Origin of the sequence: Phyllobacterium pellucidum, from assembly GCF_013327855.1 — a bacterium.
GTDB lineage: Bacteria > Pseudomonadota > Alphaproteobacteria > Rhizobiales > Rhizobiaceae > Phyllobacterium > Phyllobacterium pellucidum.
On sequence record NZ_JABUMX010000003.1, the window covers coordinates 55968 to 502294 of the forward strand.

Annotated in this window: 449 protein-coding genes, 5 tRNA genes, 1 other RNA gene, 3 pseudogenes and 1 riboswitch (2 of these 459 cut by a window edge); of the genes and pseudogenes, 210 read left to right on the forward strand and 248 right to left on the reverse strand. The window is 59.3% G+C overall.

Annotated features, from left to right (window positions below):
• A protein-coding gene (gene lysA / locus HQ945_RS13510) for a diaminopimelate decarboxylase (protein ID WP_113281438.1) crosses the window boundary here: on the forward strand, nucleotides 1-990 show its 3' portion. It extends 276 nt beyond the left edge of the window; the window shows 990 of its 1266 coding nt (coding positions 277-1266); its start codon lies beyond the left edge, outside the window; the stop codon is at nucleotides 988-990.
• Nucleotides 991-1113: 123 nt separating this feature from the next.
• Nucleotides 1114-3678: a TIGR02302 family protein gene (locus HQ945_RS13515; RefSeq protein WP_113281437.1), complete on the forward strand. Its 2565-nt coding sequence runs from the start codon at nucleotides 1114-1116 to the stop codon at nucleotides 3676-3678.
• On the opposite strand, the gene hpt is transcribed toward HQ945_RS13515, so the two are convergent.
• Both hpt and HQ945_RS13525 read right to left on the reverse strand, forming a co-directional pair.
• Nucleotides 3675-4217, reverse strand: coding sequence for a hypoxanthine phosphoribosyltransferase (gene hpt, locus HQ945_RS13520; protein WP_174208181.1), 543 nt, complete (start codon nucleotides 4215-4217; stop codon nucleotides 3675-3677). The two genes, HQ945_RS13515 and hpt, sit on opposite strands and share 4 nt — an antisense overlap.
• A gap of 96 nt (nucleotides 4218-4313) precedes the next feature.
• Nucleotides 4314-4607 carry a hypothetical protein gene (locus HQ945_RS13525; protein WP_113281436.1) on the reverse strand — a complete coding sequence of 98 codons (294 nt, stop codon included), beginning with the start codon at nucleotides 4605-4607 and terminating at the stop codon, nucleotides 4314-4316.
• A 169-nt stretch (nucleotides 4608-4776) separates the two neighbouring features.
• Here HQ945_RS13525 and ftsE point away from each other — a divergent pair, with 169 nt between their 5' ends.
• The 4 genes from ftsE (at nucleotide 4777) to HQ945_RS13545 (ending at nucleotide 8103) form a co-directional block, all read left to right on the forward strand.
• Nucleotides 4777-5436: a cell division ATP-binding protein FtsE gene (gene ftsE, locus HQ945_RS13530; protein WP_036813702.1), complete on the forward strand. Its 660-nt coding sequence runs from the start codon at nucleotides 4777-4779 to the stop codon at nucleotides 5434-5436.
• Nucleotides 5429-6415 carry a cell division protein FtsX gene (locus tag HQ945_RS13535; protein WP_091921253.1) on the forward strand — a complete coding sequence of 329 codons (987 nt, stop codon included), beginning with the start codon at nucleotides 5429-5431 and terminating at the stop codon, nucleotides 6413-6415. The genes ftsE and HQ945_RS13535 overlap by 8 nt, the downstream gene beginning before the upstream one ends.
• 117 nt (nucleotides 6416-6532) lie before the next feature.
• Nucleotides 6533-7234 carry a YdcF family protein gene (locus tag HQ945_RS13540; RefSeq protein WP_343051231.1) on the forward strand — a complete coding sequence of 234 codons (702 nt, stop codon included), beginning with the start codon at nucleotides 6533-6535 and terminating at the stop codon, nucleotides 7232-7234.
• An 83-nt stretch (nucleotides 7235-7317) separates the two neighbouring features.
• Nucleotides 7318-8103 (forward strand): lysophospholipid acyltransferase family protein, encoded by a 786-nt coding sequence (locus HQ945_RS13545; RefSeq protein ID WP_174208182.1) that lies wholly within the window; start codon nucleotides 7318-7320, stop codon nucleotides 8101-8103.
• 53 nt (nucleotides 8104-8156) lie between these two features.
• Here the strand turns inward: HQ945_RS13545 and HQ945_RS13550 are convergent, their stop codons facing one another.
• Complete coding sequence (locus HQ945_RS13550; protein WP_027231340.1) at nucleotides 8157-8678, reverse strand: gamma-glutamylcyclotransferase; 522 nt, start codon at nucleotides 8676-8678, stop codon at nucleotides 8157-8159.
• A 42-nt stretch (nucleotides 8679-8720) separates the two neighbouring features.
• On the opposite strand from HQ945_RS13550, the gene HQ945_RS13555 reads away from it, so the two are divergent.
• Entirely contained in the window at nucleotides 8721-9758 is a 1038-nt protein-coding gene (locus tag HQ945_RS13555) for a DUF2125 domain-containing protein (protein ID WP_162737242.1), read from the forward strand.
• 2 nt (nucleotides 9759-9760) lie between these two features.
• Here the strand turns inward: HQ945_RS13555 and HQ945_RS13560 are convergent, their stop codons facing one another.
• From HQ945_RS13560 to hisC, 4 genes are all read right to left on the reverse strand, one after another.
• Nucleotides 9761-10000, reverse strand: coding sequence for a type II toxin-antitoxin system RelE/ParE family toxin (locus HQ945_RS13560; protein ID WP_051614768.1), 240 nt, complete (start codon nucleotides 9998-10000; stop codon nucleotides 9761-9763).
• Nucleotides 9997-10257, reverse strand: a complete 261-nt coding sequence (locus HQ945_RS13565; protein ID WP_113281434.1) for a type II toxin-antitoxin system ParD family antitoxin — start codon at nucleotides 10255-10257, stop codon at nucleotides 9997-9999. Before HQ945_RS13565 ends, HQ945_RS13560 begins: the two co-directional genes overlap by 4 nt.
• Before the next feature lie 64 nt (nucleotides 10258-10321).
• Complete coding sequence (locus HQ945_RS13570; protein ID WP_174208183.1) at nucleotides 10322-11254, reverse strand: prephenate/arogenate dehydrogenase family protein; 933 nt, start codon at nucleotides 11252-11254, stop codon at nucleotides 10322-10324.
• Between the two features lie 3 nt (nucleotides 11255-11257).
• Nucleotides 11258-12364, reverse strand: a complete 1107-nt coding sequence (hisC, locus tag HQ945_RS13575) for a histidinol-phosphate transaminase (RefSeq protein ID WP_113282086.1) — start codon at nucleotides 12362-12364, stop codon at nucleotides 11258-11260.
• Between the two features lie 223 nt (nucleotides 12365-12587).
• Here hisC and metX point away from each other — a divergent pair, with 223 nt between their 5' ends.
• Both metX and metW read left to right on the forward strand, forming a co-directional pair.
• Nucleotides 12588-13775 carry a homoserine O-acetyltransferase MetX gene (gene metX, locus HQ945_RS13580; protein WP_113282104.1) on the forward strand — a complete coding sequence of 396 codons (1188 nt, stop codon included), beginning with the start codon at nucleotides 12588-12590 and terminating at the stop codon, nucleotides 13773-13775.
• A complete protein-coding gene (metW, locus tag HQ945_RS13585; protein WP_091921245.1) occupies nucleotides 13772-14386 on the forward strand; it encodes a methionine biosynthesis protein MetW in 615 nt (204 codons plus the stop codon). Before metX ends, metW begins: the two co-directional genes overlap by 4 nt.
• Here metW and HQ945_RS13590 read toward each other — a convergent pair.
• Nucleotides 14383-15129, reverse strand: coding sequence for a class I SAM-dependent methyltransferase (locus tag HQ945_RS13590; RefSeq protein WP_027231333.1), 747 nt, complete (start codon nucleotides 15127-15129; stop codon nucleotides 14383-14385). The genes metW and HQ945_RS13590 overlap by 4 nt on opposite strands.
• Nucleotides 15130-15275: 146 nt before the next feature.
• Between HQ945_RS13590 and gloB the strand changes: the two genes are divergently transcribed.
• Together gloB and HQ945_RS13600 are read left to right on the forward strand one after the other, a co-directional pair.
• Nucleotides 15276-16046, forward strand: a complete 771-nt coding sequence (gene gloB / locus HQ945_RS13595; protein WP_113282087.1) for a hydroxyacylglutathione hydrolase — start codon at nucleotides 15276-15278, stop codon at nucleotides 16044-16046.
• Nucleotides 16046-16477 carry a cupin domain-containing protein gene (locus tag HQ945_RS13600; RefSeq protein WP_091921241.1) on the forward strand — a complete coding sequence of 144 codons (432 nt, stop codon included), beginning with the start codon at nucleotides 16046-16048 and terminating at the stop codon, nucleotides 16475-16477. The genes gloB and HQ945_RS13600 overlap by 1 nt, the downstream gene beginning before the upstream one ends.
• A 6-nt stretch (nucleotides 16478-16483) precedes the next feature.
• Here HQ945_RS13600 and yddG read toward each other — a convergent pair whose 3' ends face one another.
• A complete protein-coding gene (gene yddG, locus HQ945_RS13605) occupies nucleotides 16484-17311 on the reverse strand; it encodes an aromatic amino acid exporter YddG (RefSeq protein ID WP_175585035.1) in 828 nt (275 codons plus the stop codon).
• A gap of 72 nt (nucleotides 17312-17383) precedes the next feature.
• Nucleotides 17384-18193, reverse strand: a complete 810-nt coding sequence (locus HQ945_RS13610; protein WP_027231329.1) for a DUF3108 domain-containing protein — start codon at nucleotides 18191-18193, stop codon at nucleotides 17384-17386.
• Between the two features lie 278 nt (nucleotides 18194-18471).
• Between HQ945_RS13610 and rpmB the strand changes: the two genes are divergently transcribed.
• Both rpmB and HQ945_RS13620 read left to right on the forward strand, forming a co-directional pair.
• Complete coding sequence (rpmB, locus tag HQ945_RS13615) at nucleotides 18472-18771, forward strand: 50S ribosomal protein L28 (protein ID WP_091921235.1); 300 nt, start codon at nucleotides 18472-18474, stop codon at nucleotides 18769-18771.
• 99 nt (nucleotides 18772-18870) lie between these two features.
• Nucleotides 18871-19521, forward strand: a complete 651-nt coding sequence (locus HQ945_RS13620) for a queuosine precursor transporter (protein ID WP_091921233.1) — start codon at nucleotides 18871-18873, stop codon at nucleotides 19519-19521.
• On the opposite strand, the gene HQ945_RS13625 is transcribed toward HQ945_RS13620, so the two are convergent.
• From HQ945_RS13625 to HQ945_RS13640, 4 genes are all read right to left on the reverse strand, one after another.
• Nucleotides 19494-20504 (reverse strand): esterase-like activity of phytase family protein, encoded by a 1011-nt coding sequence (locus HQ945_RS13625; RefSeq protein WP_113282089.1) that lies wholly within the window; start codon nucleotides 20502-20504, stop codon nucleotides 19494-19496. The genes HQ945_RS13620 and HQ945_RS13625 overlap by 28 nt on opposite strands.
• Entirely contained in the window at nucleotides 20504-22390 is a 1887-nt protein-coding gene (cobT, locus tag HQ945_RS13630) for a cobaltochelatase subunit CobT (RefSeq protein WP_113282090.1), read from the reverse strand. The genes HQ945_RS13625 and cobT overlap by 1 nt, the downstream gene beginning before the upstream one ends.
• Nucleotides 22391-22403: 13 nt before the next feature.
• On the reverse strand, nucleotides 22404-23390 hold the full coding sequence (gene cobS / locus HQ945_RS13635) for a cobaltochelatase subunit CobS (protein WP_027231324.1): 987 nt from the start codon (nucleotides 23388-23390) through the stop codon (nucleotides 22404-22406).
• Nucleotides 23391-23483: 93 nt separating this feature from the next.
• Nucleotides 23484-24131 carry a J domain-containing protein gene (locus HQ945_RS13640; protein WP_027231323.1) on the reverse strand — a complete coding sequence of 216 codons (648 nt, stop codon included), beginning with the start codon at nucleotides 24129-24131 and terminating at the stop codon, nucleotides 23484-23486.
• A gap of 124 nt (nucleotides 24132-24255) precedes the next feature.
• Here HQ945_RS13640 and HQ945_RS13645 point away from each other — a divergent pair, with 124 nt between their 5' ends.
• Nucleotides 24256-24558 (forward strand): BolA family protein, encoded by a 303-nt coding sequence (locus HQ945_RS13645; protein WP_113282091.1) that lies wholly within the window; start codon nucleotides 24256-24258, stop codon nucleotides 24556-24558.
• Nucleotides 24559-24683: 125 nt separating this feature from the next.
• Here the strand turns inward: HQ945_RS13645 and HQ945_RS13650 are convergent, their stop codons facing one another.
• The 3 genes from HQ945_RS13650 to HQ945_RS13660 are packed head-to-tail and all read right to left on the reverse strand — an operon-like array spanning nucleotide 24684 to nucleotide 27717.
• Complete coding sequence (locus tag HQ945_RS13650) at nucleotides 24684-25970, reverse strand: HlyC/CorC family transporter (protein WP_091921224.1); 1287 nt, start codon at nucleotides 25968-25970, stop codon at nucleotides 24684-24686.
• Nucleotides 25967-27097 carry a 3-dehydroquinate synthase gene (gene aroB, locus HQ945_RS13655; protein ID WP_113282092.1) on the reverse strand — a complete coding sequence of 377 codons (1131 nt, stop codon included), beginning with the start codon at nucleotides 27095-27097 and terminating at the stop codon, nucleotides 25967-25969. Before aroB ends, HQ945_RS13650 begins: the two co-directional genes overlap by 4 nt.
• A complete protein-coding gene (locus HQ945_RS13660; protein ID WP_051614766.1) occupies nucleotides 27094-27717 on the reverse strand; it encodes a shikimate kinase in 624 nt (207 codons plus the stop codon). Before HQ945_RS13660 ends, aroB begins: the two co-directional genes overlap by 4 nt.
• 131 nt (nucleotides 27718-27848) lie before the next feature.
• Here HQ945_RS13660 and HQ945_RS13665 point away from each other — a divergent pair, with 131 nt between their 5' ends.
• The 5 genes from HQ945_RS13665 (at nucleotide 27849) to HQ945_RS13685 (ending at nucleotide 30907) form a co-directional block, all read left to right on the forward strand.
• Nucleotides 27849-28010 carry a hypothetical protein gene (locus tag HQ945_RS13665; protein WP_051614764.1) on the forward strand — a complete coding sequence of 54 codons (162 nt, stop codon included), beginning with the start codon at nucleotides 27849-27851 and terminating at the stop codon, nucleotides 28008-28010.
• A 4-nt stretch (nucleotides 28011-28014) separates the two neighbouring features.
• Nucleotides 28015-28941, forward strand: coding sequence for a site-specific tyrosine recombinase XerD (xerD, locus tag HQ945_RS13670; protein ID WP_113282093.1), 927 nt, complete (start codon nucleotides 28015-28017; stop codon nucleotides 28939-28941).
• Between the two features lie 38 nt (nucleotides 28942-28979).
• Nucleotides 28980-29492 carry a hypothetical protein gene (locus HQ945_RS13675; protein WP_174208184.1) on the forward strand — a complete coding sequence of 171 codons (513 nt, stop codon included), beginning with the start codon at nucleotides 28980-28982 and terminating at the stop codon, nucleotides 29490-29492.
• A 132-nt stretch (nucleotides 29493-29624) separates the two neighbouring features.
• Nucleotides 29625-30578: an acetyl-CoA carboxylase carboxyltransferase subunit alpha gene (locus HQ945_RS13680; protein ID WP_027231318.1), complete on the forward strand. Its 954-nt coding sequence runs from the start codon at nucleotides 29625-29627 to the stop codon at nucleotides 30576-30578.
• A 252-nt stretch (nucleotides 30579-30830) separates the two neighbouring features.
• Nucleotides 30831-30907 (forward strand) — tRNA-Arg (locus tag HQ945_RS13685).
• A gap of 240 nt (nucleotides 30908-31147) precedes the next feature.
• Here the strand turns inward: HQ945_RS13685 and HQ945_RS13690 are convergent.
• From HQ945_RS13690 to HQ945_RS13705, 4 genes are all read right to left on the reverse strand, one after another.
• Complete coding sequence (locus tag HQ945_RS13690) at nucleotides 31148-31942, reverse strand: rhamnan synthesis F family protein (RefSeq protein ID WP_162737284.1); 795 nt, start codon at nucleotides 31940-31942, stop codon at nucleotides 31148-31150.
• Between the two features lie 715 nt (nucleotides 31943-32657).
• The gene (locus HQ945_RS13695; RefSeq protein ID WP_113282095.1) at nucleotides 32658-33674 is read right to left on the reverse strand and encodes a zinc-dependent alcohol dehydrogenase family protein; all 1017 of its coding nucleotides are present in this window, start codon (nucleotides 33672-33674) and stop codon (nucleotides 32658-32660) included.
• A gap of 168 nt (nucleotides 33675-33842) precedes the next feature.
• Nucleotides 33843-34823, reverse strand: coding sequence for an aldo/keto reductase (locus HQ945_RS13700; RefSeq protein WP_113282096.1), 981 nt, complete (start codon nucleotides 34821-34823; stop codon nucleotides 33843-33845).
• Nucleotides 34824-34874: 51 nt separating this feature from the next.
• Nucleotides 34875-35288: a (R)-mandelonitrile lyase gene (locus tag HQ945_RS13705; protein ID WP_027231309.1), complete on the reverse strand. Its 414-nt coding sequence runs from the start codon at nucleotides 35286-35288 to the stop codon at nucleotides 34875-34877.
• 115 nt (nucleotides 35289-35403) lie between these two features.
• Here HQ945_RS13705 and HQ945_RS13710 point away from each other — a divergent pair, with 115 nt between their 5' ends.
• A complete protein-coding gene (locus tag HQ945_RS13710; RefSeq protein ID WP_113282097.1) occupies nucleotides 35404-36297 on the forward strand; it encodes a LysR family transcriptional regulator in 894 nt (297 codons plus the stop codon).
• 81 nt (nucleotides 36298-36378) lie between these two features.
• Here HQ945_RS13710 and HQ945_RS13715 read toward each other — a convergent pair whose 3' ends face one another.
• Nucleotides 36379-36777 (reverse strand): hypothetical protein, encoded by a 399-nt coding sequence (locus HQ945_RS13715; protein WP_139202517.1) that lies wholly within the window; start codon nucleotides 36775-36777, stop codon nucleotides 36379-36381.
• Between the two features lie 222 nt (nucleotides 36778-36999).
• Here HQ945_RS13715 and HQ945_RS13720 point away from each other — a divergent pair, with 222 nt between their 5' ends.
• The 3 genes from HQ945_RS13720 (at nucleotide 37000) to HQ945_RS13730 (ending at nucleotide 39543) form a co-directional block, all read left to right on the forward strand.
• Nucleotides 37000-37473, forward strand: a complete 474-nt coding sequence (locus tag HQ945_RS13720) for a low affinity iron permease family protein (RefSeq protein WP_027231306.1) — start codon at nucleotides 37000-37002, stop codon at nucleotides 37471-37473.
• Between the two features lie 148 nt (nucleotides 37474-37621).
• A complete protein-coding gene (locus tag HQ945_RS13725) occupies nucleotides 37622-37771 on the forward strand; it encodes a DUF1127 domain-containing protein (protein ID WP_081815820.1) in 150 nt (49 codons plus the stop codon).
• Nucleotides 37772-37977: 206 nt separating this feature from the next.
• Entirely contained in the window at nucleotides 37978-39543 is a 1566-nt protein-coding gene (locus HQ945_RS13730) for a VOC family protein (protein WP_113282098.1), read from the forward strand.
• Between the two features lie 19 nt (nucleotides 39544-39562).
• Here the strand turns inward: HQ945_RS13730 and HQ945_RS13735 are convergent, their stop codons facing one another.
• Complete coding sequence (locus tag HQ945_RS13735; RefSeq protein WP_113282105.1) at nucleotides 39563-40516, reverse strand: ring-cleaving dioxygenase; 954 nt, start codon at nucleotides 40514-40516, stop codon at nucleotides 39563-39565.
• 165 nt (nucleotides 40517-40681) lie between these two features.
• Between HQ945_RS13735 and HQ945_RS13740 the strand changes: the two genes are divergently transcribed.
• From HQ945_RS13740 to HQ945_RS22890, 4 genes are all read left to right on the forward strand, one after another.
• Nucleotides 40682-41623, forward strand: a complete 942-nt coding sequence (locus HQ945_RS13740; protein WP_036813690.1) for a LysR family transcriptional regulator — start codon at nucleotides 40682-40684, stop codon at nucleotides 41621-41623.
• Nucleotides 41624-41827: 204 nt separating this feature from the next.
• Nucleotides 41828-42103 (forward strand): HU family DNA-binding protein, encoded by a 276-nt coding sequence (locus tag HQ945_RS13745; protein ID WP_027231303.1) that lies wholly within the window; start codon nucleotides 41828-41830, stop codon nucleotides 42101-42103.
• 292 nt (nucleotides 42104-42395) lie between these two features.
• Complete coding sequence (locus HQ945_RS22885; RefSeq protein ID WP_246272684.1) at nucleotides 42396-43655, forward strand: L,D-transpeptidase family protein; 1260 nt, start codon at nucleotides 42396-42398, stop codon at nucleotides 43653-43655.
• 4 nt (nucleotides 43656-43659) lie between these two features.
• Nucleotides 43660-43893 (forward strand): sulfurtransferase TusA family protein, encoded by a 234-nt coding sequence (locus HQ945_RS22890; RefSeq protein WP_027231301.1) that lies wholly within the window; start codon nucleotides 43660-43662, stop codon nucleotides 43891-43893.
• Here the strand turns inward: HQ945_RS22890 and HQ945_RS13755 are convergent.
• Together HQ945_RS13755 and HQ945_RS13760 are read right to left on the reverse strand one after the other, a co-directional pair.
• Nucleotides 43886-45037, reverse strand: coding sequence for a GTP-binding protein (locus HQ945_RS13755; protein ID WP_113282106.1), 1152 nt, complete (start codon nucleotides 45035-45037; stop codon nucleotides 43886-43888). The two genes, HQ945_RS22890 and HQ945_RS13755, sit on opposite strands and share 8 nt — an antisense overlap.
• 5 nt (nucleotides 45038-45042) lie before the next feature.
• Entirely contained in the window at nucleotides 45043-46155 is a 1113-nt protein-coding gene (locus HQ945_RS13760; RefSeq protein ID WP_027231299.1) for a D-alanyl-D-alanine carboxypeptidase family protein, read from the reverse strand.
• 169 nt (nucleotides 46156-46324) lie between these two features.
• Here HQ945_RS13760 and HQ945_RS13765 point away from each other — a divergent pair, with 169 nt between their 5' ends.
• On the forward strand, nucleotides 46325-47494 hold the full coding sequence (locus tag HQ945_RS13765) for a M20 aminoacylase family protein (RefSeq protein WP_113282099.1): 1170 nt from the start codon (nucleotides 46325-46327) through the stop codon (nucleotides 47492-47494).
• A 76-nt stretch (nucleotides 47495-47570) separates the two neighbouring features.
• Nucleotides 47571-47647, forward strand: a tRNA-Arg gene (locus HQ945_RS13770).
• Between the two features lie 88 nt (nucleotides 47648-47735).
• Here HQ945_RS13770 and HQ945_RS13775 read toward each other — a convergent pair.
• From HQ945_RS13775 to cbiE, 7 genes are all read right to left on the reverse strand, one after another.
• Nucleotides 47736-48230: a nuclear transport factor 2 family protein gene (locus HQ945_RS13775; protein WP_027231297.1), complete on the reverse strand. Its 495-nt coding sequence runs from the start codon at nucleotides 48228-48230 to the stop codon at nucleotides 47736-47738.
• Nucleotides 48231-48284: 54 nt separating this feature from the next.
• Nucleotides 48285-49088, reverse strand: coding sequence for an SDR family oxidoreductase (locus HQ945_RS13780; protein ID WP_174208185.1), 804 nt, complete (start codon nucleotides 49086-49088; stop codon nucleotides 48285-48287).
• Between the two features lie 45 nt (nucleotides 49089-49133).
• Nucleotides 49134-49535, reverse strand: a complete 402-nt coding sequence (locus HQ945_RS13785) for a GlcG/HbpS family heme-binding protein (protein WP_174208186.1) — start codon at nucleotides 49533-49535, stop codon at nucleotides 49134-49136.
• Nucleotides 49536-49692: 157 nt separating this feature from the next.
• Entirely contained in the window at nucleotides 49693-50598 is a 906-nt protein-coding gene (locus tag HQ945_RS13790; RefSeq protein ID WP_174208187.1) for an AraC family transcriptional regulator, read from the reverse strand.
• A 120-nt stretch (nucleotides 50599-50718) separates the two neighbouring features.
• A complete protein-coding gene (locus HQ945_RS13795) occupies nucleotides 50719-51516 on the reverse strand; it encodes a mechanosensitive ion channel family protein (RefSeq protein ID WP_174208188.1) in 798 nt (265 codons plus the stop codon).
• An 87-nt stretch (nucleotides 51517-51603) separates the two neighbouring features.
• Nucleotides 51604-52650, reverse strand: a complete 1047-nt coding sequence (locus HQ945_RS13800; RefSeq protein ID WP_027231293.1) for a DUF475 domain-containing protein — start codon at nucleotides 52648-52650, stop codon at nucleotides 51604-51606.
• Between the two features lie 182 nt (nucleotides 52651-52832).
• Nucleotides 52833-54065 (reverse strand): precorrin-6y C5,15-methyltransferase (decarboxylating) subunit CbiE, encoded by a 1233-nt coding sequence (gene cbiE / locus HQ945_RS13805; RefSeq protein ID WP_174208189.1) that lies wholly within the window; start codon nucleotides 54063-54065, stop codon nucleotides 52833-52835.
• Nucleotides 54066-54178: 113 nt separating this feature from the next.
• On the opposite strand from cbiE, the gene cobG reads away from it, so the two are divergent.
• From cobG to purU, 5 genes are all read left to right on the forward strand, one after another.
• Nucleotides 54179-55543: a precorrin-3B synthase gene (gene cobG / locus HQ945_RS13810; protein ID WP_174208190.1), complete on the forward strand. Its 1365-nt coding sequence runs from the start codon at nucleotides 54179-54181 to the stop codon at nucleotides 55541-55543.
• On the forward strand, nucleotides 55543-56169 hold the full coding sequence (locus HQ945_RS13815) for a precorrin-8X methylmutase (RefSeq protein WP_174208191.1): 627 nt from the start codon (nucleotides 55543-55545) through the stop codon (nucleotides 56167-56169). The genes cobG and HQ945_RS13815 overlap by 1 nt, the downstream gene beginning before the upstream one ends.
• Nucleotides 56169-56909, forward strand: coding sequence for a precorrin-2 C(20)-methyltransferase (locus HQ945_RS13820; protein ID WP_027231289.1), 741 nt, complete (start codon nucleotides 56169-56171; stop codon nucleotides 56907-56909). The genes HQ945_RS13815 and HQ945_RS13820 overlap by 1 nt, the downstream gene beginning before the upstream one ends.
• Complete coding sequence (gene cobJ / locus HQ945_RS13825) at nucleotides 56906-58324, forward strand: precorrin-3B C(17)-methyltransferase (protein WP_174208192.1); 1419 nt, start codon at nucleotides 56906-56908, stop codon at nucleotides 58322-58324. Before HQ945_RS13820 ends, cobJ begins: the two co-directional genes overlap by 4 nt.
• A 169-nt stretch (nucleotides 58325-58493) precedes the next feature.
• Nucleotides 58494-59348, forward strand: coding sequence for a formyltetrahydrofolate deformylase (purU, locus tag HQ945_RS13830; RefSeq protein WP_027231287.1), 855 nt, complete (start codon nucleotides 58494-58496; stop codon nucleotides 59346-59348).
• Between the two features lie 42 nt (nucleotides 59349-59390).
• Here the strand turns inward: purU and HQ945_RS13835 are convergent, their stop codons facing one another.
• Complete coding sequence (locus HQ945_RS13835; protein WP_174208193.1) at nucleotides 59391-60314, reverse strand: 2-hydroxyacid dehydrogenase; 924 nt, start codon at nucleotides 60312-60314, stop codon at nucleotides 59391-59393.
• 207 nt (nucleotides 60315-60521) lie between these two features.
• On the opposite strand from HQ945_RS13835, the gene HQ945_RS13840 reads away from it, so the two are divergent.
• A complete protein-coding gene (locus tag HQ945_RS13840) occupies nucleotides 60522-61712 on the forward strand; it encodes an alpha-hydroxy acid oxidase (RefSeq protein WP_174208194.1) in 1191 nt (396 codons plus the stop codon).
• Nucleotides 61713-61757: 45 nt separating this feature from the next.
• Here the strand turns inward: HQ945_RS13840 and HQ945_RS13845 are convergent, their stop codons facing one another.
• Nucleotides 61758-62459, reverse strand: a complete 702-nt coding sequence (locus HQ945_RS13845; protein ID WP_027231284.1) for a hypothetical protein — start codon at nucleotides 62457-62459, stop codon at nucleotides 61758-61760.
• 18 nt (nucleotides 62460-62477) lie between these two features.
• Nucleotides 62478-63116: a glycosyltransferase family 29 protein gene (locus tag HQ945_RS13850; protein WP_174208195.1), complete on the reverse strand. Its 639-nt coding sequence runs from the start codon at nucleotides 63114-63116 to the stop codon at nucleotides 62478-62480.
• A gap of 178 nt (nucleotides 63117-63294) precedes the next feature.
• Between HQ945_RS13850 and HQ945_RS13855 the strand changes: the two genes are divergently transcribed.
• Nucleotides 63295-64521, forward strand: coding sequence for a TIGR03862 family flavoprotein (locus tag HQ945_RS13855; protein WP_174208196.1), 1227 nt, complete (start codon nucleotides 63295-63297; stop codon nucleotides 64519-64521).
• 88 nt (nucleotides 64522-64609) lie between these two features.
• The gene (locus HQ945_RS13860) at nucleotides 64610-65323 is read left to right on the forward strand and encodes a DUF2270 domain-containing protein (protein WP_027231281.1); all 714 of its coding nucleotides are present in this window, start codon (nucleotides 64610-64612) and stop codon (nucleotides 65321-65323) included.
• A gap of 35 nt (nucleotides 65324-65358) precedes the next feature.
• Here the strand turns inward: HQ945_RS13860 and HQ945_RS13865 are convergent.
• Nucleotides 65359-65433: transfer RNA gene (locus HQ945_RS13865), tRNA-Glu, on the reverse strand.
• Between the two features lie 84 nt (nucleotides 65434-65517).
• On the reverse strand, nucleotides 65518-65916 hold the full coding sequence (locus HQ945_RS13870) for a fimbrial protein (protein ID WP_113281545.1): 399 nt from the start codon (nucleotides 65914-65916) through the stop codon (nucleotides 65518-65520).
• Between the two features lie 54 nt (nucleotides 65917-65970).
• Between HQ945_RS13870 and HQ945_RS13875 the strand changes: the two genes are divergently transcribed.
• A complete protein-coding gene (locus HQ945_RS13875) occupies nucleotides 65971-66975 on the forward strand; it encodes an RluA family pseudouridine synthase (protein ID WP_174208197.1) in 1005 nt (334 codons plus the stop codon).
• Between the two features lie 228 nt (nucleotides 66976-67203).
• Nucleotides 67204-68112, forward strand: a complete 909-nt coding sequence (gene rpoH, locus HQ945_RS13880) for an RNA polymerase sigma factor RpoH (protein ID WP_027231278.1) — start codon at nucleotides 67204-67206, stop codon at nucleotides 68110-68112.
• Nucleotides 68113-68180: 68 nt separating this feature from the next.
• On the opposite strand, the gene HQ945_RS23145 is transcribed toward rpoH, so the two are convergent.
• Nucleotides 68181-69860, reverse strand: a complete 1680-nt coding sequence (locus tag HQ945_RS23145) for a hypothetical protein (protein WP_174208198.1) — start codon at nucleotides 69858-69860, stop codon at nucleotides 68181-68183.
• A 47-nt stretch (nucleotides 69861-69907) separates the two neighbouring features.
• A complete protein-coding gene (locus tag HQ945_RS13890; RefSeq protein WP_174208199.1) occupies nucleotides 69908-71200 on the reverse strand; it encodes an adenylosuccinate synthase in 1293 nt (430 codons plus the stop codon).
• 192 nt (nucleotides 71201-71392) lie between these two features.
• Here HQ945_RS13890 and HQ945_RS13895 point away from each other — a divergent pair, with 192 nt between their 5' ends.
• Complete coding sequence (locus tag HQ945_RS13895; protein WP_174208200.1) at nucleotides 71393-72304, forward strand: DMT family transporter; 912 nt, start codon at nucleotides 71393-71395, stop codon at nucleotides 72302-72304.
• Here HQ945_RS13895 and HQ945_RS13900 read toward each other — a convergent pair.
• The 14 genes from HQ945_RS13900 to ybgC all read right to left on the reverse strand — a co-directional run bounded on the left by HQ945_RS13900 (nucleotide 72282) and on the right by ybgC (nucleotide 88020).
• Nucleotides 72282-72797: a GNAT family N-acetyltransferase gene (locus tag HQ945_RS13900; RefSeq protein ID WP_174208201.1), complete on the reverse strand. Its 516-nt coding sequence runs from the start codon at nucleotides 72795-72797 to the stop codon at nucleotides 72282-72284. The two genes, HQ945_RS13895 and HQ945_RS13900, sit on opposite strands and share 23 nt — an antisense overlap.
• Nucleotides 72798-72814: 17 nt before the next feature.
• Nucleotides 72815-74410, reverse strand: a complete 1596-nt coding sequence (serA, locus tag HQ945_RS13905; protein WP_027231273.1) for a phosphoglycerate dehydrogenase — start codon at nucleotides 74408-74410, stop codon at nucleotides 72815-72817.
• Nucleotides 74411-74484: 74 nt separating this feature from the next.
• Nucleotides 74485-75660, reverse strand: a complete 1176-nt coding sequence (locus tag HQ945_RS13910) for a phosphoserine transaminase (RefSeq protein ID WP_113281542.1) — start codon at nucleotides 75658-75660, stop codon at nucleotides 74485-74487.
• A 182-nt stretch (nucleotides 75661-75842) separates the two neighbouring features.
• A complete protein-coding gene (locus tag HQ945_RS13915) occupies nucleotides 75843-76628 on the reverse strand; it encodes an outer membrane protein (protein WP_081815817.1) in 786 nt (261 codons plus the stop codon).
• Between the two features lie 225 nt (nucleotides 76629-76853).
• Nucleotides 76854-78200, reverse strand: a complete 1347-nt coding sequence (gene glmM / locus HQ945_RS13920; protein ID WP_027231270.1) for a phosphoglucosamine mutase — start codon at nucleotides 78198-78200, stop codon at nucleotides 76854-76856.
• A 209-nt stretch (nucleotides 78201-78409) separates the two neighbouring features.
• Entirely contained in the window at nucleotides 78410-80344 is a 1935-nt protein-coding gene (gene ftsH / locus HQ945_RS13925; RefSeq protein ID WP_027231269.1) for an ATP-dependent zinc metalloprotease FtsH, read from the reverse strand.
• A 95-nt stretch (nucleotides 80345-80439) separates the two neighbouring features.
• Nucleotides 80440-81816, reverse strand: coding sequence for a tRNA lysidine(34) synthetase TilS (gene tilS / locus HQ945_RS13930; RefSeq protein ID WP_174208202.1), 1377 nt, complete (start codon nucleotides 81814-81816; stop codon nucleotides 80440-80442).
• A complete protein-coding gene (gene ybgF, locus HQ945_RS13935) occupies nucleotides 81791-82786 on the reverse strand; it encodes a tol-pal system protein YbgF (protein ID WP_027231268.1) in 996 nt (331 codons plus the stop codon). Before ybgF ends, tilS begins: the two co-directional genes overlap by 26 nt.
• A 161-nt stretch (nucleotides 82787-82947) precedes the next feature.
• Nucleotides 82948-83451 (reverse strand): peptidoglycan-associated lipoprotein Pal, encoded by a 504-nt coding sequence (pal, locus tag HQ945_RS13940; RefSeq protein ID WP_036813673.1) that lies wholly within the window; start codon nucleotides 83449-83451, stop codon nucleotides 82948-82950.
• A gap of 234 nt (nucleotides 83452-83685) precedes the next feature.
• Entirely contained in the window at nucleotides 83686-85002 is a 1317-nt protein-coding gene (tolB, locus tag HQ945_RS13945) for a Tol-Pal system beta propeller repeat protein TolB (protein WP_027231266.1), read from the reverse strand.
• A 38-nt stretch (nucleotides 85003-85040) separates the two neighbouring features.
• The gene (locus HQ945_RS13950) at nucleotides 85041-86102 is read right to left on the reverse strand and encodes a cell envelope integrity TolA family protein (protein WP_113281540.1); all 1062 of its coding nucleotides are present in this window, start codon (nucleotides 86100-86102) and stop codon (nucleotides 85041-85043) included.
• A gap of 5 nt (nucleotides 86103-86107) precedes the next feature.
• Entirely contained in the window at nucleotides 86108-86560 is a 453-nt protein-coding gene (gene tolR, locus HQ945_RS13955; protein ID WP_027231264.1) for a protein TolR, read from the reverse strand.
• 45 nt (nucleotides 86561-86605) lie between these two features.
• The gene (gene tolQ, locus HQ945_RS13960; RefSeq protein ID WP_027231263.1) at nucleotides 86606-87313 is read right to left on the reverse strand and encodes a protein TolQ; all 708 of its coding nucleotides are present in this window, start codon (nucleotides 87311-87313) and stop codon (nucleotides 86606-86608) included.
• A gap of 242 nt (nucleotides 87314-87555) precedes the next feature.
• Nucleotides 87556-88020: a tol-pal system-associated acyl-CoA thioesterase gene (gene ybgC, locus HQ945_RS13965; protein WP_113281539.1), complete on the reverse strand. Its 465-nt coding sequence runs from the start codon at nucleotides 88018-88020 to the stop codon at nucleotides 87556-87558.
• Between ybgC and HQ945_RS13970 the strand changes: the two genes are divergently transcribed.
• Complete coding sequence (locus tag HQ945_RS13970) at nucleotides 88007-89320, forward strand: glycoside hydrolase family 5 protein (RefSeq protein WP_162737251.1); 1314 nt, start codon at nucleotides 88007-88009, stop codon at nucleotides 89318-89320. The genes ybgC and HQ945_RS13970 overlap by 14 nt on opposite strands.
• 3 nt (nucleotides 89321-89323) lie before the next feature.
• Here HQ945_RS13970 and ruvB read toward each other — a convergent pair whose 3' ends face one another.
• The 7 genes from ruvB to HQ945_RS14005 form a co-directional block, all read right to left on the reverse strand.
• On the reverse strand, nucleotides 89324-90364 hold the full coding sequence (gene ruvB / locus HQ945_RS13975; protein ID WP_091948117.1) for a Holliday junction branch migration DNA helicase RuvB: 1041 nt from the start codon (nucleotides 90362-90364) through the stop codon (nucleotides 89324-89326).
• Between the two features lie 40 nt (nucleotides 90365-90404).
• Complete coding sequence (ruvA, locus tag HQ945_RS13980) at nucleotides 90405-91022, reverse strand: Holliday junction branch migration protein RuvA (RefSeq protein ID WP_113281537.1); 618 nt, start codon at nucleotides 91020-91022, stop codon at nucleotides 90405-90407.
• Entirely contained in the window at nucleotides 91019-91546 is a 528-nt protein-coding gene (gene ruvC / locus HQ945_RS13985) for a crossover junction endodeoxyribonuclease RuvC (protein ID WP_027231258.1), read from the reverse strand. The genes ruvA and ruvC overlap by 4 nt, the downstream gene beginning before the upstream one ends.
• A gap of 92 nt (nucleotides 91547-91638) precedes the next feature.
• Nucleotides 91639-92166: a protease adaptor protein RcdA gene (gene rcdA, locus HQ945_RS13990; protein ID WP_091921142.1), complete on the reverse strand. Its 528-nt coding sequence runs from the start codon at nucleotides 92164-92166 to the stop codon at nucleotides 91639-91641.
• 557 nt (nucleotides 92167-92723) lie between these two features.
• On the reverse strand, nucleotides 92724-94364 hold the full coding sequence (locus tag HQ945_RS13995; RefSeq protein ID WP_113281536.1) for an acyl-CoA synthetase: 1641 nt from the start codon (nucleotides 94362-94364) through the stop codon (nucleotides 92724-92726).
• Nucleotides 94365-94488: 124 nt separating this feature from the next.
• Nucleotides 94489-95682, reverse strand: coding sequence for an OpgC domain-containing protein (locus HQ945_RS14000; protein WP_174208203.1), 1194 nt, complete (start codon nucleotides 95680-95682; stop codon nucleotides 94489-94491).
• Between the two features lie 134 nt (nucleotides 95683-95816).
• On the reverse strand, nucleotides 95817-96584 hold the full coding sequence (locus tag HQ945_RS14005) for a sulfite exporter TauE/SafE family protein (RefSeq protein ID WP_113281534.1): 768 nt from the start codon (nucleotides 96582-96584) through the stop codon (nucleotides 95817-95819).
• A gap of 240 nt (nucleotides 96585-96824) precedes the next feature.
• Here HQ945_RS14005 and HQ945_RS14010 point away from each other — a divergent pair, with 240 nt between their 5' ends.
• From HQ945_RS14010 to HQ945_RS14040, 7 genes are all read left to right on the forward strand, one after another.
• Nucleotides 96825-97481 (forward strand): thiamine phosphate synthase, encoded by a 657-nt coding sequence (locus HQ945_RS14010; protein WP_113281533.1) that lies wholly within the window; start codon nucleotides 96825-96827, stop codon nucleotides 97479-97481.
• Between the two features lie 5 nt (nucleotides 97482-97486).
• Nucleotides 97487-98587 (forward strand): tetratricopeptide repeat protein, encoded by a 1101-nt coding sequence (locus HQ945_RS14015; protein ID WP_081815815.1) that lies wholly within the window; start codon nucleotides 97487-97489, stop codon nucleotides 98585-98587.
• A gap of 106 nt (nucleotides 98588-98693) precedes the next feature.
• Nucleotides 98694-99857: a M20 aminoacylase family protein gene (locus HQ945_RS14020; protein ID WP_113281532.1), complete on the forward strand. Its 1164-nt coding sequence runs from the start codon at nucleotides 98694-98696 to the stop codon at nucleotides 99855-99857.
• Between the two features lie 147 nt (nucleotides 99858-100004).
• Nucleotides 100005-100568, forward strand: coding sequence for an elongation factor P (efp, locus tag HQ945_RS14025; protein WP_027231251.1), 564 nt, complete (start codon nucleotides 100005-100007; stop codon nucleotides 100566-100568).
• 62 nt (nucleotides 100569-100630) lie between these two features.
• Nucleotides 100631-101422: an inositol monophosphatase family protein gene (locus HQ945_RS14030; RefSeq protein WP_113281531.1), complete on the forward strand. Its 792-nt coding sequence runs from the start codon at nucleotides 100631-100633 to the stop codon at nucleotides 101420-101422.
• Nucleotides 101423-101808: 386 nt separating this feature from the next.
• Nucleotides 101809-102831 carry a MotA/TolQ/ExbB proton channel family protein gene (locus HQ945_RS14035; RefSeq protein WP_027231249.1) on the forward strand — a complete coding sequence of 341 codons (1023 nt, stop codon included), beginning with the start codon at nucleotides 101809-101811 and terminating at the stop codon, nucleotides 102829-102831.
• A 2-nt stretch (nucleotides 102832-102833) separates the two neighbouring features.
• Nucleotides 102834-103865: a peptidoglycan -binding protein gene (locus tag HQ945_RS14040; RefSeq protein WP_027231248.1), complete on the forward strand. Its 1032-nt coding sequence runs from the start codon at nucleotides 102834-102836 to the stop codon at nucleotides 103863-103865.
• Nucleotides 103866-103911: 46 nt separating this feature from the next.
• Here the strand turns inward: HQ945_RS14040 and HQ945_RS14045 are convergent, their stop codons facing one another.
• Nucleotides 103912-105717 (reverse strand): ABC transporter transmembrane domain-containing protein, encoded by a 1806-nt coding sequence (locus HQ945_RS14045; RefSeq protein ID WP_174208204.1) that lies wholly within the window; start codon nucleotides 105715-105717, stop codon nucleotides 103912-103914.
• Between the two features lie 204 nt (nucleotides 105718-105921).
• Between HQ945_RS14045 and rpmE the strand changes: the two genes are divergently transcribed.
• Both rpmE and HQ945_RS14055 read left to right on the forward strand, forming a co-directional pair.
• On the forward strand, nucleotides 105922-106143 hold the full coding sequence (rpmE, locus tag HQ945_RS14050) for a 50S ribosomal protein L31 (protein WP_027231246.1): 222 nt from the start codon (nucleotides 105922-105924) through the stop codon (nucleotides 106141-106143).
• 159 nt (nucleotides 106144-106302) lie between these two features.
• On the forward strand, nucleotides 106303-107727 hold the full coding sequence (locus tag HQ945_RS14055; RefSeq protein ID WP_174208205.1) for an APC family permease: 1425 nt from the start codon (nucleotides 106303-106305) through the stop codon (nucleotides 107725-107727).
• Nucleotides 107728-107788: 61 nt separating this feature from the next.
• Here the strand turns inward: HQ945_RS14055 and HQ945_RS14060 are convergent, their stop codons facing one another.
• From HQ945_RS14060 to ssrS, 7 genes are all read right to left on the reverse strand, one after another.
• Nucleotides 107789-108538: a YebC/PmpR family DNA-binding transcriptional regulator gene (locus HQ945_RS14060; RefSeq protein WP_027231244.1), complete on the reverse strand. Its 750-nt coding sequence runs from the start codon at nucleotides 108536-108538 to the stop codon at nucleotides 107789-107791.
• 165 nt (nucleotides 108539-108703) lie between these two features.
• Nucleotides 108704-109126 (reverse strand): DUF1284 domain-containing protein, encoded by a 423-nt coding sequence (locus HQ945_RS14065; RefSeq protein ID WP_174208206.1) that lies wholly within the window; start codon nucleotides 109124-109126, stop codon nucleotides 108704-108706.
• A complete protein-coding gene (locus HQ945_RS14070) occupies nucleotides 109123-109701 on the reverse strand; it encodes a biotin transporter BioY (RefSeq protein ID WP_174208207.1) in 579 nt (192 codons plus the stop codon). The genes HQ945_RS14065 and HQ945_RS14070 overlap by 4 nt, the downstream gene beginning before the upstream one ends.
• Before the next feature lie 49 nt (nucleotides 109702-109750).
• Entirely contained in the window at nucleotides 109751-110497 is a 747-nt protein-coding gene (locus HQ945_RS14075) for a TerC family protein (RefSeq protein ID WP_027231241.1), read from the reverse strand.
• 109 nt (nucleotides 110498-110606) lie between these two features.
• Entirely contained in the window at nucleotides 110607-111431 is an 825-nt protein-coding gene (locus HQ945_RS14080) for a TIGR00282 family metallophosphoesterase (protein WP_091921125.1), read from the reverse strand.
• A 42-nt stretch (nucleotides 111432-111473) separates the two neighbouring features.
• Nucleotides 111474-112055, reverse strand: coding sequence for a 5-formyltetrahydrofolate cyclo-ligase (locus HQ945_RS14085; protein WP_246272685.1), 582 nt, complete (start codon nucleotides 112053-112055; stop codon nucleotides 111474-111476).
• A 58-nt stretch (nucleotides 112056-112113) separates the two neighbouring features.
• Nucleotides 112114-112270, reverse strand: a non-coding RNA gene (ssrS, locus tag HQ945_RS14090) — 6S RNA.
• Nucleotides 112271-112385: 115 nt separating this feature from the next.
• Here ssrS and HQ945_RS14095 point away from each other — a divergent pair.
• The 7 genes from HQ945_RS14095 (at nucleotide 112386) to ligD (ending at nucleotide 120409) form a co-directional block, all read left to right on the forward strand.
• A complete protein-coding gene (locus HQ945_RS14095) occupies nucleotides 112386-113225 on the forward strand; it encodes an AAA family ATPase (RefSeq protein WP_027231238.1) in 840 nt (279 codons plus the stop codon).
• Entirely contained in the window at nucleotides 113222-113668 is a 447-nt protein-coding gene (locus HQ945_RS14100) for a GNAT family N-acetyltransferase (protein ID WP_113281527.1), read from the forward strand. Before HQ945_RS14095 ends, HQ945_RS14100 begins: the two co-directional genes overlap by 4 nt.
• On the forward strand, nucleotides 113668-114858 hold the full coding sequence (locus HQ945_RS14105) for a vWA domain-containing protein (RefSeq protein ID WP_113281526.1): 1191 nt from the start codon (nucleotides 113668-113670) through the stop codon (nucleotides 114856-114858). Before HQ945_RS14100 ends, HQ945_RS14105 begins: the two co-directional genes overlap by 1 nt.
• Before the next feature lie 99 nt (nucleotides 114859-114957).
• The gene (locus HQ945_RS14110) at nucleotides 114958-115635 is read left to right on the forward strand and encodes a FadR/GntR family transcriptional regulator (protein ID WP_174208208.1); all 678 of its coding nucleotides are present in this window, start codon (nucleotides 114958-114960) and stop codon (nucleotides 115633-115635) included.
• Nucleotides 115632-116915, forward strand: coding sequence for a CynX/NimT family MFS transporter (locus tag HQ945_RS14115; RefSeq protein WP_113281524.1), 1284 nt, complete (start codon nucleotides 115632-115634; stop codon nucleotides 116913-116915). The genes HQ945_RS14110 and HQ945_RS14115 overlap by 4 nt, the downstream gene beginning before the upstream one ends.
• 80 nt (nucleotides 116916-116995) lie before the next feature.
• Nucleotides 116996-117844: a non-homologous end joining protein Ku gene (ku, locus tag HQ945_RS14120; RefSeq protein ID WP_027231233.1), complete on the forward strand. Its 849-nt coding sequence runs from the start codon at nucleotides 116996-116998 to the stop codon at nucleotides 117842-117844.
• 15 nt (nucleotides 117845-117859) lie between these two features.
• Nucleotides 117860-120409 (forward strand): DNA ligase D, encoded by a 2550-nt coding sequence (ligD, locus tag HQ945_RS14125; RefSeq protein WP_113281523.1) that lies wholly within the window; start codon nucleotides 117860-117862, stop codon nucleotides 120407-120409.
• Between the two features lie 9 nt (nucleotides 120410-120418).
• On the opposite strand, the gene HQ945_RS14130 is transcribed toward ligD, so the two are convergent.
• From HQ945_RS14130 to HQ945_RS14145, 4 genes are all read right to left on the reverse strand, one after another.
• A complete protein-coding gene (locus HQ945_RS14130; protein WP_113281522.1) occupies nucleotides 120419-122272 on the reverse strand; it encodes an ABC transporter ATP-binding protein in 1854 nt (617 codons plus the stop codon).
• A 135-nt stretch (nucleotides 122273-122407) separates the two neighbouring features.
• Nucleotides 122408-122818 carry a hypothetical protein gene (locus HQ945_RS14135; protein WP_113281521.1) on the reverse strand — a complete coding sequence of 137 codons (411 nt, stop codon included), beginning with the start codon at nucleotides 122816-122818 and terminating at the stop codon, nucleotides 122408-122410.
• A 114-nt stretch (nucleotides 122819-122932) separates the two neighbouring features.
• The gene (gene ku / locus HQ945_RS14140; protein WP_113281520.1) at nucleotides 122933-123745 is read right to left on the reverse strand and encodes a non-homologous end joining protein Ku; all 813 of its coding nucleotides are present in this window, start codon (nucleotides 123743-123745) and stop codon (nucleotides 122933-122935) included.
• Between the two features lie 63 nt (nucleotides 123746-123808).
• Nucleotides 123809-124108 (reverse strand): putative quinol monooxygenase, encoded by a 300-nt coding sequence (locus tag HQ945_RS14145; RefSeq protein WP_113281519.1) that lies wholly within the window; start codon nucleotides 124106-124108, stop codon nucleotides 123809-123811.
• Here HQ945_RS14145 and HQ945_RS14150 point away from each other — a divergent pair.
• Complete coding sequence (locus HQ945_RS14150) at nucleotides 124107-125210, forward strand: DNA topoisomerase IB (protein WP_113281518.1); 1104 nt, start codon at nucleotides 124107-124109, stop codon at nucleotides 125208-125210. The genes HQ945_RS14145 and HQ945_RS14150 overlap by 2 nt on opposite strands.
• A gap of 198 nt (nucleotides 125211-125408) precedes the next feature.
• The gene (locus HQ945_RS14155; protein ID WP_174208209.1) at nucleotides 125409-125711 is read left to right on the forward strand and encodes a hypothetical protein; all 303 of its coding nucleotides are present in this window, start codon (nucleotides 125409-125411) and stop codon (nucleotides 125709-125711) included.
• On the opposite strand, the gene HQ945_RS14160 is transcribed toward HQ945_RS14155, so the two are convergent.
• Nucleotides 125698-127461, reverse strand: coding sequence for a putative bifunctional diguanylate cyclase/phosphodiesterase (locus tag HQ945_RS14160; protein ID WP_174208210.1), 1764 nt, complete (start codon nucleotides 127459-127461; stop codon nucleotides 125698-125700). The genes HQ945_RS14155 and HQ945_RS14160 overlap by 14 nt on opposite strands.
• 161 nt (nucleotides 127462-127622) lie before the next feature.
• Between HQ945_RS14160 and HQ945_RS14165 the strand changes: the two genes are divergently transcribed.
• From HQ945_RS14165 to HQ945_RS14205, 9 genes are all read left to right on the forward strand, one after another.
• Nucleotides 127623-129215: an EAL domain-containing protein gene (locus tag HQ945_RS14165; RefSeq protein ID WP_113281516.1), complete on the forward strand. Its 1593-nt coding sequence runs from the start codon at nucleotides 127623-127625 to the stop codon at nucleotides 129213-129215.
• Between the two features lie 99 nt (nucleotides 129216-129314).
• The gene (locus HQ945_RS14170; protein ID WP_027231224.1) at nucleotides 129315-130076 is read left to right on the forward strand and encodes a transporter substrate-binding domain-containing protein; all 762 of its coding nucleotides are present in this window, start codon (nucleotides 129315-129317) and stop codon (nucleotides 130074-130076) included.
• A 45-nt stretch (nucleotides 130077-130121) separates the two neighbouring features.
• Nucleotides 130122-131450 carry a GGDEF domain-containing protein gene (locus tag HQ945_RS14175; protein ID WP_051614740.1) on the forward strand — a complete coding sequence of 443 codons (1329 nt, stop codon included), beginning with the start codon at nucleotides 130122-130124 and terminating at the stop codon, nucleotides 131448-131450.
• A 23-nt stretch (nucleotides 131451-131473) separates the two neighbouring features.
• Nucleotides 131474-132091 (forward strand): CDP-alcohol phosphatidyltransferase family protein, encoded by a 618-nt coding sequence (locus HQ945_RS14180; RefSeq protein WP_113281515.1) that lies wholly within the window; start codon nucleotides 131474-131476, stop codon nucleotides 132089-132091.
• On the forward strand, nucleotides 132092-133894 hold the full coding sequence (locus tag HQ945_RS14185) for a bifunctional alpha/beta hydrolase/class I SAM-dependent methyltransferase (protein WP_174208211.1): 1803 nt from the start codon (nucleotides 132092-132094) through the stop codon (nucleotides 133892-133894). It begins immediately after the preceding gene.
• Entirely contained in the window at nucleotides 133891-135237 is a 1347-nt protein-coding gene (locus tag HQ945_RS14190; protein ID WP_113281513.1) for a phosphatase PAP2/dual specificity phosphatase family protein, read from the forward strand. The genes HQ945_RS14185 and HQ945_RS14190 overlap by 4 nt, the downstream gene beginning before the upstream one ends.
• Nucleotides 135230-135652: a hypothetical protein gene (locus HQ945_RS14195; protein WP_091948024.1), complete on the forward strand. Its 423-nt coding sequence runs from the start codon at nucleotides 135230-135232 to the stop codon at nucleotides 135650-135652. Before HQ945_RS14190 ends, HQ945_RS14195 begins: the two co-directional genes overlap by 8 nt.
• Nucleotides 135653-135708: 56 nt before the next feature.
• Nucleotides 135709-136329, forward strand: coding sequence for a lysophospholipid acyltransferase family protein (locus tag HQ945_RS14200; protein ID WP_113281512.1), 621 nt, complete (start codon nucleotides 135709-135711; stop codon nucleotides 136327-136329).
• Nucleotides 136322-137260: a phosphatidate cytidylyltransferase gene (locus HQ945_RS14205; RefSeq protein ID WP_113281511.1), complete on the forward strand. Its 939-nt coding sequence runs from the start codon at nucleotides 136322-136324 to the stop codon at nucleotides 137258-137260. Before HQ945_RS14200 ends, HQ945_RS14205 begins: the two co-directional genes overlap by 8 nt.
• 2 nt (nucleotides 137261-137262) lie before the next feature.
• Here the strand turns inward: HQ945_RS14205 and HQ945_RS14210 are convergent, their stop codons facing one another.
• Nucleotides 137263-138417 carry a fumarylacetoacetate hydrolase family protein gene (locus tag HQ945_RS14210; protein ID WP_091921086.1) on the reverse strand — a complete coding sequence of 385 codons (1155 nt, stop codon included), beginning with the start codon at nucleotides 138415-138417 and terminating at the stop codon, nucleotides 137263-137265.
• A 252-nt stretch (nucleotides 138418-138669) separates the two neighbouring features.
• Here HQ945_RS14210 and HQ945_RS14215 point away from each other — a divergent pair, with 252 nt between their 5' ends.
• The 3 genes from HQ945_RS14215 to HQ945_RS14225 all read left to right on the forward strand — a co-directional run bounded on the left by HQ945_RS14215 (nucleotide 138670) and on the right by HQ945_RS14225 (nucleotide 142438).
• Complete coding sequence (locus HQ945_RS14215; RefSeq protein WP_162737250.1) at nucleotides 138670-139521, forward strand: DMT family transporter; 852 nt, start codon at nucleotides 138670-138672, stop codon at nucleotides 139519-139521.
• Between the two features lie 96 nt (nucleotides 139522-139617).
• On the forward strand, nucleotides 139618-140427 hold the full coding sequence (locus HQ945_RS14220) for an SDR family NAD(P)-dependent oxidoreductase (protein ID WP_174208212.1): 810 nt from the start codon (nucleotides 139618-139620) through the stop codon (nucleotides 140425-140427).
• 202 nt (nucleotides 140428-140629) lie between these two features.
• A complete protein-coding gene (locus HQ945_RS14225; protein WP_174208213.1) occupies nucleotides 140630-142438 on the forward strand; it encodes a chloride channel protein in 1809 nt (602 codons plus the stop codon).
• Here the strand turns inward: HQ945_RS14225 and HQ945_RS14230 are convergent.
• Entirely contained in the window at nucleotides 142435-143283 is an 849-nt protein-coding gene (locus HQ945_RS14230) for an aldo/keto reductase (RefSeq protein WP_174208214.1), read from the reverse strand. The two genes, HQ945_RS14225 and HQ945_RS14230, sit on opposite strands and share 4 nt — an antisense overlap.
• Nucleotides 143284-143330: 47 nt before the next feature.
• Nucleotides 143331-143564, reverse strand: a complete 234-nt coding sequence (locus tag HQ945_RS14235) for a hypothetical protein (RefSeq protein WP_139217638.1) — start codon at nucleotides 143562-143564, stop codon at nucleotides 143331-143333.
• 254 nt (nucleotides 143565-143818) lie between these two features.
• Here HQ945_RS14235 and HQ945_RS14240 point away from each other — a divergent pair, with 254 nt between their 5' ends.
• Nucleotides 143819-144394, forward strand: a complete 576-nt coding sequence (locus HQ945_RS14240) for a MarR family winged helix-turn-helix transcriptional regulator (RefSeq protein WP_027231212.1) — start codon at nucleotides 143819-143821, stop codon at nucleotides 144392-144394.
• Nucleotides 144395-144405: 11 nt separating this feature from the next.
• Here HQ945_RS14240 and HQ945_RS14245 read toward each other — a convergent pair whose 3' ends face one another.
• Complete coding sequence (locus HQ945_RS14245) at nucleotides 144406-145326, reverse strand: sensor domain-containing diguanylate cyclase (RefSeq protein WP_091921076.1); 921 nt, start codon at nucleotides 145324-145326, stop codon at nucleotides 144406-144408.
• A 72-nt stretch (nucleotides 145327-145398) separates the two neighbouring features.
• Entirely contained in the window at nucleotides 145399-146082 is a 684-nt protein-coding gene (locus HQ945_RS14250) for a UdgX family uracil-DNA binding protein (RefSeq protein ID WP_174208215.1), read from the reverse strand.
• A 40-nt stretch (nucleotides 146083-146122) separates the two neighbouring features.
• On the opposite strand from HQ945_RS14250, the gene HQ945_RS14255 reads away from it, so the two are divergent.
• Together HQ945_RS14255 and HQ945_RS14260 are read left to right on the forward strand one after the other, a co-directional pair.
• Entirely contained in the window at nucleotides 146123-146407 is a 285-nt protein-coding gene (locus tag HQ945_RS14255; protein WP_174208216.1) for a DUF3175 domain-containing protein, read from the forward strand.
• A 12-nt stretch (nucleotides 146408-146419) separates the two neighbouring features.
• A complete protein-coding gene (locus HQ945_RS14260; protein WP_174208217.1) occupies nucleotides 146420-146743 on the forward strand; it encodes an antibiotic biosynthesis monooxygenase family protein in 324 nt (107 codons plus the stop codon).
• Here HQ945_RS14260 and HQ945_RS14265 read toward each other — a convergent pair.
• Complete coding sequence (locus tag HQ945_RS14265; RefSeq protein ID WP_174208218.1) at nucleotides 146737-147717, reverse strand: SDR family oxidoreductase; 981 nt, start codon at nucleotides 147715-147717, stop codon at nucleotides 146737-146739. The genes HQ945_RS14260 and HQ945_RS14265 overlap by 7 nt on opposite strands.
• Before the next feature lie 144 nt (nucleotides 147718-147861).
• On the opposite strand from HQ945_RS14265, the gene HQ945_RS14270 reads away from it, so the two are divergent.
• From HQ945_RS14270 to HQ945_RS14290, 5 genes and pseudogenes are all read left to right on the forward strand, one after another.
• A complete protein-coding gene (locus HQ945_RS14270) occupies nucleotides 147862-149187 on the forward strand; it encodes a PQQ-dependent sugar dehydrogenase (protein WP_174208219.1) in 1326 nt (441 codons plus the stop codon).
• 85 nt (nucleotides 149188-149272) lie between these two features.
• Nucleotides 149273-149686, forward strand: a complete 414-nt coding sequence (locus tag HQ945_RS14275) for a DoxX family protein (RefSeq protein WP_091947980.1) — start codon at nucleotides 149273-149275, stop codon at nucleotides 149684-149686.
• A 166-nt stretch (nucleotides 149687-149852) separates the two neighbouring features.
• Nucleotides 149853-150881: pseudogene (ftsZ, locus tag HQ945_RS14280) on the forward strand (cell division protein FtsZ); the annotation flags it as partial.
• Nucleotides 150882-151038: 157 nt separating this feature from the next.
• Nucleotides 151039-151929, forward strand: a complete 891-nt coding sequence (locus HQ945_RS14285) for a fatty acid desaturase family protein (protein WP_113281561.1) — start codon at nucleotides 151039-151041, stop codon at nucleotides 151927-151929.
• A gap of 135 nt (nucleotides 151930-152064) precedes the next feature.
• The gene (locus HQ945_RS14290; protein ID WP_027231201.1) at nucleotides 152065-152370 is read left to right on the forward strand and encodes a hypothetical protein; all 306 of its coding nucleotides are present in this window, start codon (nucleotides 152065-152067) and stop codon (nucleotides 152368-152370) included.
• A gap of 75 nt (nucleotides 152371-152445) precedes the next feature.
• Here HQ945_RS14290 and HQ945_RS14295 read toward each other — a convergent pair whose 3' ends face one another.
• The gene (locus tag HQ945_RS14295; RefSeq protein WP_113281559.1) at nucleotides 152446-152916 is read right to left on the reverse strand and encodes a DUF992 domain-containing protein; all 471 of its coding nucleotides are present in this window, start codon (nucleotides 152914-152916) and stop codon (nucleotides 152446-152448) included.
• A gap of 188 nt (nucleotides 152917-153104) precedes the next feature.
• On the opposite strand from HQ945_RS14295, the gene HQ945_RS14300 reads away from it, so the two are divergent.
• The gene (locus tag HQ945_RS14300) at nucleotides 153105-153605 is read left to right on the forward strand and encodes an ion channel (RefSeq protein ID WP_113281557.1); all 501 of its coding nucleotides are present in this window, start codon (nucleotides 153105-153107) and stop codon (nucleotides 153603-153605) included.
• 8 nt (nucleotides 153606-153613) lie between these two features.
• On the opposite strand, the gene HQ945_RS14305 is transcribed toward HQ945_RS14300, so the two are convergent.
• On the reverse strand, nucleotides 153614-154039 hold the full coding sequence (locus tag HQ945_RS14305; protein ID WP_091947960.1) for a DUF2721 domain-containing protein: 426 nt from the start codon (nucleotides 154037-154039) through the stop codon (nucleotides 153614-153616).
• 178 nt (nucleotides 154040-154217) lie between these two features.
• Between HQ945_RS14305 and HQ945_RS14310 the strand changes: the two genes are divergently transcribed.
• Nucleotides 154218-154865 carry a hypothetical protein gene (locus tag HQ945_RS14310; protein WP_113281501.1) on the forward strand — a complete coding sequence of 216 codons (648 nt, stop codon included), beginning with the start codon at nucleotides 154218-154220 and terminating at the stop codon, nucleotides 154863-154865.
• Nucleotides 154866-154955: 90 nt separating this feature from the next.
• Nucleotides 154956-155645 (forward strand): YoaK family protein, encoded by a 690-nt coding sequence (locus tag HQ945_RS14315; protein WP_174208220.1) that lies wholly within the window; start codon nucleotides 154956-154958, stop codon nucleotides 155643-155645.
• Here HQ945_RS14315 and HQ945_RS14320 read toward each other — a convergent pair.
• Nucleotides 155635-156540: a LysR family transcriptional regulator gene (locus HQ945_RS14320; protein WP_091947954.1), complete on the reverse strand. Its 906-nt coding sequence runs from the start codon at nucleotides 156538-156540 to the stop codon at nucleotides 155635-155637. The genes HQ945_RS14315 and HQ945_RS14320 overlap by 11 nt on opposite strands.
• A 99-nt stretch (nucleotides 156541-156639) precedes the next feature.
• On the opposite strand from HQ945_RS14320, the gene HQ945_RS14325 reads away from it, so the two are divergent.
• Entirely contained in the window at nucleotides 156640-157476 is an 837-nt protein-coding gene (locus tag HQ945_RS14325) for an oxidoreductase (RefSeq protein ID WP_174208221.1), read from the forward strand.
• Nucleotides 157477-157553: 77 nt separating this feature from the next.
• Here the strand turns inward: HQ945_RS14325 and HQ945_RS14330 are convergent, their stop codons facing one another.
• The 3 genes from HQ945_RS14330 to HQ945_RS14340 form a co-directional block, all read right to left on the reverse strand.
• Nucleotides 157554-157823: a DUF2312 domain-containing protein gene (locus tag HQ945_RS14330; RefSeq protein ID WP_370645559.1), complete on the reverse strand. Its 270-nt coding sequence runs from the start codon at nucleotides 157821-157823 to the stop codon at nucleotides 157554-157556.
• Between the two features lie 132 nt (nucleotides 157824-157955).
• Nucleotides 157956-158261 carry a DUF1244 domain-containing protein gene (locus HQ945_RS14335; RefSeq protein ID WP_174208222.1) on the reverse strand — a complete coding sequence of 102 codons (306 nt, stop codon included), beginning with the start codon at nucleotides 158259-158261 and terminating at the stop codon, nucleotides 157956-157958.
• Nucleotides 158262-158280: 19 nt separating this feature from the next.
• The gene (locus HQ945_RS14340) at nucleotides 158281-159093 is read right to left on the reverse strand and encodes an N-formylglutamate amidohydrolase (protein ID WP_027231193.1); all 813 of its coding nucleotides are present in this window, start codon (nucleotides 159091-159093) and stop codon (nucleotides 158281-158283) included.
• A gap of 454 nt (nucleotides 159094-159547) precedes the next feature.
• Here HQ945_RS14340 and HQ945_RS14345 point away from each other — a divergent pair, with 454 nt between their 5' ends.
• A complete protein-coding gene (locus HQ945_RS14345) occupies nucleotides 159548-159973 on the forward strand; it encodes a DUF1036 domain-containing protein (protein ID WP_027231192.1) in 426 nt (141 codons plus the stop codon).
• Entirely contained in the window at nucleotides 159970-161406 is a 1437-nt protein-coding gene (gene pyk, locus HQ945_RS14350; RefSeq protein WP_027231191.1) for a pyruvate kinase, read from the forward strand. The genes HQ945_RS14345 and pyk overlap by 4 nt, the downstream gene beginning before the upstream one ends.
• Nucleotides 161407-161507: 101 nt before the next feature.
• Here pyk and HQ945_RS14355 read toward each other — a convergent pair whose 3' ends face one another.
• From HQ945_RS14355 to HQ945_RS14375, 5 genes are all read right to left on the reverse strand, one after another.
• Entirely contained in the window at nucleotides 161508-162116 is a 609-nt protein-coding gene (locus tag HQ945_RS14355) for a tetratricopeptide repeat protein (protein ID WP_113281497.1), read from the reverse strand.
• A 62-nt stretch (nucleotides 162117-162178) separates the two neighbouring features.
• The gene (ykgO, locus tag HQ945_RS14360) at nucleotides 162179-162304 is read right to left on the reverse strand and encodes a type B 50S ribosomal protein L36 (RefSeq protein ID WP_027231189.1); all 126 of its coding nucleotides are present in this window, start codon (nucleotides 162302-162304) and stop codon (nucleotides 162179-162181) included.
• Between the two features lie 165 nt (nucleotides 162305-162469).
• A complete protein-coding gene (locus HQ945_RS14365; protein ID WP_113281496.1) occupies nucleotides 162470-163543 on the reverse strand; it encodes a 5-(carboxyamino)imidazole ribonucleotide synthase in 1074 nt (357 codons plus the stop codon).
• 2 nt (nucleotides 163544-163545) lie between these two features.
• Nucleotides 163546-164043: a 5-(carboxyamino)imidazole ribonucleotide mutase gene (gene purE, locus HQ945_RS14370; RefSeq protein ID WP_091921046.1), complete on the reverse strand. Its 498-nt coding sequence runs from the start codon at nucleotides 164041-164043 to the stop codon at nucleotides 163546-163548.
• 104 nt (nucleotides 164044-164147) lie between these two features.
• Nucleotides 164148-164351: a YdcH family protein gene (locus tag HQ945_RS14375; RefSeq protein ID WP_027231186.1), complete on the reverse strand. Its 204-nt coding sequence runs from the start codon at nucleotides 164349-164351 to the stop codon at nucleotides 164148-164150.
• A 226-nt stretch (nucleotides 164352-164577) separates the two neighbouring features.
• On the opposite strand from HQ945_RS14375, the gene HQ945_RS14380 reads away from it, so the two are divergent.
• Nucleotides 164578-164757: a YdcH family protein gene (locus tag HQ945_RS14380; protein ID WP_027231185.1), complete on the forward strand. Its 180-nt coding sequence runs from the start codon at nucleotides 164578-164580 to the stop codon at nucleotides 164755-164757.
• Between the two features lie 119 nt (nucleotides 164758-164876).
• Here the strand turns inward: HQ945_RS14380 and HQ945_RS14385 are convergent, their stop codons facing one another.
• The 3 genes from HQ945_RS14385 to HQ945_RS14395 form a co-directional block, all read right to left on the reverse strand.
• Nucleotides 164877-165140, reverse strand: coding sequence for an ArsR/SmtB family transcription factor (locus HQ945_RS14385; RefSeq protein WP_027231184.1), 264 nt, complete (start codon nucleotides 165138-165140; stop codon nucleotides 164877-164879).
• Nucleotides 165141-165217: 77 nt separating this feature from the next.
• Nucleotides 165218-166474 (reverse strand): MFS transporter, encoded by a 1257-nt coding sequence (locus HQ945_RS14390; protein ID WP_091947940.1) that lies wholly within the window; start codon nucleotides 166472-166474, stop codon nucleotides 165218-165220.
• Between the two features lie 112 nt (nucleotides 166475-166586).
• Complete coding sequence (locus tag HQ945_RS14395; RefSeq protein WP_113281495.1) at nucleotides 166587-166772, reverse strand: DUF1192 domain-containing protein; 186 nt, start codon at nucleotides 166770-166772, stop codon at nucleotides 166587-166589.
• A 95-nt stretch (nucleotides 166773-166867) separates the two neighbouring features.
• Between HQ945_RS14395 and HQ945_RS14400 the strand changes: the two genes are divergently transcribed.
• Entirely contained in the window at nucleotides 166868-167872 is a 1005-nt protein-coding gene (locus tag HQ945_RS14400; RefSeq protein ID WP_113281494.1) for an NAD(P)H-quinone oxidoreductase, read from the forward strand.
• Nucleotides 167873-167956: 84 nt separating this feature from the next.
• On the opposite strand, the gene HQ945_RS14405 is transcribed toward HQ945_RS14400, so the two are convergent.
• Nucleotides 167957-170158, reverse strand: coding sequence for an esterase-like activity of phytase family protein (locus HQ945_RS14405; protein WP_113281493.1), 2202 nt, complete (start codon nucleotides 170156-170158; stop codon nucleotides 167957-167959).
• Nucleotides 170159-170385: 227 nt separating this feature from the next.
• Between HQ945_RS14405 and HQ945_RS14410 the strand changes: the two genes are divergently transcribed.
• The gene (locus HQ945_RS14410; protein ID WP_174208223.1) at nucleotides 170386-171078 is read left to right on the forward strand and encodes a DUF1013 domain-containing protein; all 693 of its coding nucleotides are present in this window, start codon (nucleotides 170386-170388) and stop codon (nucleotides 171076-171078) included.
• A gap of 149 nt (nucleotides 171079-171227) precedes the next feature.
• On the opposite strand, the gene HQ945_RS14415 is transcribed toward HQ945_RS14410, so the two are convergent.
• From HQ945_RS14415 to HQ945_RS14435, 5 genes are all read right to left on the reverse strand, one after another.
• Nucleotides 171228-171938 (reverse strand): helix-turn-helix transcriptional regulator, encoded by a 711-nt coding sequence (locus HQ945_RS14415; RefSeq protein ID WP_113281492.1) that lies wholly within the window; start codon nucleotides 171936-171938, stop codon nucleotides 171228-171230.
• Nucleotides 171931-172341 (reverse strand): hypothetical protein, encoded by a 411-nt coding sequence (locus HQ945_RS14420; RefSeq protein ID WP_091921039.1) that lies wholly within the window; start codon nucleotides 172339-172341, stop codon nucleotides 171931-171933. Before HQ945_RS14420 ends, HQ945_RS14415 begins: the two co-directional genes overlap by 8 nt.
• 25 nt (nucleotides 172342-172366) lie before the next feature.
• On the reverse strand, nucleotides 172367-172954 hold the full coding sequence (locus HQ945_RS14425) for a DJ-1/PfpI family protein (RefSeq protein WP_113281491.1): 588 nt from the start codon (nucleotides 172952-172954) through the stop codon (nucleotides 172367-172369).
• Nucleotides 172955-172983: 29 nt separating this feature from the next.
• Nucleotides 172984-173283, reverse strand: a complete 300-nt coding sequence (locus HQ945_RS22900; protein WP_113281490.1) for a DUF1127 domain-containing protein — start codon at nucleotides 173281-173283, stop codon at nucleotides 172984-172986.
• Between the two features lie 85 nt (nucleotides 173284-173368).
• Entirely contained in the window at nucleotides 173369-175273 is a 1905-nt protein-coding gene (locus tag HQ945_RS14435; protein ID WP_113281489.1) for a propionyl-CoA synthetase, read from the reverse strand.
• A 125-nt stretch (nucleotides 175274-175398) separates the two neighbouring features.
• Between HQ945_RS14435 and HQ945_RS14440 the strand changes: the two genes are divergently transcribed.
• Nucleotides 175399-175560: a hypothetical protein gene (locus HQ945_RS14440; protein ID WP_174208224.1), complete on the forward strand. Its 162-nt coding sequence runs from the start codon at nucleotides 175399-175401 to the stop codon at nucleotides 175558-175560.
• Between the two features lie 62 nt (nucleotides 175561-175622).
• On the opposite strand, the gene HQ945_RS14445 is transcribed toward HQ945_RS14440, so the two are convergent.
• From HQ945_RS14445 to tkt, 5 genes are all read right to left on the reverse strand, one after another.
• Nucleotides 175623-176369, reverse strand: coding sequence for an SGNH/GDSL hydrolase family protein (locus HQ945_RS14445; RefSeq protein WP_113281488.1), 747 nt, complete (start codon nucleotides 176367-176369; stop codon nucleotides 175623-175625).
• An 81-nt stretch (nucleotides 176370-176450) separates the two neighbouring features.
• Complete coding sequence (locus HQ945_RS14450) at nucleotides 176451-177476, reverse strand: class I fructose-bisphosphate aldolase (RefSeq protein WP_027231173.1); 1026 nt, start codon at nucleotides 177474-177476, stop codon at nucleotides 176451-176453.
• A gap of 272 nt (nucleotides 177477-177748) precedes the next feature.
• Nucleotides 177749-178942: a phosphoglycerate kinase gene (locus tag HQ945_RS14455; protein ID WP_174208225.1), complete on the reverse strand. Its 1194-nt coding sequence runs from the start codon at nucleotides 178940-178942 to the stop codon at nucleotides 177749-177751.
• 120 nt (nucleotides 178943-179062) lie between these two features.
• Complete coding sequence (gap, locus tag HQ945_RS14460) at nucleotides 179063-180070, reverse strand: type I glyceraldehyde-3-phosphate dehydrogenase (RefSeq protein ID WP_113281487.1); 1008 nt, start codon at nucleotides 180068-180070, stop codon at nucleotides 179063-179065.
• Nucleotides 180071-180128: 58 nt separating this feature from the next.
• Nucleotides 180129-182114 (reverse strand): transketolase, encoded by a 1986-nt coding sequence (tkt, locus tag HQ945_RS14465; RefSeq protein WP_027231170.1) that lies wholly within the window; start codon nucleotides 182112-182114, stop codon nucleotides 180129-180131.
• A gap of 347 nt (nucleotides 182115-182461) precedes the next feature.
• On the opposite strand from tkt, the gene HQ945_RS14470 reads away from it, so the two are divergent.
• Together HQ945_RS14470 and HQ945_RS14475 are read left to right on the forward strand one after the other, a co-directional pair.
• Nucleotides 182462-182734: a DUF4164 domain-containing protein gene (locus tag HQ945_RS14470; protein WP_027231169.1), complete on the forward strand. Its 273-nt coding sequence runs from the start codon at nucleotides 182462-182464 to the stop codon at nucleotides 182732-182734.
• Between the two features lie 22 nt (nucleotides 182735-182756).
• Entirely contained in the window at nucleotides 182757-183122 is a 366-nt protein-coding gene (locus HQ945_RS14475) for a cell division protein ZapA (RefSeq protein ID WP_027231168.1), read from the forward strand.
• A 7-nt stretch (nucleotides 183123-183129) separates the two neighbouring features.
• On the opposite strand, the gene HQ945_RS14480 is transcribed toward HQ945_RS14475, so the two are convergent.
• From HQ945_RS14480 to HQ945_RS14500, 5 genes are all read right to left on the reverse strand, one after another.
• Nucleotides 183130-184800 carry an ABC transporter ATP-binding protein gene (locus HQ945_RS14480; RefSeq protein WP_175585030.1) on the reverse strand — a complete coding sequence of 557 codons (1671 nt, stop codon included), beginning with the start codon at nucleotides 184798-184800 and terminating at the stop codon, nucleotides 183130-183132.
• 84 nt (nucleotides 184801-184884) lie between these two features.
• On the reverse strand, nucleotides 184885-186699 hold the full coding sequence (locus tag HQ945_RS14485; RefSeq protein WP_113281486.1) for an ABC-F family ATP-binding cassette domain-containing protein: 1815 nt from the start codon (nucleotides 186697-186699) through the stop codon (nucleotides 184885-184887).
• Between the two features lie 131 nt (nucleotides 186700-186830).
• Nucleotides 186831-187163: a glycine zipper 2TM domain-containing protein gene (locus HQ945_RS14490; protein WP_091921023.1), complete on the reverse strand. Its 333-nt coding sequence runs from the start codon at nucleotides 187161-187163 to the stop codon at nucleotides 186831-186833.
• Between the two features lie 271 nt (nucleotides 187164-187434).
• A complete protein-coding gene (locus tag HQ945_RS14495; protein WP_027231165.1) occupies nucleotides 187435-187716 on the reverse strand; it encodes a hypothetical protein in 282 nt (93 codons plus the stop codon).
• A gap of 86 nt (nucleotides 187717-187802) precedes the next feature.
• Nucleotides 187803-188447 carry a thiamine diphosphokinase gene (locus tag HQ945_RS14500; protein ID WP_113281485.1) on the reverse strand — a complete coding sequence of 215 codons (645 nt, stop codon included), beginning with the start codon at nucleotides 188445-188447 and terminating at the stop codon, nucleotides 187803-187805.
• A gap of 373 nt (nucleotides 188448-188820) precedes the next feature.
• Nucleotides 188821-188939, forward strand: a riboswitch (TPP riboswitch).
• Between the two features lie 44 nt (nucleotides 188940-188983).
• On the opposite strand from HQ945_RS14500, the gene thiB reads away from it, so the two are divergent.
• From thiB to HQ945_RS14520, 4 genes are all read left to right on the forward strand, one after another.
• The gene (gene thiB / locus HQ945_RS14505) at nucleotides 188984-190000 is read left to right on the forward strand and encodes a thiamine ABC transporter substrate binding subunit (RefSeq protein WP_113281484.1); all 1017 of its coding nucleotides are present in this window, start codon (nucleotides 188984-188986) and stop codon (nucleotides 189998-190000) included.
• Nucleotides 190001-190004: 4 nt separating this feature from the next.
• Nucleotides 190005-191639, forward strand: a complete 1635-nt coding sequence (gene thiP, locus HQ945_RS14510) for a thiamine/thiamine pyrophosphate ABC transporter permease (protein WP_174208226.1) — start codon at nucleotides 190005-190007, stop codon at nucleotides 191637-191639.
• The gene (gene thiQ / locus HQ945_RS14515) at nucleotides 191632-192384 is read left to right on the forward strand and encodes a thiamine ABC transporter ATP-binding protein (protein ID WP_113281482.1); all 753 of its coding nucleotides are present in this window, start codon (nucleotides 191632-191634) and stop codon (nucleotides 192382-192384) included. The genes thiP and thiQ overlap by 8 nt, the downstream gene beginning before the upstream one ends.
• 120 nt (nucleotides 192385-192504) lie before the next feature.
• Entirely contained in the window at nucleotides 192505-194016 is a 1512-nt protein-coding gene (locus HQ945_RS14520; protein ID WP_484555910.1) for a M48 family metalloprotease, read from the forward strand.
• Nucleotides 194017-194067: 51 nt separating this feature from the next.
• On the opposite strand, the gene HQ945_RS14525 is transcribed toward HQ945_RS14520, so the two are convergent.
• The 6 genes from HQ945_RS14525 to HQ945_RS14550 all read right to left on the reverse strand — a co-directional run bounded on the left by HQ945_RS14525 (nucleotide 194068) and on the right by HQ945_RS14550 (nucleotide 201755).
• Nucleotides 194068-194667: a CarD family transcriptional regulator gene (locus HQ945_RS14525; RefSeq protein WP_027231159.1), complete on the reverse strand. Its 600-nt coding sequence runs from the start codon at nucleotides 194665-194667 to the stop codon at nucleotides 194068-194070.
• A gap of 359 nt (nucleotides 194668-195026) precedes the next feature.
• Nucleotides 195027-195365 carry a ferredoxin FdxA gene (gene fdxA / locus HQ945_RS14530; RefSeq protein WP_027231158.1) on the reverse strand — a complete coding sequence of 113 codons (339 nt, stop codon included), beginning with the start codon at nucleotides 195363-195365 and terminating at the stop codon, nucleotides 195027-195029.
• 314 nt (nucleotides 195366-195679) lie between these two features.
• Entirely contained in the window at nucleotides 195680-196078 is a 399-nt protein-coding gene (locus HQ945_RS14535) for an RNA-binding S4 domain-containing protein (protein WP_091921013.1), read from the reverse strand.
• Between the two features lies 1 nt (nucleotide 196079).
• Nucleotides 196080-199160 (reverse strand): helicase-related protein, encoded by a 3081-nt coding sequence (locus tag HQ945_RS14540; RefSeq protein ID WP_174208227.1) that lies wholly within the window; start codon nucleotides 199158-199160, stop codon nucleotides 196080-196082.
• 563 nt (nucleotides 199161-199723) lie between these two features.
• Nucleotides 199724-200449, reverse strand: coding sequence for a beta-ketoacyl-ACP reductase (phbB, locus tag HQ945_RS14545; protein WP_027231155.1), 726 nt, complete (start codon nucleotides 200447-200449; stop codon nucleotides 199724-199726).
• 121 nt (nucleotides 200450-200570) lie between these two features.
• Nucleotides 200571-201755, reverse strand: coding sequence for an acetyl-CoA C-acetyltransferase (locus HQ945_RS14550; RefSeq protein WP_113281480.1), 1185 nt, complete (start codon nucleotides 201753-201755; stop codon nucleotides 200571-200573).
• A 262-nt stretch (nucleotides 201756-202017) separates the two neighbouring features.
• Between HQ945_RS14550 and phaR the strand changes: the two genes are divergently transcribed.
• The 5 genes from phaR (at nucleotide 202018) to HQ945_RS14575 (ending at nucleotide 205121) form a co-directional block, all read left to right on the forward strand.
• A complete protein-coding gene (gene phaR / locus HQ945_RS14555) occupies nucleotides 202018-202626 on the forward strand; it encodes a polyhydroxyalkanoate synthesis repressor PhaR (RefSeq protein ID WP_113281479.1) in 609 nt (202 codons plus the stop codon).
• A gap of 75 nt (nucleotides 202627-202701) precedes the next feature.
• Nucleotides 202702-203139 carry a GlcG/HbpS family heme-binding protein gene (locus tag HQ945_RS14560; protein ID WP_113281478.1) on the forward strand — a complete coding sequence of 146 codons (438 nt, stop codon included), beginning with the start codon at nucleotides 202702-202704 and terminating at the stop codon, nucleotides 203137-203139.
• Nucleotides 203140-203144: 5 nt separating this feature from the next.
• The gene (locus tag HQ945_RS14565) at nucleotides 203145-203426 is read left to right on the forward strand and encodes a cupin domain-containing protein (RefSeq protein ID WP_027231151.1); all 282 of its coding nucleotides are present in this window, start codon (nucleotides 203145-203147) and stop codon (nucleotides 203424-203426) included.
• A 97-nt stretch (nucleotides 203427-203523) separates the two neighbouring features.
• Nucleotides 203524-203877: a YciI family protein gene (locus tag HQ945_RS14570; RefSeq protein ID WP_113281477.1), complete on the forward strand. Its 354-nt coding sequence runs from the start codon at nucleotides 203524-203526 to the stop codon at nucleotides 203875-203877.
• Nucleotides 203878-203882: 5 nt separating this feature from the next.
• Complete coding sequence (locus HQ945_RS14575; RefSeq protein ID WP_113281476.1) at nucleotides 203883-205121, forward strand: RNA polymerase sigma factor; 1239 nt, start codon at nucleotides 203883-203885, stop codon at nucleotides 205119-205121.
• Between the two features lie 67 nt (nucleotides 205122-205188).
• Here HQ945_RS14575 and rpmF read toward each other — a convergent pair whose 3' ends face one another.
• Nucleotides 205189-205371, reverse strand: a complete 183-nt coding sequence (gene rpmF / locus HQ945_RS14580) for a 50S ribosomal protein L32 (RefSeq protein ID WP_027231148.1) — start codon at nucleotides 205369-205371, stop codon at nucleotides 205189-205191.
• A gap of 188 nt (nucleotides 205372-205559) precedes the next feature.
• A complete protein-coding gene (gene mtgA, locus HQ945_RS14585; protein ID WP_027231147.1) occupies nucleotides 205560-206255 on the reverse strand; it encodes a monofunctional biosynthetic peptidoglycan transglycosylase in 696 nt (231 codons plus the stop codon).
• 211 nt (nucleotides 206256-206466) lie between these two features.
• Here mtgA and HQ945_RS14590 point away from each other — a divergent pair, with 211 nt between their 5' ends.
• Complete coding sequence (locus HQ945_RS14590; protein ID WP_113281552.1) at nucleotides 206467-207384, forward strand: polyprenyl synthetase family protein; 918 nt, start codon at nucleotides 206467-206469, stop codon at nucleotides 207382-207384.
• A 4-nt stretch (nucleotides 207385-207388) separates the two neighbouring features.
• Here the strand turns inward: HQ945_RS14590 and ispG are convergent, their stop codons facing one another.
• On the reverse strand, nucleotides 207389-208648 hold the full coding sequence (ispG, locus tag HQ945_RS14595) for a flavodoxin-dependent (E)-4-hydroxy-3-methylbut-2-enyl-diphosphate synthase (RefSeq protein ID WP_370645562.1): 1260 nt from the start codon (nucleotides 208646-208648) through the stop codon (nucleotides 207389-207391).
• A gap of 223 nt (nucleotides 208649-208871) precedes the next feature.
• Here ispG and HQ945_RS14600 point away from each other — a divergent pair, with 223 nt between their 5' ends.
• Both HQ945_RS14600 and HQ945_RS14605 read left to right on the forward strand, forming a co-directional pair.
• Nucleotides 208872-209651, forward strand: coding sequence for a 3-hydroxybutyrate dehydrogenase (locus HQ945_RS14600; protein ID WP_027231144.1), 780 nt, complete (start codon nucleotides 208872-208874; stop codon nucleotides 209649-209651).
• The gene (locus HQ945_RS14605; RefSeq protein WP_027231143.1) at nucleotides 209651-210766 is read left to right on the forward strand and encodes a patatin-like phospholipase family protein; all 1116 of its coding nucleotides are present in this window, start codon (nucleotides 209651-209653) and stop codon (nucleotides 210764-210766) included. The genes HQ945_RS14600 and HQ945_RS14605 overlap by 1 nt, the downstream gene beginning before the upstream one ends.
• On the opposite strand, the gene HQ945_RS14610 is transcribed toward HQ945_RS14605, so the two are convergent.
• From HQ945_RS14610 to HQ945_RS14665, 12 genes are all read right to left on the reverse strand, one after another.
• A complete protein-coding gene (locus HQ945_RS14610) occupies nucleotides 210763-211929 on the reverse strand; it encodes an MFS transporter (protein WP_113281474.1) in 1167 nt (388 codons plus the stop codon). The two genes, HQ945_RS14605 and HQ945_RS14610, sit on opposite strands and share 4 nt — an antisense overlap.
• Before the next feature lie 58 nt (nucleotides 211930-211987).
• Nucleotides 211988-212770 carry a DeoR/GlpR family DNA-binding transcription regulator gene (locus HQ945_RS14615; RefSeq protein WP_228017650.1) on the reverse strand — a complete coding sequence of 261 codons (783 nt, stop codon included), beginning with the start codon at nucleotides 212768-212770 and terminating at the stop codon, nucleotides 211988-211990.
• 152 nt (nucleotides 212771-212922) lie between these two features.
• On the reverse strand, nucleotides 212923-216381 hold the full coding sequence (gene pyc, locus HQ945_RS14620) for a pyruvate carboxylase (RefSeq protein ID WP_113281473.1): 3459 nt from the start codon (nucleotides 216379-216381) through the stop codon (nucleotides 212923-212925).
• 166 nt (nucleotides 216382-216547) lie between these two features.
• Nucleotides 216548-217663, reverse strand: coding sequence for a branched-chain amino acid ABC transporter substrate-binding protein (locus HQ945_RS14625; protein ID WP_027231140.1), 1116 nt, complete (start codon nucleotides 217661-217663; stop codon nucleotides 216548-216550).
• 127 nt (nucleotides 217664-217790) lie between these two features.
• Nucleotides 217791-218144, reverse strand: coding sequence for a DUF6867 family protein (locus HQ945_RS14630; RefSeq protein WP_027231139.1), 354 nt, complete (start codon nucleotides 218142-218144; stop codon nucleotides 217791-217793).
• A gap of 46 nt (nucleotides 218145-218190) precedes the next feature.
• Nucleotides 218191-218922, reverse strand: coding sequence for an ABC transporter ATP-binding protein (locus HQ945_RS14635; protein ID WP_027231138.1), 732 nt, complete (start codon nucleotides 218920-218922; stop codon nucleotides 218191-218193).
• Nucleotides 218922-220361 (reverse strand): ATP-binding cassette domain-containing protein, encoded by a 1440-nt coding sequence (locus HQ945_RS14640; protein WP_174208228.1) that lies wholly within the window; start codon nucleotides 220359-220361, stop codon nucleotides 218922-218924. Before HQ945_RS14640 ends, HQ945_RS14635 begins: the two co-directional genes overlap by 1 nt.
• The gene (gene livM, locus HQ945_RS14645) at nucleotides 220361-221755 is read right to left on the reverse strand and encodes a high-affinity branched-chain amino acid ABC transporter permease LivM (protein ID WP_091920996.1); all 1395 of its coding nucleotides are present in this window, start codon (nucleotides 221753-221755) and stop codon (nucleotides 220361-220363) included. The genes HQ945_RS14640 and livM overlap by 1 nt, the downstream gene beginning before the upstream one ends.
• A gap of 4 nt (nucleotides 221756-221759) precedes the next feature.
• On the reverse strand, nucleotides 221760-222668 hold the full coding sequence (locus HQ945_RS14650; protein WP_027231135.1) for a branched-chain amino acid ABC transporter permease: 909 nt from the start codon (nucleotides 222666-222668) through the stop codon (nucleotides 221760-221762).
• A 268-nt stretch (nucleotides 222669-222936) separates the two neighbouring features.
• A complete protein-coding gene (locus HQ945_RS14655; protein WP_091947869.1) occupies nucleotides 222937-223938 on the reverse strand; it encodes a 4-hydroxyproline epimerase in 1002 nt (333 codons plus the stop codon).
• 8 nt (nucleotides 223939-223946) lie between these two features.
• Nucleotides 223947-225194 carry an NAD(P)/FAD-dependent oxidoreductase gene (locus HQ945_RS14660; RefSeq protein WP_091920992.1) on the reverse strand — a complete coding sequence of 416 codons (1248 nt, stop codon included), beginning with the start codon at nucleotides 225192-225194 and terminating at the stop codon, nucleotides 223947-223949.
• A 15-nt stretch (nucleotides 225195-225209) separates the two neighbouring features.
• On the reverse strand, nucleotides 225210-226103 hold the full coding sequence (locus HQ945_RS14665) for a dihydrodipicolinate synthase family protein (RefSeq protein ID WP_091920990.1): 894 nt from the start codon (nucleotides 226101-226103) through the stop codon (nucleotides 225210-225212).
• Nucleotides 226104-226184: 81 nt separating this feature from the next.
• Here HQ945_RS14665 and HQ945_RS14670 point away from each other — a divergent pair, with 81 nt between their 5' ends.
• Nucleotides 226185-226838, forward strand: coding sequence for a GntR family transcriptional regulator (locus HQ945_RS14670; RefSeq protein WP_027231131.1), 654 nt, complete (start codon nucleotides 226185-226187; stop codon nucleotides 226836-226838).
• 75 nt (nucleotides 226839-226913) lie between these two features.
• Here HQ945_RS14670 and HQ945_RS14675 read toward each other — a convergent pair whose 3' ends face one another.
• Nucleotides 226914-228410, reverse strand: coding sequence for a CoA-acylating methylmalonate-semialdehyde dehydrogenase (locus HQ945_RS14675; RefSeq protein ID WP_027231130.1), 1497 nt, complete (start codon nucleotides 228408-228410; stop codon nucleotides 226914-226916).
• A 134-nt stretch (nucleotides 228411-228544) separates the two neighbouring features.
• Between HQ945_RS14675 and HQ945_RS14680 the strand changes: the two genes are divergently transcribed.
• Both HQ945_RS14680 and HQ945_RS14685 read left to right on the forward strand, forming a co-directional pair.
• Nucleotides 228545-229426, forward strand: coding sequence for a LysR family transcriptional regulator (locus HQ945_RS14680; RefSeq protein WP_091947859.1), 882 nt, complete (start codon nucleotides 228545-228547; stop codon nucleotides 229424-229426).
• 118 nt (nucleotides 229427-229544) lie between these two features.
• Nucleotides 229545-229931 (forward strand): DUF3011 domain-containing protein, encoded by a 387-nt coding sequence (locus tag HQ945_RS14685; protein ID WP_051614727.1) that lies wholly within the window; start codon nucleotides 229545-229547, stop codon nucleotides 229929-229931.
• A 3-nt stretch (nucleotides 229932-229934) separates the two neighbouring features.
• Here HQ945_RS14685 and HQ945_RS14690 read toward each other — a convergent pair whose 3' ends face one another.
• The 11 genes from HQ945_RS14690 to rplU all read right to left on the reverse strand — a co-directional run bounded on the left by HQ945_RS14690 (nucleotide 229935) and on the right by rplU (nucleotide 240280).
• A complete protein-coding gene (locus HQ945_RS14690; RefSeq protein ID WP_113281598.1) occupies nucleotides 229935-231878 on the reverse strand; it encodes a MacB family efflux pump subunit in 1944 nt (647 codons plus the stop codon).
• An 8-nt stretch (nucleotides 231879-231886) separates the two neighbouring features.
• Complete coding sequence (locus HQ945_RS14695) at nucleotides 231887-233182, reverse strand: efflux RND transporter periplasmic adaptor subunit (RefSeq protein WP_113281599.1); 1296 nt, start codon at nucleotides 233180-233182, stop codon at nucleotides 231887-231889.
• A gap of 155 nt (nucleotides 233183-233337) precedes the next feature.
• Nucleotides 233338-233820: a 23S rRNA (pseudouridine(1915)-N(3))-methyltransferase RlmH gene (gene rlmH, locus HQ945_RS14700; protein WP_113281601.1), complete on the reverse strand. Its 483-nt coding sequence runs from the start codon at nucleotides 233818-233820 to the stop codon at nucleotides 233338-233340.
• Between the two features lie 144 nt (nucleotides 233821-233964).
• Nucleotides 233965-234348, reverse strand: a complete 384-nt coding sequence (gene rsfS / locus HQ945_RS14705; RefSeq protein WP_027231125.1) for a ribosome silencing factor — start codon at nucleotides 234346-234348, stop codon at nucleotides 233965-233967.
• A 142-nt stretch (nucleotides 234349-234490) separates the two neighbouring features.
• The gene (locus HQ945_RS14710; RefSeq protein WP_027231124.1) at nucleotides 234491-235093 is read right to left on the reverse strand and encodes a nicotinate-nucleotide adenylyltransferase; all 603 of its coding nucleotides are present in this window, start codon (nucleotides 235091-235093) and stop codon (nucleotides 234491-234493) included.
• 56 nt (nucleotides 235094-235149) lie between these two features.
• The gene (locus HQ945_RS14715; RefSeq protein ID WP_113281602.1) at nucleotides 235150-236433 is read right to left on the reverse strand and encodes a glutamate-5-semialdehyde dehydrogenase; all 1284 of its coding nucleotides are present in this window, start codon (nucleotides 236431-236433) and stop codon (nucleotides 235150-235152) included.
• 3 nt (nucleotides 236434-236436) lie between these two features.
• Complete coding sequence (proB, locus tag HQ945_RS14720) at nucleotides 236437-237603, reverse strand: glutamate 5-kinase (RefSeq protein ID WP_113281604.1); 1167 nt, start codon at nucleotides 237601-237603, stop codon at nucleotides 236437-236439.
• 30 nt (nucleotides 237604-237633) lie between these two features.
• Nucleotides 237634-238668: a GTPase ObgE gene (gene obgE / locus HQ945_RS14725; RefSeq protein WP_027231121.1), complete on the reverse strand. Its 1035-nt coding sequence runs from the start codon at nucleotides 238666-238668 to the stop codon at nucleotides 237634-237636.
• 89 nt (nucleotides 238669-238757) lie between these two features.
• Nucleotides 238758-239378, reverse strand: coding sequence for a GNAT family N-acetyltransferase (locus tag HQ945_RS14730; RefSeq protein WP_027231120.1), 621 nt, complete (start codon nucleotides 239376-239378; stop codon nucleotides 238758-238760).
• A gap of 120 nt (nucleotides 239379-239498) precedes the next feature.
• The gene (gene rpmA, locus HQ945_RS14735) at nucleotides 239499-239771 is read right to left on the reverse strand and encodes a 50S ribosomal protein L27 (RefSeq protein ID WP_091920980.1); all 273 of its coding nucleotides are present in this window, start codon (nucleotides 239769-239771) and stop codon (nucleotides 239499-239501) included.
• Nucleotides 239772-239794: 23 nt separating this feature from the next.
• On the reverse strand, nucleotides 239795-240280 hold the full coding sequence (gene rplU, locus HQ945_RS14740; protein WP_174208229.1) for a 50S ribosomal protein L21: 486 nt from the start codon (nucleotides 240278-240280) through the stop codon (nucleotides 239795-239797).
• 347 nt (nucleotides 240281-240627) lie between these two features.
• Here rplU and HQ945_RS14745 point away from each other — a divergent pair.
• The 4 genes from HQ945_RS14745 (at nucleotide 240628) to HQ945_RS14760 (ending at nucleotide 243790) form a co-directional block, all read left to right on the forward strand.
• Nucleotides 240628-240717: transfer RNA gene (locus HQ945_RS14745), tRNA-Ser, on the forward strand.
• Nucleotides 240718-240832: 115 nt separating this feature from the next.
• Nucleotides 240833-241924: an extracellular catalytic domain type 1 short-chain-length polyhydroxyalkanoate depolymerase gene (locus HQ945_RS14750; protein WP_174208230.1), complete on the forward strand. Its 1092-nt coding sequence runs from the start codon at nucleotides 240833-240835 to the stop codon at nucleotides 241922-241924.
• A 259-nt stretch (nucleotides 241925-242183) separates the two neighbouring features.
• Nucleotides 242184-243098, forward strand: a complete 915-nt coding sequence (locus tag HQ945_RS14755) for a hypothetical protein (protein WP_091947842.1) — start codon at nucleotides 242184-242186, stop codon at nucleotides 243096-243098.
• Nucleotides 243099-243232: 134 nt separating this feature from the next.
• Entirely contained in the window at nucleotides 243233-243790 is a 558-nt protein-coding gene (locus HQ945_RS14760) for a methylated-DNA--[protein]-cysteine S-methyltransferase (RefSeq protein WP_174208231.1), read from the forward strand.
• A 25-nt stretch (nucleotides 243791-243815) separates the two neighbouring features.
• On the opposite strand, the gene HQ945_RS14765 is transcribed toward HQ945_RS14760, so the two are convergent.
• A complete protein-coding gene (locus tag HQ945_RS14765; RefSeq protein WP_174208232.1) occupies nucleotides 243816-244283 on the reverse strand; it encodes a GNAT family N-acetyltransferase in 468 nt (155 codons plus the stop codon).
• A 560-nt stretch (nucleotides 244284-244843) separates the two neighbouring features.
• On the opposite strand from HQ945_RS14765, the gene HQ945_RS14770 reads away from it, so the two are divergent.
• From HQ945_RS14770 to HQ945_RS14780, 3 genes are all read left to right on the forward strand, one after another.
• On the forward strand, nucleotides 244844-245548 hold the full coding sequence (locus tag HQ945_RS14770; RefSeq protein ID WP_174208233.1) for a DUF899 family protein: 705 nt from the start codon (nucleotides 244844-244846) through the stop codon (nucleotides 245546-245548).
• A gap of 123 nt (nucleotides 245549-245671) precedes the next feature.
• Complete coding sequence (locus tag HQ945_RS14775) at nucleotides 245672-246085, forward strand: HD domain-containing protein (protein ID WP_113281613.1); 414 nt, start codon at nucleotides 245672-245674, stop codon at nucleotides 246083-246085.
• A 209-nt stretch (nucleotides 246086-246294) separates the two neighbouring features.
• Entirely contained in the window at nucleotides 246295-246606 is a 312-nt protein-coding gene (locus HQ945_RS14780; protein ID WP_113281615.1) for a PepSY domain-containing protein, read from the forward strand.
• A 62-nt stretch (nucleotides 246607-246668) separates the two neighbouring features.
• Here HQ945_RS14780 and HQ945_RS14785 read toward each other — a convergent pair whose 3' ends face one another.
• On the reverse strand, nucleotides 246669-246962 hold the full coding sequence (locus HQ945_RS14785) for a DUF6074 family protein (protein WP_051614722.1): 294 nt from the start codon (nucleotides 246960-246962) through the stop codon (nucleotides 246669-246671).
• 254 nt (nucleotides 246963-247216) lie between these two features.
• On the opposite strand from HQ945_RS14785, the gene HQ945_RS14790 reads away from it, so the two are divergent.
• The 3 genes from HQ945_RS14790 to HQ945_RS14800 all read left to right on the forward strand — a co-directional run bounded on the left by HQ945_RS14790 (nucleotide 247217) and on the right by HQ945_RS14800 (nucleotide 249939).
• Nucleotides 247217-247645: a hypothetical protein gene (locus HQ945_RS14790; RefSeq protein ID WP_113281617.1), complete on the forward strand. Its 429-nt coding sequence runs from the start codon at nucleotides 247217-247219 to the stop codon at nucleotides 247643-247645.
• A gap of 74 nt (nucleotides 247646-247719) precedes the next feature.
• Nucleotides 247720-248565, forward strand: a complete 846-nt coding sequence (locus HQ945_RS14795) for an SDR family NAD(P)-dependent oxidoreductase (RefSeq protein WP_091920964.1) — start codon at nucleotides 247720-247722, stop codon at nucleotides 248563-248565.
• A gap of 123 nt (nucleotides 248566-248688) precedes the next feature.
• Nucleotides 248689-249939, forward strand: a complete 1251-nt coding sequence (locus HQ945_RS14800) for an aminopeptidase (protein WP_113281619.1) — start codon at nucleotides 248689-248691, stop codon at nucleotides 249937-249939.
• Between the two features lie 175 nt (nucleotides 249940-250114).
• On the opposite strand, the gene HQ945_RS14805 is transcribed toward HQ945_RS14800, so the two are convergent.
• Complete coding sequence (locus HQ945_RS14805) at nucleotides 250115-251218, reverse strand: saccharopine dehydrogenase family protein (protein ID WP_113281621.1); 1104 nt, start codon at nucleotides 251216-251218, stop codon at nucleotides 250115-250117.
• Between the two features lie 123 nt (nucleotides 251219-251341).
• On the opposite strand from HQ945_RS14805, the gene HQ945_RS14810 reads away from it, so the two are divergent.
• From HQ945_RS14810 to HQ945_RS14825, 4 genes are all read left to right on the forward strand, one after another.
• Nucleotides 251342-251770: an Lrp/AsnC family transcriptional regulator gene (locus HQ945_RS14810; protein ID WP_091920958.1), complete on the forward strand. Its 429-nt coding sequence runs from the start codon at nucleotides 251342-251344 to the stop codon at nucleotides 251768-251770.
• A gap of 85 nt (nucleotides 251771-251855) precedes the next feature.
• A complete protein-coding gene (locus tag HQ945_RS14815; RefSeq protein ID WP_113281622.1) occupies nucleotides 251856-252644 on the forward strand; it encodes an ImuA family protein in 789 nt (262 codons plus the stop codon).
• Nucleotides 252645-252657: 13 nt separating this feature from the next.
• The gene (locus HQ945_RS14820) at nucleotides 252658-254100 is read left to right on the forward strand and encodes a DNA polymerase Y subunit UmuC family protein (protein ID WP_174208294.1); all 1443 of its coding nucleotides are present in this window, start codon (nucleotides 252658-252660) and stop codon (nucleotides 254098-254100) included.
• Entirely contained in the window at nucleotides 254097-257336 is a 3240-nt protein-coding gene (locus HQ945_RS14825) for an error-prone DNA polymerase (protein ID WP_174208234.1), read from the forward strand. The genes HQ945_RS14820 and HQ945_RS14825 overlap by 4 nt, the downstream gene beginning before the upstream one ends.
• Before the next feature lie 7 nt (nucleotides 257337-257343).
• On the opposite strand, the gene HQ945_RS14830 is transcribed toward HQ945_RS14825, so the two are convergent.
• The 3 genes from HQ945_RS14830 to HQ945_RS14840 all read right to left on the reverse strand — a co-directional run bounded on the left by HQ945_RS14830 (nucleotide 257344) and on the right by HQ945_RS14840 (nucleotide 260182).
• On the reverse strand, nucleotides 257344-257586 hold the full coding sequence (locus HQ945_RS14830) for a DUF768 domain-containing protein (RefSeq protein ID WP_027231103.1): 243 nt from the start codon (nucleotides 257584-257586) through the stop codon (nucleotides 257344-257346).
• Nucleotides 257587-257732: 146 nt separating this feature from the next.
• Nucleotides 257733-257924 (reverse strand): CsbD family protein, encoded by a 192-nt coding sequence (locus HQ945_RS14835; RefSeq protein ID WP_027231102.1) that lies wholly within the window; start codon nucleotides 257922-257924, stop codon nucleotides 257733-257735.
• A 254-nt stretch (nucleotides 257925-258178) separates the two neighbouring features.
• Entirely contained in the window at nucleotides 258179-260182 is a 2004-nt protein-coding gene (locus tag HQ945_RS14840) for an AI-2E family transporter (protein ID WP_174208235.1), read from the reverse strand.
• 185 nt (nucleotides 260183-260367) lie between these two features.
• Here HQ945_RS14840 and HQ945_RS14845 point away from each other — a divergent pair, with 185 nt between their 5' ends.
• The 3 genes from HQ945_RS14845 (at nucleotide 260368) to HQ945_RS14855 (ending at nucleotide 261592) form a co-directional block, all read left to right on the forward strand.
• On the forward strand, nucleotides 260368-260526 hold the full coding sequence (locus tag HQ945_RS14845; RefSeq protein ID WP_036813626.1) for a DUF3309 family protein: 159 nt from the start codon (nucleotides 260368-260370) through the stop codon (nucleotides 260524-260526).
• Between the two features lie 258 nt (nucleotides 260527-260784).
• Nucleotides 260785-261123: an ElaB/YgaM/YqjD family protein gene (locus HQ945_RS14850; RefSeq protein WP_091920951.1), complete on the forward strand. Its 339-nt coding sequence runs from the start codon at nucleotides 260785-260787 to the stop codon at nucleotides 261121-261123.
• 1 nt (nucleotide 261124) lies between these two features.
• A complete protein-coding gene (locus HQ945_RS14855; RefSeq protein WP_174208236.1) occupies nucleotides 261125-261592 on the forward strand; it encodes a hypothetical protein in 468 nt (155 codons plus the stop codon).
• On the opposite strand, the gene HQ945_RS14860 is transcribed toward HQ945_RS14855, so the two are convergent.
• Nucleotides 261572-263092 carry a sensor histidine kinase gene (locus tag HQ945_RS14860; protein WP_174208237.1) on the reverse strand — a complete coding sequence of 507 codons (1521 nt, stop codon included), beginning with the start codon at nucleotides 263090-263092 and terminating at the stop codon, nucleotides 261572-261574. The two genes, HQ945_RS14855 and HQ945_RS14860, sit on opposite strands and share 21 nt — an antisense overlap.
• Nucleotides 263093-263256: 164 nt before the next feature.
• On the opposite strand from HQ945_RS14860, the gene HQ945_RS14865 reads away from it, so the two are divergent.
• On the forward strand, nucleotides 263257-263478 hold the full coding sequence (locus HQ945_RS14865; RefSeq protein ID WP_091920945.1) for a hypothetical protein: 222 nt from the start codon (nucleotides 263257-263259) through the stop codon (nucleotides 263476-263478).
• A gap of 32 nt (nucleotides 263479-263510) precedes the next feature.
• Here the strand turns inward: HQ945_RS14865 and HQ945_RS14870 are convergent.
• Nucleotides 263511-264262, reverse strand: a pseudogene (locus tag HQ945_RS14870) (Crp/Fnr family transcriptional regulator).
• Between the two features lie 137 nt (nucleotides 264263-264399).
• On the opposite strand from HQ945_RS14870, the gene HQ945_RS14875 reads away from it, so the two are divergent.
• A complete protein-coding gene (locus tag HQ945_RS14875) occupies nucleotides 264400-264816 on the forward strand; it encodes a response regulator (RefSeq protein ID WP_091920943.1) in 417 nt (138 codons plus the stop codon).
• Here HQ945_RS14875 and HQ945_RS14880 read toward each other — a convergent pair.
• Together HQ945_RS14880 and HQ945_RS14885 are read right to left on the reverse strand one after the other, a co-directional pair.
• On the reverse strand, nucleotides 264799-265350 hold the full coding sequence (locus HQ945_RS14880; protein ID WP_027231094.1) for an RNA polymerase sigma factor: 552 nt from the start codon (nucleotides 265348-265350) through the stop codon (nucleotides 264799-264801). The two genes, HQ945_RS14875 and HQ945_RS14880, sit on opposite strands and share 18 nt — an antisense overlap.
• 11 nt (nucleotides 265351-265361) lie before the next feature.
• A complete protein-coding gene (locus HQ945_RS14885) occupies nucleotides 265362-265565 on the reverse strand; it encodes a NepR family anti-sigma factor (protein WP_036813618.1) in 204 nt (67 codons plus the stop codon).
• Nucleotides 265566-265753: 188 nt separating this feature from the next.
• Here HQ945_RS14885 and HQ945_RS14890 point away from each other — a divergent pair, with 188 nt between their 5' ends.
• The 3 genes from HQ945_RS14890 (at nucleotide 265754) to HQ945_RS14900 (ending at nucleotide 268409) form a co-directional block, all read left to right on the forward strand.
• Nucleotides 265754-266548: a response regulator gene (locus HQ945_RS14890; protein WP_113281636.1), complete on the forward strand. Its 795-nt coding sequence runs from the start codon at nucleotides 265754-265756 to the stop codon at nucleotides 266546-266548.
• Between the two features lie 74 nt (nucleotides 266549-266622).
• Complete coding sequence (locus HQ945_RS14895; RefSeq protein ID WP_027231091.1) at nucleotides 266623-266787, forward strand: DUF1328 domain-containing protein; 165 nt, start codon at nucleotides 266623-266625, stop codon at nucleotides 266785-266787.
• 140 nt (nucleotides 266788-266927) lie between these two features.
• A complete protein-coding gene (locus HQ945_RS14900) occupies nucleotides 266928-268409 on the forward strand; it encodes a glycosyltransferase family 39 protein (protein ID WP_162737256.1) in 1482 nt (493 codons plus the stop codon).
• Here HQ945_RS14900 and HQ945_RS14905 read toward each other — a convergent pair.
• Nucleotides 268351-269070: a glycosyltransferase family 2 protein gene (locus HQ945_RS14905; RefSeq protein WP_113281676.1), complete on the reverse strand. Its 720-nt coding sequence runs from the start codon at nucleotides 269068-269070 to the stop codon at nucleotides 268351-268353. The genes HQ945_RS14900 and HQ945_RS14905 overlap by 59 nt on opposite strands.
• A gap of 263 nt (nucleotides 269071-269333) precedes the next feature.
• Between HQ945_RS14905 and HQ945_RS14910 the strand changes: the two genes are divergently transcribed.
• From HQ945_RS14910 to HQ945_RS14925, 4 genes are all read left to right on the forward strand, one after another.
• On the forward strand, nucleotides 269334-270704 hold the full coding sequence (locus HQ945_RS14910; protein WP_113281640.1) for a murein hydrolase activator EnvC family protein: 1371 nt from the start codon (nucleotides 269334-269336) through the stop codon (nucleotides 270702-270704).
• A complete protein-coding gene (locus HQ945_RS14915) occupies nucleotides 270694-272019 on the forward strand; it encodes a S41 family peptidase (protein ID WP_027231087.1) in 1326 nt (441 codons plus the stop codon). Before HQ945_RS14910 ends, HQ945_RS14915 begins: the two co-directional genes overlap by 11 nt.
• 192 nt (nucleotides 272020-272211) lie before the next feature.
• The gene (locus tag HQ945_RS14920; protein ID WP_246272688.1) at nucleotides 272212-273261 is read left to right on the forward strand and encodes a divergent polysaccharide deacetylase family protein; all 1050 of its coding nucleotides are present in this window, start codon (nucleotides 272212-272214) and stop codon (nucleotides 273259-273261) included.
• A 32-nt stretch (nucleotides 273262-273293) separates the two neighbouring features.
• The gene (locus HQ945_RS14925; RefSeq protein WP_113281644.1) at nucleotides 273294-273812 is read left to right on the forward strand and encodes an RNA pyrophosphohydrolase; all 519 of its coding nucleotides are present in this window, start codon (nucleotides 273294-273296) and stop codon (nucleotides 273810-273812) included.
• Between the two features lie 66 nt (nucleotides 273813-273878).
• Here the strand turns inward: HQ945_RS14925 and HQ945_RS14930 are convergent, their stop codons facing one another.
• The 7 genes from HQ945_RS14930 to HQ945_RS14960 all read right to left on the reverse strand — a co-directional run bounded on the left by HQ945_RS14930 (nucleotide 273879) and on the right by HQ945_RS14960 (nucleotide 281828).
• A complete protein-coding gene (locus HQ945_RS14930; RefSeq protein WP_027231084.1) occupies nucleotides 273879-274286 on the reverse strand; it encodes a F0F1 ATP synthase subunit epsilon in 408 nt (135 codons plus the stop codon).
• A gap of 73 nt (nucleotides 274287-274359) precedes the next feature.
• The gene (gene atpD / locus HQ945_RS14935; protein ID WP_027231083.1) at nucleotides 274360-275955 is read right to left on the reverse strand and encodes a F0F1 ATP synthase subunit beta; all 1596 of its coding nucleotides are present in this window, start codon (nucleotides 275953-275955) and stop codon (nucleotides 274360-274362) included.
• Nucleotides 275956-275973: 18 nt separating this feature from the next.
• On the reverse strand, nucleotides 275974-276852 hold the full coding sequence (locus HQ945_RS14940; RefSeq protein WP_027231082.1) for a F0F1 ATP synthase subunit gamma: 879 nt from the start codon (nucleotides 276850-276852) through the stop codon (nucleotides 275974-275976).
• A gap of 22 nt (nucleotides 276853-276874) precedes the next feature.
• The gene (gene atpA, locus HQ945_RS14945) at nucleotides 276875-278404 is read right to left on the reverse strand and encodes a F0F1 ATP synthase subunit alpha (RefSeq protein WP_027231081.1); all 1530 of its coding nucleotides are present in this window, start codon (nucleotides 278402-278404) and stop codon (nucleotides 276875-276877) included.
• On the reverse strand, nucleotides 278404-278964 hold the full coding sequence (locus HQ945_RS14950; protein WP_113281678.1) for a F0F1 ATP synthase subunit delta: 561 nt from the start codon (nucleotides 278962-278964) through the stop codon (nucleotides 278404-278406). Before HQ945_RS14950 ends, atpA begins: the two co-directional genes overlap by 1 nt.
• Nucleotides 278965-279210: 246 nt before the next feature.
• Nucleotides 279211-279600 (reverse strand): AGROH133_08824 family phage infection protein, encoded by a 390-nt coding sequence (locus HQ945_RS14955; protein WP_113281646.1) that lies wholly within the window; start codon nucleotides 279598-279600, stop codon nucleotides 279211-279213.
• A 44-nt stretch (nucleotides 279601-279644) separates the two neighbouring features.
• Nucleotides 279645-281828, reverse strand: a complete 2184-nt coding sequence (locus HQ945_RS14960; RefSeq protein ID WP_174208238.1) for a primosomal protein N' — start codon at nucleotides 281826-281828, stop codon at nucleotides 279645-279647.
• 104 nt (nucleotides 281829-281932) lie between these two features.
• Here HQ945_RS14960 and fsa point away from each other — a divergent pair, with 104 nt between their 5' ends.
• A complete protein-coding gene (gene fsa / locus HQ945_RS14965; RefSeq protein ID WP_027231077.1) occupies nucleotides 281933-282586 on the forward strand; it encodes a fructose-6-phosphate aldolase in 654 nt (217 codons plus the stop codon).
• A 142-nt stretch (nucleotides 282587-282728) separates the two neighbouring features.
• Here the strand turns inward: fsa and lptE are convergent, their stop codons facing one another.
• Nucleotides 282729-283313 carry an LPS assembly lipoprotein LptE gene (lptE, locus tag HQ945_RS14970; protein WP_027231076.1) on the reverse strand — a complete coding sequence of 195 codons (585 nt, stop codon included), beginning with the start codon at nucleotides 283311-283313 and terminating at the stop codon, nucleotides 282729-282731.
• Entirely contained in the window at nucleotides 283300-285918 is a 2619-nt protein-coding gene (gene leuS, locus HQ945_RS14975; protein WP_174208239.1) for a leucine--tRNA ligase, read from the reverse strand. Before leuS ends, lptE begins: the two co-directional genes overlap by 14 nt.
• Nucleotides 285919-286049: 131 nt before the next feature.
• Between leuS and HQ945_RS14980 the strand changes: the two genes are divergently transcribed.
• Entirely contained in the window at nucleotides 286050-286712 is a 663-nt protein-coding gene (locus HQ945_RS14980; RefSeq protein WP_174208240.1) for a YggS family pyridoxal phosphate-dependent enzyme, read from the forward strand.
• Here the strand turns inward: HQ945_RS14980 and HQ945_RS14985 are convergent, their stop codons facing one another.
• Nucleotides 286713-287249 (reverse strand): YcbK family protein, encoded by a 537-nt coding sequence (locus HQ945_RS14985; RefSeq protein WP_113281656.1) that lies wholly within the window; start codon nucleotides 287247-287249, stop codon nucleotides 286713-286715. It lies immediately after the preceding gene.
• A 293-nt stretch (nucleotides 287250-287542) separates the two neighbouring features.
• Between HQ945_RS14985 and acs the strand changes: the two genes are divergently transcribed.
• Complete coding sequence (gene acs, locus HQ945_RS14990; RefSeq protein WP_113281658.1) at nucleotides 287543-289495, forward strand: acetate--CoA ligase; 1953 nt, start codon at nucleotides 287543-287545, stop codon at nucleotides 289493-289495.
• Nucleotides 289496-289530: 35 nt separating this feature from the next.
• Here acs and HQ945_RS14995 read toward each other — a convergent pair whose 3' ends face one another.
• From HQ945_RS14995 to HQ945_RS15005, 3 genes are all read right to left on the reverse strand, one after another.
• The gene (locus HQ945_RS14995) at nucleotides 289531-290796 is read right to left on the reverse strand and encodes an SAM-dependent methyltransferase (protein WP_113281660.1); all 1266 of its coding nucleotides are present in this window, start codon (nucleotides 290794-290796) and stop codon (nucleotides 289531-289533) included.
• Between the two features lie 348 nt (nucleotides 290797-291144).
• A complete protein-coding gene (locus tag HQ945_RS15000) occupies nucleotides 291145-291432 on the reverse strand; it encodes an addiction module antidote protein (RefSeq protein ID WP_207719710.1) in 288 nt (95 codons plus the stop codon).
• Nucleotides 291413-291724 carry a type II toxin-antitoxin system RelE/ParE family toxin gene (locus HQ945_RS15005; RefSeq protein WP_091920923.1) on the reverse strand — a complete coding sequence of 104 codons (312 nt, stop codon included), beginning with the start codon at nucleotides 291722-291724 and terminating at the stop codon, nucleotides 291413-291415. Before HQ945_RS15005 ends, HQ945_RS15000 begins: the two co-directional genes overlap by 20 nt.
• A gap of 187 nt (nucleotides 291725-291911) precedes the next feature.
• Here HQ945_RS15005 and HQ945_RS15010 point away from each other — a divergent pair, with 187 nt between their 5' ends.
• The gene (locus tag HQ945_RS15010) at nucleotides 291912-293312 is read left to right on the forward strand and encodes an MATE family efflux transporter (protein ID WP_246272689.1); all 1401 of its coding nucleotides are present in this window, start codon (nucleotides 291912-291914) and stop codon (nucleotides 293310-293312) included.
• On the opposite strand, the gene HQ945_RS15015 is transcribed toward HQ945_RS15010, so the two are convergent.
• Complete coding sequence (locus HQ945_RS15015; RefSeq protein WP_091948617.1) at nucleotides 293309-293542, reverse strand: DUF1674 domain-containing protein; 234 nt, start codon at nucleotides 293540-293542, stop codon at nucleotides 293309-293311. The two genes, HQ945_RS15010 and HQ945_RS15015, sit on opposite strands and share 4 nt — an antisense overlap.
• 124 nt (nucleotides 293543-293666) lie before the next feature.
• Here HQ945_RS15015 and htpX point away from each other — a divergent pair, with 124 nt between their 5' ends.
• The 3 genes from htpX to HQ945_RS15030 are packed head-to-tail and all read left to right on the forward strand — an operon-like array spanning nucleotide 293667 to nucleotide 297784.
• Nucleotides 293667-294641 (forward strand): zinc metalloprotease HtpX, encoded by a 975-nt coding sequence (gene htpX, locus HQ945_RS15020; protein ID WP_113281664.1) that lies wholly within the window; start codon nucleotides 293667-293669, stop codon nucleotides 294639-294641.
• Complete coding sequence (locus HQ945_RS15025; protein WP_113281666.1) at nucleotides 294638-296020, forward strand: RsmB/NOP family class I SAM-dependent RNA methyltransferase; 1383 nt, start codon at nucleotides 294638-294640, stop codon at nucleotides 296018-296020. The genes htpX and HQ945_RS15025 overlap by 4 nt, the downstream gene beginning before the upstream one ends.
• Before the next feature lie 60 nt (nucleotides 296021-296080).
• Nucleotides 296081-297784 (forward strand): heparinase II/III family protein, encoded by a 1704-nt coding sequence (locus HQ945_RS15030; RefSeq protein WP_027231066.1) that lies wholly within the window; start codon nucleotides 296081-296083, stop codon nucleotides 297782-297784.
• On the opposite strand, the gene HQ945_RS15035 is transcribed toward HQ945_RS15030, so the two are convergent.
• On the reverse strand, nucleotides 297781-299007 hold the full coding sequence (locus HQ945_RS15035; RefSeq protein ID WP_113281668.1) for an aminotransferase-like domain-containing protein: 1227 nt from the start codon (nucleotides 299005-299007) through the stop codon (nucleotides 297781-297783). The two genes, HQ945_RS15030 and HQ945_RS15035, sit on opposite strands and share 4 nt — an antisense overlap.
• Nucleotides 299008-299248: 241 nt before the next feature.
• On the opposite strand from HQ945_RS15035, the gene purH reads away from it, so the two are divergent.
• Nucleotides 299249-300865, forward strand: coding sequence for a bifunctional phosphoribosylaminoimidazolecarboxamide formyltransferase/IMP cyclohydrolase (gene purH, locus HQ945_RS15040; RefSeq protein ID WP_113281670.1), 1617 nt, complete (start codon nucleotides 299249-299251; stop codon nucleotides 300863-300865).
• An 11-nt stretch (nucleotides 300866-300876) separates the two neighbouring features.
• Here purH and HQ945_RS15045 read toward each other — a convergent pair whose 3' ends face one another.
• The 5 genes from HQ945_RS15045 to HQ945_RS15065 form a co-directional block, all read right to left on the reverse strand.
• Entirely contained in the window at nucleotides 300877-302271 is a 1395-nt protein-coding gene (locus tag HQ945_RS15045) for an MFS transporter (RefSeq protein WP_162737258.1), read from the reverse strand.
• A 239-nt stretch (nucleotides 302272-302510) separates the two neighbouring features.
• A complete protein-coding gene (locus tag HQ945_RS15050) occupies nucleotides 302511-307301 on the reverse strand; it encodes an NAD-glutamate dehydrogenase (protein ID WP_113281672.1) in 4791 nt (1596 codons plus the stop codon).
• A 107-nt stretch (nucleotides 307302-307408) separates the two neighbouring features.
• Complete coding sequence (locus HQ945_RS15055; protein ID WP_091920916.1) at nucleotides 307409-308041, reverse strand: TPM domain-containing protein; 633 nt, start codon at nucleotides 308039-308041, stop codon at nucleotides 307409-307411.
• A 3-nt stretch (nucleotides 308042-308044) separates the two neighbouring features.
• A complete protein-coding gene (locus tag HQ945_RS15060; protein ID WP_425500659.1) occupies nucleotides 308045-308884 on the reverse strand; it encodes a TPM domain-containing protein in 840 nt (279 codons plus the stop codon).
• Nucleotides 308885-308964: 80 nt separating this feature from the next.
• Nucleotides 308965-309579: a LemA family protein gene (locus HQ945_RS15065; RefSeq protein ID WP_091920912.1), complete on the reverse strand. Its 615-nt coding sequence runs from the start codon at nucleotides 309577-309579 to the stop codon at nucleotides 308965-308967.
• Nucleotides 309580-309716: 137 nt separating this feature from the next.
• Here HQ945_RS15065 and HQ945_RS15070 point away from each other — a divergent pair, with 137 nt between their 5' ends.
• From HQ945_RS15070 to HQ945_RS15085, 4 genes are read left to right on the forward strand one after another with little or no spacing between them, the layout of a single operon-like run.
• Nucleotides 309717-309965, forward strand: a complete 249-nt coding sequence (locus HQ945_RS15070; protein ID WP_027231059.1) for a hypothetical protein — start codon at nucleotides 309717-309719, stop codon at nucleotides 309963-309965.
• A 55-nt stretch (nucleotides 309966-310020) separates the two neighbouring features.
• Nucleotides 310021-310902, forward strand: a complete 882-nt coding sequence (gene pdxY / locus HQ945_RS15075; RefSeq protein ID WP_027231058.1) for a pyridoxal kinase PdxY — start codon at nucleotides 310021-310023, stop codon at nucleotides 310900-310902.
• Between the two features lie 60 nt (nucleotides 310903-310962).
• Nucleotides 310963-311631 (forward strand): carbonic anhydrase, encoded by a 669-nt coding sequence (locus HQ945_RS15080; protein ID WP_027231057.1) that lies wholly within the window; start codon nucleotides 310963-310965, stop codon nucleotides 311629-311631.
• Nucleotides 311632-311639: 8 nt separating this feature from the next.
• Nucleotides 311640-312056: a DUF4440 domain-containing protein gene (locus HQ945_RS15085; RefSeq protein ID WP_091920910.1), complete on the forward strand. Its 417-nt coding sequence runs from the start codon at nucleotides 311640-311642 to the stop codon at nucleotides 312054-312056.
• Between the two features lie 54 nt (nucleotides 312057-312110).
• Here the strand turns inward: HQ945_RS15085 and HQ945_RS15090 are convergent, their stop codons facing one another.
• Complete coding sequence (locus HQ945_RS15090; RefSeq protein WP_091920908.1) at nucleotides 312111-312929, reverse strand: lytic murein transglycosylase; 819 nt, start codon at nucleotides 312927-312929, stop codon at nucleotides 312111-312113.
• A gap of 306 nt (nucleotides 312930-313235) precedes the next feature.
• Here HQ945_RS15090 and HQ945_RS15095 point away from each other — a divergent pair, with 306 nt between their 5' ends.
• The 6 genes and pseudogenes from HQ945_RS15095 to HQ945_RS15120 all read left to right on the forward strand — a co-directional run bounded on the left by HQ945_RS15095 (nucleotide 313236) and on the right by HQ945_RS15120 (nucleotide 318118).
• A complete protein-coding gene (locus HQ945_RS15095) occupies nucleotides 313236-313529 on the forward strand; it encodes a BrnT family toxin (RefSeq protein WP_246272690.1) in 294 nt (97 codons plus the stop codon).
• Nucleotides 313522-313818 carry a BrnA antitoxin family protein gene (locus HQ945_RS15100; protein ID WP_174208241.1) on the forward strand — a complete coding sequence of 99 codons (297 nt, stop codon included), beginning with the start codon at nucleotides 313522-313524 and terminating at the stop codon, nucleotides 313816-313818. Before HQ945_RS15095 ends, HQ945_RS15100 begins: the two co-directional genes overlap by 8 nt.
• Before the next feature lie 247 nt (nucleotides 313819-314065).
• Nucleotides 314066-315652 (forward strand): signal recognition particle protein, encoded by a 1587-nt coding sequence (gene ffh, locus HQ945_RS15105; RefSeq protein ID WP_113280014.1) that lies wholly within the window; start codon nucleotides 314066-314068, stop codon nucleotides 315650-315652.
• 2 nt (nucleotides 315653-315654) lie between these two features.
• Complete coding sequence (locus HQ945_RS15110; protein ID WP_027231051.1) at nucleotides 315655-315972, forward strand: chorismate mutase; 318 nt, start codon at nucleotides 315655-315657, stop codon at nucleotides 315970-315972.
• A gap of 11 nt (nucleotides 315973-315983) precedes the next feature.
• Nucleotides 315984-316403, forward strand: a complete 420-nt coding sequence (rpsP, locus tag HQ945_RS15115; protein WP_091920900.1) for a 30S ribosomal protein S16 — start codon at nucleotides 315984-315986, stop codon at nucleotides 316401-316403.
• A gap of 154 nt (nucleotides 316404-316557) precedes the next feature.
• Nucleotides 316558-318118 (forward strand): annotated as a pseudogene (locus HQ945_RS15120) (alkaline phosphatase D family protein).
• A gap of 3 nt (nucleotides 318119-318121) precedes the next feature.
• On the opposite strand, the gene HQ945_RS15125 reads toward HQ945_RS15120, so the two are convergent.
• Complete coding sequence (locus HQ945_RS15125) at nucleotides 318122-318730, reverse strand: TetR/AcrR family transcriptional regulator (RefSeq protein WP_113280013.1); 609 nt, start codon at nucleotides 318728-318730, stop codon at nucleotides 318122-318124.
• 101 nt (nucleotides 318731-318831) lie between these two features.
• Between HQ945_RS15125 and HQ945_RS15130 the strand changes: the two genes are divergently transcribed.
• Nucleotides 318832-319572 (forward strand): SDR family oxidoreductase, encoded by a 741-nt coding sequence (locus HQ945_RS15130; protein ID WP_091920894.1) that lies wholly within the window; start codon nucleotides 318832-318834, stop codon nucleotides 319570-319572.
• 9 nt (nucleotides 319573-319581) lie between these two features.
• On the opposite strand, the gene HQ945_RS15135 is transcribed toward HQ945_RS15130, so the two are convergent.
• Nucleotides 319582-319971 (reverse strand): DUF983 domain-containing protein, encoded by a 390-nt coding sequence (locus HQ945_RS15135; protein ID WP_113280012.1) that lies wholly within the window; start codon nucleotides 319969-319971, stop codon nucleotides 319582-319584.
• A gap of 191 nt (nucleotides 319972-320162) precedes the next feature.
• Here HQ945_RS15135 and HQ945_RS15140 point away from each other — a divergent pair, with 191 nt between their 5' ends.
• Nucleotides 320163-321533 carry an aminotransferase-like domain-containing protein gene (locus HQ945_RS15140; protein ID WP_113280011.1) on the forward strand — a complete coding sequence of 457 codons (1371 nt, stop codon included), beginning with the start codon at nucleotides 320163-320165 and terminating at the stop codon, nucleotides 321531-321533.
• A gap of 15 nt (nucleotides 321534-321548) precedes the next feature.
• On the opposite strand, the gene HQ945_RS15145 is transcribed toward HQ945_RS15140, so the two are convergent.
• Nucleotides 321549-322118: a methylated-DNA--[protein]-cysteine S-methyltransferase gene (locus tag HQ945_RS15145; protein WP_051614714.1), complete on the reverse strand. Its 570-nt coding sequence runs from the start codon at nucleotides 322116-322118 to the stop codon at nucleotides 321549-321551.
• Between the two features lie 64 nt (nucleotides 322119-322182).
• On the reverse strand, nucleotides 322183-322956 hold the full coding sequence (locus HQ945_RS15150) for a DeoR/GlpR family DNA-binding transcription regulator (protein WP_027231044.1): 774 nt from the start codon (nucleotides 322954-322956) through the stop codon (nucleotides 322183-322185).
• 376 nt (nucleotides 322957-323332) lie between these two features.
• Between HQ945_RS15150 and HQ945_RS15155 the strand changes: the two genes are divergently transcribed.
• From HQ945_RS15155 to ppa, 6 genes are all read left to right on the forward strand, one after another.
• Entirely contained in the window at nucleotides 323333-324250 is a 918-nt protein-coding gene (locus HQ945_RS15155) for a choline/ethanolamine kinase family protein (RefSeq protein ID WP_174208242.1), read from the forward strand.
• The gene (locus tag HQ945_RS15160; RefSeq protein ID WP_113280009.1) at nucleotides 324247-326688 is read left to right on the forward strand and encodes a GcvT family protein; all 2442 of its coding nucleotides are present in this window, start codon (nucleotides 324247-324249) and stop codon (nucleotides 326686-326688) included. Before HQ945_RS15155 ends, HQ945_RS15160 begins: the two co-directional genes overlap by 4 nt.
• 248 nt (nucleotides 326689-326936) lie before the next feature.
• Entirely contained in the window at nucleotides 326937-328322 is a 1386-nt protein-coding gene (mgtE, locus tag HQ945_RS15165) for a magnesium transporter (protein WP_091920886.1), read from the forward strand.
• A 186-nt stretch (nucleotides 328323-328508) separates the two neighbouring features.
• A complete protein-coding gene (gene typA / locus HQ945_RS15170) occupies nucleotides 328509-330335 on the forward strand; it encodes a translational GTPase TypA (RefSeq protein WP_113280008.1) in 1827 nt (608 codons plus the stop codon).
• 130 nt (nucleotides 330336-330465) lie between these two features.
• Complete coding sequence (locus tag HQ945_RS15175; RefSeq protein ID WP_113280007.1) at nucleotides 330466-330972, forward strand: GNAT family N-acetyltransferase; 507 nt, start codon at nucleotides 330466-330468, stop codon at nucleotides 330970-330972.
• A gap of 161 nt (nucleotides 330973-331133) precedes the next feature.
• Entirely contained in the window at nucleotides 331134-331673 is a 540-nt protein-coding gene (gene ppa / locus HQ945_RS15180; RefSeq protein WP_027231038.1) for an inorganic diphosphatase, read from the forward strand.
• A gap of 3 nt (nucleotides 331674-331676) precedes the next feature.
• Here ppa and HQ945_RS15185 read toward each other — a convergent pair whose 3' ends face one another.
• Both HQ945_RS15185 and HQ945_RS15190 read right to left on the reverse strand, forming a co-directional pair.
• Nucleotides 331677-332006, reverse strand: coding sequence for a DUF167 family protein (locus HQ945_RS15185; protein WP_113280006.1), 330 nt, complete (start codon nucleotides 332004-332006; stop codon nucleotides 331677-331679).
• Nucleotides 332003-332293: a YggT family protein gene (locus HQ945_RS15190; protein ID WP_027231036.1), complete on the reverse strand. Its 291-nt coding sequence runs from the start codon at nucleotides 332291-332293 to the stop codon at nucleotides 332003-332005. The genes HQ945_RS15185 and HQ945_RS15190 overlap by 4 nt, the downstream gene beginning before the upstream one ends.
• Before the next feature lie 252 nt (nucleotides 332294-332545).
• Between HQ945_RS15190 and aqpZ the strand changes: the two genes are divergently transcribed.
• Both aqpZ and HQ945_RS15200 read left to right on the forward strand, forming a co-directional pair.
• Entirely contained in the window at nucleotides 332546-333232 is a 687-nt protein-coding gene (gene aqpZ, locus HQ945_RS15195) for an aquaporin Z (protein WP_113280005.1), read from the forward strand.
• A gap of 125 nt (nucleotides 333233-333357) precedes the next feature.
• Nucleotides 333358-334599, forward strand: coding sequence for an MFS transporter (locus HQ945_RS15200; RefSeq protein ID WP_027231034.1), 1242 nt, complete (start codon nucleotides 333358-333360; stop codon nucleotides 334597-334599).
• Here HQ945_RS15200 and HQ945_RS15205 read toward each other — a convergent pair.
• The 6 genes from HQ945_RS15205 to hemC all read right to left on the reverse strand — a co-directional run bounded on the left by HQ945_RS15205 (nucleotide 334596) and on the right by hemC (nucleotide 340652).
• Entirely contained in the window at nucleotides 334596-335351 is a 756-nt protein-coding gene (locus HQ945_RS15205; RefSeq protein ID WP_027231033.1) for a glutamine amidotransferase, read from the reverse strand. The genes HQ945_RS15200 and HQ945_RS15205 overlap by 4 nt on opposite strands.
• An 11-nt stretch (nucleotides 335352-335362) precedes the next feature.
• Nucleotides 335363-335839, reverse strand: a complete 477-nt coding sequence (locus HQ945_RS15210) for a tellurite resistance TerB family protein (protein ID WP_113280004.1) — start codon at nucleotides 335837-335839, stop codon at nucleotides 335363-335365.
• A 115-nt stretch (nucleotides 335840-335954) separates the two neighbouring features.
• The gene (locus HQ945_RS15215; RefSeq protein WP_174208243.1) at nucleotides 335955-337616 is read right to left on the reverse strand and encodes a heme biosynthesis protein HemY; all 1662 of its coding nucleotides are present in this window, start codon (nucleotides 337614-337616) and stop codon (nucleotides 335955-335957) included.
• A gap of 15 nt (nucleotides 337617-337631) precedes the next feature.
• Nucleotides 337632-338912, reverse strand: coding sequence for a COG4223 family protein (locus HQ945_RS15220; protein WP_113280002.1), 1281 nt, complete (start codon nucleotides 338910-338912; stop codon nucleotides 337632-337634).
• Between the two features lie 100 nt (nucleotides 338913-339012).
• Entirely contained in the window at nucleotides 339013-339723 is a 711-nt protein-coding gene (locus HQ945_RS15225) for a uroporphyrinogen-III synthase (protein ID WP_113280001.1), read from the reverse strand.
• Complete coding sequence (hemC, locus tag HQ945_RS15230) at nucleotides 339723-340652, reverse strand: hydroxymethylbilane synthase (RefSeq protein ID WP_113280000.1); 930 nt, start codon at nucleotides 340650-340652, stop codon at nucleotides 339723-339725. Before hemC ends, HQ945_RS15225 begins: the two co-directional genes overlap by 1 nt.
• Nucleotides 340653-340747: 95 nt before the next feature.
• Here hemC and tsaD point away from each other — a divergent pair, with 95 nt between their 5' ends.
• From tsaD to HQ945_RS15255, 5 genes are read left to right on the forward strand one after another with little or no spacing between them, the layout of a single operon-like run.
• Nucleotides 340748-341827: a tRNA (adenosine(37)-N6)-threonylcarbamoyltransferase complex transferase subunit TsaD gene (gene tsaD, locus HQ945_RS15235; protein WP_174208244.1), complete on the forward strand. Its 1080-nt coding sequence runs from the start codon at nucleotides 340748-340750 to the stop codon at nucleotides 341825-341827.
• Complete coding sequence (locus HQ945_RS15240; RefSeq protein ID WP_113279999.1) at nucleotides 341824-342810, forward strand: NAD(P)H-dependent glycerol-3-phosphate dehydrogenase; 987 nt, start codon at nucleotides 341824-341826, stop codon at nucleotides 342808-342810. Before tsaD ends, HQ945_RS15240 begins: the two co-directional genes overlap by 4 nt.
• A 32-nt stretch (nucleotides 342811-342842) precedes the next feature.
• Entirely contained in the window at nucleotides 342843-343133 is a 291-nt protein-coding gene (locus HQ945_RS15245) for a YciI-like protein (RefSeq protein ID WP_027231026.1), read from the forward strand.
• A 12-nt stretch (nucleotides 343134-343145) separates the two neighbouring features.
• Nucleotides 343146-343574 (forward strand): EVE domain-containing protein, encoded by a 429-nt coding sequence (locus HQ945_RS15250; RefSeq protein ID WP_091947655.1) that lies wholly within the window; start codon nucleotides 343146-343148, stop codon nucleotides 343572-343574.
• The gene (locus HQ945_RS15255; RefSeq protein WP_246272691.1) at nucleotides 343571-344248 is read left to right on the forward strand and encodes a class I SAM-dependent methyltransferase; all 678 of its coding nucleotides are present in this window, start codon (nucleotides 343571-343573) and stop codon (nucleotides 344246-344248) included. The genes HQ945_RS15250 and HQ945_RS15255 overlap by 4 nt, the downstream gene beginning before the upstream one ends.
• 3 nt (nucleotides 344249-344251) lie before the next feature.
• On the opposite strand, the gene HQ945_RS15260 is transcribed toward HQ945_RS15255, so the two are convergent.
• Nucleotides 344252-344785: a L,D-transpeptidase family protein gene (locus tag HQ945_RS15260; RefSeq protein WP_113279997.1), complete on the reverse strand. Its 534-nt coding sequence runs from the start codon at nucleotides 344783-344785 to the stop codon at nucleotides 344252-344254.
• A 129-nt stretch (nucleotides 344786-344914) separates the two neighbouring features.
• Between HQ945_RS15260 and HQ945_RS15265 the strand changes: the two genes are divergently transcribed.
• Both HQ945_RS15265 and HQ945_RS15270 read left to right on the forward strand, forming a co-directional pair.
• Nucleotides 344915-345598 carry a response regulator transcription factor gene (locus tag HQ945_RS15265; RefSeq protein ID WP_027231022.1) on the forward strand — a complete coding sequence of 228 codons (684 nt, stop codon included), beginning with the start codon at nucleotides 344915-344917 and terminating at the stop codon, nucleotides 345596-345598.
• 38 nt (nucleotides 345599-345636) lie between these two features.
• Nucleotides 345637-346095: a cyclic nucleotide-binding domain-containing protein gene (locus tag HQ945_RS15270; RefSeq protein WP_027231021.1), complete on the forward strand. Its 459-nt coding sequence runs from the start codon at nucleotides 345637-345639 to the stop codon at nucleotides 346093-346095.
• A 10-nt stretch (nucleotides 346096-346105) separates the two neighbouring features.
• Here the strand turns inward: HQ945_RS15270 and HQ945_RS15275 are convergent, their stop codons facing one another.
• From HQ945_RS15275 to tesB, 6 genes are all read right to left on the reverse strand, one after another.
• A complete protein-coding gene (locus HQ945_RS15275) occupies nucleotides 346106-346912 on the reverse strand; it encodes an exodeoxyribonuclease III (protein ID WP_113280033.1) in 807 nt (268 codons plus the stop codon).
• An 86-nt stretch (nucleotides 346913-346998) separates the two neighbouring features.
• Nucleotides 346999-347601 carry an outer membrane lipoprotein carrier protein LolA gene (locus HQ945_RS15280; RefSeq protein ID WP_246272700.1) on the reverse strand — a complete coding sequence of 201 codons (603 nt, stop codon included), beginning with the start codon at nucleotides 347599-347601 and terminating at the stop codon, nucleotides 346999-347001.
• 276 nt (nucleotides 347602-347877) lie between these two features.
• Nucleotides 347878-350502 carry a DNA translocase FtsK gene (locus HQ945_RS15285; RefSeq protein ID WP_174208246.1) on the reverse strand — a complete coding sequence of 875 codons (2625 nt, stop codon included), beginning with the start codon at nucleotides 350500-350502 and terminating at the stop codon, nucleotides 347878-347880.
• 225 nt (nucleotides 350503-350727) lie between these two features.
• The gene (locus HQ945_RS15290) at nucleotides 350728-352140 is read right to left on the reverse strand and encodes an ammonium transporter (RefSeq protein ID WP_027231017.1); all 1413 of its coding nucleotides are present in this window, start codon (nucleotides 352138-352140) and stop codon (nucleotides 350728-350730) included.
• A gap of 23 nt (nucleotides 352141-352163) precedes the next feature.
• A complete protein-coding gene (locus HQ945_RS15295) occupies nucleotides 352164-352502 on the reverse strand; it encodes a P-II family nitrogen regulator (protein ID WP_027231016.1) in 339 nt (112 codons plus the stop codon).
• Between the two features lie 247 nt (nucleotides 352503-352749).
• Complete coding sequence (gene tesB, locus HQ945_RS15300; protein WP_113279995.1) at nucleotides 352750-353619, reverse strand: acyl-CoA thioesterase II; 870 nt, start codon at nucleotides 353617-353619, stop codon at nucleotides 352750-352752.
• A gap of 96 nt (nucleotides 353620-353715) precedes the next feature.
• On the opposite strand from tesB, the gene HQ945_RS15305 reads away from it, so the two are divergent.
• On the forward strand, nucleotides 353716-354939 hold the full coding sequence (locus HQ945_RS15305) for a ubiquinone biosynthesis hydroxylase (RefSeq protein ID WP_174208247.1): 1224 nt from the start codon (nucleotides 353716-353718) through the stop codon (nucleotides 354937-354939).
• Between the two features lie 41 nt (nucleotides 354940-354980).
• On the opposite strand, the gene HQ945_RS15310 is transcribed toward HQ945_RS15305, so the two are convergent.
• Both HQ945_RS15310 and HQ945_RS15315 read right to left on the reverse strand, forming a co-directional pair.
• Complete coding sequence (locus HQ945_RS15310) at nucleotides 354981-356021, reverse strand: aldo/keto reductase (protein WP_113279993.1); 1041 nt, start codon at nucleotides 356019-356021, stop codon at nucleotides 354981-354983.
• A gap of 26 nt (nucleotides 356022-356047) precedes the next feature.
• Nucleotides 356048-356509 carry a hypothetical protein gene (locus tag HQ945_RS15315; RefSeq protein WP_246272692.1) on the reverse strand — a complete coding sequence of 154 codons (462 nt, stop codon included), beginning with the start codon at nucleotides 356507-356509 and terminating at the stop codon, nucleotides 356048-356050.
• A 223-nt stretch (nucleotides 356510-356732) separates the two neighbouring features.
• On the opposite strand from HQ945_RS15315, the gene HQ945_RS15320 reads away from it, so the two are divergent.
• Nucleotides 356733-357170 (forward strand): OsmC family protein, encoded by a 438-nt coding sequence (locus HQ945_RS15320; RefSeq protein WP_027231011.1) that lies wholly within the window; start codon nucleotides 356733-356735, stop codon nucleotides 357168-357170.
• Between the two features lie 71 nt (nucleotides 357171-357241).
• On the opposite strand, the gene HQ945_RS15325 is transcribed toward HQ945_RS15320, so the two are convergent.
• The 5 genes from HQ945_RS15325 to HQ945_RS15345 form a co-directional block, all read right to left on the reverse strand.
• On the reverse strand, nucleotides 357242-358021 hold the full coding sequence (locus tag HQ945_RS15325; RefSeq protein ID WP_091920854.1) for a succinate dehydrogenase iron-sulfur subunit: 780 nt from the start codon (nucleotides 358019-358021) through the stop codon (nucleotides 357242-357244).
• 24 nt (nucleotides 358022-358045) lie between these two features.
• On the reverse strand, nucleotides 358046-359878 hold the full coding sequence (gene sdhA, locus HQ945_RS15330) for a succinate dehydrogenase flavoprotein subunit (RefSeq protein WP_113279991.1): 1833 nt from the start codon (nucleotides 359876-359878) through the stop codon (nucleotides 358046-358048).
• An 8-nt stretch (nucleotides 359879-359886) separates the two neighbouring features.
• Nucleotides 359887-360270, reverse strand: a complete 384-nt coding sequence (sdhD, locus tag HQ945_RS15335; RefSeq protein WP_091947627.1) for a succinate dehydrogenase, hydrophobic membrane anchor protein — start codon at nucleotides 360268-360270, stop codon at nucleotides 359887-359889.
• A 17-nt stretch (nucleotides 360271-360287) separates the two neighbouring features.
• Complete coding sequence (sdhC, locus tag HQ945_RS15340; RefSeq protein ID WP_113279990.1) at nucleotides 360288-360686, reverse strand: succinate dehydrogenase, cytochrome b556 subunit; 399 nt, start codon at nucleotides 360684-360686, stop codon at nucleotides 360288-360290.
• A gap of 370 nt (nucleotides 360687-361056) precedes the next feature.
• On the reverse strand, nucleotides 361057-361530 hold the full coding sequence (locus tag HQ945_RS15345; RefSeq protein ID WP_027231006.1) for a GNAT family N-acetyltransferase: 474 nt from the start codon (nucleotides 361528-361530) through the stop codon (nucleotides 361057-361059).
• A 185-nt stretch (nucleotides 361531-361715) separates the two neighbouring features.
• Here HQ945_RS15345 and HQ945_RS15350 point away from each other — a divergent pair, with 185 nt between their 5' ends.
• From HQ945_RS15350 to queF, 5 genes are all read left to right on the forward strand, one after another.
• Entirely contained in the window at nucleotides 361716-362126 is a 411-nt protein-coding gene (locus HQ945_RS15350) for a hypothetical protein (protein ID WP_174208248.1), read from the forward strand.
• A 77-nt stretch (nucleotides 362127-362203) separates the two neighbouring features.
• Nucleotides 362204-362914 carry a 7-cyano-7-deazaguanine synthase QueC gene (gene queC, locus HQ945_RS15355; protein ID WP_113279988.1) on the forward strand — a complete coding sequence of 237 codons (711 nt, stop codon included), beginning with the start codon at nucleotides 362204-362206 and terminating at the stop codon, nucleotides 362912-362914.
• Nucleotides 362911-363558 carry a 7-carboxy-7-deazaguanine synthase gene (gene queE / locus HQ945_RS15360; protein ID WP_113279987.1) on the forward strand — a complete coding sequence of 216 codons (648 nt, stop codon included), beginning with the start codon at nucleotides 362911-362913 and terminating at the stop codon, nucleotides 363556-363558. The genes queC and queE overlap by 4 nt, the downstream gene beginning before the upstream one ends.
• Nucleotides 363559-363609: 51 nt before the next feature.
• On the forward strand, nucleotides 363610-363996 hold the full coding sequence (locus HQ945_RS15365) for a 6-pyruvoyl trahydropterin synthase family protein (RefSeq protein WP_091920846.1): 387 nt from the start codon (nucleotides 363610-363612) through the stop codon (nucleotides 363994-363996).
• The gene (queF, locus tag HQ945_RS15370) at nucleotides 363993-364454 is read left to right on the forward strand and encodes a preQ(1) synthase (RefSeq protein ID WP_113279986.1); all 462 of its coding nucleotides are present in this window, start codon (nucleotides 363993-363995) and stop codon (nucleotides 364452-364454) included. The genes HQ945_RS15365 and queF overlap by 4 nt, the downstream gene beginning before the upstream one ends.
• A 68-nt stretch (nucleotides 364455-364522) precedes the next feature.
• On the opposite strand, the gene leuC is transcribed toward queF, so the two are convergent.
• The 6 genes from leuC to rimM all read right to left on the reverse strand — a co-directional run bounded on the left by leuC (nucleotide 364523) and on the right by rimM (nucleotide 369773).
• Nucleotides 364523-365932: a 3-isopropylmalate dehydratase large subunit gene (gene leuC / locus HQ945_RS15375; protein WP_113279985.1), complete on the reverse strand. Its 1410-nt coding sequence runs from the start codon at nucleotides 365930-365932 to the stop codon at nucleotides 364523-364525.
• 130 nt (nucleotides 365933-366062) lie between these two features.
• Entirely contained in the window at nucleotides 366063-366881 is an 819-nt protein-coding gene (locus HQ945_RS15380; RefSeq protein WP_343051241.1) for an amino acid ABC transporter permease, read from the reverse strand.
• A complete protein-coding gene (locus tag HQ945_RS15385) occupies nucleotides 366878-367669 on the reverse strand; it encodes a transporter substrate-binding domain-containing protein (protein ID WP_113279983.1) in 792 nt (263 codons plus the stop codon). Before HQ945_RS15385 ends, HQ945_RS15380 begins: the two co-directional genes overlap by 4 nt.
• A gap of 169 nt (nucleotides 367670-367838) precedes the next feature.
• On the reverse strand, nucleotides 367839-368285 hold the full coding sequence (gene rplS, locus HQ945_RS15390; RefSeq protein WP_027230999.1) for a 50S ribosomal protein L19: 447 nt from the start codon (nucleotides 368283-368285) through the stop codon (nucleotides 367839-367841).
• Nucleotides 368286-368490: 205 nt separating this feature from the next.
• Nucleotides 368491-369195 (reverse strand): tRNA (guanosine(37)-N1)-methyltransferase TrmD, encoded by a 705-nt coding sequence (gene trmD / locus HQ945_RS15395; protein WP_113279982.1) that lies wholly within the window; start codon nucleotides 369193-369195, stop codon nucleotides 368491-368493.
• Nucleotides 369192-369773 carry a ribosome maturation factor RimM gene (gene rimM / locus HQ945_RS15400; RefSeq protein WP_113279981.1) on the reverse strand — a complete coding sequence of 194 codons (582 nt, stop codon included), beginning with the start codon at nucleotides 369771-369773 and terminating at the stop codon, nucleotides 369192-369194. The genes trmD and rimM overlap by 4 nt, the downstream gene beginning before the upstream one ends.
• Nucleotides 369774-369901: 128 nt before the next feature.
• On the opposite strand from rimM, the gene HQ945_RS15405 reads away from it, so the two are divergent.
• The 3 genes from HQ945_RS15405 to HQ945_RS15415 all read left to right on the forward strand — a co-directional run bounded on the left by HQ945_RS15405 (nucleotide 369902) and on the right by HQ945_RS15415 (nucleotide 372452).
• A complete protein-coding gene (locus HQ945_RS15405; RefSeq protein WP_113279980.1) occupies nucleotides 369902-370858 on the forward strand; it encodes a tyrosine recombinase XerC in 957 nt (318 codons plus the stop codon).
• A gap of 82 nt (nucleotides 370859-370940) precedes the next feature.
• Entirely contained in the window at nucleotides 370941-372008 is a 1068-nt protein-coding gene (locus HQ945_RS15410) for a TraB/GumN family protein (RefSeq protein WP_113279979.1), read from the forward strand.
• Nucleotides 372009-372125: 117 nt separating this feature from the next.
• Complete coding sequence (locus HQ945_RS15415; protein ID WP_175585032.1) at nucleotides 372126-372452, forward strand: hypothetical protein; 327 nt, start codon at nucleotides 372126-372128, stop codon at nucleotides 372450-372452.
• A gap of 72 nt (nucleotides 372453-372524) precedes the next feature.
• On the opposite strand, the gene lpdA is transcribed toward HQ945_RS15415, so the two are convergent.
• The 9 genes from lpdA to HQ945_RS15460 all read right to left on the reverse strand — a co-directional run bounded on the left by lpdA (nucleotide 372525) and on the right by HQ945_RS15460 (nucleotide 384381).
• Nucleotides 372525-373928 (reverse strand): dihydrolipoyl dehydrogenase, encoded by a 1404-nt coding sequence (gene lpdA, locus HQ945_RS15420; RefSeq protein ID WP_113279978.1) that lies wholly within the window; start codon nucleotides 373926-373928, stop codon nucleotides 372525-372527.
• Nucleotides 373929-373975: 47 nt separating this feature from the next.
• Nucleotides 373976-374500: a hypothetical protein gene (locus tag HQ945_RS15425; protein WP_113279977.1), complete on the reverse strand. Its 525-nt coding sequence runs from the start codon at nucleotides 374498-374500 to the stop codon at nucleotides 373976-373978.
• Nucleotides 374501-374653: 153 nt separating this feature from the next.
• Nucleotides 374654-375952 (reverse strand): 2-oxoglutarate dehydrogenase complex dihydrolipoyllysine-residue succinyltransferase, encoded by a 1299-nt coding sequence (gene odhB / locus HQ945_RS15430; protein WP_113279976.1) that lies wholly within the window; start codon nucleotides 375950-375952, stop codon nucleotides 374654-374656.
• 30 nt (nucleotides 375953-375982) lie between these two features.
• A complete protein-coding gene (locus HQ945_RS15435; protein WP_113279975.1) occupies nucleotides 375983-378997 on the reverse strand; it encodes a 2-oxoglutarate dehydrogenase E1 component in 3015 nt (1004 codons plus the stop codon).
• Nucleotides 378998-379162: 165 nt separating this feature from the next.
• Nucleotides 379163-380077 (reverse strand): succinate--CoA ligase subunit alpha, encoded by a 915-nt coding sequence (sucD, locus tag HQ945_RS15440; RefSeq protein ID WP_027230990.1) that lies wholly within the window; start codon nucleotides 380075-380077, stop codon nucleotides 379163-379165.
• A 3-nt stretch (nucleotides 380078-380080) separates the two neighbouring features.
• Complete coding sequence (sucC, locus tag HQ945_RS15445; RefSeq protein ID WP_113279974.1) at nucleotides 380081-381277, reverse strand: ADP-forming succinate--CoA ligase subunit beta; 1197 nt, start codon at nucleotides 381275-381277, stop codon at nucleotides 380081-380083.
• Between the two features lie 64 nt (nucleotides 381278-381341).
• Nucleotides 381342-382304 carry a malate dehydrogenase gene (gene mdh, locus HQ945_RS15450; RefSeq protein ID WP_027230988.1) on the reverse strand — a complete coding sequence of 321 codons (963 nt, stop codon included), beginning with the start codon at nucleotides 382302-382304 and terminating at the stop codon, nucleotides 381342-381344.
• A 301-nt stretch (nucleotides 382305-382605) separates the two neighbouring features.
• A complete protein-coding gene (gene zapE / locus HQ945_RS15455; protein WP_113279973.1) occupies nucleotides 382606-383793 on the reverse strand; it encodes a cell division protein ZapE in 1188 nt (395 codons plus the stop codon).
• 51 nt (nucleotides 383794-383844) lie between these two features.
• A complete protein-coding gene (locus HQ945_RS15460) occupies nucleotides 383845-384381 on the reverse strand; it encodes an AprI/Inh family metalloprotease inhibitor (RefSeq protein WP_027230987.1) in 537 nt (178 codons plus the stop codon).
• 391 nt (nucleotides 384382-384772) lie between these two features.
• On the opposite strand from HQ945_RS15460, the gene dapF reads away from it, so the two are divergent.
• Genes dapF through HQ945_RS15480 form a run of 4 tightly spaced genes read left to right on the forward strand, consistent with a single transcriptional unit; the run spans nucleotide 384773 to nucleotide 389212 of the window.
• Entirely contained in the window at nucleotides 384773-385666 is an 894-nt protein-coding gene (dapF, locus tag HQ945_RS15465) for a diaminopimelate epimerase (protein WP_027230986.1), read from the forward strand.
• On the forward strand, nucleotides 385666-386949 hold the full coding sequence (gene mtaB / locus HQ945_RS15470) for a tRNA (N(6)-L-threonylcarbamoyladenosine(37)-C(2))-methylthiotransferase MtaB (RefSeq protein WP_091920820.1): 1284 nt from the start codon (nucleotides 385666-385668) through the stop codon (nucleotides 386947-386949). Before dapF ends, mtaB begins: the two co-directional genes overlap by 1 nt.
• 17 nt (nucleotides 386950-386966) lie before the next feature.
• The gene (gene ftsY / locus HQ945_RS15475; RefSeq protein WP_174208249.1) at nucleotides 386967-388544 is read left to right on the forward strand and encodes a signal recognition particle-docking protein FtsY; all 1578 of its coding nucleotides are present in this window, start codon (nucleotides 386967-386969) and stop codon (nucleotides 388542-388544) included.
• Entirely contained in the window at nucleotides 388544-389212 is a 669-nt protein-coding gene (locus HQ945_RS15480; RefSeq protein WP_174208250.1) for a septation protein A, read from the forward strand. The genes ftsY and HQ945_RS15480 overlap by 1 nt, the downstream gene beginning before the upstream one ends.
• A gap of 50 nt (nucleotides 389213-389262) precedes the next feature.
• On the opposite strand, the gene HQ945_RS15485 is transcribed toward HQ945_RS15480, so the two are convergent.
• The 5 genes from HQ945_RS15485 to ccmA are packed head-to-tail and all read right to left on the reverse strand — an operon-like array spanning nucleotide 389263 to nucleotide 392117.
• Nucleotides 389263-389865, reverse strand: coding sequence for a DsbE family thiol:disulfide interchange protein (locus HQ945_RS15485; RefSeq protein ID WP_174208251.1), 603 nt, complete (start codon nucleotides 389863-389865; stop codon nucleotides 389263-389265).
• The gene (gene ccmD, locus HQ945_RS15490) at nucleotides 389862-390032 is read right to left on the reverse strand and encodes a heme exporter protein CcmD (RefSeq protein ID WP_174208252.1); all 171 of its coding nucleotides are present in this window, start codon (nucleotides 390030-390032) and stop codon (nucleotides 389862-389864) included. Before ccmD ends, HQ945_RS15485 begins: the two co-directional genes overlap by 4 nt.
• Nucleotides 390029-390796, reverse strand: a complete 768-nt coding sequence (locus HQ945_RS15495; protein ID WP_174208253.1) for a heme ABC transporter permease — start codon at nucleotides 390794-390796, stop codon at nucleotides 390029-390031. The genes ccmD and HQ945_RS15495 overlap by 4 nt, the downstream gene beginning before the upstream one ends.
• A 47-nt stretch (nucleotides 390797-390843) precedes the next feature.
• Nucleotides 390844-391509: a heme exporter protein CcmB gene (gene ccmB / locus HQ945_RS15500; protein ID WP_027230979.1), complete on the reverse strand. Its 666-nt coding sequence runs from the start codon at nucleotides 391507-391509 to the stop codon at nucleotides 390844-390846.
• The gene (gene ccmA / locus HQ945_RS15505) at nucleotides 391509-392117 is read right to left on the reverse strand and encodes a heme ABC exporter ATP-binding protein CcmA (RefSeq protein WP_174208254.1); all 609 of its coding nucleotides are present in this window, start codon (nucleotides 392115-392117) and stop codon (nucleotides 391509-391511) included. Before ccmA ends, ccmB begins: the two co-directional genes overlap by 1 nt.
• Nucleotides 392118-392407: 290 nt before the next feature.
• Between ccmA and acnA the strand changes: the two genes are divergently transcribed.
• The 3 genes from acnA to HQ945_RS15520 all read left to right on the forward strand — a co-directional run bounded on the left by acnA (nucleotide 392408) and on the right by HQ945_RS15520 (nucleotide 396816).
• Nucleotides 392408-395095, forward strand: coding sequence for an aconitate hydratase AcnA (acnA, locus tag HQ945_RS15510; RefSeq protein WP_113279966.1), 2688 nt, complete (start codon nucleotides 392408-392410; stop codon nucleotides 395093-395095).
• A gap of 187 nt (nucleotides 395096-395282) precedes the next feature.
• Nucleotides 395283-396056 (forward strand): DUF1223 domain-containing protein, encoded by a 774-nt coding sequence (locus tag HQ945_RS15515; protein ID WP_174208255.1) that lies wholly within the window; start codon nucleotides 395283-395285, stop codon nucleotides 396054-396056.
• Between the two features lie 388 nt (nucleotides 396057-396444).
• A complete protein-coding gene (locus tag HQ945_RS15520; protein WP_027230975.1) occupies nucleotides 396445-396816 on the forward strand; it encodes a DUF2794 domain-containing protein in 372 nt (123 codons plus the stop codon).
• 5 nt (nucleotides 396817-396821) lie between these two features.
• On the opposite strand, the gene HQ945_RS15525 is transcribed toward HQ945_RS15520, so the two are convergent.
• The 4 genes from HQ945_RS15525 to HQ945_RS15540 form a co-directional block, all read right to left on the reverse strand.
• The gene (locus tag HQ945_RS15525) at nucleotides 396822-397379 is read right to left on the reverse strand and encodes a GNAT family N-acetyltransferase (protein WP_174208256.1); all 558 of its coding nucleotides are present in this window, start codon (nucleotides 397377-397379) and stop codon (nucleotides 396822-396824) included.
• 152 nt (nucleotides 397380-397531) lie between these two features.
• Nucleotides 397532-398308 carry a Bax inhibitor-1/YccA family protein gene (locus HQ945_RS15530; RefSeq protein ID WP_027230973.1) on the reverse strand — a complete coding sequence of 259 codons (777 nt, stop codon included), beginning with the start codon at nucleotides 398306-398308 and terminating at the stop codon, nucleotides 397532-397534.
• A 191-nt stretch (nucleotides 398309-398499) separates the two neighbouring features.
• Entirely contained in the window at nucleotides 398500-401067 is a 2568-nt protein-coding gene (locus tag HQ945_RS15535; RefSeq protein WP_174208257.1) for an ABC transporter permease, read from the reverse strand.
• The gene (locus tag HQ945_RS15540; protein WP_174208295.1) at nucleotides 401064-401756 is read right to left on the reverse strand and encodes an ABC transporter ATP-binding protein; all 693 of its coding nucleotides are present in this window, start codon (nucleotides 401754-401756) and stop codon (nucleotides 401064-401066) included. The genes HQ945_RS15535 and HQ945_RS15540 overlap by 4 nt, the downstream gene beginning before the upstream one ends.
• A 79-nt stretch (nucleotides 401757-401835) precedes the next feature.
• Here HQ945_RS15540 and HQ945_RS15545 point away from each other — a divergent pair, with 79 nt between their 5' ends.
• Both HQ945_RS15545 and thpR read left to right on the forward strand, forming a co-directional pair.
• Nucleotides 401836-402507: an arylesterase gene (locus HQ945_RS15545; RefSeq protein WP_174208258.1), complete on the forward strand. Its 672-nt coding sequence runs from the start codon at nucleotides 401836-401838 to the stop codon at nucleotides 402505-402507.
• Between the two features lie 172 nt (nucleotides 402508-402679).
• On the forward strand, nucleotides 402680-403276 hold the full coding sequence (gene thpR, locus HQ945_RS15550; protein ID WP_091920792.1) for an RNA 2',3'-cyclic phosphodiesterase: 597 nt from the start codon (nucleotides 402680-402682) through the stop codon (nucleotides 403274-403276).
• Here the strand turns inward: thpR and HQ945_RS15555 are convergent.
• Nucleotides 403228-403698 carry a low molecular weight protein-tyrosine-phosphatase gene (locus HQ945_RS15555; protein WP_174208259.1) on the reverse strand — a complete coding sequence of 157 codons (471 nt, stop codon included), beginning with the start codon at nucleotides 403696-403698 and terminating at the stop codon, nucleotides 403228-403230. The two genes, thpR and HQ945_RS15555, sit on opposite strands and share 49 nt — an antisense overlap.
• 134 nt (nucleotides 403699-403832) lie before the next feature.
• Between HQ945_RS15555 and HQ945_RS15560 the strand changes: the two genes are divergently transcribed.
• From HQ945_RS15560 to HQ945_RS15575, 4 genes are all read left to right on the forward strand, one after another.
• Nucleotides 403833-404222, forward strand: a complete 390-nt coding sequence (locus HQ945_RS15560) for a YkvA family protein (protein ID WP_091920788.1) — start codon at nucleotides 403833-403835, stop codon at nucleotides 404220-404222.
• 266 nt (nucleotides 404223-404488) lie between these two features.
• Complete coding sequence (locus tag HQ945_RS15565; protein ID WP_174208260.1) at nucleotides 404489-404992, forward strand: invasion associated locus B family protein; 504 nt, start codon at nucleotides 404489-404491, stop codon at nucleotides 404990-404992.
• Between the two features lie 112 nt (nucleotides 404993-405104).
• Nucleotides 405105-406343, forward strand: coding sequence for a dual-specificity RNA methyltransferase RlmN (gene rlmN / locus HQ945_RS15570; protein WP_174208261.1), 1239 nt, complete (start codon nucleotides 405105-405107; stop codon nucleotides 406341-406343).
• Nucleotides 406340-406774, forward strand: coding sequence for a hypothetical protein (locus HQ945_RS15575; protein ID WP_113279961.1), 435 nt, complete (start codon nucleotides 406340-406342; stop codon nucleotides 406772-406774). Before rlmN ends, HQ945_RS15575 begins: the two co-directional genes overlap by 4 nt.
• Here HQ945_RS15575 and HQ945_RS15580 read toward each other — a convergent pair whose 3' ends face one another.
• Nucleotides 406775-407416: a LysE family translocator gene (locus HQ945_RS15580; RefSeq protein ID WP_027230964.1), complete on the reverse strand. Its 642-nt coding sequence runs from the start codon at nucleotides 407414-407416 to the stop codon at nucleotides 406775-406777.
• 164 nt (nucleotides 407417-407580) lie between these two features.
• On the opposite strand from HQ945_RS15580, the gene HQ945_RS23150 reads away from it, so the two are divergent.
• From HQ945_RS23150 to HQ945_RS15600, 4 genes are all read left to right on the forward strand, one after another.
• Nucleotides 407581-408399 carry a phosphatase PAP2 family protein gene (locus HQ945_RS23150; RefSeq protein ID WP_174208262.1) on the forward strand — a complete coding sequence of 273 codons (819 nt, stop codon included), beginning with the start codon at nucleotides 407581-407583 and terminating at the stop codon, nucleotides 408397-408399.
• 80 nt (nucleotides 408400-408479) lie between these two features.
• Nucleotides 408480-410183 (forward strand): ArnT family glycosyltransferase, encoded by a 1704-nt coding sequence (locus HQ945_RS15590; protein WP_113279959.1) that lies wholly within the window; start codon nucleotides 408480-408482, stop codon nucleotides 410181-410183.
• A 100-nt stretch (nucleotides 410184-410283) separates the two neighbouring features.
• On the forward strand, nucleotides 410284-411507 hold the full coding sequence (locus HQ945_RS15595; RefSeq protein ID WP_091920780.1) for an argininosuccinate synthase: 1224 nt from the start codon (nucleotides 410284-410286) through the stop codon (nucleotides 411505-411507).
• 140 nt (nucleotides 411508-411647) lie between these two features.
• The gene (locus HQ945_RS15600; RefSeq protein ID WP_113279958.1) at nucleotides 411648-413699 is read left to right on the forward strand and encodes a M3 family metallopeptidase; all 2052 of its coding nucleotides are present in this window, start codon (nucleotides 411648-411650) and stop codon (nucleotides 413697-413699) included.
• A gap of 7 nt (nucleotides 413700-413706) precedes the next feature.
• On the opposite strand, the gene HQ945_RS15605 is transcribed toward HQ945_RS15600, so the two are convergent.
• Complete coding sequence (locus tag HQ945_RS15605; RefSeq protein WP_091947509.1) at nucleotides 413707-414129, reverse strand: organic hydroperoxide resistance protein; 423 nt, start codon at nucleotides 414127-414129, stop codon at nucleotides 413707-413709.
• 160 nt (nucleotides 414130-414289) lie between these two features.
• On the opposite strand from HQ945_RS15605, the gene HQ945_RS15610 reads away from it, so the two are divergent.
• Together HQ945_RS15610 and HQ945_RS15615 are read left to right on the forward strand one after the other, a co-directional pair.
• Nucleotides 414290-414769: a MarR family winged helix-turn-helix transcriptional regulator gene (locus HQ945_RS15610; protein ID WP_027230959.1), complete on the forward strand. Its 480-nt coding sequence runs from the start codon at nucleotides 414290-414292 to the stop codon at nucleotides 414767-414769.
• Nucleotides 414766-415503 carry a haloacid dehalogenase type II gene (locus HQ945_RS15615; protein ID WP_036813577.1) on the forward strand — a complete coding sequence of 246 codons (738 nt, stop codon included), beginning with the start codon at nucleotides 414766-414768 and terminating at the stop codon, nucleotides 415501-415503. Before HQ945_RS15610 ends, HQ945_RS15615 begins: the two co-directional genes overlap by 4 nt.
• 49 nt (nucleotides 415504-415552) lie before the next feature.
• Here the strand turns inward: HQ945_RS15615 and HQ945_RS15620 are convergent, their stop codons facing one another.
• Both HQ945_RS15620 and HQ945_RS23035 read right to left on the reverse strand, forming a co-directional pair.
• Complete coding sequence (locus tag HQ945_RS15620; RefSeq protein ID WP_027230957.1) at nucleotides 415553-416587, reverse strand: aspartate-semialdehyde dehydrogenase; 1035 nt, start codon at nucleotides 416585-416587, stop codon at nucleotides 415553-415555.
• A gap of 104 nt (nucleotides 416588-416691) precedes the next feature.
• On the reverse strand, nucleotides 416692-416823 hold the full coding sequence (locus HQ945_RS23035) for a hypothetical protein (protein ID WP_255695232.1): 132 nt from the start codon (nucleotides 416821-416823) through the stop codon (nucleotides 416692-416694).
• Nucleotides 416824-417160: 337 nt separating this feature from the next.
• Between HQ945_RS23035 and HQ945_RS15625 the strand changes: the two genes are divergently transcribed.
• A complete protein-coding gene (locus tag HQ945_RS15625; protein WP_091920770.1) occupies nucleotides 417161-419047 on the forward strand; it encodes an MFS transporter in 1887 nt (628 codons plus the stop codon).
• 70 nt (nucleotides 419048-419117) lie between these two features.
• On the opposite strand, the gene leuB is transcribed toward HQ945_RS15625, so the two are convergent.
• Complete coding sequence (leuB, locus tag HQ945_RS15630; RefSeq protein WP_174208263.1) at nucleotides 419118-420230, reverse strand: 3-isopropylmalate dehydrogenase; 1113 nt, start codon at nucleotides 420228-420230, stop codon at nucleotides 419118-419120.
• 156 nt (nucleotides 420231-420386) lie between these two features.
• Nucleotides 420387-420992, reverse strand: coding sequence for a 3-isopropylmalate dehydratase small subunit (leuD, locus tag HQ945_RS15635; RefSeq protein ID WP_027230954.1), 606 nt, complete (start codon nucleotides 420990-420992; stop codon nucleotides 420387-420389).
• A 156-nt stretch (nucleotides 420993-421148) separates the two neighbouring features.
• On the opposite strand from leuD, the gene HQ945_RS15640 reads away from it, so the two are divergent.
• Nucleotides 421149-422030 (forward strand): HpcH/HpaI aldolase/citrate lyase family protein, encoded by an 882-nt coding sequence (locus HQ945_RS15640; protein WP_113280030.1) that lies wholly within the window; start codon nucleotides 421149-421151, stop codon nucleotides 422028-422030.
• A 45-nt stretch (nucleotides 422031-422075) separates the two neighbouring features.
• On the forward strand, nucleotides 422076-422282 hold the full coding sequence (locus HQ945_RS15645; RefSeq protein ID WP_027230952.1) for a DUF1737 domain-containing protein: 207 nt from the start codon (nucleotides 422076-422078) through the stop codon (nucleotides 422280-422282).
• Here the strand turns inward: HQ945_RS15645 and HQ945_RS15650 are convergent.
• From HQ945_RS15650 to HQ945_RS15680, 7 genes are all read right to left on the reverse strand, one after another.
• On the reverse strand, nucleotides 422276-422623 hold the full coding sequence (locus HQ945_RS15650; protein WP_246272693.1) for a YunG family protein: 348 nt from the start codon (nucleotides 422621-422623) through the stop codon (nucleotides 422276-422278). The genes HQ945_RS15645 and HQ945_RS15650 overlap by 7 nt on opposite strands.
• Before the next feature lie 11 nt (nucleotides 422624-422634).
• Nucleotides 422635-423057, reverse strand: coding sequence for a metallopeptidase family protein (locus tag HQ945_RS15655; protein ID WP_113279956.1), 423 nt, complete (start codon nucleotides 423055-423057; stop codon nucleotides 422635-422637).
• 75 nt (nucleotides 423058-423132) lie between these two features.
• Entirely contained in the window at nucleotides 423133-423729 is a 597-nt protein-coding gene (locus HQ945_RS15660) for a TetR/AcrR family transcriptional regulator (protein ID WP_228017560.1), read from the reverse strand.
• 75 nt (nucleotides 423730-423804) lie between these two features.
• Entirely contained in the window at nucleotides 423805-423999 is a 195-nt protein-coding gene (locus tag HQ945_RS15665; RefSeq protein WP_027230948.1) for a Trm112 family protein, read from the reverse strand.
• A gap of 15 nt (nucleotides 424000-424014) precedes the next feature.
• Nucleotides 424015-424677, reverse strand: a complete 663-nt coding sequence (locus tag HQ945_RS15670; protein ID WP_027230947.1) for an LON peptidase substrate-binding domain-containing protein — start codon at nucleotides 424675-424677, stop codon at nucleotides 424015-424017.
• Nucleotides 424678-424736: 59 nt separating this feature from the next.
• Nucleotides 424737-425717 (reverse strand): thioredoxin, encoded by a 981-nt coding sequence (gene trxA, locus HQ945_RS15675; protein WP_113279954.1) that lies wholly within the window; start codon nucleotides 425715-425717, stop codon nucleotides 424737-424739.
• A 53-nt stretch (nucleotides 425718-425770) separates the two neighbouring features.
• Nucleotides 425771-426280: a prolyl-tRNA synthetase associated domain-containing protein gene (locus tag HQ945_RS15680; protein ID WP_027230945.1), complete on the reverse strand. Its 510-nt coding sequence runs from the start codon at nucleotides 426278-426280 to the stop codon at nucleotides 425771-425773.
• 200 nt (nucleotides 426281-426480) lie between these two features.
• On the opposite strand from HQ945_RS15680, the gene HQ945_RS15685 reads away from it, so the two are divergent.
• Nucleotides 426481-426555, forward strand: a tRNA-Gly gene (locus HQ945_RS15685).
• 142 nt (nucleotides 426556-426697) lie between these two features.
• Nucleotides 426698-427747, forward strand: a complete 1050-nt coding sequence (holA, locus tag HQ945_RS15690; protein ID WP_113279939.1) for a DNA polymerase III subunit delta — start codon at nucleotides 426698-426700, stop codon at nucleotides 427745-427747.
• An 18-nt stretch (nucleotides 427748-427765) separates the two neighbouring features.
• On the opposite strand, the gene HQ945_RS15695 is transcribed toward holA, so the two are convergent.
• The 5 genes from HQ945_RS15695 to mnmE all read right to left on the reverse strand — a co-directional run bounded on the left by HQ945_RS15695 (nucleotide 427766) and on the right by mnmE (nucleotide 433524).
• The gene (locus HQ945_RS15695; protein ID WP_027230943.1) at nucleotides 427766-428650 is read right to left on the reverse strand and encodes a ParB/RepB/Spo0J family partition protein; all 885 of its coding nucleotides are present in this window, start codon (nucleotides 428648-428650) and stop codon (nucleotides 427766-427768) included.
• A 41-nt stretch (nucleotides 428651-428691) separates the two neighbouring features.
• Nucleotides 428692-429486 carry a ParA family protein gene (locus HQ945_RS15700; RefSeq protein ID WP_162737120.1) on the reverse strand — a complete coding sequence of 265 codons (795 nt, stop codon included), beginning with the start codon at nucleotides 429484-429486 and terminating at the stop codon, nucleotides 428692-428694.
• Between the two features lie 54 nt (nucleotides 429487-429540).
• Nucleotides 429541-430185 (reverse strand): 16S rRNA (guanine(527)-N(7))-methyltransferase RsmG, encoded by a 645-nt coding sequence (rsmG, locus tag HQ945_RS15705; RefSeq protein ID WP_113279936.1) that lies wholly within the window; start codon nucleotides 430183-430185, stop codon nucleotides 429541-429543.
• A complete protein-coding gene (mnmG, locus tag HQ945_RS15710) occupies nucleotides 430182-432053 on the reverse strand; it encodes a tRNA uridine-5-carboxymethylaminomethyl(34) synthesis enzyme MnmG (RefSeq protein ID WP_174208264.1) in 1872 nt (623 codons plus the stop codon). The genes rsmG and mnmG overlap by 4 nt, the downstream gene beginning before the upstream one ends.
• A gap of 139 nt (nucleotides 432054-432192) precedes the next feature.
• Nucleotides 432193-433524, reverse strand: a complete 1332-nt coding sequence (mnmE, locus tag HQ945_RS15715) for a tRNA uridine-5-carboxymethylaminomethyl(34) synthesis GTPase MnmE (protein WP_113280028.1) — start codon at nucleotides 433522-433524, stop codon at nucleotides 432193-432195.
• Nucleotides 433525-433592: 68 nt separating this feature from the next.
• Between mnmE and HQ945_RS15720 the strand changes: the two genes are divergently transcribed.
• Nucleotides 433593-435599 (forward strand): thioredoxin domain-containing protein, encoded by a 2007-nt coding sequence (locus HQ945_RS15720; protein WP_113279934.1) that lies wholly within the window; start codon nucleotides 433593-433595, stop codon nucleotides 435597-435599.
• 2 nt (nucleotides 435600-435601) lie between these two features.
• Here the strand turns inward: HQ945_RS15720 and rho are convergent, their stop codons facing one another.
• From rho to hemE, 3 genes are all read right to left on the reverse strand, one after another.
• Complete coding sequence (gene rho / locus HQ945_RS15725) at nucleotides 435602-436867, reverse strand: transcription termination factor Rho (protein ID WP_027230937.1); 1266 nt, start codon at nucleotides 436865-436867, stop codon at nucleotides 435602-435604.
• A 202-nt stretch (nucleotides 436868-437069) separates the two neighbouring features.
• On the reverse strand, nucleotides 437070-437609 hold the full coding sequence (gene hemJ / locus HQ945_RS15730) for a protoporphyrinogen oxidase HemJ (protein ID WP_113279933.1): 540 nt from the start codon (nucleotides 437607-437609) through the stop codon (nucleotides 437070-437072).
• A gap of 24 nt (nucleotides 437610-437633) precedes the next feature.
• Nucleotides 437634-438665: a uroporphyrinogen decarboxylase gene (hemE, locus tag HQ945_RS15735; RefSeq protein ID WP_113279932.1), complete on the reverse strand. Its 1032-nt coding sequence runs from the start codon at nucleotides 438663-438665 to the stop codon at nucleotides 437634-437636.
• A 443-nt stretch (nucleotides 438666-439108) separates the two neighbouring features.
• Here hemE and HQ945_RS15740 point away from each other — a divergent pair, with 443 nt between their 5' ends.
• The 5 genes from HQ945_RS15740 (at nucleotide 439109) to dnaQ (ending at nucleotide 442736) form a co-directional block, all read left to right on the forward strand.
• A complete protein-coding gene (locus HQ945_RS15740) occupies nucleotides 439109-439897 on the forward strand; it encodes a pyruvate, water dikinase regulatory protein (RefSeq protein WP_175585042.1) in 789 nt (262 codons plus the stop codon).
• A 34-nt stretch (nucleotides 439898-439931) separates the two neighbouring features.
• Complete coding sequence (locus HQ945_RS15745) at nucleotides 439932-440525, forward strand: Maf-like protein (RefSeq protein ID WP_113279930.1); 594 nt, start codon at nucleotides 439932-439934, stop codon at nucleotides 440523-440525.
• Nucleotides 440518-441354 (forward strand): shikimate dehydrogenase, encoded by an 837-nt coding sequence (locus HQ945_RS15750; protein ID WP_027230932.1) that lies wholly within the window; start codon nucleotides 440518-440520, stop codon nucleotides 441352-441354. Before HQ945_RS15745 ends, HQ945_RS15750 begins: the two co-directional genes overlap by 8 nt.
• Nucleotides 441351-441938: a dephospho-CoA kinase gene (gene coaE, locus HQ945_RS15755; protein WP_113279929.1), complete on the forward strand. Its 588-nt coding sequence runs from the start codon at nucleotides 441351-441353 to the stop codon at nucleotides 441936-441938. Before HQ945_RS15750 ends, coaE begins: the two co-directional genes overlap by 4 nt.
• 87 nt (nucleotides 441939-442025) lie before the next feature.
• Entirely contained in the window at nucleotides 442026-442736 is a 711-nt protein-coding gene (gene dnaQ, locus HQ945_RS15760) for a DNA polymerase III subunit epsilon (protein ID WP_091920739.1), read from the forward strand.
• Nucleotides 442737-442783: 47 nt separating this feature from the next.
• Here the strand turns inward: dnaQ and secB are convergent, their stop codons facing one another.
• Complete coding sequence (gene secB / locus HQ945_RS15765) at nucleotides 442784-443290, reverse strand: protein-export chaperone SecB (protein WP_051614699.1); 507 nt, start codon at nucleotides 443288-443290, stop codon at nucleotides 442784-442786.
• Nucleotides 443291-443437: 147 nt separating this feature from the next.
• Nucleotides 443438-443923, reverse strand: coding sequence for an FxsA family protein (locus HQ945_RS15770; protein WP_246272694.1), 486 nt, complete (start codon nucleotides 443921-443923; stop codon nucleotides 443438-443440).
• Between the two features lie 178 nt (nucleotides 443924-444101).
• Between HQ945_RS15770 and HQ945_RS15775 the strand changes: the two genes are divergently transcribed.
• The 3 genes in view from HQ945_RS15775 to HQ945_RS15785 are tightly spaced (at most 20 nt apart) and all read left to right on the forward strand, a layout consistent with a single transcriptional unit that may run on beyond the window.
• Nucleotides 444102-444797 (forward strand): Tim44/TimA family putative adaptor protein, encoded by a 696-nt coding sequence (locus HQ945_RS15775; protein WP_113279928.1) that lies wholly within the window; start codon nucleotides 444102-444104, stop codon nucleotides 444795-444797.
• 20 nt (nucleotides 444798-444817) lie between these two features.
• Nucleotides 444818-445918 carry a murein transglycosylase A gene (gene mltA / locus HQ945_RS15780; RefSeq protein WP_113279927.1) on the forward strand — a complete coding sequence of 367 codons (1101 nt, stop codon included), beginning with the start codon at nucleotides 444818-444820 and terminating at the stop codon, nucleotides 445916-445918.
• Nucleotides 445915-446327, forward strand: the 5' portion of a protein-coding gene (locus HQ945_RS15785) for a Smr/MutS family protein (protein ID WP_113279926.1). Its footprint extends 142 nt past the window's final position; only the first 413 of its 555 coding nucleotides appear in the window; its start codon is at nucleotides 445915-445917; its stop codon lies beyond the right edge, outside the window. The genes mltA and HQ945_RS15785 overlap by 4 nt, the downstream gene beginning before the upstream one ends.

The window sequence follows — 446327 nt, forward strand, 5'->3', positions numbered from 1 at the left end:
GGCATTCCCGCCGGCAAGATCGTCTTTTCCGGCGTCGGCAAGAAGCCCGGCGAGATGGACTATGCCCTCGCTGCCGGCATCCATTGCTTCAACGTCGAATCCGAGCCTGAACTCGAACTGCTTTCGAGCAGGGCCGTTGCCGCGGGCAAGGTTGCACCGGTATCCCTTCGCATCAACCCCGATGTCGATGCCAAGACCCACAAGAAGATCTCGACGGGCAAATCGGAAAACAAATTCGGCATCCCGCTTGCGAAGGCGAGTTCGGTCTATGCCCGGGCCGCAAAACTTCCGGGACTTAAGGTCATCGGCGTCGACATGCATATCGGCAGCCAGATCACCGATCTCGAACCCTTTGACAATGCCTTCCGTCTCCTCGCCCAGCTGGTCGCCCAGCTCAGGGCCGATGGGCACGACATCCAGCATGTCGATCTCGGCGGTGGCCTCGGCATCCCCTATCATTTCGACAACAACCCGCCTCCGCTGCCGGATGCCTATGCCGAGATCGTTGCGCGGCACATCAAGCCGCTAGGCCTGAAGACGATGTTCGAGCCCGGGCGGCTCATCGTCGGCAATGCCGGTATCCTCGTCAGCGAGGTAATCTTCCTCAAGGAAGGCGACGCGCGCAACTTCGTCATCGTCGATGCGGCAATGAACGATCTGATCCGCCCGACCTTGTACGATGCTTTCCATATCATCCGGCCGGTCAGGGAGGCTTCAGCTTCGCAGCCGCGTATCCGCGCCGATATTGTCGGGCCAGTTTGCGAGACAGGCGATTACCTCGGGCTCGACCGCGACCTGCCGCGGCCGGCGCCAGGCGATCTCATCGCCATCGGTACGGCCGGTGCCTACGGAGCCGTGCAGGCCGGCACCTACAACACGCGCCTGCTCGTGCCGGAAGTCCTTGTCAGTGGCGATCAATTCCATGTTGTCCGCCGACGCACGAGCTATGAGGAACTGATCGGGCTTGATTCGATCCCCGAATGGTTGTGAGTTTTTTACAGACCTAAACACAAAACTATGATCGGTTTTTTCGGCCAAGGCCTCGCCTTTGCCATGATGGATGTTATTGTTCTTTAGGGCCATCATCGTCGATGTAGCCGAGATGGAGTGCGTATGACCGATCAACACCCCGACCAACGGGACGCTGAAGGGGTCAGGTTCGATATTTTCAGAAGTATCGATCGCCTCCGTTTGTCCACATGGGTCGCGATCAGTTTCGAGCGCCTGTGGCCGCTGCTGCTGCCGTTCCTGCTGCTGGGCGGCGTCTTTCTTTGCCTGTCCTGGTTTGGAATATTCCGGCTGATGCCGGATCTCTTGCGCCTCGGTACACTGGCGCTTTTCCTAATCGGACTCATGCCGTGCTTCTATTTCCTTTTGAAGTTCCGCCTGCCGGATCAGGAGGAGATCGATGCGCGGCTCGAAAAGGTCAATGCCCTCGACCATCAGCCAATCACCGTGCAGTCGGAAGAATTGGCGACGAGCAGCTCCGACCCCTTCGCCCGCGCACTCTGGGACGAGCACCGCCGGCGGATGGCCGAACGCATTCGCAATCTCAAGAGCGACCTGCCGCAGACACGTGTTCCCGAAATCGACCCGTGGGGTTTGCGCGCGATCGTCGGCCTGTTTCTGGTGATTGCTTTTGCCTTCTCAGGCGGACCTTTGGGCGGGCACATCAGCGATGCTTTCCGCAGCCATGGCGGTAGCAACGTGGCGCCGCCGCGCATCGATGCCTGGGTCACGCCGCCGCGTTATACCGGGCGCGCGCCGCTGTTCCTGACGTCGGCAGCCAACACCGCCGAGAAACAGTTCACGGTTCCGGAAGGCAGCATCCTCACTATCCGCGTCATTGGCGGAAACAGTACGGAGAAGGTGACACTGCGACCACAAGGCGGAATTGCCGCGGACGTTGCTGCCAAGCAGGAAGGCAAGCAGCCTGAAGGCGAGGCCGTGAAGGACAGGCCGCGCAATTTCGAAATGTCGCTCGGCGCGACCAGCACCGTCGCGCTGTTTGTCGATGGCCGCGGCAACGCCGAATGGACCTTCTCCGTCATCCCGGATGAGCCGCCTTCGATCCGCTTCACCAAGGACCCGTCGAGCGCGGCAAACGGGACGATGGAGGTGACCTACGAAATCAAGGATGATTACGGCGCGGTCAGTGCCGCCGCCAGGATGGAACAGGCCAAGCCTGCCGACAATGACGCCCGCCCGCTCTACAATGCGCCGGATCTTCCGCTTGCACTGCCCCGCCGCGGCGAAGCGGCAAAGGAGACCAAGACCACCAAGGACCTTACGGAGCATCCATGGGCGGGCTCCGAAATCCGCATGACGCTTGTTGCCACCGATGACGCCAAGCAGGAGGCGCGCAGCGAAACCAAGACGCTCATCATGCCTGAGCGGCCGTTCGCCAATCCACTGGCCCGTGCGGTAATCGAGCAGCGCCGCAACCTGGCGCTGAATGCCAACGCCCGGCAGGATGTGCTCAACACGCTGGACGCAATCACGATGTGGCCGGAAGAAACCATCAAGAATGCCTCGCATTATCTTGCCTTGCGCAGCGTCCACACACGGCTCGACATTGCCCGCACCGATGACCAGTTGCGCGATGTTGTCGCCTATATGTGGCAGGTCGCGCGCGGCATAGAGGATGGCGCCCTTTCTGACGCTGAACGGCGGCTGCGTGAAGCGCAGGAAGCGTTGAAACAGGCGTTGGAACGGGGCGCGAGCCAGGAAGAAATCGAACGCCGCATGGCCGAACTGCGCCAGGCGATGAACCAGTATCTGCGCGAATTTGCTGAAAAGGCGCAGAAAAATCCCAACATGGCGCAAACACCGAACCAGAACATGCAGGAACTGCGCCAGGAAGACCTCGACCGCATGCTCGACCAGATCGAGGATCTTGCCAAGCAGGGTTCGCGCGATCAAGCGCAACAGTTGCTCTCCGAATTGGAGAACATGCTCAACAACCTGCAGATGGGGCAGAACCAGCGTGGTCAGAACGGCCAGCAAGGTCAGATGCGCCAGCAGATGGACAAGCTCGGCGAATTGATGCGGCGCCAGCAGGACATGATGAACCAGACCCACCGCCTTGAGCAGCAACGCCAGAACGGCATGCAGCAGGACTACGGCCAGAATGGTCAACAAGGGCAAAATGGCCAGCAGGGCAACCAGGGCCAGATGTCAGATCAGGAGATCGAGAACGCCTTGCGCGGCCTGCAGGAAGGGCAGAACAAGCTCAGATCCGATCTCGACCAGATGATGGACGATCTTAAGGGCCTCGGCATCAATCCGGGCAAGGACTTCGGCGATGCCGGCAAATCAATGGGCGATGCCGGCAAGTCGCTCGGCGAAGCTGATGGAGGGCAGGCGCTCGACCAGCAAAGCAACGCGCTTGACGCCTTGCGCCGCGGCGGCCAGGACATGATGAAACAGATGCAACAGGCGATGGGTCAGGAGGGCCAGACCGGACCGGAAGGACGCCAGCAAAACGGCCGGCTCGATCCGCTCGGCCGCGAGCGCCGCACTGGCGGCATCGACGACGGCACCAGCACAAAGGTCCCCGGCGAAATCGATATCCAGCGGGCGCGCGAGATCCTGGATGCCATCCGCCGCAGGCTTGGCAATGCGCTGAGCCCGCAGATGGAAAAGGACTATCTCGAGCGGCTATTGAAGTTCGATTAAGCGTCGTCAGTCACGGCGCCGACATAGGGCAGCTGCCGGTACGAGTGACCGACATCCATGCCATAGCCGACGACGAAATAGTCCGGGCATTCAAAACCCTTGAAATCGGCCTCGATATCCGTCTTGCGCTTGACGCTCTTGTCGAGAAGCACGGCAATGGAAACGCTGCGGGCGCCGCGCGCCAGCATCAGTTCGCGCGTGAATTTAAGAGTCTTGCCCGATTCCAGAATGTCATCGATCAACAGCACATCGCGTCCATGCACATCGCTGTCAATATCACGCAAGAGGTGCACTTCGCCGCTCTCGGTTCCCTTGCCGTAACTCGATACGGTTATAAATTCGACATCGGGTTCCGCGCCCGCGTCGTGCATGGCGCGGATCAGGTCGGCCGCAAAGATGAACGATCCCTTGAGGATGGAAATGACGAGGAGGTTCTGGAAGTTACGACCGACAATGGCCTTTGCAAGTTCGAGGTTCCGCTCTGCGATCGTTTCGGCGCTGAATAGAACGTCAATGTTTCTTCCGCTGACCTTTGGCATGCGTGTCTTTCCGGTTTCATATACGGGCTGGTTGCGCAGATGCGCTCTATAGCCTGATCCTGAGGCAAAAAGCAAAGTTGAACATGTGCGGGCGGCTTACTGTCCGATAAAAAGCACGTGCCCGCCAGCGATCCAAAATGCCGACAGGGCCGCCAAAGCGACGACCAGCCAGTAGCCAAAACCGGGAAGGTTAGGACGGCGCGAAACGCCAGGAGTGAATATTGCAAAGCCGCCTGCCGTTGCAGCCACCTCAGCATGTGCGTCGATCGCGCTTCCACCTGGCATTATCGTTTCGAACGAAGCGTCTTCGATTTCGGAAATGGCGAATGCCTGCGCCGACGCAATATTCATGGCCTCGTTCGCAAGCGGTGCTGCAGATTGTGCATTCATCTGGTTTTCCGCTCACCCTGCCATGTTGCAGTCATGTTTATCCGAATCATGCGCAGGAGCCTAGCGCGCAAAAATTAACGTTTCGGCTGTTGTTCAGGCATGTTGATGGGTGGTCAAATCTGTCCGCGCCAAATAAAACGGGCATGGATTTGAGATTGGAAAACTACGCTTGATTCGCTTTGAGAATGTCGGACTGCGATACGGGATGGGCCCGGAGGTGCTGCGTGATGTCAGCCTCCATATCTCGCCCCGCTCGTTCCAGTTTCTGACCGGTCCCTCTGGCGCCGGCAAGACCTCGCTGCTGCGTCTCCTCTTCATGACGCTGAAGCCGACACGCGGTCTGATTACGGTTTTCGGCAAGGACATTGCCACCATCTCATCGAAGGAAATGCCGCTGCTGCGCCGCCGCATCGGCGTCGTCTTCCAGGATTTCCGCCTTCTCGATCACATGACGACCTATCAGAATGTAGCGCTGCCGCTGCGTGTGCGCGGCAAGGAAGAGGCGACATACCGCGCCGAAGTCGAGGAACTCTTGCACTGGGTCGGCCTTGGCGAGCGCATGCACGTGCTCCCGCCCGTTCTCTCCGGCGGTGAGAAGCAGCGCGCGGCAATCGCCCGCGCCCTCATTGACCAGCCCGAGATTCTGCTTGCCGACGAGCCTACGGGCAATGTCGATCCGCCGCTGGCGCGGCGGCTGTTGCGGCTCTTTGGCGAGCTTAATCGTTCCGGCACCGCCGTTGTCATCGCCACCCACGATCTCACGCTGATGGACCAGATCAATGCGCGGCGCATGATCCTCGATCAGGGGAGGCTCGACATCTATGATTGACGCCGCCCGCCTCAAGGAACAGGCGTTCTCCGCCATTGGCGTCCTTGTCGCGCGTGTGCGCGGCGGCAACGGCCAGGCGCCGATCGTTCCTGCAGGCAATGTCGTCGGACATGCTCTGATGATCGTGATTGCCATCATGACCTTTCTTGCCTGCCTCACAATAGGCGCCGTCAGCCTTGTCCAATCGACAGCGGCCACCTGGCAGAGTCAGATTTCGACTGAAGCCACCATCCAGATACGCCCCGTCGAGGGCGAGGACATGGAAGCGCTGCTCGCCAAGGCAAGTGGTATTGCGCAAGGTTTCGCCGGCGTGAAGGCAACGCGGATCATCGACAGGGCAGCGACGGCGCGGCTGCTTGAGCCGTGGCTCGGCACCGGGCTCGACATTGATGAACTCCCGGTGCCGCGCCTCGTTGTCGTGACGCTCGACGAGGCCGCCCTGCCCGATTTTGCCGCCATCCGCGCCGCGCTCGTCAAGGATGTGCCGGGGGCAAGCTTCGACGACCACCGCAACTGGGTGGACCGCCTCGTCTCAATGGCCCGCTCGACCGTGCTTATCGGCACCGCGGTCCTTGCCCTCGTCGTGGCGGCGACAGTGCTTACGGTTATCTTCGCAACGCGCGGCGCCATGGCGGGCAACGGCCATATCATCGAGGTGCTGCATTTCATCGGCGCTGAACAGAAGTTCGTTGCCCGCCAGTTCGAGAGGCATTTCTTCTGGACCGCGCTCAAGGGAGCACTCTGCGGCGGCGCGCTCGCGATAGCCATTTTCCTGATGATTGCGTGGTGGTCGTCGCGCAATCTCGCCACGCCTGAGGCAGATCAGGCGACCGCGCTTTTCGGCAATTTTTCCATCGGATCGAGCGGCTATACCGGTGTTGTCCTTATTATTCTGGCGGTCAGCGTCCTCACGATGATTACAACGCGAATGACGGTCATTGCACATTTAAGACAGGTGGACAGACGCGACGAAACCTAACTTTGTTAATTTAGTTTCAGTAACATGGATTTGGCAAAAGGCCCCTGCAAGGCCGCGGTTGACCTCCATTTGAAAGACATATCTCAGACAAGGCAATTTGCGCGCAAGATGAACGGCGTGAACGACAGCAACGGCAACCAGGATTCCGACGATATGAGACGTGATGGGCGGGTCGTGACATTCGTCCGCAATCGCATCGTCTTGCCTTTGTTCGTCCTCGCAATTCTTGCCCTCGGACTGTTCATCGGCGGCTTCATCATTTTCAGCGATCGGGTGACGATGATGGAACCGCCCGATTTGACCGAGCCGGCCGATGGGATCGTCGTTCTCACGGGCGGTTATTCGCGTATCGAGGGGGCGCTCGACCTGCTCAAGAACAAGCGCGGCAAGCGGCTTTTCATCAGCGGCGTTCATGCCTCGGCCAACCGCGCCGAATTGCAAAGGGTCACGGGCGGCGATGCGGAACTGTTCGACTGCTGCGTCGATCTGGACCGTTCGGCACTCGACACCATCGGCAATGCCGAAGAGAGCGTCAAATGGGCCAATGCGAACAATTACAAGCGGGTGATCGTCGTCACCAACAACTACCATATCCCGCGCACCATGGTCGAACTCACCCATGCCTCGCAGGATATCGAATTCATTCCCTATCCGATCATCAATAGCAACCTGCGTGATGGCGACTGGATATCGCGCGGCCTGATCGTGCGCGTACTCTTCGTCGAATACGTCAAATATCTCGGCGCTGTCCTGCGCTCCAATCTGCCCGACAGTCTGTCCGATGCCACCGCGTCACTTCTGCACCGTTTTAAGGGGTAATTTCACGGGCGCCGGTTTGCCGGTTCACGGCCACGCTGAATTGGTATAACGAAGACCGCAAGCCGACAGCACCAGAGACCCTCATGACGATCATCCGGTCACTTCTCTTCAACACCGCCTTCTATCTCAACCTGATCATCCAGATGATCATCTTTACGCCCTTCTACTTCCTCAGCCCGCGCAAGCAGGCCTGGATCATCCCCAAGAACTGGGCAAAATCCAATCTCTGGCTGCAGAAGGTCATTGCGGGCGCGGAGCCCCTGATCGAAGGGTTGGAAAACCTCCCGGACGGCCCCTATATCTGCGCGCCGAAGCACCAGTCGTTCTGGGATACCTATGCCTTCCTGCCGCACATCGCCGACCCGGTCTATATTCTCAAGCGCGAACTGACGTGGATCCCGCTATTCGGCTGGTATATCGCCAAGATGAAAATGGTGCCGATCGACCGCGGCAGGCGTTCAGCGGCGATGAAAGCCGCAGTACGGGGTGCTCGCGATGCCATTGCGGACAACCGGCAGCTGATGATCTACCCGGAGGGTACCCGGACGGCTCCCGGTGCTCCGCCGCATTACAAATACGGCGTTGCCCACATCTATGGCGAACTCGGCGTCCCTGTGGTGCCAATTGCCCATAATGCCGGGCTTTTCTGGCCGCGCCGCAAATTCTTGCGCTACCCCGGAATAATCCGCTGCCGTATCCTGCCGCCGATCCAGCCGGGTCTCGACAACGACGCCTTCCTCAAAAAGCTGGAAGAGGTCACGGAAGCTGCATGCGACGAGCTATTGATCGCAACGGCGAAATCCGACAACCCGCCGCCAATGCCGCCAACGGCGGTCCAGCGGCTGAAGGAACTCGGCGTCGAGGTTTGATTATTCCATATTACGAGTTGCCACGCCCTCGAGCCTCGCCTCAGGACCAGGCGTCAGCCCTGGTCGACAGCAGCCGCGACTGCCTCCATCCAATGGTCCCGAATATCCATCTTGCGCATATGTTCAAGCGTACTGTGCACATAGTCTTCGTTACGGCCGGATTTTCCGACCGAACCGCGGACCGCCATTGCCGCATCTTCAACGGACAGTGCCCCAGCATATTGCACATGGTCGCGGTCCACGATGTAGGTTAGCGCCTCGACCTTGCGGCCGTCCGCAAGGCGTACGCCGAGGCGGCGTTCGAGATAGACGTGGGTCACAAGCTCGCGCTCGCGCAGATACGCGACAACCTCATCCTCGAGCTCTCCCGGCACGCGAAATGCCATGCCGAGACATGACCCACCTCGATCAAGCCCGAGGACCAGGCCCGGCCGCTCCGGCGTGCCACGGTGAACATAGGAACGCACGCAAAGCGCGCGCCGATAGCCGTGGAGCCGGGCATGGGTGGTCTCCACATGAGCGAAGCCGGGTTTCCACATCAAAGATCCGTAGCCAAAGACCCAAAAATCGCCCATATCCATCCTGATAGCTGTACTCCCACCCAGCGGAGCTTCCCCATGATCGATAGCGATAGCCGGACCATGCCGTCAAGCACCCCCGAAACTGTCAGGAAACCGCGCAGACTGCTGAAATTTCTGATCGGCGGGCTTGTCGTGCTTGGCGTGATCTACACGGCCGGCTGGTACTACCTCGCCCGCGAGCTCGAGGCCCGTGTTGCGACCAACATCGCCGCCTTCAAGGAAAGAGGCATCGACGCGACTTGCGAGAACGCAAGGGCCAGCGGCTTCCCCCTGCGCGTTGGGCTCGATTGCGACAAGGTCGGCTGGGCCGACAAGGCGAAAAATCTTTCGGTGACAGCCGGAAGCTTCCGCTCGGCGGCACAGCTTTACGATCCAATGCGTATCAACAGCGTCATCGAAGGGCCTGCGGCGCTCGATCTGCCGGGGTTTATTCCACTTGATGCCAAGTGGGAGGGCCTGACCTCCAGTATCCGCCTCGACCGGCCGCTTCCGAAGGAAATCACGATCGACGGGAAGAATGTCGTCGTGAGCGGGCGTGATCCGGGTGCGGCGCCGATCGCCGTCGTGGGAAGCGGGCAACTCGACTTTCGCGCCAATGATCCGCAGATGGATGTCTCGCTCAGTTTCAACAAGCTCAAGCTCGCCGATAACGTCGTTCCCAACCGTTCGCTGCCTGAACTCACCGGCGCTGCGGACATCGGACTTGCCAACGGTTTCGCGCTTCTGGGTAAAACGGAGCGCAACCTGACTGTCCTGCGCGGGCAATCAGGCACTTTGCGCAAGGTCGATCTCTCCTTTGAAGACGGCAGCGGCGTCGGCATTACCGGACCGTTCTCGGTGGCTGAAGATGGGCGCATCACCGGCGAATTCCGCGTGACATTGCGCAACCCGGAGGGCTTCGCCAAGGCCGTCCAGGACATCGTTCCCGAGGCCGGCAATACGATTTCGACCGTGCTGCAGGCGCTTGCCTTTGCGCCGCGCGACGCCAACGGTGCACCGACACTGCCGATCAGTGTGAAGAACGGAAAAATGTCCGTCGGCTTTATTAATATCGGCCGCCTGCCGGCGCTGTGACTTTATTGGGACGACGGATCGCCTGCAAAAAGTACCCTCTCATGGTCCATTGTGGACGGCGCACCTGATTCCCCTACCTTGTCGGCCGGTACCGCAGGCGAATTCGGGAAATCCACGATGCTCGCGCATCGCGCCTCCAACTCCTCAAGGAATGTAACCGCTCGCCAGGGATTGTCGTCTGCGATGTAATCGCCAATCGACAATAAGTCGCTTCGCGCGGCATCTGTGAAGGCAAGCTTCAAAGGCCGCGGTCTTTTGCCATGGCGGTGTAGCGGGCCTTCAACTCGTCGAAGACGTCCTGCGCCCGCCTGACCCGGCCAGCCTCAACGTCTTCAAGACCGCGTGCCAAGGCGGCGTCCAGCGCAGCCAGACGCTTCTCGCGTTCATCGACGAGGCGAATACCTTCGCGCAGTATCTCGCTCTTCGAATTGTAGCGCCCGCTCTTGATAAGGCGCTCAACGACCGCTTCCAAATTTCCAAGTTCGACACTGTGTGCCATGGCTTCACCTCTCGACTATTATGAATAATCGATAATAGTTATCAAGCGCGTTCTAGCGATCGCTCTAACTCCCCGGCTGGCTTGCCTTCTGGCGGCCGAAATCGGGGGCGTCGATTTCCTGCCCTGCGTCGATGATGCCGCGGCGCACCGCGCGGGTGCGCGTAAACAGGCTGAAGAGGGCATCGCCGTCGCCCCAGCGGATCGACCGCTGCAACGAGGATAGATCTTCCGAGAAGCGTGCGAGCATTTCGAGGATCGCCTCCTTGTTGTGGAGGCAGACGTCCCGCCACATTGTCGGGTCGGAGGCCGCAAGGCGCGTGAAGTCGCGAAAACCCGAGGCCGAGTATTTAATGACTTCGGAATTCGTCACTTCCTCAAGGTCGCTGGCGGTGCCGACAATATTGTAGGCGATGATGTGCGGCAGGTGCGAGACAATGGCGAGCACCCGGTCGTGGTGCACAGGATCCATCGTATCGAGCCGCGAGCCGCACGCTTCCCAGAACTTCGTCAACCGGTCGAGCGCGTCCGGGTCGGTACCTTCGAGCGGCGTCAGAATGCACCAACGATTGTTGAAGAGTTCGGCAAAGCCCGAATCGGGGCCGGAATATTCAGTACCCGCCAGGGGATGGCCGGGAATAAAATGTACACTTGCGGGAAGCTCCGGCTGCATCTGTGCAATGACAGAACCCTTGGTCGAGCCGACATCCGTGACGATGGCGCCAGGCTTAAGCGACCCGGCAATCTGGCGCGCCACTTCGCCGGACGACCCCACAGGCACGGAAATGATCACCAGGTCGGCCTGCTGCACCGCCTCGGCGCTGTCGAGCGTGTAGCTGTCGCCAAGCCCCAGTTCCCTGGCCCGGGCAAGCGTAGTGGAACTGCGTGTGGAGATGACGACGTGATCGGCAAGGCCCTCGCGCTTGATGACGCGCGCAAGGGAGGAACCGATGAGGCCGATGCCGATCAGTGCGATTGTGTCAAAGTGGATTTTGGACATGGTCTACTTCAGAAATTCGGAGAGTGCGGCGACTACGCCGCGATTGGCTTCCTCGGATCCGATGGTAAGGCGCAGCGCATTGGGGAATCCGTATCCGCCAACGCGGCGCAAAATATAGCCCTTGCTCGTCAGGTAGGGGTCGGCCATCTCGGCGGACTTTGCCGGATCGTCCGGGAAGTGCACGAGCAGGAAATTGCCGACTGACGGCGTGATCCGCAGCCCCAGCGCCGTCAGTTGCTCGGTCAGCCACGGCAGCCACTTCTCGTTGAATGCGACGGCGGCATCGACATGAGCGCGGTCGCGGATGGCCGCGGCACCGGCGGCGATCGCCGCCGAGTTCATGTTGAACGGACCACGGATGCGGTTGACCGCATCGATGACATGGGCGGGCGCAAACATCCAGCCGATGCGCAGGCCGGCAAGCCCGTGAATCTTCGAGAATGTTCGGGTCATCACAACGTTTTCGAAGTTCGAGACGAGTTCGACCCCGGCTTCATAATCGTTGCGACGGACATATTCGGCATAGGCGGCATCAAGTACGAGAAGAACGTTCTTCGGCAGCCCGGCATGCAGCCGGCGCACTTCCTCGAATGGCACGTAGGTGCCCGTCGGGTTATTCGGATTGGCCAGGAATACGATCCTGGTGCGCGGCGTCACTGCGGCAAGAATGGAATCGACATGCGCCTGCTCGGTCTTTTCCTTGGCGACGACAGGCGTTGCGCCAGCCGCCATGATGTAGATCTTGTACACCATGAAGCCGTGCTCGGTATAAATCGCCTCATCGCCGGGCGCGAGATAGGTCTGGCAGAGCAGTCCGAGCAATTCGTCGGAGCCATTGCCACAAAGGATATTGCCGGCATTGAGGCCGTGCATTTCGGCGATCGCCTTCTTCAGTGCGGTCGCCTGCCCGTCCGGATAGATTTCCAGCCGTTCCGCCGCGGCGCCATAGGCTTCGATCGCGTGCCGGCTGGCGCCAAGCGGAGTTTCGTTGGACGACAGCTTGTGGACCTTCGCGACACCCGGCGCATGTTCCTTGCCCGGCACGTAGGCTTCAATGTCGAGCACACCGGCTTTGGGGGTTGGGCGTGGGTCTTTAAGCGTCGTCGTCATGATTCTATGTTCCGTGGCATCGTACGTTTCGAGGGGCAATGCTCGTCGTTCACTGGAAAGCAACCGTGCGGACATAGCCGCACACGGGGCGGATGTCGAGAAAAATGGCATTTCACCTTCTTGGCCTTGATCGCCATGGATGACGGCCAGCACCAAAGTAACCATTGACTTTGTATCTACCGCAACCATAGCTACCGGCATCTTGCTCAATTTTCGCGTAAAGATGACCAAAGCCAGCCGAGCATCAGCAACGACCGATCAGAAGATTCAAGAAGCGACCAATCCCCATAGTCCTGTGGTGGATTTTGGGGCGGACAAGCCCTTGCCTCTTGATAGCGGCGTGTCGCTGTCTCCGTTCCGCCTGGCCTACCAGTCCTACGGCGAACTCAACGCCGACAAGTCCAATGCCATTTTGATCTGCCACGCGCTCACCGGCGATCAGCACGTTGCCAACGTGCACCCGGTGACAGGAAAGCCCGGATGGTGGGAGACGCTCGTCGGACCTGGAAAGCCTGTCGATACAGACCGCTATTTCGTGCTTTGCTCCAACGTCCTTGGCGGCTGCCTCGGATCGACTGGCCCCGCATCGATCAATCCGGAGACAGGCAAGCCCTATGCGCTCGATCTGCCCGTCATAACCATTGCCGATATGGTCCGGGCTCAGGCCATGCTCATCGACCATTTCGGCATCAAGCAACTCTTTGCCGTCATCGGCGGATCGATGGGCGGCATGCAGGTGCTCGAATGGGCGTCGAGCCATTCAGATCGGGTGTTCGCCGCAGTGGCGATTGCGACAGGTGCGCGGCATTCGTCGCAGAACATCGCCTTCCACGAAGTCGGCCGCCAGGCGGTCATGGCCGATCCCGAGTGGAAGGAAGGGCGTTATCTTGAAGCCGGGACAGTGCCCCGCAAGGGTCTCTCCGTTGCCCGCATGGCTGCGCACATCACCTATCTTTCGGAAGTTGCCCTGCATCGAAAGTTCGGCCGCAATCTTCAGGACCGGCAGAACGTCACGTTCGGCTTTGATGCGGATTTCCAGATCGAAAGCTATCTGCGCTATCAGGGCATGAGCTTTGTCGATCGCTTCGATCCGAACGCCTATCTCTACATGACCCGCGCCATGGACTATTTCGATCTGGCGGCCGAGCACGAGGGGCGCCTTGCCGACGCCTTTGCCGGGTCGAAAACACGTTTCTGCATCGTATCGTTTACCAGCGACTGGCTGTTTCCAACGAGCGAAAGCCGCACAGTCGCCCATGCCCTGAATGCCGCGGGTGCTTCGGTGTCTTTCGTCGAGATCGAATCCGATCGCGGTCATGATGCCTTCCTGCTTGATGAGCCGGAGATGTTTTCGGCCATCAACGGCTTCATTCGTTCGGCGGCGCGCGCCAAGGGGCTCCTGGCCCAATGAGCGTCAACACCAATGCCCGCGTCGATTTCGAAGTCATCGCCTCGCTGGTCAAACCCGGTTCCCGCGTCCTCGATGTAGGATGCGGCGATGGCGAACTCCTCGAATTGCTGCAGAGCGCAAAAAATGTCGATGGCCGTGGCGTCGAGCTATCGCAAAAGGGCGTCAATGAATCGGTGGCCCGCGGCCTTTCGGTCATCCAGGGCGACGCCGACAGCGATCTCAAATACTACCCCGATTCCGGCTTCGACTATGTGATCCTGTCACAGACCCTGCAGGCGACCCGCAATCCGAAAAACGTCCTTACCGAACTCCTGCGCATCGGCGAGCGCGCAATCGTATCCTTTCCCAATTTCGGTCACTGGCGCGTGCGAACATCGCTTGCCCTTAACGGGCGCATGCCGGTCACCAAGGATCTTCCCTACAGCTGGTATGACACGCCGAATATCCATTTCTGCACGATCAGCGACTTTGTCGACATGACCAGGGAAGTCGGGGCCGAGGTGGAATCCGCCGTCGCGCTCAATGCGCTCGGCCAACGGCTCGGCTTCAACATGCCGTGGGGATTCTGGAACCTATTCGGCCAGCAGGCCGTGTTTCTGCTCAAGCGTTAGATCCCATCCCGCCGGGCACTGGCCGTACCTGACGGTGACAGTACCGGGACGAAAACGCGCCGCGAGGATCGCTGCGCAACCGGCAGGCCCTGGTAGATTCGCTTCTGCGCTTCGACGATGTGAACGCCCGAGAACATCGGCCAGAAGCGCCGGCCCGCCCGCTCGAACAGCGGCGACGGCCGCATGACGGAGCGCCTCGACGACGGCGGAAAAAACAACGCCTCGGCCCAGGGACCCGGCGTGAAGTTTGCCTCGCGCAGGAGCCGCGTCAGTTGCCCGCCGCTATAGGGCCTGCCGCTGCCGAAGGGCGTATGCTCGAAGCGCGCCCACAGGCCGCGCCGGTTCGGCACGACAATGACCAGCCTGCCGTTGGGCGCCAGCACGCGCCACATTTCCTTGAGCGTTTCGCGCGGGTCTTCCGCATGCTCCAGCGCATGCACCATTAAAATCCGATCGACGGAAGAATCGGGCAGCGGCAATTCCTCTTCGAAGATCAATGCCGTGGCGGAAGGCTCCGCAGGCGGCCAGCTCGCGGCGCCTTGCCCAGCCGGCATGAAGGCAAACGTACGCTCCGTATCGCCGCGAAACCGGTCGAGATAGGGAACGGCGTAGCCAAGTCCGACGAGCCTTTCTCCCGGCAGTTTCGGCCAGATCGAAGCGAGTGCCATCGTAATCGAACGCTCGGTCAGGTGGCCGAGCGTCGATGCGTAGAATGCGCGGAGATCGATAATGTCGAGATGCATGCGGGCAACCTAAAGCGTTCCTGCCTTAAATAGAAGCAGATACGAGTATCGCCAACATGAACATGAAACTTCTAGGGACAGGTGGGTTGCGCCGCTCAGTAGCAAGGCTATCCTGTTTCTGCTCCCCTTTCTTCAAGAGAACGATCATGTCCAATCTCCAAATCGAACAATTCACGGCACGCAGCGATAATTTCGGCGTGTTGATCCACGATCCGGACGCTGGCCTCACTGCTTCGATCGATGCGCCCGAAGAAGCGGCGATCCTCGATGCCCTGAAGCGGCGTGGCTGGAAGCTGACCCACATCTTTACGACGCATCATCATGGCGACCACGTAGAGGCGAACCTTGCCCTCAAGAAACGTTTCGGCGCCGAAATCATCGGGCCCGCCGACGAGCGGTCGAAAATACCGGGGATTGATCGCGCCGTGAAGCACGGCGAGCGCTTTGCGTTCGGCAACTTCGAGGTCGAGGTCATTTCGACCCCCGGGCACACGGCAGGCGAGATTTCCTATTACATACCGAACGGCAGGGTCGTATTTACGGGCGATACGCTGTTTTCGCTCGGCTGCGGCAGGCTCTTCGAAGGGACACCATCGACGATGTTTCAGTCGCTGCAGCGCTTGATGGCGCTACCCGGCGAAACCCAGGTCTATTGCGGGCATGAGTATAGCGAAAGCAATGCGCGTTTCGCCCTGACAATCGATCCGGACAATTCGGCGCTGAAGGAGCGCGCCAAGGAGATTATGGCCTTGCGCGAGTCGAGCCTGCCGACCTTGCCGACGACGATATTGCGCGAGATGGCGACCAACCCATTCCTGCGCGCCCATGATCCCGTTATCCGCAAGAACCTGAAGATGGAAAACGCCAGCGACGAGGCGGTGTTCGCCGAAATCCGCAAGCGCAAGGACGTGTTCTGATGACGCTGACGCCCGAGGCCATCCGCAGCTACCTTGGACTTGCGCCGCATCCCGAGGGCGGCTCCTACGTGCAGACGTTTCGCGATAACAGGGAATGGCCGGTCGGCGGTCGCGGCCATTCGACGGCAATCTATTTCCTCCTCGAAAAGGGCGAGGTGTCGGCCTGGCACCGGGTCAAGGACGCTGCCGAAGTCTGGCACTGGTATGGCGGCGCGCCCTTGTTGCTGGCGATTGCATCTGCCGATGGAGCGCGCGAAACCCACCGCCTTGGTCTTGATCTTGCCGCGGGGGAACGGCCGCAAGCGGTCGTTCCGGCGGGACAATGGCAGAGTGCACAATCGACCGGCGACTGGACGCTCGTCGGCTGCACCGTCGCACCGGGCTTTGATTTTGCCCAGTTCGAGCTTGCGGAGCCCGGCTGGGAACCCTGATGTTTTTTATCGGCGCTTGAACAGCATTTCCTTGGCTGCCAGCACCGCGCCGAGCGTGATGAGCAGGCAGGCGAGCATGACACGCGTGGTCGGCTCGGTCACCCCGGCAATGATGAGGACAAGGGTCGAAAGCAAAGGCGCGGCATAGCTTGCTGCGCCCAGCACCTGGATGTTGCCGTGCTTGACGCCGTAATCCCAGACGTAGAAGGCGGCGCCGACCGGGAAGAGGCCGAGGCCGAGCACCGCCAGCCACTGAACCGCGCCCTCCGGCCAAATCGTCTGTTCAAGCATCAGGTGTGAGACGAGCGAGAGGACAGATGTCGCCGCGCAAAAGCCGGTCACGGCATCGGTCGGCACATGGGCGAAGCGCCGCGACAGCAGCGAATAGGCAGACCATGTGAGCGCGCACAGCCCGGCCATGGCATAGCCGAAGCCATATTGCGCATCAAAGCCGAAGCCGCCACCCTTGGTAATGATCAGCACTGTTCCAGACAGGCCAAGCAGCGTACCGACGATGTGGAACCAGCGCAGCTTCTCGCCCGGCATGAGCGCGGAGCCGACAACGATGAAGAGTGGCCAGAGATAGGCGATAAGGCTTGCATCTACCGCAGGGGCATTCCGAAGCGCGGTGAAATAGAGGAAGTGGTAGCCGAAGAGACCGGCTATACCCAGCAACCAGACTTTTGCCGGCTGGCGCAGGTTGCGTGCAACGCCGGGACGCCAAAGCCAGGAAATCAGGCCGAGACTCGCACCGATGGCGAAGGTCATGGCTGTGAGCTGGAATGGTGGCACTTTGCCGGACACATCAGTAAAAAGGGCAAGCATTGCCCACATGATGATCGCAAGAAACCCGACGAACGTGGCCACGCGGCGCCCCCAATTTCGAAACGACCGCCCCCGGCCGCGCTATTTTGTCTTTTCGAAACGGGTCGCGTAAACGGTAACCGTACCGATCTGCGTGCCGATCCTCGCCTGCACGGGCGAATAGATAGCTGACTTGCCCAGCGAAGCAAAGGTGAGACTGATCTTGCTGGAGTTTTTCAAATATTCTATCGCCTTGCGGCCCGCCTGATAGCCGGCGATCGGGACGAATTTCGCGGTGCACGTTATGGCATCGCCTTTGAAGCCGCGGGTCGCGAAGGGGGCGACACCACCTGATGGCGACAGCTTGAGATCGACGCGCGTCTGCCCGTCATAAAGATGCAAGGTCTGGGCGCAGACCTCATCGGGACGATCCGCCGCAACCATCACTCCGGATATGGGATCGGCAACGGATTGAAGATCGGCAGGCGTCAGCTCCACCCAGTTCTTCTTCTTGCTATTAATGGGCGGAACGTTGGTTGTATTGGTCACATTGCCATTGGTGAAGGCAATCGAGGTCAGCTTGTCGCGGTCGCCGTGCCGGTACTTCACCTCGTAGGAATTCGGCACAGGTCCGTTCTTGGCAAGGTGCCCGGTGACGTCCAGATTCCCATTCGTATCGTCGAAAATACTGGCTAGGCCGGAACTCGAAAGCTTGCCCGTGACCTTGTAGGCACCATTTTCCTCAACGCTGGTCGAAAAACTCGCCTTGGCGATCGACAAGCCATATATCGAAACACGGTAGTCGGTCTTGAACGACTGCGCCCCATGTGCCGGCACGGCTCCGATAAGCGCGGCGGCGGCCAACGGAAAGAGAGCTAGTCTTCGGATGGCAAGATGCCGGGTAGGCTTCATTCTGTCATTCCCGTCGGTGCGCGTCCCTTTCTGCGTTTCGAACGTAGAAAGCAGGCAAAGTTGTGATAAAGATGTGAACTGACGGCCTGCCACGCAAGAGCTGTGCCAAACTTCGCAGCCGGCAGCAGAAGTGGACTTGACGCGCGCGGCTCATATCACTATAGAAACGCGACTTCCCAATAGGCCGCCTGTCCGATAAGCGCGCCGCTGCACGGCGACGTGCGATGGTAACAAGAAACATTCGGGCTATAGGTAATGAAATTTGAAGGTGAGACCCAATGTCCCGCACATGTGAATTGACCGCTAAATCGGTACAGTACGGTAACAATGTGAGCCATGCGAACAACAGAACGCGCCGCCGCTTTTTGCCGAACCTCTGCCACGTTACGCTGATCTCCGAAGCTCTCGGTCAGAGCTTCCGTCTGCGCGTCTCGGCTCATGCCCTGCGCAGTGTCGAGCATCGCGGTGGTCTGGACGCGTTCCTGGCCAAGGCTGACGAGAAGGAATTGTCGCAGCGCGCTCGTCTCTTGAAGCGCCAGATCGCCAAGAAGCTTCTAGAGGCACCGGTTGCTGCCTGATCCGGCAACGGCTTCCATTTGATTGCCGTAAGGCCAGCTTCGGCTGGCCTTATTGTTGTCATCATCGTTTTGGCTGGTTCCATTACCCAGGATAAAAAAATGCCGCTCAAAAGCGCTTATTCTCCTTCGGATTTCATTCTTCCCGTCCTCGCCATGTGCGCCGTGGTCGCTGCCTCCAATATTCTGGTGCAGTACCCGTTCAACCACTTCGGCCTTGGTGAAATACTCACCTACGGGGCTTTCACCTACCCGATTGCATTCCTGGTCAACGACCTTGCCAACCGAAGTTATGGCCCCGCCTTTGCGCGCAGGGTCGTCTATGTCGGCTTTACGATCGCTGTGGTCCTGTCGATCTGGCTGGCGACGCCGCGCATTGCGATCGCCTCTGGCACTGCCTTCCTGACAGCGCAGTTGCTCGACATCACGGTTTTCAACAAGCTCCGGCAGTTGACCTGGTGGAAGGCCCCGTTCGCCTCGGCGATCTTCGGCTCGCTCCTCGACACGCTGCTGTTCTTCTCCATCGCCTTCGCCGCGAAATTTGCCTGGATCGATGCAGTGACGGGCCGTCCCGACTCGTCACTCGCCATGCCTGTTCCATTCTTCGGCCACGAGATCCCGCTGTGGATGTCGCTGGGCTTCGGCGACCTCATGGTCAAGATCGTCATGGCCGTGGTGATGCTTGTCCCTTATGGCGCCATACTCGCCATCTTCGCGCCGGCGATCTATTCGGCCAACCGGAATTCCAGATAAAGATTGCGCTGGACGATCGAGTGGTTGTCGTCGGAAACGAGTGACACCCGCGTCGAGCCGTCCTCGGCCTTCCAGACGTCAAGCGCTTCCATATTGTCGATCTGATAGCGCATGTCAGCATCAAGAATGACGGGACCATCCACGGTAGCGCCGGGTACGATGGCGTCGGCGGCTATCCGGCGAATGCGCAGTGCAACGCCGCTGGCAATGCTGAAGCGGCGCTCCAGCAACAGAAGATCGCCGTTCGGCAGAAAATCTCCATCGCTGATGTCGAAACCGTCAATGCGCTTGACGTAGAAGATGCCCTTGCGCGGGCCCTCAAGCACGGCAGCAAACATGTCGCCGGCCTTGTTGATGCTTTTCTCGGTAACGGCAACGCGGGCGCCCTGGAGCGGCCCTCTCTCCGGCGCATAGGCGATCGTTTCGATGCCGCGATTACTGCGGAGCTCGTTCTCCGGTATCGGCAGCGGCAGAAATCTTGGCTTTGACGCGAAGTTTTCGAGATCGAGATCGAATTCTGCGATCCGGTGCACGCGTTCGAATGAGACCGTCACCGTGCTGCCCGAAACACTCATGCCTTCGGCGTCGGAATTCCATTTGCCCTCAAGAGGCGCGCCATCCTCGCTCGGGATCGGCGCGAGGCGGAATTTGCCGACCCCGACCGGCCTGCCTTTCTCGTCGCGTTCCATCGTGCCGGCATACCAGAAGCCCGTATCGGTAATGCCGAGAAACGAGCCGCCTTTGTCGAGATAGCGGAACGCCGAAAGGCCGCCGAAGTCGCGATTGGTCGAAGAAAGGTCGAGACCGCCGACGAACTCCAATGCGCCAAATCGGGTTTCTGACGATCCGATCCGAAAGTTACTGATCGGATATGCCTTGATGACGGCGGGTGACACGCCCTCGTCCTGCGCTTGCGCAGTCAGGGGAATGAGAATAGCGGCTGATAGTGATGCGCGCCGGAAAGCCAGCGCGGGTCGCCGCATTAACGTTTCCGCGCGGATTTCAGCGCCCGTTCCGGTTCCTCGAACAGCGAGGCGAGTTGCTCGGTCATGGCGCCAGCAAGCTCCTCCGCATCGACGATGGTGACAGCCCGTCGATAGTAGCGCGTGACATCGTGACCGATGCCGATCGCGATCAGCTCAATGGGCGAGCGCGTCTCGATCTCTTCGATGACGGCGCGCAAATGCCGTTCGAGATAGTTGCCCGGATTGACCGAGAGCGTCGAATCATCGACCGGCGCGCCATCCGAAATCATCATGAGGATGCGACGTTGCTCGGGACGGCCGAGCAGACGCTGGTGTGCCCAGATCAGTGCCTCACCGTCGATATTCTCCTTCAGCAGTCCCTCGCGCATCATCAGGCCGAGATTGCGCCGTGAACGGCGCCACGGCGCATCGGCGCGCTTGTAGACGATATGGCGCAGATCATTGAGGCGCCCGGGATTGGCGGGCTTGCCGCGTTCGAGCCAGGCCTCGCGCGCCTGCCCGCCCTTCCAGGCCTTGGTCGTGAAGCCGAGGATTTCGACCTTTACGCCGCAGCGCTCAAGCGTGCGCGCCAATATATCTGCACAGGTGGCAGCCACCGTGATCGGACGGCCCCGCATCGACCCGGAATTGTCGATGAGGAGGGTGACTACCGTGTCGCGGAAATCCGTATCGCGTTCCTGCTTGTAGGACAGCGGCTGTGTCGGGTCGATGACAATGCGCACGAGCCGCGCGGAGTCGAGATAGCCCTCCTCGAGATCGAAATCCCAGGACCGGTTCTGTTGCGCCATCAGGCGGCGCTGCAACCGGTTGGCGAGGCGCCCGACGACGCCGGAAAGATTGGCCAACTGCTTGTCGAGAAACGCCCTCAGCCTGTCGAGTTCTGCTTCGTCGCAAAGCTCTTCGGCGTCGGTCGTCTCATCGAACTCCTGGGTGAAGACCTTGTAGCCGCTTTCGCTGCCGAGATTGGAGAAAGGCGGATTGGGCCGGCGCGCCTCACCCGGAATTTCGGCGTCGGCGTCGCTATCTTCTTCCATCTCGTCCGACGAAGCATCGGTGGCCTCGGTCTCCCCGGCCTGGCTGTCATCGCTGGACGTGTCGGAATCATCGCTTTCGGACGAATCGCTGCCTTCGTCCTGCTCGGAACCGCCCTCTTCGTTTTCCTCCGGATCGGGCGAATCCTCGCTATTGTCCTGGTCCTCGTCCTGCTGGCTGTCCTGGGCGAGATCCTCGGCCATTTCCATGGAGGCGAGCATCTCGCGCACGACGCGGGCGAAGGCGTTCTGGTCGTTGATTTTGGCGGCCAGGTGGTCGATGTCGCCGGCGGCCTTCTCCTCGATCCATTCGCGCCAAAGATCGAGGACGTTGCCCGCCGATTCCGGCGCCTTGCGTCCGGTCAGTTTCTCCCGCACGAGAAGCGCCACGGCTTCTTCGAGCGGCGCTTCGGCCTTATCGGTGATCGCGGGAAAATTGGCCCGCGCATATTTGTCCGAAAGCATCGAAGTCAGGTTTTCGGCAACGCCGTCCATGCGCAAGGCGCCGATCGCCTCGACACGCGCCTGTTCGACGGCATCGAAAATCGCCCTCGCCTGCTTGCCTTCGGGGGCGAGCGTCGCATGGATACGGTCATTGTGGCAGGCTTTGCGCAGTGCCATCGAATCGCCAAGACCGCGGGTGACTGCGATGTCGTTGGCGGACGGGCGCTTGGGAAGGTCCGGAAGGCGGGCGCGATGGCCGGTCAGCGCCGGCTTGTCATTGCCAAAGCCGACTTCGAGTTCATGATCGCCGGCAATGGCGCGCATGCAGGCGGTAACGGCACGCTTGAAGGGCTCGGAATCGACCGGGCCTTTCGGATTTGTACGTAAGTTATCTCCCGGACCTGCCATTTCCAACAGCCGCTCAGCTTATGACGACGTTGGCCGTTGATTCGGGCAGTTCCTTGCCAAAGGCGCGCTGGTAGAACTCCGCAACGATCGGCCTTTCAAGCTCATCGCACTTGTTGAGGAAGGTGAGCCGGAACGCGAAACCGACATCCTTGAAGATATCGGCGTTTTCCGCCCAGGTGATGACTGTTCGCGGGCTCATGACCGTCGACAGATCGCCGTTGATGAAGGCCGAGCGCGTCATGTCGGCGACGCGGACCATTTTCGAGATGATCTCCTTGCCTTCCTTGTTCTGGTAGTGCTTGGCCTTGGCCGCGACGATTGCAGCCTCGTTGTCGTGCGGCAGATAGTTGAGCGTCGTTACGATTGACCAGCGGTCCATCTGTGCCTGGTTGATCTGCTGCGTGCCATGATAGAGGCCCGTCGTATCGCCGAGACCGACGGTATTGGCCGTCGCGAACAGCCGGAAGGCAGGGTGCGGACGGATGACCCGGCTCTGGTCGAGCAGCGTGAGGCGGCCGGACGATTCCAGCACACGCTGGATCACGAACATCACGTCGGGCCGGCCCGCATCATATTCGTCGAAAACGAGCGCGACATTGTGCTGGTAGGCCCAAGGCAGGATGCCGTCGCGGAATTCCGTAATCTGCATGCCTTCCTTGACGACGATCGCATCCTTGCCGACGAGATCGATACGGCTGACATGGCTGTCGAGGTTGACGCGGACGCAAGGCCAGTTCAGGCGGGCGGCGACCTGTTCGATATGGGTGGATTTGCCGGTCCCGTGATAGCCGGAAACCATGACGCGGCGGTTATAGGCAAAGCCTGCGAGGATCGCGAGCGTCGTCTGCTTGTCGAAGAGATAGTCGTTGTCGATTTCCGGCACATAGGCATCGCCCGCCTTATAGGCAGGGACCATCATGTCCGAATCAAACCCGAAGAGCTTGGAAACCGAAACCGTTGTATCCGGCAAATTCGCAATATCGCGATCAACCTTGTTCATCATGCCTCCAGCGCGACTGCACGCGCAGACGCAAAACGATAGTCACACCCTGAAACCTCCGGCGAGGTCTCGAAAAATAAGCCGACAGCGGTCCTAGCAGAAACCAGCCTGCTTAAGCAATTGATAGGCCTGGATTACGTCACGGAAACGATCCTCGGAAGCCCGATCACCGCCGTTGGCATCGGGATGATGGCGCTTCACCAGCTCTTTATAGCGCGACTTGATGTCTTCGCTACTGGCTTTTGCGCCGAGTCCCAGCGTATCCAGCGCTTTCGCTTCCAAGGGTTTCGGCTTGCGCACATGAACCCGCGCCTCATTGAAGACGCTGTTGGGATCACGAAAACGATTGAGATAAGCCGCGCGGCCCGAGCGCAGCTTGGAAAAGTCCGGCGATGTGCGCGCCCCGCCAGCGCTTGCAGCCTGGGCGCTTGCGCCGGCGCCCGTTCCAGGCAGGCCAGCGATGGTCCAGGTCGGGCGGTCGCCTGTCAGGGCTTCCTTCTGATAGCGCGCGACTTCGGCATCGGAGAGACCGGAGAAATAATTGTAGCCCTTGTTATACTCGCGCACATGATCGATGCAGAAGTGGAAGAATTCTCCCTCCTTCATGCGGCCCACGGGGGCGCGATGCGGACCCGGCTTTTCGCAGCCGTCCCACTGACACACCGGAGTGCGCGATTTTTCCTCTTCCGCCTTCTTCGGCCGGATGCGGATGCTGTCAAAATATTTCGAATTCGAAGTCATCTATCTTTGCTAAGCATGAATTGACATTTGCCCATGGATCGACCTAACGCCTGAAATGGCGGTAAATTTGTGATCATGTACGGATTTGCCAAGTGAAACTACCATATGGGCGCAGGAGAACGAAATGTCCACTCAGTCCGCAATCGAAAACAAACTGAACGAGGCTTTTCATCCCGTTTCTTTGGCAGTCATTAATGAAAGCCACCTCCACGCCGGTCACCATCATTCAGACGGCGATCATCATGGCACATTTGACGGGTCGGGCGAAACGCATTTTCGGGTGCGTATTGTCGCGGACGCCTTTACGGGACTGTCGCGCGTCGAGCGCCACCGGGCCATCAACAATGTCCTCAAGGAGGAATTGAACGGGAGCGTTCATGCGCTGGCGCTCGAGCCGGCAGCACCCGGCGAGCCTACACGTAAATAGCGTTCAACGCTCTGTCCACTGCCCTTCAGGCCTGGCAATCGCGCCCGATTGCGGGGCACAGACCTCGCGGAATGTAGCCGGGTCGCGCCAGTCGCGCTGAAGCAATCGTCAGGATTGTCGTGATTCTAGCGGGATTCGGCCTTGTCGTCTTCCAGCGGACGGATGCGCAGGCGCGTGATGCGGTTTTTTTCCCGCCGCAAAATGGTGAAGCGCTTGCCGTGGAAGGTGAAGGCCTGCTTTTCCTTGGGGATGCTCTGCGTTTCGTGGATCACAAGCCCCGCGATGGTTGTGGCTTCAGCATCGGGCAGGTTCCAGTCGAGCGCGCGGTTGAGATCGCGAATCGGCACTGAACCGTCGACCAGCACTGAACCGTCAGGCTGCGGCCGGCAGCCCTGCACGTCGATATCGTGCTCATCGGCAATGTCGCCGACGATTTCCTCAAGGATGTCCTCAAGCGTGATCAATCCCTGAACATCGCCATACTCATCGACGACGATCGCTATATGCGCCTTGCGCCGCAAGAACGCATTGAGCTGGTCCTGCAATGTGGTCGTATCGGGCACGAACCACGGCTTGGTCGCGACCTTCATGATGTTGATCTTCGCAAAGTCGCGGTCTGCGTCACGAATGGCCCGCACGAGGTCCTTGGCGTGGACGACACCAACTATATTGTCGCTCGCCCCCTTCCAGACCGGGATACGCGTGTGATGGCTCGCAAGAATCTCGCCGATCACCGTTTCGACCGGATCGTCGGCATTGACCGAATCCATGTCCGTGCGATGGATCATGACGTCATAGACTTCGAGCTCGCGCAGATCGAGCAGCCCGCCGATCTGGTCGCGGTCGCCTTTGACGACCGAGCCTTCCTTGTGCAGGAGTTCGACCGCGCCGCGCAGCTCTTCCTGCGCCGACAACATGGATGTTCCCGCAGCAAGGTTGATGCCGAAGGCGCCGAGCATCTTGCGCACGATCCAGTTGACGAGGTCAGAGATTGGGCCGAGCACGAAAACCGTGCCCTGGGCGAAACGCACGAGCGCAAGCGCGTGCCGATCCGGGCTCGCAACGGCCCATGATTTCGGCAGGACTTCGGCGAAGATGACAAGCATCACTGTCATGATCGCGGTCGCATAGGCGACACCGGCCTGCCCGAAGAGATCAAGCAGCATGCTTGTCGTCAGCGACGAGGCGAGGATGTTGATCAGGTTGTTGCCGATCAGCATGACGCCGATCAGCCGGTCGCGCTTTTCGATAAGATTGGCAACGATCTTCGCCCGGCTGTCGCCACGGTTGGCGAGGCGATGCATTCGCGCCCGCGATGCCGCTGTCAGCGCCGTTTCGGACCCGGCAAACAGTCCGGAGATCAGGATCAGACCGAAGATGACTCCGCAAAAGATCCAGATTTCCAGGGTCATCTTTGCTGCTTCTCCTGCAAAAAACTCAATACGGCGGATGCCGGCACGTCCTTGGCTATGAAAGACTGGCCGATTCCCCGCGTGAGTATGAAGGTAAGCGCACCGCGCGCCACCTTCTTGTCCTGGGCAATATATTCCATCAGCCTTCCGGCGGGTGGCAAATCACCCGGTATTTCGTGGATTGATGTCGGAAGGCCGACCATGCGCAAATGCGTTTCAACCCGCGCGGCGTCGTCGGGGCTCGCCAGGTTCATCTTGGCCGAAAACTGATGGGCAAGGACCATGCCTATCGCTACAGCCTCGCCGTGCACCAGCCTCGAAGAATCATAGTGCGTTGCCGTTTCAAGCGCGTGCCCGAACGTATGGCCGAGATTGAGCAAGGCCCGGTCACCGGTTTCCCGCTCGTCGCGGGCCACCACGTCCGCTTTGGACCGGCAGGAGACGGCGATCGCCTCCGTCCGCTCCGGACCGCCTTCGAAGATGCCGCGCCAGTTCTTTTCGAGCCACGCGAAGAAATCGGGCCGGTCGATCAGGCCGTATTTGGCAACTTCCGCATAACCGGCGCGGAACTCGCGTGGCGACAGCGTGTCGAGAACATCCGTATCGGCAAGGACAAGCTGCGGCTGGTAGAACAGGCCGACGAGGTTTTTGCCGTGGATGGTATTGATGCCGGTCTTGCCGCCGACAGAGGAATCGACCTGCGCGAGAAGCGAGGTCGGCATCTGGATGAATCCCATGCCGCGGCGGGCGATGCCCGCAGCAAAGCCGGCGAGATCACCGATGACCCCGCCGCCGAAGGCAATCACAATGTCGCCGCGCTCAAGTCGCGCCGAAAGGATAGCGTTGGTCACCGTCTCGAGCGTGGCAAATCCCTTGGACTTTTCGCCCGGTGCAACGATGATCGGCGTCACGTGAACGCCCGCTGCGTTGAGACTGTGCGTAAGGCGTTCAAGGTGCAGGCCGGCCACCGTTTCGTCGCTGACGATGGCAACGCGCATGGCGTCGGTCCGATCGGCGATCTCACGACCGGCGCGCTCGATAAGCCCCGAGCCGATGACAATATCATACGAGCGGTCCCCGAGCTTGACGGGAACGATCGTTGGCGCTGCGGCGGATGCTTCCGTCATTTACTCTTTTCCTCACCGGTCATCACCACGCCGCCGAGGTGCTCGGCAATTGCCTGCATCGCCTCAAGCGCGATGATCTCTTTCTTTTCTTCGCGCGAATTGATCGTCAGATCGGCCCGGGCATAGATCGGATAGCGCTCGGTCATCAACCGCTCCATCACGCCGCGCGGGTTGTCGTTCTTGAGAAGCGGCCGGTTCTGCTTGCGCGCCACGCGCTGCATCAGCACATCGAGCTCGGCCTTCAGCCAAAGCGAAACCCCCTCCGAGGCGATAGCCCGCCGCGTCTGGTCGTTCATATAGGCGCCGCCGCCGGTCGCAAGCACGATCGGTCCATCCTCCAGCATGCGGGCAATTACCCGCCGCTCGAGGTCGCGGAACTCGGCCTCGCCATAGGCTTCGAAGAGTTCCGGGATCGTCATGGTCGAGACCTTTTCGATCTCGTGATCGGCGTCGAAGAAGGGCAGTTCGACCAATGCGGCAAGCTTTTTGCCGACCGTCGACTTGCCGGCGCCCATCAGCCCGATGAGCACGATGGATTTGTGCCCAAGGCGCTCGCGGATGGACCTTGCAGTCTCTGATACGTCCGTATGTTCTACTTGGTCTTCAGTGGTGTTCATCATTGCGTATCGACAGGAAAACTCTGTTTTCGTCAAGCAAACTATAGTGGTCCTGCCCTTCTTGCCAGTTTCATGAAATCATAAGGTTTCGACGGCAGGATTATGGAACCTCAAATCTGACCTATGAAGCGAAAATGCCTACCCTGACACGATTGATCCTTGTCCTCGCGATCCTCGCCGGGCTCGTCTATGCCGGCATGGTCGCGCTCGTGACCTTCGTGCATCCCAAGCAGACCGAAATGACCATTCGCATTCCAAGCGAGAAGCTCAACCCGAAGCCCGACCAGAAGAAGTGACGCCATGCGCGCTGCCGCCGCCATTGAAACATTTCTCGAAATGATGAGTGCCGAACGCGGCGCCGCCCGGAACACACTCGAATCCTATCGGCGCGATCTCGAAGACGCAGCCGCCTTCAGCGCGGCGGCTGGCGAGCAGCTGACGGATGCCGCCAATGCGACGGTTCGCGCTTATCTTGACGATATTTCGGCCCGTGGTTTCGCAGCGACCTCGCAGGCCCGCCGGCTCTCGGCGCTGCGCCAGTTCTTTCGCTTTCTGTATACGGAAAATCTCCGGGGTGATGATCCAACGAGCACGCTCGATGCCCCCAAGAAGGAGCGGGCGCTTCCTAAAATCATGAGCGAGGCGGATGTCGAGAAACTGCTTGGGCGCGCCGAGCTTGAAACGAACGATCCGCAGGCCTCCGGTGCATCGCCGATGCAGGCCCTGCGCTTGCATGCTCTCCTCGAAATCCTCTATGCAACGGGCCTGCGCGTTTCCGAGCTTGTCGGATTGCCGGTGGCTGTCGCCCGGCAGGACAGCCGGTTCTTGATGGTGCGCGGCAAGGGCTCGAAAGACCGGATGGTACCGCTTTCGACAAAGGCGCGCGATGCCATGAACCGCTACCTCGCCGCCCGTGATGCACAGCCCAATCTTGCCGACAATTCCTGGCTCTTTCCCGCTGTTTCCGAAACTGGCTTTCTGGCGCGGCAGGTTTTTGCCCGCGAGTTGAAAGGGCTGGCGGCCCGCGCCGGGCTAAAAACCTCCGCGATCTCGCCGCACGTCCTGCGCCACGCCTTCGCCAGCCACCTCCTCCAGAACGGCGCCGACTTGCGGGCTGTCCAGCAATTGCTGGGTCATTCCGACATTGCGACGACCCAAATTTACACGCATGTGATGGAAGAACGCCTGCACAGGCTTGTCACGGAGCATCACCCTCTGGCAGACTAGGGAGAAGGGCGAAAAAGCATTCAACCAGAGGTCTGTCCATGTGGCACTTGTTGAAGAAGATGATCACCCGACCGGAGCCGCCGCCCGCCGAGGCCGACGGCGAAGTGATGCATTTTCATGATCGGGGCTTCACCCGCACCAGCCACCTCACCCGCTCCATGGGCTGGCGGCAAAGCTGGAGCTGGAACGAGGTAACCGCCTTCGGCTTTACCTTTACGCCCGCCATGTTTCCCGACCCGTGGTTTGGCGACTATATGGAAAGCCAATGGTTCTTTACCGTCGATGACGGCGAGCGCAAGGAACACATCTACTTCGATGTCACCTGGCTCGATCTTGACCGCCTGCCTCCCGGCCTTCTCGATCGTATGCCGGACCTTGACCTCGACATGTTGCGTGAAGGGTTGCAAACCGCAGCTTTGGGCCCGCGCCATTTTGCTGGCGAAGGCCGCTGGATCGGTTGGCAACACGCAGAACCGAAACCGAGGCGGCGCAAGACTGCCGCGCCGCCAAGGCCGCCGAAGCTTGCAAGGCGCAAGCCCGCGGCGAAGTAGCACCACACCTTCGCCTGAATTCCCCCCAATAAGTTGCGCCGCCGGCGCGCCGTTCGGCCATGTTTCTTGACATGCGCCTCGGCAACAGCCAGTTAGAGCAAAATTCACCGTTTGCAGGCAGACATCTCGTCCATGTACAACTACCTTGATTTTGAGAAACCGGTTGCCGATCTCGATGGCAAGATCCTCGAGCTCAAGAAGCTCGCCGAAGAAGGCGACGCGCTCGATACCAATGACGAGATCGCACGGCTGGAAAAAAGGTCGGCCGAGGCCCTGCGCGATCTCTACCGCAAGCTTACGCCCTGGCAGAAGGCGCAGATCGCCCGCCATCCGGACCGTCCGCATTGCGTGGACTATATTTCCAAGCTCTTTACCGACTTCACGCCCCTTGCCGGGGACCGCAATTTTGCCGACGACGATGCAGTGCAGGCCGGCCTTGCCCGTTTCAACGGCCAGGCAGTCGCCGTAATCGGTCAGGAAAAGGGCAACGACACCAAGTCGCGCCTCAAGCACAATTTCGGCATGGCCATGCCCGAAGGCTACCGCAAGGCCGTGCGCATCATGGAACTTGCCGACCGCTTCCAATTGCCGGTGCTGACCCTCGTCGATACGGCCGGCGCCTTTCCGGGCATTGCCGCCGAGGAACGCGGCCAGGCGGAAGCCATTGCCCGCTCCACCGCGGCGTGCCTCAACCTGAAAGTGCCGGTCGTCTCCGTCATCATCGGTGAAGGCGGGTCCGGCGGCGCCATCGCCATCGCCACGGCGAACCGCGTCTACATGCTCGAACATTCGATCTATTCGGTCATTTCGCCGGAAGGGGCAGCCTCAATTCTCTGGCACGATTCGACGCGCGCCAAGGATGCGGCAACCTCGATGCGCATTACGGCGCAGGATCTCTACGAACTGAAGATCATAGACGGCATCATCCCCGAGCCCATGGGCGGTGCGCACCGCGGCAAGGACGCCGCCATCGAGGCGACCGGCAACATCATCAACGTCGCCCTCAAATCCATGGGCAACATGGACGGCGACGCACTGCGCCAGGATCGCCGCGACAAATATCTCTCGATCGGCCGCAATCTTTAGAGCGTTTCTCTCCAAGCAGTAGGCGCTCAAGCTCCTCGCCTTCGACCTTTGATTGAGCAACGGCCGCTTGTCTCCGGGCTTTTTTTGCGCTGCGCTTCACCGCATGCTGCAGCGAATTTGCTAAGTCGCCGAACAATCCGCGCCGCGACCGCACTGCCGAAAATAGTTTCGGTTTTTTTACGAAGCAGCTTGCAATTCGTTTCCCAACCCATTACGAACCGCGCTGCGCAGACGAACGCGCATAAGTGGTACGCGCCCGTAGCTCAGCTGGATAGAGCACCAGACTACGAATCTGGGGGTCAGAGGTTCGAATCCTTTCGGGCGCGCCATTCTTTCAATATGATCCAATTATAGTTGTGATGGCCACTGTGGGCGCAAGCCCGATTTCGCAGGGCCTTTGCCGGTAACGAACGGTAGCGTCTTGCTGCTTTCATACAGCAGGATACGGATAGCCTTTGCTTCGATCAGCTAACCTTCAGTTTTAAATTGATCGTCGCCCTAATGACCTTATTCCGCGGCTTACGCAAAAGGGCACGACCTGGACAAAATTTTGCGGCTGCAGGTATAGTCTAAAAGTACGTTAGTTTTCGATGGCGGACTTTATGTGGAAACAATTCCGTGTGATCGCCAATTTCTCGCAAAGACCAACCTTGGGATCTGAGCATCATCGGGATTGCTCGTTCAAGCACGTGGCCGTAAGTTCCGTCCCTTTGCCCGCGTTCCTTCTCAAACTGATCAAGGTCGACATTGGAAAGAATGCTGTTGGCACACTGCGACCGTATCCAGAACATGGTTCCCGCATAGAAACCAAGGTCAACAGAGGCCGGCTCTGAACCTGCCGATCTTATAAATTTAAATACTCGTCTCTGGTTTGAGCCCCAATATCCCAGATCGCTGACATAGGACCCGCTCGCGCCAATCATCGCCAATTTTGGCGAATTGCCGAATTCATTGACGATCTTTTGGACGCCTGCTTCAGAGGGAATAAGTTCATTTAGCAGATCGCGTCTCCATTTCTCGCCGGATGGAGAATAGAGACTGCGCTTCCCGTGAATTTTCAGGATGGGTAGATCGTCGGGCAATTTGAGAAGAGCGAGCACCCTGAGGAAGGGCAAGACATCCCGCCCCTTGTTTTCGGTGGCCAATACGTCAAGTGAGACCTTGCATCTTTTCCACCTGGATTTGAATGCTGACAACACTAATGGATTGGACGACGTGACATAGATCTGGGCGGTGTCTGGCACCCGATCGAGCACGCAGATGAGTTCGTCCACCACCTCCTCATAGTGGCAATGACAAATAACAATGACCGGAAACTCGCTTGTCTCCTCTAGGTCCGGCCTGGGTGATTCATTAATTGACAACTGAGCTATCTCCACAAGACCACAAAGAACCGTTTAACGACAACCTATTTGGTTAGTCGCCAATACTTCACAAGACCGCACTGTTACTCGATTTTTCAACGTAGTGACGAATCCCGTCACATCTGTCAAACCGTAATCACTGGTGAACCGCGATTCACAACCCGCTTTCAAGCCTTTTTCCAAGCGCGCAAATGTATCCCATCTTGTGATGTTCCAGCTACACCAATGTTAAACGGGCTGCCCCATCTTGACACACCATCACACCGATCTCGTGAAAAAGTTCGCGTCGTAAAGTCCCTTCAATCTCTCAATTGAAGGGACTTGGGTCGGTAACCGCAGAAAACGATGCGCTTGGGAAGGCGCTCGGTGAACGCAACGAACAAGTGCAAGGCCTCGTTTCAAACGCCGCAGCCCTTGAGCAAACAATTGCACAATTACAATTCGACACAGCAAGGCAAGACGGCGAACTACGAGAATTACGGAATTCAACGTCTTGGAAACTGACGGGCCCCCTTAGATTTTTCGGACGCCTGATCGGTCGCGGTTAGTGAACGCTCTCATCGATGGGCAATCGAGACTGACTTCCCGCCGAGCCCGGTGACGCGGGTATCGCACGCGAACCTGGAAAGGCCGTACAAGCCTTCCTTGAAACGCGCGAGCCACCAGCTTCTGATTACAACAGTGCCGGCGAGCCTCGAAGATAACGATGGCAAGGTCAGACGCGGAGCATCGTCTTGATTGCCCGGCGTTCGTCCATGGCCTTGTAGCCTTCCGCGACATCGGCAAGGGGAAGCGTCAAGTCAAACACCTTGCCGGGATTGATCTTGCGGGTAAGCACGAGGTCCATCAGGTGCGGCAGGAAGCGGCGGACCGGGGCCGGGCCTCCGAGCATCCCAACCTGCGCGAAGAACAACGACTGACCATCAAACTGCACGCCGTGCGGCACACCGACATAGCCGATCATCGAGCCGGGACGCGCCACCTGCAGCGCCTGGTTCATCGACTCCTGCGTGCCGACGCATTCAAGGACGGAGTCGGCGCCAACCTTTTTGGTTAGCTGCTTGATCCGCGCAATACCTTCCTCGCCGCGCTCCGAAACTATGTCGGTCGCGCCATATTCGAGGGCGAGGTCCTGGCGCGTCTTGTGGCGGCTCATGATGATGATGCGACCGGCTTCCATCTGCTTTGCGGCCAGCACGCCCATCAATCCGACAGCACCGTCGCCGACGACCACCACCGTCGATCCCGGCTGCACGCGCGCCGCATCCGCGGCGTACCAGCCGGTTCCGAGCACATCCGAAACCGCAAGCAGGCTTGGGATCAGGTCTTCCTCCGGCTGCGACTCAGTGGCGACGAGTGTGCCATCGGCAAGCGGGACGCGGGCATAGGGGGACTGCGCACCAATCATGAACTCGCGCTGCTCGCAGGACGACTGAAAGCCGAACCGGCAGTGCGGGCAGGTATTGTCGGAGATTACGAACGAGCCGACGACAAACTGGCCAGGCCTGACGGTCTTCACATCGCTACCGACCTCTACCACCACGCCGCAGTATTCATGGCCCATCGCCAGCGGCGCCGTCACCTCGTTGGCACCGCGATAGGGCCACAGGTCCGAACCGCAGACGCAGCTGGCCGACAACTTGATGACGGCGTCGGTGGGCTTTTCGATTTTGGGCTCGGGCCGTTCCTCGAAGCGAACGTCGCCAGGGCCGTAGAGCATCGTTCCAAACATGACGTGTCCTTTCGTCTACTCTTGTTCTGAGGGTACTCCATCACCATGCGAATGTCAGGCGAAAGCCTCTAAAGCAGGTGACTTGCCTAAACACGGCTGGCCCGCGGACTTTCACGGCGGGGGGCCATCGACACACCCCGCCTTTAAATTGCTTGCGTGGCGCGTGCGTCATCGATCTATCCGCGCCTGGTTCTGGGGTGAATAGCGTTCGCCGGTGATCGCGATACCGGAAAGCGCGTCATCGATGGCAGCAAGCTCGGCGGGGGAAAGCTTAATAGCGGCAGCGCCGAGATTCTCCTCAACACGGGTCAGCTTTGTCGTGCCTGGAATGGGCACGATCCAGGGCGCTTGCGAAAGCACCCAGGCAAGCGCGAGCTGGGCTGGCGTCACCTTCTTTTCGCGGGCGATGGAGGCAAACGCCTCGGCAAAGGCGTGATTTGCCGCAAGATTGTCAGGTGCAAAACGCGGCACCGTGCTGCGGAAATCGTCGTTCCCGAATGTCGTGTCCTTGGCAACAGTGCCGGTCAGGAAGCCCTTGCCGAGGGGGCTGAAAGGCACAAAGCCAATGCCCAGCTCTTCCAGAACCGGAAGTATCTGATCCTCGGGCTCACGCCACCACAGTGAATACTCGCTCTGCAGCGCCGCAACCGGCAGAACGGCATGCGCGCGGCGGATGTTTTTGACACCCGCTTCCGACAGACCAAAATGAAGAACCTTGCCTTCCGCGATCAGTTCCTTGACCGTTCCGGCGACGTCCTCCATGGGCACATTGGGATCGACGCGGTGCTGATAGAGCAGGTCAATGCGGTCGGTTCTCAGGCGCTTGAGCGATCCTTCGACGGCCGCGCGAATGTGCTGGGGCTGGCTGTTCATCGCACCGCCCCCGGCAATGTCGAAACCGAACTTCGTAGCGAGGACGACCTGATCGCGGATGGGGACCAACGCTTCCCCTACAACGTCTTCGTTTTTGTAGGGGCCGTAGACTTCAGCCGTGTCGAAGAAGGTGATGCCGCGCTCAAAGGCTCCGCGGATCAGTGCAATGGCATCAGGTAAGGCCAGCGGCGGACCGTATGACTGGCTGATGCCCATGCAGCCAAGACCGATCGCCGAAACCTCAAGGCCGCTTTTTCCCAAAATCCGCTTTTGCATGTTTCTATCCTTCTTGCTTGTTGTCTGAGCCACTGAACACAATGACCTTGCTCATTGCGGCGCGCCCTTGCCCGCGCCGTATTCCTCGTCGGTAACGTGTTGCAGCCAGTCGACGGCCTTGCCATCCAGAGATTCCTGAACAGCGATGTGGGTCATCGCAGTATCGGGGGCCGCGCCGTGCCAGTGCTTTTCGCCGGGGGCGAAGCGCACGACATCGCCAGGGCGGATGTCTTCGATCGGCCCGCCTTCGCGCTGGACACGCCCGTATCCGGCGGTGACGATCAGCATCTGGCCGAGTGGATGGGTGTGCCACGCGGTGCGGGCGCCGGGCTCGAACGTTACGGCATTGGCTGCAGCCCTTGAGGGGTCTGCGACAGCGAAGAGCGGGTCCACGCGCACCGTGCCCGTGAACCAGTCGCTAGGTCCTTTGGCAGAGGGCTGCGTTCCGGCGCGGATGATTTCCATGATGACTCCTTGCGCCGGGGGAAGGTGGTCCCAACGCTTCACAGCCAAAATAGTCCTCACAGTATTTTTCAACTAGATGATATTATCTGCATGTCCTTATGAATGAGATTCAGTAATGCAAAAGCCTGATTTGAACGACCTTATCGCGTTCAGGGCAGTTGCCCGCGAAGGCAGCTTTACGCGGGCGGCGGCGCAACTCGGCCTGTCGCCGTCGGCCCTCAGCCACACCATTCGCCGTCTCGAGACAGTGCTTGATGTGCGCCTGCTGGCCCGGACCACGAGAAGCGTGGCCCTTACCGACGCGGGCGAGCGTTTGCTGCATGAAATAGGCCATCACTTCGATGATATCGACCGTGCGGTCGAAACGCTGATGGCCACGCGCGACAGGCCGACGGGCACGCTGCGCATTAATGCGGGCGAGCATGCCGTCCGCTCCATCCTGTGGCCGAAGCTCGACCGCTTTCTGCGCCACTACCCCGCCATCAAGGTCGAAGTCGATATCGACAACGGCTATACCGACATCGTGGCGGGGCGGTACGACGCCGGTGTCCGGCTGGGGCAGGAAGTAGCCGCCGATATGATAGCAGTCCGAATCGGCCCCGACTGGCGCATGGCGGTGGTGGCGGTGCCCGATTATTTCCGGGAGCATGGCGTGCCTAAATCACCGCACGACCTCACCCGGCACCGTTGCATCAACCTGAGACTGGCGACATATGGCGGCTTTTACGCCTGGGAGTTCGAGCGCGACGGGGAGCCGCTGAATGTCCGGGTGGGCGGGCAGCTTGCATTTAACAGCAGCCTGCCGATATTGACGGCTGCCCTGGCCGGGCACGGACTAGCCTTCATTCCAGAAGACATGGCGGCCACCCATATCGCCTATGGACGGCTGCAGCGCGTACTGCCCCAACGGTGCGCGTCATTCACGGGCTACCATCTCTACTACCCCTCGCGCAGGCAATCATCGCCGGCTTTCCAGCTGCTTCTGGACGCGCTCAGGTTCAAGCCTTGATAAAGAGTATCGGAATGGCAACTCCCCGGAACGTGCGCCGACTTGCCTCCAGGTCAACGGCGTATGCGAGGAGGAGCGCGTTTACCCTGAAATGTCGAAAGTGATGCTGTAGCGGCACGCGGCGACAGGCTGCGCCTCGTTCATGAAGGCGACCTTGACCTGATACTGGCCGGACGGCGGCAACTTGCCTATGTATCCGTCGCCGATAGCCCTGGCTTCGACCACCGCGCCATCGCTTTCGGGATCGTAGACGTTGAACGTGCAGCTCTCATTATCGGACCTGAATGCGATCGACATTTCCTGGCCGGGCTTGGCCTCGATAATATAGGTGGTGGTTTCAGGCCCGCGAATATCGCCCGACATGGTCGTCGAGCGCATGCCAAGGCGAAATTTGACCAGGTAGGATTGGCTGTCGGCCAGTCCGCTGCCGGCGCAAGCAACACAGGCTGAGAATGCAAGAATGAACAATCGTATCTTCATGTTCGACTCATTCAAGCGAGAATGCAGCCATGCTAGCAGCTTTCCGTTAATGGAAAAGTGCTGCACAGGCCCTGCCATCGGCAAAATACACTAAAAGATTGCCTTGCGTTGCGGCGCATCGGCAATGCGCCGCCTCGCTGCCCCAGGTCCGTGGAACAAATTTTACCAGCCGCTGTTATGGATAGCCGGCGCTCGATGCCGGCTCGCAACGGAGGCACGGCCATGTTCGGGAAGTTATTCAACACCATCGCGAATAAGGTCGCGTTTGCCGCCGGCAAGCCGGTAACATTCATTCTTTGCTGCGTCGTGGTGGTCGTCTGGGGGATCAGCGGCCCTATATTCGGCTTTTCCGATACGTGGCAGCTCATTATCAATACAGGTACGACGATTATAACCTTCTTGATGGTGTTCCTCATTCAGAACACCCAAAACCGGGACGGCATCGCCATTCAGGCGAAGCTTGACGAACTCGTCCGGGTCACCGAGGCGAAAAATGCCTTTATCGGCATCGAGCACTTGACCGAAGACGAAGTCGAAAAATTCCGCCGCCAATGCGAAGCTGCAGCCAAAAAGGCCGACAAGGAGCTCGAGGAACTCAAGAAAACCGAGGCCCAAAAGCGCTCGCAAGGCAAGACCGCAGCCAAGCCCGCAACTGGTCGCGCCCGTACCTCCCGGTCTGCCGCAGCGGCGCGCTGACGTTCCTTTTTATTGTGCAATGCAACCTATGATTTGTTGCATTGCAGCTATGCAAAACTGTCACTCCAAGTTCCTCACCGCCTTGCCTATATCACCGTCAACGATCGGAAAATGATCCAACAAACAAGAAGTTACATAGGTGAGTGAAATGAACTTGATCCGCTCTTACAATAACTGGCGCCGCTATCGTGACACCGTCACGGAACTGAGCCGCCTTTCTGCCCGCGAACTGAACGACCTTGGCATCTCCCGCGGCGATATCGCCTTCGTTGCCAAGCGCGCAGCTTCGGCTCGCTAATAGATTACGACTTGCGTCCGGAGCACTCCTCCTCCCAAGCTTCGGACGTATAAAGACCGGCACTCCTCCTCCCAGCCGGTCTTTACAAATAGCACCCACCGCTCCTCCCGCGGTGGGTGTTGTTTTTTGTGCCTCAGCATCTCCATCCCCAGATTGTTCGCTCGACGGTTTCCCTGTAACGCTCTGCCGACCATGAGGAGGCGAACATGACGGGCGGAATTCACCACATCACGCTAATTACCCGCAAGGTTCAGGCAAATGTCGACTTTTATGTCGGCTTCCTTGGGCTGCGGCTGGTCAAACAGACCGGCGGGTTCGAAGACGCGACCCAGTTGCATCTGCTGTATGGCGATGCGACCGGAACACCCGGCTCGCTTATCACCTTCCTCGTCTGGGAAGACGGCTCGCCCGGCCGCGTCGGCTATGGGCAGCCTAGCGAAATCGCGCTTGCCATAGCACCGGAAAGCATCGGCTTCTGGCTGACCCGGGCCCTCCAGTTCAACATACCGACCTCCGGTCCGGCGCAAGAGTTCGGCGAACCCGTGCTGCGGCTCAAGGATCCCGATGGCGTTATCGTCAAGTTCGTCGGCACCGATGCTGTCGCTGCCTGCGATGCCTGGGCCATGGACGGGATACCCTCGCCTGACGCGATACGCCGAATCCGCGGCGCGACCATCCTCACCGAGCAGCCACGAGCCACCCGTGCCTTTCTGGAAGATTATTTCGGCTATGCGGCGATGGGTGAAAGCGAAACGATCACGCGAATGGTGGCAGAAAGTGGCGACTGCGTCGATGTCCGCGATGCTTCCGGTTTCTGGAGTTCGGCGCCCGGCACCGGCACGATCGACCATATCGCCTTTCGTTCCCCAGGCATTCCCGAAGTGACAGCCATATTCGATCGTCTCGTTGCAAGCGGCGCCGATGCCACCGCCATGCACGACCGCAAATATTTCTCTTCGATCTATGTGCGCGAACCGGGCGGCTCGCTGTTGGAACTCGCGACCGACGGTCCGGGCATGTTGATCGACGAAGCGAAGAACGAGCTCGGCTCGACACTGTTCATTCCGCCGCACTTTGCGAAAGAAGCGCAGAACCTCAAAGTGATGCTGCCGCAGTTCAGCATGCCGAACGAGTGGCGGTTCATCTATCGCGAGCTACCCTTTGTGCACCGCGTCTATACGCCGGAAGAAGCCGGCGGACCCACTCTTGTGCTCCTGCACGGAACGGGCGGCAATGAGGCGAGCCTCATGCCGCTCGCAGCATTGGCGGCACCGCGCGCAACGCTGATGGGCGTGCGCGGCCGCAGCACCGAAGAAGGTAGCGCGCGTTGGTTCCGCCGGTTTGCGCCGCTCACCTTCGACCAGAAGGACATAGGCTTCGAGGCGGATGCCTTCGCTGCCTTTATCGAGGGCGCGGTCGAAGCCTATGGGCTGGACCTTACCAGCACGGTGTTCATCGGCTACTCGAATGGTGGAAATCTGCTTGCGGCGATGATGCAGCTGCGTCCCCATCTCGTGCGCAACGCAATACTCCTGCGGGCAACGAAAGTGCTCGATGAAACCCCGCAATCCGACCTTTCGGATGCGCGCATCCTGTTCGTCACCGGCGACCATGATCTCTTCGGCGCCCATGCGCCGGCACTGGAGGCGGAACTTCGGCAGGCCGGGGCCGATGTGACTTCATTGAGCGTGCCGGCCGGGCATGAAACCGGCGATCATGACATCGAGGTGATCCGCCAATGGCTGGTGGAAACGGAAACGGGGCAGAACTGATCTGCCCCGTTTTTGAAGTTTATACGAGAGGCTTGAGGCCCGCTTCGATCGATGCGCGTTTCGGTTCGAGGAAGGGCGGCAAGGACAGGCTCTCGCCGAGCGTTTCCATCGGTTCGTCCACTGCAAAGCCCGGCGTGTCCGTAGCGATCTCGAACAGGATACCGTTGGGCTCGCGGAAGTAGAGCGAGCGGAAGTAATAGCGTTCGACCTCGCCGCTTGACGGCATGCGGAAGCCCTTCAGCCGTTCGGTCCATTCATGCAGCGCTGCCACGTCGGGAACGCGGAACGCGACATGGTGAACCGCGCCCGCACCCTGCCGGGCGACGGCAAGATCCGGCTGTACAGCGACATGGAGTTCGGCGGCAGGACCGCCCTCGCCCATGGCAAAGACGTGGACATGCCCTACGCCGTCCGGCGATGCATAGTCGCTAACCTTGCGCATGTTCATCACATGCAAGAGAATCGCCTCGGTATTGGTGATGTCAGGCACGCTCAGCGTAATCGGCCCGAGGCCGCGTATCTGGTGTTCGGCCGGAACCGGGCTCTTCTCCCATGGATGCGACGGAGTGGCGCCGCCATCATTGACAAGGCGGAAACGTTGGCCTTCGCCATCCTCGAAATCGAGTGAATCATAGCCGCCCACGACAGCGATCTCGCCGGCCCTGACGCCGAGTTTGTCAAAACGCTCCTTCCACCAGGAAAGGCTTTCCTTGCTGCCGACACGCAAGCCGGTGCGTGCGATGCTGTGCGTGCCGCGCCGTTCCGGCCCGACAGGCCAATCGAAGAATGTGAGATCGGAGCCAGGCGTTGCCTCGCCGTCGGCGTAGAACAGGTGGTAAGCGCTGGTGTCGTCCTGGTTGACGGTCTTCTTGACGAGGCGAAGGCCGAGCGTCTGCGTATAGAAGCGCAGGTTTTCAGGTGCATTTGCGGTAATGGCAGTCAGGTGATGAATGCCTGTAAGTTGCAAGGTCATTGAAGCCTCCTGGATGATAATTGCGGCCCGTTTGCCGTTGGGCTGAATATCTGTCGTTGCCCTCACCTGATAAAGAGCCAATCTGCGCAACCCATGTTCGCCTGTATCGAACAAAAGCAATCAAATCGGCTTCCCTCGCAGCCGACTGTCCGATAAATTGCAACCATGAAATGGCGTTTCGACGATCTTCTCACCTTTCTCGACGTAATGGAAACGGGCAGCATCACTGCGACCGCCGCTCGCCTCAACCTGTCGAAATCCGTCGTCAGCAAACGTATCACCGAACTTGAAGGGGCTCTTGGCATCGAGTTGTTCCAGCGCTCGCCGCGCAAGCTTGTCGCATCCGGAAGTGCCCTGGATTTTGTCGAGCGTGTGCGGCCGCTGGTGCGAGAACTGATCGATGCAGCCGATCGGGTCGGTGAGCGGCACAGCGCCATCCGGGGGACGCTGCGCATCGCGGCGCCCATGACCTTCGGCACGCTCTATCTCGGGCGCATGATCGCCGATTTCGCCCGCCAGTACCCCGAACTTGAAGTGGCGGTGGAATTCGACGATCGCATGGTCGATCTCGGTCGCGGTGGTTTTGACGTCGGTATTCGCATCGGCATCTTGAAGGATTCGAGCCTTATTGCCCGCAAGCTCTGCACCGATTCGCGCGTCATCTGCTGCAGTCCGGATTTTGCGGCAGCCAACGGGTTGCCGAAATCCCTGGACGATCTCGGCAATTTCGCCTGCATCGACTATTCCAATGTAAATACCAGCCAGCTCTGGCAATTCGAAAACCCCGGCCAACCATCAGATCCGATTTCCGTGGCCATGCATGGGCGTATCGTTGCGAATAATGGTGAGGCGATGCGCGATATGGCGATTGCCGGGCTTGGTCTCGTCCTGCTGCCGATGTTCATTGCGGCCGAAGCGCTGCGTGCCGGCACGCTCATTCCGGTGCTGCCACAGGCAAAGCCCCTCCCTTACAGGATCCATGCCGTCTACCCGCCGACCCGTCATGTCTCGGCGAAGGTCCGCGCCTTCGTCGATCATCTGGTGCGCCATATCGGTGATCCGCCTATATGGCAGATGACCGATGTTCTACGCCAGGAGCCCGCTTGAATTAGCCTTGGCTTGCGCGAATCACCTCTCGGGGTTTTTCCGCCGCCTCGGCGGCCTTGCCCGCCTTTCGTAGCCGGTTTCGCAAAAAACCCTGTAAACACTGGGTATAAACCAGCATTTTGGGCGCTATTGCTGATGACAGGGCGGGAATCGCATGCCATACAGACCCCTCCGATCAACGAATTTACTGAGGAAACCGCCAACATGAATACCTCCGATCTTGTAGAGAAGCTGGTTGCTGATCAGGGTCTTACAAAAGTTCAGTCCAAGGCGATTGTTGACAGCGTTCTTAAGGGTATCACCGATTCCGTCGTAGCTGGCGATGAAGTATCGCTGCCGGGCTTCGGCAAGTTCAAGGTTCAGTCGCGCGCTGCTCGCGAAGGCCGTAACCCTGCAACTGGCGCTACGATCAAAATCGCAGCTTCGAAGAAAGTCGCGTTCCAGCCTGCAAAGGCATTGAAGGACGCGCTGAACGGCTAATCCCGTTCACGATCGACTTCAAAAAGGGCGGCGCGGTTGTGCCGCCTTTTTCATTTGTGGCAGCCTTGAGTAACTTTTCGTTCACCATAGATGCGCTCTCCTTGCCAACCGCCAAGCGTTTGCCATAAATCCGCCCTGTCTTGGTCGCAGATCACGATTGCATGATTGAGCAATTTGCATAGTTGCGGTAAGGCTTTATCAACCATAACCGATGCATGCATGTGCTGTGGGTAAGGATCCGCGTGATTTGGGTCCAGGCAATGACACTGACAACAAACTGAAACAGCTTGCGATGAAACTATCGACACGAATCCTTGTGCCCCTCGCGCTCACCGCATTTCTTGCGGCGTGCCAGGGATCGTCCGTCGAGGACATTGTCCCGAACGGCGCGTCGACGCAGCTGCCTGCGAAAATGATCGAGAGCATGAAGTCGAAAGGCATCAGCCTGACCGCGCCTGTCATGTTCCGCATTTTCAAGGAAGAGAATGTCCTTGAGGTCTGGAAGCGCAAGGACAATGGCCGCTACGACATGGTTACAAGCTACCAGATCTGCAAATGGTCGGGAAAGCTCGGGCCGAAATTCATCGAAGGCGATCGTCAGGCGCCTGAAGGCTTCTACGCGGTGCGGCCGGCGCAGATGAACCCGAAATCGAGTTACTATCTCTCCTTCAACACCGGCTTTCCCAACGCGCTCGATCGCTCCCTTGGACGCACCGGCGCGAATTTGATGGTGCATGGCTCGTGCTCGTCGTCGGGTTGCTATTCGATGACCGACGCGCAGGTCGCCCAGATTTACGCCTTTGCCCGCGACGCCTTCAAGGGCGGCCAGGACTCGATCCAGCTCGAGGCCTTCCCCTTCCGCATGACCGCAGCCAATATGGCGCGCTACAAGGATGATCCGAACTATGCCTTCTGGAAAAACCTGAAGGAAGGCTATGACCATTTCGAAATCACCAAGGTGCCGCCAAAGGTTGATGTCTGTGAGAAGAAATATGTCTTCAATCACACCAGCGATCCGAACGCTCCTATCGCCGCAACGAGCGCCTGCCCACCGTCCGATCAGCCCGATTCGCTGAAGATGGCCTATCAGTCCTACCAGAGCACCTACGATTCGGCGTTTTCGTCGATGGTAAGCAAGGGCCGGGTTCAGCCGCCTGCACGCTCGATCCAGGGCATCGCTGAAGCAAAGATCATCGCTGACTGGAGTTCTCGTCGCGCCCGCGGGGAACGCGTTACGATGGACCCGCCGTCGCTCTCGCCGCAGGACAAGGACAAGGCTTCGAAGCCGCAGGTCATGGTACGCCTCGCATCCGCCGTCGCTGCCGACAAGGCCAAGGAAGAGCGCGAGGCCGCCAAGCGCACGCGCATGTCGAAGGTTCAACTGCCCTCCGGCTCGATGTCGGTCGCCTCCAATGCGCCAGCACCTGCCGTCTCGGCGCAGGCCACCCCGCAGACCACCGGTGCAATCGATACCGCCCCGGCAGCCGCGCCTGTCGAACAGCCTGCGGCAGCACCTGCCAAGAAGGCCTGGTGGAAAATTATCGGTAACTAGGGACGTGCCTGACGAAATCTATGACCTGCGCGGTCTGAACTGTCCCCTGCCGGTGATGAAGACGCGCCGAAAGCTCCTCGACATGCCCGCCGGGAGCCGTCTGTGGGTCGAAACCAGCGATCCGCTCGCCGTGATCGACATGCCGAACTTCTGCCAGACCGAGGGCCATCAGCTGATCGAAACAATCAGCATCGTCGGCGGCCACCGCTTCCATATCGAGCGTGGCGACCCTATCTGAACTTCATGCCTGAGATTGCGAGCGGATTGTCGATGAGCGCCGCACTATCCGGCGTATCGATTTGCGGCTGGTTCAGGAACGCGCTGAAAAGCTGCCGGACATAGCTTTCGGGCAAGTCCTTCACGATCATCACCAGACGGGTCTCGCGCGCGCCATCGGGCCAGGCAGCAAGCCGCGCCGGCGGGTGGAAAATCTGTTGCACGCCATGGATCACGAGCGGACGGTCCGGATCATCAGCAAGCTGCACGATGCCCTTGACCCGCAGCAGCTTCTCGCCATGGGCGGAGCGCAACAGATCGAGGAACATGTCGAAGCTCGACAGCGGCACCGGACGGTCGTGCCTCAGGGAAAAAGAACGGATCGAGGCATCATGGCGGTTGACGTCATGGTGGTGATGATCGTGACCGTTCCCATGGCTATGATGATGGTGGTGATCACCGTCGAGGCCATGGCGCTCGCCTTCGCGGTCCCTGTAGGCCTCCGCTTTCAGCCAGCGCTGCACGTCCACCGTCTTGGTCTCCGCATTATAGATGCCGCATTCGAACAGCGCCGCATAGCCGGTGCGCTCATCGCCGACATCGATCAGTTCAGCACCGGGATTGAGCGCCGCGAGGCGCGTGCGCAACGCCGCGAGACCTGCTGCTGCTTCGGGCAGGTCCGTCTTGGTGATGACGATCCTGTCGGCGACGGCGGCCTGCTTGACCGCCTCTTCATGGGCATCGAGCGTCGCCATGCCGTTGACCGCGTCTACCGTCGTGATCACGCCGTCGACGCGAAAGGCCTGCAGCAGGACCGGATGGCCCATGATGGTGTGGAGAACGGGTGCAGGATCGGCGAGGCCCGTCGTCTCGATAATGACGCGCCGCAGACGCTCCAGCCGCCCGGTCTGCAAACGGTCGATCAGGCCCGCAAGCGTATCGACCAGTTCGCCGCGCACGGTGCAGCAAAGGCAACCATCGGCAAGCTCGATGACGCCGTCGCTGGCGCTTTCTACGAGGAGGTGATCGATGCCGACATCGCCGAATTCATTGATGATCACGGCCGTATCGGCCAATGCCGGATCCTTGAGGAGCCGGTTGAGCAGCGTTGTCTTGCCGGAGCCGAGAAAGCCCGTTAGGACCGAAACCGGGATGGGCGCGTTGATGGCCATCAATTGACGGCCTTCAGCACATTGCTGGCATCCGTCATCGAAGGCCGATCTGGCCGCGGCGTCGGCAAGGGTATGCTGCTCAGCGGCATGCCTTCGGAGTTAACCTTGGGCGGCAGGACGACGATCGGTTCCGACTTCGGCTCATGGTCGAGCCGCGCGAGGTAGACCGAGCCCTGGACCAGGTGGCCCTCGGCATCCTTGCCGTCCCAGCTGTCGGAGGCATTTGCCTGTTTCGAGCAGACGGTCGGACGCATGTTCACCGCGACATCCCGGGTGGGTCCGCCATAGGGCGCCAGCGTATCGAGTGTCTGGCCGCTGCCCTTGCCTTCGAATGCCTTGCCGAGGAGATCGGCCGCCTTGGTGACCCGCGAGGTAATGGTCATTTCGCCAAGAACCACCGTGACAATCGTCCGACCGTTGCGTGTCGCCGAACCGATGAGATTATAGCCGGAGGGGCATACGAAACCCGTCTTCATGCCGTCGGCACCCTGGAAGCGCCCGATCAGCGCATTGTAGTTGGCCTGTGATTTCTTGGCGCCGTAGTCGATCGCCTCGATATCGAAATAATGGGCATATTGCGGATATTCGCGGCGCAAATGCAGCGTCAGGACCGCGAGATCGCGGGCCGTCGAGTAGTGATCGTCCGAATGCAGGCCGTTCGGATTGACGAAGTGCGTGCCATACATGCCAAGGCGCTTTGCCTCCTCATTCATCAGCGCGGCAAACTTCTCTTCCGAACCGCCGAGTGTCTCGCCGATGGCCATGGCGACATCATTGGTCGAGCGCACCAGCATGATCTTCAGCGCATTGTCCAAGGTCATTTCCGTACCCGCCTTGTAGCCGGATCGGCTTGGCGGTTCCTTGACGGCATTTGCGGAGATGCGGATTGGCGTGTCGAGCGTCACCTGCCCGGATTCGATCATGCGGAATGCCACATAGGTCGTCATCAGCTTGGTGAGCGAGGCCGGATACCAGCGCTGGAACGCATCCTCCTGCGACAGGATTTCACCGGTATTGGCGTCCACGGTAATGTTTGCGCCGGCAAATGCTGTGGTACCGGCCATGGCCGCAAGCAAACAACCCGATAGAAAAGAGACTACAGTTTTGCGCATTCCTGAGATCCGACCTGTCCTTTTAAAAGCAACCGGGAGGGCATAAGGCATTAAGCCGCGCTTCACGCCGGGCGGCAATGGCCTTATCTATCTTATGTGGCAGGCAAAAGGCAAAGCGCCTTTATGCTGTGCACGAAAATGTCAGACGCGAATTTGGAGTCGCTAACGAATGCCCTTGCTCAACCGTGCCATCGAGATGCAGGACGAGGTTTCAGCGTGGCGTCGCAAGCTGCACGAGAACCCGGAACTGATGTTCGACGTGCACGAGACGGCCGCCTTCGTCGCCGCGAAACTGCAAGAATTCGGCTGCGACACGGTGGAAACCGGCATCGGCCGTACCGGCGTCGTCGGCATCATCAAGGGGCGTCATGGCCATGGACCCACGATCGGCCTGCGCTCGGACATGGACGCGCTGCCGCTCACCGAGATCACCGGCAAGCCATGGGCCTCGCAAAACATCGGCAAGATGCATGCCTGCGGCCATGACGGCCACACCGCGATGCTGCTCGGCGCTGCGCAATATCTTGCCGAAACACGCAATTTCAAGGGCACGGTCGCAGTCATTTTCCAGCCGGCGGAGGAAGGCGGTGGTGGCGGGCGCGAAATGGTCAAGGAAGGCATGATGGAGCGCTTCAGCATTTCGGAAGTCTATGGCATGCACAATATTCCGGGGCTCGCCGTGGGCGAGTTTGCCATCCGCAAGGGGCCGATCATGGCGGCGACGGACGAGTTCAACATCACCATCGAAGGCCGCGGCGGGCACGCGGCGCAGCCGCACCGAACCATCGATCCTGTGGTCATCGGCGCGCAGCTCGTCAACGCCTTGCAGACCATCGTCTCGCGCGGCACTGACCCGCTCGATTCCGTTGTGCTGTCAGTGACTAAGTTTCATGCGGGTGATGCGCACAACATCATCCCCCAGCGCGCCGAGCTTGCCGGCACGGTCCGCACGCTGCGCGCCGAAATGCGCGATTTTGCCGAAAAACGCCTTACCGAGGTCGCCGAAGGCGTTGCCGGCGCGCTTGGAGCAAGCGCCAGCGTTCACTATGCCCGCAACTATCCGGTGACGTTCAATCATGACCGCGAGACAAGCTTTGCCGCGCAAACCGCCCGTATGGTCGCCGGCAATCACGCGGTCAACGAAGACGTTGCGCCGATGATGGCCGGCGAGGACTTTTCCTACATGCTGGAAGCTCGCCCCGGCGCCTTCATCTTCATCGGCAACGGCGACAGCGCATCGCTGCACAATCCGGCCTATGACTTCAACGACGCCGCCATTCCACACGGAATCAGCTATTGGGTAACGCTCGCGGAAAGCGCCCTCCCCGCCTCGCCCTGAGGCGGCTTTGGCAACGCAATTTCCTCGCATCTTCAGGCTTGGCGCGCGCGGCGAAAAACAGTATGTCTCAAGTCATGGTCCCGTAGCTCAGTAGGATAGAGCGACAGATTCCTAATCTGTAGGCCACTGGTTCGAATCCAGTCGGGATCACCAATTACCGATGCCCAAGTTAATATGTTTGCCTCGTCGCATCGTGCGGCAAATAGCCTTATGCGAGCAGACTTCCGGTTCGCGGCGAGACTCAAGGAACTGGCTCGACCCTTGTCCAGAAATCGTTGAAGGCGATGCTGTCAAAGAAAGCGTGCGCCTTGCCGATCTTGCCGTCTTTCAGATCGAGGAACCAGGCATAGGTATTTGCATAGGGCTTGCCGTCGCGCGCAGTGCCGCTCGCATCGAAGAAAACGACGACCGTGTTACCTTCTGCATAGATATTGCGAATTGACGGCTTCAGGCCGGCGCTCATGCGCGCGTTGAATGGCCGGATCACTTCACTCATGAAGGCTTCGCGGCTCGGATAGGTCTTGGAAGCAAGTGAATTGCCGGTAATGGTCCACGTCGCATCATCGGCCAGCAAATCGTATGGGCCGCCTGTTCCCGCGGCCCACGCATCGAACGCGCGCTGGATGATCGCCTTGTTCGCATCTGCCGTGTCTGCCCGTGCGTGCGCCAATGGAGCCAGCGCGGCCACGGCGAAGCCTGAGACCGCTACTGCCAACAATGTGCCAAATCCTGCCATGGCTATCTCCTCCACTGGTAATAATCAGTCGCAGTCGTGCACGGGCCGGACCGCCTAGATTTGGTTTTCCCAGGCCGCCAGTTGGTGTTCCTTCAACATATTTTCGATCGCTTTCGGCACCACATTGCGGAATTTGCCGGTGTCGGCGGGCACGACCTCGATCATGCGATCGATCATCTCCTGCGGGTCCATTTTACCCTCGGGCGTTGCGAAGAAGTCGTCGAACCCCTTGCGCAGGTCAGCGCGCTTGGTGAAATTTGTGGAATCGTCCAGCCAACGGAACGGGTTATCGGCCATGGTTTCATTATAACCGGTGTAGTAAGCGCCGGGGTTGATCGTCTGAATCTTGATCCCATAGGCGCTGAGTTCCTGCTGCAACGCCTCAGCGATCGATTCCAGAGCATGCTTGGTCGAAACATACGTGCCCCAGTTGGCCGGGGTAAAAAGCCCGCCCATTGACGATGTGAAGACGACCTTGCCTTTCTTGCCCTGCCTCACCCATTTCTGGACAACGCCCTGCGTAAGCTGAAGGGGCAAGATGACATTGACCTCGAAGTTACGGCGAACAAGGTCGATCGGGATTTCCCAGACGGGACCGGCCTCGCCCATGCCGGCATTGTTCCACAAGACATCGAATTCCCATCCAATGGCCTGTTTGATGTCGTACGGATCGTCGAGATCCAGACGTTCGACACGGAAGTTGTTGAGGCCGAGCGCAGCGGCTTCCTCCCGCAACGGCGTGACTTGCGAAGATACGTGTGCTGTGGCGATGATGTTATGACCGTTTTTGGCCATCCCGATCGCAGCAGCTTTACCGAAGCCCGACCCAGCACCGGTGATAAGGATCGTCCTGGACATTCCATTCTCCTCTTGTTGGCCTAGTTGATGTGAGTTTTGAGAGCGTCAGTCGAGGCCTGAAACGGCCGCCTGGGCGACGTCCATGTCCTGTGCTACGGCCCCTCCCGACACGCCTACCGCCCCGAGGAAAGTTCCGTCGGGCGCCGTCAGAGGCAGGCCACCGCCAAATACCACGAGAACGCCATTGGTCTGCTCAAGCCCTGGCGATCCGCCTCCCGGCTTGCAGAACTCACCAACGGTCTCCGTTGCCATCTGGAAGAGGGCGGCCGTCTTGGCCTTGCCCAGAGCGATATCTATGGACCCGAGCAATGCTCCATCCATGCGGCTGAAAGCTTTGAGTTGCGCGCCTGCGTCAAGCACCGCAATATTGACCGCAACCCCGATGGCCTGGGCACGGGCTTCCCCGGCCGCAATGATCGAACGCGCCTGATGAACCGAGATCTGCATGGCTATTCCCCTCGACGCCAACTGCGCGAGGAATAATATTCAGCATCGCTCGTCCTGCGAGGTACGTGCGTGCTTTCTTGTGTACTCGAGTGCTGATTTGAGAGCGGCCGAAATCACATATGCTTGAATGGGTACGGCCGTCGGCGGTTCGGTCCCCTCACAACTTGTGCTTGCGGCGCCATTCGCCCGGGGAGGCCTTGAAGCGCTTGAGGAAAACTTTCGTGAGGTGACTGTGGTCAGCGAAGCCGCAATCGTCGGCGATCGCCTGGATAGTAAGGCTCGTTCCCAGAAGCAACGTCACCGCCTTCTCCAGGCGCTGGTTCTGCAGCCACATCATGGGCGAGCGACCCGTGCTGATCTTGAAGGATCGAGCGAGATGAGCGCGGGAAAGGCCGGTTTCCTTGGCGAGAACGTCAAGCCCGATATCGCCTTTCAGGTTCGCGAGCAGAAGGTCCTTTACCCTTCGCTCTTGCCGCGGAGCCAATCCTCCTTTGACCGCGCGGAACTCGGTTGCCTGTTCCCCGTAAAACATGGTCAGATGGGACAGGAGCGTTATAGTAAGCTGGTCAAGGAAGAGGCGCGAGGCAGCTTCAGGCCGTTCGAATGCAGGTACGAAACATTCCATCAAGTTTCGCACGATGATATCTGAATAACCAAACACGTCTCTATCCCGCAGCGTCGAGAAGGGCGCCAGATCGTTCTCCTGGTGGAATTCGGTAATCGAGGCATGGGGCGCGAACATCGAGACGCAGTCGACGTCTCCGGCCTCGACCGCTGTGTAGCGTCTTCTAAGGTCGAGGAGCAGAAATTCGCCGGGATCCAATGATACGGACGTTACCGGCTTCCCATCGATCCAACGTGGCCGCGCCGGAAGATGGTTTCTTTGATAGCAGATCATGTAGCCGTCCGCCTGCTCCAGCTGGACGGGAATGCCATTGTCATCGTGCCGCCATTTCAGCCTGCCGAAGGTGGCGTCCTGCAGCGTGATATGACTCATCTCAAGCGACGAAGGCCGCTCGACGCCTTGAAACCTGTCCGGACTGGCTATCCCCCTGCGCGCCATCCTTAGCCCCCGCGCGATGTTCCGGATCAATACTAGATTAGCCGAGGCGCCAAATCCACCCGTCCGTTGGGCGTCACTGGAAGCGGCCGTCCAGCGGCGCTTTGGCGAGCACTGATATGGTCAAGCCATTTGGTTCAGGGTATTGCGGACGTTTTTGTTCATTTCGGCCTGGGTCGCGGCAAAATCACCGACAGAGGTCCAGTAGCGCAAGGTTATCGACACGCTGCTATCGCCGAGGTCCGCGACAAATGCGGCAGGAGTCGGTTCCTTTTTCACGCGCGCATCGCGCTCGGCGAGCTTCATCAGCGATTTCTGCATTGCCTCGATGTCATCCGAATTGGGAATCGTGATGGTGATATCGGTCCGGCGCACGCCATTGCGCGTATAATTCTTGACCGGCAGCGTCCATAGCGTCGAATTCGGCGCAAGAATGTAGATCCCATCAGCGGCACGCAATCGCGTCGCAAAGAGCCCTATCTCCTCAACAGTGCCGGAGACGCTGCCGACTTCGACATATTCGCCGATCCGCAGCGGCCGCAGCGCCAAGAGCATAATACCGGCGGCTATATTCTGCAGTGTTCCCTGGAGCGCCAGACCGATAGCGAGACCTACCGCGCCAATGGCGGCAATGACCGATGCTGTCTGGATACCGAACTGGCCCAGCACCATGACAACCACGAGCCCGAGCACGAAATAGCGCGCGATCTTTGAAAGGAAGCGACGCAAGGTAAGGTCGAAGCCGCCAACGCGGCCAAGACCGGCAAAGAGCCAGCGCTCCACGAGGCCGGCCACAAGAAACCCTATGACCATGAGCAAGATCGCGCCGATCACCGAAAACGAATAGGTGACAACCAGCGCACTCGCCTGTCTTATCCCGGTTTGTATGGCGGAATAGGCGCTTTGAGGATCAAGTTCCATAAGACAGTTCTCCGTTTCGGTGGGAAGGGCTCAACCGTTGGAAGATGTTCCTGGTTCCGGATGCCAGAGCGTCGCCGTCGTTCCGCCTCAAGCCTCCTGGGTCTCGCCGTGACGCCGGCGGTAGCGGATCGAGGAGAAGAAGGCGAACATAATGAGCGCTGCGCCGATCACGCCGGTTATCACCTCCGGAATGTGAACCAGCGTCTGGCAATACATGATCAGGGCCAGAACGAGGATCGCGTAGAAGGCGCCGTGCTCAAGGTAGCGATATTGGCCGAGCGTTTCCTTGTCGACCATCATGATCGTCAGCGCCCGAACATAGAAGGCGCCGATGCCAAGGCCGATCGCAATGACGAAGAGATTTGTCGAGAGGGCAAATGCCCCGATAACGCCATCGAACGAGAAGCTGGCATCGAGCATTTCGAGGTAAAGGAAGGCGCCGAGCCCACCCTTGTGCACCGTGTCCATCTGCTCCTGGGTCGCATCGAGAACCGCGCCAAGCCCTTCGACGAAGAGGAACGTCAAGAGGCCGTAAATGGCCGACGTCAGGAACGTCACCGATTCCTCACCCTCGAGCTGGCGCGAGAAGAATATGATGAGAAGCAGCGCAACCGCGACCTCAATACCCTGGATCGAGGCAAACCGGGAGGCATTTGCCTCGATAACCTTGATCCAATGGACGTCCTTCTCGTGATCGAAAAAGAACTTCAGGCCGACCATCAGCAGGAAAGTGCCGCCGAATGCCGCAATGGATACATGCGCGTCCTGCATGATGCGGGCATATTCTTCCGGATTGGAGATGGCGAGTTTTAGCGCCGAAATTGGATCGATCCAGGCCGCAATGGCGACGATTGCCAGCGGAAAGATAATCCGCATGCCAAACACGGCGATTATTATGCCCCAGGTCAGGAAGCGCCGCTGCCACGTTGGTGTCATGTCCCGCAGGATCTTGGCGTTGACGATAGCGTTGTCGAAAGACAGCGAGATTTCGAGGATGCCGAGGACAGCACAAATGAAAAGGACCGAAAGTGCGCCCTGTACGGTTCCTGAATAAATGAAACCGATCCAAGTACCGAGCGCGAGACCAACAAATGTAAAAATGAAGGGCCAGGTGAAATATTTATACGTTGCCATGCGCGTTTCCTGCTTGAAACTCCCTGATTGCTATCAAGATGGGAACTCAGAACGGCCATAACCACCGCATAGGCGGGTTTATGCGCCGTTCAATATGATTTCACACTCGATTGCAATCCTCCCACTGTCTTTAAACCCCACAAACCTGTCTCAATCCTGTCTCGTCCACGAGCAGGCGGCGGTCAATTGGTCTTTCGAACCATATAGATCGTAACGGGCAGCGCAGCGCGCCAGGCGTCGAAGCTTCCAAGGGGTTGTGCCTGCGAAACTGCAAGCTTGGTCAGGTCGCCGCCATGCTTCCTGCGCCAATCGACGAGCGTCATTTCGCCTTCGATGGTCACGGCATTTGCGACGAGGCGGCCGCCAGGTTTCAGGTGGGCCCAGCAGGTGGAAAGTACATCGGGGTCGGTGACGCCCCCGCCGATGAAGATCGCGTCGGGAGCCGGCAGTTCGGCGAGGGCTGCAGGCGCTTCGCCGCGAACAAGATGAAGGTCCGGCACGCCCAGCGCGCGGCTATTGTGCAAAATGAGCTGCTGCCGCTTGTCGTTGGCTTCGACTGCGAGCGCCCGGCACATCGGGTGGCTGCGCATCCACTCGATGCCGATCGAACCGCAGCCTGCTCCGACATCCCACAGCAATTCGCCGGGAAGCGGGGCGAGATGCGCCAGCGTGACGGCACGGACATCACGTTTGGTCAGTTGTCCGTCATGTTCGAACGCATCATCCGGCAAACCGGCCAGCAGTGGAAAGGTTCGGGTTTCCTGGCCGACCACGCCGCAATCGACGGCCACGACATTGAGATCCGCACATCGCGGATGATCCCAGGAACCGGCAACGCCATCAATCCGGCGCTCATCCGGTCCGCCGAGATGTTCGAGCACTGTCAGCCTGGCGGCAGCAAATCCGCGCTGGGCGAGCATTCGCGCCACATTGGCGGGTGTATCGCCGTCATTGCTGAGGACGATGAGTTTGGCGTTGGGAACAAAGGCTTTGAACAGCGTCTCGATTGGCCGGCCATGAACGCTCAGCAACTGGCTTTCCTGAATGGGCCAGCCCATTGCAGCGGCTGCGAGAGCGAACGAGGACGGGGCAGGAAGTATTCGCATCTCGCTGCGCTCGATATGGCGCGTCAGCGCCGCGCCCATGCCGAAATGCATAGGGTCGCCGCTGGCGAGCACCACGACGGGGTGACCGCGTAAAGCAAGCAGCATCGGATAGGCGTCGGAAAACGGTGTCGGCCAGGCAACGCGCTTTGCTTCGAGATTGTCGGGCAGGAGTTCCAGATGGCGCTTGCCGCCGAAAATGGTTCCGGCCTCGGTAAGTGCGCGCCGGGCGTTTTCGCCAAGCCCGCCATAACCGTCCTCGCCGATTCCAATTACCGTCAGCCACTGTGCCGTGATTTCTTCCTCGTTCATGGTCCATGCATGCCCGAAAGCAGACGTGAGGTCAACGAAACCGCCAACGCGCCTGCCGTTCCAGGGTCATCGCTGTTGGCACGCTGCCAGCCATCCTGTAAAACCGTCAGACCATGAGCCAGCGCGCGCCAATTGCCCCGAATTTTACTGTCGAAGACCGGCGTTCCGCCTGCCCCGGCCTATTTCGCATGGCCAAGGCGCTTGATGGCGCCATTTGCCGGGTAAAGCTCACCTTCGGCGAATTCAGCGCCGAACAGGCACGGCAGGTCGCTGAAGCGGCGGAAAAGTTCGGAAATGGGGTCATCGAGATCACCAACCGCGCAAACCTGCAGATACGCGGCGTTCGCGCGGAGACGGAAGCGCCGCTCATAGCGGCCTTGCTCGATGCCGGACTTGGGCCGCTCACGGATCGCGGTGACGATGTGCGCAACGTTATGGTCAGTCCGGTCGCCGGGGTCGATCATGCGCTTGTCGATGTTCGCCCGCTCGCCCTCCGCCTGCTCACGGCCTTGCAACTCAATGCCTGCTATCAAACGCTATCCCCGAAATTCTCGGTGCTCGTCGATGGCGGCGAGACTGTCGCCATGGTGGAACACCCGCACGATATCTGGGTTAGCCCGATCGATCCCGAAAACAAAGCGTCGCAATTTGCATTCGGCATTGCCGGTGTGCCGCCGACGGAGCGGGGCGATCGCCCGGCGCTCGGGAGGGTCAGCGGCGATGAGGTCTTTGCGGTCGTTACCAGCATCATCGACCTGTTTCTTGACTGGAGCCGGTGCAACCCCGCCGCCTCGCGCATGCGCCACTTTCTTGCGGAGATTGGGGAGGCAGACTTTCTGCAGCAATTGGAGCGGCGGCTCGGCCATTCGGTAGGACACAATCCTTCTGCCCCATGGTTGAGACGGCAGCCTCGGGCGCATGGACACCTCGGCGTCCTGATTGAGAGTGCAAGCACTTTCCTCATTGGCGCCATGCCGCCCCTTGGCCGTCTTGATCCAGATGTGCTCGTCGCCCTTGCTGCGCTGGCTCAAGAACAGGGCAATGGCCACCTGCGCCTGACGCCCTGGCAAAGTATCCTATTGCCGGGGGTTGCAAAGGCTGGGGCGCAGAGCGTCCTCGCTCGTCTCGAAGCGTTGGGCCTGCATTCAGACCCTGAAAGGCCGCTCGCAACGATGATCAGTTGTTCAGGATCAGCCGGTTGCGGTTCCGCCCTCGCCGCCACTCAGGCTGACGGGTTTAAGCTCGCCACCCTGCTGGGCCCGACATCCGCTTCCCCGCAGATACATGTGAGCGGTTGCATGAAATCCTGCGCATCGCCCGGGACACGTCCCATTACGCTGGTTGCGACGGCGCCCGGCCACTATGACATCTTTCTGCAAGCGACCAATGGACCGTCGCGTTTTGGCAAGCTATTGGCTGCCAATGTCACTATCGAGGAAGCGGCCGATTTGATCGGCAAGAATTTCGGGGCCAGTTAATGCTAGATTATATTCGCGACGGCCAGGCGATCTATGATCGCTCATTCGCCATCATCCGTTCCGAGGCTGATCTCAGCCGCATCCCCGCCGATCTCGAAAAATTGGCCGTGCGCGTCGCCCATGCCTGCGGCATGGTGGACGTCATCGATGACCTCGCCTTCTCCGAAGGTGCCGGGACCGCGGGCCGCAACGCGCTTTTGAACGGTGCGCCGATCCTTTGCGATGCGCGCATGGTGGCCGAGGGTGTCACCCGCGCAAGGCTTCCTGCCAATAACGATGTCACCTGCACACTGAACGATCCGTCCGTGCCGACTCTGGCGCGCGATATCGGCAATACCCGCTCGGCCGCGGCGCTTGAACTCTGGCGCCCGTATCTCCCTGGCGCCGTCGTGGCCTTTGGCAATGCGCCGACCGCGCTCTTTCACCTCCTCGAAATGATCGATGCCGGCGCTCCGAAGCCTGCGCTGATCCTCGGTTTTCCCGTCGGTTTCGTCGGCGCCATGGAATCGAAAGCTGCTCTCGCCGAAAACAGCCGCGGCATACCCTATGTCGTCGTGCATGGGCGGCGCGGCGGCAGCGCCATGGCGGCGGCAGCCATCAACGCGCTTGCCTCGGAGAAGGAATGATGCCGCAAAAGGGACGGCTCTTCGGGCTGGGCGTTGGTCCCGGCGATCCCGAACTCATCACCCTGAAGGCGCTGCGCCTGCTGCAAGGCGCGCCGGTCGTCGCCTATCATGCCGCCAAAGGCAAGAAGGGCAACGCGCTGACCATCGTCGAACAGTATCTCCGGGACAATCAGCTTCTGGTCCCGCTCGTCTATCCGGTCACAACCGAGATCCTGCCGGCGCATATGAATTACGAGGCGATCGTCAGCGACTTCTATGGTGAAATCACCGGCCTGTTGCGCCGCCATCTCGATGCCGGCAGCGACGTCGCCGTGATCGCCGAGGGCGATCCGTTCTTCTACGGCTCGTTCATGTATATCCACGACCGGCTGGCGGAAGACTACGAGACCGAAGTCGTTCCCGGCGTCTGCTCGATTCTCGGCGGCGCAGCGGTGCTCGGCGCGCCGCTGGTCTACCGTAACCAGACGCTTACCGTTTTGTCCGGCGTCCTGCCTGCGGCCGATTTGAAGATGCGCCTTGCCGCCACGGAGGCAGCGGCAATCATGAAGCTCGGTAAAAACCTGAGCAAAGTTCGGGGCGTCATCGAGGAACTTGGCCTCATGGACCGCGCGCTCTACGTCGAACGGGCGACCATGCAAGCGCAACGGATCATTCCGCTCGCCGAAGTCGATCCCGAGACGTCGCCTTATTTTTCGCTCATCCTCGTCCCGGGCGAAAAGTGGCAAGGCAGCGGCGAATGACCGGCCCGCTCAGCATTTTCGTGCTTTCCGTACGCGGCATCGAAACGGCGCGGCGCATCAAAGCGGGTATAGAAGGCGCAACGGTCCTGGGGCTCGAAGGCCGCGTTGAGGGTGCCGACGAGACATTCGCCAATTTCGGCGATACGATCCGCGAGCACTATTCGCGCGGCAACGCTATTCTTGCCCTTTGCGCCGCCGGCATCACCATACGCTCGCTGGCGCCACTTCTCGGCAACAAGACAGGCGAGCCCCCCGTTCTTGCCGGCGCCGATGACGGGTCTGCCGTCGTTCCCTTGCTCGGCGGCACCACCGGCGTCAACGTCCTCGCGAGGAAGATCGCCGATGTCGTTAGTGTTGCTCCGGCGATCACCACCTCCGGTGAATTGCATTTCGGCACGTGCCTGCTCAATCCTCCGCCGGGCTATGTGCTTAAAAATCCTGAGGATGCAAAGACCTTCATCGCGGATCTGCTCGCAGGCAAGACGGTGCGGATCGAGGGCGATGCTCCCTGGCTCGAGCAGGCGCGCCTGCCCATCGATGAGAACGGCGATCTGCTCATTCGCGTGACCTCCGACAATGCCGCTCCCGGAAAAGGCGAACTCGTATTTCGGTCAGTGCCGCAGAACAGTCCTGCCCCTCGGAAGCGCGGCCGTCTGTCCGTCATCGGTCTAGGTCCCGGTGATCCCGACTTCATGATTCCGGCCGTCAAACAGGCGCTGCAACGAGCCGAAGATGTGCTTGGCTATGAAACCTATGTGCGGATGGCGGAGCCTTTCCGGCCGGATCAGACGATCCACATGACCGACAATCGCGAGGAAATGCAGCGCGCCCGCCATGCCTTCGAATTGGCGGCGACCGGCCGCTCCGTTGTGATGATTTCCTCCGGCGATCCCGGCGTGTTCGCCATGGCCGCCGCAGTGGTCGAGGCATTGCACGAATCGCAAGATCCGGCCTGGCATGCCGTCGAGCTCGAAATTCTGCCCGGCGTTTCTGCGGCGATGGCGGCGGCAAGCCGCAGTGGCGCCCCGCTCGGCCACGATTTCTGCATTCTTTCGCTTTCCGACAATCTCAAGCCTTGGGAGATCATCGAGAGGCGGATCGCGCTTGCCGCCGAAGCTGACCTTGCCATGGCCCTCTACAATCCGATTTCCAAGCCGCGCCCGTGGCAGCTGCCGCGTGCGATCGAAATTCTGCGTCAGCATCGTGGTGCCGCGACGCCCGTGGTTCTCGGCCGCGACATAGGCAGGCCGGGCGAAACGCTGCGGACCATTACGCTTGGCGAATTGACGCCGGAGCAAGTTGATATGCGCACGGTGGTGATCGTTGGATCGTCCCATACGGTAAGTTTCCCCCGCGCCGATGGTGGCAGCTGGGTCTATACGCCGCGTTGGTATGGGACGAGGCCGCAATCGTGACTTGCCGCGGGCCCTTTCGGGATAAAACTCATCGTTGAGTGAGGAAAGTTCATTTGACGCTGCCCGCCGATGCCGGAAAAAGGACTGAGCACTTCGCATTTGTATCGCCGCCCTTCAATGGCGCTCACTATGATCCGCCAAGACCAGAATGCCTGCATCCGGAGCTACCATGCCTGACAAGAATTACGTTTTGACCCTGACCTGCGAAGACCGTCCCGGCATCGTCGCCTCGGTGACGACCGAACTTGCCGGCATGGATGCCAATATTGCCGAGAGCAACCAATTCTGGGACCGGCAGACCAATCGCTTCTTCATGCGCATCGCTTTTACCGCGGCGGAAGGGACGACCAAGGACGATGTCGAACGGGGGTTGAAGCCCGCCATCGACCGCTTCGACATGAAGACGAGCCTCGCCGATCAGGCGAAAAAGCCAAAGATCATCATCATGGTGTCGAAGTTCGACCATGCATTGCAGCATCTGATCTACCAGATTCGCGTTGGCTGGCTCGATGCCGAAGTTGCTGCCATCGTCTCCAACCATGAGGACAGCCGTCGTTTCGCCGAGCACGAGGGTATTCCCTATTACGTCCTGCCGGTATCGAAGGACAACAAGCGCGACCAGGAAGAAACCCTCCTGAAGATCGTCAAGGACAGCGGCGCCGATCTTGTCGTCCTTGCCCGCTACATGCAGGTTCTGTCCGACAACCTTTCGAAGCGGCTCTACGGCAAGGTAATCAACATTCACCACTCGTTCTTGCCGAGCTTCAAGGGCGCTAAGCCCTATCACCAGGCGCATGAGCGCGGCGTGAAGCTGATTGGCGCCACCGCCCACTATGTCACGCCGGATCTCGACGAAGGCCCGATCATCGAGCAGGAGACCGAGCGCGTTAGCCATGCGATGAGCGCCGAGGACTTTGTCGCCACCGGCCGCGATATCGAAAGCCGCGTGCTCGCCCGTGCGGTGAAGAAGCACCTCGAATCCCGCGTCATGCTCAACGGCCACAAGACCGTGGTATTTGGCTAGATAGATACGGTACCGGCTGCTACCGCAGCCGGCTTAGGAAAGTTAGTTAGCCGCGAAATATTTCTCGAGGTTCGAGACGACCCGGTCGGCCATTGCCTTCCGGGTTTCGACAGTCGCGCTGCCCATGTGCGGCTGCAGCACCACATTATCGAGCTTGAACAGTACCTCCGGAACATTTGGTTCGTCGACGAACACATCGATCCCGGCGCGGCCGAGTTCGCCTGACTGCAGCAGTTCCACGAGTGCCGCCTCATCGACGACGGTACCTCGCGCGATATTGACGAAGGTTCCCTCAGGACCGAGCGCCTGCAACACCTCACGTGAAATAATCCCCTGCGTCGCCGCGCCGCCGGGCAGGATGGCGATAAGGGCGGCGCAGTCGCGCGCCATTGCGACAAGATCGTCATAATGGGTGTAGGGCGCGTCCGGCTTCCTGTTGCGGGTATGATAGACGACATCGCAGCCAAAAGCCTCAAGCTTGCGGGCAATGACGCTGCCGATACGGCCGAGCCCCACGAGCCCGACCTTCTTTCCCTCGATGCCGAGGGCAAGCGGTGCATTCTCGCCCCTCGCCCAGCGACCGGAGCGCACGAAGCGATCATTGGCCACAAGATCGCGGGTTGCGGCGAGGAGGAGCACGATCGCCATGTTGGCGGTATCTTCGTTGAGCACGTCCGGCGTGTTCGCGACCTTGATGCCCTTCTTCTCCGCATAGGCAACATCGAGAGAATCGGTGCCGACGCCGAATGACGAAACAATCTCGACCGCCGTCAAAAGGTCGATCATGTCAGCCTTCAGCCCGGTAAACGTGCTCGTTACCGCGGCGCGAAACCGGCTTGCATTCTTTTCGAGGAAACCGAGCGCATCCTTTTCCTCGTAGAGCTTTTCCACCGCATAGCGCTTTTCGAGTTCTTCAAGGAGATAGGGCATCAACGGCCCGAGTACGAGAAGCGGTTGCATTGGCATTCGTCACATCCTGTTCGTTCAATTCAATGGGCTTTCCTGACCATAGCGAAACTGGTGACGCAAACACAAACCTTTACGCAATAATTTATATGTGAAATATGCACCCGTATATGATTAAAACCGTCAGGCGCGGTAATTTGGTTCTGGTGCTTGCGCCACCCTATCAATTAGTATGAAAAGCAAGGACCAAGGCCTCGGGACGAAAAAATGTCAAAATCAGTTGAAATCAATGATCTGAAGCGAATTGCCAAGCGGCGCGTACCGAAGATGTTCTTCGACTATGCGGATTCGGGCGCCTGGACGGAAAGCACCTATCGCGCCAACGAAGAGGATTTTCGCAAGATTCAGCTGCGCCAGCGCGTAGCCGTCGACATGACCGACCGCACGCTGGAAAGCACGATGATCGGCAAGAAGGTATCAATGCCCGTGGCTCTGGCGCCGACCGGGCTTACCGGTATGCAGCATGCCGATGGCGAGATCCTGGCGGCACAGGCGGCCGAAGAGTTCGGCGTCCCCTTCACGCTTTCGACCATGAGCATCTGCTCGATCGAGGACGTCGCCGAAGCGACGACGAAGCCGTTCTGGTTCCAGCTTTACGTGATGCGCGACCGTGATTTCATCTACAATCTTATCGACCGCGCCAAGGCTGCCAAATGCTCCGCTCTCGTTTTGACGCTCGACCTGCAGATTCTCGGCCAGCGCCATAAGGATATTCGCAACGGACTCTCCGCACCGCCAAAATTCACGCCGAAGCACATCTGGCAGATGATGACGCGCCCGCAATGGTGCCTCGGCATGTTGAAGACAAAACGGCACACCTTCCGCAACATCGTCGGTCACGCCAAGGGCGTCGGCGATCTCTCGTCCCTCTCGGTCTGGACGGCGGAACAGTTCGACCCGCGCCTCTCCTGGAGCGATGTCGCCTGGATCAAGGAACGCTGGGGCGGCAAGATCATCATCAAGGGCATTCTCGACGTCGAAGATGCAAAGATGGCCGTATCGACTGGCGCCGACGCGATTATCGTCTCCAATCATGGCGGGCGTCAGCTCGATGGCGCGCCCTCCTCGATTTCTGTGCTGGCCGAAATCGTCGACGCCGTGGGCGACAAGATCGAAGTGCTGTTCGACGGCGGCATCCGCTCCGGTCAGGATGTCCTGAAGGCCCTCGCCATTGGCGCAAAGGGCACTTTTATCGGACGCGCCTTCCTTTACGGCCTCGGCGCTGGCGGCAAGCAGGGCGTGAGCGAGGCGCTCGAAATCATCCGCAAGGAACTTGACATCACCATGGCGCTGTGCGGCGAGCGCGACGTGAAAAATCTTGACCGCAACAATCTCTACAAGAGCGGGCTCGAAACCAAACCGCGCATGGCCGAAGTCAAGACCAAGCGCGCGTCATAGGCATGAGCCCAAAAAGCCCTGGTCGCCTGGGGCTTTTTTCACAATTCAGATCGCCTTCCAGTTGGGATCGACCGCGTCTGCCGCTGATCGCCATTCGTCGGCATAATCGACGTTCTGCCAATTCTTGAACCAGGGGCCGCCATTGGTGAAATGCACGGCGTTGGGATAGCCGCTGGCCGGCTTCTCATTCCAGCCTTCGAGCCAGTTCCATTCGACCGGAACTTCGCCGATCTCATCATCCTTCGCCCACTGCATCCGGTGGAGATAGGCGCCCGTTTCGCGGTTGATCAATTCCGGCGTCAGCTGGCGCGTTGACGGATGCTCGCAGTTGAAGAGCATGAAGGACGACCAGTTCTTGCGCGGATAGCTGGTCTGCACCTTGCCATCCATCTTGGTGCCTTCCTTGGGGGTGTAGTCATGCTTGACGCAGATGACTGCCTTCGATTCGTCGCGGTAATCTAAAAGCTTGGCCACGTCGGAGAAGAACAGGAAATCGCAATCGCAAAACAGTGCCCAGCCCTTGTAGCCGGCAAGCCACGGGGTGAAGAAGCGCGAATAGGTGAATTCTGTTGAAGCCAGCGGGTCGATGTCGCGGGTATAGGCGCCTTTCTCGACAAGCTCTTCCAGCTTGATCGGGATCACATTGACCGGAATGCTCGCATGTTTGAGGATAGTGCTCTTTGCAACCTCGTAGGCAATGGGTTCGCGTGAATCCCAGCCAATATAGATATCAAGTTCCCTGTTCATATGACCTCGCTTCCAGCTTCATACGATGACGTTGAGGATGTTCTGTTCCACCCTGTCCATGACCCATTTGCGCTCGTCGCCCCAGGAGTGGCGGCGCCAGCCTTCCCAGCTGAACCCGCAAAGGACGATCTTCCATTCCGCCGGGTCATAATGTTGGAGGATATAGGTCAGGCCGAAATAGCCGGTACTCGGGAACACCTCCCGGCGCGCAGTTTCGGGAATACCGAGCGCAGCACAGCCATCCTTGTAAAACCGGGGGGGCAGGATCAAGACCGATTTGCCCGCAGCGCCGAAAGCGTCGATTGCCTGCAACGTCCAGTCACCGCGCCGGCCCTTGAGCCGCGAGAGGAGATGCGGCTGGCGGAAATATTCGGCGATGATCTGCGGGTGATAGGCAAAAATGACTTCGGTCGCGCCTTGGACGATCGGAGAGCCGAAATAGTTCGGATCGGTCAGGCGGCGCTGCATCGGCTTGCCGGAATTGCACACGAACAGAATGTTAGTCTTGACCCCCGACATGCCCTTCGATGATTTGGGCTCGTTGAAGCGGACAACACAATCTGCACGATCGACATCCTCGGAGAGGTTGTCCTTGATCGGACCGTTACCGACGATGAACATCGTCTTGCGTTCGCTGTGATGGGGAATGGAAGACATTAATGGTTTCGTGTTGCTCGTCCGAGGGTGAACGACCCGATTGATGAAGCTGATCGCCAGCCTCGCATGGACATCCGTTGTACGACTAATGTACGGGGAACTCTCGCAAGTCAACATGGTGTAGTTGAATGCACTAGTCCACATATCACACTGCGTGCAACATTTCTGAAGGAATTCAATGGCGAACGAACTTCCAAGCAGAAAGGCCGTCGCAATCATCGGTGGCGGACCGGCCGGACTGATGGCCGCAGAACTTCTGTCCGCATCGGGGGGCTATACTGTCACCGTCTACGACAGCATGCCGACCTTTGGCCGCAAATTTCTCCTTGCCGGAAAATCCGGGCTCAACATCACGCATTCCGAAGCCTACGCCCGATTTGCCGGGCGATTCGGCGCTGCCTCAGGTCACCTGCGCGCGGCGCTCGATACGTTTACGCCGGACGATGTCCGCCATTGGGCGGCCGGACTTGGCACTGAGACCTTCGTTGGCTCGTCGGGCCGCGTCTTTCCCAAGGTCATGAAAGCCTCGCCTTTGCTGCGCGCCTGGCTTGCCCGGTTGCAACAGCGTGGCGTGGTGCTCAAGTCGCGTCATCGCTGGACAGGCTTTGCCGAAGGCGGCTACGCATTCGAAACGCCTGAGGGCCCAACGATCATCCACAGCGATGCGACGCTGCTGGCGCTTGGCGGCGCGAGCTGGCCGAAACTTGGCTCTGACGGACGCTGGCAGCCGTTGCTTGCGGCTACGGGCGTGCCGCTGGCTGGCCTTCGTCCGGCAAATTGCGGCTTCGACCTCGCCTGGGATGAGGGATTTCGCGATCGATTCGCAGGCGTACCGGTGAAGTCGGTCACGGCAACATCGGATGCAGGCTCCTTGCCCGGCGAATTCGTGATCAGCACCCATGGCATCGAGGGAAGCCTGGTTTACGCCCATTCCGCCGCACTGCGCGACCGGCTTCAACGTGAGGGGCGGGCAGAACTGGCGCTCGATCTTGCGCCCGGACGCAGTGAGGAGCGGCTTGCCCGCGACCTTGCGCGCCAGGATAACAAGGCAAGTTTCAGCAATCGCCTGCGCAAGGGCGCCGGCATTGACGGCGTAAAGTCGGCACTCCTCAGGGCCTATGCAAGTCCGGCCGATCTTGCCCACCCGCTGCGTCTCGCCGCAAGCATAAAGAGCTTGAAACTGCCGCTGCTTCGGCCGCGTCCCATCGCCGAAGCCATCTCCTCGGTCGGCGGCATAAAATGGGAGGGCCTCGACGACAATTACATGCTCAAGTCGATCCCGGGCGTCTTTGCCGCCGGAGAGATGCTGGATTGGGAGGCTCCGACAGGCGGTTATCTCCTCACCGCCTGCTTTGCCACGGGGCGCGCCGCGGCGCACGGCATGGCGGCATTTCTGGACAATTGAAAAACGCCGCTTGGCGATGATTTTTCAGCATATTCCGTCGGTTTGATGTACTCTCCTGAAGGGGGGAAATATCGGTTGGGAGGCTGATATGGACGACCTTCGAGATGCCGCAGCCGGCGGGGAGACACGATGGACGGCGCCGCCGCTGCCGGCAACGTCAGCTGAATACATTACCGTTGTCGCCCACTATCACCGCGCGGAAATGGGCCGCATGGCAGGTTGGCGCGACCGGATAGACCGAACAACCAACTGGGCCATCACCGGCGTTGCGGCAATGCTTTCGCTCTCCCTCTCAACGCCGACATCCCACCATGGCGTCCTGATCTTCGCCATGATCCTGGTACAGCTCCTGCTCCTGATCGAGGCCCGTCGATACCGCTTTTTCGATGTTTATCGTGGCCGCGTTCGCAAGCTCGAAAAGCACTATTTCGCTCAGATCCTCGATCCGATGCCAGATCCGGACACGAAATGGGGCCATCTGATCGGCGAGGATTTGCGCAGACCGAAATTCATGATCTCTACCAGGGCAGCAATGTCGCGGCGGCTGCGCCGCAACTATATCTGGATGTTCCTCGTCCTCCTCCTCGCCTGGGTATTGAAAATATCTACGCCGAAACTGCAGGATGGCGGGGCGGTACATGATGTGGCCGGGTCGCTGGCCGAAATCGTCCGCAACGCCACCTTTGGACCGCTCCCCGGCTGGCTCGTGGTGGCCGGCGTGGTGATGTTCTATGTGTGGCTCGGCTATCTCGCGCTGCTGACCGACCCGGACGAAAAAGAGCACGGCGAAGTCCACGTCTGAGGGACGGGAGTCTATAAACGTTGGTGCCAGAGAAGTGGTACGCCCAAGGGGAATCGAACCCCTGTTTGCGCCGTGAGAGGGCGCCGTCCTGACCGCTAGACGATGGGCGCTTAGCGAGTTGCTTCTGGCGGTATAATCAAGCCGGCGCCAAAGTGCAATAATGATTTGTTACTGTCTTAATCCGACTGGCTGCCCTACTTCCCGGGAGCTTCGCCAATGCGCGCCACGACGCGCTTCGTTGCAACATCATACACCAGAATCTGCCGCGTCCCGTCGGCGAGCCGCGTTTCCAGCGAAAGCGAATTGTTCGACAGATTGTGGGAAAGAATGCGCGTGCCGGGATCGAGAGTGATCGATTCGCCGGCCAATGCCTCGCCCATAGGCTCCCCCGGGACCCTCTGGTGCACCGCCGCTGCGACCTCGGGAACCGGCTGGTTAATCTTGTAGACAATCGCCGCCAGCACGGCCATAAGACCCACAACCATGATGCCGATGGATACGGCGAGCAGCCGTATCATCTTGCGGCGCACCCGCTCCATCGCCGGATCGAGCGGCTGTTCTTCCGCATCGAGTTCTTGGTTGATTTGAGCCATTAAGGCATCTCCGAGGTTTCGAAACCAAGCCTCTGTAACGAAGGGACGCGGTCTTTGAAAGAGTTAATTACCGATAGCGAAGCGGCTGGCAAGCGGCTGGATGCCTGGCTTTCAGCACAATTGGCGCCCGATCTGTCGCGCAATCGCATCCAGTCGCTCATCGGCGAAGGCCAGGTCAGCATTGATGGCAAGATTATCCGCGAAGCCAAGCACAAGCTGCGCGAAGGCGCGAGCATCGCGATTGCCGTCCCCGAACCCGAGGATGCAACGCCGCAGGGGGAGGAAATCGCCCTCGATATTCTTTACGAGGATAGCGATCTTATCGTCATCAACAAGCCAGCTGGCCTCGTCGTCCATCCCGGCAACGGCAATTGGAGCGGCACGCTCGTCAATGCGCTGATCCACCACTGCGGCGATACATTATCGGGCATTGGCGGGGTAAAGCGTCCCGGCATCGTCCATCGTCTCGACAAGGAAACCAGCGGCGTCATGGTCGTTGCGAAGAACGATCTCGCGCATCGCCATCTCAGCGCCCAGTTTGCCGACCATGGGCGGACGGGCGATCTGGAACGCGCTTATCTCGCGATCGTTTGGGGTACACCCGATCGCAAGACCGGGACCGTCGACGCACCCCTCGGCCGATCTCACCGCGACCGCACCAAGCAGGCCGTGGTACATGAGGAGCGCGACGACGCGCGCCACGCCGTCACCCATTTCGAGGTCATGGAGAAATTCGGCGCGAAGGACGATGCTACCGCCCTTGCTGCCTTGATCGAATGCCGGCTCGAGACCGGGCGCACGCATCAGATCCGCGTACACATGGCGCATATCGGCCATCCCCTCGTTGGGGATCTCGACTATGGCAGCGCCTATAAGACCAAGGCGAACAAATTGGCCGAACCGCTTCAGGGCATCGTCAAGAGCTTTACGCGCCAGGCCCTCCACGCGCAGCTTCTCGCCTTTGAACATCCTTCGACAGGCGAGATCATGCACTTCGAAGCGCCCGTGCCAGCGGATATGGCCGAGTTACTTGACGCCTTCCGCACAACTGCGCTTTAATAAGCGGCGGAACATTCTTTGCCATGCCACGTTCTAGCGAACGCCCCCAAACATGACTCTATTGTTCACGTTTATGTGACAGCTTGTTTCGTCGCTTAATAGATCGTGATTTTGACAAAATAGTACCTATATGTTGATGGCACGAATCCGCCAGCGCCAATTTGTGGGTGGCCGGATGTTGCGGACCTGCCGATAATGGGGGTCCATTTCAAATGAGGAGGGTGCCCTGTGGCCCAAAATCTTCCTAGTGTTCTCGGCGGGGATGGTGGACTGACCCGCTACCTTGAAGAAATCCGACGCTTTCCGATGCTCGAACCGCAAGAAGAGTACATGCTCGCCAAGCGGTATCTTGAGCATTCCGATCCGAAGGCGGCACACAAGCTCGTTACCAGCCATCTGCGTCTCGTCGCCAAGATTGCGATGGGTTATCGCGGCTATGGCCTGCCGATCGGTGAAGTCATTTCCGAAGGCAATGTCGGCCTGATGCAGGCCGTGAAGCGTTTCGAACCGGAGCGCGGTTTCCGCCTTGCAACCTATGCGATGTGGTGGATCAAGGCCTCGATCCAGGAATATGTCCTGCGCTCGTGGAGCCTGGTAAAGATGGGCACGACCGCCAACCAGAAGCGCCTGTTCTTCAACCTGCGCAAGGTGAAGAGCAAGATTCAGGCGCTCGATGATGGCGATTTGAACCCGGAACAGGTCAAGGAGATCGCAACGCGGCTCAGCGTGTCGGAAGACGAGGTCATTTCGATGAACCGACGCCTTTCCGGCGATGCTTCGCTCAATGCGCCGATCCGCTCGGCCGACGGCGAGGCAGGCGGCGACTGGCAGGACTGGCTGGTGGACGACCACGACAGTGCCGAGGACATGCTGATCGAGCAGGACGAGCTCGAAAGCCGGCGCGAAATGCTGTCCGGTGCGATGTCGTCGCTCAATGACCGCGAGCGCCGCATCTTCCAGGCGCGGCGCCTTGCAGATGATCCCGTTACGCTCGAGGACCTCTCGACCGAATTCGGCATCAGCCGCGAGCGTGTACGCCAGATCGAGGTCCGTGCTTTCGAAAAGGTACAGGATGCGGTCAAGGCAGCCGCCATCAAGCAGCAGAAGGCGCTCGTCTCGATGAGTGACAGCCGCTAGTCTCCCCGAGCTGAATGCAAAAAAGGCCGCTTCAAGCGGCCTTTTTCATATCATCACGCGTCGTAATCCTAACCGCCGGCCTTGTCTGCCCAGGATTTCAGGACGTCGTTGAAAACCTTCTCGCCGGGCAGACCCTTTTCGAGCGTGATCAGCGCCCGGCGTCCGGTCTTGTAGGCAATCGGAATATCGATCCACGATTGGCGGCCCATCAGTGCCATGTTGGTATCGACCGCCGTCTTGGCGTCGTTCATCGCAATGATGAAGAAATTGTCAGCGATCTTCGCCGGTATGGCGACGAGCGGGCTGCCCGGCGCCTGTTCCGTATCCTTGAAGGTCATTCGCGAGACATTTTCGATCGACCCGCCGGGGAAGCCCTCAGGAACCGTAAAGATCATCTCGACCAGATGGCTCGCGGGCAAGGTCTTGTCGCCATTGCGCCGAATGATCATGCGCAGGTTTATGCCTCGGCCAGGAATGGTGACCTCAGCCTTGATCGCAGGTTCCGGCGGCAGGTCGTTGCCGGGGGATTCCTGCACCACCGACCAGACGACCGCGCCAGCGTCGGCGGTTCCGGCTTCCTGACCGGAGCGTTCCTCATAGAAGAAGGCTTTCTGTCCGATCGGCAGGGCGGCCGGTTGCTGTGTCTGGCCCGCGGCCTGCTGTTCGGCCGGGGGTGCAGCCGGCTTTGCCGATTGGTCCGGTGTCGATGCTGCAACGGACGTTCCCTCACCGAGCGAAGGCTTGTCGTTGGCCGGGCCGGGATTGACCTCCTGCCCATCCGGCATCAGGCGCTGCGTCAGCTTCGGCTCGGGTTTGGGCTCGGTGCTATCCGGCGTTGCCGCTGGCGCAGTGGCTTGCGGCGTCGGTGCAGGCGCGGCTGGCTCAGCGGGTGTCGTGGCCGGCGCATTGTTGGCGGTTTCCGCAGGCGGCGCCTGCGGTTCGGTCTTGGAACTGGTCAGGCTGGCAAGCCAGGTCTTGGCCGCTGAAGCTTGTTCGGAAAGCTTGTCCTTGTAAACCCATCCTGCATAGCCGCCACCGGCAATGACCAGCAGAAGGCCAAGAATGGCAAGGAGCGGCACCAGCGACTTCTTCGGCGCCGAGCGCTTCAGGGGGCCGCGCGTGTACACGCCATAATCGCCCGCCCCGCGATCTTCCGCGGCGACCGTCAGATCGTTTTTGTCTTCTTCTTCCGGGCCTCGGCCAGATTTATTGCCTGCGGCAAACCCGGTCGCGGATTCTGCCAATACATCTTCGTCAGGAAGCCTTTCGTCCTCAGGCTCGCTCCGCTTGTTGATGCCGGCACCGTGACTTGTCAGAAAATCTTCAAGCGCATCAGGCTGCGAACCTATCTTTGTGAAGCCCGGCGTCACGCTTGGCGCGGGCTTCGGAGGCTCCGGCGGCGCAGGCAGGGGCTCCGGCGCTTTGATTTCAGGCTCCGGTTCCGGATCCATAATGGGCGTAAACTTGAAATGCGGCGGCGTCGATGATGGTGGCGGGGCGACCGGCTTTGCTTCCACCGGCGGTGGCGGCGCATCCTCGATGGCCGGCGTGAATTCAGACTCTACCTCGGCGATAGCGTCTTCAAGCGCACTTATCTGGCGCGCCGCCGCGGCTTCCGGCGCATTCAGCGCCGCAAGCTTCTGCTCAATCGTTGCACGAGCTTTTGCATATACACGTTGACGAAGTTCGGGCGTTGGGTCCGCGATCCCGTCAATTGTCTTCCTCAATACTGCAACGAAGTCTGCCATTCACCCAAACCTATGGTTTTGCTGTGAGATTCTAGGACAATCCGAGTCTAGTCATGAAACGGATCGGTAACAAGTATCGTGTCGTCGCGTTCGGGGCTGGTGGACAGCAAAGCGATCGGCGCGCCGATCAATTCCTCGATATAGCGCACATACTTGACTGCCTGCGCCGGAAGCTCGCTCCAGCTCCGTGCGCCGGCCGTGGTTCCCTTCCAGCCTTCGAGCGTCTCGTAGACGGGCTTGACGCGCGCCTGCTGACCCTGCCCCGCCGGAAGATAATCGATTACTTCGCCGTCAAGTTCGTAGCCGGTGCAAACCTTGATCTCCTCTAGTCCATCAAGGACATCGAGCTTTGTGAGCGCGATCCCGCTGATGCCGTTATTGGCAACCGCCTGGCGCACCAACACCGCGTCGAACCAGCCGCAACGGCGCTTGCGCCCGGTAACCGTCCCAAACTCGTGGCCGCGCTCGCCGAGGAACTGCCCGACTTCATTCTGCTGTTCGGTCGGGAAGGGCCCCTCGCCGACGCGTGTCGTGTAGGCCTTGGTGATGCCAAGCACATAATGCAGGGAGCCAGGGCCAATGCCCGAACCTGCGGAAGCCTGCCCGGCAACAGTGTTGGATGAGGTAACGAACGGATAGGTGCCATGGTCTATGTCGAGGAGCGTGCCTTGCGCCCCCTCGAAAAGGATACGCTCGCCTGCCCGCTTCTTCTGGTCGAGCACATACCATACACGGTCCATGAAGGGCAGGATGTGCGGCGCGGCGTCGTTGAGTTCAGCGAGAAGTTTTTCCCCATCGACCTCTTCGATGCCGAGACCACGGCGAAGCGGATTGTGGTGCGCGAGCAGGCGCTCGATCTTTGCCGGGAGCGTGTCCGGATCGGCAAGGTCGAGAACATGAATGGCGCGTCGTCCCACCTTGTCCTCATAGGCTGGACCAATGCCGCGGCCGGTGGTGCCGATCTTGGTGCCCGCGTTCGAAGCTTCCCGCCGCCGGTCAAGTTCGCCATGGATCGACAGGATCAGGCTCGTATTTTCGGCGATTTTCAGCGTATCCGGGGTAATGACAACGCCCTGGGCTTCCAGTTTCTTCTTCTCGGCGATGAAGGCATGCGGATCGAAAACGACGCCGTTGCCGATGATCGACAGCTTGCCGGGACGCACGACGCCGGAGGGCAGGAGTGACAGCTTATAGGTGACGCCATCGACGACCAGCGTATGACCTGCATTGTGACCGCCCTGAAAGCGAACGATGATATCTGCCCGTTCGGAAAGCCAATCAACGATCTTTCCCTTGCCCTCATCGCCCCATTGGGAACCGATCACAACAACATTTGCCATTCAAAACTCCTCGAGTCATAACCTCGTCGTGCATTTTTCTTCAAATGCGGTGCTTCTATACAGGCTGGTTCATAAAAGCGCGACAATTCTTTCGGCTATCACGCAACCTATTTACCTTTATCCTGGCAATAAACGTACCTGCCGTTGCATCCAGATAGTGGTTTCGCAACCACCCCGAATAGATTGCAAAACATGAATCGTACCGCCTACATATTTCTGCTGCTAACCGCGCTTTTTTGGGGCGGCAATGCTGTGGCCGGCAAGTTTGCAGTCGGCCATATCTCGCCGATGCTGCTGACGCTTTTGCGCTGGCTGCTCGCCTTTCTGATCATCGCCGCCATCAGCGTCAGACAATTGCAGCGCGACTGGACTATGCTGCGCAAACATTTGTGGTTACTCGCCGCCCTCGGCGCTTTCGGCTTCACCTTCTTCAACATGGCGCTCTACAGCGCACTCAACTATACGTCCGCGATCAACGTCACGATCGAGCAGGCCGGCATACCCATGGTGATCTTCGTTGCAAATCTCCTGCTGTTCGGCACGCCCGTTCGCGCCGGGCAGATCATCGGCTTCAGCCTTTCGCTCGTTGGCGTGGCGCTGACCGCGGGGCACGGCAGCTTTAGCCAATTGGCCCGGCTTGAAGTCAATTTCGGCGATGCGCTGATGATCCTCGCAGTCCTGCTCTATAGCGGTTACACGGTGGCGCTGCGGTTCCGGCCCGCCATCAACTGGCAGAGCCTGATGACGGCAATGACCTTCTTCGCGTTTCTGACCGCGATCCCGTTCACGCTCTGGGAATGGCAGCGCGGCGCGCTGATGCCACCGGACACGACCGGCGCCATGGTCGTCCTCTATACCGCTATCTTGCCTTCACTTGCCGCACAGGTGCTTTTCCTCAAGGGCGTCGAATATATCGGCGCCAACCGCGCCGGCCTCTTCATCAATGCGGTCCCGATCTTCGGGACGCTTCTCGCGGTAGCCTTGCTCGGCGAGGAGTTCCACCCCTACCACGGCATCGCCCTTGTGCTCGTGCTTGGCGGCATCTGGATCGCCGAACTCAGCGGCCGCAAGCACGCCGCGATCAGCGAAGCTGGCGGACCATGAAACGCGCGTCCTCCGAATAGGTTTTGAGCTTTGCTTCAAGCTCTGGCAGGTTTTCTGTCTTGAAGCCCTGCTTTTCCCAGAATCCAACCGAGTTGTTGACCGAGACCAGAGACATATTGGCAAGGTCTTCCCGCCTGGCCTGCTCGGCAAGAACGGCAACAATGCGGGCCGCCGCGCCGCTACCGCGGGCCGTCGGCATGAGGGCGATATCGTGCAGGTAGTAGGTGGAAGGGTGGGTGGGTAATTCGACGAGCAGGCTGTTGAGCGCAGGCATCGCATAGAGTTGCCACGGGTGGGTGACCGCGTAGCCGTGAAGAGCGCCTCCCGGCGATTCGAGCACAAAACAGCCGTCGCCATAAAGCCGCATGCGCTCGCGGAAAACGCTGTCATCCTCCGGAAAATCCGGGTGGATGACTTCGGCCATGGCATTGATGGAAGCGAGGTCGCCCGCTTCCATCAAACGCCAACGGAGGTCGGTGTGTTCGGATGCCATGACCGACATCCGTACTATCAAGCGATGTTGAATTCCAGCGGCTTGGCCGAAACAATTGCTTTGTTGACCCGAAGTTCCTCAAGGACATTGTCCGGGATGCGCTCGTCGAGATAGAGCATGGCAATGGCATTGCCGCCGGGCGCATCGCGCCCAAGCGCGAAGTTGGCGATGTTGACCTTGTTGTTGCCGCAGATCGTACCAAGCAGGCCGATCATGCCCGGCGTATCGTTGTTGGTCGTATAGAGCATATGCTGCCCGACTTCCGCGTCGAGGTTGATACCCTTGATCTGGATGAAGCGCGGCTTGCCATCGGAGAAGCAGGTGCCGGCGATCGAGCGCGTCATCGACGCCGACTTCACAGTCAGTTTGATATACCCGTCGAACACGCCGGATTTGTCACGACGGATCTCGGAAACGATGATACCGCGTTCCTTCACCATGATCGGCGCGGAAACCATGTTCACATCGGCGACCTGCGGGCGGATGAGACCGGCGAGCGTCGCGCTAAGCAATGCCCGCGTATTCATCGCCGCCGTCGCTCCATCGAACAGCACTTCGACTTCCTCGATCGGCTCTTCCGTGACCTGGCCGACGAAAGCACCCAGCACTTCGGCAAGCTTGACGAAGGGCTTGAGGCGCGGCGCTTCTTCCGCGGTGATCGAGGGCATGTTGATCGCGTTGGAGACCGCACCCTTGATCAGGTAATCCGACATTTGCTCTGCGACCTGCAGGGCGACGTTTTCCTGCGCTTCGCTGGTCGATGCGCCAAGGTGCGGTGTGCACACGACGTTCGGCAGATGGAACAGCTCGTTATCCGTAGCAGGCTCGACTTCGAAGACATCAATGCCGGCGCCAGCGACCTTGCCGGATTTGAGTGCGGCAACGAGGTCCTTCTCGACGATGAGACCGCCGCGGGCACAGTTGATGATACGCACACCGTCCTTCATCTTTGCGATCGCGTCGGCGTTGATGATGCCGCGCGTCTTGTCGGTCATCGGCGTATGCAGGCTGATGAAATCGGCACGGGTCAAAAGCTCGTCGAGTTCGACCTTCTCAACGCCGAGTTCCTCCGCCCTCCCCTCGGAAAGGAACGGATCGAAGGCGATGACATGCATCTTGAGACCGACGCCACGCGTAGCGACGATCGAGCCGATATTGCCGCAGCCGATAACACCGAGCGTCTTGCCGGTGATCTCGACACCCATGAAACGGTTCTTTTCCCATTTGCCGGCGCGAGTTGAAGCATCGGCCTCAGGCAATTCGCGGGCGACGGCGAACATCAATGCAACGGCGTGCTCAGCCGTGGTGATCGAATTGCCGAAGGGCGTATTCATGACGATGATACCGCGGCGAGAAGCGGCCGGGATGTCGACATTATCGACGCCGATACCGGCGCGGCCAATGACCTTGAGGTTCTTCGCTGCGCTAATCAGCTTCTCGGTGACCTTCGTCGCCGAGCGAATGGCAAGGCCATCATATTGGCCGATGACCTCAAGCAGCTTGTCCTTGTCCTTGCCTAGATCCGGCAAGTAATCGACTTCGACACCGTGATCCTTGAAGATCTGGACGGCGGTGGGGGAGAGTTTGTCGGATACGAGTACGCGCGGTGCCATCATGGCCTCCATCGTTGAAATCGGATAAATGGGAGGAGCGGCCGCAATGCTGCGGCCGGCTTTAGCCTGGAGACCTAGGCGGCCTTCTTCAGTTCGGCCTTCTGGGCTTCGAACGCCCAATCCAGCCACAGCATCAAGGCCTCGAGGTCAGCCGTCTCGACAGTAGCGCCGGCCCAGATGCGCAGACCCGACGGAGCATCGCGATAGGCGCCGATATCGTAGGCGACCGCTTCCTTTTCGAGGGCAGCGACGAGGTTCTTGGCAAAGCTGGCCTGAGCGTCGGCGTCAAGCGCGGTGATCTCAGGATCGACGATGGTCAGGCAAACGGAGGTGTTCGACCGGGTTGCCGGATCCTTTGCCAGATTGGCAAGCCATGGCGTACGTTCGACAAAGGCGTTGATCGCCGCGAAGTTCCTGTCGGCGCGGGCAACGAGTCCATCGAGGCTTCCCACCGACTTCGCCCAGTTCAACGCATCGAGGTAATCCTCGACGCAGAGCATCGAGGGCGTGTTGATCGTCTCGCCGGAGAAAATGCCTTCGATGAGCTTGCCGCCGGAGGTGAGGCGGAAAATCTTCGGCAGGGGCCAAGCAGGTTTATAGGTTAAAAGCCGCTCGACCGCGCGCGGGCTGAGGATGAGCATGCCGTGTGCACCCTCGCCGCCGAGAACCTTCTGCCAGGAGAAGGTGACGACATCGAGCTTGGCGAAATCAAGGCGCTGTGCGAATGCGGCCGACGTTGCGTCGCAGATGGTGAGGCCCTTGCGGTCCCCAGGGATGAAGTCGCCGCTCGGAACGCGCACGCCGGACGTTGTGCCGTTCCAGGTAAAGACCACGTCGCGGTCGAAATCGATCTTGGAAAGGTCTGGCAGTTCGCCGTAGCCGGCTTCGATCGTGCGGGCATCGGCGAGCTTCAGCTGTTTGACGACATCAGTCACCCAGCCGGCGCCGAAGCTTTCCCATGCGACCATGTCGACGCCGCGCTCGCCCAGCAGTGACCAGAGCGCCATTTCGACGGCGCCCGTATCGGAGGCCGGAACGATGCCGATGCGGTAATCGGCAGGAACCTGCAAAATCTCACGGGTAAGGTCGATGGCCTGCTTCAGCTTGGTCTTGCCGACCTTGGCGCGATGCGAACGGCCAAGCGCTGCATCGGAAAGCGCCGCAAGCGACCATCCGGGACGTTTAGCACAGGGACCTGATGAAAAATTGGGATTAGCCGGGCGCTGGGCCGGCTTTACAAGCGTAGTCATGTTTTCTCCTATCCTCACAGATAGCACGCCTCTCGTTGGGGAGAGGTGGCCCACTCCGGGACCTAGGAGAAATGTCGCTGGCAGTCAAGAAATATGTTTGGCTGCGACATGAATTTCTGGCGAACTTCAAACGAAAACGGCAGGTGCTGGCACCTGCCGTTGAAGTTCGATGGCTCACTCAATCAGAAAGCGTAACGAACGCCGACCTTGAAGTCATGGGAGGTAATATCCTTGAACTTGAAGGGTTCAGGATTTTCGCGGGTAAGCGAGTTGATGTAGTTAAAGGCATTGTCGGTCTTGCCGTCGCCGAGATCGACATAGCTGTAGCCGATATCGATCGTCATGCGATCGGTAGCCTTGATGCCGACACCGGCATGCAGCGCCCAGGCGAGCTCCCACTGCGAGGCACTGCCGGCATAGCCGCCGCCGCCAGTAATGATGTTATTGTCGGTGAAGCCCGAAATCGTATTGCGCGACGCGCCGATACCGGCGCCCACATAGGGCGTGATTCCGGCATAGGTGCCAAGGTCGGCATAGGCATTGGCAAGGAACAGCCATTCCGACTTCTTGGCATGGTATTCATTTGTGGCCGCGTCATCCGTCGTGGTGAGGTCGCCATCGATATCGTAGAAGTCCAGCGCACTGAAATCGGTTTTGCCACGATATTGCCCGGTCACGTCGGCACGGAGCCAGTCGTTGAATTGGTAGCCGATACCGATCTGCGCCGTCATGCCGGCATCGAAGTCGCCATCATTGAAAAAGGTATGATAGGCGGGATCAGCAAACCCGACATAGTCGAGATGATCGAACTGCTGGTTGCTCATGCCGATGTCGCCGCGCAGATACCAACCGCCGAAAGGCGCCACTTCCACCACCGGATCCTGGATCATGTCCGCCGCGAGGGCCGGTGCCGCGCCCAGGCTCATAATAGCTGCGCCCATGGCAGCAAATTTGTTGAATGTGCTCATTACTCTATTCCTCACAAAGCCCCATGGTTGGAAAGCGCGGCGATTGCCACAGATGGTTGTGAGGGAAATATGGGCGTAAAAGGTTAAGTCCCGCTTAACCGTGTTTGTTCACCATGTCTATTAAGGTTAATGGAATACAGCTTTGAGTAGATTGAGACCCTTAACAACAAAACGGGCCCGAATGGGGCCCGTCTTCGTTATGATTTGTTAATGGATTGCGGCCGGCTAGGCCGCCGAAGACGAAATCACGGAAATGATGTCGTTGACCACCGCCTCGACCAGCTTGCGGTCGTCGCCCTCCGCCATGACGCGGATCAGCGGCTCGGTGCCGGACGGGCGGATCACAAGGCGGCCGGCCGTGCCGAGACGATCGCGCGCTTCGTCGATCGCGCTTTTCACGTTCTTGTTTTCAAGCGGCTTGCCGCCGGTGGTGCGCACATTCTTCAAGAGCTGCGGCACGGGGTCGAACTTGCGGCAAACCTCGCTGACCGGACGTCCCTGTTCCTGCACGACAGCGAGTATCTGCAAGGCCGAGACCAGGCCGTCGCCCGTTGTCGAGAAATCGGACAAAACGATGTGACCGGACTGCTCGCCCCCGACGTTGAAGCCATGGTTACGCATGTGCTCGACCACGTAGCGGTCTCCAACCTGCGTGCGGGCAAGGGTCAGTCCCCGATCCATCAAGAAGCGTTCGAGCCCGAGATTGGACATCACGGTTGCAACGACGCCGCCGCCGACGAGCCTATCCGTCTCCTGCCACGATTGGGCGATGACCGCCATCAACTGGTCGCCGTCGATGATGGCGCCATTTTCATCGACGATCAGCACGCGGTCGGCATCGCCATCGAGCGCGATGCCGATATCGGCCCGCACCTCGTGCACCTTCTTGATCAGGCCGAGCGGATGGGTCGAACCGCAGTCTTCATTGATGTTGGTGCCGTTCGGCTTATCGTTGATTGTGATCACTTCCGCGCCGAGTTCCCAAAGGGCGGCCGGAGCGACCTTGTAGGCCGCGCCATTGGCACAGTCGACGACGATCCTGAGGCCCGAGAGCGAGATATTCTTAGGCGTCGTGCGCTTTGCAAATTCGATGTAGCGGTAGATGTCGCCATCGACACGCTTGGCGCGTCCGAGATTGTCGAAACTCGACAGGCGATCCGACAGGTTCTCGTCCATCAGACGTTCGATCTGCAGTTCGATCTCGTCGGAAAGCTTGAAGCCGTCCGGTCCGAACAGCTTGATGCCATTGTCGAAATAGGGGTTATGCGAAGCCGAGATCATCACGCCGATATCGGCGCGGAGCGAGCGGCAGAGCATTGCAACAGCGGGTGTCGGAATCGGGCCGAGCAGGAATACATCCATCCCGGTCGAGGTGAAGCCGGCGACAAGGGCGTTCTCGATCATGTACCCTGAAAGCCGCGTATCCTTGCCGATAACGACGCGGTTGCGGTGCTCGCCGCGCTTGAACGTAAGGCCGACGGCCATGCCGACTTTCATTGCGATGTCGGGGGTCATGGGATAGGCGTTTGCCTGTCCGCGAATGCCATCCGTGCCGAAATATTTGCGCGCCATGCTGGTTATCCGAATTTAGGGCTGTCTCATATCCGGAAAGACAGGAATGCAGCCTCGTGTGCCTGACTTTGGTCTTGTGAAGCTTATTGCAAAAGACCTTCTATTCCGCATCTCACAATTTGTGTAGCGATTATACTTAGAGCCAATGCATGAACAATTCGTACAAACGGCCGGTTTTCACCGGCCGTTTGTAGAAGTTGCATCCACCATCAGGATTGTGGCTGGGGCTCAAGACCCTTGTCGGGCTCATCGCCCTTGCGGGGCTTCTTGGCCGATCCGGCTTTCGGAACAGCCGATCCACGCGAAGGGGGCGTATCGTCGCCGAGGTCGCGGGCGGGCTTGCCGCCGGCCATCAATGCCTTGATTTCCTCGCCCGTCAGCGTCTCATATTCGAGGAGGCCTTCGGCGATGGCGATCCATTCCTTTTTCTTCTTGGTCAGGATGGAACGCGCGTGATTATAGGCATCGTCGATGAGCTTGCGAACTTCCGCATCTATCAATTGCGCCGTTTCTTCCGAAACGTTCTGCGTGCGGGCGACGGAATGGCCGAGGAACACTTCTTCCTGGTTCTCGCCATAGGCGACCTGCCCGAGCTTGTCGGAAAAGCCCCAGCGCGTGACCATGGCACGAGCAAGCTTGGTGGCCTGTTCGATGTCTGAGGACGCGCCGGAGGTGATGTTCTCCTTGCCGAACTTGAGTTCTTCGGCGATGCGCCCGCCCATCATGATCGCAAGGCGTGAGATCATCCACTTGTAGCTCATCGAGTAGCGATCGGCTTCCGGCAACTGCATGACCATGCCGAGCGCACGGCCGCGCGGAATGATCGTTGCCTTGTGCAGCGGATCGGCAACTTCGACGTTGAGTGCGACAATGGCGTGGCCGGCCTCGTGATAGGCGGTGAGTTCCTTCTCGGCCTGCGTCATCGCGGTCGAACGGCGCTCCGCACCCATCATGATCTTGTCCTTCGCATCCTCGAACTCGAGCATGGTGACAAGGCGCTTGTTGCGGCGGGCAGCCATCAGGGCAGCTTCGTTGACGAGATTCATCAAATCGGCGCCGGAGAATCCGGGGGTGCCGCGAGCAAGAATTTTGAGGTCGACATTCGGTGCCAGAGGGACGTTGCGCGCATGCACCTTCAGGATCTTTTCGCGGCCAGTGACGTCCGGATTGGGAACGACGACCTGGCGGTCGAAACGGCCCGGACGCAGCAGCGCAGGATCGAGCACGTCGGGACGGTTGGTTGCGGCGATCAGAATAACACCCTCATTGGCCTCGAAGCCGTCCATCTCGACCAGCAACTGGTTGAGCGTCTGTTCGCGCTCGTCATTGCCGCCGCCGAGACCAGCGCCACGATGGCGACCGACCGCGTCGATTTCGTCGATGAAGATGATGCAAGGCGCATTCTTCTTCGCCTGTTCGAACATGTCACGGACACGGGACGCGCCGACACCAACGAACATTTCAACGAAGTCGGAACCAGAGATGGTAAAGAACGGAACGTTGGCCTCGCCGGCAATGGCGCGGGCCAGCAATGTCTTACCTGTGCCGGGAGGGCCTACAAGCAGCACACCGCGCGGGATGCGCCCGCCCAGCCGCTGGAATTTCTGCGCGTCGCGCAGGAATTCGACGATCTCTTCGAGATCTTCCTTGGCCTCATCAACGCCGGCGACGTCCTGGAAAGTCACCCGCCCATGCGCCTCGGTCAAAAGCTTGGCCTTGGACTTGCCAAAGCCCATGGCGCCACGCGATCCACCCTGCATCTGGCGCATGAAGAAAATCCACACGCCGAGGATGAGTATCATGGGCAGCCAGGAAATCAGCATGCCGACGAGCGAAGTGGACCCATCGGTCTCCGGACGCGCGGCGATCTGGACATTCTTGCTTTCGAGACGGCCGACAAGTCCGGCGTCGCCGGGCGAATAGGTCTGGAAGGTCGAACCATTGTCCGAGTAGGTGCCGGTGATGCGGTTACCGGAAATCGTAACCGATTTCACACGGCCGCTATTCACGTCGGTAATGAACTGCGAATAGGGAACATCACTCGATGCCGAGCGCGAGGTGGGGCTTTGAAAAAGGTTGAACAACGCGATCAGCAGCAAGGCGATAATCGCCCACAGAGCGAAGTTCCTGTAGTTAGGATTCATATCGGGTCCCATCAATCACAACCGCAAGGATGCGGAATTTTAACGTAACATAGGTTCGAAGCGTGGCCTTGCCAAGGCTGGCAGTCAAACTGAGGTCAATTCTTGTTAATCTGGTTTACAGGCAAACCCTTATAAGGCGGTAGGAAAAACAGTTCGGCAAGGACTCTGGCCAAGCTGATATCATAGCCTGAAAGGATATGGTCGAACAGGGAAAGGTGCCGCGCGAGAGCGATGCCGGCAGGCAACTTAGCGTGATCGTCGCGGCAAATTACGCTGGTTATCTCGCCTTCGTTTACAATTGCAGGCGAGGATTTCAGGGCACCGGGATGAATGTTGGTGGATCGTTCTTCTCCGATCGATCCTGTATTCCCTTTCCCGACTGGTACGATCTCGACCGGATTTTTCGTCCAGTTGGTGAGCCGATAGCGCCCGTCCCAGATAGCGGTTTCGCCAGCCCCAACGCTGATTTCAGGCAGCGACCGCAGTTCGCGATAGATGAAAGCCCTGTCTCGCTTTACCTCAATCACGCAGCGGCCGAGCGATACGCGCCGGAACGTCCCATTTCCCGCAATATGCTGGATGGCCCTGTTACAAAGCTCTGCCGCCGGCAGCATCGATAGGCCCCCCATCGCCGCGAGAAGGACGCCAACGGCAAGGCGTCTGTCATCCCTATCGCTGGCAAAAGCCGATCTTTCGATTTCGGCGAGCGTGCCATCGTGCACCGCGACGCTTTTCTGCAAAAGTGCGACGGCGCCGATATTATGCGCCATGCGCTGCTCGGTCTTTATCGCAATATTCGCGAGTAAAGCTGCGCGCTCCTCATCGCGCAGCGCCTTGCGGATGCGCACGCGTTCATACTTCGGGTCTTCGTTGGATGGATCATCGCGCCAAGCGATGCCGCGAGACCGCAAATAGGCGCGGAGCGCGTCGCGGGTTATCCCGAGCAGGGGCCGCATCAGCCAGATCTCGCGTTCGAACAATGTCGCAGGCGCCATGCCGGCAAGACCCCTGTCGCTGCCTCCGCCATTTGTTCGCAAGCGCCGCATAGCATAGGTTTCGATCTGGTCGTCCTGCGTGTGTCCCGTCAGGATCACGTCCGTATCCGCCTCCCGGGCCGCCTGGCAAAGAAGGCGATATCGGGCGTCGCGCGCCGATGCCGAGAGTGCGGTCTGTGGCTTGGGCTCATCCCAGGCAAGAGTCCGGTGCTCGACGCCGAGTTCTGCGCACAGCGTTGCCACATAGCGCGCTTCTTCGGCGGCTTCCGGGCGAAGGCAATGATCGACGGTAACGGCAATAATGGCTGGGAACTGCGGCCGGGAAGCGCACAACTCTGCGAGGAGATGGAGAAGCCCCAGAGAGTCGCTGCCGCCGGAGACGGCGACGATGACCGAAGTCAGTCCCTCGAAATGGACAGAACCAAAAATACGTTCCGGATCGAGCCCTGTCTCAGCACTTGTTGGCGGCACGCTCACTCTTCACGCGCTCCTTGATCGCCGGCGTAATATTCGGATAGCGCGTTGCGACGGAGGAAAAGGTGGCGCAGGCGACGTCATGATCGCGCATCTTGGCGAGAGTCATGCCGAGCTTCAGCAGGTTCTCCGGGCTCTTCTTCGAATCCGGATACTGCTTGTGATTGTCGAGGAACACCGATGCCGCATCCTGATATCGGCCTTGCCCGTAAAGCGACTCGCCGAGCCAGTAACGGGCATCGGGGTCGGCCGGATCCTTGGGGAACCGGTCGACATGATCGCGGAAGGCAAGTTCCGCGCTCTTGTAGTCGCCGGAAAGGAATAGCTGATAGGCCTGGTTGTAAAGCACCTTGGGATCGTCGGTTTGCGGCAAGGCAGCAACTGTCGTGTTGTCAGCCGGCGGATTATCGCTGGCATTTCCACCGATCACGTTGCCATTGGCATCAAATTCGATCTGCCCGAGGTCGCGCGGCGGCGCGCCGAGTTGCTCGGAGCCGGACAAATCGACCTGGGGATCAATAGCAGCGGAATCGGTGGTCTGGGGCGCGGCCCGCGACGAACCGGAAGAGGCAGAGGCATCCGACGATGCCTCCCCCGTTGTTGTTCGCGGCGATGGCGCGGATGCGACCGTGCGATCGCTCTTGCCGCCAGCGTCCGACCGCTTGCCCTTTTCCAGCTCCTGGAAGCGGAACTCGTTGTCTTCCTGTACTTTGCGCATCTGCTCCTGCATTTGCAGGATCTGGAAGTTCAGTTCCTCAACCTTGCCGGTGAGCTGCCTGATCTGCTCCTCGAGCTGGCTCACCCGCGGATCGCCTGCCTGAGCCAGGATGACGGGAGCTTTGCTGGGTGCAATCTCCGCCTTTGGCGCAGGCGGAAAAAATCCACCGCTCAAATCCATGGCGTGGCCGACGCCGGTTGCCAGAAATGGCATAACCGTCAGTGCCAGAACCATTCTCTTAAGTCCTTTGTTCATTCCTTTTACCGCCCCTGATATGGGAATTGAAACACCGCCATGATTGCGGCCGCCCTATCTAACACGAGCAATGTGACTTCGGCCAAATTTTGTTAGCCTTGCGTCAAAACAAAAAAAGCGGCCCGAAAGCCGCCTTTTCCGTCTATAAAATCGAAGCCTGCTTAGCTGCCAGCGCCGCCGAGAACGGTGATGGCGCGGCGATTCTGCGACCAGCACGATTCGCTGTCGCAAACGGCAACCGGACGCTCGTTACCATAGGAGATGGTCTTGATGCGGCCAGCTGGAACGCCCTGAGATGCCAGATAGTTGCGTGTCGCAGCAGCACGGCGCTGACCGAGAGCAAGGTTGTACTCGCGCGTGCCGCGCTCGTCGGCATGGCCTTCGACGGTGATCGCATAGTTCGGGTAGCGCTTCAGCCACTGTGCCTGCTTGGACAGGGTCTGCTGTGCATCACCACGGATGACCGAGGAGTCGACATCGAAGAAGATGCGATCGCCGACATTGACGGTGAAGTCTTGCGTCGAGCCCGGTGTCGCGCTGCCAGCAAGGCCAAGGTCGCCGGCGCTGTTGGGCATGTTTTTCTTCGAGGCGCAACCCGCGATGGCGAGAGACATGAACAGTGCAACGACAAGTGGACTGCGTGCGATCATTTCGAACCGGCGCATGGCCTGGACTCCTTAAGAACTGAATTGTTTCGGTGAACAACCAGTAACCATATTGAGGTTAAGGCGAGTTCAAGAAACAGGGTTAATCCCCTCTTAAAACCAGGATTAACGGCGAATCGAATGCGTATTTCCGTACCTCTAAGGCAAACAATGCGGCGGAAAAACGACATTCGCGGCGAATGTCGGGGGACATCGCCGCGAATGCAGAGAAGAGCTCCTGATGGCTGGCAGCCACTATTCGAGAAGCGGAGACCAGGCCGGGTCCGACGAGAGGTTCGGGGTCTGGATCTGGCGAATATTGCGGCCAGTCAGATCGACCGTCATCAGATGCGGGCTGTTCGAGCCGGGCGGCTGGCGGAAGAACATCAGCACGCGGCCATTAGGCGCCCAGGTCGGGCCCTCATCGTGGTAGCCGCTCGAAAGGATGCGCTCGCCCGAGCCGTCGGTCTTCATGACGCCGATCGAGAATTCGCCGCCCGCCTGCTTCGTGAAAGCGATCAGGTCGCCGCGCGGTGACCAGACCGGGGTCGAATAGGAACCGTCGCCGAAGGAAATGCGCTGCGGGTTCGAACCATCCGCGCCCATCTTGTAGATTTGCGGTCGGCCGCCACGATCGGATTCGAAGACGACCTGCGTGCCATCCGGCGAATAGGATGCGCCGGTATCGATCGCAGACGTGCTGGTCAGGCGCGTCGTCGTGCGGCTGCGCAGGTCCATGGTGTAAATGTTGGCGCTGCCGTCTTCCTGGAGCAGGCTCATGACGACCTTTTGCCCATCGGGTGAAAAGCGCGGTGCGATAGTCATGCCGGGGAAGTTGCCGACGAGTTCACGCTGGCCGGTCTCGAGTTGCAAGAGGTAAATCTGCGGCTTGCCGCCTTCGAACGACATATAGGTGATTTCCTGCCGGCTCGGCGAGAAGCGCGGTGTCAGGACGAGGTCCTTGCCGTTGGTGAGATAGCGCGTGTTGGCACCGTCCTGGTCCATGATGGCGAGACGCTTGACGCGTTTTTCCTTGGTGCCGGACTCGTCGACATAGACGACGCGGGTATCGAAATAGCCGTCCTCGCCCGTCAGTTCCTTGTAGATCGCGTCGGCGATGATGTGGGCGACCCGGCGCCAGCTTTCCGGCGAGGTGAAGAACTGCTGTCCGATCAATTGCTTACCGGCGAAGGTGTCCCACAGGCGGAACTCCGCCTTCAGCCTGCCGTCGCCCTGCTTGGTGACGCGGCCGGTGACAAGCGCCTGGGCATTGATCACCTTCCAGTCTTCAAAGCGCGGCGCAGCATCGGGGTTCGAGATCTTTTCGATGAACGCACCCTTTTCGATCGGCGCGAAGAGGCCGGACCTCTCAAGGTCCGCAGCAATCACGCCGGAAATATTGGTCCCAAGCTGATCACCGGAGAGAAAATCTGTAATCGCGATGGGCATGGGTTCAACCACGCCCTTGGTGATATCGAGTTTGAGCTGCGCGCGCGCCGGGAGCGTTGCAACAGCCAACAATGCGATAATCATCGCGAAAGCGGAAAGAATTGTCCGGGTCGTTCTAAGCATAAGTTCAGGGCCCTCTTTTGGCTGGCCAATTGTCATCATCAGGTCGTTCCTGGATAGAAAGTCAGTTCAACATCTTTCCAGGTATCATATTTGTCTTGCGGCAGATTGAACGGCACCGAGCGCATGACCGCGCGCAATGCACTGCTCTTGATCGCGTTCAGGAGACCGGGTTCACCGCCACTGCCGCTCACGACCGGCGAACCTTCGATCTCGCCACTCGGCGTGAGCTTGAACGAGACGATGATCTTCATATCCGGATATTCCTCGGCACCCACCGGCTTGTTCCAGTTGCCCTCGATGGCGCTGCGCAATGCATCCATTTCGCTCTGGCTGAGCTTCGAGCCGCCCGTCGCCTTGTCGGCGCCAAGAGAAGCCCGGTCCGTGGAGCGCTTGGCACCGCCTGCGGATGGCTTCTGGTTGTTGAGCAATTCCGCAACCTCGTCGGCTATGCCCTTCTCCTTGGAGGGTTTGGCCGCCGTCTGCGTCTGCTTCGGCTTCTCAGGTTCCTTGCGCTCCGGAGTCTTTGCCGTCTGCGCCGGCTGGGTAGGCTTTGCTTCCGGCTTGGCGACATTTTCGGGAAGCTTGAAGGTCTCTTCCTGCGGTACGGGATCGGGCTTTGCTTCAGTAATGGCCGCGGCCACGGGGTCAGGTTTGACTTCCTGCTTGGGCGCAGGCTCCGGCTTCACCTCCGTGGCGGGCACGGGTTCAGGCTTCGGTTCCGGCTTGACCTCGGGTTTCGGCTCAGGCTGCGGTTCCGGCTTTGGGACAGGCGCTTCCGATGGCTTCGGCGCTTGTGCGGATTCCACCGGCTTGGGCTTTATTTCCAGCGTCTCCTTGGTCTTGGTGTCGAGGTCACTGTCGCCGATATTCTGGGCGTCTAGCTGGGTCTGCGGCTTCTCGGCGGGCTTCGGCGCGGGCTTTTCGGCCTTCGGCGCCTTCTTGTCGCCCTGCTGCAGCTGGGTGATGGATTCGACGGGAACGATATCGATAGGCATGGACTCGACGTCCGCGACCATCGGGGCGGGCGCGGAGAACGTCAGCAGCCCCCAGCCAAGGATGGCGGCATGAATAACAGCAGAGGATACGACACTGCCCTTCATTTCGCTTAGCTATCCTGCTCCTGAAGACTGACCAGACCAATATTCTTGAATCCGGCCGATGAAATGCGCGCCATGACCTTCATCACCGCGCCATAATCGGCTGTCTTGTCACCGCGAACGAAAATGCGCTCATTATAGCCGGTCTTGGCGATTGCCTGCAGTTTCGGGACAATTTCCTCGATCGGAATTTCCGTGTCCTCGATGAAGATCTGTCCCTGCTGGTTGACCGAAATCGTGATCGGTTTGGTATCGGTATCCAGCGCCTTGGCGGCGGTGTCCGGCAGGTCGATCGGCACGCCAACCGTCATCAGCGGCGCAGCGACCATGAAGATGATCAGGAGAACCAGCATCACGTCGACCAGCGGCGTGACGTTGATTTCACTCATCAGCGCCTTGCTGGCCCGACCGCGGCGTCGGCGTCCGCCTGAAGAGCCATTGTTTCCCATTGACATGCCCATGGCATCAATCTCGCAATTTCAAGTATCGGTTACGCAGGCGGTCATTCAGGTCCGCGGCAGCTTCTCATCGATTTGCCGCGAGAGTATGGCGGAAAACTCGTCCGCAAAGCCTTCCATGCGTGCTGTAAGCTTGCCGGCATCGCTCGACAATTTGTTGTAGGCGATAACGGCTGGAATAGCGGCGACAAGGCCGATAGCCGTTGCCAGCAGCGCTTCGGCAATACCAGGCGCCACAACGGCAAGGCTGGTGGACTTGGAACCGGCAATCGCCATGAACGAGGTCATGATGCCGATGACGGTGCCGAAGAGACCGATGAAGGGGCCGGCGGAACCGATCGTCGCGAGAAATGTCAGGCGGGCGGCGAGATAGTCGCTTTCGCGCGCCAGCGCCACGTCCATCGCCTTGTCGATGCGCATCTGCAGGGCGATTGGCGACCGGGCACCCTTTTCGAATGACTTCTTCCATTCACGCATGGCGGCGATGAAGATCGAGCCCATGCCGGTGGTGCGCTTGTCGCCAAGGTTGCGATAGAGCTCTTCGAGCGACTGGCCCGACCAGAAGACCTGTTCGAAACGGTCGAAGGCGCGCTTGGCGCGTCCGAATCCGAGCGCTTTGTCGATGATGATCGCCCATGTCCAGATGGACGCACCGAGAAGCCCGATCATCACAAGCTTGACGATAAATCCGGCTTGCCAGAACAGTCCCCAAAGCGAAGTATCTGATGCTTGAACGGCAACCGCTAAATTTTCCATAACCACAACCCTCGAATCCGAAAACCCGGCATGTTGACCGGGGCGCAATCGTCTCTCACTCCAGATGAGCCACGCTAGTGAGACCGGATTTTTCCAGTAACCACACCGCGGCTTCTCACGGTTAATTTTGGTAAAACGAAGGCGTTAACGCAAAACGCCCCGTTTGATGACCTTATTCATGGTTTGTTATGGTTAAGGATCAGTTATGATTCAGCCCGGTGCGTGATTTTAAATTATCGAGGCTAAGATTGCGGCTTGAAAAGCTTGATCCATTCTGCGGGAAACCTTCGCGGCCGCCCGGCGCCATTGACAAGGGCGGCTTCGACCCTTGCCGCGATCAAGAGTTCTTCACCGCGTTTGATCGATTGCGCCATGCGCACGCGCGCACCCGATATCTCCGCCGTATGGGTCTCCACCGTCAGGACATCGTCGATACGCGCCGCTGAGCGAAAGTCGATCTCCATGCGCCGCACCACCCAGACGATGCTTTCACCGAGCTTGCCGTCGGCCAGTTCCGAGTGGTGCACGCCGAGAAGCCGCAGATAGTCGGTGCGCCCGCGTTCAAGAAATTCGAGGTAGCGGGCATGGTAGACGACGCCGGAAAAATCGGTGTCCGCATAATAGACGCGGGCAAGCAGCCGGTGCCCGATATCGGTCAATTCTCCGGCGAGACCATCCGTTAAGGAAAGAATATTGTTTTCGCTCATGGTTCTTTTCTTTTGCCGGGTAGGCGGGCATTTTGTCCAGACCCGGATGGAGGACGTGAAGGAATTGGCGTTTCGATTGTTTCACGTGCTTTTCGCATTTGCATGCCTGCTTGTCACTGTTGCAACGGCATCGACCACCGCCTTCACGATGCACCGCGGGGTCAATCTCGATCCATGGGTCACCTGGCCGCTTCCCGAACGTTGGGACGATGAAGAAATCCTCACCAACTTTCCGGAGTGGCGCCGCAATACTGGGCTGGAAGACCTGCAGGCAATCCGCAAGGCGGGCTTCGATTTCGTCCGCATGCCTGTCGATCCTGCCATCTTCCTGCAGGATGCCTCGGAGGAGCGCGTCAGGAAGCTGCTTGCCGCAATGCTCCGATCCATCGACTTGCTGCATAAGGCCGGTCTCAAGGTGGTCGTCGACATGCATACGATCCCGAGCGACAAGCGGAAAATCGGCACCAACCAGATTTCGTCGGATCCGGCCCTGTTTGCCCGTTATCTCGACCTGGTAGGGCGCCTCGGCCGCGCCCTTTCCATCACCGATCCCGCGCTCACTGCCTTTGAGCCGTTCAACGAGCCGGTGGTGGATTGCGATTTGGCAGTCTACCCAAAATGGTCCGCCTTGCTGGTGCAATTGCATGCCGCGGCGCGCAACGCATTACCCAATCACACGCTGGTTCTCTCTGGCGGATGCTGGGCGAGCGCTTACGGTCTGATCCAGATCAATCCGACGACCGTCGCGGATGACAATGTGATCTGGACCTTCCACTCGTATGAGCCCTATATTCTTACCCATCAGGGCGCAGGATGGACGGGCGATGCCATGGCCTATGTCGAGGGCCTGCCCTATCCGCCTGACAGGCTCGGGGAAGAGGGGTTTCACGAGGTTCTCGAAGAAGCCCGCCATCGCATCGAGAAGCAGGCGCCAGAGGACAAGCGCAAGGCCCTTCTGAACAATCTCAACGAAATGGCCGATGGGATTGCCGATGATGCCAAGGCGCTGGCGAGACTGAACGAGCCGTTCGATCAAGCGGATGCATGGAGCCGTCAGTATAATATTGCCCCGGAACGGATATACCTTGGCGAGTTCGGAATGATCCGTCAGGAATATGGCAAGAATTTCCTCATGCCGGCCGAGTGGCGCGCCGCTTACATGAAAGACGTGGTTGCGGCGGCAAACAAGCGTGGCTTTCCCTGGTCCGTCTGGTCGTGGGGCGGCGCCTTCGGCATCACCCTTGCCGACGACAAGCGGGTTTTCGATCCGGTTATCCTCGAAGCGCTGAAAGCTGAATAAGCTTCATTCGTCTTCCTGGAAGAGGTTGATCTGTTGCTGCGTAACTTCTGCCGGCGCATTGAGCCCGAGATGTTTCCAGGCATTGGCGGTCAATACGCGGCCGCGCGGCGTGCGCTGTATAAAGCCCTGCTGGATCAGGTAAGGCTCGATAATATCCTCGATCGCGTCGCGCGGTTCGGAAAGCCCGGCGGCGATCGTTTCGATTCCGACCGGCCCACCGCCGAAATTATGTGCAATCATAGATAAATAGCGCCTGTCGAGCTGATCGAGACCGAGAGAATCCACCTCGAGCCTCAGCAGCGCCGAGTCGGCCGTTTCGCGATCGATCCGGTCCTTGCCATCGACAATGGCGAAATCGCGCACGCGCCGCAACAGGCGGCCGGCAATACGCGGGGTGCCTCGTGCACGGCGTGCGACTTCGAGCGCACCGTCATCGGTCATGCCAATGCCCATGATCCGGGCCCCGCGCCGCACGATATGTTCGAGCTCCTCGACCGTGTAGAAGTTCAATCGGATGGGAATGCCGAAACGGTCGCGCAACGGCGTGGTCAACAGGCCTAGCCGGGTCGTTGCAGCCACAAGGGTGAACTTGGCAAGATCGATCTTGACGGAACGGGCTGCCGGTCCCTCGCCGATGATCAGGTCGAGCTGATAGTCTTCCATGGCCGGATAGAGAATTTCCTCGACCGCCGGGTTGAGCCGATGGATTTCGTCGATGAACAGGACGTCATTTTCTTCGAGATTGGTGAGCAGCGCGGCAAGATCCCCAGCCTTGGCGATGACCGGGCCGGAAGTCGAGCGAAAGTTGACGCCGAGTTCCTTCGCCATGATCTGCGCCAGCGTGGTCTTGCCAAGGCCCGGCGGCCCGACGAAGAGCACATGATCCAGCGCCTCGCCCCGCGATTTCGCCGCCTCGATGAAAACCTTGAGATTGGCGCGCGCCGCAGCCTGCCCGACGAAATCGGCAAGGGTCTGCGGTCGCAGCGAGGTATCAAGGTCCTCGCCGCGCTTGTCGGGTGAAATCAGACGGCCAGCATCGCTCATGCGCCTGTCCTCGCATAACCCGCTTCGTCAGACAATGGCATTAGCGCGACAGCTCCTTGAGGCCGAGCCGTATGAGCTTGGTCGAATCGGCGCCCTCTCCCGCCTCCTTCATCGCCGCCGCCACCGCATTGGCGGCCTGGTCGCGCGAATAGCCGAGATTGGTGAGGGCCGAAACCGCATCGGCGACCGGGCGGGGCGCGACGCCCTCGCCGATCTCCTGCTTGAGGCCGATCGTGCCGCTGGCCTCGCCGGCAAAGGCCGGGGCCTTGTTCTTGAGTTCGGTGACAATGCGCTCGGCTACACGCTTGCCGACGCCCGGCGCCCGGCTGACCATGGCAATGTCGCGCAGGGCGATCGCGTTGGCGAGGTCAGACGGCGTCAACACGCCAAGTACGCTGAGCGCCACCTTGGCGCCAATGCCCTGCACACTCTGGAGCAGGCGAAACCATTCCTGTTCGAGCGGCGAGGTGAAGCCGAACAGCCTGATCATGTCTTCGCGGACATAGGTTTCAATGAAGAGCGTTACCGCCTCGCCAACTCCGGGAAGATTCGAAAGCGTCCGCGCCGAGCAGTAAGCCACGTAGCCCACCCCATGCACATCGATGATCACATGATCTTCGCCAATTTCGTCTACCGTACCCTTGAGCTTGCCGATCATCCGAGCGCCGCCAGTTTCTGTTCGATGGCTATGCGCCCGATCGCGCTTTGCCGGTGATGTGCGTGGCAGATGGCGACAGCGAGCGCGTCGGCAGCATCGTCCGTATCGAACGTCGCCTTCGGCATCAAAACCTTTACCATCATGTGAATTTGCTGTTTTTCGCCGTGACCGACGCCGATTACCGCCTTCTTGACGGCGTTCGGCGCATATTCGGCGACCTGCAAACCGGCGAGTGCCGGCACCAGCAGCGCAATGCCCCGCGCTTGCCCAAGCTTCAGGGTCGCCGTCGCATCCTTGTTGACGAATGTGTGCTCGACAGCCGATTCGTGCGGCACCATCTGGTGAATGACCGCCGCAAGACCATCGTGCAACTGGCACAGGCGCGAGGCAAGATCGAGCTTTGCATCGGAAAGGATCGTGCCGGAAGCGACGAAGCGCAGGGAATTGCCCAGCGTTTCGATCATGCCCCAACCGGTTCGCCTGAGACCGGGATCAATACCGATGATTCGAATCGCTTCCTTCATGTCGGGAACCTTACCTTTCTGCCGGGCATGTTGACAGTAGAAAGGTGAACAAAAGCGAAACGAAACCGTTTATGATTGCCGAAAGCGAACGCTCAACGATTGCCGAAGGCGGTGGCAAGCAGCGTGATCTGATCCGAGACCGGATTAGTCGAGAAAAGCGGGCGCTCCTCGACGTTCTCATTGTAGATCTCGTCATCCATCTGCCGGACGCGTGCCTGCAGCCGGAGCGAGCGATGCACAATGTCGCAATAGGAAAGCGGGATTTCATCCCAGCCCGCGACGCTTTCGGGGGCCGAATCGGTATCAAGGCGCACCTTGGCCTTCTCCGAGAGCACCTGGTCGGGCGTCATCTCGCCGCTGCGCGAAGCGCGCTGCAGGAGGAGCCAGGAAGCGACCTGCATCAGCCGCGTCGTCAGCCGCATCGATTCCGCGGCATAGAGCGTGGCGGCGACACGGGTGAGCCTGCGGGCAGCGGCGCGCCCTTCCCCATCGAGATAGGAAGCGGCTTCTTCCACAAGACTCATGCCTTCATCATAGAGATGATTGAAGCTTTCCGACCGAACCATGCGCTCCGCAAGTCGTATCGTGTTGTCCACGTGGAATTCCTGTTCAGCCATCATATGCCCTGTTACCAATGCGCTGCCGCGAACCGAATCTTGCCAAAGCCGTGCACCCTTACTGAAACAGCAAGCGATACACCACAACGGTCGGCGGACAGTATTCCCCAGCAACCTGCCTGCATACTCACATCAGCGCAAGTTTATCCTTAATAAAGGGTTAACGGCAGGGCCGGTCGGAAGATATGAACATAAAAAAAGAGCCGCGAAACATGGCGGCTCTCAGGAGTCTAACAGGGAGGCGTCAAACAAAGTGGCCAAACCACTTGGTAAGAATCCAGAAAACTGGATGTTCAATTTATAGATTGTAATGCTTAATGATTCCTTAACGCCAACAATAAAGTTGGGCGGAATGCTCCATCCATGCGGTGCGTTCATGGCTTGCCGTGGTGAATCGGCGCCTCAAGACAACGGCGGCGAGGGTGTTGTACCTGGATGACGGTAGCAGAACGTCCGCCACGCCCATCGTTGATCGCTCGGCACCTCTGTCACCGACAGGGCTTCAGTTTGAAGTTAGCCCACTCCACCGCATCCTCGTTCTCTTGTTCCGAGGATTCTTCCTAAAGCGCCCTTGCCCGCTTGCGCAGCTCGAACTTCTGGATCTTGCCCGTCGAGGTCTTCGGAATCGGCTCGAACAGCACATTACGCGGGCATTTGAACTTGGCCAGCAACGTGCGGCAATGGGCGATGATCTCAGCCTCGCTCGCCGCATGGCCGGGCTTCAGTTCGACAAAGGCGAGCGGGGTTTCGCCCCATTTATCGTCAGGCCGTGCGACCACCGCGCAGGCGCCGACGGCCGGGAACTTGTAGAGTGCGTCCTCGACTTCGATCGAGGAAATATTCTCGCCGCCTGAAATAATGATGTCCTTGGAGCGATCCTTCAGCTGGATATAGCCGTCCGCATGCATCACGCCGAGATCGCCGGAATGGAACCAGCCGCCCGCGAAAGCCTGGTCGCTTGCCGCCCGGTTCTTTAGATAGCCCTTCATGACGATGTTGCCGCGGAACATGACCTCGCCGATGGTCTCGCCGTCAGCCGGCACCGGCTGCAGCGTTTCCGGATCGAGCACCGCCAAATCTTCCAGCGCCGCGTAGCGGACGCCCTGCCGCGCCTTCTTGGCGGTACGCAGAGAAACATCGAGCGCATCCCACTCGTCCTGCCACTCATTGACAACGGCCGGACCATAAGTCTCGGTCAGCCCATAGAGATGGGTGACGGCAAAGCCGGCTTCCGCCATGCCCGCCAGGATCGACTCTGGCGGCGGCGCAGCCGCAGTATTGAAGGTGACCGTTTGTGGGAATGACCGCTTGTCCGTTTCCTTCGCGTTGATCAGCGTCGACATGACGATGGGCGCCCCGCAAAGATGAGTCACGCCGTAGTCTGCGATGGCATCATAGATCTGCCTGGCGCGCACCCAGCGCAGACAGATATGCGTGCCGAACTGCAGCGCCAGCGTCCAAGGGAAGCACCAGCCGTTGCAATGGAACATAGGCAAGGTCCACAGATAGACCGGATAACGTCCCATTCCCGAAGCGATGATATTGCCATAGCCCATCAGCGCCGCACCACGATGGTGATAAACCACGCCTTTCGGATTTCCCGTCGTGCCGGACGTGTAGTTGAGCGTGATGGCATCCCACTCGTCATCGGCCTTCGACCATGCGAATTCAGGATCGCCGGAATCGACAAAGGCACCGTAGTCCATCCCGCCCAATGGTTCGCCTTGGGGATAGGGCGCATCGGCCGGGTACTCGGCATCGACGAAGTCGATCACGATCGGCTTGACCGCGGCAAGCTTGAGCGCCTCGCGAAAGACATCGGCAAATTCGCTATCGACGATGGCAACCCTGGTTTCCGCATGATCGAGCTGGAACGCGATCACCGCTGCATCGAGCCGCGTGTTGAGCGAGTGCAGCACGGCCTGCGTCATCGGAACGCCGAAATGGGCTTCAAGCATCGGGGGCGTATTGGAAAGCATGACGCTCACGGTGTCGCCTTTGCCAATGCCAAGCCGCGACAGTGCCGATGCGAGCTGGCGCGTGCGCCGATAGAACGTGCCGTAATCGATGCGCTGGGCCCCGTGAATGATTGCCGGTCGGTCGGGATAGACGCACGCCGCCCTTTCGAGAAAGGAAAGCGGCGTCAGCGGCTGATGGTTGGCCGCGTTGCGCTCAAGATCACGATCGAAGATTCCGCCCATACACGCCTCCCAACGCGATAGCTCCCAAACTCAAGCTACAGCGATTTGATTGGCGGAGAAAGGACCGATGGCCTTCGGCTCAAGTCCGGTCTTCGGGCCTGGCCCAAAGACCCATTTCTCATACTCAGGCAGAACGCGCCGTTGCCGGCTTCATGGCCCCGGCCGGCATGGACTTGCCGGCTACGACGGGCTTGGTCTTCTCCGCCTTCTGGACGGGACGCCCACCCCAGCCGAGCCGTGGCAGCCACTCGAGATAATAGGCAAGCGCGAACTGAGCCATGATGCCGCTGGCGATCAGCAGCGTATCGTCGAGAAGCCCGCCAGGATTCATGACCTTTACGACCTGAGCCACCATCGCAAGGATTGTGCCCGCTACGAAGACCGGCAGCGAATGCTTCCCGAGAATGGCGAGCGGGTGATCGGCGGATGTGCGTGCGAGATTCGAGATCGCCGGTACCGAGACGATGACATAGGCTAGCGCCAGAACATGCGCGAGGCGTGTCAGCGACAGGAAGGTCTTGTCGAAACCGGTGACGACCATGGGCAGGCCCAGCGACGTGTCGATGCCCCAGAGCGGCCACCGCACCCAGAATAGCGCGACCAGAATATATGCCACTGACAGGCCGAACAGGTATTTGTTGAAGGCGATCGTGCCGCCGCGGCGAACATGCATGATGCCAGCCAACCCCACTACGAACAGGAACTGCCATGACAGAGGGTTAAGGAACCAGACGCCGTCGGTCGGATAATTGGGCGGCGCGATCTGGTAAACGCCGGACACCAGCCACAGCAAGCCGGAGGCGCCGACAAGGAGGGCAAGGCTATATTGCGCAATCACCAGGAACAGCGGCAGCATCAAAAGCAACACGCCATACATGGATAGAATATTGTTGTAGCCAAGCTGATGGCCCATCGTGGCAAGCCCGATCAGCGCCTTTGCCGGCTGATCCATCAGGGGACCGATATTGATGAACGACATGAATTCCGGACGCTGCAGGTAAATGCCCGCCGCGCAGAAAATCGCGAGCGTCGCGATCGTCGTCAGAATATGGGTGCTATAAAGGGTTGCTGCCCGCCGCCACGCCTTCAGTGTCATCAGGAAACGGTTGCCGGGTTCGAACTTCGAGCCATAGGCAAGGCCGACGGCAATACCCGAGATCAGGACGAAAGCCTCGGCGGAATCGGAGAAGCCAAAGTTCTTGTGCGTGAGATTTTCATAGACCGTGCCTGGCACGTGATTGATGAAAATCGTCAACAGGGCAAGCGCTCTGAAAACATCGATACGGGTATCCCGCTGTTTCAGCTGAATCTGTGTCATGGCCTTCCCGTATTCCGATATGCAAGGTTGAATTTTACACGCCGCCGATCGGCGCGAGTGAGGCGTATGAATGTGGTGATTAATGTTGACATAGGACAAAAGTTGCGTTTCGGCTGATCAACTTTCGTTGAAAATTATAACAAACTGACCACGCCGTCATAGGTCAGCTTCAGTCCCATCAGCAAAATCATGATGTACATGAAGGGGTAGAAAATCTCCGGCCGCATGCGCTTGACGATCCAGGCGCCAGCGAAGGTTGCAAGCGGCGCCAGCGGCAAAAGCACTGCCGAAGCCCTGAGATTTGCGGTGTCGAACTGCCCAAGCGCGAAATAGGGAATGACCTTCACGGCGTTGACGATCGCAAAGAAAATTACGCTCGTTCCATTATAAACTTTGGGATCCTGGCGCAGCGGCAGGGCATAGACCTGATAGGGCGGACCGCCCGCATGAGCGACGAAACTTGTGAAGCCGGCGAGCGTCGACCACAGCGTCGCACTCGCCGCATTGTGGGGCTGTGCCGTCGCTCGCTTTGCCGCACTCGTAAGCATGTAGCGGGCGAAAAAGATGATCGCGATGGCCCCGACAATGAGCTTGACCATGTCGTCCGTGACGATGGACGCGGTGAGCCAACCGATGCCAATGCCGAGAAATGCGCCCGGCAGCATGAGCTTCAGCGTCTGGTTGTCACGGTAGCCGCGCCATGACCAGAGGCTTGCGACATCCATGACGATGAGGATCGGCAACATGATCGCTGCCGCCTGCACCGGCGGCATCACCAGAGCCATCAGCGGCACGCCGACCTGCCCCATCGCCCCGCCAAGGCCGCCCTTCGACAAGCCGATCAGGATCGTTGCCGGAACGGCGGCAGCATAGAACCATGGGTTCATCAAGAGGTCGGGCATGTCAGGAAATCCGGCGGATGGGCGTAAATCTGTGTAACCCCGCACGTCGCGGTTGAGAAACGATTTTTGGAATTGTGCCCCGATTTCGATACACCGGCGCTTAACCCGCCTATGGCAACATGCCCATGAAGGCCGGGAGGACTGTTCAAACCGACTGCCTTCCTTTATGCCCCAATTTGATCACGAGCACTCGCTTTATGGGTGCGCCCAATGCATTCGAGAACGAAACAGGTTGCAGCCATGAACACCAAAACAACGCCCGAACGCTGCCGAATCGTTCTGATCGCTCCGCCAGCGGCCAGCGCCGAAGAACTTGTGAGGATTCTCGCATCAGCTTTATCGGGCGGCGATGTGGCCTCGGTCCTTCTTCCGCCCTATGATGTCGACGAAGCCCAATTCCAGATGCTTGCCGAAGCCGCGGTGCCGGTGATCCAGAACGCGGGCGCCGCCGCCATCATCGTCGGGAACACGCAGGTTGCGGGACGCGTGAAGGCTGACGGCCTGCATATCGAAGGCCCAGCCACCGCCATTGCCGATGCCGTGTCGCGCTTCTCTCCAAAGCTCATCGTCGGCACCGGCAACGTCAAGAACCGCCACACGGCGCTTGAGATGGGCGAGGCCCAGCCGGATTATGTACTCTTCGGCAAGATCGGCGCGGATACCAAGCCTGATGCGCATCCGCGCAATATCGAGCTTGCCGACTGGTGGGCGGGGATGATCGAGATCCCCTGCATCATCCAGGCGGGCAACAATCTCGAAAGCATCTTCGACGCCGTTTCCACCGGCGCGGAATTCATTGCCCTTGGTGCCGCCATATTTGAAGGAAACAACCCGGAATCGGCAATCCGGGAAGCCAACAGGCTCCTCGACCAGCACGCGCCGAGATTCGAGGAATGAGATTTATGGGTGCAAGGTCGCTAAACCTTATCCGCACGGGCGCAGTGCTTGCCTTTTCAGGCATCGTTACTGGCGCCCCGGCCCAAACGGCGCAGCCCGTGCCGACTGCACCGCCCCCGGCCGAAGCGGTTAAACCTGCCCTTGAAGATCCGAAGCCAGCGCCTTTGCAACAGGAACTTGGCGCACCCGTCACATCCACCAAGCAGGACAGGCCAAAATCGGCCGGTGACAACAATTCGGCCGAGCCTATCAATCCGACCCGATTCGGTCAGGCGCCGGCCGACGACGCCTTTGGCGCCTACCAGCGCGGCCTCTACAAGACTGCCTACAACCTTGCGCTGCCCCGCGCCGAAGCCGGTGACAGCGCTGCGCAGGTGCTGCTTGCGGAAATATTGGCGCGCGGCCTTGGAACGCCGGTCAACATGGCAGAATCCGCCAAATGGTATGGCAAGGCCGCCGAGCAGGGCGTACCCGAAGCCCAATTCCGCTATGCGGCCATTCTGCTCCAGGGACGATATGCCCCGAAGGATCCGAAAAAGGCCAAGGAACTGACCAAGGCGGCGGCAGACAAGGGCAATGCCGCAGCTGAGTTCAACTACGGCCAGATCCTCATGCAGGAGCGCCCGGGCTCTGCCGGCATTGAAAATGCCTATCCCTGGTTTCTGAAAGCCGCAGACAAAGGGCTTGCCGATGGCGAATATGCGGTAAGCCAGGTGCTGGCCAATGGAACGCCGACGATTCCGCGCGACATGGCGAAGGCGCGGGAATATCTCATCAAGGCCGCGGTCAAGGGTTACGATACGGCGCAGCTCGACCTCGGTAGCTGGCTCGTCGCCGGGCTCGGTGGTCCGCACGAATACAAGGCTGGCTTCGGCTGGATGCTGCGGGCAGCAACGAGCGGCAATGTCGCCGCCCAGGCGCGGCTTGCAAAGCTCTACCGCGACGGCATCGGCGTCGAGGGCGATTTTATCAAAGCTGCTGCGTGGTACATCGCCGCCAAGCGTGCTGGCCTCAACGATCCCGATCTTGAATCCTTCATGGACGGTCTCGACGACGATCAGAAAAGCCAGGCCATCGCGGAAGCCAACAAGCTCCAATTCCGCTAGAACCTTTCCTGTTCACATGGAACTGTTCGAATTCATTGCGTTGACGGATCGTGCATCCCGGTCGTAGCTTCGCTCCATCCGCATAACCAAGCGATGGGAATTCGAAATGCCACTGATTAACCGTGCTCATGAAATGCAACAACACGTCGCCGAGTGGCGCCGTCATCTGCATGAAAACCCGGAAATCCTCTACGACGTGCATGAGACGTCGAGATTTGTCGCCGAGAAGTTGCGAGCGTTCGGCTGTGATACGGTTGAGACCGGGATAGGCCAGACGGGGGTTGTCGGCATCATCCGCGGACGCCACGGCGATGGTCCGGTGCTCGGGTTCCGCGCCGACATGGATGCCCTGCCGATTGCTGAGGAGAGCGGCAAACCATGGGCATCAAAAACACCCGGAAAGATGCATGCCTGCGGTCATGACGGCCACACTGCAATGTTGCTCGGGGCAGCGCAGCACCTTGCCGATACACGCAATTTCAAGGGTTCGATCGCCGTCATCTTCCAACCGGCCGAAGAGGGTGGCGCCGGTGCCCGCGCAATGATCGACGACGGCATGATGGATCGCTTCGCCATTCGCGAGGTCTACGGCATGCACAACGCCCCCGGGCTGCCCCTTGGTGAATTTGCCACCCGAAAGGGCTCGATCATGGCCGCGACGAACGAATTCGAGATCACGGTAACGGGGCGTAGCGGCCATGCTGCCAAACCGCACTCGGCGATCGACCCGGTGCTGATCGCCGCCCACATCATTATTGCGCTGCAGTCCATCGTGTCACGCGAGACCGATCCATTGAAGGCGCTGGTCGTATCCGTGACGCAACTCAATGGCGGCGATGCGTCCAATGTCATCCCCGACCGCGTCAAGCTTGGCGGCACGGTGCGCACGCTCGTGCCGGAGATCAGGGAACTGGCGAAGAAGCGCGTGACGGAGATTGCAGAAGCCACCGCATCCGTGTTCGGCGGCAAGGCGGACGTCGTCTACCATGAAGGATATCCGGTCACCTACAACCATGATCGCGAGACCGACTTTGCAGTTGGCATTGCCCAGTCCATCGTCGGCGCAGCGGCCGTAAGCAGCGATATGCCGCCGGTCATGGGCGCGGAGGATTTTTCCTACATGCTGGAAAGCCGTCCGGGCGCCTTCGTCTTCATCGGCAATGGCGACACGCCTGCCCTTCACAATTCAGCCTACGATTTCAACGACGACGCGATCCCCTATGGCATCAGCTATTGGGTTTCGCTGGCCGAAACCGCGCTGGCCGCTTGAGCTGCGACCGATAAGAACAGGGCGCATCCTCAAGCAGTTTGCGCCCTCTCTCTTGCCTATTGTGTGAAATTGTGGTCTTGGAGGCGCCAATATTTGGCCTAGCCGGCGAAATCGGCGCCAAGTTCCAACAACAATCCGGATAGACAAATGAAAATCAACGGGAATGAAATCCGTCCAGGCAACGTGATCGAGCACGACGGCGGCCTTTGGGTTGCGGTCAAGACGAATGCCGTGAAGCCTGGCAAGGGCGGCGCCTACAATCAGGTCGAGCTCAAGAACCTCATTAACGGCACCAAGCTGAATGAGCGCTTCCGTGCCGCCGAGACGGTTGAGAAGGTGCGCCTTGAACAGAAGGATTTCTCGTTCCTCTACGAACAGGGCGAAGCTCTGATTTTCATGGACACCGACAGCTACGAACAGCTCGAATTGCAGAAGGACTTCGTTGGCGATCGCGCCGCATTCCTGCAGGACGGCATGATGGTTACGGTCGAACTCTATGACGAAAAGCCAATCGGTATCTCGCTCCCGGATCAGGTCACGCTGGCGATCACCGAAGCCGACCCGGTCGTGAAGGGCCAGACGGCGGCATCGTCCTACAAGCCGGCGCTACTCGAAAATGGCATTCGCGTTCTCGTTCCGCCATTTATTTCGTCGGGCGAGCGCATCGTCGTCGACACCAACGAAATCACCTATATCCGCCGCGCCGATTAAGCCGGCCCCGGGGAACCGGTTCCGCTGGCTTCCCTTATTGATCTTACGGAGACATACCCCGAATGGCGCGTTCAGCGATACTCAATGTAATGGTTCAGGCCGCCATGAAGGCGGGCCGCTCGCTGGCGCGTGATTTTGGCGAAGTGCAGAACTTGCAGGTGTCGCTCAAGGGTCCGGGCGACTATGTGAGCCAGGCCGACAAGCGCGCCGAAGAGATCGTCTACGCGGAATTGCGCCGCGCCCGCCCCGACTACAGTTTCCTGATGGAAGAATCCGGCGCGGTGGAAGGCAGCGACGGCCAGCACCGCTGGCTGGTCGATCCGCTCGACGGCACCACCAACTTCCTGCATGGCATTCCAATTTTTGGCGTATCCATCGCCCTCGAACGCCAGGGACAGATCGTTGCCGGCGTGATTTTCAACCCGGCCATGGACGAGCTCTATACTGCCGAGCGTGGTGGCGGGGCATTCCTCAATGATCGCCGTCTGCGCGTTGCCGGCCGTAACAAACTGGTCGATTCCGTCATCGGCACAGGCGTTCCGCACCTCGGCCGCGGCCACCATGGCAATTACCTTGTCGAACTGCGCAATATCATGGGCGAGGTTTCCGGCGTGCGCCGCATGGGCGCTGCTGCCCTCGATCTCGCCTATGTGGCCGCCGGCCGCCTTGACGGTTTCTGGGAAAGCGGCCTTTCCCCGTGGGACATCGGCGCCGGCATCATTCTCGTTCGCGAGGCTGGCGGTTTCGTCACCGACTTTGAGGGCGGACAGGATGTGGTGGAGAGCAGTTCGATCGTCGCCGGCAACGAAGCCATCCAGAAGGCGCTCGTCAAGGCGCTGAAAAAGCCGATCTGAGTCCGTCAGTTTAAGAAGCGCCCCAGAGGCTGGAGTAGGTGCGTTGTGGCGTGAGGTGGCTACCGTCCGGTAGTCGAGCCTTTTTTCCGTGCCGGATGTCGTAACCCCATCGAACAGTGAAAAAGCCTTGCTTTGCTTAGGCCATGCCTGTTGCGTGCTCAGGATTAGGGTCGGACCTGTTTAATTTGCCGGGCGTATGAAACGCGGAACCTCTTCAATCTCCGGTACATTTTGTGGAAATACTCTGTTTCCACTATCTCCTCCACCAACCTTGAATTGATGCAGCAATAACAAATTCAAGCGTTACCTCATTGCACCTTCCATTTTCACCTCGATTTCGGTTAGGGTCGCGGCAAATTCGGTTTATGCGACGCGGAGACGATGCGATGGCAGATTTCAGTTCGACCCGCCAGGGTCGGGATGGCGAAGAATACGATCCCTACCGGCTTTCAAGCCCGCGGTTCGTCCTCTTGTCCATGGCAATATTTCTGGCGATCGTAGCATTTCTTGCCGCTATCCTGTTTCGGCAGATCTCGGTGTTCTACGTCACGAACCCGGGCCTCAACAGCCTGATCATCGGCGTGCTTGCCATCGGCATCCTTCTTGCCTTCGGCCAGGTCATCCGGCTCTTCCCGGAAGTGCGTTGGGTAAACTCCTTCCGCCGCGGCAACAGCGATCCAAATGCGCATCCCGTCATGCTCGCACCGATGCGCGCCCTCATCGGCCGGCGCCAGTCCATGGCTCTGTCGACCAGCGCCATGCGGTCGATGCTGGATTCCATCGCGGCGCGCCTCGATGAAACCCGCGACATTTCCCGCTATCTGATCGGCCTGCTCGTCTTCCTCGGCCTGCTTGGCACGTTCTGGGGCCTGCTCGAAACGATTGGCTCCATCGGCCAGACCATTCAGTCGCTGGATCCGCGCGCTGGCGACGCGAACAGCGTTCTCGACTCGCTGAAGGCCGGCCTGCAATCCCCGTTGCGCGGCATGGGCACGGCTTTTTCGTCCTCTCTCTTCGGTCTATCCGGATCGTTGATCCTCGGCTTTCTCGACCTGCAGGCCGGCCGGGCGCAGAACCGTTTCTACACAGAGCTTGAAAACTGGCTTTCCAGCGTCACCGACCTCGGCTCGGATCTGCATGCGCTCGATGCGGCCAGTACCGGTACGAGCGACGAACTGCGCGCGCTGGCTGAGCGCCTGCAGAACATCCAGGAGAGCGGCGGATCGAGCCAGCGCACCACGGCGGCGCTGGCGAGCCTTGCCGAAGGAATTCAGGGGCTCGTCAAAAACATGCGCTCCGAACAGCAGATGATGCGCGACTGGGTGGAGAAGCAGGCTGACGAGCAAAAATCCATCCGCCAGACGCTGGCGAAACTTGGCGATGCCATTGCCCGCGACAAGGCCAACTGAGCATGGGACTCGGTCGCAATCGCAAGGCCATCCGCCACATCGACTACTGGCCGGGCTTCGTTGATGCCCTGTCGACGCTGCTCCTGTCGATCATGTTCCTCCTGTCGGTGTTCGTCCTGGCGCAATTTCTGCTCAGCCAGGAAATCACCGGCAAGGATGCTGTTCTCAATCGCCTCAACGCGCAGATCAATGAGTTGACGCAGCTTCTTTCGCTGGAACAGGGCAACAAACAGGACCTTGAAGATACGATCGCAAACCTGCAGGCGTCCCTCACCAATGCCCAGAGCGAGCAGTCGCGCCTGCAGGCGCTGCTGTCGCAGGGCGCCGGCGCCGGCGCTGCCGCCGAAGGCAAGATCAACGAGCTTTCCACGGGGCTTGAAAACGAAAAGCAGATCAGCGCGCGTGCGCTCTCGCAGGTGGAGATTCTCAATCAGCAGATATCCGCCCTGCGCAAGCAGATCGCTGCGCTCGAAGACGCCCTCAATGCGTCGGAGTCCCGCGACAGGGAATCGAATGCCAAGATTGCCGATCTCGGCAAGCGCCTCAACGTCGCCCTCGCCCAGCGTGTCCAGGAGCTCAATCGCTATCGCTCGGATTTCTTTGGCCGGCTGCGGGAGATCCTTTCCGACCGCGAAAACATCCGCATCGTCGGCGACCGCTTTGTCTTCCAGTCGGAAGTCCTGTTTCCGCTCGGGTCGGCCGTCCTCAATCCTGCCGGATCGGAAGAGATGAAGAAGCTTGCCGTCGCCTTGATCGAGCTTCAGAAGGAAATTCCCGACGATATCAACTGGGTTCTGCGCGTCGATGGCCATACCGACAACATTGCGCTGTCGGGCAGCGGCCAGTTCAAGGACAATTGGGAGCTTTCCTCCGCTCGCGCCATTTCGGTCGTCAAGTACTTGATCGCCAACGGCGTCCCGGCAAACCGGCTCGTCGCGGCGGGCTTTGGCGAATTCCAGCCGCTTGAACCCGGCGATTCCACGGAAGTCCGTGCACGCAACCGGCGCATCGAACTGAAGCTCACCGAGCGTTAAGCCAGCTGGAGCACGTCCTGCCATTTAAGCAGGGCATGCTCTAAAGCTATTCGGCAGCGCCCTTGAAGGCGTCGGACCCGGCCTCGAACTGCAACTTGGCGAGGCCGGCATAGAGGCCGTTCTGCTTGACCAGCGTCTGGTGCGTTCCTTCCTCGACGATCCTGCCGTTCTCCATGACGAGAATCCGGTCAGCCTTGAGGACCGTCGCCAGACGGTGCGCGATGACCAGCGTCGTGCGCCCTTCCATCAAATGGTCGAGCGCCTTCTGCACCAGCATTTCGCTTTCGGCATCAAGCGCCGAGGTCGCTTCGTCAAGCAACAGGATCGGCGCATCGCGCAGGATGGCGCGGGCGATGGCGATACGCTGACGCTGGCCGCCCGAAAGCGTCACGCCGCGTTCGCCGACTTGCGTGTCGTAACCATGATCGAGCGCTAGGATGAAGTCATGGGCGAGCGCCGATCTCGCGGCGTTCTCGATCTCCGCGGCACTGGCGCCTGGCCGGCCAAAGCCGATATTCTCGCGCACGGTCGTGGCGAAAATTGTCGTGTCCTGCGGCACGATGGCAATGTGCGAACGCAGATCGAGCGGATCGGCCTGACGCAGATCGACGCCGTCGATGGTGATGTTCCCGGAGACCGGATCGTAGTAGCGGAGCAGCAGTGAAAACACCGTGCTCTTGCCCGCGCCTGAAGGGCCGACGATGGCGACGGTTTCCCCGGGCGTGATGGCGAAGCTGAGACCCTTCAATGCGGGCGCCGCCGGGCGGCTTGGATAGTTGAAATGGACCTTGTCGAAGACGACGCTGCCAACGGGCGGCTGCGGCAAAGGCATGGGATTCTTCGGAGCCGCAATTGCCGGCTCTTCGGCCAGGATCTCCATCAGCCGCTCCGCCGCTCCCGACGCCTGCGACAATTCCCCCCACACTTCCGATAGAGCACCGAGTGCGCCCGCCGCAAACACCGCATAGAGCAGGAATTGGCCGAGCGTGCCCGGTGTCATCGCGCCGGAAAGAACGTCGCGCGACCCGAACCAGAGGACTGCGACCACGCTCGAAAAGATCATGAATATTGCAAAGGCTGTAAGTATCGCCCGTGCCATGACCGAGGCGCGGGCAGCATCGAAGGCATCTTCCACCGATTTCGCAAACCGGCGCGTCGCTAGCTTTTCATTGGTGAAGGCCTGCAGCGTGCGCACGGAAATAATCGATTCACTTGCATAGGCCGTGGCATTCGCCAGCCGGTCCTGCGCGGCCCGCGATCGCCGGCGTACCGAGCGACCAAAGGCAACGAGCGGGATGATGATCAGGGGAATTGCCGCAATCACGAGGCCCGAAAGCTTCGGGCTGGTAATGACCATCATTACGATGGCGCCGAAGGCAAGGATCACGTTGCGCAAGGCAACGGAAGCCGTCGCACCCACGGCAGACTTGATCATCGTCGTATCCGCGGTCAGGCGCGAGACGATCTCGCCCGATTGCGTGCTGTCGAAAAACGCGGGCGAAAGGCGGGTCAGATGCGCGAAGACGTCATGGCGAAGGTCGGAAACGATGCGCTCGCCGAGGGTGATGACGAAGTAGTAGCGTCCGGCCGAGGCAATGGCGAGCAGCGCGGCGAGCACGACCAGCATGCTGAAATACGTATTGATGAAGGCGCCATTCACGTCGGAAAATCCGTGGTCGATCATGCGGCGTACGGCGAGCGGCAGCGTCAGCGTCGTTACGGCAGCGATGACAAGCGAGACCAGCGCACCGGCAATCATGCCCTTGTAGCGGGCCATATATGGGAAGACCCGGCGCAGCGGCTTCAACGAGCGCCGCTTTCTTTCCGCTTCTTCGAGAGCCCGATCGGCCATACTTGCTTATTCCTCCTATCGGCTATGCGACTTTGCCGCCAGACGGCCTTGTTATTGCTTAAAGGCTGATGTATAGGCTCGCCAACAGTTTTGGAAGCCCACGGCCCTGTGACGTTTGGCTTCATCTCTACCAATCGGCTCCGGACCGGCTTGCCACATCGCTCGTGGCTCCAGTTTTGCGCCCTCTAGTTTAGGACAAGAAAGATGAAAGCCAAGATTCATCCCGACTATCACACGATCAAGGTCGTCATGACCGACGGCACCGAGTACCTGACGCGCTCCACCTGGGGCAAGGAAGGCGACACGATGAACCTCGACATCGACCCGACCACACATCCGGCATGGACCGGCGGTTCGCAGCAGCTGACCGACCGTGGCGGCCGCGTTTCGAAGTTCAAGAACCGCTTCGCCAACCTCGGCATATAATATTTCCCATCCAACGGGATTTAAAAGCGGCCCCGCCAAGCGCGGGGCCGTTTTTCTTTTGTCGCGCGGCAAATATGGGACTCGGCGAATTTGACAAGGACTTGATTCGCCAATAGCTTTTTCCAAACACCCAGCCGACTTCAAAGGGAGGACTGCCCGATGACCGACGTAACAACAGGTGTAGGAACCGCATCGGCCACTCCGGTCGAGCCAAGTCTACACCGGGTCATGGGACCCTGGCTGCTGCTTCTCTTCATCGTCGGCGATATTCTCGGCACCGGCATATATGCGCTCACGGGGCAGGTCGCGAAGCAGGTCGGCGGCGTCGTATGGCTGCCTTTTCTTATTGCCTTCATCGTCGCGGTCGTGACGGCGCTGAGTTACCTTGAACTCGTCACGAAGTTTCCGAAAGCGGCGGGGGCTGCGCTCTATACGCATAAAGCTTTCGGCATTCATTTCATCACCTTCATCGTCGCATTCACCGTCATGTGCTCGGGTATCACCTCGGCATCGACAGCCTCGCGTGCCTTCGCCGCCAATCTCTCCGGCGCATTCCAGCTCAATCTCGAAAGTGGGATCGGCATTTCGCTCGTGGCCCTCACCTTCATGGCCGTCGTCGCCGCAGTCAACTTCCGCGGTGTCGGCGAGAGTGTGAAGGCCAATGTCGTGCTGACGGTAGTAGAACTCACCGGTCTCCTGATCATTATCTTCATCGGCCTGATGGCGATTACCGCCGGCCAGGGCGATGTCTCGCGCATCACGCAATTTGCCACAGCACCTGATTCAAGCGTGTTCTGGTCGGTCATGGCCGCCACCACACTTGCCTTTTTCGCCATGGTCGGGTTCGAGGATTCCGTCAACATGGCCGAGGAATGCAAGAATCCGACCCGGATCTTCCCGAAGGTGCTGCTTGCCGGTCTGTTAATCACCGGCATCATCTACGTTCTCGTCTCGATATCGGCAATCACCCTCGTCCCGCCGGCAGAACTTGGCGAAGGCGAGACGCCGCTCCTCAAAGTGGTGCAGGCGGGCGCACCGAATTTCCCGCTTTGGATATTCGGCTTCATCACCATGTTTGCCGTTGCCAACAGCGCGCTCATCAACATGCTCATGGCTAGCCGCCTCGTTTATGGCATGAGCCGGGAGCATGTCTTGCCGCCGCTCTTCGGCAAGGTGCATCCGGCGCGCCGCACGCCCTATCTTGCCATCGCCTTCACGACGCTTCTCGCATTCGGGCTGATCATGTTTGTCGGCGAGGTACCGGCGCTCGGCGGGACGACGGCGCTGCTCCTCCTCTTCGTCTTCACCATCGTCAATATCGCGGTGCTCATCCTGCGGCGCGAGACGGTGGACCACGATCATTTCCGCACGCCGACCTTCCTGCCCGTCGTCGGCGCCATCTCATGCGCTTTCTTCGCTGGCCCATGGACCGGGCGCGATCCGGTTCAATACAAGATCGCCGGCATTCTCATCGGCGTCGGTGTTGCCCTGTGGGTGATCACGGTCCTCATCAACCGCGCAACCGGCGTCAAGCCCGTGGAACCCACCATGGAGACCCTCGGCGGCGACGGCCCCATGAACTGACGACAAAAAATCCCGCCAGCCTTGCGGCTGACGGGATCTGATTGTTGCACCGAAAATGCGATCAGGCCGCGCTGAGCTTGGCCAAAACCTCGTCGCTCACTTCGAAATTGGCATAGACGTTCTGAACGTCGTCATCATCGTCGAGCGTCGCGAGAAGGCGCAGAACCGACTGTGCTTTCTCTTCGTCGACCGGCGCCATGGTCTGCGGCTTCCAGATCGCCTTCACGGACTCTGCTTCACCAAGGGCACTTTCCAGCGCCTTGGAAACTTCGCCAATGTCCTCAAAGGCGCACAGGATGACATGGCCGTCCTCGTCGCTCGAAACATCATCGGCGCCAGCCTCGATGGCGGCTTCCATGACCTTGTCGGCGCTGCCGGCTTCCGGCTTGTAGGTGATTTCTCCGACGCGGTTGAACATGAAGCCCACCGAGCCGGTTTCGCCCATCGCGCCGCCCGCCTTGGTAAAGGCAGCGCGAACATTGGAAGCCGTGCGGTTGCGGTTGTCCGTCAGTGCCTCGACAATCACGGCAACGCCGCCCGGGCCATAGCCCTCGTAGCGGACTTCCTCGTAATTGTCGCCCTCGCCACCGGCCGCCTTCTTGATGGCGCGCTCGATATTGTCCTTCGGCATGGACTGCGCCCGGGCATTCTGGACGGCCAGACGCAAACGCGGGTTCATTGTCGGGTCAGGCAGACCCTGTTTGGCAGCGACGGTGATTTCGCGCCCGAGCTTGGAGAAGATTTTCGACCGAACGGCGTCCTGGCGCCCTTTGCGGTGCATGATGTTCTTAAATTGTGAATGGCCTGCCATGGCACCCCTGCGTGCTTTGCTACGTTTGCTGATGTTTCACGTCAGGGCCCTGCAATTTGACGCTGCGGGCTGCACCTAGCGGAAAACATGCTGCTGGAATGGCGCCCTTATAGGGAAAATCCTATCGCGCGTCCAGCCACACGAGAAGCAAAGCTTGCATCCGGATCATCGTGTCAGCCGCACGCCTGAAAAGTTAGTCCGCGAAATGTCCGAGCAGAGGTTGAACCACTCGCAACCACCACACGCGTCGCGTGTCGTGCCCTTTTTGAACTCCCGGCGAAATGTCGAAAGCAGGGCAGCATCAAGTTCGATCGTGTCGCCGTTTTTCACTTGCCGCCCCAGCAATCTGCTCACTGCCGCAGCGGCTTTGGGGTCGCGCTCGCGAACACTCGCCCACAGGCAATGCGGATCTGCATCGCCAAGCAGAGGAGCGCAGACATCGTCCGCCCCCTCGCTCAGTTCTATGGCGTCGCCCGCCACAAGCCGCTTGATGACCTCGTCATAATTGGCAGTGAACGCCTCGCTGTAACCCTTGCCGACATAGGTCAGCATGCACAGGAGATGGTGCGGGCGAAGCCTGACCGTCAACCGAGGCGAACCATGACCCCTGAGCGGCGCAAGGCTTCAATAACGGCGGCTGCCAAAGCCGACTTCAGAATGCCGCCGACGATAAATGGTGCGACGCCCGATACCCATGCGGTTTCAAGGCCGAAAAGGTGGACGAGCCAGGAAGCGCCGAGCACGAGGCACAAGGCGTTGCCGAAGAGCATGACCGCGAAGGACGACCACGGATTGCGGGTCAGACCGCGCTCGGCGAGATAGCCGACAAACGCCGCAACGACCGGGAACGCGAAGAGATAGCCAGCGGTAGGACCGACGAAGGGTGCGAGCCCGAATGCGCCGCCCGCGAGAACCGGCATGCCCATCATGGCTTCAATCAGCCAGGCGATGACCGTGAGGCCCCCGAGACGCCAACCGTAAAGGGCGCCAACCATCGTGACCGCAAAGGTCTGCATGGTTACCGGTACCGGTATCATCGGCACGGAGACCCAGGAACTGACGGCAAGGAATGCCGTGCCTATAAGAACAGCGAGCGCCTTATAGACCAGCGGCCGGTTGGCGAGCTTCAGCGGAACGAAAGCTTCGGTAAGTGTCGTATTCATCAACGTTCAGTCCTTGTTGTCAGAAATTCCGGGTCAGCATGGAGCAAGGTCAGTGGCTCTTCTTCCTCCTTCGCCGCGCCAGCATGTTAAGCGCTTCGACGAGAGCCGAGAAGCCCATTGCCGCATAAATGTAGCCTTTCGGTACATGGAAACCAAACCCGTCGGCGATAAGCGTCATGCCTATCATCAGGAGGAATCCGAGGGCAAGCATGACTATAGTCGGATTGGCGGCAATGAACCGCGACAAGGGCTCGGCTGCGAGCAGCATCACTGTAACCGCCGCCAGAACCGCGATGACCATGATGGCAATCTCGTCGGTCATACCGACCGCCGTGATGATCGAATCCACCGAGAAGACGAGATCGAGCAAAAGTATCTGCATAATCGCCGCGCCCATGGAAAGAGTTACGGTCTTGCCGATGACATCTTCCTTGGCATCTTCATGATCGACCGTATGGTGAATTTCCTTCGTCGCCTTCCAGACAAGAAAGAGACCGCCGGCGATCAGGATGAGATCCCGCCAGGAAAAACCATGTCCGAAGGCTTCGAAGACAGGTTCCGTCAACTGCACGATGATCGAAATCGTAAACAGCAGCACCAGGCGCAAGATCAGCGCAGCGCTGATGCCAAGGCGACGGGCCCGGGCCTGCTGCTCTTTCGGCAGTTTATTGGTCAGAATTGAAATGAAGATGAGATTGTCGATGCCGAGGACGACCTCCATCACCACAAGCGTGACAAGGGCAATGAGCCCCTCGGGCCGATAGATGAAATCGAAATGGGAAAGTAGCGCTTCCATGGGGGTCGTTCCTGTGTTGCTGTTGGCCCGGATGGTGCAAAATCAAAGATAATAGATGTTCTGAAGTCTATTGGATGCGCAGGTGGTGTTGGCGCCTCGCAAGATCAACTCATTTCCAGAAGGAGGGGATCGTCTCCTCCAGGCGCGGCCCGATGCGCAGCGGCGCAATTTTCTCGGCAAGGCCGGTCCTGTCTGAAATTTCGACACCGACGCCGCAAATCGTCGCCTTGCCGCTTGCCGCCTCGAAACGTCCTTTCGGCACTTTGGAAAGGAAGCGGTTGAGCGGTTCCTCCTTGTCCATGCCGAGGGAGGAATCGTAATCACCGCACATGCCGGCATCGGACATATAGGCAGTGCCGCCATTGAGAATCTGCGCATCCGCCGTCGGCACGTGGGTGTGCGTCCCGACGACGAAGCTCGCGCGGCCATCGACGAAATGGCCGAAGCACTGTTTTTCGCTCGTCGCCTCGGCATGAAAGTCGAATACCGCCGCATCGGCCTGTTCGCCGAGCGGGCAGGCAGCAAGGATTTCCTCGGCGATGGTAAAGGGGTCATGCAGGTCCGGATGCATGAACACCCGGCCCATGATATTAGCGACAAGGACGCGGGCGCCGTTCTTTGCAATGAAAAGCCCCGACCCCTTGCCCGCCGTTCCGAGCGGAAAATTCGCGGGCCGCAGGAAGCGCTCTTCGCGTGCGGCAAAGACCAATGCCTCGCGCTGGTCCCAGACATGATTGCCGGTGGTGACGACATCCGCGCCGGCATTGATCGTATCGTGGAAGATTTCTTCAGTGATGCCGAAGCCGCCCGCGGCGTTCTCGCCGTTGACGATGGTGAAATCGAGCTTGAGGTCGGATATAAGGCCGGGCAACTGTTCGTACACAGCTGTTCGCCCCGACCGGCCCACCATATCACCTAGAAAAAGTAATCTCACTTACACATCCCGGGTCGGCCGCCACCCTTGGCGAGCCGTGCATCATCGAATGGATTTATCCGTCCGATTGATACTGCGCAACCCGCTTTCCGTCAGGATGGCTTCGAGCGGCATGTCATGCGGCTCGTCCGGCACGATTTCCACCTCCTGGCAGTCGAACGCCACGCCGACGAGGCGCGGATTTAGCCCCTTATCCTCAAGCCTGGCGATTGCCCGGTCGTAATAGCCGGCGCCATAGCCGATGCGGTGTCCACGCGCATCAAAGGCAGCGAGCGGTACCAGCATGAAGGTCGGATCAAGCACGGCGGCCTCCGCGGGCGGTCCGGCCGTGCCAAAACCGGTCTCGACCATGGGCGCGCCGCGCACGAGTTCGCGAAACAGGATCGTCTGTTTGTCGATGATGACCGGCAGGCATAGCCGGGCGCCGCGTTCACGCAAACCGAAAAGCAGCGGCCGCAAATCGACTTCGGACCGGATCGGCCAGAATCCCGAAACGATGGCGTCGGCATCAAGGGCGAAGGAAGCGAGACCGATATCGGCAATGCGCATCGACCCCTCGATACGCGTCTCGGTTGTCAGCGCGTCGCGCCGCCCGAGCGCCTCGAGGCGAAGTTTTTTCTTCAACTCTTTGATGGGGGAGTGATGCGTCACGGCAAGACTTTGATGGCGTGAAAAACAAAAGTGGCGTCCACACAACCGATGGAGAAGTCGATCCCGGGAACCTACAAAGTAGGTGGGCGCCGTGTGAAGAGGCCCACGGGCCTCCTCAGGGACAGCTCCCTAAGGGATCATTAAGGCCCCGGGGAATATGTCTCTCCTGTCGAGAAGCGCAGAGCGCCAAGCCGAATATAGGACGGCGCGCGCAATTGCACCAGTACCGTCCCCGGCTAATTTCAACCTCTTGCCCCGACGCTGCGCCATCCCTAATCTCGCGGGCTCACGAAAGGAATGAACATGCGCTTTGAAGGCACGGCGGCCTATGTGGCCGACAAGGATCTGATGATTGCGGTGAATGCGGCGATCGCCCTGGAGCGTCCGCTGCTCGTCAAGGGCGAACCCGGCACCGGAAAGACCGAGCTGGCGCGCCAGATCGCGGCGGCGCTCGGGCTGGATCTCATCGAGTGGAACGTCAAATCGACGACGAAAGCGCAACAGGGACTATACGAATATGACGCCGTCAGCCGCCTGCGCGATTCCCAGCTTGGCGATGCCCGCTTCAACGACATTGCCAACTATATCAAGCCCGGCAAGCTTTGGGACGCATTCACCGCGCCGAAAAAGGTCGTTCTCCTCATCGACGAGATCGACAAGGCGGACATCGAGTTTCCGAACGACCTCCTGCAGGAACTCGACCGTAACGAGTTCTTCGTCTACGAAACCGGGGAGACAATCCGCGCTGCCCATCGGCCGATCGTCGTCATCACCTCCAACAACGAAAAGGAGCTGCCGGACGCGTTCCTGCGGCGGTGCTTCTTCCACTATATCCGCTTCCCCGATGTCGAGACCCTGGCGAAAATCGTCGAGGTCCATTATCCCGGCATCAAGCAAAATCTGGTCCGCGCCGCACTGACGCAGTTCTATGAGATCCGCGACGTTCCGGGCCTGAAAAAGAAGCCGTCCACCTCCGAGGCGCTCGACTGGATCAGGCTGCTTGTCGCCGACGATATAGCGCCGGAAGATCTGCGGACCGACCCGAAGAACATGCTGCCGAAACTGCACGGCGCATTGCTGAAGAACGAACAGGATGTCCACCTTTTTGAACGACTGGCCTTCATGGCGAGGAGACAGGGATGAGCGTTGAAATCCGCCCTTTGGCGAAATCAGACGAGGCCGAGTGGCGGCGGCTGTGGACCGGATACCTGACTTTCTACGAGACGACGGTGCCGGAAGAAGTCTACCGGACAACCTTCGAGCGGCTTACGTCAGGCAATGACCACGAGTATCGCGGCTTCATTGCCGAACTCGATGGCAAGCCGGTCGGCCTTACCCACTATCTGTTTCACCGCCATTGCTGGAGCATTGAAAACGTCTGCTATCTGCAGGACCTTTTCGCCGATCCGGAGGTGCGAGGCAAAGGCATTGGCCGCGCACTGATCGAGGCTGTGCACACGCAAGCCACGAAGGCAGGGGCGCATTCGGTCTACTGGACGACCAACCAGAACAATGCGACAGCGCGGCAGCTCTATGACCGTATCGCCAAGGTCACGCCCTTCATCAAATACGTGAAGACTGTCTGATGTTCATCCCCTTCTTCCTTGAGCTGAAGGCGGCGCGCATTCCCGTTTCATTGCGGGAATATCTGACGCTGCTCGAAGGCTTGGAAGCGGGACTCGTCGACTATGATGTGGAAGGCTTCTACTATCTAGCCCGCTCCGCGCTCGTAAAGGACGAGCGCCACATGGACCGTTTCGATCAGGTCTTCGGACATGTCTTCAAGGGCATCGAAGCGTTAGGCGGCGAAGACGGCATCAATATCGCCAATCTTCCCGAAGAGTGGCTGCGCAAGCTTGCGGAAAAGCATCTCAGCGAGGAAGAAAAGAAACTCATTGAGGCTCTCGGCGGCCTCGACAAGCTAATGGATACACTGCGCCAGCGGCTTGCAGAGCAGAAGGGCCGGCACCAAGGCGGCTCGAAATGGATCGGAACCGCTGGCACCTCGCCTTTCGGCGCCTATGGCTATAACCCCGAAGGCGTGCGCATCGGCCAGGATGAGAGCCGACATCGGCGCGCCGTCAAGGTTTGGGACAAGCGCGAGTTCAAGAATTTCGACGACAGCGTTGAACTCGGCACGCGCAATATCAAGGTGGCGCTCAAGCGCCTGCGGCGTTGGATTCGCGAGGGTGCCGACGACGAGCTCGACCTTTCCGGCACAATCCAGTCTACCGCCGAACATGGCTATCTTGATGTCATAACCCGTCCAGAACGGCACAATCATGTTAAATTGCTCATGTTTTTCGACGTCGGCGGCTCCATGGACGAGCACATCAAGGTCGCCGAAGAATTGTTCTCCGCAGTGCGATCGGAATTCAAGCACATGGAATATTTCTACTTCCACAACTGCCTATATGAGGCGGTATGGAAGGACAATCGCCGCCGCCACACGCAAAGCATTCCGACCATGGACGTGATCCAAAAATATGGACCGGATTACAAGGTCATCTTCGTTGGCGACGCGGCAATGGCCCCCTACGAAATCTCGCATGCGGGCGGCTCGGTCGAGCACTGGAACGAGAAGGCCGGTGCGGCGTGGCTCGGGCAGGTACTCGACCAGTGGAAGAACGCAGTCTGGCTCAATCCGACCAAGGAAAGCTATTGGGATTATACGGCTTCGACAGCCATGATCCGCACGATTTTCGCGCACCGGATGTATCCGTTGACACTGGCGGGTCTCGAAGCGGCAACCCGCGAGCTTTCACGCCGGCATTGAGCCGAAAACCCGGCCATCCCATGCAATCCAGCGATTTTGTTGACATCCCGTCAAACCGCTCGTATTAGTCAAGTCATCAGATGACTTTAGGACTTTCCCATGCAGCCCGCTGCGCGCACCAATCTTGCCGAAACGGCAGTTAATAATATCCGGGCGGAAATCACCGCCGATCGCTGGAAGGTTGGCGACCGCATTCCCAACGAGGCCACGCTTGCCGACATGCTTGGCGTCAGCCGCGGCACCGTCCGTGAAGCTGTGCGCGTGCTCGTCGCGCAAGGCTATCTCGAAACGCGTCAGGGATCGGGGACCTTTGTTCTGTCCGTTATCGACACGGATGAAAGCCTGCTGCGGATGCGGCGCACCGGGTTGCGCGATCAGGTCGAGACCCGCTGTGCGCTCGAGGTCGAGGCGGCAAGGCTCGCTGCGGCCCGGCACAGGCCAGAAACGATAGCGCATCTGCGGCAGCTGCTCGCCAACCGCGGCGATTATGATCCGGCCGATCATGATCGCTATGTTCAGCGCGACCTCGCCTTCCATAAGGCCGTCGTGGCTGCTTCGAATAATCTCGCCTTCGTCGAGGTCTACGAGTTTTTCTCCGCCTCGATTCAGGAAGTCATAAAGGCGACCGTGACGGGCGAACTTCCGGAACCCGACATGGCGGCGCACCTCTCGATCGTCGATGCAATTGCTTCCGGCGATCCCGACCTTGCCGCGTCGACGACACGGGCTTTCATGGCTCCCATCCTGGATGAAATTGACCGGTTGCTTGCATCATGAACCACATGCCATCCAAATCCCGCGCTGAGGCGGCCATCGGCGATCAGCTGATCAACGCCGAAGCCGACAGCGTGCCGGAGCCGCGTGCGCCGCAATTTTCGAGCCGCAGCATCGCCATTGTCACCGGCCTCAGCCTTGTGCTCATCGCATTCAACCTCCGTCCGGTGTTTTCAAGTGCATCGGCCCTTTTGCCCGAGATCATCGCGCAGACCGGACTGTCGTCCTTCGGAGCTGGCGTCTTGACGACGCTCCCCGTCGTTTGCCTCGGCATCTTCGCGCCACTCGCGCCGAGGCTGGCCCAGCGCATTGGCGCAGAACGCACGCTGCTCGGCGTGCTCCTGCTCCTTGCGCTCGGTACTGCGCTGCGCGGCCTGCAATCCTTGCCCTTCTTGTTCATCGGTACCGCCCTTGCCGGCGCCTGCATTGCTATCGGCAACGTCTTGCTGCCGGGACTGGTAAAGCGCGACTTCGCCAGTAGCACCGGCCTGATGACGGGTCTCTACACGATGGCGCTTTGCGCCGGAGCCGCAACCGCGGCAGGCTTCACCCTTCCCCTGCAACGCATGCTCGGTGGCTCCTGGTCGCTCGCGCTCGGCGCGTGGGCCCTGCCGGCACTTGTTGTGGCTGCAATCTGGTTCCCGCACGCCTTCTTCCGCAAGGTCCGTACCAAGCATGCGGGCTTCAAGGTTGAAGGATTATGGCGCGACCGTCTCGCCTGGCAGGTCACCCTGTTCATGGGACTGCAGTCCGCCCTCGCCTATTGCATTTTCGGCTGGCTGTCGCCGATCCTGCGCGAGCGCGGCATGGATGGTGTAACGGCTGGCCTCGTCGTTTCCGTCTCGGTCATGGTCCAGGTCTTTGCCTGCCTTTTCGTGCCCTCCATCGCCGTCCGCTGTAAGGACCAGCGCGGCGTCAACCTTGCGCTCATTGCACTTGCCATCACCGGGCTGATGGGTTTCCTCTTCGCACCGCTATCGACCGTATGGGTTTGGGCGGTCCTGCAGGGGCTTGGACAGGGTGGTCTCATCGCCATCGCCATGACGATCATCGTCCTCCGCTCGCCCGATGCGCACATAGCCTCGCACCTTTCGGGGATGGCGCAGTGCATTGGCTACATGCTTGCCGCCGTCGGTCCGCTGCTTGTCGGCCTGATCCACAGCGTCACGGGCAGCTACGCCGCGACTGCTATCCTGTTCGTACTATTGGGCATAGGCGTAGCCTTTTTCGGCTGGGGCGCGGGCCGCGCCGCGCATGTAAACGCACGGACTATCGCAATTTAACAATTTCGGCATAGTATGCTACCAAGGTCGGAACCAACCGTGTTCCCCGGCATTTGTTGCGTAGCCGAAGGAGTTGAGTATTGGCGCCACGTGCGAACTGGAAAGGCTATCTTAAAGTAGCGGAGCTGAGTTGCCCCGTGAGCCTTTATACCGCCGCGTCGACATCCGACCGCATCGCCTTCCACACCATCAATCGCGCCACCGGCCACCGGGTGATGCGACAGTTTATCGACAGCGACAGTGGCAAGCCGGTGGAAAAAGAGGACCAGGTCAAGGGATACGAAGTCGGCTCGAACGACTACATCGTCCTTGAGCCGGACGAGGTGGCAGCGGCCGTTCCCGAAAGCGACAAGACGCTCAATGTCGAGGCATTCGTGCCTATGGATGAGATCGACGATCTCTACTTCGACAAGCCCTATTATTTGACGCCCGGCGATAAACATGGCCAGGAGGCGTTCGCGCTCATCCGCGAAGGTCTGAAAGCCAAGAAAGTTGCTGCTTTTGCGCAGACCGTCCTCTTTCGCCGCGTGCGCACGCTGCTGATACGGCCGGACGATGCCGGGCTGCTCGCGACGACATTGCAGTTCAATTACGCGGTGCGCTCCGCCAAGGAAGCATTCGACGACGTGCCCGAGATGAAGATCAAAGGCGAAATGCTCGAACTTGCCAAGCACATTATCGATACCAAGCACGGCACGTTCGATCCCTCGAAATATACGGACCGTTACGAATCCGCGCTCGCGGAACTCGTCAAGGCCAAGCTCGAGGGCAAGGCGATCCCGGTTCGCAAACCCCAGAAGTCGGAAAAGGTTGTCGATCTCATGCAGGCACTGCGCGAAAGCGCCGGCATGACGGCAAAGAAGGCCGCACCAAAGAAGGCGGCGGGTACCAAGGCAAAGGCCGAACCTGCAAGGCGCAAAGCAAGCTGAATCTGGGTCTGATCGATGGTTGCGCTCGAAACCTACCGGAAGAAACGCAATTTCAAGACCACGCCCGAACCCAAGGGCCGCAAGGCGGCCAGTGCCGGGAACAGCTTCGTCATCCAGAAACACGACGCCACACGGCTTCACTACGATTTCCGCCTGGAGATGGACGGTGTTCTCAAGAGCTGGGCGGTGACGCGCGGTCCGAGCCTCGTTCCCGGCGAGAAGCGACTTGCCGTTCATGTCGAGGATCATCCGCTCGAATATGGCGACTTCGAAGGCACCATCCCCAAGGGCGAGTACGGCGGCGGCACGGTCATCGTTTGGGATAGCGGCACCTGGACACCGGTATTCGACGAGCATCGGGGCTATGCCAAGGGGCACCTCGAATTCGAACTTCATGGCAAAAAACTATCGGGCCGCTGGCATCTTGTCCGCATGCAGGGCCGCCCACGCGAAAAACGCGAGAACTGGCTCTTGATCAAGGGCGAGGACGACGCTGCGCGCATGCCGGGCGATCCAGACATTCTTGCCGAAAAGCCGGAATCGGTGAAGACCGGGCGGGAAATTGGCGACGTAGCCGGCGAGGCTCCGGGATGGTCTTCCAAGACTGGCAAGATCGACAAGAATGCCCCGAAAGCCCGGGCCGCAAGGAAAGCAGCGGCGCCAGCTATCGAGGTGAGTACGCCCGATCCCTCGACTATCAAAGGCGCGAAGAAGGCGAAGCTCCCTGTTTTCGTCGAACCCGCCCTGGCGTCGCTTTCAACTAAGCCGCCATCGGGGGAACGCTGGGTTCACGAGATCAAGTTCGACGGCTACAGGCTGCAGGCGCGGATCGAGGCTGGCCGCGTGAAGCTTCTCACCCGTACAGGGCTCGATTGGACCAAGAAGTTCGGCAAGGAAATCATCGCCGCGCTGCAGGAACTTGCGGTCGGCACCGCCTTGATCGATGGCGAACTCGTCGTCGAAGCTTCCGCCGGAGCCTCCGACTTTTCTGCGTTGCAGGCAGATCTCAGCAGCGACCGCACGGATCGATTTATCTTTTACGTCTTCGATCTTCTCTATCTAGACGGTTATGACCTTCAGGCTCTGCCACTCCTCGAACGCAAGGCGGTGCTGCAGAAGATCGCCGGTGGCAACACGGGCATGGTGCGGTTTAGTGAGCATTTCGAAGGCGACGGCCAGAACATACTCTCCCATGCCTGCCGGCTCAGCCTTGAAGGCATTGTTTCGAAACTGCGCGACGCGCCCTATCGCTCGGGCAGGGTCAAGAGCTGGATCAAGGCGAAATGCTCGCAAAGGCAGGAGTTCGTCATCGCCGGCTATGTCCCTTCGACGACATCGCGCAAGGCAATCGGCTCACTCGTCATGGGCGTTTACAATGGCGACAAGCTCGAACATGTCGGGCGTGTCGGCACCGGCTACAGCACGGCCGTTGCCGAGGATCTTTTTCGTCGTCTTGAGCGTATCCGTCAGCCGGAAAGCCCGTTTGTCGCGCGTCTTGCCGCCGATGCGGCGCGTCAGGTGCGCTACGTCAAGCCACAACTCGTCGCCGACGTCGAGTTCCGCACCTGGACGGCCGACAACAATCTGCGTCACGCCGCCTTCCGCGGCTTGCGCGAGGACAAGCCGGCGCACGAGGTTGTCCGGGAGACGCCCAAAATGAATGGACAGGCAAAACCGCAGAGGTCCACCGTGAAACTCACGCATCCCGATCGCATCTACTGGCCCGACCAGGGCGTAACCAAACAGGGACTGGCGGATTATTATACCGAGGTCTGGCGCTATATCTCGCCCTTCATCGTCGGGCGGCCGCTGGCGCTGCTGCGAAGCCCGGAAGGCATCACCGGCCAATCCTTCTTTCAGAAGCACGCGTGGAAAGGGCTCAATCCGAGCATCGTCCTGGTGAACGACCCGACGGACAAGGATGAGGAGCCGTTGATCAGCATCAAGGATCTGGACGGGCTGATCAGCCTCGTGCAAGCCGCTGTGCTCGAAATCCACCCTTGGGGTTCGACCGTGAAGGATTGGGAACGTCCGGACATGATCATCATGGATCTCGATCCCGGCGATGGCGTTCCGTGGGAGCAGGTCATAAGGGCGGCAGAGGAAACGCGCGAGCGGCTGGAACAGGCGGGCCTGAAGGCGTTCCTGAAGACCTCCGGCGGCAAGGGCCTTCATGTCGTCTCGCCGCTCAAGCCGAAAGCGGCATGGCCGGAGGTCAAGGCGTTTACCAAGGCGATTGCAGATTCAATGGCTGCCGACAGTCCTGGACTTTACGTCTCCACCATCACCAAGGCAAAGCGCACCGGCAAGGTCCTCATCGACTACCTGCGCAACCAGCGCGGCGCAACGGCGGTCGCACCCTATTCGACGCGGGCACGAGCAGGCGCGGCCGTATCGATGCCGCTGGAATGGAGCGAGCTCACCCCGGGAATTGGACCCGCCTACTTCACCGTCCTCAACACGCCGACGCGTATCGCCTCGTACAAGGCCGACCCCTGGGTCGATTTCCGCGCAGCAGCGGCGCCGATCGAAAAGCCGAAGGGAACGCGCGCGAAGAAGGCCTAGAAAGCGGCTCTAGTCGATTTCTTCGGCAATAAAGCCAGCTGTCTGGCGATTCCACAGGCGGGCAAACAAGCCGTCAGTCGCCACGAGTTCGTCGGGCCTTCCCTCTTCGACGATGCGCCCCTGATCGAGCACGACTATTCGGTCCATCATGGCAATCGTCGAAAGGCGATGCGCAATGGCAATCACCGTCTTCCCATCCATCACGAGATTGAGCTTTTCCTGGATTGCGGCCTCGGACTCGCTGTCGAGCGCGGAAGTCGCCTCGTCCAGGATCAGAATGGGGGCATTTTTCAGGAGAACGCGCGCGATGGCCACGCGCTGGCGCTGGCCCCCGGAGAGCTTGATGCCGCGGTCGCCGACGAAGGCGTCGTAGCCCTTGCGGCCCTCACTGTCGGAGAGATCAGCGATGAAGCCATCGGCACTCGCCATCTTCGTCACCCTTTCGATCTCGTGCTGGGCCGCATCCGGCCGGCCATAGCGGATATTGTCGCCGACCGAACGATGCAGCAGCGCGACATCCTGGGCGATGACGCCGATGCTCTGACGCAGGCTGGACTGCGTTACGCTGCGGATGTCCTGGCCGTCGATCGATATCGCGCCATCCTTGATGTCGTAGAAACGCAGGAGCAGGTTTGCGAGCGTCGTCTTGCCGGCGCCAGAGAGACCTACGAGGCCGACCTTTTCGCCCGGCCGGATCGTCAGGGACAGATGGTCAATGACGGGTTTGCCCGACGCGTACGCGAAGCGGACGTTCTCGAATCGGATCTCGCCCCGGTCCACAGCAAGCTCGGCCGCCTCCGGCCGATCGGTGATTGTCGGCGGTGTCGTCATGACCGGCATGGCGTCCTTGATCGTGCCGATCGCCTGGAAGATCTGCTGGCCCATCTGCAGGAATGTGAATGTGTGACCGGAGAAGCGACTGAGAACGTAGACGGCGGCCGTGAACTCGCCGATCGTGACGAAGCCGTCAACGAGGCCGGTAAAGCCGATCCACAGGATCGCTAGCCAGTGCATCATGTTGAGGACGACGACGATGACCTCAGCAGTACGGTAGATCCGCTGTTCGCTCTGCTGCGCCTTGATCGCCTTGCCGATTATGCCTCTGATGGCACCGGCCTCGCTGTCTTCAGCGGCGAATTGCTTGACCATCTGCATATTGGCGTAAAGATCGGTGATGGCGCCGGAAATCAGGCTGCGACGCCGCGCGGAGCGCCGTGAGCGCTCGGTAAAGACGGGCGCCAGCCTGACGGCGAGCAATACGTTGAGCGTGATCCAAATTATGGACGGCAGCGCAAGCTGCCAGGAGAGCGCGCTCAGCAGAACAACGGAGCCGACCATCTGCATGATGAATCGCGGGATGGACTGGAAGGCGGAAATGACCTGCTGCTGCACGGCTGACGCCACCTGCTGCAGGCGCGAAGCGACCTGGCCGGCATAGAGATCGTGGAAGAAGGCGAGGTCCTGCCGCTCGACCGCCCTGTGGCCCTGCCATTGAATGGCAGCCGGCATGCCGATCCCAAGCGTATGCGAGTTCAGCGTATTGACGAAAAAAGACGCGATCGGGATGACGGGGAAAAGCATCAGGCCGAGGAAGATCAGCAGCATTCGGTCGTTGTGGAGGAAAGCGACAGCGCCCTGCTGTGTGACGCCATCGACGATGACAGAGAGGCCCCAGACGATCGTCAGGTTCATGGCCTCGATCGCCATGGTGCAGACGGCGAGCGTGATCAAGATGCCGCGAAACATCAGGACGAAGTGAAGAAGGACAGCCACTGGCCCCTTGGACGGCAGCGGCCTGTAGGGGATGTCGAGTGGCTGGATCAAATTCTCGAAGGGACGGTAGATTGCATCTGAAATTGACATGGCTCGATCGGACACCAGATGAGAAGGAGGGCGAAAACCTGAACCGCCGAATCGAGTGCCGTCCGGCCATAGTCTCAATCTATATCAGGGGCTTGGAGTTCCCCTATATTACGTCCGACATAGCTGTGCCGCCATTCAGTTCGATCGTCCAGACAGACCCTTGAATAATCTGCTGATCAGGGAAGGTGAACTTCGGACAGGAGCAGGATAATAGTCACCAGTCTGTGGATCGTAACAGCCGATGTCGTGGCGGTGCGCTGTTTCAACGATAAAGGCCAAAGCCTCCTGCAAACCGTCCCAGGTGAGGTGGAGCGACATGAAGTCGTCGGAGATCGTCGATTTTATCGGGCTGAACGTCCATATCGTAGCTCCGCCCTGAGGAGCGAGATCCGGATATCGCTTGAGAAGAGCATCCGCAAAGGCTTCAAGGCTCGGAGCGGCCTTTTTGTCCGTGCTTTCGGTTTTAGCATCCACCCATTCGTCAAAATTCGGATCACTAGGCGTCATGCCGGCGCTGGCAGCCCAACAATAAAAATCTGCTGACATATCAAACTGCCTTCTTGGCTCACGGCGTCAGCGATGGACGCCCAAATTGCTGATTGAAATCATTCATTCTAAAATTCGAAACCGTTCGTAGATAACAACAGAAATCGATCTTGCCTACCGTTTCTTCGTCGGCTTGCTGTCGCTCGCTATACTCTTGCGTAGCGCATCCATGATGTTGATGACGTTGCTGGGCGCCTCTTCCGTTTCCGCCGCCTTGGCCTTTGCCGGACGCTTCTTGCCCTTTTTCTTGGCCGCGATGATTTCGAGCAGACGGTCCTGCACCGGATCTTCGGCCATCTTCGGACCCCACGATTTGGTGCGCTCCTCGATGAGTGTCTGCACCAGTTTCATCAGTTCAGGATCGGTCTTGCCGGTAGGAATATCGCCGAAATAGGCGTCGCCATCGCGAACCTCGTCGCCATAACGGAGCGTCCACAGCACGATGCCGCGGCCGCGCGGCTCGATCATGACCGCCCGCTCGCGGCGATACATGACAAGGCGGGAAATACCAACCCTTCCTGTCGCCACCATCCCTTCGCGAATGACGGCAAAAGCTTCCTCGCCGACGGGATCATCGGGCGTCAGGTAATGCGGCTTGTCGTACCAAATCCATTCGATGCTTTCGCGCGGCACGAACATCTCGATGTCGATTGTGCGCGTGCTTTCGAGCGCGACAGCATCGATCTCGTCATCCTCGAGCACCACATATTCGTCCTCGCCGCGCTGATAGCCTTTTACCTGATCGTCCTCGTCGATAGCCTTGCCGCTGACGGAATCGACATATTGGCTGACCACGCGGTTGCCGGTCTTCCGGTTCAATGTATGAAACCGCACTTTTTCCTGATCGGTCGTAGCCGGAACCATCGCCACGGGACAGGTCACCAGAGACAGTTTCAGATAGCCTTTCCAGAAAGAACGAGGAGCCATGTCAACCTTTCCTTGCCGTCCAGCACGAAAGCTGCAAACAGCCGAATCGTTCCCGCATAGTAACTATGGCAGTTTCGCCGCCAAAACCTCAAGCTTGTTGATCTGAGGCGGACTGGCGAAAAGCTCATCCGCCCGCGCCATCAAAGCTGCAGCAACCTTGCCGGAAAGATGGGCATTCCGCGCGCTTTCATCCGGAAAGGCATCGAAGATTGCAAAGTTGCTCTTCCCCATCCGAATGCCGAACCAGGCGACGGTTCCCACTTCTTCGTTGACGAGCGGCAAGGCGGATTTCAGAAAGGCCGCGACCTCTTCTTCCTTGCCGGGTTTTGCTTCGAGCGGAACATAGAGAGCAAGTTTCGTCATGGTCATTCCTCCCTTGACTACGATGCGCGTCACTCGGCGCTGGAACAGTCTCGCCGCAATCACGTTTCTCGGCAATAGACATGTGGAGACGACGGTGAAGCGCGGATATGAAGATTATGCAGAAGAGCTTGGCCTGAAACTGGTCGATCCGGCAGATTTTACGTTAATCCGCACACCCTTTAAGAAGGGCTTCCGCTATAAACGGATCGACGGCAAGCTGCTTTCTCCCAAGGACGAGGCCCGCATCGTTGCGCTTGTCATCCCGCCGGCCTGGACCGATGTCCGTTGTTGCGGTAGCGCCAAGGGCCACATACAGGCTGTCGGGCAGGACGTACTCGGGCGCCGGCAATACATCTATCATCCGAAATGGGAAAACGTGCGCAACAGCATGAAGACCAACCGTTTGCTTGCATTCGGCAAGGCCTTGCCGCGCATCCGCAAACGGGTGATGCGCGACATGCGCAGCAAGCCGACATCCGGAAAACCACTCGCTGCCCTTGCCATCAAGCTGATCGACCAGAAGGCGTTTCGTGCCGGTCACGAAAAATATGCCAAGGATGGCGGCCGTGGCATCGCTTCGCTCAAAAGCACCGACCTCAAGATCGATGGCAATACTGCAAGCTTCGTTTTTGCCGGCAAATCCAAGAAAACCAATGAGATAACGATCAAGGATCCGTCTGCGGTCAAGCGCCTGAGGCTGTTGAAGCGTCGGGGACGGCTGTTCCAGTACAAGGACGAGAATCGCTGGCGAAAGCTTCATGCCGGCAAGCTCAACGAATATCTGCGCGAGATTTCGGGTTCGAAGGTCAGCGCCAAGGACTTTCGCACCTTCCACGGTTCCGCACGGGCACTGGCCTTCCTGGCCGGTATCGAGGCGCAAAGTGAATCGGCGCGCAAGCGCGCTGTTGCGGCGGCTATGCGCCATGTCAGCGAATTTCTGCGCAACACCCCGGCCGTGACAAGGTCGAGCTACGTGCACCCGTTGATAATCGAAAGTTTCAACGCTGGAGAACTCGGCGGGGCCTTGCTGCGATCGCCTCATCGAAAGGGTTTGAGCGGCCCCGAGACCGGCCTGATGCGGCTCCTCGAAGGCGAACGCTAGATGCCGGATATGTGTTCAAGGGCGTTTGAGAAATTTGGAACCGCAGGGCGCGATTCCGCATTGCGGTAAGTGGGCCGCGGAAAAGAGGAATAAATTCGATTTGCTGGCGCTCGGAAAATGCGCTTAGCTCACATCATGCCCAGCGGGAGGCGACCCGCAATCATGGATGTGTTCTCGCCTTATCTGAGGGAGCGTGTCATGGCCTTTTTGGAAATCGACAGACGCATATTTACGACCACTGATTGGGAAATCATGCAGCGCGCGCATAATCGCGCTTCGATTCTGCTAGATCGTTGCCCAAGGACCGATCCTCGGTGCAATGAACTTGCGCGAACCATTATCGCAATGTTCGAAAGCGGGATCCGCGACGAGGATGAACTGGCCGCAATGGCGGCAAACCGCGAACTGAGTTTTCTCGGTGCGCGCGGTCATTTCCAGAAACCCTTCCCGATCGGCAAAATCAAGCAAGGGTTGATGCCGGAGTCATTCACGGAACACTAGAGCCTTTACTCCGCTCGACAAGCAGCCGAGCGCCAAGGTCCGCCGCAGGTTCCGGGTAGGCGATTGCATAGCCCTGCAATGTATCGCAGCCAAGACGCCGCAACAATTTCGCGTGTTCGTTGGTTTCCACGCCCTCTGCGATCACTCCGATGCCGAGCGCCCGCGCTATTCCAACGATTGACCCGACGAGGCTCCTCTGCTCGGGCGAGATCGTGATTGGCATCACCAGGCGCCCGTCAATCTTCAGGCGCTTGGGTTTGAGTTTCAGGAGACCGATGATCGAGGCGTGTCCCGAACCGAAGTCGTCCACCTCGATGTCAATTTCCATTTGCTTCAGCAGGGAAATGTTGAGCAGGACCTCGTCTTCGAGCTCGTCGAGAAAGATCGTTTCCAGCAACTCGAACGAAATCGCATTGTGCGGAATCTGCAAAAGACGCAGCTGATTGATCAGCAACGGATCGGACAGGCGCGCCGCCGACGTGTTGACCGCAATGCGTGGCACCGCGATGCCGCTTTCCTGCCAAACCTGCCGGTCGCGCAACACTGCTTGCAGCATGGCTGCATCGAGATCGGCCATGAGGCCAAGCGTATTTGTCACCTTCAGGAAGGCCTCGGGGCCAAGCACGCCGCGCTTGGGGTGTCGCCAACGGGCCAACGCCTCTATGCCGACGATTTCACGTGACTCGGCATCGATCTGGATCTGGTAGAAGGGCACGAACTCGCCGCGCTCAAGGCCCCGCTTCACATGTTCAGCAATGCGACGGTCCCGCGAAAGTTCGCTTTTGAGGTGCGGCGCAAAGAATTCAACACGGTTGCGGCCGAGCTTCTTGGCGCGGTAGAGCGCGATATCGGACTCGGCGAGCAGTCCCGAGGCGTTGCCGTCATTGACCCAAGCGACGCCGATGGAGGCGCCGGTCTGCAGCAATGCTCCGCCGTGGGATACGCCCTGCTTGAGGAGGCGCACGATATGCTCCGCAACGACTTCCAGCTCCCGGATCGTCGCGAAATCCGAAAGGAGGATGATGAACTCGTCGCCGCCCATGCGCGCAACAAAGCCGCCTTCCGGGACGACAGAAGCGATCATCAACGCCGCCGACTTCAGCACCGCATCACCGGCGGCATGGCCCGCCGTGTCGTTTACCTGCTTAAAATAATCGAGGTCGACATGGAGCACGGCAAGGCGCTCCCTTAAGGGATCGTTCGACAGTTCGGCAAGATGCCTGTCGAAGAACCGCCGATTGGGAAGACCGGTCAGATAATCGTGCTCGGCAGCATATTCGATCTGAGCGGTGCTGGCTTCGAGGGCAAGCGTCCGTGCTTCGGCGATCGCCTTCTGGTTCGACAGTTCGCGGGTGAGCATGACATCGGCGGTCACGTCCCACTCGGCGCCAACGAACGTGCCGCTGCTGCCATCGTCGTAATAATGCGCCCGCGACCTAATGTGACGAATATCTCCGTTCGGGAGTATCACCCGGAACTCCGATACGTAGTCGCTCTTGAGCTCGGCGGCTTCATTGAAGTCCTCCATGGCTCTTGCCCGATCGTCAGGGTGAATCGCATTGATCCAAATTTCAGAGCTAACTCGTCGTTGCGTACCGCCGGTGCCATAGAGCCGGTGCATCTGTAAATTCCAGATCACCTCGCCGGTCTCGGCATTGTGCTCCCAGACGCCGATCTGCGATGCGTCGAGCGCTATTTCGAGACGACGAAGGATGTTTTGGAATTCTTGCTCTGATCGCGCCGGCTGCATCATCTTCTCGTTGTAGATCCACCCTCGCCACAACTTACAGCGTGGATTTCGGGTTCGCTACGATTATTGTCTCGTGTCATTCGGTCAGAGAAATTTTACGACTTGCCGTGCAAGGATGATTTTAACCTGGAAGCTTGGCGGATCGATGCTTGGAAAAGACGATGAGAATTTTCTGGATGCGGCGCTATTTCGCTCGAGCCTGGTTCAGGTGTCTGCTCGTCGCCGCCTTGATAATCGGCGGCGGTATCTGCGGTGCATGGATCAGCAAGCTGGTTATCGTCTCGAGCGATCGGGCCGACATGCGCAGATACACCGATCAGGTGCTTGATCGCGCGGTTGACGTTTTCGCCGAAGTCGACGACATGCTCGCCGTTATCAACGGCTCTCCCTTTCCCTTCTGCTCGACCGAAGAAATCAGCTACCTTCGCGATATTCTGTTTCGAACGAAGTTCCTGAAGGACCTCGGACGGGTCAAGGACGGCGCTTTTCATTGTTCTGCGGTTTTCGGGAAGGGGCGCAAACCAATGCCCCTGATCACGCATGATTTCGAAACATTGGACGGCAAACTGATCTACACGAAGGCGCGTCTTGCCATCTCCAACACCACCGCCCCGATCATCGGCACTGGCCACGCCAATGTCGTCCTCGACCCCCAAGCTTTCGAAACGCTGAAAAATCCCGACTACACGTTCAGCGTCATGTTCAATCCCGTTGGCATGCCCGAGACGATCGGTCTCTTCGGCACACTCAATCAAGGGGCAATCGGGAGGGTCAGGCCCTCCGGCGGCGGGAGGCAGGGCGGTACGATCTTTCGCAACGTCTGCAGGAAAACCGCCTGCGTAACGGTCAATGTCGAAGTCGGCAGGCTCGAGGCATCGGCGCAGCCCATGACGATCATTCTGACCCTGTTCGGAGCGGCGCTTGGCGGAGCGCTCGGAGTGATCCTCATCCTGCTACGGCGCAACACTATGAGCATGAAGGCACGCCTGCAACAGGCGATCGCGCGCAAGCGGCTGACAGTCGAATATCAGCCCATCGTCGATATCGTCACCGGGAAACCAGTGGCTGCTGAAGCGCTGGCACGTTGGCGCGACAATGGCGAAGCAATTTCGCCGGATGTGTTCATTTCGGTTGCGGAGAAGTCAGGCCTGATCAATCGTCTGACGACCTGTATCATCGAACACGTCCTGGACGACATGGCGGCGTTTCTGGTGGCCAATCGGAATTTTCATATCAATATCAATATATCCGCTGCCGACCTTTTCGATCGACAGTTCAACGACTGGCTCGCGGCCCGACTCAAGGCGGCAAACGTTGCCAGCGACCAGATTCTGCTTGAAATTACCGAGCAATCCACCGCCAACTCCAGCGATGCAATCGCCGCGATACGGCGCTTGCGGGCGCGCGGGCACAAGATTTTCATCGATGACTTCGGAACCGGTTATTCGAGTTTGGCCTATCTTGGCGAACTGAGCGTCGATGGCATCAAGATCGACCGCTCCTTCACCCGGACTATTGGAACCGGGTCGGTGTCGGTTTCGATCATCCCTCAAATCATCGGCATGGCCCATGTGCATCATCTCGCCATCGTCGTCGAGGGCATCGAAACAGAGGCGCAGCGCGACTATTTTGCCGCTCTCGTGCCGAAGGTGGATGGGCAGGGATGGCTGTTCGGCCGGCCGACCACTTCGGCAGCCATCCGAGAAATGCTGCACGCATCGCGCGAACAATCTAATGCAACTTCTGATATTTAACTTAAATCAAGCATGTTCGGATTAATTGTTGATCGATCATAGTTTGTTCATTTCGTCCGAGTGATTCTGCTATCATCGGGGTATTGGGGACGGCAAACGATGAAATTGACAATCCTGGCAGTGGCTGCTGTAGCACTTCAACTGCTCGCGGGCAGCGCTTCGGCGGAAGCCCTAAAACTTAGAGTTGCAACGGAAGGCGCATATCCGCCGTTCAATTCCATCGATGCCAATGGCAATCTCGTGGGCTTCGACGTTGATATAGCCAAGGCTGTCTGCGAGGACATGAAGGCCGACTGCACCCTCGTTGCAATACCCTGGGATGAGATTATCGGCAGGCTGGAAAACAACGAATACGACCTCGTCGTAGCGAGCATGTCGTATACCGATGCCCGGGCCGCGCGAATGGAGTTTTCAAGCTCCTACTATCGTTCGCATTCGGCGTTTGCAGGAGACCCGAACCGATTCAAGGATGTTGCGCCCGCCGCCCTGAAGGGCGTGCGCATCGCGGCCGGCAAGCAGACGATCCAATCGGAATATCTGGAGAAGGCCTATAGCGAGAGCAAGATCGTTCTGACCAAGGATGAACCGGAAGCGCAAAAGCTGCTGCAGGCGGGCGAGGTCGATCTGGTGCTGGCGGATTCCATCGATCTGCTGACCTTCCTGCAATCGCCGAATAATTCGAAGTTCGACTATGTCGGCGATCCGGTAACCAACGGCTTTCTCAAAAGCTCGGCGCACATCACCGCGCAAAAAGGTAATGTGGAGTTGATCAAGAAGGTCAACGAGGCGCTCGATCATCTCCGGCTGAACGGGACGTATGATCGTATCAACAACACTTATTTTCCCTTCAGCATCTACTAGGTAAAACCGGCAATGGCAGCGCGCAGGAGAGGAGTGCAGATATCGATGATCACGGCCGGAAGGCTGCTGATCGGATTCGTGCTCCTTTACGCCATAGTTGCCGCAGGCGTTTCCATCGTATTCCTGCGTAAGATCGAGAACGATGCGCGCTATACCCAGGAACAGCAGCTGCCGCTGGTCTTGAGCCAGAACCGCAACGCCATCAAGGTTGAGCGGCTCGCGTCGCTGGCGCGTTCGATTTACCTCGCGAAAGACCGCGAGCTGGAACGACAGCTGCAATTGCAGACGCATGTGCTTGCCCAGAGCTTTACGCTGGATGAAAATGATCAGTTGGCAAAGGGCGTCCAAAAGGTCAGCAGCCACGTCAAGCAGATCGTCGCCCTGCGCGATCAGGTTCGCAAGATGGATGCCGGCGATACGAGTCCCGACCCCGCCGTTCGAGCGGAGCTGGAGCGGCAGGCCCTCGAAACCTACCAAAGCGCCATGCGGGTAACCGATGAGCTCGGCCAATCCATCGTCAGCGACGCCGCGGTTCTCGCCTATGGCATGTCCGGCGATATCCAGCGGACGGCGAAGATGATCCAGGTAGCGTGGATCATCATTCTGACGCTGCCGGTTCTCATTGCTGTCGGCGCGATCTATGTCGTGGCAAGGCACATAATTCGCCCCATAAATTCGGCCATCGAAGGCCTGCGCTCCATCGACCGCCACGAAAAGCGCAGGCTCAGATTGCGCCGGCCGCTGTTCCGTGAGTTGTCGACGATCAACGAGGCTATCGAAGCCTATGGCCACGTCTCACTCGATCTGCTGCGGACCAATTCCATCCTGCAGGCGCTTTCCGAAGAAGACGGCCTGACGACGCTTGCGAACCGGCGCAGTTTCGAAAAGCGCATCGGCGAGGAGTTTGCCAAGGCGACGCAGAACGACACCGATCTTGCAATCCTCATGGTCGACCTCGACCACTTCAAATCGATAAACGACCATTATGGCCACCAGATGGGCGATACCTGCCTGAAAATGACAGCGAATGTCCTGCGCAGCATCGGTGCCGAACGCGATTGCCACGCGGCTCGCTACGGCGGCGAGGAATTTTCCCTGGTCTTTCCAGATTGCGATTTGCAGAGCGCGATTGCCGAAGCGGAAAAAATCCGGCTGTCTATCAGCAGCCTTATCATCACCTCAAGCTACGATGAAACCATCCGTATCACCGCCAGCGTCGGTGTGGCGACCATAAAAAGCGGAAGGTTCGAGACTGCGGCGCAATTGCTCGAGAATGCCGACAGGGCGCTCTATCTTGCCAAGCACAGCGGACGCAATATTGTGAAATCCCTTCCTTTGCCCGGCAGGGCCGATTTGAAACCGCTGACGGCCTAGACCAATTCTCGGGAATCCCGCCCATGCCAACGCTCTATTCCCTGAAGCCAGCCTTCCAGAACCTGCTGCGGCCGCTCGTCGGTCGCCTGGTCGCGCGCGGTGTCACCGCCAATCAGGTCACCCTCGCGGCAGCCGTGCTTTCGGTCCTTGCGGGAGCGGTGGTGGCACTATTCTACGACATCTTCGTCGTCTTCTGGCTGCTGCCCGTCGTCCTTTTCGTGCGCATGGCGCTTAACGCGATCGACGGCATGATGGCCCGCGAGTTCAGGCAGGCTTCGAAACTCGGTGCCTATCTTAACGAACTCGGCGACGTCGTCTCGGACGTGGCGCTCATCCTGCCCTTCATGCTGGCCGGGCCATTTGCGCCGCCCGGTGTCGTCACCTTTGCTATAGCTGCGATGCTGACCGAATATGCCGGCGTTCTCGGCGTGATGACCGGCGGGGGCCGCGGCTATGACGGACCCTTTGGCAAGAGCGACCGTGCCCTGGCACTCGGCGTCATCGCGGCCCTCATCGGCAGCGGTATCATGCTCCCTTACTGGTTCGGCTGGATCTTTCCTCTTATGGCGCTCCTATCGGTCTACACCATGATCAATCGCGTGCGGGCGGGCTTGCGGCGCGCGGAAACGGCGGCATCCTGAATGATCTCGTTGGCGGAACACGAAACGACCACCGAGAACGCCAACGGCCGGACCGCGCCCGGCGCAGCCGAAGAGCATTTCTTTCGCACGCATGACGACACGGAACTCTTCTATCGCAAATGGCCGGCGCGCAGCGGGACGGCCAGAGGCGCAATCGTTCTTTTGCATCGCGGCCATGAGCATGGCGGGCGTGTCGCCCACCTTGTCGGCGAGCTTGGTCTCGATGATTTTGCATTCTATGCCTGGGATGCCCGCGGCCACGGCCGTTCTCCCGGAACGCGCGGCTTTTCTCCATCGTTCGCAGCTTCGGTACGCGATCTCGATAGTTTCGTTCGGCACATCATTGCCCGGGACGGCTTTGCCATGGAAGATATCGCGGTCGTCGCCCAATCGGTTGGAGCAGTTCTCGCGGCAAGCTGGGTCCATGACTATGCGCCGCCCATCCGCGCACTCGTTCTTGCGTCGCCGGCCTTCAGCGTAAAACTCTACGTTCCCTTTGCCCGGCAAGGCATCTCGCTCTGGCAAAAGCTGAAAGGCCAGTTCTTCGTCAATTCCTACGTCAAAGCCAAGTTCCTCACCCACGATCCCGAGCGCATCGCCTCGTTTGAAAACGACCCGCTGATCACCCGCCCCATCGCTTCCAACATATTGCTCGACCTTTACGATACCGCGGAGCGGGTCGTCGCCGACGCCCGCGCGATCGTCGTGCCGACGCAGCTCCTGATCTCTGGGAGCGACTGGGTCGTTCGCCATGCGCCGCAACACCGCTTCTACGAAAATCTGGCGCATCCCCTGAAGGAACGGCATGTACTGAAAGGCTTCTTTCACGACACACTCGGCGAAAGGGAGAGGGCCATTCCCATCGCCCATATGCGCCGCTTCTTAACCGAGCGCTTTGCTAAGGCCCCAGCCGAACTCGACGTCACCAACGCCGATGCCACTGGTTACACACGCGACGAGGCTGACCGACTTTCGTCACCACACGATATGCTTTCGGCCAAGGGCCTATACTGGACCTCGTACAGAACCTCCCTGCGCTGCGCCGCCCTTATCTCCAAAGGCATCCGCACGGGGGCGAAGACCGGCTTCGACTCCGGTTCGACGCTTGACTATGTCTACCGGAACCAACCGCGGGGGATCGGCCCGGGCGGGAGGCTGATCGACAAACAGTTCCTTGAAGCCATCGGCTGGCGCGGCATTCGCCAGCGAAAGCTGCACCTCGAAGAGCTGATCGAAATGTGCCTCGCCAAGCTCGCCGCGAGCGGAAGAACAACGAATGTCCTCGACATTGCTGCCGGCCACGGTCGCTACATCCTCGACGCCGTCGCGCAATCCGGGATAAAGCTGGACAGTGTCCGGCTCCAGGACTATTCGCCCATCAATGTAGATGCGGGGAACAAGTTGATAGCCGAGCGCGGTCTCCAGTCGATCGCGAACTTCCATCAGGCTGATGCCTTCGATGGCGACATGCTGGCGGCGACTGTGCCCTCCCCGGATCTTGCGATTGTCTCCGGGCTTTACGAACTATTTTCCGACAATGGCATGATCCGCCGCTCGCTCGATGGCCTCGCCCGGGCGATGCAACCCGGCAGCCTTTTGATCTATACCAACCAGCCCTGGCATCCGCAGCTCGAAATGATCGCACGCGCACTGACATCGCACCGCGGCGGCGAAGCCTGGATCATGCGCCGGCGCACACAGGCCGAAATGGACCAGTTGGTCGCTGCCGCAGGGTTCAAGAAGATCGAGCAGCGCATCGACCGCTGGGGCATTTTCACAGTGTCGGTCGCCGAGCGTAAATGACGGCGGCGAGCGTTTCACCGATTGGCAAATGGCGTCTTGAAGGGCCGGTAGCCAAGCGCGCCATACTGTGGCTCGCCTTTCTCGCACCCTTCTTCTATCTCACCTATGGCACGGCCAACTGGCTCGCCGCGCAACGGCAGCACGTTGCGCACATAACCTTCAGCTGGGAACATGACATTCCCTTCCTCGCCTGGACGATTTTTCCCTATTGGTCGATCAACGCCTTTTACGGTCTGTCCCTGTTCCTCAACGACACCCAATCAGAGGTGGACCGCCTGGCAAGGCGCTATCTCACGGCGCAGATGATCGCCGTTGCCTGCTTCGTCGCCTTTCCCCTGACCTTTACTTTCGCAAAGCCTTTGACGAGTGGAGCGCCGGGCTTCCTCTTCGATTTGCTCGGGGGTTTCGACAAGCCATTCAACCAGGCGCCGTCCCTGCACATTGCCTTGCTCATCATCATCTGGGAACACTGGCGGCACCGGCTCGCAGGCGCGATACTCTGGCTATGGCACCTGTGGTGCCTGCTGATCGGAGTCTCCGTGCTCACCACCTATCAGCACCATTTCATCGACATACCGACCGGCGCACTCCTCGGATTCTTTGCCTTGTGGCTATTTCCCGCCGGGGAGCCATCGCCGCTGGGGGATTTTGTTCTCAGTCCGAATGGCAAGCATAAGCGTATCGGCAGCTACTATGCCGCCGCCAGTTTGGCGCTTCTTCTCCTTGTTGTAGTCGAAGCAGCGAGATCGATCATTTACCTCATCTTGCTTTGGCCGGCTCTGGCGTTCGGCATTGTCGCCCTCGCCTATCTTGGCGCAGGGCCCGGGGTCTTCCAGAAACGCCAAAATGGAACAGTATCGCTGGCCAGCCTGTGGCTGCTTGCACCCTATCGGCTTGGCGTAAAAATCAACATCTACCTATGGACCCGCAAGCTGCCTTCCTCCGTGCGGATTCTTGACAACGTCCACCTCGGCCGCCTGCCGAAACGTGCGGAGCTTTCGGCTTTTGCGAGTGTGATCGATTTGACCAGCGAACTTGCAAGACCGTCCGGCGTCGAAATTGCCTGGCGAACTTTCCCGGCGCTCGATCTCGTGCCAGTACCGCCCGCCGATCTTGAAAAAGCTTCGGAAGCCATCGAAAATGCGCAGATGAAAGGTCCCGTGCTCGTCTGTTGTGCGCTCGGCTTTCAGCGCAGCGCGGCGGCAGTGGCGACCTGGCTTTTGCGCCATGGGCACGCTGTTAACGCAGAACAGGCGATACACCTTATAAAGACAGGGGGCAGGCCAATACACCTGAGCGACGATATGATCGTGACGGAAGAAACAGGGGAACGGCATGGATGAAGACGCGGAAACCTTCGCGGCCCGTTTGACGCGCAGGGCCCATACATATGGGTTTTTGACCTGCATTCTATTGGTGGCATCTTCCGTTGCGGGAGACGCCGGGGGCAAGCTTTTCAGTTGGCTATGGCCACTCCTGATAGTTGGTGGTCTGACGACGCTGTTCCTTGCCATCTATCTGCGCTTCGATGCGGCGCTTTTCCACTTCATTGCCTCGCATGAAGACGAAACGGCGGGCTGTCGTGCCGCCGACAAGCTGCTCGAGCGCATGCGCCTGCGCAAATGCCCAAAAACGACCCGGCCGCTCAACGCTCGCATTGCTGGCACCAACCGCCTACTGATGCGCCTTCATCTGGCTTTCGCGGTCTTCCTTGCCCTCTTTGCTTCCGCAACGGCCTATAGTTTGTGGACGGCATAAGCGTGGATAAACCTGGGGAGACGTTCGGTAAGCATGTCACGCGGCGCGCCGCCGCCATGGTCCTTGCCGGCCTGTCGCGCGCAATTACCGGCGTGCGGCCCATCTGGCAGGGCTGCGCACCCGCCGGCCGGCAGCGCATCTATTTCGCCAACCATGCCAGCCACGGCGATTTCATTCTGCTTTCGACGTGCCTCCCGCCGAAGGAGCGTGCGCGGACGCGCGCCGTCGCGGGCGCAGATTATTGGCGCAAGAACCGCGTCCGCCACATCCTTGCCCGCGATCTTCTCAATACGGTGCTGGTCGAGCGCAATTGGGTGGAACGGGCCGAAGACCCGATGGTCATCATGCTGGGCGCTCTCGCCGAAGGACACTCCCTGATCATCTTTCCCGAAGGTACGCGCAACATGACCGAGGAACCGCTGCTGCGCTTCCGCTCAGGTATCTACAATCTTGCCCTGGCTCGCCCCGACGTTGAGCTTGTCCCATGCTGGATCGAGAATATGTCCCGCGTGCTGCCAAAGGGCGCGTTTCTACCGGTCCCTCTATTGTGCCGCGTCGTTTTCGGCACGCCGGTTCAATTGGAGCCAGAGGAGGATCGCCACGCCTTCCTGGCGCGTGCCCGCGATGCGCTTCTGGCGCTTAGTCCCGAACAGCAGAGGGCTCTCGATCATGGTTGAAGCAGCCTGGCTGTTTCTCGGCCTTCTTGCCGTCCTCACTGGCGCAAGCGCCATTGCCACCGCCCTCTCCTGGAAAAGCCGGCGAAAAGGTGACGTGCTGCCGGACGCCCTCGCCAATCTCAACTCGCGCATCAAGGCGTGGTGGATCATGGTTGGCGCGATCTCCGCCGCCTTCTTTTTCGGCAAGGGCGGTGTCATCCTCCTGTTTGCCTTCGTGTCCTTCGCTGCCTTGCGCGAATATGTGACGCTTACCCACACGCGGCGCGGGGATCACTGGATCCTGATCGGCATGTTCCTCGTGATCATCCCCGTTCAATATTATCTGCTGTGGATCGAGTGGTACGGCCTGTTTGCAATCTTCGTGCCGGTCTACTGCTTCCTCGCCATGCCTGCCCTGACGGCAATTTCGGGCGACACCGCGCGCTTTCTAGAACGTGTCAGCGAACAGCAATGGGGCATTATGCTATCGGTCTATTGCATCAGCCATGTTCCGGCGCTGCTCACGCTGGCGATCCCCGGCTTTGCCGGCAAGGGATTGCTGCTCATCGCCTTCCTTATAACCACCGTGCAAGGCAGCGATGTCCTGCAATATGTGTTCGGCAAGCTCTTCGGCCGGCACAAGGTCGCGCCGAAGGTTTCGCCTTCGAAGACCTGGGAAGGGCTCATCGGCGGCATCGCCAGCGCTTCGCTGCTTGGCGCAGCGCTCTACTGGCTGACCCCGTTCACGCCGGTCCAGGCCGGGCTGATGGCTGCTCTTGCCTGCATCATGGGCTTCTTCGGCGGGCTCGTCGCCTCCGCGATCAAGCGGGATCGCGGCGTCAAGGATTGGGGACACATGATCGAGGGCCATGGCGGCATGCTCGACCGCGCGGACAGTCTCGTCTTCGCCGCGCCGGTCTTCTTTCACTTCGTCCGGTATTTCTGGACCTAGCGCTAGAGGAGTTCCGCCCTGGCGAGATCGCGCAGCAGATGGCTTGCCCCGTAGGTCCACGGTGCACACTCGGTCGAGAGCCGCACCCGGTTGGACAATGTCCCAAGCGAAGGCGTGGATATCGAGACGATATCGCCGAGCTTATGGGTGAAGCCCTTGCCCGGGCCGTCGCGGTCCTTGACCGGAGCGAACATGGTGCCGAGGAAGAGGACGAGGCCATCCGGATACTGATGGTGCCGACCGATCGTCGCCTCAACCAGCGATTCTGGCTTACGCGAAATCTTCGCCATGTTGGAATGCCCGTCGAGCACGAAGCCATCCTCGCCCTCGACCCGCATGCTGAGTTCGGCGGCTTTGACGGTTTCGAGTGTGAACTCGCCATCGAAGAGCCGGACGAAAGGTCCGACGGAGCCGGACGCATTGTTGTCCTTGGCCTTGCCGAGAAGCAGCGCTGACCGACCTTCGACATCGCGCAGGTTGACGTCATTGCCAAGCGTCGCACCGACGATCTGCCCGCTGCTGGCAACCACGAGCACGATCTCCGGCTCGGGGTTGTTCCAACTTGAGATTGGATGAAGGCCGACGTCAGCACCGAAGCCGACCGTCGACATGGGCTGCCCCTTGGTGAAAATCTCCGCATCCGGCCCGATGCCGACCTCGAGATACTGGCTCCAGACGCCGCGTGCAATCAGCGCCTCCTTCACCTGCATCGCAGCGGGCGAGCCCGGCACGATTTGCGACAGATCCGCGCCAATAAGGCCGAGTACCTCTTCGCGCAGCGAATCCGCCCTGGTCTTGTCGCCCTTCGCCTGCTCTTCGATAACACGCTCAAGCAGCGAGGCGACAAACGTCACACCGGACGCCTTGACCGCCTGCAGATCGATGGGTGACAGCAATGCCGGGTGGGCCGGATCGAACGTGCCGGACCAGCTATTGGCAAGGACGGCATCGACGGCGCCGATCCTGGTACCTTCCACGCCGGTAACATAGCTTGCGGGTTCGGCCATCTCGCATATGTCGCGCACGGTCGGGCCAGCCTTGTCGGTGATGTCATAAACAATGCCATCTCTGATTGTGACGATCCGGGGGTGGTCGTAGCCAGGAATTTTGGCTCGTCCGAGAAGGACGCCGGAGGTTGGGACGATGGCATTTGACATGATCGATTTCCTGGATGTTTCGGATTGACGGAGTAGAATGGCATCCTCTCCCTGGACTGCTTGCCCGCATTTATGCGGGAGGAGTGCGCTCCAATCAAGACCAGCCCGACGCTCGTCCGGGCCGCTCTGTCAGGAGACCGTGGACGGGCTTCCAATATATCTTGTCATTTTGTGCGAACGCGCCACTAGTACGCGCAAGGGCAAAAGACAACCGGGGCGTGTGTGAACAGGGTAGCGGAATATCGACTGGGATTGATCCTGGTTACTGCATCCGCAGTGGCCTGGAGCCTTGCCGGGTTGTTCACGCGCGCGATCCCGCTCGACAGCTGGACGATCCTTGCCTGGCGGGGTATTTTCGGCTCGATCGGCATTGCCGTTGCCATGATGCTTTTTGAAGGTGGGATCGCCTGGAAGAGCTTCCGCCATATGGGTCGTCCCGGCTGGCTTTTCGTAGCGGTCTCGTCGCTGGGCATGGTGTTTTTCATAACCGCGCTCAAGGAGACGACGGTGGCGCATGTCGCGGTCATCTATGCGACAATCCCTTTCGTCGCCGCCGTCGTTGCCTGGCTGGCAATGGGCGAGCGATCGACCTTGCGCGCGATCGTCGCGAGCATCGCCGCGATGGGCGGCGTCATCATCATGGTCGGGCTCGGGACGGAGGGCAGCTTGTTCGGCGATCTGCTGGCATTCGGCATGACCCTCTGCATGGGCGTGCTGATGGTCATCGTGCGCCGGTCTCCTGAAATCTCGGTCATGCCCGCCGCCTGCGTGTCGGCCCTCCTGAGCTCGCTCATCTGCTGGCCGCTCGGCAATCCGCTGTCGGTCTCCGCACACGACCTCCTCCTCATTGCCATGTTCGGCATCCTCGTTTCCGCCGTTGGGCTTGCCTGCTTCACGCTTGGCGCAAAATGGCTTCCACCGATAGAAACCGCCCTTATCGGCTCGCTCGATGCGCCTCTCGCACCTTTCTGGATCTGGCTGGTATTCAACGAGGTTCCGAGCAGAAGCACGGTTATTGGCGGCTCGATCGTTTTTGCCGCCGTGGTCGCCAACGTTCTGGCCGGAACAAAGAAAGGGCCGACACCTGCTAATTCTGTCACCTAACAGCGGTGTCCTAAAACGTGGCTTATATGACATTTAGGCCGTGGCCGTTCAGTTGTATTCTCCCTCCAGTCACCCAGACATGGAAGGAACCAGGACATGACCATTCAATCAGACCAGGGCACGGCGCTGATCACTGGCGCATCATCGGGCATCGGCGCGGTATATGCGGACAGGCTTGCACGCCGCGGCTATGACCTCATTCTCGTGGCGCGCAATCGCGACAGGATGACAAGCCTTGCTTCGCGCCTGACCACCGAAACGGGGCGGAGCGTCGAAGTGGTTGCCGCCGATCTTGGCGACGACAGCGGAATTGCGAAGGTCGGAGCAATTCTTGCCAACGATGCGAGCATAACCATGCTCGTCAATAATGCGGGCGTCGGCGCAACGGCACCACTGCTCGAATCCGATCCGGCTGAAATGGACGCGATGATCAAGCTCAATGTGGTTGCATTGACACGGCTGACGGAGGCCGCAGTGCCAAAATTCGTCGCACGCGGCAGCGGCACGATTATCAATATCGCCTCGATCGTCGCCATTGCGCCGGAAGCGCTCAACGGCGTTTACGGCGCGACCAAGGCTTTCGTGCTCGCCTTCAGCCAGTCCCTGCATCACGAACTCAACGACAAGGGCATCCGTATCCAGGCCGTGTTGCCCGGCGCCACGAGCACGGAGTTCTGGGCGAACGCCGGCCGGCCGGTTGAAAACCTGCCGAGTGCCATTGTCATGACCGCGGCCGACATGGTCGATGCGTCCTTGGCCGGCCTCGACCAGGGCGAACTCGTCACAATTCCGGCCTTGCCCGACATTGCCGACTGGAATGCCTTCGAGGGCGCCCGGCAAGCATTGCGACCCAATCTTTCGCACCGGGAACCGGCGGCGCGCCTCTTCGCCCGAGAAGGCAACTAAACCCAAATAGCGGATATCCGTTGAGCCGGCTGCTACAAGGCGCCCGGCTCTCATTGCATGAATCGCATCACCAAAGGTTGAGCGCTACCAATTCCCGGCGTTTTGTGCCAACTCATTGACACAATGGATGTATAACCGCTTCGCAACGCGCACATCGCACCCTCTCCCGCCTTCGGGAGGTTCACGCCAACACGGTCCGCTCATGGGTTTACGTCCACTTTATCGCAAGCTGGCACTGCGCCGATTGGGCGTGTTCTCGATTTTCCTTGCGCCGAGCCGGCTGCGGGCTTTCGCCCGCAGCACCGAACTTGGCCTCGTCCTTGCAGCCGCTGTCGTCGGGGTTGTTTCGGGTTGGACGGTCACGGCCATGAGCATGATCGCCCAGGGCATGCACCAGATGATTTTTGGTCTCGAGGCCGGCGAGCGCCTTTCGACGATCGTAACGACCAATACGACCACTTTGTTCATCGCGCCGATTTTCGGCGGCGCTCTCATGGGCCTCGTGCTGCTCGTTCTCACGCGCTACTGCAAACGGCCCATGGTCGACCCCATCGAGGCGAATGCGCTGCATGGCGGCAGGCTGTCGCTCAATGACAGCCTGATCGTTGCCGCACAGAATTTGATCTCGAACGGCTTCGGTGCATCGGTGGGGCTCGAAGCCGGCTACACACAGCTTGCCTCAGGACTTGCGTCGAAGATCGGTCTTTCGCTGAAACTTCGCCGGTCGGATTTGCGCATTCTTGTCGGCTGCGGCGCGGCGGGAGCGATTGCGGCAGCATTCAATGCGCCGCTCACCGGCTCGTTCTACGCCTTCGAATTGATCATCGGCTCCTATACCATCCTCAGCCTTGCGCCCGTGATCGTGTCGGCGCTGATCGCCAATGTCGTTGCCAGAGCCCTGTCGGGTGACCATTTTGTCATCGACATCGGCCATTTCGGTGCGGTCGTACCGGCAGACTACCTGCCAGCCATGTTGCTCGGCATCTTTTGCGCACTCGCCGGCATTCTCCTGATGAAGGGCGTCTCTTTCGTCGAGGAAATGGCACGCAAGAGCTTCATTCCACCAGCGCTCAGGCCCCTCCTCGGCGGCGCCATCGTCGGCCTCCTCGCCCTCGTCACACCGCAGGTGCTGTCGGGCGGACATGGCGCCCTGCACCTCAATCTCGACACGACCACGACGATTGCCGCATTGGTCGGCCTGCTGTTGCTCAAATCGCTGGCTTCCGCGATCTCCATCGGATCGGGTTTCAGAGGCGGGCTTTTCTTCGGCTCGCTGTTCATGGGAGCCTTGCTCGGCAAGCTCTTTGCTTATTCGGCGCCCTATATTTTTGCGCACGCGACGCTGACGCCGGTGATCTACGCGGTCGTCGGAATGAGTGCGCTTGCCGTCTCGGTTATTGGCGGTCCCCTGACGATGACGTTCCTCGCCCTCGAGATCACCGGCGACTTTCCAATAACGGTCCTCGTTCTCGCCGCGGTGACCGCAGCGTCGCTGACGGTACGCCATACGTTCGGCTACTCCTTCGCGACCTGGCGTTTCCACCTGCGCGGTGAGAGCATTCGCAGCGCCCATGACGTCGGCTGGATTCGCAACCTCACGGTCAACAAGCTCATGCGATCCGATGTTCGCACGGCGCCAATCGAGCAGACCATCCGCGCATTCTGCCGTGACTTTCCATTGGGTTCGACGCAGCGGGTGATCATCGTCGATGACACCGGCAAATATGCCGGCATGGTCCTCGTGCCCGAGGCGCATGCGGGCCTGACCGAGAACGCCGACGAGGACCTGCCGATTGCCGGTCTCATCAAATACCGCAACGAATATTTGCAGCCGCAGATGAACGCCAAGCAGGCGGCAGCGATTTTCGACAAGACGGAGAGCGAAGCGCTTGCTGTCGTCAACGATCTCGTCGAGCGGCGCGTCATCGGTCTCCTGACTGAAAGTCACTTGCTGCGTCGATACAGCGAAGAACTCGACCGGCAACGCCGCGACGTATCGGGAGAGATTTAGAGCATGGCAAGCCGCTGTTTGCGCTGCGGCGGCGGGAATACGCTGTCCAGAACTGCGAGGTGCTCTGCCGAGAGCTTGAGGTCCAGAGCCTTGCGGTTATCGCGGATGTGTTGCGGCGTGCTGGACTTCGGAATGGCGATAACGCCTTCCTGATTGATGACAAATGCAAGCGCCACGACCGCCGGCGTCATCTCATACGCCTTGGCAATCTTGGCAAGCGCAGGATGCCCCAACATACGGCCCTGCTCGATGGGGGAGTAGGCCATGACCGGGATCGTTCGGTTTTGGCAGAATGGCAGAAGGTCGAATTCGATGCCGCGCCGCGTCAGATTGTAAAGCACCTGATCGGCGGCAACGGCGCTTCCGCCGGAAACATCGAAGAGTTCTTCCATGTCGTCCGTGTCGAAATTGCTGACGCCCCACGCGCGAATCTTGCCCGTCTCAATCAGTTCCTCGAAGGCTGCGACTGTGTCGTGCAGCTTGTATCCGCCGCGCCAGTGCAGGAGATAAAGATCGATCGTCTCGCATTTCAGCCGCTTCAGGCTACGCTCGCAAGCGGCAATCGTTCCCTTGCGCGAAGCGTTGGACGGCAGCACCTTGCTGACGATGAATACCTCGTCGCGCCGTCCGGCGATCGCCTCGCCAACGATTTCCTCCGCGCCGCCATCGCCATACATTTCCGCAGTGTCGATCAGCGTCATGCCAAGATCGATACCGAGGCGAAGCGCCTCCACCTCTCTTTGCGCCTGGCGCCTATCCTCGCCCATGAACCAGGTGCCCTGGCCGAGAACAGGTACCTTCTCGCCAGAAGGCAGCGACGTCGTCCTGATATCCGAATGCTTCATTGTTCAGTCCTGCAAGACCCGATGAACGCCCAGTCCAGCATCGATCGTCAACCGGTGCAAGGGCCTGTCGGACCGGCACGCATGTCGCGCAGCCGCTCCGCAGCCGACGCCGCGAGGTCGGTGAAGATGAGATCGAGGTCCTCAGCCACCTGATAATAGGATTCGGGCAGGTCTTCGCCTTCCATCTCCGACCGGATTTCCTCCATGCTGTGCGCATGGCTTTCAAGGAACTTGTAGAGTTCCGACATCTGTTCGAGCGAAAGTGATTCGTGCGCGAGCATCCTGGGAATTTTCTTTCCCAACACGGTGGCCAATTCGTTCTTCTCCCGCAGAACGTTCAACCAATTTGCCAACTATTTTTATTCCTCCCACGAGGAGCGTCGCAGAGGACCGTTTCCACATCAACTAATCCTTTAGTACTATTTATGCCTTCTAGTCCTCGCTCTTTTCTGTTAACCTACGCCCTGTAATTTCCCCCTTCGCACATGCGAATTACCGTTTCCACCGCGTGGTACACTGGTTTCAGGAGCACCTAATGATCTCGCATTTGCTGCACAATCTCGTCGAAGCCGACCCGGCCAAGGAAGGCGAGGACAGCGTTGACGCGGTAGACGCACCACGACGCAAACGCACGCCTTCGTCCTCTTCCGCATTCACCCACTTCGAATTGGGCCGTACGCTGGAGCGGGCCAATCGCCGCTTCGCCACATTCCTGCAGGCCGAGATGTCCCGCCTCGGCGTGCGCGAAATCGGTCCTGCCCATGCGATGCTGCTCCTGACGATCGGGAATGACGAACTTTCCGTAGGCCAGCTCATGGATCGCGGGCCCTATGGCGGCACCAACCTTTCCTATTACCTGAAGCAGCTCGGCGAGTGTGGCTATGTCGAGCGCATTCCGTTGCCGCGCGATCGCCGCACGATCCGAGTGCGCCTGACACAAAAGGCGCAGGATCTGTGCGCCGACCTGACGGAAATCACCGAAAAATATCACCAGCTGGTGGCTGGCGACCCTGAGAACATGCGGCGGATGGAGATAGCGTTCGAAACGCTCGACAGGTTGGAGCGGGCTTGGGCGACGGCTGCCATTTTCGGATCTCCTGACGAGCGGTAGAACTGCCACCCTCAGATGGCGACGATACGGTCCCGCCCGTCAAGCTTGGCCTGATATAGCCCCTTGTCGGCCCGCGCGAATGCATCCTGGGCAGTGTCGCCCGGCTTCAATGCCGTCATACCTGCCGAGCACGTATAGGAAACCTCCGGATATGACGGAAGCGGCCTCGAGGTGCGAATCTTGCTGAACACGCGTTCCAGGATCGCCAGGCCATTTTCAATATTGGTGTCCGGCAGAATGAACATGAACTCTTCGCCGCCAATCCGGCCGAAACAATCAAGTCGCCTGACGAACGAGTGCCCATGCCGGGCAAAATCGAGCAGGACCACATCGCCGGACTGATGGCCGTAGCGGTCGTTGATCGATTTGAAATAATCGATATCGAGCACCGCGATACAGCCAATATCGATACCAGGCGCCGGTGTCTTGCCCGCAAGCGCCTCAAGCCTTGTCATTATGAAGCGCCGGTTGGCGATCCCGGTGAGTTCGTCGGTTTGCGAGGCGCGCAACGCCAGATCACGATCCTGGCGAAGCCAGCGGTCGTCGGCGCGCAGTGGGGTAATGTCGCTGGCAATGCACAGCATCCAGCCGTTCGATTGCACTGTCTCGGTCATCCACAGCCATCGACCGTCGGCGAGATCTGTTTCAAACGAGCGGAAGGCGGTCTTGCCGCGGCGTGACTGGGTCGAGCGCAACCATTCTTCGAAGTCGGCCGTCTTCAAGACGGTCCCGACGCCGGCCAGGAAGTTGCGCCGCATGATATCGCCCCAGCTCAACTGCTCGTCAGGGGTAAGATGATAGGCGGCGCGAAAACTCTTGTTTGCGTAGCGCAGCACATCGTCTTCGTCATAAACGGCGACCAAGGCGAGGCTTTCCGTCTGCAGCGACAGAAGATTGTCGAGAATTGCGTCTGCTCGCTTCGAAGAATCCATGCTCACCTGAATCAATCACGGCACGGGAATACAACTAACCCGAATCCCGCCCGACCGGAACAGATAGTTGCATCAGGTAGCAAGCGCCTTGATTGCCGAGAGGTCCTTGATGAACGCCTTTTTCTCGGCCGCAGCATCGGCCCGATCGCGAATTCGCAGGATATAGGACGGATGGATGGTTACAAGCACCGGCGGAAACATCGTCGTTTCAACGACCTTGCCGCGATCGCGCATGACACGCACCGAACTGCCGAGTAGCGCCGAGGCCGCGGTGCCGCCGAGCGCGACCACTATTTTCGGATGGATCAGCCGCAATTCATTTCTGAGCCACCAGGAGCAGGCCTCGATCTCGCCGCCGTTAGGCTTGGCATGCAGGCGACGCTTGCCGCGTTGCTCGAATTTGAAATGTTTGACGGCATTGGTGACGTAGCATTGATCCCGGTCGACTGCCGCTTCCTCAAGGCACTCATCGAGAACCAGACCTGCTGGCCCGACGAAAGGCCGGCCCGCAAGATCCTCCTTGTCGCCGGGCTGTTCGCCAACAAGCACGATCTTGGCACGCGAGGGACCTTCCCCGAAGACAGTCTGGGTTGCATACTTGTAGAGATCGCAGCGGCGGCAGTGGTCGGCTTCCGCCTTTAGCTCGGATAGCGAGTGCGCGTCCGGCGTCTCACCGTCGGTGATGTACCTGTCCATGGCGCCGTAACGCGTGAAAGAATTGCGTGGTTCCACGGCATTGGGAACCAATCCTGCCATCTCCGGTTGAATCTCCAGCGCAACAGGCAGGAGTACTGCAATGGCCAGGACAGCCAAGAAGAAATGGTCGCAAGACGTCACAGAGCATAGCGATGCGCTGGATCTTGAAGCGAATGTTTTCGAACAGAAGGACCCGCGCAAGATTGCGCATTCGCTAAAGCAATCGGCGGAACATTCGGACCGCAGGAAATCGAGCCCCTACCGTTCTGCCATGTCGATGCTGACCTTTTACATCAACCGCGCCGGCAAGAACCTCCCCGAGGCGCAAAAGCACATTCTGGAGCAAGCCAAGGGCGAGCTTCGCAAGGAATTCGGGCGAGACTGAGAGGGTTCAATCATGGAAAAGGCGAAGATTGCGCGTATCTGGCGTGGCCGCACGCTGCCGCACATTGCCGATGAGTACGAGGCCTATAACTTCGAGGAAGGGATCAGACCGCTTATCGAAAAGGCGCTGTGGGTGCAGACACTGCGCGAGGATCGCGAGCAGGAAACCGAATTCATCACGATTTCCTATTGGGAAAGCATTGAAGCGATGTCACGGTTCACCGGCAGCGATCCGAACAGCATTCACCATCTTCCACGCGACAAGGATTATCTGATCGAGATTCCCGATGCAGTTCAGATTCTCGAGATCCGCACCAGCAATGGCCGATCTCAGTAGCCGCCTATGATCGGCAGGATCTCGCCGGTGATATAGCTTGAACAGTGAGGCGAGGCGAGAAAGACATAGGCGGGGGCAATTTCCTCGGGTTGGGCCGGCCGCATCATCGGCGTGTCGCTTCCGAATTTCGAAACGTCGGCCGCTTCCTTGTCGGCAGGATTGAGCGGCGTCCACACCGGGCCTGGCGCCACCGCGTTTACCCTGATGCCCTTGGACAGCAAATTGCCCGAAAGGGCCCGCGTAAAGGCGTGAATACCGCCCTTTGTCATCGAATAATCGAGGAGGTTCTTGCTGCCTCTGATCCCGGTCACCGAGCCGGTATTCACGATGGCCGAACCCGGCCTCATCTTGCGGGCCGCAGCTTGCGCCAGGAAGAAATAGCCGTAGAGGTTGGTGCGGATCGTCTCGTCGAAGTGCTCCTCCGTGAGTTCGTCGAACGCGTCGGTGTGGAGTTGAAACGCTGCATTGTTGATCAGAACGTCGAGCGCACCGAATGCCTTCACGGTTTGCTCGACCGCTTCCTTGCAGAATTCCCGGTCTCGCACGTCGCCGGCCATCACCAGGCATTTCCCGCCTTCCTTCTCGACCAGCGCCTTGGTCTTTTCGGCGTCGGTGGGCTCATCGACATGAATGATGGCGACATCTGCGCCCTCGCGCGCAAACAACACCGCAACGGCCCGCCCGATTCCTGAATCGCCGCCGCTGATCAGGGCTGCCTTTCCTTCGAGCTTGCGTGAACCGAGATAATAGGGCGCGTCGCACATCGGCTCCGGTTTGAGCATGGACTCCGTTCCCGGTTTTGACAGATGCTGTTTTGGAAACGGCGGGACCGGGTAGGCGCGCGCTCCCGTCTGAGGTATCTTTTTTTCTTGCCCCGAGCCGGATTTTTTGGCCTTCGTATCGGCCCTTTTCTGGATCGTCCGCTGCCGTTCCGCCGTTTGCTTGCCCTTATTGGATCGAGCAGTCTGGGCCATTGCTTTTACCTCCGCGCCTTCGGGTGAAGTTGTGAGTAAATGCCACGAATTGGTGATCGGTTCCCTCACCGAACCGAAACGCTTGTTCCGCGTTACTGTGCTAGGTTCGCTCGCGCGGCAGCGCTCTTCTGGCAGGGAAAGAACATGAAGCAATCACGGCAGCTACTCTCTGGAATTTTTATGGCGGCGATGGTCGCGAGCGCTGGAGCGCTTGCCCAGACGAGCGCAAATTACGCCGTGGGCTATGGGCCTGATCCCGTATTACCGGAACCCGATACCGCACTCGTTCCGACGATCAATGTTGCAAAGACCGATCCCTGGCCGCAAGGGACGGCGCCCCAGGCCGCTTCAGGGTTGAAGGTCGGCGCTTTCGCCAGCGGCCTCGACCATCCACGCTGGCTTCATGTTCTTCCGAATGGCGATGTGCTCGTTGCCGAGACCAACGCGCCTCCGGCACATGATGAAGGGTTCAGCATCAAGAAGTGGATCATGGGCTTTTTCATGAAGCGCGCGGGAGCGGGCGTTGAAACACCGAACCGGATCATCCTCTTGCGCGATACCAACCACGACGGTGTGGCCGATACCAGGGAGACTTTCCTCGAAGGCTTGAATTCGCCCTTCGGCATGACGCTTTCAGGCGGCAAGCTCTACGTTGCCAACACCGATGCAATCGTCGCTTTTCCTTACAAGGACGGTGAAACCACGATCAAGGCCGAACCGGAAAAGATCGTCGATCTGCCAGGCGGGCCGATCAACCATCATTGGACCAAGGATGTTATTGCGAGCCCCGACGGCAAGAAGCTCTATGCCACCGTCGGCTCGAACAGCAATGTCGGCGAGAACGGCATCCCGGCAGAGCAAAATCGGGCGGCGGTGTTCGAAATCGATCTCGCCAGCAGGCAGAGCCGGCTCTTTGCGTCCGGACTGCGCAATCCCAACGGCCTTTCCTGGAATCCCGATGACGGCAGACTGTGGGTCGTCGTCAACGAACGCGACGAGCTCGGCAATGATCTCGTGCCGGACTACATGACCTCGGTCAAGGATGGCGCGTTCTATGGCTGGCCCTACAGTTATTTCGGCCAGCATGTCGATACCCGCGTTAAGTCGCAAAATCCTGATCTTGTGAGCAAGGCGATCAAGCCGGATTATGCGCTTGGCGCTCATACGGCATCGCTGGGCCTGACTTTCTACACCGCGTCGTTGCTCGGACCCGAGTACAGGAACGGTGCCTTCATTGGACAGCACGGCTCGTGGAACCGCAAGCCGCGCAGCGGCTACAAGGTGATCTTCGTGCCGTTCAAGGACGGAAAGCCTCAGGGACCGCCGAAGGATGTGCTGACCGGCTTCATCAATGCAGAGGATAAGGCGATGGGGAGGCCCGTGGGCGTTGCGGTCGACAAGGCCGGAGCACTGCTTGTGGCAGATGATGTCGGCAATACGATCTGGCGAATTACTCCAGCCGCGAAATAGCCGCACAAAATTTTTGCTGCGATGTCGGAGGCTTGCGTCGGCGAACGTCCTTGGCGGGAACACCAACCTGCGAGGCGATAACTACATGCAAACGATTGTTGAAGCCGCTCCCCTATCGAACACGGCCGTTTGGGCCGGCCGCGTCATGAGCGGTCTGATCATCCTCTTCATGCTCTTCGACAGTGGCATCAAGCTCATTCCGCTCGATGTCGTCATCCAGACCTGCGCCGAACTCGGGCTTCCGACAGGTGTTGGCTTTGCCCGGGGCCTCGGCATCCTCGGCCTGGTTTGCACGATCCTCTACGCTGTTCCGCAAACCTCCGTTCTTGGCGCGATCCTGCTCACCGGTTACATGGGGGGCGCAATTGCGACGCAGGTTCGGGTCGGTAACCCGCTGTTCAGCCACCTGCTCTTCGGGGTCTATCTCGGCCTCATTCTTTGGGGCGGGCTTTACCTGCGTGATCCGCGCCTGCGCGCAATCCTGCCGTTTTCGCGCTGAAGCGCTCCGCGCGACCCCGATAAGACGTGCATCGGGGTTGCGCCGAATCGCCGTGTCTGATTCTTTGCACATGTTCCGGAGCATGATTTTTTGATTCGCCGCCCTGCCGGAATTCAAAGCCGCAATTGAATGTGCGGCGGGCAGATCAGCACACGAAGGAACCAGGATGTCCATCAACCTCAGAAAGCCGGAAATTTCCGAGATGAAACCCAACATCACCGTGTTCGGTGTCGGTGGAGGTGGTGGTAACGCGGTCAACAACATGATTCGCGAGAAGCTCGAGGGAACGGACTTCATCGTCGCCAATACCGACGCGCAAGCCTTGACAATGTCCAAGGCCGAGCGCCTGATCCAGCTCGGTGCGCATGTCACGCAAGGACTGGGCGCCGGCTCAGCCCCGGAGATCGGCCGCGCCGCCGCCGAGGAATGCATCGACGAAATCATGGACTACCTTTCCGGCACCCATATGTGCTTCGTGACCGCCGGCATGGGCGGCGGCACGGGAACCGGTGCCGCGCCGGTCATCGCCAGGGCAGCCCGTGCTGCCGGCATCCTGACGGTTGCAGTGGTCACCAAGCCCTTCACCTTCGAGGGCACAAGGCGCATGCGGATGGCCGAAGAGGGAATGAAGGAGCTTCGCGCCAGCGCCGACACGGTCATCGTCATCCCCAACCAGAACCTTTTCCGCGTGGCGAATGCCTCGACCACATTTGCTGACGCTTTCGCCATGGCCGACCGCGTGCTTTATTCGGGCGTCGCCTGCATCACTGACCTGATGGTGCGCGAAGGCCTCATCAATCTTGATTTCGCCGATGTGCGTTCCGTGATGCGCGATATGGGCCGCGCCATGATGGGCACCGGCGAAGCAACGGGCGAGGAACGGGCCAAGACCGCCGCGGAAGCTGCCATCGCCAATCCACTGCTCGACGTAGCCTCGATGAAGGGTGCGAAGGGCGTCCTCGTCTCGATCTCGGGCGGACGCGACATGACCCTCTTCGAAGTCGATGTCGCCGCCTCTCGCATCCGCGAGGAAGTCGACGACGAAGCCAACATCATTCTCGGCGCAACGTTTGACGACGCGCTCGAAGGCGTATTCCGCGTGTCGGTCGTCGCGACCGGCATCGACCAGGACGATGCAGCGGCAGTCGAAACCGCAGCGGCGGCGATGCATGAGGCAAGTCCCTCGGTCATGCCGTTCCTGCGTCGCCAAGGCTGACGGAACCAACCCGATCCCAAGTCATGAGCCGCTCATGTCGTATGCGAAATGCGACGTGACAATGCCGAAATACGGGCGTTAGACTCCGCTGTACGTGCGTAACATGAATGCGTTGATGCCAATGGACAGGGTTGTCATGGACCACCGCACCATCATTGCCTCGCTGACCCAGGAGCAGCGCGATCGCCTGACCGCCAAGTCGGATGCAGCAGGCCTCGTGCAGCTTGGCGTGCATTGGGGCGCGATTGGCCTGTTGGGGTCGTTGATTGTCGCTCGCGTTCCGTTCTGGCCTTTACTCATGCTCCCGCAAGGGATCCTCATCGTTTTCCTGTTCACGCTCCTGCACGAGGCCGTGCATCGCACGCCGTTCAAGACGCAGCGGCTGAACGATGTCGTCGCGCGCATAAGCGGTTTCATGATCGTGCTTCCGGCCGACTGGTTCCGCTATTTTCACTTCGCCCATCACCGCTATACGCAAGATCCCGATAACGATCCCGAGCTTGCAACGCCAAAGCCAGAAACGTTGCGCGAATACATCGTCCACCTTTCTGGACTCCCTGTCTGGTTGAGCCATGTAAAGACTCTTTTGCAAAACGCCTCGGGTCGCTGCGATGATCCCTATGTCCCGCCCAAGGGACAAGACAAGGTAAAACGCGAGGCACAGATCATGATCCTTGCCTATATCACCCTCGCAGGCTTCTCGCTATGGTTCCAATCATCGGTGCTGCTCTTCGCCTGGATTATCCCGGCAATCATAGGGCAACCATTCCTGCGGCTGTATCTCCTCGCCGAACATGGGCGCTGCGCCTTCGTCGCCAATATGCTCGAGAACAGCCGGACCACGACGACGACATGGTTCGTGCGCAAGCTCGCCTGGAACATGCCCTACCACGCCGAGCATCATTCCTATCCGGGAGTTCCCTTCCACCGGCTGCCTGAGTTCCATGCGCTGATCGAGGAACATCTTAAGGAGACAGAGACCGGATACATGCGGTTCCACGCCAGATACATCGAAGGACTTCGTTAGAGATCCGAATCCATCCGGTCCGAGCAAGCCCAGTTTTTCCAGAGAAGCGGGGATTGGCGATCCCATGTTACGCGCGGCTGGATTCCGCGCTACTATGGTAGGGCCATCATCCGTTGCGCCAGGAAAGGAATGAAGATGAACACGGCCAATCTTCAACTGGAAGGACTTTGCCTAGCCATCGCAGCTGTCAACCGGGCCCTCGTTGCCAAAGGGCTGTTGACCGCAGTCGAAATCGACACAGCCCTACGGAGGGCCGAAGCCGTCGCCGTTGGCGACGACAGGGCAGTCGAGCACCTATCCCCAGCCAATCGCGACGCCGTGTGTTTCCCCATCCGCCTTTTGCAGCTGGCAAACAATTCAGGCGCCGATACGCCATGGTCGTTCTCACATCTCGCAAGAATGGTTGGCGAGACCAAGCGGCCCTATAACGACCAGCTCTGAACGACCAATAGCGTAGTTGCGTCGATCCCTCAGGATCAACGACGCAACTGACCGCTTGCTTCCAGTGCAGTTATCTTACTGCGCCGGCGACAGCGTTACGGTCGTTACCCCTCCGGCAAAGTTGATGCCCTCCTGCCCTTCAACTGATATCGGTTGCAGGGAAAAGGCCCGGCCGGTTCCGCCGGCGAGAATATTGGCGCCAGCACCGGGGCCGACCGAGGCGTTCGCGCCGACGCCGCTATATGTTCCCGCAAGCGCTCCCGCTGGAAGACCGCTGGTGGCTGCGACGACACCCCAAATGAGGTGCCCTGCCGCGACTTCACCAAGCGCCACGCCGAACTCGTCAATGGACCCGGTGTAATTGTCGGGACTGCCGCCCTTGTCCTGTTTGAACGTACAGGTCAGCTTCTGCTTTTCGACGACAAACATCCCTATGCCTTTGGATACGTCGCAGGACAGTGTTCCGATTTGGGTAGACTCCGCATTTGCGCCGAATGGAATAAGCGCAACGATACAGCCAAAGCATGCCTTTTTGAGGAAAGTCATCATTGTATCTCCTTCGCCACTATTGAAAGTCCCCTGGGCGACCGCCAAAAGATCTTCGCAACAGCCATTCGTGGGAAGTACGTAACTGTTACAGCAGTGGATATTCTGGCACCCGTGCTAGTTTGTCCTGCATTGCGATAGTTCTTCCGGCTGCAGGCCCTCTGGTTACGCGAGACATGGGTGACACGATGAATGACCTTTCCACGCCTGAGCCGGTTCTCGAGATTGCTGTCGGCACAGTTATTCTGATTATTGTCATCTTTGTCCACGGCGCCGGAATTCGGGCAATCAACTTGCGCTTCAACCGGGCCTGGGTTCATGTGGACAGTGGCACCTCGCACTGGCGCATCAACCTTTTGCTCGCCGCGACGATTGCCTCGCTCTCGGCGCTGCATTTCACCGAGACCCTCATTTGGGCCGCTCCGATTTATGCGAGAGGTTTTATCCCCTCCATGCGAGACAGCTACTATTTCGTCCTTGAAAGCTATACGACACTCGGCCAGGGCAATATCGCCCTGCCGGAACGCTGGCGACTGCTCGGCCCGATCATAGCCATTTCCGGCTTGTTCACATTCGGTTGGACGAGCAGCGTTCTCGTCAGCATCATGACTGAATTCGGCAAGCTCGACCGGGCACGGATCAAGGGACCGAAGGAACGGGCTTCCGATCAGGCAGACCCTGATGCCTGACCTGACAGTCAGAGGTGGTGATCGTGTTCGCTCAGCGAGATACGCACATCCTGCAGGAAACGGACGAGGCAACCGACCAGCAAGCATAGCGATATGACGAAAAGCGCGCCTGCGCCCGGTTCGTGGCGATAGCCGAGGAATGCCACCACGAACCCGACCAGCAAGAGGATGGCAATGCCGATTGCGCCGATGACGGCCAATTGCAGGGCCTGATTCAACAGGACTTCGCGCCGCTTCAGCCGCGCTATGTCCGCCTTGAGCCACTTGCGGCTCGTATCATCGTCGGCGATCTGATTGAGACTTCTGATGCGGTCGGTCACGCCCGTCATACGGTTGATCAGGATGGATACCAGCGCCGCGATGGCTGCCAGCAGGAATACAGGAGCAACGGCATGAGAGATCATGGCTGAAAGTTGGTCGACGTCTACGGGCATTTCTCGGGCTGCCTTTGTTGCAGAGCGGATCTTGTCGCGCCGAAGATGCCACTGAACGACACGTTCGGCAAACTGCGCGGGTTGGATTGAACCCTACGAAGGGCGCGCCCTTGTGGCGTCCGGCTATCAAGACTACGCTGCAGGGACGATTGCTGAGCCGATGGGGGGCGGGCGGGCAATGTCGACAAACGTTCGTGACGAACCACGATGGATTCCCGCGCTGGCCATTCTGGCCGTGTTTGGCCTGCTCGCAGTTCTTCCCCATCATGTGCACGTGATGCCGGTTTGGATTTCCTACGTCGTCGTCCTCGTGGTGCTTGTCCCGATGGCTGCCGTCACGCTGACCGGCAGCGCATTTTGGGTGAAAGCGGAACGCATTGCAATCATGCTGCTTGCAGCGGTCTACGCGGCCAACACGGCGGCGGAACTTGCCGATATGATTGGGATCATCACGATTCATCCACCAGAGACACGAGCGGTCTCGCTGCTCTCTTCGTCCCTCGCGATCTGGGTAACGAATGTTTTGACCTTTTCCCTGCTGTACTGGCAAATCGATCGCGGCGGGCCAGGCGCGCGGATGAGCAATGCAAGCACCAAGCCGGACTGGTTGTTTCCGCAGGCGACGGCGCCTGAACTCGCACCGCCTGACTGGAGGCCATTGTTCCTCGATTACCTGTTTCTTGGGTTCAATACGGCGACCGCCTTCAGCCCCACCGATGTCCTGCCGCTTACGCGCCGCGCCAAGTCGCTCATGATGGTGGAGAGCACAATTTCACTTTTGACGCTCGTCATTGTCGCCGCCCGAGCGATTAATGTTCTGCCCTAGATCGGCAATGTCCGGGCAACGGGCCCTTGATTGGTGCTGAGACTCAAGATTGACTTGGCCAACAATTACAAATCTCCAACGGGTGGGGCAATGCTGATCAAAGAGGGCGACCATCGCACATCTCGAATTGACCTCACCCTCGCAGCTATATTGTCGTTTGTGGCTGGAGCGGTGAACAGCGCGGGCTATTTTGCCTTTGGCTATTTCTCCGCGAACATGACAGGCAACGTTTCCCTGATCTCCGACCATATATCGCTCGGACAAGTTGTCATCGCGACAGCCTTCGCCTCCATCGTTGTGCTCTTCATCCTTGGGGCGTTTGCCGCTTCCCTGTTCATCCAGCTCGGCAAACACAATAACTGGCAGAAGGTTTACGCGCTTACACTCCTCGCGGAAGCTTGCCTGCTCCTCATTGTCGGCGCCCTCGATATTCACGGGTCCGGTCCCACAAGGGGAACATTGATCGTTGGAATGCTGAGCTTCACCATGGGCATTCAGAATGCTGCTTCAACCCGCATTTCCACGGGGCGGGTCCGAACAACGCATGTTTCAGGTGTAGCAACGGATATTGGCGTTGGGCTTGCGACGCTGTGGCGATCACACAGCCCCGATGCTCGCAATACAACCATTCAACGACTGAAACTGCACTCGGCAACAATCGCATCATTCCTGCTCGGTGGAATTGTCGGCGTAGCCTCATACAGGGCCGTGGAAGGCGCCGTTTTCTGCGCGGCGTCGGTTCCCCTCTTTCTGCTAAGTGCAAAATATCTCAAGCGCTGAGCGCGGTACCCGACGCCTTGACGAAGTCAACGAACGCGCGAAGCGCAGCGGGCATCTGCCTCCGGCTCGGGTAGTAAAGATAAAGGCCGCCATAGTAGGGACACCAGTCCTCGAGCACCCGGACGAGCCTCCCCGCTTCGATATGCGCGATCGCCTGGCTCTCGAAGGCATAGGCGACGCCTACGCCGAGAAGCGCAGCCTCGATCATTATGTCCTGATCATCGACGATGAGCGGTCCATCGACCTCGACGCTTAACTCCACGCCGCCACGCTCGAATTCCCACGCATAAAGGCGGCCGCTGCCGAAGCGCAATCCAACGCAGGGAAGACGTTGCAAATGCTCTGGCGTCGTCGGCTTGGCATGGGCATCGAAGAACGCTGGGGACGCCACGATGGCCGTGCGCTGGCGCGGACCGATCGGCACCGCAATCATGTCTTGCGCAATCACCTCGCCGAAACGAATCCCGGCATCGAACCCCTCCGACACCATGTCCACCAGATCGTTGGCGACGGCGATTTCGACGCTGATCTTCGGGTGAGCCTCCAGGAAACGGGCGACAACGGGGAGAAGCACCATCTTTGCCGAGACATGCGCCGTATTGAAGCGCAGCCGTCCGATCGGTGCGCCGCGCAGCTCATTGAGGTCATCCAGTGCATCGTCGATATCGCGAAACGCCGGCGCTACCCGTCCAAGCAGACGTTCTCCGGCTTCGGTCAAGGCGACGCTGCGTGTCGTACGGTTGAAGAGCCGGAGGTCCAATCTCTCCTCCAGCGCCTTCAGGGCGTGGCTTAAGGCTGACGTCGTGCATCCGATCTCGTCAGCGGCGCGACGGAAACTGCGATGCCGCGCAAGAACCAGAAATGGCGCAAGGTCGGAGGATGATACTCTTCGCATTGTTGAATTTTACTCATCAACGCAAAGAGAATCCAGTGGATTATCTCAACAGCCGCTTCGCGCTAGATATCTCCCACAGCTTAGCAACAGGAGGTTCAAATGCATACATGGTTCGTTACCGGGGCATCGCGTGGTTTTGGTGCTCTCATCGTTGAAAAGGCCCTTGCCAAGGGTGACCAAGTCGTTGCTTCGGCACGCAATCCCAAGGCGATCACCGACCGCTTCGGCGAGCGATCCAACCTTCTCGCTATTGCTCTCGACGTCACTGACGAGACACAGGCGCATCAGGCGGTCAAGGAGGCAATCGCCCGCTTCGGGCGCATCGATGTGCTCGTCAACAATGCGGGCTACGGCCTGCTTGGCGCGGTGGAAGAGGCAAGCAGCGCAGAGGTTGAGGCGCTTTATCGCACCAACGTCTTCGGACTGTTGGCCGTGACCCGCGCGGTGCTTCCGCATATGCGCCGCCAGAGATCAGGACGCATCCTCAACTTCTCTTCGGTCGGAGGCTATCGCAGCGGCGCGGGCTTCGGCGTCTATTGTTCGACGAAATTCGCCGTGGAAGGCCTTACCGAGGCTCTTGCCGAAGAACTGAGCCCGCTCGGCATCCACGTTACGGCGATCGAACCGGGATATTTCCGTACCGACTTTCTCGATTCTACCTCGCTGAGTGTCAGCCCGATCAAGATTGACGACTACGCGCTGACCGCTGGAGCTGTCCGCAGCAAGGCCAGGGACATCAGTCACAACCAGCCCGGCAATCCCGACAAGCTCGCGGAGGTGGTGGTTGCATTCGTCGATGCAGAAAATCCGCCGGTTCGCCTGCCGCTCGGCAGCGACACCTTGGCTGCGATCTCGGCCAAGCACACATCCGATGCGGAACTCGTCGCCAACTGGCGCGAAGTATCAGTCTCGACCGATTTCGAGTTGCCGGCATAAAAACGGCGCTGAGCAGCAAGCAGTAACAATCCGCAGGATGGGGTCGATAACCTCCTGCGGATTATCCTGTTCCTGCGTTATTCCATGCCGAGCGCGTTCATGTAGAGTTCGAGGATAGCCTCTTCTTCCTTGCGCTCATTGGCATCCTTCTTGCGAAGCCGCACGATCGTGCGGATGATCTTGGTGTCGTAGCCGCGGCCCTTGGCCTCGGCCATCACTTCCTTGATGTCGTCCTGAAGGGTCGTCTTTTCTTCTTCGAGCCGTTCGATGCGCTCGATGAACTGCCGCAGTTCCGCTGCTGCTACGCCTTCGACACCACCCTGCGCTGCCAGATCATCCATGCTCATACTCCGCTCCTAAATCCTGTGCGACTCGGTTGGCCGCGCGAAGGGTTCCGATGCCCGACCAGCCCGTCACGAGTCAAGTTAAGAGTAGGCTTGGATGCATTTGAATTGGAGGAAAGCCCGCCGGGGCTTGGCTCAATGCGATGGTTTGTTCGTCTCGAAGGCAGCCTTTTGTGCCTCGCTCGCTTCACGCTGGTTCCTGGCTTGCCACTGCGCATAGGGCTCGCCATAAATGATCTCGCGCGATTCTTCTTTCGACATCGAAACGCCGTCGCCCTCGGCGGCATCCCTGTACCAATTCGACAGGCAGTTGCGGCAGAAGCCGGCAAGGTTCATCAAGTCGATATTCTGCACGTCACTGCGTTCGCGCAGGTGCTCGACCAACTTGCGGAAGGCGGCGGCTTCGAAAGCCGTCTGTTGCTCGTTCGTAAGCTTGGTCATGATCCGATCTCCGCTCGATTCAGTTCGATGTCTCATCAGGCGATCCGGCAATGGGCCCGGTTCGCGAACCGAAATGCCTGACCACATGCATATCGGGGTCGGCATTGATGGCGTCAAGGATCGGCGCAAGCCGGTTGGCCCATTGTTCGACCCCTGCTTCCTCGGCGATGAGATCCTGTCGCACTTCGATCAATGCGTGAGCGAGGCCCGTCACGATGCAATGTTGGAACATCGTGTCATTGCGGAGCGCTCCGTCATAGGGCTCATTGTCGCCTACGACGAGTTGCGGATCGGCTCTGAGACCTTCGATCAGCGGGCGGACCGCGCGCCAGTCCTTGTCCCAGAGAATGCCGGCATGCCAGGGACGCGGCGTTGCCTTCCAGAAGGCCGTGAACGAATGGATGGAAATAACGAGCGGCGCCTTGCCGCTCGCCTTGGCCACCGCTTCGATCGCTTGTGAAACCGCCGTGTGATAAGGCCGGTAATAGCCTTCGATCCGCCTCGCGCGCTCCTCCGGCGGCATGGGATTGTTGCCCGGAATGATCGCGCCATCGGACAAGCGCATGATCAGCGTCGGGTCGTCCTCGCCGCGATTGGGATCGATCAAAAGCCGCGAGAAGCCGCCAAGGACCGCGGGTACCCCGAGCATAGCCGCGAGCCGCCGCGTCAAATGCTCGACGCCTATATCATAGGCGATGTGACGCTCGAATTCTGACGGCGGCAGGCCGAGCGAACCATACGCCTGAGGCAAATCGCGCCGCGCGTGATCGGCAAGCAGGATAAGGCCCCTGGCCCTATCGCCATCTACCAGATGAAGAGGTGAAAACGGCATTCGCGGTGCTCGCTGCTTGGGGATGACAACTTCCTGTTTTCCACGGGCTGGACCGCTTTGCAACGAATATGCGCACTTTCGAACGACCCGGGCGCATTAATAGGCTGATTCCATCTGATGCGCTGATCGACCGGATATGCTGAACGACCCAGAGAACGTGTGGCCGTCCATGCCGCGCCGCCAGTTTGACCGTCCCCGCCAGCGTTAAGCTCTATCAACCGAAATCGCGCTTGTTTCGCCGCCTTTGCCCTGCTCTTTCATGGCAATGATCATTCTTTTGTCGCACTCGTCGCTGAACTTGCCATTCAAACGATTAGCGCGTTGACAATGCCCATGAAACTGCCGAAAAGAGGTTCGAAGACGGACGGAGGCAATATTGCGTGAGGGCATTGAATTCCACCCCGATCAGCATCGGCGGACGCGCCTGGGCAGCTTTCTAGCGGCTTTTTTATTCATATTTCTAGCAGCCAGTTTTGCGGCTCCTGAGAAGGCCCACGCTGATTTTCGCGTGTGCAACACCACACAAAATCTTGTCGGCGTCGCGCTCGGCTATCGCGCCAAGACGGGCTGGATCACCGAAGGCTGGTGGCATGTCAACGCCTCGTCCTGCACGACCCTCGTCGTCGGACCGCTGACATCGCGCTACTATTATCTCTACGCGGAAGACGCCCAGAGCGGCGGCCGCTGGGACGGCAAGATCAACATGTGTGTCGCGGAAAACCAGTTTAAGATCACTGGCATCAATGACTGTTTTGCCCGCGGATTTCAGCGCGCGGGATTTCAGGAGTATGATACCGGCGAGCAGACGAGCTGGATGGTCCAGCTTACCGAAGAGAATCCTCCCTCCTCTCCAATCGTAACGGATACCCCTCCTCAATGAGACGTCGCCGCAAGGTCAAGATTCTAGCCACCCTCGGACCCGCTTCCTCCGAAGAAGCCATGATCCGCAAATTGTTCGAAGCGGGTGCTGACGTATTCCGCATCAACATGAGCCATGCCAGCCACGATCTGATGCGCGAGCTGGTGCGCCGCATCCGCCGCGTCGAGAAGGACCTCGGCCGCCCGATCGGCATCCTCGCTGACCTCCAGGGCCCGAAGCTGCGTGTCGGCAAGTTCGCGGACGGCAAGGTCGATCTTACGCCGGGCCAGACCTTCACGCTCGATAGCAATGATACGCCCGGCGACAACACCCGCGTGTTCCTGCCGCATCCCGAGATTCTCGAGGCCGTCGAGCCCGGCCATCGCCTGCTCATCGACGATGGCAAGCTGGCGCTCGTCGCCGAGGCATCGGACGGCAAGTCGATCCGCTGCCGCGTCGTTTCGGGCACCAAGATTTCCGACAAGAAAGGCGTCAGCCTGCCCGACACGACGCTCGGTGTCGGTGCGCTGACCGAGAAGGACCGGCGCGATCTCGATGCGGTCCTGCAGGAAGAAATCGACTGGGTCGCCCTCTCCTTTATCCAGCGGCCCGAGGATCTTGCAGAAGTGCGCAAGATCTCGCGTGGCCGCGTTGCTCTCCTCTCCAAGATCGAAAAGCCGCAGGCCGTGGCGCGGCTCGATGAAATCATCGAGCTTTCCGACGCGCTGATGGTCGCCCGCGGCGATCTCGGTGTCGAGATGCCCCTCGAATCGGTTCCCGGTATCCAGAAGCAGATCATTCGTGCCTGCCGGCGTGCGGGCAAGCCTGTCGTCGTCGCGACCCAGATGCTGGAATCGATGATCACGGCCCCGGTCCCGACCCGCGCTGAAGTTTCCGACGTCGCTACCGCCGTTTTCGAGGGCGCGGATGCGGTGATGCTTTCGGCCGAATCTGCCGCCGGCGATTATCCGATCGAAGCTGTCTCGACGATGGCGCGCGTCGCCGAAGAGGTAGAGCGCGACCCGAACTATCCGGGCATCATCCATGCCCAGCGCCCGGAACCTAATGCAACCGGCGCCGATGCGATCTCGCTCGCCGCCCGCCAGATCGCCGAGACGCTGAACCTTTCTGCCATCGTCACCTACACGGCGTCCGGCACGACCGGGCTGCGTGCGGCGCGTGAGCGCCCGCTGCTGCCGATCATCGCGCTTTCGCCCGTGGTGGAGACGGCCCGCAAGCTGTCACTGGTCTGGGGCCTGCACTGCGTCGTGACAGAGGATGCGTCCGATCTCGACGACATGGTCGATCGCGCCTGCCACATTGCCTATCAGGAAGAGTTCGGCAATCCGGGCGACCGGGTGATCATTTCGGCAGGTGTGCCACTGCGCACGCCGGGCTCGACCAATATGCTGCGCATCGCCTATATCGGTTCGGACGGCCTGACCGGCATCTAAATCAGGGCATACTGAACTTGAATTGATGTGGTTCGGCCTGCGGGTTCGAACCACATTGCGTTTGGCATGCCGGCGATCTGCCAGCCGCAATCGCTTGAAGTTCAGGTGCGCTGTCCGGTGAGTTCGTCGGCAAGTTCTCCCGCCTGTTTCTGCGCTTCGCGCATCATCGGATAGACCGTGAGGACACGTTCGAAAGCCTGGAGGGCGGCTTCCTTGCGCCCCGTATCCTTGAGGATAGCCGCCATACCGGCCATGGCGCCGAAATGTCTCGGCTCAAGCGCCAGTGTCTTCTGTATGTCGGCCATGGACCGGCCATAGTCATTCATGAGGAAGTGCAGCGTTGCGCGCCGGTTCCAGCCCTCGGCAAAATCGGGCTTCATCGTCACGACCTGGTCGAGAAAATCGAGGGCGACCGAGTATTTCTTGTCTTCCATCGCCTTGGCGGCCCAGCCCATCATGAGGTCCACGGTGGCGCTGCCGGAGTTTTGCCATTGAATCTGGATCAGCGAGGCAATGCGCGCAGCCTTCACCTCATTGCTCTCGCGCTTCAAGGAAGCAAAGAGTTCATCGAGCCGCAAAGCGCGCTTTTGCGCCTGGGTCATATCGGGAAGGGCGGCCTGTTGTCCGATGGGCGCCTGGTCCTCGGCGAAAGCCAAGGCCGGCGATATTGCCATTGAAGTTACGACTGAAAACGCAAAGACGCTCCGCATGAGACGGATCGTAATCCGTATCAGCGAAACGTCAAATGCAAATAAGCGTGAGTCGCGGACGATCAGCCCTGGCGCGCTTTGAAACGCGGAGCAGTCTTGTTGATGATGTAGATGCGGCCCTTGCGACGGACCAGCTGATTGTCACGATGACGGGCCTTGAGAGCCTTGAGCGAGTTCTTGATCTTCATTTCAGCACCGGTATCTTTACGCCCGAAACCGGGCACCAATAAAAAGCGCGCCTGAGCAGCGCGCCGGAAACACGTGGCGGGGAAATAGCCAATGATTACCCCGAATGTCAACTCCCCGCTGGCGATTCATCGCATGATTCCGCGCTCAATCGCTTATTTGTCCAGCTAAAGTCTTTTGCTGATGCGCGTGACATGGCCCATCTTGCGGCCGGGGCGCGCTTCCGCCTTGCCGTAAACGTGCACGACTGCACCGGGCTCCTTGAGGAGTTCCGGCACTTTGTCGATATCGTCACCGATCAGATTTTCCATCACGCAGTCGGAATGCCGCCTTGTATCGCCGAGCGGCAAGCCGGCGATGGCACGGATATGCTGTTCAAACTGCGAGACGGCACAGGCAGCCTCCGTCCAATGGCCGGAATTGTGCACGCGCGGGGCAAATTCATTGGCGAGCAGCGTGCCGTTGGCAAGAACGAAGAACTCGACGCCGACGACGCCGACGTAATTCAGGCCTTCCAGCAGCTTGCGCGCGGCATCGGCAGCGAGCCCGGCCATGGTGGATGAGACCGATACAGGGACGGTCGACGTCGCGAGAATGCCGTCTTTATGTACGTTCTCGGCGATGTCGTAGACCTTGATATTGCCTTCCTGATCGCGCGCGGCGATTACCGAGATTTCACGCGTGAAATCGACCATCGCCTCGAGGATGGCGGGTACCGCGCCGATTGCCGCGTAGCCTGCCTTTGCACTTTCGCCGTTGGCTCCGGTGAACTTGACCTGACCCTTGCCGTCATAGCCGAATCGCCGTGTCTTCAATATGCCCTTGCCATCGAACGCCAGCAGGGCGGCTTCGAGATCGCCTTCGCTTTCGACGATGCGCCATTGCGCCGTCGGAATGCCGACCTTGGCAAGGAAGCGCTTTTCCGCTACGCGGTCCTGCGAAACCTTGAGCGCCTCCGGCGGGGGAAACACACTTTTCGTCTCGTTCAGCGTTTCCGCTGCATCGACCGGCACATTCTCGAATTCGTAGGTAATGACATCGCTGACCTCAGCGAGTTGTTCGAGCGCATTCGGCTCGTCATAGGCCGCGAGGATGTGCTGGTTGGCGACCTGACCTGCGGGACAATCGCCCTGGGGTTCCAGGATCACCGTCCGGTAGCCAAGCCGCGCCGCCGCCATCGCCAGCATGCGCCCAAGCTGCCCGCCGCCGATAATGCCTATTGTCGAACCTGGAGATATCATGCTCACGCCTCGTCAGAAGGCCGCAGAGCAACCTTGTCGCTTTGCGCCTGCCGGAATTCATCCAATCGTACCGCAAGGGCAGTATCGTTCAACGCCAGGACCGCCGCGGCCAGCAATGCTGCATTGACTGCGCCAGCCCGCCCGATCGCCAATGTTCCGACCGGGATACCTGCAGGCATCTGCACGATCGACAGCAGCGAATCCTGCCCCGACAGGGCCTTCGATTCGACCGGAACGCCAAACACGGGCAAAGCAGTCATCGAGGCTGCCATCCCGGGAAGATGTGCAGCGCCGCCGGCGCCCGCAATAATGACCTTGAAACCATCCTCGCGCGCGCCTTTGGCAAAGGCGACGAGACGGTCCGGTGTCCTGTGTGCCGAGACGATCCGGTCGTCATGGGAAATGCCGAGCGCATCGAGCGTTTCGGCGGCGTGACGCATGGTGGCCCAGTCGGACTGGCTTCCCATGATGATTGCGACGTCAGCGCGTTTATCTGGCATTGAGCATCCTCTGAAATACGAGGCGGTGTGGGAGTAGGTCGGATTAAAGGAAAAGGTTGTCCCCCGCAAGTTAACTCGCGGACAGGTGCCTGCCGTTCTTGAAATCAGGCAATTATATCGGGAGTGATCTTGTCTTCGAGCTCGATGAGCTTGTCTTTGATGATGAGCTTCTTCTTCTTCATGCGCTGGATGCGAAGCTGGTCGCAGCCCACCTGGATCATTGCTTGTATGGCGGCATCGAAGTCCATGTGTTCTTGTTTCAATCTTGCGACTGCCAATCGAATGTCAGCCTGATCCTGATCGGACATGCAGTGATTCCCGATATTTCGCTGTAATAGAAGCTAGTGACTGGTTGCAGGCAATTCTGTCCTCGCCAGCACGTCGCCATATCACATTTTACACCACAAGAAAATCCTACGAAACAAATTCGACAATTGCTTAAAGTGGTGGCAGACTGTCACGGCTCTGTCACATACTTGCCGCGCGGCAAGTGGAGCACGTACGAGTTGGGCAACAAACCAAGGGAGAAGCCGGATGGCCATTGAGTCTCATCTTGAAACGCTTGAACGTAAGCATGGAGCGCTTGAAAAGCAGATTGCTGATGCGTTGTTAAGTCCCGCCTCCGACGACCTGATGATAAGCGATTTGAAGCGTCGCAAGCTTATGCTGAAAGAACAGATCGAAAGGCTGAAATTAGCCGTCACCCACCACTAGGAAGGTCCCACGAAATTCCATCCGGCAGCTACCCAGCGCCGCGATGGCAGCGATAAAAGAGCCCGGTCTCCGCTTCACGCAGGGACCGGGTTTTTCTTTGCCCGCCCCTGAGAGTCGTCTCATCCGCTCCAGAATTGGTCGAGCCATAAATTCAAGTGAAAGAAACCGCTGTCATCGACGGCGTAGATGCGGCGCGTGCCCTCCGATTTCACCTTGACGAGGCGCGCATCGAGCAGCGCTTTCAGGTGCTGGGAAACCGCTGGCCGCGAGATCGGCAGCCCGAGCGCAAGCTCGTTCACGGTTTTTGGCCCGCGGCGAAGTTCCTCAAGGAGGTAACGGCGGTTGGGATCTGAAATGGCTGTAAAGGCATCCGTCTCGACCATGTAGAATAGTCGGTTTAAACGAAGCGCATTGTCAACGGATTTCGTTGTCGAGCGAACCTCCAGAGGTCCGCAAACGCCTATTCCGCCGGGTTTTCGGCGCGCGGGTCAAGCCGCACGCTTTCCGGCGTTACCCGCTCGGCGCCCGCAGTTTTGAAATTGTCCCTGAGCTCTATCGGCACGGGCGCGCGCATGCGCGAGCGGATGATCGCATGGGTCATGATCAGAACATGCGCGAGCGCTGTGACGCCGAAGAGCGCAGATGGCGAAATGCTCTCCATGGCAAGGGCGCCGAGGATGGGACCAAGCATCGTGCCAAATCCGTAGAGCAGCAGCAGGCCGCTCGTGACTTTGACGAAATTTGCCGAGTCAGCAAAGTCATTGGCATGGGCGACCGCGACGGGATAGAGCGCATAGGCGAGCCCGCCATAGATCGCCGTCATGATCAGGATAACATAGGCATTATGCGGGGAGATGAGGAAGATCAGAAGGCCGATCACCGCAGCTGCACCGCCAACAATCGCAAGGACGTAGCGCCGGTCGGTGCGGTCGGACATGCGGCCGACGGGGATCTGCATCAGCGCGCCGCCCATAACCGACGCGCTCATCATCAAGGCGATCTCGGTTGTCGAAATGCCCGTGGAGGCGCCATAGACCGCACCGAGCGTACCGAACGCGCCGTTGGCCACGCCAATGAGGATACAGCCCAGAAAAGCCACGGGCGAATTGCGGTAGAGGGCCCTGAGATCAAGCTGGACTTCCGTCAGCGGTTTCGGACTGCTGGCGGTCGAAATGGCGGTTGGTATCAGTGCGAGGCAGAAGAGGATGCCGGTCAGCATGAAGAACGTCCCCGAGCGCACGTCTCCAAAGCCGATCATCATCTGGCCAACCGTGATGGACGCGAAGTTGACTACCATGTAGAGGCCGAAAATCTGGCCGCGATTGGAGTTCGTCGCCCGCTCGTTCAGCCAGCTTTCGATAACCATGTAGGAGCCCGCCATGGCAAAGCCGGTCAGGGCGCGCAGGGCGATCCACGCTATCGGTTCGACAAGGATCCCGGTGAACAGCGCAACAATTGCCGCGATCGCGGCAAAGGCGCTGAAGGCCCGCACATGGCCCACCCGCCGCACCAGGCGCGGCGCAAGCAGGCAGGAGGTGATGAAGCCCCCTGCCCAGGCTGTCCCGAGAAGGCCGAGCGAAGTCGTCGAGAAGCCTTCAGCACCGCCGCGCAGTGGCAGGAGCAAACCGTGCAGGCCGGACGCCATGACAAGAAACGATGTACCGCAAAGGAGCGCGAAGACCTGGATGAACGAACGAAACACGGCAAGACCTTGCATGAGAATGAGGGAGGAACCGACTCGCTAACTCCGCCGGCACCGGGTTCGTTTCATGGAGCAATAGGGTAACTTCATGGCATCCCTGTTTCGTTACCCCGGAGACTATCGAAACTTAGCGGAAGAGCGCTTCGGCCGCGACCTTGCTGTTGCCCTTGCGGGAACGTTCTTCTTCAAGGCGTGTGATTTCAGTCCGCAGCAGGCCTATCCGCTCGTCAAGTTCGGAAACCGACAGCAGCGACAGATCCTGCCCTATGTCATGAACGACCTTGCGTCTTGGCTCTTCGTCGAAAACTGACATCATTTCCTCCAAGATAAGCTCTAATATACGAAGATACAGCCCAACCACTTGGAATTGCAAATCATTCTGGCGAATCGATCGAAGGGAACAGCTCCATGGCCGAAAAAATACCGACAACCATGACGGCAATCGAGATCACCCAGCCAGGGGGGCCGTTGGTGCTGAAGGCCGGAAAACGCGGCGTTCCCGAGCCAGGTCCCGGCGAGCTGTTGATCGAGGTCAAGGCCGCAGGCGTGAACCGTCCGGACGTGTTGCAAAGGCAGGGTCACTACCCGCCTCCGGCTGGCGCTTCCGATATTCCGGGGCTTGAGATTTCCGGGGATATCGTCGCTGTGGGCGCAAATGTTACCCGCTTTCGAATAGGGGAACGGGTGACCGCGCTCGTTGCCGGCGGCGGTTACGCCGAGTTTTGCAGCGTGCACGAAACCAACGCGCTGCCGATCCCGGCCGGCTACGGCTATATCGAGGCGGCCGCCATTCCGGAGACGTACTTTACGGTCTGGCACAATGTGTTCCAACGCGGCGCGCTAAAGGAAGGTGAAACCTTCCTCGTGCATGGCGGCTCCTCCGGCATCGGCACGACAGCCATTCAGCTCGCACACGCGTTCGGCGCCTCGGTCATGACCACTGTCGGCTCGCAGGAGAAGCGCGAGGCCTGCCTCAAGCTCGGCGCCAGCCATGCCATCAACTATCGCGAGGAAGATTTCGTCAAGGCGGTCAAGGATGCGACCGAGGGCAAGGGTGCAAATCTCATCCTCGATATGGTCGGCGGTGATTACATCGAGCGCAACTACGAAGCCGCCGCGCTTGACGGGCGGATTGTGCAAATCGCCTTTCTGCACGGTGCCAAGGCGACGAGCGACATTTCCAAACTGATGGTGAAACGTCTCACGCATACAGGATCAACCTTGCGCAACAGGCCCGTGGAGTTCAAGGCGGGTATCGCAAGGGCGCTTGAGACCAAGGTCTGGCCGCTGCTGGTCGAGCGCCGCGTTGCGCCGGTGATCGACATGGTCTATCCGCTGCACGAGGCTTGGCGGGCGCATGAGCGCATGGAAGACGGCCATCACATCGGCAAGATCGTGCTCGACGTCGGTTAAACGACGAACTCTTATTGTTTACATAGAAACGCGATAGGGCCGCAGGTGTAAGGCTGCGGCCCGGTCGATTGCTACCCGGCGTTATCAGTTGGTCGCCTGCACCTTGCCGACGCTGAAAAACAGGGTTTCGCCCGACGAACCATCGACCCCGTCGTTGTCGGTAACGGCATAGCCATTGCCGTCGGAATCGATGGTGAAACCTTCAAGCTTCTCCACGACATAGCCATTCGAAGCCTTCAGATCGTCCATGAAGTCGTGAGCAAGCACCTTGGTCACGACCGGGAGCTTCTCTCCGATCTTGACCGGCTTCAGGCCGTCAAGCGCGATGCGATAGAGCCGCTTCACCGCGGCCTTCTGGCCGATCTGGTTGTCACGCTCGATGATATAGAGCTGACCGTCATGGGCGGTGATCTCCGAGAGGCCGACCCAGCCATTTTCCGTCTTGTCGAGCGGATAGGAGACCGCGCTCCAGCTCTTGTCCTTGACGTTATAGGCAAGGAGCTTGACGAAACCCTTCTCGTCATCCTTCCACTCGCGCTGAATCGCCATCCACAGAACCGCATCATCGCCTTCACCAACGCGGGTTATGCCTTCAAGGCCAAAACGCGTCTGGTTCGGAAGCAGTTCTTCCGGAAGGGCGATTTCCTTCTTGATCTCGCCCTTGTCGTTCACGTTGAGGATCGCATGCGGGACGAGCTTTGCCTGGTCGCCTTCGTTGGCGAGCCAGAAGCCACCCTGACCGTCCGTGGTGATGCCTTCGATATCGAGCTTCTGCGCCGCCTGTCCGCCGCGCTTGACAGTGAGCGCCTCGGTGATTTTCGCCGGCGCCTGTTTGGCATCGATGGTGAAGATCGAGGGGGAAGCGTAGTAGAACGAGTCGGAGACAGCGTAGAGCTTGCCGGGCTCTTTCAGATCGCCGACGAGGCCGGATAGAGCGCCCCAGCCGAGCGGCGTGCCGTCATCCTTCGTGGTCGATACGATCTGCGGATAATTAGGCTGCTGTTCCTTGAGTTCATAGATCATGACGTGTGAGCGCGCGCCGCCATCTTCGACGAGATCGCTCTCGTTGGCTGTAACCAGAAGGTTGCGCGAGGGAATGGCCAGAACACCTTCAGGTCCAATGCCTGAGGGAAGCAGCTGCACGAATTGCGGCTCCGCGCCATTATCCTTGTAGACGCCGACGAGCGAAGCGCGCTCGCTGGCGACGAAAAGATAATTGGTGTCGCCGAACTTGCCCACTTCGGCGCCTTCGAGCTCGACGCCCTTTTTGTTACGCTTGTCCGGATAGTGTCCGGCTTCCGCCATCTTCCATTCGAGCGAGGGGCCGGATTCATAAAGCAGCTTGCCGTCCTTCGAGAAGATACTGAAGCTGCGGGAGCCGCCCTTGTAATCGCCTTCATTGGCGATGACAAAGCGGTCATTGTCCAGCCATTTGACGGTGTCGGGCTCGCGCAGCACGCCCTTCATGCTGCCGTCGAATTTGAGTGCGCCTTCATTCTTCACGTCGATCTTGTCGAGATCGACGGTGCCGGCGGAGAAATGGTTGACGATCTTGCCGGTTGCCGCATCGACAATGGCGATATGGTTGTTTTCCTGCAGCGTAACGGCGATCAAATTGTCCTTGTTGATCGAGACGAACTCGGGTTCGGCATCCTGCGGTGCGATTTCGGAGAGCCCGATCAGTTCAACAGTCTTCATGCCGGCGCAGTCCGCCGCGCCGTCCTTCAGCGCCAGAACCTTGAGATTTCCGGATGGCATCTGCGGCAGCGCGCCTTCATTGATCTCTTCGTCACGTTCGTTTTCGATGACGATGGCAGCGAAGGTCTGGTCCGGTGAGATCGCAACCGAGTCCGGCTGGCCGTCGAGATCGCAGCTGGAGACGACCTTGCGTGACGCGATATCGATGATGTCGAGGCGGCCCGACGGGTTGGCCTTGTCCTTGGACGTATTGACCGCGGCAAATACCGTATCGCCGAGCGCTGCAACCGAGGTGGGCTCACCCTCTACCTTGATGATGCCGCCGGCCTGCGGCTTTGCCGGATCGGTGATATCGATGAAGCCGACCGAACCGTAAGGGCTATCCGAATAGATCAATGTCTTGCCATCACCGGAAACGGTGATGATCTCGGAAGAAGTCGGCTTCGACTTGTCAGCGTCCTTCGGCAGATTATTGGCTACGGCAAAGCTGGCGATCCGGTTGAAAATGGGGTCGGCAGATGCAGGCATGGCAACGGATGCAAGAAGTGCCGCGCCAAGCCCGAGGTAGAGCGTGTTCCTGTTAGACATTAGTAGACCTCCGATTGTGATTGCGGAGATCGATGGCGTAGATGCATTGCAGTGCGATGACACTTTGATGACAGTTCGATGAAACGGCTCCAGAGCGGATTCATGCGGCTGAATCCGATTCTTGCTCATCGGTTAAAATGAAGGTATATAGCGCCTCGAATTCCCGGAAATTGTGGTTGAACCCACGTCCCGCGCCACCGGAGCGGACGAACGAGAGGATTATATCTATGGCCACCCAGCTTCTTATGCCAAAGGCAACGGCCGTCTGGCTTGTCGACAATACCGCCCTTTCTTTCGAACAGATCGCCGCTTTCTGCAAGTTGCATCCGCTCGAAGTGAAGGCGATCGCCGATGGCGAGTCCGCGCAGGGCATCAAGGGCCTGGACCCGCTGATCACCGGCCAGCTTTCGCGCGAGGAAATTGCGCGTGGCGAGGCCGACGTCAATCACAAGCTCAAGATTTCCGATCCGAAGGTCCGTGTTCCCGAGACCAAGCGCAAGGGCCCGCGCTATACGCCGCTTTCCAAGCGTCAGGATCGCCCAAATGCCATTCTCTGGCTCGTCCGCAATCATCCGGAGTTGAAGGACGCTCAGATTTCGCGTCTCATCGGCACGACAAAATCGACGATCGAGCAAATTCGTAACCGTACCCACTGGAACTCCAACAACCTGCAGCCGATGGACCCGGTGACGCTGGGCCTTTGCTCGCAGATCGATCTCGACATCGAGGTCGAGCGCTCGTCGCGCGGCCGTCCCGCCCAGCCGGTCGAGAGCGGTGAGACCTTGCTGCCGGCTTCGGCAACCGAGAACCTCGACGTACAACCGCAGGTTCGCGACGAGGACGAAGAACTCGACGCCGACAAGGTCTTCGCCAAGCTGTCGTCCCTCAAGGGCCGAAATCAGGACGAAGACGAGGAATAGGCTCCTCTGCCTCGTCGTTTGACGGGGACTTAAGGAATAAAAAAAGCTCCGTCCGCGGAGCTTTTTTTATTGCCGGGAAAATATTCTGACGGATTCGAAACCAGGCCCTAACCCAGCTCGCGGCATGATTCGGCATGCCTTGCCAGCTTTTAAGATGCCTTCGCCCGCGTCTCCGGCGTCTCGCTGAGTTCGACCCGGCGATAGAAATCGGCAAGCGTCTTGCCGCGCTCCTGCCGGAAAATGCGGTCGATCTTCTCGACCTTGGCAATGCGGTCGATGCGGAACGTGCGGAAGTCATTGCGCAATTCGCACCAGCTGATCAGCGTCCACACCTTGCCCCAGAACCACAGCCCCAGCGGCCGGATGTCCCGCATGCTTTCCTTGCCTTCGAGGTCCGTATAGGTGATCGAAAGGACCCGGCATTGCTCGGCAGCGTTTTCCGCAAGATCGATCAGCAACCGGTCGTTCTCGGTAATGCTCGTTCCGGAAGCATGGATATGCGTGTTGGCGATCCGCGGGCGTTCTTCCTTGGGCAGTACAGCACCGATCTTGATGATGGCTTCCTCGGCAGCACGTGCCATGGAGGCCCCGCCCCAGGCGGTAATGAGCCGTGCACCGGCGACGAGCGCGACCACCTCGTCGCGCGTGAACATCAGGGGCGGCAGGTCGAAGCCTTCACGCAGAATGTAACCGACGCCCGCTTCGCCATCGATCGGAACGCCTGTCGATTGCAAATCGGAAATATCGCGATAGATCGTGCGCTCCGACACTTCGAGTTTCTCAGCCAGCTGGCGCGCTGTCACGAGCCTGCCACCACGTAGTTTCTGCACGATCTGGAATAGCCGGTCCGCCCTACGCATCGCTCAATCCTTCCCGCCGGCGCTGTTCGAGGACAAACGCCGGTCCAAAGGAAAGCTTCGCAATCGTCGGCGTCTTGATGTTGACGACACGCCAGAACGGCGTGACTGCCTTGACATCGCCTGTTCGCTGATATGCCTCATAGGCAGCTTCCGCCACCGTCCGCAGGTGAAACCCGGTGGTAATCGGACAGGTAACCTCCGCACCATGCGCCTTCGCCATCGCCCGGCGCATGGACTTCACATCCATCTCGGCGCCTTCGGGAAGACCGCGAATGAACTCATCGATCTCCAGCGCCGTTGGCACGAGCATGATCTCACCGGCCTTCATGCCGGCAATACTGATTGGCGCAGGCTTGACCTGGTGCCGATCCTCGGAATTCAGCTTTTCAGTCCACGTCTTCATATTACGCGTCCTCACTCGGCCAATGTCAGGCCGTCTGGTATTCCTGCGCGATGAACGCACGCATCTCGGCCACCTGGCCAGCCTGCTCCGGCATCAGCGCTTCAAGGAAACTCGTGGCAAAGGTACCCGGTGCCGCTCCGGATGCGCTGACGATATGACCATCGCGCACTGCGTGCGGAACATCCTGGTAGAGCTCCGCGCCCTTGTAATCGCCGATCTTTGACTGCAGCCATCCAGCGCCGTTACTGGTATGGCGTCGGCCTTCGAACAGGCCCGCGCGGGCGAGCGCCAGCGTCCCGCCGCAGATGGCCCCGACGATGGCGCCTCGCGACAAAGTCGCATTCAACAGGGGCGAAATGTCAGGAGCGTCTTCCTCGGGCCACAGGTCCGAGCCGATGATGGCGAGACCATCTAGGTCGGCATTTTCGTCCGGCGCAACACCCCGATCCGGAATGAGCTTAAGTCCACCAATCGAGCGGAGCGGACCTTGCGACGGCGACAGGGCGACGATGCGCCCGCCGAACCATTCAGTAGCGGAGCCGGAAAGCAGACCGAATTCCCAATCGGCAAACTTGTCTATGAACACCATTCCGATCAGCTTCTTCGGTTCCATGCCGCCACTCCCATTGCCGCTCTGAAAAATCAATATTCTAGCCCGAAACGCCGGGACTTGCTTGTCTTTTTGGGCTGGAATGCTCTTGTCCAATCGATATGCCGCAGGGGAAGGTCGACGCCGGCACTGTCGGTGCCGACGTCTGCATTCCTCATTGCGCCACGACGTGCAAGACGCTCTGCATAAGCATCCGGCCAACCGATATCCTTAAGCACATGCTCGGGAAGCGAATTGAGATGGCGCTCCGTGCGCAGTTCCTCGCGATACGCTGCGAAGTCAGTCAACAGACGCCTTACTGTCTGAACAATGCCAAAATCTACGTAAGTCATAACCCTGTCTCCTTGTCATCACGGAGACACTATCGCACACCCCTCCTGACAACCTTCTGTCAGGAGGATGTCAGGAGGACTCAAATCATTTTCGGCCTATACCGCGCGCCTCGAGGACCACGATGATCTCATCGAGAATCGCCGGGTCGTCGATCGTGGCCGGCATGTTCCAGGGCTCCTGATCGGCTATCTTTTGCATCGTCCCGCGCAAGATCTTGCCGGATCGCGTTTTAGGCAGCCGCTTTGCCGTGATGGCCAGCTTGAACGCCGCTATGGGCCCGATCCTTTCGCGAATGAGCACCACGCAATCCTGTTCGATATCTGATTCAGCCCGCGTCACGCCGGATTTGAGGACGATGAAGCCGCATGGCACCTGACCTTTGAGATGGTCGGCAATGCCGATCACCGCGCATTCGGCAACGTCCGGATGGCTTGAAAGCACTTCTTCCATCGCCCCCGTCGAAAGGCGATGCCCGGCGACGTTGATGATGTCGTCGGTGCGGCTCATGATATAGACATAGCCCTCCTCATCGACGATCCCGGCATCGGCGGTTTTGTAATAGCCCGGAAACTCGCTGGTATAGGCTTCGCAAAACCGCTTGTCGGCGTTCCACAGCGTGGGCAGGCATGAGGGCGGCAGCGGCAGCTTGACAACGATGTTGCCGAGGTCGCCGCGCTTGACGGGGTGGCCGGCATCGTCGAGGACCTGAATGTCATAGCCTGGCATCGGCACCGTGGGCGATCCGTACTTGACCGGCAACATGCCGAGACCCGCCGGATTAGCCGCCATCGGCCAGCCGCTTTCCGTCTGCCACCAATGATCGATGACCGGCACCCCGAGCTTCTCCTCGGCCCATTTGATCGTATCCGTATCGGCGCGTTCGCCAGCCAGAAACAGATACTTCAGCGAGGACAGATCATACCTGGCGATGAATTCGCCTTTCGGATCCTCCTTCTTGATGGCGCGGAATGCGGTTGGCGCGGTGAACAGCACCTTGACCTTGTGCTCCGATATGACCCGCCAGAATGCACCTGCATCCGGCGTACCGACCGGCTTGCCCTCATAGATGATGCTGGTGGCGCCGATGAACAGCGGCGCATAGGCGATATAGGAGTGACCGACAGCCCAGCCGATATCTGAGGCAGCCCAAAACACCTCGCCGGGCTTGGTGTCGTAGATCGCACCCATCGACCAGGCGAGCGCCACCAGATGTCCGCCATTGTCGCGCACGACGCCCTTGGGCTGGCCGGTTGTGCCCGATGTGTAGAGGATATACAGCGGATCGGTTGCCTCGACGACCGCACAGGGCACCTTGCGCCCGCGTGCGGCCGCCACCGCATCGGCATAATCAAAATCGCGATCAGCAACGAGTTCGTGCGGCTGCTGCGGACGCACGAGGATAAGGCAGGTCCCGACCTTGTGCGCGGCCTGCTCTATGGCCTTGTCGAGCATAGGTTTGTAAGCCACCACGCGCCCGGGTTCGAGGCCGCAGGACGTCGCTATGATCATGACCGGCTTGGCATCGTCGATGCGCGTCGCCAGTTCATGCGCTGCGAACCCGCCGAAAACAACGGAGTGAACCGCGCCTATCCGGGCGCAGGCGAGCATCGCGACGATGGCTTCCGGTACCATGGCCATGTAGATGATAACGCGGTCGCCTTTGCCCACGCCCTTGTCGATCAGAACGGCCGCGAGCGCATTGACCTCGTCAAGGAGCTCGGCATAGGTGATCCTGCGCTGCGTTCCGGTGACTGCGCTATCATAAATCAGTGCGGGCTGATCGGCCCTGCCCTGTTCAACATGGCGGTCGACGGCGTTATGGCAGGTATTGCACTGGGCCCCGGCGTACCAGCGCCCGTAGGGGCCTTGCTCTGCGTCAAACACCTTATCCCAGGGCTTGAACCAGTCTATCGCCACGGCCGCATGAGCCCAAAAGGCCAGCGGATCGGTTTGCCACTCGCGATAAACGTCCTTGTATCGTGATGTCATGTATTTCCTCCCGAGTTTGGCAGCATCCGCAATGTGCGGGCCAGAGTCAAAGGTCGAATTGACAGGCTACGGTCAATCCCCCACAACTCCGCCACCGACCCGACCGCCTCCAACCGCCGGACACCATGCTCAAGATTCTGCCCATTGCACTGATATTGATAATGGTGCTTCACATCATCAAGCCGCTCGGTTGGCCAGGCATGAAGAAGCGCGGAGATTTCTGGAAGATCGCCGCTGGCGCCATGCTGGCCATGTTTCTGGTGGTGGTGATCGGGCATGCGGGTTAGATCAGTTCCGCGTCCGAAGATGCAGGATATTCTGACCCTCATGTGCGTTTCACCCGGATTTCCTAAAGCAATTCCTGCCCGTTCTCGGTCTCGGCGCGGTTGAGAATGAACGGCACCAGATGCTTCGCCCAGGCGTCATATCCCAGCGCCGAAGCATGGAACCCATCCGCAGCAAAACCCTCCGGCCCTTCGATGGGAAGCCGCGTCGCGGCGACGGCCATGCGCTCACGGCAAAGGCGTTCGCCGAGCTTGTTTATCGCATCAGCGCGCCCTTCGAGGATGCGGCCGAGCAGTTTCGGCATCGCCGGCACATCGCGAAAATCGATGACCTTCGACCAGACGATCTGAGCCTCCGGCCACTTTGCCTTGAGCGCATAGAGCAGACCGCCGAACTCCCGTTTGAAACGCGGCAGTGAGTGGAAATTCTTGGTATCGTTCGTTCCGGTTGTCAGAACGATATGGGTCCACATGCCGCGTTCGAGGTTGGGAACGACATGATCGCGCAACTGGCCCGAGGTTGCCGAATTGAACCCTGCGGCGCGCCAGATGATCTTGCGGCCCGTACGACCCTGCAGATGCACGGCAAGCCTGACGCATAGCCCTTGCCATGGATCGTTTACACCGACGCCAGCCGAAGACGAATCGCCGATAACAAGCAATCGAATGGCCGGATCCTTGCCCGCAATCTCCCCAACAGGCAAACCTGCAGGCGGCGCCATGCGCTCCGTCCTGAGCCGCACGCCAATGCCCTGCCAGGCGTAGACCGGGTAGAGCAGCCAGCTGAGGAGGGGATGGAACGGCGATGTCATGCGCGGTTGAATACTCCACGAAAAAACCCGGACTGATACCAGCCCGGGTCCATCAGATACGCTTCTATAGATAAAAAACGCTTAAGCGGCCTTTTCGAGGTCCTTCTTCCAGCCGCCCATCGCAGCAAGACCGTTCATCTTGGCGCGGTGCGTAAAGGCACGCTGGCCGGCCGCGACATTCTCCGACTTGCCCTTCCAGGCGCTCAGCGCCGCAGCCTGCAGGGCGCGGCCATAGGAGAAGGTCAGCTTCCACGGCGTCGTGAAGTTCGCGTTCATCGCCGAAAGATGCGCAGTCGCTTCCTCGTCGCTCTGACCGCCGGAAAGAAACGCGATACCCGGCACGGCGGCCGGCACGGTCGCCTTCAGGACGCGCACGGTCTGTTCTGCGACTTCGTCCACTGAAGCCTTGCGGGCTTTCTGGCCATCGATGACCATGTTCGGCTTGAGGATCATGCCTTCGAGCTTGACACGGGCATCGTAGAGTTCGGCGAAGACTGTCTTCAATACGAGCTCGGTCACCTCGTAGCAACGCTCAATCGAGTGCGTGCCGGGCTTGCCGTCCATCAACACTTCCGGCTCGACGATCGGCACAATGCCGGCTTCCTGGCACAGCGCGGCATAGCGGGCGAGCGCTTGCGCATTCTGCTTGACGGCACCCCATGTCGGCAATGTGTCGCTGATCGAGATGACCCCGCGCCATTTAGCAAAGCGTGCACCGAGGCCATAATATTCGGCAAGGCGCTCGCGCAGGCCGTCGAGGCCCTCGGTGATTGTTTCGCCCGGGTAGCCCGCAAGCGGTTTTGCGCCGGCATCGACCTTGATGCCAGGAATGCAGCCATCGGCCTTCATGATGTCGACGAACGGCGTGCCGTCCTTGGCGCTCTGGCGGATCGTCTCGTCGTAGAGAATGACGCCGGAAATATTATTCCGCATCGCATCCTGCGAACGGAACAGCATCTCGCGATAGTCGCGCCGGCTATCGGCAGTCGATTCCAGGTCGATCGTGTCGAAACGTTTCTTGATCGTTGCGGTGCTCTCATCGGCAGCAAGAAGCCCCTTGCCGTCAGCAACCATTGCAATCGCGATATCTTCCAGGCGTTCGCTCATAGATTATTTTACTCCGTTTCCCATGCGTTGGCGCATATCAGAAGCCTAGGGGAAACAAAATGGCGATCCAAGCTATTGAAACGATTGAAATTTTTTCAACCGATTTAACAGCATAACATTTTCTTTTGTTCGTTAACTGGAAAATCGCTCAACGCCGGGTTGCGCCCACGCTGACCTATCGAGCGGTGGCAGCAAAGCCGAGGATTTCGGCTCTGCCCGTCGCTTCGATTTGACCCTCCCCTCAAGCGGGGAGGGCAAGGTGTCTCATGCACTTATTTCTTCAAGACATCGACGCCTGGAAGCGGCTTGCCTTCCATCCATTCCAGGAAGGCGCCCCCAGCTGTCGAAACATAGCTGAAATCGTCGGCAACCCCCGCATGATTGAGCGCGGCGACCGTATCGCCGCCGCCGGCGACGGAAACAAGCTGGCCGGCCCGCGTACGTGCCGCGACATGCCGGGCTGCAGCGACTGTCGCCTGGTCGAAGGGGTGCAGTTCGAAGGCGCCGAGCGGGCCGTTCCACACCAGCGTCTTTGCATCATCGATGGCGCCCTTGATCCGCTCGATCGATTGCGGACCGACGTCAAGGATCATCCCGTCTTCAGGGATGGCATCGAGACCATAGGCACGGTGCGGGGCGTTTGCCTCAAAATGCCATGCCACCACCGCATCGACCGGCAGGATGATCGTGCAGTTTGCGGCATTCGCCTTGGCCATGATTTCGCGCGCTGTCGCGGCCAGATCGTGTTCGCACAGCGACTTGCCGACCTTTACCCCCTGTGCGGCGAGGAATGTATTGGCCATGCCACCGCCGATGACGAGCGCATCGACCTTCTGCACAAGATTGCCGAGAAGGTCGAGCTTGGAAGAAACCTTGGCGCCACCGACAATGGCGACGACAGGACGTTGCGGATTGCCGAGGCCCTTTTCGAGAGCCTTAAGTTCCGCCTCCATGGTGCGACCGGCATGGGCGGGCAGAACACGGGCTAGTCCTTCGGTCGAGGCGTGGGCGCGGTGCGCTGCCGAGAACGCATCGTTAACAAAGATGTCGCCATTTGCCGCAAGCGCCTTGACGAAAGCAGCATCATTCTTTTCTTCGCCCTTGTGGAAGCGTGTGTTCTCCAGCAGCAATACATCGCCGTTGTTGAGCTTCGCCACTGCTTCCGCTGCCTTCTCGCCGATGCAATCCTCTGCGAACTGAACATCGCGGGCGATGACCTTGGAGACGGCGTTGGTGATGGGTTTCAGCGAGAATTCGGGCGTCGGACCATCCTTTGGCCGGCCGAAATGCGCGAGCAGGACCACCTTCGCGCCCTTGTCTGAAAGTTCGACAATGGTCGGGGCGACACGCTCGATGCGGGTTGCGTCGGTGACGACGCCATCGGCGACAGGAACATTCAAATCCACGCGCACAAGGACGCGTTTTCCTGCAACGTCGGCGTCATCAAGCGTTTTGAAAGCTGGCATCGTCTTACCCTCTATGGACTATTTACCCGGCCCTGCGGGCCAGAAAGATTGGTGAACCATCAAAAGCAAAATGGCGGGTGTTGTCGACCCGCCATCCTGAAACCGTCAAAGCGTGACCAATCAGATCACCTTGCCGAACGCGACCGCGGTGTCGCCCATGCGGTTCGAGAAGCCCCATTCATTGTCGTACCAGGAAAGGATGCGCACGAAGGTGCCGTCCATGACCTTGGTCTGGTCGATGTGGAAGACCGAGGAATGCGGGTCGTGGTTGAAGTCGATCGAAACATTCGGCGAATCCGTGTAGCCGAGAATACCCTTCAGCTTGCCGTTGGCAGCGGTCTTGATCGCTTCGTTGATCTCCGCAACTGTGGTCGGGCGCTTGGCAATGAACTTGAAGTCGACAACCGACACGTTCGGCGTCGGCACGCGGATTGCAGTGCCGTCGAGCCTGCCATTGAGTTCCGGTAGCACGAGGCCGACGGCCTTGGCAGCGCCGGTTGAGGTCGGGATCATCGACAAAGCTGCGGCACGGCCGCGATAGAGGTCCTTGTGCATCGTGTCGAGCGTTGGCTGGTCGCCCGTATAGCTGTGGATCGTGGTCATGAAGCCATGGTCGATACCCACCGCTTCGTTGAGCACATAGGCAACCGGCGCAAGGCAGTTCGTCGTGCAGGAGGCATTGGAAATGACCATATGCTCCTTGGTGAGCTTATGGTCGTTGACGCCGAAAACGACAGTCAGGTCCGCGCCTTCCGCCGGAGCCGAAACGATGACGCGCTTGGCGCCAGCCTCGAGATGCGCTGCAGCCTTGTCGCGGGCGGTGAAGATGCCCGTGCATTCAAGCGCGATATCGACGCCGAGTTCCTTCCACGGCAATTCGACCGGGTTGCGTACGGCGGCCACCTTAATGGGCCCACGACCGACGTCGATCGTATCGCCGGAAACCGTGATGGTTCCGGGGAAGCGCCCGTGAACGGAATCATAGCGCATCAGATGAGCATTGGTTTCGACTGGGCCGAGATCGTTGATCGCAACGACCTCAATATCGGTGCGGCCGGATTCGACGATTGCCCGAAGAACATTGCGGCCGATGCGGCCAAAACCGTTGATTGCAACGCGAACTGTCATTTCTGTCTCTCCCTGAGGGTTAGGAGCCCTTGGTTGGATTATGCTGGAAATCGTCTGGTTATTTCAACTTGCCTTCGGCCGCTGCGACAATTGCGTCCGCGGTGATTCCGAAATGCTTGTAAAGCTCTTCGATCGGGCCGCTGGCGCCAAAACCGGTCATGCCGATGAAGATGCCGTCGAGACCGATGAAGCGATCCCATCCCATGCGGATTGCCGCTTCGACCGCGACCTTGACGGGCGCATCACCAAGTACCTTCGCCTTGTAATCATCGCTCTGTTCCTCAAACAGTTCAAAGCACGGCACGGAAACGACCCGGGTCGGATGACCGTTGGCTTCAAGCTGGTCGCGGGCTGCGAGCGCGATCTCGACTTCGGAACCGGTTGCGAAAATTGTTACCTCGGCCTTGCCGCTTGCGGCGGCGAGTTCGTAGGCACCGTAGGCGCATTTGTTTTCATCGACATGTTCGGTACGCACCGTCGGCAGGTTCTGACGGGTGAGCGCCAGGGTCGAGGGGCGCTTGCGTGATTTCAGCGCGATCTCCCAGCATTCCGCGGTTTCAACGACGTCCGCCGGGCGGAATACGTAGTTGTTGGGGATGGCGCGCAGGGCAGCGAGGTGCTCGACCGGCTGGTGCGTCGGACCGTCTTCGCCAAGTCCGATCGAGTCATGCGTCATGACATAGATCACCCGGATGCCCATCACGCAGGAAAGGCGCATCGCGCCGCGCGCGTAGTCGGAGAACGTGAGGAAAGTGCCGGAATAGGGAATAAGGCCGGCATGCAGCGCGATGCCATTCATCGCTGCTGCCATGCCGTGCTCGCGGATGCCGTAATGGACATAGCGCTGGCCGTAATCTTCCGGGGTGATATTCTTCGTCTGCGTCGTCTTGGTATTGTTGGAACCGGTCAGATCGGCGGATCCGCCGATCGTTTCCGGGACAATGCCATTGATGACTTCGAGCGCCATCTCGGACGCCTTGCGCGTGGCAACCTTCGGCTTTTCTTCCGAAAGCTTTTTCTTGTAAGCGATGATTGCGGCTTCGAAGCCGGCAGGCAGGTCGCCCGCAACGCGCCGTTCGAATTCCGCGCGCATACCGGCGTCAACGGAGGCGAGACGGTTGCTCCAGGAAGCATGCTCCTTCAACGAACGCTGACCCGCAGCGCGCCATGCCTCCAGAATGTCCGCGGGCACGACGAAGGGTTCGGCGGTCCAGCCGAGCGCCTTTTTGGCGCCGGCGAGCTCTTCCGCGCCGAGCGGCGAGCCATGCACCTTGTTGGTGCCGGCTTTGGTCGGCGCACCGAAGCCAATCGTCGTGCGGCAGGCGATCATCGTCGGCTTGTCGGACTTGTGCGCATCCTCGATGGCAGCGGCGATAGCCGCCTGGTCGTGGCCGTCGACTTCGAGCGTATGCCAGCCCGACGCTTCGAAGCGGGCGCGCTGGTCGGTGTTGTCGGCAAGCGAAACAGGGCCATCAATGGAAATATTGTTGTGATCCCAGAAAACGACGAGCTTGTTGAGCTTCAGGTGACCGGCAAGTGCGATCGCCTCCTGACTGATGCCTTCCATGAGGCAGCCGTCGCCGGCGATGACATAGGTGTGGTGATTGACAAGGTCATTGCCGAAATGCGCATTCATGATGCGCTCGGAAAGCGCCATGCCAACCGAATTGCCAAGACCCTGGCCGAGCGGGCCGGTCGTCGTCTCGATGCCCGAGGCGTGGCCATATTCCGGGTGGCCGGCTGTGCGCGAGCCGAGCTGGCGGAAATTCTTGATCTCCTCGATCGTCATGTCCTCGTACCCGGTGAGGTAGAGAAGCGAATAGAGCAACATCGAGCCGTGACCCGCGGACAGGACGAAACGGTCGCGGTCCGGCCATTGCGGCGCTTTCGGATCGAACTTGAGGAACTTGGTGAAAAGGACGGTCGCAATGTCGGCTGCGCCCATGGGAAGGCCGGGGTGGCCCGAATTGGCCTTTTCAACGGCCTCCGCCGACAGGAAGCGGATTGCATTGGCCATTTGGTTGGATTTTTCAGAATTGGTCATGGTTACCGTCTTTCGTGGAGGAAAGGAGACGCCGTTTCTGGAAGCCGGTCAGACAATATCCAAAAGGCACGCGACACATAGCAGGTGTCATCAGGGAGTCAATAAAACCAGCCCCAAGCCGGGCATTATTGGCCGGTCCGATTGCCCCAAATCCGGTGATTTGTCACGGTTTGCGACAAAATTTGATCGCCGGTAATCCCGCGCGTCATTCGATTATCGGTGCATGACTTGGTCATGACAGCGCGGATTGATTGACGCAACGTTCATGCAACCTCTAGACTCCAGTCCATAAGCTGTTCTTCTTTTTTGCGATTCGCGAAAAGGTCGACACATAAGGGGAAGCGAAAATGGCATCGGAGGCCACCCTCAAACAGGTCCTTGAACGATTGGGAAAAGCTTTGGCCGCGCTCGAGGATGCGGTGGACATGCGATTGGAGCACGAGGGCGATTTCGCCGAGGCCGAAGAAGAAGTCCAGCGCATGAACATGGACCGGCGCAAGCTGGCCCAGGAACTCGATGCATCCGAGGGACGCGCCGAGCGTCTGGAGGCCGCAAACAAGGAAGTTTCGCGCCGTCTCGTGGCCGCGATGGAATCCATCCGCACCGTTCTGGACCGCTGAAGGGCTGAAGGGAGCTTACGCCATGGCCACTGTTACCGTAACGATCGATGGCAAGGCCTACCGCATGGCCTGCGACGAAGGCCAGGAACAGCACCTGACCGGCCTCGCGGAGCGTTTCGATCAATATGTCACTCACCTTAAATCCTCGTTTGGCGAGATCGGCGACCTGCGCCTCACGGTCATGGCCGGCATCATGGTGATGGACGAGTTCAACGAGTTGCAGATGCGGGTGAAGGGGCTCGACAACGAAGCCGAGGCCCTGCGCAAGAGCCGGGACGAGGCCCTGATGCGCGCCGACAAGAACGATGCGGCAATCACCGGTGTGCTTTCGGAAGTAACGAACCGCATCGAGACGCTGACGACCAAGCTTTCGCCCAAGCCAAACTAGAACATCGTTACGACACGAAGGCGCAGCCATCGGCGAGCCGGATAACACGATCCTCCGGGCGGATAACCGTTTTCCGATGGGTAATGGCGATGATGGTTACCTCGTCTTTCAAACGGCGCAGCCCTTGCATGATGTCGGCCTCTGTACCCTCGTCGAGAGCGGAACTCGCCTCATCGAGCAGAAGCATCCTCGGATTGGCGTAGAGCGCACGGGCAATGGCGATACGCTGGCGCTCGCCGCCTGAGAGTTTCAAGCCGCGCTCCCCGACAACGGTCGCAAAACCCTCGGGAAGCTGTGCGATGAAATCGTCGATGGCGGCGTTGGCGGCCGCATTGAGAAGCAGCTCGCGGTCCAGCGGCCGGCCGAGCACGATATTCGCCTCGATCGTGTCGTGCAGGAGCATGATTTCCTGCGGCACGACGCCGATCGCCTTGAACCAGTCGGAGCGTGCAATGGTCTTCAGATCGACCCCGTCCGCCGTAATGCGCCCTGATTGCGGCTCCAGCGATTTCAGGGCAAGCTTGAACAGGGTCGATTTGCATGCACCGGTTTCGCCGGTGATGAAGGTCACCCATCCGCGTTCGACACAAAAACTAATGTCTTTCAGTCGTTTGGACTCGCGGTAGCCAAAAGCGACCTTGTCGAAACACAGGGTTCCCTTGACGAGGGTAAACACATTGTTCGTGCTGGGTTCAGGCTCTTCCGGCGCCATCCACATCCGTGCGAATGGCAAGAATTCGGAATAGGACTTCACCAGGTCGTCGATGGCATAGCCGATCATTTCGAACGGCTGATTGAGCTGCAACAACAGCATGTTGAACAATACGACATCGCCTACCGAGAGTTCGCCGGCCCGATAACGCGGAAGCAGGATAACGAAAGCGATTACCAGTTGAAGCGCCAGCGCCGTTCCATGGACGCAGGCGAATCCAATTTCGATATTTACGTATTTTCGCCACTTCGCGCGAACCGTCCGCGCATTTTCCGCAAAGCGCTCTCCTAGCCAGTTCGCGCTTCCGAAATAGCGCAGCGTTTCCATCGAATTGACCGAATTGCCGACAAAGCGCGCGTTTTCCTGGCTCGTTTCAATGGCTACATCGAGATGGGGCCGTTCCCATTTGTTTGAAAAGTAGGTAGCGGCTATGAAGAACGCACCGTAGCCCAACACAATCGCGGCAATTTCCCAGTTGATCGTTGCGCCGAGCATGACCATGGTCAGCGTAATGCGGATTAAACCTGGCAGGATTGCCAGCATCCCAAGCTGTATCACGCCGGCGAGCGCGTGTTGGCCGCTCGACTGGGCGCTTTGAATCTCCGCAGGATTATGATCGATGAAGAAGGCGACGTGCTTTCGCAGCAACCTTGCGAAAAAGCTCGTCCCGGCAATGAAATTGACGTTTTGCGCATTCATGAACGACAGGCTTTGAACGACGCGCTCCAGCGCCGTCTGCAAACCCTGAAACACGGCATATGTCACCCAGCTCAAAAGCAAGCTCTCGGCAAGTTTGTCCGCGCCAAGGCGATCGACCAAACGCGAGAAAAAATAGGGGGCCATGACCGATGTAACAGCCGACAGGGCCACTACCGCTGCGATCAGGAGAAGCGCCCAGCGCGATTGTCGCCAATAGATATGAAGAATAGAGCGCAAGGGCTCGGCTAGCACGCGCCAATCGACCAAGGTTCCGGCTCCGGACAGGTGGGAAAGCCGGCAATCTCTTGCAGGAGCGCGTCGGGGGCAACCCCTACCTTGGACTAAATGATTTCAGCCTTCGATCTCTTCGCGCAGCATTTCGAGTTCGAGCCATTCGTGCTCATTCGCTTCGAGGCTATGCCGCTTCTTGGCGATGTCGTCGACGGTCTTGTTGAAGAGACCGGCATTCTTGGCGAAGAGGTCCGGATCGGCGAGTTTCTTTTCGAGCGCGGCAATTTCCGCATGCAGCGTCTCGATCTTTGCCGGCAGCGTTTCGAGCGCGAATTTCTGCTTGTAGGATAGCTTGCGCTTTTCCTCTCGCGCCGGCGCCACTTTTCCTGCGTCGCTCGTCGCGGCGGACGCCTTCGCGCCCTTGATTTCCTTGCGTGTCGCCAGCGCTTCCTTGCGCTGCGCCAACATGTCCGTGTAGCCGCCGGCGTATTCGAGCCAGCGTCCATTGCCTTCCGGCGCGATCACCGACGTCACCGTACGGTCGAGAAAATCGCGATCGTGGCTTACAAGCAGCACGGTTCCCGGAAAGCCCGCGACCAGTTCCTGCAGCAGATCGAGCGTCTCCATGTCGAGATCGTTGGTCGGCTCGTCCAGCACGAGAAGGTTTGCGGGCCGGGCAAGAACGCGCGCCAGCATCAGCCGCGCCCGCTCGCCGCCGGAAAGTTCGCGGATCGGCGTGCGCAATTGCTCCGGCTGGAACAGGAAGTCCTTCATATAGGAAGCGACATGGCGTTGCTCGCCATTGACGATGACGTTCTCGCCGCGCCCGTCCGTCAGATAGTCGGATAGCGTCTGTTCGAGATTGAGGCTGTCGCGCCTCTGGTCGAGCACCGCGATTTCAAGATTGGTGCCAAGTTTCAGCGTGCCGCTGTCGGATGCGAGCTGGCCGGTGAGCATGGAGAGAAGCGTGGTCTTGCCGGCACCATTCGGCCCAACGAAACCGACGCAATCGCCGCGCTGGATGCGCGTCGAAAAATCATCGACCAGGATATTATCGCCGTAGGCCTTGGACAAATGCTCGGCTTCGATGACGAGCTTGCCCGATTCCCTTGCGTCGCTGGCCTTCAGGACAGCCGTTCCCTGCGCACGCCGGTGATTGCGGAATTCGCTGCGCATGGTCTGCAATTCGCCAAGGCGGCGCATGTTGCGCTTGCGCCGCGCGGTGACGCCATAACGCAGCCAATGTTCTTCACGCACGATCTGGCGCCCGAGCTTGTGAAGGTCGCGTTCCTCTTCTTCGAGGATCTTGTCGCGCCACTCCTCAAAGCCGGCGAAACCCTGTTCGAGCCGTCTCGTAACGCCGCGATCCAGCCACACCGTCGCACGGCTGACGTTTTCGAGAAAGCGCCGGTCATGCGAAATGACCACGAGGGCCGAGCGCATCTGGCGAAGTTCGCCTTCCAGCCATTCGATCGTCGTCAGGTCGAGATGGTTCGTCGGCTCGTCGAGAAGCAGGATATCCGGCTGCGGCGCGAGCACCTTGGCAAGGGCCGCCCTGCGCGCCTCGCCGCCCGAGAGATTGTCTGGCTTTTCTTCGCCGGTAAGCCCCAGATGTTCCAGCAGATAGCCGACGCGGTAGTGGTCGTCGGCGGGTCCGAGCCCAGCTTCCACATAGTCGTGGACATTTGCAAATCCATCCATGTCCGGCGCCTGCGCGAGATAGCGCACTGTCACGCCCGGATGCTTGAACACCTCGCCATCGGTCGGCGCAATGAAGCCGGCCGCGATTTTTAACAGCGTCGATTTACCCGAACCATTGCGTCCAACCAGGGCAATGCGATCACCCTCGCTGACGGAAAGCGCAGCATCGGTCAGGAGCGGCGTGCCGCCGAATGTCAGCGCAATCTGGTCGAGACGAAGCAGTGGTGGGGCCATGAAGAAATCAAATCCAGCGGTACAGGCAGACCGGGGTGGCCGGGCGCATGGCCTTTTCGGCGAGAAACGTGCCTCTGTCAAATAAAACAGGCCGGAATTTTCCGGCCTGTCGTTGGACTATGCGTTGAAAATCAGTATCCGCTGCCGCCATAGGCGCCGCCGCCATTGCCTTCGCAAGGCGCGGTATAGATCGAGCCGTCACGCCGCTGGTAGCGGCAGAGGTTCTGCGTCTGGCCTTGCGGCGTCGTTACGGTGCCGATTGCGGCACCGAGCAAGGCACCGCCTGCTGCGCCAACCACCGTGCTCTTCGTGTCATGCCCCAGCGCCTGGCCGGCAATCGCACCCAGGCCACCGCCAATCAGGGCGCCCGTCCCTCCACGTACGTTTTGCTCGCTCGTTGCGCAACCGGCAACAGAGACGGCCAGCAGCGCGGATACCGCAATCGCGGTCAGACGTAACTTCATGACAAATCCTTTCATGTCCAAAACAGATGCGGCGGACCCTGCTGTGCCAATAAGGCAGAAGAAAGTTTTCCGTCGCGCTTACCAACAAATTATGGCGGAGCCCTCGTCGACATTCTCGGCTCGTGGACCGAGGATCATGGTTGTATGAAGCCGAAGGAGGGTCTGCGTACGCCACGCTCACCTACGTTCAGTAGCGTCGTTGGGCTATTCCGCCTGGCCAAAAAAACAGGCCGGGAAAATCCCGGCCTGCTCTCATGCTAGAAATAACCGATTATCGGCACGGAGCCTGATAACGCTGGCCATAACGATTCTCGTATGTGCAATAACGATTGCTATTGTTGTTGGTGGCAGCACCAACCAAAGCACCACCGGCACCGCCGATTGCAGCACCTGCAAGGGCGCCCTTGCCACCGTTGATTGCACCACCAGCCAATGCACCCAATGCCGCACCGCCTACGCCGTAGCCGGCGACGCGCTGATCAGAAGTGGTGCACCCGGCGGCCGAAAACGCCAGGAGTCCGGCGACTGCAATCGTGGACAAACTTTTCAACATGGAAGACCTCTCCCGTTGTTAGAACCAAATTTCAACAGCTTGCGTCCCCAATGCTGTCCTGCAACAATTGCATCTAGCGCTTTTTTTTACAAGCCGGACGCCGGTTGCAAGGCAGCAATCAGGATTGCCTTACCTGAATCGAGCGATACCCGGAGAGTTCCGCGTACCGAATTCGAGACAGTAAGCGATGAACCGAAAGAAAGTTCCATATTTTGCAGCGGCCAGCGCGCGCCTTCGATAAAAAGGCTGTGCAATGGCGAAAATGCAACAATGCTGAACAGCGTATCTTCGGGAAAATCGAACCTATAGGAACCTGCGACCAGCGGATGCGCTTCTTCATCACCGCTGGAGAGGATTATCTTGCGGCCCTCGGCCGCATGGGCCGTCGCCATGGTGAGATGCAGGAGCGTGTGATCGGTGCGCGAACCGCCGAACGCCCCGCATAGAACGACTTCCGTTGCGCCGAGCCGATAGGCCTCGTTGAGCGCCAGCTCGCCGTCCGTCATATCCTTTGCAGCCGGGAAAACCGAGCGGGGAACATGCGCATAACGCCGGTCCAATTCGGGCGACGTCGAATCGAAATCGCCGAGCCAAAGTTCGGGTTCGAGACCGAGGGCTTCGGCGTGTGCTATGCCGCCATCAGCCGCAAGGACGCGGGCACCGGCGACGAGGTCCCTAAGGCGATCATTGGCGTGGACGGTTCCGCCGAGAAGAATGACAAACTTGCTCATGACGCGGCCATAGCATGCGGCACCCTCGCCGCATAGCGTCGTTCAGCGTGACATGAAGCTGCCGGGCAAGGGCACGCGTGCGAACGCTAAAACCCTGTAAGCTGCACCAGCGAGATACCGTAGAATATGTAAGCCCCGATTGCCGTGGCGATGGCGATGACCACCAGCATGGCCCCATCCGTGAGTTCGAACATTTCTGCCCCCTTAGTCTTCTTATTGTTCTGAAGGGAAATCTAGCAGATTCGGGGACGCATGGCTTCACACAAATCCGGGTTAATCAGCGCGGATTAACCGGCCGCCGGCATTGCGATCGCAACCACACGCAAGACGGGCAATCGGCTTGCGCCGACCAATGTTTTTCTTTAATCTTTGCAACGCTCTAACGGGGTGCCTGCCAGAAATGACAGGCTGAGAGGCACAAGGTGAAACACCTGCCAACCCGCGGAACCTGATCCGGTTTGTACCGGCGGAGGGATTAGACGCGGCATCATAGCCGGCGCACCAATCCTTTTGAACACCAAGCTAAGGAGGCGCCGATGCGGCCGCTAACAACATTATTGAAATTTGCACTCGTAATAGGTGCGCTGGCACTCGCTTTCCCGGCGGGTGCCAACGCCGAAGGCAAGCTCACCGTCTATACCTATGAAAGCTTCACCGCCGAGTGGGGCCCCGGCCCCAAGGTTAAGGAGGCTTTCGAGAAACAGTGCGGTTGCACGGTCGACTTCGTTGCCGTGACGGACGGCGTTGCCCTTCTTAACCGGTTGAAGCTCGAAGGCGCTGCAACGAAGGCGGACATTGTACTCGGTCTTGATACGAACCTCACCTATGAAGCGGCAGCGACCGGCCTCTTCGCGCCGCACGGCATCGATACGAAGGCAGTAGCAATTCCGGGTGGCTACAAGGACGATACTTTCGTACCCTTCGACTATGGCTACTTTGCCGTTATTTATGACACGGAGAAGCTGACGAACCCTCCGGCGAGCCTCAAGGACCTCGTCGAAGGCGATCCGAAACAGAAGATCGTCATAGAGGACCCGCGTACTTCGACGCCGGGCCTCGGACTGCTCCTGTGGGTAAAATCGGTCTATGGCGACAAGGCGGGGGAAGCTTGGGCCAAGCTCAAGGACCGCGTCTTGACCGTTACGCCCGGCTGGTCGGAAGCATACGGCCTCTTCACCAAGGGTGAAGCGCCGCTTGTCCTCTCCTATACGACATCTCCTGCCTATCACGAGATCGCCGAAAAGACCGAGCGCTACAAGGCGGCGTCGTTCGCTGAAGGCCACTATCTGCAGGTTGAAGTCGCGGGCCAGACCACGACGGGCGCGAAGAACCCGCTGGCCAAGGAATTTCTTGCCTTCATGACCTCGCCCGCCTTCCAGGACGCCATCCCGGAAAACAACTGGATGTTCCCGGCGGCAAAAACCAGCGCGCCGCTGAACCCGGCCTTCGACAGGCTGGTAAAGCCCGTAACGACCCTGATGTTCTCGCCGGAGGAAGTCGCCAAGAACCGCAAGGCCTGGATCGACGAGTGGCTTGCGTCGATGAGCCTGTAACGCATTGACGCCCACCATCTCCCTCAAACCTTTGGCCGGGGCACTCGCCCTGGCCTTTCTCGCCCTGCTTGCGGGGGGAGCCTTGCTCGGTCTCCTGAGCGAGGCATTGCGTGGCAATACCGAAGGCTTTGCTGCATTCGACAGCTATTTGTGGAGAGTTGCACGCTTCACCCTGTTGCAGGCCGTTCTTTCAATGCTGCTCTCGATCGCCTTTGCCATCCCGCTGGCCCGGGCCCTCCATGCCAATCCTGATTTTCCGGGGCGGCCGATGATCTTGCGCCTTTTCGCCCTGCCCCTAGCCCTGCCCGCGCTTGTCGCTGTGCTCGGAATCACCAGCATTTACGGACGCAACGGCCTTCTCGCTGCACTGCTTGCGCAATCCGGCTCTGAAATCATACCGAACATCTACGGCCTCACTGGCATTCTGATCGCCCACGTGTTCTTCAACCTGCCGCTGGCAACGCGGTTCATTCTCGCCAGCCTCGATTCAATTCCGGAAGATTACTGGAAGCTCTCCGCTCAGCTCGGCATGCGCGCATTGGCGCAGTTTCGCCTGATCGAATGGCCGGTAATACGGCGCAATCTTGCCGGCATTGCCGGGCTGATCTTCATGCTGTGTATTACGTCTTTCACCATCGTGCTGACGCTTGGCGGCGGGCCGCGCGCGACAACGCTGGAAGTGGCGATCTACCAGGCGCTCCACTTCGACTTCGATATCGCGCGCGCCGTATCGCTCACCCTGTTGCAGCTGACCCTGACAGTTGCGGTACTTTTGCTCCTCAGCATCGCCGGCCGTCCTACGGAGGAGGGTTTCAGCCTGCGCACGACGGCCCGGCGCTTCGATAGGCCCTATGCCCGTGCAAGGTCGTTGGATACTATCCTCATTCTCGTCGGCGTGCTCTTCGTCGGATTGCCAATGGCAGGCACCGTGGTTTCCGGTCTTTCTGCCGACCTTTGGCGCTTACTGGGCGAAACGCAGGTGTGGCGGGCAATCCTTACCAGCCTCGGCCTTGGCGCTGGCGCTGGCCTTCTTGCAACGCTGATTTCACTCGTCCTCGTTACGGCACGCGAGGACACCGCAAACCGCCGCCGTTACGGAACGCCCGGCATTTTCGAACGCGCCCTTGACCTTGGCGCCAGCCTCATCATGATTGTGCCACCGATCGTCATCGGAGCGGGGTGGTTCATCCTGTCGCGCCATTTCGTCGATCCGTTCAGGCTTGCGCCGGTCATGGTCGTCAGCGTCAATGCGGCGATGGCAATTCCATTTGCATACCGCATTCTGCGGCCGGCCTGGGATACGGCGGCGAGCCGCCATAACCGGCTCTGCGCGGAACTGGGCATCAGGGGATGGAACCGGCTCCGCCTCATCGACTGGCCGGTATTGCGGCAGCCCTTGTGGATTGCCTTTGCATTCGCAATGGCGCTTTCGCTCGGCGATCTCGGAACGATCGCGCTTTTTGGAAATGACGCTGTACAGACGCTGCCTTACCTCCTATTGCAGCGCATGGGCAGCTATCGCACTCAGGATGCGGCCGGTCTCGCCCTCATACTCGGCTGCCTGTGCCTGCTCCTGATGATCCTTGCTGACAGGGGGGCAAACCGCCTGAAGATACGCGAGGTGCGTAGCGATGGTTGAACACTTCAGTGAAGGATCGCGGCATGGCGCAGAAATCAGCCTTGAATCGGTGGATTTCGATTATGGCGAGATGGCGATGCATTTCGACCTTGTCATCGAGCCTTCCTCCATCGTCACCATCATCGGGCCGAGCGGATCGGGGAAATCGACGCTGCTTAACCTCATCGCCGGCTTCGAGCCGGCAAAGTCTGGACGCATTTTCATCGAGGGCAAGGACGTGACCCACGCCGCGCCTGCCGAGCGGCCCGTCTCGATGGTGTTTCAGGAAAATAATCTGTTTGCTCATCTCGATGTCGCGGCCAACGTCGGACTGGGCCGTCGGCCGGATTTGCGCCTTGACGACGCCGACCGTGCCGCAATCATGGAAGCAATCCGAAAGGTCGGTCTCGCCGGCAAGGAGCAAAGGAAGCCTGAAGCCTTGTCCGGCGGCGAGCGCCAACGCGTCGCCATTGCGCGAGCTCTGGTGCGAAAGCGGCCGGTACTTCTGCTCGACGAAGCTTTTGCGTCGCTGGGCCCGGCGCTGCGCCATGCAATGCTTGACCTCGTCGAAACCCTGCAGCGCGAAACCGCAATGACCGTGGTCATGGTCACCCATCATCCTGACGATGCGCTGCGCATGGGGTCGACCCTGGTCTTTCTCGACAATGGCACGATCGCGGCCAAAGGACCCGCACAGGAACTTTTATCCGAACAAGGACCACCGCTGTTGCGGAAATACCTCGGTGCGAAAGACTCTGACCTTTGACATATTTTCGACGCCTTGGCTTACTTAAGAAAAAACCATGAAATTCTTGCTCAGGACAGTTCATCGGGATAGCAAGAAGGATGGTACGCGAGTCTGCTGCTTCGCGATGACAACGAGGATATGATTCTGGGTCCGCACGATCTGCAATTGAGCCACGGATGGTTCCCTCCCGCCACCCGCCGCAGGAATCTTGCGTCGGCAACGCTGTTGCTCGCCTTTTTGTCAGGTTGCCAGGTGCTGAGCGTGACCAAGGAGGACGCCATTGGCCCCTCCTCCAACCCCGTGACCGTGGACAATGTCAGCAAGAACGACCGGCTGGCAAAGCTGAGTGCCGAACAGCATCCGCGCATCCTTGCAACCTATGGCGGCGAGTACAAGGATGCCAAGCTTGAGCGCATGGTTGCGAAGGTCGTCGGCAACCTGACCACCGTGTCCGACAATCCGACGCACACATATCGCATCACCATTCTGAACTCGCCGAACATCAATGCTTTCGCCTTGCCCGGCGGCTATCTCTACGTGACGCGCGGCCTGCTTGCGCTTGCCAATGACAGCGCCGAGCTTGCCGCCGTCATTGCCCACGAAATGGGTCACGTCATCGCCAACCATGGCATCGAGCGGCAGCAGCGCGAACAGGAAGCGCAGATTGCCGGGCGTGTCGTCTCGGAAGTCCTCCAGGACGATAGCGCCGGCCGCGAGGCCCTCATTCGCGGCAAGCTGCGCATGGCGCAATTCTCACGCAACCAAGAATTGCAGGCCGATGCGATCGGCATCAAGATGATCGGCGAGGCAGGCTATGACCCGTTTGCCGCCGCTCGCTTCCTGCAATCCATGGCCTCCTATGCGGATTTCCGCAGCGTTTCCGGGGCGACGGACGCCAGTCTCGACTTTTTGGCGAGCCACCCGTCCGCGCCACAGCGCATCGAGCTTGCCCGCGGCCACGCCCGGCGCGTTGGGGCCCCCGGCGTCGGCACCACCGATCGCGATTCATTCCTGCAAGGCATCGACGGCATCCTCTATGGCGATACGCCCGAGGAGGGTTTTGTCCGCGGCCGCAGCTTCGTTCACCCGCTGCTTGGCGTGAGCTTCACAGTGCCGGAAGGCTTCGTCATCGACAACAGCGCCGATGCGGTTATGGCAACCGGACCCGGCGAAGTGGCCATCAGGTTCGATGGAACGCAGGTCTCCGGCAACCCTTCGATGACCGACTATATGCGCAGTGGCTGGGTCACCGGGCTCGACAATGCGAGCGTCACCGCGACGACTTTCAATGGCATGCCCGCAGCGACGGCGAAGGCACGGGCGGACCGCTGGGAGTTCGACATCTTCGTCGTCAACGCCGGCAACCGCATTTATCGGTTCCTCACCGCTGCGCCGGCCGGAAGCGCCGCGCTCAATCCTGCGTCACAGACGGTCATCCAGAGCTTCCGCCTGCTCAGCCCGCAGGAAAAGGCGAGCATCAAGCCGCTGCGCATCCGGGTCGTCACCGTCAAGCCCGGTGACACGCTCGTAAGCCTTTCCAATCAGATTCTGGGGACGGATCGCAAGCTCGATCTCTTCCGCCTGATCAATGCACTGCCGCCAGGCGGCACCGTCTCCGTCGGCGACAAGGTCAAGATCATCAGCGAATAACAATAAAAAAGCCCGGCATTGCCGGGCTTTTACGATCGATGAAAGAACAGCTTATGCCGCTTCTTCCTGTTCGTCTTCGACGGCGATATCAGCATCGGCATCGGCTTCTTCAGCTTTGGCACCGCGCTTCGGGCCCTTGGCGAGGTTAACCTCGATCAGCCGGACGGCTTCTGTTTCCGACATCTTGTTGACGGCGGAAATTTCACGCGCCATGCGGTCGAGCGCAGCTTCGTAAAGCTGGCGTTCCGAATAAGACTGTTCAGGCTGATTGTCTGCGCGGAAAAGGTCGCGCACGACTTCCGAAATCGAGATAAGGTCGCCGGAATTGATCTTTGCATCATATTCCTGCGCGCGGCGCGACCACATGGTGCGCTTGATACGGGCGCGGCCCTGGACAACCTTCAATGCGCGATCGACATAGTCGGTCTCGGATAACTTGCGCATGCCGATCGCAGTCGCCTTGGCAACCGGTACCTTCAAACGCATCTTGTCTTTCTGGAAATCGATGACGAAGAGTTCGAGCTTGTGGCCTGCAACTTCCTGTTCTTCAATATTTACGATCTGGCCTACACCGTGGGCAGGATATACAATAAATTCACCCGTTTTAAATCCAATACGCTGGGCGGCTTTCTTCTGCTGAACTGCTGTCATTCGCTTAATAACTCCTTGTTGCGCCCGGCATAACGCACCGGCTAGAACCAACCACTGGACCCGGATTACCGGTCTGTCGGCCGTCAATATGTTCACGCAAAAGCAATCCGGACAAACCAGCGGGCTGAGGCACACAAACAACCACACCCTGAACTGTTAGGTCCGAAATAAATCTAGCCGATTGGTGATTTATGCTTTAGCGCCACGAAATTGACGTCCAATGATCAACATATCAAAGGACCATAACATGAAAAGTGATTAGAATCAACTTTTTGCTGCACTTGCTCAAAAATAGTCAGAATGCAAGTCTTGAAAATTGCAGCAAATCAAGTCTTGCAAACATGGGATTCGCGAACGATTCAATCGCCTTCGCCGGGCTCCGCTGAAAAGAATTTTTCAAACTTGCCTTCGACGCCGTCCATCTCCTTCGCATCGGCAGGTGCATCGCGCTTCTGCGAGATATTAGGCCACTTGTCGGCATATTCCGCGTTAATCTGCAGCCAGCTATCGAGACCCGGCTCGGTATCCGGCTTGATCGCTTCCGCCGGACATTCGGGCTCGCACACGCCGCAATCGATGCATTCGTCAGGATGAATGACGAGCATATTTTCGCCTTCATAGAAACAATCGACCGGACAGACCTCAACGCAATCCATATATTTGCAGCGGATGCAGTTATCGGTCACAACGTAAGTCATTTGCAGGCTCCTGAAGACACCACACTCAGTGTGTCAGCGGTTGAGGTAACGATTTGGCGCCGGGCTGACAAGAGGGGAAAATCGGCTGCGGCACCAGAACGCGCCCCGTCAAAGGTCTAAGTCGCGGAAACGAACTCCATCCGACCTGGCCAAGGGCAAATCCAAGTATGCGCGCCGCCTTTCTTCGCACCGGGCAGGCCCGTCAACAAGCAACCAGCATCCTTTGCTAGCGCAGATTGCGGAATAATATTTTAGCTGTGCGGCCTTTGGTGGAGATTATTTCGACGTGGCCGTCAATACTTGCAATTGAGCCGTCAATTGTCGCGGTCGTCGTCGATGCCATCCATCAGGCGATCCACCTGCCGGCGTTCGCGCTTTGTCGGGCGCCCGCTGCCGACGTCGCGTTTCGGCAGCAAGTCGAGTTTGCTCACATCGCCTTTAGGCACTGGCGGCGGCGACATATCCTCATAGAGCGTGCGCGCTTCTTCGGCCGGGCCGCGTCTTTGTCCGCCATCGAGCACTCGATAGATGAGTATGCGCCGATCAAGCGTAATCGTCAGCACATCGCCCGCTTTGACGCCATGCGACGGCTGGTCGACTTTGTCCTTGTTGACGCGAACGCCACCGCCCGAGACAAGCTTCGCTGCGAGGGAACGGGATTTGACGACCCGCGCGAAGAATAGCCACTTGTCGATGCGCTGGCGGTCCGACATCCTATTTTTTCAGTTGCTCCTTCAAGGCAAGGAGCTTGGCAAAGGGCGAATCCATGTCGATCTTGACTGGCCGCTCCTCACGCTCGGGACGCTTGCCATGCTGCGGCTTGCCGTTGTTGGGCTTGCCGCCTTCGTTCTTGAAGCGATCATTGCCTCCGGGCTTGCCCTTGCCACGGAAATGTTCCTTGCGCTCGCTCCGCTCGGGCCGCACATTCTCGTTGTTTGCCGGGCGAGGGCCGCGTTGCTCGGCCTGGTTGTTGCCCCGGGCTTCCGCACGGGCGTTGCCGCGCTTTTCCTGATTGCCGCGATTGCCGCGGCCATCGAAACGGGCCTGCCGCCACAAAAGAATTGGCTTTGGCGCCTCTTCGGGGGCGCTCGGTGCAGCCTCTACAGTTTCCGCCGCTTCTGCGGGAGCGCTGGCGACAACCGTGGTCTCTGCCGGTGCGGCAGCGGGTTCAGCTACTGTCGACGTGGCTTCGGATGCGGCGTGCTCTGCCTCGACAGCATCGGCTGCAACCGGTTCTGCCGTTGCTTCGGCTGCGCCACCTTCCGCAGCCGGAGCCGCTTCTTGCGCGGGCACGGGGGCCGCATCGAGCTCGACGAGCTTGGCGGCGACTGCTGCGGCGTCGGTCGCTTCCGCACGGTAGCCGAGATTCTTCAGAATCTCTTCCATGTCGTCGGCAGTCGCGCCAAGAATCGACATCATTGCCGGGGTTACGACGAAGCGCGTCCCATCGTAAGCGCCATCCGGACGCGTGCCGGTTCCAGGCTTCCAGCCGATAGCCGGGCGAATAAGATCAGCAAGCCGTTCGAGAATATCGATGCGAACCGCGCGGCGGCCAAGCAGCCGGTAACCGGCAAGGCGGTAGAATGCAGGATCAAAGCTTGCATCGGTGACGACCGAGGTGCGGCCGGCTGCGAGCACCTGTACGACGTCGCCATAACCTGGACGATCCTTGGCGTCTTCCTTGAGCGCCCAGAGCAGCGTCAACAGGCCGGCCGGAGCGGGCTTCAAGAGCAGTGGCAGGAAGACGTGGTACGCGCCGAACCGCACCCCGAGCCTGCGAAGCGCAGCGCGCGAATCCTGATCGAGGCCGCGAACGTCGTCAGCAACATCACGGCGCTGTAGGACACCGAAATTTTCGACGAGCTGGAAGGCAAGTCCCTTGGTGATACCGACGAGCGCGTCGGCATTGGCGAGATCAACCAGCGGCTTGAGGACCGTCTCGATATGATGGGCAAGGAAACGATCGACGCGTGCAGCAACCTTATCGCGCGCAGGCCCCGTCAATTGCTCATCCGCCAGAAGGACGGCGCGGGGCTTGAGCGCCTGCTCGCCCGGCACCACCGATGCGATCGGGGCGCCTATCCAGCGGAGGGTTCCATCCGACGCGAGCGCGAAGTCGCCATTGGCAGAAGCGGCAAAGCGCTCCGCCCGGCTTTCGAACTCCGCAGCCAGGGCTTTTTGCGCGGCTGCCCGGAGGGCTTTGGCATCCGTTCCCTCGACCTGTGCGTCCGTTGTGAAACGGAATCCGTCCAGGCGTCCAACATGGTGCCCTTCGACAACGACGTCCCCGGCAGGGCTGATTTCGGCTTCTAGCATTGTATTCTCTCTCAGGCGCCTCATAAGCACGCTTGTCCTGCGGTCTACGAAGCGTTTCGTCAACCGTTCATGCAGTGCATCGGATAGTCTGTCCTCAATTTCACGCGTCTTTTCTTGCCAATGTGTCGGATCTGCCAGCCATCCGGGCCTGTGCGACACAAAAGTCCACGTTCTGATCTGGGCGATCCTGCGTGAAAGAGCGTCAATGTCACCGTCCGTGGAATCGGCCCGGCGCACCTCTTCGGCCATGTAATTCTCGTTTACATGACCGAATTCGACGAGATCGGTATAGACCGATGCGATGATGTCGGCGTGCTGCGCCGGCGCGATCTTGCGGTAGTCGGGAAGCGCGCAGGCATCCCACAGCAGCGCCACGCGCTCCGGCGTATTGGCAAGCGGGGCAACGTCGGGATCGGCCGAAAGAAACTCGAGCGCTTGCTGATCGACGGCGGGGAGCGCGCGCGTCAGCCCCTCGATCGGCGCCGGTGTCTCGATCGAGCGCTTCAGTGCAGCGATGCTCGAATAATCGAAACGGGCCGTCCGCCACTGCAATATCTTGACCGGGTCGAATGTGTGCGACTCGACGCGTTGCACCAGCTCCTCGGAAAAACCGGAAATTGCCCCCGTGACGCCAAAGGTACCGTCGCGCAGGTGCCGCCCGGCTCGTCCGGCAATCTGGCCGATCTCGGCCGACGAAAGGTTGCGGAACTGATAGCCGTCGAATTTCCGGTCCTGGGCGAAGGCGACATGGTCCACGTCAAGATTGAGACCCATGCCGATCGCGTCGGTGGCGACCAGATAGTCGACATCGCCCGACTGGTAGATTTCGACCTGCGCATTGCGCGTCCGAGGACTCAAGGCCCCCATCACCACGGCAGCGCCGCCGTTCTGGCGCCGGATGAGTTCGGCGATCGCGTAGACCTCCTCGGCCGCGAAGGCTACGACCGCGGTGCGCGGCGGCAGGCGGGTAATCTTCTTCGATCCCGCATAGGTAAGGTTGGAAAGCCTTGGCCTTGTAACGACGGAAATGCCGCGCAGGAGCTTTTCGAGAATACCGCGCATGGTGGCGGCGCCGAGCAACAATGTTTCCTGGCGTCCGCGCAGATGCAGGATGCGATCGGTGAATATGTGCCCGCGCTCGAGATCATTGGCGAGCTGCACCTCGTCGATGGCGACGAAATCCATGTCGGTCTGGCGCGGCATGGCTTCCACTGTGCAGACCGAATAACGCGCGCCGACCGGATTGATCTTTTCCTCGCCCGTTATCAGCGCGACGTTTGCCACACCGACGCGCTGCACCACGCGGTTATAGACCTCGCGCGCGAGCAGCCGCAGCGGCAGGCCGATCATGCCGGTCTGGTGCGATAGCATCCGTTCGATGGCGAGATGCGTCTTTCCCGTATTTGTCGGTCCGAGTACGGCCGTAACGTCACGGCCCGTCAGGACGAGAGGAAGTTCAGAGGTGGGCATAAGGTTCATCAACTACATTCCAATACCGGTACCAAGGCCCATCAGGTGAGTGAGTAGTAGCCGGGCATGCTTTTTCCGCGTAGCACTTTCAACGTCCGACAGAAAGTATGCGGGGGCGACCGGATAAACAATCATGAACCGATTCACGGAGTCTTCCATTAAGAAATAGAACGCGAGAAGAACGAATCAGCTACGAATCAGCTCTAGGATGAGATTCCTGATTTGTTCACGGCAATATGTAGATTTTTGCAATCCGAGTCCAGCTAAATGCTGAATCTGCTTTTGCCGGAATGCCCGGTCTTGTGGCATCTGCATTAACGATAATGCTGGAGCAAAAGGCGTCAACCTGAATGAAATACACCTGTTAATTCAATAAGTTAGTAGAAACCGAAGCAGGAAAGCATTGCTTATCGTTTTGTATCAGGGAATCCGACTGGAATCACGCGATGGCCAGGCAAGACCCTGTCGTTTCGCGCTTTGTTCCTTGATGTGCGATATCGCCGTTAGGAGAAGATTCAGGGTTTGCGAACGACGAGTGCCTCGCGCGGACCGCGAGACACTCTTTGGCAGGATCAGCTAAAATATTGCCCGCCATTCGCCGAGATCGTGGAGCCGGTGATGAAGCCGGCATCGTCCGATGCCAGGAACACCACGCACCGCGCGACTTCTTCCGGCTCGCCGAGACGGCCGACCGGGATTTGCGGAATGATGCGCTCGTTGAGCACCTTCTCGTCGATCGCGCGCACCATCTCCGTGCCGATATAGCCCGGGCAGATGGCGTTGACGGTGATGCCGGCGCGCGCGCCCTCCTGGGCCAGCGCCTTGGTGAAGCCGATATCGCCTGCCTTCGACGCTGAATAATTTGCCTGTCCTGCCTGGCCCTTCTGGCCGTTGATCGACGATATGTTGATCACCCGCCCAAATTTGCGGTCACGCATGCCGTTCCACGCCGGGTGCGTCATGTTGAAGAGGCCCGTGAGGTTCGTATTGATGACGTCATTCCACTGCGCCGGCGTCATCTTGTGGAACATTGCATCGCGCGTGATGCCGGCATTGTTGACGAGCACGGCGACCGGGCCGAGATCGGCCTCGATCTTGGCTATGCCCGCTGCGCATTCCTCGTAGTTGGACACGTCCCATTTGTAGGCTGGTATGCCGGTTTCCTTGCTGAATTTCTGCGCCGCTTCGTCATTGCCGGCGTAATTTGCCGCAACATTATAGCCGGCCTTCTTCAGCGCAATGCTTATGGCAGCGCCGATGCCACGTGTTCCGCCCGTTACGATTGCTGTTTTTGTCATTGTCGCCCTCCCTTAAACGTATTTCTGCCAATCAAGAAAATGTTGAGAAAATCGAAAGCGCAGGGCATACCCACCGTGCGAAATGGACCGGCCCGCCTAAAGCGCGCCGGTCCTCAGCGGATTAGTCCTTGAGGCGCTCGATGCAGAGTGCAACGCCCATGCCGCCGCCGATGCAAAGGGTTGCGAGGCCCTTCGTGCCGTTACGGCGCTTGAGCTCAAAAAGCAGCGTATTGAGAATGCGCGCACCCGAAGCGCCGATCGGATGTCCGATCGCAATGGCGCCGCCATTGACGTTGACGATCTCGGGATTGAAGCCGAGGTCCTTGTTCACGGCGCACGCCTGCGCGGCGAATGCCTCATTGGCTTCGACCAGGTCGAGATCCTCAGCTTTCCAGCCGGCTTTCTCAAGCGCCTTGCGCGAGGCAGGGATCGGCCCGGTTCCCATGATTGCCGGGTCTACGCCGGCGGTTGCCCAGGAAGCGATACGGGCAAGCGGCTTGATGCCGCGGCGATTGGCTTCTTCCTCCGTCATCAGTACGACGGCGGCCGCGCCATCGTTTAGTCCCGAGGCGTTGCCTGCGGTCACGGTGCCTTCCTTGTCGAAGGCGGGACGCAGTTTGGTCAGCGCATCCATTGTCGCGCCATGGCGAATATATTCATCGTCGGCAACGACAACGTCGCCTTTGCGCGTCTTGATGGTGAAGGGAACGATCTCGTCCTTGAACTTCCCGGCCTTTTGCGCGGCCTCGGCCTTGTTCTGCGAGGCGAGGGCGAAACTGTCCTGCTCCTCGCGCGTCAACTGCCACTTGCGGGCAATGTTCTCTGCGGTGATGCCCATATGATAGCCATGAAACGCGTCGGTGAGGCCGTCCTTGATCATCGTATCGATCATCTTGTAGTCGCCCATCTTCACACCGGCGCGAAGATGCGCGCAGTGCGGGCTCAAGGACATCGATTCCTGTCCGCCGGCGACGATGATACTGGCATCGCCTGTTGCAATCTGCTGCATCCCCAGCGCCACGGCGCGCAGGCCCGAGCCGCACACCTGGTTGAGGCTCCAGGCGGTTGCCTCCTGCGGGATACCGGCAGCAATGGCTGCCTGACGCGCAGGGTTCTGGCCCTCGCCGGCCGTCAGCACCTGGCCGAGAATGACTTCATCCACGTCTGCCGCCTCCACGCCGGCCCGCGCCAGGACCTCCTTGATGACGGCAGCACCGAGTTCATGCGCCGGCGTATTGGCGAATGCGCCGTTGAATGACCCGACAGCGGTGCGCGCAGCGCTGGCAATGACGATCGATTGGCTCATGGGAAGTCTCCTCAAATTTGTCATGCTGGTTGGTGCAGCACACTTCCCCGACAGAATTCCCTCCCCGCAATCGTTTGACAAGGCAATTTGTTTCCGAAGGCCAAATTATCCATTGCTGCAGCGCAGCATGACCTTCCTCGCATCGCGTTGGATGCGCTGCACAATTCTCTTTGAATTGCCGCGCTTTGCCCCTATCCTTCCCGCTTGATCCGTAAGCCGGCACGCAAATTCGGCGGAGGGCGCGAGGTTGGGGAGTTGAGCAATGGCAGGAAAAACTGGCGACGTCGTGATCAAGAAATATGCCAATCGGCGTCTCTACAATACCGGCACGAGTACCTACGTGACGCTTGAGGATCTGGCCGAAATGGTCAAGCGCAATGAGGACTTTACAGTACAGGATGCGAAGACGGGGGAGGACATCACGCATTCGGTTCTGACGCAGATCATCTTCGAACTGGAGAACAAGGATGGGCAGAACATGTTGCCGATCCCGTTCCTGCGCCAGTTGATCGCCTATTACGGCGACCAGATGCAGGTGGTTTTGCCGACATTCCTCGAACAGTCCATGCAGGCTTTCGCCAAAGAACAAGAGCGCATGCGCGAGCAGTTGACCGCGGCCTTTGGCAAGACGCCAATGGACATGATGAATGTCAGCGCCCCTATCAAGCTCGTCGAAGAGCAGGTGCGGCGCAACACTGAAATGCTGCAGAACGCAATGCGCATGTTTACGCCCTTTCCGCTCGGCAAGGGCCCGGAGCCCGAGGCGGGCGAGGCAGCATCCGACAAACCCACCAAGGATGGCGGCGGCCTCGACGAGTTGAAGGAACAGATCGCGGCGATGCAGCGTAAACTCGACTCGCTCGACAAATAGCAACCTGCTTTATTCGACAATGGGCTTCGCTTCGGAGCCTGCTTTCATTCGAACTTCTATCGCAGAGAGACCATCATGGCGTACATCACACTTTCAAAGGCCAATTCCATCATCAAGGCCGCGTTGGCCAAAGGCGCCGAAGGCGGGATGCGACCGCTTTCGGTTGCCGTCCTCGACGCGGGCGGTCACCTGAAGGCCTTCCAGAAGCAGGACGGCTCGTCGATGCTTCGCTTTGAGATCGCTTTCGGCAAGGCCTATGGCGCCCTGGCTATCGGTGCCGGTTCGCGTACCGTAGAAAAATTCGCCAAGGAGCGTCCGCATTTCATGGAAGGGCTCGTCGCTTCATCCGGTGGAAATGTGATTCCGGTTGCCGGCGGCGTTCTCGTCAAGAATGCCAAGGGCGAAGTCATTGGCGCAGTCGGCATCAGTGGCGACACGTCCGATAATGACGAGACGGCAGCGATCGCCGGCGTCGAGGCCGCTGGCTTTGTCGCCGATGGCGGCCAGGGTTAGACCGCATGTCCGGATCAGCCAAGGCAACAGTCTTCATCGACAATGACCGCGTCGTGGTGACGGAGTATCGGTTTGCGCCGGGAGACAATACTGGCTGGCATCGGCATGGCCATGATTATGTGGTGGTGCCGATGATGGACGGACGGGTCAAACTTCTGACCAAGGATGGCGAGTCCTTTGCGGACATGAAAAAGGGCGTGCCTTATTTTCGCTCAGAGGGCGTCGAACACGACGTCATTAACGCCAATGACGGTGAATATTCCTTCATCGAGATTGAAATCAAATAGGCCCGGGAAAAATCTTCGGTTCGTGTCAAAATGCGCTGCGGTGAGCCGTCATTGCATCGGGCGCATGTCTTTGCGCTATAACCGGGAAGGAACAGCCATGAACTACACGATTTTGGCCTATGAGACGGAAGATGCATATGCGGCGCGAACAGACCCAGCGAGGCAGCAGGCCTATGTCGCCGGATGGATGGCCTATTCGCAAGTTCTGAGGGAGGCAGGCATCATGGTCACTGGCGCCGGACTTCAGGCACCTGAGACGGCGACCACGATAAAATTGCGGGATGGTCAGCCGCAGGTCCAGGACGGACCCTATGCCGACAGCAAGGAACAGCTCGGCGGTTTCTACATCATCAACGTGCCCGATCTCGATACCGCGCTCAGTTGGGCGGCCCGGTCTCCCGCTGCCGTGGCGGGCGGCGTTGTCGAGGTTCGGCCAAACATTCCGATGTGAAGCCGATGAGCGATGAGGATACGCGCCGCGTCGTCGAGATGGCGGCGCGTCATTCCTACGGCCGGCTCGTTGTCTTTCTCGCTGCGCGTTCGCGCGACCTGACTGCCGCAGAGGACGCGCTTGCCGATGCTTTCGCCTCGGCCCTCGAAAACTGGCCGCGCAATGGCATTCCCGCCAAGCCCGAAGCCTGGCTGCTTGCGGTAGCACGCAACCGTCTGTCGGATGCGATGCGCCGCGCGCGTGTCAGGACCGCGGCGATACCGACATTGCTCGCAATTGCCGAGGAGGCGCATGACATGGCCGATGCCGCGCCATCCTTTCCCGACGAACGATTGAAATTGCTCTTCATATGCGCGCACCCCGCCATCGATCGAGCCGCGCACACCCCGCTCATGCTGCAGACCTTGCTCGGCCTTGATGCTGTGCGTATCGGCTCGGCATTTCTGGTGCAACCCGCTGCGATGGGCCAGCGCCTTGCCCGCGCCAAACGCAAGATCCGCGACGCCGGCATAGAGTTCGAGGTGCCCGCGGCAGAGGACCTGCCCCAGCGGCTCTATGCTGTGATCGAGGCCATCTATGCCGCCTACGGCAGCGGTTGGGATGACATCGCGGGCGACCATCCGCGCAGCAGGGGCCTTGGCCCTGAGGCCATGGAGCTCTGCCACTTGCTTCTGCGGTTCATGCCCGACGAGCCGGAGGTGCGTGGCCTGCTGGCGCTCATGCTCTATTGTGAATCGCGGCACAATGCGCGGCGCGACGCCGCTGGCAATTATATTCCGCTTATGGAACAGGACACCACGCTTTGGTCGCATCCGATGATCGAGGAAGCGGAGGAACTCCTGCGCTCGGCAGCACCATACCGCCGTGTCGGCCGCTTTCAGCTCGAAGCGGCAATCCAGTCGGTTCACGCTCAGCGCAAGCGAACCGGGAGCATTGACTGGGAGGAGATCGCACTTCTCTACGAGGGTCTTATTGCCCAGGCGCCTACGATCGGAGCGATGGTGGGCAGGGCCGCGGCCATTGCCGAGGCGCGCGGTCCGGCGCTTGGCTTGAAGCTGCTCGAGAGCATTCCCGGCACGGCGGTGAAAAGCTACCAACCCTATTGGGCGGTTGCAGCGCACTTGCTGACGTCGCTGGGACGCGGCGATGAAGCGCGATCCGCCTATGATCGCGCCATTGGCCTTTGCGATGTGCCGGCCATGCGCGAATTTCTGCAGCGACGGCGACATGCATTGCTGCAATGAACCTGCCCACCAAATAAAAAGACCGGCCTGAAGCCGGTCTTTTTATTCAAGCGTATCGAAGAGGCGATCAGCCTTCCTTCGGCGTCAACACCTGGCGACCGCGATACATGCCGGTCTTCAGATCGACGTGATGCGGACGGCGCAGTTCGCCGGAATTCTTGTCCTCGACATAGGTCGGGGCAGTCAGGGCGTCAGCGGAACGGCGCATGCCGCGCTTCGACGGGGAAGTTTTTCGTTTAGGTACAGCCATTGTTCCAGCTCCAGTAATCAGTCAAAATCCGGCACTGGCCCGATTTGAGCCTGTCACAATGGACAAAATTCCGGAAAGTTCGGGTGGGGCTATACACGGCTTGAGAGCTTTTGACCAGCAGGACTCGCATATTTTTTGTCGCAAGCGCCGATCCGGTGCGTTTGGCGCCGTGGGGGGTGGCTCCGATCCTACTTCACGCAGCCGATATAGGCGCCCGCACCGCGCGCCCGGCGTTCGTTGAGCCGCGCGAGTGTCTGCATGCCGCGTCCCGGCTTTGCCGGATTGCGGACGATCGGATTGGGGAGGGTTACTGCGAGATAGGCTGCCTGGCGGGGTGAAAGCTTTGCTGCACTTGTGTTGAAATGATGCTGTGCCGCTGCTTCGACGCCATAGATGCCCGGACCCCATTCTGCGATGTTCAGGTAGATTTCCATAATCCGCTGCTTGGGCAGGATCAGATCCGTCAGCATCGCAAGCGGCACTTCCAGACCTTTGCGAATGAAGGAACGGCTGGTCCAGAGGAAAAGGTTCTTGGCAGTCTGCATGGTGATTGTCGAAGCGCCGCGGGTCTGCTCGCCATCGATCGCATCAGAGACAACGGAATTCAGCGCGTCCCAGTCAACGCCTGAATGAAAGCAGAACCGCGCATCTTCGGACATCATCACCGAATTGATCAGCACCGGTGAGATTTGCTCGATGGGCACCCAGCGCCGGTCGTAACCTGAAAACGTCACGAGGTCCTTGACCATGAGTGTCGAGACCGGATGCACGAAAGGAATACGGTAGAGGCTCAGAAGAACCAGCGGCAGCATGATCAAAACAACGCCGGCAAGGACGGCGTATCGTATCAGCCGTCCGACGGGCGAACGACCGGGCCCGACCAGATAACCTCTCCCCCGCTTGTTTCTAACCAATACCCTCGTCACTCAGTCCGTCCGCGCTAAAACTCTTCTTGGACATAGAGCAAAGCGCCGCGGAAGGGAATTCATTCTGCAGTTTTATGCATTATCCACACACGGCAGCGCTGCAAATTGATGGCAGCTGCAACCAGCCCCATTGACCGGCGAGCAATTTTTCGGTCATTGGCGGATGATGATGACGGATCAGGGCTTTTCATTGTTCGAGATTACCTTGCAGCAGCGGGCGGCGGCCGTCGAAGCATTGCTTGGCGAACTCCTCTCTGATCGCTCGCGCACAGGTGAAATCAGCCGGCCGCCGCGCCTGATGGCCGCGATGCGCCACGGCGTGCTCAATGGGGGCAAGCGGCTGCGCCCCTTCCTTGTAATGGAAAGTGCAGCACTTTTCGGAGCGGACAACCTCGCCGCCCTGCGCGTTGCGGCGGCGCTCGAATGCATTCACAGCTATTCGCTTGTTCATGACGATCTTCCAGCCATGGATGATGACGATTTGCGTCGAGGCCAGCCGACAGTGCATCGCAAATTCGACGAGGCCGCCGCCATTCTTGCTGGCGACAGCCTTCTGACCTACGCTTTCGAACTCATTTCGGACGAGGCGACCGAGCTTGCTCCTTCCGCGCGACTGGCCCTCATCACGCAATTGGCGCGCGCCGCGGGCATAGGCGGCATGACCGGGGGGCAGGCGCTTGATCTTGAAGCGGAAACGGTCAAACCCGATGAGGAAGGCATTATTCGCCTGCAGGCAATGAAGACCGGCGCGCTCATCCGTTTCGCCTGCGAGGCCGGGGCCATTATCGGCAATGCCGGCGAGAAGGATCGCGAACGGCTGGCGGAATACGGCTCGGCTATTGGCCTTGCCTTTCAACTCGCCGACGACTTGCTGGATGTGACCGCCGATGCGAGTCGCATGGGCAAGGCGACCGGCAAGGATGCTGCCGCCGGCAAGGCAACGCTCGTTTCGCTGCATGGGATCGACTGGACCAAGCGCCAGCTCGCCGGCCTGATCGCCCAGGCGGAAGAACTGCTTTCGTCCTACGGCGCTTCGGCCGCACTGTTGAAGGATGCGGCCCGTTTCATTGCCGAGCGGCGCAGCTAGGATTCTATTCGGCGGCGTGCGACCCGGCGGACCGCTGGCCGAACCGGTTTTCGATGTAATCGGCGACCATCTTCTGGAAATCCTCGGCAATGCCGGCACCGCGCAGGGTCGCGACCTTTTTGCCATCGACGAACACAGGTGCTGACGGCGTTTCGCCGGTTCCCGGCAGCGATATGCCAATATCGGCCATCTTCGACTCGCCCGGACCGTTGACGATGCACCCCATGACGGCGACGTTAAGCGCCTCGACGCCGGGATATTTCTCGCGCCAGATTGGCATGTTCTTGCGGATGTCGCTCTGAATTGACTGCGCCAATTCCTGGAAAACGGTCGACGTGGTGCGTCCGCAGCCGGGGCAGGCAGCGACGATGGGAATAAACTGGCGAAAGCCCATGGTCTGCAAAAGTTCCTGCGCGACCTGCACCTCCTGGGTGCGGTCGCCGCCGGGCGCGGGGGTCAGCGAAATGCGGATCGTATCGCCAATCCCCTGCTGCAGGAGGATGCCGAGCGAGGCGGACGATGCGACAATACCCTTCGAACCCATGCCGGCCTCGGTCAGGCCCAAGTGAAGCGCGTGGTCCGTGCGGCGTGCCAGCTCGGCATAGACTGCAATCAGATCCTGTACCTGGCTGACCTTCGCGGAGAGAATGATCTTTGATCGGGCAAGGCCGATCTCTTCGGCAAGCTGCGCCGAAATTAACGCCGACTGGACGATCGCCTCGCGGGTAACCTGCTCGGCGGTGAGCGGCGCCCCTGCCTTGTGATTCTGATCCATGAGCGCCGTCAGGAGTTCTTGGTCGAGCGAACCCCAGTTGACGCCGATGCGCACAGGCTTGTCGTAGCGGATCGCCATCTCGATGATGGCGCCGAACTGCGCATCCTTCTTTTCCTTGAATCCGACATTCCCCGGATTGATGCGGTATTTGGCCAGCGCCTCCGCGCAAGCCGGGTGATCGGCAAGGAGCTTGTGGCCGATATAGTGAAAATCGCCAACGAGTGGCACCGGGAGACCGAGCCTGTCGAGTCGCTCGCGAATTTTTGGAACAGCGGCAGCGGATTCGTCACGGTCGACGGTGATACGCACAATCTGCGATCCGGCACGCGACAGCGCGGCGACTTGCGCCACGGTGCCATCGACGTCGGCAGTATCCGTGTTGGTCATCGACTGCACGACAATCGGCGCACCGCCACCCACCATTACGCCGCCGACATCGACACCAACAGATGGACGCCGGGGAAAGGGGTCGGAATAATAGTCAGACATCATCACGCTCCAGCTATCCCGTTCAGGTGGCGCAGCTATCGCTGTTTGTCAACACAAACCGCCCCTCAGCGTCGAAGAGAAAAGTTCCAATTATGGCTACCCGCTGAATGCAGAGCTTCCATGACAAAGTCTCACGGCTGCGAGCCTAGCAATTTTGCTGCAATGCAATATATTCCCCGGGCCGCGAGGCGGCGGTTGTTTGAAATCGAAGGAAGCCTTTGCCATGACCGAAAAGACCGCAGTCGTCACAGGTTCCAACTCCGGAATCGGCCTCGGTTCTGCCCATGCACTCGCAGCCGCTGGCTACAACGTCGTGATCAACTCCTTTACCGATCGCCCCGAGGATCATGCGCTCGCCAAGGAGATCACTGAAAAGCATGGGGTCGAAGTCGTCTACATCAAGGCGGACATGTCGAACGGCGGCGAGTGTCGGGCGCTGATCGAAAAGGCGGCCGATACCTTCGGCAGTGTCGACGTACTCGTCAACAATGCCGGGATCCAGTTCGTCGCGCCGGTCGATGAGTTTCCGGTCGAGAAATGGGATGCGATCATCGCGATCAACCTGACCTCGGCGTTCCACACCACTGCTGCAGCGCTACCGCATATGAAGAAGTCCGGCTGGGGCCGCATCATCAATATCGCGTCGGCCCATGGCCTGCGCGCCTCGCCTTTCAAGTCGGCCTATGTCTCTGCCAAGCACGGCATTCTCGGCCTGACCAAGACCGTGGCCCTCGAAGTCGCTGAAAAACATATCACCTGCAACGCAATTTGCCCGGGCTATGTCCTTACGCCCTTGGTCGAGGCCCAGATCCCCGATCAGATGAAGGCGCACAACATGGATCGCGATACGGTGGTCCGCGAAGTGATGCTGGACAAGCAGGCGACGAAGGAGTTCGCGACGGTCGACCAGATCGGTGCGACGGTGGTGTTTCTCGCCAGCGACGCCGCAGCACAGATCACCGGGACGTCAATTTCCGTCGACGGCGGCTGGACAGCGGCATAATGGCCAAAACCAAGGCCATCAACATCGCCCTTCAGGGTGGTGGTTCGCACGGCGCCTTTACGTGGGGCGTGCTCGACCGCATTCTGGAGGACGGGCGACTGACAATCGAGGGCGTCTCAGGTACCAGCGCCGGCGCAATGAATGCCGTGGCTCTTGCCGATGGCTGGGCACACAATGGTGCCGAAGGGGCGCGCGCCAAATTGCATGATTTCTGGCGCGCAGTGGGCCGAACCGGCCAATTCAGCCCGGTGCAGCGCTCGCCCTGGGACAGGTTCTTTGGGAACTGGTCGATCGAGAATGGCTTTGGCTTCAACCTGTTTGAACAGATCTCGCGCGTTTTTTCGCCCTATGAGTTCAATCCCTTCAATCTCAATCCGTTGCGCGACGTAATCGAAAAGGAAATCGACTTCGACCGGGTGAAGGCCTGCCCCAAGCTCAAGCTCTTCATTTCCGCCACGAATGTCGAGACGGGGCGCCTGCGCGTTTTCTCGCAATCAGAACTGAACGCCGACGTCGTGATGGCCTCCGCGTGCCTTCCCTATATTTTTCAGGCGGTTGAAATTGACGGCGAGCCCTATTGGGATGGCGGCTATGGCGGCAATCCTGCCCTCTACCCGTTCTTCTATTCGAGCGAGAGCGAGGATGTTCTCCTCGTCCAGATCAATCCGATCGAGCGCCGCGGCACGCCAAAGACCGCACGCGAAATCAGCGAGCGGATCGACGAAATCACATTCAATGCCGCGCTGCTGCGCGAGTTCCGCTCGATTGCCTTTGTCAACTCATTGATCGACGCCGGGCGGCTTCAGCATGGCGACTACCGCCATATCCGCATGCATCGTATCGACGCCGACGAGGCTCTGGCGGGCCTGTCTTCTTCGTCGAAGATCAATGCCGAATGGGCCTTCCTCGAATATCTGCGTGACCTTGGGCGCGCCGCTGCTGAAGATTGGCTCGATGAGCACAGCGACGCCGTAGGCGAGCACGCGACTCTCGACCTGACCGGCGAACTCGCGCCGGAAATGCATATCGGCTTCAAGGCGAAAAAGCCCGGCCGTCGCGTCAGCGATTTCCTCTTGCAGCGGAAAAAACCAATGGGCGCCGCGCGCCGGGCCTAACGTACCTTTTGATCTGCGCTCCTGGCAAGGTTGGCCATGAGGGCGACGACGACGAGCAGACCGGCGAGCACCATATAGATCGGTCCGAACCCGGTCTTGCCGCCGACAAAACCGATTGCCGATGGCGCAACGAGTATCCCCGAATAACCCATGAGCGTAACCATGCTGAGGGCCACGCCTGATGACGTGCCCTGCTGGTTGCCGGCCGCCGAAAAGGCAATGGGCACCATGTTGGCAATGCCGAGGCCGGAAAAGGCAAAGGCGAGGATGGCGATCCACGAGGTCGGCGCGATACTGGCAGCAAGCATTCCCGACGCGCCGATCAGCGCGGAAATGCGCAGCGTATTGACGGCACCGAAACGGTCACGCACGCCATCGCCGAGAAAACGCATGATCGACATCGTTCCCGAAAACGCCGCAAATGCGAAGCCGGCCGTGGCGATATCGGCCCCGCGCTCCTGGCGCAGATAGAGCGCTGCCCAATCCAGCACCGATCCTTCCGGAACCATGGAGAAGAGCGCCATCAAGCCGATAAGGTAGATCAAGGGATTGGTGGGGAACGTCAGCTTCTGCTTCTCATGCCTGACGGGCGCATCCTCGGTGATCATGAACCGGAAGGCAATGAGGCCGATCGCGATCGCGATGATCGTCACGACGACGGCATGCGCCAGATGTCCATGCGCTTCGATCAGGATGCCCCCAAGTCCGCCGCCGGCAAAGCCACCGAGGCTCCAGAAGCCGTGCGAGGACGACATGACGGCGCGGGAGAGTTTTTTCTCGACCTCCACCGCATTTGCATTCATCGCGACATCCATCCCGCCGATGACTGCGCCAAACAGAAACAGCGCCGGTGCGGCGCTTATCACGTTGGGCGCGAGGGCAACGAGAAGGAGCGAGAAGGAGCAGAATATGGCAAACCCCTTTATCACAGCACGCGATCCATGTTTTTCGATGAGGTAGCCGCACCAGGGCATCGAGGCTAGCGCCCCTATGCCGAACACCAGGATAAGAAGCCCAAGCGTGAACTCGCTGATGCCGAGTCGCGTCATGAACACCGGAATCTGCGGAGCCCAGCTGCCAACGAGGAAGCCATTGAAGAAAAACGCGCTGGCGACGGCCCAGCGGCCATAAACAGCTCTCCTGCGAAAGGTCGCGGCATCCATTGGGGCTTCACCGGTTGCAGATTGGGCTTGGACGGACATTGAATTCACTCACATAAAATCAGGCTTGTTTATCGGCGGCAACGATCACGTCGACACCAGCACCGCCTATGCGATCAAGGATCGAGGGGTCGGCCGTGGTATCGGTGACAAGGGTGGATATAAGGGCTATCGGCCCGATGGCGAACGGACCCCGCTTCACCAGCTTGTCGCTGGTTGCCAACAGCAGGACTTCGTTGCTCGCCTCGGCAAAGGCCAGTTTCATGCGCGCATCATCATAATTTTCGGCTCGCAGCATCAGGCTTTCATCGACAGCGCAGGCGCCAAGCACGCAGTAGTCGATGCGCATCGATTGAACTTCGGCCAGCGTCGATTGGCTGATCACGCTGCGCGTCAGCCGGTTCAAGGTTCCGCCAAGCAATATAACCTCGCAAAGCGGATGATCGAGCGCCGCGACCGCGATATCCGGTGCACTCGTGATGATGCAGGCTCTGAAATCGGCAGGAAGGGCGCGCACGAATTCGAGAACCGTCGTGCTGGAATCAAGCACCATCGTTGCATCGGGCGGAATAAGCGCTGCCGCTGCCCGGGCTATCGCCTTTTTCCCGGCAGTCTCTTCGCGCGCGCGTTGCTGGAAACTTCTCGGTCCCGTTCTGCTGCGTGCTGCCCCGCCATGAAAGCGCTGAACGAGGCCCTGATCCGCCAGTTCGCGCAGGTCACGACGTATGGAATCTTCTGAGACGCCGAACTCCGACGCAATCATGTTGGCGAGCACACGACCGTTCTCGTTGATCCGCCGCAGGATCATGCTTTTGCGTTCGTCCGGGGATAGATCTTTCAGCAACGATGTTCCTCCATTGCATCCTTCTATCCGATAATGCCGATATCGGCAACATCAATTGCACATTTATGCATAAACACGCACTCTGGGGCGCATCCATTTGCAACAAAGGCCCCGTTTGGGGCCCTTGAACGTTCCGCTAAAGAGAAACGGGCCTATTCGTAGACCACCAAAAGGTCCTTGGCGTCGATCTGGTCGCCGGCACGGACAAGAACTTCGGCGACGGTGCCGTCGCGCTCGGCGCGCAACGCCGTTTCCATCTTCATTGCTTCGATGGACAGCAATACGTCCCCGGCATTGATCTTCTGCCCCGGAGCGATGCCGACCGTCGATACGATACCCGGCATTGGCGCGCCGACATGCTTGTCATTGCCGAGTTCCGCTTTGCGGCGGACGCCCGCTCCACCCGCGGCGCGCGTGCGATCGGGCACCTTGACCCGGCGTGGCTGGCCGTTGAGTTCGAAGAAGACCGTGCACATGCCCTTGTCGTCGGCCTCGCCCATGGCAAGGTTGCGCACGACCAATGTCTTGCCGCGTTCGATATCGAGGAACACCTCTTCCTCCTGCGCCAGCCCATAGAAATAGACATGGGTCGGCAGGACGCTCGTCGGCCCATAGGTATCGTGCGTGGTGGCAAAGTCGGTAAATACCTTCGGATACATAAGATAGGAGGCAAACTCCTGGTCGGTGATCTTGCGTTCGAGCTTGGTTTCGATGTCGTTGCGTTCCGCCTCGAGATCCGCCGGCGCGAGCAGCGCGCCCGGTCGTTCGGTGAATGGCTTCTCGTCCTTCAAAACCTTCTTCTGGATCTCCTTGGGCCAACCCTTTGGCGGCTGGCCAAGGTCGCCGCGCATCATGGAGACGACCGAATCCGGGAAGGCGATGTCCTTGCCGGGGTTCTTGACGTCCGCGACCGACAGATCCTGGCTCACCATCATCAGCGCCATGTCGCCCACGACCTTCGACGACGGCGTCACTTTGACAATGTCGCCGAACATCTGGTTGACGTCGGCATAGGCCTGCGCCACCTCGTGCCAGCGGGTTTCGAGACCGAGCGACCGGGCCTGCTCCTTCAGGTTGGTGAACTGGCCGCCAGGCATTTCGTGCAGATAGACTTCCGAAGCCGGTCCTTTGAGATCACTTTCGAATGCCGCGTACTGGGTGCGCACCGCCTCCCAGTAGAAGGAAATACGGCGAATCCATTCAGGATCGAGGCCGGGATCGCGCTCCGTGCCCTTCAACGCTTCAACGATGGAACCGAGACAAGGCTGCGAGGTATTGCCGGAGAGTGAATCCATGGCGGCATCGACCACATCGACCCCCGCGTCGACGGCAGCAAGGACCGTCGCGGCCGCGATCCCCGATGTGTCGTGCGTATGGAAATGCAGCGGCAGATCGGTTGCTTCCCGCAGCGCCTTGAACAGAACCTTGGCTGCAGCAGGTTTCAGTAGCCCGGCCATGTCCTTGACGGCGATGATATGAGCGCCCGCTTTCTCGACCTCGCGGGCAAGATCGACATAATATTTGAGATCATATTTCGGCCGCGCCGAGTTGAGAATGTCGCCAGTGTAGCAGATCGCCGCTTCGCAGAGCTTGTTCTCATCGATGACCGCATCCATGCTGACGCGCATGTTTTCGACCCAGTTCAGGCTGTCGAAGACACGGAATACGTCGATACCGCCGCGCGCCGCCTGGCTTACGAAATATTTGACGACATTATCCGGATAGCTCTTGTAGCCGACGCCATTCGCGCCGCGCAAAAGCATCTGCAACAGGATGTTGGGCGCGCGCTCGCGAATTTCCGCCAACCGCTCCCACGGATCCTCCGTCAGGAAGCGCATCGCAACGTCGAAGGTCGCCCCGCCCCAGCATTCGAGCGAGAACAATTGCGGGAGCGCGCGCGCGTAGGTTCCGGCGACGCGGGCGATGTCATAGGTGCGCATGCGTGTCGCCAGCAGCGACTGGTGCCCGTCCCGCATGGTCGTATCGGTGACGAGCACGCGCTCTTCATTGCGCATCCACTCAGCGAACTTCTTTGGTCCAAGCTGGTCCAGCAACTGCTTGGTGCCGTCTGGAATCGACGCTTCAATGAAGGGGACGCGCGGGAGCGCCGCTTCCTTCGGCGGGGTGGCGCGACCCTTGGTTTCCGGATGCCCGTTGATCGTCACATCGGCAAGGTAGGTCAAGAGTTTGGTGGCGCGGTCCTGCCGCTTCACCTGCGCAAAGAGTTCCGGCGTCGTGTCGATGAACTTCGTCGTGTAGGAATTGTCGGTGAACTTCGGATGCGTGATGATGGCTTCAAGGAAGGTCAGGTTCGTTGCAACGCCGCGAATACGAAACTCGCGCAAGGCGCGGTGCATGCGGTGGATGGTCTCTTCGGCCGTCGGTGACCAGGCAGTGATCTTTTCGAGAAGCGGATCATAAAAGCGGGTGATGACAGCGCCCGAATAGGCTGTGCCGCCGTCGAGGCGAATGCCGAAACCCGTCGCCCCGCGATAGGCTGTGATGCGGCCATAATCGGGAATGAAATTCTGCTCGGGATCCTCGGTGGTGATACGGCACTGCAAGGCGTGGCCGTTGAGCCTGATGTCCTTTTGTGCCGGCACACCCGATTCGGGCGTTCCGATGGTCGCGCCTTCGAGGATGCGGATCTGCGCCTTGACGATGTCGATCCCGGTCACTTCCTCCGTCACCGTGTGTTCGACCTGGATGCGCGGATTGACCTCGATGAAATAGAACGAGCCTGTATCGGAATCCATCAGGAACTCGATCGTTCCGGCTCCGATATAATTTGTCGATTTGGCGATCTTCAGGCCGTAATCGCAGATTTCCTTGCGCTGCGCCTCGTTGAGGTAGGGCGCCGGGGCGCGTTCCACCACTTTCTGGTTGCGGCGCTGGATGGAACAGTCGCGCTCGAAGAGGTGCACCGCATTGCCGTGCGTATCGCCGAGGATCTGCACCTCGACATGGCGCGCGCGCTCAACGAGCTTTTCGAGATAGACTTCATCCTTGCCGAACGCGGCCTTGGCCTCGCGCTTGCCCTCGGTGACCTCCCGGGCAATATCTTCCGGCTTGAAGATAGCCCGCATGCCGCGCCCGCCGCCGCCCCATGACGCCTTGAGCATCACAGGATAGCCGATCTTCTCGGCGAGCCGTTTGACCTCTTCCATGTCGTCAGGAAGCGGATCGGTGGCCGGCACGACAGGAACGCCGATCTCGATCGCGAGGTTGCGCGCGGCGACCTTGTTGCCAAGCCGGCGCATGGTTTCAGGCTTGGGCCCGATAAAGATGATACCCGCCTCGGCGCAGGCTTCGGCAAACTCCGGGCTTTCCGAAAGCAGGCCATAACCGGGATGAATTGCGTCGGCTCCAGAAAGCTTGGCGACGCGGATGATTTCCTCGATCGAGAGATAGCTTTCGATCGGCCCCATATCCTTGGCAAGATGCGGTCCACGCCCCACCTGGTAGGATTCGTCCGCCTTGAAGCGATGCAGCGCAAGCTTGTCCTCTTCCGCCCAAATCGCCACGGTTTTCATGCCGAGTTCATTGGCAGCGCGAAACACGCGGATCGCGATTTCCGAACGATTGGCGACGAGGATTTTCTTGATAGGCAAGACCGCAACTCCGAATATGAACTAAAGTAGTTTTGGTTTGGCGCGCTTATCTGGCTAGATTGCTGCACTGCAAACAACGCATATTGACCATAAGAAATCGAAATGTCCAACAGCAAAATGCCCGGCGCAAGGCCGGGCATCCGCTTAGGCAATCATGCAAGAAGGCTTACTGCTGGAAGTAGCTGTACTTGCCGTCTTCGCCCTTCTTCCACTCGTACATGACGTAGCCTGGAAGCTTCGGGTCACCCTTTTCGTCAAAGGCGATGTCGCCGAGAACGGTCTTGAATGGACCCTTTTCCTTCATCACCTTGGCAACGGCTTCAGGATCGTTCGATCCGGCAGCCTTCGCTGCGTCGGCGATGACCTGAGCTGCAGCATAGGAATAGAGGGTGTAAGCTTCCGGTTCGAAGCCCTGCTTACGGAATTTCTCGACGAGTTCCTTGTTGGCAGGGTTCTTGCTCGGATCGGGACCGAAGGTGTTCAGCGTGCCTGCAACTGCGTCGCCAGCGATCGAAGCGAGTTCGTTCGAAACGATACCGTCACCGGAGATGAACTGAACCTTGAGGCCCTGGTCGGCGAGCTGGCGCATGATCAGGCCGGCTTCGGTGTGAAGACCACCCCAGTAAAGAACGGTTACGCCCGATTCCTTTGCCTTGGCGATCAGCGCGGAGAAGTCCTTGTCGCCGACGTTGACGCCTTCGTACATGGCTTCCTTGACGCCCTTGGCATTCAAGGTCTTCTTGGTTTCGTCAGCAAGACCCTGGCCATAAGGCGTCTTGTCGTGCACGACGGCAACCTTGGCGTCCTTGAACTTCTCGGCAATGAACGTGCCGGCTACCACACCCTGCTGGTCGTCGCGACCGCAAGTACGGAAGGTGTTCCAGAGGCCGCGCTCGGTGAAGACCGGGTTGGTCGCGGCAGGCGTGATCTCGAGGATGCCGTTTTCAGCATAGACTTCAGATGCGGGGATCGAAACGCCCGAATTGAAGTGGCCGATAACGAACTTTACGCCGTCAGCAACGAACTTGTTGGCAACCGAAATGCCCTGCTTCGGATCGGAAACGTCGTCACCGAGCGAAAGCTTGACCTGTTCGCCGTTGATGCCGCCCGCAGCATTGATCTCGGCAATGGCAGCCTCAGCGCCCTTCTGCAGCTGAGCGCCGAATGCAGCGTTCGGGCCGGTCAACGGACCGCCGACGCCGATCAACAGATCAGCATAGGCATGACCGCTCAAAGCGAGCATTGCAGCGAGTGCAACGCCCGAGAACAGTGATTTCTTCATTTGAAAACTCCCATTTTCTAAGTATTTACTAAACCCCTCGCGATGACCCGTTTTCATCGCTTGAAGCGCACATTTGCCGATTTCCCGGCGGTTGTCACGCTGATTCATTTCGCATCAGCGAGATTGGTTAGGCTCCCGTTTTTTCCTTCCATGAAAATGGAGAAACTTTTTCGTAGAGCCAGAAATATTGACCTATCATTTGGTTGGTACGGGTGTAGCGATAGCCCAACGTCCCGAAGATGATCAGGACAATCGTATCGACCACATAATAATGCAGCGTCAGCATCGTGCCGCCGAACAGGGCGAAGTGGATGAACCTGACGGCGATGCCGAGCAGCAGCATGTAGAAGACGAGGAAGGCAATCGGACGCCAGGTCTTGGCGCAGGCCCGTCCCGCCATCCAGGCCGCCCAGCCCCCCATGACGCAGGTGACGAGCAGGAACAGAAAGATGGACGGTTCTTCGTAAAGTATGCCTTGCATGGCATTATTCTCCTTGGGCCTCGCCGTCTGTGGAGGCCCTACTTGTTCAGTGACGACCGCCTTCGAGATAAGCGGCACGCACTTCCGGATTGGCAAGAAGGTCGGCGCTCGAACCGCTCATCGTTACGATGCCGTTGACCATCACATAGCCACGGTCCGCGAGCTTCAAGGCGCCGAACGCATTCTGTTCGACCAGGAACACGGTCAGGCCCGTATTCTTGTTCAGTTCCTTGATGGCTTCGAAAATGTGTTTGATGATCAACGGCGCGAGACCGAGCGATGGCTCATCGAGCAGAAGCAACCGGGGACGCGCCATCAGCGCGCGGCCGATCGCCAGCATTTGCTGTTCGCCGCCGGAAAGTGTACCGCCGCGCTGGTTGATGCGCTCCTTGAGACGCGGGAACAGGTCGAAGACCATGCGCGAGTCTTCGTCGAAAAATTTGAGATTATCGAGGCTCGCGCCCATTTGCAGGTTTTCCTGCACGGTCATGCGCGGAAAGATGCGGCGTCCTTCCGGCGATTGCGCGATGCGCAGGCGCGCGATCTCATGTGTCGGCAACTGTGTGATATCCGTGCCGTCAAAGACGATGCGGCCGGTGCGGGCGCGCGGCATGCCGAAGATCGTCATCATCAGCGTTGATTTGCCTGCGCCATTGGCGCCGATCAGCGTGACAATCTCACCGGGATTGGCATGAACGGTTACACCGCTCAGCGCACGGATATTGCCGTAATAGGTCTCGACATTCTCGATGCTGAGAAGGGCCTGGTTCTGCGACATTACTTAGCCCCTCCGGTCTTCTTGGGCGCCGGTTTAGCCTGGCTTTCCTTTGCCAGTGTCTTGGCCTGGCCGATCCAGTCTTCACGGGCAATCCGCCCGTCGAAAGCGAGATAGGCTTCGGCGGCAATGATATCGGCTTTCTTCCATGCGGCGATCTGATCGAAATGGAAGATGCCGTGTTCGTTGAGCTTGCGCTCGTTGACCGGACCTATGCCCTTGATCAGGATCAGCTTGTCGGCCTTGCCGCCGCGCGGTTCGGCCAGTGCATTGGCTGTCGCCCCTGCCTTGATGCCAGCGGCTTTCGCCGGCGACGCCGGTTTAGGCGCCGTAGTCTTCGGCGACTCCGGTTTAGGCGCCGTCTTCGGCGACTCCGGTTTAGGAGCCGCAGCCTTTGGAGAGGCCGGTTTGGGCGCCGCAGTCTTCGCTGACACCTTGCGGGTGGCGGCAGCTTTTGCTGGTGCCGTCTCAAGCAGCGTGTTGGCCGGAATGAGTTCCACCGGCTGAGCATCGGGATGCGTCTCGACGATCTCGTGCAGTGCTTCTGAAGAAAGCAAATCGACAGCGGCCGTGATGTCGTCGACGCCCGCTTCTTCCGCCTTCTCGATCAGTTCGACCACTTCCTCGTCTTCGACGCCGAGATAGGCGGCGATGACCTTCGGATCATTCTTGACGGTCTCGGGCGTGCCATCGGAAATCTTGGTACCGTATTCGAGAACGACAACATGGTCGGAAATTTCCATCACCACGGACATGTCGTGCTCGATAAGCAGGATCGACGTTCCCGTATCGGCGCGGATATCGAGGAGCAACTTGTTGAGTTCCGCCGATTCACGCGCATTCAGGCCCGCTGCTGGCTCGTCGAGGCAAAGAAGCTCCGGCCCGGTGCACATGGCACGGGCAATCTCCAGCCGGCGCTGCGCCCCGTAGGGCAGATCACCGGCAGGATCGTCCGCCCGGCTGACGAGATTGATCTTCTCCAGCCAGTAGCGGGCCTTCTCGATCGCTTCCGCGGCCGCTTTTTTGTAGGTCGGGAAGCCGAGGAGGCCGAGGACAGTGAAGCCCGAGGAAAGCATCAGCGGATTGTGCTGCGCAACCAGGAGGTTTTCGAGCACCGTCAGGCCCGAGAACAGGCGGATGTTCTGGAACGTCCTGGCCACCTTTGCCCGCTTGGTGATGACATGATCGGCCATGCGTTCGAGAAGATACTCCTCGCCGTTCTGGCGCGTCAGCGTCAACATGCCTTCGGTCGGCTTGTAGAAGCCGGTGATGCAGTTGAACACCGTCGTCTTGCCGGCACCATTGGGGCCGATGAGGGCCGTGATCGCACCGCGCTTGGCTTCGAAGTTGAGATCGTTGATGGCGATAAGGCCACCGAATTTCATTGAGAGACGTTCAACACGCAGGATTGCGCTGGTATTTTTCTGCACTTCCGAAACCATCAGCCGTGCCCTTCTTTCGTAAACTCGCCCGATATCATCTTGCGTTCATGCAAGAAGGCACTTGGTTCTCGACTGCCGGCAAAGCCGCGCGGCTTCCACACCATGACGACGATCATGGCGAGGCCGAACAACAACATGCGGTAGAGTTCCGGGGTAAAGTCGGGGCCGAAGATAAGCTTGAGGAATTCAAGTTCGCGCAACAATTCTGTGCCGCCGATCATGACAGCCGCAGCGATTGCGATACCAACCAGCGATCCCATGCCGCCGAGAACGACCATCGCCAGGATGATTGCCGATTCGAGGAAGACGAAGGATTCCGGGCTGACGAAACCTTGGCGTGCCGCGAAGAACGAGCCCGCAAAACCGCCGAACATCGCGCCGGTGGCAAATGCCGTAAGCTTGGTCGTCGTGGTGTTGATGCCGAGCGAGCGGCACGCGATCTCGTCTTCGCGCAGGGCTTCCCAGGCGCGGCCAACAGGCATCCGGCGCAGGCGGATCGTCACCCAGGCGGTCAGCAACGCCAGGCATAGGATGAGATAATAGAGGAAGATCTTGTAGTAGACGCCGGAGTTTGGCAGGCCGAACATCGCAGCGAAACCTGTCGGACCCGGGGTGAACGGGATGCCGAACAATGTCGCCTTGGCGATGCCGGAGATACCGAACGTTCCCTTCGTGACAGCTGTCCAGTTGATAAGGACGAGACGGATGATCTCACCGAAGGCAAGCGTTACGATGGCAAGATAGTCGCCGCGCAGGCGCAGCACCGGGAAGCCAAGGATAATGCCCCAGGTCGCGGCGAAAATGCCGGCCATCGGCAAAAGCAGCCAGAATGACAGGCCGAAATGGGCCGAGAGCAGCGCGTAGGAATAAGCACCGACGGCGTAGAATGCGACGTAACCGAGATCGAGCAGTCCGGCGAGGCCGACCACGATATTCAGTCCCCACGCCAACATGACGTAGATAAGGATCTGGATACCGAAATTATCGACATATTTGAGCGAGGCCTGCAGGCCTCCCATCATCGATCCCTGATAGGCACTGAGTATCAGGACCACGAGGGCGGGATAGAGGAAGAGCAGGCCAAGACCGATCTTCGGGAAAGACTTCCTGAATGCGGACGGCTCCCTCGCCTCGGCGACCTTGTGCAACTTCTTGCGCTCGGCGCGCATGGGCGCAGTGTATGTAACGAGGAACCGACCCACCGCCGCGACGAGGACAAAGATCGCCAAAAGCCCCCAGCGCTGGGTCAGGATGAGTTCGTTGCGAATGTTCTGCTCGGTGCGGAAACCGACAATCAGGCAGAATAGCCCGAGTGCGATTGCACCTGAGATAATCCCTTCCTTCAGGGCTTTCGCGAAAACGGAGTCCCGTTCTGTATTCTGGACATCGGCCATGAGCTTATACCTTCTCGACTTCGGGCCGACCCAGGATACCGGATGGCAGGAAGATCAGCACGATCGCCAGGATCGAGAAAGCCGCGACATCCTTGTAATCGATGGAGAAATAGGCGGACCAGAGCGCTTCGATGAGGCCGATGAGCAATCCACCCACCACAGCGCCGGGGAGCGATCCAATGCCGCCGAGAACGGCAGCGGTAAAGGCCTTTACGCCTGGCACGAAGCCATCGGTGAAGGAAATGACCCCGTAGAACATGAGATAGAGCGTTCCGGCGACGGCGGCGAGCATTGCGCCCATGACGAAGGTCATGGAGATCGTCTTGTCGACGTCGATGCCCAGCAGCGCCGCCATCTTGCGGTCCTGCTCGCAGGATCGCTGGGCACGCCCCAGCGTCGTCTTGTTGACAAGGTACCAGAAGGCGGCAAGCAAAATCGCCGTGACGATGATGATCACCATCTGCTTGTAGGCGATGGTGATATTGGTGCCGTAAATGGTGATACCGCCATTGACCAGCGGCGGGATCGGCTTGTTGCGCGGACCCTGCGTTACCTGCACGAAATTCGACAGCGCGATCGACATGCCGATCGCCGTAATCAACGGCGCGAGGCGGAACGATCCGCGCAGCGGCCTATAAGCCAGGCGCTCGATCGTCCAGCTCCACAACCCCGTCAGCAGCATGGCGACGAGCATCATCAGGAGCAGCGCCAGCACGACCGGCACGCCGCCAATGAAAGTGGTTAAAGCTAGAAAAACGATCATCGCCATGAAGGCGCCAAGCATGAAAATATCGCCATGGGCGAAGTTGATCATGCCGATGATCCCGTAGACCATCGTATAACCGATTGCGATCAGGCCATAGATTGAACCAAGCGTCAGACCATTGATCGATTGCTGGATGAAGTACTCCATCGCAACGATACCCCTCATTTTTTATTGGGAATTTTCTTATCCGGTTTTTTTATCCGGTTCCCGTTTACCCCAATATGCTACACCTAGCGTGTGCGCTAAAGAAAGCAACAGCTTTTTTAGCCTACGCCATATCTTTACATTTGCTCGCACAGTTTCGGCGGGATTATACACCAAAATTGGACGGTTCCTCAGGGAATGCTGCTACCAATAGTTGAAAAACCGCTGTTTCGTCCGGCACCGCCTTAATTGGCCACCTTTCCCTACACGCTCATTTGACGACAAACCCGTGGGCGAAGGGATCGCGATCGTCGATGAAGATGGTGTTGTAACCGGTCATGCGAGCCCAGCCGGCGATGGACGGAATGATGGCCGGCTGGCCGGCGACCGTCACAGCCTTTTCGACTCGGCCGTGGAACAGCGAACCGATGATCGATTCGTGCACGAAATCATCGCCGGGCTTCAACTTGCCCTTAGCAGCAAGCTGTGCCATGCGCGCCGATGTGCCCGTACCGCAAGGGGAACGGTCGATCGCCTTGTCGCCGTAAAAAACGGCGTTGCGTGCGTGCGCTTCCGTCCGCGTGGGCGCGCCTGTCCACAATATATGGCTCAGCACATTGATCTCGGGCTTTTCCGGATGCTCGAATTTGTAACGCTCATTGAGGCGCTGGCGCAGCACCGGGCTCCACCCGATGAGATCAAGCGCCCGGTAGTCGGCGAGATCGCGGAAGTTCTCCTGCGGATCGACGATGGCGTAGAAATTGCCCCCATAGGCAACGTCGACCGTGAGAACACCAAGGTCCGGACACTCGACCTCCAGGCCCTCGGCGTAGAGGAAAGCCGGTACATTGGTGAGGCGCACGCTCGTAACGTATTGCCCCTCCTGCGTGTATTCCGCAACGACGAGGCCGGCGGGCGTATCGAGGTTGAGACGCCCCGGTGTACGTGGATTGATAAGACCATGTTCGATCGCCATCGTGACGGTACCGATCGTCCCATGGCCGCACATGGGAAGACAGCCCGAGGTTTCGATGAACAGCACCGCGACGTCGCAATCTTCGCGCGTCGGCGGATAGAGGATCGAGCCCGACATCATGTCGTGGCCGCGCGGCTCGAACATCAGGCCGGTCCGGATCCAGTCGTATTCGGCGAGGAAATGCGCGCGCTTTTCCATCATCGTAGCGCCGACCAGATTGGGACCGCCGCCAGCGACAAGGCGGACCGGATTGCCGCAGGTATGACCATCGACACAGAAGAAGGAATGACGCGCCATGATGCTCCTCAAAAGCGTTGCGGATGGAATGCTTCGATCGCGATCGACGGCGTGCGACCGTCGATCAACTCGCTGATCAGGCGCCCTGTCGCCGCGGCCTGGGTCAGCCCAAGATGGCCGTGACCGAATGCGTAGAGTACATTTTTGCTCGCCCTTGCATAGCCGATAACGGGCAGCGAATCCGGCAGCGACGGACGATAGCCCATCCACTGCCTCCCGCCCGCGGTCTCAAGGCCGGGCATGAATAATTTGGCCTTGGTCAGCATCGCCTCGGAGCGAGCGTAGTTGGGCGGCAGGTCAAGGCCGCCAAGTTCGACGGCTCCGCCGATACGCAGGCCGGTTTCGAGGGGCGTGACGACGAAGCCGTGACCGGAAAATATCAACTGCCGCTTCAGCGTAAAGGCGTCTTTGGGCAAAGTCGTATTGTAGCCGCGCTCGGTTTCAAGCGGTATCGCGTCGCCGAGCTGTTTCGCGAGCCGGTGCGACCATGCCCCGCCCGCAACGACGAGCTTTCCAGTATTGATCGTCTCACCGTTGGCAAGTCCGATCGCCACACCTTCCGCGGTGCTCGTAACGGTCACTACCTCCGCCTGCCTGTAACGTGCGCCAAGGCGTTCGGCGTAAGCCCACAGCCCCTTTCCGACATGGAGCGGATCGCTGACGGTCTTCCACCCGGGAACGAACGTCCCCGCCACGAAACGCCGCGCCAGTCCGGGCTGGCATTCTGCGAGGTCGTCACCGCGCAGATGCTCGAAGGCGATCCCTGCCTTCTTGCGGGCGGTCCAACCGGGCAGAGCGCTGTTGAGCTCTTCTTCGCTCTCGTAAAGTTCGAGCGATCCGTCCTCGCGCACCATATGGCGAATGCCGGCTCGCTCCATCAACCCAAGCATTTCAGGCTCGGCAAGCCGCATCATGGCGCCTTGCGCCTCGATCGTATGGAATTGCGCTGCTGGCCGGCTGGCGCGCCAGAAGCGATAGAGCCAGGGGGCCAATTTGGGAAGGTAACCCGGCTGGATCGTGAATGGGCCGAGCGGATCTCTCAGCCAGCGCGGCACCTTGGCGAGAACGCCTTTCGATGCCATGGGCAATATGTCCGAAAAGGCGAGAGCCCCGGCATTGCCGGAGCTTGTACCCTCGCAAATGCCTTGCCTGTCGATGACGAGAACCTTGTGGCCGCCTTCCGACAATATGGCAGCGACAGCAGTGCCGACAATGCCGGCACCGATGATGACGATGTCGTCCTTGCGCCCATCCATCGTATGCCGGGAGACTTAGAGGACCGGCAAGGTTGGGCGCGATGCGATCGCGTTCCTGACGATCTGTTCCACCGCTTCACGCCGTGCACCGCGCAGCGGCTGGCGTGGGAGACGAACCCTGTCATTGGTGCCGATCTCGAGCACTTCCGCGAGCTTGATGTTCTGGACGAGATAGGTCGAGACATCGAGATCGAGAAGCGGCCGGAACCAGCGATAGATGCGCAGCGCTTCTTCATAGCGACCGGCCTGGACGAGCTTGTAGATTGCGACCGTTTCCTTCGGGAACGCGGTGACGAGACCGGCCACCCAGCCGATGGCGCCGGCGGTCAGCGCTTCGAAGGCGAGATTGTCGACGCCGGTGAAAAGATCGAAGCGGGTGCCGAACGTATTGATGATGTCGGTCGTGCGGCGGACGTCGTCGGACGATTCCTTGATGGCTACGAAGAGATCATCCGATGCCAGCTCGCCGAGGATTTCATTGGTGACATCGACGCGATAGGCGATACGGTTTGAATAGATCATTACCGGGAGTTCGCCGGCCGCGGCAACGGCCTTCAAAGTTGTGACGGTTTCTTCCGGGTCGGTGTGATAGATCGGGCTCGGCACGAGCATGAGACCATTGGCACCGGCACGTGCTGCGCGCTTTGCAAGCGCCGCGCCTTCGCGGGTCGCTGCCTCATTGATCGTCAGTAGCACAGGCTTGCCGTTTGCTACGCGTTTTGCTGTCTCAAGAACTTCGAGCTTTTCGTCATGGCTGAGCATCGGCCCCTCGCCGAGCGAGCCCGCAACGATCAGGCCATCGCATCCAGCGTCCATCAGGAGCGAGAAGCAACGTTCCATTTCCGCATGATCGAGATTATCATCCTTGGTGAATTTGCTGGTTACAGCTGGAAAAATGCCTGCCCACATATCTCTGCTCCTTCTTGATATATCAGAAATATATCTGTAACCTTCGTCGCTGTCAATTGGGTACTCCGAAAGATTCAATATATGCATCAAGCCGCAGTCCAGAGTTCAATTCCGACGGGAGAGAGCCTCGCCGAACTTGCATATCGCCAGATCGAGGAAATGATCGTTACGCTCAAGCTTGAGCCGGGGGCGATTATCAATGAGCGGGCCTTGACCGACATTACCGGGATGGGCCGCACACCCGTGCGCGAGGCGGTGCAGAAACTCGCCTGGGAAGGCTTGATGGAGATCCGGCCGCGCTCGGGGATCGCGATTGCCGCGCTCAATCCGCAGGATTTTCGCAAGGTCCTCGATACCCGGGAGGGCGTTGAGAGGGTCCTCGCCCGCGACGCCGCGCTCTATGGCGCCGACCTTCACCACCGGCGCCTGCAGCAAGCCTCCGATGCCATGAGCGCCGCTCAAGAAGGCAATAATGTCGGCAGCTTTCTTGCTGCGGACAAGACGTTCGACACTGTCCTTGGCCAGGCGGCGGAAAACCCGTTTGCGGCCCGGCTCGCGTCACCCCTTCAGACGCACAGCCGCAGGTTCTGGTTCCGGCTGCAGCGGCCGGGAAGCCTGCAGGAATCCGCCGGCGCCCACCGGGCATTGATCGAAGCAATCATAGATCGGGATGAGCAGCGCGCTGCCGATGAGGCCACAAGGTTGATAGACCATTTGCGCAGCATGGCGCCCTGATCTGCCAGCCCCATGAAAGCAGAAAGGGCCGCGGCATTGCTGCCACAGCCCCTGCTCAATTGCCTGACCCGGAGGTTACTTCATCGTCGGGATAACGAATTCCGCGCCATCCTTCACGCCGGATGGCCAGCGCGACGTGACCGTCTTGGTCTTGGTGTAGAAGCGGAATGCATCCGGGCCATGCTGATTGAGATCGCCGAAGCCCGAAGCCTTCCAGCCCCCGAACGTGTAGTAGGCGATCGGAACCGGGATCGGAACGTTGACGCCGACCATGCCCACCTGGACGCGAGAGGCAAAGTCGCGTGCCGCATCGCCGTCGCGGGTGAAAATGGCAACGCCATTCCCGTATTCGTGTTCGTTCGGCAGGCGCAGCGCATCCTCATAGGTTTCCGCGCGGACGATGCTGAGCACAGGGCCAAATATCTCTTCCTTGTAGATCCGCATGTCAGGGGTCACGTTGTCGAAGAGGCAGCCACCCATGTAGTAGCCGTTCTCATAGCCCTGCATCTTGAAGTCGCGGCCGTCGACGACGAGCTTGGCGCCTTCCTTGATGCCGAGATCGACATAACCCCTGATGCGTTCCAGCGCGTCCTTGGTGACGACCGGACCGTAATCGGCCGACATATCGGTCGAGGGGCCGACCTTCAGGCTTTCGACACGCGGGGCAAGACGTGCGACCAGACGATCAGCCGTATCCTTGCCAACCGGCACTGCGACGGAAATCGCCATGCAGCGCTCGCCAGCAGAACCGTAACCGGCGCCGATAAGGGCGTCGACGGTCTGGTCCATATCCGCATCGGGCATGATAATCATATGGTTCTTGGCGCCGCCGAAGCACTGGGCGCGCTTGCCGTTGGCCGTCGCGCGGGCATAGATGTACTGGGCGATCGGGGTTGAGCCAACAAAGCCGATGGCCTTGACGTCGGGATCGTCGAGCAGCGCATCGACGGCGCTCTTGTCGCCATTGATCACGTTGAAAATGCCCGCTGGAAGCCCAGCCTCCATGAAGAGTTCGGCAAGGCGCATCGGCACGCCCGGATCGCGCTCCGACGGCTTCAAGATGAAAGCATTGCCGGAGACGATGGCAGGAGCGGCCTTCCATAGCGGAATCATTGCCGGGAAGTTGAACGGCGTGATGCCAGCAACGACGCCGAGAGGCTGGCGCATCGAATAGACGTCGATGCCGGTGCCGGCATTGTCGCTGAATTCGCCCTTGAGCATATGAGCGGCACCGAGGCAGACTTCGACGACCTCGAGGCCACGCTGGATATCGCCCTTGGCGTCGGGAATGGTCTTGCCGTGTTCGCGGGCCAGCAGTTCGGCGAGCGAGTCGTATTCCGCTTCGACCAGTTCAAGAAACTTGCGCATGACGCGGATACGGCGCTGCGGATTGGTGGCAGCCCATTTCGGCTGTGCAGCCTTGGCGTCTTCGACGGCGGCGCGCACCTCTGCCGGCGTCGCCAGAGCAACGCGGCCCTGCACGGTTCCGTCCATGGGCTGGAAAATCTCCGTCGAGCGTCCGCTCGTGCCGGGAACGTTCTTGCCACCGATAAAATGTCCGACTTCACGCATTGTGATCTGCCTCCCTGCAATTGTTGGATTTATTCGTGGCTCATCATCGCGCTTCAAAATATTTATTGCAAGCCAAGCAAAAGCGTATCCGTTGTGCGAAAATTGAAGTACGAACTGCGGCAGGAGAAAAGCCTATGAACTGGGACGACGTACGTATTTTCCTGGCGGTTGCACGTTCGGGGCAGATTCTAGGCGCCGCAAAGCGCCTCGGCGTCAACCACGCGACGGTCGCGCGGCGGTTGACGGCGTTCGAACACGACCTCAACACGAAGCTTCTTACCCGGCGCACCAATGGCTGCGAACTGACCCATGCCGGCGAGGAATTCCTGCTCTCGGCTGAGCGCATGGAAGCCGAGATGCTGTCAATTCGCTCGTCGCTCGGCGATGCGGATGTGGCGATCTCCGGTTCGGTCCGGATTGGCGCCCCCGACGGCTTCGGCGTCACCTTCCTTGCGCCGCGCCTCGCCACTCTGACCGCACGCTATCCCGACCTGAAGATCCAGTTGGTTCCGGTTCCCCGCTCCTTTTCGCTGTCGCGGCGCGAGGCCGACATTGCCATTACCGTCGACCGACCTGACCAGGGCCGCCTCGTCGCGCGCAAGCTCGTGGATTACAGCCTCGGCCTCTATGCAAGCCGCACCTACCTCGACGCGCACCCTGCGCCGCGCTCGATCGACGAACTCGCGAACCACAGGCTTGTTGGCTATGTCGATGACCTCGTCATCAGCCAATCTCTGAACTACGCGCCTGAAATCAGCCGCGACTGGCGTCCTGCCTTCGAAATCTCGAGCGCGCTCGGCCAGGTCGAAGCTGTGCGCGCCGGCGCGGGCATCGGCATCTTGCATATGTTCATCGCGCGCGAGCACGCCGATCTCGTCCCGGTCCTACCCGAGCGCACGATCCGCCGCTCCTACTGGCTCGCATATCATGAATCGGTGCGCACGCTGCGGCGCATAACCGCCGTTTCGAGTTTTATTTCCGATCTTGTCAGCAGCGAGAATGCACGGTTTTCCTGAACACTGCCTCTTTCGAAGCACCCGAGAAATGTGATCGCCACTCCTGGAACAAAAATTGCCCCGGAAGCTTCAATTGGTGCACATTCACGTTGTTTTGATTCGGTATTGGAGAGGCAAAATGTACCGATATGTTCTTGCTTTCGCTGTCGCCTTTGGAGGCGCGCAATATTTCATTTCTACGCCAGCACTCGCGCAGAGCACGATCAAATGCGAATCGCGCAAGTTCAAATATAGGGAGTGCGATGCGGGAATGCGCCGTCCGCGCGTTGTCCGCCAGCTTTCAGGGACGCCCTGCGTTGCTGGCGACACATGGGGTTTTGCCCGCGGCGTGATCTGGGTCGACAAGGGTTGCTCCGCTGTCTTTGCCGATTCCGGCGGCAGGCCGCCGCAGCGCTATTATCGCAATCGCGACCCCTATCCGGACGACCGCTACCAGCAGCCGCGCCGCGGCTACGACGATCGGTCCTACGATCCCTATCGCGGCGATCCGCAGAGCGATTGGTAATCGCTATTCCGAACTGAGAGCGACTGCCGGCTGAAGCCTTGAAGCATTTCGAGCCGGCAGAAAGCCGAACACCAGGCCTGTCAGGAACGAACAGGCGAAGGCGAGCGCCACCGGCCCGATCGTGAAACTGACTGGCGCGCCAAGAACTTTGGCAAGAATGCCCGTACCAAGGCCGGCGACCACGCCGATTGCACCGCCGATAGCGGAAACAACCACCGCCTCGATGATGAACTGCAGCAGGATATCGCGCTGGCGCGCGCCTGTTGCCATGCGCACGCCGATTTCGCGCGTCCGCTCACTCACACTCACCAGCATGATGTTCATGACGCCGATACCGCCGACGAGCAGGGATATGGCGGCAACGGCACCGAGAAACAGCTTCAGCGTATTCGACGTCTCGGTCACGGCCTCGCGGATCGAGGCCATATTGGTGATCTGAGTGTCCTGTTTCTTGTGACGGCGATCGAGGAGCGCCTGCAGCGCATCCTGCGTGGTGTCGATGGCGGCGCTGTCCTTCACCTGTACCGTGATGGAGCGCACATTGCGTTGTCCGAAAATGCGCATGCTGCCTGTCGTCAGCGGCATGAGGATCGTATCGTCCTGGTCGTTGCCGCCTGGCCCCGCCCCCATCTCACTCATCACGCCAATGATCTGGAACGGAATCTTGCTGACCAGCACATATTTTCCGAGCGGATTTTCGCCGACCGGAAACAAGGTCTTCTCCACCGTGCGGCCGATGACGGCGACCGGCGCATAGCTTTCCATGTCGTCCCTGTTGAGGAATTCGCCCTTGGCGACTTTCCAGGATTTCGCCTCCGTGAACTGAGGAACGGTGCCGTTCGCCGTGGTTTGATAGTCGACATTGCCGTAACGTAACGTAACGGTGCTGGTCATTTCCGGCACGGCAAACGCAACGTTCGGCACTTCGAGGATGGCGTCCGCATCGGCAGGAACAAGCGTTACGTTACTGCCCCCACTCGTGCCGCGAAAATTCGCCATGCTCGGCCGAACCACCAGCAAATCGGAACCCATGGCGGAGATACGGTCAAGCACGGAGTTCTGCGCGCCCGTCCCGATTGCCAGCATCGCCACGACAGATCCGACACCGATAACAATGCCAAGCAGCGTCAGGATCGTGCGGAACAGGTTGGCATGGAGGGCACGCAGCGCCATCTTGACGGCTTCGGTCACATCGGCAAGTGCCGCGACGCCTTCGACGGCTTTCTGCTTCAGACCGGAAGCGGCCTCGGGATTGCTGCGGCCCTTCTTGGTGCGATCCGAAACGACGCGCCCGTCGCGCAATTCGATAAGCCGGTCTGCCTGTTCGGCAACCTCACGCGAGTGGGTGATAACAATGATGGTGTGGCCGCTCTCATTCATGCTTCGCAGCAGCGCCATAACCTCTTCGCCGCTCTGGCTGTCCAGAGCGCCGGTAGGTTCGTCCGCAAGAATGATGCGCCCGCCGTTCATCAGCGCCCGGGCGATCGATACGCGTTGCTGCTGCCCGCCCGAAAGCTGGTTAGGCCGGTGATCGAGCCTGTCGCCGAGCTTCAGCGAATTGAGCAGCGCCTCGGCGCGGTCGCGCCGGTCTCGCGCATGCGCGCCGGCATAGACGGCAGGAACCTCGACATTCTCCTGGGCGCTCGCCGTCGGAATCAGATTGTAGCTCTGGAAGACGAAGCCGAAGGTGCGACGGCGCAGTCCGGCAAGCTCGTCGGGTTCGAACGCGGAGACCTGCTCGCCGTCCAGGAGATAGTCGCCGGTGGTTGGCCGGTCGAGGCAGCCCAGAATGTTCATCAGCGTCGATTTGCCCGAGCCCGATTGGCCGATGATCGCGACAAACTCGCCCGCCTCGATATCGAGCGAGATGCCGTGCAGGACCTCAACGGCGAGATCGCCATTGTAGTAGGTCTTGGTGATATCCTTGAGCGAGATCAGTGCGGTCATGTCTTTGCTCAGAACATCGGCGGCATGCGAACCGAACGCTGTGAACGGTTGCCGCCACTATTCGGTTTCGTCGTTGATGGATCGCTTCCGGTTCCGACGACAACGCGCTCGCCTTCAACGAGACCGCTTTTGATCTCGGCATTGACGCGGTTGCGAATGCCGACCTCGACCGCACGCGTTTCAGTGGCGCCAGCCGCCGTGACGACTGTCACCTCGCCCTTGTGCGATGCTTCGCCACTGCCGCCGCGCCGCGAGCCCGAAGGCATGGTGATTGCTGAACTCGGCACGACAAGCACATCTCGCGCAGCGGACTCAACGAAGAAGACCTGGGCGCTCATCGAGATCATGAGATCGCCATCGGGATTGGGAACGTCGAAGAGCGCATAATATAGAACGACATTGTTTTCGATGTCCGGCGTAGGCTGGATCTGCCGCAGTTTGCCCGTATAGCGCTTGCCCGGCTGACCGAGCAGCGTGAAATAGGCATCCATGCCGATCTTGAGCTTGCTGACGTCCGCCTCGGAAACCTGCGCCTTGACCGTCATCGTCGAAAGATCGGCAATGGTGACGATCGTCGGCGCCGTCTGGCTCGCATTGAGCGTCTGGCCTTCCTTGACCGGTACGGCTGCTATCGTTCCGGCCATAGGAGCATAGATCTTGGTGTAGCCAAGGTCGACTTCGTCGCCGGCAAGGGTCGCTTGTTGCTTGCGGATCTGTGCCTCGAGCGCATTGACGTCCGCTTCCGCGCCGGCGAGGTCGGCGACCGCCTGATCGAGCACCGATTGCGAGACGCTGCGCGTTGCGACGAGATTACGCTGGCGGTCGATATTGGACTGCTTCAAGACAAGCTGCGCCTGTTTCGAGACGAGCTGAGCCTTCAGATTGGCGAGTTCTGCCTGGTCGATTTCAATCTTGTTGAGGATGGTGGCGGGATCGATCTCGCCTACAAGCTGGTTTTGCGTGACCTTATCGCCGATCTCGACGTGAAGGACTTTCAGCTGACCGGACACCTGCGCGCCGGCATCGACCGATTTTATCGAATCGAGCGTGCCGACTGCGGTAACAGCATTTTCGATATCGCCCCGCTCGACCGCCTGCGTGACGACGGCGGCCGTCGCAGTCGAGTTCTGGTAGCGATTCCACGTATAGGCGCCCGCTCCAACGGCAATGAGCACCACGGGGATCCAGAACCAGAAGCGGGCGCGCTTTTTCTTGCGGCTCGGTGGAACTGCGCCGGGAATGAAGGTCACATTGGATGTTTCGGGAGTCTTGTCCCGCTTGGCCGCTCTGGCTATTTCTTTCATCCGACCCGCTCCACTCTCATCCGCCGCCTCAACTCGTCCATATTACCAACAAATGGAGATGAGGGGTTCGCCCGAAAAGCATTGAGATCATTATATTTTGGTAATGATCCTCAAGGCGCGATTATGAACGGCGCGCATGAACGGCGGCTGAATGATCAGACGCGATGATATGGATGTCCGGAGAGGATCGTCGTTGCCCGATACATCTGCTCGGCGACAAGGATGCGCACAATCTGATGCGGCCAGGTCATTGCGCCGAGCGCAAGCACAAGATCGGCCCTGTCGCGAAGAGCGGGATCATGCCCATCCGGTCCGCCGATCGCGAGCAGGAGCTGACGCTTGCCGTCGTCGCGGAAGCGCGCGATCTTTTCCGCGAAGGCTTCGGACGACAATGTCTTGCCGCGCTCATCGAGAAGGACAAGCACGCCGCCCTGATCCAGGGCTTCGAGGACTTTTGCCGATTCTTCCTGCTTGCGCAGCTCGGGATGCTGCGCCCTGCTTTCAGTGATTTCCGTCACCGACGCAAATTCGAGCCCGAGTGGCGCGCCGGTTTTCTTCAAACGGTCGAAATAGCGGTCGGCCAGTTCGCGTTCGGGGCCAGACTTCATCCGGCCAACGGCAAAAACGGTAATGCGCACGAAAGGGTTCCTGTGCCCGCATTCGGACGGCTGCTACTCTGTTACGGGCTCGTAAACGACCGCGCCGGCCGTTAGCCGGTTCAAAATCACATCAACCGCCCAGGGCGTCATATGGGCCTGCGCCCGGACGCCCCGATCCGTCAATCAGTGAACGGTTTCTCCGTCAAGCTCGGGAGCCTGCCACATCTTTTCGATGTTGTAGAACTCACGCACTTCGGGACGGAAAACATGGATGATGATATCGCCCGTGTCGATCAGCACCCAATCACCGCCGCTAAGGCCTTCGACCTTGACGCCATTGCCATGCCCGCTCTCTTTCAGAGCGCGCAAAAGCTGGTCCGCAACCGCCGTTACGTGACGATGCGAACGTCCCGACGCGATGACCATGTGATCACCGATGACGGACTTGCCTCTCAGGTCGATGGGGACAATGTTTTCGGCCTTGGAGTCTTCAAGACTAGCAAGAACCGACTGAAGGGCGAGAGATACGGAACTCAGTCCGCCCATCTCCGCCGTTGAAGGTGCCAAGGCATCCTTCTTCTGAAATGCTGTTCTCAGTGTATTTCCTTTCCCTTAAGAACAACGCGACGCAGCCGACAAAACATACTGCACGCTATTAAGATAGGCAGAGTCGCATGACACTTTCAAGACATCCGAAGGGAGCATTCGATCACGTTTTGCGCGATCCACTCTGCGTCCCGTTGCGGATAGCCGTAGAAGAGAGCAGCGAACGAGGCCCATGGATGAATGTCCATGCCGGTGCCTTCGAGCGCGCCAGAATCGGCGCGTCCGCTTCATCGATGCGTGCGTAGTCGAAGGTCTTGGCCATGCGCGACGACAAAAATGCCAGCGTCGATCCCGGCCTGTCGATAACGGCGATGGGAAAAGTCAGCGCGATCTTGTGCCAGCGTTGCCAGCGGTGGAAATCCGCCAGGTTGTCCGCGCCCATGATCCAGACGAAATTGACGCCGGGATTGCGCGCCTTGATCAGGGCGAGCGTATCTGCCGTGTAGCGAATATGATAGGCGGCTTCGAAGGCGGTGATCTTGATGCGAGGATCGTGCAGCAGGGCTTCGCAAAGCGCCAGTCGCTCGGCGAGCGGCGCCAGCCGCCTCGTATCCTTGAGCGGGTTGCCGGGCGTGACCATCCACCAGAGCTGATCGAGCTTGAGGCGCCGCAGGGCGATTTCCGCAACGAGCGCGTGACCGGCATGCGGCGGGTTGAACGACCCGCCAAAAAGCCCGACCGTCATGCCTTTTTCAACAAAGGGCATGCGCAGGTGCGCTTCACTGACGCCGGGGAAGCTTGTCTGCAGCGCCTGCCCTGCCGTCACGGGCGCGTCTGGCCATTGCCGCGCACGCGGTACTTGAACGACGTCAATTGCTCTACGCCGACCGGACCACGCGCGTGCATCTTGCCAGTCGCGATGCCGATCTCCGCGCCCATGCCAAACTCGCCGCCGTCGGCAAACTGCGTCGACGCGTTGTGCAGCAAAATGGCCGAATCGATCTCATTAAAAAACCGCTCGACCACCTTCGGATCTTCCGCGACGACGGCCTCGGTGTGATGCGACGAATAGCGATTGATATGATCGAGAGCGCCACCGATGCCATCGACCAGCCGCACCGAAATGATAGCGTCGAGATATTCCGTCGTCCAATCTTCTTCTCTAGCGGGCGTTGCAGCGGGATAGACCGATACCACGTCCGCCTCGGCGCGAACCTCGCAACCCGCTGCGCTGAGATCCCCGAGCAAGGCAGCGAAGTCAGCCGGCGCGATGGCACGGTCGATAAGAAGCGTTTCCGCCGCCCCGCAAATCCCGGTGCGCCGCATCTTGGCATTGACTGCAATCTTGCGCGCCATGGCGAGATCGGCAGAGCCGTCGATATAAAGATGGCACAGGCCCTCGAGATGGGCGAACACGGGCACACGCGCTTCGGACTGTACCCGCGCCACCAGGCTTTTGCCGCCACGCGGTATGATCACATCAAGATTGCCATCGAGACCCGTCAGCATTTCCCCGACGGCGGCGCGATCGGTCGTGGGAACGAGCTGGATCGCATCGCGCGGCAAGCCTGCCGCTTCGAGCCCCTCGATCAAGGCAGCATGAATTGCTCGCGAGGAATGCGCCGAATCGGAGCCGCCGCGCAAGATGACGGCATTACCGGATTTGAGGCAAAGGGCGCCCGCATCAGCGGTCACATTCGGCCGGCTTTCGTAGATGACGCCGATGACGCCGAGCGGGGTGCGCACCCGCTCGATGTGGAGGCCATTGGGACGATCCCATTCGGCGATCACCGTACCGATAGGATCCGGCAGTGCAGCGATCGTGCGGATGCTTTCCGCGATACAGGCGATACGCTTTTCATCCAGTGTCAGGCGGTCCAGCATTGCGGTGCTCATGCCGGCGGTTACCCCATTGGCGACGTCCTCGCGGTTGGCTGCGAGGATTTCTGCTTGGCGGCGCTCGATCGCCCTAGCCATGGCATTGAGCGCAGCCGTCTTCTTGTCCGGCGAGGCGATAGCAAGCGGTTGTGCGGCGACGCGAGCCTTGCGGCCGATTTCGGCCATAAGATCGGCGACTGTCGTCTTAGCCTCGACGCGTTCCAACATTTGCTACTCCTTCGCCGCAGCCGCCCGCTTGGCCGCGCGCACCACAAGATCATCACGATGAATCATCGCCGAACGTGCATCATAACCGAGAATGCCGGCAATCTCATTGGTCTTCCGTCCGGCTATTTTCACCGCATCGGCGGCGTCATAGGCAATGAGGCCGCGCGCAGCCTCGCGCCCGTCGGGCCCGAACACCGCAACCGTATCACCACGCAGGAATTGCCCTGCGACTTCGCGAACACCGGCCGCAAGCAGCGACTTGCCCGATTTCAGCGCAACGAGCGCTCCCTCGTCGATGACGATGCGCCCCGAAGGTTCGAGATTGCCCGAAATCCACGTCTTCCACGCGTTGACCGGCGTCAAACTCGCCTTGAACAGCGTGGAGCGCTCGCCCTGATCGATCGACGCGAGCGGATTGAAGCGCGTGCCCGACGTTATGATCATGGCGGTGCCCGCCGCATTGGCGATCTTGCCGGCGTCAAGCTTGGTCTTCATGCCGCCACGCGAATATTCCGAGGCGGCAGCCCCCGCCATCGCTTCGATATCCGGCGTGATGGCATCAACGACGGGCAGGAACTGCGCATCCGGATTCTGGTGTGGCGGAGCGGTGTAGAGCCCGTCTATATCGGAAAGCAGGATCAGTAGATCAGCGCCCATCATCGTCGCAACGCGAGCCGCCAGGCGATCATTGTCGCCGTAGCGGATTTCAGTGGTCGCAACCGTATCGTTTTCATTGATGACGGGGATGGCCTTCAACCGCAAAAGCGTGCCTACAGTGGCACGCGCGTTGAGATAGCGGCGCCGTTCCTCCGTATCGGAAAGCGTCAGCAGAATTTGCCCGGCGCGCAGAGCGTGATGACTGAGCACTTCGGCATATGCCTTCGCAAGTTCGATCTGCCCGGCAGCCGCGGCGGCCTGGCTTTCTTCGAGGCGCAGAGGCCCCTTCGGAAGCCCGAGGACAGTACGCCCGAGCGCGATCGCGCCTGACGATACGATCATCACCTCGACACCGGCCTTGGCGAGCGCAGCGACATCGGCGCCAAGGCTTTCCAGCCAATCGCGCTTGAGACCGGCTGTACGGTCGACAAGCAGGGCCGAACCGATCTTCACCACAATGCGGCGATAGGTCGAGAGCCTGAAAGACTGATGCGGCTGGGAAATATGATTCATCTGATCAAACCAACGCTCATCGTTGAATATTCAAGAATTGAACCGGGTATCGACTTCAACCGGCCGGTCGGCCTCACGCGATTCCAGAATGATCGCCGACAGGGCACGCAGCACCTGCTCGACGCCCTCGCGCGTTACCGCCGAAAGCAGCATTGGCTCGCGCCCGGCGACTTTCTTCAGCGCCGCCACCTTTTTCTTGCGCGCGGCTGCGTCAAGCGTATCGACCTGGCTCAGCGCCACGATCTCGAGCTTTTCCGCCAGGCCATGACCATAGGCCTCGAGTTCGGCACGTACGGTCTTATAGGCCTCGGCGACGTTTTCCTCCTGAGCGGACACCAGATGCAGAAGCACACGCGTGCGCTCGACGTGGCCGAGGAAACGGTCGCCGATACCAACACCTTCATGCGCGCCCTCGATCAGGCCCGGAATGTCGGCAATAACGAACTCGCGCCCATCAATGCGGGCAACGCCAAGATTGGGATGCAGGGTCGTGAACGGATAATCGGCAATTTTCGGCTTGGCCGCGGTAACGCTTGCAAGGAACGTCGACTTGCCGGCATTCGGCTTGCCGAGGAGACCGGCATCCGCGATGAGCTTCAGGCGCAGCCAGAGATTGCGCTCTTCACCTTCGAGACCCGGATTGGCGCGGCGCGGCGCCTGGTTGGTCGAGGTCTTGAAATGCAGATTACCGAAGCCGCCATTGCCACCCTTGGCGAGGCGATAGCGCTGGCCGACCACAGTGAAATCGCAGATCAGCGTTTCATTGTCGTCTTCGAAGATCTGCGTTCCGACGGGCACCTTGAGGATGACATCGGCACCCTTGCCGCCGGTCATGTTGCGCCCCATGCCATGCATGCCGGTCTTTGCCTTGAAGTGCTGCTGGTAGCGATAGTCGATGAGCGTATTCAAGCCATCGACCGCCTCGGCCCAGACATCGCCGCCGCGACCGCCGTCGCCGCCATCCGGCCCGCCGAACTCCAGAAACTTTTCACGGCGGAACGATACCGCGCCGGCACCACCGTCGCCGGATCGGATATAGACCTTCGCCTGATCGAGAAATTTCATGAAATCCAGTCCTTATCGTTGTGGCGAGGCATTACAGTAAAATGCCCGCAAAGAAAACTGGCCGTGCCTATGCAGGACGGCCAGTTCATTCATGATGTCCAGCTACGCAGACCAATCCAGGTGCGCCGATCGAGCATGTAGCGCTCGACAGGCACGTTGCCGGCAGCAATCGAATCCATCATGCCGGTGTTGGCATACTGGAAACCGCTCTTGTAGATCACCCGGCGCGAGGCGATGTTCGACACGCGGCACGACGCGTGCAGCTTTTCGACCTGCGTCGCGCGGAAAACGAGATCGACCAGGGCGTGGGCAGCCTCGGTGGCATAGCCTTTGCCCCAGTAGGGCTCGCCCAGCCAGTAGCCGATTTCCAATTCATCCCGGCGCGAAGGAACGTACTCATCCTTGCTGCGCCGGTAATTGATGCCGCAGCACCCGATAAACGTGCCGGATTGGCCCAGGGTAATCGCGTAGACGCATTTGCCGATCTCGCCCGCATTGGCGCGGCGCACAAAATCCACCGCATGTTCCTTCGTATAGGGATGCGGCATACGCGAAAGCATTTCCGCCACATGAAGGTTATCGGCGAGACGGGCAATTGCGTCGACATCCTCGTTACGTGGCGCCCGTAAAACCAGGCGTTCCGTAACGAGCACGGGACAGTCTATCAGGTCCAGCCGTTCTTCATCGTCTTCCAGTAAATCAGCAACCATTTTGTCGTCCTCCAGACACGAAAAGGGAGATGGGCTTTAATCCCATCTCCCCTTTGATCTTTTGGCGGTTGCCATGTTTCACCGGGTCCGATGGGACGCCGGTGCTTCAAGCAGGACCGGCTATTCTGCTGCTTCGGCGATCGGGTTGACGATCGACACGTAGCTGCGGCCGTTGGCTTTGGTACGGAAGGAAACGACGCCTGCTTCAAGCGCAAACAGGGTGTGATCCTTGCCAAGACCAACATTGGTGCCAGCATGCCACTTGGTGCCGCGTTGACGCACGAGGATGTTGCCGGCGAGAACCTTCTCGCCGCCAAACTTCTTCACGCCAAGGCGCTTCGATTCGGAATCACGACCGTTGCGTGACGAACCACCAGCTTTTTTGTGTGCCATCGGATTGCTCCTCTAAACTCTTCTTACTCGCCCGTAGCGGGCTTTTCAGCCTTGGTTGCAGCCTTCTTCGGCGCAGCCTTGGCCTTGGGGGCGGCTTTCGTCTCGGTTGCATCCGCGGCGACGGCAGCTTCTTCTGCCTTCGGAGCGGCTACCTTCTTGGCCGGCTTTTCAGCGGCCTTCTTGGAAGGCTTCGCACCATCCGTCAGGATTTCCGAGATGCGGATCGTCGTCAGTTCCTGGAGATGACCACGCGTGCGCTTGGAATTCTGGCGGCGACGCTTCTTGAATGCAATGACCTTGCGGGCACGGCCCTGCTCGACGACTTCCGCCGTGACGAGCGCGCCGTTGACGACGGGAGCACCGATCGTTGCGTCTGCTCCGACGCCTACCATCAGAACTTCGGCGAACTCAACGATGTCGCCGGCTTCGCCAGCAACTTTCTCGACCTTCACGAGGTCGTTGGCGGCAACGCGATACTGCTTACCACCGGTCTTGATGACTGCGAACATTTTTTCCCTTTCGGCGTTCGGTTCGGTTTTTTGCGGCACGCCGCAATAACCGTCTTTTTGTCAGTCGTGACAGATTGATAGAAAGGCGCTTCGATCAAAGAATTTAGGCGCCCGGATTCAAAAACAAACGGCGCGGAGAATCCCCCACGCCAGTCGTTGCGCGCTTATAAGATCCGCTTTGTTGGAGAGTCAAGAAATTTAACGCAAAATTGCTCTTGTATCTCGAAGCTTTGCCCGCTATCTAGCACGCCGCACGCTCAAGCCAAGCCCTATGGGGCATCGCGGCACCGGCAGGGTTGAATTTCCTGACCATTTTCTTTCGGGACCGAGTCATCGGTTTCTGGCGCGGAGAGGTGGCTGAGTGGTTGAAAGCACCGCACTCGAAATGCGGCATGGGGGCAACTCCATCGGGGGTTCAAATCCCTCCCTCTCCGCCATTTATTCTGCCTGATCACCAGCCTTTTATTTTTGTGCAGTGCAGCAACTTTCCTTTCGCAATTGCGTTATAAGCAATTGGCGCCATTGTGGTCGCTGACGGGAAAGGATGCCTTCATGCGCAACATAGCCGACACGATCAGACGCCTGAACGTAAATCGCATGCCGGCAGGCATCATTGACGCTGGCGGAAGTACGCGCCTCAAAGCACTTGCGGATTTTGGCCGGAACCCCGGCGAATTGCGGGCATGGCACTATATTCCGGCAAACTTCAAGCCAGGCTCGCCTCTGGTCGTGGTTCTCCACGGCTGCACGCAAACCGCAGCCGGCTATGATCGCGGCTCGGGATGGTCAGAATTGGCTGACACGCACGGGTTTGCGCTGCTATTTCCGGAACAGCAGCGTGGCAACAACGCGAACCTCTGTTTCAACTGGTTCAACCCCGGCGACGTAGGCCGGGGACAGGGCGAAGTGGAGTCGATCCGTCAGATGCTCGTGGCGATGTCGGCGCGCTATCCGATCGATCGATCGCCAACATATATAACGGGCCTATCGGCGGGTGGCGCCATGGCCGCCGCAATGCTTTCAACCTATCCGGAACTGTTCAAGGCAGGCGCGATCATCGCCGGCCTGCCGTTCGGTACTGCGTCCACCATCCCTGAGGCGTTTGACCGCATGCGCGGCCATGGCTTGCCGGAAAGTCGGGCATTGGCGGAGAAAGTCCGCAAAGCCTCCGGTCACGCGGGTTCCTGGCCGGCGATATCCGTCTGGCATGGAAGCGCGGATACGACCGTCGATCCTGTCAATATGGAAGCGATCATTGGCCAGTGGTGGCACTTGAGCGATCTCGACGATGCGCCGACGATCACTTCGCTGACCCAAAAACACCAGTGCAGGACATGGCGGGATGCGAACGGTGTCGCATGCATCGAAGCCCATACGATCAAGGGCATGGCCCATGGAACGCCTATCAAGACCGGCGGCATTGACGGGTATGGAGCGGCAGGTCCTTTCATGCTCGATGTGGGCGTTTCCTCGACCTGGCACATCGCCGATTCCTGGAACCTGATCACTAAAACAGAGCGGCAGAAAGTCGAAGCAATCAAGCCTGCCCTTGAAGGAACCGGCCTCAACGACGCTCGCGGCGGCGATCAGGCTGTCGGGAGCGTCATTGAAAACGCGCTTCGCGCTGCGGGTCTGATGCGATAGGGCCCTATCCGACTTTTCGGTCCATCGCCGGGAGAATGCCATTCCCGGCTGGATCGGCCGCGGTCGACAATAAAGTCGCTCGGGAACAAATAGGGACGTTACAGCTTCTAGTGATACGGCTGGCACATCATGGCCAGCCAAAAGCAAAGCTTGACACCTTAAGGAGGTTTCTATGGGACGCGGTATTCTTCTTTGGCTGCTCGGAGTTCCGATCCCGATCATCCTGCTTCTCTTCCTGTTCATGCGATAGGAGCGAAGCATGTCATTTACCGATATAAATTCAGGCACGGACACGACTGTAGAGTCGAGTTCGAGTGCCGTGAGCTGGGGGCCGATTGTCGCGGGCTCAGTCACCGCGGCAGCGGCGTCGGTTTTGCTGACGTTGCTCGGATCAGGCCTGGGGCTGACCATCGTGTCGCCCTGGGCATCGCAGAGTGCTTCGCTGACGACCTTCGCGGTATCCACGGCGATATGGCTGATCCTTATTCAGTGGTTGTCGTCAGGACTGGGTGGCTATCTGACCGGCCGCCTCAGGACCAAGTGGACGGGCGTTCACACCAACGAGGTATATTTTCGTGATACTGCCCACGGCTTCATTGCATGGGCCCTGGCGACACTGTTCGTCGCGGCCTTGCTGGGCAGCGCCGTCACGTCGACCATTAGTACCGGCGTAAAGGCGGCGTCCAGCGTTGTCTCGGGCACCGCGAATGCTACCGCTTCCGCGGCCGGCGCTGCGGCCAACGATACATCGGTGTCGTACTTTGTCGACAGCCTGCTGCGCCCGGCCACGCCGGCCACCGCGACTTCCCCGGACAGCGCCAGTCAGGCGGCCGGAGAGGTCTCGCGCATACTGCTGAACGCCGCGACAACAGGCACGCTTCCGCCGGATGACCGCAATTATCTGGACCAGGTTGTGGCTTCTCGTACCGGACTGAGTGAAGCCGATGCCAAAGCAAGGGTTGATGCTGTTCTGGCACGCGCCGACGAAGCGAAGAAGGCGGCCGCAGAAGCCGCTGACAAGGCCCGCAAGGCGGGTGCCACTGCCGCCTTCATGGCAGCGTTCTCGCTGTTGATTGGCGCATTCATTGCGAGTGTCGCAGCGGCTCTCGGTGGCCATCATCGCGATACAGATGAGGAAACCAACCTCGCCGCGACGAACAAGGCCTATAAGTAAAGCCTCAAAGCCTGGCGCGCCCAACCGCGCCAGGCAATTCAATCGGGTTTTGTCAGCATGCTGCAGGAATCGGATTGAATCTCGACGCCAAAGCGACGATTTTTGATGCAGGCTGAAACTTGAGAGTGTCTGCCATGACAACCCACCAATACTATATCTTTGATACGCCTGCTGGCTTTTGCGGCATCGCCTGGAATGATATCGGCATCACCCGTTTTCAACTGCCGTCCCGCACCGCCGAGGCAACGGAGCGTAACCTGTTGCGCCGCATTCCCGATGGAACGCCGGCGAACCCTCCGGCTGAAATAGCCGCCGCAGTTGCCGAGGTGAAGCGCTATTTTTCCGGCGAAGAAATCGATTTTTCCAGTTTGACACTCGATCTTGGCGAACAGGACCCGTTCTTTACGGCGGTTTATGCTGCGGCACGGCGCGTTGGCTGGGGTGATACCACCACCTATGGTGCACTGGCGAAGCAACTTGGCGCCGGTCCCGAAGCTGCGCGCGACGTCGGGGTTGCCATGGCTAAAAACCCGGTCGCGCTGATTATTCCCTGTCATCGCGTCCTTGCCGCGGGTGGCAAGATAGGTGGCTTTTCGGCGCCAGGCGGGTCCACTGCAAAAATGCGCATGCTTGAGCTTGAAGGCGTTCAGGTTGGCCCGGCACCAGCCGCACAGCAGTCGTTTGGCTTCTAGGAACCGGCGCGGCGCGCTTCGGCGCTCAACGTACGAGGGAGCATTGCATGAACATGGTAATCCTGTCGGGCACCGGGTCGAAGGGCTCGCACTCTTCAAAGCCGAGACCGCGATAAAGGGCAATTGCCTCGTTCATGTAGGTGGCAGTCATCACGGTCGTCATAAGCGCGAGCCCGACGCGTTTGCCACGCAGCTGCGGCTTTACATATAGTTTGTGAACTTCTCCGACGCCGTCACCTTCATCGGTACAGCCCACGCAACCGACGGCCTCGCCGCCAATATGGGCAATGAAGAAATCCGCGCCGTCTTCTGAAAATTTCGCCATGAGGTCCTGCGGTGAAGCGCCGAAATAAGCGGCGACGACCTCGTGGAACGGCATGCCGGCGCCGGAATTGATATCTGTATCCCATGCTCCGAGCGCGCTGACGAACTCCCTTGCGACTTCGAAGTCGGAAATGTCCCGCGCCCGCCTGATCGTTATGTCTGCATCCATCCGTTTTCTCCTGGGAGAGAAGTTATCACGGCCTGCGAAAATCGAAACAGGATCAATTTGGCTGTCCGGCATCCTGGGCTTGCCGTTATACGCCTCCTACGCAGGCATGGATCCTCGGGACAAGGGCCCGAGGATGACGGCGGGGGCTGGATGAAGGTAGTGCCTATTGACCCGCTCTCACCGACGAGGTGGTCATATCGCCCTCCTGGTTCCACACGAGATTATAAGTGGCTTAGACATCAACGACGGATGTGGAACGTGAACACTTTGATTCCCTACTTCTCCGTTTTTTGCCGTCGTCCTAGGCCTCTGAGCGTCACTCCCGCCCTCGCCTCACCCGTCGCCCCCGCCCTCGCCTCACCGTCCCCCATCACCCCCCTCCCTGCCGTCCCCCTTCGTGCCCTTCCTGCCCGGAACAGATGCGGGCGATCAATGTTTGCCATTTGTGAAATATGTTGATATCAACCTTATTGGGCGGAAACTTCAGCACGGCGGAATGGCATCTGATGCCAGAACTGCCGCAGTGCACGCGCAAGGCGCCAACTTCAGAGGATCGAGCCATGAGCATATCCCATTCGCTTACTCCCGCAGCCGAACTCGCCAGCCGCAATGGCGTACGCTATCCCAACGAGAGCGCCGCCTACCGGCAGGCACGCGATGCCCTTCTGGCGGAGGAGATCGAACTGAGGCGGCATATCGAACGCGTCGCCGAGCAGCGGCGGGCCTTGCCGCCGGGCGGTGAGGTGGCGAAGGACTATCGCTTTGACAGCGAGTACGGACCCGTCAGTTTTGCCGACCTGTTCAGCGGCAAGCAGACGCTTGTCGTCTACAATTACATGTTCGGACCGGAACGTGAGCGTCCTTGTCCCATGTGCACCTCGCTGCTGAGTGCCTGGGACGGCGAAGCTCGCGATGTCGAACAGCGCGTTGCACTGGCGGTCGTCGCTCGCTCGCCCATCGAACGCCTCGTTGCCTTCAAAAAGGAGCGCGGCTGGCAGGCTTTGAAGCTCTATTCCGACGCCAGTGGTGCGTTCAGCCGCGACTATCATGCCTGGCCGCCGGAAGGCGGGGATGACGCGGCCTTCAATGTCTTCACGCGGCGCGACGGAACGATCCGCCATTTCTGGGGTGGCGAGATGGGGTTTGTCACGGCTGACCCCGGGCAGGATCCGCGCGGCGCGCCGGACCTGATGCCGATCTGGACGATCCTTGACTGTACTCCAGAGGGTCGAGGTTCGGACTGGTATCCGAAGTTGAACTACTAGAGCGGGCGAAAAACGCATCGCTCAATGCGTTCTCTTACAGTGTAGTTACGGGGTTTCACAGGTGGAACAGTTACGCTCCCGGGCAGTTATGATCTTCAATCAAAAACGTCCGGGAGTTCTGCCATGCCATCCCTCGAGCAAGCCATATCCATTGCTGCGAGTGCCCATGCTGGTTACCGCACTGAAAATGATGAGCCCTATATTTTGCACCCGCTTCGGGTGATGCTTGGCCTCCACGATGAGGACGAGCGAATCGTCGCTGTTCTCCACGACGTTGTCGAGAAAACCGGCTGGACACTCGACAATCTGCGCAATGAAGGTTTTTCCGAACAGATTATCGCAGCAGTTGACGCGGTGACGCGCCGCCACAACGAGGATTACTTCGATTTCGTGCAGCGTACGCGCAACAACGATCTCGGCAGGCGGGTCAAGATCATGGATTTGAAGGATAATATCGCCAAGGTCAGGAACGATCGCCGATCATCGCAAGCCGAGGAAAAGCTGGCGAAATATGAAGATGCCCTCGTCCGGCTTTAGTGAGCATTTGTGTTATTCAGCCGCATGCCGATCGCCGGTGACATATTTCTGACCGTTTTGTGCAGTGCTCCTTGCCGCCCCGACCGTACTGCCCGAGGGTTTTTTGCGCGGTGTTAAGTTTGTCGTACATGAATGCAAGGAACCACCCCGCAACTTGAACGTTGACTCGCTGAATGGGCGGAACATTCAACAACTATGAGGGAAGAATTATGAGAAAACTGTTGATCATTGGAGCGACCGCCTTGGTCGCGATCACGTCCGCGCCACAGGCATTTGCGCAATCTATCGTAATTGGCCCCGATGGCGTCCGACTGGCTGAGCCGCAGAGGGAACCGGCGTATCGTTCGCGGGAAATTTCCGAACGTGATGCAGTTCGAATCGCGCGAAGCGAGGGTGTTCGCGACGTAGACGATGTAAGGCGCAGAGGTTCGCGCTTCGTCGTGGAAGGCATAGACCGCCGCGGTGACGATATCCGTGTCGATATCGACCGTCGCACAGGTGACGTTGTTGCCGTCAGGTAATCTTAAACAATGAAAATTAAAAGCCCGCCATCGGAATTGGCGGGCTTTTGCTTGTCGGAGATTTAATAGGCCGTTTCGCCGTTGGCGTCGTCAAAGTAAGATAGGCGCGCAAGCTCGCGTTCAACGGCCGAGAAGAAGGCGCCGACCTGTTCGTCCTGCTCCTCCTCGGCGATGCCGATTTTGCTGAGGTGTCTGAAGAGCGTTTCTGCCACCTGGTTTCGATAGGCACCGGCTTGCCGGTCCGAGACCTTTTCGGCGATCCTTGCCGCCACTTCGCGAATCTTCGCCGCCCTCCGCGTAAGCGGAAATGCGATGACCCGGCACGGCGTGGTGGCTTCGGCTTCAAACATGCTCATATTCTTCCCGGTTCCCGCAGGCGCGGTTGTCAATCGATTCGCCTGACGATAGGGGAAATTGTCCTAACAATTTGTTTCCGCAGGCCTTTGGGCCCTCTGCGATCTCTGTTGGACTGGTTACGTAACGCCCTGTGCGACAAGGGCAGCGGGAACAGTCTGTGCGTAACGGCCTCAAAATGTTGCCCGTCATGGCATGCGGGCCTATCAAGTGAGGGACAAGTGATTCGTTTTCGTTACGGCGCAGACAGTGAGACATGGCACTTAGCAACGCGGAGAGACAGCGGCGGCACCGCGAGCGGCAAAAGCAGAAACTTGCCGCCGCCGCGCCGGATCTGGCAACGCAGTATGAGAACGTCGGTGCAGATCTTCGTGAAAAGCTCTATGCCCTCATCGATGCGGAAAACGCGCATCGCGAACGTTACATAACGGCCCTCTCGCTGGAGCGCATCGACTTCAGCAGGGTTATTCTCGATATCGCTCTCAATGAAGATCGCTCCGGCATTGCCGATACGGCGAGGATTGTCCTCCTGCAGGCGCTGTGCATGGGCGAAAGTACCGAAAAAGAGATTATCGAAGCGCTCCGGCAAAAAGCGCTTGAGGCAGCGCAACAGACTCATGGCTATGATTCGCAGGATCAGATAGGCCCGCTTGCGCACTATATGCGCGTGCCGAACTTCGGCTGACCGAATGGTTTTACTTCCGTGTCTGGCGTCTGCTAGATTCAGGCTTCGACGCGATCTCATTGGAGGGAAAAGACATGGCGCATCCGGCTTTTTTACCATCCAACGTTGCAGTTATAACAGGAGGCGCATCAGGCATAGGGTTTGCGGCAGCCAGGCGCTTCGCCAGGATGGGTCTCAAAGTCGCAATTGCTGACCTTGCCGGGGAAAAGCTCGAGACGGCCCGCGCCACGTTGGCGACCGAGGCCGGAAGTGAGAATGTCTTGGCCGTTGCGACGGATGTCACGAATGTGCCAGAGCTCGAGCACCTGAGAGAGGCGGTCGACGCCAAATTCGGCGGGGCCGATATTCTGATGAACAATGCCGGTATCCAGCCCGGCAGCAGCGTCTTCGATGCAAAAAACTGGGACAGCATCCTCGCCGTCAACCTCTTTGGCATCATCCGTGGCAGCCAGGTTTTCGGCCCTTCGATGATAAAGCGGCAGAAGCCCGGGCTCATCATCAATACGGGGTCCAAGCAGGGGATCACCACCCCGCCCGGCGATCCGGCCTACAATGTCTCCAAATCCGGCGTCAAAACCTTCACCGAGGCCCTAGAGCATGAGTTACGCAACACGAAGGACTGTCACGTAACGGCACATCTTTTCATTCCCGGATTCGTCTATACGCCGCTCGCCGCAGGCGGTCGAACAGAGAAACCAGCGGGCGCATGGACAGCCGAACAGACCGTCGATTTCATGCTCGAGCGCGTATCCGCCGGCGATTTCTACATTCTTTGTCCCGATAACGACGTGACCCGCGCCTTGGATGAAAAGCGCATATTCTGGGCCGCGCACGACATGATCGAGAACCGCCCGCCGCTTTCGCGCTGGCATCCGGACTATCAGGACAAGTTCACCGCATTTCTGAGGGACACTGACTGATCAGCACAACAGCGCGATCACAGACGGGTTCATGCTGACTGAACTTAATTCGGATCCGTGCCTTGATGCGGCCGTTGGTCCGGTTCTATGCTGGAGCATCGTTTTGATCAGCATGGATTTCCAATGACCTCGTCCCCCAAAATCCCGTCCGTCGATCCCGTCAAGCTTGACCGTCTGGCGGAAGTTTCCGTCAAGATCGGCCTGCAGCTGCAGCCGGGGCAGGATCTCTTGATCACCGCGCCGCTTGCGGCGGTGCCTCTCGTGCGCCGCATCACCGAACATGCCTATAAGGCCGGCGCCGGCCTCGTGACGGCGCTTTACAACGATGAAGAAACGACCCTGATGCGCTATCGCAACGCGCCGGACGACAGCTTCGACCGCTCTGCAGGCTGGCTCTATGAAGGCATGGCCAAGGCTTTCTCAGAAAATACCGCGCGGCTCGCCGTGGCCGGCGATAATCCCATGCTGCTTTCTGCCGAGGATCCGGAGAAGGTCGCCCGCGCCAACCGAGCGCAATCGCGCGCCTATCAGCCGGCGCTGGAAAAGATTGCCGGGTTCGACATCAACTGGAACATTGTTTCCTATCCCACCCCCTCCTGGGCCAGGCAAGTCTTCCCGGATCAGGATCCGGACGTTGCGGTCGCGATGCTCGCGGATGCGATTTTCGCCGCATCGCGTGTCGATGTCGAGGATCCGGTCAGCGCCTGGCGCGATCACAACGCCGCCCTGCACCGCCGCACGGCCTGGCTCAACGCCCATGCCTTTTCCGCATTGCATTTCAAGGGCCCGGGCACCAATCTGACCGTCGGGCTCGCCGGCGAGCACGAGTGGCATGGCGGCGCATCGGTTGCCAAGAACGGCATCACCTGCAACCCCAACATCCCGACCGAAGAAGTGTTTACAACCCCGCATGCCCTGCGCGTCGACGGTCACGTATCGAGCACCAAGCCGCTCTCGCATCAGGGAACATTGATAGAGAACATCAAGGTTCGCTTCGAAGGCGGCAAAATCGTCGAGGCGAAGGCAACGCGCGGCGAAGAAGTGTTCAACAAGGTGCTTGGCACGGACGAAGGCGCGCGGCGCCTCGGCGAAGTCGCTCTCGTACCGAATTCGTCACCGATCTCGGCCTCAGGCCTCCTGTTCTTCAACACGCTTTTCGATGAAAACGCTGCCAGCCACATCGCGCTCGGCCAGTGCTATTCGAAGTGCTTTATCAATGGCGACAGGTTGACACCGGATGAAGTGGCGGCGCGGGGCGGCAACAAGAGCCTCATCCATATCGACTGGATGATCGGTTCGGGCGAGATCGATGTCGACGGCATCAACAAGGACGGATCCGCCGTGCCGGTCATGCGCAAGGGCGAATGGGTCTAAGTAGCGTTTAACGCTGGCAGCGAGACGGCAAATTCTGTGGTTGGCGACAGGCCATCGGCCGCAGAACGCGCAAGAGTAAATCGATGCGGCAAATCAGTGAAATTTCGCCTTTGCACAAAAAAGAGGAGCTGGCCGGGGCCAACTCCTCTTTTCTCATTTCTAACGCCGAGGGTATTTAAGCGACGAGACGTCCTGCCGATTCGGACTGGGCGTAAGCCTTGCCGAAGCGGTTGGCGAGGAAAGTGTCGAGCGCGATATCTTCCTGGCGGATGAAGCCCTGCTGCGGCAGTTCGCCCTTAGCCAGCATGTCGAGCACGGCGCAGATGGCCGATGCCGTCGTTATCTGAATGCCGCTGTAAAGCTGCGCGCCGATATGGTTGCTGTAGACCTTATTGGCATAGGTTTCCTGCAGGAGCCGGCCCTTCTTGCGGCCGCTGACGGTGACGAAGATGACGACGACGTCCTGCAGGGTGGACGGAAGCGCATTCTCGAGAATGTCCTTCAGCACATCGCGGCGATCGCGCAGGCCGAGATCGTTCAACAGCGCCTTCATGATGGCCGCATGTCCGGGATAGCGAATGGTGCGATAGTTGAGGGTGCGCACCTTGCCGAGCAGCGATTCGCACAGAGTGCCGAGACCGCCCGAGGTATTGAACGCCTCGTAAGTGACGCCGTCGAGGGAGAATTCCTCGCGCTCTTCCAGCGCCGGAACTTCGATCAACTCGCCATCGACGATGGCTTCGCAAGGCTCGCAATATTCGTTGATGACGCCGTCCGTGCTCCAGGTCAGATTGTAGTTGAGGGCATTGGACGGATATTGCGGCAATGCGCCGACGCGCATGCGCACGCTTTCAAGCGAGTCGAAACGCTTGGCGAGGTCGTTGGCCACGATAGAGATGAAGCCTGGCGCAAGGCCGCACTGCGGGATGAAAGCAGTCTTTGCCGTTGCCGAAAGCTGCCTGACAATGCGGGTGCTGGCGACGTCTTCGGTAAGGTCGAGATAATGAACGCCGGACTTGGCAGCTGCCTCGGCAATGCGCGTGGTTAGGTGGAACGGCGCAGCGCTCAATACAGCGAATTTTCCTGCAAGAACCCCTTCAAGCGCGCCGGCTTCATCGATTTCGATGCATTTCGTTGTAACGTTCGCCGATACGTCGAGCCCATCGAGCTGGGCTTGCGAGCGGTCAACGACGGTGACGCTGTAATCCCCGGTATTGGCGAGTAGATTGGCGATCGTTCCGCCGATTTTGCCTGCGCCTACGACAACAATATTTTTCATGTGATTCCCCAATGGACAAAATAGCCTCGCGCGAATGTCGCAGGCTTGTTCGGCGGAATGAAGTATGTAAACTGACGATATGACATTCTATTTTTTAGCATTTCGACGAATGGATTAGTTAATATGCTGACAGACGCCGATCATGCCCTGCTCTCCCTGCTGCGCGAGAATGCAAGGGCTTCCACCGCCGATCTCGCCCGCAAGCTCGGCGTTTCGCGCACGACGGTGCAAAGCCGCATCGAACGACTGGAAAAGCGCGGAATGATCCGTGGCTATGGCGTGCAACTTTCGCCGGAGTATGAGCAGAATCTCGTCAAGGCGCATGTGCTCGTCACCGCCTTGCCAAAGCTTGCCGTCAAGGTTGAGGCGGCCCTTAAAAAGATTGCCTGGGTGAGGACGCTGCATTCGGTCAGCGGACAATTCGACATGATCGTTATCGTCGAAGCGCCTTCGATCCAGGAACTCGACCGGCTGCTTGACGAGATCGGCGCGCTTGAGGGCGTCGAGCGAACCATGTCGTCGATTATTCTTTCGACGCGCATCGATCGTTGAGAACGTAAACTCAGGCAACTGCTTGACTCTCACCGCCATTGGATTCCATAATAGAACATATCGTGAACATTCAGGGGTTGAGTAGGTGGCGACAACCGTCGATCTTACGGCGTTGCGGCGTGATATTGCGTCTTTGAGCGCAGGCATTTCGCCTGCCGCCAAGCGCTCTGCCTTTGCCTTCGGCATCGAAACGCTCGACCGCATGTTCCGCCACGGAATCGAGAGGGGCGCAGTCCATGAGGTCTTTGCCGATGAGGCAGGTGACGCTGGGGCAGCAACAGGCTTCGTCATCGCTCTTGCCCTGCGCGCTGCCTCCAACCAAAGCCTCATCTTGTGGCTTGAAGAGGATTTCGCAGCCCAGGAACATGGGTTTCCCTATGCGCCCGGCCTCAGGCACATCGGCCTCGACCCGCAACGCCTCGTCATCGTGCGCTGTGCCACGCCGCAGGATGTGCTTAAGGCGGCTGCGGATAGCCTTGGCATTCGCGGAACAGGTGCGGTGATTATCGCGCCTTGGAGCAATCCGAAGTGTCTCGACCTTACGGCCTCGCGCAAATTGCTGCTTTCGGCCCAGCAGACGAATGTGCCTGCCTTTCTCCTGCGGCTCGGCGCTCAGCCCACGGAAAATGCCGCGACTACGCGCTGGCTTATCCGTTCCGCCGCATCGCAATCGAGCGGGGCAAATGCCCCCGGCCATCCCGTGTTCGATGCGACGCTTATTCGCAACCGGCAGGGCATGACCGGCCATTGGATCCTGCAATGGGAGAGTGAAGACCATGTGTTCCGACAGATCGAACCGCTTTCTGGCAATGTGGTTCCCGCACCTGCCTACCGACCGCCTCAAACGCGAAAGTCCGGCACGCGCTCTTACTGACCAGCATCTGATAGTGGTGGACAAGATTGCTAATGCCTTAAGGCTGACGGCTGTAGACGAACAAGCAGCCAAGGCCGGCCTTTACAAGGGCATGGCCCTGACCGATGCCCGCGCGCAATTCGACAAGCTCGACATCGCCTTCGCCTCGCCGCGCAAAGATGGCGAGCTTTTGGAAAAGCTTGCCGACTGGTGCGACCGCTATACGCCGCTGGTTGCACTCGATGCACCGCATGGGCTTATTCTGGACATGACCGGGTGCATCCACCTTTTCGGCGATGAACCCACATTGCTTAAGGACGTTCACCGGCAATTGCAGCGGCATGGCATGATCGTGAAGACGGCCTTTGCAGGCAATGCGGCAGCGGCAAGCGCGCTCGCCCGGCATTCTGCGGGCGGCATCGTCGAGCCCTCGGACCAGAACCGGCGGCTTTATGCGCTTCCTCTTGTCAGCCTCGATCTCGAAGACGCCCATATTGCCGGTCTCAGGCGTGCCGGCTTGCGCACCGTCGGTGATCTTGATGTTCTGCCGCGTGCAGCCCTGACAGCCCGTTTCGGTAATGGTGTGGTTGCGGGTCTCGATGCCCTGTTTGGCCGGCAGAGCAAGCCTATTTCGCCGCGCCGCATCGTACCAGTCTGCATGGTGGAAAGGCGCATGGCCGAGCCCTTGATTGCGATGGAAGCCGTCGAGCTTGTGCTCGTTCAGCTGGCAGACGAGCTGTTCATCCGCCTGGGGCAGCGCGTCGAGGGCGCGCGGGAAATCGAGGCGAGTTTTTTCCGCACTGACGGCAATGTGCGCCGGCTGCGCATCGAGGCAGGAAGACCCTTGACCGATACGAAAACCCTGATGCGCCTGATGAAGGAGCGCTTGTCTACACTTGCCGAGCCTCTCGATGCCGGCTTCGGCTTTGACATGATCCGCCTCGGTGCCCTGCGCACGGACCGTACCCGGCATCAGCAGAAAAGTCTCGATGACCGCGAGCAGGAAACCGAAGAGGTAGAAAGGTTGATCGACCGGCTTTCCATCCGCCTCGGCAATAGCCGCGTCCTGCGGCCAACCCCTGTCGACACCCATATTCCGGAACGAACGGTCGCTCTCGAGCCCGCATCAAAGACCAAGCGCGAAAGCAATGGCGAATGGACGGCGCAGCCTCAAGGCGATCCACCGGAGCGGCCGGTCAGGCTTTTCCAGCCGCCTGAACGCATCGAGGCGACTTTCGAGGTTCCGGATTCGCCGCCCGCGCAATTCATCTGGCGCCGCGTCAGGCACAATGTCGTCCTCGCCGAAGGCCCGGAACGCATCGCTCCGGAATGGTGGCGTGAGCATTCCGGAGCGCTGACAAGGGACTATTACCGGCTGGAGGATAGTTCCGGCAAACGCTTCTGGGTTTTCAGGGAAGGCTTGCTCGAGCGCGGCACTCCTAACCCGCGCTGGTATCTGCATGGGCTTTTCGCATGAATTATGCCGAGCTTGCCGTCACCAGCAATTTTTCCTTTCTGGAAGGCGCATCGCAGCCGGAGGAACTGGTCAAGGCCGCCGCCCTTCTCGGTCTTGACGGCCTTGGCATTGCCGACCGCAATACGCTTGCCGGGGTCGTCCGCGCCTATTCTGCGCACAGGGATTTGCAGAAGGCTGCGGGAATCAATCTCAAGCTTTTTATTGGATGCAGACTGGTTTTCATCGATGATACGCCGGATTTGCTGGTCTATCCGCGCGACCGCCCGGCCTATGGCCAGCTTTGCCGGCTTTTGAGCGAGGGCAAGGACCGAGCGAAGATAAAGGGCGAATGCCATCTCCGTTTCGAGGATTTTCAGTTTCGGGCGAGAGACTTCCAGATCATCGTCATGCCGGCCCGCGGCAGCAGGGACTTAACGCCGTTCCTCAAGATACTTGCGCTGGCGACTCCAGGTTCAGTCTGGCTTGGGCTTGCCATGCCGCATCAAGGCGCGGACAGGCGCTATGGTGAAAGGCTGGCCCGGATGGCAGCCAAGGCGGATATTCCCCTTCTGGCAGTCAACAATGTCCTTTATCACACGCCCTCGCGTCGCCCGCTGCAGGATGTCCTGACCTGCATTCGCGAGCATGTGACGATCGATGAGGCGGGCAGGCGGCTCGAAAGGAACGCCGAGCGGCATATGAAATCGCCGCAGGAGATGCAGCGGCTTTTCCGGCATTTTCCTGGCGCCCTGCCTGAAACCCGTCGCTTCATCGAGCCTATCCGCTTCTCTCTCGATGAGTTGAAATACAACTATCCGGATGAACCTGTGCCGCCAGGCAAGACGCCCCAGCAGCATCTCATCGACGAGACCTGGAAGGGTGCGGCAAAGCGCTATCCGGAAGGTGTTCCCGGCAAGGTAAGCGAACTCCTTGAAAAGGAACTCGCCCTCATTGGCCGGCTCAAATACGCGCCCTATTTCCTGACCGTTTACGACATCGTCACCTTCGCCCGATCGCAGAAGATCCTGTGTCAGGGACGCGGCTCTTCGGCAAATTCGGCGGTTTGCTATTGCCTCGGTATTACCGCGGTCGATCCCGTCAAGATCAACCTCCTGTTCGAGCGGTTCCTTTCGGCCGAGCGTAAGGAACCGCCCGATATAGACGTAGACTTTGAGCACGAGCGGCGTGAAGAGGTGATGCAGTGGGTCTATGAGCGTTATGGGCGCCATCGCGCCGCCATCGTCGCCACCGTCATCAGCTATCGCCCGCGCAGTGCCATTCGCGATGTCGGCAAGGCTCTGGGACTGACGGAGGACGTCACCGCAGCGCTTGCCAATACGGTCTGGGGCAGTTGGGGTTCGGCCGTTGAAAAGCAGGAGGTGCGGCAGGCTGGCCTCGATCCTGACAATGTGATGATCCGCCGCGCGGTCCGGCTTGCCACCGAACTCATCGGCTTTCCCCGCCACCTCTCGCAGCATGTCGGCGGCTTCGTGCTGACGCAGGAGCGGCTCGACGAGACGGTGCCGATCGGTCCCGCCGCCATGGCCGAGCGGTCTTTCATCGAATGGGACAAGGACGATATCGACGCGCTCAACATCATGAAGGTCGATGTGCTTTCGCTCGGCATGCTGACCTGCATCCGCAAGGCGTTCGACCTCATTCATCTTCATGGCGGCGATCGGTTCGAACTGGCAACCGTCCCCAAGGAGGACGAGAAGGTCTACGACATGCTCTGCAATGCCGATTCCCTTGGCGTGTTCCAGGTGGAAAGCCGGGCCCAGATGAACATGCTGCCACGCCTGAAGCCCAGAAAATTCTACGATCTGGTTATCGAGGTCGCCATTGTCCGTCCAGGCCCGATCCAGGGTGACATGGTGCATCCCTATCTTCGCCGCCGCAACGGGATCGAGCCTGTCTTCTATCCCGCCCCTTCGCCCGAGCATGGCGACAAGGACGAATTGCGCAACGTTCTGGAAAAGACCCTCGGCGTGCCGCTCTTTCAGGAGCAGGCGATGCGCATAGCCATCGAAGCTGCAAAGTTCACGCCCGACGAAGCCAATCAGTTGCGCCGTGCTATGGCGACCTTCCGCCGTGTGGGCACGATCAACCAGATGGAGCAGAAGATGGTGGATGGCATGGTCCGCCGCGGCTATGAGCGCAGCTTTGCCGAAAATTGCTTCAATCAGATCAAGGGATTTGGCGAATACGGCTTTCCCGAAAGCCATGCTGCAAGCTTTGCCATCCTTGTCTATATTTCCTCCTGGATCAAATGCTATCATCCGGCAGCCTTTGCCGCTGCGCTTTTGAATTCGCAGCCCATGGGCTTTTACGCGCCGGCGCAGATCGTTCGCGATGCGCGCGAGCACGGCGTGGAAATCCGGGCTGCCGATATCAATTTCAGCAGCTGGGACAATACCCTCGAAAAGACGGAGGACGGCCTCGCCACGCGCTTGGGATTGCGTCAGATCGGTGGTTTTTCCAAGGATTGGGCAAATATCATCGTGGCCAAACGCCGCTCGGCCTATACCAATATCGAAGAGTTTCGTCGCCTGACGCGGCTTGAGAGAAGAGCCTATGTCCTCCTTGCCGATGCCGATGCGTTCCGTTCGCTCGGCATTGCCCGACGCGAGGCGCTTTGGGCGGTGCGCCGCCTGCCGAACGACGAGACTTTGCCGCTTTTTCAGGCTGCCGACAGCAATGAACTTCCGGAGGAAGCAGAGACCAGGCTGCCTTCAATGAAACTGTCCGAACATGTCGTTGCGGATTACGAATCGACGCGGCTTTCCCTGAAGGGCCACCCAATGCAGTTTCTTCGCGAGATGTTTGCTCGCGAGAACGTACTGACCTGCAGGCAAGCCAACAATCTCGGCAATAATCGCCGCGTCAAGGTTGCGGGTGTCGTCACAGTCCGGCAGCGGCCGGGAAGCGCCAAGGGTGTTGTCTTCATGACCATCGAGGATGAGACGGGCATCGCCAATATTGTCGTGTGGAAGAAGATGCTGGAGAAGTACCGCCGTGAAGTGATGGGCGCCCGGCTGATACTTATCGAGGGCACTGTCCAGAGCGCCGAAAACGTCGTCCATGTCGTGGCAACGAGGCTTACCGACCGAACCAACGCGCTTTACCTTCTATCCGAACAACTCGCAACGCTGCCGGTCTCGCATAGCGATGAAGTTGCGCATCCAGTGTCAGAAGAATCGCGGGGCCGCCATCCTCGCAATGTGCGCATCTTGCCGAAATCGAGGGATTTTCATTAGTCGATGCTTAAGCCTGCTTGCTTTCCTTGGCGAGGGCCGCGCGATCGATGGCGGTGATCATGCAGATCTCAAGATCGCCCAGGCCATCCTTTATCTCTGCGAACGAAATGCCCGCAGCTTCCGCATCCGCCGCACATTTCTCTGCCAGCTGTTTGGGCCGCCGGTCATGATGCGCCATGTCCGCCGGCTTGCTTGCATCCACGTTGGTCGAGATCCAGTCATTGACAAAATCGATCGCTCTCTGGCTCATCCAATCCTCCTTACCTCTTCCCAACACGGTCTGGCTTGCCTTCAAAATATGCCCTTATCCGCCATATATCCAGTGTGATGATGGGCCCATGAAAGCATTTGGCCGGCTTCAACGAGCCGGCCAAAATCAAAAAAGCGATGAATACATCAAGCTTTGTCGACAACCTTTTTGACTGCGTCCTTGGCCTTGCCCTTGGCTACCTGAGCATCGCCCTTAAGCTCCTGGGCCTTGCCTTCGGCTTCCATCTTGCGTGATCCTGACACCTTGCCTGCAGCCTGCTTAAGATTGCCTGCAGCCTTGTTGGCCGTGCCCGAAACTTTATCGCTGGTGCTACCCATCATGTGCTCCTTGAAATTTGCATTTACCCCAGTAAAACGGCGGGAACTTGTAAAGGTTCCGCGAGTGATATATTCAATTCATTGAAAACATTCGATAATATTCCAAAATAGTGTGACCCGGCGCCCACGGGGGAACAGGCACCGGGTCCTTACGCTACTGGCTGGGGTTGGCCAGCAACCTCGAAACGTGTCAGCCTTGTCTTGGTTCCAAGCCTGAAATCTTCCGGTGACGTCTCCTGACAAGACGTGACCTTTCACGCACTGATCAGCTCCAGCGCATCCTCCACGGACGACGCAAAATGACAGTTGCGCGTCGACCCGACGATCTTCTCACCATCGACATTCTCAGGATCTTCCGACCAGAAGCTGATGACGATCTTGACGCGCCCGTTCCTGCGCCGGATGCGGCGGACCAGATACCGCGCATGGGCCACCGACGAGACATTGAGATAGCTGATATGAATGACACTGACGCCCGTAAGGTCGAGCTTACCGATGCTGCCGGACTCGAGTTCGTCGTGGGAAATATCGCGCACCTCGAAGCCACGCCGTTCCAGAATATCGCCAAGGATGACGGCTGCCGCATCGTCGAATTCGCCGCGACCGCCTGCCGAAATGGCGACACGCGCTTCTTCTTCGGGCGGCGGTTCCTTGGCCTTGGCTTTGGCTGCCTTTGGCTTGGTGCCCGGCCGATCAGCACTCTTTTCAGTCTCTTCCGGCTTGCCGTTTTCTTCCTCTTCCTCCTCGTCGTCGTGATGTTCCGAGAGATTTTCAACGAGAAGAACGGTTCCCTGAGCTACGCGGCTGCGGCGGGTCGAATCAAGGACGCCTCTCGCCCGGTCGTTCTCGGCGAGGAACAGCGCCGGGATCGCGACCGAAGCATAGTATTCCTCGATCGTGGAAGACTGCAGAAACTCCTCCGCCCTTTCCGTTGCTTCGTCCGGATCGCCGGAAAGAAGCCTTTGGTAAAGCTGTTGCGGCGGTGAAAGGACAGGCTCGTTGCCGAGAAGGACGTCTAGAAATTCGAACTTTGGAACATGCCTGCCGAGAACGACAAGGCAGACCGTGAGCGGCGTTGAAAGGATTAGTCCGATTGGCCCCCAGATCCAGGTCCAGACGATCGCGGCCATGAGGATGGCAACCGGCGACAGACCCGTTCTTGATCCATAGAGCAACGGCTCCATGACATTGCTGCTGACAAGTTCAAGGACGATGAACAGCGCGCCGGTCCAGAACAACAGCATCCAGCCGGGATCGACCGCCAGCGACAGAATAAGGGGAAAGGCGGCGGCCATGATCGGGCCGATATAAGGAACGAAGCGCAAGACGATGGCGAGCATGCCCCATAGCATCGGATTGGGGATGCCGATAACCCAGAGCCCGATGCCAATCGGAACGCCGAAACTGATATTGATGATCAGCTGCATCAAAAGGTATTGGCCCACACGCTTTCCGGCGTCGTGGAGCGCAGTCGTCGTTCGGTGGATATCGCTGGCACCGACGAGCTTGATGAAGCGATCGCGCAGATCCTCGCGGCGCATCAACATGAAGATGACGACGACGATGATGATGCCAACCGTGGCAAGAGGCTGGATGAGCGGGCCTGCGAAAGTCTGGAGCAGGCTCAGGGGGTCGGGTGGCGGATACTTGATCTCCACGGGAACCGGCTTGTTCGGATCATTGCCCTGCAGCGGGGATCCCCCGGCCGCCTGGTTGTTCTCGACATTCTGCGGCCGCTCGTGCTGCGGCTCGGGCTTCTTTTCCGGTTCTACGGCAAAACGCTCGACCTCGTCCGAGCGGCCGATTTCATCGTTGAACCGCTTCAGCATCCTGGCGCCGCGATCGAAAATACTGTTGCCGGATTGCGCTTCCTTCACCGTGCGGATCTTGGCTTCTATATTGTACTGGTAGCTTGGAAGGTTCTGCGCCAGCACCGTCAGCTGACTGACGACGATGCTGACAAAGATGAATATGGCGAGGAACGCCATGGCGACGACGCTGATGACCGCAAAGGCCTTGGGAATGCCGGAACGATGCAGCTTCGTTACCATTGGCGAAAGGGCGAAGGTCAGGAGCAGCGCCATTGCCAGCGGCACGAAAACATCGCGTGCGAAATAAAGCGCAGCGACAATGGCAATTGCGACGACAACCGGCGGAAACTGCTGTTGGGGATCTGCTGCTTCGGGCGCTGGAACCGGACGTAAACTGATCCGCTCGACCGCGCGCGAAACCTTTGCCCCGCTATCCTCAGACGGCATGAGAATCCCCCAATCTGAGGTTCATAAATAGCACGCTCCCGTTGCAACCCGGACTAGAAACGAAGCCGGCTCAAATTGGTTGCATATTCAACACCTGGTTCCACTCCCTGCAACCTCAACAGGAACCAAATTTCATTTCGCGTGTTTTTGCACTGAACGATTTGCCACTCACAGGGAGACGCGGAATGTCACTAGGGACACTGTTAATCATTATTCTCATTCTCGCATTGATCGGCGTCTTTCCGAGTTGGCCGCATGCGAGAAGCTGGGGTTACGGGCCTTCGGGTCTGCTCGGCATTGTCCTGGTCGTCGTTCTCATATTGCTCTTGATGGGCAGGATCTAACGTTTAGCAAGGAGATTTCAGACATGATGCGTGGTGCATTACTCTGGCTTATAGGTTTGCCACTTCCGATCATCCTCATACTTTGGTTGCTCGGCTATCTTTCTTAAACAATTCCTCATTTAGCGCCGGCCGTCTGGCCGGCGTCTTGTTATCCATCTTCGGCTTGCCAGCTTGCGATGCGCTCCCAAGCGTGGAACAAATGTCGCCACGCGACGTTTCCCGCAGCATATGCAGCCATTTTCTAAAAGGAGTTTTCCCATGGCCTCTGTTTCCTCGAAGGTTCGCAAGGCGGTTGACGATGCGACCGAATCCAATCCCGATCTGCAGGCACAGGTGGCTGCGCTTCGGGAAGACATTGCGAACATCACGGCGACACTCGGCAAGATCGGCAAGAATAGAGCCCAGGATGCCCGGAGAAGCGCGGCAAGTTCGTTCGAATCCGCGAAGTTACGCGGCGAAGAGACTTTCGAAGACCTGCGGCTGCAGGCGCGCGAGCTGGAAGACCAGATCGTTGAGACGGTGCGGGAAAAGCCCTTGACCACGCTCGCAGTCGCAGCCGGCGTGGGTTTCCTTCTCGCGCTTATCGCTCGCCGCTGACATGCTGAAGCTGCTGGCCCCACTTTTAACCAGCCTGGCGGCTGGAGAGGTCGGCTTGGTCGTCAGCCGAGCCAAACAGAGCGCCATCTTCGCCGCAATCATCGCGGTTCTGGTGACGATTGGCGCCGTTTTCCTGTTGGTGGCGGCGCAGATCAGCTTGGCAGAACATTACGGCCCGTTATATGCGGCCCTGATCATCGCGGGTTCAGCCTTTGGCCTCGCGATCATCGCGTATATTGCAATGAAAATCGCCTCTTCCTCGGCACGACGCCGCCAGGAAGAACGCGCCAAAGTAGATACATCGACCGTATTGACCATCGCGGCCCTGGCCGTGGCTCCAGCGCTGCTTCGTTCGAGAGCGTTGCTGTTGCTCACGGTCCCGCTTGTAGCATTTGGTGGCCTGTCTCTCGCAGGCAAGAAGAAAAAGCGTCGCCCCCGCAACGACCCATCAGCCGGCGGCGGGATCTGACTGATCCCCGATCGGCATTGAGACGATTGCCTCTATGCCGGTCTCCGGATAGCTCAGCCGCACACTGCTCGACAGCACCTTATCCAAACTGCGTTCGATCAATTTCAAACCCAACCCTCGGGTGTTCGGCGCCGTTACGCGCGGGCCATTGGATTCCGTCCAGCGGATGACGATGCGCGACGCATGCAGCCCGACTTCCAGTTGCCAGACGATACGCACATGACCGGTGGCGACCGACAGTGCGCCATGTTTTACGGCGTTGGTGGCAAGCTCATGCAAGGCGATCCCTAGCCCGAGGGCATGATCAGGAGGCAGCATGATATCTTCGCCCACCAGTTCAATCTGGCCAATATCGAAGATCGCGTAAGGCTCCACCTGTTTCGTGATGAGATCGACGAGACTGATCCCGCTCCACTCGCGATCTGACAACAATGTGTGAGCCTCGGAGATTGCGCGCAGACGGCCTGAGAAGGCTTCCATAAATTCTGCCGGATCGGACGTGCGGCTTAGCGTCTGCCTTGCCAGCGATTGCAGCATGGCTAGCGTATTCTTCACCCGGTGATTAAGTTCGCGCAGGAGAAAGCGCGTCTTCTCCGACGCCGTCTTGGTTTTGGTGATATCGATGTTGACGCCTACAGCTACGACCGGCTTGCCGGATGCGTCGCGCTCGAATATGCGGCCGCGGCCAAGCAGCCATTGGCCTGACGAAGCGACGCGAAACTCGCCGACATAATCCTGATTCTGCGCCAGTGCCCGCGTGAAGGCCGACTTCATGGCAGGGAAATCGTCGGGATGCATAGCCCGAAACACATCTTCGCCGCTGACGGTGCGATCCGAATCGAGTCCGAGCATTTCATAGGCCATGCGATTGCCTGTGAACCGGCCGTTTCGCAGATCCCAGACCCAGCTTCCGACATTTCCGACTTCGAGCGCCATGGCATTGCGATCGTCATCCCGATGCAGCGTAGCGACGCGCTCATCTCCCTGCCGCGAGTCACGCTTGAGCTCGATCAGTGACCCCGCCACCTTGGCGAGACGTGTCAACTGCTCCTGCTCTGCGGAGGTAAACTCCGTTCGTGTTTCGTCCGACATGACGCTGACCGCGCCAATACATTCATCCGAGACGCAGATGGGCGCCACCGCAATAAATCTCAGTTGCGGCGCATGGGTAACGCAATGAAGTTCGGAAAAACGGACATCCTCTGCTGCATTGAGAATGACAAGACAACTGGCTTCAGGAATCGTCAAAGCCGCGGCTTCAAAGGTCCACATGTTGGCGCGTCCAAGCGTTCCCCTATGCGCTAGAACCTTGCTCTGCCGCTCATCGACAAGCGAGATTTGAGCAGCTGCCGCGCCTGACGTGGAAAGCGCAAGTGCAGCTACGTTATCAAAATCCGTGTCGTTCTCAATTGCCAACGGCGTCAGGCTCGAAAGGACATCGAGCCGGGCAGGCTCGGACATTGCCTGAAAAAGGTTTTCTGAAATTGGCGGTGATTTCATATCTCTATGAGGCACTCCACACCCCGCTCCCCACACTAATCGTTACTACATCATGGTCCATCAACGCCACCCTTTAAGCATGGTTCCAGACGGGAACAAATAATCGGCCTCCCCGTTTTGGTTGAGTGTTCAATGATTTTGTTGGGCATAAAATGGAGAGACCCATGCTCGAAGCGAACGATATTCTCACCGATGCGGGATTGAGTAGGGAACAGAAAATTGCACGGCTCAAGGAACTTTTGAGCGAAGCAAGGGGCTTGCAAAGAGCGGCCACTGAGGGCGGCATGGACCCGGATGACGGTGTGACGCGCAACCTTCGCGATATTGAACTGGCTCTCGACCAATTGAATGCGGAGCAGCCGGAAGCCGGCGCCGCCACGCTTTAGCGATTGCAGCGTAACCGACGGCTCCTAACTCGTTAGATGAACGGCCTCGGGATCGAAGACAGCCCTGACCATTTCGAGATTTGGAGCAGTGTTGTCTCGTCGAGCACGTCACAGCCGCGGTCAAGCCAGCGCAAGGCACCGCGACCTGCCAGTTTTTTCAAGGTTTTGTTGGTATGAACGATGGAGAGCCCTAACGTATCGGCGACATGTTGTTGCCGGAGCGGCATGACCAGGGTATCGCCTTTCACCAAACCGACGCTCTTGGCGCGTTGAAAAAGGAAGGCGAAGAGATAGGCCGCCCGCTCGAGCGCAGTACGCCTTCCGACGCTCAGCAATATCTCATCCAGCATCTGCTCCTCGCGCGATGCTATCCATGTGATGTCGTAAGCAAGGCTTGGGAAATAGCAAATAAAGTCGGGAGCTTGTCGCGCTGGAAAACGCACAGGATCATAGGCGACAGTGCCTCGATCGAATGAGACATCTCCCGCATAAGCGATCCTTGCAAGCCAATGAGATCACCAGGAAGAACATAGTTCAGGATCTGCCGGCGGCCGTCCTCGAGCATCTTGTAGCGAAAGCCCCATCCGGATAGGACCGTGAAAAGATGCGCGCTGTTGGCTCCCTCGACAAGCACGGTGGTCCCGGTATCGGCCACGAGTTCGCCCGTCTTGAAGGTCGATAAAAAATCTATCTCATCCTTTTGATGCGGCTGCAGGTGCGCAAAACCCTGCAAAGGGCATTTGTCGCACGGGTATTGCCGTGCTGTCGATGCGGCTGTGTTCATGCCCATATCCCCGTTCGGATTTACGCTACCACGATGCCGGTAAATTGCGCGTGCGATCTTTGCAATCGGCATGTCTTAGTTAAATGACACATGTCATCACTCCGCTCATAACGGCTCCCCGAAAAGGAGCAAATGAGATGGAAATGACCGGCATGCGGATTCTGGTCCTGGAAGATGAATATCTGATAGGGTTGGATCTTGAACGCATAGCAGAAGAATCTGGGGCGCAGTCGGTACAACTTATTGCAACTGTTGGTGAATTGCAGGCTCAGATCGCCAACGAGACCGACTATGATCTGGCTATTCTTGAGGTTCAGGCGCGAGGAGTCTCGTCGCTTGATTCGGCTGCCGAAATGCAACGCCGCGGCCTGCCGATCGTTTTCACCACGGCCTATGACAGCCAGGCCAACGGTGTTCCAGGTTTTCCGGATATTCCCGTTGTCGCCAAGCCCTATGGAAAAGCGCAGATCCTCCAGGCAGTCGCCAAGGCGCTGGCCAATTCCCAGCACAATCCCGCCTCGCGCCGAAACGGCGCCTCAGGCGAATTTGTTTGATGTGACCTGCGTCGCGATTGAATCCGGACCATAATCGACTTCGCCCTGAACTTCGAGAAGTTCCTGCAATCGCGTCCGTGCACGGCTAACCCGGCTCTTGATCGTCCCGACGGCGCAACCGCAAATATCGGCTGCCTCCTCGTAGGAGAATCCGGAGGCGCCGACGAGAATGATAGCTTCACGCTGATCGTCGGGGAGTTTGTCGAGGGCCTTGCGAAAATCCTGGAGGTCCAGCGATCCGTACTGCGCCGGATGGACCGAGAGCTGTTCGGTGAACGTGCCATCGGAATCCTGCACCTCACGGCCACGCTTGCGCATCTGGCTGTAGAATTCGTTGCGCAGGATGGTAAACAGCCAGGCCTTGATGTTGGTGCCGGGCTCAAAGGAGTCCTGCTTGGCCCAAGCCTTCATGATCGTATCCTGCACAAGGTCATCGGCCCTGTCGGGGTTGCCGATGAGCGATACGGCAAATGCGCGCAGCTTTGGCAGCGACGCAATCAAGTCTCTCTTAAAATCAGTCGATTCGTGGACCATTCACCAGCCTGCTATTCAGGGGTTTGCGCGTGGTTGCGTTCAGCCTCGTCAAGCTTCTCGAGCAAGTCCAGAAAACGAGCCGGAATCTCTTCCTCCTGTACGGATGCATAAAGCGCACGTAGCTTCAATCCAATCTCAGTCTCGGCATTCCTGATATCGCGGCGACGGACCCGCGCTTTTTCAGGCGCGTCAATTGAGGATTTTCTTGCGTTCATTCGTAGGATCTTTGCTGTTGGCGCAGAGCGAATTCGGATTAATCCAATAAGTTAAGCACATTAGCAGTGATAATTCTTCACGAGAGGAAAAGTTCCGTTGTCGGGAACTTTTTTTTTGCGAATGTGTTTCTGTTCGTCGCTTATATCAGGCCGGCTCATCATATTCACCGGAGAACAGGGAACTCACTATGTCATTATCCACCCGGATAGCCCCACACTTGCCTTACCTTCGCCGATTTGCGCGCGCCATCACCGGCTCGCAATCATCGGGCGATGCCTACGTCGCAGCGACCCTTGAAATTCTCATTGCCGACGTTTCCTTGTTCCCGAATGCCGGGTCGGACCGTGTCAGCCTTTATAAGCTGCTGGTCAAACATTTTAATTCGGTCAATGTCCGCCCGCTGGAACTGCAGTCGGAATATGGATGGGAAAAACATGCGGCCGCCAACCTCACGTCGATAGCCCCAAAGGCGCGGCAGGCTTTCCTGCTCATCAGTCTCGAAGGCTTCAGCAAAGCCGAGACCATGGAAATTCTCGATGTCGATGAGGGTGAACTCTACGAACTTCTCGACGAGGCATCGGTCGGTATCTCCAAGCAGATTGCTACCGACATTCTCATCATTGAAGACGAACCGCTGATCGCCATGGATATCGAGCATATGGTTGACAGCCTGGGCCACCGCGTGGTCGGCATTGCCCGAACCAAAGACGAAGCCGTTTCGCTCTACGCTTCAACCAAGCCGAGCATGATTCTTGCCGATATTCAGTTGGCCGATGGAAGTTCGGGCATTGATGCCGTCAACAACATCCTCAGCCAGGATGCGGTTCCGGTCATTTTCATCACCGCATTCCCCGAACGTTTGTTGACCGGAGAGCGTCCCGAGCCGACGTTCCTTGTTACCAAGCCGTTCAACCCAGACATGGTCAAGGCGCTGATCACCCAGGCTCTCTTCTTCAAGGAAAGCAGCAAAGCTAAAGCATAACGACAACGCTACGCAGCAGGGAACCAAATCTTGTTCAATCCGTTACACCCCCGACGAGATAGGGAGAACGCTAAATGCTTTACTATGCTGTAATTTTTCTGATCATTGCGCTTGTCGCCGGTGCGTTGGGATTTGGTGGTATTGCCGGTGCTTCCGCCGGTATAGCCCAGATAATCTTCTACGTGTTCCTGGCACTGCTTTTGATCTCGCTCATCGCAAGCATCATCAGGCGCGCCTAAGTTTCGCCTGAGTAGCGCCAAAGCCGCCGGCCACAAGCCGGCGGTTTTCTTTTGCGTGACAGCTCCGAAAATCTCGTCCGAAAACTTGCGGGAACCGCAATTCCTGTAGTACTCACGGCTGCATGACACGTGAAGCGCGATTGTTCCGGCGAAAATTCGATCTTGCCTGGCTCGATGGCGCACCGATCAAATGGTCCAAGCTCGCCAAGCGCGTTCCCGCCGCGATCGTCGTCTACATTACCGCCCTCATTCTCCTGCGCCTTTCCCTCTCTCGCTTCATGGAAATCGACGAGGCGCAATTCGTCGGCGAAGTCTATCTCGCCTGGAATTACGGCAACTCTCATCCGCCCCTCTATAACTGGCTCGTTCGTCTGGCTTTGGAAATCACGCAGTGGAACTGGGTCTTTTCGGTTGCGCTAGTCAGGCTATCCCTCCTTGGTCTCTACCATTGGCTTTGCTTCGACGCCGCTCGCCGACTTGCGGGGGATCGCGCCGGTATTCTGGCAATCACCGCCTCGGCCTTCCTGCCTCAGATCGTCTGGATGTCGATCCAGACCACGGCTCATACGATTCTCGTCATGGTTGCTGCCATAGGCATCGTCCATGCCTTTGCCATAATAAGGGCGGGGCGCGGGGCGGTCGGTTTTGCCTGGTTCGGCTTTTGGGCCGCGGCAGGCGCCCTTGCGAAGTATAATTTCTTTATATTCCTTGTCAGTTTTCTGATCGCGGCCGCTCTGACCCCCGGTATTCGCCGCCAGCTGTTCCGGCGCCAAATCTGGCTGTCAGCGGCCATTTTTGTCGTAAGTTTTGCCCCGGTCGTCATTGCCTCGCTGCGCGCTCCTCTGTCGGCAACCGCCGGGCGGATGGAAAAGCTCGCGAGTTCGATCGATTACCTGTTGGTTTTCGATGTGCCGCACCTCGGGATCGACGGATTGCTGAGCCTCGGCATGTCCACGGCGCTGTGGGCGGGGCCGGCCCTTGTCATCTTCATCATCGGCAGAACCCGCGATCATCCGCGTCCCGCACCCGACGGCGATGCGGAGGTGCGCGTCCTGCTCCTGCGCACCGTGCTGATCGGTCTCGCCGCCTTCGCCACGCTTGTGCTTGCCGGCGATTATCATTCGGTGGCCGAGCGATACATGGCGCCGATCCTGGCGCCGACCGCTATCCTGCTTGCGCTCTACCTGCCGCAGGTTCTGGGAGCCCGCAACCTTCTTGCGATTGCCGGTTTCGTCTACATCCTTGCGCCAGTCGCCGTCGCATATATCGCCTTGTTTGAAACGCCCCGCTTCACCTTTCCGTTTGATGCGGTAGCCCTTTCCATCCGCGCGCAGGATCCAACACCAGCGCGCATTATCTCAAACCGGCAAGATGATGCCGCCAATGTTGCGGTGCAGTTGCATTGGCCGCCGGAACAAGGGTCGGCGAAAGATGTCGTCCTGGTCTGGCATGGGGATGAATCCGCACCGCATTCTGCAGACCTTCCAGCGGATGCCATGCTCCTCGGGCCTGCCGTGCGGGTCACTGCGCCGGTCAGGAACTTCAGCGGTCAGCTCCGAACCTTTAATTTCCAGCGTTATTCAGTCGCGCCACAGACCCAGGTTCCGAATAGCGGCGGATAAGCCAGAACACGCCGACTGTGTCGAGGAAGGCGACCGCAGCCCGGTCGAAGAACCCGTACTTGGAAACACCCGAGCGCCGGGGCCGATCCTCAACATCCACCTCGACGACCGGCAGCCCCGCCCGGCGGGTCAGGGCCGGCAGGAAACGATGCATATTGTCGAAATATGGCAGACCCTGCGCAAGGTCCCGCGGCAGGACCTTGAAACCACAGGCTGTGTCCTTGCAGTCGTCCTTCAGCAAACGCCGGCGCACGAAATTGGCAAATTTGGAGGTGAGGAGTTTCACAACGCCATCATTGCGCCGTTTGCGAATACCGGCAAAAAGAGCCGGCTTCGCGTTGGAAATGCGCAGCCAGAGCCGGGCCAGATCCTTCGGGTCGTTTTGGCCGTCACCGTCGAGGGTTGCGACCCACCGACCGGAGGCTGCGCGAAATCCCGTGACAAGCGCCCGCGACTTCCCGGTACGCCGTTCGTGGCGCAGCACATAGGCGCGGTTACCCGCCGCCAGCGCCTCTTCTGCCGAACCGTCCGAGGATCCATCATCAATGACGATGATCTCATAATCCGGTCCGCTCGCCAGCGCCGCGTCGATCTCCTTGATCAGCGCGCCGATGTTTCCGGCTTCATTGTGCACAGGAATGATAATTGTCAGATCAGTCATCACGCGAGCCATTGTGGACCGGCGAGCACGTTCAGCGAACCGCGTCGGTGCCATTCACATAGAGTGTTTCACTTGCGATGAGAAGCGGTTACGTGACTTCTCCTATGCCGGCCCCTCCGACGCCGATGCATCGCCGCAATTCCGCCATGCCTTTTTTGCTACAAAATGCGCAGCTTTCGACGCGGCTGGTTTATGGTTAATACTTCATTAATCGAAGTCTCCCTAGAGTCGGGAACAAACCATACGCATGTTCCGGTCCGAGAATGATTTTTGAGGCATCAAAGGCAGTATTCCACACACGCAGGCTTGGCCTGACGTGTTCGGCCCTTTTTGCCTTCGCGCTCTGCTGCACCGCGCCTGCCCGCGGCCAGGAGACCCCGCCAGCTCCGACGTCGCCGGCCGCCGAGTCGCTCGACGCGCGGCGGCTTCAGTCGCTCAAGGAGCTTGAGGATCTCACCAGCCAGATCTCGCTGTCCTCGGAACGCGTCACGGCCCTCGACAATGAAATTGCCGGGCTGAAGAAGGACCAGACGACAATCACCGCGGCGTTGATTCAGTCAGCGCAAACCGAGAAGAAGCTGACACAGGACATAGCGGGCTTCACCAACAAGCTGGCCGATCTGCGCGGTCAGGAAGACAGCGTGCGCACCTCATTGAGACAGCGGCGTGGCGCGCTGGCGGAAGTGCTTGCAGCACTCCAGCGCATGGGCCTCAGCCCCCCGCCAGCCCTGCTCGTTCGTCCCGATGATGCCCTCGCCTCGGTTCGAAGCGCCGTCCTGCTTGGCGCTGTTGTCCCGGAAATGCGCCAGCAGACCGAAGTCCTTATCGCCGACCTGAAAGAACTCGACCGGGTGAAAAACTCGATTGCGGAAGAGCAGACGCGCCTGACAGCTGCTCTTTCAAGCCAGGCCGAGGAAAAGAAGCGGCTCGACCTTCTGCTGGCGGAAAAGCAGAAGTTGCAGACGACGTCCGAAGAAACACGCATGGCCGAACAGGCAAGGTCGGAGGAACTGGCGAAGCGCGCGACATCCCTGCGCGATCTCATTGCCTCGCTTGAAAAGGACATGCAGGAGGTCCAGAAAGCCGCCAGCGCCGCCAGCGCCCAGGAACAGCAGAAGCTCCAGGCAAGCCAGCAGCGCGCCGACGATTTTGCCGCCAACCAGAACCGCCTTTCGGCCCAGGTCAACTTTGCGTCTTTAAAAAGCCATCTGGCCCTGCCAGCAGCGGGGAAACTTGTTAAGCATTTTGGCGATGACGATGGCCTTGGTGGCGTCCTGCAAGGTGACACGCTCGAGACCCTCCCGGGGGCGACCATAACGGCGCCGATGGACGCTGTCGTCCTTTATGCCGGCGCATTTCGTTCCTATGGTCAGCTCTTGATACTTGATGCCGGGAATGGATATCATGTCGTCTTGGCGGGCATGAAAAAAATCAATGTCTCCCAAAATCAGTTTGTTCTGGCGGGAGAACCGGTCGGTGTGATGAACGAGCAACTAGTTGCCAGTACGGCACCCGTTCCGATGGGAAATGGAGCTCCAATGCTTTACATTGAGTTCCGAAAGGATACAAAACCTATTAATCCCGCCCCCTGGTGGGCGGATCGGCTTGCTGGAAGGACCGCAAATGATACGTAGGCTAACGCTTCTCATGGCTGGCGCACTGATGGGCGCAACAGCGATGGTCGTTGTGCAGGGTGCTCTGCCCACAACCGCTGCAGAAGCTGCGGGCACCGACACCTACAAACAGCTTTCAATTTTTGGTGATATCTTCGAGCGTGTGCGCGCCCAATATGTCACTCCGCCGGATGACAAGAAGCTCGTCGAAAGCGCCATCAACGGCATGCTGACCTCGCTTGATCCGCATTCATCCTACATGAATGCCGAGCAGGCGCAGGATATGCGCGTTCAGACCAAGGGCGAATTCGGCGGCCTCGGCATCGAGGTCACCATGGAGAACGAACTCGTCAAGGTTATCGCCCCCATCGAGGACACCCCGGCCGCCAAGGCTGGCGTTCTTGCCGGCGATTATATCTCGCAGATTGATGGTACTGATGTTCGCGGCCTGACGCTGACCGACGCGGTCGACAAGATGCGCGGCGAAGTGAATACGCCTATCGAACTGACCCTCATCCGCCAGGGCGCCGACAAGCCGATCAAGCTCACGATCGTCCGCGACGTGGTCAAGGTGAAGGCGGTCAAGTACCGCGTTGAGAACGATGTCGGCTATGTCCGCGTCATCTCGTTCACCGAGCAGACCTTTGATGACTTGCAGAAGGCGATCAAGGACATCCAGAGCAAGGTTCCGAACGACAAGCTGAAGGGCTTCGTCCTCGACCTGCGCCTCAACCCAGGCGGCCTGCTTGATCAGGCTGTCGCGGTCTCCGATGCCTTCCTCGACAAGGGCGAGGTGGTCTCGACCCGTGGCCGCGATCCACAGGATATCACCCGGTTCGATGCCCGCCCGGGCGATCTCACCAACGGCAAGCCGCTGATCGTTCTCATCAACGGCGGTTCGGCAAGCGCGTCCGAGATCGTCGCCGGTGCGTTGCAGGATCACCGTCGCGGGACCGTGCTCGGCACCCGCTCGTTCGGCAAGGGTTCGGTCCAGACCATCATCCCGCTCGGGGAAAATGGCGCGCTACGCTTGACGACGGCGCTGTATTACACGCCGGCCGGCAAGTCGATCCAGGGCAAGGGAATCGTTCCCGATATCGCCGTCGAGCAGCCGCTGCCCGACGAGCTCAAGGGCCAGGATATCACCCGCGGTGAATCCGATCTCAAGGGCCATATCAAGGGCGTGCAAGAAGATGCCGAAGGTTCGGGCTCCATCGCCTATGTGCCGCCGGATCCGAAGGACGACCTGCAGCTGATCCAGGCGCTGAAGCTCCTGCGCGGCGAACAGGCCAATGCGGCCTTCCCGGCCGACCCCAAGAAGGGCGTGCCAAACTAATATGACGACATGTGGGGCCAGGCGATCAGCAAGCAGTCTGGCTCCATATTCGCAACGTGAAAATTTCCTCTCTTTCCTCCATCTCTCCGGCCCTCACGCGTGAACGTCGACCTCAACCGGCCGCTGGGAAGAAACAGCAAACGGCCAAGACAATCCGGCAATCTAACACCAGGACGCTGGCTACCGCCTCTCTTGGTAGCCACCTGTATCGTCGGACTGTCTTCCCTGATTTCGTTCACCAGCCATCAGGGCTTCCGCAATCCCGCGCCGGAACCCGAGAAGCCGCAGGTCGCTGAGGCACCTCCGCCGCCCGCCCCGCCAAGTGCTGCTCCGGCGCCGCCGCAGACTGCGAACAATCTTCCCGGCAAGGTCATCTCCCCCGAAGGAGGGCCGAAGGTGATCGTGGTCGGCGATCCGAACAAGCGCACGCAGGATCCGCGCACGGCACACATTCCCGAACAGGACTTGATCGAGCAGTCACCGCAAGGCCCTCTCCCGACCGTTGCACCTGACGGCAGGCGTCCGCTCGACGTCTATGCCCGGCCCTGGTCTGGTGCACGCGGCGCGCGTGTCGCAATCGTGATCGGCGGGCTCGGGCTTTCGCAGACCGGTTCGCAGAATGCCATTCGCGCATTGCCCGGTGAGGTGACTCTGGCCTTCTCGCCAGAGGGCAACAGCCTCGGCCGGTGGATGCAGGCGGCCCGCCAGGATGGCCATGAGATCCTGATGCAGATCCCGCTCGAACCCTTCGACTATCCGCGCGTCAACCCCGGCCGCAACACGTTGACGGTGGATGCGCCAGCACCAGTGACGCTTGAAAACCTTCACAAGACGATGGGCCGTATTACCAATTATACCGGCGTTATGAACTATATGGGCGCTCGCTTCACCGCCGACGCCAACGCCATGACGCCCGTCATCCAGGATGTGGCACGGCGGGGCCTGCTTTACCTCGACGATGGCACATCGGCGCGCAGCACGGCTGACGCAATCGCTGGGCAGCAGGGCGCGCCCTTCGCGGTATCCGATGTCCTTATCGATGCGTCGCAGGATCGTGGGAACATCTTGAAAAAGCTCGATGAACTCGAGCGCATTGCCCGTGCCAAGGGCAGCGCCATTGGCACCGGTTCTGCCTTTGACGTCACGGTCGAGGCGGTAACGTCATGGGTTAATGAAGCGAAGGCGCGTGGCATCGAGATCGTTCCCATCTCGGCCCTTGTCCGCGATCCCCAAAACGGCTAGCAGGGCGGCAGCAAGCATTTGGAGATTTCGCCATGAGCAAGAAGCCGGTCGATCCACAATCCCTGCCTTACCGGCCCTGTGTCGGCATCATGGTTCTCAACAAGGAGGGCCTCGTCTGGGCTGGCCATCGCATCATGATACCGGGCGATGAAATGGATGGTGCAACGCAACTCTGGCAGATGCCGCAAGGCGGCATCGACAAGGGCGAGGAGCCGGAACCCGCTGCCCTGCGCGAACTCTACGAAGAAACCGGCATGAAGAGCGTTTCATTGCTGGCGGAAGCGCCGCACTGGATCAATTACGAACTGCCGCCACATCTCGTCGGCATCGCGCTCAAGGGCAAATACCGCGGGCAGACGCAGAAGTGGTTCGCCTACCGCTTTGAAGGTGACCCAAGCGAAATCGCCATCAACCCGCCTCCGGGTGGCCATACCGCCGAATTCGATGAATGGGCCTGGAAACCCATGACGCAATTGCCCGATCTCATCGTGCCATTCAAGCGCAAGGTCTATGAAGAGGTCGTTGCAGCATTCCGGCATCTGGCCAGTTAGTAACTTTAATGAAAAAAGCGGGCACTTGGCCCGCTTTTAAACTTCCAAATCGAAGGGGATACCGCCTCAGGCGGCTTTGATGGCTTCCTCGAGCGTCGTCAGCTGGCCCAGAAGATCTTCCAGGCGGGCGCGTTCTTCGCGCGTCGTCGCATCCTCGAAATCTTCCTTCGCGTCCTTGATCCGGCGCTGCAATTCATCGGCCTTTATATCGGTGACGTGCACTGCCGATTCCGCGAGGAGGGTGCAACCATCGGGCGTCACATCAACGAAACCGCCGAAGACGACATAGCTGTCCGGCTTGCCGTCCGCCATCTTTACGGTGACAACGCCAGGCTTCACGGTTGCCATCAGCGGCGCATGGTGCGCCATCACGGTCATGTAGCCTTCCGTGCCCGGAACCACGACTTCAATGACCTGTTCCGAAAGAAGCAGGCGCTCTGGCGATACGAGTTCGAACTGGAAGGCTTCTGCCATGATATTCACTCAATTCCCGTGGTCTTGATCGAGATGGACAAGGGCGGGCCGGAGCCCGCCATCAGTCTCTGGATCAGGCAGCTTCCGCTGCCAGGCGCTGTGCCTTCTCGATGGCTTCGTCGATCGAGCCAACCATATAGAAGGCAGCTTCCGGCAGGTGATCGTAGTCGCCGTTGCAAAGGCCCTTGAAGCCCTTGATCGTGTCGGCGAGATCGACCAGCTTGCCCGGCGAACCGGTGAAGACTTCAGCAACGAAGAACGGCTGCGACAGGAAGCGCTCGATCTTGCGGGCGCGGGCAACAACCAACTTGTCGTCTTCGGAAAGTTCGTCCATGCCAAGGATGGCGATGATGTCCTGGAGCGACTTGTAGCGCTGCAGGATCGACTGAACCTGACGAGCAGTCTGGTAGTGCTCTTCGCCGACGATGATCGGATCGAGCATGCGCGATGTCGAGTCGAGCGGATCCACGGCCGGGTAGATACCCTTTTCCGAGATGGCGCGGTTAAGAACCGTCGTCGCATCAAGGTGGGCGAAGGATGTTGCCGGCGCCGGGTCGGTCAAATCGTCGGCGGGAACGTAGATCGCCTGAACCGACGTGATCGAGCCCTTGTGGGTCGTGGTAATGCGTTCCTGCATCGCGCCCATGTCGGTCGCAAGCGTCGGCTGGTAACCCACGGCGGACGGGATACGTCCGAGCAGGGCCGACACTTCAGAACCCGCCTGGGTGAAGCGGAAGATGTTGTCCACGAAGAACAGGACGTCCTGGCCCTGATCGCGGAAATGCTCGGCCACCGTCAGGCCCGAAAGGGCAACGCGGGCGCGCGCACCTGGCGGCTCGTTCATCTGGCCATAGACCAGCGCGGCCTTGGAGCCGGCACCGCCGCCTTCCTTGTTCACGCCGGACTCGATCATTTCGTGGTAAAGGTCATTGCCTTCACGCGTACGCTCGCCAACGCCGGCGAAAACTGAATAACCACCGTGCGCCTTGGCGACGTTGTTGATCAGTTCCATGATGAGAACGGTCTTGCCGACACCTGCACCGCCGAAGAGGCCGATTTTGCCGCCGCGAGCATAGGGAGCGAGGAGATCGACAACCTTGATGCCCGTCACAAGGATCTGGGCTTCCGTCGACTGCTCGACATATTCCGGCGCCGACTGGTGAATGGCTCGGGTCACCTTGGTGTTGATCGGACCTGCTTCATCGACGGGCTCGCCGATGACGTTCATGATACGGCCGAGCGTCTCGTCGCCGACGGGAACCATGATCGGCGAACCGGTGTCATAGACCGGCTGGCCGCGGACGAGACCTTCGGTCGAATCCATGGCGATCGTACGAACGGTGTTTTCGCCGAGGTGCTGCGCCACTTCGAGAACCAGGCGGTTGCCAAGGTTGTCGGTTTCGAGCGCGTTGAGGATCAATGGCAGATTGCCATCTTCAAACGCAACGTCGACGACGGCGCCAATGACCTGGCTGACGCGGCCAGCTGCGCCGCTGGCCTTAAGCGTCGCCTTCGGTGCGGCAGCCTTGGGAGCAGCTGTCTTTGCTGCGGGCTTCGCAGCGGCTTCCGCCTTTGCGGCCGCCGCCTTTGGTGCAGCTGCCTTTGCGGGCTTAGCTGCTGACGCAGCCGGCTTGGCTGCGGGTGTCTTCGGGGTCGCTGCTTTTGCCATCGATCCTTACCTTCGCGATTAGAGCGCTTCCGCGCCCGAAATGATTTCGATCAGTTCCTTGGTGATCTGGGCCTGACGCTGGCGGTTGTACGACATCGTCAGCTTGTTGATCATGTCGCCGGCATTGCGGGTTGCATTGTCCATGGCGGACATGCGCGCACCCTGCTCCGACGCCGCGTTTTCAAGGAGAGCGCGGAAAACCTGGACGGAAATATTGCGCGGAATGAGGTCACCCAGAATGGATGCCGGATCCGGCTCATATTCGTAGACTGCGTCGCCGGCGCTTTCCGGTTCCACTTCGCTTATGGAATTTGCCGGTATGAGCTGCTGGGCGGTCGGGATCTGCGCGATCACCGACTTGAATTCCGAGTAGAACAGCGTTGCCACATCGAAGCCGCCCTCGTTGTAGAGCGCGATGATCTTGTGGCCGATTGCATCGGCATTGGCAAAGCCGACCTGCTTCACTTCGCGAAGATCGACGTGGTCGATGATATGGCGACCGAGATCACGGCGCAGAATGTCAGCGCCCTTCTTGCCGACCGTCAGGATCTTGACGGTCTTTCCGTCGGCGATCAGCCGGCGGGCATGATCGCGCGCCAGACGCACGATCTGAGCATTGAAGCCGCCACAAAGGCCGCGTTCGGAAGTGCACACGACGAGCAGATGCACATCGTCCTTGCCGGTTCCGCTCATCAGCACCGGCGCATCGGCACCGTCGACGTTGGAGGCGATGTTCGCCAGCACCGCAGCCATGCGCTGCGAGTACGGGCGAGCCGCCAACGCAGCGTCCTGCGCACGACGCAGCTTCGCCGCGGCGACCATCTGCATCGCCTTGGTGATCTTCTGCGTCGCCTTGACCGAGGCGATCCGGTTTCTCAGATCCTTTAACGAAGGCATCCGTTCATCCCGTCAATGAAGTTTAAGCGAAAGACTTGGCAAAGGCATCGACTGCTGCCTTGAGCTTGCCCTTGGTGTCGTCGCTGATCTGCTTCTCCTTGGCGATCGTCTCGAGAATGTCCTTGTTCTCGGTACGCAGCCAGGTGAGGAGGCCGTGCTCGAACTTGCCGACCTGATTGACGGCAAGCTTGTCGAGATAGCCATTGACGCCGGCAAAGATCACCGCAACCTGCTCTTCCGTCTTCAGCGGCGAGAACTGCGGCTGCTTCAGGAGTTCGGTCAGGCGAGCACCACGGTTGAGAAGGCGCTGCGTCGAAGCATCGAGATCGGAGCCGAACTGCGCGAACGCCGCCATTTCGCGGTACTGCGCAAGCTCACCCTTGATCGAACCTGCGACCTGCTTCATCGCTTTGATCTGTGCGGCCGAACCAACGCGGGAAACCGAGAGGCCGACGTTAACGGCCGGGCGGATACCCTGGTAGAAGAGGTTCGTTTCGAGGAAGATCTGGCCGTCGGTGATCGAGATCACGTTGGTCGGAATATAGGCCGAAACGTCGTTCGCCTGGGTCTCGATGACGGGGAGCGCAGTCAGCGAACCGGCACCGTTTTCGTCATTGAGCTTTGCCGAACGCTCGAGCAGACGGGAATGGAGATAGAAAACGTCGCCGGGATAAGCTTCGCGGCCCGGTGGGCGGCGCAGCAGCAGCGACATCTGGCGATAGGCGACAGCCTGCTTCGACAGATCGTCATAGCCGATCAGCGCGTGCATGCCATTGTCGCGGAAATATTCGCCCATCGTGCAACCCGCAAATGGAGCGAGGTACTGCATCGGTGCCGGATCGGAGGCAGTTGCAGCAACGACGATCGAATATTCGAGGGCGCCGCGCTCTTCGAGGATCTTCACGAACTGCGCAACAGTCGAACGCTTCTGACCGATGGCGACATAGACGCAATAGAGCTTGTCCGTCTCATTGCCGGCATCGTGAGCCGGCTTCTGATTGAGGAACGTGTCGAGAATGATGGCGGTCTTGCCGGTCTGGCGGTCGCCGATGACGAGCTCGCGCTGGCCGCGACCAACCGGGATGAGGGCATCGATGGCCTTGAGGCCGGTCGACATCGGCTCATGCACCGACTTGCGCGGGATGATGCCCGGCGCCTTGACGTCGACGCGGGAACGCTGCGTCGCCTTGATCGGACCCTTGCCGTCGATCGGATTGCCGAGCGCATCAACAACGCGGCCGAGCAGTTCCTTGCCGACGGGAACGTCAACGATGGCGCCGGTACGCTTGACGGTGTCGCCTTCCTTGATGTCGCGATCGGAGCCGAAAATAACGACGCCGACATTGTCGCTTTCAAGGTTCAGGGCCATGCCACGGGTGCCGCCCGGGAACTCGACCATCTCACCGGCCTGAACATTGTCCAGACCATAGACGCGGGCGATACCGTCACCGACGGACAGAACCTGGCCGACTTCGGAGACTTCTGCCTCCTGGCCGAAATTCTCGATTTGCTTTTTCAGGATTGCGGAAATTTCCGCGGCGCGGATGTCCATCAGCCGACCTCTTTCAGTGCAAGCTTAAGCGAAGAAAGTTTTGTGCGAAGTGAAGTGTCGATCTGGCGCGACCCCATCTTGACGACGAGGCCTCCGAGGATCGACGGATCAACGGTGACATTGATTGTCACGTCCTTGCCGGCGACGCTTTTCAGCGTGGCCTTCAATTCATTTTCCTGCGCTGCTGTAAGGGCATGCGCGGAAGTAACGTCCGCGGCGATTTCACCGCGATGGGCGGCGGCAATCTGGCGGAACGACTGGATCATGGATGGTACGGCGAAGAGGCGGCGATTTTGCGCGGCGACGCGCAAGAAATTGCCGACCAGCCCGCCGATCTTGGCCTCGGCCAGGATCGCGGAGATCGCGCGCACCTGATCGCCGGACGAGAATACCGGGCTTGCTACCAGGCGCTTCAGATCGGGACTGCCATTGACCAGAGTCTCGAAACGATCGAGATTCTTTTCGACCTCGGCAAGCGAATTCGCTTCCAGCGCAAGTTCGAACAACGAACCCGCGTAACGCTGGGCAACACCGGAAATGAGCGACGTAGTTTCTGCCACGAACGACAAGCTCTCTGGTTTGAAGCCAAAAATCAGGAAACCGGAAGGAAGTTTTCGGTCAAATCTTTGGCATTATTGATTTTTTTACCGCCTTGGGTGAAGCCCTGAAGCTGCCTTAGACGTGATTTGAATGCCGTCTAGCATAGGAAGACAGGACTCGCAACACGCGAATCCGCTAAATGAGGAGGCAGAATCGCCGCAGCTTCGGATAATTATGAGTAAGCAATTCCACTAATGCTCGGCGGCTCAGGCGACAAAGCCGAAGGCAAATAGAAGCGGACCCGCCGCAAGCAGCAGTTCGATGACGACCCAGGCCCAGTTGTACGGCTTGTTGCCGCCGTCGGACATCATCGAAATCAGCCGGCCGAAGACCGTGAAGCCCCAGGAAACGCCGAGCGCGATCCAGAGAAAAGGTTGTGCAAATACAAGGGCGCTAAGTCCAAGTCCGAGGTAGAAGCCGGCGAATGTCGCACGGATTTCGGAAAGCGCCTCGGGGCGCTCCGGCTTCGTCTGCAAGCGCATTATCCTCATGGCAGCGCGCGGCGCAAAGAACAGCACCAGCCCGAAGACGACGGTGATGGCCGCCGACAGCCATGCCATCCATTCGCCCTGACTTGCCGGCCAATAGAGTTCCATGATCCCCTGCCCCTTCCGCCGAAGCGTTAACCGCGATGCAGATCTTATAGAAAGCTTTGCGGATCGATATCAACCTGCACCCGCGTCGATCCCCGTTCTTTTGGCCCATCCGCCAGCATGACGCGGATGAAGCCCTGAATATCCGACTTGCGTGTGCCGTGGACGAGGAGACGGAAACGATGCCGCCCGCGCACAAGGGCAAGTGGCGCCTCCGCCGGTCCGAGGACGCTGATCTGATCCGATGCCGGTGCTGCCCTGCGCAAGGCGCGCGCATGCGTCTCCGCTTCCTGGCGCGTCGCTGCCGAAATGATGAGCGACCCGAGCCGGCCGAAGGGTGGCAGGCTTGAGCGTTCGCGCTCTTCGATTTCCCGCTCGTAAAAGGCTTTTGCATCGCCCGAAACGATGGCGCGCATCACCGGATGATCCGGCTGGTAGGTCTGCAAAAGGCCGAGGCTCTTCTTGCCCGTGCGTCCCGCGCGGCCTGTCACCTGGCTCAACAGCTGGAACGTGCGCTCGGCGGCGCGGGGGTCGCCATTGGCAAGTCCGAGATCGGCGTCGACGACGCCGACCAGCGTCATGTTCGGGAAATTGTGCCCCTTGGCAACGAGCTGCGTGCCGATGACGATGTCGGCCTCACCCTTGGCGATCGCGTCGAGCTCAAGCCGCAGGCGCTTGACCCCCATGAGATCGGATGAGAGCACGATGATGCGGGCATCCGGAAAGGTCTTTTCCACTTCCTCGGCGATCCGCTCGACGCCCGGCCCGCAGGCAACGAGGTGATCGAGCGTTCCGCAGGAGGGACAAGCTTCCGGGCGCGCCTCATGGTGTCCGCATTGGTGGCAGACGAGTTGGCCGCGAAAGCGGTGCTCGACCAGCCAGCTCGAACAATCCGGGCACTGGAAGCGGTGGCCGCACACCCGGCAGAGCGTCAACGGTGCATAGCCTCGCCGGTTGAGGAAGAGCAGCGACTGTTCCTTGCGCTGCAATGTCTGATTGACCGCTTCGACGAGCGCGGGCGAGAGAAACCCGCCCGGTCGTGGCGGCGACCTGCGCATGTCGATGGACTTCAGATCCGGCATTGCTGCCTCGGCATAGCGCCCGGAAAGGCGGATGCGGTTGTACCGGCCCTGATTGGCGTTGACCTGGCTTTCGATCGACGGCGTGGCCGATGCAAGTACGACCGGGAAGCCGCCGATATGGCCGCGCACCACTGCCATGTCGCGGGCATTGTAGCAGACGCGATCTTCCTGCTTGTAGGCGGGATCGTGCTCCTCGTCGACGACGATCAGCCCCAGTTCCTGGAATGGCAGGAACAACGCTGACCGCGCGCCGGCAACGACACGCACCTGGCCCTCCATGACCTGTCGCCAGACCCGCTCGCGCATGCGCGGCGCAAGATCGGAATGCCACTCGGCCGGCTTGGTGCCGAAGCGATCATGGAAGCGATCGAGAAACTGCTGCGTCAGCGCAATTTCCGGAAGCAGGATCAGGACCTGCTTGCCTTGCTCGATGGCTTTGGCCACCGCCTCGAAATAGACTTCGGTCTTGCCGGAGCCGGTCACACCGTCAAGCAGCGACACCGAGAAACTTGCGGACGCCACGGCTTCAACGAGTTGATCCGCCGCCTCGCTTTGATCGCCCGAAAGCGACGCCTTGGCATAGTCGACATCGGGAGCGGCAACGACGGGGCGCGCCGGGATCATGACCTGTTCGAATACGCCTTGCGCCACCAGACCGTCGATTACGGTTGCCGAGACGCCTGCCGCGTGGGCAAGCCCCGTGCGCGTCCATGCCATGCCGCCTTCAGCAAGCTCGAGCACGCGGGCCCGGGCCCCGGTCATGCGGTCAGGTTCACGGCCGGCAAAGCGCAAGCCCGGCACAGGCGGCTCGGGATCGAAAGCCGCGGGCACGCGCAGCACCATGCGCGCCACCATGCCGGGTGGGGACAGTGTATAATCGGCGGCCCAGCGCATGAAGCGCAGCATGCCGTCGTCCACGGGCGGACAATCGAAAAGCTCGGATATGGGCCGCAGTTTCTTCGCATCGATGCTGTCAGTCGTGCCGTCCGTGACGATGCCTGCAACTTCGCGCGGACCGAGCGGCACCCGGACGATTGACCCGGCCCTGACGTCCATTCCGTCGGGGACGGCATAGCTGTAGGGCCGCTCTGCCGGCATCGGCACAAGCACGGGAACGGTTTTTTGCGGGATGAACGAATCCTGACTCATATATACGTGACCTTGGCGCGCCTTTCGGATAAAGAAAAGTCACTTTCCGGGAGATAGAATTGATCTCTCATTTAGACACCCGCATATCAGGAAGGAATGTTCCCATGAAATTCTTTGTCGATACCGCCGACGTGAAGGAAATCCGCGAGCTCAACGATCTCGGATTGCTCGATGGCGTAACCACCAATCCTTCGCTGATCCTCAAGTCCGGTGGCAGCATCATCGAAGTGACCAAGGAAATTTGCAGCATCGTCAACGGCCCGGTATCCGCCGAGGTCGCGGCAACCGAGTATGAGCAGATGATGAAGGAGGCCGCAGTCCTCTCCCGCATCGCCGACAACATCTGCATCAAGGTCCCGCTTACCCTCGATGGCCTCAAGGCCTGCAAGGCCCTGCGCTCGGATGGCCACCTCGTCAATGTGACGCTGTGCTTCTCCGCCAACCAGGCACTTCTTGCCGCCAAGGCCGGCGCCACGTTCATCTCGCCATTCATTGGCCGCATCGACGATACCGGCATCAATGGAATGGAACTGATTTCCGAGATCCGAACCATCTACGACAATTACGATTACCAGACGCAGATCCTTGCCGCCTCGATCCGCACCGTGAACCATGTCAAGGAAGCGGCTCTAATCGGTGCCGACGTCGCGACGGTTCCGCCAGCAACTCTGAAGGCATTGGTCAAGCACCCGCTGACCGACAAGGGCCTTGAGACTTTCCTTGCCGATTGGAAGAAGACGGGCCAGTCGATCGCCTGATCAGTCGCATTTTCAATGACGCCCGCCTGTTGCAAGACCGGCGGGCGTTTTCTTATGCTCGTGCGCGGCGCGCATCCGGCTAGGGGCAGGACTCATGAACGGTACGCCCGGCCGTCGCCGAGCGAGGTCATGCGCAGTATGACTATTGGTTCTTCGTCAGATCCTGGGCAACGCTGAGCTGAATCGCCTGCGCAACTTCCGCCGCCGCACGATTATATGCATCGCGATAAGCTCGCTGAACGGCGAACTGCTGTCTTGGCGCATCGTAGCCCGCATTTACAAGACGGCTGCCGCGGCCGATGACCTGACCGTCCGACACGCGCGTCAGAACGTAGTTGCCAGTCATGCGAATGGAGCCTGCGGTCGGCTGGCCCGATTTATCATTGGTCGCATTCTGGATCAGCGCCAGCGAAATGTTCTGGGATGCTATGGCGAGTTGGAGCGTATAGGCGACATGCGTCGGCTCGCCCGCACCGCCACCGAAGAGGAAGATCAGGTTGTTGCGTACTTCCTGGGTGACGCGATCGCCCGCCGGATTGACCGACACGGTCGCGAGCCGGGAGCGGACGCTGCCCGAGACGCCGGCGGCCGTGCTGCCGACCGGACCGGGATCGGAGTAGAGCGGCCGCACCTGGCAACCGCCTGCAATCAATGCCAAGCCGAGAACGCAGAAGGGAAGCAGCCGCTTGACGACGGAACCCGGCTGAAAACGATCAGGCAACGACATTGATGATCCTCTGCGGTACGATAATGACCTTCTTCGGTGAATTGCCATTCAGCGCGGCCTTGACGAAATCAAGCGCGAGGGTGGCCTTTTCGACCGCCAATTGATCCGCATCGCGGGCAATTGTCAAATCGCCGCGCTTCTTGCCATTGATCTGAACCGGCATGGTCACATCGTTCTCGACGATCAACGTCTCGTTGTATGACGGCCACGGTTGATGAGCCACAAGATCTGCGCCGCCGAGTGCCTTCCAGCACTCCTCGGCAAGGTGCGGCATCATCGGCGCTATCATTGCAATCAACATGGTCGTCGCTTCGCGGCTTGCTGCGATCGTCACCATGTCAGCCCCGCCCGCCGCCACCTTCTGCAGATAAGGCGCCAAGGTGTTGACGAGCTCGTAAAGGCGCGCGACGGCCTTGTTGAAGTTCAGCTTCTCAATATCTTCTCCGACAGCCTTGACAGTCCGGTGCGCCGCTTTCGAAATCGCCAAAGCCTCGCCCTCGGTCCCGGCTGCGGCATCGACCGTCTTCAACGTCTCGGCCGCTTCCGAAATCAGGCGCCAGACGCGCTGAACGAAGCGATGCGCTCCCTCGACGCCGGATTCAGTCCAGATCACATCGCGTTCCGGTGGCGAATCCGACAGCATGAACCAGCGCGCGGTATCCGCGCCGTAGGAAGCGATGATGTCATCCGGATCGACCACGTTTTTCTTCGATTTCGACATCTTCTCGATCGAGCCTATCTCGACCTCTTCGCCTGTAGCAATCAGCGTTGCGCGGCGCGCGCCATCCGTCTCTTCGACCCGAACGTCAGCTGGCGTGACCCAGCCGTCCTTGCCCTTGTAGGTCTCGTGGACGACCATGCCTTGCGTGAACATGCCCTTGAACGGTTCACTGATATCGAGATGACCGGCCACCTTCATGGCCCGTGTGAAGAAACGCGAATAGAGCAGGTGCAGGATCGCGTGCTCGATGCCGCCAATATACTGATCGACGGGCAGCCAGTGATTCGCGACCTTGGGCTCGGTCGGCTCCTCGGCCCAAGGAGCGGTGAAGCGCGCGAAATACCATGACGAGTCGACGAAGGTATCCATCGTGTCGGTCTCGCGTCGTGCGGGCTTGCCGCATTGCGGGCAGTTGACGTGCCGCCAGGTCGGATGACGATCGAGCGGATTGCCCGGCCGGTCGAATTCGACGTCGTCCGGCAGCTTGACCGGCAGGTCGGCCTTCGGCACCGGGACAACGCCACAATCATCGCAATGGATCATCGGGATCGGACAACCCCAGTAACGCTGCCGAGAAATACCCCAGTCGCGCAGGCGGAAATTGATCTTGCGCTCGCCCTGCGGGCGGTTGCCGACCGTCTGCTTTTCCAACCGCCGCGCCACCTCGTCGAAAGCTTCGGCCGGCGACATCCCGTCAAGGAAGCGCGAATTGATCATGACGCCGTCATCGACATAGGCGGTTTCGGTGATCTGGAACGTGGCCGCGTCGGCGTCCATCGGCATAACCACCGGCACGACCGGCAGGCCATACTTGTTGGCAAAGTCGAGGTCGCGCTGGTCACCGGACGGACAACCGAAGATCGCGCCGGTGCCATAGTCCATCAAGACGAAATTCGCGACGTAGACCGGCAGCTTCCATTCCGGATCGAACGGATGCGTGACGCGCAAGCCGGTGTCGAAGCCCTTCTTCTCGGCGGTTTCGAGCGCAACGACCGAGGTGCCCGCATGGCGGCATTCCTCGTTGAACTGCGCCAGCGCCGCGTTGTTTTCGGCGGCTTTCTTCGCCAGCGGATGGTCGGCGGCAATGGCAATGAAGGACGCGCCGAACAGCGTATCGGGCCGCGTCGTGTAGACCTCGACCTCGCTCTCGCCTTCGACGTGCGACTGCTTGTCCAACGCCCAGCGGATCAGCATGCCCTCAGACTTGCCGATCCAGTTGCGCTGCATCAGGCGCACCTTTTCCGGCCACTGGTCGAGGCCATCGAGGGCGCCCAGCAGTTCCTCGTTGAAGTCGGTGATCTTGAAGAACCACTGTGTCAGCTCGCGCTGCTCGACAAGGGCGCCGGAGCGCCAGCCGCGACCGTCGATGACCTGCTCGTTGGCAAGGACCGTCATGTCCTCTGGGTCCCAGTTGACCTTGGACGATTTGCGCGTCACCAGGCCCTTCTCGACGAAATCGAGGAAGAGCATCTGCTGGCGGTGATAATATTCGACATCGCAGGTGGCGAACTCGCGCGACCAGTCGAGCGACAGGCCCATGGACTTGAGCTGATCGCGCATCGTCGCGATGTTCTGGTAGGTCCAGGTCTTCGGATGAACCTTGTTCTGCATGGCGGCGTTTTCGGCCGGCATGCCGAAAGCATCCCAGCCCATTGGATGCAGCACATTGAATCCCTTGGCCCGCTTGTAACGTGCAACGACATCGCCCATCGCATAGTTGCGCACATGGCCCATATGGATACGGCCCGAGGGGTACGGAAACATTTCGAGGACGTAGTAAGGATCGCGAGGATCGTCATTGTTCGTCTCGAAGAGCTTGGCGTCGTTCCAAACTCTCTGCCAATGCTTCTCGGCTACACGGGGATTATAGCGTTCGGTTGCCATGAACGGGATTCTCTTGCAAAGGATAGTGATGCGGGGACCTTCACCATGGATTGGTGGGACCGTCAACCACTTGAAGCTGAAGGAGCCCGTGAAATCGGGCCGTCAGGCGATAAATAGGACTGAACCAGCCAATGCCCAATGCCGTCGATCAACTTTTTGCCGTCAGGGACGCTATTCACAAGGCTGAAGCGGAAGCGGGTCGCCCGGAAGGCGCCGTCACGCTTGTCGCCGTGTCGAAAACCTTCGGCGAGGAAGCAATCCGTCCCGTGCTCGAATCCGGCCAGCGCGTCTTTGGCGAAAACCGCGTCCAGGAGGCGCAAGCGAAGTGGCCGGCCCTGCGCGGTGAATTTCCGGATATCGAACTCCACCTCATCGGGCCGCTCCAATCCAACAAGGCCGAGCAGGCGGTGGCGCTTTTCGACGTGATCGAGACGGTCGACCGCGAAAAGATCGCCGATGCCCTTGTCAAGGAAATGCAAAAGCAAAACCGCTTTCCCAAACTCTATGTCCAGGTAAACACCGGTTCTGAACCGCAGAAGGCGGGCATAGATCCAAAAGAGGCGGTAGCATTTGTCAAGCATTGCCGCGAAGTTCGCGGCCTCCAGATCGAGGGCCTGATGTGCATTCCGCCGGCCGATGAGAATCCCGGCCCGCACTTTGCCCTGCTTGAAAAGATCGCCCGGCAGGCCGGAGTAGACAAGCTTTCCATGGGCATGTCCGGTGACTACGAACTCGCCATCGGCTTCGGCGCGACATCAGTCAGGGTCGGTTCCGCGATTTTCGGAACTCGGTAATTACCAGCTGCGGCGCGGTCCGGTATCGATGTGATAATAGCCGGCCGGATAGCGTTTCAACCCGCCGACGTCACCGCTGGACGACAGATGACTCATGAGGCCGGACGAGCCGCCGTGGACCCGGAAATCCACCGCCTGACAGCTCAGGTGGTAGGATTGGTCCTTGCCGCCAACGCGATTGTTGCGCGTGCGTGTGCGCACGGTCGAATTTACCGTGATCGGCCCATACTTGGCGGAAACGCGGCTCAGCACGTTCTTCAGCCTTTCGGGCACGCATTTCGACGGCGCCTTATAGTCGATATAGGCCTTACCGCGCGGCATGGCCGCCAGTACCAGCGGACTGATCTTGTCGAACACCGAATCCTTGAGCAGATGCGCATGCTCCTCACCGAAAAGCTTTGCGCCGATACGGTCCTGCGGATTGGATGGCACAGGAAGCGTGCCGGCGCCTGCCGGAATGGCAAGGCTCAAAGCGGCTAAGGTAAGCCATGTGAATTTTGCGCGTGACGCAACGCTGCGCAAGACAGTTATTCGCATTCCTCGATCCTTGGTGCGGCGCCGGAAACAACAATTCTTTGGCGCCGATAGTTTGTCCTCCCAAGTCAAGGCAGCGACCCTATAAGCCGAAATGTGGTCAAAATGGACCGATTTCGCGATAAAACGCGACCGAAAACGATATTGGCCGCTGCAGAATGCGACCGAACGCCATGCCCTCAGGGCCAATTCGGATATTTACGCATTGATTTGCTTGGTGGTAATGAACCTGTGCGCCTCCCGCCCGGGGAGGTATCCGGGTGGAGGCCCGATATTTAAGATTCTGGAGGAAATTGATGTCCGAGAAGGTTTATCCGGTGCTGGCAAGCGCGAAGAAAAACGCGCTCATCGACAATGATACCTATCTCAGCTGGTACAAGCAGAGCATCAAGGACCCCGAAAAGTTTTGGGCCAAGCACGGAAAGCGCATCGACTGGTTCAAGCCCTTCACCAAGGTCAAGAACACCTCGTTCGAGGGCAAGGTTTCGATCAAATGGTTCGAGGATGGCGTTACCAACGTTTCCTATAACTGCATCGACCGTCACCTCAAAAAGCGCGGTGATCAGGTCGCGATCATCTGGGAAGGCGACAATCCCTATCTCGACAAGAAGATCACCTATAATGAGCTTTACGAGCAGGTCTGCCGCCTCGCCAATGTCCTGAAGAAGCACGGCGTCAAGAAGGGCGACCGGGTGACGATCTACATGCCGATGATCCCGGAAGCGTCCTATGCGATGCTGGCCTGCGCGCGCATCGGCGCGATCCACTCCGTCGTCTTCGGCGGCTTCTCCCCCGATGCGCTCGCGGGCCGTATCGTCGACTGCGAATCCACATTCGTGATCACGGCCGATGAGGGCATGCGCGGCGGCAAGCCGGTGCCGCTTAAGGAAAATACCGACAAGGCAATCGATATCGCGGCGCGCCACCACGTCATGGTGAAGAACGTACTCGTCGTACGCCGGACCGGCGGCAAGACCGGCTGGGCCAGCAATCGCGACCTCTGGTATCACGATGAGATTGCCAGCGTTAAGGCGGAATGCAAACCTGAAAAGATGAAGGCGGAGGATCCGCTTTTCATCCTTTACACCTCTGGCTCGACCGGCAAGCCCAAGGGCGTGCTGCACACGACCGGCGGCTACCTTGTCTATGCCTCGATGACCCACGAATATGTCTTCGACTACCATGATGGCGACATCTACTGGTGCACCGCCGATGTGGGCTGGGTAACCGGCCACTCCTACATTGTTTACGGCCCGCTCGCCAACGGCGCGACGACGCTGATGTTCGAGGGCGTGCCCAACTACCCGTCGGTATCGCGGTTCTGGGAAGTCATCGACAAGCACCAGGTCAACATCTTCTACACCGCCCCGACCGCCATCCGCGCGCTGATGAGCGCCGGTGACGAACCGGTCAAGAAGACATCGCGCAAATCGCTGCGCATCCTCGGCTCGGTTGGAGAGCCGATCAATCCGGAAGCCTGGGAATGGTATTATCAGGTGGTGGGCGACAAGCGCAGTCCTGTCGTCGATACCTGGTGGCAGACGGAAACCGGCGGCATCCTCATCACGCCGCTGCCCGGCGCAACGCCGCTCAAGCCGGGCTCGGCCACAAGGCCGTTCTTTGGTGTGCAACCGCAACTGGTCGACAATGAGGGCGACGTGCTCGAAGGCGCCGCCGATGGCAATCTCTGCATCACGGACTCCTGGCCGGGTCAGATGCGCACGGTCTACGGCGATCACAAGCGCTTCATCGAAACCTATTTCTCCACCTATAAGGGCAAGTACTTTACCGGCGACGGCTGCCGGCGTGACAAGGACGGCTATTACTGGATCACCGGTCGCGTCGATGACGTTCTCAACGTCTCGGGACACCGCATGGGAACGGCCGAGGTAGAGTCCGCGCTTGTCTCCCATGATACGGTCTCGGAAGCGGCCGTGGTCGGCTATCCGCACGACCTGAAGGGCCAGGGCATATATTGCTATGTAACGCTGATGTCCGGGCTTGAGGGTAGCGACGATCTGCGCGCCGAGCTGGTCAAGCATGTGCGCAAGGAGATCGGCCCGATCGCCACGCCAGACAAGATACAGTTTGCGCCGGGCCTGCCGAAGACCCGTTCCGGCAAGATCATGCGCCGCATCCTGCGCAAGATCGCAGAAGATGATTTTGGCGCGCTCGGCGACACCTCAACGCTTGCCGACCCGGCCGTCGTTGATGACCTGATCGCCAATCGCCAAAACCGCAAGGGCTGAAAATAGTGTCTTCCCCTAAGGGGGGACACCCTCCTTCAGCGGTAGAGGTCGGCGCGTGTCTGCGGCACGGCAGAGATTCCGCGCTTGCGGCGTGACGCCAGCGTCTGATTGATCTGTACGGTGCCACGCTCGAACGCAAGGGCGCAGCCGGTGAGGTACAGCAGCCACAACCGCGCTTTGGGAGCGCCGACTTCCGCGATCGCCTCATCGAAGCGCGCATGGAGACGGTCGGCCCACATGCGGCAAGTGCGGCCATAATGCTCACGCAGATTCTCGACGTCGTGGACCTCGAAACCGTAGCCTTCGAGGTTCTCGACCGTCATGCCGAGATGGTCGAGTTCGCCGCCCGGGAAGATGTATTTGACCAGGGCGAGGTGTTCGGCGCTCTTGCGCCCGAAGGTCTTCTTGTTGCGCTTCATGCGCCGTGTGATCGCGTGGTGGAGATAAAGGCCACCCGGCCTCAGTAATCGGTGCACGCTGGAAAAATAGGTGTCGTAGTGGGCAATGCCCACCGCCTCGAACATGCCGATCGAGGAAATCTTGTCGAACTGCCCCTCGAGATGCTCATAGGATTTCACGTGAATCGTGATCTTGTCCTCAAGACCTTCCGCCTTGATCCGCTCGCGGGCAAGGGCCGTCTGCGCCTCCGACAAAGATACGCCCGTGCCGGTCACGCCATAATTCTTTGCCGCATAAATCAGCATGGCCCCCCAGCCGCAGCCTATGTCGAGCAGGCGATCGCCGGGCTTGAGGCGCAGCTTGCGGCAGATCAATTCGAGCTTGTCAGCCTGCGCCTGGTCGATGCTATTGGCCCAGTCGGTGAAATAGGCGCAGGTATAGACCATGCGCTCATCGAGAAAGAGCTGATAGAAGGCGTTCGACACGTCGTAGTGGTGGGTAATCGCTTCCTTGTTGGACCCGCTGACGTAAGGATTCTTGCCGCCAAGCCCGGAACTGCCGCCTTTTGCTCCGCTCAGCAAAAGCGAAGGCACATCCTTCAAGAGCTGCCACTTTGGCAGGCTTTTCAGCCGGTGCTTGAACTTTCCCTTGGGACCGCGCTCGACGAGATCGAACAGTGTGCCGTTCCTGATGTCGATCTGGCCCGACACCCACAACTCGACGACAGAGCCGATATTGGGTTTGAGAGCGATCTGGCGCACGGCCATAGGATCATTGATGGCAAATATAGGGCCATCAAAATCACCGATGCGGGTTCCGTCCCAAAGTTCAATCGCAAATTGCGGTTCGATGACGTCGACCACCGTGCGGATGATCCGCGCCGCCTTGTCTTCAGCTGCCATTCTCTGCCCCCGGGCACGGGGCGCAGCAAGTTGCGCGTCGCGTGCGTTGCTTCATTCAGTCTGCTTGGCTTATGACTGCGTGAGCCTCTTTGCAACCCATGCACACATGGCCCTGCTTTTTTCTCTTGAAACGTGGCGCATGACACCCCATTCTCCAATTGTGTTCAACGAATGAAAAGGAGGTGATCCGATGTCTCGTGATTTCGCAATCTGCCACAAGGCGTCTGATGCTTTCCATCGGGGATTGTCTCTCCGTTGAATAAGCGCCCGGCGAAAGCCGGGAAAGGCCAAAGACAGCTTTGTGCCAGACGGAATTGCGGGGCCACCCTTCGGGGTGGCCCTTTCCGTTTAAGTCGCCCGTTTGCCACTCAGTTGAAAGCCGACTGCCTTCAACACGGCTATCGTTGTGGCCAGTCTAGGGTTTCCACTTTCACTCAGTGAGCGGTAAAGTTGTTCCCGGGACAATCCAGTCTCGCGTGCGATCGTTGCCATGCCCTTCGATCTTGCGACTACCCCGATGGCCTTCGCAATGTAGGCAGAATCGCCAGTTTCAAATGCGTCGGCAAGAAATAACTCTATTGCCTCGTCAGATTTGAGTGCGTCGGCAGGATTGTAGTCATAGAGCTTCGTCATCATCCCTCCAATCTATTGCCAATCGCCGAGCCTCGCGGATGTCCCGATCTTGCGTCTGCTTGTCACCGCCACAAAGAAGGATGACAATCTGTTCGCCGTGACGCCGGAAATAAACCCGGTATCCCGGTCCATAGTGAATTCTCAGTTCGCTTACGCCACCACCTACAAATGCAATGTCGCCCCCAAGCCCATTGGCCAAGCGGAAGAGGCGGGCAGCGATGACCGCCCTCGCCCTCTGGTCTTTCAGCTTGCTTTCCCACTTACGATAAACGGAGGTCTGTTTCAGTCTTATCATGAAAATGTAGTTTTTAAATTACAAATGTCAATATGATCGACAATAACGCCCGGAAGGGAAGCCAACCACCAATGCCAGGTTGCAGGTGCCCCCTTTGCTCTTGCCGAAATTTGATGATACCAAGAATCTGCCTGAAATCGGTGCATCCTGCCTCAATGCGAGGCAAATTCCTCTGAAAGACCAAGACATGTCGGTTGCCCTAGCCCAAAACGCCGCGTCCCGGCGCGCGTGGCGTGAAGAAATTATTGCGATGCTGGCGTTGAGCTGGCCGATGATTCTTACCAATCTCGCGCAAACAGCGATGACGGCAACCGACGTCATGATGATGGGCTGGGTCGGCGCGGATACGCTCGCAGCCGGCGCCCTCGGCACCAACCTCTACTATATGCCGATGATCTTCGGTCTCGGGCTGATGCTTGCCACCTCGCCGATGATGGCCAAGGAACTCGGCCGCAATCGCTTTTCAGTGCGCGAGGTTCGCCGCACGGTGCGGCAAGGCCTTTGGCTCGCCGTCACCATATCGATTCCGATCTGGTTCGCGTTGTGGCACACCGGACCGATTCTCATTGCCATGGGGCAAAATCCGGCCCTTGCCGATACCGCCGAAGCCTACGTTCGTTCGCTGCAGTGGGCGGTCCTGCCGTTCTACGGCTATATCGTATTGCGGTCCTTTATCGCGGCGCTCGAACGTCCCGGCTGGGCGCTGTTCGTTGCCCTCTTCTGCGTCGGCTTCAATGCCCTTGCCAATTGGTGCCTGATCTTCGGACATCTGGGATTCCCCGAGCTTGGGATCGTCGGTTCGGGCATCGCGACCTCCCTGTCGTCGCTGATGATGTTCATCGGCCTCGTCGTCATCATCATGCGCGATCGCCAGTTCCGCCGTTACCATCTGTTCGGTCGCTTCTGGCGTGCCGACTGGCCACGCTATGGCGAACTGCTCCGCCTTGGCCTGCCGATCGCCGCGATCATGAGCTTTGAAGTTACAATCTTCAATGCAGCGGCTTTCCTGATGGGAATTCTCGGCGCGGATTACCTTGCGGCGCACGCAATTGCCATCCAGATTGCCGCCATTGCATTCATGGTGCCGATGGGCTTTGGCCAGGCGGCAACGGTCCGCGTGGGCCGGGCCTACGGGGCACAGGATGGTGACGGAATCAGGCGCGCCGGCTGGGTCGCCTTCATCGGCGGAACCGGCTTCATGGTGCTCACCGCGATGCTGATGCTGTTTGCGCCATACCAGCTGATAAGCGCCTTCATTGATCTGCACGACCCATCAAACGCCGAGGTCATATCGCTCGCCGTCTCGTTCCTGGCGTTTGCAGCGCTCTTCCAGATTTTCGACGGCGGTCAGGCGGTCGCGAGCGGGATGCTGCGTGGCCTGCATGACACGACAGTACCGATGATCTATGCGGCCATTGCCTATTGGGGCATAGGCTTGCCGCTCTCAATTGCCTTTGGCTTCTGGCTGGACATGAAGGGCGCCGGCATTTGGCTCGGCCTCGTCTGCGGCCTTGCCGCCGCGGCAATTCTGTTGCTCAGCCGTTGGCTCCGGCGTGAACAACTTGGAATTGAAGTTATCCGCCATTAGAAGTCGATCGTGCGGCCCTTGATTTCCCAATCGCCGTAGCGGGCAGGATCCTTGCCGCCCCGTCCGCCGATTTCGCGCGGTTTCTCGGCGGCATCCTTTTCCGCCTGCCGGCGCGCTTCCGCTTCCTTGAGGGCGCGCTGGGCCGCCGGCGGCAGCTGGTCAAAGGCGGGATGCCGGCGCTTATCGTCATTGTCGGCGTGCGGCGTTTTTGCTGTCTCTTCGTCCGTCATGTGACACTCGTCATTGAAGCTTGCTGTATAAAGCACCATCATATAGCGGAAGATGGCGAACAAAAGGAATGACCTTGCCAGCCATGGACTCTAACGCTTCATTTCCGAGGGGAGGAATGCAACCATGAACATCATGCGCACTGCAATGCTGCTTGCCTTCATGACCGCCCTGTTCATGGCCGTTGGCTATCTCATCGGCGGCTCCGGCGGCATGATGATCGCGCTCGTGATGGCGGCCGGGATGAATCTTTTCAGCTACTGGAATTCGGACAAGATGGTGCTGCGCATGCATCACGCCGTTGAGGTCGATGAACGCACAGCGCCTGAATATTACGGCATTGTCCGCGATCTTGCAGCGCGTGCCAACCTGCCCATGCCGAAGGTTTATCTCATCGAGGCGGATCAGCCCAACGCCTTTGCCACCGGGCGCAACCCGCAGAATGCGGCTGTCGCCGCCAGTACCGGTCTCTTGCAGCGCCTGTCGCCGCAGGAGGTTGCGGCGGTGATGGCGCACGAACTCGCCCATGTCGAGCACCGCGATACGTTGACGATGACCATCACCGCGACACTCGCCGGTGCCATTTCGATGCTCGGCAATTTCGCCCTGTTCTTCGGCGGCGGCAACCGCGAGAATAATAACCCGCTCGGCTTCATTGGTATTTTGATCGCCATGATCGTCGCGCCGTTTGCCGCAATGATCGTGCAGATGGCGATCAGCCGGACACGGGAATACGCCGCCGACCGGCGCGGCGCGCAGATCTGCGGCAATCCGCTGTGGCTCGCATCTGCCCTCAACAAGATTGCGCGCGGCGCCAAGCAGATTGTCAACGAGGATGCGGAGCGAAACCCAGCCTCGGCACCGCTTTTTATCATCAATCCCTTGAGCGGTCGTGGCACTGACAATCTGTTTTCCACGCACCCAAGCACCGAAAATCGCATTGCGGCGCTGGAGGCCATGGCCTCGGAATTCACCCGGACCGAGGCGCCCGCGAAACCGGCGCGCGGTGTCGAACAGCCGCTCGACGATGAGGAACCGCGAGACGACCGTCCAACGCCGTGGGGCCGCAATGGCGCAAGCCGCAAAGGCCCTTGGGCATGAGCGCGGAACGGGCAGCCAAACGGAATTTCTCCAGAAAACAGCAAGTTACGGAATCTTTTGACGGGGAGGACAGGCCTGGCCTCGCCGCGCGTCAATGCGCAACACGTCTGCTGGGGGCTGTCATCGAGAAGCATACGTCGCTCGACGGCCTTACCGACAACAGTAACGGGCATCCCCAATATATGGCGCTCGACGACCGTGACCGCTCACTGGTGCGCGCCATTCTCGGGGCTGCGCTGCGCAATCGCGGCGCGATCGAAGCAGCTATCAGCCAGATGATCGACCGGCCGCTGCCGGAAAATGCGGTAGCCCTGAAGCATCTTTTGCACGTGGCGGCGGCACAAATCCTTTATCTCGACCTGCCCGATCGCGCCGCCGTCGATCTTGCCGTGACAGCGGCGAACGGCGACCCCCGCAACCGGCGCTTTGCGTCGATGGTGAATGCCGTCCTGCGGCGCCTGTCGCGGGAAAAGGAGACGTTCGCCAATCGGGCCGCAGTCAATGTTCCTTCATGGTTCGAGGCAAGTCTCGTTGCCGCTTATGGCAAGGAAAAGGCAGGCGCCATCCTTGAAATCCAGGCAAAGGAGCCAGCCGTCGATCTCACTGTCAAGGGCGACCCACAAGTGTGGGCCGAGCGTCTTGGCGGTCTCGCCCTGCCAACGGGCTCGGTTCGGCTTGCCAACATTGAAGGCGCCCTGACCAGCCTTCCGGGCTTTGCCGAGGGGGAGTGGTGGGTGCAGGATACGGCGGCGAGCCTTCCGGCAAAGCTCTTTGGCGACATTACCGGAAAACGTGTTGCCGATCTTTGCGCCGCGCCCGGCGGCAAGACCGCACAGCTTGCTTTGGCTGGTGCCAACGTGACCGCGCTCGATCTGTCCGCCAATCGCCTGAAGCGGCTACGCGCCAATCTCGAGCGCCTGCATTTCACTGCCGACACCGTCGAAGCAAATCTTGCGGCCTATGAACCGGCCAAGCCCTTCGATGCTGTCCTGCTCGACGCACCGTGCTCCTCGACGGGGACGGTACGACGCCATCCCGACGTTCCGTGGACTAAAAGTCCCGAAGAGATCGCCAAACTCGCCGCGCTTCAGGCCAAGCTGCTTGACCACGCCGTCACCCTCGTTCGGCCCGGCGGGACTATCGTGTTTTCCAACTGCTCTCTCGACCCCTCGGAAGGCGAAACGGTCGCAAGGCAATTGATTGCCAAGAACCCCGCCATCGAACTCGTTCCTGTCGTCGCCGAAGAGATCGGTGGCCTCGCAGACCTCATCACGAAAGAGGGTTTTGTGCGCTCTACCCCCGCGGATCTTCCCAATGACGATGCGGCGCTGTCCGGCATGGATGGCTTCTTTGCGGCTCGATTCCGCCGAAAATACTAAAATTTTAACTGTTTGACCGGATAGTTTAGGCTGTCGTCGACGATTCGAAGCAAAAATAATATGGTCGCGCTCAGCGAAACACCGCAATTGTGGGGACTAGCGACGGCGCAATTGTGGCGCCGGTTCCGCAGGCGCGTACGCATGGGCCCGCTCTACCGCTGGCGCTTTACCGGCTTTACGCCCGAGCGCGTGCTTATTGCCCCGCAGGATCTGCGCCCGGCCGATCCGCAAATTGCCGAAGAGTTTTACCATGGTCGCTTTGCCTTGGCCGGCAAGGTCGTCGAGACCGGCGGCCGCTCGCCGTTCCTGGTCGAACCACCCAATGCCGCCTGGCAGGCGGCTCTGCACAATTTCGGCTGGCTCCGCCACTTGCGTGCGGCAGGCACGGACCTTGCCACCGCCAACGCCCGCGCCCTCCTCAGCGACTGGATCACCACGCATGGCCGTTCGGTCGCGGGGCCGGCATGGGTGCCGGAGGTCACGGCACAGCGCATCATCGCCTGGCTGCAGCATTCGAGCCTCATTCTGGCAGGCGCAGACCTGCGCGCCTATCGCCAGTTCATGCGCTCGCTCGCCGTCCAGGTCCGCTACTTGCGGACGATGGCGGCTGTCATGGATGACGGCGAAGAGAAGCTGCGCGCCCGTATCGCGCTCGCGCTTGCGGCGCTTGCCCTGCCGGTAGCGTCGAGCACCAGCCGGTCGGCCCGTCGCAACCTCGAATATGAACTAACCCGCCAGATCCTCCCCGACGGCGGCCATATCTCGCGTAATCCCCTTATTATTCTCGAACTGCTCGCCGACCTTCTGCCGCTGCGCCAGACCTATGCCAGCGGCCAGGAGGCACCGCCCAAAGCGCTGATCGAAGCCATCGAGCGGATGCTGCCGGCGCTGCGTTTTTTTCGCCATCATGACGGCAGCCTTGCCCTGTTCAACGGGGTCGGCGCCACCATGCCGGAACGGGTCATCGCCGTGCTCCGCCATGACGATATTGGCGGCCTGCCGCTCATTCACGCGCCGCATTCGGGCTATGAGCGCCTTTCCATGGATTCGACGACGATCATTGCCGACACCGGTCTCGCTCCGCCGGTCACTGCCTCGCGCGATGCCCACGCCGGCTGCCTGTCCTTCGAGATGTCATCGGGCCGCAACCGCTACATCGTCAATGCCGGCGTCGATCGCTATGGCCCGCCCGAATTTCGGCCGCTCGCCCGCTCGACCGCCGCTCATTCGACGGCAACGCTCAACGACACGTCCTCCTGCCGCTTCAGCAATACCTCCGGACTCTCGAACATGATCGGAACGCCGATCATTGCCGGGCCCACCAGGGTGAATATCGAGCGCATCGAGCGGGAAGGCGCCGTCGGCTTCGTTGCCAACCACAATGGCTACGTTCGACCGTTCGGCATCTATCACGAACGCCAGATCGTGTTGTCGCACAATGGCAGCGTCATCGAAGGTATCGACAGCTTCTTTGCCGCCGGTCGCAATCCACTGCGTGATACTGGCGCCGAAAATGTCGTCGTGCGTTTTCACCTGCATCCCGCCGTCCATGTCTCTGTAGACGATAACGGCCTGATCATTCTTCAGGCGGAAAACGACGATATCTGGATGTTCTCGGCAACGGTGCAGCCCTTCGTCGAGGATTCACTGTTCTTTGCCGGGTTCCGCGGGCCCGTCAGGACCCGCCAGATCACGTTGTCCTTCAGTGCCGCCCAGCGGCCCGAAGTCGAGTGGCAGTTCACCCGCACAAGCCTCGGCGTTTAGAGTTCGGCCATCACCTGGCGAATAAGGCGTCCAAGACGGGCGATACCGGTATCGGCAACCTCTTCTGAAGCGAGCGAGAAGCTCAGGCGAATGGTATTTGCCCCGCTGCCGTCGGCGTGGAACGCCTGGCCTGGCACAAAGGCAACCCGCTCGGTTTCGATCGAACGGGCAAGGAGCTTCGCCCCGTCAATCCCTTCCGGCAAGGTGACCCAGATGAACATGCCGCCTTCAGGCTTCGTCCATGACACGCCTTCCGGCATATATCTTTCAAGCGCCGTCAGGACATGGTCGCGGCGCGCGCCATAGGTCGCGCGCAGGCGCTCGATCTGCGCGTCGTAAATATCGACGGCCGCATGATACATCGCCATCTGGTTGATTGTGGGACTGTGGAGGTCCGCCGCTTGCTTCATCAGAACTAGCTTGCGGATGACCGGCTTTGCTGCACAGACGAAACCGAGCCGCAATCCGGGCGACAGCGTCTTCGAGAACGTTCCGCAATAGATCGTGCGCGTTGCATCGATATCGCCCTTGCGCGCAATGTCGAGCGCGAGGATCGGCGGAACCGGCTCACCGTCATAGCGCAGCCCCTGATAGGCGGCGTCTTCGATGATGGGAATGTCGAGTTCGTCGGCAAGGTCGAGCAGGCGTTCACGACCGGCGCGATCCAGGGTTTCGCCGGCGGGATTGGAGAAATCCGGGTTGATATAGGCGAATTTCGGGCGTCCGCCATTGCGAGCCGCCGTGTCCTGGTAACCCGCAGGCGTCATATTGCCCAACTCGGGCGTCAGCTGATCGTACTGAGGTTCGTATGCATTGAATGCCTGCAGTGCACCGAGATAGGTGGGGCTCGTCACCAAAGCGGTATCGGACGGCGAAAGGAAGAGCTTGCCAAGGTAGTCCAGGGCCTGCTGCGATCCCGATGTGATGACGATGTTATCGATATCGCAGACAATGCCGAGCGCCGCTAGGCGTTTTGCGATCCACTCGCGCAAGGGCGCATAGCCTTCGCTGACCGAATATTGCAGCGCCGGGCCTGCCTGTCCGTCTGCGAGCGCCCGTTCGTAGGCTTTGCGAAATGCCTCGGTCGGGAACAACGCCGGATCCGGGATACCACCGGCATAGGAAATGATGTCCGGCTGATCGAGCAGTTTCAGGAGTTCACGGATTTCCGAAGCGCGCATCCGGTTTGCACGCGTTGCGTATCTGGCTTCCCAGTTGCTCATTTTCTACTCGCTTGATTGCCTCTCGTGCCTGTGCGCCCACCGTCCGGAAACTCCTCCTCGAACGTCGCATAAGCCCGGCGGATATGACGCCATCAAGCGAGATATGTCAATGTATCTGACCTAATTTCGCAGCAAGCCCGGCATAATTCCGGCAAATGCGCGATCCGAAGTAGGATTCCGCGAAGGCCTGTGTTAGAGCCGCCAAATCCACGCATCCACATTCTGCTAAGGACGAACTCCCATGGCCGTCGCCGCAAAATCATTTACACCGCCGAACCTTTTTCCCGTCCGTCGAGCGCTGCTTTCCGTTTCCGACAAGGCGGGCCTGACGGCCCTTGCCCACGCGCTGCACCGCCACGGGGTCGAGATCCTTTCCACCGGCGGCACGTCGAAAGCGATCGCGGCAGAGGGCATTCCGGTTCGCGACGTCTCCGACTTAACCGGCTTTCCCGAGATCATGGATGGACGCGTCAAGACTTTGCATCCAAAGGTGCATGGCGGTCTCCTGGCCGTGCGCGACGACCCGGAGCATGTCGAAGCGATGAAGACGCATGAGATAGGCGGGATCGACCTCGTCGTCATCAATCTCTATCCGTTCGAAGACGTACGCCATTCGGGCGCCGACTATGCGAATATCGTCGAGAACATCGATATTGGCGGGCCGGCAATGATCCGCGCGGCTGCCAAGAACCATGCCTATGTCGGTGTGGTCACCGAACCCGGAGACTATGACATGGTGATCGCAATGCTCGACAAGCATGAAGGATCGCTGCCCTACTCGTTCCGCCAAAGTCTCGCAGCCAAGGCCTATGCCCGCACCGCAACCTATGACGCCGCGATTTCCGGATGGTTCGCCGAAGCCTTGATGACGGAGACGCCATCCCGCCGCGCGATCGGCGGTCACCTGCATTCGGTGATGCGCTATGGTGAAAACCCGCACCAGTCCGCCGGCTTCTACCTGACCGGCGAAAAGCGCCCGGGCGTTGCCACCGCGACGCAGCTCCAGGGCAAGCAGCTCTCCTATAACAACATCAACGACACCGATGCGGCCTTCGAGCTCGTCGCCGAGTTCGACCCGGCCCGTACAGCTGCCGTCGCGATCATCAAGCATGCCAATCCATGCGGTGTCGCCGAAGGGGCGACGTTGAAGGAGGCTTACCTCAAGGCGCTGGCCTGCGATCCCGTGTCTGCCTTTGGCGGAATCGTCGCCTTGAACCGCACGCTCGACGCCGAGGCTGCCGAGGAGATCGTCAAGATCTTCACCGAGGTCATTATTGCTCCCGACGCAACCCCGGAGGCGCAGGAAATCGTGGCGGCGAAGAAAAACCTGCGCCTGCTGGTAACCGGCGGACTGCCCGATCCCCGTGCGTCCGGCATCAGCGCCAAGACGGTGGCTGGCGGCATACTCGTCCAGTCGCGCGACAGCGGCGTGGTGGACGACCTCGAGTTGAAGGTCGTGACCAAGCGTGCACCCACCGAAACCGAGATGGCTGATCTCAAGCTCGCCTTCCGCATCGCCAAGCACGTCAAATCCAATGCCATTGTCTACGTCAAGGATGGTGCTGCAGTCGGCATTGGCGCGGGGCAGATGAGCCGTGTCGACAGCGCCCGCATTGCCGCCCGCAAGGCCGAGGATGCCGCTGAAGCTGCAGGCATCGAAACGCCCCTCACCAAGGGTTCCGTGGTTGCCTCCGATGCCTTCTTCCCCTTTGCCGATGGTTTGCTCTCAGCCGTCGCCGCGGGAGCGACCGCTGTCATTCAGCCGGGCGGATCGATGCGCGATGATGACGTCATCGCCGCAGCTGATGAGCACGGCATCGCCATGGTGTTTACCGGGATGCGTCACTTCCGGCACTAGAGCAAATCTAGTTAGGTAGAACCTCTGGGCATTGCGGCCGGATAGGGCGTTCGCACGAGAATCGCCAATCCGCCCAGAAGGAAAACGATGATGGTCGCCATGCCAAGGCGCGGCGACCCGCTTAACGCGGTTACCGTCGCCACGAGGAAGGGCGCAAGGAAACTCGTCGCCCGACCCGAGAGCGCATAGATGCCGAAATAGCGGCCGGCTTCTTCGACTGAAACACTCCGCGCCATATATGACCGCGACGAAGCCTGGACCGGGCCGAACGCAACACCGATGAGGAGGCCAAAGCAGATATAGGCCTTCTCGGCAGGTGTACCGAACAGGCCGCCGCTATCAGCGCCGGGAAGCGGTATAAAACCGAAGAGCGTATAGCCCGGCCCGGTCGAAACAATCCCGATCGTGGCGATCACAAGAACAATAAGGGATACCACTACAAGAGTCTTCGACCCGAGCATCGTGTCGAGCCTGCTTGCTGCAAGGCAGCCGAAGATGGCGACGACGTTGAGGATGATGCCGAAAATGCCGATTTCGGCGGTGGCCCAACCGAACATCGTCGCGGCGAAGGCGCCGCCGAGCACGACGAGGGCATTCACCCCGTCCTGATAGATCATCCGTCCGACCAGGAAGCGGAGAATGCCGGGACGCTGGCGCACCTCGGCCAAGGTCGAACGCAAACGTGCAAGCCCGGAGGCAATGGCGGGGCGGATGGGCAAGCCGCGCGCGCCATCGGGCGTGAAGAAGAACATCGGCAGCACGAAGACAAGGTACCACAAGGCGGCGAGCGGTCCGGTTGCGCGGTCGCCCTCGCCGGCTGAGGGGTCGAGCCCAAAAATCGGTTGCAGGCCGAGCATGGTCTTGCCCGTTTCCGGCGACCCGGCCATGAAGGCAACGACGAAGATCAGCGCGATCATGCCACCGAGATAGCCGAGGCCCCACGCAATGTTGGATATACGGCCGATGTCCTTCGGCGCAACGAGGCGCGGCATCATGGAATCGTTGAACACGATCGAAAATTCCGCCGCGATCGAGGCAAGCGAAAAGAAGATGAGCGGTATGATCAGGCCCGAGCCCGGCGCCGCGAACCATAGCATGACGAGGCAGGTGATCTTGATGACTGCGAAGAAGGCGATCCACGGCTTGCGCCTGCCGGTCTCGTCGGCGATGGAGCCGAGCACAGGCGACAGCACGGTGATGAACAGGCCGGATACCGCGATGGCATAGCCCCAGGCAGCCTGCCCCAATGCCGGATCGCTCGCCATGCGCGAGACGAAATACGGCCCGAAGATGAAGGTGGTGACGACCGTGAAGAACGGCTGCGCCGCCCAGTCGAACAGCATCCACCCCCATATGCCGGCTTTGGTCGAGACACTTGTTTCGCTGGTCAGCGGCGAGGCGGTCATTGGCACGCCCCTCCGTCCCGCCTGAAGCTTCCCCCGAAAGCGGCGAAAGCGGGCTTCATCAAGACTGGCGCCATTTTGCCTCCAGGCATTGGTGATTGCGGGCGATAATTCCCTCCCCCTTTTTGGAGGGTCGCCCCGTGCGGAATTTTGAGGAAGCTTATCCCAGGCCCGGATTAGTTCAAGTCTGCCCCTCCCCGGACCTTCGGCCCGCCCTCCCCAAGGGAGGGGGCGAGGGGTGACTACGACAAATCCGAAAGCAGGCCGGCAGCTACGGCGAGCCGCGATACGGTCAAATCACCGCTCTCGACGATGTTCGCCATGCGCTGGCGCACTTCGTCTACACGCGCGCCACGGCTGGTCAGCCAATCCTTGGCCGGATCAGCGTTCTTGCCGTGCCGGCTGAGCGCTGCGACGGCGATACCGCGCCGCGCCTGCGAGATCAGATCCGTCGCGCGGGCAAGTGCCAGGCCGTCATAGTAGTCGGCAACGGAAACCCCACGCGCGGCGTCTTCGATACGGCCGATGCGGAACGCCTCGGAGATATCGAAATAGGCCTTGCCGGCAGTGGCTATGTCGATATTCGCCTGCTGCGCCACCGCCGCTATATCAGGAATGATCGGCGCGACGGACAGGCGTGCCAATTGCGCGGCAAGAGCCGGTGGTGCGCCGAGCGCCACGTTGCTGGCGGTGTCGTCGCGGATCAACCCCAGCATGGAGGCTGGCAACAGCTTCTCTAGTCTTGGCTGCAGCGCGTCACGGGCTTTCTTGATCTCATCGATGGCGGTCGCGAGACTGGCCCCTGCGGTGCCATTACGTAGAACCCATGCCGTCGTCCAGTTCAGCATCTGCGCCACCTTGGCGTAGAAACCGTTCTGTGTGTCCCCTGCTACGGCATTGTCGAGGGCGTCAATCGCGGCAAAGACACTGTCGAGCGAGAAGCCGTCACGCACAATGACGTAGGCGCGCACGATCTCCGGCCCGGAACGGCCCGTAAGATCGGACAGCCGGCTAACGAAGGTCGGGCCGCCACGATTGATGATATCGTTTGCGAGCTGCGTTGCGATGATTTCCCGCCGCAGACGATGCGTATGCAGCTCATCGGCAAATCCCGATTGCATCTGCTTCGGGAAATAATCCATCAGCTCGCGATCGAGATAAGGATCGTCGGGCAGCGTGCTTGCCAACAACTGATCTGATAGCACGATCTTCGCATAGGCAAGCAGGACGCCGAGTTCGGCGCGCGTCAAAGGTATGCCATCGACCTGCCGTTCGGCGAGGGCCTTGTCATCGGGCAAGGTCTCGACCTTGCGGCTCAGAAGCTTTCGCGCCTCGAGGTCGCCGATGAAGCGGGCCTGATAAGCGAGATCGGCCAGGCCGCGCCGCTGCGCCAGCGAGAGAGCCAGGGTCTGCAGATAGTTGTTGCGCAAGACGAGGTCTGCAACCTCTGCTGTCATCGATTCTAGAATCTTGTCGCGCTGGTCGCGCTTGAGCTTGCCGGCGCGCATGGCCTGCGCCAGCGCGATCTTGATATTCACCTCCACGTCCGAGGTGTTGACGCCAGCGGAATTGTCGATCGCATCGGAGTTGCAGCGTCCGCCAAGCAGGCCGAACTCGATGCGGCCCTTCTGCGTGACGCCGAGATTGGCGCCTTCGCCGATGACCTTGGCCCTGACGTCGCTGCCGGTGATGCGGATCGCGTCATTGGCGCGGTCGCCGACCTCCGCATCGCTCTCTCCCATCGAGCGGACATAGGTGCCGATGCCGCCGAACCACAGGAGATCAACCGGTGCCTTGAGAATGGCGGTCATGATCTCGTAAGGCGTTGCCGTCGTCTTGGCGAGGCCGATGGCCTTCGCGGCTTCCTTAGACAGCGTGATCGACTTCAGCGAGCGCGAGAATACGCCGCCGCCCGCCGATATTTTCGACTTGTCGAAATCCTGCCAGCTCGACCGCGGCAGGTTAAAGAGGCGTTGCCGCTCCTTGAGCGTCGCCTTGATGTCGGGCTCCGGATCGATGAAAATATCGCGGTGGTCGAAGGCGGCAATCAGCCTTGTCTGCGGCGACAGCAGCATGCCATTGCCAAAGACGTCGCCCGACATGTCGCCGACGCCGACCACGGTGAACGGGGCTTTCTGGATATCGGTTCCGATTTCGCGGAAATGGCGCTTGACCGCTTCCCAGGCGCCACGCGCGGTAATGCCCATCTTCTTGTGGTCGTAGCCGGCTGAGCCACCCGAGGCAAAGGCATCGTCGAGCCAGAAATCATGCGCCTGGCTGATCGCATTGGCGGTATCCGAGAATGTCGCCGTGCCTTTGTCCGCGGCAACGACGAAATAGGGATCGTCGCCATCGCGCCGTACCATGTCGGCCGGCGGCACGACGGTCTCGCCGTTCAGATTGTCGGTGACCGAGAGCAGCGTCGAGATGAACGTGATGTAGGCAGCGCGGCCGGCCTCGAAGATGGCGTTGCGATCGCCGCCCGTCGGCAGGCGCTTGGGATAGAAACCGCCCTTGGCGCCAACGGGCACAATGACGGCATTCTTGACCTGCTGTGCCTTAACCAGGCCCAAAACTTCCGTGCGGTAATCCTGGGCGCGGTCTGACCAGCGAAGCCCGCCGCGGGCAACTGGCCCGAAGCGCAGATGCACGCCTTCGACTTCCGGCCCATAGACGAAGATCTCGCGGTAGGGACGGGGTTCCGGCAACTCGTCGAGTGCGCGCGGGTCGAGTTTGAAGGCGAGAGAGGCGCGTTCGCTGCCATCCTCCTCTGGCGAGAAGGCATTGGTGCGCAGCGTCGATTCGATGAGATTGAGGTAGCGGCGCAGTATCCGGTCATCGTCGAGGCTCGGAACGCCTTGCAAGGCTTCCTCGATGGCCGCACGGATCGCAGCCTCCTTACGCTCCGATTGCGCGCCCTTGGCCTTGGCCGGGCTTAGCTGTTGCTCGAAGAGATCGTAAAGCTGACGCGCGACCGCCGGGTACCGATTGAGCGTGATTGCGATGAAATCCTGCGAATAGGGAATGCCCGCCTGCTGGAGGTAGCGCCCATAAGCGCGCAGGATGATGATCTGCCGCGCCGTGAGTTGGCCGCTCAGCGCCAGTCCATTATAGCCGTCATTGTCGGAGGCGCCGCTCCAGATGTTGCGGAAGATGTCCTCGAACAGGGCGCCCTTGTCGCGCAGATCGATGGCCGCACCAGAAGTGCTGACGAGTTCCATGTCGTGAACGTAGAGCGGGCTGGCATCCGCCGCAGGCAAGGCGAATGTCTGCTCGCTGATGACGCGGAAGCCCATGTTCTCGAGCAGCGGTACGCGCTGGGACAGCGCAACAGCCGAGCCGTAATGATAGATCTTCAGCGATGCCGCGTGGGACCCGTCGGTGCGGTGGCGGTAGAAATCGACGAAGAGCGGATTGCTTCTCGAGAGACCAGCGATTCGGCTCGCATCGACAAGCGCCTCATCCGCGGAAAAGTTCTCACGGTAGGAATCAGGGAATGCTGCCGCCAGCGCAGTATATTGCGACGTACCCGTACGGTCGCCAACCTCGGCGACGGCATCGTCCCAGGTACGAACGATGGCGCGGACGCCTTCTTCGAGCATCTCACGCTTGACCTTTGGAAAATCGTCCTCGGCATGGCCGATGATGAAGTGGACGCGTGCGAGATTGCCTTCCGGGAAAGCGGGATAATAGGCCGAGACATGCCCCTCATAGAGCGCGGCGAAGTAAGCGCCCATTTTTTCGCGCACGACGGAATCGTAGCGTTCGCGCGGAACGAAGACGATGATCGAGGCAAAGCGGCCGAAGGGATCGACACGCGGCAGGACCCGCACGCGCGGCCGCTCGCCGAGCGCAAGGATGATCTCCGCATAGCGGGTCAAGGTCTTGACGTCGATCTGGAACAGGTCGTCGCGCGGATAGCCTTCAAGAACGTTGAGCAGCGCCTTGCCCGAATGGTCTTCGCGATTGAACCCGAGGCGGCTGATGACCGCTTCCGTCTTTGAACGCAAATAGGGGATTTTGAGTACCGAACGCGTATAGGCGCCGGAGGTAAAGAGACCTACGAAACGAAGCTCGCCGGTGATCCGACCCTCCGCATCGAAGGTCTTGACGCCGATATAGTCCATATAGCCGCGGCGATGCACCAGCGACTTCGTGTTCGCCTTGGTAACGATCAAAAGCTCGGGGCCGGTGAGGAAGGCGATGATTTGCGGCGTCGTGGTGACGCCCTGATTGCCGCGTTTCAACACGCGGACATCGGGGTCGCCGAGGATGCCAAGTCCTGTCTTGCGGGAGCGTTCGAGCTCGCCCTGGTTATTATCACCGAGGTAGTCGTATTCGCGCACGCCGAGGAACGTGAAATTGTCGTCACGCAGCCATTCGAGGAAAGAGACTGCCTCGTCGATCGCCGCCTTTTTCATCGGCAGCTTTCCGGTCTTGTAGGCATCGATCGCTTCGCCGAGACGGTCGAGCATTGGCCTCCAGTCGCGTACGGCCTCCCGCACCTGCTTCAGCACCGTCGTGAGCGCTGCGTGCATGATTTCGCGGGAAGGTCCGTCGAGCGCGGGAACGTGGATCTGCATGACGCTGACGCGCGCCACATCCTTGCCTGGCTTGTCGGGTCCTGCCGGGCCAATCGCCTTGTTTGTCTTCGCATCGACATCCATGACGGGGTGCATGACGAGGTAAACAGCGTTTGCCCGGTCGCTTATTTCACCAAGAACGGAATCGAGCAGGAAAGGCATATTGTCGTTGATCAACGTGATCACGGTGACCGGACGGCCGTCGCGATAGACAAGCGACCCCTCGCTCACATCGATGATAGACTGCCCGCTCTTGAAACGTGAGAGTGCCTCCTCGGCAAGCTTCGCCGAAGTCTGGATTGCGCTTCTATCGTAGCCGGCAAGGTCTTCGTCTGGCGCTCGGGCAAAGAGCAACTCTTCGAACAGACCAGCGTCAATCTTCTTGTCTTTGGCCTTGGGTGATTTGGGCTTCGGGGCGGCCTTTCGGTCCAATGCAGTCTGTGAAGCCATCAAAATTCCCCCCTCATTGCGTATTTTGCATGATCATAGCCATTCGGAAGCCGTTTTCGACCCCAAACTGCACCGATGCGGTGAAAATCGTATGACACGCAAGAAAATTACAATTCGACCAGATGGTCATCCAGTTCGTTGATGTCGCCGGGCCTCACCGGGAAATGTTCTTCCAGGAGCAGGCCTGCCTTTTTGATGGCCTTGAGGAAACCGCCGGGCAATTCGTCCCTGCCGGCATGGTCGATCAGAATCGCAACGATATCGTTCCATTCCTGCTGCGCCACTTTGGCGTTGATGCCGGCGTCGGCCACAACCTCCGCATATCGTTCCGCCAGCGAAACAAACAGCAGTACGCCGGTGCGCTTCGTGGTGAGGTGAACATTGCGTGCCAGGAATTGCTGGGAGGCATTGAGGTGGGCGCGGCGATAACGAATATGCTTCGGCACGAGCCACATGTGGAGATCCGGCAGCAGCCGCAACACAAGCAGGGCGGTGACAAGGGCCGACAGGATCGCCAAGCCGAAGACCGGCAGAGTAATCGTATACCAGAACCAATGGGCCGCGACTGCAACGAGCACAGCGGCGAACAATATCCCGCAGGCGACCATGAAGCCGGCAACGAAGAAATAGCTGTCGCTGCGCCGCGCCAGAACTGCATAGATTTCGCCACTTGTCCGGCTCTCCGCCTCGCGAATTGCCGCAGCAATATTGGCATGATCGGCTTCGTTCATTACCTGCATGGCCTACCAGCTCCCCGATGCGCCGCCGCCGCCGGAGGACCCGCCACCCCCGGAGAAGCCGCCGCCACCGCCGCCGCCCGACGACCAGCCACCACCGCCTCCGGTCCAGCCGCCTCCTCCGCCTGACCACCCACCGCCCGATCGCCCGCGGGTGCGATTGTCAAAGCGCATGCCGAGCCATTCGTACTGGCCGGGGCCGATCTTGCGACCAAATGCCGGCGCAAGCACAGCGGTGGCGAAACCGCCGAAAAAGATGAGCGCCCAGATGGTTATGAAAATTACAAAGAACCAGTCAATATCGGAAGTCGGCTCCTTGATATTGCGCTTGGCCCGCGCCTCGACCTCGGCCTTATCGCCGGAGAGCACGGTCAGTATGTCATCGATACCGCGCGCGATGCCTCCGGAATAGTCGCCTGAACGAAAGCCGGGTATGATCGCGTTTTCGATGATCAGCTTGGAAAGAAGGTCGGTCAGCGTGCCCTCAAGCCCATATCCGACTTCGATGCGCACCTTGCGCTCGTTTGGGGCAACGACGAGAAGAACACCATTGTTCTCCTGCTTTTGTCCGATCGCCCAGGAGCGGTAGAGCCGATTGGCATATGGTTCGATCTCTTCCCCGTCGAGACTCGGCACGGTGACGACCACCACTTGGTCGGAGGACTTTGCCTCGTAAACCGCGAGCTTTTCCGTGATTGCGGCGCGGGTAGCGGTGTCGATGATGTTGGCGCCATCGACGATGCGCCCGGTCAGCGCTGGAAGTTCGGCAGCAAAAGCGCTGACCGACAGAAATGCCAGAAGAACTGCCGCGCAAAAGAGCTGCAGCACCGGTCGAATACGTTTCACCTCACGCAACTCCCGGGAGCATATGCGCGTGGCAGCAGCGACTGCAAACATCACACAAGCCCCTTCTTTCCGGCTGATGCCTAGAACTTCACCTGCGGCGTCTGCTTTGCGGAGTCGTCGATCGTGAAGGTCTGGTAAGGCTCGTTGCCGCGGAACCAGATCCAGCTCCAGATCATCGTCGGCATGGTCTTGAGCGAGGTGTTGTAGACGCGCACGGCCTCGATATAGTCGCGGCGGGCAACCGCAATGCGGTTTTCCGTCCCCTCAAGTTGCGATTGCAGGGCGAGGAAGTTCTGGTTCGACTTCAAATCGGGATAGTTTTCGACGACGGCAAGCAGGCGTGACAAGGCGCCGGTCAGGTTCGCCTGGTTGTCCTGGAAGGCCTTGAAGGCGTTGGGATCTGTCAGTGTTTCCGGTGTAACCTGTACCTGGGTCGCCTTGGCGCGGGCCTCGACGACGGAGGTCAGCACATCCTTCTCCTGGGCCGCATAGCCCTTGACGGTCTCTACCAGATTGGGAATGAGATCGGCACGGCGCTGGTATTGGTTGAGCACCTCGCTCCAGGCAGCCTTCGCCCGTTCCTCATTGGTCGGGATGACGTTGAATCCACAGGCCGAAAGCAGCGGCAGGAGAAACGCCACGGCGAGAACGGTGAGCGCACGGCGCGGCATCGCGACTGAAGGCAAATATTGCATCGAAAATCATCTCCCAAAATACGGATACACGGGGCCGGCGGCATCAAAACGAAGCAACGCGAGCCTAGACATTTTTTTCTGCAAAAGGAACTGGCAAAGCGCTATGCTGATTTGCCTTGGAATCGAATGGATGCCTCATGCCCGAACAGAACGACAATCGGCGGCCAGATACTGAATCGAGACGGATTCTTGAGCGTATCGAGCGTGAGACCGCGGTTCATGGCAACGCAATCGTCGGCCGCGCGAAGCGCCATTTTTCTGCACAGGATGCCGACGCCGCCGACCCGATCGAAGTCTGGGGCACGCGCATCGGCCGCCTGCTGGGATTGCTAGTATTAATCGCAATGTTTATTTGGTTGATTGTCTCCATATCCGGAAAGGGATGACGTTCGGCACTGCCGCCGCCCCTTTCTCTCCAATGCCCTCGCACGAGTATTTTCAATGACCGGTTCTGCTGTTTCCTCCAACGCTGTCATCGTCATTTCGAGCCACGTCGTTCGTGGCGCCGTGGGCAATCGTGGCGCAGTTTTTGCGCTGGAAACCCTCGGCCATCCGGTCTGGGCGGTGCCTACGGTCATTCTTCCGTGGCATCCCGGCCACGGGCCCGCCAAGCGCATCGTGCCGGAGCCCCAACAATTCGACGACCTCATTGCCGATCTCGAGCGCGCGCCTTGGCTCGACGAGGTCAGCGCCATCATGACCGGCTATCTTGGCCATGCTTCGCAAGCCGCGAGCGTTGCGCGGCTGGTAAAGACGATCAAGGCACGCAGGAAATCGGTGCGCTATCTTTGCGATCCGGTTATCGGCGACGAGAAAGGCCTTTATGTTCCCGAAGCGACGGCGACAGCCATTCGCGACGAACTGATGCCGCTCGCCGATATCGCTACACCGAACCGTTTCGAACTCGCATGGCTTGCGGGGGCGGATCTTCCTGACAACAAGGCGATCATGCAGGCGGCCCTGCATGCGGGGCCGGGCACCATGCTCGTCACCTCTGCCCATCCGATGATCGCGGGCGGCACCGGCAATCTGCTGGTGACGCATTCGCTGGCCCTGCTCGCCGAGCATCGCCTCGTCAACGGTCCGACCAATGGCCTTGGCGACCTGACGTCCGCGCTTTTCCTCGCAAGGACGCTGTCTGGCCTCGAACCCGAGCAGGTCTTGCAGCGAACCACCGCATCGGTTTTCGAGATCATGGCACGCGCTGCCAAGCGCGGCGCCGACGAATTGATGCTGGAAGCGGATGCCTCAAGTCTATCGACGCCAATGGCCATGACGCAGATGCGCCGACTTGTGCACCCGAGCAAAGGCATCCGGGCTTGAGCGCGATCTTACACCTGAAGACCAATTGATCTTCGCGATGATGAGGACTACAGCAAAGCCATGACCCTGCTTCCCGATAAACTTCTTACCGGCTATCGCAACTTCATGGCGCATCGCTATGCCAATGAGACCTTGCGCTACAGACAGCTTGCCGAAAAAGGTCAAACCCCCGAGACGCTCGTTATCGCCTGCTGCGACTCCCGTTCGGCGCCTGAGATCATTTTCGACACCGCGCCGGGCGAGATCTTCGTGGTGCGCAATGTCGCCAATCTGGTGCCGCCGTATGAACCGGATGGCGAGTATCACTCAACATCCGCCGCGCTTGAATTTGCAGTGCAAAGCCTCAAGGTCAAAAATATCGTCGTCCTCGGCCATGGCCGCTGTGGCGGCATCAAGGCGGCGCTCGATCCTTCCAGCGAGCCCTTGTCGCCCGGCGATTTCATCGGGAAATGGATGAGCCTGGTTGCGCCGGCGGCCGAAGCCATTTCCGCCAACGAGCTCATGACGACGCTGGAACGCCAGACCGCGCTGGAACGTATCTCGATCCGTTACTCCCTGCAAAATTTGCGCAGTTTCCCCTGCATCGACATTCTGGAGAAGAAGGGGCGGCTAACGCTCCACGGCGCATGGTTCGATATTTCGACTGGCGAACTCTGGATCATGAATCCCGAAACCGGCGACTTCGTTCGCCCCGACCCTGAAGAGGTCGGCGCGCCAACCCTGGAGTAGGCCCTTCGATGTTGGCGCGGCTTGTTCTTGCTTTCGCCTTCATCGTTTCGCTGAGTTTTGCTGGCCGCGCGGCAGATAGCCATGAACAGCTGGTCGAACAGTGGTATTCAGCCCTTGCAACCGCCGACCACGCCATGTTCGACAAGCTCCTGGCCGACGATGCAAGGGTGATCCTCGAAGACATAGACTCGATCCAGACGAAGGACGAGTTTCTTGGAAGCCTCGACGAATGGAAGAACGCGGTGCATGGCGCGACCCTGCGCCACCGGATCGCCAGCGCCGGCAACGGGACGGTCACCGTCTTCGTCTGCTATCAATTCCCGAGCAATTCTACCTACATGCGCGAAATCTTCAGTTTCCGCGGCGAGAAGATCATCGAGAGCGCACAGAGTTCAGTCGGCGAGGCCTGCGAAGGGTTCGAATGACAAAGGCCGGCGCGATGGGCACCGGCCTTGAAATTTAGTCTGACGCGAGGCCGGCTATTCGCCGTCGATCTTCGCGCCAATGATTGCGATTGCCTGCTGATAGACGCTTGCCGCGTTCCAGCCCTGGATTGCGGCGAAATTAGCCTGCCCTGGCTGATAGCCAGCGCCTGTCTGCCAGCCGTGGCCGCGCAGGAAATTCGCCGTCGAGGCCAGCGCATCCGCCTTGGATCGCAGGTCGATGCGGCCGTTGCCATCGCCGTCCACGCCGTAGCGAAGGACGTTGAGCGGCAGGAACTGAGTCTGCCCAATCTCGCCGTGCATGGCCCCGACGGAATTGGACGAGAGCGTTCCCTGATCGACCAGCTTCAACGCAGCATTCAGCTGCTCGCGGAAATATTCCGGGCGGCGGCAGTCGAAGGCAAGCGTCGTCACGGCGGAAAGGGTATTCTGGTTACCCATGAAGCTTCCGAAACCGGTCTCCATGCCCCAGATCGCGATCAACGGGCCGGCCGGCACGCCGAACCGGCGCTCGATGCTGGCGAACAAAGCGGCGTTTTGCGCCTTCTGCGCGCGCCCACGCGAGATAATAGTCTGACCGCCGCGCACCTGCATGAACTTGTCTAGCGAATATTTGAAGCTCTTCTGGTTGCGGTCGGCATTGATGGTCTTGCTCGCATAGGAAACGCCATCGAGCGCACTGATGCCCCTGCTGCCAATTCCTTGCGCCTGCGCTTGCTGCTTGTAGGCCTGGACCCATTCCTGAAATCCGGCGGAGTTGTTTCCGCAGGAGGGAGCAGCCTGTGCGGCGCCCGCCATCAAGAGGAGGCCGGCCGTTGCGACCGCAAAAAATCTGTTTTTGGCAACAGATGCCATGAAGATCTCCTTAAAAGTTGAATCGTGGTTGGCCCTATCTGCCATTTTTCTGCAACCGTGTCATCCGGCAGAATCGCGCGCCTTAAGGTTAAAAGGACGCAATTTTATCAAGGTCGTTGTCAATTTCGCAAAAATCGCCCCCTGCCCCATGTGACGACAGACATTGGGGCCACAACCGAGAGTCGGCATTCGCGCGTGTATAAAGCCCTGGCTCCCCGCCCAACATTAGAGAGAAAGGCTTACGGCTGGTGGTCTGCAAGGTTTTCGATTAGGCTTCCATTATAATTTTTGTATATACGATAATCATTGACCAAAAGTGATTTCATGACTAGGTTTGAGTGGGACCCCGAAAAGGCAAACCGCAATTTAAGCAAACATGGCGTCTCGTTTCGGGCAGGCGAGCGTTTTGAATTTCCTTCGGCTCTAGAATTCATCGACGATAGGGAAAACTACGGCGAAGAGAGAGTAGTTTCGATCGGGTTCATTGGCGAGGTTTTACACACAATGACATATACCGAACGCAACGGGTTGATCCGGATTATCTCGTTGCGAAAATCCACGACCGCAGAGATCAAAAGATATGCAAAAGCCTATGAGTGAAAAGGTTCGCGCTGCACATCGAGCGCGCATTGAAGCCGCCTTGAACAAGATCTCACCCGCGGAAGACGCTGCGCTCACAAACGCGGCATCCGAAGACCCTGACACCGCGCTCATCACTGAACTTACAAAGCGCCGACCCGGCAGGCCCGTGGCGGAAGTCACCAAGACGCCGGTTTCGATCCGTCTCAGCCCTGATGTCCTCGACCACTACCGGTCCACCGGACCCGGCTGGCAGGGTCGCATCGACGATGCCTTGCGTAAGGCTGCCGGCCTCAAGAAGCGGGCGTGACGGTCCTGGACGCGCGCAGCCTTGACTCCCGGGGCGAATTCCTGTTTAAGCCGCGCATCAATCCGCGACGAGTCTGGAACTCCGAGCAGCCGACCGGGACCCCGCAAGGGTTCGACGATCCCGGAGGTCAACACCCGACAGCGCCATGCGCCCTCGGGTGCCTTTTTGCTTTGAGCCATTGGCCAGGGCGCGGTTTGTGCCTACCTTTCGCGGAAACAGGTCCCTGGAAGGAAGAAGGAAAAACTGGATGTTCGAGAGCTTACAGGAACGACTAGGTTCGATATTGAACGGCCTGACCGGTCGCGGCGCGCTGTCGGAAGCCGACGTCGCAGCGGCTTTGCGCGAAGTGCGCCGGGCCCTGCTCGAAGCCGATGTTGCGCTTGATGTCGTCCGTTCCTTCACCGACAAGGTGCGTGCGAAAGCTGTCGGCGCCGAAGTCCTGAAAAGCATCAAGCCCGGCCAGATGGTGGTCAAGATCGTCCATGACGAGCTTGTCAGCATGCTTGGCGAGGAAGGCGTTTCCATCGACCTCAATGCGCCAGCGCCTGTCGTCATCATGATGGTCGGTCTGCAGGGCTCGGGCAAGACCACGACCACCGGCAAGATCGGCAAGCGCCTGACCGAGCGCGCGCGCAAGAAAGTGCTGCTCGCCTCTCTCGATACGCGCCGCCCGGCCGCTCAGGAACAGCTGCGCCAGCTTGGCGTGCAGACCGGCGTCGACACGCTGCCGATCATCGCCGGCCAGTCGCCGGTCGAGATCGCCGCTCGCGCCGTTCAGGCAGCGAAACTTGGCGGCCACGATGTCGTCATCCTCGACACGGCGGGCCGCACCCATATTGACGAGCCCTTGATGGTCGAAATGGCCGACATCAAGAAGAAGGCCAGTCCTCATGAAATTCTTCTCGTCGCAGATGCGCTGACCGGTCAGGACGCCGTCAACCTTGCTCGTTCATTCGATGAGCGCGTCGGCATCACCGGGCTCGTCCTTACCCGCATGGACGGCGATGGCCGTGGCGGCGCCGCATTGTCCATGCGTGCCGTCACCGGCAAGCCGATCAAGCTGATCGCCACCGGCGAAAAGATGGACGCGCTGGAGGAATTCTACCCACGCCGTATCGCCGACCGCATCCTTGGGATGGGCGACATCGTTTCGCTGGTCGAGAAGGCTGCTGAAAACATCGACGCTGAAAAAGCCGCGGCGATGGCCAAGAAAATGCAGTCCGGCAAGTTCGATCTCAACGATCTTGCCGACCAGATCGGCCAGATGCAGAAGCTCGGCGGCATGGGCGGCATCATGGGCATGATGCCCGGGATGGGCAAGATGAAGGACCAGATGACCGCCGCCGGCCTCGACGATTCCATTTTCAAGCGCCAGCTTGCGATCATCTCTTCGATGACCGCGGCGGAGCGCGGCAATCCCGACATGCTCAAGCATTCGCGCAAGCAGCGCATCGCCAAGGGTTCCGGGACCAATGCCGCCGACATCAACAAGCTTTTGAAGATGCATCGTCAGATGGCCGACATGATGAAGGCCATGGGCGGCAAGGGCAAAGGCGGCATCATGAAACAGATGATGGGCGGCCTCGGCGCCAAGATGGGCCTTGGCGGGCTCGGCGGGATGGGCGGCATGCCTGATCTCTCCAAGATGGACTCGAAACAGCTCGAGGCCCTGCAGAAGCAGGCGGAAGCCGCCGGCTTCGGCAAGGGCGGCGGTCTGCCTGGCGGGCTCGGCGGTTTGCCGGGTGGACTTGGCGGCATGGGTGGCATGGCCGGAATGCCGCGCCTGCCAGGGCTTGGTGGTGGTTTGCCCGGCCTTCCAAAGAAGAAAGGATAATCATGTCCTCATCATCCCTCCCGAAGGAACTCATCGATCTGCGCGCTTCCATCGACAACATCGATGCGGCGCTTATCCACATGCTTGCCGAACGCTTTCGCTGCACCAAGGCAGTCGGCGTCCTGAAAGCAAAGAACGGTCTTGCTCCGGCCGATCCGGCCCGGGAGAGGCGGCAGGTGGAACGCCTGCGTGCCCTCGCCCAGCAAGCCGATCTCGACCCCGATTTTGCCGAGAAGTTCCTGAACTTCATCGTCAAGGAAGTGATCAGACATCACGAAACAACGGCCGCCGAGGAAAACGGCGCCCCATCTAACACCTAAGGAGAATAACAATGTCACTGAAAATCCGTCTGGCCCGCGCAGGGTCGAAGAAGCGTCCTTATTACCACGTCGTCGTTGCTGACGTTCGCGCCCCGCGCGACGGCCGCTTCATCGAGAACGTCGGTGCCTGGAACCCGATGCTCCCCAAGGACGGCGACCGCATCAAGCTGAATGAAGAGCGCATCCAGTATTGGATCGGCCATGGCGCACAGCCGACCGACCGTGTCCTGCGTTTCCTCGACCAGGCCGGCATCGCCAAGCGCGACGCGCGCACCAACCCTGAAAAGGCTGTTCCGGGCAAGAAGGCGCAGGAACGCGTTGCCCTTGCTAAGCAGGCTGAAGAAGATGCGAAGGCTAAGGCCGCTGCGGAAGCTGAAGCCGCCAAGGCCGCTGCCGAAGCTCCGGCTGAGGAAGCCGCTGCCAGCGAGTGAGCTGTCACGCTGCAGTCTTGTTGAAACGGGTGGCTCTGGCCGCCCGTTTTCGTTTTGGCCCGCGATAATTTCACGCGCCTGCAAAAAAACCGAAACAATCCCGATGCACAAGAGGCGGGTTAGCCAGCCAATTGCAAGCCAAGGGAACATTTTCATGTCGAATCGATTTGCCTACACCCGCCGCAGCTTTCTCACGTCTTCCGGGGCTTTGGCCCTGACCGCTGCTTCCGACCTTTCCTGTCCGGCAATTTCACGCGCCGCGTCGCGCCCGGTGTTCACGCACGGTGTTCAGTCCGGTGACGTCGATTCTGCAACGGGCATGATCTGGACGCGAACCGATCGGCCGTCCCGGATCAACATCGAAGTTTCGACGACGGAAAGCTTTGCCACACCTCAATGCACTTCCCAATACTGACTTTGCCGCCAAGCAGCTCCTTACCGATCTCGCCTCCGACCAGGAAGTTTTTTACCGCCTCACTGCAGTCGATCTTAACGATCTCAACGGCGTATCCGAACCGATCGTCGGCCGTTTCAAGACCGCGCCGATGTCCAAGCGCAGCATCCGCTTTGCATGGTCGGGCGACACGGTCGGTCAAGGTTGGGGCATCGATGAGACGGGCATGAAGACCTATGCGTCGATCGCCAAGCACCAGCCGGACTTCTTTCTGCATTCGGGTGACACAATCTACGCCGACGGGCCCCTCGTTGAGGAAGTCGATCTGAAGGATGGTACCAAGTGGAAGAACCGCGTCGTCACCGATGAGAAGCGGAAAGTTGCCGAGACGCTCGACGAGTATCGCGGCCAATGGAAATACAATCTGCTTGACGATCACGTACGGGCGCTGAACGCGGTTTGCCCGACGTTTTTTCAATGGGACGACCACGAGGTGACCAACAACTGGTCGTCCTCGAAGAACCTTGCCACAGACGATCGCTACAAGGAGAAATCTATCGCGCTGCTGTCAGCGCGCGCGGCTCGTGCTTTTCACGAGATGACGCCCATCCGCTATACGCCTGCGGAGCCGGGCCGGGTGTATCGCAAGATTGCCTACGGGCCCTTGCTCGACGTCTTCTTCCTCGACCTGCGTTCCTATCGCGGCCCGAATGGACCCGACACGGAAGAGGCTATTACCCCGGAATCGTCAATTCTCGGCGAACGTCAGTTGCGGTGGCTCAAGCGCGAGTTGCTCAATTCGAAAGCAACGTGGAAGATCATTGCTTCTGATATGCCGCTCGGCGTTATCGTCTGGGACAATGCCAAGGACAAGAAGGGCGCAGAGGCAGTCGCCAATGGCGATAATGGTCCGGCCAAGGGTCGCGAACTCGAAATCGCCGATCTGCTGCGCTTCATCAAGACCGCTGGCATCAACAACACCGTCTGGCTGACGGCAGACGTGCACTACACCGCCGCGCATTACTACAATCCCGACAAGGCGCAATTCCAGGACTTCGCACCTTTCTGGGAGTTCATTTCGGGCCCCATCCATGCCGGAACGTTCGGACCGAACGACCTCGACCAGACTTTTGGACCCGAGCTCAAATTCATCAAGGCACCGACTGCCGAGCAAGGTCAGAACGTGCCGCCCTCGGCCGGTCTCCAGTTCTTCGGGCTGGTCGATATCGAGGGCGCCAGCCAGCAACTCACGGTGCGCCTGATGGACCGTGAGGATGTCGAGCTTTACAAGGTCACGCTCGACCCTGTTTTCTCATCTTAGAGGCTAACCAGCGCCGGCTATCAGCGAATCCCAGGCCGCCATGGCGGCCTGGGCGGTGCGCATCAGCGTCTCGCGCGACGCGCCGTCGCGGGCGGTGATCGACATGCCATGCTGGACCGTCGCGTAGAACTCGGCAACCAGATCGCAATCGACGCTTGACGGAAGCTCGCCCTCGCGGATTGCGCGTTGCAGCCGGTTGCGCATTTTAACAGCGTTGCCGAGGCGTTGTTCCTTCAAAAGAGCGCAGGCCGGTTCCGATCCGCGTTCGCCGTGAAGCGCGCCAAGAACGACAAGGCAGCCGTGCGGCCGATCGGGCTGCGAATAGGCGACCGCCGTTTCTTTGAGAAAATTAGCAAAGCCTTCACGCGCCGTGAGCGCTTCCAGGGCCTCCCAGATCTCCAGCCCCACATTCCTTTGGTAAAGTTCAAGCGCCTGCTCGAACAACCCGGCCTTGCTGCCGAAGGCGGCGTAGAGACTAGGAGCGTTGATCCCCATCACCTCGGTAAGGTCGGTCATGGAGGCGCCTTCGTAGCCGCGCGACCAAAATAGCCCCATGGCGCGAGCCAGAGCTTCTTCCCTGTCGAATGAGCGCGGTCGTCCGCGTGGCGGCATCGTGAGGACCTTTCTGTAGTGATCAATATGTAAATAGCTTGACGTTGCGGTGCAAGCATCTTAGGTGTTTATGTATCGATCATTACATAAAGGAAGATTGTATGTCTCGTCTCGACAACAAAGTCGCATTCGTCACCGGTGGTAGTCGCGGTATTGGCGCAGCGATCGCTCTGAAACTAGCGGAGGATGGTGCCGATATTGCCCTTACCTATACCAGCAGCGTGGAGAAGGCCGAGGCTGTGGTCAATTCAATCGAGGCCCTGGGACGCAAGGCAATCGCCATCAAGGCGGACAATCTTGATGCCGCGGCCGTCGAGGCTGCTGTCCAGGAAGCGCACGCCCGGTTTGGGCGGCTCGATATCCTTGTGAACAGCGCCGGCGTCTTCTCGGTGGACCAGATCGAAACGGCGAGCCTTGCGGAGTTCGACCGCGTCATGTCCATCCATGTCCGTGCCAGCTTCGTCGCCTCCAAAGCGGCGGCAGCCCTCATGAGTGCCGGTGGACGCATCGTGTCGATCGGCAGCAATCTCGGTGAGCGTGTGCCGTTTACGGGGCTCAGCATCTATGCCACCAGCAAGGCCGCACTTACGGGCCTGACGAAAGCGCTGGCGCGAGACCTTGGCCCGAAGGAGATCACCGTCAATATCGTCCAGCCCGGCTCCACCGATACGGACATGAACCCGGCCGACGGCGATCATGCCGACGCCCAGCGCGCCCTCATGGCCATTCCGCGCTTCGGCAGGGCTCAGGATATTGCCGGGGTCGTAGCCTTTCTCTCCGGCGATGAAGGTCGCTTCATCACAGGCGCATCGCTGACCGTCGACGGCGGCACCAACATCTGATCGTGCAGGTTAAAGGTCACCCTTGCGAACAAGCTTGCCTTCTTCGGCCTTGTGGAAATATTGCGAGCAGACGAGCCAGCCCTTCAACGGCCGCAACAGGACCAGGCTGCCGAGCAGCGTCAGCGGCAGCGTGGTGATGAGATGCAGCCAGATCGATACTTCGTAGGTCGTCTGCAGCCACAGCGCGAAAAGCATCGCTGGAACAGCAACGATCGTCATGGCGAAGAAGGCGGGCCCGTCGGCGGGATCGGCAAAGGAATAGTCGAGACCGCAGACCTCGCAGGACGGAGCAAGTTTCAGGAAGCCATTGAACAAATGCCCCTGCTGGCATTGCGGGCACCGTCCGAGAATGCCCGTTTTCATCGGATTCTCTGTCGCATGATAGTGAGCGTCTGACATTTGCTTGGCCTTTCGCGGCTGCAGATTGTATGGCACCTACACCCATACAAGCAATCGATGTTTGAACTCAATATACGCCGTTTTCGCGAAACTTAAAGAAGCAGTCGGGCAATAGCGACAAAATGGCTTGCTATCTTATAACATCGATTCTAATTGTATGGACAATGCGTCCATACAATTAGGTGGCCTTGATGAAATGGAAGCCTCGAATTGCTGTTGGCGCCCGCTACAAGCACGCGGGCATCGCGGATGCATTGCGAGCCGATATTGCGTCCGGCGCGGTCAAATCCGGCGATGTCCTGCCGCCACAGCGCGAAATTGCGCGCGAACTCGGCGTTGATCTGACGACAGTAACACGTGCCCTCAATGAGGTGCGTCGGTCGGGCCACATCGAGGGCCGCATCGGTTCCGGCACATTCGTAAAGGCGCCTGCCGTTCAGGCGACTGTGGCAGCACAGGCAAATGAACTCGATTTGACCATGAACATACCTCCGCAACCCGCGGACCTGCCCGCTCGCATCGCAAACGGCATTGGCGCCCTTCTCGCCAATGGACAAAACCGGCTGTTGTCCTACCAGGAAACGGCCGGAAGCGCGTCGTCCCGAGCGGCGGCAGCGTCCTGGCTCGCTCCGCGTCTCGGCGCTGCGCCCGAAAAGGATCGCGTCGTCGTTGCCGGCGGGGCTCAGAGCGCCCTCTTTGCCGTCTGCAATCTCCTCGGCCCCGGCGCAACTATAGCGGCGGGCGCGTCGACCTATCCGGGACTCAAATCTGCAGCGTCATCCCTTGGCCTCAAGCTTTACTCACTCGCCATGGATGAAGCCGGCATTACGCCAGAAAGCTTCGAGGAATGCTGCCGCAATGAGCCGCCCAAGGCGCTCTACATTATTTCGTCCATTGACAACCCGACCACCGCGACGATGCCGCTTGCGCGGCGGCGGGCCATTGCTGCAATCGCCGCTCGCCATGGGGTAGCTGTCATCGAAGACGATCCCTACGCGGAACTGCTCGACAAGCCGATACCGGCGCTAGCAACGCTCGCCCCCGACCTGACATGGCACATCGCCACATTGTCGAAATGCGTAGCTCCGGCACTGCGCATTGCTTTCGTCGCCTGTCCTTCGGCGCTCGATGCCCTAAAGCTTGGTTCCAGCCTGCGTGCCAGCAATCCGGGTCCATCGCCGCTGCTCACCGCGCTCGCGGCCGATTTCATTCAGACGGGAACGCTCCGTGAGATCGCGACCACCATCAGATCGGAAAGCCGGGAACGCCAGGCCCTCGCGGCACGGATTCTTAAAGACTGGACCTTTAGAGCCGAACCTGGCGGACATCATCTCTGGCTGTCGCTGCCACAGCAATGGCACGCCGGAGAATTTGCCGCGCTCGCCATTCGCTCCGGGCTGGGTGTCGTGCCAGCCTCGGCGTTCAGCATCGGGGCACCAAGCATGGAAGCGGTCCGTGTTTCCCTCGGCGCTGCCCCCGACAGGACCAGATTGGAACAGGGTCTGGTCCTGCTGGATCGCCTTCTGCGCGAGCCGAAGTTCAGCCCTGGTATGATTGTATAGGCGCTGCGACGGTTCTCAGAACAAAGAGCCCTGAGCGGTTATCGGATGAAATGTTGGACGGGTTGCCGTAGCGGCGAAGGTGCGGTGCTCAAGGTCAATGAGGAACCGCTTGCGCCGCTGGCCGCCGCCATAACCCGTCAACGATCCATCCGCACCGATGACTCTGTGGCACGGAACCACGATAGCGACGCGGTTCTGGCCATTGGCGGCGCCGACAGCACGGCTGGCATTCGGGCGGCCCATAGCGCGTGCCATCCCTCCATAGCTCCGGGTCTGGCCGTAAGGTATTTCCCGCAGCCGCTCCCAGACTTCATTCTGGAACGCATTCCCCGGCAGGACGAGCGGCGTTTCAAATACGGTCAATTCCCCCGCAAAATAAGCAGCAAGCTCCGACTCGATCTGATCGAGGACTGCATTTCGCCCCGGCTCGATCATATAGCCATAACGTCGTTGCAACTCATCGACTTCCGAGGCAAGTGCAGGCCGGTCAGCAAATTCGAGCAGGGACAGCCCTTCGCCGCTTGCCATGGCGATCATTGGTCCAAGCTGTGTTTCGATCGTGTCGCGAAGTAAGAGCCTGATCATGTAGCGACCTCCTGATTCGGTCCAGATCGTACCATTCTGCCGAGGCCAGCCAATCCGATTCCTGTCAGGAGTGCGCCGCCGCCGATGCCACGGTCACAGTGGTGCCGGCGGCGTGAAGCGCCTGCACAATGTCGCCCGGGGGATCGCGGTCGGTCACAAGTTCGTCGATGCCGTTAAAGTCGCAAACCTGTACAAGACCGCGCCGTCCGAACTTTGATGCGTCCGTTATCGCTATTGTCCTTGCACCACGCGATAGTACCGTGCGGGCAAACTCTGCCTCTTCGAGGTCGTAGTCCGTTATGCCTCCCGGCGCGTCGAGCGCGCCCACCGAGATGACCGCATGGGCAACGCTGAAGCGGCTGACGAATTCGATAGCGGATACCCCAAAGGCGGCGCCGCTATCGCTGCGCAATTCGCCGCCCGCCATGAACACCCTGTTGCCGTTTACCGTTGCAAGCGTGCGCGCAATATCGGAGGAGTTCGTGACCACCGTCAGGTTGCGGTGCTGCAGCAACTCGCGGGCAAGAAAGCTTGTCGTGGTGCCTGTATCGAGCATCACCGACTCACCATCGCGGATTGTCGCTGCGACCCATTGGGCAATCACGCGCTTGGCGCTCGCATTTTCGCGCATGCGCATCTCGAACGGCGCCTCGCCAATATGCTGCGGCAACCCGACGGCGCCATGGATGCGCGTGAGAACGCCCGAGTCCGTCATGGGCTTGACGTCGCGCCTGATGGTTTCGAGCGAGACGCCGAGCTTGTTGGCAAGATCGGAGATCGAGATCGTGCCTTCCTCTTGCAGTAACCGCCGAATTTCGCCGCGCCGCTTTGCACTCATGCCAAAACCTCAAAATTTGATACCTAAGCCGCACCATTACCACATATTTTACCAGTATCAGGCGATAAAGCCACATTATGCCACATAAATATGTTGACAGATGCGCGAACTTGGCAGACGATCCTATCAATGGGGTTGGTGGTAGTGCGCGGTTAGACTGGCTCACCATGAGGAGGGCCAATCCTTGCAGGTACCCAAGATACCGCGAGGATCCTGAGTGAAAGTCTTTGCCATAGACGGATTGCCTGTTACCGGAGAGTCCACAACCTTCAGGGGACAGGTTGCCTTCCTCGTGGTGAGTCAGTCTGACCGCGCACTTTTTTTCTGCTCGCCGACCGGCGCATTCCTGCCGGGCCATACACGGTAGGCGTCGCCAATGGCTCCCGCGCCTGACGTGCACCCTGGTGAGCCCGTAGCGCGGCGCATCGCGGCGCTTCCCATCTGGCAAGGCGAGATAAGCATTGCCCTTTTGAAGGGCGGCATCAGCAATGAAAGCTATGTGGTAGAGGACGCAAGCCGCAAATATGTGGTGCGCTTCGGCACGGATTATCCGGTTCACCACGTGTTCCGCCAGCGCGAGGTGATGACCGCGCGTGCTGCGCACCTTGCCGGATTTGCGCCGGAAGTCTTTCACGCCGATGACGGCGTCATGGTGACGGCATTCCTTGGTGCTCGAACCTATGACGCCCGCGATGTGCGCGCCAATATTCCGCGAATTGCCGACATGGTCCGCCAGTTCCATACGCGCATGCCTGAACATATTCGCGGACCGGGATTCATGTTCTGGGTCTTCCACGTCATTCGCGACTATGCCCGCACGCTGGAAGCCGGCAAAAGCCGCTTGGCGCATAAACTTCCCGCCTATCTGGCGATCTCCGACGAGATGGAGGCGGCGCAAAAACCCCTGCCGATCATCTTCAGCCACAATGATCTTCTCCCTGCCAACATCCTCGATGACGAGGAAAGACTGTGGCTCATCGATTTCGAATATGCCGGGTTCTCGACGGCGATGTTCGACCTTGCCGGGCTCGCCTCAAACGCAGGGTTTGATGCAGACGAGTCCGAGGCATTGCTGGATGCCTATTTCCGGGCGAGGCCCGATACCGCACTGACCCGCGCGCACGCCGCCATGCAATGCGCCTCGCTGCTGCGCGAGGCGATGTGGAGCATGGTCTCGGAACTGCATCTGAAGGCGCCAGGCGTCGACTACGTCGCCTACACGACCGAGAATTTACAGCGGCTGGACGAGGCGCTGGACCACTACAGAACATTATACGGAAAGACCATATCATGAGCCTGCCAACCCATGCGCAGATCGTCGTCATCGGCGGCGGCATTATCGGCTGCTCGACAGCTTACCATCTCGCCAGGGACCACAAGGCGGATGTGGTTCTCCTCGAAATGGGCCAGCTGACGTCCGGCTCGACCTGGCATGCGGCGGGACTTGTCGGCCAGTTGCGCTCGTCGGCCTCGATCACGCGGGTTCTTAAATATTCCGTCGACTTGTACAAACGCCTCGACGCTGAAACCGGTCTCGCCACCGGCTGGAAGATGACCGGGTGCCTGCGCCTCGCCACCAATGAAGATCGCTGGACCGAGTTTCGCCGGCTGGCGACCACTGCGCGCAGCTTCGGTATGGACATGCATCTGCTTTCCCCGCAGGACGTTAAATCCATGTTCCCGCTAATGGAGGTGGGCGATCTCATAGGCGCGAGCTGGTTGCCAACGGATGGTCAGGCGAGCCCTTCGGACATCACCCAATCGCTGGCGCGCGGCGCGCGCATGCACGGCGCCAAGCTCATCGAGAATGTCCGGGTCACCGGATTTGAGATGGACGACGGCCGCATCGTCAAGGTGAAGACCGACAAGGGCGACATCGCCTGTGAGAAGGTCGTCAACTGTGCGGGCCAATGGGCGCGGCAGGTAGGCGAAATGGCCGGCATCAATGTGCCCCTGCAGCCGGTCAAGCATCAGTACATCATCACCGACAGGATCGAGGGCCTGTCTGCCGATGCACCCACGATCCGCGATCCCGACCGCCGTACCTATTTCAAGGAAGAGGTCGGCGGGCTGGTGATGGGCGGCTATGAACCGAACCCACAGGCCTGGACGACGGCCGACGTGCCGAACGACTGGCAGTTCCGCCTGTTCGACGATGATTTCGACCATTTCGAACAGCACATGATTGAGGCCATCGATCGAATACCCGCCATGGCAAACGTTGGTGTGAAGCAGATGATCAACGGGCCGGAAAGCTTCACCCCCGACGGCAATTTCATTCTCGGTATCGCACCCGAATGCGCCAACATGTTCGTCGGCGCCGGCTTCAACGCCTTCGGCATCGCCTCGGGCGGCGGCGCCGGCTGGGTGCTGGCGCAATGGGTGGTCGACGGGGAATCGCCGCTTGATCTTTGGGCCGTCGATATCCGCCGATTTTCCCATCTGCACCGCGATCGCCAGTGGGTGCTCGACCGTACCCTCGAAGCCTATGGCAAGCATTACACCATTGGCTTTCCCCATGAAGAATACACCTCAGGCAGACCGGCCATCGTCTCGCCGCTCTATGATCGCCTCAAGCAGCATCGCGCCGTATTCGGCTCGAAGCTTGGATGGGAGCGGCCAAACTGGTTCGCACCTGAAGGGACTTCGGCCGAGGACATCTATTCCATGGGCCGGCAGAACTGGTTCAAGGCCGTCGGCGACGAGCACCGGCACGTGCGCGAGAAAGTCGGCATCTTCGATCAGTCGTCGTTTGCCAAGTACGAGCTTAGCGGCAAGGATGCCGGCAAGGCGCTCGACTACATCTGCGCCAACGACGTCTCGAAGCCAGTCGGCCGGCTTACCTATACGCAGATGCTCAACACGCGCGGCGGCATCGAGTGCGACCTGACCGTGGCGCGGCTGACGGACGACAGGTTCTACATCGTCACCGGTACCGGCTTCCGGACGCATGATTTCGCCTGGATCCGGGATCATATCGGCAGCGATCTCGATGCGACGCTTGAGGACATTACGGAGTGCTTCGGAACGCTCTCATTGATGGGGCCGGACGCGCGCAACGTGCTGGCCAGGGTGACGACAAGCGACGTTGGCAATGCCGCCTTCCCGTTCGGCCACGTGCGCGAGATCGACATCGCCGGCACCACGGTCCGGGCGCTACGGCTTACCTATGTGGGCGAACTCGGCTGGGAATTGCACGTTCCAATCGCCGCGACCGGCGCTGTGTTCGATGCGCTCATGCAGGCGGGCGAGCCTTTCGCCATCAGGCCGGTAGGTTACCGCGCGCTCGAATCGCTGCGTCTCGAAAAAGGCTATCGCGCCTGGGGCAGCGACATCACCCCGAATGACTCCCCCTTTGAAGCCGGCCTGGGTTGGGCGGTCAAGCTCAAGAGCAACACCGATTTTCTCGGCAGGCAAGCAGCGGAGGCCACGCGCAATGCCCCGCTCGGGAAGCGGCTCGTCGGGATCACGGTTATCGACAGGGACGTCGTTCTGCTTGGACGCGAAACGATCCTGCGCAATGGCGAGCCGGTGGGCTATCTCACCAGCGGCGGCTTTGGCTATACCGTCGATAGCCCCATCGGTTACGGCTACATCCGCAATGCAGAAGGTGTCGACGACACATTCCTCGCCGAAGGCAAGTACGAGCTCATTGTCGCCAACGAGCCATTCGCCGCAAAGGTCCACATCGAGCCACTTTACGACCCACGCAATGAGCGAATAAGAGCGTGAAGCGGCGCACGAAGATGTGTTCCCTGCCGCTTTCCGCCGGGGCTTGACATTAATCCTGGACAAGACCAAATGACAGCGCGCTGGGTCGCTCGTTTACGCCCAACGTATCTTTCAACCGGAGTTTATCTCTAATGCCCAACGACGACAGTCAAAGTCGATTGTTTGCGCCGTCATCGGCGATCGTGGCCTGTTGAGAGATCAGCTCGCCTCGGTCCCCGTGACGGCGGATCGACAGAAAGGCGAGCAAAATGAACGACCTTCGCTTTACCCAAGGAGTGGTTGATGCCGGTTCGGCACCGGCCGCAACCATTGCCGAACAGCTGGCAACCATGCAGGCTGCCGATGCCGTCGAGCTTCTCAACGAGCTCGAACAGAACGATACCGTCGGCATCATTGCCGAGATGCCGCGCGACCATGCGGTGCTCATCCTTGACCAGCCGGAATTGCATTCGGCAGGCGCCATCATCGAGGCGCTTCCCGACGTCATCGCATGCGAACTGCTCGACGCCATGTCAGCAGACCGCGTCACCGATATCTTCCACGAACTCGATGCCGAGGCGCGGGACCGACTGTTTCCGGGCCTTGGCCACGAAACCCAGCAGGCCCTCGCCAAACTGCTGCGCTATCCGCCCCATACCGCCGGCAGCCTGATGACGACCGAATTCGTCAGCGTCCCCGCGAACTGGAGCGTTGCGCGCACGCTGCAGCACATCCGCGAGGTCGAACGGTCCCGCGAGACGGTCTACGCCATCTATGTGATCGATCCGGAGAACCGCAGCCTACTGCGCGCAGTGGCACTCCGCCGCCTGATCGCCAGCGAGCCCGAAGCCTCGATCATGACCGTGGGCCGCGACGTTGCGCCGGTCACCGTGGGACCGCTTACCGATCAGGAGGATGTCGCTCGGCTGTTCCGCAAGCACGACCTCCTCGCCGTTCCCGTAGTCAATGACGGCAACCAGATCATCGGCATCGTGACCGTCGATGATGTGATCGACGCCATGACCCAGGAGATGACCGAGGATACGCTGAAGTTCGGCGGCATGGAGGCTTTGAACAAGCCCTATATGCAGATCGGCTTTCTCCAGATGATCCGCAAGCGCGCGGGCTGGCTCGGCGTTCTTTTCCTCAGCGAAATGCTGACGGCGAGTGCCATGCAACACTTCGAGGGCGAACTCGAGAAGGCCGTTGTGCTGACCCTGTTCATCCCGCTCATCATGAGTTCAGGCGGGAATTCGGGCTCGCAGGCGACCTCTCTCTTGATCCGCGCCCTTGCCTTGCAGGAATTGCGGTTGAAGGACTGGTGGCGAGTCGCGCTGCGGGAACTCCCGACCGGCATCGTGCTCGGCACTTTCCTTGGCCTGATCGGCGTCATTCGCATCTCGACGTGGCAGATGCTCGGCCTCTACGATTATGGCGTCCATTGGCATCTCGTCGCGGCAACGGTCGGCACGGCCCTTGTCGGCATTGTCACTTTCGGGTCGCTGGCCGGCTCCATGCTGCCGTTCATCCTGCAGAAGATCGGTTTCGACCCGGCGAGCGCCTCTGCGCCCTTCGTGGCAACGCTCGTCGATGTCACCGGCCTCATCATCTACTTTAGCATCGCCCTGATGATCCTGTCGGGAACATTGCTTTGAAACTGCGCGCGGCGGACGGTTCTCGTTCGCCGCGCACGACCCCCGCGCAGAAGCGCATCTGCATGGCTGCAATGCAGCCCCCAAATGCTTTGACCCCTTTCGCAATTGCGAAAAAACATGTATGGAGCGCGCAAATGTAAAGCGGCGCATCATATGTGGCGTCCCTAATCTTCCAAAGAGAACCCAATGAAACTGCGCAACATCGCGATCATCGCACACGTTGACCATGGCAAAACCACGCTCGTTGACGAACTCCTGAAACAGTCCGGCAATTTCCGCGACAACCAGCGCGTCGCCGAGCGCATGATGGATTCCAACGACATCGAAAAGGAACGCGGGATCACCATTCTCGCCAAGGCCACGTCGGTCGTCTGGAAGGACACGCGCATCAACATCGTCGACACGCCCGGACACGCCGATTTCGGCGGCGAGGTCGAACGCATTCTCAGCATGGTGGACGGCGCGATCGTTCTCGTTGACGCTGCCGAAGGCCCGATGCCGCAGACGAAATTCGTCGTCGGCAAGGCGCTGAAGGTGGGGCTCCGTCCGATCGTCGCGATCAACAAGATCGACCGCCCCGACGCGCGCCACGAAGAAGTCGTCAACGAAGTCTTCGATCTCTTTGCCGCTCTCGACGCGACCGACGAACAGCTCGACTTCCCGATCCTCTACGGTTCCGGCCGTAGCGGCTGGATGGCCAAGAACCCGGAAGGCCCGCAGGACCAGGGCCTTGCCCCGCTGTTCGACCTCGTGCTTGAGCACGTGCCGGAGCCGACCGTCGGCGACGGCCCGTTCCGCATGATCGGTACGATCCTTGAGGCCGATCCGTTCCTCGGCCGTATCATCACCGGCCGCATTCACTCCGGTACCGTAAAGTCGAACCAGCAAGCCAAGGTTCTCCATGGCGACGGGACGCAGCTCGAAACCGGCCGCATTTCCAAGATCCTGGCTTTCCGCGGTCTTGAACGCCAGCCGATCGAAGAAGCCCAGGCAGGTGACATCGTTGCGATCGCCGGACTGCAGAAGGGCACCGTGGCTGATACCTTCTGTTCACCGGAAGTTACCGAACCCCTGCAGGCGCAGCCGATCGATCCGCCGACCGTCACCATGTCGTTCATCGTCAACGACTCGCCGCTTGCCGGCACCGAAGGCGATAAGGTCACGAGCCGGGTCATTCGCGATCGCCTGTTCAAGGAGGCCGAGGGCAATGTTGCCCTGCGCATTGAGGAATCGAGCGACAAGGATTCGTTCTACGTATCTGGCCGCGGCGAATTGCAGTTGGCGGTCCTGATCGAGAACATGCGCCGCGAAGGCTTCGAACTTGGCGTGTCACGTCCGCGCGTCGTCATGCAGAAGGACGAAAGTGGCAACATGCTCGAGCCGATCGAGGAAGTTCTCATCGACGTCGACGAAGAGTATTCCGGCACGGTCGTGCAGAAGATGTCGGAGCGCAAGGCCGAGATGGTCGAGCTGCGCCCCTCCGGCGGCAATCGCGTACGCCTCGTCTTCCATGCGCCGACGCGCGGCCTCATCGGCTACCAGTCGGAGCTTCTGACCGACACGCGTGGCACCGCCATCATGAATCGCCTGTTCCGCGCCTATGAACCCTACAAGGGCGAAATCGCCGGCCGCAACAACGGCGTTCTGATTTCGAATGATCAGGGCGAGTCGGTGGCCTTTGCCATGTGGAACCTCGAAGACCGCGGCCCAATGATCATCGACGCTGGTGTCAAAGTCTATGCGGGCATGATTATCGGCATTCACTCGCGTGACAACGACCTCGAAGTCAACGTGCTCAAGGGCAAGAAGCTCACCAACATCCGCGCCGCCGGCAAGGACGAGGCCGTCAAGCTGACGCCGCCAATCCGCATGACACTGGAACGCGCCCTGTCATGGATCCAGGACGACGAACTCGTCGAAGTGACGCCGAAGTCAATCCGCCTGCGCAAGCTCTACCTCGATTCCAACGAGCGCAAGCGCTTCGAAAAGAGCAAGACCGCCGGCGCGGCATAAGCCAGCCGGACCAAATATCCAATTGCAGGGGCGGCCATTTGGTCGCCCTTTCTTTTTCGTGAACTCAGCCAAATTTCGGTCGCGATCCCAGTTGCCCAAGGTCGGCCCTCGGGTCTATGGTTAAGAAACCATGAACACCCATGTGATCGAGATAAGACGGGCTGAACTGGCCGACGCCGAGGCGATTTCGGACATTCATGTTGCCGCCTGGAGAGGTGCCTATACCGGCATCATTCCGCATCGCGCGCTCAATACCATGCTGCAGCGCCGCGGATCCGCGTGGTGGGCGCGCGCCATCCAGCGCTCGACGCAAATACTTGTTGCAGACGTTGGCGGCGTTGTGGCTGGCTATGCGACCCTCGGTCCAAATCGCGCGCGACAATTGCCGCAGAAGGGCGAGGTCTACGAGCTCTATATCAGGCCGGAATATCAGGGCTTTGGCCTGGGCACACGCCTTCTCGGCGCGGCAAAGCGCAGCCTGGTCGACCAGGGGATGAAGGGATTGGTCGTCTGGGCGCTCGAAGACAATGGCCTTGCCACCTCATTCTACGAGGGCGCCGGCGGCCGCGATGTCGCCGAAGGCGTCGAATGTTTCGAAGGCAAGACCCTGAAGAAACTCGCCTTCGTATGGAATTGACGGCTTCCGCAATGCCAGCCCTTCAGACTGAAGTCGCTAAACTTCTGTACCGGCTGCAAGGCCGGCCTCTCATGCGCTCGCCGCGGCTCAGGCGACGCTCTTGTTGCGCCGGCTCCTAAAAGTCAGTACAGCACTCCCAAACCAACAAGGACTTTGAAAATATGCGCATCGATGCCATTCCTGTCGGCAACAATCCCCCCGAAGACGTCAACGTGATCATCGAAGTTCCGGTCGGCGGTCAGCCGATCAAGTACGAACTCGACAAGGATTCCGGCGCGCTGTTTGTCGATCGCTTCCTGCACACGCCGATGACTTATCCGGGCAATTACGGCTTCGTACCGCACACATTGTCGGATGACGGCGACCCGATCGACGTCCTGATCTGCAACACGCGCGCCCTGATGCCGACCAGCATCATCAATGTCCGCCCAATCGGCGTCCTCGTCATGGAGGACAATAAGGGCCAGGACGAGAAGATCATCGCCGTTCCCTCGCCGCACCTCACCCTTCGCTACGAGAAGGTCCACAACTACACGGACTTGCCGGATATCACGCTTAAGCAGATCCAGCACTTCTTCGAGCACTACAAGGATCTCGAGCCCGGCAAATGGGTGAAGATTGGTGACTGGGGCGATGAAGATGCCGCCCGCCAGCTCATCACCGAGGCCATGGAGCGCCACAAGGCCAAGACCGCCTCGTAAAAACTATGCCTTGGGCGATCCCAGCGCTTCGAGCTTCGAAGCCAATGCGTGCGGGTCGCCCAGGATTTTTATCTGTTTGAGCCGGGACGTCGCTCCCGCTACGATCGCTACCTCACGCGTGGCAACGCCAAGCTCCTTGGCCAGAAGCTTTTCCAGCGCCGCATTCGCCTTGCCATCCTCGGGCACTGCCCTGACGCGCACCTTCAGGTGAGCGCGCCGGTCCGCTGCAAGCTCCACCCCTTCGACTGCATCCTTCGCGGATTTCGGCGTCAAACGTACAAATACGATGACGCCGTCCGTCACCTCACGGAAGCAGCTCTGCCGGTCGATCAAACCAGCAGCGGCGCGATTGTCGTCCACAACAGCTGGCGGATGAAGAAGATGATCAGCAGGAGCACGATCGGCGATATGTCGATGCCTCCGAGATCAGGCAGGAAGCGGCGGATTGGGCGCAGCGCCGGTTCGGTGACGCGGAACAGGAAATCGCCGACAGATGCAACGAACCGGTTGCTCGAATTGATGACGTTGAAGGCGTAAAGCCACGAGAAAATGGCGCTGGCAATAATGATCCAGGTGTAGATATCGAGGGCAAGATCGATGGTGCGGATAAGGGCGAGCATTCGTTTCTCCTAACAGTCACGCCGACATGTAGCGATTGACCCGGCTAGGGGCAAGAGGCCGTCGTGGTCATGGCGCTTTGCGATGATTAATCATTATACTAACGTAGTATCGATTTAGTACTTTAATGATTACAAATACCCCATCCCTGGAGAGCCTACTTGTGTAGGAATATTTTTAAATTAAAAACGCGAATAACTTGGCTCACATGATTCGATCTATTTTGTTTAGATTTTTTATTTAAGGGGGTTTCCATGCTGAATAAACTATCTGCCGAATTCTTCGGAACGTTTTGGCTTGTACTCGGTGGCTGCGGCAGCGCTGTTATTGCGGCAGCATTTCCAGCTGTCGGTATTGGTTTGCTTGGCGTTGCATTGGCCTTTGGTCTTACGGTTCTTACCATGGCCTTTGCCGTCGGCCGTATCTCCGGCGGACACTTTAATCCCGCCGTGTCGCTTGGACTTGCCATTGCCGGCCGGTTCGAGTTCAAGGACCTCATTTCCTATTGGGTCGCCCAACTGGCAGGCGCCATCTTCGCTGCCGCAGTGCTTTATCTCGTTGCCTCTGGCAAGGCCGATTTTGCCGCTGGAGGGTTCGCGTCGAACGGCTATGGCGATCTTTCGCCCGGCAAATACGGGCTTACTCCGGCGCTGGTGATCGAGATCGTCATGACCGCTTTCTTTCTCATTATCATCCTCGGGGCGTCATCGGCTGCGATACCGGCCGGATTCGCGCCTATCCCCATCGGCCTGGGCCTGACACTGATCCACCTTGTGTCGATCCCGGTCACCAATACGTCGGTTAACCCGGCGCGTTCGACCGGTGTCGCCCTGTTTGCCGAGACGGCAGCGCTCAGCCAGTTGTGGCTGTTCTGGGTTGCGCCCCTGATTGGCGCCGCGCTCGGCGCCATCATCTGGAAAGCTTTGCTCGGGAAGGATTGAGACCTTCAACGTTCACAAGGAGCGCCGGCGCGCCGGCCCTCCCTGGATTATTTCGCAATTGCTTATCCCATTTCGGTTCGAACTGGTTTAAAAGGGCCTCCAGATTCCGGAGCCTTTCAAGCAAAATGTCCTCGCCAGAAACGACAGCGGCGCATGACCGCTACGCCGCCTTTCGCCATTCGTCCTTCACGCTCTATTGGCTAGCCCGCTTTTGCGGCTCTTTCGCCATCCAGATCATCAGCGTGTCGGTCGGCTGGCAGATCTACGACCTGACGCGCGATCCCTTCTATCTCGGCATTGTCGGCCTCGTGCAATTTGCCCCATCCCTGCTCCTGGTGCTGATCACGGGTGCAGCGGCCGACCGCTTCGGGCGCCGGCTTATCATGGGGCTTTCGCTCTGCGTCGAACTGGTCTGCGCCGTGCTATTGCTCCTTCTCACCATCGCTCACATGTTTTCGCCGGCACTGGTTTTCGTCATTCTCGCGGGCTTTGGCATTGGCCGCGCCTTCCTCGGACCGGCGTCGGCGTCGCTTGTCGTAAACCTTGTCCCGACCGAGGTTTTCTCCAACGCCGTCTCTTGGAACTCGTCCGCATGGCAGATTGCCGCGATTGTCGGTCCGGTGGTCGGTGGCCTGCTATACGGCATTTCGCCGATCGTCGCCTATGGCATAGCGAGCGCCATGCTTGCAGCCGCCGCCGCCTGCACATTCGCCATTCCAAAGCCGGCCCAGCATACGCTTTCCGAATCTCGCTCATTGCAGACGCTTCTTGCCGGCTTTCACTATATCTGGAAGGAGAAGGTTGTCCTCGGCGCAATCTCGCTCGATCTCTTCGCCGTGCTTCTCGGCGGCGCAGTCGCCCTATTGCCGGTTTATGCCCGCGACATCCTGCAACTTGGCCCCTGGGGTCTCGGCATGCTGCGCGCCGCGCCGGGAATCGGTGCTATCTTGACCGCCGTGTGGCTCACCGGTCACCCGATCCGCGATCACGCCGGAATAATCATGTTTGCCTTTGTCGCGCTGTTCGGCCTGCTGACGATCATGTTCGGCGTTTCGAACATCGCCTGGCTGTCAATCGTCGTTCTCGCCCTGATGGGTGCCGCCGATATGGTGAGCGTCTATATCCGCGAAACGCTGCTGCAATTGTGGACACCAGACCATGTCCGTGGCCGGGTGAATGCGGTCAACATGGTCTTCGTCGGGGCTTCCAACGAACTCGGTGAGTTCCGCGCCGGCATCATGGCATCGCTGATCGGTACCATACCTGCCGTCGTCTTCGGTGGCATCGGCACCGTTGCGGTTGCGGGTCTTTGGGCCTACTGGTTTCCGCAGTTGCGCAAGGCCCGCAATCTTCAAGGCAGAACCTAGAGCAGCCTGGACAGTTTGTTGGACGGGGCCGGAACGCCAAAGATCGTCGCCAGGAAGCCGTGCAGCCAGACCTTGAGCACGGCATCGTGGATCATGCGGCCCTCGAGATGCATCCTTCCATGCTGGGCGCCGCAGAGAGCAAAACGCTCGGACCCGCGAACGACCCACCGCTGCATCATCGCGCGGGTCAGCTCCGCATGGAACTGGACGCCCCAGGCATTGTTGCCATAGCGGAAGGCCTGATTGGGATAGCTCTCGCCTGTCGCAAGCAGCGTGGCGGTCTGCGGCAGTTCGAAACCTTCGCGGTGGAAATGATAGACCATCGAGGGCCAATCCATCAGGGCGCTGCCGGCTTCGGTTGCCTGCAGCGGATACCAGCCAATTTCAACGAGGCCTTGCGGGTGCGGCCCAACCCTGCCGCCAAGATGATTGGCGAGCATCTGCGCACCGAGGCAAATGCCAAGGAAAGGCTTGTCCTCGGCGAGCGGGACGGCCAGCCAATCGGTTTCGGTGCGGACGAAATCATCGGGATCGTTGGCGCTCATCGGGCCGCCGAAAATGACGGCGCCGGCATGGTCTTCAAGCGTTTCCGGAAGCGGATCGCCGAGCGGCGGTCTGCGGATATCGAGTGCGAAACCCGATTCGATCAAAAGATGGCCGACGCGGCCCGGACTTGAACGTTCCTGATGCAGTACCGTGAGGATCTTCGGCCGCTGCGGCTGCCTGTTTTCCATCCAGTCCGTCTGGAACATTCGCTCCGATCCTATTCCTCGACAACCGGCTGCTTGGCGCGTTCGGCGGCTTTTTGCTTCATGGTCACGCGATCACGCGTCGATACGCCGATCAGCTCCGCCACGCGCCAGACCACGTTGTCCTCAAGTTCGTGCGCGGTGCCGTCGGCATAGACCACATCCCACATGAGTTCAATGAAACGAATGCGCGCCTCTTCGTCAAGATTGCGCTTGATGATGCTGGTGAAGCTGTAAAGATCGACGGCTTCCTGGTCGGCCTGTTCACCATCGTCGAGAAGACGCTTCAAGGCCTCGCCTTTCAGGCCGTAGGCTTCCGATATTAGCTGCGACACACGCTTGCGCTCGGATTTGCGCCGTTCACCATCGGCGTCCATGACGTGGAACAGAAGCGCCGCAGCTGCCAGCCGCGGATCGTTCTTGGAAAAATGATCCTTGTCGCCTTCGCCGGACGGCAGGGCCTTGAAGAATGTCACGAGGCGATCAAGCATATAGATTCTTTCGGTATCTTGTGGGAGGGCAGATCATTCAACAGATAGCGTGGCAGGCATGGTTCTGCCACTGTACATGTTGCCGCAAAAAGCGAGCACGACTACCAACGCGCAACTAGAACAGCCGGAACTTCTTGTTTGGGCGCTCTTCCTGATACTCCGGACGCACGCCCGGATCGTCAGGAACCGGGATGACCAGTTCAGCATCTTTCTGCGGTTTGTCCGGGCTAGGCGGCATTTTCGCTGTTTTTTCCACAGGTTGCGTCTTCGAAGCTGTATCTTCATCTGGCCTTGGAGTGGGCTGAAGTTGGACGATCTCAGCATCGACGACATCCGCATCGTCGCGCGACACCTTTGGGGCGGCATTGCCGCTGCCTTCGATCCTTGGAGGTATCAGCGGCTTCACATCTTCGCGAGGTGGCGCGGATGCCGCCGGAGTTTCGGCCATCGCTTCGTCGAATTCGCGCTGGTAATCGATCACAGGCCCGAGTTGCTCCACTGGAACCTTCCATTCGAAGGCGTTGAGCTTTCCGGTGACAGGCGATGCTGGCGCCCATTGGTCGGAAACATAGCCGTCGGCCGTCCATGCGGGATCGCGAGGCGCCTTGACCGCCCGCGAAAGCCACTGCCGCACGCGACCCTGGTCGCCGGTTTGCGCTTCCTCGATATCGGCGAGCAGCAGGTAGGCACTCTCGCGCGGAGCGCTGCGCAAAACAGCCTCGGCAGCTTCGCGCGCTTCCCTGAGTTCGCCGGCCGCGAGGGCCGCATTGGCAATGGCGAGATTTGATTCCGGATGGTGCGGATAGAGCGCCGCGAGGTGGCGTGCACGTTTCAATCGATCGATGGCCGAATCGCCAAGCCGGGCGTGGACGAACGTCTCGGCGACGTCCGGATGCGGCTGTTTCTTCCAGACATATTCGAGGATCTTCGATCCCTTGCGAAGTTCGTTCTGCTGGAACAGCACCTTGGCTGCGATAATCGCAGCCGGGATCAAATCCGGCGCCAGTTTGTTGGCCTCGAGTGCGATCGGCCGTGCGCTGACGGGATCTGCATCGAAGAGGTGTATGGCCTTGGCGGTCAGCAGCGCTGCCCGTTCGCGCTTCACCTGGTCCTTGTCGATCTGCTTGCCTGCCTTCTGCTTCTCCAGCAGCGCCAGCGCTCCGTCCCAGTCGCCGTGAGTAGTCTTTTGGCCGAGTGCCGCCGATGTTGCCCATTCGACATTGGGCGCGAGCTGCGCAGCCTCCTCGGCATAATGGCGCGAGGCATCGCGCGCCCCGAGCCGCTGCGCTTCCAGATAGAGACCGCGCAGGCCAAGCAGCTTCGTTTCGGGATCATCCAGCATCGCCTCGAACTTTGCCCGCGCATCGTCGGCACGCCCTTCGAGCATTGCCGCCTGGGCATCAAGCAGCTTGATCAACGGTTCCTGGTCGACGTTAAGAAGCTTCTCCGCCTGTTTGACCATCCGCAATGCTGTCGGTCCATCGCCGGCACCCGCCGCGATCAACCCGGTCGAAAGCGATTGATAGCCGCGATCACGCTTGCGCGCCCGGAAATGCCGGCGCAAGGCATAGGGTGATGCGACGAGGCTCTTGATCGCCCACCAGGTCAGCATCACAGCGGCCACAACTGCAACAATGGCAGACGCGGCGACCATCAGCGTTACTTTGTATTGCATGCCGCCGAAAGTGACCAACAGATCGCCGGGCCGGTCGGCGAGCCAAGCAAATCCGATACCGAGAAGCAGAACGACAACGATGAATGTAAGAAGACGCGCCATGATCGTCGTGAACTCCTAGTTTGAAGCCGCGGGGGTCTTTGCCCCGGCAAGCGCATCGGACAGAGCCTTCGCAAGCGCCTCGTCGGCCTTCTGCCGGGCCTTCATGGCCTCCGCGAAATTGGCCGAAACTGACTTGGCGTTATCCGGCAGCTTTTCCCATTCGGCTATGGCCCCGCCAAGATTGGCAGAGCCAAGGTTGGCTTCGATGCGCGCCGTGATCGCATCGACGCTGTCGCCGGCAACCATACCAACCGGCCGCGCTTCTACCAGACCTCCGGCGCTCGCCCAGAGTCTGTCGAGAACGCTGGCATTCGGATCGACGGTCCGGGTGGTCGCGACAATTTTTGCCGCAACGCCGCCGAATTCCGTCGCAAGCGTTCCGACCGTCGGTATCCCCTTGGCAGCAAAGGCGCGCAGGCTTTCGATGTTTTCTGTGGCCGGTGCCACGGCCGCATAGGTATCAAGCTCGGCGGTAAAGGGCGCGCCGCGATCGAGTGCGGCCTTCAATCCGGTGGCGGCCATCGCCAACGCCATATTGGCCTGGCCTGACGTATCATTGACCTTGGCTTCGAGCGCCGCCAACCTGTCGGTTGCAGCCGATGCCTGCTCGACCTGCTGCTGGCTCGCATTGAGTTTGGTCTCAAGCGCCGCGATGCGCGCATCAATCGCACTCGTATCTGCCGAACCGGCGGCACCCACGCTTTTCTTGACCTCGTCAACACTCTGCTTGATCAGGCTCATCTCATGGGCAAGCGCCGATACCTGTTCCACGGCATTCTTGGAATTTTCCACCGCACCATTGAGCGCCAGTTCAGCGCCATCGCCGAGGTCGGGTGATGGCGGTGTTCTTTGCAAGGCGGCAATCTGTTGTTCGAGATTTGAAAGGTCGGCTTTCGGCGACGGCATCAGTCCCGCCCACTGCAAGGCGGAAACACCCACCAGGGCCACCAAACCGCCAATGACCCCCGCAGCAATCCGGCCGAACTGGTCGCCGGAATTTGGCGCCGGCGCGGGCGGTGTTTCGGTAGCGGACCTCACAGCGTCCGGGCGACCAAACGATTGCTCAGACTCCGCTGAACGTCCCGTCGAAGTTTGCTCGGGCTCGCCCGCATCTTCCGCCGCCTCTAGGATCGGGGTAGTTTGCGATCCAATAGCTGCTGGATCGAAACCCACGGGCTCAGCGGCAGGTGTTTCCTTGGCCTTTGCTTCGGGTTTGCTGACGGCCGACGGCTCCAAATCGATCGTCACCGGCTTGCGGGCGGATTTCGAATGGCGTGGAACGGACGATTTTGCCATGAGCTGTCTCTTTCGTGATCAAAAGCGGGTGAACGCCACGCTAGCAAGGAAGTTCCTGCTGCGAAATGACCAATATCGGCGAATTGAAGGTGTCTCCTGCTTACGCTTCGCGCATGAGTTGCAACAACGCGCCTTCATCCGGCTTCGATGCGGCGTAAACCCGCCCCTGGTTCCAGTCCGTCAACACGTCGGCAATTCGTTGCGATAAACAGAATATTCCTGTGTTATCAAAGTTTTGAACCAGCTCTGGCCGACTCGCTAAAGCTGCAAATAGTTCGGCGCCCCAACGCGAATAGATCAAACAGGAGTCTATGCGCTTCTGGGCAAAAAAATCGTGCAAAAATTCAGTTGTATAACTGACTGAAACCGTATCGTAGGTCAGACTGCAGCGGAAACGGATTGCGGATTTGCGAAGGCTCTGTTCGAAGTCTGGCGAGCGAACCTTACCAGTCAGATAGAGGAGGCATCCGCCGGAGGGCAGTTCCTCGATCACGATTTGAGCGAGGGTCGCTCCGTCGCCGTCGCCCGTTGTCACCGTTTCAAAACCCCGCGCTCGTGCCGCAGCGGCTGTCGCTTCGCCGACGACAAAACACGGCACTTTGAGGAGCGGGCGCAACAGTTCGTCGGAGGCTTCACGCAATGCGCTGGCGCTCGTCACGGCGACGGCGCAAAACTTGGCTTTTGGCCTCGACGCATCGAGAGTAACGATTTTTGTGAGCGGCAATACGAGCGGCAGGAACCCGCTGCACAGCAGGCGCTCGGAGGTTCTGGTCGCTCCGGGCTGGGGCCGCGTGACCAGAACCGTCTTCATCAAAGCCAATCCGTGAAGAAGTGCGCGCCAGCCCGGGCGCGCACGCGCTGGGCCGCGTCTCGGCCAATCTCGGCGGCATCAGCCAGGGCACCCTCGCCAGACACCTCGTGTGCCTCACTGCCGTCGGGCAAAAGGATCATGCCGTGGAAGGAGAGCCTGTCTCCAGAAACGGTGGCAAGGCCGGCGATCGGCGTGCGGCAGGAACCGTCAAGCGCTCCGAGGAACGCCCGCTCGCAGGCGAGTGCTGTCGATGTCGGTAGGTGATTCAACGGCGCGAGCAGGCTATCCACGCGTTCGTCGCCGATACGGCTTTCCACCGTGATCGCGCCCTGGCCGGGAGCTGGCGGAAAGGCTCTCACATCCATAAGTTCGGTCACGACTTCGCCCAATCCGAGCCGCCGCAAGCCCGCATAGGCAAGGAATGTCGCATCCACCTCGCCATCCGCAAGCTTGCGCAAGCGGGTTTCCACATTGCCGCGGAAATTGATAACCTTAAGGTCCGGACGCAAGCGCCGGATAAGGGCCTGGCGGCGCAGCGATGCTGAGCCCACGACCGCGCCCTGCGGCAATTCGAGCAGGGTCTTCACCGAACGCCCGATGAACGCGTCGCGCGGGTCTTCACGCTCGAGGAAAATCGACAGATGCAGCCCTTCAGGCAGGAAGGTCGGCATGTCTTTCGAAGAGTGGACAGCAAGATCGATCCGGCCGTCGGCAAGCTGCTCTTCGATCTCGAGGGTAAACAGGCCTTTGCCGCCGACTTCGGCCAGCGGACGATCCTGAATCCGGTCGCCGGAGGTCGAAATAACGACGATCTCGATGTCGTCTTCACGCATTCCGTGGTGCTGCATCAGCCTGCTGCGCGTCTCACGGGCTTGTGCGAGCGCGAGCGCGCTCCCACGTGTACCGATCTTAAGCGTTTTTGTTTGCATTGGCTGCTGTCCGTGTTACGCGATCTCGAATAGAAACGTCTGCCTAGCGAAGTTTTATTCGACCGGCAATGCGGCGAAGGATATCAGGTTTATCTATGCGTGTTCTGGGAATTGAGACAAGTTGTGACGAAACGGCCGCCGCCATCGTCGAGCGCGACGCGGACGGCTGCGGCCGCATCCTGTCGAATGTCGTTCTCAGCCAGATTGACGACCACGCACCCTATGGCGGCGTTGTGCCCGAGATCGCTGCGCGCGCCCATGTCGAAGTCCTCGACCGCTTGATCGGCCAGGCGCTGCATGAAGCGCAGATGTCGCTCGATGATATCGATGCCGTCGCCGCTACCGCAGGGCCCGGCCTGATTGGCGGACTGATCGTTGGCTTGATGACCGGCAAGGCGATCGCCATGGCCGGTCGCAAGCCGTTTTACGCGATCAACCATCTGGAAGGTCATGCGCTAACCCCCCGGCTCACTGACCAGATCGACTTTCCCTACCTGCTGCTGCTCGTCTCCGGCGGACATACGCAAATGGTGCTGGTCAAGGGCCTCGGCGACTACGAGCGGCTCGGCACGACCATCGATGACGCGCTTGGGGAAGCCTTCGACAAGACGGCCAAACTCCTCGGGCTTGCCTACCCAGGCGGACCGGAAGTGGAAAAGGCGGCCTGCCTTGGCGATCCGGCGCGCTTCCTCCTGCCGCGCCCACTCAAAGGCGAGGAACGGCTCGATTTCTCGTTTTCGGGCCTCAAGACCGCCGTACGCCAACTCGCCACATCGCTGCAGCCGTTGTCACAGACGGACGTCAACGACATTTGCGCCGCTTTTCAGAGTGCCGTCGCGGACACGCTCGATGATCGCGTTGCGCGCTCGCTTGCCCTGTTTCGCCGCCGCTTTCCGGATGTTGCCGCGCCCGCGCTTGTCGTTGCCGGTGGTGTTGCCGCCAACAAGATTATCCGCGATGGCCTGCAGCGACTTTGCGCCGAGCATGGCTTTCGCTTTATCGCGCCGCCCATGGCGCTTTGCACCGACAACGCCGCGATGATCGCCTGGGCAGGAGCCGAGCGGGCGAAACAGAATGCCGCCGACCCTCTCGACATCGCACCGCGGTCGCGCTGGCCGCTCGATCTGCGGTCTGCGCCGTTGATCGGTGCGGGGCGCCGAGGCGCCAAGGCATGACTTCGGGCGTCAATATCGCAGTCTTGGCTGGCGGGGCCTGGGGGACGGCCCTTGCCACGATGGCAGCTGGCAATGGCATGAATGTCCGGCTCTATGCTCGAGATGCGGCGACTGTCGACGCGATCAATATCGACCATCGCAACGATCGCTACCTTCCGGGTATCAGCCTTCATCCGGCGCTGAGAGCGAGCACCGATGCCGCTTCGGTTCTGGCAAACAGCGACTTCATTCTTTGTGTTGTTCCGGCACAGGCGCTGTCCGCCGCCATTGGTGAATTCAAGGGCAGCATTCCGTCCGGCGCGCCGTTTGTGATCTGCGCCAAGGGCATCGAGCGGACGAGCGGACTCCTCTTGTCGGAAGTCGTTGCGAGAGCTTTGCCCGGCCAGACCATCGCCGCGCTGTCCGGCCCAAGCTTTGCCAGCGATGTCGCGAAGGGGCTGCCGACGGCGGTAACCGTCGCCGGAGCCGACCAGACCATCGCAGATCGTATTGCCTCGACGCTTTCAGGCCCGACTTTCCGCTGCTATTCGACGGATGACCTGATAGGGGTGGAGATCGGTGGCGCGCTCAAGAACGTCCTCGCCATTGCAGCAGGGGCGGCGGTGGGGCGCGGCTATGGGGCAAGCGCGCAGGCAGCTCTCGTGACCCGTGGATTCGTCGAACTGCGCCGGATCGGCCAGGCACTCGGCGCCAGGCCGGAGACGATCATGGGTTTGTCCGGTCTCGGCGATCTCATGCTGACCTGCTCGACCCCGCAATCGCGCAACTATTCCTACGGGCTTGCGCTCGGACGCGGCGAAGACCTGTCGGCGAGACCACTGGCGGAAGGCGTCGCAACGGCCGCCATCGCAGCGGAACTTGCCGTGAAACACGGTATCGAAGCGCCGATCATCGCCGCCGTTGCGCGGATACTCGATCGCCACATCACCATAGACGAAGCCATGGAAGCGCTGCTTTCCCGGCCGTTGAAGACCGAAGACTAGGCTGCTGGCCTGATGAGAATTGGGAGACATGAATGCTTTACGCACTGCTTTGCAACGACAAGCCCGATCACCTGCAGGTGCGGCTCGATACACGCGCCGCGCATCTCGACTATCTGGCGGGCCTTGGCGACCGGCTGAAATTTGCTGGTCCCTTCCTCGGCGATGACGCCAAGCCGAATGGCAGCCTCGTTGTAATCGAGGCAGGCGATCTTGCCGCAGCAAAAGATATTGCGGCCAATGATCCTTACGCCAAGGCGGGCCTTTTCGCCTCGGTCGACATTCGCCCATGGAACTGGGCCATTAAAAATCCGGCAAACAGTTAAGCGAGGTCCAATATGGCATTCTGGCTGTTCAAATCCGAACCTGACGCATGGTCCTGGGAAAAGCAGAAGGCTGCCGGCGCCAAGGGTACCGAATGGACGGGCGTGCGCAACTATCAGGCCCGTAACAACATGCGGGCGATGCAGATCGGCGACAAGGGTTTCTTCTACCACTCGAACGAAGGCCTCGATATTGTCGGCATCGTCGAAGTCTGCGCGCTCGCCCATCATGATTCGAGTACGGACGACCCACGTTGGGAATGCGTCGATATCCGCGCCGTCAAAGACGTGCCGAATCCGGTCTCGCTCAAGGACGTCAAGGCAAGCCCGAAGCTCGCCAAGATGGCGCTTGTCACGTCGATGCGGCTATCGGTTCAGCCGGTCATGCCCGACGAATGGGTCGAAGTCTGCCGCATGGGCGGCCTGACGCCCGCACCGGAATGACCGCTGCGGAGGCGCCTGTTCTCGAGCCTGGAAGCGATCGATTCCGCCGATTTGTGTTGAACAACACAGCGCTCCAATCGCCGCCGCATGTTCCCGAGATCAAGCTCCACCTCGCCGATGAAGCGCATGATCTCTGGCACCGGACCGAAGAGGAACTCGCGACGCTCGGCCTTCCCCCGCCCTTCTGGGCGTTTGCATGGGCGGGCGGCCAGGGGGTGGCGCGCTATGTGCTCGACCATCCGGCGAGCGTAAGGGACAAGAACGTCCTCGATTTCGCTTCGGGTTCCGGGCTTGTCGGCATTGCGTCGGCGCTGGCCGGCGCCCGGCATGTGGTTGCCTGCGACATTGATCCGTTCGCGTTGCCGGCTATCGCACTCAATGCGGCTGCGAACGGCGTTTTCCTGGAAGCTCGGCGAGACGACCTGATCGGCAGCGACGGCGGGTGGGACGTTGTCCTCGCCGGTGATGTCTTTTACGACAAGGCGTTTGCGGATCAATTGATCCCCTGGTTTACCAGCCTGGCTACGCACGGCGCTGAGGTCATCGTCGGCGATCCCGGCCGTTCCTATTTCCCGAAGAACCTGCTGCATGAGCTCGGCGTCTATACCGTGCCGGTGACACGCGTCCTTGAAGATGCCGAGGTCAAGCGCACCACCGTCTGGCGCTTTGCGTAGCCTTTACCGCCGTACGCGAATAACCGTCTGATCCGACAGGTGCGGCAAGAGCCTGTCCATGTCGCCGCGACTCAAAGCGATGCAGCCTTGCGTCGGCGTATAGCCCCGCCGCGCCAGATGAAAGAAGATGGCGCTGCCCCTGCCCCGCAGCCGCGGCCGGATATTCCAGTCCATGACGATACACACATCATAGAGGTCGTCTTCGCGCCACATGGTCTCGTGGCTTGCGCCATAGGGAATACGCACATGTCGGTTGTAGTTGCGGTCGTTGCCGACTTCGCACCACCCGTCATTCCGGCGCAGGGCGCGCAGCTTAAGACCAAGGCCGCCTTGAACGCGCTTGTCCGGGCGCTTGTAACCATGGAGCAATCGCATCTGCGCCAAGGGCGTCCCGCCATCGCCCTCCCGCTTGAAAGCCGTGATTCCACCGCGTCCTAGCGCACAGCGCAGCACCATTCCGCCGGCGATGAGTTGCCCCTGCGTGGCATGACCGGGGCGGGGGCGTACATCGATGATCAGCAACCGCTTTCGACTCATGATTGCCTCATAAAAAGCCTTTTTGTGTCAGACTGATGCGCCTCACAGGCAATATCAAGTCGATCCCCTTTCTTTCCTCCGTAATTCGACTTAAATTCCAATCACTTCTTTGCACTTGCGGGAGATCTGATGACAGCGCGTACTATTCTGATCGTTGACGATGATGCGGATCTGAGAGCCATTCTCGTCGAGCAGCTCGGGCTCTACGAGGAGTTCCAGATCATCGAGGAAGACAACGCGACCAAGGGCGTACAGGCTGCACGGAACGGCGTCGTCGATTTGCTGATCATGGATGTAGGCCTGCCCGACATGGACGGACGCGAAGCGATCAAGCTTCTGCGCAAGGGCGGCTTCAAGGCGCCGGTGATCATGTTGACCGGGCACGACACCGATTCCGACACAATTCTCGGGCTCGAGTCGGGCGCCAACGACTATGTGACCAAGCCGTTTCGCTTCGCCGTGCTCCTGGCCCGCATTCGGGCCCAGTTGCGCCAGCATGAGCAGAGCGAGGACGCTACGTTCGTCGTCGGGCCTTATACGTTCAAGCCCGGGCAGAAGATGCTTATCGATGCCAAGGGCGGCAAGATCCGGCTGACAGAAAAGGAGGTCGCGATCATCAAGTACCTCTATCGCGCCGGCGGGAAGGTCATTACACGCGATGTGCTTCTCGAAGAAGTTTGGGGCTACAATTCCGGCGTTACCACCCATACGCTTGAAACGCATGTCTACAGATTGCGCCAGAAAATCGAGCACGATCCTTCGAATTCAACCATACTCGTCACGGAAAGCGGGGGATACAAGCTCATTCCTTGATGCCGGTGGGGCCAATCTAGGTATATGTCTGTTCATGCATGGCAATTGAAGATGATATCCGCATACTGGAGACGGTGGGGCTGTTCGAGACGTTTACGCGCGACCAGTTGCGACTGCTCGCCTTCGGGACGGAACGTCTTGTCCTCAGAGAGGGACGCGAACTCTACCGCGAAGGTCAGTCTGCAGATTGCGCATATGTCATCGACCGCGGCGAAATCTCGCTTTTTCGCGAGGGCACAACCGGGCGCGTCATTCTGAAAACGGTCGGACCTGGGGCCGTGCTTGGCGAAATGGCGATCATTGCTCAGACGAAAAGGCTGACAAGCGCCATGGCCGAAGCGGAGACAGAAGTTATACGCCTCAACCGGTCCCTGTTCCGGCGCATCCTCGAGGAATATCCCGAGATCGCCGCCGCGCTGCACGACAAGATCGCGTCAGATATCAGCGAGTTGATCGACGCGATTACACAATACGAGCACCTGTTCCAGGAGCGCTAGAGTATCCGTATCAATCCAGGTTGAAGCGGGCGATGACCGGGACGTGGTCGGACGGCCGGTCCCATCCGCGTGCCTCGCGCAGGATCGTGATATCCGTCAGGTCATTTTCAAGGTCGGGTGATCCCCAGATATGGTCGAGGCGCCGGCCGCGATCCGCCGCTTCCCAGTCCATCGCCCGATAGCTCCACCACGTGTAGATTTTCTCGTGTGGCGGAATGTGATGGCGCATGAGGTCGCTCCAGCCGCCATTCTTGCGCAAGGATTCGAGGCCTTCGGTTTCGATGGGTGTGTGGCTGACCACCTTCAACAATTGCTTGTGCGACCAGACGTCGGTCTCCAGCGGTGCTATGTTGAGATCGCCGACCAGCAGGGAGGCATGGCCGTCGCCATAGACGGCGTTCATCGCCTTCATCTCGTCGAGAAAGCCGAGCTTGTGCTTGAACTTCGGGTTGATCGCGGGGTCCGGCTCATCGCCGCCTGCAGGGACGTAGAAATTATGAATACGCAGACGCTTGGTTCCTGCGGTAACGACTGTGCTTAGGTGCCGGCAGTCGGCGATATCGCAGAAGCCAACCCGTGCCGGCTCCGTCAACGGCCGGCGCGACAGTGTCGCAACACCGTGGTATCCCTTCTGGCCGCTTATCTCGATATGGCCATAACCTGCCGCGTGCAGCGCCTCGCGCGGAAAGAGATCGTCCGGACACTTGGTCTCCTGCAGGCACAGAACGTCCGGCTGATAGTCGCGCAGAAACTGCAGGACGAGCGGCAGGCGCAGGCGAACGGAATTGATGTTCCAGGTGGCAACGGAAAAGGGCATGAACACTCGCGGAAAGGCATGGGAGGCGCAGCAAAGGTGCTGCGCGGTCATGCCAAAAGATCAATCGGAGTTCAAGCCGCCAGTGATTACTTCTTCATCGCAATACGCGTGTAGTCGATCTTGAACATGTCGTCAGCGAAACGCACGCCGGTGCGGACATTGGTGATCATGACCGTGGTGTCGAGACCCTGCGCATCGGTGATAGTCCACTGACGCAGATCCGAGGTCTTCGGATCGAACATCATCGTGATCGTGGAATTGCCGAAGATCGACTTGTCACCAAGGACAATCGTCGTCATATCGGGCTCTTCCTTGACCGACTTTACCTTACCGCCGGAGAGGTCGATCGAATCGCTAAGTAGCAGCTTCAGCGGCGTCTTCGACAGCGGGTAAAGATCCCAGGTGTCGAGCTTGCGGTTGTTGATCACCACCGACTGTCCATCGGAAATGACGCGGATGGGTGAAGGCTTGTTGTAATTGAAACGAATCTTGCCCGGACGCTCGATGTAGAAGGTGCCTTCCGTCTGGTCGCCGCGCGGGCCGAACTGGACGAAACTGCCGGTCAGGGTCTTAACACCCGAGAACTTGTTGGCGATTTCCTGGGCAGCACTGACGCCTCCGGGCGCAGCTTGTGCCAGCTCCGGCGTTGCAATAGCCACTACTCCGGCAACACATGCGGTACCGACCATCGAGGCGACCGCCGACGCTCTCATAAGCGAGCCAATTGCGCGAAACGGTGCGGTCGTCATCATGGTCATATCTCCTGTCGTCGTCGAACGGTATTTAGAAACCCAGTTTGGCTTCACTGTGGCTAAGAAACGGCACAAAACCGTTTCCGTTCCTCAATGTGAGCCAGGTAAGGACGTTACGTAACCGCCCTGCCCCTTACAGATAGGAACTCACCGGGCAGCATTCCATAACGCCGCAAATTCTTGGTGTTACGGCACGCGCCTAGCATCACGTTCCTAGAACTCGTCATCCTGTGTCGGCACGAGAATTTCGCGCTTTCCAGCATGATTCGCCGGGCCGACCAGACCCTCCTGCTCCATGCGCTCGATAATGGAAGCGGCACGGTTGTAGCCAATGCCGAGCCTGCGCTGAATATAGCTCGTTGACGCCTTCTTGTCGCGCAGGACGACGGCGACCGCCTGATCGTAGGGATCGTCCGAATCTTCGAGATTGCTCGTTCCGGCCGGACCGGCACCTTCGTCCTCGTCATCCTCTTCGGTAATCGAATCGAGATATTCCGGCACGCCCTGCAGCTTCAAATGCTGGACGATCTTCTCCACTTCATCGTCGCCGACGAACGGGCCGTGCACGCGCTGGATGCGGCCACCGCCGGCCATGTAGAGCATGTCGCCCATGCCGAGCAGTTGCTCGCCGCCCTGCTCGCCAAGGATCGTGCGGCTATCGATCTTCGACGTGACCTGGAAGGAGATGCGGGTCGGGAAGTTTGCCTTGATCGTGCCGGTGATGACGTCGACAGAAGGGCGCTGCGTTGCCATGATCACATGGATACCCGCAGCGCGCGCCATCTGCGCGAGGCGCTGGACCGCTCCCTCGATATCCTTGCCGGCGACCATCATCAAATCGGCCATTTCGTCGATGATGACGACGATATAGGGCATGGGCTTCAAGTCGAGCTCCTCCGTCTCATAGACGGCCTCGCCGGTCGCCCGGTCGAAGCCGGTCTGGACCGTCCGGGCGATGCGCTCGCCCTTCTTCTGTGCCTGTTCGACGCGCTGGTTGAAGCCGTCAATGTTGCGCACGCCCACCTTCGACATCTTGCGGTAGCGGTCTTCCATCTCCTTGACCGTCCACTTCAACGCGACGACCGCTTTCTTCGGATCGGTGACAACGGGCGTCAAAAGATGCGGGATGCCATCATAAATCGACAGCTCCAGCATCTTCGGGTCGATCATGATGAGACGGCATTGCTCCGGCGTCATGCGATAGAGCAGCGACAGGATCATGGTATTGATGGCGACGGATTTGCCTGAGCCCGTCGTGCCGGCGACGAGAAGGTGCGGCATCTTCGCAAGGTCGGCAATGACTGCCTCGCCATTGATTGTCTTGCCGAGTGCAAGCGCGAGCTTGGTCTTCGTCTGTTCGAAATCCCGGCTCGCCAGCAATTCCCTGAGATAAACCACCTCGCGTGTCTGGTTCGGCAATTCGATGCCGATGGCATTGCGGCCGGGAACAACCGCGACGCGCGCGGCGATGGCGCTCATCGAGCGGGCGATATCGTCGGCAAGCGTGATGACCCGCGACGACTTGATGCCTGGTGCGGGCTCAAGCTCGTAGAGCGTGACGACCGGGCCGGGGCGAACGTGGATAATCTCGCCGCGCACGCCGAAATCCTCCAGCACGCCCTCAAGCAGCCGCGCATTCTGCTCAAGCGCTTCCTTCGAAAGGCTCGGATTGCGGACGACATTCTTCGGCTCGCTGAGGAAATGCAGGGACGGCATCTCGAAGTCATCCGACTTGATCAGCGAAGTCTGCGCTTCACGTTGAACACGCGCACCAGCCTTCGGTGCAGGCGCTGGGGTATCGATTCGCGCCGTCACCGGCCGTGCCGGAGCAGACCGTGCCGGGGCGGCCTGCGGCGCCCAGTCGTCATCGTCTTCGTCGTCATCACTGAATGCTACTGGATCAAATCGCGCCGAGCGTGCGTCGAAATCGTCGTTTCCGATGTCGATCGAAGGAGCCTGTATGCGCGGCGCCGCATCGCCAAAGCCGGGCTCACGGCGGACGCCGTTCGCACTGGCTTTTTGCTTGCTGCCTCCAACGTCGTCGAGGAAGTCATCGGCCCGCTGGCGTCCGCGCAGATTGCCTGCGCCGCTATGGCCGGTCAGGCGTCGGAATAGTGCCTTTGCGCTAAGAAACCAGTGGGTCAAGGCGCCGAGGGCAAGCAGACCACCGCCTTCGCGATCGTCCTCATCGTCGTCCTCGTCATCATAATCGTCTTCATCGGCGACGTGGCGCGTCGATTTCTTGGCGACCGGCGGCTCGCTGTCGCGATAGATAATGCCACTGGCAAAAGCGAACACCCAGAGGCTCGGCAATATGAGCACGGCAACGACGATCATTGCCAATCCGCCCCTGGGAAACGTGCCGATAAAAATTGCCGGTATCTTGAGCACCATATCGCCGAAGACACCGCCGAGGCCTATCGGCATTGGCCAGCTTGAGGGTATGGCGAAGCAACCGGCCATCGCCGCAGCCATCAGCGAGGCGCAGAACCAGGCGACGGCGCGCTTCGGCATGCGGTCGATGCTGCGGCCGGCAACGAGAAAGCCGCCCCAGAAGAGCGCGGGCATCAAAGCCACTACCATGGAAAGGCCGAAGAACTGCATACCGAGATCGGCGAACACGGCGCCCGGATAGCCCAGCGCATTATGAACGGGATTGGACGTCGCGTGACTGAAACTCGGATCAAGCACATTCCATGTCGCGAGGCTTCCCACGGCGAACGCCACGAAGCCAAACAGCGCCAGCCCCCAGAGCAGGAGAATCTGCCGCCGGAATATGGTGGTCAACCCGTGCCGTTCGCCATCGATGGCATAAGAGGCTGAATATCCTTGACGCATGAATGCTTGCCCCGCGTGAATGCATGCCCAGCGGCTGAGCCCCAGCCGCAGATTTGATTCTCACGTTAAGATGCCGATGGTTAAGGGGGCATTAACCATGGGAAGCAGTGGGCCAAATTTGCTTCTACTGGCATTGTGACAAGTTTGACCCAAAACGAAATGGGCCCGGAATTTCCGGGCCCATCACACTCATTTGTTAGTACGGCAATGTGCCGCTTCTGCCGATTACATATGGTATGCGGCTTCACCGTGCGAGGTAAGGTCGAGACCTTCGCGCTCGGACTCAGGCGATGCACGCAGACCGATGACCAGGTCGACGATCTTGTAAAGGATCGCACTGCCGATGCCCGACCACAGCAGCGTCACGAGAACGCCCTTGAACTGTGCCCAGAGCTGGGTTGCGGTGCCGGCATAGGAAGCGGCAAAGTCGGCGGTCGAATAGTCGACGATGCCAGCGCCACCAAGAGCCGGGTTGACAAGGATACCGGTTCCAAGCGCGCCGATGATGCCGCCGACGCAGTGGATGCCGAAGACGTCGAGGCTGTCATCATAGTCGAACTTGTTCTTCACCACGGCTACGAAGAAGTAGCAGACCAAAGTGACGAAAGCGCCGAGGACGATTGCACCCATCGGGCCGACGAAGCCAGCGGCGGGCGTTACCGCAACGAGACCGGCAACGGCACCAGAAGCTGCACCGAGCATCGAGGCCTTGCCGCGCAGCCAACCTTCGAGGATGATCCACATGACCGCAGCTGCGGCCGTGGCGACGAAGGTGTTGATCATGGCAAGTCCGGCATAGGCATTGGCTTCCAGATTGGAGCCGGCATTGAAACCGAACCAGCCCACCCACAGCAGCGAGGCGCCGATCATGGTCATCGTCATCGAGTGCGGTGCCATGATGTCCTTCTTGTACCCGGCACGCTTGCCGATCATCAGGGCGCCCACAAGACCTGCAATGCCGGCATTGATGTGAACGACGGTACCACCGGCGAAGTCGATTGCGCCGAAGCCGAAGATCAGGCCGGATGGGTCGGAATAGGCGCTCGGGCCACCCCAGAACCAGACCATATGCGCGATCGGGAAGTAAACGAACGTTACCCAAAGGATGACGAAGAGGATCACGGCCGAGAACTTGACGCGTTCAGCGAAGGCGCCGACGATCAGCGCCGGCGTGATGCAGGCAAAGGTCATCTGGAAGCAGACATAGACCAGTTCGGGAATGGCGACGCCTTTGGAGAAGGTTTCCGACATCGTGGTTACGTCGACGCCGGAAAGAAACGCCTTGGAAAAGCCGCCGACAAAGGCATTACCGGGGGTGAAGGCAAGGCTGTAGCCGTAGAACACCCAGATCAGCATGACGACCGCTGTGATCGTGAACACCTGCATGAGTACCGACAGCATGTTCTTGGCGCGGACGAGACCACCATAGAACAGGGCAAGGCCGGGAATGGTCATGAGCAGCACAAGGACGGTCGAGATCATCATCCAGGTGGTGTCGCCCTTGTCGACCGTCATGGCGGGCGCTGCAGCCGGAGCGGCTTCCTGGGCGAAGGCGGCGATCGCGCCGAACGCTGAAAGCGCCAGCGACCCCAGAAGGGTAGTGCGCGCCGCAGATTTCAAACTTGGCAGAATTGTCATTATTATCTCCTTGAACCCCTAAATCACAGCGCGTCGGTATTGGTTTCGCCGGTGCGGATACGAACAGCCTGTTCGATGCTGAGGACGAATATCTTGCCGTCACCGATCTGGCCGGTCTTGGCGGCCGTGGTGATGGCTTCAACCGCGGTGTCGACGAGCTCTGACGCGACTGCGATTTCGATCTTCAGCTTGGGAAGAAAGCTGACCGCATATTCGGCCCCGCGATAAATTTCGGTGTGCCCCTTCTGGCGGCCATATCCCTTCACTTCGGTGACGGTCAGGCCCTGGATGCCGACAGCGGTGAGGGCTTCACGCACCTCATCCAGCTTGAACGGCTTGATGATAGCCATCACAATTTTCATTCAACTACCCCTGCGCTAGCGCGGCACCTTCAGAGTGGAATTACCTGAAGGCATAACCGCGTTGGACCCATCGCCTCAAGCATGCGCCATTGGTGACTGGTCAGGAGTATTCAAGTTCCGTGCCAGAATCACATGAGAGATTTAAGTCATTGATATTTAATGTTTATTTTTCACAAATTAGTACTATTGCACATTTTTCCATGCGCGCTGATTAAATAATAGGCAAATGTAAGTGGCTGGTTAAATCTCACACCTTTGCATGCACACGAATTAGGCCTTCTTGCGCCGTCGAGGCGATGAGGGTGCCGTCACGGCCATAAAGAGTGCCCCGGGTAAGGCCCCGTGCGCCTGATGCGCTGGGGCTGTCTGCCGTGTAAAGCAGCCAGTCGTCGAAGTTGCAGGGGCGGTGGAACCACATGGCGTGATCAAGGCTGGCGACCTGGAGGTCGCGGTCGAATATCGAGCGCCCATGCGCGTAAAGCGATGTATCGAGCAGGGTCATGTCGGAAAGATAGGCGAGAACGGCTGCCTGCACTGCCCGGTCGGCCGGCACGGGACCCGTCGTCTTGATCCATACATTTTGCTCCGGCGGCAGTTTCTCGCGCGAGAAATAATGCGTCAGCGACAACGGTTTCAATTCAATGGGACGATCCTGCTCCCAATATCTGCGAATATTTTCAGGTGCATTCTGCAGGTACTGTTGCTTCAGATCCTTGTCGCTTATCAATTGCTCCGGCGGTGTAATATCGAGCGGACGGGGAACCTGATGCTCCAGGCCGCCCTCCTCGATCTGGAAGGAGGCTTCAAGCGAAAAGATCGCATGCCCATGCTGTATTGCGACCACACGCCTGGTCGTGAAGCTGGAACCATCGCGGATGCGATCGACTTCATAGATGATGGGTACTTTCGGGTCGCCGGCACGCATGAAATAGCCGTGAAGGGAATGAACATGGCGCGATGAATCGACCGTCCGCTGCCCGGCGACCAGAGCCTGACCGATGACCTGTCCGCCGAAGACGCGTTGCCAGCCGACCTGCGGACTGCGACCTCGAAACAGGTTGTGTTCAAGCGTCTCAAGGTCGAGTATGGACAAAAGCTCTTTCATGGCTTTGGACATGGACGGTCATCTCCCTACGAGGCGTTTTACCTGACGCTTGCAACAGGAACGGACCGACAAGTCAAGCGTTTGCAGTGGCGGCAAGAGGAGGCAAACATGGCGCAACGAACCACCGATATTATCATAGCCGGTGCAGGCTATGTCGGCCTTGCAACTGCCGTCGCCCTCAAATCTTCTGCCGCTCATCTTGGCGTCACTGTCATTGACGCGGCGCCCAAGGGTGTCTGGCGCAATGATGCGCGTGCCTCGGCTATTGCAGCCGCGGCGAGTCGCATGCTCGACCGCCTTGGCTGCTGGGAAGAGATACTTCCAGAGGCACAGCCTATCACCGAGATGATCGTCACCGATTCGCGCACATCTGACCCCGTGCGCCCGGTGTTCCTCACATTCAATGGCGAGGTAGAGCCTGGCGAGCCTTTCGCTCATATGGTGGAAAATCGCATCCTTAATGCGTCATTGCGCAAGAAGGCCGAAGCGCTTGGCGTTACTTTTATCGAAGGAGCGCCAGTCGAAGGATTCGAACGAGGCGAGGCATATCTCACCGTCCGCCATTCCGGTGACAAAACCCTCGATTCGAGGCTGTTGATTGCCGCTGACGGGGTCAAGTCGCGGCTGCGCGACATGGCGGGCATCAAGACGGTCAATTGGGAATACGGCCAGTCCGGCATCGTCTGCACCGTTAGCCACGAACGGCCGCACCATGGCCGCGCTGAAGAACATTTCCTGCCCGCCGGTCCATTCGCAATCTTGCCGCTCAAGGGCAATCGTTCGTCTCTGGTCTGGACCGAACGGACCGCGGATGCCGAGCGCCTAATACAGGAAGATGATTTTCTTTTCGAAGCAGAGCTTGAGCAGCGTTTCGGGCTCAAGCTTGGCGAACTCCATGTCGAAGGCGGGCGCAAGGCCTTCCCGCTCGGTCTGACCTTGGCGCGCGATTTCGTCAAGCCGCGTTTCGCCCTCGCCGGCGATGCGGCGCATGGCATCCACCCGATCGCCGGACAGGGGCTCAACCTCGGGTTTAAGGATGCGGCAGCGCTGGCCGAAACGATTGTCGATGCGGACCGGCTGGGGCTCGACATTGGCTCGGTGGCCGTACTCGAGCGCTACCAGACGTGGCGACGCTTCGACACGGTGCAGATGGGGGTCACGACCGACGTGCTAAACCGGCTGTTCTCGAATGACAATTTGCCGGTGCGCGCCTTGCGCGATTTTGGCCTCGGCCTTGTCGAACGCATGCCACGCCTCAAGGGATTCTTCATTCGGCAGGCTGCCGGCCTGTCCACCTCTGCGCCAAAGCTGTTGCAGGGTCAGGCAATTTAATGAATGTGCGCGGCATAGGCCGCGCACATTCCGGGCAAAAATCAGAGCGGCCGCGGAAAGCGGCGATGAATAGCTTCGATCTCCGTCAGGATCTCCGGCGAGAGCGTTAAGTCCGCCGCACCGATATCAACCTTCAACTGCTCCATCGTCGTCGCGCCAATTATGACCGCGGTCATGAATGGCCGTGTCAGAGCAAAGGCGATGCCGAGCTGCGCCACATCGACACCATGCTTGTGCGCGAGATCGATATAGGCCCGCACCGCCGGCGCCGAATGCTCATTGTTGCGCCACAGGCCGCCCGGCTGGATCGAGCCGCGGGTTCCGTCAGGAACCTTGCCGTCGAGATACTTGCCGGTGAGAACGCCGGACGCCAGCGAGGAATAGGCGAGCAGGCCAACGTCTTCATGATGGCTGAGTTCGGCAAGGTCGAGATCGAAGGCGCGCTGCAGCAAGCCATATTCGTTCTGCACCGAGGCGACGCGCGGCAGCTCCTTCCGTTCGGAAAGCTTGAGCCACTGGCCAATGCCCCAAGCGGTTTCGTTGGAAAGACCGATGTGCCGGATCTTGCCCTCCTTGACCATATCGTTGAGGCCCTGCAACGCATCCTCGATCTGGATGGGCACCTCGGCCTTGTTCTGGGTGTGCGGCGCATAGTGCCAGCCATTGCCGAAATGATAGTGGCCGCGGGCGGCGTAATGCACTTGATAGAGATCGATGTAATCGGTCTGCAGGCGCTGGAGGCTGCCCTCCACGGCTTCGCGGACCGAACGCCGGCTCGGCTTGGCACCATCTCGGATCCAGCCATTGCCGCCACCGGAGATCTTCGTGGCGAGGACAAACTTGTCGCGCTTGCCGGTCTTCTTGAACCACGTGCCGATATAGGTCTCGGTCTTGCCATAGGTCGCGGGACTCGCCGGTATGGCGTAGACCTCCGCCGTATCCATGAAATTGATCCCGTTATCGAGCGCATAGTCGATCTGTCGATGTGCGTCTTCTTCGGTGTTCTGCACGCCCCAGGTCATGGTGCCGAGGCAAATTTCCGTGACGTCTATATCCGTCCGGCCAAGCTTTTTCAGTTTCACGGGGTTTTCCTGTTCGGTGTCGTTGATCAGTTGACTTGAAAGCCAAGCCTTTGCCTGAGCTTTCTGACCCGCTGCTTGTAGTGCTGTGTGGGAGGCACGGCCGCAGCGGTCTCTTCCAGCATATCAAGCAATTCGCACTTTTCCACTTCGCTCAATCTTTGATTGATGAAAGGCGTGGTTTTTTCAATCACCCTGACTGTATCGCCGATCTGGTCGCATGCCCATCGTGCATAGATGACCGCTTCGTCAACCTGCAGGGAATTTGTGACCTTGAGCAGGACTTTTCTGACCGCTCCGGTATGCCGATCGTCGATCATCTCGTCTTCCGAGACAATAGCTAGAATTATGGTAGCGGCAGCATGCACCGGATCGTTGATTGCAGTGAGCGGCGAATTCTCCGCCTGCATCCTGATTTTTCGGCGCCGGAAATGGCCCCTTATCCGCCCGGCCTCATCGGCGATGTCGCTCGCCGCCCTGCCCAGGAACATGAGCCTGTACCACCAGAAAACCCCGCCGCCCAGCAACCCGAGCACAAGCAGAACAATATGCATGATCCAAAAATCCCGCCTAAATTGGCAATCTCTACGTCAAGGCAGGCGCTGGGTAAATTAGTCGATGGAATAATGCCGGGCGGTGGTTATGATGGAAACACCGTGCCGTTTGCGCGGAGCGCTTTTCGATATCACTCCAGATCAAATCAGGGAGATACCAATGGACAGACAGGCAACCGCAATCTGGAAGGGAACTCTCACGGAAGGTTCGGGCACACTCGACACACAAAGCGGTGCGCTCAAGAGCCTGCCCTATAATTTCAAGGCGCGTTTTCAGGACGAAAGCGGCACGTCCGGCACCAACCCGGAGGAATTGCTGGCAGCGGCGCATGCCGGGTGCTTTGCAATGCAATTGTCCCATTTCCTCGCCGAGAACGGCACGCCCGCCGAGAACCTCGACGCCAAGGCCAAGGTGACAATCAGCCCTGCGGCCGGCGGCGGCTTCGAGATCACCAAGAGCGCTCTTACCCTCGTCGGAACAGTTCCGGGTATTGATGACGCGACGTTCGCCAAGCTCGCCGCACAGGCCAAGGCGACCTGCCCGCTTTCGAAGGCGCTCGGTGCCATCGAAGTAACGCTGGACGCCAAGCTGGGATAAATCTGAAACCCAAGCAATAAATGAAACGGGCGCTCAAGGCGCCCGTTTCTCTAGGTTCAACGGCAGTAGCCTCAGATCCGGCGTTCCACCATCATCTTCTTGATTTCGGCGATGGCCTTTGCGGGGTTTAGCCCCTTCGGACAAGTCTGCGCGCAATTCATGATCGTGTGGCAGCGATAGAGCCGGAACGGGTCCTCGAGGTTGTCGAGGCGCTCGCCCGTCGCCTCATCGCGGCTGTCGATGAGCCAGCGATAGGCCTGCAGCAGCACGGCCGGTCCAAGATAACGGTCGCCGTTCCACCAATAGCTGGGGCACGATGTCGAGCAGCAGGCACACAAGATGCACTCATAGAGGCCGTCCAGCTTGGCACGGTCCTCGTGGCTCTGCAGCCATTCCTTGGCGGGTTCCGGCGAGACCGTCTTGAGCCAGGGTTCTATCGAACGATGCTGTGCATAGAAGTTGGAAAGATCCGGCACCAGATCCTTCACCACCGGCAGATGCGGCAGCGGATAGATTTTTACCGGTCCCTTGATCTCGTCCATGCCCTTGGTGCAGGCGAGCGTATTGGTGCCATCGATATTCATCGCGCAGGAGCCGCAAATGCCTTCGCGGCAGGAGCGGCGGAGTGTCAGCGTCGGATCGATCTTATTCTTGATCCACAGCAGTCCGTCGAGGACCATAGGCCCGCAATCGTCGAGATCGACATAATACGTATCGATACGCGGGTTTTCGCCATCATCCGGCGACCAGCGATAGATACGATACTCACGCAGATTGTTGGCGCCCTGCGGCCTGTCCCAGGTCTTGCCCGGACGCATCTGCGAGTTCTTGGGAAGTGCAAGTTCAACCATGATGCCCTAAAGCCTTTCCCTTGCTCAGTAAACGCGCGCCTTAGGCGCGATCTTGGCGAGGCTGATGCCCCCATCCTCTTCCCGGACCAGCGGGTCGAGATGGACCGGGCGGTAGCCGAGCGTGACCTTGCCATCCGGAGCCAGCCAGGCAAGGCTGTGCTTGCGCCAGTTGACGTCATCGCGACTGGGGAAATCCTCGTGCGCGTGGGCACCCCGGCTTTCCTTGCGCGCCTCGGCGGCAACGACGGTCGTCAGGGCATTCGCCATCAGGTTTTCGAGTTCGAGCGTTTCGACGAGATCCGAGTTCCAGATCATCGAACGGTCGGTTACCTTGATATCCGGCAGCTCGCTCCAAATCTTTTCCATGCGTTCCACACCGGACTTCAGCGATTCGGACGTCCGGAAAACGGCAGCGTCCTCCTGCATGGTGCGCTGCATCTTCTCGCGCAGTACCGCTGTCGGCGCTCCGCCGCTGGCGTGGCGCAGGCGATCGAACCGATCCATGATCCTGTCGACGGAGGCGCCGTTGATGTCGGGCACCTTGGCATTGCGGTCGATCACCTCGCCGGCGCGGATCGCCGCAGCGCGACCGAAGACGACAAGGTCGATCAGCGAGTTGGAGCCAAGGCGATTGGCTCCGTGGACCGAAGCGCAACCCGCCTCGCCGACCGCCATCAGACCAGGCTGGATACGGTCGGGATCTGCTGCGGTCGGGTTCAGTGCTTCACCCCAATAATTGGTCGGAATGCCGCCCATATTGTAGTGGACCGTCGGCAAGACCGGGATCGGCTCGCGTGTCAGATCAACGCCAGCAAAAATCTTGGCCGATTCCGAAATGCCGGGCAGCCGCTCATGCAGGACGGCCGGATCGAGATGGTCGAGATGCAGGAAGATATGATCCTTGTTCTTGCCGACACCGCGACCCTCGCGGATTTCAAGCGTCATGCAACGCGAAACCACATCGCGTGACGCCAGATCCTTGGCGGATGGGGCATAGCGCTCCATGAATCGCTCGCCTTCGGAATTGACGAGATAGCCGCCCTCACCGCGCGCACCCTCGGTGATCAGGCAGCCGGCGCCATAAATGCCGGTCGGATGGAACTGAACGAACTCCATGTCCTGCAAGGGCAGGCCGGCACGTGCCACCATGCCGCCGCCATCGCCGGTGCAGGTGTGAGCGGAGGTTGCGGAGAAATAGGACCGGCCATAGCCGCCCGTCGCCATCACCACCATCTTCGCCGCGAAGCGATGGATCGTGCCGTCATCGAGATTCCAGGCGACGACGCCGGTAATGGTGCCTTCTTCATCCTGAATGAGATCGAGTGCGAAATATTCGATGAAGAACTGCGCATTGTTGCGCAGGGACTGGCCGTAGAGCGTGTGCAGGATGGCGTGGCCCGTACGGTCAGCTGCGGCGCAGGTGCGCTGCACCGGAGGTCCGTCGCCATAGTTCATCATGTGGCCGCCAAACGGTCGCTGATAGATCTTGCCTTCCTCGGTTCGCGAGAACGGCACGCCGTAGTGCTCGAGTTCATAGACCGCCGCCGGCGCTTCCCGCGCCAGATATTCCATGGCATCGGTGTCGCCGAGCCAGTCGGAGCCCTTGACCGTGTCATACATATGCCACTGCCAGGAATCCGGGCCCATATTGCTGAGCGAGGCGGCGATGCCGCCTTGCGCCGCGACCGTATGCGAGCGGGTGGGGAAGACTTTGGTGATGCATGCCGTCTTGAGGCCCTGCTCGGCCATGCCAAGCGTTGCGCGCAAGCCGGCGCCGCCTGCTCCGACCACGACCACGTCGAACTTGTGGTCAACGAATGTGTAGGCCTTGCCGGCCGTATTTTCTGTAGCTGCCATAATGTGGCTCAGCCTCCAAAGCTCAGCTTGAGGATGGCAAAGATGCTGACGACGCCAACCGCCAGCGTGAAGAAGGTGTTGAGCATCAAAAGGACGATCTTCGACCCTTCGCCATGGACGTAATCTTCAATGATCACCTGCATGCCGAGTCGCATGTGATATAGGGCGGAAATGATCACCATCAACAGGACCAATGCCGTCAGCGGATGGGAAAGCGCGGCTTTGGTCTCAGCATAGCTTGCTCCGTGCAGGGAGAGGATCAGTCCGATAAAAAACAGAAGCAGGGGCACGTTGGCAACGGCCGTCAGCCGTTGGCGCCAGAAGTGCTCGGTGCCTTCCCTGGCGGAACCCAATCCGCGAACCTTGCCGAGCGGCGTGCGCATGTCGCCCATCGTTCCGCCTCCTTGTTCTAGGCTATTGTGAATGCGGCGATCCAGACGAGGACCGTCAGCGTGACCGAAAGAATGAGCGAAGCCCAGGCCATCTTGGTGGTGGTTTCTTTTTCGAGGCCGCGTCCCGTATCCCAAATCAGGTGGCGGATGCCGCCGATCATGTGATGAAGGAGCGCCCAGGTGTAGCCGAGCAGAACCAGAAGACCGAGCCACGAGCCGTAAATCGCATTGACGAAGTTGAAGTAGTCTTCGCCGATCGCAGCCGCGATCAACCACCAGGCAACCAGCAGCGTGCCGACATAAAGCGCCGCACCGGTAACGCGGTGGACGATCGACATGACCATGGTTGGGATTGGCTTGTAGATTTGCAAATGCGGCGACAGGGGCCGGTTTGCATGTATTGATGACTTGCTCATGGCGTTTCCAAATTGAGCGCCTCACCTCGAATGGCGGGCAGGGCCGAAAGGCTGCGAGAGGCAATTTAGAAGGGTTTTAATCCGGTTTTTGCACTGCGTCAAAGCCCTTTCCGCACCCTCATGCTGCGAAATGGCGCCAATAGCAAGCACTTATGGTTTATTCATAAAATTCAATCGTTTAAACCGGCAAAATGGCTCCGTCAATGATAGGAACGCCATTATTGTTCACTGCAAAAAATACTTGAATGAGTCTCTCCAGTTCATATCCCTGACGCCGCCCCGAAGGCACTGCGCAGCTATTTTGGTGGCGACGCAGCCTGTCTCGCGCGCGACGTGTTACACCGCAAAACAACCGTGCGTTGCGGACAATCTATTGATTGCCAAAGCGTATGATGAAGCTTGTCCAGTCGGCCGGCGCCGCGACCTGCTCGTAGAGCTTGCGACCGTCCTCTGGAATGCGCGGCGCATTGAGCGATAGCTTGGTCCAGCCCCGCTCCTCGGCCTTGTCGGCGAGGACATCGATCAATGCCTTGGCGATGCCTTTGCCGCGGTGATCGTGGTGCACGTAGATATGATCGACCTGGCCGGCGCGCATGCCGGAAACCGGCTCCGGCAGATCGTAGAAGATGACAAAGCCCACGAGTTGACCATCGAGGCGCGCACCCGCGATCTCGGCGGCGCGGTCGCGCAACAGGTTTTCGGCGTAATAATCGTCGGGGCGGCGCGGTGCGCCGCGCTTCAATGCTTGAGCGTAGCTGGCGAGCAGGGGCGCGAACTCATGGGCATGGCTAAGATGGAGTTGCGAAATGTCGATTGCGTGTTCGTCGGTGGTCTTCTTGGTCATGTCGGCTTCCATCCCTTGGATCGCACCGGTCGAGCCGGTTTGTTGGCGCCAAGGATTGGTTGATTTGCCGGGCCCGTCAACCAGCAGCGCGGATGAAAATCGATTTGATTAGCGATGGGCAGATGACAATTGTTAATAAAAGATTAATGCTGCGATCAAGGAAGCTAGCCGATGAGGGATGACAAATGTCCTTGATGCAAAGTGTGTTGTTGAAATCGTCAGTTGCATCCGTTGCGCTCGCGCTGTTGCTGGTTCCGCAACTTGCGGCCGCGAACGGCAACACTGCCAGCAACGCCTATGGCGACGAGTACGGCAACGTCGTCCTGCACGAAGAGGGCGGACCAAAGATCATCTTTGTCGGCGCTTCTGCGGCAAAGTCCGATACGCTTGGCCGGGACATCCGTCGACAGGTTCCGGTCTATAAGCGTGGCAAGGGTCCGGCGGTGATCTCGCCTGTCAGCGATCCACGTGTGGTTGGAACTGTTCCACCTCCCAATACGGGCTGTGACAGTCCGCTCGTCATCCAGGGACGCGGCTATATGTATGGCCTCGATTGGGACGAAACGCCCGTTATTGCGCACCCCGGCTGCGAGTAGACCTTTCTGCCAAGAATTGATTTGCCTTGACGAAGCGTGGCCTGTAATGGGGCCGCTTCATTGTAGGATCGTTTCCAATGGCTCGCAGTTCCGATGGCGCACTCGTTCTGTTCTCGGGCGGACAGGATTCCGCCACTTGTCTGGCCTGGGCGCTCTCACGCTTCGAGAGGGTTGAGACGGTGGGCTTCGATTACGGCCAGCGCCACCGCGTCGAGCTCGAGGTACGCGGTGCATTCCGCGAAGCGCTGACAACCGCGTTTCCCGCATGGGGCAAACGTTTGGGTGACGACCATCTGCTGAACGCGTCGATGGTCAACGCGCTTGGCGCTACTGCGATGACGGCTGACATTGCCATTGCCATGGCGGAAAACGGCCTTCCCAACACATTCGTGCCGGGCCGCAACCTCCTTTTCTTCACGCTTGCAGGTGCCCTCGCCTATCGCCGCGGCCTGCGCGTCATCATAGGCGGCATGTGCGAGACGGATTATTCCGGCTATCCGGATTGCCGCGATGATACGCTGAAGGCGCTGCAAGTCGCCCTTTCCCTCGGCCTCGATCGTCGTATCACCATCGAGGCGCCGCTGATGTGGCTCGACAAGGCAGAGACCTTTGCCCTTGCGCAGGAACTTGGCGGCAACCCGCTGCTTGATCTGGTGATCGAGTCCACCCACACCTGTTATCTTGGCGATCGCACGAACCGCTACGCCTGGGGCTACGGGTGCGGAACCTGTCCCGCCTGCGCTCTGCGCGCCGGTGGCTGGAAGAAATTCAAGGCGGAAGCGGCGTGACATACGCGGTCAAGGAAATCTACCTGACGCTCCAAGGCGAGGGCAATCACACCGGCCGCGCCGCCGTGTTCATGCGATTTGCCGGTTGCAACTTGTGGTCCGGTCTTGAGCGGGACCGCGATGAAGCTGTCTGCCAGTTCTGCGATACGGACTTCATCGGCGTCGATGGCCCCGGCGGTGGCAAGTTCAAGACCGCGGATGCCTTGGCGGAGGCGGTGGCGGCGAAGTGGCCCGGTGGCGGCAAGCCTTACGTCATCTGCACGGGGGGCGAGCCACTCCTTCAACTCGACGCGACGCTGATCGATGCGTTTCATGCAAGAGGCTTCGAAGTCGGCATCGAGACCAACGGAACGATCGCCGCGCCTGCAGGGCTCGACTGGATATGCGTTTCACCGAAAGGAACCGCCTCGCTGGTCCAGACTCGCGGCAACGAGCTCAAACTTGTCTATCCGCAGAAGGAGAGCGAAGTTCACCCCTCGCGCTTTACGACGCTTGCCTTCAACCATTTCTATCTGCAACCTCTTGACGTTATCGGTGATCCGGCGCAAACCGCCGCGCATGTGCCATCTGCAGCGGCCTATTGCCTCGCCCATCCGCTTTGGCGGCTGAGCACGCAGACACATAAATTGATCGGCTTGCCTTAGAGACAAGCCTTGGCGGGCGCCTGTATTGCGCCAGAGCTGACCGAGGACAAAATGCGAATTTTTATCGACTTCAACTTTGAAGCGGCGCACCATTTGCCGCATTCCTTTCCCGACGGCCACGTGAACCAGCGGCTGCATGGCCACAGTTTCCGCGCGCGGATCACCCTTGATGGACGACCGGACCCGAAGAGCGGACTGATCACGGACCTCGGCGCAGTGAAATCCTGCGCCGACAGCGCCCGCGAAGAGCTCGATCATCGCTATCTCAATGAAGTCCCGGGGCTAGAGCTACCGACACTCGAGACCATTGCCATATGGCTGTGGCGGCGTGTGGAGCCGGATCTGCCCGCGCTCGTGGAGATCGGCATTTACCGCGACAGTTGTGGCGAGGGCTGCGAATATAATGGCGAGTTCGAGACAAGAAAGGCAGCAGCATGAGCCACTATGCAGATGAGGCAACCATGCTCGGCAAGGATGTCACGATTCCACAGCATCCGGATGAAGCCGTGCTTGATGCCGTCCCTAACCCACAGGCTGGAACGCTGTTTCTCGCGCGCTTCACCTGCCCGGAGTTCACGTCGCTCTGCCCGGTTACCGGCCAGCCCGATTTCGGCCATCTGATGATCGATTATGCGCCCGGTGAGTTCTTGCTGGAATCGAAGTCGCTCAAGCTCTTCCTGTTCAGCTTCCGCAACCACGGCGCATTTCACGAAGATTGTACGGTGGGCATCGGCAAGCGCATAGTCGACGCCATCAAGCCACAATGGCTGCGCATCGGCGGCTACTGGTATCCGCGCGGTGGGATTCCGATCGATGTATTCTGGCAATCGGGGCCGGCACCCGAGGGGCTTTGGCTGCCTGACCAGGGCGTTCAGCCCTATCGCGGGCGGGGCTGAGCTTCAAAAGCCTAAAGGTCGCTGTCGCAAACCGTTGGGCCCTCCCCACCAGGGGAGGGTGAAGGCGATTATTTCCAATCGCGGATGTCGATGAAGTGACCGGCGATCGCCGCCGCTGCGGCCATTGCCGGAGAAACAAGGTGCGTGCGGCCCTTGAAGCCCTGGCGGCCCTCGAAATTGCGGTTCGACGTGGAAGCGCAACGTTCGCCCGGCTTCAGGCGGTCGTCATTCATGGCAAGGCACATGGAGCAACCCGGCTCACGCCAATCGAACCCGGCTTCCTTGAAGATCTTGTCGAGGCCCTCGGCTTCCGCCTGCTGCTTGACGATGCCGGAGCCCGGAACGATCATGGCATCGACGTGCTCGCTGACCTTGCGGCCTTCAACGACCTTGGCGACAGCGCGCAGATCTTCGATGCGGCCATTAGTGCATGACCCGATGAAGACGCGGTCGAGCTTGATGTCGGTGATCGGCGTTCCGGGCTTCAGGCCCATATAATCGAGCGCACGCCACTTCGAGCTGCGCTTCGTCTCATCGGCGATCTCGTCCGGATTGGGCACGGTACCCGTGACGGAGACGACGTCTTCCGGCGACGAACCCCAGGAAACGATGGGCGGAAGTTCCGCCGCATTGAGCACGACAACCTTGTCGAAATGCGCACCCTCGTCGGTGTGAAGCGTCTTCCAATAGTCGATCGCCATGTCCCAGGCCTGGCCCTTCGGCGCGCGCGGCTTGTCCTTGACATAGGCGAAAGTGGTTTCATCCGGCGCTATGAGTCCGGCGCGGGCTCCGCCTTCGATCGACATGTTGCAGATCGTCATGCGGCCTTCCATGGACAGGTCGCGGATCGCCTCGCCAGCATACTCGATGACATAGCCGGTGCCACCGGCGGTGCCGATCTCGCCGATGATGGCAAGAATGATGTCCTTGGCGGTAACGCCTTGCGGCAGCTTGCCGTCGACGCGCACCAGCATGTTCTTGGCCTTTGACTGGATCAGCGTCTGCGTGGCGAGCACGTGCTCGACCTCGGACGTGCCGATGCCATGGGCGAGTGCCCCGAAGGCGCCATGGGTGGAGGTGTGGCTGTCGCCGCAAACGATCGTCATGCCGGGCAGGGTAAAGCCCTGCTCGGGCCCGATGATGTGGACGATGCCCTGGCGAATATCCTTCTCCGAATAATATTCGACGCCGAAATCCGCGGCGTTCTTGGCAAGCGCCTCAACCTGGATGCGGCTTTCTTCGTTCTTGATGCCGTTGACCCGGTCGGGCGAGGTCGGAACATTGTGGTCGACCACGGCAAGCGTCTTTTCCGGATGGCGCACCTTGCGCCCGGTCAGGCGAAGACCTTCGAAGGCCTGCGGGCTTGTCACTTCATGGACAAGATGGCGATCAATATAGAGGAGGCATGTGCCGTCTTCCTGCTGATCGACCAGATGGTCATCCCAAATCTTGTCATAAAGTGTGCGTGGCGCAGTCATAGTTCTATCCTCGGCACGGTTTTGTGCTTTTCAATTATTTCGTGGACATATGCACTTGAGGTCCAGTTACGTCAAGAAACAAGCGAGAAAAGTAATATTCCGGCGACAATGCGCCGCTCTTCGCGCAGGTTCAGCGACGGTCGGACCGCCCCAGTCTTCGTTCGATCCATCGCAATGCAAGGGACAGGCTGATAGTCAGGAGAAGATAGATATAGGCAACGACCGAATAGGTTTCAAAAAAGCGGAATGAACCGGAGGCATAGACTTTTCCCAACTGCGTGACGTCGACCACGCCGAGCACCGAGACCAGCGACGAATCCTTCACCATCGAGATAAAATCATTGCCGTAAGGTGGCAGGATCGTGCGGATGGCCTGTGGCATGACGATCAGCCGGAAGCGCTGCAGCCGCTTGAGACCGAGCGCCTTGGCTGCTTCTATCTGTCCCTTGTCGACCGCCTGGATGCCTGCCCGGAATATCTCGGCAAGAAACGCAGCATAGGCGAGCATCAACGCGATGATCGCGCGCCAAAGCAACGAGAAATCCCGCACCAGGGCAGGTTCGATCAGGCCAGCACTTTGCAGCGGTTGAGAAAGAAAATTCCACAGCGCAACCAGCGCCGGAGCCCCGACAAAAGCTATATAGAACAGCAGCACAAGAAGCGGCACGCCGCGCACGACCTCGACGTAAAAGCGCGCAGCTTGCCTTATTGCGATATGGTCCGAGAGGCTCATGACCGCGAATGCCAGACCGAGCACGGAAGCGAGGCAAAATGCGAGAAGCGACACCCAGACCGTGATCCAGATGCCTTGCGACACGGTCGCGAAGACTTGCCCATAAATCGGGCTGACGAGAATGGCGATGCCGAGCGCGATGGCAATCGTTCCGGCAACAACCAACCACCATGGGAAGTCCGGCTTGACTGCGCGTGAAGGTCTGGCGCTTGTCACTGCCCGAGCTTGTAGTCGAGGAACCATTTCTTGTTGAGCGCTTCGAATGTGCCGTCGGCCTTGAGAGCCGCAATTGCCGCATCGACGGGAGCCTTCAGGTCCGACCCCTTGGGAAATATGAAGCCGAAATCCTCGGCACCAAGCGGCCCGCCGATCAGCTTCAGCTTGCCGCCGGACGCATCGACGTAGCCTTTGCCCGCAGTGCTGTCGGTCAGGACGAGGTCGACGTCACCCGTCTTCAACGCTTCGATTGTCGCGCCGAATGTCTCGAAGAGCTTGATGCGCGGATTCTGCTCATTGCCGTCAAGCACGTTATAGACGGCGACGTAGAAATTGGTCGTCCCCGGCTGCGATCCGACGAGCGTGTCCTTCAACTCGGCAAAGCTCTTCGGATCGGTGAAGCGTTTCTCGTCGCTGCGCACGAGCATGAATTGCTCGGATCGCATATAGGGTTCTGAGAAGTCGATCTTCTGCTTGCGCTCGTCATTGATTGTGATGCCGTCCATGCCGATCTGGTACTGGTTGTCGGACACCGCCTGGATCATCGCGTCCCAACTCGTATTGAGATATTCGACCTGGAAGTTGAGTCGCTTGGCGATCTCGTTCATGGCGTCATATTCCCAACCAATCGGCTTACCGGTCTTGGGATCGACGAACTGCAGAGGCGGGTAGGCGTTCTCGGTAACGACGGCAATCTTCTTGCCGCCAAGGTCAGGCAGGTCTGCTGCAAAAGCGGAAAACGGCAGCGCGGCGAGCATAAGCCCAGCTATCAAAACGGATCGCAACATTATCTCAGCCCCTCATTCGTCTGAAGCGAAACAGATTTCACCTTGGCGATGAGCCGTCAATCCCGCAAGGGTCGCAATACTACCGTCAGTTGTGAACGGGGACAAAATTACTCCGAAAATGAAAAAGGCGGCCCGAAGACCGCCTTGTTCAAATCCATGGAGCCTGCGCTTATTCGGCCGCCGGTGCCTTGGCGACAGTAGCTTCCGAAACGGTCTCGGCAGTGCCGGTAGCCGGAACCGCGGTCTTGCCCTTGCGGTTGTCCTTCTTCTCGGCAATGCGGGCAGCCTTACCAGTCAGGCCACGCAGGTAGTAGAGCTTGGCGCGGCGAACCTTGCCGCGGCGAACGAGCTCAACGCCCTCGACCAACGGGGAATAGATCGGGAAAACGCGCTCGACGCCTTCGCCGTAGGAAATCTTGCGAACCGTAAAGTTCTCGTTGAGGCCAGCGCCGCTGCGGGCGATGCAAACGCCTTCATAGGCCTGGACGCGGGTGCGCGTACCTTCGGTAACGCGTACGTTGACGCGGACCGTGTCGCCCGGCTTGAAATCCGGAAGGGTGCGCTTGGCTTCGATCTTTGCCTTCTGCTCTGCGTCGAGCTGACGAATAATATCCATCGTCTTCATCCTTTACGTTCTTCTCGAACAGTCAGAGCGCTCGGCACTTGGCACGCAGCACATTTGGCCGCGTTTCTATGCCTCAAGGGAGGCAGGAGCGAATTCACCATTCATTGATTAATGGACCCGGATTTTTCCGGAGTTGGCGGGCAGATACACCATTAAAGCCGGTTTGTCACCTCCGTGCGTCAATCTTTTTGCCCAGCTATCGCTTCGTCCGTTTGCCATGGGCATCCCAGAGGTCTTGCCGCCGCTCTCGCGTCAAACGCTCGGCTTCGGCACGCCGCCACTTCTCGATCGCCCCATGGTTGCCGGAAAGGAGAACATCGGGAATACGCCTCCCCTCCCATTCCTGCGGCTTGGTATAATGCGGATGCTCAAGCAATCCCGTCTCGAAACTTTCAGTCTCACCTGACAGCGCATTGCCCATCACCCCGGGCAAAAGCCTTACGACCGCATCGAGAACGACGATTGCAGCGGTTTCGCCGCCGGAAAGAATGTAGTCGCCGATCGAGACCTCCTCGAACTGCCGCGCTTCAATCAGTCTCTCGTCGACGCCCTCGAAGCGCCCGCACAGGATAATGGCACCCGGGCCGTCAGCAAGCTGGCGCACACGCTCTTGCGTGAGCGGCTTGCCGCGCGGGCTCATGAAAAGTTTCGGCCGGCCATCGGCCACGTGATCAACCGCGCGCCCGAGGACATCAGGCTTCATGACCATGCCTGCGCCGCCGCCCGCCGGCGTATCGTCGACCATGCGGTGCTTGTCGGTGGCAAAGTCACGAATTTGCACCGTTTCGAGCGACCAGGCTCCTTCGTTCAGCGCTTTACCGGCAAGCGAGATGCCGAGCGGGCCCGGAAACATTTCGGGATAAAGCGTCAGGACCGTGGCGCGGAACCCCTCCCTGCTCATGGCTTGGTGTTTCCCCCGGATTCTCCCCCGAGTTGCCGCCGCCGCTCTTCGGCCTCGTCGGCGTCGGGAATAAGACCGGCGGCCACGGGATCGATGACGACATGCCCCGCCTTCACGTCCACGCTCGGCACGGCTGCCTGCGTGAACGGAATAAGCATGGGACGCTTGCCCTGGATGGTCAGTTCGAGGAGATCGCCGCCGCCGAAATCGAACATGGCGGACACCTTGCCGAACGTGTTGCCATCGGCGTCTACAGCATCAAGTCCAATCAGGTCGGAATGGTAATACTCATCTTCATCAAGGTCCTGCGGCAACTGCGAACGGTCGATGAACAGCGTCGTGCCGTTAAGCGCTTCCGCCATGTTGCGGTCGTTCACGCCGCGAAAGCGCACGACGACTACGGTTTTCGCCGGACGGATATCGAGAACTTCGAAGGGCCGGCCGGTTTCGTCGTAAAGCATGCCGTAATCGCCAAGCGCCATGGGATCACCGGTGAATGTTTTCACCCTGAGTTCGCCTCGCGTGCCGTGTGCAGCGCCGATCACTGCCAATTGCACCGGATCTTTCAACTTTGCCATGATGTTCCGTACTGACGTTTCGAGTTTTTGGATTAGCCTTTCTACGGCGAAACGCCAAGCAAAACCAGAAACGAACCGGAAAGGACTCCTGTGGCACTGTCGCGGCGATGGCTAAAAGGAGCGATGCAATGGGCGCAGTACCGAAGCCGGCCGAGTTTCTTGTCTCCGCACGGCCGGATCTCGTGGACGCACGCGAGAACTGGCTGAAATCTTTGAAGAACACGCGCCGGCTCGCCGCCAATACGCTCGATGCCTATGAGCGCGATACGCGCCAGTTCTTCCAGTTTCTGACGGGACATCTCGGCGAGCCGCCGGCGCTGAAGGATGTTGCGACGTTGCGGATTGTCGACCTCCGCTCCTTCCTTGCAAGGCGGCGCAATGACGGCGCAGGCGCCCGCACGCTCGGGCGCGGGCTTGCCGGCATACGCTCGTTTCTGCGCTTTCTGGAAAAGCAGGGCATGGCCAATGCCGCCGCATCCATCGCCATCCGTTCGCCCCGCCAGCCAAAATCCCTGCCAAAGCCGCTGACCATGATCGATGCACGGCGGGTTGTGGAAAAAGGCGAACAGCTCAACGAAGAACCCTGGATTGCTGCGCGCAACGCCGCAGTACTGACGCTGCTTTATGGATGCGGCCTGCGTATCTCGGAAGCGCTTGGCCTCGACGGCGGGGCACTCACCGATGCCGACGCGCGTTCCATTCCTATCACCGGCAAGGGCGGCAAGACCCGCATGGTGCCGTTGCTACCCGTCGTGCATCGCGCTGTCGCCGAGTATCGCAAGCTCTGCCCCTATGACCTTGCGGAAGGAACGCCGCTGTTCCGGGGCGCGCGCGGGGGTGAGCTGCATCCCGCGATCATCCAGCGCGACATGCAGAAAATGCGCGGTGCGCTTGGGCTGCCTGATACGGCGACCCCGCACGCACTTCGCCACTCCTTTGCAACGCATCTTCTCGGGCGCGGCGGCGATCTGCGCACCATTCAGGAGCTCCTCGGCCACGCCAGCCTTTCGACGACCCAGGTCTATACCGGTGTCGACAGCGAGCGGCTCCTGGAAATTTACGAAAAGGCGCATCCGCGCGCTTGAAAAGTCGGGGCAATTCATATTCGAGACAATTTGCAGGTAGAGATTAACACTTTCTCGGCAGGCGCATTGGTAAAAGTTCGGCATGGATAATCTGGATATCTTCGTCATATTCGACCGTATAGCAGATCGCCTGCTCCAGTTGCTGGTGGCACTGAGCTGGCTCTTGCTCGCATCGTTCTTCGTCGTTGCCCTTGGCGCAGCGCGCGCCCATGCGGACGATTTAGGCTGTGGAGGCGACGATATTATCGCTGCAATGGCGAAATCCGAGCCCGCCAAGCTTGAAACACTGCAAAAGCAGGCCGCTGCAACTGAGAACGGTACGGGGCTCCTGTGGAAGATTGAAAAGCCCGGCATCAGACCGTCCTATCTTTTCGGAACCATGCATCTTACCGATCCGCGCGTGCTCAAACTGTCGGACGCCACGCAGGCTGCCTATCAGGGCGCCGATACGGTCGTGATCGAAACCGATGAAGTGCTCGATCCCAAGGCGCAATTCAAAGTTCTCACCGAGACCCCTGAACTGATGATGTTCACGGATGCAACCACGCTGGACAAGCTCATTCCGAAGGACAAGGTTGATGCCGTCAAGGCGGCGCTTCAGCAGCGCGGCCTGACACTCGCCGCGGTCAACCGAATGCAGCCCTGGATGCTGACCAGCATGCTCGCCATGCCGGCTTGCGAACTCGCCCGCACCAAGGACGGGACCGCCTTTCTCGACATCAAGCTGGCGCGGGATGCGCAGGCGGCAGGCAAAAAGGTTGCGGGGCTCGAGACGATAAAGGACCAGCTCGGCGCCATGGCGTCGCTACCGATGCAGTTCCATATCGATGGTCTCATGGAAACGCTCGCTCTTGGTCCACGACTGAACGACATCTTCGAGACGATGACCGTCCTCTACACGAAGGGCGAAATCGGCATGATCTTCCCGCTGATGCGCTCCGTCTCGCCCGATGGCATCGAAAGCGGCAGCAGCTACGCCGCCTTTGAGGAAACGATGGTCAATGCCCGCAACCGCGTCATGGCTGATCGGGCTTCTTCGATAATAGATCAGGGTAGTGCCTTTATCGCCGTGGGCGCCCTCCACCTTCCGGGCAAGGATGGGCTCGTTTCGTTGCTGCGAAACAAGGGCTATAAGGTGAGCGCGGAGTAACCGCGATCGCTCGAGCATGTGTGCATCGCAGCATAAGCGGGCGGCTTTTTGGAACTTATTTGAAAAGCAGCCGTTTTCCTTCCATTGGACGCCCTGAAACGTCATGGAGGACACGAAATGACCTATGATCCGAACCTGCAGCAACGGCCGATTGAAACTGAACCTTTGAACCCGAGAGCGACTGCTAAGTCGAGCTCAGGCGGTTTTCTTATCGCTGGTATTCTAATCGCTGCACTGATCGTTGGCGGCTATTTCTATCTGAACAGCGGTAGCAACGAGATGACCGCGCCGGCACCGACTGCGCCCGCTACCACAACAGCTCCGGAACCGGCAAAGCCTGAACCGAACGCGATGGCTCCGGCAACGCCAGCACCGGCACCTGCCGAAACTGCTCCGGCCCCGACGACCACGCCGGCACCGGCTGCTCCGGCACCTGCCCAGTAAGTTTAAGTATCACGATGAATGCAAAAAAGGCCCGGATACCCGGGCCTTTTTCGTAACCTTAGGGATGCACCATCACATGTGAATAGCTTTGGCGAAGGTCGCAAGCGCGGCTTCGCGAACAGCCTCGGACATGGTCGGGTGGGCATGCGTGGTCCGTGCCAGATCTTCCGAAGAACCGCCGAATTCCATGAGCACGGTCGCTTCGTGGATCATCTCTCCGGCGCCATAACCGAGTATGTGCACGCCGAGAACCTTGTCGCTGGCCTTGTCAGCCAAAATCTTGACGAAACCGTCGGTGTGGAGCATGGCGCGGGCGCGTCCGTTGGCGGTGAAAGGGAACTTGCCGACCTTGTAGTCGATGCCGGCCGCCTTCAATTCTTCCTCGGTCTTACCCACAGACGCGACTTCCGGTTGGGTATAGACGACGCTCGGGATCGCATCATAATTCACATGGCCCGCCTGCCCTGCGAGGATTTCCGCAACGGCAATACCTTCGTCCTCGGCCTTGTGCGCCAGCATCGGCCCGGCGACGACGTCGCCGATCGCGTAGATGCCCGCAACGTTGGTCTGCCAATGATCGTTGATCGCGACGCGCCCGCGCTCGGTGGCAATCCCGGCTTCTTCAAGACCGAGCGCGTCGGTATAGGGCCGGCGCCCCGTGGAAACGAGTACCGCATCGGCCTCCAACGTCTGGGGGTCGCCGCCCTTTACCGGTTCGAAGGTAACTTTCGCGCCCTTCCCGGCTTTCTCGACGCCCGTGACCTTTGCGCCCATCCTGAACTCGATGCCCTGCTTTTCGAGCATGCGCTGGAACTGCTTGGACACCTCACCGTCCATCGGCCCGAGAATCTTGTCCAGATATTCGACGACAGTCACCTTCGATCCGAGACGGCTCCAAACCGATCCGAGTTCGAGGCCGATGACGCCGCCCCCGACAACGATCAGGCTTTCGGGGACCTTCTGAAATTCGAGCGCACCCGTCGACGAGACAATGACCTTTTCGTCGAAATCGACATTTACACCCGGAATGCCCGCGACGTCCGAGCCGGTGGCTATCACGATGTTCTTCGTCTCGATCTCCTGGACCGTGCCGTCGTCAGCGGTCACCGAAACTTTGCCGGCGCCGATGATCTTGCCCGTACCAATGAAGGCATCGATCTTGTTCTTCTTGAACAGGAACGCGACGCCGTTGACGTTGGCGTCAACCGTCGCATCCTTGTGCGCCAGCATGGCCGGCAAGTTCAGCTTCAGCGTACCGACTTCGACGCCGAGGGTGGCATGGGAATGGCCGGCCTCGTGAAACACTTCGGACGCATGCAGCAGAGCCTTTGAGGGGATGCAGCCGATATTCAGGCAGGTGCCGCCAAAGGTGGCGCGCTTCTCGACCACCGCGGTCTTCAGGCCAAGCTGCGCAGCTTTGATCGCGCAGACATAGCCACCCGGACCCGTTCCGATGACGACGACATCATATGCCATAACTCAATCCTTCTCTTGTGACGCTGTGCGCGATCCGCCCGGCGCGATTACTGCTCGGGCACGCATTCTTTGAAACGAAAGACTTCCCAGGGAAAAGCTTCGACAGGCTTGTCGAGCTTGAAATTGTAGCGGGTCATGGCGCTGGTAAGGTCCGGCAGCAGCAAGGCCTGCGCCGCAGGTTCCTTGGCCTTGGGCAGGAGGTCCGCGTCGGCCCCCTCGGTCAGCGCATAGATGACGCCCTGCCAAACGGTGCAGGTATCAAGCTCCTCACCGGTCTTCGCGGGCGGACATTTATAGGAGATCGTCCCATTCGGCCGGGCAACTTCTTCGGTCCAGGCAACGACGCCATCAAGCCGAAGATCGGTTTCGTTCAACTGAAGCGAAAACTCGTTGGAGGCATCCTCCGCATCATCGGGAACACGCTTGAAGGTCAGCGTATAGTCGTCGTCCTTGTCGGTATAGACGGCACGATCCTGCGTGCACGCGGCAAAGACCGGCGTTGCGAGCAGCGGCATGCTCGCTGCAAGAACAGCGGCGAGATGCAGACGGTGGAGACGTTTCAGTGACCCCATCAGTTCTTGCTCGCCTGCTGCGTTGCGAGCTTGATGCCTAGCCCGATGAACACCAATCCAGTCGCGCGACTGAGTTCGTAAAGATAGTGCGACATGCTCATTCTCCGGCCGCAGGACCGCCCTGTGACGGTCCTGCTTGGTGGAATATTGGCACTAAAGGTCGAGTACGAGACGCTCCGGATCCTCGAGCGTATCCTTGACACGGACAAGGAACGTGACCGCCTCCTTGCCGTCGACGATGCGATGATCGTAGCTCAAGGCAAGATACATCATCGGACGGATAACGATCTGGCCGCCGACGACAACCGGACGCTCCTGAATTTTATGCATGCCGAGAATACCGGACTGCGGGGCATTGAGGATCGGCGAGGACATCAACGAACCATAGACGCCACCGTTCGAAATCGTGAAGGTGCCGCCCTGCATGTCCGCCATCGACAGCGCGCCATCGCGGGCGGCCTTGCCGAGGCGGCCGATTTCTTTTTCGATCTCGGCGATCGACATCTGGTCCGCGTTGCGCACAACCGGAACGACAAGGCCCTTGTCCGTGCCGACGGCCACGCCGACATGGGCAAAGTTCTTGTAGATGATGTCGTTGCCGTCGATCTCGGCGTTGACCGCCGGGATCTCTTTCAGCGCGTGGGTTACCGCCTTGGTGAAGAAGCCCATGAAGCCAAGCTTCACGCCATGCTTTTTCTCGAAGAGCTCCTTGTAGCGGTTGCGAAGTTCCATCACCGCCGACATGTCCACCTCGTTATAGGTGGTCAGCATGGCAGCGCTGTTCTGTGCATCCTTGAGGCGCTTGGCGATGGTCTGGCGCAGGCGGGTCATCTTCACCCGCTCTTCGCGCGAGGCATCGTCGGCCGGCGAAGCGGGGCGCGCAACGGCCTTTGGCGCTTCGGATGCCGGCTGCTGCGCCGGGACACCCTTGGCGACGATGTCGAGCACATCACCTTTCAGCACCTGGCCGCGCTTGCCCGAGCCCTCGACCTGCGAAACCGAAACGCCTTTTTCAGCGAGCAGCTTCGAGGCGGCCGGAGATGCCGGCATTTCGCTTGGACGGCGTTCGGCAATCGGCGGCTCCCCGGCAACTTCGGCGGTCTTGGCTGCGGCCTCTGCGGTGGAGGCGGCAGCACCTGCGCCGGATGCCTGGGCGACAGCCGCTGGCTTCGGCTCTTCCTTCTTGGCAGCCGGGGCGGCGGCAGTTGCGCCATCGGCAGCGCCGATCGTTCCCAGCAGCGCGCCGACTTCGACCGTTTCACCTTCCTTGGCGGCGATTTCGGCCAGCGCACCGGCAGCGGATGCCGGCACTTCGATCGTCACCTTGTCGGTCTCGAGTTCCACCAAAGGTTCGTCAACGGCAATCGCGTCGCCGACTTTCTTGAACCATTTGCCAATGGTTGCTTCGGTAACGGATTCGCCCAGCGTAGGGACGCGGATTTCGGTAGCCATATGTTCGCTCTTCCGTTGATCGTCAGTTACTTAGGAACCCAAAGCATCTTCAAGGAATGCTTCGAGCTGTGCAAGGTGTTTGGACATGAGGCCCGTTGCCGTCGATGCGGCGGCGGGACGGCCCGTATAGCGCACGCGCTGATGCTTGGCGTCGATATGTGCAAGGACCCATTCTAGATAGGGATCGATGAAAGCCCAGGCACCCATGTTCTTCGGTTCTTCCTGGCACCACACCATTTCCGCGTTGCGGAAGCGGGAAAGCTCGGTGATGAGGGCCTTGGCCGGGAACGGGTAGAGTTGTTCGACGCGCAAGAGGTAGACATCGTCGATACCACGCTTTTCGCGCTCTTCGTAAAGGTCGTAGTAGACCTTGCCCGAGCACAAAACGACGCGGCGGATCTTCGAGTCCTTCTGCAACTTGATCGGCTGATCCTTGAGAAGCTGCGCATCGTCCCAAAGCAGACGATGGAAAGAGGATTCGCCGGTGAAATCGCCGATCGAAGAGACCGCCCGCTTATGGCGGAGCAGCGACTTCGGCGTCATCAGGATCAGCGGCTTGCGGAAGTCGCGTTTCATCTGACGGCGCAGGATATGGAAATAGTTAGCCGGCGTCGTACAATTCGCAACCTGCATATTGTCTTCGGCGCAAAGCTGCAGATAGCGCTCGAGACGGGCAGACGAATGCTCCGGACCCTGGCCTTCATAGCCGTGCGGCAGCAGACAGACGAGGCCGGACATGCGCAGCCACTTGCGCTCGCCTGATGATATGAACTGGTCGAAGACGACCTGCGCGCCGTTGGCAAAGTCGCCGAACTGCGCTTCCCACAAGGTCAGCGCGCGTGGGTCCGACAGCGAGTAGCCGTATTCGAAACCGAGCACTGCCTCCTCGGAAAGCATCGAGTTGATGACTTCGTAAAGAGCCTGGCCCTTCTGCAGATTATTGAGCGGAATATAGCGTTGCTCGGTATCCTGATCGTAAAGCACCGAATGACGCTGGCTGAACGTGCCGCGCTCGACGTCCTGGCCGGAGAGACGCACCGGGTGCCCTTCCGTGACGAGGGACCCGAATGCCAAAGCTTCAGCCGTCGCCCAGTCGAAACCTTCGCCGGTTTCGATCATCTTGGCGCGGTTGTCCTGGAAGCGCTGGATCGTGCGGTGGACATTGAGCCCGGCCGGAACTTCCGCCAGCTTCTTGCCGATTTCCTTCAGCGTCTTGACCGGAATGCTGGTCTTGCCGCGCCGTTGTTCATCGGCATTGTCCGCCGTCCGCAAGCCGCTCCAGGCGCCATCGAGCCAATCTGCCTTGTTGGGCTTGTAGGCCTGGCCGGATTCGAACTCCTGCTCCAGCGTTTCGCGCCACGTAGCACGAATCTTCTCCAGGTCGGCCTCAGTGATCAGGCCTTCCTCGATGAGCTTTGCCGCATAGAGCTGCACAGTCGTTTTCTGGCTGCGGATCTTCTTATACATGATCGGCTGCGTGAACGCCGGTTCGTCACCTTCGTTGTGACCGAAACGGCGGTAGCAGAACATGTCGATCACCACCGGCTTATGGAAGGTCATGCGGTATTCAGTGGCGATCTTGGCAACGTAGACGACCGCCTCAGGATCATCGCCGTTGACGTGGAAGATCGGTGCCTCGATCATTTTCGCAACGTCCGACGGATAGGGCGACGAACGCGAAAAGCGCGGATTGGTGGTAAAGCCGATCTGGTTGTTGATGATGAAATGCACGGTACCGGCAACGCGGTGTCCGCGCAGACCGGAAAGGCCGAGACATTCCGCAACTACGCCCTGGCCAGCGAAGGCCGCATCGCCGTGGAGCAGCAGCGGCATCACCTTGGAGCGTTCGGAGAGGGGGACAACCTCATCGCGCTCGCGTCCGGCAAGGATATCCTGCTTGGCGCGCGCCTTGCCCATGACGACCGGATTGACGATCTCGAGATGCGACGGATTCGCCGTCAACGACAGGTGCACCTTGTTCCCGTCGAACTCACGGTCGGAGGAAGCGCCGAGGTGGTACTTCACATCGCCCGAACCTTCGACGTCGTCCGGTGTATAGGAGCCGCCCTTGAACTCGTGGAAAATCGCGCGGTGCGGCTTGCCCATGAACTGGCTGAGCACGTTGAGGCGACCGCGGTGGGCCATGCCGAGGACGATCTCCTTGAGACCCATCGAACCGCCGCGCTTGACGATCTGCTCCAGCGCCGGAATGAGCGCTTCGCCGCCGTCGAGACCGAAGCGCTTCGTGCCCTTGTACTTTACGTCGATGAACTGTTCGAAACCTTCCGCCTCGACGAGCTTGGAAAGGATGGCCTTCTTGCCTTCATTGGTGAAGGCAACGCCCTTGTCCGGGCCCTCGATGCGTTCCTGAATCCATGCCTTCTCGACAGGATCAGAAATGTGCATGAATTCGACGCCGATCGTCGAGCAATAGGTGCGCTTGAGGATATCGAGCATCTGCGGGATCGTCGCGTATTCGAGACCCAGCACATTGTCGATGAAGATCTTGCGGTCGTAGTCGGCAGGCGAGAAACCATAGCTCTCCGGCGAAAGCTCGTTGTAATCCTCCTTGACCTCGGCGAGGCCGAGCGGATCGAGCTTGGCGTGGAGATGGCCGCGCATGCGGTAGGCGCGGATCATCATGATGGCGCGCACGGAATCACGCGCGGCGTGGATGATGTCGCTGTCCGAGGCGGTCAGAACGGGAGCAGCAGCGCCATTGGTCGCCGTGCCGTTGGCGGACTTCGCCTTCAGCTTATCGGTGATGTGCTTTTCAACTTCGCCCCAATTGCCGTCGAGCGCCGAGACGAGTTCGCCATTGCTGGCGATAGGCCAATTCGGCTTTTCCCAGGACGCGCCCTTGGCGTTCTTGATGACGTCGTCCTTTGCATCGTCGAGATTGGCGAAAAATTCCTGCCACTCAGATCCGACCGATGCCGGATCCTTTTCGTACTGGGCATGCAGCTCCTCGATATAGTGCGCATTGCCGCCATAGAGGAACGAGGTAAGTGCGAAGATGTCGTTGGCCTGTTCTTGACGTGCCATATGTGTGACCGGAGTACCGACTCCGTCTCCCTTTGTGCGAGCTCGCCGGGCCTTCTGAGCCGGAAACGCTCTGGGTTGAGGCCAATCGGGCCCCGGGGATTGATCGGGGCGGAGCCCGCCCCAATCGATAGTTCTTCTTCGTCAGGCGTCTGGCGCCCGCCGGTGTCAGCCCTTGAGGACCTCGACCAGCGTCTTGCCAAGCTGCGCCGGTGAAGGCGAAACACGGATGCCCGCTGCCTCCATGGCAGCAATCTTGTCTTCCGCGCCGCCCTTGCCGCCGGAAATGACCGCGCCCGCATGACCCATCGTCCGGCCCGCAGGGGCCGTGCGGCCGGCAATGAAGCCGGCCATCGGCTTCTTACGGCCACGCTTGGCCTCGTCGGCGAGGAACTGCGCTGCATCTTCCTCAGCCGAGCCGCCGATTTCACCGATCATGATGATCGACTTCGTCGCTTCGTCAGCGAGGAACATTTCCAGGACATCGATGAACTCGGTACCCTTGACCGGATCGCCGCCGATTCCGACAGCGGTCGTCTGGCCGAGGCCCTCGTTCGTCGTTTGGAACACTGCTTCATAGGTAAGTGTCCCGGAGCGGGATACAACACCCACCGAGCCTTTCATGAAGATGTTGCCCGGCATGATCCCGATCTTGCATTCCTCAGGCGTGAGAACGCCCGGGCAGTTCGGGCCGATCAGACGCGATGTCGAACGATCGAGACGCGCCTTGACCCGCACCATGTCCATGACCGGGATGCCTTCGGTGATGCAGATGATCAAAGGAACTTCCGCATCGATGGCTTCGATGATGGCTTCGGCCGCGCCTGCAGGCGGCACATAGATCACAGAGGCATTGGCGCCGGTGCGGTCCCTGCCTTCGGCAACCGAAGCGAAAATCGGCAGCTGCGCGCTGGCGCCGGTTGGCAACTTGCCTTCCCAGGTCTCGCCGCCCTTTTTCGGATGGATGCCGCCGACCATCTGCGTGCCGTAATAGGCGAGCGCCTGTTCGGTGTGGAAAGTACCGGTCTTGCCGGTCAGGCCCTGAACGAGAACCTTGGTGTCTTTGTTGACAAGAATAGACATGCCTTAGTTTCCCTTCACCGCCTTGACGATTTTCTGCGCTGCATCGTCGAGGTCGTCGGCCGACGTAACGTTAAGGCCGCTCTCGTTGATGATCTTCTTGCCAAGCTCGGCATTGGTGCCTTCGAGGCGCACCACGAGAGGAACCTTGAGACCGACTTCCTTGACCGCCGCGATAACGCCCTCGGCAATGACATCGCACTTCATAATGCCGCCGAAGATGTTGATCAGGATGCCTTCCACGGCCGGATCGGCAGTGATGATCTTGAACGCCGCCGTTACCTTCTCCTTGCTCGCGCCGCCGCCGACGTCGAGGAAGTTCGCCGGCTCAGCACCATAGAGCTTGATGATGTCCATCGTCGCCATGGCGAGGCCGGCGCCGTTGACCATGCAGCCGATATTGCCGTCGAGGGCGACATAGGCGAGGTCGTATTTCGACGCCTCGATCTCCTTGTCGTCCTCTTCCGAGACATCACGCAGTTCGACAACGTCAGGGTGGCGGAAAAGCGCATTGCCGTCGAAGGAGACCTTGGCGTCGAGAACGCGCAGGCGGCCATCCTTCATGACAATGAGCGGATTGACTTCGAGCAGGCTCATGTCCTTCTCGGTGAATGCCTTGTAGAGCGCCGGGAACAGCGCCTCCCCATCCTTGCGCGCTTCGCCGGTGAGGCCATAAGCGTCGCTGATCTTGGCGATATCATCCGCGGTCACGCCCCTTTCAGGATCGATCGCGACGGTGATGATCTTTTCTGGCGTATCGTGGGCGACGGCCTCGATGTCCATGCCGCCCTCGGTCGAAACGACAAAGGATGGGCGGCCGACCGAGCGGTCGACGAGGATCGACAGATAAAGTTCACGCTCGATATCGGCGCCGTCCTCGATATAAAGGCGGTTGACCTGCCTGCCGCCGGGGCCGGTCTGCTTGGTAACCAGCGTGTTTCCGAGCATTTCTTTGGCATTGGCAACGACTTCCTCGACCGAGCGGGCCAGGCGAACGCCGCCCTTTGCGTCAGGGCCGAGTTCCTTGAACTTGCCCTTGCCGCGACCGCCCGCATGGATCTGGCTCTTGACCACATAAAGCGGGCCCGGCAGCGTCTTTGCCCATTCTTCCGCCTGTTCGACGGAATAGACGGCAACGCCGTTGGCGATCGGCGCACCAAAAGTGTGCAGCAGACGTTTCGCCTGATATTCGTGAATATTCATTTAGCTGTTTCCTCTCGAAAAATCCCCGCGCGGAGGATTGTTTCAGAATGGTCCGGGGCCGGATTTACTTGAGGTTCGGGGCGATGCCGATGCAGGCTTCGCAAAGACCTGCAACAGATGCGACGGAATTTTCGAAGGCCTTTTCCTCGGTCTTGTTGAGGTCGATCTCGATAACGCGTTCGACGCCGCCTGCACCGATGATGACTGGTACGCCGACATACATGTCCTTGACGCCGTACTGCCCGGAGAGGTGGGCGGCAACGGGCAGAACGCGCTTTTTGTCCTTGAGATAGGCTTCCGCCATCTGCACGGCCGATGCCGCGGGCGCATAATAGGCCGAGCCGGTCTTGAGGAGGCCGACGATCTCGGCGCCGCCATCACGCGTGCGCTGCACGATCTGGTCGAGCTTTTCCTGGCTCGTCCAGCCCATCTTGACCAGGTCCGGCAGGGGAATGCCCGCAACCGTGGAATAGCGCGTCAGCGGAACCATTGAGTCGCCGTGGCCGCCGAGAACGAACGCAGTGACGTCTTCTACCGAAACCTTGAATTCTTCAGCCAGGAAATAGCGGAAACGCGCGCTGTCGAGAACGCCGGCCATGCCGACGACCATGTTTTTCGGCAGGCCCGAAAACTTCTGCAGCGCCCAGACCATCGCGTCCAGCGGATTGGTGATGCAGATGACGAAAGCGCCGGGCGCATATTTCTTGATGCCGGCGCCGACCTGTTCCATGACCTTGAGGTTGATGCCGAGAAGATCGTCGCGGCTCATGCCCGGCTTGCGCGGCACGCCGGCCGTAACGATGACCACGTCAGCGCCTTCGATGGCGGAATAGTCATTGGCGCCGGCAAGCTTGGCGTCGAAATCATCCACTGGCGAAGACTGGGCAATGTCGAGTGCCTTGCCCTGGGGCATGCCCTCGGCGATGTCGAAGAGCACGATGTCGCCGAGCTCCTTGAGCCCGATCAGATGTGCAAGCGTTCCACCGATCATGCCTGAACCGATGAGGGCGATTTTGTTACGTGCCATGCTGGTTGCTTCCTTGATCTGAAGTCTTGACGGACGCCTAAGAACACATTTGGATAGTCAAGCCGCCAGACGGCAAACCTATGACAACATGCCCTTGCGTTGGGACGTTCGAATATTCCTCTTTGAAAAATAACTCAACCGAAAATTTTCACCCCAATGAATTCAATCGTTTAGATTTAACGGGATTTACGTAAACGTCAATTGGTTCTTAGTTTTTCGAGCGCATTCAAGCCTGTTTCTATCACGCAGAACTTGTCAGATTGATGAAATAACCGGGAGTTTTCAGGCTTCCCCTGGCTCCCTAAACGCCCGCCGATTTCGGCTCCGCACGCGAATGTGTTGTGCCGGTTGCAGCAATATAGTCTTCGCTCTGCATTTCGAAGAGCCGCGATGCCGTGCGGTCGAATTCGAATGCCTCGGTGCCGGTTTTGGCGTGGTAGAGTTGGTCGGGGGTAGCAGCAGCCGACATCACCAAGTGAACCTGGTTGTCGTAGAGAACATCGATGAGGATGATGAAGCGCTTCGCTTCGTTGCGACGAGGGTAGTCGAGGACGGGCACGTCGTCGATGAAGACTGTACGGTAGCGCTGGACAATCGCCATGTAGTCGGCCGCACCGAGCGGTTTCGAACATAGGTCTGCGAAGCTGAAGCGGGCTGTGCCGCGCGTCGCTTGCGGGATCGAAACCGTGTGCCCCTTCACTTTCAAACTATCCGGCGAGACAACCGCTCCGTCTGTCGCCGCATGCCAGGCCGCGTCCATCTGCCGTTTTGTTTCGCCGCCGAGCGGCGAAAGATAGACCGGCAGATGATTGAGCTTTTCCAGGCGGTAGTCGGTGCGCGCGTCGAGACTGACGACATCGACATGTGTCTTGAGAAGCTCCACGAACGGCAGGAACAATTGCCTGTTGAGACCGTCGCGATAAAGATCGTCGGGCGCCACATTCGATGTTGCGACCAGAACCACACCCCGTTCGAACAAGGCACGGAAAAGCCGCGACAGGATCATGGCGTCTGCAATGTCGGTCACCGTGAATTCATCGAAGCACAGAACCCAGGCCTGCTCGGCCAAGGCCTCGGCAACGGGTGGAATCGGATCCTCCTGCTTGGTATCCCCGTTCTTCAGCGCCTGCCGGTGCGCATTGATGCGCTCGTGCACATCCGCCATGAAATCGAGAAAATGCGCACGTCGCTTGCGCTTTGCCGGAACAAGCTGGTGGAACATGTCCATCAGCATCGTCTTGCCGCGACCCACCTCGCCATGGATATAAAGGCCCTTGATAAAATCCCGCCGCGGCGCCTTTCGGCCGAAAAGCCAGCCGAGGGCGCTCGACTTCGTCGCCAGTCGCGTCGTGGCCAATTCATGGATCAGCCGGTCGAAGCGATCCGCCAGGCGTTGCTGCGCCGGATCAGCCTCGATGTCGCCGGCAGCCACGAGCGCATCATAGCGCTCGCGGACCGAAGGAAAGACTTTCAGATTGTCGTGCGACATGCGCGGTGCAGTCTCCGCGGGCGCCGGCGGATGCCAGCGCGCCGTGCTTCGTTATCGCGACAGACGCAGCGACTGTCCGCCGGATGTCTGGCCGTCGAAGCTCGACTGGCCCGTAGAATAGAGCTTGGCGACCGTGCCACCCGCCGCATCAAACAGCGTCAGCTGCTTGCCGCTCACTGCCCACGACGAGAGGTTGGCGAGTTCGCCCGGGCAACGCAACGGACCGGCGCGGTAACCCTGGCCGAACTTGGTCTGCGGTGTCGCGATCTTGCAGCTCTGGCCGCCCATCGAAGCATTCCACACACCGGCGACGCTGCCGGCGGTCAAATCCGGCGCATTTTCCGGCGGGATTGCGGCAACCTGGGTGTTTGGTTGGGTACCGGTCCCCGGGGTGCCCGTGGTCGGAGCGGTCGGAAATTGATTTGCGCCACCGGGCGGCGGCAACTGGCTCGAACTCACGCTACCGGACGGTGCCGGCTGAAGCGGGGCGGGACCCGAAGACACGGGGTCAAGCCGCGAACTCTGGCATCCTGCCAGTACCATGCCTACAGCGGCAACGGTCAGCAAATTGACTTTCAAAGACCCCATAACCTCAGCTCTCCATCTGCGCATTCGAACTCCGGAATGCGATTCCATTTGGCAAATATTAACCGCGATACAAAGGTGAACTCGGCGAAATTTCAACCCGCGCATCGAAAAAATAGCCACATTCAAAGCCCAATCGGCGGCAAGAATTCGCGAAAGTAGCCGGAAATGACAATATCGCCACACCTTGCACGTGCTGACGTCCGCATACGTATATTGGCGCCATTAACCAATTCAACCATTTCAAGGTGAATAAAGTCTTATATCGAAACGCTTTGCCCGACGCCTCCGTCCGCGACACCATTGATTACTGGCGGCACTGGCAATTTTCCACCAATTCCGCCATATAGGCCCCATATGAATGGGAAGTGACGTCAACGGGCAAGCAACAGGCATGGCAGGACAGGTGCAATTTGCGAAGATGAACGGCCTTGGCAACGAAATCATCGTTGCTGACATGCGCGGCCGTGCCGATCGCATTGCCCCCCACGCAGCCATTGCACTCGACCATGATCCGGCGACGAAGTTCGATCAGATCATGGCAATCCACGACCCGCGAACCGTCGGAACCGAAGCCTATATCGAGATCATCAATTCGGATGGCAGCCAGGCGCAGGCATGCGGCAACGGTATGCGTTGCGTCGTGCAGGCACTCAGCGCCGAAACGGACAAGCGCGCCTTCACATTCGAGACGATCGCCGGAATCCTCACGGCGCAGGAACATGCCGACGGCCAGATTTCCGTCGACATGGGTATTCCGCGCTTCGACTGGCGCGACATTCCGCTCGCCGAACCCTTCCACGATACGCGCCGGATCGAGCTTCAGATCGGGCCGATCGATGCGCCAGTCCTGCACTCGCCCTCCGTCGCGAGCATGGGCAATCCGCATGCCATCTTCTGGGTCGATCAGGATGTCTGGACCTACGACCTCGAACGCTTCGGACCGCTTCTCGAGAATCATCCCATCTTTCCCGAGCGCGCCAATATCTCCATCGCTCATGTGACCAGCCGCAATGCCCTGACGTTGCGCACGTGGGAACGTGGCGCCGGCCTTACGCGCGCCTGCGGTTCGGCCGCCTGCGCCGCTGCCGCTTCCGCTGCGCGTACCGGACGCACCGACCGTACCGTGACCGTTACCGTGCCCGGCGGCCCGTTGCTGATCGAATGGCTCGACAACGACCATGTCATCATGACCGGACCGGCCGAGTGGGAATTTGCCGGCAGCCTCGACCCGCAAACCGGCGCTTGGCAGCGCGAAGAAGCGGCATCGTCGCAGGGAGCCGCCTGATGGGCGTCGACGTCGTCACGTTCGGCTGCCGTCTCAATACCTATGAGTCGGAAGTGATGAAGCGCGAGGCCGATGCAGCCGGTCTCGGCACGCTGGAAAATGGCGCCATCATTTTCAACACCTGTGCCGTAACCAGCGAGGCGGTACGCCAGGCCCGGCAGGCGATCCGCAAGGCCCGGCGTGACAATCCCGCAGCACGGATCATCGTCACGGGCTGCGCCGCGCAGACGGAAGCCGAAGCATTCGCCGAAATGGACGAGGTCGACCTCGTGCTCGGCAACGAGGAAAAGCTCAAGTCGAACTCCTACCGCATGCTGCCTGATTTTGGCGTCAACCAGTTCGAGAAGGTTCGGGTCAACGACATCATGGAGGTGCGCGAAACCGCATCGCACATGGTCGACGCCATCGAGGGCCGCGCCCGCGCCTTCGTGCAGGTCCAGAACGGCTGTGACCACCGCTGCACCTTCTGTATCATTCCCTATGGGCGTGGCAACTCACGCTCCGTCCCGATGGGCGGTGTGGTCGAACAGGTGAAGCGACTGGTCGGCAATGGCTACGCCGAAGTGGTCCTCACCGGCGTCGACATGACAAGCTACGGGCCCGACCTGCCGGGAAACCTGCGCCTTGGCAAATTGGTCAAGACGGTACTGAAATCGGTTCCGGACTTAAAGCGGCTGCGTCTTTCCTCGATTGACTCCATCGAGGCCGACGACGATCTGATGGAAGCGCTCGCGACGGAGCCGCGGCTGATGCCGCATTTGCATCTCTCGCTCCAGTCCGGCGACAACATGATCCTGAAACGCATGAAGCGCCGGCATGCGCGGGAGAATTCGATCGCATTCTGCGCCGAAGTCCGGACGATCCGTCCCGACATCGTGTTCGGCGCCGATATCATCGCCGGTTTTCCCACCGAAACGGATGAGATGTTTGAAAACTCCATCCGCATTGTTGAAGAATGCGGCCTGACAAACCTGCATGTCTTCCCGTTCAGTCCCCGCAAGGGAACGCCCGCGGCCCGTATGCCGCAGATCGAACGCAGCATCGTCAAGCAACGGGCAGCACGGCTGCGCGCGGCGGGCGATGCGGCATACAACAGGCATCTCGACGGGCTCATCGGCACCACGCAGAAGGTTCTCGTTGAACGCGACGGCATGGGACGCACCGAGGGCTTCACGCTCGTCGGCATCGACGGCGGCGTTGCGGGCCAAATAATCGAGCGGACGATCGGCGGGCACGACGGTAACAAGCTGCTGGCAACCGGTCGCGACCGGCGCGCAGCATAACAGGCAAAGCAGCATTCATGGCTCTGGGGTTCATCAAGAAGATTTTCTCCTTCGGTAAGAAGGAGGTCGAAGAGGTTTCCGCAGAAGAACCGCAGGTTGCAGCGGAGGCTCAGGAAAGCCTCGCCGCGCCTGCTGATGACACCGTGGCGTCCGCGCCGTCGGTCGAGGAAGCTGTGGAAGAGGCGGCAGTTCTGCCAGCCGAAGCGCTCGGCGCCATTGAGGTTGAGTCGCCGGTTGCGGACGAGCCCGCGACGAAGCCGGAAACTGTAGCGGAATCCGAACCCGAAATTCTGCCAGAAATTGCCCCAGTCGTGGTCGAGCAGGTCGAAGCCGCAGCGGAAGCGAGCGGGCGGGCCGAACCCGAACATATACCAGCCTTCGAACCACACGCAGTCCCGGTCGAATCCGCGCCCGTTCCCGAGGAACCTGAACCCGAGCCGGAAGCTGCCGACGAACCGTCAGGGATCGCGATCGACATGATCCCTGGCCCGATGGATGACGCGGATATCGGGCCGGTCGAAATTCCGGCCCCGGAAGCGCCAACGGCGGATATCGAGCCCGCGGGAGCCGTCGATACACCGGCACCTGTCGCCAAGCCGTCCACCAACAAAGTGACAGTGACCAGGTTCGTAGAGGACAAGAAGCCGGATGAGCCCTTGCCCGCTGAGCCGGCCAGGCGACTCTCCTGGTTCGAGCGCTTGCGCAAGGGCTTGTCGCGCTCGTCGCAGCAGCTCGGCGATTCGATTGGCGGGATCTTCACCAAGCGCAAGCTCGATGAAGATACGCTGCAGGATCTTGAGGATGTCCTCATCCAGGCCGATCTCGGCATGGAAACCGCCATTCGCGTTACCGACGCATTGAGTGCAACGCGCTATGGCAAGGATATCAGCACCGATGAAGTGCGCACCATCATGGCGACCGAGATCGAGAAGGTTTTGGGACCCGTCGCCAAGCCGCTTGAACTCGACCTATCCCACAAGCCGCATGTGATCCTCGTGGTCGGCGTCAACGGCACCGGCAAGACGACGACCATCGGCAAGCTTGCCGCCAAGCTGACGGCCGGCGGCCTCAACGTCATGCTTGCGGCCGGAGATACTTTCCGCGCCGCCGCAATCGAACAGCTGCACATCTGGGGCAAGCGCACCGGCGCGCCGGTCGTATCGTCCAAGCTCGGCGCGGATGCCGCGGGCCTTGCCTTCGATGCCTGGAAACAAGCCAAGGAAGCCGGCAGCGACGTCCTGATCATCGATACCGCAGGCCGGCTGCAGAACCGCGCGGAACTGATGGAAGAACTCGCGAAGATCGTTCGCGTGCTCGGCAAGCACGATCCCGATGCCCCGCATACGGTGTTGCAGACGCTCGACGCCACCACCGGGCAGAACGCCCTCAACCAGGTCGAAATCTTCAAGAACATCGCCGGCGTGAACGGCCTTGTCATGACCAAGCTTGACGGCACCGCGCGCGGTGGCATTCTTGTGGCCATATCGGCCAAGCACAAACTGCCTGTCTATTTCATCGGCGTCGGCGAACAGGTCGATGACCTCGAACCCTTCGCCGCCAAAGATTTCGCCAAAGCCATCGCGGGAGTCGCATAATGGACCAATCAGTATTCGAACGCGACCCGTCGGATCCGGCACACAAGGACGTCAATCCATTCCTCAAGCTGGCGCTTGAACTCGGCCCGCTCATGGTCTTCTTCTTCGCCAATTCGCGTGGGGAATGGCTGGTCGAACACCTTCCTTTCCTCGCCAATATTGGCGGTCCGATCTTCATCGCGACCGCCTTGTTCATGGTGGCGACGGCGGTGGCGCTCGGCGCCTCCTGGCTCCTTTTGCGTACCCTGCCGATCATGCCGCTCGTATCCGGCATCGTTGTGTTCGTCTTTGGCGCGCTGACTTTGTGGCTTCACAATGAAACCTTCATCAAGATCAAGCCGACGATCATAAACACGCTGTTCGGCCTCATCCTGCTTGGTGGTCTCTTCTTCGGCAAATCGCTGCTCGGCTACGTCTTCGACAGCGCCTTCCGGCTGAACGCCGAAGGCTGGCGCAAGCTTACGCTGCGTTGGGGCATCTTCTTCCTGTTCCTGGCAGTCCTGAATGAAGTGATCTGGCGCAGTTTCTCGACGGACTTCTGGGTCGCCTTCAAGGTGTGGGGCACGATGCCGCTCACCCTCATCTTCACCTTTGCCCAGATGCCGCTGGTCATGAAGTATTCCCTCGACCAGCCGGCTGCCGAAAAGGCAGGCAATAAGGGCAAGTAGCTCCGCCTCACTCCAGCGGAAGACGGAATGATTTAAGCTGCCCTCGACGATTATTGATTTGCTTTGAGCGCCGCCTCAATGGCCGGCATGAGTTCGTCGCGGATCGACGTCTCGCTGAGCGGTCCGACATGCTTAAAGGCGACGTTCCCGTCGCGACCAATCAGGAAGGTTTCGGGAACGCCATAAACACCCCATTCGATCGCGGCGCGTCCGCTGTCATCCGCACCGACCACGGCATATGGGTTGCCAAGCTCACGAAGAAAGCCCAGCGCATTCTCGGTCTTGTCCTTGTAGTTGAGGCCGGCAAGCTGAAACCGCTTGTCCTCACCCAATTTCATGAGCAGCGGATGTTCCATTCGGCACGGCACACACCAGGAACCAAAGACATTGAGCAGGGTCACCTGGCCCTTGAAGGTTGCCGGATCTAGACCGCCGACCGGCTGTCCGTTCCGGGCCAATCCCGAGATTGCCGGCAGCGATAACGCCGGCGCAGGCTTACCGATCAGCGCGGAAGGGATGACCGATTCATCGCGCCCAGATGCGAGCTGAAAAGCAAAGATCGCGGCAAGGCCGATGAAGATGATCAGTGGCAGGAATACGAAAAACGAGTTGCGTTTGGCCCGCGGCGGCTGAAGTCCTTCCTGCTGGCTCAAGGCTGCGCACCCTTCCCCTCGGAGCGACGACGCACGCCCCGCGACTCCAGTTGACGCAGTGCCCGGTTTTGCAGGCGTTGGTCGATGAAGACCCACCCGATCAATCCGGCGAGCGCAATAAATGATACGCCATAGGCGGCTATGACAAACCCCGCGTGGCTGCTCATTGCACCGGCCCCCGGTCGGCATTGCGGGCCGCGACACGGCGCATGGCGACAACCCGGCGACGCCAGATTTCGTTGCGCATCGCCATCAGGTGCAGGGTGAAAAATAGGAGCGTGAATCCGATGGCCATGACGAGCAGCGGCCGCAGCAGCGAACCGTCAATAGTTGAACCGCCCATGCGAAAAACCGATGCCGGTTGATGCAGCGTATTCCACCAATCGACGGAAAACTTGATGATCGGAATGTTGATGAAACCGACAAGCGTCAGGATTGCCGTCGCCCTTGCAGATTTCGCCGGATCATCCATGGCGCGGGTGAGCGCGATGATGCCGAGATACATGAGGAACAGCACGAAGACCGAGGTCAGCCGCGCATCCCACACCCACCATGTGCCCCACATGGGTTTGCCCCAAAGCGAGCCGGTGATAAGCGCAAGAGCCGTGAAGACTGCGCCGATGGGCGCCGCGGCCTTTGCGGAAACGTCGGCGAGCGGGTGACGCCAGACCAGCGTGCCAAGCGCAGCAATGGTCATGATCGTATAGCACATCATCGAAAGCCAGGCGAAAGGCACGTGGATGAACATGATCTTGACCGTCGCGCCCTGCTGGTAATCGTCCGGCGCCTGCATCGACATCCACAGCCCGCCCGCCAGAACGATCAGCGTCAGCCCGGCAAGCCATGGCAGGATCACCCCGGCAAAGCTCATGAACCGCGTGGGGTTTGCCCAGTCGATCCAGCGTCCGGTCTTTGAAACAGTCTCACTCATGCTCGTTTCTTAGCTTTCCGGTGCCCGTTGCGCAATTCACCTCCCTGTCAGTCCGCCGACGATTTCAGCGCCGCTGCAGCCGCAAGTGGTCCCAGCACTGCAAAAAACAGAGTAATCGCAGCGAGAATAAGGAAGGGTGCCAGAAACGGCGCGGGATCTTCAACTGCGCCATAGGACGCAGAGACGCCGAAGATGAGGACCGGCACAGTCAGCGGCAGGACTATGACGGATACGAGGAGCCCGCCCCGGGGCAAGGACACGGCGACGGCAGCGCCGACGGCGCCGATCAGGGTAATCGCCGGCGTTCCGACAAGCAGCGTTGCCGTGGTCGCACCAATTGCGGCAGGTTCCATGTTCATGAAGAGGCCAAGCAGCGGCGAGGCGACCACCAGTGGCAGCACGCTGACCGTCCAGTGCGCGAGGCATTTGACCAGCACCGTCAGCGTCAAGAGGTGCCGTTCGGAGGCCATGATCAGGAGGTCGAGCGAGCCGTCGTCGCGGTCTGCCTGGAACAGCCGGTCGAGACCGAGCAAGGTGGCGAGCAGAGCCCCTATCCACAACATAGCCGCACCTATGCGTGCAAGCAGTTTGAGATCGGGGCCAACGCCGAACGGAACGACAGCAATCACGGCAAGAAAAAATAGAACGCCGATGAGGATACCGGCTCCCGATCGTAGCCCAAGCCGTACTTCCCGAACAAAGAGCGCTCCCATCAGGCGGACGCTCCCAGCCTGAGTTCACCCGCGACCTCGAGGCCAAGCGGAAGATGTGTCGCCGCGATCACGATACCGCCATTTCCAAGGTGCTCCTGCATCAGACCGGCAAATTGCAGCTCCGACGCCTTGTCCAATCCTGCAGTGGGCTCATCGAGCAGCCACAGCGGACGGTCGCTGACGAGAAGCCGGGCAATGCTGGCGCGGCGCTTCTGGCCTGTCGAAAGATAGCCGAAGGGAAGATGCGCGATGTCGCCAAGGCCGACCTTGTCGAGCGCGGCAATGACGGAGCGTTTTCCCGCTCCATTGAACGCGCGCCAGAACTCCAGGTTTTCTTCGATGCTGAGCACTGGTTTCATGGCGTTGAGATGCCCAAGGTAGTGGGCAAGCTGCGCCACCTCGTCCGAGTTTTCCGAACCCTCGACCACGCGCAGCGAGCCAGCGGAGCGGGCAAGCAGCCCGGCGATGATTCGCAGGAGCGTCGATTTCCCCGCGCCGTTCGGACCCGTCACCAACAGCGCCTCTCCGGCCGCCACCGTGAAGTCCAGATCGGAAAACAGCGTCTCCCCGCCGCGCTCTCCAGCCAGTTTTTCGGCGACTAACCGCATGTTTTGCCCGCTCTCGTCTATCCCCAATCGCCGCGTGATCATTTCGACGCAGCATGCATTTTTGCCAAATGTCGGTCTGGCACAGATCGGCGAAAAACTCTATATAGGCCTCAACCATGCCAGCGGTCGGTGTGGAAACAATTTTTGGCCGATCTCGGATACGGACACCCGTTGGGGAAACTGTGTCGGGACGGACAGCGGAAATGACTGCACCCGCACCTTAGCGCGTCCTTGAAACGCGGCAAAGGCGTTCGTCCCGGGTTAGGCCGCAGCATAAGGACGAACGAAGAATGTCTCAAATCGACAGTTTCAAATCCCGTAAGACCCTCACCGTCGGGGGCAAGGAATATGTCTATTACAGCCTGGTGGAAGCGGAAAAGAATGGTCTGGAAGGCATCTCCCGACTGCCGTTTTCCATGAAGGTTCTTCTCGAAAACCTGCTTCGCTTCGAAGACAACCGCTCGGTTTTCAAGAAGGACATCGAGAACATTGCCAAGTGGCTCGTCGACCGCGGCAGCGCTGGCGCTGAAATCGCCTATCGGCCCGCGCGCGTGCTGATGCAGGACTTCACCGGCGTTCCAGCCGTCGTGGACCTCGCCGCCATGCGCGACGCCATGGTCAATCTCGGCGGCGATCCCGAGAAGATCAATCCGCTCGTCCCGGTGGACCTCGTCATCGACCACTCTGTCATCGTCGATGAATTCGGCAACCCGCAGGCGTTCAAGCGCAATGTCGATCTCGAGTATGAGCGCAATGGCGAGCGTTACCGCTTCTTGAAGTGGGGCCAGCAGGCGTTCAAGAATTTTCGGGTTGTCCCGCCCGGTACCGGCATCTGCCATCAGGTCAATCTAGAATATCTGGCGCAGGGTGTCTGGACGAAGGAAGAGGATGGCGTCACCGTCGCCTATCCCGATACCTGCGTCGGCACCGATTCGCACACGACGATGGTCAACGGCCTTGGCGTGCTCGGCTGGGGCGTTGGCGGCATCGAGGCTGAGGCATCCATGCTCGGCCAACCCGTCTCCATGCTCCTTCCGGAGGTTATCGGCTTCCGCCTGACCGGCAAGGTCAAGGAGGGCGTCACCGCCACCGACCTCGTTCTCACCGTCGTCCAGATGCTGCGCAAGAAGGGTGTCGTCGGCAAATTCGTCGAGTTCTTCGGACCAGGTCTCGAAAGCATGACGCTGGCCGACCGGGCGACGATCGGCAATATGGGTCCGGAATACGGCGCGACCTGCGGCTTTTTCCCGATCGATGGTGAAACCATCAATTACATGCACATGTCGGGCCGCGATGAAGACCGCCTTGCCCTGGTTGAAGCCTATTCGAAGGCGCAGGGCATGTGGCGCGAGAGCGATTCGCCGGATCCGGTCTTCACCGACACACTTGAACTCGATCTCGGCACTGTCGTGCCCTCCATGGCGGGACCGAAGCGTCCTGAAGGCCGCATTGCGCTGGAAGGCATCGCTTCCGGCTTCCACGAGTCCCTCCAGAAAGAATACAAGAAGACGACGCAGCTCGACGCCCGTTACGCCGTTGAAGGCGAGGACTACGATCTCGGCCATGGCGACGTCGCCATCGCCGCGATTACCTCTTGCACCAACACCTCGAATCCGAGCGTCCTCATCGCCGCAGGGCTCCTTGCCCGCAACGCGGCCGCCAAGGGCCTGAGGTCGAAGCCCTGGGTCAAGACATCGCTTGCCCCCGGATCGCAGGTGGTTGCCGCCTATCTCGAGAACGCCGGACTGCAGAAGGAACTCGACAAGCTTGGCTTCAACCTTGTTGGCTTTGGCTGCACGACCTGCATCGGCAATTCCGGCCCGCTGCCGGCGCCGATCTCCAAGACGATCAACGACAAGGGCCTGATCGCGGCCGCCGTACTTTCGGGCAACCGCAACTTCGAAGGCCGTGTCTCCCCGGACGTTCAGGCGAACTACCTCGCCTCGCCGCCGCTCGTTGTCGCCTATGCGCTCGCCGGTACGGTGACGAAGGATCTCACCACCGAGCCGCTCGGCGAAGATCAGAACGGCAACCCGGTCTTCCTCAAGGACATCTGGCCGTCATCGCATGAGATCCAGGAGTTCATCGTAAAGAACGTTACCCGCGCACTGTTTGCATCGAAATATGCCGACGTCTTCAAGGGTGACGAGAACTGGCAGGCTGTGCAGGCGCCTGCCGGCCAGACCTACGCGTGGGACGACCAGTCGACCTATGTGCAAAACCCGCCCTACTTCGTCGGCATGGGCAAGACGCCCGGCAAGGTCAACGATATCAAGGGTGCACGCATCCTTGGTCTCTTCGGTGACAAGATCACCACCGACCATATTTCGCCGGCCGGTTCGATCAAGGCGGCTTCGCCTGCCGGGAAGTACCTCACCGATCACGGCGTCGCCCCGCTCGACTTCAACCAGTACGGCACGCGTCGAGGCAATCATGAGGTCATGATGCGCGGCACCTTCGCCAATATCCGCATCCGCAACCACATGCTTGGTGAGAACGGCCGCGAAGGCGGCTACACGATCCATTATCCTTCCAAGGAGGAAATGCCGATCTACGATGCTGCCATGCAGTATCGTGCGGAGAATGTGCCGCTGGTGATCTTCGCCGGCGTCGAGTACGGCAATGGTTCGTCGCGTGACTGGGCGGCCAAGGGCACCAGCCTTCTCGGCGTCCGCGCCGTTATCGCTCAGTCGTTCGAGCGCATCCACCGTTCGAATCTCGTCGGCATGGGAATCGTGCCATTCGTTCTCGAAGACGGCACGAGCTGGCAGTCGCTCGGCCTCAAGGGCGACGAAATCGTCTCGATCGACGGGCTTGCCACGATCCAGCCGCGCCAGAAGACATTCGCCACGGTCACCTATGCCGATGGCAGTGTCAAACAGGTGCCGCTCATCTGCCGCATCGATACGATCGACGAGCTTGAATATCTGAAGAATGGCGGCATCCTGCAGTACGTGCTGCGCGATCTCGCCGCCTGACGCTCCAGCGACATGAGTATTGAATGGCCGCCGAGTGATCGGCGGCCCTTTTGAACGAATGTGAGCCAAAACGTGATCGAATTCACCTCAAAGTGACTTCCCCTTGAAAAGGGCGGCTCCTATCAATCTTCTCGCAATCCTTTTATCCGACAACAATCCCACTCGAATTGGGAAGAGAATCTAACCCGTGTATCTGCGCAAACTTTCCAGACGCTTGCTGATCGGCGCACCGCTCATTGCTGCGGCCGCCTATGTGCTTCCGGTCTGCGCTGATGATGTTGGCAAGAAACCCGAGGGCGTTGTCGAACTCTATACGTCGCAGGGTTGCGGATCCTGCCCTCCCGCGGACGCGGTACTCAAGGAACTCGTCGCCGAAGGCAAGGTCGTCGCACTCGCCTTCCACGTGGACTATTGGGATTATCGCGGCTGGATCGACACGCTCGCCCTGCCTGAAAACACCGAACGCCAGAATGCTTATCGCGTCGCACTGGGCCTCAACGGCGTCTATACGCCCCAGGTGATTATCAACGGCCGTGTCCACGTCAACGGACAGGATGGACAGAAGATTCGCCGCCGCATCGCCGAGATGCGCGATACCGTTTCGGGCCTTACCATTCCCGTCAATATTGCCAAGGCAACGCCCGACCGCCTCGTCATCGACATCGGCCAAGGACCGGTGCCGGCAAAACCTGTTCGCGTCCTCCTCGCCTATTTCAATCGCGAGTCCATCGTGGCCATTCCGGATGGCGAAAACATCGGGCGCAAAGTCAGCTATGCCAACAGCGTGCGTGCGATGGAAACCGTCGGCATGTGGGACGGCAAGGCCCAGAAGATTGAAATACCGATCAGCGAAATTGCCAGCAAGAAGTCGACCGGATGTGCCGTGCTTCTGCAGGAAATGCTTGGCGAGGGCCAGCCAGGACCAATTATCGGCGCGTCGATCATGGCCGCCAAACAGTAGCCAAAGACGCTCTCAAAACAAAAACAGGCCGGATAAATCCGGCCTGAGATATTGGGGCATGTTGCCATTCAGGGAGACTGATGGTTCGGCCCAAACAACCCGTTGGGCGGGGGGCTTGGGGTATCGGACTGTCAAGACCGAACCGTCTCAGACAACATGCGAGGGATGTTGGGTGCGGAATCGGGCGGCAATGCGAACAGAAAATGGCGAGAATGTGTCCAATAATCACCATTGGAGACAGTGCGTATTTCTTCGTGACATCATAGCAAAACCGGTTCCTAACCCTCGTCGTCGCCTTTCGGAAATCATTCCGGACTTGTAAATCGGCGCAGAAAAGGTCACCCTGATGTCATCCAGGTGTCACACGGCATACAAAGGCGGATGATTGATGGACAGCAATGCAGGTGGCGACGAAGCGCAACAGCAGGCAACTTTAATCCCCCTCACACGCAGTAGCGAGTTGCCCGTTACCTTCAACCGGCGTGAACTGGATCAGATCCTTCGAATCTACGGTTTCATGGTTTCCGCTGGCGAATGGCGGGACTACGCCATTGACCACTTGATGGATCGGGCGGTGTTTTCCATCTTTCGCAGGGCCAGCGAGGTTCCGATGTTTCGGGTGGTAAAGAACCCGAAACTTGCGCGCAAGCAGGGCGCCTACAGCGTTATCGCGGCGAGCGGTCTTATTCTCAAGCGCGGCCACGACCTCGACCGCGTCTTGAAGGTGTTCGACAAGGGTTTGAGCCTCGTGCGTGGCTGACGCGTTTAAGCGTCTTCGCTTCGCAAGGGCGGCTTGCCGGGAAGCGTATGCGCCCCGCCATTCATCTCCAGCTGCATCAGCACAGTATCGAGCCAGCGTCCGTGCTTGAAGCCGGAGGCCCTGATTGTGCCGGAATATGCGAACCCTGCGCGGGTATGGAGCCTAACGGAAGCGGAATCCTCGTGGCCATCCCCGATGACGGCGATAAACTGCCGGAAACCAAGGGAGGTACAGTCCTTGATCAACTGGCTGAGCAGTTGCTTGCCCAAGCCCTTTCCCTTAGCGTCGGGCGCGATATAGATCGAATCCTCCACCGACCACCAATAGGCCGGACGCGTGCGGAAATAGCTTGCATAGGCGTAGCCAATCACGGCCCCGTCCAGTTCGGCGACGATATAGGGAAAGCCGTCCGTGGTGATTGCGTGGAACCGCTTCGTCATTTCCGCCTGGTCCGGCGGGTCGATCTCATAGGTAGCCGTGCCGTGGAGGACGGCATCGCGGTAAATTTCGGTGATGCTCGCGAGGTCGGCTGGCTGCGCCGGGCGGATATGAATCTCTGACATTGGCTTTCACAGGGATAAAATGATCGTGCCCGTTTCATGCACGTCTTTGCCGGCAATTTAAAGTGGGAACCCGTCACTCTGGCGAGGAATTACACTCAACGAAAAAGGGCAGCGTTTCCGCTGCCCTTTTTGTTATTTTCCATGCTCGAAGCCTAGTTGCGGTTACCCAGGAACTGCAGCAGGAACATGAACATGTTGATGAAGTCGAGGTAGAGCCGCAGGGCGCCCATGATTGCCTTGCGGCCATAGGTGTCCGAAGCGTCGCCTTCGTAATACATTTCCTTGATCTGCTGCGTGTCATAGGCAGTCAGGCCTGCAAAGACCAGGACGCCGATTGCCGAGATTGCGAACTGCAAAGCGCTCGATGCAAGGAAGATGTTGACCAGCGACGCAAGGATGATGCCGATCAGACCCATGAACAGGAACGAGCCCATCGCGGACAGATCACGCTTCGTGGTGTAGCCATAAAGCGAAAGTGCACCGAACGATGCGGCGGTGATAAAGAAGGTCTGCACGATGCTTCCCGAGGTATAAATCAGGAAGATCGAGGACAGCGAGAGACCGACAAGTCCAGCATAAACCCAGAATGTGGTCTGCGCGGCAGATACGCTCATCCGCTCAATGCGGAAACTCAAGAAGAACACTGCGGCAAGCGGCGCGAGCATGACAACCCAACGCAGCGGCGAGCCGTAGAGGGCAACACCGAGATTGGTCAGCATCTTGCCGTTCGGCAACTGTGCGGCGGCGAGAGATGGGTCATTGGTTGTCGCGAAATAAACGGTGGCGAGCGCAGCGAGACCGGTCACTGCGAGACCGATGCCCATTAGATTGTAGACCTTCAGCATGTAGCTGCGCAGACCCTGATCGATCCCCGCGTCCACACGCATTCCGGCCGATGTGCGGGCCTGGATATTGCGATAGTCAGCCATGGTTTTCCTCATTTGCTTCGTCCCGTCGGGTGTCGGGTTATTCCCCAGGCGCCGCTGGCGGGACCCCAGCATGCCTTGCGACGAATTATGGGGATTCCTCGGGTCCATAACAAGACCTCAACTACTCAAGATTGCGTGTTAGCGCGCCAAATTATGAGTAAATTGGTAAAAATCGCACTCGTTTAACGATTTCAGAGGTTTCGCAGGATCGGCGCAGCCTTTTGTCCAAGAATTCGCCAGGTTCCAGCAAGCCCAAAACCGACCGTTAAAACGAGCGCGATAATGACGGTCATGACCGCGACTTCGGGCTGGAAATAGGCTGGCAGCGTCATGACGCGCACCACCACGTACCACGCTGCCGCACTGCCGGCGAGAAGCGCGAAAATGGCCGTCGAAAGACCGAGCAGCATATATTCAAGGCTGAAAGCCTTGATCAGCGTGCGCCGGGTCGCGCCAAGCGTTTTCAACACTACAGCATCGTGCACGCGAGCGCGGTTGCCGGCTGCGAGCGCCCCGCCGAGGACAAGAATCGAGGCGATCAGTGCCACGGAAGCTGCGGCGCGAATGGCGACGGCGAGTTGGCCGACGAGCTCGTTGGCAATGGTGATTGCATCTTTGACCCGCACCGTCGTGACCGCGGGGAACGCCTGGGTCACGTTGCGCATGACCGCAGCTTCTTCCTGCGGAGTGGAGGTCGGGTCCGTCAAAGTCGCCAGCCAGGCATGCGGCGCGCCCGCAAATGTATTGGGCGAAAAAACCATCACGAAGTTGATCGCGAGCGATTCCCATTGCAGTTGCCTTAGATTGGCAATACGCGCCGTTACATTGCGGCCAAGCACGTTGACGGTCACCGTATCCCCGACCTTGAGGCCGAGATTTGTCGCCTCTTCCGCCGAGAACGAAACCAGCGGTTCGCCGGAATAGTCGGCGGGCCACCATTCGCCCTTGGTCAGCGCCGAGTTTTCAGGCACGCTCTTCGCATAGGTAATGCCCCGGTCGCCGCGCAGGACCCACGCGCCCTCCGGCGCAATGGTCATTTTGGTAACGTCCGTGCCGTTCAAGGCGATGATGCGCCCGCGCAGCATGGGAGCGCTGACGATCTTGCCGTTGGGAGCCGATTTCTGCAGAACGCCTTTGAACTCGTCCACCTGGCGGCTCTGTATATCGACGAAGAAGAAATTCGGCGCCCGCTCAGGGAGATTGCCGGCGAGTTGCTGACGCAGGCTGCCATCGATGAGGCCAAGCGTAACGAGAAGCGTCAGGCCGAGCCCCAGTGACAGCACAACCGAGGGGGTGAGCGCGCCCGGGCGATGGATGTTTCCGATCGCGAGCCGCAACGCCGTCGAGCGAACCCGCGGGGCACGGCGTGCGAGCCATTGCACGAATACCGAGACGCCGCGCAAGACGAGGAAGGAAAACGCCACCGCGCCAATAAAGATCGTGGCGATACGCCTGTCATAAGAAAAATAGATGGCAAGCGCGCAAAGCACCGCGATGACGGCAGCAGCGGCGATGATGTAGGCAGGCTTTGGCCAACCGCGCTGCTCGAAGCCCTGCTCGCGGAAAAGCGCCGTCGCCGGAACGTCGCGGGCCCGCCCCAATGGGAGAATGGCGAAGGCGAGTGTCGTCAGGAAACCGAACAGGGCAGCCCATGCCAATGCGCCCGGATAGAAGCCGCCCTTGGCCGCTATCGGCAACACGCTCTGCAAGGCATAGCCCGCCACATAGGGGATGATCGCGGCAAGCACGAGGCCGATCGCAATACCGACGAGCGCAATCATCAAGATTTGCGAGAGGTAAACAGCAATGACGAACCAGCCGGGGGCGCCGAGTGACTTGAATGTGGCAATGACCCCGCGCTTTCCATCAATATAGGCGCGGACCGCATTCGCGACCCCGACGCCGCCGACGATCAGCGCCGTCAGGCCTACGAGGGTCAGGAACTGCGAAAAGCGTTCTATATTGGCGCTGAGTGAAGGCGCGGCATTTGTCCGGCCCCGAATACTCCAACCGGCTTGCGGAAACTTCTCCTTGGCTTCGTCGCGTATGGCGGTGAGCGCAGCTTCATCGGTCCCCGCGGGCAGCGCAAGCTTGTAGCTGTGCTCGACGAGGCTTCCGGGCTGAACGAGGCCGGCAGCCTCGAGCCCCTGCAGGGATACCATCATGCGCGGCGCAAAGCCGAAGCCGTCGGAAAGCAGATCGGGTTCGTTGCCGATGACCGCCCGCAGTTCGAACTTCGCCCCTCCGACGAGAACCTGATCGCCAAGCTTGAGGTTGAGACGATCGAGCAGAACCTGCGCGACGGCTGCGCCATAGACCCCGTTCACCTCACCGAACAACGTCTTGTCATCGCCCGCCGGCGTTGTCACCAACGACCCGTAAAGCGGATATGCGCCATCGACGGCCTTGAGCTCGACAAGCGACTGGTCCGAGCCATTCGGTAGCCTTGCCATGGACCGCATATTGGCGCTGACCGCCACACGCCCCTTGCTTTCAAGAAAAGCGCGCTCTTGCACATCCACTTCACGCTGATTGAGCTGAAACCTGAGATCGCCGCCAAGAATGCTCTGCCCCTGCGAGTAGATGCCGGCACTGACCGCGTTCGCCACCGAGTTGACGCCGCCGATCGCGGCGACGCCGAGCGTTATACAGGCAAGGAAGATATAGAAGCCGGACAGGCCACTGCGCATTTCACGCAGGGCAAAAGTGAAAGCAAGTTTGAGCGACGGCGCTGTCCTGGACGATGCTGTCTCCCTCATGCGGATTTCGCCAGCTCCGGCGCATCCGCATCCTTTTCAATCTTGCCGGACCGAACGCGGATTTCCCGGTCGCATCGCCCGGCAAGCGCGGCATCGTGCGTGACGAGCACCAGCGTCAGTCCAAGCTCGCGCTGCTTCTCGAACAAGAGGTCGGCAATCTGCTTGCCTGTTGCCGTGTCGAGATTGCCGGTCGGCTCATCGGCGATAAGTATTTTCGGCGATGGCGCCAACGCCCGCGCAATGGCGACACGCTGTTGTTCGCCGCCCGAAAGCTCCCCCGGATAGTGGGTCACCCGGTCGGCAAGTCCGACGGCGGCCAGGACCCGTTCAGCAATGGCGAAGGCATCGGGATTGCCGGCAAGCTCCAGGGGAACAGCGACATTCTCCAGCGCCGTCATATTCGGAATGAGATGGAATGACTGGAAGACGATGCCGATATTGCGCCCGCGAAAAGCGGCCGTCGCGTCCTCGTTCATCCTTTCGAGCCTTTCGCCGGCGATCTCGACCGAGCCGGAGTCGACCTGCTCAAGCCCGGCAAGCACCATCAACAAGGTCGATTTGCCGGAGCCCGAGGGACCGACGATACCGACTGACTGGCTCGCGTTGATATTGAGCGAAACCCCCTTGAGCACATGCACCGAGGACGCCCCGCTGCCAAGCGTCAACTCAATGTGATCGAGCGCGATCATGGAATTAGTCACGAATTGACATCCTTTGCGATATGGTCGGGCCGAGTCGCCGCAGTTGGTCTGATATGGGTAGCCCAAAATGAGATTCAAACCGTTGATGCAAATACTGGTTTCAATTGGCCTTGTTGCCTTGCCGTCGCTGGCCTTGGCCAATCAAAATGCCGTGTCCGATCGACCGCTCGCGGTCGTCGGTTTCGGTGACAGCCTGATGTCGGGCTTCGAACTGCCGGTCCGGGATTCCTTCACTGCGCAGCTCGAAAAGGCCCTGAAGGACAAGGGCGTCGACGTCACGATCGCCAATGCCGGTGTTGCAGGTGAAACCACAACCGACGGCCTTTCGCGTCTCGACTGGTCGGTGCCGGACGGCACGGATATGGTGATCCTGGAATTTGGTGCAAATGACGCCCTGCGTGGCATTTCGCCGGAAATCAGCGAGAAGAACCTTTCCGAAATCATCGAGCGGCTGAAGCAGCGCAACGTCAAGGTCATCATTGCCGGGATGCTGGCGCCGCCCAACATGGGCCGCGACTACGAAGACAAGTTCAATTCCATTTTCCCGCGTCTTGCCGCCAAATATGATGTTCCGCTCTATCCGTTCTTCATGGACGGTGTCGCAACGGAAAAATCGCTGCAGCTCGAAGACGGCATGCACCCCAACGCCAAGGGCGTTGCCCGTATGGTCGAAGGCTTCATGCCGGTGATGGAAAGAACCATCGCGGCATCGAGCGAAGCTGCCGGCGGAACCCAATAGCACCATCCTCCGAAAGTTGGACCGCGGTTGCCCGAGGATAGGCTTGCCACAACTTCCGGGGGACAATGCGTGTCCAATATGTCGCGCTGCAAGATAATCATAAGGAATGCCTTGCTCCCGGACTCATTCGATGATTCTCTAGAATGACAACTCGATTCGGGGAGGATGCCTTATGCCGCGTCTCTTTACTGCCCTCGAAATCCCGAGGGACGCCGCCCTCTCACTGTCGCTCTTGCGCGGTGGTCTACCAGGCGCCCGATGGATTGACGTCGAAAACTATCACATCACATTGCGGTTCATCGGAGATGTCGAAGGGCATGTCGCTGACGAGATCGCCAATGCGCTGGATCGCATTCGCCGGCCGGAATTCACGCTGAAGCTTTCGGGCGTTGGCGCGTTTGGCTCGAAGAAGCCGCACAGCATCTTTGCCTGCGTATCGCCTTCGCCTGATATCCAGGCGCTGCAGGCAGAGATCGAGCGCATCTGCCAAAGGCTGATGCTGCCGGCCGATCCGCGCAAGTTTACCCCGCACGTGACGCTGGCCCGCCTGCGCAATGTGCGCAACGAAGAGGTCGCTCACTATCTCTCGTCGCGTGGCAATTTCGCGACCACGCCGTTCAAGATCGGGCGTTTCGTGCTGATGTCGTCGCGTGACTCCGTCGGCGGCGGACCCTACATCGTCGAGGAGGCATGGCCTCTCGAAGCACCTCGCTCGTCGTTTCAGAACAGCCTGGAGAGGCCTTTCGAGGCAGCAAGGACCATACGGTAGACGCGCTCGAAATCGGCGTCGGTTCCATAGTAGGGGTCGGGGATTTCCTGCGGCTCTCCCAGCGCCAATTCATTGAAGAGCCCGGCCGTCGCAGTAGCACCAGCGGGCTGGCGCGCGGCTATGGCCTTCATGTTCCCGCGATCCATGCCGAGGATCAGATCGAAGCTCGCAAAGTCGCCCGGTGTCAATTGCCGGCAACGCTGGTCGGAGATGTCGATGCCGTGGTGACGCGCAACGCGAATCGAGCGGCGATCCGGTGCTTCGCCTGTGTGATAGCCATTGGTACCTGCCGAATCGATCGATACATCGCTGCCCTTGCCTTCCCCTGCAAGCACGGCGCGAAAGACGCCTTCTGCGAGCGGTGAGCGGCAAATGTTGCCGAGACAGACGAAGAGGACGGAACGGTAGGGTAATTGCACCATGATGGTTTCCGGTGTGGAGAAAGATCAAACGGTCAGGCCATGATGGATATTCTCACGGCGAATTGATCGCAAGTCTTGTACCGCGCATTCGCCTTACCCATGTTGTGTAACCTGAAACCTCAGAAGGAAAAGGGATGGACGACGTCAAGATCGGTGAGATTCTGGAGCCTGGCAGCGAGGAAAAGCAACGCAGCCGCGAGGAGCGCGTGCGCGCGCAGTTCTGGAAGACCGTGCGAAAGGCTGCAAAGGCCGTGCCGTTCCTCGATGAGGTCATCGCCGCCTATTACGCTGCCCTCGACCCCGCAACCCCTACGCGGGTGCGCGGTATTCTCCTTGCCTCGCTCGCCTATTTCGTCCTGCCGCTCGACTTCATCCCGGACTTCATATTCGGTCTCGGGTTCACGGATGACGCCGCCGTTCTCATGGCTGCCCTGACCGCGATCCGCACGCACATTACACCGGCGCACCGTGCCGCCGCGAAGAAAGCTCTCGACGACCTCGATCGGGATCCGGCGAAGCGTTGATGGCCGCTACCCAATCACAAGCCCGTGATGTCGCAGATCGTCAAAGTGTCGCCGCTTTTCTTTGGCTGGACTTGCGGTGTGGGACTTTGAAAAAAGGACGTAACTTCTAACTCCCTGCAATCGCTTTTTTGACCCTGTCTTCACCGTTTGGTAACCCAGATTAAGTCAAATTAAGAGAAGCGAACCGGACAATGCCGCGATCGGATTTTTCCGGGCCATTGCCGGTTCACGAGTTATGAAGTGAACGACAGAAACTGGTAGGTAAAATGTTTGGAAAATCAATCGTAGCGGCGTCTGTCATCATAGTTGGAGTGACAGGAACGGCTCTTGCCCAAACCCCGAGTCAGATCAGCCAGTTCAATGCCTGGGGCGCCTACAGCTATCAGCAGGGCAACGGCAAGGTATGCTACGTACTTTCCGTTCCGGTCGACAAGCAGCCGGCTAAGATCGACCATGGCGACAATTTCTTCATGGTCAGCCAGAAACCGGGGCAGAATGTCAGCTTCGAGCCGCAGTTCAAGGCAGGCTACGAACTGCAGAAGGATTCGAAGGTCACCGTGACTATCGATGAACGCAGCTTCTCCATGTTTACCAATGGCAGCCATGGCTGGATGGAAAACGCCGCGGAGGAGCCCCAGCTCGTCGCCGCCCTGCGCTCGGGCCACAAGATGACGATCAGTGCCGTGTCGAAGCGCGGGACAAAGACGAGTTACGGCTATTCGCTAAAAGGTGTCTCGGCGGCGCTTAAGGCGATAGCCACCTGCAAATAGCCACCCCGACATCAACAATTTGCGAAGGCCGGACGCAATTAGTCCGGCCTTTTGCATGTCGGCCCGGAACGTGATATGAGCCGCGCTTCACGAAAGAACGTTAGAAAATCCCATGTCTGTAGCGCTTGACCTGACACATTCTGTTGCCCGGGAAAAATCCCGTGACGCACGCCCGACCGCGGCAGCAGAAATGCCTTCGCTAATCGGTCTGACGCGCGCAGAAATCGGCGAGGCCCTTGTCGCCATCGGCGTCCCCGAGCGCCAGATCAAGATGCGCGTGGCGCAACTTTGGCACTGGCTCTATGTGCGCGGCGTTTCGGATTTTGCCGACATGCTCAACATTTCCCGCGATATGCGCGAGCTGCTTGCGCGCCATTTCACCATTGCCCGCCCCGAGATCGTCGAAGAACAGATTTCCAACGACGGCACGCGCAAATGGCTTTTTCGCTTTCCCCCGCGCGGTGCCGGACGGCCTGTCGAGATCGAGACGGTATATATTCCGGAGGAAGGGCGCGGCACGCTGTGCATTTCGAGCCAGGTAGGCTGCACCCTCACCTGTTCATTCTGCCACACCGGCACACAGAAGCTCGTGCGCAACCTTACGGCTAAGGAAATCCTTGCGCAGTTGCTTATTGCCCGCGACCGCCTTGGCGATTTTCCCGATCGCAATACGCCGGACGGCGCGATCGTGCCGGCCGAGGGCCGCAAGGTGTCCAACATCGTCATGATGGGCATGGGCGAACCGCTCTATAATTTCGAGAATGTTAAGAAGGCCCTGCTGATCGCCTCCGACGGCGATGGGCTTTCGCTGTCGAAGCGTCGCATTACCCTTTCGACGTCCGGCGTCGTTCCTGAAATCTACCGCACCGGGGAAGAGATCGGCGTCATGCTGGCGATTTCCCTGCACGCGGTGAACGACGATCTTCGCGACATGCTGGTTCCGATCAACAAGAAGTATCCATTGAAGGAGCTTCTTGACGCATGCCGCGCCTATCCGAGCCTCTCCAATTCCAAGCGCATCACCTTCGAGTATGTGATGTTGAAGGGTGTCAACGATTCGCTCGATGACGCCAAGGAGTTGGTCCGCCTCCTGAAGGGCATTCCGGCCAAGATCAACCTTATTCCCTTCAATCCCTGGCCGGGCGTCAACTACCAGTGTTCCGATTGGGAACAGATTGAAAAGTTTGCCGATTACGTGAACAATGCGGGCTATGCCTCGCCGATCCGCACGCCGCGCGGCCGCGATATTCTTGCCGCCTGCGGTCAGCTCAAATCCGAATCGGAACGCATGAAAAAAACGGAGCGCCTCGCCTTCGAAGCGGCGATGATCGCCGGGCATGGCGAAGATTGACCCAGCTTCTGCATTATCTCTTTCGCTTCGCCCTCGCCGTTTTTGGCTTCATCTGCGCAATCATTGCCGCGTCGATTTTCCTGAACATGCTGCTTCTCGGCAATTCGGAGTGGATCGGCACGGAGGGGCCTTTTCTCTATACGACGGTGCCGGTCTTTGCGGTCGTGATCGGCTATAGCGTCTTCGTGCCGTCCTCAATGCTGATCCTGTACGCCGAACTGACCGGCTGGCGCGATTGGTTGTTCTACGCTCTCGGCGGCGCGGCGACGGCGCTCTTCGTCATCGTCTGGAAATGGCGGCCGCAATCCGAGGATGTCAGCACATTTGCTGCGATCCTCGCCACCGGCGTTGTCGGCGGCGCTGTCTATTGGCTGGTTTCGGGGCGAACGGCGGGGCTTGGAGCACAGCGCGCTCCCCACCGCAATATCTAGCTATTTCGCCTGGGCCATCAGGATCTTCGCGGCAAAGGCCGAAAACACGCCAGCAAACAGCCAATCGGTAATGCGAGTGACCCGCGGGCTTTTCTTGAGCAGCATCGAGAACTTGTCGGCCGCGATAATCATCGGCGAAACCACAGGCAGCGCCATGGGGATAAACAGCACACCCAGGAAAAACAGCTTGCCGGGCGCGTGCGGATCACTGGCTGAGACGAACTGCGGCAGGAACGTCATGAAGAAGAGAATAATCTTGGGATTGAGCAGGTTGATACCAAATCCCGTCAGCCAATTCTGGAAGAGCGTGTGCGACTGGCCGATCTTCTTTTCGGGCGAGAAAGCCGAGCCATTGCGGATCGCCTGGAAGGCGAGCCAGACAAGGTAGCCGGCGCCGACGATCTTCAGTGCGAAGAACGCGGTTGGCGACGCGACGATCAGCGCCGAGAGGCCGATGGCGACCATGGTCGTGTGGACGACGATGCCGGTGCTGGCACCGGCAAGGCAGGCAAAGCCCGCTGCCTTTCCTTCCGACAGCGCTCGCCCCACGAAGAGGGTCATATCCGGACCCGGCGTGATGGATAATACGAAGGTCGCGATGGCAAATTGCAGAATTGTGGGCCAGTCTGGAATGAAATTCATAAGAGTACTCCGTCGAAGCGGGCGGAAATTAACGCGAAAGACCGATTTTGGCTATCAGATTTCAGCTGTCCCGACGACACGAACGAAAAAACCTTGCCATAACAAGGGCACGATAACTTCCTCATCACGCCGTAATGCCGTTGCAACATAAGCATTGCACAAGAGTGCTCGAATCATCGGCCGCCAGGGAAGCCATGGTCTACTACCGGACAACCTCAAAGCCATGTGGAACGGCCCAATACGGATTCGGCGCCTGGAGCGAAGCAACTTGCCTTGCAGGGCTCCTGATCCTCTGGATGGCGCTCGCCATCCTGTTCAACAGTGCCCCTGAGTTCGACAAAGACGTCTCATCGATTTTCTTTATCGCTCGTCAATGCGCCAATGGAGCCGCCGGTTCGATATGCGGCGATTTTCCCGCAAGTTCGGTCCACCTGCTGAAAACGCTCCGTCGTGTGTTCTACGCCCTCCCGATGGTCGGAGCGAGCGTCGTCGTCACGATCGCGCTACGCGATCTCGCTTCCGGACTTCGATGGAACCACGAGCGAATCCGCATCTCGACCGTGTCGCTGATTACGCTGGCGATGGGACCCGGACTGCTGGTGAATGGGTATTTGAAGGAGTTCGTCGGCAGGCCCCGCCCGGCAGATTCGCTGCTCTTTGGCGGCGACCTGCCCTTTGTTGCTGCCGCCGAATGGTCGAAGGCCTGCCTTCACAATTGTTCGTTTGTTTCCGGTGAAGCCGCCGGCATTGCATGGATCATCTGCCTGCTGCCGCTTTGGCCGCACCATCAGCGGCAGCGGGTTTTTTGGGTCATGCTGGCGATCGTGATCACGACGGATATGCTGCGCGTTGCCTTTGGCCGACACTATATTTCCGATGTCGTTTTGGGCTCCCTGTCCACGCTGGTCATCTTCTCGGCGGTTGCATGGGCCGGGGAGTTGTTGACGCGGAGGTTTTATCCAGGCGTCCGCCCCGCCTTGTAGGCTTCACATCTTTGTATTGGCGGGCATGATCGAAAGCGGCTATGTAGCCCGAACAAGAACAATAGGTGCCAAGAAGAACAATGCCTCAAGACACCATGACGGTTTCCGTGCAACCGGGTCCGTCGAGCACAACCACCTCCAGAACGAAGCTCGCAATATTTCTCGCTCTTGCCTTCATCATCGGCCTGCTTCCGCTCGGCTCAAGCCTGATCCTGCATTTTCCGGACGAACGCTACTACTCGAACGGCGCGGTCATCATGATGCAGAGTGGCGACTATCTGACGCCGCATACCGCCGAAGGTGACGTGCGCCTGAAGAAGCCGCCATTCACCTACTGGATGAGCCTGGCGGGCATGGAGATATTCGGCATCTCCGTTATTGGCTCGCGCTTCTTCTGGCTTGTCGGCGGGGCCGCTATCCTTCTCGCGACGTTTCAGTTCACCCGCATCCTGACGCGCAACGACCAGACGGCGCTGCTCGCCGCGGCCTTGCTCGCCGCCAATGGCGCGTTCCTGCGCGCCAGCTTTAATGCCATACCGGACCTGCCGCTGACCTTGTTCATGCTCCTTGGCTTCATCGGTTTCACTGGCCTTCTTTTCAAGGACGACCGCCAACGGACCTACGCCCTCCTGGCTTATGGCGGCACCGGATTTGCTGTCCTGACCAAGGGACTGCTGCCACTTGCCATGGTTGCCTATGTCATCGCCTATGCGCTTGGCGTCGCCTCGGTGCGCCCGCGCGCGCGGCGGCTCTGGCAGCCATCCGTCGTTTTGCCCTCGATCGTCATCTTCGGCGCCTGGTTCGCCTATCAATCCTTCACGGCTTCGAGCGAACTTGCATCCGACTTCGTCGGCGATCAGCTTTCCGAAAAAGTCGCGATCGGGTTTGGTACCTTCGTCGATGGCTTAAGCAGCAATATTGCCGGGCTTTTTCTGCCCGTGCTTCTCTGGCTGGTGATGCTTCTCGTCGGGGCGAGGACAAGCGGCAAGCGTCCGACCGTCCAGTCCATCGGCGCGACCGCACCGTTCATCGCCGGCTGGATCGTCACAGTTGCCATCATCTTCTCGCTCTCCCGCTATGCGTCGTATCGCTATATCATTCCCGTCATTCCGCTGCTTTGCGTTCTTCTTGCGGTAGCGCTTCAATCCGTCATGGACCAGCGGGCCGATAGTGTCCTTCGCGTCATCCTGCGCATTTCGATGATTTTGATGGCGGGCGCGCTTGCCGTGATCTTGCTGCTCGGCCTGCTGCTCCTGCCACCAGTCATCGTCGTCGCATTGGCTATCATTGCGGTTGCTGGATTGGCCGGCCTGTGGCTCTACAGCAGGGGTGCAACCACCGAGCGGCTGGCAGCTTGCTTTGTGCTGCTCTTGCTCGGCGCCGCCTTCATCAGCACGCCAGTGCTGCGCGGATTGCTGCTACCGGATATCGGTGCCGTCATCGCCGCCAAGGCGGGGCCGGTGCACCTACCGCAGGATCAGGTGCTGTTCATTGGCTCCCACCTCGACGCCGCCAAACTGCGCCTCTATATGGATCGGGAAGCGCCCTTCCCGCAGATGCGTCGCTTCCCCGCAGCCGGTATCGCGCCCGGCGTCAAGCTGGTCATGACCAACGAGCAGCCGGTGGCCGACAAGCTGAAATCATTGGGCTTCAATGTCGAAGAAGTTGTTGGCGGCTGGCGGCGGGTCGAATGGCCACCCTTTTACGCAGCACTTCGGGCTCGCGACCTGATTGGCGCCCGAAACCAATATGGCCAGCGCGGATGGATTGCGACACGCCCATAGAATGCGTCGATTCACCATGGCGTGCTGCTTGCCAACATGGCGCTAACTGCTAAAAGACCGCAACGGAACGCGTGTGGTTCCCGGCATCAGGGATAGCAAAATGAACAAGTGGAAAGACGTCAAGAAAGTCGTGCTGGCCTATTCCGGCGGACTGGACACATCGATCATCTTGAAGTGGCTGCAGACCGAGCTCGGCGCCGAGGTCGTGACCTTCACAGCTGATCTTGGCCAGGGCGAAGAGCTGGAGCCGGCGCGCAAGAAGGCCGAGCTGCTCGGCATCAAGGAAATTTACATCGAGGACGTGCGCGAGGAATTCGTTCGCGATTTCGTCTTCCCGATGTTCCGCGCCAATGCTGTCTATGAAGGCGTCTACCTGCTCGGCACCTCGATCGCCCGCCCGCTGATTTCCAAACATCTCGTCGAGATCGCCGCCAGGACCGGCGCTGACGCGATCGCTCACGGCGCGACCGGCAAGGGCAATGATCAGGTTCGCTTCGAGCTTTCCGCCTACGCACTCAATCCCGACATCAAGGTCATCGCGCCCTGGCGCGACTGGACCTTCAAGTCGCGCACCGATCTTCTCGAATTTGCGCGTGAGCACCAGATTCCGATCGCCAAGGACAAGCTTGGCGAAGCGCCGTTCTCGGTCGACGCCAACCTCCTGCACTCCTCGTCCGAAGGAAAGGTGCTGGAGGATCCGTGGCAGGAAGCGCCGGAATATGTGCACCAGCGCACGATCTCCCCGATGGAAGCGCCGGACCGGGTAACCGAGATCGAGATCGCTTTCGAAAAGGGTGATGCCGTTGCCATCGACGGCAAGCCGCTCTCGCCGGCAACCCTGCTCAAGGCGCTCAACGACCTTGGCCGGGACAACGGCATTGGCCGGCTCGATCTCGTCGAGAACCGTTTCGTCGGCATGAAGTCACGCGGCGTCTACGAGACCCCCGGTGGCACCATTCTCCTTGCCGCACACCGGGCGATGGAATCGATTACGCTCGATCGTGGGGCGGCCCACCTCAAGGACGAGTTTATGCCGCGCTATGCTGAGCTCATTTACAACGGCTTCTGGTTCTCACCGGAGCGCGAAATGCTGCAGGCCATGATCGACAAGAGCCAGGACGACGTGGAAGGCACAGTCCGGCTCAAGCTCTACAAGGGCAATGTCATGGTGTCGGGCCGGAAATCGAAGAAGTCGCTCTACTCGGATGCGCTGGTTACCTTCGAAGACGATCGCGGTGCCTATGACCAAAAGGACGCGGCCGGCTTCATCCGCCTCAATGCACTGCGGCTGCGTACACTTGCCGCGCGCAAGCGCAGCAGCTGAGCCACAAGAGCTTGAAAAGCGGGACCCTTGGTTCCGCTTTTTACTTGGGATCTTATATGTTGGACTTCGCAGCTTGTGACGGCCGCGGGTCCGCCCTAAATGTTTAAAAGCCAAATTCCATACTTGATCAGGGAGTTCCCATGTCCACGCAGAAACCGGCCTTCAACCACGCGCTGACGAACTGGACCGGGCCACTTGGACTTCCCGATTTCACGGCATTCAACGACGACGATTTCGCCGCCGCCTTCGACGCGGCCCTTATCTCGGACCTTGCCGACATCGATGCGATCGTCACCCACCCCGAAGCGCCGACCATTGACAATACGCTGAAGGCGCTGCAGCTTTCCGGCAAGGATCTCGATCATGTCTCGGCAATCTTCTGGCTGCGCGCGGGTGCGCATACCAATGATACGATCCAGGCTCTGGAACGTGTGATCGCGCCTAAAATGTCGCGGCATGCTTCATCGATCATGATGAATCCACATCTCTTTGCCCGCATCGATTCGCTCTTTGAGCAGCGCGACCTGCTCGGACTCGACGCGGAGACTGACCGCGTCCTCGAAAAGACCTGGAAAGGCTTTGTACGCAGCGGCGCGAAGCTCGATGAACAAGGCAAGGCGCGGCTCGCCGACATCAACGAGCGGCTGGCAAGCCTTGGCGCGCAATTCGGCCAGAACGTGCTCAAGGACGAAGCCGACTGGGCCCTTTTCATCACCGATGAAGCGGAACTTGCCGGCCTGCCGGATTTCGTGCGCGACGCCATGCGAGGCGCTGCCGAGGAACGCGGCCGCAATGATGCATGGGCCGTGACGCTCTCGCGCTCGATTATCGAGCCCTTCCTGTCTTTCTCTGAGAATCGCAACTTGCGGGAGAAGGCGTTCCGCGCCTGGGCAGCACGCGGCGAGAACGGCGCCGAAACCGACAATACTGCGATTGTTGCTGAAATGGTGAAGTTGCGCGCCGAAAAGGCGGGGCTCCTCGGCTATAAAAGCTTTGCCGCCTATAAGCTCGACGACACCATGGCGAAAACGCCAAAGGCGGTGATGGATTTGCTCGAGCCGGTATGGGAAAAGGCCAAGGAACGGGCGGCGGAAGAGGAAGTGGACTTGCAGCGCCTCATTGCCGGGGAAGGCCGCAACCACAGGGTCGAGCCATGGGACTGGCGCTACTATGCCGAGAAGCTGCGCAACGAACGCTTCGCCTTCGACGAAACCGAACTCAAGCCGTATCTCCAGCTTGAAAAGATTATCGAAGCCTGTTTCGACGTTGCGACCCGCCTCTTCGGCATTCGCTTCGCCGAAAAGACCGGGATACCCACCTGGCATCCCGATGTACGTGTCTGGGAAGTGTTCAATCCCGATGGCAGCAAGCGTGGCCTTTTCCTTGGCGACTACTTCAATCGCCAGTCGAAGCGCTCGGGCGCCTGGATGAGCGCCCTGCAATCGCAGCATAAGCTCGACGGCGACCATGCGCCGATCATCTACAACGTCATGAATTTCGCCAAACCGTCGAAGGGTGAGCCGGCGCTGCTTTCGCTCGATGGCGCCCGCACACTGTTTCACGAGTTCGGTCACGCCCTGCACGGGCTCTTGTCGGACGTGACCTGGCCGGCTGTATCGGGAACCTCGGTTTCGCGCGACTTTGTCGAACTTCCCTCGCAGCTATATGAGCATTGGTTGACCGTACCCGCTATTCTCGAGAAATATGCCGTCCACTACCGGACGGGCGAAGCGATGCCAAAGGCGTTGCTCGACAAGGTGCTGGCCGCCAATACCTTCAACGCCGGGTTCAACACGGTGGAGTTTACCTCATCTGCGCTGGTCGACATGGCATTCCACGCCGATGGCACGCCGCCATCAGATCCGATCGAATTTGAAGCCGCCACATTGAAGCAGCTTGAAATGCCGGATGCGATCATCATGCGCCACCGCACGCCGCATTTCACCCATGTCTTCTCGGGCGACGGCTATTCGGCCGGATACTATTCCTACATGTGGTCGGAAGTACTCGATGCCGACGCTTTCAAGGCATTTGAGGAAAGCGGCGACGTGTTCAACTCCGAACTTGCGGATAAGCTGAAGCAGTTCATCTACTCGGCCGGCGGCAGCCGCGACCCGGAGGAGCTTTACAAGGCGTTCCGAGGCAAGATGCCCACGCCCGATGCGATGATCGAAAAGCGTGGGCTTGCGTAAACGCTGATCAGTTAACCGAAAGACGCACGTCGAGATTGCTGCGCGTTGCCTCCGAATACGGGCAGACAATATGCGCAGCGTCGACGATCTCACGCGCCTGCGTTGCATCGACGCCGGGCATCGTAATGGCAAGCGCAACGTCGAGGCCAAAACCCTTGCCGTCCGCGCGCGGGCCGATGCCAACCGTCGCGGTTACAGCCGTTTCCTCCGAAATTTTAACCTTGCGCTGCGAAGCGACGAATTTGATCGCGCCAAGGAAGCACGCCGAATAACCGGCGGCAAACAGCTGCTCCGGATTGGTGCCGCCGGCACCGTTGCCACCAAGCTCCTTCGGCGTTGAAAGCGTCACTTCGAGGCGTCCGTCTTCGCTCTTGGCACTGCCATCGCGTCCGCCGGTTGCCGTTGCCCTCGTGGTGTAGAGAATGCTCATCGTCGTTACCTCTGGTTGAATTCATTCGACACGCTTTAAATTGCACACAATTTAATTGTACGCAATAGGAATTTCAGATATAGATGATAAAAAATTAAATGATGCGCAATCGAAGCACGCCGATTAGATTGTGCTTGCACTAGGAGCAGGAGTTTCCAGAATGAAGAAAACAGCGCCAACTGCATCGGACTCGCTGCTCAAGCTCGACAATTTCCTGTGCTTCGCGATCTATTCGACTGCAAATGCCGTGACCCGCGCCTATCAGCCAAGGCTTTCCGCGCTCGGGCTTACCTACCCCCAATACCTCGTGATGGTCGTATTGTGGGAGGAGGAGAACCAGACCGTCAGCGCCATCGGTGACAGGCTCAACCTCGATTCAGGGACGCTGACGCCGCTGTTGAAGCGGCTCGAGGCAATGGACCTTATCACCCGTCGCCGCGGCACCGTGGACGAGCGTCAGGTGCTGATCAATCTGACAGACAGCGGGCGCAGCCTGCGTGCAAAGGCGGAAGCGGTGCCGCTCGCGATCGGCAAGGCCTTTGGCTGCACGCTCGAAGACGCCAAATCGCTGAGAACAGAGTTATTGGACATGCGCGACAATCTCATCGCGAGCATCGAGACAAGGGATCAGCCGGCATGAACACAAAGCACAGCACGCCGCTTGAGGTACGCGCATTGTTGTTCGACGTGCTGGGCACGGTCGTCGATTGGCGCAGCGGGATCGCGCGGCAGGTATCTTCTTTCCTTGAGCGTTGCGGCGTCGTTCACGTCGACGCAGCTGATTTCGCCGATACTTGGTCGCGCCTCTACGATCAGGCGACGGACGCGGTGCGCAGCGGCAAACGCCCCTTCGCGCGGCTGGACGTGCTGAATCGGGAAAATCTCGAAGCGGCGTTCAAAGCCGTCAGTATCGAGCCAAAGCTCTTGCCGAGCGCCGACCTCGACGAACTGAACCTCGCCTGGCATCGCCTCGACCCCTGGCCAGACTCGATCTCCGGCCTGACGCGATTGAAGTCGAAATTCATCATCGGGCCACTATCCGGTGGCAATACCAGCCTCCTTCTCGACATGGCAAAGCGGGCCGGACTGCCCTGGGACGTCGTCCTCGGATCGGATGTTGTTGAGGTCTACAAACCCGCGCCTGAGGCCTATCTGCGCACATGCGAATTCCTGGGGCTGCGACCTGATCAGGTATTGCTGGTTGCGGCTCACAATGACGACCTTGCCGGAGCGCGTCGTTGCGGAATGCGTACGGCCTTTATTCCAAGGCCAGCCGAGCACGGTCCGTCACAGACCACCGATCTGGCGCCTCTTGACGATTGGGACGTGATAGCCAGCGATCTCGTTGATCTGGCGGACAAGCTCGGCGCATAAAAAAGGGCGCGGTTGCCCGCGCCCTTGAATTTCGAAAGTTCGCGTCCTGTCAGGCCGCGATCTGCTTCGGCTGGATCAGTCCGCGCGCAACGAGCAGTTCGGCGATCTGAATTGTGTTGAGCGCCGCACCCTTGCGCAGATTGTCGGAAACGACCCAGAGTGACAGGCCATTTTCCACGGTGATGTCTTCGCGGATACGCGAAATATAAGTGGCATCCTCGCCTGCGGCTTCGTAAGGCGTGATATAGCCGCCATCCTCGGCGCGATCGATGACGAGGCATCCTGGCGCATCGCTCAGGATCTCGCGGGCTTCCTCAGCGCTCATCGGGCTTTCAAACTCGATGTTGACCGCCTCGGAATGACCGATGAACACCGGCACGCGCACGCAGGTCGCCGTCAGCTTGATCTTGGGGTCGAGCATCTTCTTGGTCTCGGCGACCATCTTCCACTCTTCCTTGGTGTAGCCATCCTCCATGAAGACGTCGATGTGGGGGATGACATTGAAGGCAATCCGCTTGGTGAACTTCTTGTTCGTCACCGGATCGGCCACGAAGACGGCACGTGACTGTTCGAACAGCTCATCCATGCCCTCCTTGCCGGCGCCGGAAACCGACTGGTAGGTGGCAACGACGACGCGCTTGATCCTGGCCCTGTCATGCAGCGGCTTCAAGGCGACGACCAATTGCGCGGTCGAGCAATTGGGATTGGCAATGATGTTCTTCTTCGTGAAGCCGGCAATTGCGTCCGGATTCACTTCCGGCACGATCAGGGGCACGTTGGCGTCGTAGCGCCATGCCGAAGAGTTGTCGATGACGACGCAGCCCTGTGCGCCGATCTTCGGTGACCATTCCTTGGAAATATTGCCGCCCGCCGACATCAGGCAGATGTCGGTGTCGGAAAAATCGTAGGTGTCGAGCGCCTTCACCTTCAACGTCCGGTCACCGAAGGACACTTCCGTGCCCTGTGACCGCCGCGATGCGAGGGCAACGACTTCGCTTACCGGGAAGCCGCGCTCTTCGAGGATGGTAAGCATTTCGCGGCCCACATTGCCCGTGGCGCCAACAACCGCAACCTTGAAACTCATTTTAGCAATCTCCTGTCCCCTCTCTGCTCTTTGGAAAACCCGCTGGCCGTTGCGGGTCTCACCCCCGGGCCGGACCCGGGAGGGGGCGAGCAGGCCAAGGGAAATCAGACCGTTTTGGTGGTCGTTTTCGCAGTCTGTTTGGCCATGGTGGTGAGGACGGACGCGGGCACGCCAAGGCGTCCGGCGATCATGCCGGAACGGTTCATCAGGGCGAGAGCAATTGATTCGCTTGCCACGAGAGGCGTCTCCATATCCGTCTGTGCTTGTACGCACTTTCGTAAAAGAGTCAATCGTCCGCTCAAATGACAAGAATATGTCGTGTTCCACATGATTTTGGACAATTTACGTAAGGTGCGGGCTTTGCTTTCTTCAATATTTAGTCAACAATTTGCATGTGCATGAGGTGCATGACCTTTGGGGGGAGAAATTCCGGAGGACATTCACCGGCGCATGGTCAACACGAGCCAAGTGCATCGGGGGATATGATCATGCGCAGTGTCGACAGTGGAGAACACCAATTGGGGTTTGCTGTGGGTGTTCTTGGTTCAACTGCCGTTTTCTGGGAGGAATACAATGGCAACGACGTCTTTGGCCGACTCGTCCAGTCGGGGAATGACGCGGGAAGAGAAGAAGGTTATCTTCGCTTCCTCGCTCGGTACCGTCTTCGAATGGTACGACTTTTATCTTTATGGGTCCTTGGCAGCCTTCATCGGCGCGGCCTTCTTCAGCGAATATCCTGAAGCTACACGCAATATCTTCGCACTGCTCGCCTTTGCCGCAGGCTTTCTTGTCCGCCCGTTCGGCGCTCTGGTCTTCGGCCGCATCGGCGATCTTGTCGGCCGCAAATATACGTTCCTTGTGACAATCCTGATCATGGGCCTGTCGACCTTCCTGGTCGGTATCCTTCCAGGATCCGCGAGCTGGGGCATTGCCGCTCCGGTTATCTTGATCGCCCTGCGCATGCTGCAGGGATTGGCGCTTGGCGGTGAATATGGTGGTGCTGCGACCTACGTCGCCGAACACGCGCCGGACAATAAGCGCGGCTATTACACGAGCTGGATCCAAACCACGGCGACGCTGGGTCTCTTTCTCTCGCTCATCGTCATCCTCGTCATCCAGAATTGGCTCGGCAAGGAAGCGTTTGCGGCATGGGGCTGGCGCTTGCCGTTCATCCTGTCCTTTGTCCTTCTCGGCATTTCCGTCTGGATTCGGTTGTCCTTGAGCGAATCGCCTGCCTTCCAACGGATGAAAGAAGAGGGCAAAGGCTCCAAGGCCCCGCTTTCGGAAGCCTTTGGCCAATGGAAGAACGCCAAGATCGCCCTTCTAGCCCTCTTCGGTCTCACCGCAGGCCAGGCGGTCGTCTGGTATTCCGGCCAGTTCTACGCGCTGTTCTTCCTGCAGAACGTGCTGAAGGTCGACGGGCAATCGGTCAATATCATGATCGCTATCGCCCTGTTGCTGGGTACGGGCTTCTTCGTCTTCTTCGGCTGGCTGTCCGACAGGATCGGGCGCAAGCCCATCATCATGGCGGGTCTCGCACTGGCAATCATCACCTATTTCCCGTTGTTCCATGCGTTGACCTGGGCTGCAAACCCAGCGTTGGCGAAGGCACAGGAAACGGTGCGGGCAACCGTGACAGCGGCCCCCGGCGATTGCAACTTCCAGTTCAACCCCGTCGGAACCCGCAAGCCGGTCAGCTCGTGCGATATTGCCACCGACTTCCTAGCAAAGAGCTCGATACCTTATGACATCGTAGCGACCGCACCTGCAGGCACGCCCGCAACCGTCACGATCGGCAGCGAAACCGTCTCATCGTTCGACGGCGCGACTGCCGGCGCTGATGCTGCGGCGAAGACGGCTGCCTTCACCAAGGGCGTCAACACCGCGCTCCAGGACGGAGGCTATCCGCTGGTCCGCGACCCCGCCAAGGTTGCTGATTCAAAGCTCGATGCCTTTGTAGCGGCCAATCCGAAGCTCGCACTTGACGCTGCCGCCATTCGCGGCGGAACGAAAACCATGGTACCGGTGGCGCAGGCGGTAAAGGACAAGCTGATCACCGCTGACGAGGCGGCGGGTGCAACGGAAGTCGCGGTCTTCTCCGTTCCGGGCGCTGGGGCATTCAGAATGGTGGCTGATCCGGCGGCCGTCAATTGGCCGAAGGTTATCGGTATTCTGTTCATCCTCGTGCTCTACGTCACGATGGTTTACGGGCCAATTGCCGCGATCCTGGTCGAGATGTTCCCGACCCGCATCCGCTATACCGGCATGTCCCTGCCCTACCACATCGGTAATGGCTGGTTTGGCGGCCTGTTGCCGGCAACGGTGTTCGCAATGAGCGCTGCCAAGGGCGATATCTACTATGGCCTATGGTATCCGATCGTGATTGCGGCGATGACCCTCGTCATCGGCCTGCTTTTCGTACGCGATACGAAAGGCACGGATCTTCATGCCGTAGAGTGATCCCGCACAAATGAGAAAGCCCGGCGCGATTCTGTCGCGCCGGGCTTTTCTTTTGTTGGTGCGATGTTCCTCAGGCCGCAAGGGCCTTGAACTTGGCGAGAATCGCATCGCCCATTTCGACGGTGCCGACCTTGATCTTGCCTTCGGACATGATGTCGCCCGTACGGATGCCGTCATCGAGAACGCCGGCAATCGCAGCCTCCAGCCGATCGGCTTCGGCGATCATGTTGAACGAATAGCGCAGGCACATCGCAAACGAGGCGATCATCGCGATCGGATTGGCAGCGCCTGTACCGGCAATGTCAGGCGCAGAGCCGTGCACGGGCTCATAGAGCGCCTTGCGGCTGCCGGTCTTTGCATCGGGTGCGCCGAGCGACGCCGACGGCAGCATGCCGAGGGAACCCGTCAACATGGCTGCGATGTCGGACAGCATATCGCCGAACAAATTATCCGTCACGATGACGTCGAACTGCTTGGGCCAGCGCACGAGCTGCATGCCGCCAGCGTCGGCCAGCATGTGCTCCAGCTTGACGTCGGAATACTTGGCCTTGTGCGTCGCCGTGACGACCTCGTTCCAGAGCACACCCGACTTCATGACGTTGCGCTTTTCCATCGATGTCACCTTGTTGGCGCGGGTGCGCGCAAGCTCGAAGGCGACACCGGAAATGCGCTCGATCTCGTAGGTGTCATAAACCTGCGTATCGATGCCACGCTTCTGACCGTTGCCGAGATCGCGAATCTCCTTCGGCTCACCAAAATAGACGCCGCCGGTCAGCTCGCGCACAATCAGAATGTCGAGGCCCTCGACCACGTCCTTCTTGAGCGACGAGGAGTCCGCAAGTGCCGGATAGCAGATGGCGGGACGCAGATTGGCGAAAAGCTCCATGTCCTTGCGCAGGCGCAAAAGCCCGGCTTCCGGGCGGACATCGTAAGGAACTCTGTCCCACTTGGGCCCACCCACCGCGCCGAAGAGCACAGCATCGGCGGCCAGCGCCTTGGCCATGTCGGCTTCCGAGATCGCTGCACCATGCGCGTCATAGGCGCTGCCGCCGACGAGGCCTTCATCGAGCACGAACTCGCTGTCAAGTTCGGCATTCATGTAGGCAATGATCTTGCGAACCTCGGCCATTGCCTCGGGCCCAATGCCGTCACCTGGAAGAAGAAGGAGCTTTTTCGATGCCATCAGGGGGAAACCTCTAGAGCGGTTGAATGGAATGGCGGTTCCTTAGCGCAAGTTCGGCAAAGATGGAAAGCGTTGCGCGCAATTTTTTGAAACTTTGGCGGGTCTGCAAATGAAAAGGCCCGCCGAAGCGGGCCCGATAAGCAATCTTAAAAACACTCAAGCCCAGGGGCGCTTTTCCGCATTCGCGGTTTCGAACGTATCGATCTTGGACGCCTTCTCCATCGTCAAACCAATGTCGTCGAGGCCATTGAGCATGCAGTAGCGGCGGAACGCGTCGAGGTCGAAGTGGATCGTGCCGCCATCCGGTCCCTTGATCGTCATCTCCTCGAGATCGATCGAAAGCGTCGCATTGGCGCCGCGCTGCGCATCGTCCATCAATTTGTCGAGATCATCATGGCTGACGCGGATCGGCAAAATGCCGTTCTTGAAGCAGTTGTTGTAGAAGATATCGGCGAAGCTGGTCGAAATAACGCAGCGTATGCCAAAATCGAGCAGGGCCCACGGCGCATGCTCACGGCTCGAACCGCAGCCGAAATTGTCGCCTGCGACCAGAATCTGCGCCTTGCGATAGGCAGGCTTGTTAAGGACGAAGTCCGGATTCTCGCTGCCGTCTTCATTGTAGCGCATCTCGGCAAACAGGCCCGTCCCGAGACCGGTGCGCTTGATCGTCTTCAGGTAGTCCTTCGGGATGATCATGTCGGTGTCGACATTGACGATGGGCAGCGGAGCCGCAACGCCGGTGAGCTTGGTGAATTTGTCCATGGTGTCAGCCTGCAGAATTCCGGAAAGAGACGTATGGTTCGCTTTACACCAGCTTTGCAGCGAATCAAAGCGTTTCGCCTGTGGCACTTTGAGCGCTGCGCCGCTTCACGCAGGATTGCACTTGTCTTGATGCGGCGATCAAGGCACAAAACCGCCATGACGAAACCTTTTCGCCTGCGTCGCTCAGTTCTTTACGTTCCCGCATCGAATGCCAAGGCCCTTGCCAAGGTCGCTTCGCTGCAAGCGGATGCCGTCATATTCGACTTGGAGGACGCTGTGGCTCCCGAGGCGAAAGAGGCCGCACGAGAAAGTCTCCGTAACTATTTCCATGCCCAATCAGCAACCAGAGCGGAGCGGATCATCCGGATCAACGGGCTTGATACCGAATGGGGCGCCGAGGACCTTCTCGCCGCCCGCGCCTGTAGGCCCGACGCCATTCTCCTGCCTAAAGTTCAGACGCCGCAGGACGTGACCAACGTCGCCGAGGTTCTCGACGATACCGATGCTTCGGAAAACATCCGGTTATGGGCGATGATCGAGACGGCCCGCGGCATCCTCAACGTCGATGCAATCGCCGAGCTTGGACTGCGTTCGACCGCGCGTCTTGACTGTCTCGTCGTCGGCACCAACGACATAGCGAAGGAAACAGGAACTCGTCTGGAGAAGGGCCGCGCGTTTTTCGTTGCGTGGCTGATGCAGGTGCTGCTTTGCGCGAGGGCCGGCAAGCTGGATGTCATCGACGGTGTGTTCAATGACTTTGCTGACCTTGCGGGATACGCCGACGAATGCGCCCAGGCCGCAGCGATGGGCTTTGATGGCAAAAGTCTCGTTCACCCCACGCAGATCGAGCCCGCCAATGTGGCATTCCTTCCCGATGAACAAGCCTTAAGTGAAGCGCGTGCCATTGTCGCCGCCTTTGCGCAGCCGGAGAACGCCAACAAGGGTGTCATCTCGCTCGCCGGAAAAATGATCGAACGCCTGCATCTTGAAACGGCACAAAAGCTCGTGACAAAGATGGAGGCTCTTGGCAAAAATTGAGCGAAGCCGGATCGGCTGGTTTCGCTTTGAACCTGGGAAAACACCATGAAACTTTATCGGCTTCTGACGGGCCCTGATGATGCGAGCTTCTGTCACAAGGTTACGGCCGCCATAAACAAGGGATGGCACATTTACGGATCGCCGACCTACGCCTTCAACTCGGCGACGGGGGTGATGCAATGCGGCCAGGCAGTCGTCAAGGATGTCGATGGCGTGGACTATGAGCCGGGTATCAAGCTCGGCGACTACTGAATTACTAGCGATAGCCGACGCGTTAATGCTTCATACTGAGCTTTTGACGTATCGGCCATCGCCTCTGCTCGTGTGGCCGGTTTGTCTTCAAACGGTATCGGGCGATCAAACTGGCTGACCGTAAGGTCCCATCGCACGCCATTGATGATATTATAGAAGTGGGTGCCACCATAGGTCTGGGTCTTGAGGATCGCCCCGCCGAAGATATCTTGCGTCACAAGCGAGGTTACGCTGCATTGCCCCTTTGCAGGGTTCGCAGCCGTCCAGGATGATGAGCTTTCGCTGCTCCACGCCGATTTGAGCGCAGCGTGAAGCTCATAGGGACTGGCAAATTTAGGCAAAGGGCACTCCATCATTCCACAGTGGCCTCGATCCGTTCCATGTCCTCATCCGATAGGCCGAAATGGTGGCCGATCTCGTGGATCAGGACGTGGGTCACGATATCGCCGAGGGCCTCTTCATACTCAGCCCAATAGTCGAGGATTGCACGCCTGTAGAGGGTGATGCGATTTGTCTGCTGTCCGGTCTGCAGCGAGAAACGTTCACCGATGCCCGTTCCCTCGAAAAGCCCAAGAAGATCAAACGGCGATTCCAGGCCCATATCTTCGACGATCTGGTCCTCGGGGAAATCCGAGATCTGAATGGTGATATCGCCGCAAAGGCTGCGGAAGGTTTCCGGCAGATGTGCATAAGCCTCGATCGCCAGCGATTCGATCTCGCCAAGCGAAGGTGACAATCGGTTACCCCAGTCGGCAGCTTGGTTGCTTCGGGCCATTACAACTCCATGATGACGTTCCGGCATCATATAGTGCGTTTTGCCACCATATGCGAGGTGTGTGATTGCCAGCAGTCACGCGTGCGCTTTGGCACCAAGCAGCAGCCGTTCCATACGCCTGAAACTTTCCGCAAGCACGGTAGGGTCGCGAAGGCCATGGGCAAGCATAATACCGCCCTGCCATTCAGCCACAGCGTTGCGTGCTATCGCAAGGGCAGTGGATGGCCGAATGCCCGAGCGCCCCAGCTCCCGGCCGATGAAACCGATGAGGAGGCTGAAGGCTTCGGCCGCTCGGCTCGCCGCCTCAGGTGAATCGCGGCGAAAATCCCGGATGCCCAGCGCGATCGGACAACCATGCTCGACGCGGCTCTTGAGCGATTGGGCGAGTTTGTCGATCAGCAGTTGCAGGCGACGCCGGGGATCCTGGTCCGAGGCGACGATCTGGGTCAGCATGTCTTCGGTTTCGGCAACGAAAATGTCCGCGACGCTGCGTGCGAGATCGGTCTTAGTCTTGAAATAATAGTAGATATTGCCAAGCGGAATGCCGGAGCTGACCGCTATATCGGCGAGACTGGTCACGGTATAACCTTGGCGCCAGAACAGCCCCGCAGCCGTCGCAGTCAAAATTTCCCGTTTGTCGTTTTGCCTTGGCATCTGCGCTCGGTCAGTCATTCAACTGACTCGTATTATGGCGCAAAGCCGGCTGAAAGCCAATCGCTGGAACGATGAGACAATCAAGGAAGCCGCCTAATCCTCGATCGGCCGCGCTTCCGATGGAAGCATTATCGGAATGCCGTCACGAACCGGATAGGCAAGATGAGCGGATTTGGAAATCAGCTCGGAGTTCGCCTGATCGTAGGTCAGCGGACCCTTGGTCAAGGGACACACCAGCAGTTCCAGCAGTTTGACGTCGATGGGAGTATCGCGTTTCTCTTCGGCCATTGCGAGGTCCTCGTCCTATTGCAGGCTGCCTTCAAAGCCATCTTCATCCTTGGCGAGGGCTATTTCGGTGATGGCTATAAGCGTCTCTGCCCGGGTCTTGAGGTCGGCGGCTTCGAGCAGCGCCTGCTTTTCGGCCGCGCCGAACGGCGACATCATCGCCAATGCGTTGACAAGTGTCTCATTGCCGGCGCGGGCGATGCCGTCCCAATCCGCTTCCAGGCTGTTGGCGTCGAGATAGGCGCGGAAGACGCGCAGGAGCGCCGCGCGATCGACTTCCGACTCATCGGCTTCGTCGAGATCGGCACGCAAGGGTGCGATCTTGCATTGCCGGAAGGGCGCTCGCGTTCCAAGTTCCTTGACGATACGAAAACGGCAGATGCCTTGAAGCGTGATCAGCACGCGTCCGTCGCCCGTTTCAGCGAAGGAGGTGATTCGACCGAGGCAGCCGACTTCGCACAGCTCCGCTTCTTCACCCTCCTCCTGGTCAAAGCGCGGCTGAATCATGCCGATGATGCGCTTGCCGGAAAGCGCCGCATCTATCATCGCAAGGTAGCGCGGTTCGAAGATATTGAGCGGCAGTTGTCCGCCGGGTAGCAGCAATGCCCCCGACAGCGGAAAGATCGGCACGCTCTCCGGAATATCCTCCAGCGTCCGATAGCGCACGTTTCCTGCCTTCATCATTTTCTCCAAGCCGGATCGGACAAGTCGCGACCGACGGCTATAGTGCCTGATTTTCCTCAGGAAAACAGCAGTGATGACAATTTACGGCGCGCAGTGACGGAAGATGGATCGGTTGGGCCCCACGCGTCGAAAAACTGCAACAGCTGTTTGCGGGCGCCATCGTCGTTCCAGCCACGATCGGCCTTCATGATGGCGAGAAGATGATCGGCTGCCGCATCCCGCTCACCCTTCGCGTTCAGGATCATCGCAAGATCGAAGCGCGCCTGATAATCCTTGGGGTTTGCCTGAAGACTGGCTTCAAGCGCTACGGCATCACCGAGCGTCGCAACCTGCTCGGCAAGCGCAATCCTGGCCTCGGCGGTGCGCACACTCGCATCCTGCCGCTTGTCAGCCGGTACGAGATCCAGGCTCGCCCTCGCCTGCGCCACGTCGCCGAGTTCGACAAGCGCGGTTGCGAGTCCGGCGAGAGCTGCGACGTGATCCGGCACCTCGCCGAGGATGGCGGAATAGATTTGGGCTGCCTCCTCAAAATGGCCTGTCTCCGTCGCCTCGGTTGCGGCATCAAGCGCCGATTGAATAGCGGCGTCCCTGCCGCCATCCGGCGAAGCGATACGGTTGATGAACTCGGTGACTTTGGACTCTGGCAGGGCCCCCATAAAACCATCGACCGGCTTGCCGTCGGCAAAGGCGATAACAGCGGGGATGGATTGAATGCCAAGCTGCCCGGCGATAGCCGGATGATCGTCAATATTCATCTTGACGAGTTTCACCCGTCCGCCGGCGGTCTGCACGGCCTTTTCAAGTATCGGCGTCAACTGCTTGCAGGGCCCGCACCACGGCGCCCAGAAGTCGACCAGAACCGGCTGTTGCTTTGATTCGGCAATCACGTCCTTGGAGAAAGCTGCCGTTGTCGTGTCCTTGATCAAATCAGCGGCGGCCGCCGTACCGTTCGGCGCACTTGCGCCGAACGACACGCTTGTTGCGCCGGTGGTTGCAGCGCCATAGCTGCTGCCAAACGGGTTGTCAGTGTTGCTCATCAATTTCTCCCGTTCTCCGTCAGGTGTTCGCAAAAGCTCGAAGACACCAGCTATCAGTTTGGGACCGATCCGTCTATTTTCAAGATCAGCGGATCATGTCCGGTCGCCTTGAGGAACGTCAAGAGATCATCGCGGCCGATGGAAGTCGTAGCATCATTGCTGAGGGGATGTGCGTTGATAGTGTCGTGTTGCATGAGCCCCTCGTCGAGGACCACTCTCACTTGATGCTGACCATCATTGATCACGCCAAAAACGCTCACCGCACCCGGAACGAGGCCAAGATATTCGAGCAGTTTTTCCGGCTTGCCAAAGGAAACGCGGCTCGCCGCGCCAATCTTGTTGTGGATGGTTTTCAGGTCGACCTCGGCCTCCTCGTCGACCGTCACCAGGAAGAAGTTGTCCTTCTTGTCCTTGAGAAAGAGATTTTTCGTATGCGCTCCCGGTATCTGACCGCGAAGATCCTGGGCTTCGCCCACCGTGAAGACCGGCGCATGGCGAATCGTCGATATTTCGATGTTGAGTTCGTCCAGAAACTGCAGCAGCTCGTCGAAAGTCTTGGGCATGACAACGTTCTCAAGGGGTTTAGCGAGGGCTTCTGCGTTGTAGATAATGGCTCGGTGAAGCGGCCTCAAGCGAAAAGCCCAGTCAGATCAGGGTGTTTTGCCGATTTTTCGCTATATCGTTCAGAAGTTGAAAAAACCCTGTTGCAATTAGCCAGCGCTTGGGCCATATAGGCCCCGCTTCGCAAGACAGACTGGCGCATGCGGGAGTAGCTCAGGGGTAGAGCACAACCTTGCCAAGGTTGGGGTCGTGGGTTCGAATCCCATTTCCCGCTCCAGTTGTCTCAATAATTTGAAGCACTTAAGCAAGGCGTCCTCCGGGGCGGCTTCTTGCTATTTGGCCCCGCCGATCCAACGGTGATCGCCGCTTCATCCCACCGTGCATTGCAATCTCCAGCCAAAGCGGTAAATCCTAGGATCATGGCACAGAAGAAAGCGCACGAGGTCGATTCGTTCCTGAGAAGGCTCGATCGAGCCTATCCCATCATTCTCATCTATGGGCCCGATAAGGGTCTCGTCAGCGAGCGCGCAGCCGCATTCATCAGGCTTACGGCCCTTCCACCGGATGACCCCTTTGCCGTAATCCGGCTCGATGCGGATGCGGTTCAGGCAGAGCCCGGAAAACTATCCGACGAAGCCAATACCATTTCCATGTTTGGCGGTGAGCGGCTGATCTGGGTGCGAAATGCCTCCGGCCAAAAGGGCCTCGCCGATGCAGTCGCTCATCTCGCAAAAAACCCTCCGCAAGCGACCTTCATTCTCATCGAAGCCGGCGACCTGAAGAAGGGCGCCGGCCTGCGTGGCATCGTCGAACAAAGCGCCAGCGCCATGGCCTTGCCCTGTTACAGCGACGATGCGCGCAGCATCGATGCGACGATTGATGAGATGATGACGCGCTATGGACTGCAGATCAGCCTCGATGCCCGTAACCTCCTCAAGGAGAGCCTGGGCGGCGACCGGCTGGCGACGCGTGGTGAACTTGAAAAAATCTGCCTCTATGCGCACGGGGGCGAGCGCATCACCATAGATGACGTGCGGGACATCATTGGCGATGTCAGCGCCGTCTCCCATGAAGCGATTATCGACGCTATCATGGTGGGCAATCTTGCCGATTTTACCCACGCCTTTGACCGGGTAATTGGCACGGGCTCATCAAGCTTTCTCATCCTGAGCACCGCGATTCGCCAGTTTCAGTCGTTACAAACGTTACGTTACGGCATGGAAACGGAGGGCAAAAATGCGGGATCGGCCGTTGCGACGGCCAAGCCGCCCGTATTTTTTGCGCGCAAAAAGCTCGTGGAGACGGCATTGCAGCGTTGGTCAACCCTGACGTGTGCCCGCGCCATCGAGCGCTTGCAGAAAACCGTTCTCGAAAGTCGGCGCAATGCGGATCTGGCTGTGCCAATTATCCGCCAGTCGCTCATTGCGCTGGCGGCGGAAGCGGCGCGGGCCGGACGGCCCGGCCGTTAACGGGATTTCGCTCGGAAATCAGCTTTGCAGGCGCCGGCAAACCTCATCGAGTTGCTCCAGCGTCGTGTAATGAATGCGCACGTCGCCGCCCTTGTTCTGATGATTTACCGTCACGCGCATGCCGGTCACATCGGAAAGCAGCTTTTCCAAAGCCCGTGTATCGGCGTCCTTTTCGCTGTCGCGCTCGGCCCTCGGCTTCGGTGTCGGCGACTCGCCGCCGCTTTGCGCCAAGGCCTCGGCCTGGCGTACTGACAGCCCATCGCGCACGATCTTGTCCGCTAGTGCGCCGGGATTCTCGGCAGTAATGAGCGTACGTGCGTGGCCGGCAGAGAGCGCGCCATTGGTGATCATGTCGCGTACCGGCTCCGGCAATTTCAATAGGCGCAGCGTATTGGCGACATGGCTGCGGCTCTTGCCGATCACTTGCGCAAGATCAGCTTGGGTATACTCGTGATCGTCTATAAGCTGTTGATATCCCATGCCTTCTTCGATCGGATTGAGATCGGCGCGCTGGACGTTCTCGATGATTGCAAGCTCGAGCGCAACGCGATCATTAACCTCGCGAATGATTACAGGGATCGATGCCACGCCGGCGCGCTGGGCCGCGCGCCAGCGGCGTTCTCCGGCAATGAGTTCATAGTGATCCGGCGAACCGCTGACGGGACGCACGACAACCGGCTGGACGATGCCGTGTTTGCGGATCGACTGTGTGAGATCCTCAAGATCGCCTTCCGTGAAAAGCCGGCGCGGATTGCGTGGGTTGCGCGTAATGAATTCGATCGGAATGTTTCGGTCCTGAGGCGCCACCGGATGCGATGCGCTTTCCTCGGGAACGCGGTCCATTTCGCCGATAAGCGCCGCAAGTCCACGGCCAAGGCGCTTTTTCGAGAGATCTTCATTCATGGTCGTCAACTTTCATAATCATTTCGTCTTCGAATCGATATTCAGGCCGCGCGCAGATGGCGTTCGCGCTGGATGACTTCCGATGCAAGCTGAAGGTAGGCCTGGCTGCCAGCACATTTCAAATCATATAGAATCGCCGGGATACCGTAAGAGGGCGCCTCGGAAACGCGAACATTACGAGGAATTACGGTCCGATATACCTTGTCCCCCATGAATGAGCGCACATCGTCAACCACCTGAGTCGCCAGATTATTGCGGCCGTCATACATGGTGAGGACAATGCCCTGGATATTCAGCTGCGGGTTAAGCGAAGCACGAACCTGGCTGACGGTTTCCAGCAGCTGGCTGAGCCCTTCAAGCGCGAAGAATTCACACTGCAAAGGCACCAAGACCGAGTCTGCAACCGCCATGGCGTTCATCGTCAATAGATTCAGGGAAGGCGGACAATCGATCAATATATAGGAATATGGCGAGGCGGCCGGGTTGCCACGGAAGGCCCTGCGCAATCGCGTGGCCCGGTCCGCAGCGTTGGCGATTTCCATTTCGACACCAAGGAGGTCGAGTGTCGATGGAATCAAAGACAAATTCGGAACTGCTGTCACAACCGCAGCGTCCTCCACCGATGCAGTCTGCATAAGTACATCATACGAGGAAACGTCGCGATTTTTGCGATCGATACCAAGCCCGGTGCTAGCATTGCCCTGTGGATCAAGATCGACGACCAGGACGTTCTCGCCAATAGCTGCCAAGGCCGTTGCCAGATTGATTGCGGTGGTTGTCTTGCCAACCCCGCCTTTCTGATTGGCTATGGTAATGATGCGAGTCTGACTGTTCATCACTATCTTCCTGAGCAGAAACCGTATTCCAGAGGCGGACGAATCGCGCGCGTGTTAGACGCGAGGTTCGGTTGGGCGCAGATTGCTGACCTGCAAGATTACCGAATCTTTGTCGACCGCACTTCGGTGTTCTACCAGATCGAAGACCCAATCGTCACGGGTTTCCGCGATTTCGCGCCGGTAATCCCGCCCTTTTTGAAAAAGCGCTGTCGCTCCGCCTCTGAGCCAGGGGCCGGCTAGAACGAAAAGGTCGCTTAAAGATGCAAGCGCACGAGCCGTCACAATATCCGGCGTCGCGATCCTGCTCCATACATTGTCTATCCGCGCCGCGTGAACGATCCCGGGTGCCTTGAACTGCCCGATCGCGGTCCGCAAGAACGCCGCCTTCTTGCCGTTGCTCTCAACCAGGTCAATTTTTCCGCCATGGCATTCGTTAAGAAGAATTGCGATTACGACGCCCGGGAAGCCTCCGCCCGACCCCAGATCCAGCCACGTCTTTGCATTAGGCGCGAGATTGAATAGTTGCGCGCTATCGACAATGTGACGATCCCACAGCTGATCAAGCGTAGATGGGGAGGCGAGATTGATCGCCTTTGACCATTTGCGGAATAGGTCTTCAAACCCGATAAGATTATCCACTGTTTCACGTGAAACAGTGGATAACACTTTTTTTAGACTTGCTTCGCGCTGATCACTCACGCGACGTCTCGAGTGCCTGTTGTCACCTTGCGTATCTGGGTAATAATCAAGGCGAGGGCAGCCGGTGTCATCCCGTCAATGCGCTGGGCTTCCGCGATCGACCGAGGCTGTCGCTGTTTCAGCTTTTGCTTCAACTCGTTCGAAAGTCCCGAAGTCGTTGCAAAGTCAACCGACGCAGGAATCACGAGAGCTTCCTCTCGCTCCATTGCCGCGACGTCGGCCTTCTGGCGGTCGAGATAGACAGCGTACTGCGCTTCGATTTCCAGCGCTTCGGCAATGCGCGGATTGAGTTCACCAAGTTCGGGCCAAATCCGCTTGATCCGACCAAGATCAATATCCGGAAAGGCCAACAGCTCGTAGGCCGACCGGCGAATGCCATCACGGTTGAGATGCAGATCATGAGCAGCGGCGGCGTTCGGTGTAATACTGAGGCTCTGCGCAAGTTCACGCGCCGCATCGAGGTCGCGGGTCCGTGCTGCAAAGCGCGCACGACGCGCAGCACCGAGAATGCCCAGCTTCTCGGCCACCGGCGTCAAGCGTTCGTCGGCATTGTCAGCACGAAGCGACAGCCGGAATTCTGCACGGGAGGTAAACATTCGATAGGGTTCGCTCACACCGCGGGAAGTCAGATCATCGACCATCACACCAATATAAGCTTCTGTCCGCTGCATAATAACCGGGTCACCAGCCCCTGCCAAGCGAGCCGCATTTAATCCAGCCAGCAGACCTTGAGCGGCAGCTTCTTCGTAACCCGTAGTCCCATTGATCTGCCCTGCCAGAAACAGGCCGCCGATGCGCCGCGTCTGTAAAGCCCGGTCAAGTTCGCGTGGATCGATAAAATCATATTCGATCGCATAACCAGGCTGCAACATTGTAGCGTGCTCAAGTCCTGGGATCGTCTTCAAAAGATCGACCTGTACGGCTTCCGGTAGCGACGTCGAAATACCGTTTGGATAGACCGTCTGGTCGTCGAGACCTTCGGGCTCCAGGAAAATCTGATGCCCGTCACGGTCGCCGAATTTGACGATTTTGTCTTCGACCGATGGACAATAGCGCGGACCAATCCCTTCGAACGAACCTGAGTACATCGCCGAGCGATGCAGATTCGCCCGGATGATGTCGTGGGTCCTGAGCGTCGTACGGGTAATGCCACAATCAATCTGCGGGTTATTGATGGCATCCGTCATCAGCGAGAAGGGCAGGGGCTCTTCATCCGCCGACTGGACATCCAGTCCGTCCCAGTCAATGGTTCTACCGTCCAATCGTGGTGGGGTGCCCGTCTTAAGCCGACCCAGCGCAAACTCGTGACGCATGAGCGTATCGGAGAGTCCCAGAGCCGGCGCTTCGCCCATTCGGCCCGCCGGTATCTTCTTCTCACCGATGTGGATGAGACCGCGAAGAAAAGTTCCAGTCGTCAGCACGACGGCGCCGCAAGAGAGCACGCGCCCGTCCATGAGTTGAACACTGCTGACTTTACCGTCAGCGATAATCAGGTCATTGGCTCCGCCCTCGACCACGTCCAGATTTAGCTGCTCTGCGATAGCTTGCTGCATTGCCAGCCGGTAGAGCTTGCGGTCGGCCTGCGTTCTCGGCCCGCGCACCGCGGGGCCCTTGCGGCGGTTGAGCAATCTGAACTGAATACCCGCAGCATCCGCCACACGCCCCATCAAGCCATCAAGAGCATCGATCTCTCGGACGAGGTGGCCCTTACCCAAGCCGCCGATGGCGGGATTGCAGGACATAACTCCAATTGTATCCGCGCGATGTGTTACCAGCGCGGTTTTCGCGCCAAAGCGCGCGGAGGCTGCCGCAGCCTCGCAGCCAGCGTGGCCACCACCGATGACGATGACATCATAGACGTCTTGCACGATACATTGCTTTCAGAGATTCGAATCCTTGCCTTGATGGGCAAAACTCAACGTGGAGTCAAGTATGGGCCGCTATACAATGTTTCACGTGAAACATCAGTATTTCGAAAAGCTCGTTTGACTCGATGTTTCACGTGAATCATTTGCCGATGCAGAACTGCGAGAAGACGACATCAAGTATATCCTCAACATCGACATGGCCCGTAATTCGTCCCAGCGCGAAGGAAGCGCGTCGCAAGAACTCGGCCCGCACTTCGAGAGGCGCATTGTCTTGTCTGACGGCCATTTCAAGTTCGTGGCTCGTTACCGCCAGAAGCTCGAGATGACGGCGGCGCGTCGGTAATGGATCACTCAAATTGCCCGCAGCCTCGGCGGCGCGTTTAGCGAAGATCGCGAGCAACGCTTCAAGTCCATCATTGTCTCGTACGGAAATCACCAGATCGCAGTCATCTCGTTTATAGGCCGGGTTCAGGTCGAACTTGGTGCCAACGCGCAGCACGGCCGCGTTATCGACATCTCCCGGGAAGTCGGCGGCAGCATTGGAAAGATCGACCAGCGCGACCACCAGGTCGGCGGCCGCGGCGCGTTCTCGTGCACGATTAATTCCGATGCGTTCGACTTTTCCCTCCGTGTCACGCAAGCCTGCCGTGTCCGTCACGAGGACCGGAAGGCCTCCGAGGTCAAGTTTGATCTCAATTAAGTCGCGTGTTGTTCCAGGCTCGTCGGAGACGATGGCGACATCGCTTCCCGCAAGCGCATTGAGCAGACTTGACTTACCTGCGTTGGGCTCTCCTACTATGACCACACGGAAGCCGTCGCGAACAAGAACACCTCGCTTGCCGTCCGCCACGTGCTTGCTAATCCGTTGGCCGAGTTCGCTAAGATCGGTCCACACCTGATCCGAGACTGAGCCCGGCACATCCGCCTCGTCGGCAAAGTCGAGTTCTGCTTCGATAAGCGCGCGCGCGCGAATGAGTTCCTGGCGCCAACCCGAATAGAGCGACGCTTGCGCTCCCGAGGCAATGTGCAAGGCGAGCCTCCGCTGCCCCTCGGTCTCGGCAGCAATGAGGTCCGCAAGCCCCTCGGCGACCGTCAGGTCGAATTTGCCGTTTTCATAGGCGCGCTTAGTAAACTCGCCGGCCTCCGCCATCCGACAACCCTCGAAGGAATACATGCAGGTAATCATTGCGTCGGCGACCGCCTTGCCGCCGTGCAGGTGAAATTCTCCACACTCTTCACCGGTAAAACTGCTTGGAGCCGGAAAATAGATAACAAGGCCTCTGTCGATAGGATTACCGTCACAATCGACAAACGTTCTCAGCGCAGCCACGCGTGGCGCTGGCAACTTACCACAGATTGTTTCGATAACGAATCGAGTCTTTGGGCCAGACAGACGGATGATCGCGACGCCGGCAGGCAGTCTGCCACTTGAGAGTGCGAATATAGTCTCGCCCGAGACACTCTGTTTCATTTTCATCATCCGTACTAGAATAGTCCTCAATAGCCAATCAAGGCTTCTTCGAAAAGGCTGCAGCGAAGATGACTGAGCGACGAAACCTGCTTGGCCAGGAATCAAGCCCCTACCTGCGTCAGCATGCCACCAATCCGGTCCATTGGCGGGCGTGGGGTCCTGCTGCGCTCGCCGAGGCACAGGATGTGCAAAAGCCGATCCTGCTGTCTGTGGGTTATGCCGCTTGCCACTGGTGCCACGTTATGGCGCACGAGTGTTTCGAAGACACCGAGGTGGCGACTCTGATGAACGAGCTTTTTGTCAACGTCAAGGTCGACCGCGAGGAGCGACCCGACATCGACCAAATCTATATGGCCGCGCTCGGCGCTATGGGCGAACAGGGCGGGTGGCCCCTGACGATGTTTCTAACGCCGGAAGCAAAGCCTTTCTGGGGCGGCACCTATTTTCCGAAGCATTCACGCTATGGCAAGCCCGGCTTTCTCGATGTCCTGCGCCTGATCAGCAAGGTGTGGCATGAAGACAGGATTCGCGTCGAACAAAACGTTCAGGCTCTAGTGAATCATGTCAGCAGTCGCCTTGATGCGCGTGCGGAGCCGTCAAAACTTGATGCAGCACTCTTTGATCAATTCGCCAACAATGTCTTCGAAATGATGGACCTCGAGAAAGGCGGCATTGCCGGTGCGCCCAAGTTTCCGAGTGCGCCGTTCATGGATGCTTTATGGCTGTCCTGGCTGCGTACGAGTGCGAAGACCCATCGCGACGCCTTTTTGACCAGCCTGCATATGATGCTGCAGGGAGGAATCTACGATCACCTAGGGGGAGGACTGTCGCGTTACTCGGTGGACGAGAACTGGCTCGTGCCGCATTTCGAAAAGATGCTTTACGACAATGCACAGATGATCCGCCATGCCACTTGGGCATATGCGGCGACGGGCGAAGAATTGTTTCGTCAACGAATCGAAGAGACAGTGGCGTGGCTGGAACGAGAAATGCGAATCGATGGCAGGTTCGCTTCAAGCCTCGATGCAGATAGCCAAGGCGAAGAAGGCCGCTTCTACGTATGGTCGAGCCAAGAGATCCCGGACGACGCGGATTTTGAGACCCTCCGCAAGGTCTACGATGTGAACGAAGGCGGTAACTGGGAGGGTAAAAATATCCTGAACAGATTGCGAACGCCTCGATTGGGCAGCGCCCAAGAAGAGGCAGATCTCGCTCGCCAACGGCGCAAGCTTTTTAAGTTACGCGAGGCAAGACCGCGGCCCGGACGGGACAACAAGGCACTGACCGACTGGAATGGTCTTGCTATTCGCGCTCTTGCCGAAGCTTCGGTGGTATTTGATCGCCCGGATTGGCTGGCTCTTGCGATTGAAACCTATCGTTCCGTTGCCGAATCGATGGTCGAGGATCGTCTTCCTCACTCAGTCTTGGGAAATTCGCGCCAATTTCCGGGATTGTCGTCCGACTATGGTGCCATGATGAATGCCGCGCTGTCATTGTATCAGGTAACGCATGAGCACCGCTATATCGCCGACGCTCGCCGCTGGCTTGCTGCGCTTGATAATTGGTATCAAGCTCCGGACGGCGGATATGCCCTGACCGCTTCCGATAGTGGCGACGTTATCATCCGCGTACGCGGGGACCAGGATGAGGCCATACCAAGCGCGACTGGCCAGATCATAGAGGCCATGGCGCGTCTTGCCACGCTATCCAACGACGACCAGCTGCGCGAACGAACGGAGCGGATGACGGAAGGTGCAATCGGCCGTGTGCTGCAGCAGCGTTTCGGCCAGGCCGGGGTTCTCAACAGCGCCAGCCTGCTGCTCGAGCCTATGAAACTCACCATTGTGACGCCAACCCTCGATCATCCACTGGTGGAGATTGCACGGCGCTCCCCTGATCCGCGGCGCAGCGATATCTGGATTGAATTCACCGACGGCAAGAAGGTCGAACTCATACCCGGTGGCGGCGACGTCACAATAGAAAAACCCGCGGCCTATCTTTGCCGCGGGTTTGTATGCCTTGCACCTGTAACCTCTGCCGAGGCGCTGTCTGCACTGCTTCGACCGGGCAGCTAGGTTTATGTATTCATCGAGTCGAAGAACTCGCCATTGGTCTTGGTCTGCTTGAGCTTGTCGATGAGGAATTCGATCGCGTCGGTCGTTCCCATCGGCGCCAAGATACGGCGCAGCACGAAGATCTTCTGGAGATCCTGGCGCGGAACGAGGAGGTCTTCCTTGCGCGTGCCGGACTTCAGAATGTCCATCGCCGGGAAAATACGCTTGTCGGCGACCTTACGGTCGAGCACGATTTCCGAGTTGCCGGTACCCTTGAACTCTTCAAAGATCACTTCGTCCATACGGCTGCCGGTATCGATCAGGGCAGTCGCGATGATCGTCAACGAACCGCCTTCTTCGATATTGCGGGCCGCGCCGAAGAAGCGCTTAGGTCGCTGCAAGGCGTTGGCGTCGACACCGCCGGTCAGAACCTTACCCGATGACGGCACAACCGTGTTGTAGGCGCGGCCGAGGCGGGTGATTGAATCGAGGAGGATGACGACGTCGCGTCCGTGCTCAACCAGACGCTTGGCCTTTTCGATCACCATCTCGGCGACCTGAACGTGGCGCGAGGCCGGCTCGTCGAATGTCGATGATACAACTTCGCCCTTTACCGAACGCTGCATGTCCGTGACTTCTTCCGGACGCTCGTCGATGAGAAGAACGATGAGATAGCATTCGGGATGATTGGCTGTGATGGAATGAGCAATGTTCTGGAGGAGGACAGTCTTACCCGTACGCGGCGGTGCAACGATGAGACCGCGCTGGCCTTTGCCGAGCGGCGCGACGAGATCGATCACGCGCGCCGAAAGATCCTTGGTCGTCGGATTTTCCAACTCCATCTTGAAGCGCTCGTTCGGATAGAGCGGCGTCAGATTGTCGAAGTGGATCTTGTGGCGGATCTTCTCGGGGTCTTCGAAATTGATCGTATTGACCTTGAGCAGCGCAAAATAACGCTCGCCTTCCTTCGGGCCGCGAATGGGACCCTCGACCGTATCGCCGGTCTTCAGCGAAAACCGCCGTATCTGCGACGGCGAGATATATATGTCGTCTGGACCTGGGAGGTAGTTGGCATTGGCGGACCGCATAAAGCCAAATCCGTCCTGCAAGATTTCGACGACGCCTTCGCCGATGATCTCGACTTCTTGCGAAGCCAGCTTTTTCAGTATCGCAAACATCAATTCCTGTTTGCGCATGACGCTGGCATTTTCCACCTCAAGCGACTCCGCAAAGGCGAGAAGGTCAACCGCCGTCTTGTTCTTGAGTTCTTGTAGTTTCATTTCCTGCATGTGTGGCGGAACTCTTAATTTTAATGTTGAGAAATGGGAAAGGGAAATGACGATGCCCAAACGCAGTGCCAGAAAAAAGATTTGGCTGAAGATGCTGTGGCGGTATTTCCGGAGAGGAGGCCCCTATCTAGCTAATCCAGCCAGCAAGGGCAAGTGATTTCATGATTGGTTTTGATGCTAGATTAGCAGTTTCTGTGATCAATCAAAATGGCTTTATGATGACCATGATGACGATAATGACCATGAGAAGTGTCGGAACTTCGTTCATCAACCGCCAGAAGCGCTGCGATTTAACATTTCGGTCCTCGGCAAACAACCTTACCGACTTCGAAAAGTATCCATGGACGCCTGAAAGAATGAGAACGGCCAGAAACTTGACGTGGAACCAGCCATCCACATAGGCCGCACTCTTCCAGGCGAGCCATAGGCCCGCAACCCACGTTGCCCCCATTGCGGGGTTGATGATTGCCTTAAGCAGCCGTCGTTCCATGACCTTGAAGGTCTCGGACTCGCTCGACCCCGGCTGAACCGCGCAATGATAGACAAACAGGCGTGGAAGATAGAGCATCCCTGCCATCCATGAGATCACGGCGATGACGTGGACAGCCTTCACCCATAAATAGGCATCGTCAGGATAGAAAACAACCAGGACAACTAGGCACAGCGCAACAGCCGCGACGATCACACGCGGAAGAAGTGGAACATTACTGGAGTTGGTCTCAGCTGAACCCGAATTACTCATCGATCGAACCCCGTATTCGCCATATCAGGGCCGCGGAGACGCGAGGCGCACGCGGTTGATCATCTGCTCCACATGCGCGACAGGGGCATCCGGCGTAATGCCGTGACCGAGATTGAAGATCAGCGGGCCATGTCCCAAAGCTTCGAGAATTGCATCGACACCATCGTCGAGCGGTTTGCCGCCGGCAACGACCCGTAAGGGATCGAGGTTACCCTGAACCGGACCACTACCCTGCAAGGATGACGCCATGGAAAGCGGCACAGACCAATCAAGGCCCAGTGCTGTAACGCCGGTTCGCTCGCGATAATTGGCGTAAAGTGCGCCTGCGCCCTTTGGAAAGCCGATGATCGGCACAGTCGGATGAACAGCCCGAACCTTCTCCACGATCCCCGCTACCGGAGCGATGCAGAATTGCTCGAACGACGCTTCGTCGAGAACACCTGCCCAGGAATCGAAGATTTGCACTGCATCGGCGCCGGCCCCAATTTGCCTGATGAGATATTCGGCTGAGACATCGGCAAGCTCGTCCAGCAATTTCTGAAATGCATCGGGATGGCGATAGGCGAAAAGACGGGCCGGCGCCTGGTCCGGCGTACCGTGTCCGGCGATCATATAGGTCGCAACGGTCCAGGGCGCCCCGCAGAAGCCGAGCAGCGTCGTCTCGTTAGGCAGCTGCTGGCGCAGAAGCCGAACGGTCTCGTAGACCGGCTCCAGGCGATCGGCGGCCCCTCCCGATTCAAGCCAGAATATTCCATCGACATCGATCGGCGTCATCAACGGACCGCGACCTTCTTCAAAACGAAGATCACGACCCAGTGCATGCGGCACGACGAGAATATCGGAAAACAGAATTGCCGCATCAAAGCCAAACCGACGGATCGGCTGCATGGTCACTTCGACGGCAAGGTCGGGTGAATAGCAAAGGTCGAGAAAGCTTCCCGCGTTCTTTCTGACTTCCCGGTATTCAGGCAGATAGCGCCCGGCCTGGCGCATCATCCAGATCGGAGGAGGGAAGACAGTCTCGCCTCCAAGGACTTTCATCACTTTGCGAACCATCGTTCTCTCCACCCTGTTCTATAAAAAAGAAATTCAGATCTATTTTGGATTTTTTGATTCTTAGAGTCTGTTTGTACTGGGAATTACCCGAATGCCAGAACTTTCCCACAGCTAACAATTGAACGATTAGTCCGGGATAGCCAAACAGATTCTGGAACGTTTTGTAAGGACTGTCGATTTTATGAATATAATTCAATAGCTTATGTTGACGGTGGTTGTGGAAATTCCTGTGAAGAAATAGCGGACAATCATAAAGAGGTTTTGAATTTCCCCATAGTGCCGCAGCCCTGCGAAGAGACGCCCACAGGCGCGCCCGCTGTGGATGACTTGCCAAGAATTCACATGGCTGCCATCTGTTGTGGCAGGCGGGGCGTTTTATCCCCAGCCATCAACAGAGCGTGGAAATTCCTGTGACGAAACCGGTAAACTACTTCCATCTCCACATGATTTCTGATGCGACCGGAGAGACTCTCATCGCCGCTGGCCGAGCGGCCTCGGCGCAATATGCCCATGCGCGGGCGATCGAACACGTTTATCCGCTGATACGCACGGAAAAGCAGATCCGCCGCGTGCTCGACAGCATAGATGCCGAGCCCGGAATCGTTCTTTATACGATTATCGATCAACGCCTTGCGGCGATGATCCACGACGGCTGTGTGGCGCTGGGCGTGCCCTGCGTCTCGGTGCTGGAACCCGTTCTCGGAATATTTCAATCTTATCTGGGCACGCCGGCGGGGCGACGCGTCGGCGCACAACATGTCCTCAACGCCGAGTATTTCCGCCGCATCGATGCGTTGAACTTCACCATGGAGCACGATGACGGCCAATTGCCGCTCGACATGGAGGAAGCGGATGTCGTCCTCATCGGCATTTCCCGAACGTCTAAAACGCCTACAAGCATTTATCTCGCAAATCGCGGTATCAAGACGGTCAATGTGCCGATCGTCGTCGGCGTTCCCATACCCGATGTTCTTGTTCGCTCGCAAAGGCCGCTGGTCGTTGGACTTGTCGCGTCTGCCGAACGGATATCGCAGGTGCGCCAGCACCGGGTGCTCGGCGCTTCGCAGAATTTCGATGCCGAGCAGTACCTCGATCGAGCCAACATCATCGAGGAATTGACCTATGCGAGGCAGATATGCCATCGCCACAACTGGCCGATGATAGATGTATCGCGCCGCTCCATCGAAGAAACGGCAGCCGCGGTTCTTGCCCTCCGGGCAGAGGGGCGATAACGCAAGCAGCAACCAATCTTACGAGGACGACGCCATGGATATCATCCTAGCCTCCAAGAGCCCGTTCCGCGCCACGCTCTTGAAAAACGCCGGCATCAGCTTCACAGCGCAAGCGGCGAATATAGACGAGCGCGCGGTGGAAGCGCCGCTTTACGACACCGGCGCAACACCCGAAGATGTCGCGCTTGTCCTCGCCGAAGCCAAGGCGCTCGAGGTGAGTGAACGCAATCCCGGGGCCTTGGTGATCGGGTCGGATCAAACCTTGTCCCTTGGCGATGAGGTGCTGCACAAACCTGACGACATGGATGCTGCCCGCCGGCAATTGCTCAAGCTTTCGGGCCAGACACATCATCTGAACAGCGCTGTGGTGCTTGCCAGGGACGGCGAGACCTTGTGGCGACACGTATCGGTGGCCCGCATGACGGTGCGCGATCTCGACCCGGGCTTTATCGGTCGTTACCTTTCTCGTGCCGGCGAGATTGCCCTGCAAAGTGTCGGTGCCTATCAGATCGAGGGCGAGGGCGTGCAATTGTTCGAAAAGATTGACGGCGACTATTTCACCATTGTCGGCCTGCCCTTGCTGCCATTGCTTGTTGAACTGCGCCGGGAAGGTGCCATCGATGGCTGACGCATTGCATGCCTTTGTTGCTGGTTATCCCATTCGCCATTCGCGCTCGCCGCTCATTCATGGCCATTGGCTGAAGACCCATGGAATTGCCGGCTCCTACCGGGCGATTGAAGTTGCGCCTGATAGTTTCGCGAACTTCGTCACCGGGATGCGGCAGGCCGGTTTGGTCGGCGGCAATATTACCCTTCCACACAAGGAAGCAGCCTTCGCTCTCGCCGATAGGCTCGATGCCGCTGCAGAGGAGATTGGGGCGGTCAACACGCTTTGGTTCCGCGACGGCGCGCTTTGGGGCGGGAATACGGATGCCTATGGCTTTGCGGCAAATCTCGACGCTTATGGCCCGGGCTGGGACAAGGGCAGCAGCGCACTTGTTCTCGGCGCGGGCGGCGCCAGCCGCGCCATTGTCTATGCGCTGAAGCAGCGCGGCTTCAGCGATATCCGCATCGTCAATCGTACCCTTGGCCGTGCGCAGGAACTTGCCGACCGATTTGGCAAAGGCGTTAGCGCTCATTCCTGGGCGGCCGTGCCCGAACTGACACGGGACGCCGATCTCATCGTGAATACGACTTCGCTCGGCATGGAAGGCAAGGATGAACTGGAGATTGATCTTGCAAGTGCCAGACCGGACGCCCTGGTCACCGATATTGTTTACGTTCCGCTCGAAACACCGCTGCTGCATGCCGCACGCGCTTGCGGATTGAAGACCGTCGATGGGCTCGGCATGCTGTTGCATCAAGCGGTACCCGGCTTCGAACACTGGTTCGGGAAAAGGCCGGAAGTAACCGTTGAATTGCGCGACCTTGTGCTCGCGGATATGGCAAAGCGATGATCGTGCTTGGGCTCACCGGATCTATCGGCATGGGCAAATCCACCGCGGCGCAGATGTTCATGGATGCCGGAATTCCGGTACATTCGGCCGATGACGCCGTGCACAGGCTTTACTCCGGCGTCGCCGTGCCCCTGATCGAAGACGCGTTCCCTGGAACGACGGCGGGCGGCACGGTTGATCGCACGAAGCTCTCGTCGGCCGTTGTCGGCAATCGCGAAGCGTTGAAGCGGCTCGAGGCAATCATCCACCCGCTCGTTCGCGACGAAGAAATCAGGTTTCGCGATGAGGCGAGGGAGCGCGGGGAAAAGTTGATTGTCCTCGACATTCCGCTCCTGTTCGAAACTGGCGGCGAAAAGCGCGTGGACAAGGTTCTCGTCGTTTCTGCGCCGGAAGAGGTGCAACGCCAACGCGTCCTCGATCGGCCTGGCATGACGCCGGAAAAGCTCGAAGCAATCCTGGCCCGACAAATGCCCGACGCCGAAAAGAGAAGGCGGGCGGATTTCGTCGTCGACACGCGTTACGATTTTGCTATCACGCGCGCCGCAGTCAACAAGATCATCGCGGCGCTGATCGCTGAGGCGTGAGCCCTCGTTCGTTGAAAAGGGGATACTGACAATCCGGACTTGCCCCACGCGTTGGTTTCATGGAACGTGGGCAAAAAAGGTGAGTCGATGCGCGAGATCATTTTCGATACGGAAACAACCGGCCTCGACCGGCTGGAAGACCGCGTCATCGAAATTGGCGGCGTCGAACTGATCAACCGGTTTCCGACCGGCCGTACGTTCCACGTCTATATCAATCCTGAAGGCAAGGCTGTTCACGCCGATGCGCTGGCGGTTCATGGCATCAGCAACGACAAGCTGCTCGACAAGCCGCTTTTCGCTGGCATCCTGCATGACTTCCTGGATTTCATCGACGGCGCCAAGCTGATCGCGCATAACGCGATGTTCGACATCGGCTTTATCAATACCGAGCTCAATCGGCTTGGTCATCCGCCGATCCATACGGACCGGGTCGTTGATACGCTGGCGCTCGCCCGCCGCAAGCATCCTATGGGTCCAAACTCGCTTGATGCGCTCTGCCGGCGCTATGGCATCGACAACAGCCACCGCACGATGCACGGCGCGCTTCTCGATTCGCAGTTGCTCGCCGAGGTCTATATCGAGCTTATCGGCGGCAAGCAGGCGGCGCTCGGTCTGACCATCGCCGAACAGGGTGACAGCGGCCGCACGGGCGGCGAGTCTCGCGTGATCCTGATTTCGCCGCGCCCAGTGCCGCTGAAGCCGCGCCTGACCGAGGCTGAAATATCCGCCCATGCACAACTCGTCACAAAGATCGGCGAAAAGGCTATCTGGAACGAACGCGTCGCCGTTCATCAATAAAAAACCCGGGACCAGCCCGGGTTCTTCTCAAATCAAACGTAGTCGGCTCAACTGACCTTGGCCTTGGCCTGTTCCTCGGCCATGCGCTGCTGAAACATCTGCGCGAAATCGATCGGATCGATCATCAGTGGCGGGAAACCGCCGTTGCGGGTGGCTTCTGCAATGATCTGGCGCGCAAACGGGAAGAGAAGGCGTGGGCACTCGATGAAGAGCAGCGGCAGCAAATGTTCCTGCGGGAAACCAACGAGACGGAAGACGCCGCCATAGACGAGTTCGGCATTGAAGAGGACTTCCTTGCCTTCGCCGGCCTTGGCCGAAAGTGTCAGAACGACGTCAAAGTCATTCTCGGCAATCGGATTGGCATTGACGTTCACGTTGATGCTGATCCCGGGTGCCTTGTCGCGCGGACGCAGCGAAAGCGGAGCGCCCGGGCTCTCGAAAGAAAGGTCTTTTACATATTGAGCCAGAATGTTCAGCGTCTGCTGCGGGCTCGTACCATTCCCATTGGTCACTTCGTTGCCGTTTTCGGCATTCTCGTCAGGCTTTTGAGCCATTGTCTGGAAACCTTCTTTTGTTGCGTCCGCTTCGGCGGTTATCGATTTGGATGTGGCTCGCTAGCATGTGTGCCTTAGCGAGGCAAGCCGCGACCTCTAATCCTATAGTTCCAGCAGCCTAGGCCCAGAGCCGTAAAACTCTCTGCCTCAAGGTTTGGGGTTCCACGGCGAATCGGGGTCTGGCTTCCTTGAAAAGTCCTCCGGATTAAGATCGATCACCCTGTCCCTCCGACCCGGCGGATCCGAACGCGGCGACCGGCGCATACCGGGCTTGACGACGACGATGCGGTCCTTGACCAGCCGCCAGCCGACATCCCGCACTGCCGGAATGAACAGAAGCAGGCCAATGATATCGGTAATGAACCCGGGAACGATCAGGAGGAAGGCCGCGACGATCAACATGACACCGTGAACGAGTTCGCGCCCCGGCGTGCGACCGGCTGCCGTCTCGGACCGAATGTGCTGAATCAGGCCGAAGCCCTGTACACGCAGAAGGAAGACGCCAAGAAAGATCGACAGGATCACGAGGCCCAGCGTTGCGAGGACGCCGATCTTGCTGCCAACGATGACAAATCCGGCAATCTCCAGGAACGGCAAGGCGAGCAGGAGCAGGGGAACGAAAAGCGATCGCAAAACTAATTTACCTTTCAAAGGACATATGGGGATATTATCCATTCCCCGCGTCGATTTCATGCCTATATAGGCAAGCAAGATGAGCATTTGTATGATTGCCATTGGCAATCTATATGAATTTGGTATTTCGGCAGAAGATCGAAGACCCTAACGAACGCTGGGATGAGTGGCAGGCGACATGGAATATCTGGACTTTGGAACGATTTTCTTCTTCGTGGCGGCGGTGGTGATCTTCCTCCAGCTGCGCAAGGTCCTTGGCCGGCGGACCGGCAACGAGCGCCCTCCGTTCAACCCCTATACCCGAACGGCCGAGGTCGAAGACAAGGCCAAGCCGAGCGACAATGTGGTTTCGCTGCCGCGTCGCGGCGAAGTGAAGGAAAGCAGCTTCGAAAAGGTCGATGCTGTTGCCAAGCCGGGTACGCCCCTCAATGACGGATTGCGTGCGATTCAGAATGCCGATCCGAGCTTCGAGCCGGCAAAATTCCTCGACGGATCGAAGATGGCCTATGAAATGATCGTCATGTCCTTTGCCGATGGCGACCGCAAGACGCTGAAGTCGCTCCTGTCGCGCGAAGTGTTCGACGGTTTCGTCGCCGCCATAGCCGATCGGGAGTCGCGCGGCGAAAAGGTTCAGTCTTCCTTCGTTGGCATCAACAAGGCCGATATTATCGGCGCCGAGATGAAGGGCACCGAATCTCATGTCACCGTTCGCATCGTCAGCGAACTGATCTCCGCAACGCTCGACAAGAACGGTACGGTCATCGACGGCGACAAGGAAGCGGTTGCCGAGGTCAAGGATGTCTGGACGTTCGCCCGCGACACGCGTTCGAAGGACCCGAACTGGAAGCTCGTGGCGACCGAAGCGGAAGACTAATCAGCGATTGAGAAAAAGCCATGCTGTCGCCCCTGTTCAAGCCGGTGGATTTTGCAGACTGCCCCGGTTGGCAAGACGATCACCACCTTCCCGCTTTCGAAGCCTTCCGGCGCTCCGCGCAGCATGTACTGGAAAAGCCCTATAAGAGCGGCTCCCTTGGCATCAGTTTTGAAGCGCTAGCGCCAATTTTTGCTGATTCACGTGAAACATTGGTGGAGACCGACGCGGCAGCGCGGCAGTTCTTCGAGCGCTGGTTCAGGCCGGCCCTGGTCCGGCCGGCGGATGCCGAGGATGGATTTGTAACGGGCTTCTACGAGCCAGAGGTAGCGGCGTCGCCCGTCCGTACCGATCGTTACACTGTCCCATTTCTCGGCCGCCCGGCCGATCTCGTCGATGTCAATGACAGCAATCGACCGCAAGGCTTCGATCCCTATTTCGCCTTTGCGCGAAAAACGCCCGAAGGCTTGACCGAATACTTCGACCGACCGGCAATTGAGAGGGGCGCGCTCGTCGGCCAGGGTCTCGAGATTGCCTTTGTCGAAAGCCCGGTTGACGCCTTCTTCATTCACGTCCAGGGCGCCGCTCGCCTCAAGATGACCGACGGCCGCCTCCGGCGGATCACCTATGCTGCGAAAACTGGGCACAGGTTTACCGGTATCGGCAGGATTCTTCTCGAAAGCGGAGAAGTTCCGCCTGAAAAAATGTCGATGCAGGCAATCCGCGCCTGGCTGGCGGCAAATCCGGACAGGGCCCAGGCGCTTATGTGGAACAACCGTTCCTACATCTTTTTCCGCGAAGCCGACGTCGAAGATGAGACGCTTGGACCTGTCGCCGCAGCCAAAGTGCCGTTGACCAACGGCCGCTCGCTCGCCGTTGACCGCTTGCTGCATACATTTGGCACGCCGTTCTATATCCATGCACCGGACTTGAAGGCATTTGGCGGCGACGGCTTTGCCCGGCTGATGATTGCGCAGGACACCGGCTCGGCAATTGTCGGCCCGGCCCGGGGCGATCTTTTTGCCGGATCGGGCGATGCGGCCGGCGAAATCGCCGGCGGCATCCGCAACCGTGCCGATTTTTATGCGCTGGTGCCCCGTTCGCTGTTGGCCGGGGCGCGATGAGGAAGCGGCCGCAGGACGGATTCGCCACGCTTGAAGACCGGATCCTCTGGGAGACGGTGGCAAAGACCGCACGGCCATTGAAGGGCAAGACCAAGCCACTCTTTCTCAGCGACGATCCCGAGAAGGAAGCCAAGGTCCATCCGTCCGCGCCGGAGAATACAAAGCCGATGGCCCTCGGCCCTGCTGTTCCAAAAGCCCCGCCGCCGCATCGTCTGCACCCGATCGACCGTCCGACGCACAAGAAAATCGCGCGCGGGCGCGTCGACATAGAGGCGAGGATCGATCTCCATGGCCTGACGCAAAGCGAGGCATATGGGCTGCTGCTCGGATTTTTGCAACGGGCGCATTTGCGCAAGCTGCGCTACGTGCTGGTCATTACCGGCAAGGGCTCTTCATTTGGAAGCGACGG

Excerpts from the sequence above, each read along its gene's own strand:
- HQ945_RS13515 (WP_113281437.1), top strand. The coding sequence starts at position 1,114 with ATGACCGATCAACACCCCGACCAACGGGACGCTGAAGGGGTCAGGTTC.
- hpt (WP_174208181.1), bottom strand. The coding sequence starts at position 4,217 with ATGCCAAAGGTCAGCGGAAGAAACATTGACGTTCTATTCAGCGCCGAA.
- HQ945_RS13525 (WP_113281436.1), bottom strand. The coding sequence starts at position 4,607 with ATGAATGCACAATCTGCAGCACCGCTTGCGAACGAGGCCATGAATATT.
- HQ945_RS13535 (WP_091921253.1), top strand. The coding sequence starts at position 5,429 with ATGATTGACGCCGCCCGCCTCAAGGAACAGGCGTTCTCCGCCATTGGC.
- HQ945_RS13545 (WP_174208182.1), top strand. The coding sequence starts at position 7,318 with ATGACGATCATCCGGTCACTTCTCTTCAACACCGCCTTCTATCTCAAC.
- HQ945_RS13550 (WP_027231340.1), bottom strand. The coding sequence starts at position 8,678 with ATGGGCGATTTTTGGGTCTTTGGCTACGGATCTTTGATGTGGAAACCC.
- HQ945_RS13555 (WP_162737242.1), top strand. The coding sequence starts at position 8,721 with ATGATCGATAGCGATAGCCGGACCATGCCGTCAAGCACCCCCGAAACT.
- HQ945_RS13565 (WP_113281434.1), bottom strand. The coding sequence starts at position 10,257 with ATGGCACACAGTGTCGAACTTGGAAATTTGGAAGCGGTCGTTGAGCGC.
- HQ945_RS13570 (WP_174208183.1), bottom strand. The coding sequence starts at position 11,254 with ATGTCCAAAATCCACTTTGACACAATCGCACTGATCGGCATCGGCCTC.
- hisC (WP_113282086.1), bottom strand. The coding sequence starts at position 12,364 with ATGACGACGACGCTTAAAGACCCACGCCCAACCCCCAAAGCCGGTGTG.
- metX (WP_113282104.1), top strand. The coding sequence starts at position 12,588 with ATGACCAAAGCCAGCCGAGCATCAGCAACGACCGATCAGAAGATTCAA.
- metW (WP_091921245.1), top strand. The coding sequence starts at position 13,772 with ATGAGCGTCAACACCAATGCCCGCGTCGATTTCGAAGTCATCGCCTCG.
- HQ945_RS13590 (WP_027231333.1), bottom strand. The coding sequence starts at position 15,129 with ATGCATCTCGACATTATCGATCTCCGCGCATTCTACGCATCGACGCTC.
- gloB (WP_113282087.1), top strand. The coding sequence starts at position 15,276 with ATGTCCAATCTCCAAATCGAACAATTCACGGCACGCAGCGATAATTTC.
- HQ945_RS13600 (WP_091921241.1), top strand. The coding sequence starts at position 16,046 with ATGACGCTGACGCCCGAGGCCATCCGCAGCTACCTTGGACTTGCGCCG.
- yddG (WP_175585035.1), bottom strand. The coding sequence starts at position 17,311 with ATGTGGGCAATGCTTGCCCTTTTTACTGATGTGTCCGGCAAAGTGCCA.
- HQ945_RS13610 (WP_027231329.1), bottom strand. The coding sequence starts at position 18,193 with ATGAAGCCTACCCGGCATCTTGCCATCCGAAGACTAGCTCTCTTTCCG.
- rpmB (WP_091921235.1), top strand. The coding sequence starts at position 18,472 with ATGTCCCGCACATGTGAATTGACCGCTAAATCGGTACAGTACGGTAAC.
- HQ945_RS13620 (WP_091921233.1), top strand. The coding sequence starts at position 18,871 with ATGCCGCTCAAAAGCGCTTATTCTCCTTCGGATTTCATTCTTCCCGTC.
- HQ945_RS13625 (WP_113282089.1), bottom strand. The coding sequence starts at position 20,504 with ATGCGGCGACCCGCGCTGGCTTTCCGGCGCGCATCACTATCAGCCGCT.
- cobT (WP_113282090.1), bottom strand. The coding sequence starts at position 22,390 with ATGGCAGGTCCGGGAGATAACTTACGTACAAATCCGAAAGGCCCGGTC.
- cobS (WP_027231324.1), bottom strand. The coding sequence starts at position 23,390 with ATGAACAAGGTTGATCGCGATATTGCGAATTTGCCGGATACAACGGTT.
- HQ945_RS13640 (WP_027231323.1), bottom strand. The coding sequence starts at position 24,131 with ATGACTTCGAATTCGAAATATTTTGACAGCATCCGCATCCGGCCGAAG.
- HQ945_RS13645 (WP_113282091.1), top strand. The coding sequence starts at position 24,256 with ATGTCCACTCAGTCCGCAATCGAAAACAAACTGAACGAGGCTTTTCAT.
- HQ945_RS13650 (WP_091921224.1), bottom strand. The coding sequence starts at position 25,970 with ATGACCCTGGAAATCTGGATCTTTTGCGGAGTCATCTTCGGTCTGATC.
- aroB (WP_113282092.1), bottom strand. The coding sequence starts at position 27,097 with ATGACGGAAGCATCCGCCGCAGCGCCAACGATCGTTCCCGTCAAGCTC.
- HQ945_RS13660 (WP_051614766.1), bottom strand. The coding sequence starts at position 27,717 with ATGATGAACACCACTGAAGACCAAGTAGAACATACGGACGTATCAGAG.
- HQ945_RS13665 (WP_051614764.1), top strand. The coding sequence starts at position 27,849 with ATGCCTACCCTGACACGATTGATCCTTGTCCTCGCGATCCTCGCCGGG.
- xerD (WP_113282093.1), top strand. The coding sequence starts at position 28,015 with ATGCGCGCTGCCGCCGCCATTGAAACATTTCTCGAAATGATGAGTGCC.
- HQ945_RS13675 (WP_174208184.1), top strand. The coding sequence starts at position 28,980 with ATGTGGCACTTGTTGAAGAAGATGATCACCCGACCGGAGCCGCCGCCC.
- HQ945_RS13680 (WP_027231318.1), top strand. The coding sequence starts at position 29,625 with ATGTACAACTACCTTGATTTTGAGAAACCGGTTGCCGATCTCGATGGC.
- HQ945_RS13695 (WP_113282095.1), bottom strand. The coding sequence starts at position 33,674 with ATGTTTGGAACGATGCTCTACGGCCCTGGCGACGTTCGCTTCGAGGAA.
- HQ945_RS13700 (WP_113282096.1), bottom strand. The coding sequence starts at position 34,823 with ATGCAAAAGCGGATTTTGGGAAAAAGCGGCCTTGAGGTTTCGGCGATC.
- HQ945_RS13705 (WP_027231309.1), bottom strand. The coding sequence starts at position 35,288 with ATGGAAATCATCCGCGCCGGAACGCAGCCCTCTGCCAAAGGACCTAGC.
- HQ945_RS13710 (WP_113282097.1), top strand. The coding sequence starts at position 35,404 with ATGCAAAAGCCTGATTTGAACGACCTTATCGCGTTCAGGGCAGTTGCC.
- HQ945_RS13715 (WP_139202517.1), bottom strand. The coding sequence starts at position 36,777 with ATGAAGATACGATTGTTCATTCTTGCATTCTCAGCCTGTGTTGCTTGC.
- HQ945_RS13720 (WP_027231306.1), top strand. The coding sequence starts at position 37,000 with ATGTTCGGGAAGTTATTCAACACCATCGCGAATAAGGTCGCGTTTGCC.
- HQ945_RS13725 (WP_081815820.1), top strand. The coding sequence starts at position 37,622 with ATGAACTTGATCCGCTCTTACAATAACTGGCGCCGCTATCGTGACACC.
- HQ945_RS13730 (WP_113282098.1), top strand. The coding sequence starts at position 37,978 with ATGACGGGCGGAATTCACCACATCACGCTAATTACCCGCAAGGTTCAG.
- HQ945_RS13735 (WP_113282105.1), bottom strand. The coding sequence starts at position 40,516 with ATGACCTTGCAACTTACAGGCATTCATCACCTGACTGCCATTACCGCA.
- HQ945_RS13740 (WP_036813690.1), top strand. The coding sequence starts at position 40,682 with ATGAAATGGCGTTTCGACGATCTTCTCACCTTTCTCGACGTAATGGAA.
- HQ945_RS13745 (WP_027231303.1), top strand. The coding sequence starts at position 41,828 with ATGAATACCTCCGATCTTGTAGAGAAGCTGGTTGCTGATCAGGGTCTT.
- HQ945_RS22885 (WP_246272684.1), top strand. The coding sequence starts at position 42,396 with ATGAAACTATCGACACGAATCCTTGTGCCCCTCGCGCTCACCGCATTT.
- HQ945_RS13760 (WP_027231299.1), bottom strand. The coding sequence starts at position 46,155 with ATGCGCAAAACTGTAGTCTCTTTTCTATCGGGTTGTTTGCTTGCGGCC.
- HQ945_RS13765 (WP_113282099.1), top strand. The coding sequence starts at position 46,325 with ATGCCCTTGCTCAACCGTGCCATCGAGATGCAGGACGAGGTTTCAGCG.
- HQ945_RS13775 (WP_027231297.1), bottom strand. The coding sequence starts at position 48,230 with ATGGCAGGATTTGGCACATTGTTGGCAGTAGCGGTCTCAGGCTTCGCC.
- HQ945_RS13780 (WP_174208185.1), bottom strand. The coding sequence starts at position 49,088 with ATGTCCAGGACGATCCTTATCACCGGTGCTGGGTCGGGCTTCGGTAAA.
- HQ945_RS13785 (WP_174208186.1), bottom strand. The coding sequence starts at position 49,535 with ATGCAGATCTCGGTTCATCAGGCGCGTTCGATCATTGCGGCCGGGGAA.
- HQ945_RS13790 (WP_174208187.1), bottom strand. The coding sequence starts at position 50,598 with ATGGCGCGCAGGGGGATAGCCAGTCCGGACAGGTTTCAAGGCGTCGAG.
- HQ945_RS13795 (WP_174208188.1), bottom strand. The coding sequence starts at position 51,516 with ATGGAACTTGATCCTCAAAGCGCCTATTCCGCCATACAAACCGGGATA.
- HQ945_RS13800 (WP_027231293.1), bottom strand. The coding sequence starts at position 52,650 with ATGGCAACGTATAAATATTTCACCTGGCCCTTCATTTTTACATTTGTT.
- cbiE (WP_174208189.1), bottom strand. The coding sequence starts at position 54,065 with ATGAACGAGGAAGAAATCACGGCACAGTGGCTGACGGTAATTGGAATC.
- cobG (WP_174208190.1), top strand. The coding sequence starts at position 54,179 with ATGAGCCAGCGCGCGCCAATTGCCCCGAATTTTACTGTCGAAGACCGG.
- HQ945_RS13815 (WP_174208191.1), top strand. The coding sequence starts at position 55,543 with ATGCTAGATTATATTCGCGACGGCCAGGCGATCTATGATCGCTCATTC.
- HQ945_RS13820 (WP_027231289.1), top strand. The coding sequence starts at position 56,169 with ATGCCGCAAAAGGGACGGCTCTTCGGGCTGGGCGTTGGTCCCGGCGAT.
- cobJ (WP_174208192.1), top strand. The coding sequence starts at position 56,906 with ATGACCGGCCCGCTCAGCATTTTCGTGCTTTCCGTACGCGGCATCGAA.
- purU (WP_027231287.1), top strand. The coding sequence starts at position 58,494 with ATGCCTGACAAGAATTACGTTTTGACCCTGACCTGCGAAGACCGTCCC.
- HQ945_RS13835 (WP_174208193.1), bottom strand. The coding sequence starts at position 60,314 with ATGCCAATGCAACCGCTTCTCGTACTCGGGCCGTTGATGCCCTATCTC.
- HQ945_RS13840 (WP_174208194.1), top strand. The coding sequence starts at position 60,522 with ATGTCAAAATCAGTTGAAATCAATGATCTGAAGCGAATTGCCAAGCGG.
- HQ945_RS13845 (WP_027231284.1), bottom strand. The coding sequence starts at position 62,459 with ATGAACAGGGAACTTGATATCTATATTGGCTGGGATTCACGCGAACCC.
- HQ945_RS13850 (WP_174208195.1), bottom strand. The coding sequence starts at position 63,116 with ATGTCTTCCATTCCCCATCACAGCGAACGCAAGACGATGTTCATCGTC.
- HQ945_RS13855 (WP_174208196.1), top strand. The coding sequence starts at position 63,295 with ATGGCGAACGAACTTCCAAGCAGAAAGGCCGTCGCAATCATCGGTGGC.
- HQ945_RS13860 (WP_027231281.1), top strand. The coding sequence starts at position 64,610 with ATGGACGACCTTCGAGATGCCGCAGCCGGCGGGGAGACACGATGGACG.
- HQ945_RS13870 (WP_113281545.1), bottom strand. The coding sequence starts at position 65,916 with ATGGCTCAAATCAACCAAGAACTCGATGCGGAAGAACAGCCGCTCGAT.
- HQ945_RS23145 (WP_174208198.1), bottom strand. The coding sequence starts at position 69,860 with ATGGCAGACTTCGTTGCAGTATTGAGGAAGACAATTGACGGGATCGCG.
- HQ945_RS13890 (WP_174208199.1), bottom strand. The coding sequence starts at position 71,200 with ATGGCAAATGTTGTTGTGATCGGTTCCCAATGGGGCGATGAGGGCAAG.
- HQ945_RS13895 (WP_174208200.1), top strand. The coding sequence starts at position 71,393 with ATGAATCGTACCGCCTACATATTTCTGCTGCTAACCGCGCTTTTTTGG.
- HQ945_RS13900 (WP_174208201.1), bottom strand. The coding sequence starts at position 72,797 with ATGGCATCCGAACACACCGACCTCCGTTGGCGTTTGATGGAAGCGGGC.
- serA (WP_027231273.1), bottom strand. The coding sequence starts at position 74,410 with ATGGCACCGCGCGTACTCGTATCCGACAAACTCTCCCCCACCGCCGTC.
- HQ945_RS13910 (WP_113281542.1), bottom strand. The coding sequence starts at position 75,660 with ATGACTACGCTTGTAAAGCCGGCCCAGCGCCCGGCTAATCCCAATTTT.
- HQ945_RS13915 (WP_081815817.1), bottom strand. The coding sequence starts at position 76,628 with ATGAGCACATTCAACAAATTTGCTGCCATGGGCGCAGCTATTATGAGC.
- glmM (WP_027231270.1), bottom strand. The coding sequence starts at position 78,200 with ATGGCGCGCAAATATTTCGGCACGGATGGCATTCGCGGACAGGCAAAC.
- ftsH (WP_027231269.1), bottom strand. The coding sequence starts at position 80,344 with ATGAATCCTAACTACAGGAACTTCGCTCTGTGGGCGATTATCGCCTTG.
- ybgF (WP_027231268.1), bottom strand. The coding sequence starts at position 82,786 with ATGAACAAAGGACTTAAGAGAATGGTTCTGGCACTGACGGTTATGCCA.
- pal (WP_036813673.1), bottom strand. The coding sequence starts at position 83,451 with ATGCGCCGGTTCGAAATGATCGCACGCAGTCCACTTGTCGTTGCACTG.
- tolB (WP_027231266.1), bottom strand. The coding sequence starts at position 85,002 with ATGCTTAGAACGACCCGGACAATTCTTTCCGCTTTCGCGATGATTATC.
- HQ945_RS13950 (WP_113281540.1), bottom strand. The coding sequence starts at position 86,102 with ATGAAGGGCAGTGTCGTATCCTCTGCTGTTATTCATGCCGCCATCCTT.
- tolR (WP_027231264.1), bottom strand. The coding sequence starts at position 86,560 with ATGGGCATGTCAATGGGAAACAATGGCTCTTCAGGCGGACGCCGACGC.
- tolQ (WP_027231263.1), bottom strand. The coding sequence starts at position 87,313 with ATGGAAAATTTAGCGGTTGCCGTTCAAGCATCAGATACTTCGCTTTGG.
- ybgC (WP_113281539.1), bottom strand. The coding sequence starts at position 88,020 with ATGAGCGAAAACAATATTCTTTCCTTAACGGATGGTCTCGCCGGAGAA.
- ruvB (WP_091948117.1), bottom strand. The coding sequence starts at position 90,364 with ATGAGCGATGCTGGCCGTCTGATTTCACCCGACAAGCGCGGCGAGGAC.
- ruvA (WP_113281537.1), bottom strand. The coding sequence starts at position 91,022 with ATGATCGGCAAGCTCAAGGGTACGGTAGACGAAATTGGCGAAGATCAT.
- ruvC (WP_027231258.1), bottom strand. The coding sequence starts at position 91,546 with ATGAAGGAAGCGATTCGAATCATCGGTATTGATCCCGGTCTCAGGCGA.
- rcdA (WP_091921142.1), bottom strand. The coding sequence starts at position 92,166 with ATGATGGCTGAACAGGAATTCCACGTGGACAACACGATACGACTTGCG.
- HQ945_RS13995 (WP_113281536.1), bottom strand. The coding sequence starts at position 94,364 with ATGGGCGGAATCTTCGATCGTGATCTTGAGCGCAACGCGGCCAACCAT.
- HQ945_RS14000 (WP_174208203.1), bottom strand. The coding sequence starts at position 95,682 with ATGACACAGATTCAGCTGAAACAGCGGGATACCCGTATCGATGTTTTC.
- HQ945_RS14005 (WP_113281534.1), bottom strand. The coding sequence starts at position 96,584 with ATGCCCGACCTCTTGATGAACCCATGGTTCTATGCTGCCGCCGTTCCG.
- HQ945_RS14010 (WP_113281533.1), top strand. The coding sequence starts at position 96,825 with ATGAACACCAAAACAACGCCCGAACGCTGCCGAATCGTTCTGATCGCT.
- HQ945_RS14015 (WP_081815815.1), top strand. The coding sequence starts at position 97,487 with ATGGGTGCAAGGTCGCTAAACCTTATCCGCACGGGCGCAGTGCTTGCC.
- HQ945_RS14020 (WP_113281532.1), top strand. The coding sequence starts at position 98,694 with ATGCCACTGATTAACCGTGCTCATGAAATGCAACAACACGTCGCCGAG.
- efp (WP_027231251.1), top strand. The coding sequence starts at position 100,005 with ATGAAAATCAACGGGAATGAAATCCGTCCAGGCAACGTGATCGAGCAC.
- HQ945_RS14030 (WP_113281531.1), top strand. The coding sequence starts at position 100,631 with ATGGCGCGTTCAGCGATACTCAATGTAATGGTTCAGGCCGCCATGAAG.
- HQ945_RS14035 (WP_027231249.1), top strand. The coding sequence starts at position 101,809 with ATGGCAGATTTCAGTTCGACCCGCCAGGGTCGGGATGGCGAAGAATAC.
- HQ945_RS14040 (WP_027231248.1), top strand. The coding sequence starts at position 102,834 with ATGGGACTCGGTCGCAATCGCAAGGCCATCCGCCACATCGACTACTGG.
- HQ945_RS14045 (WP_174208204.1), bottom strand. The coding sequence starts at position 105,717 with ATGGCCGATCGGGCTCTCGAAGAAGCGGAAAGAAAGCGGCGCTCGTTG.
- rpmE (WP_027231246.1), top strand. The coding sequence starts at position 105,922 with ATGAAAGCCAAGATTCATCCCGACTATCACACGATCAAGGTCGTCATG.
- HQ945_RS14055 (WP_174208205.1), top strand. The coding sequence starts at position 106,303 with ATGACCGACGTAACAACAGGTGTAGGAACCGCATCGGCCACTCCGGTC.
- HQ945_RS14060 (WP_027231244.1), bottom strand. The coding sequence starts at position 108,538 with ATGGCAGGCCATTCACAATTTAAGAACATCATGCACCGCAAAGGGCGC.
- HQ945_RS14070 (WP_174208207.1), bottom strand. The coding sequence starts at position 109,701 with ATGAATACGACACTTACCGAAGCTTTCGTTCCGCTGAAGCTCGCCAAC.
- HQ945_RS14075 (WP_027231241.1), bottom strand. The coding sequence starts at position 110,497 with ATGGAAGCGCTACTTTCCCATTTCGATTTCATCTATCGGCCCGAGGGG.
- HQ945_RS14095 (WP_027231238.1), top strand. The coding sequence starts at position 112,386 with ATGCGCTTTGAAGGCACGGCGGCCTATGTGGCCGACAAGGATCTGATG.
- HQ945_RS14100 (WP_113281527.1), top strand. The coding sequence starts at position 113,222 with ATGAGCGTTGAAATCCGCCCTTTGGCGAAATCAGACGAGGCCGAGTGG.
- HQ945_RS14105 (WP_113281526.1), top strand. The coding sequence starts at position 113,668 with ATGTTCATCCCCTTCTTCCTTGAGCTGAAGGCGGCGCGCATTCCCGTT.
- HQ945_RS14110 (WP_174208208.1), top strand. The coding sequence starts at position 114,958 with ATGCAGCCCGCTGCGCGCACCAATCTTGCCGAAACGGCAGTTAATAAT.
- HQ945_RS14115 (WP_113281524.1), top strand. The coding sequence starts at position 115,632 with ATGAACCACATGCCATCCAAATCCCGCGCTGAGGCGGCCATCGGCGAT.
- ligD (WP_113281523.1), top strand. The coding sequence starts at position 117,860 with ATGGTTGCGCTCGAAACCTACCGGAAGAAACGCAATTTCAAGACCACG.
- HQ945_RS14130 (WP_113281522.1), bottom strand. The coding sequence starts at position 122,272 with ATGTCAATTTCAGATGCAATCTACCGTCCCTTCGAGAATTTGATCCAG.
- HQ945_RS14135 (WP_113281521.1), bottom strand. The coding sequence starts at position 122,818 with ATGTCAGCAGATTTTTATTGTTGGGCTGCCAGCGCCGGCATGACGCCT.
- ku (WP_113281520.1), bottom strand. The coding sequence starts at position 123,745 with ATGGCTCCTCGTTCTTTCTGGAAAGGCTATCTGAAACTGTCTCTGGTG.
- HQ945_RS14150 (WP_113281518.1), top strand. The coding sequence starts at position 124,107 with ATGGTCATTCCTCCCTTGACTACGATGCGCGTCACTCGGCGCTGGAAC.
- HQ945_RS14145 (WP_113281519.1), bottom strand. The coding sequence starts at position 124,108 with ATGACGAAACTTGCTCTCTATGTTCCGCTCGAAGCAAAACCCGGCAAG.
- HQ945_RS14155 (WP_174208209.1), top strand. The coding sequence starts at position 125,409 with ATGGCCTTTTTGGAAATCGACAGACGCATATTTACGACCACTGATTGG.
- HQ945_RS14160 (WP_174208210.1), bottom strand. The coding sequence starts at position 127,461 with ATGCAGCCGGCGCGATCAGAGCAAGAATTCCAAAACATCCTTCGTCGT.
- HQ945_RS14165 (WP_113281516.1), top strand. The coding sequence starts at position 127,623 with ATGAGAATTTTCTGGATGCGGCGCTATTTCGCTCGAGCCTGGTTCAGG.
- HQ945_RS14170 (WP_027231224.1), top strand. The coding sequence starts at position 129,315 with ATGAAATTGACAATCCTGGCAGTGGCTGCTGTAGCACTTCAACTGCTC.
- HQ945_RS14175 (WP_051614740.1), top strand. The coding sequence starts at position 130,122 with ATGATCACGGCCGGAAGGCTGCTGATCGGATTCGTGCTCCTTTACGCC.
- HQ945_RS14180 (WP_113281515.1), top strand. The coding sequence starts at position 131,474 with ATGCCAACGCTCTATTCCCTGAAGCCAGCCTTCCAGAACCTGCTGCGG.
- HQ945_RS14185 (WP_174208211.1), top strand. The coding sequence starts at position 132,092 with ATGATCTCGTTGGCGGAACACGAAACGACCACCGAGAACGCCAACGGC.
- HQ945_RS14190 (WP_113281513.1), top strand. The coding sequence starts at position 133,891 with ATGACGGCGGCGAGCGTTTCACCGATTGGCAAATGGCGTCTTGAAGGG.
- HQ945_RS14195 (WP_091948024.1), top strand. The coding sequence starts at position 135,230 with ATGGATGAAGACGCGGAAACCTTCGCGGCCCGTTTGACGCGCAGGGCC.
- HQ945_RS14200 (WP_113281512.1), top strand. The coding sequence starts at position 135,709 with ATGGTCCTTGCCGGCCTGTCGCGCGCAATTACCGGCGTGCGGCCCATC.
- HQ945_RS14205 (WP_113281511.1), top strand. The coding sequence starts at position 136,322 with ATGGTTGAAGCAGCCTGGCTGTTTCTCGGCCTTCTTGCCGTCCTCACT.
- HQ945_RS14210 (WP_091921086.1), bottom strand. The coding sequence starts at position 138,417 with ATGTCAAATGCCATCGTCCCAACCTCCGGCGTCCTTCTCGGACGAGCC.
- HQ945_RS14220 (WP_174208212.1), top strand. The coding sequence starts at position 139,618 with ATGACCATTCAATCAGACCAGGGCACGGCGCTGATCACTGGCGCATCA.
- HQ945_RS14225 (WP_174208213.1), top strand. The coding sequence starts at position 140,630 with ATGGGTTTACGTCCACTTTATCGCAAGCTGGCACTGCGCCGATTGGGC.
- HQ945_RS14230 (WP_174208214.1), bottom strand. The coding sequence starts at position 143,283 with ATGAAGCATTCGGATATCAGGACGACGTCGCTGCCTTCTGGCGAGAAG.
- HQ945_RS14235 (WP_139217638.1), bottom strand. The coding sequence starts at position 143,564 with ATGCTCGCGCACGAATCACTTTCGCTCGAACAGATGTCGGAACTCTAC.
- HQ945_RS14240 (WP_027231212.1), top strand. The coding sequence starts at position 143,819 with ATGATCTCGCATTTGCTGCACAATCTCGTCGAAGCCGACCCGGCCAAG.
- HQ945_RS14245 (WP_091921076.1), bottom strand. The coding sequence starts at position 145,326 with ATGGATTCTTCGAAGCGAGCAGACGCAATTCTCGACAATCTTCTGTCG.
- HQ945_RS14250 (WP_174208215.1), bottom strand. The coding sequence starts at position 146,082 with ATGGCAGGATTGGTTCCCAATGCCGTGGAACCACGCAATTCTTTCACG.
- HQ945_RS14255 (WP_174208216.1), top strand. The coding sequence starts at position 146,123 with ATGGCCAGGACAGCCAAGAAGAAATGGTCGCAAGACGTCACAGAGCAT.
- HQ945_RS14260 (WP_174208217.1), top strand. The coding sequence starts at position 146,420 with ATGGAAAAGGCGAAGATTGCGCGTATCTGGCGTGGCCGCACGCTGCCG.
- HQ945_RS14265 (WP_174208218.1), bottom strand. The coding sequence starts at position 147,717 with ATGGCCCAGACTGCTCGATCCAATAAGGGCAAGCAAACGGCGGAACGG.
- HQ945_RS14270 (WP_174208219.1), top strand. The coding sequence starts at position 147,862 with ATGAAGCAATCACGGCAGCTACTCTCTGGAATTTTTATGGCGGCGATG.
- HQ945_RS14275 (WP_091947980.1), top strand. The coding sequence starts at position 149,273 with ATGCAAACGATTGTTGAAGCCGCTCCCCTATCGAACACGGCCGTTTGG.
- HQ945_RS14285 (WP_113281561.1), top strand. The coding sequence starts at position 151,039 with ATGGACCACCGCACCATCATTGCCTCGCTGACCCAGGAGCAGCGCGAT.
- HQ945_RS14290 (WP_027231201.1), top strand. The coding sequence starts at position 152,065 with ATGAACACGGCCAATCTTCAACTGGAAGGACTTTGCCTAGCCATCGCA.
- HQ945_RS14295 (WP_113281559.1), bottom strand. The coding sequence starts at position 152,916 with ATGACTTTCCTCAAAAAGGCATGCTTTGGCTGTATCGTTGCGCTTATT.
- HQ945_RS14300 (WP_113281557.1), top strand. The coding sequence starts at position 153,105 with ATGAATGACCTTTCCACGCCTGAGCCGGTTCTCGAGATTGCTGTCGGC.
- HQ945_RS14305 (WP_091947960.1), bottom strand. The coding sequence starts at position 154,039 with ATGCCCGTAGACGTCGACCAACTTTCAGCCATGATCTCTCATGCCGTT.
- HQ945_RS14310 (WP_113281501.1), top strand. The coding sequence starts at position 154,218 with ATGTCGACAAACGTTCGTGACGAACCACGATGGATTCCCGCGCTGGCC.
- HQ945_RS14315 (WP_174208220.1), top strand. The coding sequence starts at position 154,956 with ATGCTGATCAAAGAGGGCGACCATCGCACATCTCGAATTGACCTCACC.
- HQ945_RS14320 (WP_091947954.1), bottom strand. The coding sequence starts at position 156,540 with ATGCGAAGAGTATCATCCTCCGACCTTGCGCCATTTCTGGTTCTTGCG.
- HQ945_RS14325 (WP_174208221.1), top strand. The coding sequence starts at position 156,640 with ATGCATACATGGTTCGTTACCGGGGCATCGCGTGGTTTTGGTGCTCTC.
- HQ945_RS14330 (WP_370645559.1), bottom strand. The coding sequence starts at position 157,823 with ATGAGCATGGATGATCTGGCAGCGCAGGGTGGTGTCGAAGGCGTAGCA.
- HQ945_RS14335 (WP_174208222.1), bottom strand. The coding sequence starts at position 158,261 with ATGACCAAGCTTACGAACGAGCAACAGACGGCTTTCGAAGCCGCCGCC.
- HQ945_RS14340 (WP_027231193.1), bottom strand. The coding sequence starts at position 159,093 with ATGCCGTTTTCACCTCTTCATCTGGTAGATGGCGATAGGGCCAGGGGC.
- pyk (WP_027231191.1), top strand. The coding sequence starts at position 159,970 with ATGAGACGTCGCCGCAAGGTCAAGATTCTAGCCACCCTCGGACCCGCT.
- HQ945_RS14355 (WP_113281497.1), bottom strand. The coding sequence starts at position 162,116 with ATGCGGAGCGTCTTTGCGTTTTCAGTCGTAACTTCAATGGCAATATCG.
- ykgO (WP_027231189.1), bottom strand. The coding sequence starts at position 162,304 with ATGAAGATCAAGAACTCGCTCAAGGCTCTCAAGGCCCGTCATCGTGAC.
- HQ945_RS14365 (WP_113281496.1), bottom strand. The coding sequence starts at position 163,543 with ATGATATCTCCAGGTTCGACAATAGGCATTATCGGCGGCGGGCAGCTT.
- purE (WP_091921046.1), bottom strand. The coding sequence starts at position 164,043 with ATGCCAGATAAACGCGCTGACGTCGCAATCATCATGGGAAGCCAGTCC.
- HQ945_RS14375 (WP_027231186.1), bottom strand. The coding sequence starts at position 164,351 with ATGTCCGATCAGGATCAGGCTGACATTCGATTGGCAGTCGCAAGATTG.
- HQ945_RS14380 (WP_027231185.1), top strand. The coding sequence starts at position 164,578 with ATGGCCATTGAGTCTCATCTTGAAACGCTTGAACGTAAGCATGGAGCG.
- HQ945_RS14385 (WP_027231184.1), bottom strand. The coding sequence starts at position 165,140 with ATGGTCGAGACGGATGCCTTTACAGCCATTTCAGATCCCAACCGCCGT.
- HQ945_RS14390 (WP_091947940.1), bottom strand. The coding sequence starts at position 166,474 with ATGCAAGGTCTTGCCGTGTTTCGTTCGTTCATCCAGGTCTTCGCGCTC.
- HQ945_RS14395 (WP_113281495.1), bottom strand. The coding sequence starts at position 166,772 with ATGTCAGTTTTCGACGAAGAGCCAAGACGCAAGGTCGTTCATGACATA.
- HQ945_RS14400 (WP_113281494.1), top strand. The coding sequence starts at position 166,868 with ATGGCCGAAAAAATACCGACAACCATGACGGCAATCGAGATCACCCAG.
- HQ945_RS14405 (WP_113281493.1), bottom strand. The coding sequence starts at position 170,158 with ATGTCTAACAGGAACACGCTCTACCTCGGGCTTGGCGCGGCACTTCTT.
- HQ945_RS14410 (WP_174208223.1), top strand. The coding sequence starts at position 170,386 with ATGGCCACCCAGCTTCTTATGCCAAAGGCAACGGCCGTCTGGCTTGTC.
- HQ945_RS14415 (WP_113281492.1), bottom strand. The coding sequence starts at position 171,938 with ATGCGTAGGGCGGACCGGCTATTCCAGATCGTGCAGAAACTACGTGGT.
- HQ945_RS14420 (WP_091921039.1), bottom strand. The coding sequence starts at position 172,341 with ATGAAGACGTGGACTGAAAAGCTGAATTCCGAGGATCGGCACCAGGTC.
- HQ945_RS14425 (WP_113281491.1), bottom strand. The coding sequence starts at position 172,954 with ATGGAACCGAAGAAGCTGATCGGAATGGTGTTCATAGACAAGTTTGCC.
- HQ945_RS22900 (WP_113281490.1), bottom strand. The coding sequence starts at position 173,283 with ATGACTTACGTAGATTTTGGCATTGTTCAGACAGTAAGGCGTCTGTTG.
- HQ945_RS14435 (WP_113281489.1), bottom strand. The coding sequence starts at position 175,273 with ATGACATCACGATACAAGGACGTTTATCGCGAGTGGCAAACCGATCCG.
- HQ945_RS14440 (WP_174208224.1), top strand. The coding sequence starts at position 175,399 with ATGCTCAAGATTCTGCCCATTGCACTGATATTGATAATGGTGCTTCAC.
- HQ945_RS14445 (WP_113281488.1), bottom strand. The coding sequence starts at position 176,369 with ATGACATCGCCGTTCCATCCCCTCCTCAGCTGGCTGCTCTACCCGGTC.
- HQ945_RS14450 (WP_027231173.1), bottom strand. The coding sequence starts at position 177,476 with ATGAGCGAACGCCTGGAAGATATCGCGATTGCAATGGTTGCTGACGGC.
- HQ945_RS14455 (WP_174208225.1), bottom strand. The coding sequence starts at position 178,942 with ATGCCAGCTTTCAAAACGCTTGATGACGCCGACGTTGCAGGAAAACGC.
- gap (WP_113281487.1), bottom strand. The coding sequence starts at position 180,070 with ATGACAGTTCGCGTTGCAATCAACGGTTTTGGCCGCATCGGCCGCAAT.
- tkt (WP_027231170.1), bottom strand. The coding sequence starts at position 182,114 with ATGACCAATTCTGAAAAATCCAACCAAATGGCCAATGCAATCCGCTTC.
- HQ945_RS14470 (WP_027231169.1), top strand. The coding sequence starts at position 182,462 with ATGGCATCGGAGGCCACCCTCAAACAGGTCCTTGAACGATTGGGAAAA.
- HQ945_RS14475 (WP_027231168.1), top strand. The coding sequence starts at position 182,757 with ATGGCCACTGTTACCGTAACGATCGATGGCAAGGCCTACCGCATGGCC.
- HQ945_RS14485 (WP_113281486.1), bottom strand. The coding sequence starts at position 186,699 with ATGGCCCCACCACTGCTTCGTCTCGACCAGATTGCGCTGACATTCGGC.
- HQ945_RS14490 (WP_091921023.1), bottom strand. The coding sequence starts at position 187,163 with ATGAAGTTACGTCTGACCGCGATTGCGGTATCCGCGCTGCTGGCCGTC.
- HQ945_RS14495 (WP_027231165.1), bottom strand. The coding sequence starts at position 187,716 with ATGTTGAAAAGTTTGTCCACGATTGCAGTCGCCGGACTCCTGGCGTTT.
- HQ945_RS14500 (WP_113281485.1), bottom strand. The coding sequence starts at position 188,447 with ATGAGCAAGTTTGTCATTCTTCTCGGCGGAACCGTCCACGCCAATGAT.
- thiB (WP_113281484.1), top strand. The coding sequence starts at position 188,984 with ATGCGGCCGCTAACAACATTATTGAAATTTGCACTCGTAATAGGTGCG.
- thiQ (WP_113281482.1), top strand. The coding sequence starts at position 191,632 with ATGGTTGAACACTTCAGTGAAGGATCGCGGCATGGCGCAGAAATCAGC.
- HQ945_RS14520 (WP_484555910.1), top strand. The coding sequence starts at position 192,505 with ATGATTCTGGGTCCGCACGATCTGCAATTGAGCCACGGATGGTTCCCT.
- HQ945_RS14525 (WP_027231159.1), bottom strand. The coding sequence starts at position 194,667 with ATGACAGCAGTTCAGCAGAAGAAAGCCGCCCAGCGTATTGGATTTAAA.
- fdxA (WP_027231158.1), bottom strand. The coding sequence starts at position 195,365 with ATGACTTACGTTGTGACCGATAACTGCATCCGCTGCAAATATATGGAT.
- HQ945_RS14535 (WP_091921013.1), bottom strand. The coding sequence starts at position 196,078 with ATGTCGGACCGCCAGCGCATCGACAAGTGGCTATTCTTCGCGCGGGTC.
- HQ945_RS14540 (WP_174208227.1), bottom strand. The coding sequence starts at position 199,160 with ATGAACCTTATGCCCACCTCTGAACTTCCTCTCGTCCTGACGGGCCGT.
- phbB (WP_027231155.1), bottom strand. The coding sequence starts at position 200,449 with ATGACAAAAACAGCAATCGTAACGGGCGGAACACGTGGCATCGGCGCT.
- HQ945_RS14550 (WP_113281480.1), bottom strand. The coding sequence starts at position 201,755 with ATGAGCCAATCGATCGTCATTGCCAGCGCTGCGCGCACCGCTGTCGGG.
- phaR (WP_113281479.1), top strand. The coding sequence starts at position 202,018 with ATGGCAGGAAAAACTGGCGACGTCGTGATCAAGAAATATGCCAATCGG.
- HQ945_RS14560 (WP_113281478.1), top strand. The coding sequence starts at position 202,702 with ATGGCGTACATCACACTTTCAAAGGCCAATTCCATCATCAAGGCCGCG.
- HQ945_RS14565 (WP_027231151.1), top strand. The coding sequence starts at position 203,145 with ATGTCCGGATCAGCCAAGGCAACAGTCTTCATCGACAATGACCGCGTC.
- HQ945_RS14570 (WP_113281477.1), top strand. The coding sequence starts at position 203,524 with ATGAACTACACGATTTTGGCCTATGAGACGGAAGATGCATATGCGGCG.
- HQ945_RS14575 (WP_113281476.1), top strand. The coding sequence starts at position 203,883 with ATGAGCGATGAGGATACGCGCCGCGTCGTCGAGATGGCGGCGCGTCAT.
- rpmF (WP_027231148.1), bottom strand. The coding sequence starts at position 205,371 with ATGGCTGTACCTAAACGAAAAACTTCCCCGTCGAAGCGCGGCATGCGC.
- HQ945_RS14590 (WP_113281552.1), top strand. The coding sequence starts at position 206,467 with ATGACGGATCAGGGCTTTTCATTGTTCGAGATTACCTTGCAGCAGCGG.
- ispG (WP_370645562.1), bottom strand. The coding sequence starts at position 208,648 with ATGTCTGACTATTATTCCGACCCCTTTCCCCGGCGTCCATCTGTTGGT.
- HQ945_RS14600 (WP_027231144.1), top strand. The coding sequence starts at position 208,872 with ATGACCGAAAAGACCGCAGTCGTCACAGGTTCCAACTCCGGAATCGGC.
- HQ945_RS14605 (WP_027231143.1), top strand. The coding sequence starts at position 209,651 with ATGGCCAAAACCAAGGCCATCAACATCGCCCTTCAGGGTGGTGGTTCG.
- HQ945_RS14610 (WP_113281474.1), bottom strand. The coding sequence starts at position 211,929 with ATGGATGCCGCGACCTTTCGCAGGAGAGCTGTTTATGGCCGCTGGGCC.
- HQ945_RS14625 (WP_027231140.1), bottom strand. The coding sequence starts at position 217,663 with ATGAAGAAATCACTGTTCTCGGGCGTTGCACTCGCTGCAATGCTCGCT.
- HQ945_RS14630 (WP_027231139.1), bottom strand. The coding sequence starts at position 218,144 with ATGCAAGGCATACTTTACGAAGAACCGTCCATCTTTCTGTTCCTGCTC.
- HQ945_RS14635 (WP_027231138.1), bottom strand. The coding sequence starts at position 218,922 with ATGTCGCAGAACCAGGCCCTTCTCAGCATCGAGAATGTCGAGACCTAT.
- HQ945_RS14640 (WP_174208228.1), bottom strand. The coding sequence starts at position 220,361 with ATGGTTTCGGAAGTGCAGAAAAATACCAGCGCAATCCTGCGTGTTGAA.
- livM (WP_091920996.1), bottom strand. The coding sequence starts at position 221,755 with ATGGCCGATGTCCAGAATACAGAACGGGACTCCGTTTTCGCGAAAGCC.
- HQ945_RS14650 (WP_027231135.1), bottom strand. The coding sequence starts at position 222,668 with ATGGAGTACTTCATCCAGCAATCGATCAATGGTCTGACGCTTGGTTCA.
- HQ945_RS14655 (WP_091947869.1), bottom strand. The coding sequence starts at position 223,938 with ATGGCGCGTCATTCCTTCTTCTGTGTCGATGGTCATACCTGCGGCAAT.
- HQ945_RS14660 (WP_091920992.1), bottom strand. The coding sequence starts at position 225,194 with ATGGATGGGCGCAAGGACGACATCGTCATCATCGGTGCCGGCATTGTC.
- HQ945_RS14665 (WP_091920990.1), bottom strand. The coding sequence starts at position 226,103 with ATGTGGGCAGGCATTTTTCCAGCTGTAACCAGCAAATTCACCAAGGAT.
- HQ945_RS14670 (WP_027231131.1), top strand. The coding sequence starts at position 226,185 with ATGCATCAAGCCGCAGTCCAGAGTTCAATTCCGACGGGAGAGAGCCTC.
- HQ945_RS14675 (WP_027231130.1), bottom strand. The coding sequence starts at position 228,410 with ATGCGTGAAGTCGGACATTTTATCGGTGGCAAGAACGTTCCCGGCACG.
- HQ945_RS14680 (WP_091947859.1), top strand. The coding sequence starts at position 228,545 with ATGAACTGGGACGACGTACGTATTTTCCTGGCGGTTGCACGTTCGGGG.
- HQ945_RS14685 (WP_051614727.1), top strand. The coding sequence starts at position 229,545 with ATGTACCGATATGTTCTTGCTTTCGCTGTCGCCTTTGGAGGCGCGCAA.
- HQ945_RS14690 (WP_113281598.1), bottom strand. The coding sequence starts at position 231,878 with ATGACCGCACTGATCTCGCTCAAGGATATCACCAAGACCTACTACAAT.
- HQ945_RS14695 (WP_113281599.1), bottom strand. The coding sequence starts at position 233,182 with ATGAAAGAAATAGCCAGAGCGGCCAAGCGGGACAAGACTCCCGAAACA.
- HQ945_RS14710 (WP_027231124.1), bottom strand. The coding sequence starts at position 235,093 with ATGCCCTTTGTTGAAAAAGGCATGACGGTCGGGCTTTTTGGCGGGTCG.
- HQ945_RS14715 (WP_113281602.1), bottom strand. The coding sequence starts at position 236,433 with ATGTTGGAACGCGTCGAGGCTAAGACGACAGTCGCCGATCTTATGGCC.
- proB (WP_113281604.1), bottom strand. The coding sequence starts at position 237,603 with ATGAATCATATTTCCCAGCCGCATCAGTCTTTCAGGCTCTCGACCTAT.
- obgE (WP_027231121.1), bottom strand. The coding sequence starts at position 238,668 with ATGAAATTTCTCGATCAGGCGAAGGTCTATATCCGATCCGGCGACGGT.
- HQ945_RS14730 (WP_027231120.1), bottom strand. The coding sequence starts at position 239,378 with ATGGTTGCTGATTTACTGGAAGACGATGAAGAACGGCTGGACCTGATA.
- rpmA (WP_091920980.1), bottom strand. The coding sequence starts at position 239,771 with ATGGCACACAAAAAAGCTGGTGGTTCGTCACGCAACGGTCGTGATTCC.
- rplU (WP_174208229.1), bottom strand. The coding sequence starts at position 240,280 with ATGTTCGCAGTCATCAAGACCGGTGGTAAGCAGTATCGCGTTGCCGCC.
- HQ945_RS14750 (WP_174208230.1), top strand. The coding sequence starts at position 240,833 with ATGCGCAACATAGCCGACACGATCAGACGCCTGAACGTAAATCGCATG.
- HQ945_RS14755 (WP_091947842.1), top strand. The coding sequence starts at position 242,184 with ATGTCATTTACCGATATAAATTCAGGCACGGACACGACTGTAGAGTCG.
- HQ945_RS14760 (WP_174208231.1), top strand. The coding sequence starts at position 243,233 with ATGACAACCCACCAATACTATATCTTTGATACGCCTGCTGGCTTTTGC.
- HQ945_RS14765 (WP_174208232.1), bottom strand. The coding sequence starts at position 244,283 with ATGGATGCAGACATAACGATCAGGCGGGCGCGGGACATTTCCGACTTC.
- HQ945_RS14770 (WP_174208233.1), top strand. The coding sequence starts at position 244,844 with ATGAGCATATCCCATTCGCTTACTCCCGCAGCCGAACTCGCCAGCCGC.
- HQ945_RS14775 (WP_113281613.1), top strand. The coding sequence starts at position 245,672 with ATGCCATCCCTCGAGCAAGCCATATCCATTGCTGCGAGTGCCCATGCT.
- HQ945_RS14780 (WP_113281615.1), top strand. The coding sequence starts at position 246,295 with ATGAGAAAACTGTTGATCATTGGAGCGACCGCCTTGGTCGCGATCACG.
- HQ945_RS14785 (WP_051614722.1), bottom strand. The coding sequence starts at position 246,962 with ATGAGCATGTTTGAAGCCGAAGCCACCACGCCGTGCCGGGTCATCGCA.
- HQ945_RS14790 (WP_113281617.1), top strand. The coding sequence starts at position 247,217 with ATGGCACTTAGCAACGCGGAGAGACAGCGGCGGCACCGCGAGCGGCAA.
- HQ945_RS14795 (WP_091920964.1), top strand. The coding sequence starts at position 247,720 with ATGGCGCATCCGGCTTTTTTACCATCCAACGTTGCAGTTATAACAGGA.
- HQ945_RS14800 (WP_113281619.1), top strand. The coding sequence starts at position 248,689 with ATGACCTCGTCCCCCAAAATCCCGTCCGTCGATCCCGTCAAGCTTGAC.
- HQ945_RS14805 (WP_113281621.1), bottom strand. The coding sequence starts at position 251,218 with ATGAAAAATATTGTTGTCGTAGGCGCAGGCAAAATCGGCGGAACGATC.
- HQ945_RS14810 (WP_091920958.1), top strand. The coding sequence starts at position 251,342 with ATGCTGACAGACGCCGATCATGCCCTGCTCTCCCTGCTGCGCGAGAAT.
- HQ945_RS14825 (WP_174208234.1), top strand. The coding sequence starts at position 254,097 with ATGAATTATGCCGAGCTTGCCGTCACCAGCAATTTTTCCTTTCTGGAA.
- HQ945_RS14830 (WP_027231103.1), bottom strand. The coding sequence starts at position 257,586 with ATGAGCCAGAGAGCGATCGATTTTGTCAATGACTGGATCTCGACCAAC.
- HQ945_RS14835 (WP_027231102.1), bottom strand. The coding sequence starts at position 257,924 with ATGGGTAGCACCAGCGATAAAGTTTCGGGCACGGCCAACAAGGCTGCA.
- HQ945_RS14840 (WP_174208235.1), bottom strand. The coding sequence starts at position 260,182 with ATGCCGTCTGAGGATAGCGGGGCAAAGGTTTCGCGCGCGGTCGAGCGG.
- HQ945_RS14845 (WP_036813626.1), top strand. The coding sequence starts at position 260,368 with ATGTCACTAGGGACACTGTTAATCATTATTCTCATTCTCGCATTGATC.
- HQ945_RS14850 (WP_091920951.1), top strand. The coding sequence starts at position 260,785 with ATGGCCTCTGTTTCCTCGAAGGTTCGCAAGGCGGTTGACGATGCGACC.
- HQ945_RS14855 (WP_174208236.1), top strand. The coding sequence starts at position 261,125 with ATGCTGAAGCTGCTGGCCCCACTTTTAACCAGCCTGGCGGCTGGAGAG.
- HQ945_RS14860 (WP_174208237.1), bottom strand. The coding sequence starts at position 263,092 with ATGAAATCACCGCCAATTTCAGAAAACCTTTTTCAGGCAATGTCCGAG.
- HQ945_RS14865 (WP_091920945.1), top strand. The coding sequence starts at position 263,257 with ATGCTCGAAGCGAACGATATTCTCACCGATGCGGGATTGAGTAGGGAA.
- HQ945_RS14875 (WP_091920943.1), top strand. The coding sequence starts at position 264,400 with ATGGAAATGACCGGCATGCGGATTCTGGTCCTGGAAGATGAATATCTG.
- HQ945_RS14880 (WP_027231094.1), bottom strand. The coding sequence starts at position 265,350 with ATGGTCCACGAATCGACTGATTTTAAGAGAGACTTGATTGCGTCGCTG.
- HQ945_RS14885 (WP_036813618.1), bottom strand. The coding sequence starts at position 265,565 with ATGAACGCAAGAAAATCCTCAATTGACGCGCCTGAAAAAGCGCGGGTC.
- HQ945_RS14890 (WP_113281636.1), top strand. The coding sequence starts at position 265,754 with ATGTCATTATCCACCCGGATAGCCCCACACTTGCCTTACCTTCGCCGA.
- HQ945_RS14895 (WP_027231091.1), top strand. The coding sequence starts at position 266,623 with ATGCTTTACTATGCTGTAATTTTTCTGATCATTGCGCTTGTCGCCGGT.
- HQ945_RS14905 (WP_113281676.1), bottom strand. The coding sequence starts at position 269,070 with ATGACTGATCTGACAATTATCATTCCTGTGCACAATGAAGCCGGAAAC.
- HQ945_RS14910 (WP_113281640.1), top strand. The coding sequence starts at position 269,334 with ATGATTTTTGAGGCATCAAAGGCAGTATTCCACACACGCAGGCTTGGC.
- HQ945_RS14915 (WP_027231087.1), top strand. The coding sequence starts at position 270,694 with ATGATACGTAGGCTAACGCTTCTCATGGCTGGCGCACTGATGGGCGCA.
- HQ945_RS14925 (WP_113281644.1), top strand. The coding sequence starts at position 273,294 with ATGAGCAAGAAGCCGGTCGATCCACAATCCCTGCCTTACCGGCCCTGT.
- HQ945_RS14930 (WP_027231084.1), bottom strand. The coding sequence starts at position 274,286 with ATGGCAGAAGCCTTCCAGTTCGAACTCGTATCGCCAGAGCGCCTGCTT.
- atpD (WP_027231083.1), bottom strand. The coding sequence starts at position 275,955 with ATGGCAAAAGCAGCGACCCCGAAGACACCCGCAGCCAAGCCGGCTGCG.
- HQ945_RS14940 (WP_027231082.1), bottom strand. The coding sequence starts at position 276,852 with ATGCCTTCGTTAAAGGATCTGAGAAACCGGATCGCCTCGGTCAAGGCG.
- atpA (WP_027231081.1), bottom strand. The coding sequence starts at position 278,404 with ATGGACATCCGCGCCGCGGAAATTTCCGCAATCCTGAAAAAGCAAATC.
- HQ945_RS14955 (WP_113281646.1), bottom strand. The coding sequence starts at position 279,600 with ATGGAACTCTATTGGCCGGCAAGTCAGGGCGAATGGATGGCATGGCTG.
- HQ945_RS14960 (WP_174208238.1), bottom strand. The coding sequence starts at position 281,828 with ATGAGTCAGGATTCGTTCATCCCGCAAAAAACCGTTCCCGTGCTTGTG.
- fsa (WP_027231077.1), top strand. The coding sequence starts at position 281,933 with ATGAAATTCTTTGTCGATACCGCCGACGTGAAGGAAATCCGCGAGCTC.
- lptE (WP_027231076.1), bottom strand. The coding sequence starts at position 283,313 with ATGTCGTTGCCTGATCGTTTTCAGCCGGGTTCCGTCGTCAAGCGGCTG.
- leuS (WP_174208239.1), bottom strand. The coding sequence starts at position 285,918 with ATGGCAACCGAACGCTATAATCCCCGTGTAGCCGAGAAGCATTGGCAG.
- HQ945_RS14980 (WP_174208240.1), top strand. The coding sequence starts at position 286,050 with ATGCCCAATGCCGTCGATCAACTTTTTGCCGTCAGGGACGCTATTCAC.
- HQ945_RS14985 (WP_113281656.1), bottom strand. The coding sequence starts at position 287,249 with ATGCGAATAACTGTCTTGCGCAGCGTTGCGTCACGCGCAAAATTCACA.
- acs (WP_113281658.1), top strand. The coding sequence starts at position 287,543 with ATGTCCGAGAAGGTTTATCCGGTGCTGGCAAGCGCGAAGAAAAACGCG.
- HQ945_RS14995 (WP_113281660.1), bottom strand. The coding sequence starts at position 290,796 with ATGGCAGCTGAAGACAAGGCGGCGCGGATCATCCGCACGGTGGTCGAC.
- HQ945_RS15000 (WP_207719710.1), bottom strand. The coding sequence starts at position 291,432 with ATGATGACGAAGCTCTATGACTACAATCCTGCCGACGCACTCAAATCT.
- HQ945_RS15005 (WP_091920923.1), bottom strand. The coding sequence starts at position 291,724 with ATGATAAGACTGAAACAGACCTCCGTTTATCGTAAGTGGGAAAGCAAG.
- HQ945_RS15010 (WP_246272689.1), top strand. The coding sequence starts at position 291,912 with ATGTCGGTTGCCCTAGCCCAAAACGCCGCGTCCCGGCGCGCGTGGCGT.
- HQ945_RS15015 (WP_091948617.1), bottom strand. The coding sequence starts at position 293,542 with ATGACGGACGAAGAGACAGCAAAAACGCCGCACGCCGACAATGACGAT.
- htpX (WP_113281664.1), top strand. The coding sequence starts at position 293,667 with ATGAACATCATGCGCACTGCAATGCTGCTTGCCTTCATGACCGCCCTG.
- HQ945_RS15025 (WP_113281666.1), top strand. The coding sequence starts at position 294,638 with ATGAGCGCGGAACGGGCAGCCAAACGGAATTTCTCCAGAAAACAGCAA.
- HQ945_RS15030 (WP_027231066.1), top strand. The coding sequence starts at position 296,081 with ATGGTCGCGCTCAGCGAAACACCGCAATTGTGGGGACTAGCGACGGCG.
- HQ945_RS15035 (WP_113281668.1), bottom strand. The coding sequence starts at position 299,007 with ATGAGCAACTGGGAAGCCAGATACGCAACGCGTGCAAACCGGATGCGC.
- purH (WP_113281670.1), top strand. The coding sequence starts at position 299,249 with ATGGCCGTCGCCGCAAAATCATTTACACCGCCGAACCTTTTTCCCGTC.
- HQ945_RS15045 (WP_162737258.1), bottom strand. The coding sequence starts at position 302,271 with ATGACCGCCTCGCCGCTGACCAGCGAAACAAGTGTCTCGACCAAAGCC.
- HQ945_RS15050 (WP_113281672.1), bottom strand. The coding sequence starts at position 307,301 with ATGGCTTCACAGACTGCATTGGACCGAAAGGCCGCCCCGAAGCCCAAA.
- HQ945_RS15055 (WP_091920916.1), bottom strand. The coding sequence starts at position 308,041 with ATGCAGGTAATGAACGAAGCCGATCATGCCAATATTGCTGCGGCAATT.
- HQ945_RS15065 (WP_091920912.1), bottom strand. The coding sequence starts at position 309,579 with ATGCAATATTTGCCTTCAGTCGCGATGCCGCGCCGTGCGCTCACCGTT.
- HQ945_RS15070 (WP_027231059.1), top strand. The coding sequence starts at position 309,717 with ATGCCCGAACAGAACGACAATCGGCGGCCAGATACTGAATCGAGACGG.
- pdxY (WP_027231058.1), top strand. The coding sequence starts at position 310,021 with ATGACCGGTTCTGCTGTTTCCTCCAACGCTGTCATCGTCATTTCGAGC.
- HQ945_RS15080 (WP_027231057.1), top strand. The coding sequence starts at position 310,963 with ATGACCCTGCTTCCCGATAAACTTCTTACCGGCTATCGCAACTTCATG.
- HQ945_RS15085 (WP_091920910.1), top strand. The coding sequence starts at position 311,640 with ATGTTGGCGCGGCTTGTTCTTGCTTTCGCCTTCATCGTTTCGCTGAGT.
- HQ945_RS15090 (WP_091920908.1), bottom strand. The coding sequence starts at position 312,929 with ATGGCATCTGTTGCCAAAAACAGATTTTTTGCGGTCGCAACGGCCGGC.
- HQ945_RS15100 (WP_174208241.1), top strand. The coding sequence starts at position 313,522 with ATGAGTGAAAAGGTTCGCGCTGCACATCGAGCGCGCATTGAAGCCGCC.
- ffh (WP_113280014.1), top strand. The coding sequence starts at position 314,066 with ATGTTCGAGAGCTTACAGGAACGACTAGGTTCGATATTGAACGGCCTG.
- HQ945_RS15110 (WP_027231051.1), top strand. The coding sequence starts at position 315,655 with ATGTCCTCATCATCCCTCCCGAAGGAACTCATCGATCTGCGCGCTTCC.
- rpsP (WP_091920900.1), top strand. The coding sequence starts at position 315,984 with ATGTCACTGAAAATCCGTCTGGCCCGCGCAGGGTCGAAGAAGCGTCCT.
- HQ945_RS15125 (WP_113280013.1), bottom strand. The coding sequence starts at position 318,730 with ATGCCGCCACGCGGACGACCGCGCTCATTCGACAGGGAAGAAGCTCTG.
- HQ945_RS15130 (WP_091920894.1), top strand. The coding sequence starts at position 318,832 with ATGTCTCGTCTCGACAACAAAGTCGCATTCGTCACCGGTGGTAGTCGC.
- HQ945_RS15135 (WP_113280012.1), bottom strand. The coding sequence starts at position 319,971 with ATGTCAGACGCTCACTATCATGCGACAGAGAATCCGATGAAAACGGGC.
- HQ945_RS15140 (WP_113280011.1), top strand. The coding sequence starts at position 320,163 with ATGAAATGGAAGCCTCGAATTGCTGTTGGCGCCCGCTACAAGCACGCG.
- HQ945_RS15145 (WP_051614714.1), bottom strand. The coding sequence starts at position 322,118 with ATGATCAGGCTCTTACTTCGCGACACGATCGAAACACAGCTTGGACCA.
- HQ945_RS15150 (WP_027231044.1), bottom strand. The coding sequence starts at position 322,956 with ATGAGTGCAAAGCGGCGCGGCGAAATTCGGCGGTTACTGCAAGAGGAA.
- HQ945_RS15155 (WP_174208242.1), top strand. The coding sequence starts at position 323,333 with ATGGCTCCCGCGCCTGACGTGCACCCTGGTGAGCCCGTAGCGCGGCGC.
- HQ945_RS15160 (WP_113280009.1), top strand. The coding sequence starts at position 324,247 with ATGAGCCTGCCAACCCATGCGCAGATCGTCGTCATCGGCGGCGGCATT.
- mgtE (WP_091920886.1), top strand. The coding sequence starts at position 326,937 with ATGAACGACCTTCGCTTTACCCAAGGAGTGGTTGATGCCGGTTCGGCA.
- typA (WP_113280008.1), top strand. The coding sequence starts at position 328,509 with ATGAAACTGCGCAACATCGCGATCATCGCACACGTTGACCATGGCAAA.
- HQ945_RS15175 (WP_113280007.1), top strand. The coding sequence starts at position 330,466 with ATGAACACCCATGTGATCGAGATAAGACGGGCTGAACTGGCCGACGCC.
- ppa (WP_027231038.1), top strand. The coding sequence starts at position 331,134 with ATGCGCATCGATGCCATTCCTGTCGGCAACAATCCCCCCGAAGACGTC.
- HQ945_RS15190 (WP_027231036.1), bottom strand. The coding sequence starts at position 332,293 with ATGCTCGCCCTTATCCGCACCATCGATCTTGCCCTCGATATCTACACC.
- aqpZ (WP_113280005.1), top strand. The coding sequence starts at position 332,546 with ATGCTGAATAAACTATCTGCCGAATTCTTCGGAACGTTTTGGCTTGTA.
- HQ945_RS15200 (WP_027231034.1), top strand. The coding sequence starts at position 333,358 with ATGTCCTCGCCAGAAACGACAGCGGCGCATGACCGCTACGCCGCCTTT.
- HQ945_RS15205 (WP_027231033.1), bottom strand. The coding sequence starts at position 335,351 with ATGTTCCAGACGGACTGGATGGAAAACAGGCAGCCGCAGCGGCCGAAG.
- HQ945_RS15210 (WP_113280004.1), bottom strand. The coding sequence starts at position 335,839 with ATGCTTGATCGCCTCGTGACATTCTTCAAGGCCCTGCCGTCCGGCGAA.
- HQ945_RS15215 (WP_174208243.1), bottom strand. The coding sequence starts at position 337,616 with ATGGCGCGTCTTCTTACATTCATCGTTGTCGTTCTGCTTCTCGGTATC.
- HQ945_RS15220 (WP_113280002.1), bottom strand. The coding sequence starts at position 338,912 with ATGGCAAAATCGTCCGTTCCACGCCATTCGAAATCCGCCCGCAAGCCG.
- HQ945_RS15225 (WP_113280001.1), bottom strand. The coding sequence starts at position 339,723 with ATGAAGACGGTTCTGGTCACGCGGCCCCAGCCCGGAGCGACCAGAACC.
- hemC (WP_113280000.1), bottom strand. The coding sequence starts at position 340,652 with ATGCAAACAAAAACGCTTAAGATCGGTACACGTGGGAGCGCGCTCGCG.
- tsaD (WP_174208244.1), top strand. The coding sequence starts at position 340,748 with ATGCGTGTTCTGGGAATTGAGACAAGTTGTGACGAAACGGCCGCCGCC.
- HQ945_RS15240 (WP_113279999.1), top strand. The coding sequence starts at position 341,824 with ATGACTTCGGGCGTCAATATCGCAGTCTTGGCTGGCGGGGCCTGGGGG.
- HQ945_RS15245 (WP_027231026.1), top strand. The coding sequence starts at position 342,843 with ATGCTTTACGCACTGCTTTGCAACGACAAGCCCGATCACCTGCAGGTG.
- HQ945_RS15250 (WP_091947655.1), top strand. The coding sequence starts at position 343,146 with ATGGCATTCTGGCTGTTCAAATCCGAACCTGACGCATGGTCCTGGGAA.
- HQ945_RS15255 (WP_246272691.1), top strand. The coding sequence starts at position 343,571 with ATGACCGCTGCGGAGGCGCCTGTTCTCGAGCCTGGAAGCGATCGATTC.
- HQ945_RS15260 (WP_113279997.1), bottom strand. The coding sequence starts at position 344,785 with ATGAGTCGAAAGCGGTTGCTGATCATCGATGTACGCCCCCGCCCCGGT.
- HQ945_RS15265 (WP_027231022.1), top strand. The coding sequence starts at position 344,915 with ATGACAGCGCGTACTATTCTGATCGTTGACGATGATGCGGATCTGAGA.
- HQ945_RS15270 (WP_027231021.1), top strand. The coding sequence starts at position 345,637 with ATGGCAATTGAAGATGATATCCGCATACTGGAGACGGTGGGGCTGTTC.
- HQ945_RS15275 (WP_113280033.1), bottom strand. The coding sequence starts at position 346,912 with ATGCCCTTTTCCGTTGCCACCTGGAACATCAATTCCGTTCGCCTGCGC.
- HQ945_RS15280 (WP_246272700.1), bottom strand. The coding sequence starts at position 347,601 with ATGGTCGGTACCGCATGTGTTGCCGGAGTAGTGGCTATTGCAACGCCG.
- HQ945_RS15285 (WP_174208246.1), bottom strand. The coding sequence starts at position 350,502 with ATGCGTCAAGGATATTCAGCCTCTTATGCCATCGATGGCGAACGGCAC.
- HQ945_RS15290 (WP_027231017.1), bottom strand. The coding sequence starts at position 352,140 with ATGACAATTCTGCCAAGTTTGAAATCTGCGGCGCGCACTACCCTTCTG.
- HQ945_RS15295 (WP_027231016.1), bottom strand. The coding sequence starts at position 352,502 with ATGAAAATTGTGATGGCTATCATCAAGCCGTTCAAGCTGGATGAGGTG.
- tesB (WP_113279995.1), bottom strand. The coding sequence starts at position 353,619 with ATGTCCAAAGCCATGAAAGAGCTTTTGTCCATACTCGACCTTGAGACG.
- HQ945_RS15305 (WP_174208247.1), top strand. The coding sequence starts at position 353,716 with ATGGCGCAACGAACCACCGATATTATCATAGCCGGTGCAGGCTATGTC.
- HQ945_RS15315 (WP_246272692.1), bottom strand. The coding sequence starts at position 356,509 with ATGTTCCTGGGCAGGGCGGCGAGCGACATCGCCGATGAGGCCGGGCGG.
- HQ945_RS15320 (WP_027231011.1), top strand. The coding sequence starts at position 356,733 with ATGGACAGACAGGCAACCGCAATCTGGAAGGGAACTCTCACGGAAGGT.
- HQ945_RS15325 (WP_091920854.1), bottom strand. The coding sequence starts at position 358,021 with ATGGTTGAACTTGCACTTCCCAAGAACTCGCAGATGCGTCCGGGCAAG.
- sdhA (WP_113279991.1), bottom strand. The coding sequence starts at position 359,878 with ATGGCAGCTACAGAAAATACGGCCGGCAAGGCCTACACATTCGTTGAC.
- sdhD (WP_091947627.1), bottom strand. The coding sequence starts at position 360,270 with ATGGGCGACATGCGCACGCCGCTCGGCAAGGTTCGCGGATTGGGTTCC.
- sdhC (WP_113279990.1), bottom strand. The coding sequence starts at position 360,686 with ATGAGCAAGTCATCAATACATGCAAACCGGCCCCTGTCGCCGCATTTG.
- HQ945_RS15345 (WP_027231006.1), bottom strand. The coding sequence starts at position 361,530 with ATGACCAAGAAGACCACCGACGAACACGCAATCGACATTTCGCAACTC.
- HQ945_RS15350 (WP_174208248.1), top strand. The coding sequence starts at position 361,716 with ATGTCCTTGATGCAAAGTGTGTTGTTGAAATCGTCAGTTGCATCCGTT.
- queC (WP_113279988.1), top strand. The coding sequence starts at position 362,204 with ATGGCTCGCAGTTCCGATGGCGCACTCGTTCTGTTCTCGGGCGGACAG.
- HQ945_RS15365 (WP_091920846.1), top strand. The coding sequence starts at position 363,610 with ATGCGAATTTTTATCGACTTCAACTTTGAAGCGGCGCACCATTTGCCG.
- queF (WP_113279986.1), top strand. The coding sequence starts at position 363,993 with ATGAGCCACTATGCAGATGAGGCAACCATGCTCGGCAAGGATGTCACG.
- leuC (WP_113279985.1), bottom strand. The coding sequence starts at position 365,932 with ATGACTGCGCCACGCACACTTTATGACAAGATTTGGGATGACCATCTG.
- HQ945_RS15385 (WP_113279983.1), bottom strand. The coding sequence starts at position 367,669 with ATGTTGCGATCCGTTTTGATAGCTGGGCTTATGCTCGCCGCGCTGCCG.
- rplS (WP_027230999.1), bottom strand. The coding sequence starts at position 368,285 with ATGGATATTATTCGTCAGCTCGACGCAGAGCAGAAGGCAAAGATCGAA.
- trmD (WP_113279982.1), bottom strand. The coding sequence starts at position 369,195 with ATGAGCAGGGAGGGGTTCCGCGCCACGGTCCTGACGCTTTATCCCGAA.
- rimM (WP_113279981.1), bottom strand. The coding sequence starts at position 369,773 with ATGGCAAAGTTGAAAGATCCGGTGCAATTGGCAGTGATCGGCGCTGCA.
- HQ945_RS15405 (WP_113279980.1), top strand. The coding sequence starts at position 369,902 with ATGGGCGCAGTACCGAAGCCGGCCGAGTTTCTTGTCTCCGCACGGCCG.
- HQ945_RS15410 (WP_113279979.1), top strand. The coding sequence starts at position 370,941 with ATGGATAATCTGGATATCTTCGTCATATTCGACCGTATAGCAGATCGC.
- HQ945_RS15415 (WP_175585032.1), top strand. The coding sequence starts at position 372,126 with ATGACCTATGATCCGAACCTGCAGCAACGGCCGATTGAAACTGAACCT.
- lpdA (WP_113279978.1), bottom strand. The coding sequence starts at position 373,928 with ATGGCATATGATGTCGTCGTCATCGGAACGGGTCCGGGTGGCTATGTC.
- HQ945_RS15425 (WP_113279977.1), bottom strand. The coding sequence starts at position 374,500 with ATGGGGTCACTGAAACGTCTCCACCGTCTGCATCTCGCCGCTGTTCTT.
- odhB (WP_113279976.1), bottom strand. The coding sequence starts at position 375,952 with ATGGCTACCGAAATCCGCGTCCCTACGCTGGGCGAATCCGTTACCGAA.
- HQ945_RS15435 (WP_113279975.1), bottom strand. The coding sequence starts at position 378,997 with ATGGCACGTCAAGAACAGGCCAACGACATCTTCGCACTTACCTCGTTC.
- sucD (WP_027230990.1), bottom strand. The coding sequence starts at position 380,077 with ATGTCTATTCTTGTCAACAAAGACACCAAGGTTCTCGTTCAGGGCCTG.
- sucC (WP_113279974.1), bottom strand. The coding sequence starts at position 381,277 with ATGAATATTCACGAATATCAGGCGAAACGTCTGCTGCACACTTTTGGT.
- mdh (WP_027230988.1), bottom strand. The coding sequence starts at position 382,304 with ATGGCACGTAACAAAATCGCCCTCATCGGTTCAGGCATGATCGGTGGA.
- zapE (WP_113279973.1), bottom strand. The coding sequence starts at position 383,793 with ATGTCGCACGACAATCTGAAAGTCTTTCCTTCGGTCCGCGAGCGCTAT.
- HQ945_RS15460 (WP_027230987.1), bottom strand. The coding sequence starts at position 384,381 with ATGGGGTCTTTGAAAGTCAATTTGCTGACCGTTGCCGCTGTAGGCATG.
- dapF (WP_027230986.1), top strand. The coding sequence starts at position 384,773 with ATGGCAGGACAGGTGCAATTTGCGAAGATGAACGGCCTTGGCAACGAA.
- mtaB (WP_091920820.1), top strand. The coding sequence starts at position 385,666 with ATGGGCGTCGACGTCGTCACGTTCGGCTGCCGTCTCAATACCTATGAG.
- ftsY (WP_174208249.1), top strand. The coding sequence starts at position 386,967 with ATGGCTCTGGGGTTCATCAAGAAGATTTTCTCCTTCGGTAAGAAGGAG.
- HQ945_RS15480 (WP_174208250.1), top strand. The coding sequence starts at position 388,544 with ATGGACCAATCAGTATTCGAACGCGACCCGTCGGATCCGGCACACAAG.
- ccmD (WP_174208252.1), bottom strand. The coding sequence starts at position 390,032 with ATGAGCAGCCACGCGGGGTTTGTCATAGCCGCCTATGGCGTATCATTT.
- HQ945_RS15495 (WP_174208253.1), bottom strand. The coding sequence starts at position 390,796 with ATGAGTGAGACTGTTTCAAAGACCGGACGCTGGATCGACTGGGCAAAC.
- ccmB (WP_027230979.1), bottom strand. The coding sequence starts at position 391,509 with ATGGGAGCGCTCTTTGTTCGGGAAGTACGGCTTGGGCTACGATCGGGA.
- ccmA (WP_174208254.1), bottom strand. The coding sequence starts at position 392,117 with ATGCGGTTAGTCGCCGAAAAACTGGCTGGAGAGCGCGGCGGGGAGACG.
- acnA (WP_113279966.1), top strand. The coding sequence starts at position 392,408 with ATGTCTCAAATCGACAGTTTCAAATCCCGTAAGACCCTCACCGTCGGG.
- HQ945_RS15520 (WP_027230975.1), top strand. The coding sequence starts at position 396,445 with ATGGACAGCAATGCAGGTGGCGACGAAGCGCAACAGCAGGCAACTTTA.
- HQ945_RS15525 (WP_174208256.1), bottom strand. The coding sequence starts at position 397,379 with ATGTCAGAGATTCATATCCGCCCGGCGCAGCCAGCCGACCTCGCGAGC.
- HQ945_RS15530 (WP_027230973.1), bottom strand. The coding sequence starts at position 398,308 with ATGGCTGACTATCGCAATATCCAGGCCCGCACATCGGCCGGAATGCGT.
- HQ945_RS15535 (WP_174208257.1), bottom strand. The coding sequence starts at position 401,067 with ATGAGGGAGACAGCATCGTCCAGGACAGCGCCGTCGCTCAAACTTGCT.
- HQ945_RS15540 (WP_174208295.1), bottom strand. The coding sequence starts at position 401,756 with ATGATCGCGCTCGATCACATTGAGTTGACGCTTGGCAGCGGGGCGTCC.
- HQ945_RS15545 (WP_174208258.1), top strand. The coding sequence starts at position 401,836 with ATGAGATTCAAACCGTTGATGCAAATACTGGTTTCAATTGGCCTTGTT.
- thpR (WP_091920792.1), top strand. The coding sequence starts at position 402,680 with ATGCCGCGTCTCTTTACTGCCCTCGAAATCCCGAGGGACGCCGCCCTC.
- HQ945_RS15555 (WP_174208259.1), bottom strand. The coding sequence starts at position 403,698 with ATGGTGCAATTACCCTACCGTTCCGTCCTCTTCGTCTGTCTCGGCAAC.
- HQ945_RS15560 (WP_091920788.1), top strand. The coding sequence starts at position 403,833 with ATGGACGACGTCAAGATCGGTGAGATTCTGGAGCCTGGCAGCGAGGAA.
- HQ945_RS15565 (WP_174208260.1), top strand. The coding sequence starts at position 404,489 with ATGTTTGGAAAATCAATCGTAGCGGCGTCTGTCATCATAGTTGGAGTG.
- rlmN (WP_174208261.1), top strand. The coding sequence starts at position 405,105 with ATGTCTGTAGCGCTTGACCTGACACATTCTGTTGCCCGGGAAAAATCC.
- HQ945_RS15580 (WP_027230964.1), bottom strand. The coding sequence starts at position 407,416 with ATGAATTTCATTCCAGACTGGCCCACAATTCTGCAATTTGCCATCGCG.
- HQ945_RS15590 (WP_113279959.1), top strand. The coding sequence starts at position 408,480 with ATGCCTCAAGACACCATGACGGTTTCCGTGCAACCGGGTCCGTCGAGC.
- HQ945_RS15595 (WP_091920780.1), top strand. The coding sequence starts at position 410,284 with ATGAACAAGTGGAAAGACGTCAAGAAAGTCGTGCTGGCCTATTCCGGC.
- HQ945_RS15600 (WP_113279958.1), top strand. The coding sequence starts at position 411,648 with ATGTCCACGCAGAAACCGGCCTTCAACCACGCGCTGACGAACTGGACC.
- HQ945_RS15605 (WP_091947509.1), bottom strand. The coding sequence starts at position 414,129 with ATGAGCATTCTCTACACCACGAGGGCAACGGCAACCGGCGGACGCGAT.
- HQ945_RS15610 (WP_027230959.1), top strand. The coding sequence starts at position 414,290 with ATGAAGAAAACAGCGCCAACTGCATCGGACTCGCTGCTCAAGCTCGAC.
- HQ945_RS15615 (WP_036813577.1), top strand. The coding sequence starts at position 414,766 with ATGAACACAAAGCACAGCACGCCGCTTGAGGTACGCGCATTGTTGTTC.
- HQ945_RS15620 (WP_027230957.1), bottom strand. The coding sequence starts at position 416,587 with ATGAGTTTCAAGGTTGCGGTTGTTGGCGCCACGGGCAATGTGGGCCGC.
- HQ945_RS15625 (WP_091920770.1), top strand. The coding sequence starts at position 417,161 with ATGGCAACGACGTCTTTGGCCGACTCGTCCAGTCGGGGAATGACGCGG.
- leuB (WP_174208263.1), bottom strand. The coding sequence starts at position 420,230 with ATGGCATCGAAAAAGCTCCTTCTTCTTCCAGGTGACGGCATTGGGCCC.
- leuD (WP_027230954.1), bottom strand. The coding sequence starts at position 420,992 with ATGGACAAATTCACCAAGCTCACCGGCGTTGCGGCTCCGCTGCCCATC.
- HQ945_RS15640 (WP_113280030.1), top strand. The coding sequence starts at position 421,149 with ATGACGAAACCTTTTCGCCTGCGTCGCTCAGTTCTTTACGTTCCCGCA.
- HQ945_RS15645 (WP_027230952.1), top strand. The coding sequence starts at position 422,076 with ATGAAACTTTATCGGCTTCTGACGGGCCCTGATGATGCGAGCTTCTGT.
- HQ945_RS15655 (WP_113279956.1), bottom strand. The coding sequence starts at position 423,057 with ATGGCCCGAAGCAACCAAGCTGCCGACTGGGGTAACCGATTGTCACCT.
- HQ945_RS15660 (WP_228017560.1), bottom strand. The coding sequence starts at position 423,729 with ATGACTGACCGAGCGCAGATGCCAAGGCAAAACGACAAACGGGAAATT.
- HQ945_RS15665 (WP_027230948.1), bottom strand. The coding sequence starts at position 423,999 with ATGGCCGAAGAGAAACGCGATACTCCCATCGACGTCAAACTGCTGGAA.
- HQ945_RS15670 (WP_027230947.1), bottom strand. The coding sequence starts at position 424,677 with ATGAAGGCAGGAAACGTGCGCTATCGGACGCTGGAGGATATTCCGGAG.
- trxA (WP_113279954.1), bottom strand. The coding sequence starts at position 425,717 with ATGAGCAACACTGACAACCCGTTTGGCAGCAGCTATGGCGCTGCAACC.
- HQ945_RS15680 (WP_027230945.1), bottom strand. The coding sequence starts at position 426,280 with ATGCCCAAGACTTTCGACGAGCTGCTGCAGTTTCTGGACGAACTCAAC.
- holA (WP_113279939.1), top strand. The coding sequence starts at position 426,698 with ATGGCACAGAAGAAAGCGCACGAGGTCGATTCGTTCCTGAGAAGGCTC.
- HQ945_RS15695 (WP_027230943.1), bottom strand. The coding sequence starts at position 428,650 with ATGAATGAAGATCTCTCGAAAAAGCGCCTTGGCCGTGGACTTGCGGCG.
- HQ945_RS15700 (WP_162737120.1), bottom strand. The coding sequence starts at position 429,486 with ATGAACAGTCAGACTCGCATCATTACCATAGCCAATCAGAAAGGCGGG.
- mnmE (WP_113280028.1), bottom strand. The coding sequence starts at position 433,524 with ATGAAACAGAGTGTCTCGGGCGAGACTATATTCGCACTCTCAAGTGGC.
- HQ945_RS15720 (WP_113279934.1), top strand. The coding sequence starts at position 433,593 with ATGACTGAGCGACGAAACCTGCTTGGCCAGGAATCAAGCCCCTACCTG.
- rho (WP_027230937.1), bottom strand. The coding sequence starts at position 436,867 with ATGCAGGAAATGAAACTACAAGAACTCAAGAACAAGACGGCGGTTGAC.
- hemJ (WP_113279933.1), bottom strand. The coding sequence starts at position 437,609 with ATGAGTAATTCGGGTTCAGCTGAGACCAACTCCAGTAATGTTCCACTT.
- hemE (WP_113279932.1), bottom strand. The coding sequence starts at position 438,665 with ATGGTTCGCAAAGTGATGAAAGTCCTTGGAGGCGAGACTGTCTTCCCT.
- HQ945_RS15740 (WP_175585042.1), top strand. The coding sequence starts at position 439,109 with ATGATTTCTGATGCGACCGGAGAGACTCTCATCGCCGCTGGCCGAGCG.
- HQ945_RS15745 (WP_113279930.1), top strand. The coding sequence starts at position 439,932 with ATGGATATCATCCTAGCCTCCAAGAGCCCGTTCCGCGCCACGCTCTTG.
- HQ945_RS15750 (WP_027230932.1), top strand. The coding sequence starts at position 440,518 with ATGGCTGACGCATTGCATGCCTTTGTTGCTGGTTATCCCATTCGCCAT.
- coaE (WP_113279929.1), top strand. The coding sequence starts at position 441,351 with ATGATCGTGCTTGGGCTCACCGGATCTATCGGCATGGGCAAATCCACC.
- dnaQ (WP_091920739.1), top strand. The coding sequence starts at position 442,026 with ATGCGCGAGATCATTTTCGATACGGAAACAACCGGCCTCGACCGGCTG.
- secB (WP_051614699.1), bottom strand. The coding sequence starts at position 443,290 with ATGGCTCAAAAGCCTGACGAGAATGCCGAAAACGGCAACGAAGTGACC.
- HQ945_RS15775 (WP_113279928.1), top strand. The coding sequence starts at position 444,102 with ATGGAATATCTGGACTTTGGAACGATTTTCTTCTTCGTGGCGGCGGTG.
- mltA (WP_113279927.1), top strand. The coding sequence starts at position 444,818 with ATGCTGTCGCCCCTGTTCAAGCCGGTGGATTTTGCAGACTGCCCCGGT.